Source organism: Bacillus sp. URHA0034 (assembly GCF_056280405.1).
On the sequence record NZ_JBWCDK010000002.1, the window covers coordinates 1437450 to 1898822 of the forward strand.

401 protein-coding genes, 18 tRNA genes, 3 rRNA genes, 5 pseudogenes, 2 riboswitches and 1 other annotated feature (2 of these 430 running past the window's edge) are annotated in these 461373 nt (G+C 38.6%); of the genes and pseudogenes, 112 read left to right on the forward strand and 315 right to left on the reverse strand.

Annotated features, from left to right (window positions below):
- Both ACZ9EE_RS09015 and ACZ9EE_RS09020 read left to right on the forward strand, forming a co-directional pair.
- Positions 1-317: the 3' portion of a response regulator transcription factor gene (locus ACZ9EE_RS09015; protein WP_476026344.1), read on the forward strand. Its footprint begins 1240 nt before the window's first position; the window shows 317 of its 1557 coding nt (coding positions 1241-1557); its start codon lies off the left edge, out of view; the stop codon is at positions 315-317.
- A gap of 105 nt (positions 318-422) precedes the next feature.
- Positions 423-2144 carry a sensor histidine kinase gene (locus tag ACZ9EE_RS09020; protein WP_476026346.1) on the forward strand — a complete coding sequence of 574 codons (1722 nt, stop codon included), beginning with the start codon at positions 423-425 and terminating at the stop codon, positions 2142-2144.
- A 156-nt stretch (positions 2145-2300) separates the two neighbouring features.
- Here ACZ9EE_RS09020 and ACZ9EE_RS09025 read toward each other — a convergent pair whose 3' ends face one another.
- From ACZ9EE_RS09025 to ACZ9EE_RS09060, 8 genes are all read right to left on the reverse strand, one after another.
- Positions 2301-3200: a carbohydrate ABC transporter permease gene (locus tag ACZ9EE_RS09025; RefSeq protein ID WP_476026348.1), complete on the reverse strand. Its 900-nt coding sequence runs from the start codon at positions 3198-3200 to the stop codon at positions 2301-2303.
- Positions 3197-4063: a carbohydrate ABC transporter permease gene (locus ACZ9EE_RS09030; RefSeq protein WP_476026350.1), complete on the reverse strand. Its 867-nt coding sequence runs from the start codon at positions 4061-4063 to the stop codon at positions 3197-3199. The genes ACZ9EE_RS09025 and ACZ9EE_RS09030 overlap by 4 nt, the downstream gene beginning before the upstream one ends.
- A 116-nt stretch (positions 4064-4179) precedes the next feature.
- Positions 4180-5505 carry an ABC transporter substrate-binding protein gene (locus tag ACZ9EE_RS09035; protein ID WP_476026352.1) on the reverse strand — a complete coding sequence of 442 codons (1326 nt, stop codon included), beginning with the start codon at positions 5503-5505 and terminating at the stop codon, positions 4180-4182.
- A gap of 261 nt (positions 5506-5766) precedes the next feature.
- Positions 5767-7239 (reverse strand): glycoside hydrolase family 140 protein, encoded by a 1473-nt coding sequence (locus ACZ9EE_RS09040; RefSeq protein WP_476026354.1) that lies wholly within the window; start codon positions 7237-7239, stop codon positions 5767-5769.
- A 61-nt stretch (positions 7240-7300) separates the two neighbouring features.
- Positions 7301-8791, reverse strand: coding sequence for a glycerol kinase GlpK (glpK, locus tag ACZ9EE_RS09045; RefSeq protein ID WP_476026356.1), 1491 nt, complete (start codon positions 8789-8791; stop codon positions 7301-7303).
- A gap of 10 nt (positions 8792-8801) precedes the next feature.
- A complete protein-coding gene (locus ACZ9EE_RS09050) occupies positions 8802-9770 on the reverse strand; it encodes a transketolase family protein (RefSeq protein WP_476026357.1) in 969 nt (322 codons plus the stop codon).
- Positions 9767-10597, reverse strand: coding sequence for a transketolase (locus tag ACZ9EE_RS09055; RefSeq protein WP_476026358.1), 831 nt, complete (start codon positions 10595-10597; stop codon positions 9767-9769). The genes ACZ9EE_RS09050 and ACZ9EE_RS09055 overlap by 4 nt, the downstream gene beginning before the upstream one ends.
- 18 nt (positions 10598-10615) lie before the next feature.
- Positions 10616-12052: an L-fucose/L-arabinose isomerase family protein gene (locus tag ACZ9EE_RS09060; protein ID WP_476026360.1), complete on the reverse strand. Its 1437-nt coding sequence runs from the start codon at positions 12050-12052 to the stop codon at positions 10616-10618.
- Between the two features lie 398 nt (positions 12053-12450).
- On the opposite strand from ACZ9EE_RS09060, the gene ACZ9EE_RS09065 reads away from it, so the two are divergent.
- A complete protein-coding gene (locus ACZ9EE_RS09065; RefSeq protein WP_476026363.1) occupies positions 12451-13509 on the forward strand; it encodes a LacI family DNA-binding transcriptional regulator in 1059 nt (352 codons plus the stop codon).
- A 94-nt stretch (positions 13510-13603) separates the two neighbouring features.
- On the opposite strand, the gene ACZ9EE_RS09070 is transcribed toward ACZ9EE_RS09065, so the two are convergent.
- The 15 genes from ACZ9EE_RS09070 to ACZ9EE_RS09140 form a co-directional block, all read right to left on the reverse strand.
- The gene (locus ACZ9EE_RS09070; RefSeq protein ID WP_476026365.1) at positions 13604-15913 is read right to left on the reverse strand and encodes a glycoside hydrolase family 3 C-terminal domain-containing protein; all 2310 of its coding nucleotides are present in this window, start codon (positions 15911-15913) and stop codon (positions 13604-13606) included.
- Positions 15914-15945: 32 nt separating this feature from the next.
- On the reverse strand, positions 15946-18843 hold the full coding sequence (locus ACZ9EE_RS09075) for a family 78 glycoside hydrolase catalytic domain (RefSeq protein WP_476026367.1): 2898 nt from the start codon (positions 18841-18843) through the stop codon (positions 15946-15948).
- A 92-nt stretch (positions 18844-18935) separates the two neighbouring features.
- A complete protein-coding gene (locus ACZ9EE_RS09080) occupies positions 18936-20237 on the reverse strand; it encodes a prolyl oligopeptidase family serine peptidase (RefSeq protein WP_476026369.1) in 1302 nt (433 codons plus the stop codon).
- A gap of 25 nt (positions 20238-20262) precedes the next feature.
- Complete coding sequence (locus ACZ9EE_RS09085; protein WP_476026371.1) at positions 20263-22011, reverse strand: DUF5605 domain-containing protein; 1749 nt, start codon at positions 22009-22011, stop codon at positions 20263-20265.
- A 117-nt stretch (positions 22012-22128) separates the two neighbouring features.
- A complete protein-coding gene (locus ACZ9EE_RS09090; protein WP_476026373.1) occupies positions 22129-22776 on the reverse strand; it encodes a YesL family protein in 648 nt (215 codons plus the stop codon).
- Between the two features lie 114 nt (positions 22777-22890).
- The gene (locus ACZ9EE_RS09095; protein ID WP_476026375.1) at positions 22891-23778 is read right to left on the reverse strand and encodes a carbohydrate ABC transporter permease; all 888 of its coding nucleotides are present in this window, start codon (positions 23776-23778) and stop codon (positions 22891-22893) included.
- 18 nt (positions 23779-23796) lie between these two features.
- On the reverse strand, positions 23797-24699 hold the full coding sequence (locus ACZ9EE_RS09100; protein ID WP_476032909.1) for an ABC transporter permease: 903 nt from the start codon (positions 24697-24699) through the stop codon (positions 23797-23799).
- A 323-nt stretch (positions 24700-25022) separates the two neighbouring features.
- Entirely contained in the window at positions 25023-26513 is a 1491-nt protein-coding gene (locus ACZ9EE_RS09105; RefSeq protein ID WP_476026377.1) for an ABC transporter substrate-binding protein, read from the reverse strand.
- 128 nt (positions 26514-26641) lie between these two features.
- On the reverse strand, positions 26642-28261 hold the full coding sequence (locus tag ACZ9EE_RS09110; protein ID WP_476026379.1) for a response regulator transcription factor: 1620 nt from the start codon (positions 28259-28261) through the stop codon (positions 26642-26644).
- A 20-nt stretch (positions 28262-28281) separates the two neighbouring features.
- Entirely contained in the window at positions 28282-30006 is a 1725-nt protein-coding gene (locus tag ACZ9EE_RS09115) for a sensor histidine kinase (RefSeq protein WP_476026381.1), read from the reverse strand.
- A 384-nt stretch (positions 30007-30390) separates the two neighbouring features.
- Positions 30391-31515 carry a chitobiase/beta-hexosaminidase C-terminal domain-containing protein gene (locus tag ACZ9EE_RS09120; RefSeq protein WP_476026383.1) on the reverse strand — a complete coding sequence of 375 codons (1125 nt, stop codon included), beginning with the start codon at positions 31513-31515 and terminating at the stop codon, positions 30391-30393.
- Positions 31516-31633: 118 nt separating this feature from the next.
- Positions 31634-33910 carry a glycoside hydrolase family 3 protein gene (locus ACZ9EE_RS09125; RefSeq protein ID WP_476026385.1) on the reverse strand — a complete coding sequence of 759 codons (2277 nt, stop codon included), beginning with the start codon at positions 33908-33910 and terminating at the stop codon, positions 31634-31636.
- A 27-nt stretch (positions 33911-33937) separates the two neighbouring features.
- Positions 33938-34807, reverse strand: a complete 870-nt coding sequence (locus tag ACZ9EE_RS09130; protein ID WP_476026387.1) for a sugar phosphate isomerase/epimerase family protein — start codon at positions 34805-34807, stop codon at positions 33938-33940.
- A gap of 46 nt (positions 34808-34853) precedes the next feature.
- The gene (locus tag ACZ9EE_RS09135; protein ID WP_476026389.1) at positions 34854-37382 is read right to left on the reverse strand and encodes a glycoside hydrolase family 3 N-terminal domain-containing protein; all 2529 of its coding nucleotides are present in this window, start codon (positions 37380-37382) and stop codon (positions 34854-34856) included.
- A gap of 606 nt (positions 37383-37988) precedes the next feature.
- Positions 37989-38129: a hypothetical protein gene (locus ACZ9EE_RS09140; RefSeq protein ID WP_476026391.1), complete on the reverse strand. Its 141-nt coding sequence runs from the start codon at positions 38127-38129 to the stop codon at positions 37989-37991.
- Positions 38130-38283: 154 nt separating this feature from the next.
- Here ACZ9EE_RS09140 and ACZ9EE_RS09145 point away from each other — a divergent pair, with 154 nt between their 5' ends.
- The gene (locus ACZ9EE_RS09145) at positions 38284-40968 is read left to right on the forward strand and encodes a UxaA family hydrolase (protein WP_476026393.1); all 2685 of its coding nucleotides are present in this window, start codon (positions 38284-38286) and stop codon (positions 40966-40968) included.
- 932 nt (positions 40969-41900) lie between these two features.
- Here the strand turns inward: ACZ9EE_RS09145 and ACZ9EE_RS09150 are convergent.
- The gene (locus ACZ9EE_RS09150; RefSeq protein WP_476026395.1) at positions 41901-42869 is read right to left on the reverse strand and encodes an aldo/keto reductase; all 969 of its coding nucleotides are present in this window, start codon (positions 42867-42869) and stop codon (positions 41901-41903) included.
- A gap of 305 nt (positions 42870-43174) precedes the next feature.
- Between ACZ9EE_RS09150 and ACZ9EE_RS09155 the strand changes: the two genes are divergently transcribed.
- Positions 43175-43390 carry a hypothetical protein gene (locus tag ACZ9EE_RS09155; protein WP_476026396.1) on the forward strand — a complete coding sequence of 72 codons (216 nt, stop codon included), beginning with the start codon at positions 43175-43177 and terminating at the stop codon, positions 43388-43390.
- A gap of 150 nt (positions 43391-43540) precedes the next feature.
- Here the strand turns inward: ACZ9EE_RS09155 and ACZ9EE_RS09160 are convergent.
- From ACZ9EE_RS09160 to ACZ9EE_RS09180, 5 genes and pseudogenes are all read right to left on the reverse strand, one after another.
- A pseudogene (locus ACZ9EE_RS09160) lies at positions 43541-44235 on the reverse strand (carbohydrate kinase family protein); the annotation flags it as partial.
- Between the two features lie 209 nt (positions 44236-44444).
- Positions 44445-47288: an alpha-L-rhamnosidase gene (locus tag ACZ9EE_RS09165; RefSeq protein WP_476026398.1), complete on the reverse strand. Its 2844-nt coding sequence runs from the start codon at positions 47286-47288 to the stop codon at positions 44445-44447.
- A gap of 218 nt (positions 47289-47506) precedes the next feature.
- Entirely contained in the window at positions 47507-49231 is a 1725-nt protein-coding gene (locus ACZ9EE_RS09170; RefSeq protein ID WP_476026400.1) for a glycoside hydrolase family 3 protein, read from the reverse strand.
- 5 nt (positions 49232-49236) lie between these two features.
- Positions 49237-49899 carry a beta-phosphoglucomutase gene (pgmB, locus tag ACZ9EE_RS09175; protein WP_476026401.1) on the reverse strand — a complete coding sequence of 221 codons (663 nt, stop codon included), beginning with the start codon at positions 49897-49899 and terminating at the stop codon, positions 49237-49239.
- Between the two features lie 651 nt (positions 49900-50550).
- Positions 50551-51081, reverse strand: coding sequence for a PadR family transcriptional regulator (locus tag ACZ9EE_RS09180; RefSeq protein WP_476026403.1), 531 nt, complete (start codon positions 51079-51081; stop codon positions 50551-50553).
- 336 nt (positions 51082-51417) lie between these two features.
- Here ACZ9EE_RS09180 and ACZ9EE_RS09185 point away from each other — a divergent pair, with 336 nt between their 5' ends.
- Complete coding sequence (locus ACZ9EE_RS09185; RefSeq protein WP_476026405.1) at positions 51418-52650, forward strand: cytochrome P450; 1233 nt, start codon at positions 51418-51420, stop codon at positions 52648-52650.
- 215 nt (positions 52651-52865) lie between these two features.
- On the opposite strand, the gene ACZ9EE_RS09190 is transcribed toward ACZ9EE_RS09185, so the two are convergent.
- Positions 52866-53978, reverse strand: a complete 1113-nt coding sequence (locus tag ACZ9EE_RS09190; protein WP_476026407.1) for an alpha/beta hydrolase — start codon at positions 53976-53978, stop codon at positions 52866-52868.
- A gap of 31 nt (positions 53979-54009) precedes the next feature.
- Complete coding sequence (locus ACZ9EE_RS09195; protein ID WP_476026409.1) at positions 54010-54243, reverse strand: hypothetical protein; 234 nt, start codon at positions 54241-54243, stop codon at positions 54010-54012.
- Between the two features lie 231 nt (positions 54244-54474).
- On the opposite strand from ACZ9EE_RS09195, the gene ACZ9EE_RS09200 reads away from it, so the two are divergent.
- Complete coding sequence (locus ACZ9EE_RS09200; RefSeq protein WP_476026411.1) at positions 54475-55485, forward strand: phosphotransferase enzyme family protein; 1011 nt, start codon at positions 54475-54477, stop codon at positions 55483-55485.
- 147 nt (positions 55486-55632) lie between these two features.
- On the opposite strand, the gene ACZ9EE_RS09205 is transcribed toward ACZ9EE_RS09200, so the two are convergent.
- Both ACZ9EE_RS09205 and ACZ9EE_RS09210 read right to left on the reverse strand, forming a co-directional pair.
- Positions 55633-57153 carry a glycoside hydrolase family 43 protein gene (locus ACZ9EE_RS09205; RefSeq protein WP_476026413.1) on the reverse strand — a complete coding sequence of 507 codons (1521 nt, stop codon included), beginning with the start codon at positions 57151-57153 and terminating at the stop codon, positions 55633-55635.
- A gap of 346 nt (positions 57154-57499) precedes the next feature.
- Positions 57500-58765 carry a glycoside hydrolase family 1 protein gene (locus tag ACZ9EE_RS09210; RefSeq protein WP_476026415.1) on the reverse strand — a complete coding sequence of 422 codons (1266 nt, stop codon included), beginning with the start codon at positions 58763-58765 and terminating at the stop codon, positions 57500-57502.
- 240 nt (positions 58766-59005) lie between these two features.
- Here ACZ9EE_RS09210 and ACZ9EE_RS09215 point away from each other — a divergent pair, with 240 nt between their 5' ends.
- Positions 59006-59986, forward strand: coding sequence for an AraC family transcriptional regulator (locus tag ACZ9EE_RS09215; protein WP_476026417.1), 981 nt, complete (start codon positions 59006-59008; stop codon positions 59984-59986).
- Between the two features lie 40 nt (positions 59987-60026).
- Here ACZ9EE_RS09215 and ACZ9EE_RS09220 read toward each other — a convergent pair whose 3' ends face one another.
- From ACZ9EE_RS09220 to ACZ9EE_RS09270, 11 genes are all read right to left on the reverse strand, one after another.
- On the reverse strand, positions 60027-60932 hold the full coding sequence (locus ACZ9EE_RS09220) for an alpha/beta hydrolase (protein WP_476026419.1): 906 nt from the start codon (positions 60930-60932) through the stop codon (positions 60027-60029).
- Positions 60933-61022: 90 nt separating this feature from the next.
- Entirely contained in the window at positions 61023-62315 is a 1293-nt protein-coding gene (locus tag ACZ9EE_RS09225) for an MFS transporter (protein WP_476026421.1), read from the reverse strand.
- A gap of 276 nt (positions 62316-62591) precedes the next feature.
- Positions 62592-65096, reverse strand: a complete 2505-nt coding sequence (locus tag ACZ9EE_RS09230; protein ID WP_476026423.1) for a GH39 family glycosyl hydrolase — start codon at positions 65094-65096, stop codon at positions 62592-62594.
- 90 nt (positions 65097-65186) lie between these two features.
- Entirely contained in the window at positions 65187-65948 is a 762-nt protein-coding gene (locus ACZ9EE_RS09235) for a DeoR/GlpR family DNA-binding transcription regulator (protein WP_476026425.1), read from the reverse strand.
- Between the two features lie 446 nt (positions 65949-66394).
- On the reverse strand, positions 66395-69310 hold the full coding sequence (locus tag ACZ9EE_RS09240) for a family 78 glycoside hydrolase catalytic domain (RefSeq protein ID WP_476026426.1): 2916 nt from the start codon (positions 69308-69310) through the stop codon (positions 66395-66397).
- 127 nt (positions 69311-69437) lie between these two features.
- Complete coding sequence (locus tag ACZ9EE_RS09245) at positions 69438-70730, reverse strand: MFS transporter (protein WP_476026428.1); 1293 nt, start codon at positions 70728-70730, stop codon at positions 69438-69440.
- A gap of 201 nt (positions 70731-70931) precedes the next feature.
- On the reverse strand, positions 70932-72200 hold the full coding sequence (locus ACZ9EE_RS09250) for a glycoside hydrolase family 1 protein (protein WP_476026430.1): 1269 nt from the start codon (positions 72198-72200) through the stop codon (positions 70932-70934).
- A gap of 154 nt (positions 72201-72354) precedes the next feature.
- Positions 72355-73371 carry an AraC family transcriptional regulator gene (locus tag ACZ9EE_RS09255; RefSeq protein WP_476026431.1) on the reverse strand — a complete coding sequence of 339 codons (1017 nt, stop codon included), beginning with the start codon at positions 73369-73371 and terminating at the stop codon, positions 72355-72357.
- Positions 73372-73675: 304 nt separating this feature from the next.
- Positions 73676-74929 carry an L-rhamnose isomerase gene (gene rhaA / locus ACZ9EE_RS09260; protein ID WP_476026432.1) on the reverse strand — a complete coding sequence of 418 codons (1254 nt, stop codon included), beginning with the start codon at positions 74927-74929 and terminating at the stop codon, positions 73676-73678.
- Between the two features lie 21 nt (positions 74930-74950).
- Positions 74951-76369 (reverse strand): rhamnulokinase, encoded by a 1419-nt coding sequence (rhaB, locus tag ACZ9EE_RS09265; protein ID WP_476026433.1) that lies wholly within the window; start codon positions 76367-76369, stop codon positions 74951-74953.
- Positions 76370-76538: 169 nt separating this feature from the next.
- Entirely contained in the window at positions 76539-77741 is a 1203-nt protein-coding gene (locus ACZ9EE_RS09270) for an MFS transporter (RefSeq protein WP_476026434.1), read from the reverse strand.
- Positions 77742-77970: 229 nt separating this feature from the next.
- On the opposite strand from ACZ9EE_RS09270, the gene ACZ9EE_RS09275 reads away from it, so the two are divergent.
- The 5 genes from ACZ9EE_RS09275 to ACZ9EE_RS09295 all read left to right on the forward strand — a co-directional run bounded on the left by ACZ9EE_RS09275 (position 77971) and on the right by ACZ9EE_RS09295 (position 84324).
- Positions 77971-78990, forward strand: a complete 1020-nt coding sequence (locus ACZ9EE_RS09275; protein WP_476026435.1) for an AraC family transcriptional regulator — start codon at positions 77971-77973, stop codon at positions 78988-78990.
- Between the two features lie 186 nt (positions 78991-79176).
- Positions 79177-80430 (forward strand): C4-dicarboxylate transporter DctA, encoded by a 1254-nt coding sequence (gene dctA, locus ACZ9EE_RS09280; protein WP_476026436.1) that lies wholly within the window; start codon positions 79177-79179, stop codon positions 80428-80430.
- A gap of 112 nt (positions 80431-80542) precedes the next feature.
- Entirely contained in the window at positions 80543-81220 is a 678-nt protein-coding gene (locus tag ACZ9EE_RS09285) for a response regulator (RefSeq protein WP_476026437.1), read from the forward strand.
- 29 nt (positions 81221-81249) lie between these two features.
- Positions 81250-82839, forward strand: coding sequence for a DcuS/MalK family sensor histidine kinase (gene dcuS / locus ACZ9EE_RS09290; RefSeq protein ID WP_476026438.1), 1590 nt, complete (start codon positions 81250-81252; stop codon positions 82837-82839).
- 87 nt (positions 82840-82926) lie between these two features.
- Positions 82927-84324 (forward strand): NAD-dependent malic enzyme, encoded by a 1398-nt coding sequence (locus ACZ9EE_RS09295; protein WP_476032911.1) that lies wholly within the window; start codon positions 82927-82929, stop codon positions 84322-84324.
- Positions 84325-84508: 184 nt separating this feature from the next.
- Here the strand turns inward: ACZ9EE_RS09295 and ACZ9EE_RS09300 are convergent, their stop codons facing one another.
- From ACZ9EE_RS09300 to ACZ9EE_RS09315, 4 genes are all read right to left on the reverse strand, one after another.
- On the reverse strand, positions 84509-85069 hold the full coding sequence (locus ACZ9EE_RS09300) for an MFS transporter (protein WP_476026439.1): 561 nt from the start codon (positions 85067-85069) through the stop codon (positions 84509-84511).
- A 391-nt stretch (positions 85070-85460) separates the two neighbouring features.
- A complete protein-coding gene (locus ACZ9EE_RS09305; protein WP_476026440.1) occupies positions 85461-85649 on the reverse strand; it encodes a hypothetical protein in 189 nt (62 codons plus the stop codon).
- A gap of 248 nt (positions 85650-85897) precedes the next feature.
- Positions 85898-86860, reverse strand: coding sequence for an alpha/beta hydrolase fold domain-containing protein (locus ACZ9EE_RS09310; protein ID WP_476026441.1), 963 nt, complete (start codon positions 86858-86860; stop codon positions 85898-85900).
- A gap of 57 nt (positions 86861-86917) precedes the next feature.
- Positions 86918-87946 carry a quercetin 2,3-dioxygenase gene (locus ACZ9EE_RS09315; RefSeq protein ID WP_476026442.1) on the reverse strand — a complete coding sequence of 343 codons (1029 nt, stop codon included), beginning with the start codon at positions 87944-87946 and terminating at the stop codon, positions 86918-86920.
- A 196-nt stretch (positions 87947-88142) separates the two neighbouring features.
- Here ACZ9EE_RS09315 and ACZ9EE_RS09320 point away from each other — a divergent pair, with 196 nt between their 5' ends.
- Entirely contained in the window at positions 88143-89051 is a 909-nt protein-coding gene (locus ACZ9EE_RS09320; RefSeq protein WP_476026443.1) for a LysR family transcriptional regulator, read from the forward strand.
- 396 nt (positions 89052-89447) lie between these two features.
- On the opposite strand, the gene ACZ9EE_RS09325 is transcribed toward ACZ9EE_RS09320, so the two are convergent.
- The 6 genes from ACZ9EE_RS09325 to ACZ9EE_RS09350 form a co-directional block, all read right to left on the reverse strand.
- Positions 89448-89891 carry a PNPOx family protein gene (locus tag ACZ9EE_RS09325; RefSeq protein ID WP_476026444.1) on the reverse strand — a complete coding sequence of 148 codons (444 nt, stop codon included), beginning with the start codon at positions 89889-89891 and terminating at the stop codon, positions 89448-89450.
- 22 nt (positions 89892-89913) lie between these two features.
- A complete protein-coding gene (locus ACZ9EE_RS09330) occupies positions 89914-91098 on the reverse strand; it encodes an acyl-CoA dehydrogenase family protein (RefSeq protein ID WP_476026445.1) in 1185 nt (394 codons plus the stop codon).
- A 19-nt stretch (positions 91099-91117) separates the two neighbouring features.
- Positions 91118-92077: a VOC family protein gene (locus tag ACZ9EE_RS09335; RefSeq protein WP_476026446.1), complete on the reverse strand. Its 960-nt coding sequence runs from the start codon at positions 92075-92077 to the stop codon at positions 91118-91120.
- Positions 92074-93012, reverse strand: coding sequence for a fumarylacetoacetate hydrolase family protein (locus ACZ9EE_RS09340; protein ID WP_476026447.1), 939 nt, complete (start codon positions 93010-93012; stop codon positions 92074-92076). Before ACZ9EE_RS09340 ends, ACZ9EE_RS09335 begins: the two co-directional genes overlap by 4 nt.
- 455 nt (positions 93013-93467) lie before the next feature.
- Entirely contained in the window at positions 93468-94415 is a 948-nt protein-coding gene (locus ACZ9EE_RS09345) for an alpha/beta hydrolase fold domain-containing protein (protein ID WP_476026448.1), read from the reverse strand.
- Between the two features lie 2 nt (positions 94416-94417).
- Complete coding sequence (locus tag ACZ9EE_RS09350; protein ID WP_476026449.1) at positions 94418-95485, reverse strand: quercetin 2,3-dioxygenase; 1068 nt, start codon at positions 95483-95485, stop codon at positions 94418-94420.
- A gap of 252 nt (positions 95486-95737) precedes the next feature.
- Between ACZ9EE_RS09350 and ACZ9EE_RS09355 the strand changes: the two genes are divergently transcribed.
- Complete coding sequence (locus tag ACZ9EE_RS09355; protein WP_476026450.1) at positions 95738-96643, forward strand: LysR family transcriptional regulator; 906 nt, start codon at positions 95738-95740, stop codon at positions 96641-96643.
- 381 nt (positions 96644-97024) lie between these two features.
- Here ACZ9EE_RS09355 and ACZ9EE_RS09360 read toward each other — a convergent pair.
- The 18 genes and pseudogenes from ACZ9EE_RS09360 to ACZ9EE_RS09445 all read right to left on the reverse strand — a co-directional run bounded on the left by ACZ9EE_RS09360 (position 97025) and on the right by ACZ9EE_RS09445 (position 122588).
- Positions 97025-99095, reverse strand: a pseudogene (locus ACZ9EE_RS09360) (bifunctional aldolase/short-chain dehydrogenase).
- Between the two features lie 120 nt (positions 99096-99215).
- On the reverse strand, positions 99216-100178 hold the full coding sequence (locus ACZ9EE_RS09365) for a Gfo/Idh/MocA family protein (RefSeq protein ID WP_476026451.1): 963 nt from the start codon (positions 100176-100178) through the stop codon (positions 99216-99218).
- A 136-nt stretch (positions 100179-100314) separates the two neighbouring features.
- The gene (locus ACZ9EE_RS09370; protein ID WP_476026452.1) at positions 100315-101040 is read right to left on the reverse strand and encodes a LutC/YkgG family protein; all 726 of its coding nucleotides are present in this window, start codon (positions 101038-101040) and stop codon (positions 100315-100317) included.
- A gap of 2 nt (positions 101041-101042) precedes the next feature.
- Positions 101043-102467 carry a LutB/LldF family L-lactate oxidation iron-sulfur protein gene (locus ACZ9EE_RS09375; RefSeq protein WP_476026453.1) on the reverse strand — a complete coding sequence of 475 codons (1425 nt, stop codon included), beginning with the start codon at positions 102465-102467 and terminating at the stop codon, positions 101043-101045.
- Between the two features lie 49 nt (positions 102468-102516).
- The gene (locus tag ACZ9EE_RS09380; protein WP_476026454.1) at positions 102517-103233 is read right to left on the reverse strand and encodes a (Fe-S)-binding protein; all 717 of its coding nucleotides are present in this window, start codon (positions 103231-103233) and stop codon (positions 102517-102519) included.
- Positions 103234-103594: 361 nt separating this feature from the next.
- Positions 103595-104386 (reverse strand): alpha/beta hydrolase, encoded by a 792-nt coding sequence (locus ACZ9EE_RS09385; RefSeq protein WP_476026455.1) that lies wholly within the window; start codon positions 104384-104386, stop codon positions 103595-103597.
- Positions 104387-104492: 106 nt separating this feature from the next.
- Positions 104493-107732 carry a rhamnogalacturonan lyase family protein gene (locus ACZ9EE_RS09390; RefSeq protein WP_476026456.1) on the reverse strand — a complete coding sequence of 1080 codons (3240 nt, stop codon included), beginning with the start codon at positions 107730-107732 and terminating at the stop codon, positions 104493-104495.
- A gap of 126 nt (positions 107733-107858) precedes the next feature.
- On the reverse strand, positions 107859-108503 hold the full coding sequence (locus ACZ9EE_RS09395) for a YesL family protein (RefSeq protein ID WP_476026457.1): 645 nt from the start codon (positions 108501-108503) through the stop codon (positions 107859-107861).
- Positions 108504-108576: 73 nt separating this feature from the next.
- A complete protein-coding gene (locus tag ACZ9EE_RS09400) occupies positions 108577-109416 on the reverse strand; it encodes a carbohydrate ABC transporter permease (protein ID WP_098528420.1) in 840 nt (279 codons plus the stop codon).
- 3 nt (positions 109417-109419) lie between these two features.
- Entirely contained in the window at positions 109420-110379 is a 960-nt protein-coding gene (locus ACZ9EE_RS09405) for a carbohydrate ABC transporter permease (protein WP_476026458.1), read from the reverse strand.
- A gap of 86 nt (positions 110380-110465) precedes the next feature.
- Positions 110466-111776 carry an ABC transporter substrate-binding protein gene (locus ACZ9EE_RS09410; protein ID WP_476026459.1) on the reverse strand — a complete coding sequence of 437 codons (1311 nt, stop codon included), beginning with the start codon at positions 111774-111776 and terminating at the stop codon, positions 110466-110468.
- Between the two features lie 193 nt (positions 111777-111969).
- The gene (locus ACZ9EE_RS09415; protein ID WP_476026460.1) at positions 111970-113262 is read right to left on the reverse strand and encodes an ABC transporter substrate-binding protein; all 1293 of its coding nucleotides are present in this window, start codon (positions 113260-113262) and stop codon (positions 111970-111972) included.
- 24 nt (positions 113263-113286) lie between these two features.
- A complete protein-coding gene (locus ACZ9EE_RS09420; protein WP_476026461.1) occupies positions 113287-114846 on the reverse strand; it encodes a response regulator in 1560 nt (519 codons plus the stop codon).
- Positions 114824-116614, reverse strand: a complete 1791-nt coding sequence (locus tag ACZ9EE_RS09425; RefSeq protein ID WP_476026462.1) for a cache domain-containing sensor histidine kinase — start codon at positions 116612-116614, stop codon at positions 114824-114826. Before ACZ9EE_RS09425 ends, ACZ9EE_RS09420 begins: the two co-directional genes overlap by 23 nt.
- A gap of 306 nt (positions 116615-116920) precedes the next feature.
- On the reverse strand, positions 116921-117727 hold the full coding sequence (locus ACZ9EE_RS09430; RefSeq protein ID WP_476026464.1) for a polysaccharide deacetylase family protein: 807 nt from the start codon (positions 117725-117727) through the stop codon (positions 116921-116923).
- A 99-nt stretch (positions 117728-117826) separates the two neighbouring features.
- Positions 117827-119227, reverse strand: coding sequence for a family 4 glycosyl hydrolase (locus ACZ9EE_RS09435; protein ID WP_476026466.1), 1401 nt, complete (start codon positions 119225-119227; stop codon positions 117827-117829).
- Positions 119220-121403, reverse strand: coding sequence for a glycoside hydrolase family 88/105 protein (locus ACZ9EE_RS09440; protein ID WP_476026467.1), 2184 nt, complete (start codon positions 121401-121403; stop codon positions 119220-119222). Before ACZ9EE_RS09440 ends, ACZ9EE_RS09435 begins: the two co-directional genes overlap by 8 nt.
- 42 nt (positions 121404-121445) lie before the next feature.
- Positions 121446-122588 (reverse strand): oligogalacturonate lyase family protein, encoded by a 1143-nt coding sequence (locus ACZ9EE_RS09445; protein WP_476026469.1) that lies wholly within the window; start codon positions 122586-122588, stop codon positions 121446-121448.
- Between the two features lie 564 nt (positions 122589-123152).
- On the opposite strand from ACZ9EE_RS09445, the gene ACZ9EE_RS09450 reads away from it, so the two are divergent.
- Positions 123153-126266, forward strand: coding sequence for a rhamnogalacturonan lyase family protein (locus tag ACZ9EE_RS09450; protein ID WP_476026471.1), 3114 nt, complete (start codon positions 123153-123155; stop codon positions 126264-126266).
- Positions 126267-126387: 121 nt separating this feature from the next.
- Here the strand turns inward: ACZ9EE_RS09450 and ACZ9EE_RS09455 are convergent, their stop codons facing one another.
- The 22 genes and pseudogenes from ACZ9EE_RS09455 to ACZ9EE_RS09560 all read right to left on the reverse strand — a co-directional run bounded on the left by ACZ9EE_RS09455 (position 126388) and on the right by ACZ9EE_RS09560 (position 155137).
- Positions 126388-128718, reverse strand: a complete 2331-nt coding sequence (locus tag ACZ9EE_RS09455; protein ID WP_476026473.1) for an AraC family transcriptional regulator — start codon at positions 128716-128718, stop codon at positions 126388-126390.
- 210 nt (positions 128719-128928) lie between these two features.
- A complete protein-coding gene (locus ACZ9EE_RS09460; protein WP_476026475.1) occupies positions 128929-129591 on the reverse strand; it encodes a YesL family protein in 663 nt (220 codons plus the stop codon).
- 34 nt (positions 129592-129625) lie between these two features.
- Complete coding sequence (locus ACZ9EE_RS09465; protein WP_476026477.1) at positions 129626-130318, reverse strand: DUF1961 family protein; 693 nt, start codon at positions 130316-130318, stop codon at positions 129626-129628.
- 100 nt (positions 130319-130418) lie between these two features.
- Complete coding sequence (locus ACZ9EE_RS09470) at positions 130419-132896, reverse strand: glycosyl hydrolase (protein ID WP_476026479.1); 2478 nt, start codon at positions 132894-132896, stop codon at positions 130419-130421.
- Between the two features lie 159 nt (positions 132897-133055).
- Entirely contained in the window at positions 133056-133946 is an 891-nt protein-coding gene (locus tag ACZ9EE_RS09475; RefSeq protein ID WP_476026481.1) for a carbohydrate ABC transporter permease, read from the reverse strand.
- 27 nt (positions 133947-133973) lie between these two features.
- Positions 133974-134957: an ABC transporter permease gene (locus ACZ9EE_RS09480; RefSeq protein WP_476026483.1), complete on the reverse strand. Its 984-nt coding sequence runs from the start codon at positions 134955-134957 to the stop codon at positions 133974-133976.
- An 84-nt stretch (positions 134958-135041) separates the two neighbouring features.
- The gene (locus ACZ9EE_RS09485; RefSeq protein ID WP_476026485.1) at positions 135042-136565 is read right to left on the reverse strand and encodes an extracellular solute-binding protein; all 1524 of its coding nucleotides are present in this window, start codon (positions 136563-136565) and stop codon (positions 135042-135044) included.
- Between the two features lie 172 nt (positions 136566-136737).
- Positions 136738-139329 carry an exo-rhamnogalacturonan lyase family protein gene (locus tag ACZ9EE_RS09490; RefSeq protein WP_476026487.1) on the reverse strand — a complete coding sequence of 864 codons (2592 nt, stop codon included), beginning with the start codon at positions 139327-139329 and terminating at the stop codon, positions 136738-136740.
- A 181-nt stretch (positions 139330-139510) separates the two neighbouring features.
- A complete protein-coding gene (locus tag ACZ9EE_RS09495; protein ID WP_476026489.1) occupies positions 139511-140707 on the reverse strand; it encodes an oligogalacturonate lyase family protein in 1197 nt (398 codons plus the stop codon).
- A gap of 19 nt (positions 140708-140726) precedes the next feature.
- Positions 140727-141041, reverse strand: coding sequence for an L-rhamnose mutarotase (gene rhaM / locus ACZ9EE_RS09500; RefSeq protein ID WP_476026491.1), 315 nt, complete (start codon positions 141039-141041; stop codon positions 140727-140729).
- Between the two features lies 1 nt (position 141042).
- Positions 141043-143043 carry a beta-galactosidase gene (locus tag ACZ9EE_RS09505; protein ID WP_476026493.1) on the reverse strand — a complete coding sequence of 667 codons (2001 nt, stop codon included), beginning with the start codon at positions 143041-143043 and terminating at the stop codon, positions 141043-141045.
- 42 nt (positions 143044-143085) lie between these two features.
- Complete coding sequence (locus tag ACZ9EE_RS09510; RefSeq protein WP_476026495.1) at positions 143086-143772, reverse strand: rhamnogalacturonan acetylesterase; 687 nt, start codon at positions 143770-143772, stop codon at positions 143086-143088.
- 16 nt (positions 143773-143788) lie between these two features.
- Positions 143789-145651: a rhamnogalacturonan lyase gene (locus ACZ9EE_RS09515; protein ID WP_476026497.1), complete on the reverse strand. Its 1863-nt coding sequence runs from the start codon at positions 145649-145651 to the stop codon at positions 143789-143791.
- A gap of 171 nt (positions 145652-145822) precedes the next feature.
- The gene (locus tag ACZ9EE_RS09520; protein WP_476026499.1) at positions 145823-146686 is read right to left on the reverse strand and encodes a hypothetical protein; all 864 of its coding nucleotides are present in this window, start codon (positions 146684-146686) and stop codon (positions 145823-145825) included.
- Complete coding sequence (locus tag ACZ9EE_RS09525; RefSeq protein WP_476026501.1) at positions 146683-147909, reverse strand: glycosyl hydrolase 115 family protein; 1227 nt, start codon at positions 147907-147909, stop codon at positions 146683-146685. The genes ACZ9EE_RS09520 and ACZ9EE_RS09525 overlap by 4 nt, the downstream gene beginning before the upstream one ends.
- Before the next feature lie 72 nt (positions 147910-147981).
- Positions 147982-149011 (reverse strand): annotated as a pseudogene (locus ACZ9EE_RS09530) (glycoside hydrolase family 88/105 protein).
- A 180-nt stretch (positions 149012-149191) separates the two neighbouring features.
- Positions 149192-150499, reverse strand: coding sequence for a Gfo/Idh/MocA family protein (locus ACZ9EE_RS09535; protein WP_476026503.1), 1308 nt, complete (start codon positions 150497-150499; stop codon positions 149192-149194).
- Between the two features lie 117 nt (positions 150500-150616).
- A complete protein-coding gene (gene kduD, locus ACZ9EE_RS09540) occupies positions 150617-151372 on the reverse strand; it encodes a 2-dehydro-3-deoxy-D-gluconate 5-dehydrogenase KduD (protein ID WP_476026504.1) in 756 nt (251 codons plus the stop codon).
- A gap of 22 nt (positions 151373-151394) precedes the next feature.
- Positions 151395-152237 carry a sugar phosphate isomerase/epimerase family protein gene (locus ACZ9EE_RS09545; protein WP_476026506.1) on the reverse strand — a complete coding sequence of 281 codons (843 nt, stop codon included), beginning with the start codon at positions 152235-152237 and terminating at the stop codon, positions 151395-151397.
- A 60-nt stretch (positions 152238-152297) separates the two neighbouring features.
- Entirely contained in the window at positions 152298-153128 is an 831-nt protein-coding gene (gene kduI, locus ACZ9EE_RS09550; RefSeq protein ID WP_476026508.1) for a 5-dehydro-4-deoxy-D-glucuronate isomerase, read from the reverse strand.
- Positions 153129-153234: 106 nt separating this feature from the next.
- A complete protein-coding gene (gene bglB, locus ACZ9EE_RS09555; RefSeq protein WP_476026510.1) occupies positions 153235-154320 on the reverse strand; it encodes a beta-galactosidase BglB in 1086 nt (361 codons plus the stop codon).
- 142 nt (positions 154321-154462) lie between these two features.
- Positions 154463-155137: a rhamnogalacturonan acetylesterase gene (locus ACZ9EE_RS09560; RefSeq protein WP_476026512.1), complete on the reverse strand. Its 675-nt coding sequence runs from the start codon at positions 155135-155137 to the stop codon at positions 154463-154465.
- Positions 155138-155540: 403 nt separating this feature from the next.
- On the opposite strand from ACZ9EE_RS09560, the gene ACZ9EE_RS09565 reads away from it, so the two are divergent.
- Positions 155541-158111 (forward strand): rhamnogalacturonan lyase, encoded by a 2571-nt coding sequence (locus ACZ9EE_RS09565; RefSeq protein WP_476026513.1) that lies wholly within the window; start codon positions 155541-155543, stop codon positions 158109-158111.
- Between the two features lie 155 nt (positions 158112-158266).
- Here the strand turns inward: ACZ9EE_RS09565 and ACZ9EE_RS09570 are convergent, their stop codons facing one another.
- From ACZ9EE_RS09570 to ACZ9EE_RS09580, 3 genes are all read right to left on the reverse strand, one after another.
- Positions 158267-158794: a methylated-DNA--[protein]-cysteine S-methyltransferase gene (locus tag ACZ9EE_RS09570; RefSeq protein ID WP_476026515.1), complete on the reverse strand. Its 528-nt coding sequence runs from the start codon at positions 158792-158794 to the stop codon at positions 158267-158269.
- Complete coding sequence (locus tag ACZ9EE_RS09575; RefSeq protein ID WP_476026517.1) at positions 158778-159386, reverse strand: bifunctional transcriptional activator/DNA repair enzyme AdaA; 609 nt, start codon at positions 159384-159386, stop codon at positions 158778-158780. The genes ACZ9EE_RS09570 and ACZ9EE_RS09575 overlap by 17 nt, the downstream gene beginning before the upstream one ends.
- Positions 159387-159473: 87 nt before the next feature.
- Complete coding sequence (locus ACZ9EE_RS09580; RefSeq protein ID WP_476026519.1) at positions 159474-160187, reverse strand: 2OG-Fe(II) oxygenase; 714 nt, start codon at positions 160185-160187, stop codon at positions 159474-159476.
- 137 nt (positions 160188-160324) lie between these two features.
- Here ACZ9EE_RS09580 and ACZ9EE_RS09585 point away from each other — a divergent pair, with 137 nt between their 5' ends.
- Positions 160325-161257 carry a DNA-3-methyladenine glycosylase 2 gene (locus ACZ9EE_RS09585; protein WP_476026521.1) on the forward strand — a complete coding sequence of 311 codons (933 nt, stop codon included), beginning with the start codon at positions 160325-160327 and terminating at the stop codon, positions 161255-161257.
- 112 nt (positions 161258-161369) lie between these two features.
- On the opposite strand, the gene garD is transcribed toward ACZ9EE_RS09585, so the two are convergent.
- Entirely contained in the window at positions 161370-162884 is a 1515-nt protein-coding gene (gene garD, locus ACZ9EE_RS09590; RefSeq protein ID WP_476026523.1) for a galactarate dehydratase, read from the reverse strand.
- A gap of 128 nt (positions 162885-163012) precedes the next feature.
- Between garD and ACZ9EE_RS09595 the strand changes: the two genes are divergently transcribed.
- Positions 163013-163936, forward strand: coding sequence for a LysR family transcriptional regulator (locus tag ACZ9EE_RS09595; protein ID WP_476026525.1), 924 nt, complete (start codon positions 163013-163015; stop codon positions 163934-163936).
- 63 nt (positions 163937-163999) lie between these two features.
- On the opposite strand, the gene ACZ9EE_RS09600 is transcribed toward ACZ9EE_RS09595, so the two are convergent.
- Positions 164000-164071: transfer RNA gene (locus ACZ9EE_RS09600), tRNA-Val, on the reverse strand.
- 176 nt (positions 164072-164247) lie between these two features.
- Here ACZ9EE_RS09600 and ACZ9EE_RS09605 point away from each other — a divergent pair.
- From ACZ9EE_RS09605 to ACZ9EE_RS09625, 5 genes are all read left to right on the forward strand, one after another.
- Positions 164248-164472 (forward strand): hypothetical protein, encoded by a 225-nt coding sequence (locus ACZ9EE_RS09605; protein WP_476026527.1) that lies wholly within the window; start codon positions 164248-164250, stop codon positions 164470-164472.
- Between the two features lie 98 nt (positions 164473-164570).
- Positions 164571-165293 carry an alpha/beta hydrolase gene (locus tag ACZ9EE_RS09610; RefSeq protein ID WP_476026529.1) on the forward strand — a complete coding sequence of 241 codons (723 nt, stop codon included), beginning with the start codon at positions 164571-164573 and terminating at the stop codon, positions 165291-165293.
- Between the two features lie 112 nt (positions 165294-165405).
- Positions 165406-165918: a YjcG family protein gene (locus ACZ9EE_RS09615; RefSeq protein ID WP_476026531.1), complete on the forward strand. Its 513-nt coding sequence runs from the start codon at positions 165406-165408 to the stop codon at positions 165916-165918.
- A gap of 6 nt (positions 165919-165924) precedes the next feature.
- Positions 165925-166371 carry a GNAT family N-acetyltransferase gene (locus ACZ9EE_RS09620; RefSeq protein WP_476026533.1) on the forward strand — a complete coding sequence of 149 codons (447 nt, stop codon included), beginning with the start codon at positions 165925-165927 and terminating at the stop codon, positions 166369-166371.
- 109 nt (positions 166372-166480) lie between these two features.
- Complete coding sequence (locus tag ACZ9EE_RS09625) at positions 166481-168781, forward strand: UvrD-helicase domain-containing protein (RefSeq protein WP_476026534.1); 2301 nt, start codon at positions 166481-166483, stop codon at positions 168779-168781.
- 22 nt (positions 168782-168803) lie between these two features.
- On the opposite strand, the gene spoVIF is transcribed toward ACZ9EE_RS09625, so the two are convergent.
- The 9 genes from spoVIF to ACZ9EE_RS09670 form a co-directional block, all read right to left on the reverse strand.
- Positions 168804-169058: a sporulation-specific transcription regulator SpoVIF gene (gene spoVIF / locus ACZ9EE_RS09630; RefSeq protein WP_476026536.1), complete on the reverse strand. Its 255-nt coding sequence runs from the start codon at positions 169056-169058 to the stop codon at positions 168804-168806.
- Positions 169059-169227: 169 nt separating this feature from the next.
- Complete coding sequence (locus tag ACZ9EE_RS09635) at positions 169228-169344, reverse strand: YjcZ family sporulation protein (RefSeq protein WP_074432806.1); 117 nt, start codon at positions 169342-169344, stop codon at positions 169228-169230.
- Between the two features lie 108 nt (positions 169345-169452).
- Positions 169453-169809 carry a stage V sporulation protein AE gene (gene spoVAE, locus ACZ9EE_RS09640; protein ID WP_215040265.1) on the reverse strand — a complete coding sequence of 119 codons (357 nt, stop codon included), beginning with the start codon at positions 169807-169809 and terminating at the stop codon, positions 169453-169455.
- A gap of 4 nt (positions 169810-169813) precedes the next feature.
- Positions 169814-170839, reverse strand: coding sequence for a stage V sporulation protein AD (gene spoVAD / locus ACZ9EE_RS09645; protein ID WP_476026538.1), 1026 nt, complete (start codon positions 170837-170839; stop codon positions 169814-169816).
- Complete coding sequence (gene spoVAC, locus ACZ9EE_RS09650; protein WP_335498768.1) at positions 170840-171316, reverse strand: stage V sporulation protein AC; 477 nt, start codon at positions 171314-171316, stop codon at positions 170840-170842. It abuts the gene before it with no gap.
- A 16-nt stretch (positions 171317-171332) separates the two neighbouring features.
- A complete protein-coding gene (locus ACZ9EE_RS09655) occupies positions 171333-171800 on the reverse strand; it encodes a sporulation protein (RefSeq protein WP_476032913.1) in 468 nt (155 codons plus the stop codon).
- A gap of 310 nt (positions 171801-172110) precedes the next feature.
- The gene (locus ACZ9EE_RS09660) at positions 172111-172464 is read right to left on the reverse strand and encodes a DUF1360 domain-containing protein (protein WP_476026540.1); all 354 of its coding nucleotides are present in this window, start codon (positions 172462-172464) and stop codon (positions 172111-172113) included.
- Between the two features lie 348 nt (positions 172465-172812).
- Positions 172813-173577: an enoyl-ACP reductase FabI gene (fabI, locus tag ACZ9EE_RS09665; protein ID WP_476026542.1), complete on the reverse strand. Its 765-nt coding sequence runs from the start codon at positions 173575-173577 to the stop codon at positions 172813-172815.
- 108 nt (positions 173578-173685) lie between these two features.
- Positions 173686-175545: a monovalent cation:proton antiporter family protein gene (locus tag ACZ9EE_RS09670; RefSeq protein ID WP_476026543.1), complete on the reverse strand. Its 1860-nt coding sequence runs from the start codon at positions 175543-175545 to the stop codon at positions 173686-173688.
- 91 nt (positions 175546-175636) lie between these two features.
- Here ACZ9EE_RS09670 and prpE point away from each other — a divergent pair, with 91 nt between their 5' ends.
- A complete protein-coding gene (gene prpE, locus ACZ9EE_RS09675) occupies positions 175637-176377 on the forward strand; it encodes a bis(5'-nucleosyl)-tetraphosphatase PrpE (protein ID WP_476026545.1) in 741 nt (246 codons plus the stop codon).
- Between the two features lie 68 nt (positions 176378-176445).
- Here the strand turns inward: prpE and ACZ9EE_RS09680 are convergent, their stop codons facing one another.
- The 4 genes from ACZ9EE_RS09680 to ACZ9EE_RS09695 form a co-directional block, all read right to left on the reverse strand.
- The gene (locus ACZ9EE_RS09680) at positions 176446-177351 is read right to left on the reverse strand and encodes an RluA family pseudouridine synthase (RefSeq protein ID WP_476026547.1); all 906 of its coding nucleotides are present in this window, start codon (positions 177349-177351) and stop codon (positions 176446-176448) included.
- A 17-nt stretch (positions 177352-177368) separates the two neighbouring features.
- Positions 177369-178163 carry an NAD kinase gene (locus ACZ9EE_RS09685; RefSeq protein ID WP_476026549.1) on the reverse strand — a complete coding sequence of 265 codons (795 nt, stop codon included), beginning with the start codon at positions 178161-178163 and terminating at the stop codon, positions 177369-177371.
- 49 nt (positions 178164-178212) lie between these two features.
- Positions 178213-178851: a GTP diphosphokinase gene (gene yjbM, locus ACZ9EE_RS09690; RefSeq protein ID WP_235742793.1), complete on the reverse strand. Its 639-nt coding sequence runs from the start codon at positions 178849-178851 to the stop codon at positions 178213-178215.
- A gap of 66 nt (positions 178852-178917) precedes the next feature.
- Entirely contained in the window at positions 178918-179286 is a 369-nt protein-coding gene (locus ACZ9EE_RS09695) for a UPF0738 family protein (protein ID WP_476026551.1), read from the reverse strand.
- 158 nt (positions 179287-179444) lie between these two features.
- On the opposite strand from ACZ9EE_RS09695, the gene ACZ9EE_RS09700 reads away from it, so the two are divergent.
- From ACZ9EE_RS09700 to ACZ9EE_RS09715, 4 genes are all read left to right on the forward strand, one after another.
- Entirely contained in the window at positions 179445-180035 is a 591-nt protein-coding gene (locus ACZ9EE_RS09700) for a CYTH domain-containing protein (RefSeq protein WP_476032914.1), read from the forward strand.
- Positions 180036-180161: 126 nt separating this feature from the next.
- Complete coding sequence (locus tag ACZ9EE_RS09705) at positions 180162-180572, forward strand: globin domain-containing protein (protein WP_476026553.1); 411 nt, start codon at positions 180162-180164, stop codon at positions 180570-180572.
- On the forward strand, positions 180556-181434 hold the full coding sequence (locus tag ACZ9EE_RS09710; RefSeq protein WP_476026555.1) for a ClpXP adapter SpxH family protein: 879 nt from the start codon (positions 180556-180558) through the stop codon (positions 181432-181434). The genes ACZ9EE_RS09705 and ACZ9EE_RS09710 overlap by 17 nt, the downstream gene beginning before the upstream one ends.
- Positions 181435-181805: 371 nt before the next feature.
- Complete coding sequence (locus ACZ9EE_RS09715) at positions 181806-181979, forward strand: hypothetical protein (protein ID WP_476026557.1); 174 nt, start codon at positions 181806-181808, stop codon at positions 181977-181979.
- Positions 181980-182083: 104 nt separating this feature from the next.
- Here ACZ9EE_RS09715 and pepF read toward each other — a convergent pair whose 3' ends face one another.
- From pepF to spxA, 5 genes are all read right to left on the reverse strand, one after another.
- The gene (pepF, locus tag ACZ9EE_RS09720; protein ID WP_476026559.1) at positions 182084-183910 is read right to left on the reverse strand and encodes an oligoendopeptidase F; all 1827 of its coding nucleotides are present in this window, start codon (positions 183908-183910) and stop codon (positions 182084-182086) included.
- Between the two features lie 143 nt (positions 183911-184053).
- Complete coding sequence (locus ACZ9EE_RS09725; protein ID WP_476026561.1) at positions 184054-185250, reverse strand: competence protein CoiA; 1197 nt, start codon at positions 185248-185250, stop codon at positions 184054-184056.
- A 106-nt stretch (positions 185251-185356) separates the two neighbouring features.
- Entirely contained in the window at positions 185357-186817 is a 1461-nt protein-coding gene (gene cls / locus ACZ9EE_RS09730; protein WP_476026563.1) for a cardiolipin synthase, read from the reverse strand.
- Between the two features lie 127 nt (positions 186818-186944).
- Entirely contained in the window at positions 186945-187616 is a 672-nt protein-coding gene (mecA, locus tag ACZ9EE_RS09735; protein ID WP_476032915.1) for an adaptor protein MecA, read from the reverse strand.
- Positions 187617-187891: 275 nt separating this feature from the next.
- Entirely contained in the window at positions 187892-188287 is a 396-nt protein-coding gene (gene spxA, locus ACZ9EE_RS09740; protein WP_476026565.1) for a transcriptional regulator SpxA, read from the reverse strand.
- Positions 188288-188846: 559 nt separating this feature from the next.
- On the opposite strand from spxA, the gene ACZ9EE_RS09745 reads away from it, so the two are divergent.
- Complete coding sequence (locus ACZ9EE_RS09745; RefSeq protein WP_476026567.1) at positions 188847-189035, forward strand: hypothetical protein; 189 nt, start codon at positions 188847-188849, stop codon at positions 189033-189035.
- Positions 189036-189080: 45 nt separating this feature from the next.
- On the opposite strand, the gene ACZ9EE_RS09750 is transcribed toward ACZ9EE_RS09745, so the two are convergent.
- The 5 genes from ACZ9EE_RS09750 to ACZ9EE_RS09770 all read right to left on the reverse strand — a co-directional run bounded on the left by ACZ9EE_RS09750 (position 189081) and on the right by ACZ9EE_RS09770 (position 194867).
- Positions 189081-190022: an ABC transporter ATP-binding protein gene (locus ACZ9EE_RS09750; protein WP_476026569.1), complete on the reverse strand. Its 942-nt coding sequence runs from the start codon at positions 190020-190022 to the stop codon at positions 189081-189083.
- Positions 190023-191093 (reverse strand): ABC transporter ATP-binding protein, encoded by a 1071-nt coding sequence (locus ACZ9EE_RS09755; RefSeq protein WP_476026571.1) that lies wholly within the window; start codon positions 191091-191093, stop codon positions 190023-190025. It abuts the gene before it with no gap.
- A 17-nt stretch (positions 191094-191110) separates the two neighbouring features.
- Positions 191111-192139, reverse strand: a complete 1029-nt coding sequence (gene opp3C / locus ACZ9EE_RS09760) for an oligopeptide ABC transporter permease (RefSeq protein ID WP_476026573.1) — start codon at positions 192137-192139, stop codon at positions 191111-191113.
- Complete coding sequence (gene opp3b, locus ACZ9EE_RS09765) at positions 192136-193068, reverse strand: oligopeptide ABC transporter permease (protein WP_476026575.1); 933 nt, start codon at positions 193066-193068, stop codon at positions 192136-192138. The genes opp3C and opp3b overlap by 4 nt, the downstream gene beginning before the upstream one ends.
- A 113-nt stretch (positions 193069-193181) precedes the next feature.
- A complete protein-coding gene (locus ACZ9EE_RS09770) occupies positions 193182-194867 on the reverse strand; it encodes a peptide ABC transporter substrate-binding protein (RefSeq protein ID WP_476026577.1) in 1686 nt (561 codons plus the stop codon).
- Between the two features lie 636 nt (positions 194868-195503).
- Positions 195504-195758, forward strand: a binding site (T-box leader).
- A 51-nt stretch (positions 195759-195809) separates the two neighbouring features.
- On the opposite strand from ACZ9EE_RS09770, the gene trpS reads away from it, so the two are divergent.
- A complete protein-coding gene (gene trpS, locus ACZ9EE_RS09775; protein WP_476026579.1) occupies positions 195810-196799 on the forward strand; it encodes a tryptophan--tRNA ligase in 990 nt (329 codons plus the stop codon).
- A gap of 214 nt (positions 196800-197013) precedes the next feature.
- Here the strand turns inward: trpS and ACZ9EE_RS09780 are convergent, their stop codons facing one another.
- From ACZ9EE_RS09780 to ACZ9EE_RS09820, 9 genes are all read right to left on the reverse strand, one after another.
- On the reverse strand, positions 197014-197760 hold the full coding sequence (locus ACZ9EE_RS09780; protein WP_476026581.1) for a DUF3603 family protein: 747 nt from the start codon (positions 197758-197760) through the stop codon (positions 197014-197016).
- Between the two features lie 144 nt (positions 197761-197904).
- Positions 197905-198816, reverse strand: a complete 912-nt coding sequence (gene opp4C, locus ACZ9EE_RS09785) for an oligopeptide ABC transporter permease (protein ID WP_476026583.1) — start codon at positions 198814-198816, stop codon at positions 197905-197907.
- Between the two features lie 11 nt (positions 198817-198827).
- Positions 198828-199793 (reverse strand): oligopeptide ABC transporter permease, encoded by a 966-nt coding sequence (gene opp4B / locus ACZ9EE_RS09790; RefSeq protein ID WP_476026585.1) that lies wholly within the window; start codon positions 199791-199793, stop codon positions 198828-198830.
- Between the two features lie 158 nt (positions 199794-199951).
- Positions 199952-201670: an oligopeptide ABC transporter substrate-binding protein gene (gene opp4A / locus ACZ9EE_RS09795; RefSeq protein ID WP_476026587.1), complete on the reverse strand. Its 1719-nt coding sequence runs from the start codon at positions 201668-201670 to the stop codon at positions 199952-199954.
- Positions 201671-201758: 88 nt separating this feature from the next.
- Positions 201759-202766: an ABC transporter ATP-binding protein gene (locus ACZ9EE_RS09800; RefSeq protein ID WP_476032916.1), complete on the reverse strand. Its 1008-nt coding sequence runs from the start codon at positions 202764-202766 to the stop codon at positions 201759-201761.
- Positions 202766-203791 carry an ABC transporter ATP-binding protein gene (locus ACZ9EE_RS09805; protein WP_476026589.1) on the reverse strand — a complete coding sequence of 342 codons (1026 nt, stop codon included), beginning with the start codon at positions 203789-203791 and terminating at the stop codon, positions 202766-202768. Before ACZ9EE_RS09805 ends, ACZ9EE_RS09800 begins: the two co-directional genes overlap by 1 nt.
- Positions 203792-203926: 135 nt before the next feature.
- The gene (locus tag ACZ9EE_RS09810) at positions 203927-204754 is read right to left on the reverse strand and encodes a DUF2268 domain-containing putative Zn-dependent protease (RefSeq protein ID WP_476026591.1); all 828 of its coding nucleotides are present in this window, start codon (positions 204752-204754) and stop codon (positions 203927-203929) included.
- A gap of 92 nt (positions 204755-204846) precedes the next feature.
- On the reverse strand, positions 204847-206085 hold the full coding sequence (gene fabF / locus ACZ9EE_RS09815; protein ID WP_476026593.1) for a beta-ketoacyl-ACP synthase II: 1239 nt from the start codon (positions 206083-206085) through the stop codon (positions 204847-204849).
- A 48-nt stretch (positions 206086-206133) separates the two neighbouring features.
- Positions 206134-207066, reverse strand: a complete 933-nt coding sequence (locus ACZ9EE_RS09820) for a beta-ketoacyl-ACP synthase III (RefSeq protein ID WP_476026595.1) — start codon at positions 207064-207066, stop codon at positions 206134-206136.
- 204 nt (positions 207067-207270) lie between these two features.
- Here ACZ9EE_RS09820 and ACZ9EE_RS09825 point away from each other — a divergent pair, with 204 nt between their 5' ends.
- On the forward strand, positions 207271-207546 hold the full coding sequence (locus ACZ9EE_RS09825) for a hypothetical protein (protein ID WP_476026597.1): 276 nt from the start codon (positions 207271-207273) through the stop codon (positions 207544-207546).
- Positions 207547-207565: 19 nt separating this feature from the next.
- Here ACZ9EE_RS09825 and ACZ9EE_RS09830 read toward each other — a convergent pair whose 3' ends face one another.
- From ACZ9EE_RS09830 to ACZ9EE_RS09840, 3 genes are all read right to left on the reverse strand, one after another.
- Positions 207566-207766: a ComZ family protein gene (locus tag ACZ9EE_RS09830; protein ID WP_476026599.1), complete on the reverse strand. Its 201-nt coding sequence runs from the start codon at positions 207764-207766 to the stop codon at positions 207566-207568.
- Positions 207767-208097: 331 nt separating this feature from the next.
- Complete coding sequence (locus tag ACZ9EE_RS09835; protein WP_476026601.1) at positions 208098-208919, reverse strand: hypothetical protein; 822 nt, start codon at positions 208917-208919, stop codon at positions 208098-208100.
- Between the two features lie 79 nt (positions 208920-208998).
- Positions 208999-209721 carry a hydrolase gene (locus ACZ9EE_RS09840; RefSeq protein WP_476026603.1) on the reverse strand — a complete coding sequence of 241 codons (723 nt, stop codon included), beginning with the start codon at positions 209719-209721 and terminating at the stop codon, positions 208999-209001.
- Positions 209722-209904: 183 nt separating this feature from the next.
- Here ACZ9EE_RS09840 and ACZ9EE_RS09845 point away from each other — a divergent pair, with 183 nt between their 5' ends.
- Positions 209905-210090: a YjzD family protein gene (locus ACZ9EE_RS09845; protein WP_476026605.1), complete on the forward strand. Its 186-nt coding sequence runs from the start codon at positions 209905-209907 to the stop codon at positions 210088-210090.
- 47 nt (positions 210091-210137) lie between these two features.
- Here ACZ9EE_RS09845 and clpB read toward each other — a convergent pair whose 3' ends face one another.
- Positions 210138-212738, reverse strand: coding sequence for an ATP-dependent chaperone ClpB (gene clpB, locus ACZ9EE_RS09850; RefSeq protein ID WP_476026607.1), 2601 nt, complete (start codon positions 212736-212738; stop codon positions 210138-210140).
- Between the two features lie 122 nt (positions 212739-212860).
- Positions 212861-213040, reverse strand: a complete 180-nt coding sequence (locus tag ACZ9EE_RS09855; RefSeq protein ID WP_476026609.1) for a YjzC family protein — start codon at positions 213038-213040, stop codon at positions 212861-212863.
- Between the two features lie 271 nt (positions 213041-213311).
- Between ACZ9EE_RS09855 and ACZ9EE_RS09860 the strand changes: the two genes are divergently transcribed.
- Positions 213312-214004: a Crp/Fnr family transcriptional regulator gene (locus ACZ9EE_RS09860; protein WP_476026611.1), complete on the forward strand. Its 693-nt coding sequence runs from the start codon at positions 213312-213314 to the stop codon at positions 214002-214004.
- Here ACZ9EE_RS09860 and ACZ9EE_RS09865 read toward each other — a convergent pair whose 3' ends face one another.
- The 4 genes from ACZ9EE_RS09865 to ACZ9EE_RS09880 form a co-directional block, all read right to left on the reverse strand.
- The gene (locus ACZ9EE_RS09865; RefSeq protein ID WP_476026613.1) at positions 214005-214436 is read right to left on the reverse strand and encodes a hypothetical protein; all 432 of its coding nucleotides are present in this window, start codon (positions 214434-214436) and stop codon (positions 214005-214007) included.
- On the reverse strand, positions 214433-214771 hold the full coding sequence (locus ACZ9EE_RS09870) for a YwiC-like family protein (protein ID WP_476026615.1): 339 nt from the start codon (positions 214769-214771) through the stop codon (positions 214433-214435). The genes ACZ9EE_RS09865 and ACZ9EE_RS09870 overlap by 4 nt, the downstream gene beginning before the upstream one ends.
- Positions 214772-215089: 318 nt before the next feature.
- A complete protein-coding gene (gene mobB / locus ACZ9EE_RS09875; RefSeq protein WP_476026617.1) occupies positions 215090-215620 on the reverse strand; it encodes a molybdopterin-guanine dinucleotide biosynthesis protein B in 531 nt (176 codons plus the stop codon).
- Entirely contained in the window at positions 215614-216879 is a 1266-nt protein-coding gene (locus ACZ9EE_RS09880) for a molybdopterin molybdotransferase MoeA (protein WP_476026619.1), read from the reverse strand. The genes mobB and ACZ9EE_RS09880 overlap by 7 nt, the downstream gene beginning before the upstream one ends.
- 228 nt (positions 216880-217107) lie before the next feature.
- Here ACZ9EE_RS09880 and ric point away from each other — a divergent pair, with 228 nt between their 5' ends.
- Positions 217108-217806 (forward strand): iron-sulfur cluster repair di-iron protein, encoded by a 699-nt coding sequence (ric, locus tag ACZ9EE_RS09885; RefSeq protein WP_476026621.1) that lies wholly within the window; start codon positions 217108-217110, stop codon positions 217804-217806.
- A gap of 69 nt (positions 217807-217875) precedes the next feature.
- On the opposite strand, the gene moaA is transcribed toward ric, so the two are convergent.
- On the reverse strand, positions 217876-218892 hold the full coding sequence (gene moaA / locus ACZ9EE_RS09890) for a GTP 3',8-cyclase MoaA (RefSeq protein ID WP_476026623.1): 1017 nt from the start codon (positions 218890-218892) through the stop codon (positions 217876-217878).
- Between the two features lie 340 nt (positions 218893-219232).
- Between moaA and ACZ9EE_RS09895 the strand changes: the two genes are divergently transcribed.
- Positions 219233-219931, forward strand: coding sequence for a Crp/Fnr family transcriptional regulator (locus ACZ9EE_RS09895; RefSeq protein ID WP_476026625.1), 699 nt, complete (start codon positions 219233-219235; stop codon positions 219929-219931).
- Between the two features lie 45 nt (positions 219932-219976).
- On the opposite strand, the gene ACZ9EE_RS09900 is transcribed toward ACZ9EE_RS09895, so the two are convergent.
- The 3 genes from ACZ9EE_RS09900 to ACZ9EE_RS09910 all read right to left on the reverse strand — a co-directional run bounded on the left by ACZ9EE_RS09900 (position 219977) and on the right by ACZ9EE_RS09910 (position 222672).
- Positions 219977-221104: a TIGR04053 family radical SAM/SPASM domain-containing protein gene (locus tag ACZ9EE_RS09900; protein ID WP_476026627.1), complete on the reverse strand. Its 1128-nt coding sequence runs from the start codon at positions 221102-221104 to the stop codon at positions 219977-219979.
- A gap of 910 nt (positions 221105-222014) precedes the next feature.
- Entirely contained in the window at positions 222015-222353 is a 339-nt protein-coding gene (locus ACZ9EE_RS09905) for a DsrE family protein (protein ID WP_476026629.1), read from the reverse strand.
- Between the two features lie 10 nt (positions 222354-222363).
- A complete protein-coding gene (locus tag ACZ9EE_RS09910) occupies positions 222364-222672 on the reverse strand; it encodes a metal-sulfur cluster assembly factor (protein WP_476026631.1) in 309 nt (102 codons plus the stop codon).
- 313 nt (positions 222673-222985) lie between these two features.
- On the opposite strand from ACZ9EE_RS09910, the gene ACZ9EE_RS09915 reads away from it, so the two are divergent.
- The 3 genes from ACZ9EE_RS09915 to ACZ9EE_RS09925 all read left to right on the forward strand — a co-directional run bounded on the left by ACZ9EE_RS09915 (position 222986) and on the right by ACZ9EE_RS09925 (position 224256).
- Entirely contained in the window at positions 222986-223795 is an 810-nt protein-coding gene (locus ACZ9EE_RS09915; protein ID WP_476026633.1) for a Cof-type HAD-IIB family hydrolase, read from the forward strand.
- A gap of 121 nt (positions 223796-223916) precedes the next feature.
- Entirely contained in the window at positions 223917-224069 is a 153-nt protein-coding gene (locus ACZ9EE_RS09920; RefSeq protein ID WP_430119191.1) for a hypothetical protein, read from the forward strand.
- Between the two features lies 1 nt (position 224070).
- Positions 224071-224256, forward strand: a complete 186-nt coding sequence (locus ACZ9EE_RS09925; RefSeq protein WP_476026635.1) for a DUF3813 domain-containing protein — start codon at positions 224071-224073, stop codon at positions 224254-224256.
- Positions 224257-224321: 65 nt separating this feature from the next.
- On the opposite strand, the gene ACZ9EE_RS09930 is transcribed toward ACZ9EE_RS09925, so the two are convergent.
- The gene (locus ACZ9EE_RS09930) at positions 224322-225164 is read right to left on the reverse strand and encodes a YitT family protein (RefSeq protein WP_476026637.1); all 843 of its coding nucleotides are present in this window, start codon (positions 225162-225164) and stop codon (positions 224322-224324) included.
- Between the two features lie 127 nt (positions 225165-225291).
- Between ACZ9EE_RS09930 and ACZ9EE_RS09935 the strand changes: the two genes are divergently transcribed.
- A complete protein-coding gene (locus ACZ9EE_RS09935; RefSeq protein WP_476026639.1) occupies positions 225292-226146 on the forward strand; it encodes a DegV family protein in 855 nt (284 codons plus the stop codon).
- 108 nt (positions 226147-226254) lie between these two features.
- Here the strand turns inward: ACZ9EE_RS09935 and ACZ9EE_RS09940 are convergent, their stop codons facing one another.
- Entirely contained in the window at positions 226255-226386 is a 132-nt protein-coding gene (locus tag ACZ9EE_RS09940; protein WP_215040192.1) for a DUF3941 domain-containing protein, read from the reverse strand.
- A 73-nt stretch (positions 226387-226459) separates the two neighbouring features.
- Complete coding sequence (locus tag ACZ9EE_RS09945; protein WP_476026641.1) at positions 226460-227323, reverse strand: CvfB family protein; 864 nt, start codon at positions 227321-227323, stop codon at positions 226460-226462.
- A 170-nt stretch (positions 227324-227493) separates the two neighbouring features.
- Between ACZ9EE_RS09945 and ACZ9EE_RS09950 the strand changes: the two genes are divergently transcribed.
- Together ACZ9EE_RS09950 and ACZ9EE_RS09955 are read left to right on the forward strand one after the other, a co-directional pair.
- Positions 227494-227985 carry a YajQ family cyclic di-GMP-binding protein gene (locus ACZ9EE_RS09950; RefSeq protein WP_476026643.1) on the forward strand — a complete coding sequence of 164 codons (492 nt, stop codon included), beginning with the start codon at positions 227494-227496 and terminating at the stop codon, positions 227983-227985.
- A 152-nt stretch (positions 227986-228137) separates the two neighbouring features.
- Positions 228138-229010: an SDR family oxidoreductase gene (locus tag ACZ9EE_RS09955; protein ID WP_476026645.1), complete on the forward strand. Its 873-nt coding sequence runs from the start codon at positions 228138-228140 to the stop codon at positions 229008-229010.
- Between the two features lie 107 nt (positions 229011-229117).
- On the opposite strand, the gene ACZ9EE_RS09960 is transcribed toward ACZ9EE_RS09955, so the two are convergent.
- Both ACZ9EE_RS09960 and asnB read right to left on the reverse strand, forming a co-directional pair.
- Positions 229118-230623, reverse strand: coding sequence for an alpha-amylase family glycosyl hydrolase (locus ACZ9EE_RS09960; protein WP_476026647.1), 1506 nt, complete (start codon positions 230621-230623; stop codon positions 229118-229120).
- Between the two features lie 93 nt (positions 230624-230716).
- Positions 230717-232564 (reverse strand): asparagine synthase (glutamine-hydrolyzing), encoded by a 1848-nt coding sequence (gene asnB / locus ACZ9EE_RS09965; RefSeq protein ID WP_476026649.1) that lies wholly within the window; start codon positions 232562-232564, stop codon positions 230717-230719.
- 231 nt (positions 232565-232795) lie between these two features.
- Here asnB and ACZ9EE_RS09970 point away from each other — a divergent pair, with 231 nt between their 5' ends.
- The gene (locus ACZ9EE_RS09970) at positions 232796-233359 is read left to right on the forward strand and encodes a DUF2777 domain-containing protein (RefSeq protein WP_476032917.1); all 564 of its coding nucleotides are present in this window, start codon (positions 232796-232798) and stop codon (positions 233357-233359) included.
- A 194-nt stretch (positions 233360-233553) separates the two neighbouring features.
- On the opposite strand, the gene ACZ9EE_RS09975 is transcribed toward ACZ9EE_RS09970, so the two are convergent.
- The gene (locus tag ACZ9EE_RS09975) at positions 233554-234582 is read right to left on the reverse strand and encodes a ThiF family adenylyltransferase (protein WP_476026651.1); all 1029 of its coding nucleotides are present in this window, start codon (positions 234580-234582) and stop codon (positions 233554-233556) included.
- A gap of 207 nt (positions 234583-234789) precedes the next feature.
- On the opposite strand from ACZ9EE_RS09975, the gene ACZ9EE_RS09980 reads away from it, so the two are divergent.
- Positions 234790-236619, forward strand: coding sequence for an aldehyde ferredoxin oxidoreductase family protein (locus ACZ9EE_RS09980; protein ID WP_476026653.1), 1830 nt, complete (start codon positions 234790-234792; stop codon positions 236617-236619).
- 46 nt (positions 236620-236665) lie between these two features.
- Here the strand turns inward: ACZ9EE_RS09980 and ACZ9EE_RS09985 are convergent, their stop codons facing one another.
- The 4 genes from ACZ9EE_RS09985 to ACZ9EE_RS10000 form a co-directional block, all read right to left on the reverse strand.
- Positions 236666-236938 (reverse strand): MoaD-like domain-containing protein, encoded by a 273-nt coding sequence (locus ACZ9EE_RS09985; protein WP_476026655.1) that lies wholly within the window; start codon positions 236936-236938, stop codon positions 236666-236668.
- Position 236939: 1 nt separating this feature from the next.
- Positions 236940-237212 carry a ubiquitin-like small modifier protein 1 gene (locus tag ACZ9EE_RS09990; RefSeq protein WP_476026657.1) on the reverse strand — a complete coding sequence of 91 codons (273 nt, stop codon included), beginning with the start codon at positions 237210-237212 and terminating at the stop codon, positions 236940-236942.
- A gap of 119 nt (positions 237213-237331) precedes the next feature.
- A complete protein-coding gene (locus ACZ9EE_RS09995; protein WP_476026659.1) occupies positions 237332-237691 on the reverse strand; it encodes a YisL family protein in 360 nt (119 codons plus the stop codon).
- A 115-nt stretch (positions 237692-237806) separates the two neighbouring features.
- Complete coding sequence (locus ACZ9EE_RS10000) at positions 237807-238715, reverse strand: fumarylacetoacetate hydrolase family protein (RefSeq protein WP_476026661.1); 909 nt, start codon at positions 238713-238715, stop codon at positions 237807-237809.
- Between the two features lie 194 nt (positions 238716-238909).
- Between ACZ9EE_RS10000 and ACZ9EE_RS10005 the strand changes: the two genes are divergently transcribed.
- From ACZ9EE_RS10005 to ACZ9EE_RS10030, 6 genes are all read left to right on the forward strand, one after another.
- Positions 238910-239131 (forward strand): spore germination protein, encoded by a 222-nt coding sequence (locus tag ACZ9EE_RS10005; RefSeq protein WP_215040174.1) that lies wholly within the window; start codon positions 238910-238912, stop codon positions 239129-239131.
- Between the two features lie 18 nt (positions 239132-239149).
- Positions 239150-239392, forward strand: coding sequence for a spore germination protein GerPB (locus ACZ9EE_RS10010; RefSeq protein WP_476026663.1), 243 nt, complete (start codon positions 239150-239152; stop codon positions 239390-239392).
- Between the two features lie 105 nt (positions 239393-239497).
- The gene (gerPC, locus tag ACZ9EE_RS10015; RefSeq protein WP_476026665.1) at positions 239498-240115 is read left to right on the forward strand and encodes a spore germination protein GerPC; all 618 of its coding nucleotides are present in this window, start codon (positions 239498-239500) and stop codon (positions 240113-240115) included.
- Positions 240112-240318, forward strand: coding sequence for a spore gernimation protein GerPD (locus tag ACZ9EE_RS10020; RefSeq protein ID WP_215040168.1), 207 nt, complete (start codon positions 240112-240114; stop codon positions 240316-240318). The genes gerPC and ACZ9EE_RS10020 overlap by 4 nt, the downstream gene beginning before the upstream one ends.
- Entirely contained in the window at positions 240299-240688 is a 390-nt protein-coding gene (locus tag ACZ9EE_RS10025) for a spore germination protein GerPE (RefSeq protein ID WP_476026667.1), read from the forward strand. Before ACZ9EE_RS10020 ends, ACZ9EE_RS10025 begins: the two co-directional genes overlap by 20 nt.
- 64 nt (positions 240689-240752) lie before the next feature.
- Positions 240753-240971: a spore germination protein gene (locus tag ACZ9EE_RS10030; RefSeq protein WP_476026669.1), complete on the forward strand. Its 219-nt coding sequence runs from the start codon at positions 240753-240755 to the stop codon at positions 240969-240971.
- Positions 240972-241006: 35 nt separating this feature from the next.
- Here ACZ9EE_RS10030 and addA read toward each other — a convergent pair whose 3' ends face one another.
- The 5 genes from addA to ACZ9EE_RS10055 all read right to left on the reverse strand — a co-directional run bounded on the left by addA (position 241007) and on the right by ACZ9EE_RS10055 (position 250729).
- Positions 241007-244786 (reverse strand): helicase-exonuclease AddAB subunit AddA, encoded by a 3780-nt coding sequence (gene addA / locus ACZ9EE_RS10035; RefSeq protein WP_476026671.1) that lies wholly within the window; start codon positions 244784-244786, stop codon positions 241007-241009.
- Entirely contained in the window at positions 244779-248273 is a 3495-nt protein-coding gene (addB, locus tag ACZ9EE_RS10040) for a helicase-exonuclease AddAB subunit AddB (protein ID WP_476026673.1), read from the reverse strand. The genes addA and addB overlap by 8 nt, the downstream gene beginning before the upstream one ends.
- Before the next feature lie 280 nt (positions 248274-248553).
- A complete protein-coding gene (lepB, locus tag ACZ9EE_RS10045) occupies positions 248554-249108 on the reverse strand; it encodes a signal peptidase I (RefSeq protein ID WP_476026675.1) in 555 nt (184 codons plus the stop codon).
- A complete protein-coding gene (locus ACZ9EE_RS10050; RefSeq protein WP_476026677.1) occupies positions 249098-249763 on the reverse strand; it encodes a TVP38/TMEM64 family protein in 666 nt (221 codons plus the stop codon). Before ACZ9EE_RS10050 ends, lepB begins: the two co-directional genes overlap by 11 nt.
- Positions 249764-249790: 27 nt before the next feature.
- Positions 249791-250729 (reverse strand): LCP family protein, encoded by a 939-nt coding sequence (locus tag ACZ9EE_RS10055; protein WP_476026679.1) that lies wholly within the window; start codon positions 250727-250729, stop codon positions 249791-249793.
- 270 nt (positions 250730-250999) lie between these two features.
- Between ACZ9EE_RS10055 and ACZ9EE_RS10060 the strand changes: the two genes are divergently transcribed.
- Positions 251000-251365, forward strand: coding sequence for a YhjD family protein (locus tag ACZ9EE_RS10060; protein ID WP_476026681.1), 366 nt, complete (start codon positions 251000-251002; stop codon positions 251363-251365).
- Positions 251366-251368: 3 nt separating this feature from the next.
- Here ACZ9EE_RS10060 and ACZ9EE_RS10065 read toward each other — a convergent pair whose 3' ends face one another.
- Positions 251369-251929 carry a competence protein ComK gene (locus ACZ9EE_RS10065; RefSeq protein WP_476026683.1) on the reverse strand — a complete coding sequence of 187 codons (561 nt, stop codon included), beginning with the start codon at positions 251927-251929 and terminating at the stop codon, positions 251369-251371.
- A 193-nt stretch (positions 251930-252122) separates the two neighbouring features.
- Between ACZ9EE_RS10065 and ACZ9EE_RS10070 the strand changes: the two genes are divergently transcribed.
- A complete protein-coding gene (locus ACZ9EE_RS10070) occupies positions 252123-252359 on the forward strand; it encodes an IDEAL domain-containing protein (RefSeq protein WP_476026685.1) in 237 nt (78 codons plus the stop codon).
- Positions 252360-252636: 277 nt separating this feature from the next.
- Here ACZ9EE_RS10070 and ACZ9EE_RS10075 read toward each other — a convergent pair whose 3' ends face one another.
- The 9 genes from ACZ9EE_RS10075 to hemE all read right to left on the reverse strand — a co-directional run bounded on the left by ACZ9EE_RS10075 (position 252637) and on the right by hemE (position 261680).
- A complete protein-coding gene (locus ACZ9EE_RS10075; protein ID WP_476026687.1) occupies positions 252637-253908 on the reverse strand; it encodes a M48 family metallopeptidase in 1272 nt (423 codons plus the stop codon).
- Positions 253909-254004: 96 nt separating this feature from the next.
- Positions 254005-254313, reverse strand: coding sequence for an AzlD domain-containing protein (locus ACZ9EE_RS10080; protein ID WP_476026689.1), 309 nt, complete (start codon positions 254311-254313; stop codon positions 254005-254007).
- Positions 254303-254965, reverse strand: coding sequence for an AzlC family ABC transporter permease (locus tag ACZ9EE_RS10085; protein ID WP_476032918.1), 663 nt, complete (start codon positions 254963-254965; stop codon positions 254303-254305). Before ACZ9EE_RS10085 ends, ACZ9EE_RS10080 begins: the two co-directional genes overlap by 11 nt.
- A gap of 162 nt (positions 254966-255127) precedes the next feature.
- Positions 255128-255904, reverse strand: a complete 777-nt coding sequence (locus ACZ9EE_RS10090; RefSeq protein WP_476026691.1) for an enoyl-CoA hydratase-related protein — start codon at positions 255902-255904, stop codon at positions 255128-255130.
- 68 nt (positions 255905-255972) lie between these two features.
- The gene (locus ACZ9EE_RS10095; protein ID WP_476026692.1) at positions 255973-257535 is read right to left on the reverse strand and encodes a fatty acid--CoA ligase family protein; all 1563 of its coding nucleotides are present in this window, start codon (positions 257533-257535) and stop codon (positions 255973-255975) included.
- A 135-nt stretch (positions 257536-257670) separates the two neighbouring features.
- On the reverse strand, positions 257671-258660 hold the full coding sequence (locus ACZ9EE_RS10100; protein WP_476032919.1) for a lipoate--protein ligase: 990 nt from the start codon (positions 258658-258660) through the stop codon (positions 257671-257673).
- 16 nt (positions 258661-258676) lie between these two features.
- Entirely contained in the window at positions 258677-259411 is a 735-nt protein-coding gene (locus ACZ9EE_RS10105) for an MBL fold metallo-hydrolase (RefSeq protein WP_476026694.1), read from the reverse strand.
- A gap of 141 nt (positions 259412-259552) precedes the next feature.
- Complete coding sequence (gene hemH, locus ACZ9EE_RS10110) at positions 259553-260482, reverse strand: ferrochelatase (protein ID WP_476026696.1); 930 nt, start codon at positions 260480-260482, stop codon at positions 259553-259555.
- A 151-nt stretch (positions 260483-260633) separates the two neighbouring features.
- Complete coding sequence (hemE, locus tag ACZ9EE_RS10115; RefSeq protein WP_476026698.1) at positions 260634-261680, reverse strand: uroporphyrinogen decarboxylase; 1047 nt, start codon at positions 261678-261680, stop codon at positions 260634-260636.
- A 245-nt stretch (positions 261681-261925) separates the two neighbouring features.
- Here hemE and ACZ9EE_RS10120 point away from each other — a divergent pair, with 245 nt between their 5' ends.
- The gene (locus ACZ9EE_RS10120; protein ID WP_476026700.1) at positions 261926-262417 is read left to right on the forward strand and encodes an antibiotic biosynthesis monooxygenase family protein; all 492 of its coding nucleotides are present in this window, start codon (positions 261926-261928) and stop codon (positions 262415-262417) included.
- Positions 262418-262550: 133 nt separating this feature from the next.
- On the forward strand, positions 262551-263948 hold the full coding sequence (locus ACZ9EE_RS10125; protein ID WP_476026702.1) for a hypothetical protein: 1398 nt from the start codon (positions 262551-262553) through the stop codon (positions 263946-263948).
- Between the two features lie 449 nt (positions 263949-264397).
- Here the strand turns inward: ACZ9EE_RS10125 and ACZ9EE_RS10130 are convergent, their stop codons facing one another.
- On the reverse strand, positions 264398-265033 hold the full coding sequence (locus tag ACZ9EE_RS10130) for a phosphatase PAP2 family protein (RefSeq protein WP_476026704.1): 636 nt from the start codon (positions 265031-265033) through the stop codon (positions 264398-264400).
- Between the two features lie 146 nt (positions 265034-265179).
- Between ACZ9EE_RS10130 and ACZ9EE_RS10135 the strand changes: the two genes are divergently transcribed.
- Positions 265180-266355 carry a M20 family metallopeptidase gene (locus tag ACZ9EE_RS10135; protein ID WP_476026706.1) on the forward strand — a complete coding sequence of 392 codons (1176 nt, stop codon included), beginning with the start codon at positions 265180-265182 and terminating at the stop codon, positions 266353-266355.
- Between the two features lie 20 nt (positions 266356-266375).
- Here ACZ9EE_RS10135 and ACZ9EE_RS10140 read toward each other — a convergent pair whose 3' ends face one another.
- The 3 genes from ACZ9EE_RS10140 to ACZ9EE_RS10150 all read right to left on the reverse strand — a co-directional run bounded on the left by ACZ9EE_RS10140 (position 266376) and on the right by ACZ9EE_RS10150 (position 269510).
- Positions 266376-267098 (reverse strand): EcsC family protein, encoded by a 723-nt coding sequence (locus ACZ9EE_RS10140; protein ID WP_476026708.1) that lies wholly within the window; start codon positions 267096-267098, stop codon positions 266376-266378.
- Between the two features lie 467 nt (positions 267099-267565).
- The gene (locus ACZ9EE_RS10145; RefSeq protein ID WP_476026710.1) at positions 267566-268777 is read right to left on the reverse strand and encodes an ABC transporter permease; all 1212 of its coding nucleotides are present in this window, start codon (positions 268775-268777) and stop codon (positions 267566-267568) included.
- On the reverse strand, positions 268770-269510 hold the full coding sequence (locus tag ACZ9EE_RS10150; RefSeq protein WP_476026712.1) for an ABC transporter ATP-binding protein: 741 nt from the start codon (positions 269508-269510) through the stop codon (positions 268770-268772). The genes ACZ9EE_RS10145 and ACZ9EE_RS10150 overlap by 8 nt, the downstream gene beginning before the upstream one ends.
- A 639-nt stretch (positions 269511-270149) precedes the next feature.
- Between ACZ9EE_RS10150 and ACZ9EE_RS10155 the strand changes: the two genes are divergently transcribed.
- Both ACZ9EE_RS10155 and ACZ9EE_RS10160 read left to right on the forward strand, forming a co-directional pair.
- Positions 270150-270569, forward strand: coding sequence for an HIT family protein (locus tag ACZ9EE_RS10155; protein WP_476026714.1), 420 nt, complete (start codon positions 270150-270152; stop codon positions 270567-270569).
- A gap of 154 nt (positions 270570-270723) precedes the next feature.
- Entirely contained in the window at positions 270724-271251 is a 528-nt protein-coding gene (locus ACZ9EE_RS10160) for a tryptophan transporter (protein WP_476026716.1), read from the forward strand.
- Between the two features lie 53 nt (positions 271252-271304).
- Here the strand turns inward: ACZ9EE_RS10160 and yhzF are convergent, their stop codons facing one another.
- On the reverse strand, positions 271305-271496 hold the full coding sequence (yhzF, locus tag ACZ9EE_RS10165; RefSeq protein WP_476026718.1) for a membrane protein YhzF: 192 nt from the start codon (positions 271494-271496) through the stop codon (positions 271305-271307).
- Positions 271497-271661: 165 nt separating this feature from the next.
- Here yhzF and ACZ9EE_RS10170 point away from each other — a divergent pair, with 165 nt between their 5' ends.
- The gene (locus ACZ9EE_RS10170) at positions 271662-272024 is read left to right on the forward strand and encodes a YtxH domain-containing protein (RefSeq protein ID WP_476026720.1); all 363 of its coding nucleotides are present in this window, start codon (positions 271662-271664) and stop codon (positions 272022-272024) included.
- Between the two features lie 167 nt (positions 272025-272191).
- Entirely contained in the window at positions 272192-272767 is a 576-nt protein-coding gene (locus ACZ9EE_RS10175) for an HTH-type transcriptional regulator Hpr (RefSeq protein WP_476026722.1), read from the forward strand.
- On the opposite strand, the gene ACZ9EE_RS10180 is transcribed toward ACZ9EE_RS10175, so the two are convergent.
- Positions 272764-273117 (reverse strand): DUF1878 family protein, encoded by a 354-nt coding sequence (locus ACZ9EE_RS10180; RefSeq protein WP_476026724.1) that lies wholly within the window; start codon positions 273115-273117, stop codon positions 272764-272766. The two genes, ACZ9EE_RS10175 and ACZ9EE_RS10180, sit on opposite strands and share 4 nt — an antisense overlap.
- Positions 273118-273396: 279 nt before the next feature.
- On the opposite strand from ACZ9EE_RS10180, the gene ACZ9EE_RS10185 reads away from it, so the two are divergent.
- Complete coding sequence (locus ACZ9EE_RS10185; RefSeq protein ID WP_098529757.1) at positions 273397-273576, forward strand: hypothetical protein; 180 nt, start codon at positions 273397-273399, stop codon at positions 273574-273576.
- 97 nt (positions 273577-273673) lie between these two features.
- On the opposite strand, the gene ACZ9EE_RS10190 is transcribed toward ACZ9EE_RS10185, so the two are convergent.
- Together ACZ9EE_RS10190 and ACZ9EE_RS10195 are read right to left on the reverse strand one after the other, a co-directional pair.
- A complete protein-coding gene (locus ACZ9EE_RS10190) occupies positions 273674-273766 on the reverse strand; it encodes a YjcZ family sporulation protein (RefSeq protein WP_066251949.1) in 93 nt (30 codons plus the stop codon).
- Between the two features lie 35 nt (positions 273767-273801).
- A complete protein-coding gene (locus ACZ9EE_RS10195) occupies positions 273802-273888 on the reverse strand; it encodes a YjcZ family sporulation protein (protein ID WP_160724698.1) in 87 nt (28 codons plus the stop codon).
- A 223-nt stretch (positions 273889-274111) separates the two neighbouring features.
- On the opposite strand from ACZ9EE_RS10195, the gene ACZ9EE_RS10200 reads away from it, so the two are divergent.
- Positions 274112-274987 carry a peptidylprolyl isomerase gene (locus tag ACZ9EE_RS10200; protein ID WP_476026728.1) on the forward strand — a complete coding sequence of 292 codons (876 nt, stop codon included), beginning with the start codon at positions 274112-274114 and terminating at the stop codon, positions 274985-274987.
- Between the two features lie 107 nt (positions 274988-275094).
- Here the strand turns inward: ACZ9EE_RS10200 and ACZ9EE_RS10205 are convergent, their stop codons facing one another.
- The 6 genes from ACZ9EE_RS10205 to ACZ9EE_RS10230 all read right to left on the reverse strand — a co-directional run bounded on the left by ACZ9EE_RS10205 (position 275095) and on the right by ACZ9EE_RS10230 (position 282899).
- On the reverse strand, positions 275095-275283 hold the full coding sequence (locus tag ACZ9EE_RS10205; protein ID WP_476026730.1) for a sporulation YhaL family protein: 189 nt from the start codon (positions 275281-275283) through the stop codon (positions 275095-275097).
- Between the two features lie 123 nt (positions 275284-275406).
- A complete protein-coding gene (gene yhaM / locus ACZ9EE_RS10210) occupies positions 275407-276351 on the reverse strand; it encodes a 3'-5' exoribonuclease YhaM (protein WP_476026732.1) in 945 nt (314 codons plus the stop codon).
- Between the two features lie 55 nt (positions 276352-276406).
- A complete protein-coding gene (locus tag ACZ9EE_RS10215; protein WP_476026733.1) occupies positions 276407-279406 on the reverse strand; it encodes an ATP-binding protein in 3000 nt (999 codons plus the stop codon).
- Between the two features lie 15 nt (positions 279407-279421).
- Entirely contained in the window at positions 279422-280642 is a 1221-nt protein-coding gene (locus ACZ9EE_RS10220) for a metallophosphoesterase family protein (protein ID WP_476026735.1), read from the reverse strand.
- Positions 280643-280753: 111 nt separating this feature from the next.
- Positions 280754-282007, reverse strand: coding sequence for an ABC transporter permease (locus ACZ9EE_RS10225; protein ID WP_476026737.1), 1254 nt, complete (start codon positions 282005-282007; stop codon positions 280754-280756).
- The gene (locus ACZ9EE_RS10230) at positions 282000-282899 is read right to left on the reverse strand and encodes an ABC transporter ATP-binding protein (RefSeq protein ID WP_476026739.1); all 900 of its coding nucleotides are present in this window, start codon (positions 282897-282899) and stop codon (positions 282000-282002) included. Before ACZ9EE_RS10230 ends, ACZ9EE_RS10225 begins: the two co-directional genes overlap by 8 nt.
- A 162-nt stretch (positions 282900-283061) precedes the next feature.
- Between ACZ9EE_RS10230 and ACZ9EE_RS10235 the strand changes: the two genes are divergently transcribed.
- The gene (locus tag ACZ9EE_RS10235) at positions 283062-283247 is read left to right on the forward strand and encodes a YhzD family protein (protein WP_476026741.1); all 186 of its coding nucleotides are present in this window, start codon (positions 283062-283064) and stop codon (positions 283245-283247) included.
- Positions 283248-283279: 32 nt separating this feature from the next.
- On the opposite strand, the gene ACZ9EE_RS10240 is transcribed toward ACZ9EE_RS10235, so the two are convergent.
- The 4 genes from ACZ9EE_RS10240 to ACZ9EE_RS10255 all read right to left on the reverse strand — a co-directional run bounded on the left by ACZ9EE_RS10240 (position 283280) and on the right by ACZ9EE_RS10255 (position 287275).
- Complete coding sequence (locus tag ACZ9EE_RS10240) at positions 283280-284071, reverse strand: enoyl-CoA hydratase (RefSeq protein WP_476026743.1); 792 nt, start codon at positions 284069-284071, stop codon at positions 283280-283282.
- A gap of 127 nt (positions 284072-284198) precedes the next feature.
- Positions 284199-285710 carry a coproporphyrinogen III oxidase gene (locus ACZ9EE_RS10245; RefSeq protein WP_476026745.1) on the reverse strand — a complete coding sequence of 504 codons (1512 nt, stop codon included), beginning with the start codon at positions 285708-285710 and terminating at the stop codon, positions 284199-284201.
- Positions 285711-285942: 232 nt separating this feature from the next.
- Positions 285943-286812 carry a Cof-type HAD-IIB family hydrolase gene (locus ACZ9EE_RS10250; RefSeq protein ID WP_476026746.1) on the reverse strand — a complete coding sequence of 290 codons (870 nt, stop codon included), beginning with the start codon at positions 286810-286812 and terminating at the stop codon, positions 285943-285945.
- 115 nt (positions 286813-286927) lie between these two features.
- A complete protein-coding gene (locus ACZ9EE_RS10255; RefSeq protein WP_476026748.1) occupies positions 286928-287275 on the reverse strand; it encodes a YlbF/YmcA family competence regulator in 348 nt (115 codons plus the stop codon).
- 150 nt (positions 287276-287425) lie between these two features.
- On the opposite strand from ACZ9EE_RS10255, the gene ACZ9EE_RS10260 reads away from it, so the two are divergent.
- The 8 genes from ACZ9EE_RS10260 to ACZ9EE_RS10295 all read left to right on the forward strand — a co-directional run bounded on the left by ACZ9EE_RS10260 (position 287426) and on the right by ACZ9EE_RS10295 (position 295147).
- Positions 287426-288805, forward strand: a complete 1380-nt coding sequence (locus ACZ9EE_RS10260; protein ID WP_476026750.1) for a YheC/YheD family endospore coat-associated protein — start codon at positions 287426-287428, stop codon at positions 288803-288805.
- Position 288806: 1 nt separating this feature from the next.
- Positions 288807-289910 (forward strand): YheC/YheD family endospore coat-associated protein, encoded by a 1104-nt coding sequence (locus tag ACZ9EE_RS10265; protein WP_476026752.1) that lies wholly within the window; start codon positions 288807-288809, stop codon positions 289908-289910.
- Entirely contained in the window at positions 289888-291252 is a 1365-nt protein-coding gene (locus ACZ9EE_RS10270) for a YheC/YheD family endospore coat-associated protein (protein WP_476026754.1), read from the forward strand. The genes ACZ9EE_RS10265 and ACZ9EE_RS10270 overlap by 23 nt, the downstream gene beginning before the upstream one ends.
- Positions 291249-292292 carry a YheC/YheD family endospore coat-associated protein gene (locus tag ACZ9EE_RS10275; protein ID WP_476026756.1) on the forward strand — a complete coding sequence of 348 codons (1044 nt, stop codon included), beginning with the start codon at positions 291249-291251 and terminating at the stop codon, positions 292290-292292. The genes ACZ9EE_RS10270 and ACZ9EE_RS10275 overlap by 4 nt, the downstream gene beginning before the upstream one ends.
- Positions 292293-292373: 81 nt before the next feature.
- The gene (locus tag ACZ9EE_RS10280) at positions 292374-292583 is read left to right on the forward strand and encodes a YheE family protein (protein WP_476026758.1); all 210 of its coding nucleotides are present in this window, start codon (positions 292374-292376) and stop codon (positions 292581-292583) included.
- Between the two features lie 134 nt (positions 292584-292717).
- Positions 292718-292903 carry a hypothetical protein gene (locus ACZ9EE_RS10285; RefSeq protein WP_476032920.1) on the forward strand — a complete coding sequence of 62 codons (186 nt, stop codon included), beginning with the start codon at positions 292718-292720 and terminating at the stop codon, positions 292901-292903.
- Positions 292904-293024: 121 nt separating this feature from the next.
- Entirely contained in the window at positions 293025-293927 is a 903-nt protein-coding gene (locus ACZ9EE_RS10290; protein WP_476026760.1) for a PucR family transcriptional regulator, read from the forward strand.
- Between the two features lie 107 nt (positions 293928-294034).
- Complete coding sequence (locus ACZ9EE_RS10295) at positions 294035-295147, forward strand: ABC transporter ATP-binding protein (RefSeq protein ID WP_476026762.1); 1113 nt, start codon at positions 294035-294037, stop codon at positions 295145-295147.
- 37 nt (positions 295148-295184) lie between these two features.
- On the opposite strand, the gene ACZ9EE_RS10300 is transcribed toward ACZ9EE_RS10295, so the two are convergent.
- On the reverse strand, positions 295185-295427 hold the full coding sequence (locus ACZ9EE_RS10300; protein WP_476026763.1) for a hypothetical protein: 243 nt from the start codon (positions 295425-295427) through the stop codon (positions 295185-295187).
- 325 nt (positions 295428-295752) lie between these two features.
- Between ACZ9EE_RS10300 and ACZ9EE_RS10305 the strand changes: the two genes are divergently transcribed.
- Positions 295753-295959 carry an alpha/beta-type small acid-soluble spore protein gene (locus tag ACZ9EE_RS10305; RefSeq protein WP_098529737.1) on the forward strand — a complete coding sequence of 69 codons (207 nt, stop codon included), beginning with the start codon at positions 295753-295755 and terminating at the stop codon, positions 295957-295959.
- A gap of 79 nt (positions 295960-296038) precedes the next feature.
- Here the strand turns inward: ACZ9EE_RS10305 and fumC are convergent, their stop codons facing one another.
- The 7 genes from fumC to thiT all read right to left on the reverse strand — a co-directional run bounded on the left by fumC (position 296039) and on the right by thiT (position 303828).
- Positions 296039-297418 carry a class II fumarate hydratase gene (fumC, locus tag ACZ9EE_RS10310; protein ID WP_476026766.1) on the reverse strand — a complete coding sequence of 460 codons (1380 nt, stop codon included), beginning with the start codon at positions 297416-297418 and terminating at the stop codon, positions 296039-296041.
- 524 nt (positions 297419-297942) lie between these two features.
- Positions 297943-299967, reverse strand: a complete 2025-nt coding sequence (locus tag ACZ9EE_RS10315; protein ID WP_476026768.1) for a transglycosylase domain-containing protein — start codon at positions 299965-299967, stop codon at positions 297943-297945.
- Between the two features lie 119 nt (positions 299968-300086).
- Positions 300087-300542 (reverse strand): helix-turn-helix transcriptional regulator, encoded by a 456-nt coding sequence (locus ACZ9EE_RS10320; protein WP_476026770.1) that lies wholly within the window; start codon positions 300540-300542, stop codon positions 300087-300089.
- Between the two features lie 131 nt (positions 300543-300673).
- Complete coding sequence (locus tag ACZ9EE_RS10325; protein WP_476026772.1) at positions 300674-300829, reverse strand: FeoB-associated Cys-rich membrane protein; 156 nt, start codon at positions 300827-300829, stop codon at positions 300674-300676.
- Between the two features lie 21 nt (positions 300830-300850).
- Positions 300851-302854 carry a ferrous iron transport protein B gene (gene feoB / locus ACZ9EE_RS10330; RefSeq protein ID WP_476026774.1) on the reverse strand — a complete coding sequence of 668 codons (2004 nt, stop codon included), beginning with the start codon at positions 302852-302854 and terminating at the stop codon, positions 300851-300853.
- The gene (locus ACZ9EE_RS10335; protein ID WP_476026776.1) at positions 302854-303078 is read right to left on the reverse strand and encodes a FeoA family protein; all 225 of its coding nucleotides are present in this window, start codon (positions 303076-303078) and stop codon (positions 302854-302856) included. The genes feoB and ACZ9EE_RS10335 overlap by 1 nt, the downstream gene beginning before the upstream one ends.
- Before the next feature lie 159 nt (positions 303079-303237).
- Positions 303238-303828, reverse strand: coding sequence for an energy-coupled thiamine transporter ThiT (thiT, locus tag ACZ9EE_RS10340; protein ID WP_476026778.1), 591 nt, complete (start codon positions 303826-303828; stop codon positions 303238-303240).
- 114 nt (positions 303829-303942) lie between these two features.
- A riboswitch (TPP riboswitch) is annotated at positions 303943-304051 on the reverse strand.
- Between the two features lie 211 nt (positions 304052-304262).
- Between thiT and ACZ9EE_RS10345 the strand changes: the two genes are divergently transcribed.
- From ACZ9EE_RS10345 to ACZ9EE_RS10365, 5 genes are all read left to right on the forward strand, one after another.
- On the forward strand, positions 304263-305417 hold the full coding sequence (locus ACZ9EE_RS10345; RefSeq protein ID WP_476026780.1) for a histidine kinase N-terminal domain-containing protein: 1155 nt from the start codon (positions 304263-304265) through the stop codon (positions 305415-305417).
- Between the two features lie 117 nt (positions 305418-305534).
- Positions 305535-306086: a GNAT family N-acetyltransferase gene (locus ACZ9EE_RS10350; protein WP_476026782.1), complete on the forward strand. Its 552-nt coding sequence runs from the start codon at positions 305535-305537 to the stop codon at positions 306084-306086.
- A gap of 209 nt (positions 306087-306295) precedes the next feature.
- Positions 306296-307606 (forward strand): hemolysin family protein, encoded by a 1311-nt coding sequence (locus ACZ9EE_RS10355; RefSeq protein ID WP_476026784.1) that lies wholly within the window; start codon positions 306296-306298, stop codon positions 307604-307606.
- A 188-nt stretch (positions 307607-307794) separates the two neighbouring features.
- A complete protein-coding gene (locus ACZ9EE_RS10360) occupies positions 307795-308196 on the forward strand; it encodes a MerR family transcriptional regulator (RefSeq protein WP_476032922.1) in 402 nt (133 codons plus the stop codon).
- A gap of 61 nt (positions 308197-308257) precedes the next feature.
- Entirely contained in the window at positions 308258-309610 is a 1353-nt protein-coding gene (locus ACZ9EE_RS10365; protein WP_476026786.1) for a hemolysin family protein, read from the forward strand.
- Positions 309611-309898: 288 nt separating this feature from the next.
- Here ACZ9EE_RS10365 and ACZ9EE_RS10370 read toward each other — a convergent pair whose 3' ends face one another.
- Positions 309899-310120 carry a hypothetical protein gene (locus ACZ9EE_RS10370; RefSeq protein ID WP_476026788.1) on the reverse strand — a complete coding sequence of 74 codons (222 nt, stop codon included), beginning with the start codon at positions 310118-310120 and terminating at the stop codon, positions 309899-309901.
- A gap of 395 nt (positions 310121-310515) precedes the next feature.
- On the opposite strand from ACZ9EE_RS10370, the gene ACZ9EE_RS10375 reads away from it, so the two are divergent.
- The gene (locus tag ACZ9EE_RS10375; protein WP_476026790.1) at positions 310516-310782 is read left to right on the forward strand and encodes a hypothetical protein; all 267 of its coding nucleotides are present in this window, start codon (positions 310516-310518) and stop codon (positions 310780-310782) included.
- A gap of 48 nt (positions 310783-310830) precedes the next feature.
- On the opposite strand, the gene ACZ9EE_RS10380 is transcribed toward ACZ9EE_RS10375, so the two are convergent.
- Complete coding sequence (locus ACZ9EE_RS10380) at positions 310831-311364, reverse strand: hypothetical protein (protein ID WP_476026792.1); 534 nt, start codon at positions 311362-311364, stop codon at positions 310831-310833.
- A gap of 446 nt (positions 311365-311810) precedes the next feature.
- Here ACZ9EE_RS10380 and ACZ9EE_RS10385 point away from each other — a divergent pair, with 446 nt between their 5' ends.
- Positions 311811-312338, forward strand: a complete 528-nt coding sequence (locus ACZ9EE_RS10385; RefSeq protein ID WP_476026794.1) for a DUF3939 domain-containing protein — start codon at positions 311811-311813, stop codon at positions 312336-312338.
- A gap of 104 nt (positions 312339-312442) precedes the next feature.
- On the forward strand, positions 312443-313699 hold the full coding sequence (locus ACZ9EE_RS10390) for a DUF445 domain-containing protein (protein WP_476026796.1): 1257 nt from the start codon (positions 312443-312445) through the stop codon (positions 313697-313699).
- Between the two features lie 219 nt (positions 313700-313918).
- On the opposite strand, the gene ACZ9EE_RS10395 is transcribed toward ACZ9EE_RS10390, so the two are convergent.
- On the reverse strand, positions 313919-314731 hold the full coding sequence (locus tag ACZ9EE_RS10395) for a 5'-nucleotidase, lipoprotein e(P4) family (RefSeq protein ID WP_476026798.1): 813 nt from the start codon (positions 314729-314731) through the stop codon (positions 313919-313921).
- A 119-nt stretch (positions 314732-314850) separates the two neighbouring features.
- Complete coding sequence (gene alaP, locus ACZ9EE_RS10400) at positions 314851-316251, reverse strand: alanine permease AlaP (RefSeq protein WP_476026800.1); 1401 nt, start codon at positions 316249-316251, stop codon at positions 314851-314853.
- Positions 316252-316566: 315 nt separating this feature from the next.
- On the opposite strand from alaP, the gene ACZ9EE_RS10405 reads away from it, so the two are divergent.
- Positions 316567-317799, forward strand: coding sequence for a PucR family transcriptional regulator (locus ACZ9EE_RS10405; RefSeq protein WP_476026802.1), 1233 nt, complete (start codon positions 316567-316569; stop codon positions 317797-317799).
- Between the two features lie 133 nt (positions 317800-317932).
- The gene (gene ald, locus ACZ9EE_RS10410; RefSeq protein ID WP_476026804.1) at positions 317933-319066 is read left to right on the forward strand and encodes an alanine dehydrogenase; all 1134 of its coding nucleotides are present in this window, start codon (positions 317933-317935) and stop codon (positions 319064-319066) included.
- 66 nt (positions 319067-319132) lie between these two features.
- On the opposite strand, the gene ACZ9EE_RS10415 is transcribed toward ald, so the two are convergent.
- Together ACZ9EE_RS10415 and ACZ9EE_RS10420 are read right to left on the reverse strand one after the other, a co-directional pair.
- On the reverse strand, positions 319133-320548 hold the full coding sequence (locus ACZ9EE_RS10415) for a SpoVR family protein (protein WP_476026806.1): 1416 nt from the start codon (positions 320546-320548) through the stop codon (positions 319133-319135).
- Positions 320549-320676: 128 nt separating this feature from the next.
- On the reverse strand, positions 320677-321660 hold the full coding sequence (locus ACZ9EE_RS10420) for a M14 family zinc carboxypeptidase (protein WP_476026808.1): 984 nt from the start codon (positions 321658-321660) through the stop codon (positions 320677-320679).
- A 149-nt stretch (positions 321661-321809) separates the two neighbouring features.
- Between ACZ9EE_RS10420 and ACZ9EE_RS10425 the strand changes: the two genes are divergently transcribed.
- Positions 321810-322064 (forward strand): YhdB family protein, encoded by a 255-nt coding sequence (locus tag ACZ9EE_RS10425; protein WP_476026810.1) that lies wholly within the window; start codon positions 321810-321812, stop codon positions 322062-322064.
- A 120-nt stretch (positions 322065-322184) separates the two neighbouring features.
- Here the strand turns inward: ACZ9EE_RS10425 and ACZ9EE_RS10430 are convergent, their stop codons facing one another.
- Positions 322185-323927: a phospho-sugar mutase gene (locus ACZ9EE_RS10430; RefSeq protein WP_476026812.1), complete on the reverse strand. Its 1743-nt coding sequence runs from the start codon at positions 323925-323927 to the stop codon at positions 322185-322187.
- Positions 323928-324125: 198 nt separating this feature from the next.
- On the reverse strand, positions 324126-324512 hold the full coding sequence (locus tag ACZ9EE_RS10435) for a YhcU family protein (RefSeq protein ID WP_476026814.1): 387 nt from the start codon (positions 324510-324512) through the stop codon (positions 324126-324128).
- 161 nt (positions 324513-324673) lie between these two features.
- On the opposite strand from ACZ9EE_RS10435, the gene ACZ9EE_RS10440 reads away from it, so the two are divergent.
- The gene (locus ACZ9EE_RS10440) at positions 324674-325594 is read left to right on the forward strand and encodes an RluA family pseudouridine synthase (RefSeq protein ID WP_476026816.1); all 921 of its coding nucleotides are present in this window, start codon (positions 324674-324676) and stop codon (positions 325592-325594) included.
- 47 nt (positions 325595-325641) lie between these two features.
- Here the strand turns inward: ACZ9EE_RS10440 and ACZ9EE_RS10445 are convergent, their stop codons facing one another.
- The gene (locus tag ACZ9EE_RS10445; RefSeq protein WP_476026818.1) at positions 325642-325896 is read right to left on the reverse strand and encodes a GlsB/YeaQ/YmgE family stress response membrane protein; all 255 of its coding nucleotides are present in this window, start codon (positions 325894-325896) and stop codon (positions 325642-325644) included.
- Between the two features lie 365 nt (positions 325897-326261).
- On the opposite strand from ACZ9EE_RS10445, the gene ACZ9EE_RS10450 reads away from it, so the two are divergent.
- The 3 genes from ACZ9EE_RS10450 to ACZ9EE_RS10460 all read left to right on the forward strand — a co-directional run bounded on the left by ACZ9EE_RS10450 (position 326262) and on the right by ACZ9EE_RS10460 (position 328581).
- Positions 326262-326876 carry a DUF47 domain-containing protein gene (locus ACZ9EE_RS10450; RefSeq protein ID WP_476026820.1) on the forward strand — a complete coding sequence of 205 codons (615 nt, stop codon included), beginning with the start codon at positions 326262-326264 and terminating at the stop codon, positions 326874-326876.
- 11 nt (positions 326877-326887) lie between these two features.
- Positions 326888-327889 carry an inorganic phosphate transporter gene (locus ACZ9EE_RS10455; protein ID WP_476026822.1) on the forward strand — a complete coding sequence of 334 codons (1002 nt, stop codon included), beginning with the start codon at positions 326888-326890 and terminating at the stop codon, positions 327887-327889.
- Positions 327890-327999: 110 nt separating this feature from the next.
- Positions 328000-328581, forward strand: coding sequence for a YitT family protein (locus ACZ9EE_RS10460; RefSeq protein ID WP_476026824.1), 582 nt, complete (start codon positions 328000-328002; stop codon positions 328579-328581).
- Between the two features lie 42 nt (positions 328582-328623).
- On the opposite strand, the gene ACZ9EE_RS10465 is transcribed toward ACZ9EE_RS10460, so the two are convergent.
- From ACZ9EE_RS10465 to ACZ9EE_RS10500, 8 genes are all read right to left on the reverse strand, one after another.
- Positions 328624-331851, reverse strand: coding sequence for a hypothetical protein (locus tag ACZ9EE_RS10465; protein WP_476026826.1), 3228 nt, complete (start codon positions 331849-331851; stop codon positions 328624-328626).
- Complete coding sequence (locus ACZ9EE_RS10470; RefSeq protein ID WP_476032923.1) at positions 331848-333200, reverse strand: glycosyltransferase family 2 protein; 1353 nt, start codon at positions 333198-333200, stop codon at positions 331848-331850. The genes ACZ9EE_RS10465 and ACZ9EE_RS10470 overlap by 4 nt, the downstream gene beginning before the upstream one ends.
- Before the next feature lie 61 nt (positions 333201-333261).
- The gene (locus ACZ9EE_RS10475) at positions 333262-334302 is read right to left on the reverse strand and encodes a HEAT repeat domain-containing protein (protein ID WP_476026827.1); all 1041 of its coding nucleotides are present in this window, start codon (positions 334300-334302) and stop codon (positions 333262-333264) included.
- A 1-nt stretch (position 334303) separates the two neighbouring features.
- Positions 334304-335923 carry a GGDEF domain-containing response regulator gene (locus tag ACZ9EE_RS10480; RefSeq protein WP_476026829.1) on the reverse strand — a complete coding sequence of 540 codons (1620 nt, stop codon included), beginning with the start codon at positions 335921-335923 and terminating at the stop codon, positions 334304-334306.
- Positions 335924-336108: 185 nt separating this feature from the next.
- Positions 336109-336921, reverse strand: coding sequence for a pyrroline-5-carboxylate reductase (proC, locus tag ACZ9EE_RS10485; protein WP_476026831.1), 813 nt, complete (start codon positions 336919-336921; stop codon positions 336109-336111).
- A 102-nt stretch (positions 336922-337023) separates the two neighbouring features.
- The gene (locus ACZ9EE_RS10490) at positions 337024-337194 is read right to left on the reverse strand and encodes a XapX domain-containing protein (protein WP_476026833.1); all 171 of its coding nucleotides are present in this window, start codon (positions 337192-337194) and stop codon (positions 337024-337026) included.
- A 23-nt stretch (positions 337195-337217) separates the two neighbouring features.
- Positions 337218-337892 (reverse strand): deoxyribose-phosphate aldolase, encoded by a 675-nt coding sequence (gene deoC, locus ACZ9EE_RS10495; RefSeq protein WP_476026835.1) that lies wholly within the window; start codon positions 337890-337892, stop codon positions 337218-337220.
- A gap of 121 nt (positions 337893-338013) precedes the next feature.
- Entirely contained in the window at positions 338014-338952 is a 939-nt protein-coding gene (locus ACZ9EE_RS10500; RefSeq protein ID WP_476026837.1) for a sugar-binding transcriptional regulator, read from the reverse strand.
- Positions 338953-339173: 221 nt separating this feature from the next.
- On the opposite strand from ACZ9EE_RS10500, the gene ACZ9EE_RS10505 reads away from it, so the two are divergent.
- The 4 genes from ACZ9EE_RS10505 to ACZ9EE_RS10520 all read left to right on the forward strand — a co-directional run bounded on the left by ACZ9EE_RS10505 (position 339174) and on the right by ACZ9EE_RS10520 (position 344283).
- Positions 339174-341348: an MMPL family transporter gene (locus ACZ9EE_RS10505; protein WP_476026839.1), complete on the forward strand. Its 2175-nt coding sequence runs from the start codon at positions 339174-339176 to the stop codon at positions 341346-341348.
- Positions 341349-341483: 135 nt separating this feature from the next.
- Positions 341484-342596: a metallophosphoesterase gene (locus ACZ9EE_RS10510; RefSeq protein ID WP_476026841.1), complete on the forward strand. Its 1113-nt coding sequence runs from the start codon at positions 341484-341486 to the stop codon at positions 342594-342596.
- A gap of 196 nt (positions 342597-342792) precedes the next feature.
- Complete coding sequence (locus ACZ9EE_RS10515; RefSeq protein ID WP_476026843.1) at positions 342793-344073, forward strand: ArsB/NhaD family transporter; 1281 nt, start codon at positions 342793-342795, stop codon at positions 344071-344073.
- A gap of 12 nt (positions 344074-344085) precedes the next feature.
- On the forward strand, positions 344086-344283 hold the full coding sequence (locus ACZ9EE_RS10520; RefSeq protein WP_476026845.1) for a hypothetical protein: 198 nt from the start codon (positions 344086-344088) through the stop codon (positions 344281-344283).
- An 876-nt stretch (positions 344284-345159) separates the two neighbouring features.
- Here ACZ9EE_RS10520 and larC read toward each other — a convergent pair.
- The 6 genes from larC to ACZ9EE_RS10550 all read right to left on the reverse strand — a co-directional run bounded on the left by larC (position 345160) and on the right by ACZ9EE_RS10550 (position 351432).
- Positions 345160-346131 carry a nickel pincer cofactor biosynthesis protein LarC gene (gene larC / locus ACZ9EE_RS10525; protein ID WP_476026847.1) on the reverse strand — a complete coding sequence of 324 codons (972 nt, stop codon included), beginning with the start codon at positions 346129-346131 and terminating at the stop codon, positions 345160-345162.
- Positions 346112-346888 carry a nickel pincer cofactor biosynthesis protein LarB gene (larB, locus tag ACZ9EE_RS10530; protein WP_476026849.1) on the reverse strand — a complete coding sequence of 259 codons (777 nt, stop codon included), beginning with the start codon at positions 346886-346888 and terminating at the stop codon, positions 346112-346114. Before larB ends, larC begins: the two co-directional genes overlap by 20 nt.
- A gap of 20 nt (positions 346889-346908) precedes the next feature.
- Positions 346909-348384, reverse strand: a complete 1476-nt coding sequence (locus ACZ9EE_RS10535; protein ID WP_476026851.1) for a gluconokinase — start codon at positions 348382-348384, stop codon at positions 346909-346911.
- Between the two features lie 102 nt (positions 348385-348486).
- Complete coding sequence (larE, locus tag ACZ9EE_RS10540) at positions 348487-349290, reverse strand: ATP-dependent sacrificial sulfur transferase LarE (RefSeq protein ID WP_476026853.1); 804 nt, start codon at positions 349288-349290, stop codon at positions 348487-348489.
- A gap of 82 nt (positions 349291-349372) precedes the next feature.
- Positions 349373-350143 (reverse strand): SDR family oxidoreductase, encoded by a 771-nt coding sequence (locus ACZ9EE_RS10545; RefSeq protein WP_476026855.1) that lies wholly within the window; start codon positions 350141-350143, stop codon positions 349373-349375.
- Positions 350144-350163: 20 nt separating this feature from the next.
- Positions 350164-351432, reverse strand: coding sequence for a nickel pincer cofactor-dependent isomerase, group 22 (locus tag ACZ9EE_RS10550; RefSeq protein WP_476026857.1), 1269 nt, complete (start codon positions 351430-351432; stop codon positions 350164-350166).
- Between the two features lie 240 nt (positions 351433-351672).
- Here ACZ9EE_RS10550 and ACZ9EE_RS10555 point away from each other — a divergent pair, with 240 nt between their 5' ends.
- Entirely contained in the window at positions 351673-352830 is a 1158-nt protein-coding gene (locus tag ACZ9EE_RS10555; RefSeq protein ID WP_476026859.1) for an ROK family protein, read from the forward strand.
- A 508-nt stretch (positions 352831-353338) separates the two neighbouring features.
- Here the strand turns inward: ACZ9EE_RS10555 and ACZ9EE_RS10560 are convergent.
- The 8 genes from ACZ9EE_RS10560 to uxaC form a co-directional block, all read right to left on the reverse strand.
- A complete protein-coding gene (locus ACZ9EE_RS10560) occupies positions 353339-354196 on the reverse strand; it encodes a sugar phosphate isomerase/epimerase family protein (protein WP_476026861.1) in 858 nt (285 codons plus the stop codon).
- Positions 354183-355202, reverse strand: coding sequence for a Gfo/Idh/MocA family protein (locus tag ACZ9EE_RS10565; protein ID WP_476026863.1), 1020 nt, complete (start codon positions 355200-355202; stop codon positions 354183-354185). Before ACZ9EE_RS10565 ends, ACZ9EE_RS10560 begins: the two co-directional genes overlap by 14 nt.
- An 81-nt stretch (positions 355203-355283) precedes the next feature.
- Positions 355284-356441 carry a Gfo/Idh/MocA family protein gene (locus ACZ9EE_RS10570; RefSeq protein WP_476026865.1) on the reverse strand — a complete coding sequence of 386 codons (1158 nt, stop codon included), beginning with the start codon at positions 356439-356441 and terminating at the stop codon, positions 355284-355286.
- 1 nt (position 356442) lies between these two features.
- Entirely contained in the window at positions 356443-357330 is an 888-nt protein-coding gene (locus ACZ9EE_RS10575; protein WP_476026867.1) for a sugar phosphate isomerase/epimerase family protein, read from the reverse strand.
- Between the two features lie 34 nt (positions 357331-357364).
- Positions 357365-357496 carry a helix-turn-helix domain-containing protein gene (locus ACZ9EE_RS10580; RefSeq protein WP_476026869.1) on the reverse strand — a complete coding sequence of 44 codons (132 nt, stop codon included), beginning with the start codon at positions 357494-357496 and terminating at the stop codon, positions 357365-357367.
- Complete coding sequence (locus tag ACZ9EE_RS10585; RefSeq protein WP_476026871.1) at positions 357447-358265, reverse strand: AraC family ligand binding domain-containing protein; 819 nt, start codon at positions 358263-358265, stop codon at positions 357447-357449. The genes ACZ9EE_RS10580 and ACZ9EE_RS10585 overlap by 50 nt, the downstream gene beginning before the upstream one ends.
- Positions 358266-358501: 236 nt before the next feature.
- Positions 358502-359914, reverse strand: a complete 1413-nt coding sequence (gndA, locus tag ACZ9EE_RS10590; RefSeq protein WP_476026873.1) for an NADP-dependent phosphogluconate dehydrogenase — start codon at positions 359912-359914, stop codon at positions 358502-358504.
- A 120-nt stretch (positions 359915-360034) separates the two neighbouring features.
- Positions 360035-361438: a glucuronate isomerase gene (gene uxaC / locus ACZ9EE_RS10595; RefSeq protein ID WP_476026875.1), complete on the reverse strand. Its 1404-nt coding sequence runs from the start codon at positions 361436-361438 to the stop codon at positions 360035-360037.
- A gap of 274 nt (positions 361439-361712) precedes the next feature.
- Between uxaC and ACZ9EE_RS10600 the strand changes: the two genes are divergently transcribed.
- On the forward strand, positions 361713-362906 hold the full coding sequence (locus ACZ9EE_RS10600) for an ROK family transcriptional regulator (RefSeq protein ID WP_476026877.1): 1194 nt from the start codon (positions 361713-361715) through the stop codon (positions 362904-362906).
- A gap of 1574 nt (positions 362907-364480) precedes the next feature.
- On the opposite strand, the gene ACZ9EE_RS10605 is transcribed toward ACZ9EE_RS10600, so the two are convergent.
- Together ACZ9EE_RS10605 and ACZ9EE_RS10610 are read right to left on the reverse strand one after the other, a co-directional pair.
- Positions 364481-365857, reverse strand: a complete 1377-nt coding sequence (locus ACZ9EE_RS10605) for a glycoside-pentoside-hexuronide (GPH):cation symporter (RefSeq protein WP_476026879.1) — start codon at positions 365855-365857, stop codon at positions 364481-364483.
- 328 nt (positions 365858-366185) lie between these two features.
- Positions 366186-367589: an MFS transporter gene (locus ACZ9EE_RS10610; RefSeq protein ID WP_476026881.1), complete on the reverse strand. Its 1404-nt coding sequence runs from the start codon at positions 367587-367589 to the stop codon at positions 366186-366188.
- A 350-nt stretch (positions 367590-367939) separates the two neighbouring features.
- On the opposite strand from ACZ9EE_RS10610, the gene ACZ9EE_RS10615 reads away from it, so the two are divergent.
- The 3 genes from ACZ9EE_RS10615 to ACZ9EE_RS10625 all read left to right on the forward strand — a co-directional run bounded on the left by ACZ9EE_RS10615 (position 367940) and on the right by ACZ9EE_RS10625 (position 371673).
- Positions 367940-368599, forward strand: a complete 660-nt coding sequence (locus tag ACZ9EE_RS10615) for an FMN-dependent NADH-azoreductase (protein ID WP_476026883.1) — start codon at positions 367940-367942, stop codon at positions 368597-368599.
- A gap of 167 nt (positions 368600-368766) precedes the next feature.
- Positions 368767-370296 (forward strand): diguanylate cyclase domain-containing protein, encoded by a 1530-nt coding sequence (locus ACZ9EE_RS10620; RefSeq protein ID WP_476026885.1) that lies wholly within the window; start codon positions 368767-368769, stop codon positions 370294-370296.
- A 246-nt stretch (positions 370297-370542) separates the two neighbouring features.
- Entirely contained in the window at positions 370543-371673 is a 1131-nt protein-coding gene (locus ACZ9EE_RS10625) for an ATP-binding protein (protein ID WP_476026887.1), read from the forward strand.
- A gap of 45 nt (positions 371674-371718) precedes the next feature.
- Here the strand turns inward: ACZ9EE_RS10625 and ACZ9EE_RS10630 are convergent, their stop codons facing one another.
- The 7 genes from ACZ9EE_RS10630 to queG form a co-directional block, all read right to left on the reverse strand.
- Positions 371719-372741: a CAP domain-containing protein gene (locus ACZ9EE_RS10630; RefSeq protein ID WP_476026889.1), complete on the reverse strand. Its 1023-nt coding sequence runs from the start codon at positions 372739-372741 to the stop codon at positions 371719-371721.
- Positions 372742-372865: 124 nt separating this feature from the next.
- Positions 372866-374035, reverse strand: a complete 1170-nt coding sequence (gene yhbH / locus ACZ9EE_RS10635) for a sporulation protein YhbH (RefSeq protein WP_476032924.1) — start codon at positions 374033-374035, stop codon at positions 372866-372868.
- 292 nt (positions 374036-374327) lie between these two features.
- Positions 374328-376223: a PrkA family serine protein kinase gene (locus ACZ9EE_RS10640; RefSeq protein ID WP_476026891.1), complete on the reverse strand. Its 1896-nt coding sequence runs from the start codon at positions 376221-376223 to the stop codon at positions 374328-374330.
- A 391-nt stretch (positions 376224-376614) separates the two neighbouring features.
- Positions 376615-377364 carry an oxygen-insensitive NADPH nitroreductase gene (gene nfsA / locus ACZ9EE_RS10645; RefSeq protein ID WP_476026893.1) on the reverse strand — a complete coding sequence of 250 codons (750 nt, stop codon included), beginning with the start codon at positions 377362-377364 and terminating at the stop codon, positions 376615-376617.
- 51 nt (positions 377365-377415) lie between these two features.
- Positions 377416-377889, reverse strand: coding sequence for a tRNA (uridine(34)/cytosine(34)/5-carboxymethylaminomethyluridine(34)-2'-O)-methyltransferase TrmL (gene trmL / locus ACZ9EE_RS10650; RefSeq protein ID WP_476026895.1), 474 nt, complete (start codon positions 377887-377889; stop codon positions 377416-377418).
- Positions 377890-377952: 63 nt separating this feature from the next.
- Positions 377953-378834, reverse strand: a complete 882-nt coding sequence (locus ACZ9EE_RS10655; RefSeq protein ID WP_476026898.1) for an amidase domain-containing protein — start codon at positions 378832-378834, stop codon at positions 377953-377955.
- Positions 378835-378918: 84 nt separating this feature from the next.
- Positions 378919-380052 carry a tRNA epoxyqueuosine(34) reductase QueG gene (queG, locus tag ACZ9EE_RS10660; RefSeq protein ID WP_476026900.1) on the reverse strand — a complete coding sequence of 378 codons (1134 nt, stop codon included), beginning with the start codon at positions 380050-380052 and terminating at the stop codon, positions 378919-378921.
- Positions 380053-380162: 110 nt separating this feature from the next.
- Between queG and ACZ9EE_RS10665 the strand changes: the two genes are divergently transcribed.
- Positions 380163-380834, forward strand: a complete 672-nt coding sequence (locus ACZ9EE_RS10665) for a B3/B4 domain-containing protein (protein WP_476026902.1) — start codon at positions 380163-380165, stop codon at positions 380832-380834.
- A gap of 86 nt (positions 380835-380920) precedes the next feature.
- On the opposite strand, the gene ACZ9EE_RS10670 is transcribed toward ACZ9EE_RS10665, so the two are convergent.
- From ACZ9EE_RS10670 to ACZ9EE_RS10705, 8 genes are all read right to left on the reverse strand, one after another.
- Positions 380921-380994 (reverse strand) — tRNA-Gly (locus ACZ9EE_RS10670).
- Positions 380995-381481: 487 nt separating this feature from the next.
- A complete protein-coding gene (locus ACZ9EE_RS10675; RefSeq protein ID WP_476026904.1) occupies positions 381482-381604 on the reverse strand; it encodes a hypothetical protein in 123 nt (40 codons plus the stop codon).
- 89 nt (positions 381605-381693) lie between these two features.
- Positions 381694-381849: a hypothetical protein gene (locus ACZ9EE_RS10680; RefSeq protein ID WP_476026906.1), complete on the reverse strand. Its 156-nt coding sequence runs from the start codon at positions 381847-381849 to the stop codon at positions 381694-381696.
- 69 nt (positions 381850-381918) lie between these two features.
- Complete coding sequence (locus tag ACZ9EE_RS10685; RefSeq protein ID WP_476026908.1) at positions 381919-382236, reverse strand: hypothetical protein; 318 nt, start codon at positions 382234-382236, stop codon at positions 381919-381921.
- The gene (locus tag ACZ9EE_RS10690) at positions 382187-382591 is read right to left on the reverse strand and encodes a hypothetical protein (RefSeq protein ID WP_476026910.1); all 405 of its coding nucleotides are present in this window, start codon (positions 382589-382591) and stop codon (positions 382187-382189) included. The genes ACZ9EE_RS10685 and ACZ9EE_RS10690 overlap by 50 nt, the downstream gene beginning before the upstream one ends.
- Positions 382592-382679: 88 nt before the next feature.
- A complete protein-coding gene (locus tag ACZ9EE_RS10695) occupies positions 382680-382814 on the reverse strand; it encodes a hypothetical protein (protein WP_476026912.1) in 135 nt (44 codons plus the stop codon).
- The gene (locus tag ACZ9EE_RS10700) at positions 382811-382978 is read right to left on the reverse strand and encodes a hypothetical protein (protein ID WP_476026914.1); all 168 of its coding nucleotides are present in this window, start codon (positions 382976-382978) and stop codon (positions 382811-382813) included. Before ACZ9EE_RS10700 ends, ACZ9EE_RS10695 begins: the two co-directional genes overlap by 4 nt.
- 142 nt (positions 382979-383120) lie before the next feature.
- The gene (locus tag ACZ9EE_RS10705; protein WP_476026916.1) at positions 383121-383666 is read right to left on the reverse strand and encodes a hypothetical protein; all 546 of its coding nucleotides are present in this window, start codon (positions 383664-383666) and stop codon (positions 383121-383123) included.
- Here ACZ9EE_RS10705 and ACZ9EE_RS10710 point away from each other — a divergent pair.
- The 4 genes and pseudogenes from ACZ9EE_RS10710 to ACZ9EE_RS10725 all read left to right on the forward strand — a co-directional run.
- A pseudogene (locus tag ACZ9EE_RS10710) lies at positions 383586-383891 on the forward strand (helix-turn-helix domain-containing protein); the annotation flags it as partial. The gene ACZ9EE_RS10705 and the pseudogene ACZ9EE_RS10710 overlap by 81 nt on opposite strands.
- Positions 383892-384280: 389 nt before the next feature.
- Entirely contained in the window at positions 384281-385069 is a 789-nt protein-coding gene (locus ACZ9EE_RS10715; RefSeq protein ID WP_476026918.1) for a hypothetical protein, read from the forward strand.
- A gap of 5 nt (positions 385070-385074) precedes the next feature.
- A complete protein-coding gene (locus ACZ9EE_RS10720; protein WP_476026920.1) occupies positions 385075-385533 on the forward strand; it encodes a hypothetical protein in 459 nt (152 codons plus the stop codon).
- 520 nt (positions 385534-386053) lie between these two features.
- Entirely contained in the window at positions 386054-387064 is a 1011-nt protein-coding gene (locus ACZ9EE_RS10725; protein WP_476026922.1) for a DUF3231 family protein, read from the forward strand.
- A gap of 754 nt (positions 387065-387818) precedes the next feature.
- On the opposite strand, the gene ACZ9EE_RS10730 is transcribed toward ACZ9EE_RS10725, so the two are convergent.
- From ACZ9EE_RS10730 to ACZ9EE_RS10840, 23 genes are all read right to left on the reverse strand, one after another.
- A complete protein-coding gene (locus ACZ9EE_RS10730) occupies positions 387819-388274 on the reverse strand; it encodes a hypothetical protein (RefSeq protein WP_476026924.1) in 456 nt (151 codons plus the stop codon).
- A 26-nt stretch (positions 388275-388300) separates the two neighbouring features.
- The gene (locus tag ACZ9EE_RS10735) at positions 388301-388681 is read right to left on the reverse strand and encodes a helix-turn-helix domain-containing protein (RefSeq protein ID WP_476026926.1); all 381 of its coding nucleotides are present in this window, start codon (positions 388679-388681) and stop codon (positions 388301-388303) included.
- A gap of 24 nt (positions 388682-388705) precedes the next feature.
- A complete protein-coding gene (locus ACZ9EE_RS10740) occupies positions 388706-389659 on the reverse strand; it encodes a tyrosine-type recombinase/integrase (protein WP_476026928.1) in 954 nt (317 codons plus the stop codon).
- A 148-nt stretch (positions 389660-389807) separates the two neighbouring features.
- Positions 389808-389888: transfer RNA gene (locus tag ACZ9EE_RS10745), tRNA-Leu, on the reverse strand.
- A 21-nt stretch (positions 389889-389909) separates the two neighbouring features.
- Positions 389910-389995 (reverse strand) — tRNA-Leu (locus ACZ9EE_RS10750).
- 33 nt (positions 389996-390028) lie between these two features.
- Positions 390029-390102 (reverse strand) — tRNA-Cys (locus tag ACZ9EE_RS10755).
- An 8-nt stretch (positions 390103-390110) separates the two neighbouring features.
- Positions 390111-390185: transfer RNA gene (locus ACZ9EE_RS10760), tRNA-Gly, on the reverse strand.
- 4 nt (positions 390186-390189) lie between these two features.
- Positions 390190-390264: transfer RNA gene (locus tag ACZ9EE_RS10765), tRNA-Gln, on the reverse strand.
- A 25-nt stretch (positions 390265-390289) separates the two neighbouring features.
- A tRNA-His gene (locus ACZ9EE_RS10770) sits at positions 390290-390365 on the reverse strand.
- Between the two features lie 11 nt (positions 390366-390376).
- Positions 390377-390450: transfer RNA gene (locus ACZ9EE_RS10775), tRNA-Trp, on the reverse strand.
- Between the two features lie 6 nt (positions 390451-390456).
- Positions 390457-390541 (reverse strand) — tRNA-Tyr (locus ACZ9EE_RS10780).
- Between the two features lie 28 nt (positions 390542-390569).
- Positions 390570-390645 (reverse strand) — tRNA-Thr (locus tag ACZ9EE_RS10785).
- A gap of 170 nt (positions 390646-390815) precedes the next feature.
- Positions 390816-390888: transfer RNA gene (locus tag ACZ9EE_RS10790), tRNA-Phe, on the reverse strand.
- A gap of 6 nt (positions 390889-390894) precedes the next feature.
- Positions 390895-390971, reverse strand: a tRNA-Asp gene (locus tag ACZ9EE_RS10795).
- A 2-nt stretch (positions 390972-390973) separates the two neighbouring features.
- Positions 390974-391047: transfer RNA gene (locus ACZ9EE_RS10800), tRNA-Met, on the reverse strand.
- A gap of 20 nt (positions 391048-391067) precedes the next feature.
- Positions 391068-391143: transfer RNA gene (locus ACZ9EE_RS10805), tRNA-Val, on the reverse strand.
- Between the two features lie 38 nt (positions 391144-391181).
- Positions 391182-391253 (reverse strand) — tRNA-Glu (locus ACZ9EE_RS10810).
- A gap of 10 nt (positions 391254-391263) precedes the next feature.
- Positions 391264-391355 (reverse strand) — tRNA-Ser (locus ACZ9EE_RS10815).
- A 7-nt stretch (positions 391356-391362) separates the two neighbouring features.
- Positions 391363-391437: transfer RNA gene (locus ACZ9EE_RS10820), tRNA-Asn, on the reverse strand.
- Positions 391438-391451: 14 nt separating this feature from the next.
- Positions 391452-391567 (reverse strand): 5S ribosomal RNA (rrf, locus tag ACZ9EE_RS10825).
- A gap of 131 nt (positions 391568-391698) precedes the next feature.
- Positions 391699-394634 (reverse strand): 23S ribosomal RNA (locus ACZ9EE_RS10830).
- A gap of 193 nt (positions 394635-394827) precedes the next feature.
- Positions 394828-396378: ribosomal RNA gene (locus tag ACZ9EE_RS10835) — 16S ribosomal RNA — on the reverse strand.
- Together the 16S, 23S and 5S rRNA genes with 16 tRNA genes alongside form the textbook arrangement of a ribosomal RNA operon.
- Positions 396379-396657: 279 nt before the next feature.
- Complete coding sequence (locus ACZ9EE_RS10840) at positions 396658-397521, reverse strand: nucleotidyltransferase-like protein (RefSeq protein WP_476026930.1); 864 nt, start codon at positions 397519-397521, stop codon at positions 396658-396660.
- A gap of 145 nt (positions 397522-397666) precedes the next feature.
- Here ACZ9EE_RS10840 and ACZ9EE_RS10845 point away from each other — a divergent pair, with 145 nt between their 5' ends.
- Positions 397667-398017, forward strand: a complete 351-nt coding sequence (locus tag ACZ9EE_RS10845) for a YgzB family protein (protein ID WP_476026932.1) — start codon at positions 397667-397669, stop codon at positions 398015-398017.
- A gap of 89 nt (positions 398018-398106) precedes the next feature.
- On the opposite strand, the gene perR is transcribed toward ACZ9EE_RS10845, so the two are convergent.
- From perR to ACZ9EE_RS10860, 3 genes are all read right to left on the reverse strand, one after another.
- Positions 398107-398544 (reverse strand): peroxide-responsive transcriptional repressor PerR, encoded by a 438-nt coding sequence (gene perR / locus ACZ9EE_RS10850; protein ID WP_335503182.1) that lies wholly within the window; start codon positions 398542-398544, stop codon positions 398107-398109.
- A gap of 110 nt (positions 398545-398654) precedes the next feature.
- Positions 398655-399206: a cob(I)yrinic acid a,c-diamide adenosyltransferase gene (locus tag ACZ9EE_RS10855; protein ID WP_476026934.1), complete on the reverse strand. Its 552-nt coding sequence runs from the start codon at positions 399204-399206 to the stop codon at positions 398655-398657.
- Between the two features lie 262 nt (positions 399207-399468).
- Positions 399469-400101, reverse strand: a complete 633-nt coding sequence (locus ACZ9EE_RS10860) for a LysE family transporter (RefSeq protein WP_476026936.1) — start codon at positions 400099-400101, stop codon at positions 399469-399471.
- Positions 400102-400270: 169 nt separating this feature from the next.
- Between ACZ9EE_RS10860 and ACZ9EE_RS10865 the strand changes: the two genes are divergently transcribed.
- Positions 400271-401944, forward strand: a complete 1674-nt coding sequence (locus tag ACZ9EE_RS10865) for a ribonuclease J (RefSeq protein ID WP_476026938.1) — start codon at positions 400271-400273, stop codon at positions 401942-401944.
- A 55-nt stretch (positions 401945-401999) separates the two neighbouring features.
- On the opposite strand, the gene ACZ9EE_RS10870 is transcribed toward ACZ9EE_RS10865, so the two are convergent.
- The 6 genes from ACZ9EE_RS10870 to ACZ9EE_RS10895 form a co-directional block, all read right to left on the reverse strand.
- On the reverse strand, positions 402000-402854 hold the full coding sequence (locus ACZ9EE_RS10870) for a manganese catalase family protein (RefSeq protein ID WP_476026940.1): 855 nt from the start codon (positions 402852-402854) through the stop codon (positions 402000-402002).
- Between the two features lie 129 nt (positions 402855-402983).
- Positions 402984-403454 (reverse strand): thioredoxin-dependent thiol peroxidase, encoded by a 471-nt coding sequence (bcp, locus tag ACZ9EE_RS10875; protein ID WP_476026942.1) that lies wholly within the window; start codon positions 403452-403454, stop codon positions 402984-402986.
- A gap of 113 nt (positions 403455-403567) precedes the next feature.
- The gene (locus ACZ9EE_RS10880) at positions 403568-403957 is read right to left on the reverse strand and encodes an ion channel (protein WP_476026944.1); all 390 of its coding nucleotides are present in this window, start codon (positions 403955-403957) and stop codon (positions 403568-403570) included.
- Between the two features lie 114 nt (positions 403958-404071).
- Positions 404072-404857, reverse strand: coding sequence for an ABC transporter permease (locus ACZ9EE_RS10885; RefSeq protein ID WP_476026946.1), 786 nt, complete (start codon positions 404855-404857; stop codon positions 404072-404074).
- Positions 404858-404860: 3 nt separating this feature from the next.
- Entirely contained in the window at positions 404861-405652 is a 792-nt protein-coding gene (locus ACZ9EE_RS10890; protein ID WP_476026948.1) for an ABC transporter permease, read from the reverse strand.
- The gene (locus tag ACZ9EE_RS10895; protein ID WP_476026950.1) at positions 405645-406661 is read right to left on the reverse strand and encodes an ABC transporter ATP-binding protein; all 1017 of its coding nucleotides are present in this window, start codon (positions 406659-406661) and stop codon (positions 405645-405647) included. The genes ACZ9EE_RS10890 and ACZ9EE_RS10895 overlap by 8 nt, the downstream gene beginning before the upstream one ends.
- 162 nt (positions 406662-406823) lie before the next feature.
- On the opposite strand from ACZ9EE_RS10895, the gene ACZ9EE_RS10900 reads away from it, so the two are divergent.
- The 3 genes from ACZ9EE_RS10900 (at position 406824) to ACZ9EE_RS10910 (ending at position 414313) form a co-directional block, all read left to right on the forward strand.
- Positions 406824-408119: a glutamate-1-semialdehyde 2,1-aminomutase gene (locus ACZ9EE_RS10900; RefSeq protein WP_476026952.1), complete on the forward strand. Its 1296-nt coding sequence runs from the start codon at positions 406824-406826 to the stop codon at positions 408117-408119.
- 316 nt (positions 408120-408435) lie between these two features.
- On the forward strand, positions 408436-412905 hold the full coding sequence (locus ACZ9EE_RS10905; protein WP_476026954.1) for a glutamate synthase-related protein: 4470 nt from the start codon (positions 408436-408438) through the stop codon (positions 412903-412905).
- Positions 412906-413239: 334 nt separating this feature from the next.
- A complete protein-coding gene (locus tag ACZ9EE_RS10910; protein WP_476026956.1) occupies positions 413240-414313 on the forward strand; it encodes an FUSC family protein in 1074 nt (357 codons plus the stop codon).
- A 46-nt stretch (positions 414314-414359) separates the two neighbouring features.
- Here ACZ9EE_RS10910 and ACZ9EE_RS10915 read toward each other — a convergent pair whose 3' ends face one another.
- The 5 genes from ACZ9EE_RS10915 to fabL all read right to left on the reverse strand — a co-directional run bounded on the left by ACZ9EE_RS10915 (position 414360) and on the right by fabL (position 418728).
- Positions 414360-416165 carry an ABC transporter ATP-binding protein gene (locus tag ACZ9EE_RS10915; RefSeq protein WP_476026958.1) on the reverse strand — a complete coding sequence of 602 codons (1806 nt, stop codon included), beginning with the start codon at positions 416163-416165 and terminating at the stop codon, positions 414360-414362.
- Positions 416166-416251: 86 nt separating this feature from the next.
- Entirely contained in the window at positions 416252-416782 is a 531-nt protein-coding gene (ntdP, locus tag ACZ9EE_RS10920; RefSeq protein WP_101647593.1) for a nucleoside tri-diphosphate phosphatase, read from the reverse strand.
- A 191-nt stretch (positions 416783-416973) separates the two neighbouring features.
- A complete protein-coding gene (locus tag ACZ9EE_RS10925; protein ID WP_476026961.1) occupies positions 416974-417231 on the reverse strand; it encodes a YgaB family protein in 258 nt (85 codons plus the stop codon).
- Between the two features lie 347 nt (positions 417232-417578).
- Positions 417579-417896, reverse strand: a complete 318-nt coding sequence (locus ACZ9EE_RS10930) for a gamma-type small acid-soluble spore protein (protein ID WP_476026963.1) — start codon at positions 417894-417896, stop codon at positions 417579-417581.
- 82 nt (positions 417897-417978) lie between these two features.
- Positions 417979-418728: an enoyl-[acyl-carrier-protein] reductase FabL gene (gene fabL / locus ACZ9EE_RS10935; protein WP_476026965.1), complete on the reverse strand. Its 750-nt coding sequence runs from the start codon at positions 418726-418728 to the stop codon at positions 417979-417981.
- A 136-nt stretch (positions 418729-418864) separates the two neighbouring features.
- On the opposite strand from fabL, the gene ACZ9EE_RS10940 reads away from it, so the two are divergent.
- A complete protein-coding gene (locus tag ACZ9EE_RS10940; RefSeq protein ID WP_476026967.1) occupies positions 418865-419089 on the forward strand; it encodes a hypothetical protein in 225 nt (74 codons plus the stop codon).
- Positions 419090-419126: 37 nt separating this feature from the next.
- Here ACZ9EE_RS10940 and mutY read toward each other — a convergent pair whose 3' ends face one another.
- Complete coding sequence (gene mutY / locus ACZ9EE_RS10945; protein ID WP_476026969.1) at positions 419127-420227, reverse strand: A/G-specific adenine glycosylase; 1101 nt, start codon at positions 420225-420227, stop codon at positions 419127-419129.
- Between the two features lie 155 nt (positions 420228-420382).
- On the opposite strand from mutY, the gene ACZ9EE_RS10950 reads away from it, so the two are divergent.
- Positions 420383-421363 carry a metal-dependent hydrolase gene (locus ACZ9EE_RS10950; protein ID WP_476026971.1) on the forward strand — a complete coding sequence of 327 codons (981 nt, stop codon included), beginning with the start codon at positions 420383-420385 and terminating at the stop codon, positions 421361-421363.
- A gap of 27 nt (positions 421364-421390) precedes the next feature.
- Here the strand turns inward: ACZ9EE_RS10950 and ACZ9EE_RS10955 are convergent, their stop codons facing one another.
- The gene (locus tag ACZ9EE_RS10955; RefSeq protein WP_476026973.1) at positions 421391-421642 is read right to left on the reverse strand and encodes a YfhJ family protein; all 252 of its coding nucleotides are present in this window, start codon (positions 421640-421642) and stop codon (positions 421391-421393) included.
- A 131-nt stretch (positions 421643-421773) separates the two neighbouring features.
- Between ACZ9EE_RS10955 and ACZ9EE_RS10960 the strand changes: the two genes are divergently transcribed.
- Entirely contained in the window at positions 421774-421953 is a 180-nt protein-coding gene (locus ACZ9EE_RS10960; protein WP_098527988.1) for a small, acid-soluble spore protein K, read from the forward strand.
- Positions 421954-422084: 131 nt separating this feature from the next.
- On the opposite strand, the gene ACZ9EE_RS10965 is transcribed toward ACZ9EE_RS10960, so the two are convergent.
- Positions 422085-422408: a YfhH family protein gene (locus ACZ9EE_RS10965; RefSeq protein WP_476026975.1), complete on the reverse strand. Its 324-nt coding sequence runs from the start codon at positions 422406-422408 to the stop codon at positions 422085-422087.
- A gap of 1092 nt (positions 422409-423500) precedes the next feature.
- Positions 423501-424319, reverse strand: coding sequence for a recombination regulator RecX (recX, locus tag ACZ9EE_RS10970; protein ID WP_476026977.1), 819 nt, complete (start codon positions 424317-424319; stop codon positions 423501-423503).
- A gap of 171 nt (positions 424320-424490) precedes the next feature.
- On the opposite strand from recX, the gene ACZ9EE_RS10975 reads away from it, so the two are divergent.
- A complete protein-coding gene (locus tag ACZ9EE_RS10975; RefSeq protein ID WP_098527985.1) occupies positions 424491-424628 on the forward strand; it encodes a YfhE family protein in 138 nt (45 codons plus the stop codon).
- A gap of 122 nt (positions 424629-424750) precedes the next feature.
- A complete protein-coding gene (locus ACZ9EE_RS10980) occupies positions 424751-424924 on the forward strand; it encodes a YfhD family protein (RefSeq protein WP_476026978.1) in 174 nt (57 codons plus the stop codon).
- Positions 424925-424986: 62 nt separating this feature from the next.
- Here the strand turns inward: ACZ9EE_RS10980 and ACZ9EE_RS10985 are convergent, their stop codons facing one another.
- The 19 genes and pseudogenes from ACZ9EE_RS10985 to ACZ9EE_RS11075 all read right to left on the reverse strand — a co-directional run bounded on the left by ACZ9EE_RS10985 (position 424987) and on the right by ACZ9EE_RS11075 (position 448316).
- Positions 424987-426207: a homoserine dehydrogenase gene (locus ACZ9EE_RS10985; RefSeq protein ID WP_476026980.1), complete on the reverse strand. Its 1221-nt coding sequence runs from the start codon at positions 426205-426207 to the stop codon at positions 424987-424989.
- Positions 426208-426304: 97 nt separating this feature from the next.
- Positions 426305-426414, reverse strand: a riboswitch (SAM riboswitch).
- A gap of 203 nt (positions 426415-426617) precedes the next feature.
- Positions 426618-427994 (reverse strand): argininosuccinate lyase, encoded by a 1377-nt coding sequence (gene argH / locus ACZ9EE_RS10990; protein WP_476026982.1) that lies wholly within the window; start codon positions 427992-427994, stop codon positions 426618-426620.
- 62 nt (positions 427995-428056) lie between these two features.
- Entirely contained in the window at positions 428057-429268 is a 1212-nt protein-coding gene (locus ACZ9EE_RS10995; RefSeq protein WP_335503257.1) for an argininosuccinate synthase, read from the reverse strand.
- An 83-nt stretch (positions 429269-429351) separates the two neighbouring features.
- Positions 429352-430329: an ornithine carbamoyltransferase gene (argF, locus tag ACZ9EE_RS11000; protein WP_476026985.1), complete on the reverse strand. Its 978-nt coding sequence runs from the start codon at positions 430327-430329 to the stop codon at positions 429352-429354.
- On the reverse strand, positions 430313-433549 hold the full coding sequence (gene carB / locus ACZ9EE_RS11005) for a carbamoyl-phosphate synthase (glutamine-hydrolyzing) large subunit (RefSeq protein WP_476026987.1): 3237 nt from the start codon (positions 433547-433549) through the stop codon (positions 430313-430315). Before carB ends, argF begins: the two co-directional genes overlap by 17 nt.
- Positions 433536-434612, reverse strand: a complete 1077-nt coding sequence (locus ACZ9EE_RS11010; RefSeq protein ID WP_476032925.1) for a carbamoyl phosphate synthase small subunit — start codon at positions 434610-434612, stop codon at positions 433536-433538. Before ACZ9EE_RS11010 ends, carB begins: the two co-directional genes overlap by 14 nt.
- A gap of 5 nt (positions 434613-434617) precedes the next feature.
- Entirely contained in the window at positions 434618-435817 is a 1200-nt protein-coding gene (locus ACZ9EE_RS11015; protein ID WP_476026989.1) for an acetylornithine transaminase, read from the reverse strand.
- Positions 435817-436614, reverse strand: coding sequence for an acetylglutamate kinase (gene argB / locus ACZ9EE_RS11020; protein ID WP_476026991.1), 798 nt, complete (start codon positions 436612-436614; stop codon positions 435817-435819). The genes ACZ9EE_RS11015 and argB overlap by 1 nt, the downstream gene beginning before the upstream one ends.
- 12 nt (positions 436615-436626) lie before the next feature.
- A complete protein-coding gene (gene argJ, locus ACZ9EE_RS11025; RefSeq protein ID WP_476026993.1) occupies positions 436627-437856 on the reverse strand; it encodes a bifunctional glutamate N-acetyltransferase/amino-acid acetyltransferase ArgJ in 1230 nt (409 codons plus the stop codon).
- Between the two features lie 70 nt (positions 437857-437926).
- Positions 437927-438964, reverse strand: a complete 1038-nt coding sequence (gene argC, locus ACZ9EE_RS11030) for an N-acetyl-gamma-glutamyl-phosphate reductase (protein WP_476026995.1) — start codon at positions 438962-438964, stop codon at positions 437927-437929.
- A gap of 214 nt (positions 438965-439178) precedes the next feature.
- Positions 439179-439955, reverse strand: coding sequence for a type I 3-dehydroquinate dehydratase (gene aroD / locus ACZ9EE_RS11035; RefSeq protein WP_476026997.1), 777 nt, complete (start codon positions 439953-439955; stop codon positions 439179-439181).
- Positions 439952-440446, reverse strand: coding sequence for a shikimate kinase (locus ACZ9EE_RS11040; RefSeq protein WP_476032926.1), 495 nt, complete (start codon positions 440444-440446; stop codon positions 439952-439954). The genes aroD and ACZ9EE_RS11040 overlap by 4 nt, the downstream gene beginning before the upstream one ends.
- A 209-nt stretch (positions 440447-440655) precedes the next feature.
- Positions 440656-441525 carry a nickel transporter permease gene (gene nikC, locus ACZ9EE_RS11045; protein ID WP_476032927.1) on the reverse strand — a complete coding sequence of 290 codons (870 nt, stop codon included), beginning with the start codon at positions 441523-441525 and terminating at the stop codon, positions 440656-440658.
- Between the two features lie 46 nt (positions 441526-441571).
- Positions 441572-442579 (reverse strand): ABC transporter permease, encoded by a 1008-nt coding sequence (locus ACZ9EE_RS11050; RefSeq protein ID WP_476026999.1) that lies wholly within the window; start codon positions 442577-442579, stop codon positions 441572-441574.
- Positions 442580-442649: 70 nt separating this feature from the next.
- Positions 442650-444267: pseudogene (locus tag ACZ9EE_RS11055) on the reverse strand (ABC transporter substrate-binding protein).
- A 52-nt stretch (positions 444268-444319) separates the two neighbouring features.
- Positions 444320-445288, reverse strand: coding sequence for an ABC transporter ATP-binding protein (locus ACZ9EE_RS11060; RefSeq protein WP_476027001.1), 969 nt, complete (start codon positions 445286-445288; stop codon positions 444320-444322).
- Entirely contained in the window at positions 445269-446276 is a 1008-nt protein-coding gene (locus ACZ9EE_RS11065) for an ABC transporter ATP-binding protein (RefSeq protein WP_476027003.1), read from the reverse strand. The genes ACZ9EE_RS11060 and ACZ9EE_RS11065 overlap by 20 nt, the downstream gene beginning before the upstream one ends.
- Before the next feature lie 230 nt (positions 446277-446506).
- A complete protein-coding gene (locus ACZ9EE_RS11070) occupies positions 446507-447271 on the reverse strand; it encodes a MerR family transcriptional regulator (RefSeq protein ID WP_476027005.1) in 765 nt (254 codons plus the stop codon).
- 115 nt (positions 447272-447386) lie between these two features.
- Positions 447387-448316, reverse strand: coding sequence for a PAS domain-containing protein (locus ACZ9EE_RS11075; RefSeq protein ID WP_476027007.1), 930 nt, complete (start codon positions 448314-448316; stop codon positions 447387-447389).
- A 309-nt stretch (positions 448317-448625) separates the two neighbouring features.
- Between ACZ9EE_RS11075 and ACZ9EE_RS11080 the strand changes: the two genes are divergently transcribed.
- Entirely contained in the window at positions 448626-450122 is a 1497-nt protein-coding gene (locus ACZ9EE_RS11080) for a peptide MFS transporter (protein WP_476027008.1), read from the forward strand.
- Positions 450123-450174: 52 nt separating this feature from the next.
- Here ACZ9EE_RS11080 and ACZ9EE_RS11085 read toward each other — a convergent pair whose 3' ends face one another.
- Positions 450175-450414 carry a hypothetical protein gene (locus tag ACZ9EE_RS11085; RefSeq protein WP_476027010.1) on the reverse strand — a complete coding sequence of 80 codons (240 nt, stop codon included), beginning with the start codon at positions 450412-450414 and terminating at the stop codon, positions 450175-450177.
- A gap of 238 nt (positions 450415-450652) precedes the next feature.
- Here ACZ9EE_RS11085 and ACZ9EE_RS11090 point away from each other — a divergent pair, with 238 nt between their 5' ends.
- Positions 450653-451480: a DegV family protein gene (locus tag ACZ9EE_RS11090; protein WP_476027012.1), complete on the forward strand. Its 828-nt coding sequence runs from the start codon at positions 450653-450655 to the stop codon at positions 451478-451480.
- Between the two features lie 56 nt (positions 451481-451536).
- On the opposite strand, the gene ACZ9EE_RS11095 is transcribed toward ACZ9EE_RS11090, so the two are convergent.
- The 11 genes from ACZ9EE_RS11095 to ACZ9EE_RS11145 all read right to left on the reverse strand — a co-directional run.
- Positions 451537-452280 carry an amino acid ABC transporter ATP-binding protein gene (locus ACZ9EE_RS11095; RefSeq protein WP_476027014.1) on the reverse strand — a complete coding sequence of 248 codons (744 nt, stop codon included), beginning with the start codon at positions 452278-452280 and terminating at the stop codon, positions 451537-451539.
- A 15-nt stretch (positions 452281-452295) separates the two neighbouring features.
- The gene (locus tag ACZ9EE_RS11100) at positions 452296-452955 is read right to left on the reverse strand and encodes an amino acid ABC transporter permease (RefSeq protein WP_476027016.1); all 660 of its coding nucleotides are present in this window, start codon (positions 452953-452955) and stop codon (positions 452296-452298) included.
- A gap of 99 nt (positions 452956-453054) precedes the next feature.
- Positions 453055-453831: an amino acid ABC transporter substrate-binding protein gene (locus tag ACZ9EE_RS11105; RefSeq protein WP_476027018.1), complete on the reverse strand. Its 777-nt coding sequence runs from the start codon at positions 453829-453831 to the stop codon at positions 453055-453057.
- A 399-nt stretch (positions 453832-454230) separates the two neighbouring features.
- Positions 454231-455148 carry a ketopantoate reductase family protein gene (locus tag ACZ9EE_RS11110; protein WP_476027020.1) on the reverse strand — a complete coding sequence of 306 codons (918 nt, stop codon included), beginning with the start codon at positions 455146-455148 and terminating at the stop codon, positions 454231-454233.
- A gap of 10 nt (positions 455149-455158) precedes the next feature.
- Entirely contained in the window at positions 455159-456229 is a 1071-nt protein-coding gene (locus ACZ9EE_RS11115; RefSeq protein ID WP_476027022.1) for a branched-chain amino acid aminotransferase, read from the reverse strand.
- A 207-nt stretch (positions 456230-456436) separates the two neighbouring features.
- A complete protein-coding gene (gene dmpG, locus ACZ9EE_RS11120) occupies positions 456437-457468 on the reverse strand; it encodes a 4-hydroxy-2-oxovalerate aldolase (RefSeq protein WP_476027024.1) in 1032 nt (343 codons plus the stop codon).
- 24 nt (positions 457469-457492) lie between these two features.
- Positions 457493-458380, reverse strand: coding sequence for an acetaldehyde dehydrogenase (acetylating) (locus tag ACZ9EE_RS11125; protein ID WP_476027026.1), 888 nt, complete (start codon positions 458378-458380; stop codon positions 457493-457495).
- A 49-nt stretch (positions 458381-458429) separates the two neighbouring features.
- Positions 458430-459206: an IclR family transcriptional regulator gene (locus ACZ9EE_RS11130; protein ID WP_476027028.1), complete on the reverse strand. Its 777-nt coding sequence runs from the start codon at positions 459204-459206 to the stop codon at positions 458430-458432.
- A 228-nt stretch (positions 459207-459434) separates the two neighbouring features.
- Positions 459435-460181, reverse strand: coding sequence for a Na-translocating system protein MpsC family protein (locus ACZ9EE_RS11135; RefSeq protein ID WP_476027030.1), 747 nt, complete (start codon positions 460179-460181; stop codon positions 459435-459437).
- 38 nt (positions 460182-460219) lie between these two features.
- Positions 460220-460912: a Na-translocating system protein MpsC family protein gene (locus ACZ9EE_RS11140; protein ID WP_476027032.1), complete on the reverse strand. Its 693-nt coding sequence runs from the start codon at positions 460910-460912 to the stop codon at positions 460220-460222.
- Between the two features lie 246 nt (positions 460913-461158).
- A protein-coding gene (locus tag ACZ9EE_RS11145) for an ATP-binding protein (RefSeq protein WP_476027034.1) crosses the window boundary here: on the reverse strand, positions 461159-461373 show its 3' portion. It continues 916 nt past the right edge of the window; 215 of the gene's 1131 nt are visible here — the last part of the coding sequence; its start codon lies off the right edge, out of view — the gene reads right to left on this strand; it ends in the stop codon at positions 461159-461161.

A 461373-nucleotide genomic window follows, 5' to 3' on the forward strand; every position in this document is an offset into this window, starting at 1 on the left:
GATCGGAAAACCTGATTGAAAATATAAAAACGTATATTACGAAAAACTATAACAAGGAAATAACGCTTAATAAAATTTCTACCCTGTTCTATATCAATCCAAGCTATTGCAGTTATTTATTTAAAGAAAAAACCGGTGAAAATTTCAATGATTACATTAATAGAATAAGAATTGAAAAAGCAAAGCTCCTGTTAAAAGGTTCATCGGATAAAGTTTATAAAATAGCTAAATCATTAGGTTATGATAACACAAAATATTTTTTCAGAGTGTTTAAGAAGGTGACCGGTTATACCCCGGAAGAATATAGAATGATGTAAAGGAGATAGCCTAAATATTGGCTATTCCTTTTTTAATTCTGCTATTATTTTTATAAAATAATTAATGTATACTTTTATAAAGGTTTATTTTTATGGAGGCAAACGATGAAATCACTTCCCACTCGAACAAAAATGTTCCTAGTGTTTATTGTAATTTCTATTATTCCCATCATCATCGTCACAATTAATTCCTATAGAAGCTATACTAAACTAGTGAATCAACAAGTATCTGTTGTTACATCGAATACAATAAGTAATTCATTAGAAAAAATAGATAGAATCTACCAAAATATCAACCGTATAACATTAACATTTCAGCAATTTTCAACCGTTCCTGGTGCCCCCACAGTGGCTGATCAACTGTACAAATTGATTAACAATAAAAACGCGGGACCATATGATCTATATCTTGCCAGAAGGGACATGCAATTCTTTTTTAATAACTTGATTTTAAGCAACGATTATATCAACGGTATCTATCTATTCCTTCCTGATGGCAAATCGATCAGTTACACGAACAACAATACAGATCTTCAGTATGGCTATGTAGCTACTAATGATGATTGGTATAAAGAAACACTTAGTAAGAAAGGTGACCTTTATGTTGGTCATGTCTCTACAAAGCCTTTCATTATTAATGCCCAGCCCTCCGTCACATTTGCACGTGCAATTTACGATTTTAATTCACATAAATTAATTGGAGTTTTAATGTTGGATTGTGATATTAAAATTTTTCAGGCTCTTGATAACGATATTATTCCAAATATGACATATGTTTACTTGGTTAATAGCAAAGGAAATATCCTTTATGACAATCCAATGAGCAAAATTGGACAAACGCTTCCAAAGTACTACCAAAGTAAACTTTCAAGTGGTGTTAATCAGGAGGTAAAAAATGGTCATTTAACGGTGATTAAACCATTCCCTGACAACAATTGGAGTATCGTAGCATCCATTCCCGTTAATGAGTTATATAAGCCGTACAACCTTTCGGAAAAATTGATCATTTACATTTCCATAACATGTGCCGTTATCTTTATTCTGCTTTCCTTAGTCCTATCAAATCAACTTACAAGACCCACGATCGAGTTAAGTAAAATTATGCGGACTAATAAACAACTGAAACCCATTTCTAATGACAAATACCTAAAACGCCAAGATGAAGTCGGAATTCTTTATACTGAATATAATAATATGATTGAAGAGATTCACAGATATATAAAAGAAAGTTTCGAAAATAAATTGATTACGTTAGACTCACAAATGAAATCATTAGAGGCACAAATTAATTCGCATTTTTTATATAACACGTTGGAATCGATTAATAGTATTGCTGAAATTGAAGAAATAGAAAGTATATCCATCATGACTAAAGCTTTGGGGGATATGTTCAGATATAGTATCAAAACAGAAAGTGAATTAGTTCGTTTAAGCGATGAAATTGAACATGTGAAAAATTATATAACGATTCAAAACATAAGATATGATAATAGCATTGATTTTAAACTTGAAATACCGAACGAAATTTCTTCATGCCGCATTCTAAAATTAATACTTCAGCCTATTATTGAAAATTCCATTCTTCACGGACTCGAAAAGAAAAGAATGAAAGGATACGTTAAGTTAAAGGCCTATGAGACTAGCCAAAATCGAATTGTTTTTGAAATTTCAGATAACGGCATAGGTATCGATAGGGACAGGCTAGATAAAATTAGACACTTCTTACAAGAACAACCTGAATTTAAGGAGCTCGGAAAACGGAGTAAACAAAGTATTGGTCTTAAAAATGTGCATTCTAGAATTGCGCTTTATTATGGGCTAGAGTAGGGGTTAAATGTTGAAAGTGAACCGAATAAAGGAACAACAATTAAAATATGTGTTCCTAAGATCGCATAAATCGAATATAAAAAAACGGACCACTTTGAAATATGGTCCGTTTTCCTTTTTGAGAAAACAATATGGAATCCTTCTCATTTGGCCTAATCAACCCTTTACAGAACCTACAGCTAAACCTTTGATAAAGAACTTTTGCAAAAAAGCAAAAATAACCAAAAGTGGTAAAGCGCAAAGAAAACATGCTGCGAAGAGAACGTTCCATGCGGTTGGGTTTGTTTGGTCACCCATAAAGCCGAGCATGGCAAGAGGTAATGGCGTTAAATCTGCTTTGTTGATAAAAATCATGTTGAAAAAATAATCATTCCAAATCCATACTCCCTGTGTAATTACTACAGAAACCGTAACAGGTATTAACAGTGGAAATACAATTTGCCAGAACCTTCGAAATAAACCCGCTCCATCTAGTAAAGCTGACTCTTCTATTTCAATTGGTACACTGCTTTTAATAAAGCCTGAGTATAAAAATGAAGAAAAAGGGATACTACAAGTAATAAACATGATGATCGATGTTAGCTGTCCACTAGGAATATTTAATGCATTGAATGTTTTAACTATTGGAATGATAACCATCTGACTCGGTACAACGAGCCCAGCAAGAAAAAAGATATATAAAAACTTACTTAACCGAGTATTCATTCTTGCAATTGGATATGCAGCCATAGATGTAAAAATCACAACTACAAGAACGGACACTCCCGTTAACAACACGCTATTCATCAAAGCTTGAAGAAAGTGCATGCGCTCAAAAGCTATCTTGTAACTTTCCAAGCTAAATTGTGTAAATAAATTTAATGGATTCGTCATATTATCTGGCGTTCGCAATGAACTTGAAAGAGCAATTAAAAGTGGCAATAAATTTATTAACATTAAGATGGTTATTCCTAAATGGTAACAAGTTTGTTTGACTAATGACTTCCTTTTCTTAGCATCATTCTGTTTAATGCCTATATCATAAGATGTACGTTGAACAACTAACTTACTCATCATACATTTACCTCCCTCTTATTTAATTTCGTCACGAGGAATACTGTAACGGCTATTATAATGGCAAAGGAAACTACCGCCAATGCTGCAGCTTTACCATACTGACCTTCTGTAAATGCCATTCTAAAAATATCGTAAACCAATGTACTTGTAGATCTGCCTGGGCCACCATTTGTCATAATAAAAGAATAATCGAAAGCTTTAAGACCATTGATGATACTTAATGTAACGTTGATTGTAATAGATGTAGCTAATAACGGCAGACGAACAAACCTTGTTAATTGCCAGCCATTAGCACCGTCAATTTTTCCTGCTTCCATCAATTCTTGGGGAACAGTCTGCAACCCCGCAAGGAAAATTATAGTACTAGTTCCAACTGTTTTCCAAATATCAACGGCGGTAATACCATATAGAGCAGACTTATAATTACCAAGAATGTTCAAATTTTCACTGTGGATGCCAAACCAAGATAGTACTGTAGGAAGCAATCCAGAATCAGGCATGTAAACATATGACCAGATATAACCCACAACAATTGTACTAAACAATGTAGGTATATAAGCTACTGTACGATAAAAACCTAATCCTTTAATCTTTGAGTCCAAAACAAAAGCTAGACATAGTGCAATAATATTGCCGAGGACTGTTGAGAGCAAAGTATAAATCAAAGTATTTGATATAGATGAGCCTGCAACCCCTTCCTGGAATATTTTCATATAGTTATTCAGACCAACAAAATTTAAATTTTGCTGTACCCCATTGTAATCTGTAAAACTATATTGAAAAAGTCTTAAAATGGGAAAGATCCAAAATGTCAAATATACAATCAATGCAGGCAAAACAAACAAATACATTGATTTCTTCATGACTGTAGAATTCATGGTATCTTATTCCTTTCCAAAATTTACTTAAGGTGGGGAAACACCCCCACCTCAATTTGCTTTATTTTTCAAACTGGAATAATTCAGTTGTTTCGTTCTTTTTACTTTTTCCAAAGTTCGTCGAATTTGTCCTGCATAGCTTTTGTTACGTCTTTTGGCGTTGTTGCTTGTCCACCGATAATCTCAGCAAATTTTGCTTCTAATGTTGCATCCACACCGCTTGGCCACATTTGGTTAGCGAAATAGATGGCGTTACCAGTGCTTGTATATTGATCGTAGGCATCTTTATATAATTCGTTAGTTAATGGAACTCCGTTATATGCAACGATAGAAGACGAAGTTCTTACCCATTCTTTAAATAAGTCAGACTTACCATCAAACCAATAATTCAGGATTTGTTTTACAGCTTCGACATTTTCGGATTTTGCATTAACTGCCCAACCAGCTGCAGTAGCTGCTGCTTGATATACAGGTTGTCCTTTTTCATTAGCAGGTAGTGGGAAGAAACCACGTTCAAAATCTGTTGCACCTTTAGCTGTTAGTGGGGAATAGTCCCAAGTACCGTCTAATGTCATAGCAGCTTTACCATCGATAAACATTTGAATTGCCTGTGGTCCGCCTAGCCCAAGAGTATTCTTTGCAATGTACCCTTTTTTGTACAATTCTTGGTACATTGAAACAGCTTTTTGCCATTTTGGACCGTTAAGTGATTCTTTTCCATTTTGAAGTTTAGTATCAAATTCTTTGTCTTCCGCGTAAACAGTATTTGCTGCAATTTGATATAAACCAAACTGGATCACCCAAGGATCTTTATCTCCCATCACAATAGGAGTGATACCTGCATCTTTTAATTTTTGGCAATCAGCAAGGAATGTTTCCCAATCTTTTGGTAGCTCAGTAATACCAACCTTTTGGAACAAGTCCTTATTATAATAAGTCCCCAACATATCGAACCCTTTAGTGATTCCATAAACTTTTCCATTATACGACATATCATCTCTTACTGACTGAGAAAGATTATTCATAAATGACAGATCCGAAAGATCAGCTAGATATCCACCTTTTCCAAGGTCCATAACGCTTGCAGCGTTTGCCATTCTCGGCCATACTCGGAAGATATCAGGTGCTTGATTTACAGCTAGTTTTGTCTTGATTGAAGTTGTATATTGATCATCAGGAAGCTTTTGTACCTCTAATGTAATGTTCGGGAATTTTTTATGGACTAATTTTGGTAAAATGTCCACTTCAAAGTCTTGACCTGAGGCCGCTTTATTACCAGAAACCAGCATGGTTATGGTAACATTTTTTAAGTTTGATGAACTGCTACTTTTTGAATCGCTCGAGCTTGAGCTTGAACATCCAGCTAAAAGAGCGATACTTAGTATCATAACTAAGGTAACAGATAGAAACGCTTTCAATTTTTTCAATTAAATTCACCCCACGAATTAATTTCTTTTATGTTAATGGCCATTTATTACTTGTGCACATCTTGATTGTATCGTAATTCATGGTACATTAAATTTAGCAATTAAGGTGCACAATTTTTAGATTTTTTTAACTTTCAAAACAAAATGTTTTACCGTAATCCAGTTGATAGACTTTTAAAGATATGAAAAATACCACAGTCCCAAAGACTGTGGTATTTTTTGAACAATGATTTAAGTGTTCCATATTTGGTCTAATTTAAATCACCACATAAAAGTTTTCTTGATTTCAGGCGGTATAGGCATTTCTCCATAATTTTTTGCTGTGCCAGGAATTGTTGAGCGATTATTTCTGTTCTCTATCACACATACCCAATCCTGCTCAGATCCACAAGTAGGCGTAATTATTTTTAAAACGCCTCGCTTTTCAACATCTAAACTGATTGCTTTATCTGTTATCACATTCTCCTGTTTATAGCATTGTCCATCTCTGGGATTAAACCACCAAATTTGTAGTTGATCTATATTCAATCTACTTAAATCTATAGTTTCTTGGCCACCTGATGGGAAGTATAGACAAGCAAATTTCCCTTCCTTTTCTACACAGGCTTGTATGTGTTCATCGATAACATCTTCCATCTTATCATTCTGTTCAATTAGTAATTCCTGACACGGAACACACTGACTCAAATCTCTAGATTCCAAAAAATCACGCAGGATCTTCATCTGCCATGCGCCAGGTTGGTCTAAAGCTTCAAACCAAGAATACTTTCTGAAACTGTCTCTTTCCTTTTCTGAAATCATCCAACACACGGATGGATGTCCATATGTATGACCAAAGGACCCTGCAAATAAACTCCAATAAGCACGTTTCCTCACCATCCATCCATCGTGGAAATCAGTTCCGATTGGCCATGATGTCGGCATATGTTCATATGCGGGTTCACCATCAAAAACAGGCATCGGATGTTTTCTATTGTAATCATTTTCCACCAATTCATAGTTTTTAGGTGTTAACCCATGACCAGATTGAATCATAATAAATGAAATCCATGCCTCATCATCAGTCCAATAGGACATGGTTGAGCATTCCCCTGTCTCTGCTTCATGGCATGCATGATAAGTTATCAAAAGCTGCTGCCAATCAGTATCTTTAACGTTATATGAAAGTTCCTTATCTAGAACCCCTTTTGCAAGCCCTTCCGCCATATTGCGCCAAACATCCTTGTAATCTACCCCTAGATGAATGGGCTGCCTGTCTCCGCCTAAACACCAAATGATATTGGTTCTATCTTTATAGCGATTACCAATCCATTTTCCGTATTGAAAGGCATTATCTTTAGTAACAATTTTTTCTGAAAACTCACCCATCCAGTTATGACCTACTACAAGTTCTCCCCATACAGGAAGTAAAAGTACATAAAATCCATATTCTTCTGCTTTGTCTATTATCCAGTCCAAATACTCAAAATATTTTTCATTCGAAGTGTTCAAATTATCATTTAATAGAGCCTTTTCTCCGGCAGGATTTCTCATTTCCTTGTCCTGCTCCGGGTCGAGTGCTACAATCTGTAATACAGTAAATCCTTGTGATTTTCGCTTTTGCATCAAATATTCTGCATCGTCCCATTTTAATCTATGTGCGATTGTCCAATTCGTATCTGCCAACCAGATAAATGGTTTCCCGTCCTGATGCGTAAAAAATCTTCTATTTTCTGAGATTTTTAGTCTATCCATTTTTTCTCCTTTTTTAAATGAAATAAATAGTTAGTTCTGATACTAGAAACAGATCTGCATATTAACATACTAAAATACCATTTACCGACTGTTTCCATCCTTGATAATATTTATCTCTGACATCACTAGTCATTAGAGGTTTATACAATTCGTGTTCCTGATTTAGTTGATTTATTTCGTCTGTCGATTTCCAAATTCCTACACCTAAACCAGCTAAATAAACGGAACCCATCGAAGATAATTCAGCCACTTCTGAAGCGATCACATTGATATCCAACATATCAGCTTGGTATTGCATTAAGAAACGATTGCTTGTTGCTCCACCATCCACTTTTACGTTCTTTATTTGAATATTCGATTCGGATTGCATCAGTTCAATAACATCCTTAACCTGATAAGCGATACTTTCCAAGGCCGCACGTACAATGTGAGGTTTCCCCGTATTTCGGCTTATTCCCATAATGGCAGCACGAGTGAAAGGTTTCCAATATGGAGCTCCCAAACCTACAAAAGCTGGTACAAGATAGACACCTTGATTATCTGAAATCGAACTCGCTAACTGCTCTGCCTCACCAATTTCATCAATTAATTCAAGCTGCTCCTTTAGCCATTTTATCGTATCACCGGTACTATTAATTATCCCTTCCAGCGCATAGCTCACTTTTCCATTCATTCCCCATGCAATCGAAGTGACTAAACCATTGGTACCATCTACCATTTCTCCAGTTTGCATAAGAATAGAAGTACCTGTTCCATATGTTGCTTTCGCCATTCCAGGCTCAAAACATTTCTGTCCAAATAATGCACCTTGCGAATCTCCAATTACACCCGAGATAGGAAGTTGTGAAAATGGAAGAGATGGATCCTCCGTTATACCAAATAGATCATTAGAATCTTTTACTTCAGGAAGCATTTCCCTTGGGATGTCAAATATGTTTAACAACTCATCATCCCACTGAAGGGTATGGATGTTAAAAAGAAGCGTCCTGCTTGCATTGGAATAATCTGTCGCATGAACCTTTCCGCTGGTTAATTTCCAAATGAGCCAGCTATCAATCGTTCCTAATAGTAGCTTTCCTTCTCTTGCTCTATCTTTAACGCCCTCTACATGATCCAAGATCCATTTTACCTTGGATGCAGAAAAATATGGATCTGCCTTTAATCCGGTTTTTGATTGTATAAGAGTTTCATATCCTTGTTCTTTCAGCTCTTCGCACATATCTGATGTTCTTCGGCATTGCCAAACGATGGCATTGTAAACCGGAATTCCAGTTTCTTTATCCCAAACTACTACGGTCTCTCTTTGATTCGTTATCGCCAATACAGCCAACTTATCTTCTGAAACAGAAGTGGTTTGAACCACCTCTGTTAAAAGAGTTGTAACATTATCATAGATTTCAACCGGATCATGCTCTACCCATCCTGTTTGAGGATAGTGCTGCGTATGACTTGCAGAACATTTGTGAATGATTTGCCCCTTTGAATTAACAAGCAAAACTTTTGTTCCTGACGTGCTTTGATCAATTCCAAGGATATATTGCTCGTGAGACATTAGGAACACCTCATCCTATATTCACCATTTGCGTTGCAGCCTTCTTGACATTATCAACACTTAATCCGTAGTACTCGAATACTTCAGCTGTTTTTCCAGCTATAGCAGGTTCGTCTGGAAGGCCAATAATCTTAACAGGAACCGGATGACTTTGTGAAACAACTTCAGCTACAGCTGAACCTAAACCGCCATAAATACTATGCTCTTCAATTGTGATAATTTTTCCTGTTTCCTCAGCAGCTTTCAAAATAGCTTCTTTATCTAACGGTTTGATTGTATGCATATTAATGACTCTACAATCAATGCCTTCCGTTTGAAGTGCCTCCGCGGAATCCAAAGCGATTCTGACTGTCTCCCCTGTTGCAATAATCGTAATATCTGTGCCATCTTTCATCGTAACAGCTTTACCGATTTGGAAATCATAGTCTTCAGAAACATATGAATCTTCTACAGGATTGCGGCCAATACGAAGATAGACCGGTCGATCATACTCAACTAATGCTTCGATCATTTTCTTCGCCTCATGACGATCTGCAGGCATCATTACATCCAGACCAGGAATCACACGGGTTACGGCAAGATCCTGCAAAGAATGGTGAGACATACCAAGTGCTCCATAACTAACGCCGCCGCTTATGCCGATTAATTTAACATTAGTATTGGAATACGCGACATCTACCTTAATTTGTTCAATACTTCTCATGCTTAAAAAACAAGCAGGTGAGGCAACAAATGGTTTTTTACCAGAAGCAGCCAAGCCTGAAGCAACCCCGACGAGGTTTTGTTCTGCAATCCCAACCTCAACAATTTGATCTGGTAAATCCTTGCCAAAATTCACAAGTGATGCCGATCCTCTTGAATCACTAGTTAAGACTAAAATATCTTTATTTTCTTTCGCTAAGTCTAGTAAAACCTCACTGATCACTTGACGATTGGCAATCTTATTTCCTTTTGTACTATTTAGAGCAGCGATACTCATTGTAGCACCTCCAATTGCTTAGTAAGTTCTTCGATTGCTAATGCATAATCTTCCTTACTCGGTACATGATGATGCCATTTTGCAACATTTTCAGCAAATGAAATTCCCTTTCCCTTGACTGTATTGGCAACAATGAGAGTTGGTTTTCCAGTAACTTTTGGAGCTCCCTCCAACACATTCACCAATTGCTCGATGTCATTTCCATCAATCTCAACAACTTCCCAGCCAAACGCTCTCCACTTATCCCCGAATGGTTCAAGGGACATAACATCTTCTGTACTTCCTGTGATTTGTAATCTATTGCGATCAATGATGGCTACTAAATTATCGAGCTTGTAATGTGAAGCGGCCATAGCCCCTTCCCAAACTGATCCCTCTGCCTGTTCGCCGTCTCCCATTAAGGTAAAGACGCGATAGGATTTTCCATCCATTTTGGCAGCCAGGGCCATGCCAACAGAGATCGGCAGCCCATGTCCTAAGGAACCTGTATTCATTTCCACACCAGGGACTTTATTATTCGGGTGGCCAATTAATCTAGTATTAAATTGCGAGAATGTCTTTAATTCTTCTTTCGGAAAAAATCCCTTGTCTGCTAAAATCGCCCAGTACGACTCAACCGCATGCCCTTTACTTTGGACATAACGATCACGATCTTCCCATTTCGGATTTTTTGAATCAACATTCATAATATGATAGTAAAGGACCGTTAAGATATCGGTGTTGGATAGAGAGCCGCCTGTATGACCCGTACCCGCTTCATAAATCATTTTTAGCAATTCCATTCGAATTTCTGTTGCTTTCCGTTTTAAAAATTCAATTTTATTCATTCTTCTTACCTCCCCGCTTTATCTATTAAGATCACTGCCTCGAAGCCATGCTCTGATTTCATCTACAGTTGGATCTACTGGATCAGGATTCAACCCTGGGATATATTCGCATGCCTCGAACAGGGCTGGAATTACATTGGCATGGACACCTACTGAATGGTGAATATAAGGACCTTTTACCAGCTTTTCTTCCCATAATGGCCAGTCATTTACTTCTACCCATACATACGATCCTCTCGTAAATGGCCCTTCGATGCCTTTTGCTTTTCCAAGGAAGATCGAATATTCACCATGATCTCCATCAAAACGAGCAAGCGTCATTTCTCCACCCTTAATTTCCCCTTCATGTGTGCCAGGAGAATGATCATCAAATAAGAAGTGTTTATTTAACTTTGGCTTTTCTTCGACACTTAACGATACTGGGAAATTTCCACAGTGGAATAATAATTCGCCATTCGGATTTTCAGGATGACGTACGGTAATATCAGCAAAGAAAGTTGGCTGAGTATTCATTGTTGCCGCTTGAACCATAATAGAGGTAATCGCTCCATGTATGTCTGTTTCACAAGTGACCGGGATCTGTTCGTCTGTCAGAATTGCATTGGCTAGACATGGCATGATGCCAATAATATCCTGTAAGGTTGACCAGCATTGAATCGCAATCGCTGTACTTCTTGTATCGGCAGCCAGTTGTTTCATTGCCACTTTTAAGGAAGCGATCCGTCGAACATCCTGTTCTGTAACTCCACTCCAGTCGAGCTTTTCCTTGATATAGCCCATTGCCTCATCTAATTCTGGACTATCAGACTTTTCGATTTTCAACGTTACTTTCTTCAACTCTTCAAGCGTAATCGGGTGAATCTGGATTCCAAATGTCTCCAATAATTCGCCTTCATTGCAGATAACTGACCAAAAATCAGATGGTCTAGTTGAAATTTGCAAGATTCGTAGATTATTAAACTGCTTTACCACATTCGCTGCAGCAATGAAGTTCTTAAATCCACGTTCAAACACAGGACTATCAACAGCACTGTTGGTGATATATGTAAATTTGACATTAAATCTTCTCAGAACTTTACCTGTTGCAAAAATTCCGCATTGTGTATCACGAAGACGCATCCCATCTTCCAATGGAGCTTCGTCTCGCGGGCCCCAAAGCAGTACCGGTTTCCCCATGGCCTTGGCAACACGGGCAACGATATCTTCAGTACCAAAGTTACAGTGAGGGAAAAATAATGCATCTACTTCCGCATCTCTAAATCGCTTAATAATCGCTGGTTCTTCTAAACGTTCATGAAGCAGCCCTTCTTCACTGATCCCTTCCAAATCAACAATTTCAAGGCCTAAGCCAAAGCTCTCTATTTTTTCTCTAATTAATTGTTTGAACTTTAAAGCATCTTCCTTACTAAATACAAATCTTCTTGTTGGAGCAAATCCAAGCCTTAATTTTTTCATTTTTCTGTGCCTCCCAAGCAATTTTCAAAATATAAATTGATACATCAAATAATAAAACGCATACATAAATATTGTTTTAAAAACTAAAAATTTTAGTTTACCTCTAAACCCTTGAACCAATAATAGCAACTAATAAATTATCAGTCAATTAATTTTATAAAATATTTTAGTTTTTTACCTGTTTATTTATATAATTTTTAGTGTTTTTATAGGTATTTCTATAAAAAAATACTAATTATCCTTTATCTAATTCACAAAAGATCACCTTTTATCTAAACAATAACTAAAAAACGACTAAACTAAAACTAAAATAACTTGTTATATGCTATAATAAAATAAACAAAAAGTTTAACTAACAAAATGATCTTTTTATCTCTTAGGCAGGTGTTAATCCATTTATGAAAATAGATGATATTGCAAAATTAGCTAATGTTTCGAAATCCGCTGTTTCTCTTGCGTTGAATGGAAAAAATGGTGTAAGCCAAAAAACACGCGAGAAGGTCTTGCGAATCGCTCAGGAACATGGATATATTCCACGCCCCATCATTAAAGCTGATCAATTTTTTCAGCCAAATACTAAATTATTGAGATTTGTGGCAATCACGAATGCAGGTATTGTAACAGAGCAATATGAATCTCTTCCTTTTTTCACCGATTTAATCCATAATCTGGACAAACAAATCGGTACCAGCGGATATTCACTTATGGTTTCCTCAATCAGCATAGAGAACCTCCAGGATGAAATAACCCGGCTAGAACAAGAACAAAGGTCTGCAGGTATATTATTGCTAGGTACAAACTTAACACCAGAGCAAATTAATCTAGTTGCAAGTGTACAGCCTAATATGGTTGTTTTGGATACCTGTTTTGAAACGTTGGACGTAAGCTTTGTCGTCATGAACAACGTATATGGTGCTTACCAGGCAGGACAATATTTAATGGAGTTAGGACATGAGCAAATTGGTTATGTAGGGTCAAATACAAGGATGTATAATTTTGACATGAGAAAAAAAGGCTTTATACAGGCACTTAGTGAAAATGGTTTGACAATTGATGAAACCAATTTCTTTTCAGTATCCCCGACAGTGATTTCATCTCAGGATGTATTTAAAGAGAAAATCAAAAACCGGTTAAACCAATTACCTTCAGCCTTATTTTGTGAAGCTGATTATATGGCCATTAGCGTGATAAAGTCGCTTACTGAATTAGGCATTAAAGTTCCGGATGATGTATCCGTGATTGGCTTTGATAACATTTTCGAATCCCAGGTGATAACGCCTGAATTAACGACAATCCATGTTAAAAAAGACAGGATTGCCTTACTTGCAGTTGAAAAATTAATTAAACAGATTGAAAATAATGACACTGATAAAATTAAATTATTTGTGGATACAGAACTTATTGAGAGGAAATCATGTGTAGTATTCACACCAATGGAAAACGAAATAAAAGCGTAAAATAAAAAAACTTAGTTCGGTATCCACCAAACTAAGTTTTTTATATGGATAAAATAACTTGACTGCAATGAATTAATAATTACTTTACTGATTTCTAGTTTTTAAGAGTTTGAGCCTCTGAAGCATTGTCTAATGTCTCATTAAGCTGTCTGATAAGACTATTAAGCATATCTTCAGTTAATTTTTCTGGATTGAATGCAGCCATGGCACGTAAAGGCATAAATCTCATCATCGCTTGGAACATTTCAAAAGCATCTGAGTCTTCCGCCATATTAGCAAATGGGCTTTCTTCATTTGCCTTGGCAAGTATTTCTTGGACGATTGGAGCAAGGATTGGATCAGCCAACAAGTCACCTATAGTGGTATTTCGGTGGACCTTTTTGTTAACTGTAACAGTTGAGTTTACTTCTATAGTGCCTTTTAAAATAATTTCAGCTGAAGACTTACCTATAAGCACCTCGAACAAACCACTCTCAACATGCCAATCTTTTAGGTCCACATTGTAATAAGCAAACGCTCTTTTATCCAGCGTAAAGGTTACTTCTTTCACTTCTCCTGGCTGCAAATCAACCTTTACAAAGCCTTTTAGTTCTTTCTCAGGCCGAATCACCATACTTTCGACATCACGAACATAGAGCTGAACAATTTCCTTACCGGCCCTTTCTCCTATATTTTTAACTGCAACTGTCACTTCAACTGTTTCATTATCTAAAATGGCTTCTTTATTAATTACTAGATTGGAATATTCAAAGCTTGTGTAACATAGACCATAGCCGAATGGAAATAACGGTTCAATTGCTTTGGCATCGTAATAGCGGTACCCTACAAAAATCCCTTCCTTATATTCTACCTTGTCCCCTTCTCCAGGGAAGTTAAGATAGGAAGGATTATGACGAAGTTCCTTCGGGAATGTTTCAGCCAACTTTCCACTTGGATTCTCATCTCCGAATAATAAATCAGCGATTGCTCCTCCTAACGCCTGACCTCCCAAATATCCTTCAAGGAGACCCTTTACTTTACCAAGCCAAGGCATTTCAATTGGTGCACCATTGCTAAGGACGACCACAATATTAGGCTGTACCTCCGCTACCGCTTCAATAAGAATGCGATGATTGTCAGGAATTCTTAAATGCTCTCTGTCATAACCTTCCGATTCATAACGATCCGGAAGACCAACAAATAAAACAGCTATATCCGCTTGAACGGCTTTTTCCTTTGCTTCTGAAATTAATTGATCATCTGTAAGATCGCTTTTTAAATGATATCCCTTTGCATAGACAACGTTGGCCTTTCCTGCACTCTTTTCTATTTCCTCACAGATATTATCCAGCTTTGTCGGCTTGATATGGGAACTTCCGCCGCCCTGATATCTTGGGTTTACACCAAACTCACCGATAACGGCAATCGTTCCTTCCTTTCTTAATGGAAGAATGCGGTCATCATTTTTCAGTAACACCATACTTTCTCTTGCTACTTCTCTAGCAAGCTGGTGGTGTTTCTCTTTATCATAAACTGCGTTTTCTTTTTTGTTATCTACTGCCTTAAAGATAATTTTTAATAATCTCTCAACAGTTTTGTCCAGGGTTTGTTCCGAAAGTTGACCGTTCTTTACCGATTCAACAATTTTTCTATCACCTAAACCATTACTTGAAGGCATTTCTAAATCTAATCCGGCTTCTAATCCCTTTGCCCGCTCATTGACTGCACCCCAGTCTGAAACCACAAACCCATCAAAGCCCCATTCATCCTTTAAAATATCCGTTAATAATGTTTTATTTTCTGAAGCGTATTCTCCGTTAACTTTGTTGTAAGAACACATGACCGTCCATGGTTCAGCCTTCTTAACCGCATTTTCAAAGCTAGCAAGATAGATTTCTCTTAACGTCCTTTCATCTACAATTGCATCGACAGACATACGTCGATGTTCCTGATTATTAGCCGCAAAATGTTTAAGAGAAGTACCTACACCCTGGCTTTGGACACCACTAATGTGGTGAGCGGCTAATTCCGAAGAAAGATAGGGATCCTCGGAAAAATATTCAAAGTTTCTGCCGCACAATGGTGAACGTTTAATATTCGCTCCCGGTCCAAGCAGGACGGCCACGTCCTCAGCCTGACACTCTTCACCCAAGGCAGCACCAACCTTATTAATAAGGGAACGATTCCATGTACTTGCAAGTCCAACAGCGGAAGGGAAACAGGTTGCCGGGACACTATCATATATGCCCAGGTGATCTGCACTTTGCTGCTGCTTACGCAGACCATGCGGACCATCTGTCACCATGATGGATGGAATTCCCAATCTCTCAATTCCTTTAAGCTGCCAGAAGTTTAGCCCGGAGCAAAGACTGGCTTTTTCTTCAATTGTCATTTTATCAATTAATTGTTTCAAATCTCTCTTCATTCAAAATTCCTCCTGATTATTAATATCTTCAACTATTGGCGGACAAGGACTAATTTTTTATTTAACTGCTCTAGTTTTTCCGAAGATGCTAATGGAGTGAACATCGGGAACTTTATTAATTCCTCCAATGACCTTTCGATGAATTCACCATTCTTAACTATCGGGCTATTAACGATTTCCGGCAAATCATTTTCAACCATTTCTTTTGTTTCTTCATTGTCTAAAAGCTCTCTTAAACTACTGTTTGTGCTGTAAGTCAGTATATAAGATTTAGTCGGCAGATACTGAAACACATAACGGCCTGCAGAAAGTTCACATTGAACATCATGAGTTTCCTGCTTCATTTTTAAACCATTATTAGCCAGTAATTCACCGTTTACCTTTACATTCTCTATTAAAGCATCAGGCAGTACGACTTCAGCAGTTGTATTGAATGGTACGATAAAGGTAAAGGTTAATGAACCATCTTCTTTCAATTCCCAGGCGCTTTCAATACATCCTGAAGGCGATGAAAATTTTGCTTTTGCATAAGTTAGTTTTCCATATGGTTTTGGACAAAGCTTAAACTTTCTAAATCCTGGAGCCTCTTCCACCGGATTGATGCCACACATGTGACGGTACATCCATTCTGCAATCGAACCATATGCATAGTGATTTAAGGAGTTCATTCCTGTTCCGCTGATACTTCCATCAGGAAGTACTGAATTCCAGCGCTCCCAGATCGTTGTCGCCCCAAGCTTGACCGCATATAACCAACTTGGAAAATCATCATTCAACAATAACGTATACGCATCTTCATTGGCTCCATTTTCAGATAGCACATGACAGAAATATGGTGTCCCAACAAATCCTGTATTCAGATGCATTTTATCGTCTCGAAGCTTCGCTTTTAGATCTCCCATTAACCTTGGACGGAAACTCTCTGGGACTAGGTCCATATAAAGAGCGACAATCATGGCTGTTTGGGTGTTAATTGCACTCCTCCCATTTGGCGTAAAATATTCCTTTCTGATCGCTTCTTTCACTTCATTCGCCAGCACGCCATATTGTTCAGCCAGTTCATTGTTTCCTAAGACCTTGGCTGCTTTCGCTACTAGCTGTGCGGAATAACAGTAATATGCCGAAGCAATATAATAAGAATCTGTTCCCCCCATAGGACTTTGCGGATCTTTTCCATCTAATGCAAGCCAATCGCCAAAATGGAACCCAACTTGCCACAATCCTTTTGCGCCAGATTCATCATCCACTTTCTTAATATAATCAACCCAGTCCTTCATCGAATCAAACTGCTGACGAAGAAGCTCTTTGTCTCCGTAATACGTGTATAATATCCACGGAATAACCGTAGCGGCGTCACCCCAAGCACTTGAACCGCTGCCCGAAATAAACCCATTTCCATCCTTTGGTTTTACGACAGGTACAGTGAAAGGAACGGAACCGCTTAATCTTTTCTGTTCTTCATGCAAGTCAAACATATATTTTTGGTAAAAAGTAGGTGAATACATGTTGAAGCAGGCAGTAGGCGCAAATACTTGTGCATCACCAGTCCACCCCATCCGTTCATCACGCTGCGGACAATCTGTAGGTACATCGAGAAAATTCCCTTTTTGTCCCCAGACAGCATTTAGGAATAAGCGATTTACCAGCGGATTTGAAGTTTCAATTTCTCCTGTTTGTTCAATCTCACTGTAAATCACGCAGCCTGTAAACTGATCTAAATCGATATCTCCTTCAAAACCAGTAAGCTTGACATACCGAAAGCCATAGTAGGTGAAATGAGGCTGTACTTCTCTTTCGCTTCCGTCAGAAATATAAACATATTCTGCTTTTGCTTCGCGTAAATTTTCGCGATAAAAGTTCTGGTTTTGAAGGATTTCCCCGTATTGAAGCTGCAATCTTGTTCCTTTTGATGCATTCGTTTTAAATCGAACCCAGCCGGTCATTACTTGACCAAAGTCAAGAACTGCCTCTCCAGCAGGTGTCTGCAGGAGCGCAATTGGTTTTCTAATTTCCATAATTTTAACAGGTAAATTTCTTCTGGCTGAAAAGCTTTCTGTTTTAATTTCTGTCCGCCTAACCCCAGTCCATGTGCTGTCATCAAATTCAGGCAGCGTCCAGTTTTTACTTTCTAGATTTGCATCGTAGATCTCACCATCATAAATGCCGCTGAATGTGATTGGTGCCGGTGCACATTTCCAATTTTCATCGGTAGCAATAACCGTCGTTGAACCATCGTTGAGTGTAATAACAATCTCACCAATACAAGCAAATTCACTGCCATATAACTCATGATAACCACCGTCAAACCCAAAACGGCCTTTATACCAGCCATTGCCTAGCATAAAACCAATGGTATTTTCCCCGCATCTTAATAGGTCCGTCACATCATAGGTTTGATATTGAAGCCAGAAATCATACGCATTATAACCTGGCGCAAAGTATTCATCTCCAACCCTTTTACCATTGATTTCTACATCATATAACCCTACTCCACAGAGATACGCTCTAGCAGATTGAAAGTTTTCCGGCAAGGTGAAGTTTTTACGAATCAATGGATGGATTTCCTTATCCAATTCAGGAGAAATCCACTTACCTTTCCAAAGCTCATTCATTTTCGCCGTTTCAAACCAAGCGGTTTCACTCGTTACCACATCCCCGGCGTCGCCCCAGACAGTTACCTGCCAATAATAACGAGTTCGAGGTTTTAGTGTAATATCAGGATAATAGGCTAAACTATCAATTTCCACATTCTTCCCACTATCAAAAAAAATGGTTTTAAAGTCAGAATCCGCAGCAATTTCCACTCTAGCCGCTGACTGATAAATCGATGGACTTACTCCTGACTCGGTTACCCATGAAAGACTTAATCGATCAAATTCAAATCCCAGCGGATTTACCACATGGTTGGTTCTTAGATTACTAATAATCATCTTACCCCTCCAGAAACTTCATATATGGATCTATCAATTACAATTAGATTTTTTCAAAAATCTTATAGAAAATTTGTCTTATAGCTGCAACTTTACATATTGGGGCTTCCTGTCTGGACTATTATTTGTTTTGACTGCAATGCCAGCCATTGGAGGAGAGTTACATCTTTTCCGTTCACATTTACCGGCGAACCATTGTAGTCCAGTACGCATTCGTCTTTGAGCATGTAGATCCAGGTACCATGAGCAAAGAATTCAAAGGGTTTACCATTAGAATCCTTGAATATGCCTGAGGTGTCTACAACCTTATCAAAATATGAAAAATGAACATTAGGAGCACCAGCTCTAAGTAGACGCTCATAGGTGGGAATCACTGTGATTTCAGGTTTTACTATTTCATCATTTTTTGCATGCGTGAACCAGATCGGGGTATTCTTGATATCTTCAATATTTTGATCCGTTATCACCTTGTCATAGAGGGCTTCACATACTGGATATGCCGCTGCAAAGAAACCTGGGTAATCGATAATCATACGCATCGTCATGAAGCCGCCATTGGAACAGCCACCAATATAGATTCGATTAGTATCTATATTCGAATGATTTTCAATAAACTCATCAATGAGTGCCTTTAACGCAGTAACATACTTAGATTGACCGCTCTCTGTATACAATCCGTAACCATCATCCATCCACATAGTGGGTACTTGTGGAGCGAGCACATAAGCACCGCCGAATATACTCTGTACTTTTTCGCTAGACAGATTTACAACATTATTTCCGGTATAAGCGATCGTCGTGTCATATCCGCCTTCACCGGCACCATGCAGCCAGATGATCAATGGATGTTTTTCTCTGGTAATACTTGGTGAATAATAGCCGAAACTTAACGGCATCTCAGTATTTGATGATTCGCTATTAACCCATCCCTTGATTTGCTCCATGCGGCCGCCGCTGAAATGATCAAAAACAAGGCCTGAAATGGAATCTTTATCGGTTTGTATTTCTTTCACCTGCGTTATGCGAAAATCGCAGAAAACGTAAACATTATGCTCCTGCTCAAATGCAGTTTCCGAGTTTAAACGGTCAATTGCCTCACATTCAAGTTCCAGTGTGGCGTGACTGCCAATTTCGGTTTTGTTCCCTTCACAGTCTGAAGTATAAGCATTTGTAACACGGCAATAGCCTTTTGACGGAAAAAGTTCTACCGACTTCCAATCTTTTCTGAGTTGCAGGACCTCGCCTGTTTTTTTGCTTCGTCTCTCGACATATACGTTAAAAGTATCTTCTGATAGTGCGTCTGATTTAATAGATTGTGAAAGTGGAAGAATGATTTTAGTAATGTAAGGGCCATAGTCAGTAACCTCAGTCACAGTCATGTAAGAACGATTCATTTTAACTCTCCTCCTATTCATAGAACTAAATTTTATTCATCCTAACAGCCATATACTGTTTACCAGGAAGTTCTATTCTAAATTTTCCCTTATAAACACCTTCGAGTTCATTGATTGTCATTTCCCACGTATCGATTACTTCCACTTTATATCTAATTCCAGGTGTCATCCGGTACTCTCTGAAACTAGGCCGATTAAAGCCATAATAATATAAATAAAATTTGTCAGGAATTCCTGCGGATGGTGCATCCCAAGCGGTCTCTAAAGGATTCAATCCCTCTGCTGGCCCCTCTTCCATGATCCTCCTCAAGAAACCAATTCTCTTTGGACTATCTCCGTACAACTGTCCACCTTTGGACCACCATAAAATATCTTCTGGATGGAGATACGTTTCACCATGTCCAACATAACCGCCCCTAACTGCACCTTCCCAAAACCGGCGGACCATTTCTTCTCCGGTGATATTTCCCCATCCTTGGTCAATATCACCCTCATAAGCACATTCGTCGATCACGATTGGTTTATTCCACTGTTTCCTCCATTCATCTGTATTCTCAGATGTTTTATAGACATCAACACGTTGAACACTACAGTGTGTAATCCAAGGCCGTGAATAATCATAGAATCCCCAGCAGTTGTGAATAGATATAAGGTGATTGTGAGGATCATTTTCCGTTATAAGCTGAGCAAAGCGCTCCCAATCCTCTATTTCTTTAGCCCACATTAAGTCATATTCATTTGCTAATGACCACCAAAGATTGCGATAGGCTGAGAGCCGGGCGGTGAGGTATCTCAAATAGCGATCATCCTCCGCCTTTTTCATTTCTGCAAACCCCCACTTGTCATAGGCGTGGTACAGGATTAGATCGGCTTCAATTCCAAGATTGCCAAGATCTGCGATCCTTTGCTCTAAGTGCTGAAAAAACTTTGAATTAAAGCGTGTAAAGTCCCATCCTTCCTCAAGAGATCCTTCAAAAGGATAGTACAATGGCTCATTAGAGTTGAATTGATAGGATTTAGGAAACACACACATTCGCATCTTATTAAATGGCGAGGCTTGTAAAGTTTCCAAGGTTTGTTGGATTAATTTTTCCTCTTGGTGAATCCATGCATAGCATGTAGTTCCTACAGGAATATATGGGGTGCCATCCTCATACGAAAAATGATATGTATTTTTGACACGGACAGGACCATGGTTATCTTTAGAAGGACTGACACATGTAAACTCACCTTCAATATCTGTTAGTGACCGTGCATTGCTCGTCGTTTTAAATGTCCAGTTTCCCTCATTATCTGGCATAAATCTAATTCGATAGATACCCTCACCATCATAGAATCCTAGAGTTGTATGGCGCTTCTCTCCATTAAAGATAAATTCCGCTTCCAACGTGACGTCTGTAAAAGGATTGCCATGATCAGGGCCATGAAGTTCCACCTCAAATACCGACCATTTCTCTGCTTCTTTAGGTATAGAAACTTGTGCAGATCCTAAAATTACTGATTCATTTTCATAATCAGACACCGGTGCAATATAACCCGTTTCTTCCTCCAACTCTTCGATTGCAGCTAACTCTGAATACAGTTTTTCTACCATATCCTTTGTACGTACGTGCTCAGGCAGCCGGGAAATGAGTTGTTCCAGCGTATTTAATTTAACAAACATAATCGGGAATTCTGTAGGTTCCAATAATTGCGGCACATATTTTCGCAAAACTGTTTTGGCATTTTTATTCGCGAGGATCTTACCCATTTTCATTTTTGGTGTATCACTCATATTGATTGTTATCCCCTTTCACTAAGGATTTTTAGGCTCAAATAAGAAAAGATATAAGAGATACATTTAATCTAAAAGAAAACTACCCTTAGCTCTCCTTTATGGTCTCTGATGAAATTAATGAAAGTCTGTTCTGGTCGTTTTTACTGAGAAGTCGACAGCTTTATTCATTTTTACAAAAACATAGTTACTTAGCCACATAAGTAAAAATGCTATAAGACTACCGCTAAAAAACGGGATGACGCCGGGTATTTTCGTAAATATAAAGCAGAGGAAGCCAGTTAAAGTAGCCATACAGAAGGTTGGGAGTGGATTTATGGTCATTAAAACAAATGAATTTTTAATCCCCTCTACCAGGCGAACATCAAAATGAACCAACACCGGAAAAATATATAATAGAGTAAGTAAAAATAAGATAATGATAATAACATTGGGGACATAAAGTAATTTGAATGCTGGTACCGTGGCTGCCTCGACAATTCTTATGTTTGAATACATAAAAAACCCAAACAAGCTAATTATGAGTCCTAATAAATTCCCTTTAACAAATTCTTTTTTATAGGTAAGCCAAAACGTTTTAAATACGGAAATATCTGTATCCTTCAATACCCATTTACGTACCACCGTGAACATAGCTAATGTGGCTGGAAAAAAACCAAAAACAATAAAACCAAGCAAGGTAAATGAAATCCAAAGAACATTCACATATGCTAACCTTAGGACCCACTCCGAAATATTATAAAATCCCCGCATAAAACCTATCATCTGACATTTCCTCCTTGCTGTTTCTCCTGTTTTTGAATCTTAATCTCGAATCCACAATATTAACGGAGGGCCTTTGGCATTCAACCAGCCCTCCATTTTTTTAATTTGATAACATTATCCTTTGACTGATCCTAAAGCAATTCCCTTTACCAAGTACTTTTGGAAAAAAGGATATGCGATCAGTATTGGCAGAATACCGATAACCGCAATTGCCATCCGTACAGCTGTAGTAGGAACTTGTGCCGCCGCCGTACTTGTGTTGGAACCAAAATTGCTGCTTGCTAAAAACTGAATGTCAGACAGCATCCTGTTTAAGATGTTTTGGATACTAAATAGTGAGGGCTCTGTAATATAGATAAGTCCATTGAACCAATCATTCCAATAAATAATGGTTTGAAGCAGACCAATTGTAGCCAAAATTGGCAGAGAAAGCGGCAGGATGATCGAGAAGAATGTTCTAAATTCACCTGCACCATCCATCCGTGCTGATTCGATTACGGGCTCTGGTATCGAAGTCATAAAGAATGTTCTCATTAATAAAACGTTAAATCCGTTCATAAGGAGCCCCGGAACGATTAATGCCCAGATTGTATTTTTGATATCAAACACCTGCGTATAGACAAGATACGTCGGAACAAGTCCGCCGTTAAACAATAAAGTAAAGAAAACAATGAAAGCAAAAATATTCTTATAAGGTAAATCGCGTCGTGAAAGTCCATAAGCCAAAAACGATGTCATCACCAAACTTACAAAAGTTCCAAATATGGTTACGAATACCGTTATTCCGTACGCTCGTAAAATACTCGATGAATTAGAGAGCAGGTAATCATAGGCCGCAAAGCTTATTTCCTTTGGTATAAAGGAATACCCTTCCTTCAATATGGATGCTTCATCACTCAGCGAAGAAGACAAAAGAATGATAAAAGGAATAATGCTGCCTGCGGCAAGAACGATTAAAACAATATGTGATACCCATTGTGTGATTCGATCAGATCTATACATCCTACTCCACCTCCCATTTTAAAATAATGCGTTGTCTTTACTTTTTCTACGAACAAGAAAGTTTGATAATAAGACAAGTACAAATCCGACAATGGATTGATACAAACCTGCTGCGGCAGACATCCCGATATCACCCAACTGCATTAAACCACGGTACACATACGTATCAATGACATTGGTGGTATCATAAATAGCACCTGAATTCATTGGTACTTGATAGAACAGTCCGAAATCGGAGTAGAAAATGCGGCCGATCCCCAATAAAGTCATCATAATAATAACTGGCATAATAGTAGGAATCGTTATATGAATGATTTGATGCCATTTATTCGCTCCATCTAAAGTGGCTGCCTCATAGTATTCTTGGTCGATGCCGATAATAGCGGCTAAATAAATCACACACAAGAAACCAACACCTTTCCACATATTGATGAAGGTTAAAATGTATGGCCAGTATTGGGCCTCGTTATACCATGAGATGCCATCCAGCCCCAGCATTGGCAAGATGGTTTTATTCAGATAACCAACATCTTCACTAAGGAAGGCAAATCCCAAATAGCTGACGATAACCATTGAGATTAGGAATGGCAAAAGAATGACACTTTGGTAAAAGCTTTTTGCCAGCTTATTTTTTATTTCATTCAGCATTATTGCTACAGCGATCGCTACTACTGTATTTAAAATAATAAAGCCGCCATTATAAAGAATGGTATTCCGCGTAATGACAAACGCATCTCTTGTACTAAACAAGTACTCAAAGTTTTTGAAGCCTATCCAATCACTGGCTAAGATCCCTTTAGCATAGTTAATATCTTTAAAAGCAATGATAAGACCAAACATTGGCAAATAATTATTAATCAATAAGTAAACCAATCCAGGCATCATCATAATAAAAAGTGGTAAAGCCCTTTTTAATCTCATCCGTCTGAATTTTACCTCTTTCGCAGGAACCGCTTGAATCCCTGCTTCCAATTTCTTAATTGTCACTTCTGACATCCTTTTTCCCCCTCTTCCCCATCAAAATGTTCCCGCTTACAAAACTATCGTTCCAGCTTATAGCTTTATTTTATAAAACTAATTATATGGAAACTATCCAAAATACGACTTCTTATTTTTGTTTATCCGACTTTTTAGAATAGATTTTCAATACTTGGTTCTGGTGTAAATGGAAGCATAAGAACCGTCCCCATGCTTCTATATAAAAAAGAGAACTAGATTAATCTACTAGCTCTCTTTCTTTATCTTTATTGCTTTTCTTTCCACGCTTCGAATTGTTTTTTCTTTTCGGCGATGATTTTATCCAGGCCTGCTGCTTTTAGTTTTTTGTTAAATTCTGGCAAGCTTTTTTCGGGGTCTAAGGTACCGGATTCAAGTCCTACTTTATACTGATTAATTACGTTTGTTGAAGCGGCCATTTCTGTTTTCACTGGATCTGGGTTAAATGTAAAACCAAAAGCAGGAGAGAAAATAGCAGAATCGTTATGTTTCTTCATGGCCTCCCAGTAATTTGCTGGATTTCCTTCCCATGGATAAGTTAAGAAGTTATTCCCGATTTGCCATTGACCAAATACATATTTGGATTCCTTGACATTATCCGGTAATTTAATAGTTCCGTCAGATTTAACTTGATAATGCTTTCCTTCGATACCGTTATCAAGTAAATTCATAATATCCTTATCTGTATAAAGTAAGTTAATAAATTCCATTGCTTTTTCTGGATTTTGGCTGTTTCTGGCAATGGATAAGTTAAAGCCTGTTGCTGCATCCGTGTATGAATACACACCGGATAATTTCACAGATACCATGTCATATCCTGTGATTCCTTTTTCTTGAACATCAAAACCAGGTTTCATATGGGAGAAATATCCAAACCCTTTATTTGCCTTCACAATATTGGCTGCAGCGTCTTGTGAAGTCGCTGCATCCTTCAAGATATAGCCAGCCTTGAACCACTTTCTAGCCAAATTAACTGCATCCACATATTCAGGCTCTTCAAACATATTGACGACTTTCTTATCTTTAAAGGAAACTACTCCAAGGCTGTCTCCTAAAGTATCAAATTTTCCACCCGCAAGCACGGTGGCCGTGGTTGTTATTCCAGTGTTTACAATTGGGGTTAAAGTAGGTTCTTTTTCTTTGACCACTTTAAAAACATTTTCCAAATCTGCAAATGTTTTTACTTGTGACAGATCGATTTTATACTTATCGACAATATCCTTCCTCATGACAAATCCATAATAGGATCCCCAATCTCGGATACTTGGAATACCATACATTTTACCATTTACTTTATTACCTTCTAAAATACGCTTAGGCACGGTATCTAGGATGCCTTTTCCCTTTGATTGGACCAAATCATCTAATGCAAGAAGCTGTCCTTTTGCAGCCTGTGTGCTGTAGCCAAAGAAGGATGAGGTAACCAACAAATCTAGTTTCTCATTTCCTGTCAGCATTAAATTCGATTGCTGTTGATAGTTTGCACCATTAATAGGTACTAATTTAACGGTTGCATTGATTTTCTTTTTAACTATTTTATTAATTTCATCCTGCACTAATGGAAGATCATCTATCTTTGTAAAGGTAATATACGCCATGTTAATCTGATAAGGCTGACCCTTTGAGTTTGTACCATTATTAGTACTTGTGCTGCTTTCCTTTGAACTGCAGCCGGCTAAAACTAAAATAGCTGATATTGCGATTAGTAAAAACCTTGTAGATGCCTTAAACCAATTCATTGTTTTCTTTCCCCCTTATTTTCTAGTTGATTCTATGAACCTTTCTTTGAAAGCGTTACCATAGAACTAATTTTAGTATAGAGGATGGGATAAAAAATACTTACTAATAATCCGACTTTTTATTTTTGTTATAACGACTTTTCTGAAAATAATGACTTTTTTCGATACTCCATTGGATTTAACTTTGTGGATTTCTTGAAAATAGTAGAAAAATACGAAAAATTTGAATATCCCGTAGACAATGCTACTTCACTTACAGGCAAATTTGTTTCTATTAATAGTTTTTTAGCGTATTCAATCCGCTGCAGCTGTAGGTAGTCAGATATAGATAATCCTGTTTGTTTTTTAAATACTCTTGTCAAATAGTCAGGGTTCAAATAAACGAAATTGGCAATATCTTCACGAGATAAACGTTGTTCACCGAGATGATCATAGATATACTTTTTCACTATATCCACCACTGATCCTTTTTCCTGTGGCAAATGGAGCTGGTCCATGGCTACATCTGCTATATAAATAACCCAATTATGTAGCGAGTTTAAAGATTTCAGCACTCTTTGCGGCTTTTCAGTCAGCAGGTTTTGAGAATAAACTTGATTGGCTTGAATTCCTTTTACCTGAAGAACATAAAAGATTAATTGCAAAAAATCTTGATAAAACAAATGCAATGATTGTGCGGTTATATTTTCATCTGCCTTTTTCCAATTTGTAAAATATAGATTTATAGCCTCTAGAAATTTTCCTTTTGGACCACTTTTCATTAAACTTGTCCAATCAGCTGTAGACAGCAACGGTAAAGGACCTAAGGATTTTTTTTGATGGTTACATACGATGGTCTTATTACTTATAGTTACATTATTTCGATCAAAGTCATGCAAAGTTTCGACCATTCCTACCAATTTTTCAATAGGAACCTGATGACCAATGTAACCGCAAAGATCACATGAAAAGAACTGAGCAAATTCCAAAACGAACTGATTACAATTTTCTTTAAACTCTTTCAAATTGATGGGGTCTTCAAGAGCAATAATCATTAAGACATATCCACCTTCTAAATCAAGAACATACCCATCCATATGATACTCATCGACAATCTCAGCAAGAGCTTTCTTCAAAGCATATTGACTGACCTTTTCTTCATGGATCGACAGATCTTCTTTCCATTCTTGAACATGAAATAAAATTGGCAGAAAAGTATTGATATCTGAATAAGATAAATGGTAATTCTTCATTTGTTTCTCAATTGTTTCTTTGGTTGCTGGAAAAACTTGATTAATTAAATCTAACCAGAACCGCTCTTCCATAACGGAATGGTGAGATTTTTTTAATCGAAGATATGATTCCTCTACCATTCTTGCTTCTCGATCTTTTTTGATTTTCTCCAATGCATCTTGGATGACTTCTTCAAGTTCTTGGTAATCAACTGGTTTAAGTAAATAATTAAAACTTTTCAATTGCAAGGCTTGTTTCGCATAGAAAAAGTCTGAATGGCAGGTTAAAAAAATGGCTTCCGTTTCAGAGTAGTGTTCACGCACCCACTTTAACAAGTCCAGGCCAGAGCCTTTAGGCATTTCAATATCACATAATAACAAATCAACCTTGTGATTTAAAAATACTTCTTGGGCTTGTCTTAAGTTATTAGCGGTATAAACTGATGTGATTCCATGCTTTTCCCAATTTACTCCCGCTTGTACACCCCGAATCGAATGAATTTCATCATCAACGATAAGTACATGAAATTGACTCATAACCATGCCACCTTTTTATCTTAGATTAATTCGTCAGGAATTCGTATCTGGACTGTTGCTCCCCTGTCTAGTTCATTGAAAAATAATATTGTAGCCCTTTCTTGATATAACAAACTTAATCTTTGTTTAATATTCCAAATACCCATTCGCTCCCCTTCCTCATTTGTTAATGATTTGCCTTCTTTCAAACTGCATAAAACATCATCAGGGAAGCCCTCTCCTGTATCCTGAATTTTAATGTTCAAATACTCAGGGTCATTATCTCTCATAACTAATATTAAAATATCAAGAGGATCATCAAGGTTAAAGGCATGTTTAATTGAATTTTCGACAATGGTTTGTATCACAAGTGGAGGAATCTTGCATTTTAAAAATTCTGGTGGTGATTCTATGTAATATTTAAAGGATTCAGGAAATCTCAGTTGTTGAATTTTTAAATAATTTTCTGTATGCTTTAGTTCATCTTCTAAGCTAACAAAATAGGAATTACTGCGACACATAAACCTAAAGTAATTGGCCAGACATTTAGCCATCTCTTGAATGACTGCAAAATCCTTAACTGTTGCCAGGTTATAAATAATATTTAATGAATTAAGAAAAAAGTGTGGGTTGATCTGCAGCTGCAAATGCTTTAATTCTGCTTTTTGTAAATTCAACTTTTCCTCATATACATTAATTTTTAAATCCTTAATTTCAGAAACCATGTGGTTGAAGGTTCCATTCATCATCCGAAACTCAGTCGAATTCCGATTGGCGGGAAGACGAATATCCAAATCTCCTTTTCGCAGCTTCTTCATAGCTGAAACAATTCGATTGATAGGTTGTAGAAAGACTTTTCTCATAATAAAAATAAAAAATAGTAAGAACAGTACAGCTAATAAAGTAATTAATGACGAAATTCTTTGTAAAAATGGAAGTTTCTCTAGGATTTGTTTCTCGGGAATCAGTGCTGCAAGATAGAAATTAGCTTGTGATGATCTTTTTTTCATTAAGACAAACCGGTTATTTTCTCCAGTTATGACATACTTTTTCTGCTTAATCGTTAAATCTATTTTTTCCTTCTTAATAAAGGTCTTATTAGTAATAGGTTCTAAGTTGGAAGTGGCCAGCACTGCTCTTCCGGTATCTCCAAAATCAATATATTTAAACGGTATAATAAGTTTGTCCATATTGACCCAGGCGCCAACATATACTCCATTAACGTTATAATATTGAATCAAGTAATAATTCCCTCCCCCCTTCCAGATATTCCATCTCCCTTCTCTAAGATCCTCCGGATGTTTCTCGAGTAACTGATAAATTTGATCTCTTGCTTCATAACGAGCAAAATAATCATCTGAAGAATTCTGTGTAAATAATAAATCATTATTAGCCTTCGAATAGATAAAAATGGAATCGGTTGAGGTGTATAAATAGGACTGGTTGGTAATCGTATTAAATAATCGTATTTTGGCCTCTTCGTAATCATTGGGATCTAAGGTTGAGTCATATTGAAGAAAATATAAATCTGTATTGTTTTGCGTCATTTGAAAGATATATTTTCCGACACCTTCCAACCCTTTGTCGATTTGGTCCATATAAATATTTAGCATATTTTTGTTTGACTGGGCTACCTGGCTCCTGATCACTTCTACCGCGTAATAGTTATTTACAATATGAACAACGACTAGCGGACCAATAATAAATAAGACACTTAAAAAGAGTTTAAATAGTAACGAGTTAAAAATAGGCTTAATCGTCCACATAGGTAGCCCTCCTGATGTAATCCCTTACAAACTACTAATTCATATTATACATGATTTATTTTTGAAATAATGAAAAAATTATAAATTAATTGTCGGTAAATCCCTTCTAAAGCCTACCCTTGAGGGACTTTCTTCTTGTTCGGCCGTGATTAACGTCTATTGACTATCCTCAGCCCTTTTTTTGCTCGGTACTTAAGAGCGCTGTCTACTTAAAACCTGCTAATAAAGCAAAAAGCCTTGAGCATTCACTCAAGACTCCCGAATGTATTATTTTTCGCAGACTTATATGACCTAAAATAATAGACCGTAATCTTGGCTGCTGATAGTCCTCAAAGTTTGGCAGCATTTGAAGATATAAACGGCTGAAAGTGACATGCGCTCCTCCTATCTTACAGTAGCCGGTTTTACTTGCTTAAATACCCACTCTATCATTTCTTTATTTTCGTAAGCAGGTACCCACGAACCATGGTTATATTGTAATTCTGCTGGATATTCAGTGTAAATTGGAGTTCCTCCTACATTTCGAATGGCCTCAATAATATTTTGGGAGTAGGATACTGGAATGACTGCATCATCAACAGCATGAAATTCCCATATTGGCTTACCTGCAAGTAAATCAGCCTTTTGAGGATCACCACCACCTGCGATTGGAACCATTGCGGCAAATAAATCCGGATACTTCATATTTAAATTATAAGTCCCAAAGCCCCCTTGGGATAATCCGGTTGAGTATAAGCGGTTACTGTCAATATTATAATTATTTCTAACATACTGCAGGATTTCATAGGCAGTCCCAAGGTCTGTAGAAAACTCAAAAACTCGACTTAAATTGATATTATTATCGGAATCCCGAGTTATTCCAAATCCACCATCAGGTACGTTTCGGGCTTGCGGAGCTAATACAAAAGCCTGATGTTTAGCTTGATTTTCAGGTGATGCCCAAATAACTGCACCATCATTAGCAGTAATCTGCTTTACATTGTCCGTTCCACGTTCCCCTCCGCCATGTAAAAATAGCACTAGTGGATAAGATTTATTTGGGTCGTAATTCTCAGGTACATAAAGACGATATGGCATTGAGTTATAAGTTAATTTTAAAAATTTATCAGCAATAGACTCTCTTGTTACAAACGTATAAGTCAAAGCAACCACCTCACTATTTGTCTTCCCATTGGTAACCTCTAATGCGCTGCTATTAACGTTCCCCCTTATAGCAATTGCCTTTATGACCGTATTTTGGCTTATATTAATTGGTTCAGTATATAAGAGGCTTTGTTTTGTTGGAATGCTTCCATCAAGCGTATAGTATATACTAGCACCTAGTGTAACAGAACCTAATTTAATCGTTTGTGGTTTATAGTATTCTCCTGGTGGTAAAGAGGGAGTTGGAGCGGCAACTTTCCCTCTATTATCAGTATCCTTTGCAAAGGCTGTCATAGTATATGATGGAAAGATTAGTAAAGCTAACATTAGTAAACCTATTAATTTTCTTAATCCTCTATTTTTCATTTATCTTCCTTTCCCCCTTATAAAACTTTTTAATAGTTTCTTTTAATGCACTTTTTGGGATCGAAGTTATAGATAATTAGTTTTAAAGTTTTTTGTAACTGTATCTGTAATTTTAATTTTATTTGTTTTTTTGATATTTTTCGGTTCTTTCATCCTGAATCACGCCAGACCAATTTAGACCAAAGGCAAAGTCATATTCATATCTCTCAGTGTCCACGTGACATTCCATGTCGTGAGCCACATCTTCCAATTGTTCTTCGACTGTTTTCATGTTGGCAGGCATTTGCATTGGCAGAAGACCTGAGGGTTCAGTACCGCCTGTTAAAATCTCAAAAATTGCTTGATCTTGTACCCCGAAATTCGCAAGAATAACATCAACATTACCTTCAAATTCTTCGACAACCGTCGGGTTTGATAACAGAATCGAAACTACTACCGGTTTGCCTTTCATTATTTCAACTGTATCTAACACCATATCCAAATCAGTTGTATTACTTGGTACCACCGTTTTCCCTTTGTAAGATCTGTTTAAAACGTCACCCGGACGCGCATCACCTGCAAGACTTTTTTCGCGGGCAAAATCCGCCGTATAAGATTTATACTGAAGGCCGATCGGTACATATCCATTCCCGCCCTCCTTCACATCATCATGACTATAACCTGTTCCGGACTTTGGTGTGCTAATAAAAACCAGACCAAAATCTGCTTCTTCTGGGTTAGCCGTCACCTTGAAATATTTTCTTGCTACATCAACATTAACAGGGTATTCGAATGTTTCAGGTGTTGGATTACCAAACCAGTCTTTGCCGGCAGGTATATATTTTTTAGGGATATATACGACCTTGTCCTTATTTAATGGCAGAATGTTATTTTTGTTTTTCAACATAACCATTGATTTAAGCTGTGCATTATATCCTTCCTGCATATACTCTGGTTTGCCGACTTCTTGAATCGTTTCCGCTACTTTCAAATATGGGTTTTCAAAAAGGCCGAGACGGAAAATATTTTGTAATAATCTTACCGCCGATTCTTCAAAGCGATTACGCATTAATGCCTCACCATGTTCGATAACGCCCCTTTGGTAAGCTTCTAAAATTGGACCAGCTTCATTATTTCCTCCGAATTGATCTACTCCGGCCATGATTAATTTATAATGTCGTTCAGCAACCGTGAGATTTTCAACACCCCATGGCTTACCTCCGATAAATGTATCAATATTTTCTGGTTCATCCGCCGTAATTACCCAATCAGTACAAACCACACCGTCGTATCCATATTTCTTTCTTAGCAAATCATTTATTAAGTAAGAGTTGTAAGAATTACCGACATTTTCTTTATTAACAGGATCTTGATCCACTGAGATTGTATAATATGGCATTACCGCAGAAGCCATCTTTGTCTTTCCAGGTAAGTTAAAAGCCCCTTCAGTAAAAGGTATTAAATGCTCGTCAAAGTTGCCGCCTGGATAAACAGCATACTTACCATATCCATAGTGGGCATCCCTGCCGCTTTCGCCAGAGCCGCCTCCCGGCCAATGTTTTACCATTGCATTGACACTTTCATAACCCCAGCCTTCTGCGATTTCCTTATCGCCTGCTGAATTTTGAAAACCTTCCACATAGGCTCGGGCCATATCTGCAGATAACTGAGAATCTTCCCCAAAGGTTCCATTAAAACGGAACCAGCGTGGATCTGTGGCAATGTCTATTTGCGGTGAAAGGGCAGTTGTAATTCCCAGTGCCCGATATTCTTTTGAAGCCATTTCTCCGAATTTTTCTGCTATTTTCGGACTAAATGTAGCTGCCAGGCCAAGTGATTCAGGCCACATGGAAATTTTCCCGCCCGCTCCCGCATTAAATTCAGTACTTGAATCTGAAGCATGGCGTGGGTCTGAACTGTTATTTGCAGGGATGCCGAGCCCTATACCTTCTGCAAAAGCCTGAATATTGTTGTTCCAGCGCGCAGCGGTTTCAGGATTTTCAATTACCGTTAAGAGAATATGCCTTAAGTTATCGTTTGAAAGAAACTCAATTTGCTGATCCGTTAAATCCCAAGGATTTGCACCACTTTCCTCGTACGTCTTCCCGCCATAGGTACCAGCAAACCAGCCTTTACTTCCGGCTGGAACCGCTTGATGCCTGCTATATAACATAAGTCCGGCAATTTGCTCAATGGTCATTTTCGATGCAAGGTCTTTTGCCCTTTCCTCTGGAGTTAACCTCCAATCTTCATACTTATCAATTTTTCCATCTTTGTTTAAATCCTTAAAAAAGTACCCTTCTTTTTGAATAATTGTAACTCCTGATGTTTCGGAATAGCCTAAGGTCGGTCCACCGTTATTTTTTACGTATTTTATATGATCTTCCGTATTGATTTTTGTTTGATAATCATTCATTGCAGAACCCCCAATCAGGCTGTTTTTTTAATTTTTGATAAGTCCTTGTACATATTTTCCCATTACTTTTAAATCGTCCGCGATACTTGCAAATTTATTTCCTAGCTGTCCTTCGTTTTCCACAATGGCATAACGAATATATCCTAAATCGTTCAATCTTTGATAGGTCTCTTGAAAGTTAACAATACCAGTACCGAGATTAACAAAATCATTTGGCTTTACAAGCTCTGTATATAATTTCATCATATCCGGGTTCTCTCCGATAGAAGCATTAAATAGTTTGACCGGATTTACATGTCTGCCTAAGTCCTTTTGATGGATCATATCGCAGCGGTTGCCCAGTTTTTCAAGCAAGGAAATAGGATCGTATCCACCCCTTGTAACCCATACGAGGTCAAGCTCAAATTTCACTAACTCTGGATCTGTAGTTTCAACAAGAAGTTCAAATAAGGATGTTTCTCCTACTCTCCTAAACTCATGCGCGTGGTTATGATAGTAAAAGCTTAAACCCGCTTCTTTACACTTTTTCCCTATTTGATTTAGTTGTTCAGCGGTTTGAAGGGTATCTTCACGTCCCGAAATAAATGCCATTGGAAAAACGATAGATTCACAGCCAAGAATTGCATTTTCTTCAATAATTTTATCCCAATTTGCATCGAGCAGCCCTTGGCCAGGAGCCACTCCTTCATGAGCAGCGAATGCCTTTAATCCTAACTCGTCAAACTTCTTCTTAATAACAGGAAGAGAAAAGGTATCGTTAAACCGTTTCCCTGTAGAGAAATTAGCAGAAATTAACTCTATATTCTTGTAACCCATTTCTGCTGTCTTTTCTAAGGTACCAAAATAATCCTCGTTTAACTCTCTGAATACTGAAAATAAATTTAATCCGATTTCCATGGCGCTATTTCCCCTTTTTTTTATAATTTTTATATGAAGATTTAAATTAACCTATTAATTCAAACGACGCTTCTTCCACAACTCTCGAGTTAGTACCAATGTAAACTCTGAACTCCCCACCTTCTGCTTGATAACTCATATCAGCTGTATAATATTTCAAATCCTCTTCGGTAATTGTGAAGACCACTTTCTTACTTTCACCGGGGATTAAGGAAATCTTTTTAAATCTTTTGAGTTCTTTAACTGGTCGGACAACGCTTCCATAAAGATCCTGAATATAAAGCTGAACCACTTCCTTCCCTGGGATGGTTCCCGTATTGGTTACCGTGATGCTGGCTTGAATTTCTCCCATCCTAGTCATTTGATTTTTATCTAATGTAACTTCAGAGTAGGCAAAGGTTGTATAACTTAAACCAAATCCAAAAGGGTACAGAGGTTCATTTGGTCCATCGAGATACTTGGATATAAATTTCTCATGTTGGTTTTCGTTCGTTAATGGTCTGCCTGTCTTAAAGTGATTGTAATAAACTGGGGCCTGTCCTGTTTGTTTAGGGAAACTCATCGTCAGTTTTCCAGAAGGATTATGATCACCAACTAGTACATCTGCAACGGCATGACCAGCTTCTGAACCTAAAAACCATGTTTCAACAATCGCATCCACATTGTTCTCAAACCAGTCTAGTACAAGCGGGCGTCCATTGGTTAAAACGAGTACTGTAGGCTTACCCAATTTGACGATCCCTTCAGCCAATCTTTTTTGGACTTTAGGAAGTTCTATATCCATTCTGGAAGCAGCTTCCCCTGACATAGCACTGCTTTCTCCCAAAGCAAGTATGACGACATCTGCCTCTTTTGCTTGGCGGATTGCTTCTTCCATCCCGCCAGCAAGATCATTTTCCACTTTGCAGCCTTCAGCAAATAGGAGATGATCCTGATTTAAGAATTTCTCTTTCAAGCCTTCCATTAGGGTAATTGTTTTATCACTGTATCTCGAGAATTGCCAAGGACCTAATAAATCTTTGCTATTCGCAAATGGTCCGATTAAGGCAATTTTTCGGGCTTCCTTTTTTAGGGGAAGAACTCCGTTATTCTTTAGAAGAACAATTGATTTTTTAGCAAGTTCCCTGCTTTCATGTAAATGTTCTTCACAAAAATGGTATTCGATTTCCTTGTCAGGCCTTATATAACGGAAAGGATCATCCATAATTCCAATCTTAAATTTAAAATTAAGAATCCGCTTAACTGCATCATCCAATTGACTTTCTAGTACTCTATTTTCCTTAATTAATTCAGGCAGGTGGTCTAGGTAAGAAGTTGATACCATTTCTATATCCATAGTGGCATCAAGTGCCTTTTTTGCCGCTTCCTTACTGTCTTTGGCTGCTCCATGAATGGCAATTTCATCAATTGAGCCATAATCAGAGATCAGCATACCTTCAAAGCCAAGCTGGTCTCTTAATAAATCTTTTAACAATGCTTTATTGCCTGCCACTGGGGATCCTTGATAAATATTAAACGCATTCATTACTGAACCGGCCCCCGCTTCCAGACCTGCTTTAAACGGAGGGAGATAGACATTTCTTAATGTTCCCTCAGAAATATCTACTGTATTATAATCACGGCCTCCTTCTGCTGCACCATAGGCTATGAAGTGTTTTAAGCATGCAATTATCGTTTCCTCACTGTAGAGGCTATCCCCTTGAAATCCTTCTACCTGGGCTTTAGCAATTAATGCTCCTAAGTATGGGTCTTCACCGGCACCTTCAACTACTCTTCCCCATCTGGCATCCCTTGTTATATCTACCATTGGACCGTGATTATAAGTAATTCCCGATGCAGATGCTTCCTTAGCTGAAATAGCACAAGCCCTTTTGATTCCTTCTAGATCCCAACTTGATGCCCATGCTAACGGAACAGGAAATATGGTTTGATGGCCGTGAATGATATCAGCATTAAAGAGTAGAGGGATTCCTAACCGTGATTCTTCTACTGAAATTTTTTGTAATTCAAATACTCTATTTATATCGAAAGCTCCTAAAATAGAACCGGCCCTGCCCTCAGCAACAAGTTTCTCAGGAGGATCTGATTCAACATCTCCGCCAAAAGAGAAATTAGAAGCCATGCATTGGCTCATCTGGCCAACTTTTTCTTGAATGGTCATTTTTGCAACAAGGTTTTCAACCTCTTTTTGAATTTGTGCGTCTGTTCTTTCAATGATCAAATTAGATTTCCGGTATTTTTCTACTTCTTTTATTAGTTCATCAGCAAATGAGACTCCTTCTCCTTTTTGCCCCTCAATTTGGAGCTCACCTAAAGGTTGAAGTCTCATACATCCTGTAAACGTATCTTCTGAAAAGTTGAGATTAATCTCTGCCCTTTCTTCCGATAAAAGCTTAAACCTGCCTTTTGCCTGCAGCTCAGTTCCTTCAACTGTTACTGAATCAAATTCAAAGTTTAAAGGCATAGGTTCTGTTTTAACAAATAAACTATAAGCTTTATCCTTCTTTCCAACTGTAAAAACTACTTTCATCTTGGCAATTGGAGTTTCCAATTTTGTATTCCATGTTCCAATCATTTGCCTTCCTCCTATTCACAAGCTTGATCCAAGTGAAACCCATACATGAACTAATTATTCTTATCTACTTCAAAGATAAAACAAATGAATACCCTTTCCCACTGTAAACACGACCAATTATTTTCAAATTTCCGACTTTTTGTAAAACTTAAATTGGCTTAAATAGCTAAAAGCCAAACACGTTGTTGTGTTTGGCTTTTTAGTCACTGCTTTAAGTGTTCACTAGTGATGCATATTCTTACCTTTATCTTTTAAATAAAATTGCTAAACTGATTATTCCACAATGACTTTTATTGTGTTTAGTTTTTCATCTAAGTCGTCATAAGTGACAAATGAAAAACGTGGTATGCCAGTGGGTTAGTTTTCATACTATTTATTTTTCATTCAAATTCCCTCTCATAAGTAATATCAAAAACTATATTTTTTTAGTTTTAAGACCATTTCGTGAAATCTTAAATTGATTTTAGCAAACGCTTTTATATTTTTAATATTGAAAAAAAGGATTAATGTTGCTGAAATCAAAGAATAATTTTCTTGTTAATAGCCACAAACCATCGTATTAAATGATGCAACACTCCATCTTAACAATGGAGTGCTTATCTTAATTTAAAATCTAGTATCCCATTTCCCACAAAAAGAATCTACAGGAATCTTCCCTTTAAACGCAGATTTTCCCAAGATTTTATCGATGATTGCTTCTACCACAAACTCATTAGATGAATTACCATTTATATAGGTCTTTACCATTGGGGCGTCCTAGACTGTTAGACAATACTCAGGCCAAAGATTGACTAAAACTGAAAAAGGAACGGTTTATTATTCAGAAAATAAAAACTATTTAATCAACCTATGATACAATATGAATAACTCAAAAAATAATTAAAAAAGGAGCTAGAAATCTATGAACAGGGCTTTCAACTTTGACGAAGTTGCTAGACTTCCTTTACCTGGAGACAATGTCGCGATTGCTACTCACCAACTTGACGCCGGCACCCTGATTTACTATGAAGGAAAATCTATTACTTTGGATTACACTGTCATGGAAGGACATCGCTTTGCAGTGAAAGTGATCGCAAAGGATGAAACTCTACTCTCCTGGGAAATCCCTTTTGGTTTGGCTTTGCAATCAATTCAGCCGGGCAATTATGTGATCAACAGTAGTACCATGGAAGAGCTTAGTGTTCGTTCACTGAAATTTACGTTACCGCCTGAACCTAATTTTGTTGACCATTCTCACTCAATTGTTCTTGATGAGGAGAATTTCCAATCAGCTCCAGCATTACCCGCTTACTCCGAAATGCGCACTTTTATGGGTTATCGGCGCAGCATTACCCGGGGTGTCGGTACCCGTAATACGATTGTCCTGTTGGGTACAACATCACTCACGGGGAGCTATGTCACTCAGCTTGCCGCTAATCTGAAAGGAGAATTAAAGAACTATCCCCAAATAGATGCGATTGTTCCCGTTGCACATACTGAGGGGGGCATTGAAAAACCTAATAACCTGGAACTGTTGTTGCGCACATTGTCTGGATTCATCGTCAATCCTAACGTGGGTGCTATTTTGATTGTGGATTATGGCAACGAAACAGTTTCGAACAAGATGCTAAAATCTTATTTACGGGATTATAACTATCCATTAGATGATACCTTACATCAGTTCTTATCAATTAAAGGCAGTTTTAAAAGTAAGCTGAGCATAGGGGAAGCAATTATTCGTGATTGGCTGCCAACGGTCAATGCCATGGAAAGAACCCCTGAATCCATTAGCCATATTAAGCTTGCATTGCAATGTGGCGGCTCTGATGCCTTTTCGGGCATTTCAGCTAATCCGCTGTTAGGTTGGATTTCGAGAGAACTAGTTCGATACGGAGGCGCAGCCAATCTAGCTGAAACCGACGAGTTAATTGGTGCAGAGTCCTATGTTCTGGAGAAAGTTCGCGACTTGGACACCGCCCGCAAATTTTTAACCTTTGTAAAAGAATTTCAGAAACGAGCTGCCTGGCATGGTGCCAGCGCTGAAGGAAACCCATCCGGTGGTAATAAATATCGTGGCCTTTACAACATATACCTAAAATCCATTGGCGCTGCCCGCAAAAAAGACCCAGTGTCTCGCCTCGACTATGCTATTGACTATGGAGAACCGATGAAAGAGTCAGGGTTCCATTTTATGGACAGCCCGGGTAATGACCTCGAGGGTATTGCCGGGCAGGTTGCTTCTGGTTGTAACATGATTATGTTTACAACAGGTAATGGCTCGGTCACTAACTTTCCTTTTGTGCCGACATTAAAGGTGGTAACGACAACGCAACGTTTTCAATTGCTGGCTAATGATATGGATATCAATGCCGGTCAATATCAAGATGGCATGTCCATGGATGAGTTGGGTACGCAAGCCTTTGAACTGTTGATACAGACAGCTTCTGGTCAGCTAAGCGCAGGTGAAAAAGCTGGCTATTCACAGGTGCAGATTTGGCGCAACTGGAGGCAAACCGATGCAACTAAATTGGATACTTTGCTCAATGCACCACAACCTACGGGGGAAGCAATTGTAATTCAAAACGATGTGGCCACATCCGCCTACCCTATTTGCTTCACTCGAGCTAGCGATGGCATTGGCTTGATCCTGCCAACCAGTCTTTGTTCCGGGCAGGTTGCGAAAATGATTGTACAGCGTCTGAACACCCTGAATCTTAGTCAATTCGAACAAATCTCACGTTTTGTGGCCTTGGTTCATACTGAAGGATGCGGTAATAGTGGCGGTCAGCCTGAACAGATGTTTGCCCGTACTATGGTTGGTTATATCACCCACCCGCTGGTCAAGCGATGTCTATTACTAGAACATGGCTGTGAGAAAACCCACAATGACTTTATGCTTCACAAGATGGAGGAAATGGGTGTTGACTCTAGCCGTCTTGGTTTTGCCAGTATTCAATTGGACGGAGGAATCAATAAGGTAACGAAGAAGGTGGAAGCGTGGTTTGCTGGTCAATTGTCCACAACTAGAACAACTGTGAAAGAAACTTTTGGACTGGAAGCCTTACGAATTGGAATCTTATCCGATGGTTCCGTTTCAGATGCAACCGGTAAGCAACTTGCGTTGTTGACAAAAATGATTGTTGGTGCCGGTGGTACGGTTGTTATCCCTGAAAACAGTGGAGTTCTTTCAAAACCTGCTTACACCGATAATGTATTGACTGGATCGAATGTCCAACCATCAATAGCCTATGGTGAACATGCCCGCAACAACGGTTTCCACATCATGGAGACACCAACAGAACATTTAGTAGAGAGTATTACAGGCTTAGCAGCTACGGGGGTAGAATTGGTAATAGCGCTGGTTAATCGTATGCCAATGCAGACGCATCCATTGGTCCCAATCCTGCAAGTGGCAACGGACCCCACCATACAACAAACCTTCGCCAATGATTTGGATTTGTTACTCACAGGTGATCCCACCTCTTGGGTCGGCCAGATTTTGGAGCTCTGTAAGCAAGTCATTGAGCTAAGCTATACACCTCGTCTCTTTGAAGAGGGTAACATTGATTTTCAAATCACACGCGGATTACTGGGATTTACATTATAATTGAAAAGTAAACTGAGATATATTTAGAATTGGAGTGGGCAACCTAAGTTAATATGAAAATATAAAAAAACACCCTCGTATATGTTACACCCTAAACAAGTATACAACGGGGTGTTTTTTTGTTGACAAAACGTACTCGCCAACTAAATATTACAACTACAGGTTTCTATAAAGGACCTTTTTTGTATAACCTGTTCCCTATACTAAAGGTACACGTATTGCAACCCTAGATATTCATAAGAACTTTTAGTTAATTATTGAAGGAACGAAGTGCGGAATCTGTCCCAGTGTATTAAAATTAAACAAAAAAACCATACAAATAAAAAATTCATGGTACCGTTATATATGAAATAGTAGCAACTTTTTTTGGGGGGACTGCGTGGGATGACCCACCAGATCAGGCACGCAGGTCTCAAGCAGTTTGAAGACTGTGAAGACACCTGTTGTCACCCCCTCCGAAAAGGCATTAAGTAAACGTCCTTATCGTATGATTGACCCGTTGAGACATGGGAGGGAAATCCTCTAGGGCGGCGTGGAGCATGCACATCATATGGTAAATATGGAGTTGTACTACACTCCTTTATTTCACTATACCTTCCCGAAGCCAAAATACTCTGAGATCATATCTTTTATTCATCTACCTAATCATATGGGTATGAAATCCTGCGGATAAGCAAGTATTTGGGAGAAAATCTTATTAACCTGAGGGAGTTTAAGTGCAATCTTGTTCCGAATGAACTCCCTTCTTTTTGAAAGGGAGTTTTGACGTTTAACAATATTACTGAGCTGTTAAATATAAGTTAGAACATCAATTTATGGAACCTCGTCGCATGGTTAACAATTACACGACGGATGAAAAACGCCAATACCAGACCAATTAACGTTACCGTCAACGTAAACAAGCATTTAAAATTAATGCAAATTCGAAAGGCTTAGAAACCATTTTCTAAATATTCGAGTTCTTCTAAGGAGAACTCAACTTGTTCCGCAAGTAAACACTCATTTAATTGCTCCACCGTATAACATCCAACAATCGGTATAGTTGAAAATGGCTGTGACAAAAGATATCCCAGTCCAACTTGAGAAATCGATAGGGAATGGTCCAAAGCCACCCTTTCTATTCTTTGCAGCCTGTTGCGATTTTCCTCGGAATCATAAATAGGATTGATTTGTTGATTGTTGAACGTTAACTTTCCTAAGTGTAACTTGGAAAACAGCCCTTGTGCTTGGGAAGAGTATGGGAATGCCGTTAATCCGGATGTTAAATGCAGCTTTTTCATTTTCTTACCCATTGTTACAAGCGTTGGATCACCCAACTTTGCAGGATTGACGTATGCAGCACTCCACATCATTTGGTTTCCTGAAAAACCTTGTATGCCATGGACCAATGCATATTCTTGTGCTTCCATAATTCGTTCTGTTGTCCAATTAGAGCAGCCGAAATAGCGTATCTTTCCAGATTTCACCTGACTATTTAATGTGTTCAGAATATCTGCGATACTTTGATTGGAATCATCCCGATGAAGCCAATATAAGTCAATCGTTTCGACTTGGAGCCTTTTCAAACTATCATCCAGGTCCTGAACAATTTCTGCAGGAGTCATTCTGGGAATGTTCATGGTTTCCAAACATGGGTGGGCTCCTTTGGTGGTCACAATCATTTCATGTCGGTTCCCCCTGGTCTTCATCCATTTACCAATCGTTGTTTCACTGATGCTTGGCTCGATTGGAAGCCAATTAGCATAAACCTGGGCAGAATCAATCATATTGCCACCATGTTCATAAAAGGCATCCATCAATATAAAGGAGTCCGCCTCATTCAACTTACTTCCCAAGGCAACCCCTCCAAGTGAAAGGAATGAGCTTGACAATTCTGTTCCGGTTAATATAGTACGTCTCATGGTTAACCTTCCTTTTTTCATCATAATTATTTTAAGCATATACTTCTTTTTGGATATTTTCACTGCTCAATCTCTTGATTTTACTTAAAGAGATTTTAAGAAAAACTTGCGTTTTAAAAAAAAAGAATTGTATCGTTAAAAGGATTGAGAAGTTCAATAACAAGATAAGAAAGAATAACCATATTTTGTCTAAGTGACTTTGAATTGTATGACTGCCAAGATTCTCAGCTATAACCAGATATTCTCCACATAGTCGCTAGGCAACTGGCTAATGTCCACCTGCTGAAAATCCACTGGCAACAATCTTGTTAGGATTGATGTACTATTCTTCTACATTCTCTCTTATGATAGAAATTGCTTTAAAAGTATCCAATATTGGCGTGGCATACGAGCATTTTCCCCGCAAGAATACCTTAATACAAATGCATGATATCCTCTTGAAGCAAAATGCTAATGCAACACCCTCTGATTCCCTGTCAGATGTCCCAATGTATGTTCCTCAGGGTATTGGATTTGATTGAATATATCTTTTTAGGTCAGAAATAACTTACAAAATTCAAATGAGTCCCTTCCAATTTGCTCCTTAGGATTTAAAAATAAAGTAAGGAATTCATTAATAGATAAATTTCAAAATCGAAAATAAATTAATTTTCTCCCTTTCAGTGAAATATTTAGGAAAGTTTTAGAAAACAATCAATTTCTTCTTTTGTTGGAATGGATGGAATCGCTCCTTTCCCGGTTGTCGTAAGAGCACCACTCGCATTAGCAAAAGATAGCACTACTTGATGATGCTCTCGAAGAATTTTTTTAAGGGTTTCTTGTCTTACATTTTTTTCTAATAATTGTTAAAAGATTCTACCTATAAAAGCAGCTCCTGCGCCAGTGGTATCTTGTACTTCTACATGATAACCTGCTGATGTATAGGCTTCACCTTTTAAATATAATTCTGCTCCTGCTGCTCCCTTTGTATAAATAATGGCTTGAACATTACCAATAAATAAAGATTGTATGGCTTCATTTATATTTGAAATGCATGTAATGAATTCAAGCTCTACATCAGAAATTTTTAAAATATGTGCACTTGGAACAAATTCTAAAATAGTTTTTCTACAAGCTTCAGGGCTATTCCAAAGAGGAAGTCGGACATTTGGATAAAAGCTAATAATGCTGCCATTTTCTTTTGCTAAATGAATCGTCTTTATATGTGCCTCTTCATAGGATTTTCCACTAAATCAACAGAACAAAAGTGGAGTATATCTCCTTCTTTAAACCAACTATCCTCGATCTCTTTTTCACTAAGAAGAAGGTCTGCTGATGGATTGCGGTAAAAGGAAAAATCACGTTCACCATTTTGACGTAATGATAATCAGAAGATGTCCTTTTTGTTATAAAAAAACTAAGCCTGTGAAAATTTTACTCCTCGTAAAATTTCACAGGCTTTTTAGTGTTGAGGGGGAGTTATGTCCCGGCCTCTTAATTTCATTTTAATTGTAACGCAGATTCTTTTCAGGCTCTTTTTTATCCTTTTTTATGTCATTTCCTAACTCTTTAATTGGTAAGAAATTGAAGCCACGATTATTGGACACTTACTTTTATCTTTTTTAGCCTTACATCTAAATCGTCCAAAACTTCTACTGAAATTGGCAAGAACGGCATATGGGATAATTCTCTAAGTGATTGATGGCCAACGTTGGAAATCATTTCCTGAGGGAAAGCTGCAACTTGTGGCACGGTTTCCTCCAATATATTTTTCACTTCCATATTACCCACCAATTCACTCAATGGCATCTTTGTACTGTAATATTTTAAATAGCAAACCTCTGGCATATAGGAGAATTCCCAGGTTCCACTGCTTAACTCAACCTGTACCTGTTTACCGGTTTGATTTGCACTAACTTCTACCTCATTTAAAGACTTTCCATTCAGAAGTACGTTATCTAGCGCAGCATCCGGTAATTCAACAGTAGCTGTAGCATTAAAAGGAATAACAAACGTAAACCTCAACTCTCCATCTTCACTTAGTTCCCAGTGACTTTCGTATAAACCGGAGGCCGAATCCAACATTGCTTTAGCGAACTTCAATCGATAATCAGGCTGTGGTGATAGTCTGACATGTCTAAAACCTGGTTGATCTTCAACAGGGTTAATACCTGCCACATTACGATACATCCATTCCACAATCGAACCATATGCATAGTGATTTAAAGAGTTCATATCCGTTCCGCTTATCTTACCGTCCGGCAATACTGAGTTCCAACGTTCCCAAATGGTTGTTGCCCCCATTGTTACGGCATATAACCAGCTTGGATAATCCTTATTTAAAAGTAACGTATAAGCTAAATCATTGTTTCCGTTCTCAGAAAGCACTCTGCATAGATACGGTGTCCCGACAAATCCAGTCTTCAAGTGGTTCTTGTCCTTTTTTAATCTTGTACGTAAATCATCGGCTAATCTGTTTCTATGCTCTTCTGGTACAAGATCTATAAATAAAGCAACAACTAACGCTGTTTGATTATTAAGGGCAAGACGTCCTGTAGATGTAAAGTATTCTGCTTGAATCGCGGCTCGCACTTCATTTGATAACTGTTCGTACTCAGAAGCAACTTCATCCTTGCCAAGTACCCTTGCTGCCTTTGAAACCAGCATAGCTGAATAGCAATAATAGGCTGATGAAATGAACGCAGTTTCAGTTCCACCCATTGGAGAACTCGGATCCTCTCCATCCAATGCCAGCCAGTCACCAAAATGGAAACCGGTTGCCCAAAGTCTTTTAGAACCTGAAGCCTCATCGGCTCTCTTAATATAATCAACCCAGCCCTTCATACTATCGAATTGCTGTTCAAGTATCGCTTTATCTCCATAGTGAAGATAGATATTCCATGGGATAACCGTAGCTGCCTCTCCCCATGCACTTGAACCGCCGCCTTTAACCGTTGCCATCGGTACTACCATTGGAACCATTCCATCTTGTGAGGATTGTTCTTGGGCAAGGTCATAACCATATTTACTGAAGAAAGCATAGGTGTCCATATTGAAGGCAGCTGTTCCAGAAAACACCTGGGCATCCCCGGTCCAGCCCATTCGTTCGTCACGTTGCGGGCAATCTGTTGGTACATCTAAGAAATTACCTTTTTGACCCCATAATGCATTCAAGAATAATCTGTTAACCAATGGGTTGCTGGTTTCAATACTACCCGTTTGATCCATATCAGAATATAAGACGCAGCCTGTAAAATCTTCCTTATCTAGTTCTCCATTCCAGCCAGAGACTTTTACATATCTAAAGCCGTAAAAAGTAAAATGAGGTCTTACAACAAAATCTTCACCATTGGAAATATATCTGAATTCTGCCTTAGCTGTACGAAGATTGTCTTGATAAAAATTCCCCTCCTGTAAGAGTTCACCATATTGTAAGACGATTTCAGAACCCTTTGGAGCATTGGTTTTAAATTGAACCCAGCCTACCATATTCTGGCCCATATCGAGCACTGTTTCACCAGCTGGTGTTTTAATCACTTCAATTGGCTTTAACTGTTCCTTTATCACTACTGGCAAACTTAATCTCGCCTTTAATCGGTCGTATCCCAAATCTATTACCTTTACATCGTAAGTGGTTGCATCTTTTGCATTAGCATCGTAAATTTCCCCATCATAAATACCACTAAATAAAATAGGACTCTTTCTTGCTTTCCATGTGTCATCAGTGTTTATGAGAGTGGAGGTTCCATCTGCATGTTTTATGACAATTTCACATAAAAGGGCAAATTGATCACCATAAATTTCATTTTCTCCGCCTTCAAAGCCAAAGCGGCCCTTGTATAAGCCATTTCCAAGACTAACCTCGACAGAGTTTTGTCCTGCTTTAACTAAATTGGTAATATCATAAGTCTGGTATTGCAGCCATTTGTCATAGGCATTGAAATTAGGACTAAGATATTCATCCCCAGCCTTTTCACCGTTAATCTCGATTTCATATAAACCCAATCCAGAAACATAGGCACGGGCAGAAACAATTTCTTTTGACAGGTCAAATTCCCTTGTTAATACAGGATGAATGTCTTTATTAAAATCTGGAGTGATCCACTTGGCATCCCAAGAATCAGCCAATTTTGCTGTTTCAAACCAAGCAGTTTCACTTACAGCCATATCGCCATTATCTGCCCAAACTGTAACGCGCCAATAGTAACGGGTACATGGCTTAAGGTTAATAGTAGGTTTAAATGCAAGGCTGTCTATTCCCGCATTCACGCCACTGTCAAAAACGATGTTTGTAAATTCTTCATCCAGTGCAACCTGTATTTGGGCGGCAGTTTGTTTTTTTGCGGCCGTATCATATGTGACAAAAGAAAAACGTGGTATGCCTAAATCAAATCCCAGTGGGTTAGTTATACGGTTAGTTTTCATACTTTTTATTTTCATTCAAATTTCCCTCTCAATAAGTAATATCAAAAACTATATTTTTGTTTAGATTTAAGATCATTTTGCGAAATCTTAAATTAATTTTAGCAAACGCTTTTATCTTTTTTAATATTGATAAAAAAGATAAATATTGCCTGAATCAAAGATTAACCTTCAATATTCACCATCGTATTAAAAGAAGCAGCACTCCAGCTTAACAATGGAGTGCTTACCTTTATTTAAAATCTAGTATCCCATTTCCCACAAAAAGGATCTACAGGGCTCTTCCCTTTAAACTCAGATTTTCCCAAGATTTTATCAATGATTGCTTCTACCACAAACTCACTAGATGAATAAGCATTTATATAGGTCTTTACCATTGGGACGTCCTGCAGATGGTAAGGGTTCGCAACCGAAATAAATAATGTAGGAATATCTTTAACAAACCATGGAGCGTTAGCATTTAAAGGCTGCTGCCAATTAATTCTAACAGTCGTTTGGTTACTTGCCGTTTCAAGGTTGGCAACGTATATAATCAGATCATATTTCTCTTTAAAATCATTCACACTCATAAACAGCTCAGGGAAATTAACTTGCTTGTCATTATAAAGTTCCACTTCGAAACCGGCATTTTCAAGGGAGTTCATAAACGGTTGGGTGATGGAACCACCTTCTTTTAGTCCTCCTTCTTGATCACCTAACACATAAAGTCGAACCCGTTTGTACTGATCAGTACTAATCGGCAGCAGTTTTTGTGTATCCTTTACTAATGTAACGGATTGGTCTGCACACTCTATTGCCCAAGCCTTATGTTCTTGACACTGCAATACCGATAATTTCGCTTCTTCAGGTACTAAAGTTCCCATTTCTTTTTGTTTATGCAGACCTAGTGATGCTTTAAGAGCAAGTACTCTAGTAACGGCTTCATCTACTCTTTCTAAGGTTAGGATCCCGGTATCAATCCCTTTCAACATAAATTCATAATCTTCTTTAATATTACGATTGAAGAGGAACATATCACAGCCTGAAGCGATCGCCTTTGGTACAGCAATTTCTCTTCTTTCGGAAGTAGTGAATCCTAACATAGGGGAAGCATCGGTCACAATTAAACCATTAAAACCTAAATTATCTCTTAATAAACCATTAAGTAATTCTGGTGCTAGTGTTGCCGGCATGATTTGTTCATCCTCAATACCCGGCCGTAGTTTTCTCGAATATTCAGGAAGCATAATATGTCCTGCCATAATCGATTTAGTCCCACTGTCAATCATCTCTTGGTAAACCATCCCAAAGGTTTGATCCCATTCCTCTGTAGATAAGCTGTTTACAGATGATAAAAGATGCTGATCTCGGTCATCCACTCCATCCCCTGGGAAATGTTTGACAGCTGCCGCAAGTCCGCTTTCATGGATTCCTTTCATAAAAGCTTTAGACATTTGAGCCACTCTGATGGGGTCAGACCCAAACGTTCTTACGTTTGTGATTGGGTTTCGATAATTCATATCAATGTCAACAATTGGTGCAAAAGCCCAGTTACAACCTACTGCACGTCCTTCACGACCAGCTACTAACCCCAGATTATAGGCCATTTCTTCACTTTCTGTTGCTGCTACCTGCATTTGTTTTCCGAAATAGGTGCCATCCGTAGCAATACCATTTCCACCAGCTTCCAAGTTAGCAGAAATTAGTAACGGTACTGGAGATAGCTCTTGTAACACCCGATGAGTTTCCTGTACTTTTGCCCCTGTGTCCGGCCGGTACATGATTCCGCCAGGATGATATTCCTTAATAAATGCTTCTAATTCTTCTTTATTGTCTGAACTGCCAATCGGACAAAATAATTGCCCTACTTTTTCATGTAAGCTCATCGATTGAAGGGTTTCTTCCACCCACTTGATATCTTTATCGCTAAGTAAAAATGGTTTATTTCTTAAATGCGCTAGACTGGCATTAAGTTTTATCATGGTAATCAACTCCTAATCTCGTTAACTTCTAATAGTTGGTCTATATCTAAATTTGTTAAATCTGGTAATTTCATATCCGCATTTAGGCAATTTGCTGCGGAACCGATACCTACCGCTTTCATCCCAGCAGCTTTTGCAGCATCAATTCCTGCCTGGGCATCTTCAATAACAGCGCATTCTTCAGGCTCTACACCGAGAATTTTAGCTGCTAATAAAAATACCTCCGGATCGGGCTTACTATTTTTGATGCTATTTCCATCAGCAATCGCATCTAAATTCGTTGTTAACCCGATTTGGTTCAAAATAAATGGAGTGTTTTTACTCGAAGAGCCAATGGCGATCTTTATATCCCTAGCTTTTAATCCTATTAATAGATTGATCACTCCTGGTAAAATGTCGTTTGGTGACAAGTTGTTAAGCAGTTCACAATAGATGTCATTTTTTCGCAATGCAAGAAGGTGCTTTTCGTTATCACTGTAGGCTTTGTCCGAGTGACTTAGAATAATTTCCAGACTTTCCATTCTGCTTACACCACGGAGTCTTTCATTTATTTCTCTATCAAAATAAATTTGTTCCTGATCGCTAATTTGTTTCCAAGCTTTGTAATGATATTCATCGGTGGAGACAATCACACCGTCTAAATCAAAAATAACTGCAGAAATTTTCATAGTTCCCATCCTTATATCAAATAGTAAGCGACGTGCCCTGAAGCATCATCTGAAAGCGTTTCCTATTACAATTATTATGATATAAAAAATAGCAATATATTGCTCTCCCCTTTTTGGCTGAAAACAGGCCGATATTTGTTCTATTTTCTTTTTCAATATGTTCGTAGATTAAGGGAAGATGAAAAAAAGAGCCCTGATTAACAAGAGCTCTTCGACTACAATAAACCTATCTCCGAAATATGTTCCTTACTGAACTTTTTCTGCCCAAAGTTTTTTCAAAGTGTTTCAAGAAATTTACTGGCATCACCTATTAAAGGAAGAATAACCCGACAGACTCTCTGTCGGGTCTAATAATATTCTAATTTTTTAGCAGCAGGTAAGCTTAACTTCGGGATATCTAAGAATTTCTTAATAGCTAGAGCACAGGCCCCCATGACACATGCATTGGTTCCGAGCTCTGATAAAATAATCTCTTTATAACTAATAATGGAGGATCAAAAGTGAATGATACTTTACCCTATTTTTATATAGAATTGCAAACAGTAATTTAAAAAACGTTATTCTCCTTTAACCTAAAGAGGAATAACGTTTTTTTACTACCTAAGCCATAACATAGTCTTCTGCGCCAGGATATCCATACTGCTTATTATTTCATTCTTCGAACTGCTTTAAAAAAGTAAGGAGTTTTTCCATCCAATAAATATTATGTTCTGATTGACTAAAAGCATGTTCACTAATAAATTCAACCGCTCTCAGTTGTTTTTCATCAAGTAATTCAATTCGTACTTCAGCCTCTCTATATTTAGCCCAACGATTCTTCTCTTGTTTTATAGTTTCCTCAAGGAACAAAGCCGCCTTGGCTGGATCAATGTATTTTATCAGGTAAATCGAAATGTACAAATCTTCTATCTTTAAGACCTCTTTAAAGCTGTTATAAATCTCCTGCTCAAGAAACCGTCTTCCTTCCTGCGTAATTCCGTACAGGGTTTTGTTTGGGCGATTGATTATCTGAATTGTTTCGACAGGTTGAATGAGCCCTTTTTTCTGTAATGCCTCAAAATTATAGTAAAATTTTCCCTCACTTATTTTTATGGGAATTACATCTAGCAACGCTTTCTTTAGTTGATAGGGGCTGCTATTCTCATTAGCCAAACTCCCAAGTATAAATAACGAAAGAGACATAGCAACATCTCCTTTCTAATAATTAGTGTCTTAAACCTTTAAATTTTATCATAATAGTCATCGTCTTACCTCCATTTGTCTACATTCTCAGTAGTTGAAACATTTGCTAACCATTTACCAAAGAGCTTTTTTAAGTGCGTAAAGCAAGAGTATTAAAGCCTATTTATATAATTTTGCATCATAACAAAAATAAAAATTCTTTAGTAAAATGTACTCTATAAAAACTACTCTGATTGGAGTAATTTAAAATTAGCAAGAGACATGAGGTAATACATAATTAACAATTAACTATTATTTATTACTTTGTGTAAATCCATTTAAAGGAGCACGACTATTATGAATAGAGAAGTAATTCCAATGAATGAAATCACAAATTTTCAATCACGTGCAGAAGAATTTTTTCCTATTAATTGGTACAAAGAAATGCTTCACAATCATCCGGTTTATTATCATGAAAAAACAAATACATGGAATGTGTTTAAATATGAACATGTTAAACAGGTATTAAGTAACTATGAATACTTTTCAAGTGAAGGTCCTAGAACAACAATTTTTGTTGGAGCTAAAGACAAACAAGAAGAGAATTCACCTATTATGAATATTACACTTCAAGATCCGCCTCGGCACCGGAAAGCTCGCTCCTTGTTAGCAGCTGCTTTCACTCCCCGCAGCTTAAAGAACTGGGAGCCACGTATTCAACAGATTGCAACCGAACTTGTGGAAGCCATACCAGAAGGCTCTACTGTTAATATTGTGGATGCCTTGGCGGGGCCATTACCTAGTCTAGTCATAACGGATTTATTTGAGGTACCGGTACAAGATAGGTATCAGTTCAAAAAATGGGTTGATATCCTTTTCCAACCTTATGACAGAGAAAGGCTAGAAGATATTGAACTAGCAAAACAAAATGCTGCAAAAGAATATTTCCAATACCTTTACCCGATTGTCGTTCAAAAGCGTTCGAACCTTGCCGATGATATAATCTCTGATTTGATCCAAGCCGAAGTTGATGGTGAAAGGTTTTCGGATGAGCAGATCGTACAAACCACAATGTTACTTCTAGGTGCCGGGGTTGAAACAACAAGTCATGCGATAGCCAATACTTTCTATTCATTACTCTATGATGACCAGTCAGTATATGGAGAACTAAGAGATAATTTAGAATTAGTACCAAACGCAGTCGAGGAAATGCTCCGTTATCGTTTTCATATGTCAAGAAGGGATCGAACTGTGAAACAAGACAATAATTTATTAGGTACTGAATTAAAAAAAGGTGATGTAGTTATTGCGTGGATGAGTGCATGCAATATGGATGAAAATATGTTTGAAGATCCATTCTCTTTAAACATTCATCGTTCAAATAATAAAAGACATTTGACATTTGGAAATGGTCCACACATATGTTTAGGCGCGCCTCTTGCACGATTAGAAATGAAAATTGCCCTTGAGGCATTCTTACAAAAGTTTTCACGTATCGAACCGGTTGAAGGTTTTAAATTAGGAGAAAATTTAACTTCTTCCGCTACGGGACAGTCCTTAACTTATTTACCGATGAAGGTGTATAAATAAAGTTCATAAAGTCAATTAATGATATGTAAATCGATTTGGGAACACCAGTTGATCTGTGTTGTTCTCTTTTTTTATTTAACTAACCTTAATTAAATGCAAGCTTTTCAAACATATGTGATATAAAAAAGAGCCCTTATTATTAAGAGCTCAAGTTGACCAAATATAATTGTAAGTTATCCATTTTCAATTTTATTTTCTGGTCCACAACAAGATGGCTACAGATTCTTCATTACTGCAGCGATTTCAATACATAAATCCTCAGCTTGGGGTACATGTCCTAATTTATCAATAAATGCATGGGTCATCCCTTTATAACGGAAACAAGTGGTTTCTACGCCTGCATCCTCAAGCTGCTTAGCATAAAACTCTGTATGAATGCGTAAACCGTCAAATTCTGCTCCAGCTAAAATAGCTTTTGGCAGACCAGCATGTGATTCGGCAAGCATTGGACTAACGTAAGGATTATTGATATCTTCCTTATCAGATATATAAGCTCCTAAAAAATGATTATCTTCAAATTTTGAAGGTCTTCCAAGTGATATAAGTCCCTTGATGATGTCCTTGTGCTCCTTTGACTTTTCAAAAAAGTTTTCACTCCACTCATATCCGTCAACCATGGCATCCGCTTGTGTAACTGCCGGATAAATCAATACCTGCATGGCAATTTTTGGTGTACCTTCATCTCTTGCTTTCAAACAAACTGCCGCTGCATAATTGCCTCCGGCACTATCTCCGCCAACACTGATTTTCTCAGGGGCAATTCCATATGCTTCTGCATGATCATAAACATGCTTTACCGCATAATAATTGTCATTAAATCCATTAGGGAATGGCTTTTCTGGAGCTAAAGAATAATCTACGTTAAATACCACTCCATCAGTTAATTCTGCTAACAATTTGCAGAAGTTTTCTACCGTATAAACGCTGCCGCCAATCCAGCCGCCTCCATGAAAAAATACAAATGCAGGCCGTTTTGGATTTTTTTCTGATTTTCTTGGATAGTAGCGCCATAAGCCTACTGTATTTCCGCTATCTGTGATTTCTTCATATTTTGTATGTATTTCTACTGTGTTTAAATTATAGTTAGGGAATCCCATGTTTTCCCTCATGATAGGAATCAATGCTTCCATTGGCGGCATCGCTGCAGGTTCTTCTCCATCTAATTTTCCGGCCCAATGATTATCCATAAGACTTAATTCCATAGGATCAAGATATCCGGGTCTAGCTTCACCTGGGCTTGGTTTTACGATAACTTTAACTCCATTATTTTCGATAATCGTAGTTTCATTTTGTAATAGGTCGATGGCACTTGTACTATATTTACGCATGATAATAACTCCTCTCTTAACCTAAAATTTTTCAATCTAACCACTTTAAGAAAACGCTTTCCTGTATGAATTTTATAATATACCTACTTCTTGTATAATACATCCTCTTTTTTGCCTGAAAATAGGCGAATTTTTGTCCTAGGGAAAATCGATCCGGCATGGTTAAAAAGTTTGTTAATGCAGCAGCTTCTCTGTCTTCCCATAATTTGATTGTTTCAATTTTCATATGATGATACCCTCTTTCTTGTTTTCGCTGATTGGCCACATTAATATACTAATCTGCCGATATTATTTTTCCTTTCTAAGGCTAACATCGATTTTTGCACTTATCTTAGCAAACGTTCTCATTCTTTTTAATATTAAATTCAAAGGGGTTTTTGCTTGAATCAAAGATTATGTTTATTACAATAATTCAATACTTCATTTATCGATTCAATAATACTTTCTTCTTTTTCATGTACATGATAGACTTCTTTTTAAAAAGGATTTTGGATAGATGAAAAAAAATTTATATTATATTGAAGAAATAGTACCTTTGTATTTCCCAGATGAAAACTGGGAGATTGTCCCCGGACCAAGCGGAGAAAACAATACAACCCTATTTATACTCGCAAACAGTGAGCAGTACGTACTGAGAATTTACGAGACCCATCAAGATGAAGACAAGGTAAGCTATGAACATGCTGTATTACTAGCGCTAAAAGAACGACCGCTTTCCTTTTTTATACCTGTACCAATGAGAACCAAAGCTGGGCAAACCATTGTCATAACTAAATCCGGATTTCTTGCAGGATTGTTCAGATTTATCGATGGGAAGAATCCTGCCCTTGAGGACTTAGATCAAATATATTCATTTGGTATGGTGACTGGTCAACTTACTGCAGAACTTGCCAAGGTCAGTGTAAACCACCTGCCAGTATACAGACCATATTATGATATGGATAGTACACACCCAAGATGTTCTTTGGAACAGATTAAAGATTTTTCACTAACTCCACCAGAGAACTTTATGGAGTTAACTCAAGAATTATTAATTATCTACAATCAACTAGTTTCATTTCAAGACAGAGTTCCATTTTTAAAAAGGCTTCCCCACCAACTTGTCCATGGAGATTTAAATGCTTCCAACATTCTTTCGGGAGGGAATGGAAAAATTTCAGCGATTCTTGATTTTGAATTTGTTACACATGATTTACGAGTGATGGAAGTCGCGGTTTCGATTTCCGATTTTATTGATGATGAAGAGGATGAAACGATTATTTTTAAAAAGATTACTGCCTTCCTAATGGGATATGGCAGCAGGATTAAGCTGGCAGAAGGAGAAATTGAGGCCCTTCCTCTTTTAATCCAACTACGAAGTTTAGATGTATTTATCCATTTTCTCGGTCGTTATTGGGACGGAGTTGACTCTATTGATACGGTCAAGAAGTATATTTGTAAGGCTGCGCAAAGAGTTTCATGGATTTTAAAACATCAAGACAAGTTCATCAATTTCTCTGAAAAATAGCATAAATAAAAAAAAGCTGCCAACCTATGGCAGCTTTTTTTCTTAGGTTTTTGACTACTCTGATGATAAACTTTTTTGGATGAAGGTCGTCAATAATTTTGCACTAACGTCACCCTGTTACATGATGGAGCTCCCTAATCCTGAGAATTATACTGAGTACTCAAACCAATGAAAATATGCAGGAACACTCTTTTTTTGTCCACTTCCTACTGTATAAAGTCCGAAATATACACCAGTGAATCCCCCAGCTACTTCAGTTGATAATAGCGAACATTCACCTGAGCCTAAAATAATAGACTCTCCGTCTTGCTTTTGATAGGCAAACGTATAATTTTTAGCATCTGCATGAACAGTTAAAATAATATCCTCTCGAATATACTCATGTTCAGACTCAACCTTCCAAAGGGATCCGATTCTTCGTCTTACAAAAACCTTTTTTACACCATCTCTAATTCCCAATACAATTTCATAATGAAATCGTTCATTCATGAAGACGGTTAGCCCAGCCTCTTCCCCCTCCATTGTTGGAGAGAATTCTAGAAATGTTGATACCTTGCAATCGAAATGCTGTTGCCTGCGGCCTACGAACGCTTGAGAACCTAAGTCATTTAAACTTGTAGAAGTCCCATATAACGTAAGGAAACCCGGCCTATCAGTTAAAGACCAGCTTTCTTCATTAGGATTACGCAGGAAATTCCAAGAGAACTCTAAAGCAGGCTCATTAAAGTCATCTTTATACTTAATATGTTCTTTATCCTCTATTTTGAGTGTTCTTCCGTCCATTTCTAATTCGACTTGAGCACCAATTATTGGCCAAACATCTTGACCCCAATCAACTGGAGCCAAGAAAGTTTCTCTGCCAAGATGATGGTGTTTTCCACTAAAAGGAATCGGGGCAGGGCGAATTCCTAAAAATACTGTCCACCAGCTGCCATCTGTATATTCAACTAAATCAGCATGCCCAGTGGCTTGAATCGGGCTTGCACTGCTGCGATGGGTAAGAATTGGGTTATTGGGATAACTTTCAAATGGACCAAAAGGCTGTTGGCTTCGTGCCATTGTTACCATATGCCCGTATTCTGTTCCACCTTCAGCAATCAGTAAATAATACAAGCCGTTTATCTTATAAAGATGGGGACCCTCGGGATGGGCCCCGCCTGTACCTTGCCATATTAACCGGCGCTCAGTAAGAATCTCCCCGGAATCAATATCGATTTCAGCCTGATAGATCCCTAGAGTTTCTCCACTGAAGATATCTTGTGTTCCCGTAAGATAAACCTTTCCATCCTCATCAAATAATAGAGAAGGATCTATTCCAGGCCAATCCAGCCAAATTGGTTCTGACCAGGGGCCCTCAGGATTTTCAGTCCATACAATAAAGTTTTTTCCGATTGTTAGATTCGTTGTAATCATATAAAAACGGCCATTATTATATCGAATGGTTGGGGCAAAAATCCCCATGGAACTCTTTGATTCGTGTAAAGGTAATTGACTATCACGAGTTAAACAATGACCTATCTGTTTCCAATTAACCAAATCCTTAGAATGAAAAATCGGTACACCTGGGAAATATTCAAAGGAACTAGTAACTAGATAAAAATCTTCTCCTACTCTACAAATACTAGGATCTGGGTGGAAGCCGCTGATAACTGGATTTTGATATTTCATAATTGAAATTCCCTTCTTTCTCATAGATTGTAACTTTAATAGGGATTAATGTTAAGAAGGCACTTAATTTGGGCAAGGTCAGCATTGACTTTTTCAAATCTGTTCAGATATTTAATGTGTTCGGACAGCCACACTAGTTTTTTCCTCTGGCCTGTCCGAAGGTGCCTCGGGTTCGGACAACAACACCCTTTTTTTCTTCCTGCCTGTCCGAAGGTACCTCGGGTTCGGACAGCAACACCAGTTTTTTCCTCTGGCCTGTCCGAAGGTGCCTCGGGTTCGGACAACAACTTCCATTTTTTCTCCCTACCTGTCCGAAGGCGCTTCAAATTCATCAATTTGACTAAGTTTATTCGTTTACAGCATTGTTCTTTGAAATCTCCCCTAACACACGACCACTTTCCTTTACCATTCTCTCTTGTGTATCACGGTTTACTCCAATAATCCCAAAATGCGGATCGTATCCAAACGTCCATTCATAGTTATCAAATGTAGACCAATATAGATAACCTAGAACTTGAATTCCATCCTCAATGCACGAATGCACTCCTTTAAGACCACGTTGGATAAATTCAACCCGACGGCTATCATCATTTGTTGCAATACCGTGTTCCGTTACCAGCACAGGGATGTCTAACTCTTTGGCTACATTTCGAATCGTTCCAGCAAGTGCTTCGGGATAAAACTCATACCCCATTGCGGTCACTTCTGTTCCTTCTGCCAGCGGAACTTGTCCACCTGGACCATACACTTCAAGGGTGTAATTCTGTACGCCGATAAAATCATCGCCTTCAATGATTGATTTAAATTGCCCAAAATAATCATGCCATACTTTCGCGGCTTGTTTTTCTCCACCTTCAATCGCTTGAATTTCAGGCAGGGCCAAGGAAAATCCAACTTTGGTAGACGGGTTTATTTTTTTCATAACCTCTCTTGCTTTGCAATGCGCATCTTTCACAATTTCTAATGACACCTCATCAGAAGCCATATGGAAAGTGAAATATTGATCAATGGTTGTCCCGCATTTCTGGGCAGCTGATTCTCTCCAGCCCGGTGCTGTCCAAGACTTGGCATCCATCCCAACAGGCGGCATAAAGTTCATATTAATAAATAATTCTTTTAACATGACTGGCAAATTGACTTCATTCATGGTCAATACATAAGGAATATACTGGCCAAACTCCTTGAATACGACCTCACAATATTTCGCGAATAGGTCCGCTGTTTTAGGATTTTTCCAGCCGCCTAGTTTCATCAGCCACTGTGGAGAAGTAAAATGCATCATCGTAACCACTGGAGCAATATTGTTGTCGTAACATGCTTTAATAACATCTCGATAATGATCTAATTCAATTTGAGAATATACACCCTGTTCAGGCTCAATTCTTGCCCACTCTATGGAAAATCGGTAGCTGTTAAGTCCAAGACTTGCCATGAGTTCGATATCCTGTTTGTATCGATTGTAGTGATCGACTGCATCACCGGAATAATCTCTATAAGGGGATCCTTCAGAATATTCTTCAGCCCACATATCCGATTTATTATTGTTTCCTTCTACCTGGTAGGCAGATGTCGCCGTTCCCCAAAGGAAGGATTTAGGAAAAACATATTTCATTCTAGGTTGCCTCCTGTTTTCAATTATTTTATTCATTCTTGATAAACCCATTTTATCAATCGCTAACCCTATGGGTAATGTTAAAAAACAAGGTCTTGATTGCTCGAATCATAGTTTTTATTTTTTGTTGTCCAATGAGTAAAATCCCTCTCATTTTAAATACTTTATTTACTTACCATATGTATTTTTATATATTACAATAAAAGATAATTACTCTAATCATCATTAAAAAGGAGCACTATGGATCGAATAGAACTTAATAGCTACTTAGACAAATTTCATCTTGGGCCAATCGATAAAGAAAGAGTCTTGAGGGAGTATAATCCCGAAACTGTGATGATAAATGGAGAACCTGTCTATCAATTTAATAGAGCATTTGATATAACAGATGCACCAATTGATGAGAAAATCTCGATCTCTCAACAACCTTACGGCTCGGTTATTCCTCTCCATATGCATGATTACATCGAAATGATGTTTGTCTATAGAGGAACGTGTACTATTTTAATAAATGGGAAAAAGATACATTTGAATAAAGGGGAACTAATTTTAATTAATAAAGAAGTACCTCATAGTGTAGCAGAAAGTGCTAAGGAGGATATTGTCATTAATATGATTCTTAAACAGGATTACCTTTCTCCAAGTTTTCTTAGAAGATTGACCCAAAAAAGTATTATCTCTCAATTTATGATTGAATCTCTTGTAAGTCACCGTAATCAAAATCATTTCCTTATTTTTAGACCTGAGGAACACACCAAAGTTACAGAGATTATGGAGAATATTATGTGTGAATTTTTTGATCGTGATTTCTGTTCGGCAGAAATTATCGACTCTTATTTGATTGTTTTATTTTCAACCTTAATTCGATACACACACTACCAGACAAGGGATGAAGCCGAGGAGAATACTTCTTTACTTATTTTTTTGAAATATATCGAAGACCATTACCGTAATTGTTCTCTAGTTAAAATGGGGCAGACCTTTGGCTTTAATCCAAGTTATTTGTCTACACTGCTAAAAAAAGGGACCGGGAAATCATTTAAAGAACTTCTCCAGATTCAACGGTTGAACCAGGCTGCTTTGTATTTGTCTAATACTGATTTACCAATCCCTGAAATCGCTCAAGAAGTAGGATATTCCAGTGTTACTTTCTTTTATAAAAAATTCAAAGAACTATTTAAAGATACCCCACATTGTTATAAGGAAAAGAATAAAACATGACAAAAACCATCCCAAAAGCGGATGGTTTTATATTGATATTCTATTTAAAATGCCTTTTCAACCATTTATCAGCTAAATCAAACCAAACTTTACATTCTGGGTTTAGATGGCTGGCTTCACCCGCAGTAGTCTCATCACAAAGAGATAACCCGTGTACCCCGCTTTCAAAAACGTGCAGCTCATACGGAACTTTATGTTTTGCCAACATGGTTGCAAATCTTAAGGAGTTTTCAGCATAAACCAGATCATCGTCAGCAGTGTGCCAAATAAATGTTGGCGGTGTTTGCGATGATACATAGTTTACTGGACTAACTTCTGAAAGTTGTTCATCACTAGGATTAGAAGTACCAAAAACTGCTTTTCCCGAAATCTCCCAGAATCCTTTAATAAACTCATTAGCCTCTGTTTCCACTTTCTTCTTCATTAACTGGTAATCTACTAAAGGATATCCAAGAATAACTGCATTAGGCTTGAACAGTTCATTATCAACATTAAACTCTTCATTTAATAGACTGCTGTTCCAATGGACTCCCATACTTGCTGATAAATGAGCACCGGCAGAAAAACCACAAACTGCAATCTTATCCGTATCCACTAACCACTTCGATGCATGTTCGCGGATGATGAGCATAGCCTTGGCTAGATCAAACAATGGCTGCGGATAAGCTGATTTCTCATTAGGAGCCGGTGGATTATTAAAATCTTGAACCCACTCCTTAAAATAGGTGTTATATCGGAGAACAAACGTATGATAACCAAGAGAAGCGAAACGCATTGCAACCGGTTCAGCCTCTCGATCGGAGGTTCCTAAATATCCGCCGCCAGGGCAAATAACGACTGCAGGGCGTAGTTGGTCCTTTTGAAATTCCATCGAGTTATTAAGAATGTAAGTATGTAAGGTTACCGTTTCACTATCATCCCACAATTGGATTTTTTTAATCAACATCTACATATCTCTCCTTCTATAACTAATATGAAAATATCAATAGGAGTGAATCGATACTTGAGTATCATTCACCCCTATTTCAATTATATATTAAACTGCTTTTTCTTGAATATCATGGTTAGCTTTCAATTTCGCTCCCATTTCCGGAATTGGAAGAACAAACACTGCTGAAAGAATGGAGAAAGCCGCTAATACTAAGAAGAAGAACGTATATCCATCTCCGCCAAATAGACTTACGCCTAAAGCAATTAAAGCAGGTGCTGCGAAATTTACTAGTGTTGATGCTAGATTTGTTGTCGTATTCATAATCGAGATGTCTTTTGCAGCATTCTCTTTGTTTGGAAGAATTCGGTTTACAAGGGCATTGTCTACCGCACCGTATAATCCAAATCCAAAGTTAAAGATAAAGTTGCCAACAATTACCCATGTGATATTACTTGAGAAGGCAAATGTGATTAGACAAACTCCTGTTAAAAGGGCTGCACCGATAACAAAAGGTTTTTGTTTTTTCACTTTATCGGATAAAAAGCCACCAAGTATTCCAGCTGCAACCATTACCCCGATAGCCGGAGCAGTAAGTCCCATTAATTGAAAAATCTTTGTTTCACCCAAGTGAAATCTTGCGATATAGAAAAGCGTTAACATATTCATTCCGGCATTTGTAAAATAAATAAATAGCTTCGTTAATAATGCCCATGTATAGGAAGGGTGCTTTTTAAAACTTGGATAAAATCCACGAATACCAAACGAATTCTTTTCAGCTTTTGTTTCTGTTCCAGCAAAATAATTATCTTTAATAAGAAGAGCAGCTATGAACCCACCAATTAATTGGACAATAATCATAGTAATCATTTTTTCACTTTGGGTAGACTTAGCAAAGACTCCCATTAACATTTGTCCAGTCATTACAAAAGCAGGTGCTGCGGCACCAATAATCCCTGAAATCCGACCAAACTTTTCTTGTTCTACTTGTTCTGGAACAATCGCATAACATGAGAGTGAAACCATTCCATAAAAGAATTGTGCCAAACACCAGGAAATCACAAGCATTGGGATTGATGTAGAATACGCGAGAGCTAACATACAAATGGCGCCGCCGATACTACCTCCAATAATCCAAAATCGTCTTCTCCCCATCTTTACTCGAGTTTTATCTGCAATGATCCCACTGAATAGTCCAAAAATAACAACCGCTATACCTGTAATCCCAGATGCAGTACCATACACAGCTGTTGAATGTTCCGGCCCAACAATTTTTATAATAATAAATTGAATTAGTCCAAACGCTAATAATACTAATGGCGCAATTGCCGTCCCAACTCCAAGAATTGATGCAACGATCAATCTTCCAAATGGCGTCTTATTCATTACCGTATTCTCCATTTTATTGCCTCCTTATTTTATAATGCTTCAATTTACCTAAAAAAACTATTTTTTATCATTCCTATGAATTCTTCTTACTGGAAACGCTTCCTTATGTACTTCATTATAGAGGTATGAAAACCTTTACACTATCCGATATTTGTTCAAAGCAGGTACGTAAATTGTCATTTCAGTTTTTTATAGTTCCTTTTTACTAATTATCTGCAACAAAAAAAGGCAGGTTGATTCCTGCCTCAATTTTGTATTCAAACTGTACTCTAATCGGTTGAATCCTGCCTATAGTGTTTTTTGTGGAATAATTTCATATAATTGAACTTCATGGGGTTCAAGATTGGCTGTTAAAATATAATTTTCTTCAATACGGACATCGCTTATTTGAAGTCTAGGTACACTGGAATTTTTCAAATAACTTATTTCTTCCGTACTCATGGTTTGAGGTGCACCCATCTCAACCCACTTATCAAATGAACTTCCATTATCTCTGTTTAATTGGTATTGCTTTACTTTGTATGTTCCTTTTTTCAATTCATTTAAGATGAATTTCATTTCAATTGGATTCTGATTAAGAAACACATCGTATCTATTTTCTAAATCGATGTTTGCATGCTGGTTCATACAATACAGCCGGTCATAATGACAATAATGATATAGAAGAAGCTGATAACCCTTTGAATTTTTCGTAAGAAAATAGCCATCCCCTTGAGAAATGAGTTGATTTCCCAATTTCCCCAGCAGCTGATACGCAAAAAAAGCCGGTTTGGGAATGTTCCGATTGGTAATTAACCCAAGACCGCCATGAAAATCGACCGTCGACGCTCTTCTCTCCTCAATTAAATCCGTTATCGTCCAATAGCCAAAGCTTTGAATGGAATCCATATTTTCCAAGAGATTTTTTATGATAAACGACGCTTTAAAACTAGTATCATTCGTTAAATCACGATGATAGGCCGTAGAGTTCCATTCAGATAGGTGAATTTCTAGATTATCGAGATTATTTTCTAACAAAATCTGCTTGAGATCAGCTATGCGGTTTTTCAGAAAGCTTTCGTCTCTTGAAATATAACCGAAATCCATGGCATTTTCATTTGTTAGATTCTTTTTCTTATTTACATCCAATTCATCATGTGAGTAATTATGGAACGAGATAAAATCAGGAAGACAACTCTCTTCCCTGCAAAAATCTAAAAATCGCTGCAGCCAGTCACTGTTTTTAATCGAAACAATACTAGGTCCTCCTACTTTATAAAGTGGATTTATACCCTTAATCGTTTCGTAGGTGTTTTTATATAACGTGCAATAATCTTCGAAGGTTCCTCGCCAAAACACATAAAAATCCGGCTCATTCCATACTTCAAAATACCATTGTAAGATTTCCTCTTCCCCATAAAGGTTCTCATAATGTCGAATAAACGCCTCTAAGAGGGCATTCCATTTTTCTATATCCTTTGGTTTACTGACGTTGCTTTCTTTAAAAAACACGGTTTCATTACAAACGGCTAAATCACTTGGCATAAAGCCTAACTCGACAAACGGATTAACTTGGATACTTCGTAAAAAATGTATTAGCTTATCTGTATATAGAAAATTGAACTCAGGTACTCCTTGTTCATCTTCGCCATAAACCATCATTTCATCATCAAAAATGCCATGAAACCGAAGATAGTTGAAATTCGTCGCATCCTTCACCATCTTAAGCTGATTTTGTACATCAGTGTATAGACACTCTTTTGCTTTTCCAACAGTCATAAGATTCTTCCAAGTATGAGCAAGCTTCTGTGCTTTTTCCGCCACATTCACTTTAAATGTCTTTTTTAAAACAGATTTATTTTCGAATACTAATGCTTGTTGGTTACTGGGCAAGAAGGCAAACAGTTGGTCAAATGCCTTTGTTTTATCAATTTCCACATAGTTCGCCAGTGTCACCTTATTACTCTCCGTTTTTTTGGGTTCCATCTCTACGGCACGCCGGTATTCACTTGGTGTCTGATGATAGAATTCCTTAAAAGCCCGGTTAAAAGCTTTTACACTTGCAAATCCATTATCAAGGGCAATCTGCGTCAGTGGAATATCGGTAAAAACAATATCTTTAACAGCATGATCCAGCCTGATACTATCTACATATTTGGAAAAAGGCATCCCTAAATGTTTTTGAATAAACTTTGATAAGTAATGGACAGATAAAAATTCTAGCTGTGATAATTCATTTAACGTAATCTGCTGCTTAAAATTGTCCTTTACATAGGAGGTAATCCTTAGTAACCGTTCGATATGTTTCTGGCTGGAAACCTTGCTTTCTTTTTCTGTCTCTTCTTTAAAGTTTTTGATCAGCAAATAAATTAACTGAAAATAGAGGGATTTTATTTGTAATTCGTAACCCTCACCCTCTTTATTTATAACCCACATCATCTGCGCTAACAAAGAACGCAATTCATTAAACTCTCCTTGATGGTTCTCATCATACAGAAAAGATTTACACGAGAAGGCGTAGCCATCAACATCTTTAATATTTTCTTTTAATTCGGGAATTGGCAGCTGAATGGTAAGTAGTAAATTCTCATCTTGGTGCTGAATTGCATGAATATCGTTTGCATTAATGAGAATTACATCTTTCTCATTTAACTCAAAACGCTTATCATTAACAGACACACCCACTTTTCCTTTTAGAACAAAGATGATCTCAATACTGTCATGCCAATGGTTTGAAACATAATCGACACTGTTTAAAAATATATGCAAGGGGAGTTCTTTATTCATTTCTATAATTTCATAGGTAAAATTCATTTCGGTCACCCAACTTAATTGAATTACTTTATTTTTTCTAGTATACATGTATGTGTCGAAAAATGTAAAAAACAGACCGTAATTGGCCTGTTAGTCTACAATTAATAATTTAATGTTTCTATCCTCTAGCTCTATTTTCGTTTCTTCATTTATTTTTGAATCGGTAATTATGCAGTCGAGATTTGAGAAAGGAGAGATTCTTGAAAATGCACGAGTTCCAAATTTACTTGAGTCTACCATCAAAATTGTCTCATCGGCAATTTCCATCATCTGTTTCTTTAGTAAAGCTTGTGATTCATTAAAATCACTTAACCCTCTTTCTAGATGAACTCCTTTGCAAGATAGAAACGCCTTATTGACGTGATACATGCTAAGTGATCGTTCAGCTAACGGTCCGACATAGGATAAAGATTGCGACAGCAAGGTTCCGCCAGTGGAAATGACTTTGATTTGTTCTTTTTTACTAAGCTCAATCGCTACCTTTATGGAATTTGTTAAAACGGTTAAAGGCATATCAGGCAGTTCTTTCGAAACATACCAAGCGGTGGTACTAGCATCCAACACAATTTGATCCCCAGGCTCAATCAAACGGACAGCTGCCGCAGCAATCGCTTTTTTTTGTTCCGCGTTTGTGATTTCTCGTTCTAAATAAGAAACCTCTCCTTGATCCTTTTCAATACTAACCGCACCGCCATGAGAGCGCATTAATAAGTTCTCTTTTTCAAGCTTTTCTAAATCCCGGCGGATGGTTTCTTCCGTAACAGAGAAAATTTTACTTAATTCAGTTACCCGGATACTTAATCGTTCATTAACTAATTCCACAATCTTTTTTTGTCTTTCTGCTACCAGCATTCTCCTACCCCTCTCAGCGTATTTTTATTTATGTTGTTTTGTATTTGTTTTTTACTTATTATGACTATAACTATACCATATTTTTTTGGAAAACAAAAACAAATAATACAAAAAGAAAGATTTAATTGTTTTTCAGGCGCAAACAGGACAGGCGCTCCACTCACGCCTATCCGCAATCATACCAACCTATTAAAATCGCTCCTTAAAGGAGCTAAATTCTCTAAAGAGGACTTCTGCTTTACTGCTTTATCGCTTTATTAACCAAATTTCGGGTCGATATTAACAAAAAACCAAGGTATATTAACAAAAATCAAGATATATTAACAAGATTAGATACCATATTAACAAATTCCAGCTTATATTAACAAATCCCCTCAACCACCGCCAAAAAAGGCTGACCCAAAAGATCGTTGAATAGCGACTTTTTTTGGATCAGCCTCTTTAATCTATTCATTTACTGATACAGCTTCCATTTCCAGCATTTTCAACTCGGCAATAATGGTTTTAACCTTATCAACTGTTAGATTCGCCTCTTGTAATTCCGCCAATTCTTTCAAGCTCCTAGCTTTTGTTGAAAAAATAGCCGGTGGTTTTGTGATACCAGGGGCAAATTTCTCTATAACAGCAACTGCCTCACTATAATCTAGGAAATCAATAATTGGTGTATCTTCAGTAAAGCATGGTCTCAATTCACTCTCGTTTCGATATCTAAAGTGATAAGATCCAGAACCTACAGTAAGTCGTACACCCTCTATCGTTTCCCTGTATGAATGAATATCTCCTGAAACCAATGGTTTATTTCCTTCCAGAACGTCAGCAAGATGCGCTTTAGGCAGAAGAATCTCTGCGGTTGTATTAGCAGGAATTTCAACCTCTATTTCTACCATATCATTCGTAAGATGCCAAGATGATAAAATCCTTCCATACATGGATTCATAAGCAGCTTTTGCATGAGTGAACGAAATACCTGCAAATTTTGGTTCGATTTTTATTTTCTTATAGGCAGGTATTGCTGGATCCATATCAATCCCTGCTACGGCTTTATACATCCAATTACCGATAGAGCCGTAGGCGTAATGATTGAAAGAGTTCATTTGATCACTCCAGAATGAACCGTCTTGCTTAATGCTATCCCAGTGCTCCCAAACGGTGGTGGCTCCTTTTTTCACTTGGTACAACCAGGATGGGAAATCATCCTTCATTAATAATTTGACGGCTGTTTCATGGTAACCGCCTTTTGAAAGAGCTAAACTGATATACGGTGTTCCGACAAATCCTGTGTTCAGATGATAATCGTTTTGAATTAGTAATTGATTTAGCTCATAGGCTGTCCGTTCTTTGGATTTTACGTCCACAATATCAAACATAAGGGCAATGACATGGGCGGTTTGGGTTGGAGACACCAATCTGCCGGATGGCGAAACAAATTCATGATTAAATTGTTCGATAATTTTTTCCAATAAGAAACTATATTCCTGAACTTCCTCTGATTTCCCAAGGACCTCGGCCGCATCTCTTAGAATCCTAGTTGAATGGGCATAAAAGACGGTCGCTATAAAATCTCTTGCCGTGGCGCCAACAAAGCTATTTTCTTTCGCATCCAGGGCTAACCAATCACCGAAATGGAAGCCAGTGTTCCATAGATATTCATTCTTACCCTGCCTGCGGATATATTCTACCCATACCTTCATACTGTTATATTGTTCAGCAAGTACACGTTTATCTCCATAGGTCTGATAAACGGTCCATGGAATAATCGTCGCTGCATCCCCCCAAGCGGCAGAACCTTTTCCACCTTCTACATTCGGAATGACAAACGGTACATTGCCATCTGGAAGCTGATCAGCCTTTAAATCCCTCAGCCACTTTGTGAAAAATGGGCCTCCATGATAATTAAATAACGCTGTAGGAATGAAAACTTGGGCATCCGCCGTCCATCCCAGCCGTTCACTGCGCTGCGGGCAATCGGTCGGAACATCGAGGAAGTTCCCTCTTTGTCCCCAAACTATATTTTGCTGAAGCCGATTCACTAATGGATCTGAGCATTCAAATTCACCTGTTCGCTCCATGTCAGAATGGATAACCTCACCAACAAAGTTTTCAAGCGGCAAGCCGTTTTCCTGTCCTGGATATCCTTCTACTCTCACATATCGGAACCCTTGGAATGTGAAATGTGGAGCATAGGTTTCTGTATCATTACCTTTGGCAATATACTCTACTTTTTGTTTCGCAAATTTTAGATTGCCAAAGTAAATATTCCCTTCTTTATCAAGAACCTCGGCATGCCTTAAGACAATCCGAGTTCCTGCAGGGGCATTCACTTTGAATCGAATTCGACCGACCATGTTTTGCCCCATGTCTAGAACCGTATCACCAGCAGGTGTCACAAAAGCGTCTATTGGCTTTAGAACTTCTGTTACACGAGTAGGTACATTTTCTTGTGCCACCAATTGGGTAATAGGCATTTCTTGAATAATCGTGCCGGCCCAATCATGATCATTAAAGTTTGGGCTGGTCCAGTCATCTTGTTCAAGCCTTGCATCGTATGTTTCCCCATGATAGATTTCCGAAAATAAAATAGAAGCAGTTGAAGCTTTCCATGTGTTATCCGTTACAATGATCTCTTCTGTACCATCGTTAAATGTTATGTGAATTTGAAAGAAAGCCGCCCTTCTATCACCATATATATTCCGGTTATTTTCCCTGACCAGATTTCCTTTATACCAGCCGTCAGCAAGCATTATTCCAATCGCATTGGAACCAGCAAGAAACTGGTCGGTTACATCATAGGTCTGATACTGCAACCGGTTATGATAGCTCGTCCAACCGGGTGCGAATAGTTCATCGCCAACGCGATCTCCATTTAAATATAGTTCATACAAACCAACACCTGTACCATAGATTCGAGCTGAAGTAATACCGGGTTTTAAGGTGAATTCCTTTCTTAATAGAAAGGCAGTCTCGCTTAGCGGATCTATTCCTTCGGGATCTGGTGTAATCCATTCTGCCTTCCATTCTTTAGAAGATAACAGACTCGTTTCCCACCAAGCGGTTTCACTCCATGGTGTTTCGCGATCAAAATTGTCCCAGATTTTCACACGGTAAAAATACCTTGTTCGAGGCTTTAATTCGGGACCACCATATTCAATGTGAATAGATTCATCTGATTGAATAACACCTGTATCCCATATCGTTGTAGTGAAATCCTGATCATTGGCCGTAACTTGAAGTTGATATGCCTTTTGCATCGTTCCACGGAGGTCTGATTGGATTTTCCAGCTAATTCGAGGTCTTTTGATATCAATTCCTAACGGATTACTTCTATATTCACATGTTAATGTCTCTATTTTTAAAAGCGTCATTTTCTAATTCCTCTCAATCAATACTTCTTTTTTTATCTTGTAGATGACTTAAATACAATTGGGATGAATAATACCTAAGTACCATTCATCCCGATTTTTCTAAGTATTAAAAATTCGGTAGTTTCAATTAAACAACTATTTCATTAGAAGAGTCTTTGTTGCTTTCTATGCTGGAGCCCATTTCCGGTATTGGAAGTACAAATATCGCTGATAGAATGGAGAATACAGCTAGAACTAAGAAGAAAAGAGTATATCCATCTCCGCCAAACAGGCTTACTCCTAAACCGATTAAGGCAGGTGCTGCAAAAGTTACTAGTGTTGATGCTAAATTTGTAGTTGTATTCATAATCGAGATATCTTTTGCTGCATTCTCTTTGGATGGAAGAATACGGTTTACTAGTGCATTGTCAACTGCATTGTACATACCAAAACCAAAGTTGAAGATAAAGTTACCGACAATTACCCAAGTTACGCTAGGAGAGAAGGCAAATACGATTAAACATATTCCTGTTAGAATCGCTGCTCCGATAACAAAAGGCTTTTGTTTCTTTAACTTATCTGATAGGAACCCGCCAAGGATTCCAGCCCCAACCATCATCAAAATCGTCGGAGCCATTAGCCCCATAATTTTAAAGATTGCGGCTTCACCTAAGTGGAACCTTGCAATATAGAAAAGAGTTAACATCGTCGTACCGGCATTTGTAAAATAGATAAATAACTTTGTTAATAACGCCCAGGTATAGGAAGGGTGCTTTTTAAAATTTGGATAGAAACCTCTGATCCCAATTGACCTTTTATCACTTTTAGTTGTTACAGCAACATAGTTATCCTTAATAAGAAGGGCAGTTAACGCTCCACCAATTAGCTGGACAATTATCATAGTAATCATTTTCTCTTGTAGAGTAGAATTAGCAAAGACTCCCATAATCATTTGGCCGGTCATAACGAATGCAGGCGCCGCTGCACCAAGTAGTCCCGAAACTCGGCCAAACTTTTCCTGTTCTACTTGTTCAGGAACAATGGCGTAACATGAAAGCGAAACCATACCATAAAAGAAATTCACTAGGCATAAAGTAATGACAAACACTGGGATGGATGAAGCATATGTTAGACCTAACATACATAAGGCGCCACCAATACTTCCGGCAATAATCCAGAACCTTCTTCTTCCCATCTTTACTCGAGTTTTATCTGCAATTACTCCGCTAAAAAGTCCAAAAATGACAACGGCTATACCAGAGATTCCAGTAGCTGTAGCAAAGGCAGCGGTTGCATGTTCTTGTCCTACAATTTTAATAACAATAAATGTAGAAAGTCCAAATCCTAACAGTACTAATGGAGCGATCGAAGTACCTACACCCAGCATGGCTGCTATTAATAATCTTACAAAAGGCGTCTTTTTCATCATACTATTTTCCATTGGTTTAACCCCCTCTAATTTTAAAACAATAATTTAGTCAAACGCATGGGATCATATAAATACTTGTTTTTAATCCCCTCCTTTTTGATATTTCTATTTTAGCAAGCGTTTTCATTCAATTTAATGTTAAAACCAAAGCAGTATATTGCTCGATTCAAAGATATTGTCAGCCCCCGAGCCGGACCCCGGGAGCCAAAGATATTATTTCGATACTAAGGTGTTCATTTGGGCAATACTTCCTAAATAACGCGCACTTTCCTTTACTTTTCGTTCCTGTGTGGTTCGGTCTACTTCAATTAAGCCAAATTTCATCGAATAGCCTGATTGCCATTCATAGTTATCAAAAGTTGTCCAGTGAAGGTAACCTCTGACGTGAATCCCTTCGTCCAGACAAGCCTGCACGCCTTCTAAAGCTTTGCCGATAAATTCTACCCGTCGGGAGTCATCATCGGTTGCAATACCGTGCTCTGTAATCATAATTGGAATGGATAAATCTATAGAAACCTTGCGAATCACGTTAGCCAGCGCTTCAGGATAAAATTCATATCCCATTTGGGTAAGTTCCGCTCCATCGGCAGGCTTCACTTGTCCTTCTGGCCCATAAACCTCTCTGGTATAATTTTGCAGTCCGAAAAAGTCGTCCCCTTCTAACATCGGTAAATATTGTCTAAAATAACTGTGCCATTTTTGTGCGGCCAATTCCTCGCCACCGGGGATAGACTGAATATCTGATAAAGCCATAGACAGGCCAACTTTTGTATTTGGCTGTATCCTCTTAATTGCCTGACGTGCCTTCTGATGAGTTTCTTTTAATATATTGATAGAAGACTCATCTGAAATCATATGGAACGTGAAGTAATTTTCAATGGTTGTTCCACATAATTTTGCTGCTGACTCCCTCCATTTAGGAGCTACCCAAGCGTCTCTTTCAATTCCGACTGGAGGGATAAAACCAATTTTCGAGAAAATCTCACGCAACATAACTGGCAGGTTGATTTCATTCATTGTCAATGCGTATGGGATTAAATGCCCTATTTCTCGGAACACCACTTCACAATATTTCGCAAAACGCTCGGGAACTTCAGGACTTGCCCATCCTCCCAGTCTCATTAGCCATTTAGGTGAAGAAAAGTGATGCATAGCAACGACAGGTGTAATTCCATGTTGATAACATGTTTCGAGAACATCCCGATAATGCTCAATTGCAGAACGTGAATATTGCCCTGGTTCCGGTTCAATTCTAGACCATTCGATTGAGAACCGGTAGGTATTCAATCCTAGGCTGGCCATCAGGGCAATATCTTCTCGGTAAAGCCGATAATGATCAATCGTATCCCCTGATTTATCTTTATAAGGTGATCCCTCTGCATGTTCTTCCGCCCAGAAATCGCTGTTATAATTATTCCCTTCAACTTGGTAGGCTGCTGTTGTTGACCCCCAAAGAAAATTGGATGGAAAATGTAATTTCATTTTAAACACTCCTTGTTTACTTATATCCTGCTGATTACCTATATTTTAGCAAGCGTTTTCAAAATTTTTAATAGCAAAAACAAAGAGGTTTATTGCTCGAATCAAAGATTTATATTTTTAAAAAAAATAAAACCGCCGATGAGGCGGTTCAGGATTACGAAGTCTGTACTATATTTCTCGACTTGTCTTCTCGATATTCCTTGGGGGTCTGAAAGTAGATTTCATTAAATTTTTTATAGAAAAAAGATACGCTTGAATAGCCCACTTCTTCGGCAATATCAGGAATAGGCAGGTCTGAGTTTGTTAGATATAGCGAAGCCTTATTTAATCTTTGAATCTGGAGGAGATCTTTGAATGACTTTCCGGTAGCTTTTTTGAGTACAGCAGAAATATAGTTTGGATGATATTTATAGTGTTCGGCCATTTCCGTTAAACTGCAATCCTTAAAATGGTCATCAATATATTTTAGAAATTCAAGGACCATTGCATCCTTCTGCTTGATTTCGTCTTTTTGAGTGTTGTTTGAACTGTTACTATGGCGGATTAATTCGGTAAACAATATGAAAAGATAAGCATCAATCATTTCCGCCGTAAAAACGTCCTTTTCAAAATACTCGCACATAATTTGCTCCATAATTCCAACCACTTTTGAATGTACTTCAAAAGGAAAGAATAGGTAGTTATTTTCTCTTCGACTATCAATCAGGGAGTCAATTAAAAATTGTGAGATAATACTCTTATTAGTGAATCGGTTAAGGAACCCAGTTGATAAGTAATCATGCTTGAGTTTCATCTCAATCACGATATCAGTTTTCGATATCTCTTTTATTGTATGAGGGGTGTTCTTATCAATCATGATGGTTCCGCCCTCAGTTAGTTTTATTTCGTGATCCTGCATGATAACTGTGCATTTCCCTTTGTAGACGTATACTAATTCAATATACTGATGAATATGCATAGGGACTTGAGCGGCAACAGGACACTGGGATATAAAGATGTTATCTTCAATTGGATTTATTGTGGGATCAAAGATCATATTGAAATTATATACAGGCGCACCATTTACCACATTTACCGGTTCTGGATTATAAGTGTTTTTTATAACATTCCAATCCGGTGCCTCTCTGGTGTTGTTATTTTGTAGGAAAGATTGCAAATCAACACTATTCATATGACCCCTCCTATTAAATCTGAACTTAACTTTATTATGTAAGGTATTTTTGTATTAGGCAATAACCGCCTTTTTTATAGTCTATGAATCGAATTGGTAATGCATTTTCAATTAATGTAGAATTCCCTCGATATTATGTAGAATTCTTTCGTTTATTTGTAGAATAACTTAAAACTCCGTAGAATTCTTCTTTATTTCGCAGAATTCTTCAATTTTTTGTAGAATCCCTTCTTTTTCCTAAAAAAGAAGACCCAAAAAGGAGTCTATCATTCTCCTTTTTTGAGTCTTCCCCTAATAAATCCACTTATCGCTTTAATAAAACCTCTTGCTCATATGCCTTTACTTCCTCTAACCAAGATTCTCTTACTGGAACGCCCATTTTTTCACAATAGTAATCCCAAACTGCACCAAATGGATAGGTTTTAAATTCTTCCATTAACGCTAATCTTTCAGTGAAGTTTCCTTCTTCTTGAAGCTGTTTCAAATACTCATTTGGTACCAACAGAGCTGATAATAATGCCTTGATCATATTGCGTGTACCGATTGTCCATGCAGCTACACGGTTAATGCTGGCATCAAAGAAATCAAGTCCGATAATAACACGGTTTAACGCATCATTACGTACGATCTCTAAGGCAATCTCTTTTAATTCATCATCAAGAATAACAACATGGTCACTGTCCCAACGTACAGGTCTTGATACATGCAGTGCAAGCTTTTCACTAAATAAAAGCATGGATGAAATTTTATTGGAAACTGTTTCTGTTGGATGATAGTGTCCTGTATCCAATAAGCACAGCTTATCATTTTTCATAGCATAATTTAGATAAAATTCATGAGAACCAACAACATAAGATTCTGAGCCAAGTCCAAATACCTTACTTTCGACTGCATCCAGATTATATTTTTCATCTACTTCAACCGCAAAAATCTTATCTAATGATTCTTTTAATCTTTTTCTAGGAGTCAAACGGTCACTTGGAATATCCTTGTAGCCATCTGGAATCCAAATGTTTGTTAATGCTGGTGTACCTAATTCTTTACCGAAGTACTCACCAATTTTCCGGCTGCCAATGCAGTGATTGATCCAGAATTCGCGAATTTCTTCGTTTGGATGAGAAAGTGTCAAGCCATCATCTGCCTTAGGGTGTGAAAACAACGTTGGGTTGTAATCTAATCCTAACCCATTTTCCTTTGCCCATTTCACCCAGTTTTCGAAGTGCTTTGGTTCTAATTGATCTCTTTCGACTACTTCTCCATTTGTTTCTGCATAAATCGCATGTAAATTGACGCGGTGTTTACCTGGAATCAAGGAAAGTGCTTTTTCTAAGTCAGCCCTTAATTCTTCAGGTGTTGACGCTTTACCAGGATAATTCCCAGTAACGGAAATCCCGCCAGATAATTCTTTTTGGTTTACCTCAAATCCGCCGATATCATCGCCCTGCCAGCAATGAATCGAAATCGGAACATTTTTTAACGTTTCGATTACTTGATCAACATTAACTCCCCATTTTTCATAAGCCTTTTTAGCAAGTTCGTAGTTTTCTTGAACAGACATGTATATACTTCCTCTCCAATGTTAGTTAGTAATAGGTGCAGTTGGTAAATATTTTTTTACCTCGAATGATTTTTTAACAATCGTACGAGCTTCCTTTATATCTTGTATTTCATCAAGGGCCATTAACTGGGCCACGATATTGCCGATGGCAGTCGCTTCAACAGGTCCTGCGTATACTTCTTTCTTCGTTATATCAGCCACAAGTTGATTCAACATTTCATTCTGACAGCCGCCGCCGATGACATTGATTTTATCAAATCTCTTTTCAAATATTTCTTCAATTTCGTTAACGGCATCCTGATAGCTGACTGCTAAACTATCATATACACATTTAGCGACTTCTCCAGGTGTGCTAGGAATCGGCTGTCCTGTTTCCACACAATAATTCATGATTTCCTGGATCATATTTTCTGGTTTTAAGAAACGGTCATCATTGACATTCACAATGGCCGTAAAGTCTTTCGCTTCTTTAGCTAAATCGACTAGCTCGGCAAAAGAATATTCGTTATTGTAGTTGCGTCTTACCTCTTGGATCATCCAAAGACCCATAATATTTTTTAAGAAACGGTATTGATAATCGATTCCGCCCTCATTCGTGAAATTATAGTCCAGTGCCTTTGTTACACAGATAGGAAAGTAGTTTTCTACACCGATCAACGACCATGTACCTGAACTGATATAAATCGTCTCATTTTCTTCAGGTACCGCAATAACGGCTGAACCCGTATCATGTGTTGCCGGCAGAATGACTTGAAGGTCAAAGCCTAACTCTGAAACTAGTTCTTCTGTTAACGCGCCAAGAACGGTCTTAGGTGTCTTAATTTCCTGGAACATTTCTTTATTAATACCTAATAGATCCAATAAGTCATGGTCCCACTTTTTTGTAAAAGCATTAACTAGCTGCGTAGATGTAGCATTGGTGTATTCGTTTGCTTTTTTTCCTGTAAGTAAATAATTGAAGTAATCCGGAATCATTAAGAATGATTTTGCTTGATCTAAGACTTCTGGTGAATTTCGTTTAATCGAATACAATTGATAGATCGTATTAAACTTTTGGAACTGAATGCCTGTTTCTAAATACAGACGCTCCTTTATGATTTTTTCAAAAACCTGTTCCATCATTCCGTCTGTTCTTGGGTCACGATAAGAAACGGCCTCCGTTAACGGTTGGTCCTTTTCATCCAATAACACAAAGTCAACGGCCCAGGTATCGATTCCGATACTATCAGGTTTGATGCCAAGTTCATGGCACTTTTTTAACCCATTTTTGATTTCTATAAAAAGCTGGTCTGCCTCCCAGCAATAGGAGTCACCTTTTTTAACAATTTGGTTTTCAAAGCGATGAATTTCTTCTAGTTTTAATATCCCATTTTCTAGGTAGCCTAAATTTAGCCGGCCGCTTGATGCACCAATATCTACTGCAATACTGTATTTTGTCATTTTTATCACCTCTCGGTTGGAAACGCTTACTGATATCTCTATCTTACTAGAAAATAAGGATTTTCCTATAACTTAATTCGACCAATTTATTGTCCTTATTTGCATCTGCTTTTTTTCATACATACAAAAAATCACCACAGAATTTTTCTGTGGTGTTGTCATTTAAGTATTACTTTTTTAACCTATATACTCCCCATATAATAAAACCTAGAACAATCATTATTCCTCCAGTCAAGCAGACTCCTTGCCACTGCCACATATTCCAAGCATAACTGCCCAGCGATGAACCAAGTGAACCGCCAAGGAAGTAGGTTACCATAAATACGGTGTTCAACCGGCTTCTAGCCTCTGGAACTAAGCTGTATATTCTTGTTTGATTTGAGACCTGTGCCCCCTGTACACCAAGGTCTAAAAGAATAACTCCGATGATCAATCCCCATACAGTAGACCCCAATAACCCGAAGAATAGATAGGATAATAAAGTGACGAGAATGAACATACCAACCATAGATTTTGGACTGAACCGATCGGCTAACCGTCCGACAAAGGGTGCTGCAGCCGCCCCAACAACTCCTACTAAACCAAATAAGCCGGTCACTTGACTTCCAAAATAATACGGAGCACCCTCAAGATAAAACGCGAGCGAAGTCCAAAATACACTAAAGCCTCCAAACAGCAGTGCTCCGACTAAAGACGCTTCCCGTAAAGTTGGCTGACTTACAATTAAATTTCCTATGGACTTTAACACTTGGCGGTACGTCAGCGTTGCTTCCGGATAACTTCTAGGCAAGAAACGGTGCAAAATAATCGCTAATGCTAACATTAAAACGGCAGCAAGCCAATACATTGCGCGCCAGCCAAAGCTTCCGCCTATAAAACCAGATATGGTACGTGCGAGGAGAATTCCAAAAAGCAGTCCACTCATTACACTTCCAATCACTTTTCCTCTTTCAAGCGGCTCAGCCATTTGCGCCGCAAGCGGGATAATTACCTGAGGTACAACCGTGGTAATCCCAACTGCTAGACTAGCTACATAAATCCAGAGAAGATTTTGAGCTGCAGCCACCCCAATAAGGGATACCGTTACAGCTGCTAATAAAATCGTAATAAGCTGACGGCGCTCTTTCATATCTCCTAATGGAACAAATAAAAACATACCAATTGCATAACCAATTTGTGTAAACATTGAAATGTTGCCAACTTGATGAGAGTTAGCATGGAATGTATGCCCCATATCAGCTAAGAGCGGCTGATTGTAATAAAGATTCGCAACCGCCAGCCCACAGGTGACCGACATCAGTAAGACTAGTCCCTTTGTTAATGTTTGCCCCTGGGGTTTATTCATTTCTATACCGGTTGATTGGTTTGACATCTGTAATTCCCCTATTCTGAATCTCTCTTTATTTTATATCTCATTATTTTACTCTACCGCCATAGGGAAATTCCATTTTCATGTAATCCAAGAAACTTCACTACTCTTCTCTTACCGGAAACACATGCATAAATACTTTTAATAGAGCTGCTTTATAATGGAATAGAAAATTGATAAACTATATATTAACTAACGAAATTAATCTTTCAGCAAAAGAGGGTGATTTAATATGGATACTTCTATTATCGAGAAACAATTGATGGGAATGAGTGACTATGAAAAAAAGTATTCGGGTACACCTGAACACCCCAGACATTACTCCCACTTAGAAGACTCAGAACTAACCTTATCTAAGGGCATTCAAGCACCTGACATTGTTCCTGTTGATTATTTTTTTAATCCTGATCAAAATGTAGTATTTTTAAAACACCCTCGTTTTATCAAATTTACCGAACATAGACATTCATTTATTGAGATGAACTATGTTTATTCAGGTACATGTAAACAGCATATTAACGGCAAAGAGGTACTCCTAAACGAAGGAGATCTCTGTTTACTTGATACAAATGTTACACACGGAATTGAAAGTGCCTCCGAAAATGATATTATAATCAACATCATGATTCGAAAAAGCTATTTTGATTCCACTATGCTTCAAAGACTTTCAGGAAATGATTTATTAACCGACTTTTTCGTTAATGCCATTTACCAGCAAAAGAAAGATAGCCGATATATCATATTTCCTAAGGGGTCCAACAATCGACTTAAAGAAATCATCATCCAGGCATTGGGAGAATTCTTTCATCCGCAGCTTTGCTCGAATGAGGCCATCAATTCTTATATGTTGTTAATCTTCACAGAGCCTTTAAGAATTTATAATAGCTATTCTAAAGACAGAGAAGAATCAACCTTTAAGAAAGCGATTATCTCGGAGATTCTAAGTTTTATGGAACAAAATTATCAGGCGATGACACTAGAACAAACGGCTGAGAAGTTTCACTTTCATCCAAATCATCTAACAAGATTACTAAAAATCAATTTAGGAAAGACATTTATTGAATTATCACATCAGTTAAAAATAAAAAATGCCTGTACACTGCTCAATTACACCGATTTAACCATTGATCAAATCGCTAATAAAGTCGGGTATACCAATATTACCTTATTCTATAAATCATTTAAAAAGATTCATGGTGTTACCCCCGCTGAGTATCGCAAAAAGAACCACGAAAGCCCTACTCCTTTGTAGACTTTCGTGTTTTTTGTTTCTACCTAATTTGTGAACAATTTGTGACCAAAATCACCAAAAAGAACGATATAACCAAAATATTGTCAGACTATTCTCGAAAATCTATACTTCAAATAGAGTTTCCACCATCTTTGGGCTACTTTACTTTGTAAGTGTTTACAATTTTATGAGAGTAGGGGATTACAATTGAAAATCAATTTTAAAAGTTTGACAACGCAAGTTTTAATCGCAATCGTTCTTGGTATTATTTTTGGTGCTATATTTCCAAAAGCAGGTGCAGATTTAAAAGTTTTATCAGATATCTTTGTTAAAATGATAAAAATGGTGATTGCACCCATTATCTTCTTAACTATCGTCGTCGGAATTGCTGGCATGGGGGATATGAAAAAAGTCGGTAGAATCGGAGGAAAAGCATTACTTTATTTTGAAATCGTTTCCACTATTTCCTTGGCGATAGGGATCCTCTTTGCTACCATTTTCAAACCCGGTGCAGGGGTAAATGCACATAGTGCAAAAGGAGACATTACCCAATTTACTAAACAAGCGGCCGAAGGAAGCCATAGTTTCATGGATTTTATCATGGGAATCATTCCTGATAACTTCTTGGGAGCAATGGTAAACGGGCAGCTATTACCGATTCTCTTCTTAGCCGTTTTATTCGGAATTGCCTTATCTGGTCTTGGTGAAAATGGAAAAATCGTCCTAAACCTATTTGAGAAATTGTCAGATACTTTCTTCCGGATTGTAAATCTTATTATGTACTATTCTCCAATAGCAGCGTTTGGTGCAATTTCCTATACCATTGGCGAATTCGGTATTGGTTCCCTCGTGTCCCTTGGAAAATTGTTCGGGTTAACTGTTTTAGCTATGGTAGTGTTTATTGTTGTAGTGTTAGGCAGCATTGCTAAGTTCTATCGATTTAATATTTTTAAGTTTATCAGTTATATCAAAGATGAAATCTTTTTAGTATTAGGCACATCATCGTCTGAATCAGCTCTACCTAAATTGGTTGAAAAACTAGAAAATTACGGTTGTTCGAAGTCTGTTGTAGGTCTGGTTGTTCCTACTGGCTACTCTTTTAATCTAGATGGGACATCTATTTATCTTTCTATGGCTGCCCTATTCATTGCGCAAGCTTTTGGAGTTCACCTAAGCTTTGGTCAGGAGGTCACACTACTTGGTGTATTAATGCTTACCTCAAAAGGCGCCGCTGGTGTAACAGGTTCCGGGTTTGTTACTTTGGCAGCAACCCTGGCTGCCTTCCCAAGCGTACCCGTTGAAGGTATTGCCCTTCTTCTTGGAGTTGACCGTTTTATGTCCACCGCACGTGCTCTTACAAACCTAATTGGTAATGGTGTCGCCACAGTTGTGGTATCGAAAATGGAAAATGAATTCGATGAGAATGTTACGGCTAAGCAATCTATTAGTCAAACAGCCTAACCTCCTGCAAAACTAGATAAAAGTCCTCAGCCACGAAAATCGTGGCTGTTTCTTTGAGGATAGGAAAAAAAGTAGGTTATAATGGTAGAAAAGATATCAAAGGAGAAAAGTCATGGAGCCAATCAAAGTCTTGATTGTCGAGGATGATCCGATGGTCATGGAGATTAATGCTCAATTCGTTTCCAAGCTTCCTGGCTTTAAGTTAGCTGGAAAAGCTTTCACTGGTAAAGAGGCTATTTTCTTAATCAAAGAAGAAAAGCCAAATCTCGTTTTGCTAGATTTCTTTTTACCAGACACAAATGGACTTGCTTTGTTACAAACCATTAGAAATAACCATTATCCTTTAGACGTCATACTCTTAACAGCCAATCGTGATCCACAACATATCCAAGAGATTTTTCGAGCAGGTGTGATAGATTATATTGTCAAGCCATTCCGATTTGACCGTTTTCAAACAGCACTTGAGCAATATCGTCAAACATTTAAAAAATACAAGGAAAATAAGCCCTTTGAGCAAGCAGATTTGGATGCATTGATGGGAGTTAAACTTAAAGGAGACGAGTCTGAGGAATATTTGCCAAAAGGGTTGAATGACAGAACCCTACAGCAAATAGTACATTATTTAAATGGACAAGCTGAACCTCTTTCTTCTGAAGATGTTGCCGCAGGAATTGGCTTAGCACGTGTTACTGTTCGCCGTTATTTAGATTATCTAGAGAAAAAAGGTCAGATTGTAATGGAAATTCAATATGGTTCCGTTGGCCGTCCCATGAATAAGTACAGGTTATAGCCTTTAATAAAAAGAAAAGAGGGGTTCCTGTGCGAAATAAAATACCTAGGTTTCGTCTTCAAACAACTATAACCATTTTAGTCTGCGGGGTTGTAGCTCTAGCTTTATTTGTTACCGATTTACTTATAAGTAACGAAATTGGGCAATCAACTGAAAAAAATCAATCAGAAAAAGCAATGAATATCGCAAGGATGATTGCTCATTCTCCCCTTGTATTGGAAGCGCTGCAACAAAAAAAGGATGAGCCTGCTATTCAAAACTATTCAAACGAAATGGTAAAAATCACTAACGTCGAATTTATTGTTGTCATGGATATGAATGGGATTCGGAAATCTCATCCTAGTCCAGACAAAATCGGTCAACGATTTGTTGGTGGTGATGAAGGCCCTGTTCTCCATGGTCATGAGAAAACCTCCATTGCCAAAGGAACATTAGGGTATTCTTTAAGGGCCTTTACTCCAGTATTCACAGACAATGGAAAACAAATCGGCGCTGTTGCGGTGGGAATTTCTCTCAATAAGGTAAAACAGGATGTTAGAAATAGCAAAAAAGTCATTTATCTTGCTGTTATTTTTGGCGTTATAATAGGAGTAATTGGCGCTATTATTCTAGCAAACAAAATAAAGAGAAGTATGTTTGGCCTTGAACCTTTTGAAATAGGAAAATTACTTGAAGAGAGAAGTGCCATGCTTCAATCTACTAAAGAAGGGATCCTAGCTGTTGATCAAGAGGCCCGTATTACATTGATTAATAATGAAGCGCTTCGTTTATTTGAAGAAGCTGGAATTACAGACAATCCTGTTGGCCGCTTAGTTGATCAATACCTGCCTCAACTTCAATTAAAAAATGTTTTGGAAACAGGAAAACCAAGACTGAATCTAGAAATTGATTTATCAGGTATTACCCTTTTTGCAAACCAATTGCCGATTTTTGTCGGAAATCAGATGGTTGGTGCCATTACTACTTTTCGTAATAAAACGGAAATTAATAAGCTAGCAGAAGAGCTTACTGGGATTAAACTTTATGCGGAAGCCTTAAGGGCCCAGTCCCATGAATTTATGAACAAGCTTCACGTTGTTTTAGGATTAGTTCACCTGCAGCAATATGAAAAACTTGCCGATTATATAGACCAGATCTCTGATCATCTTCAAAATGAAGTCGGTTATATTATCAGTAAAATAAAAGACCCAGCACTAGCAGGGTTTATTCTAGGAAAAATTAGCTATGCGAGAGAAATGGGCGCAGATCTTTCTTTTTCAGTAGAAGGGATTTTACCTGAACCAGTCTTGCCTGAAACCACTCATGAATTAATCACGATTATCGGAAATTTAACTGATAACGCTTTAGAGTCTCTTTCAGACCAAGAGAATAAGAAGGTATTCATTCACTTTGACTATTACGATCATGAGCTTTTAATTGAGGTTGCGGACACTGGTCCTGGAATAGACAAGAATTTGGTTGAACAGGTATTTTTGAAAGGGTTTTCTACAAAAGGGAAAGATCGAGGAATTGGCTTATCTCTAGTTAAATCCAGCTTAGAAAAGATTCACGGCCAAATTGAGCTTTCAACAGAGGCAGGTAAAGGAACGAGATTCACTGTTACTCTCCCCTACTACTAAAGGGAGAACTAACAATTATATAAAATATATGGATTTAGGGAGTGGGTTAATTTGTCAATCGGAACAGGTACAAGCACACACATTATTATGCGCTTACAATTGGATGTAGAGGTTTTTTCATTTGCTGAAATTGCCAGCTGTATTAGTAATGCAGGCGGCGATATCATTGGGGTCGATGTGATTTCATCAAATAAAACACATACGGTACGCGATATAACCGTAAATGTCCATGGACTAAAACATAGCCAGCTTCTTGGTGAATTGATTGCCAAGCTTAAAGGGGTCAAGGTGATTCAAATCTCCGATCGTACCTTCCTCATGCATCTAGGCGGAAAAATTGAGACAGCGCTTAAAACTAGGATTAAAAACCGTGAGGACTTGGCAAGGGTCTATACTCCTGGTGTCGCTAATGTCTGTACCGCAATAGCAGAGGAACCAGAAAAAGCCTACTCATTAACGATCAAGCGGAATACCATTGCCGTCATTTCAGATGGTACGGCCGTCCTTGGTCTTGGTAATATTGGACCGGCTGCAGCAATGCCAGTTATGGAAGGAAAGGCGATGCTTTTTAAGCAATTAGCAAATGTTGACTCTTTTCCCATCTGCCTTGATACAGAAGATACAGAGGAAATAATCCGTACCATTAAAACGATTGCACCTGCTTTTGGAGGGATCAATTTAGAAGATATTTCAGCACCAAGGTGTTTTGAAATAGAGGAAAGATTAAAGAAAGAGCTCGATATCCCAGTTTTTCATGATGATCAGCATGGAACGGCAGTTGTGCTTCTAGCCGGGCTGTTAAATGCACTAAGAATCACTAACAAAAATATTGAAGATATCAAAGTGGTCTTCACCGGAATTGGAGCAGCTGGTATTGCCTGCACGAAAATTCTCCTGTCCGCAGGGGTTCGAAATATAATTGGGGTTGACAGACATGGTGCTATTCACCGTGATGTTCAATATGACAATAAGTATTGGAATCACTATGCCGAGATAACTAACCCAGATAATCTTAAAGGTTCATTATCCGAAGTTATTAAAGGGGCTGACGTATTTATCGGCGTATCTGCACCAGGAATCTTGACAGTAGAAGATATTAAAAGCATGGCAAAGGATCCAATTGTGTTCGCCATGGCAAACCCAGAACCTGAAGTCGATCCTGAAATAGCGGAACCCCACGTAAGGGTGTTAGCTACTGGCCGGTCAGATTATCCAAATCAAATCAATAACGTTCTTTGTTTTCCAGGAATTTTCCGCGGCGCCCTCGACTGTCGGGCAAGTGAAATTAATGAAGCCATGAAGGTCGCTGCTGCTAAAGCCATTGCTTCTGTTGTTACGGACGAGGAATTGAGTGAATCTTATATTATTCCGAGTGTTTTCAACGATAGAGTAGTAGAAAAAGTTCGTGCCGCTGTTGTCAAAGCCGCGCATGAAACAGGTGTCGCACGGAAAGAGCTTCGGGCAGCAAATTTAGTCAACGTTTAAGCTGTTATTTACCTTTAACGCCTAAAAATATTTATAGGGACAGCCTCTAGTTCTTTCAAAATTAGAGGCTGCCCTATTGCTTTTATACTTAAGTTTTTAACATTTTATTTTACAGTACTCAATTAATTTGTATTCGATTTTTATTCGTCCCGAACCCGTCATGAATTGAATTCTTCTTTCCTCTTCATAGTAATGTAGATCTGCATACCCTTTTTCGGACACATATTTCTTTAGATCTTGAATACAATCGGGATTTACATTTGTTAATAACCATAATAGCGAGCGGGCTCACAAGTCCATAAATCCCAGAAGCAGTCCCACGTTTGTTTTCCGGCACTTGATCGGGAATTAATGCGGTGATGGCCGTACTCATAAAACTAAACAAGAGTTTGGCTAGTGCCCAAAATAATAAGACCATTGTAAAGGATTTAGCAGCCCCCACTCCGTATAGTGCAGCAGCTCCACCTATTGAACCAATCAATATCCAAGGACGTCTGCGTCCTAATTTCCATGTGGTCCTATCACTGATCACCCCTGCCAAATATTGACTTAAAATACCAATTATACCTGTGGTTAGACAAATGATACTAAAGTTTTTGGTAACGTTAGCAGGGTCAAGCATAGCCAGTTTTACTGTAAGCAAAAATGCTAAAGGTGTAATGAGTGCGAGATTATAACCAAAGCTTCCAATTGAAACACCGGCAATTAAACGAGGGAAAGGTGTTTTGATTACATTGGATTTCATTTTTTTACCTTCTTTCCTTTTTCATTTTTAATTATTGAAAGCGCTCCCATCACTAGTTTAAAGGAGGCTCTAATCGATAACTATAGCCATATGTGACTTAAATACTATCCATTTCAAACATAAGTTATTAAAATAGTCTGTATTTCACATAAAAAGACCTCTAAGTTGCTTGTCCATGGATAGTTACGATTTATCCTAAAAACTAAAAAAAACCACGGATTAAATCACGTGGTTTCCTTTATATTCTATAATTCTCCATTCATATCGGGACGATCATAAAAAAGAGCAAGCAGTTGATTCCACACTGTTTGCCCTTAAATAAATATTTTTCTATTTTTTAATAATTGAAGATTTGGGCAACTAAAAGTAGACAGTGTTGATCTCGAAGGCTCTAAGTAACCCGGATTTTACCAACTCTTCTATTTCGATTACCATCTTTACTATTCTGTGCTCTTTGAGATGTAGGAGTACCTGAGAATGATATGAGTCCAGCTTTAAACAGGGCATATCCGATAAAGGTAGCAAAGATCGTACTTCCGATCAGAAAACAGATGAATCTTCTGCCAACATTGCTTAACATATTTTCACCTCTTTAACCTCTCATTGATGATAAATATGATGAAATCATCCTTTTTATGTCGTCCTCAAGTTCAAATTAGTTTTATTATGAAATGTCATTAATTTTTTTCTAATTTAAACACAAGTTTTACGATTTTTCCAAGGTAAAGGTCGTTTATAACTTTCAGAAAAGCAAAAATCCGCTCTCTTATGTTAATAAAAGAATCGACGCATTTCTGAATTGGATTCGTTAATTCATTAAGATTTATACTATATATTATGAAGAATAGTGTGTTCGAAAAACTCCTCGATTCTATCAAAAATGAAAAGAGTCGTTTCTTCAACAATCTCCTCTACCCCATTCTTTGAGGCATAATACGTCGCTTCCCTTGGACCAGCTTCATCTAAATTGGTTCGATTTAGAAATCCATGGCCCAGCCCTTTAATAAGATAAAGTGATACATTATTCTCCTTATCTGCTAATTCCTGATATAATAACTTACTTTGATGTGCAGGAACTGCTACATCACTTAGCCCATGCATAATTAGAAACGGCGGAAGCCCTGATTGTACATACGTTAATGGATTTGCTTCCTTCACACGTTCAGGACATGTTAAAATTGGTTCTCCTAAAAATAACGATTCAAATGAATCAGGGTCAGAGGTTTTTTTATCCTTTGGAATCTGGACTGACTCAGGATCTTCTTCGATAATTCCATATAACTCTCGTTGTTGATCGATTTGCAGAAAATCAACTGGACCATATCCGATTACCACCGCTTGAACCTCACTTGTCATTTCAGGATAAAGAGGATTTTCTCCGATCAATTGATTAGGTTGAGTTGTTGCAGCAAGTGCGGCAAGATGCCCTCCTGCCGATGAACCCCAAAGACCTATTTTATTACGATCTAAACCATACTCCCCTGCGATGGTTCTAACCCACCTAATGGCTGTTTTTACATCATGAATTTGCGCTGGAAAGATTTCCTCATCACTTAGCCGGTAATCAATACTTACCATCGCATAGCCTTTGCTCGCAAAATATCGGGTGAAATCTGGCCCTAATTTTCGATCCCCAAAGCGCCATCCCCCGCCATGCAGCCAAATAATCACTGGCAGAGGCTCTTTTTTCACCTTGGGTAAATATACATCAGCTAATAACTGTCTTCCATTTCTCTCCGCGTAAACGAGATCTGTGATAATTTCTACAGTATGAGCGACTAACTTTTCCAATGAATACCCCTCCTTTAAAGATGCAATTTTTACCTAATGATAGTCTTCTTGTCACTATTAATCTTTTGCTGGACGACCGCCAAGCACTTTCAGGTCAAGAATATCTAAATTTTGCAGTACTCGATCAAAACGGAGCGGAGCAGGCTCGCTCGGGAAAATATAATCATCATAAACATCTCCAAGAGTACGGAAAAATGGCTCGAATAGACCAGTCGCGAGGATACCAATCATTTTTGTGTAATGAGAATCCATTCTATAAGAATGAACCGTGTTAGCAGGGACATGTAGAAAATCTCCAGGACTTAAAGTAATTTCTTCTCCATTTGCCCACAATGTAACCTGACCTTCAATACAGAAAAAAATTTCTGTATGCTCTTCATGATAATGTTCAGGAATCGCTTCACCTTTAGGGCCTTCTGAAACAACAAAAATAAACTCACCATCAGAATTGGTTTGGGTAGTCATCAAGGTATGAAGTTGATCACCTGTAACTAAGCGAATGCCCTCTCCTGTTTCAAGGACATATGGAGTAACCTCTTCAGGGACTTCCCCATTTTCTACTAATTGTGATGTAATAAGCACTTGTTTTTCAAAGAAGAATTCTACATCTGCAATACTTGAGGCTTTCTCATATTTTTCAATGGATGGTTCATTCATTGCCATTGGAGGATGTACAAATCCTTCATAGGGCTTGCCAATAACGGAATACAGTTGTGATACATTTCCTTTCGAAGTAAAAGATAAAACCTGAGTTCTATGGCTGAGCATTTGATAGCTGTGTTCCGTACCAGCCGGAATAAATGCATAGTTTCCTTCTGTAAGTAAATATTTCTTATTAGCAATCACTAGCTCAAGCCGCCCATGAAGGATATAGATGCCTTCATGACTATGTAAATGTTTATGCGTTGGGAATGAGTCTCCCTTTCCTCCTGAAAGAATGACCATTTCTACTAAATTTTCCGTACTATTTCCATTTGCAATAATAGTAGCTAATTGTCTGCCAAATAGATATCGTTCCCCTTCCCCATTTCTTAACAAATACGGTATCTTGTGATCTGGCAGTATATTCATAAACAAGTTACTCACTGTAATCCTCCTCTGTTTCTAACCTTTTTAATCTAGTTAATTGATAAGTTACCTAGTTGGTACCGCTAACTTCAAGACATAGTATATGGTAGAATAGCAAAGGTGAGAAATATAACTAATCGTTCACAGTTATACCTTTTTTTCATATAGGTAATTTGCCACATATACATATTCAACTAGAAAGGAGATATTACCTATGGATCTTAAACAATTGCGTTACTTTGTTTCTGTTGCGGAACGATTGAATTTTACCGAGGCAGCAGCGGAACATTTTGTTGCTCAATCCGCGATTAGTAAACAAATCTCTAATCTTGAAGAACTTATAGGAGTTCAATTATTTATAAGAAATAGAAGAACGGTTCAATTAACGAATGCTGGGACCCAATTATTAAAAGATGCCAAAACGGTTATAGCCCATTATGAAGAAGCCATAAGTAACGCAAGGCTCGCAGGTAATGGACTATCCGGAAATATTAAAATTGGGTATTTAGGACTTGAAAAAATCTTTTTACCTAAACTTATTAATCAATTTACGAAGAAATATCCAGATGTAAATATAGAGTTAATTCAATATACAAGAGATACACTAAATGCCTCTTTAAAATTAGGAGAAATTGATATTGGTTTTACACTGTCATTATCGATTGAAAAATTTCCCGAAATCATTTTTAGAAAAATATCAAATATACCCTTTAATGTTGTTTTGCATAGTGAACATCCTCTTGCCAATCACAAAAAAATTAGTATTTCTTCGATTGCATCTGAACCCATTATTGTGATGAATCATGAAGTATCTCCAGATGGTTTTCAACATATTTCAGAACTCTTTAAAAAACACGGTTTATCTCCAAACATTGTCAGCGAAGGTTCTCATTTTGAAACGGTATTACTTATGATTGAAGCTGGCATCGGTATATCTATACTTCCTAAAGCCAGTGCGAATCCTCCTTCCACTCTTCGCTTTATTGAATTGGAAGAAAAAATTGAAGAAATCGACTTTATTATTGCTTCGAATCGGAATAATCGTAATCCTTTCATTTCTTTATTTACAAAGGAATTTGAATATTTTATGAACAGCCAAGAAGATGGACTAGTTTTCACCTAAAAAAATCCACGCTATTAAAAAGGCGTGGATTTACTTATTATTTACCCTTTAAAGATAGTACATGAATCTCTCGAAGCCCTTAATGAATTGGTTCAGATGTCTAGTTAATTAAAGCGATTACATTCAGCTGCATTCATTATGTTTCGAACGTAATCGGTGGAGCTGACAAATCGTTCTCATTTTTAGTTATTTTTACAGGCGCAGTCTCCTTAAGAAGTAGAGATAACAAGAACGAATAACGCCAATTGGATGCGGATGCAATAATTCCAACACTTCCTTATTAATAGATTTGAGGATAGAAAAAAGGAGCATTTAAATAGTCATTAACTATTGATGCTCCTTTTTCTAGTTGATTTATTGGTTTTTCAAGTTGTTTGTAACACAGTTTTTTTCCCTTTAGCTTAGAAGCTCGTAAACTTCGGTATCTAATTTCTTGGCTAGTTCCGGGTTATACGTTTTTTCATATTCGGGTTCAACCGTCACCTTACCACCATAAAACATCACATTTTCCACTTCTTCTACATCAATGGTAACCACACAAAACTTCATTGTCTTCTCGATTACTTCGGAAACAGCAGCTCTTCCACGCACTGAATAGCAGCTTCCTTCGGCAATCATTCCCACGATTACAGTAGGATTGTTTAGGATATTTGTAATACTGGATGCTTTATGACCAAGAGCTACCTTTATTTGAGTGCCCTCCGGGTTCGCATTTACCCATGAGACAACACTTAGCTGAGGCAGTTTTGTTTCTGCATCCACGGTAATTAATGAAACCATCTTTTCTCCCTGCAAAGAAGAAGCGAGCTCAGGGCTCAGACGGTCTAAAGTTTTGGTCATAATCCATCTCTCCTTCTCTCTTTTAATATTCCACTTTTACCGGAATACCTAGTTCAAGCTTTCCGAATAGTTCTCCAACCCAATCAAAATTGAAGGCGGTATGCTGTGCTCCGGCGTGAATATCCCGCCAAAACTGTTGCAGTGGGTGGCTTTCTGCAGAGGCTGCCGCACCGCTGCTGGTGTAGATGGATTCCATTGCTTCTGTACACATTTCTGCGCAATAAGCATAATTACAGCGTAAGCGTACTCGTTCCGGATAATCAAGGACCCGGCCGGACTCCACTAGTTCTAAGGATTTATGAAGAAGGGCGTCCGCTGCTTCAATTTTCGCCGCTACCTTTGCCAGACGAATTTGTTGATGGGTTAAGTTTGCGACTGCTCCTCCACCCCTAGCTTTATTTTTCCCAATAACCTGGTCCCGCCAAATGGCATAAGCTCCTTTGGTTGCACCAAGAATGACGGATAAAAGCGTAACCGGCATAACAGCTGATAATTGGATACGGTAAAGTGGTGCTGTATTAGAATCCATTCCAGGTGATATCCCATGAAGATTCCATGGCTCTATCTCCATTGTTCGGTATTTTGGAACAAAAACGTCTGTTAACTGCAATAAATTACTGCCAGTTCCTCTCATACCAATGACTCGCCAAACATCAATCACTTTTAGATCGCTTTTCGGAACGAGGAAATACAAGACTTTGGTTTCGTCTCCCTCTTCAGAAACCGGCGCCGGGGCACTAATCATGACCCAATCACAGTGATTGATCCCCGAGGAGAATCCCCATTTACCGCTTAGTTTATATCCACCATTTACACGGCTAATCGTTGCATCAGGACTCGGATTAATCGATGTAGCAAGACATGCATCAGGATTGTTTTGCCATACATCTGATTGCGCGCGATTTGGAAAAAAAGCCAGCATCCAGCTGTGCAAAACTAGAAGTGAATAGCACCAGCCTGTAGAAGCATCGCCTTTTGATACTTCAATTGCTGTATCCGCTAATGTCTTCCAATTAAGTTCGTGACCGCCCCAGCGGCTCGGAACCAAAGACCGAACTAAGCCTGATGAAATGAATTCTTGGATTGTTTCAGGTGGCTGATGTCTTAGTTGTTCACCAAGGTTTGGCCTCATTCGTAGGGCAGCAGACAATTCTTTCGCACGCTCGACCGCTTCTTCATATGTGAACTTATTTAATACTTCATTCATTTTCTCATCCTCCTCAGGTTTATTTGTCAATGTTCGGTGTCCCATATGTGTGGAAAGTGGATGGAAGCGGTGTTCCCCATGCTAACCCTTTTTTTCGTTCTTCCGGGGTCCAAGTTACCGTTTCCCAATCTGGTGTAAAGATGAGAAAACCGCCCGAGCATACCTCAATTCGATTACCTCCAGGCTCATACACGTATACAAACATGGTTTGACCTGCCACATGTTTATTAGGAGGTGCTTCAATGAAAATTCCATTATCTAAAAATACATCTGCTGCCCGGAGAACCATATCGGTACTCTCTACTTTAAATGCAGCATGATGAAAACGTCCTTGTTCACCTGATTTATCGAGGGAAATAGCCAGATCATATGATTTATTCGTAACATGAAGCCAAGCGGTTGTTTGTTTGCCTTCATCGGTTATCGCCTGCTCACTTAATCGAAAACCAAGGTGATTTCGATAAAATGTGCTGTCGGCATCGACATTGGAGCTGAACAAATTAATATGATCCAGCTGCGTTATGCTTGCGCCTCTTGCCGAAAACCTTTGAGGCTGATTTTTCAAACCAGGCTTTAAGTGATCGGGTGTTACATATTTATCTGCTTCATAAAACACTTCTAAAACATGCCCATCAGCATCGGTAAATTGGTACGATTGGCCGTGTCCGTAATCTCCATCTGTCCAGCCAACCCCGTATCCACTTTGCTCAATATCATGAACCCGTCGCTCAAGTGCTTGTTGTGAATACGTCCTTAACCCAACATGACCTAGACCAGGCTGACTTGCTTCTGTCAGCTTCAAGCTGTATAGTTGCTGATCCCCCCAGCCGCGAAGAAAGAGCGATTGTCCTTCTCGATGGACGATCTCCATTCCGAGTAGGTCACGAAAAAATTCTAAACTCTCAGCTGGTTTTGGTGTTAACAATTCAATATGTGCCAAGTAGGCAATATCTCTTATAGGTTCATGATTGGAGGTCATGCTTCAGTCACCTCCACGATGGTTGTCTCAATAGCACCAATACCGGCGATTTCAACCTTTACCCTGTCACCATGCTGTAAAAACTTATTTTGTGCCTCCCCGACTCCACCAGGTGTACCAGTCAGGACAATATCCCCTGGCTCCAAAGTAACAATGCCTGATAAAAATTCAACAAGGTGATTGACATTGAACAACAGCTGTTCTGTATTGGACTTTTGTCTTACTTCTTCGTTAACTGTTAAAGAAATGTCGAGGCTGTGCGGATCCGGTATTTCATCCTTTGTTACTAAAACCGGACCAAGTGGAAGACTCTTATCTAATGTCTTACCTTGCAGCCATTGGATGGTTCGTTTTTGCATGTCGCGGGCCGTGATATCATTAGCAACCGTATAGCCGAAAACATATTCCAAAGCATCATCATATGAAATGTCTTTTCCTTCTTTCCCAATGACAAACGCTAATTCTGCCTCGTAATCTAGCTTTTTGGTTAAGTTTGAATTTAGCGGGAAGGTATCGTTTGGACCGGAAATGGCCGTAGCAAACTTGGCAAAAATCACTGGGTGGACTGGGAAGTCGCGCTTCATTTCAAGAATATGATTCTTGTAATTTAGTCCAACGCAGATGATTTTATTCGGTTTCAATACGGGTGCCCCGATTTTGACATTTTCTTTTTTATAAATGGCGGAAGACTGTGCGGCATTTTCAAGGGCATATGATACAGCCTCTTTCGCCGTCTTTAAAGCCATGTCGCCATTTGCAATAAATTCTGTTGGTTCGGCCGGTAGTAAAGCGTTTGCAATTTCACTTACTCTTTGCTGACCATTTAGCTTTAAAAGCTCGATATAGGCTTGCTGTGGGTCTACAATGGTATTTTCGTCGACTAGAATGCCGAGTCGTAAAGGCTTATTGTTTGTGGAATAGGTTAGTAATTTCATGGGATCTCCTCCTCGTATGTTTAGAACACTTCAACGTGTTTTTGTCTTAAGTTAATCATAAGATAGAGTTAATTTTTTTTGAAATACACATATTGCATTTCAGAAATCATGATTTTCGATAAATTGTACTTTATTTAAGAATTTGGTTCATTCCATAGGAATTCTACGAATTAGATGCTGGATTCTACGAAATACATAAGGAATTCTACAATTTTCTAATTTATTCTACCAATCTTGGCCGCGATTCTACTTTACCTGGAAATAAATTACTATTCCAAAAGTGAAGAGGCCCTAGTTCTACGAAGTAAGATGATAATTCTACAAATTCACATGCCTTTTCAACAAAGTTAGAAATAACCTCCAAGCTAGGGATTACTTAAAAGTCATGTGGTAAAATCCAATTACTAAACCTATAATTAGAACACAAAAATACCCCGTCTAAACGGGGTATTTGATCAATTTTCAAATAGATGTCTACGAAAAAATGTTTCTACTAACTCAAATATTCTTTTACTACCGGTCTCTATCTCCTCAGGGTTACCAGCTTCAGCGTTGCGGATCGTCAAGTTTGAAGGCTGTTCATCAAGATCATTTTTATTAAAAAAGGCATGTCCTAATCCTTCTATCAAACAAAGCGTTGCGTCATTTCCTTGCTCAATCAGTGATTCATACAACAGCTCACTTTGATGAACAGGAACCGCTGAATCATTCAACCCATGCAGGATTAGAAAGGGCGGTGCACTTTTATCGATATAGGAAATTGGATTTGCTTCATGGACAAGATCTGGAACAGTATGAATGGGTGCTCCCAGCAATTGTGACTCTGGGGAATTGGGATCAGTATGCCGTTGGACTAGATTTAGACGACTGGTCTCGGCATCAGCACCTAACGTTATCCCTGATTGACTATGTTCCTCCATTTGCAAGAAATCAGTTGGACCATACCCATCAACAACCGCTTGTACGTCACTAGAAAAATCTAGATTTCCCAGCTCACCTTCAAGTCTCCCCGAACCAGTAGTACCAGCGAGTGCAGCCAGATGTCCTCCTGCGGATGAACCCCAAAGACCTATATTCTCACTATCGAGATTATACTCATTTGCAACGGAACGAAGCCAGCGGATCGCCGCCTTTACATCATGAATTTGTGCAGGAAAAATCGCTTCACCGCTTAATCGATACTCAATACTTGCCATTGCGTAGCCCCGCTCTGCAAATCTCACACGTAAATCCGGCCCTAGCTTTCGGTCACCAATTCGCCAGCCTCCGCCATGGAGCCAGATAATTACAGGCACAGGCTCTACCGAACCAATAGGCAAATAAAGATCGAGCAGTAATGATTTCCCATTAGGTACAGCAAATTCAAGATCATTTAAAACCTTTACTTCATAACGATCGTACATTATCAATGAACCTCTTCGACCGCAGCCGGCGGAGCACCTGGCGGCTTTCCTAATAATTTTAAATCGATTTCTTGAATACGTTGAATAACTCGGTCAAATCGATACGGCGCTGGATCACTTGGGAAAATTGGGTGTTCATAAGGATCTCCAAGTATACGGAAGAAATCCTCAAATTCTCCTGGGGTTAATAATCCAAAAAACTTGGTATAATGAGCATCACATTGGAAGCGATGAGGCGTATTAGCCGGCACATAGACGAAATCACCAGGTAATAAATGCAACTCTTCACCATCCACCCAAAGAGTCATTTCCCCTTGCAAACACATAAATGTTTCGTTCGTCAATTCGTGGGCATGTTCGCCAATAGCTTGTCCCTTTGGTCCTTCAGAAACAATTGCAAGAAACTTGCTGTCTGTTGCGGCTTTAGTAGTTAGGAGTGAATGAACGGTATCGCCGCTGAGAAGATGGACTCCTTCTCCTGATTCCAATACATATGGTTGAACTTCTTGCGGAATGGTACAGCCTCTAACCATTTGAGGTAATCCATCGGCAGGATGACTCGTTACGAATTTAATATCTATGTCAGCAATTATTTTGTTGAATATATCATGGTTTAAAAGGTTGGTCGTAACTGGAGGGCGTTCAAACTTAGTAAAAGGATCTCCAATAATTGAATATAACTTGGCCACATGACCATTAATAGTAAACGAATAAAAACGTGTTCGATGACTTTGCATACGGTAAGCATGGACAGTACCTGCCGGAATACTTACATAGTCACCTGCCGTTAGTAAATAAATTTGTCCATTCAGTTCGACTTCAAGTCTTCCGTCGAGCACAACAATTCCCTCGTGAGCTTGTTCATGAACATGTGCCGGAAAACTATCGCCTTTACCTCCCCACATTTGAACGATTTCCATCATATCACCGGTGCTTTCAGTTGTAGCCACAATGGAGGCAACCTGGGTCCCGAAAAGATATCGCTCTCCCTCTCCATTTCTAATAAAATATGGTTTCTTCTCGTTAGGTAACTTGCCAACGACTTTTAGAACCATTTCACCACTCCTCATCCATATTCCTTCTAATATTTAAGCGCTTCCAAAATAAACATAATACGAACGTGGGAAAATTGGAAATATACGTATTCGATTTCTGTAATCCCATTTTCGTATTATTTGTTGAATATACCGCTTTAAAAGATGAATTCTTTTAGTAGAACACTAGTCTCTACATCATGCAAAAACAAGAATACTCACATAATTTCGACTACTTATTATCTATTATGATAAAATAATGGTAAATGAATAACAAGTGAGGATCTTATGGATATTCGTCAATTGCGCTATTTTATTACGGTTGCAGAGCATTTAAATTTTACAAAAGCAGCTAATCAACTCTATGTTGCTCAATCAGCAATCAGTCATCAGATTGCCGATTTAGAGGAACAGGTTGGTGTTAAATTATTTATTCGAAATAAACGTTCTGTACAGCTTACACCTGCTGGAGCTGTCTTTTTAAAAGAAGCTATGGAGATTGTAGAAAAAACATCGGGAGCAATCGCAAAAGCTAAACAAACGGATGCAGGTTTGATTGGCAGTCTTTCGATTGGTTTTCTGAGTGTTCATGTTCGTAGTTTTCTGCCCCAGGTTATTAAACGGTTCCGTGAACTCTTTCCAAAGGTAGAACTTCATTTAAACCATTATCCTAGTAAAATGCTAAAGGAATCGTTAGAAGAAGGAGAAATAGACATAGCTCTAACACAGCCGTCTGGATTACATAGAATAGAAGAAATCGAAATTCAAATGGTGGCCAAAGAGAGATATTGTATTGTTATGCATAATAATCATCCTCTCGCTAATAACAAAAAAATTAAGCTTGAAGAACTAGCATCAGAGCCGTTTATTATCCATAACCGCCACGATTCACCTGTAGGTTCCTATGATTTTATCGTCCATTTATGTGAACAAAACGGGCTCACCCCAAGAATTGTGAGTCAGCCACGGTTTGTTGATACAGTACCGATTCTCGTTGAGTCTGAGTTGGGTATTTCTATATTGCCGAAAAGCTTTGAAGCAGTATCCAGCCCTTCACTTCGATTTATCGAAATTGACGGCCTAGAGGGGCATGATTTTGAGCTGGTTATGGCATGGAAAAAAAATAATTTGAATCCATCGATTTCATTGTTTTTAAATGTTTTGGCCGAAAGTTCATCAGTAAACAACGGTTAAAGAAATGCAGATAAATTGTCCAATAGAATTAACTTTATTGGACAATTTTTTTGTACTGACATGGGAAATGTATTATAGAAGGCATCTATTGGACAATAATCTTAACTCTTACTGCTTAACTGTCCAATAGCTCGCTTCTATTAGACAAATACAATGTCTAGAAAGAAGATTTGTCCTATAGACCAAGCCCTATTGGACAAATTTCTCGTAAGATCATCAAATCTATCCATTAGAAAGATTCTATTAGACATTATGCTTGAGTTTCACAGCAATACTGTCCAATAGATGCTCTGTATACAAAATTCTAAGCGCTATCGTCGTATCTTTTTTTTAGAAACACCATAAAGAAAGCCTGTCAATCGACAGACTTTCTTTCATTTATTATCTTGTAAACGCAGCAGGTACCCCGCCGTCTACCGTTAACATACAACCAGTCGTACGATCGGATTTTGAGGAAGCAAAGAATGCAATCGATTCTGCAATATCGCTAGGATAAATGTTTACTAGTAAAGTAGTACGTTTACGATAATGTTCTTCTAATTGATCAGGGTCAATACCGTATGCTGCGGCACGCTCTTCACGCCATCTTGATCCCCAGATAGCAGAACCTTGAAGCACTGCATCCGGAAGGACAGAATTTACGCGAATGCCAAACTCGCCGCCTTCTGCTGCAATACATCTTGCCAAGTGTGTTTCAAGAGCTTTAACAGAGCTATATGCAGCAGCATTTTTACCAGCGTACACAGAGTTTTTAGAACCGATGAATACCATGTTACCGCCAATGTTTTGGTCTTTCATTTGCTTGAATGCTTCACGAGCAACTAAGAAGTAGCCTGTTCCTAACACATTCATGTTTAAATTCCACTCTTTAAGTGTTGTTTCCGCAAATGGACTTGATGTAGCAAGACCTGCATTGTTAACAATAATGTCGACACCGCCAAATGTTAATGCAGTTTGATCAAATGCAGCTTGAACCATTTCTTCACTTGTTACGTCCATCTTAACAGCAAGGGCACGGTCTCCCCCATATTGTTCATTTATTTCAGACGCTACTTTTTCTGCGCCTTCAAAGTTTAGGTCAGCTAAAACAACTGCAGCTCCTTCAGATACAAGACGGCGTGCCGTTGCGCTTCCAATTCCGCCAGCTCCCCCAGTAATAAAGGCTACTTTTCTAGAGAATTCTGCTTCAGCTGGAGCGAGAGATAATTTATATAATTCTAATGGCCAGTATTCTACATTGTAGGATTCGTTTGCACTTAGAGAAACAAATTCACCCAGTGTTGTAGCGCCCTTCATAACAGCAATGGCACGGTGATATAATGCACCACTGATTCTTGAGTTCTTAACATCTTTACCAGTATTCACCATACCAACACCTGGAATTAAGATAACACGTGGTGGCCGGTTCAAACATTTTGTCGCCTTCATTTTTATTTTCTTCAAAATATTCTTTGTAAGCTGTTTTAAAGCTGGCAACGCCTTCTTTCACACTAGCAACTAAAGCTTCAACATCTTTTGTTTGTGGATCCCAATTAACATATAGTGGAACCATTTTTGTATGAACAAGATGGTCTGGACATGCTGCACCGATTTTAGAAAGTTCTGGTGCGTTGTTGCTGTTCACAAATTGCAGTACATCTTCACCACGGTCGTAAGTTAACAGCATTTTCTTCTCATCACTGACCGCACCGCGGATGACTGGCAATACTTTTGCTAGAATGCTAGTAGCTTCTTCTTCAGAAAGGGATTGATATTTTTGACCGCCAAATACAGAGGGTTCATCAATTCTTTCATTAATATATGCTTCTGCTTCGTTAATAATTTGAATGGTTTTTGCGTAGGCTTCTTCAGAAGTTTCTCCCCATGTTACAAGTCCGTGTTTTTCCATTAATACTAGCTCTGCATTTGGATTGTTTAATACTCCCTGTGCAATCATTTTTGAAAGAGTAAATCCTGGGCGAATATATGGTACCCAAACAAAACGATTTCCAAAAATCTCTTCGGCTAATTGCTTACCATTGTCTGCACAGCAAAGGCTAATGATTGCATCTGGATGTGTGTGGTCGACATGTTTGAAAGGTAAGAATGCATGCAATAATGTTTCGATTGATGCTCTTGGGTGCTTGCTGTCGATCATACAATGTGATAGATAAGCAACCATGTCTTCGTCAGTCATTTCGTCGCGTTCAAATAATGGTCGAATGTCTTCTAAGTTAAGACCCGTAAAATTGTTTGCCTTCATTGTGGCTAAATCTGAACCGCTTCCTTTTACCCACATGACTTCAACATCACGGCCGCGGAAATCCTTTTCAGTTGTCTTCATAGAAGTGTTACCGCCGCCATAGTTACATACCGCACGATCTGACCCAATTAAATTGGAACGATAGACTAATTCTTCTACCCCTTTTGTTACCTGTGATGCTATTTCTTGATTCCAAAGATTCTGTACCATCCGAAATCCTCCGTTTGTTTTGTTTTTATGTTTGTTATCTTCTGTTTTTATTATAATATATTTTTGTTTATTTTTGAATAAAAAGTTCAAAAATCTTTCATTTTTTTTGTTTTATTGGATTTAGCCTAAATATATGGGCTGTCCACTCATGGCAGATTGATTTGCCGCCGTTGTTACATGATGCGTTTTTAAAGCATCTTGGTAGGTTGATAATATTTTGGAAGGATCTCCACTTTGGACAGCATTGAGAAAAATTTGATTCTCTGTGATGTAAGGATTTGATTCCTCTTTAAATTCTTCTACTCTATTTCCTTTCACCACTCGTAATAAATCATTACTTAGTTCGATGATCCCTTTATCTGAATATATCTCAAGTCCTACCCTGCCAGAGTTTGGCAGGATACATGTATTGGAGATGGTTGCAATGATCCCACTTTCTAGCTTCATTGTGACACTGCCTACATCGGGCACCGTCGTTCCCTCTACCTTTCCCTGCATGATTTGGTTATTAAAAGCAGCATATACTTCGTGTATATCACCACATAAGTAACGTAATAAGTCCACGATATGTGTGGTCTGTTCTACAAATTGCCCACCTGATTTATGTATATCTCTCCACCAAGGAACCATCGGCATATTTCCCATCCAATAACCGAGTGCCATCCCAATTTGACGGTCTTGAAGCAGTGAAAAGGCTCTGTTGGTTAAATCCTTATAACGCCAGTGATAACCAACTGATGTAATAAGTCCTGTTTCGGTTATTTTTTTAGCGATTTCATCTGGTGCTTCATTCATTGCAAGCGGCTTTTCCACAAAAAATGGGATATTCCTTTCAAGTAAGGCATATTCAATGGCTCCATGAGCATGTGGCGGTACACAAATATAGACTGCATCTAATTTTTGTTTATCTAACATCTCTTCTATATTTGTGTATCCAGTGGCATTTGACCAATTTCTTGCTTCTTTTTCAGCCTTTTCCATACTAGTCCCACAAAAGGCCGTTACATCCACTCCATCCATTTCCCCTAAAATACTTGCATGTGTTTTGCTAAACCACCCCGTACCAACAAAACCAACCTTCATAGAAATCTCACCTCTTCCAAATAATAAAACGCTTTCATTCCTAATGAGACAAAAAGCTACCTTGATCTTATAAATAAAGCTGCTAGAAAAAATCGAATAACATGATCTCTTCGAACAGCCCTATTTTTTTTTCCTATTAAAGGTCATTAATAACAATATAAGTTGCTCTTACCGGTCCATGTACACCCACAACAAGGTTTAACTCAATGTCAGCTGAATTACTTGGTCCAGTAATAAAATTAATGCAGGATGCAACATGGCCTGTATTTTGATGGATTCCTCTCATCTTTTGAGCTGCTTGAGTCATTCTAGGAACAATGGAACTCTTTGGAATTAGGGCAATATAGGTAGCTGGTAAAAAGCTTACGGTCCGTCCTTTATTCTCATCACTAAATAAAACAACTGTCCCCGATTCAGCCAGTGTGATTTCACTGATGGTTATCCCAACATTAGCCTGCTCCGCTTTCGCAATGTTTTCTTCGCCCTTTGTATGATCCCATTCATGCACGTCAATATTTTGATTCGGCCATTCTTGCTTCATTAAAGAATCGAGTCCCCACTGGGAAAACCGCTCATCCTTCCATGTGACAATCGGGCCACCGCCAAAATGATTAGTGACAACTTCATTAAGGGTTGAGGATAGCTCACTCCTATCAACCGTATAAATAGTTGTATGAATTTTCTTGCAATGTTCTTTTAGGACCTCTACTAATTCATCCTGCGAAGCACCTTTCAGTACTTCATCCTGGGGGCGGTATTTCCAGTTTGGCCTTTCCAAAGGTTTAGAGATTCGCGGCCGCCCAAGTCTTGTGGCAATTTGATTTAGAAAGGCTTCTCGATTTTGTATAGTTCCTGCTGCCATGATCATTTGCCCCCTTGTTCTCGGTTTTTAAACCAATCTCTGAATCTTTCTTTATTTGGTGCTGGGAATTCGCGAATATCGGTCCAGGCTTTTAATGGTCCAGGTCCTTTTGAAATCTTATCTGCAACTGTAAAAGGATTCATTGCAGCCGGAGCAATTTTTGAGCCAATTTTATAGAGTGTTGGTGAAGCTGCTCCTAGTCCAAATGCCTTCATGGCTAGTTTTTCTGAAATTGGTGCTTTTCCTTCTTTTTCTACGATTACTTCTCGGTGCTTATGGAGAAGGTTGTGCAACGGGATCTTCACCGGGCAGACCTCGGTACAGGCCCCGCAAAGTGTCGATGCATATGGGAGCTCTTTATAATCATCATAGCCGCCTAGCAATGGTGACAAGACCGCTCCAATTGGTCCTGCATAAATAGAACCATAAGAATGGCCCCCGACATGACGATAAACGGGACAAACATTCACACATGCCGCACAGCGGATACATTGGAGAACGGATTGAAATTCTCCACCAAGAATATTGGACCGGCCATTATCGACGATAACTAAGTGGAATTCTTCTGGACCGTCTACATCCAATTCCTCTCTAGGTCCTGTTAGCACTGTGATATAACTTGTTAACTTTTGCCCCACTGCACTTCTAGTTAATAGGGAGACGAGAACTTCCATCTCTTCAAAGGTCGGAACAATCCGCTCCATTCCCATTACGGTAATTTGTGTCTTTGGCAAGGCTGTAACTAAATCAGCATTCCCTTCATTAGTTACTAGACTAAATGATCCTGTCTCAGCAACTGCAAAGTTACAGCCAGTAATTCCAATATCAGCTGTCAAATATTCTTGACGCAGGGTTTCCCTTGCATGCCAAGCCAATTCCTCTGGTTTGGAAGTCTTTGTGTAACCAAGCTTTTCCGTAAATACATCCCTGATTTGCTCTTTATTTTTATGTAAAGCCGGTACGACAATATGGGACGGCGGATCGTGGTCGTCCACTTGGAGGATGTATTCTCCAAGGTCGGTTTCAATCACCTCGCAGCCTTCCTGCTCCAACATACTATTTAAGCTGATTTCCTCGGTTACCATAGATTTTGATTTAACTATTTTTTTAGCATTTTTTTGATGAACGATGCCACGAATATATTCATTTGCTTCTTCCTTTGTTTGGGCAAAAAATACATGCCCGCCCCGTTTTGCTACATTTTCGCTTAATTGCTCTAAATAATAATCCAGGTGTTCTAAAACATGCTGACGAATCTCTTCCCCATGCGAACGCCAGTCCTCCCAGTTTCCAAGTTCTTCAGCGGCAACACGTCTTTTTACACCCATTCCGTCTTGTGCACTGGCCACTGCCCCGCGCATAAAGGAATCATGAATTCCTGTATCAACGCGTTCCTTAAATTGCTGGTCGCCGATTTTCATTGCCATCTATTATTCCCCCATCCAAGCACTCTCTTATTTGATTACCAAAAATCAATTAGCGGCTATTTAATACTTCCGCAATATGCAGAACCTTAATCGGTTTGCCTTTGCGATCAATCCGCCCGCCAATGTTCATCAAACACCCTGCATCGGCCCCAATTAAATAATCGGCATCTGTTTCTTCAACATGACATACCTTTTCATCAACCATTTGCTCAGAAATTTGTGACATTTTAACAGAGAAAGTTCCTCCGAAGCCGCAGCATTGTTCTTTTCCTGGCAGTTCAGTAAACTCTAATCCTTTGACATTATTTAATAGAATCATTGGCGCCCTTTTAACACCTAGTAATCTTGTCATATGACAAGAGGTATGGTAGGTTGCTTTCCCCTCAAATTTTGCCCCAACATCTTCTACTTTTAATACATCAACAATGAATTGAGTGAGTTCGTATGTTTTCGCTGCCAGTTTTTTGGCCTTTGGTTCCCAAACAGGATCTCCCTTAAAAATGTGAGGATATTCGTGGAACATAAACGCACATGAACCGGATGGGCATACCACATATTCAGTATCCTGAAAGGTGTCAATCATCCGCTTCATTGCCTCCTTCGATTCTTTCGTATAACCACTATTATAAGCTGGCTGACCACAACATACTTGTGACTCTGGAAAATCGATCTCACAACCAATCCTCTCCAGCAACTCAACGGTTGCCTTTCCTACATTACTTTGGAACATATCTACAAGGCATGTCGCAAATAAGCTCACCTTCACTGTTTTCCATCCCCTTTAAATCAAGCTAAAATCTAATGAAATCGGTTTAAATGTTTATTTATTTTTGTTTTTATTATATTACATGTTTGTTTATTTTTGAATAGTTATTTTCTAATAAAAAATAAATCGACAGATGCTTGGCATCTATCGATTATTCTTGACTACTGGTTAAAATAAAGGGCGTTCGTTCGGAGTTAACAATTTATCAGCGTTTTTTAGGAGTATATCGGCGAAATTATTATTTTATCAGCGGTTTCAACCAGTTTATCAGCGATTCTTTTTTATCAGCGATTTCACCCAATTTATCAGCGAATTAAATCTATCAGCAATTTTGAATCACCTATATCTTTTTTCAGCTAGGCTAGAATCCCTGTTTTCTCAACCAAGCTTCACAGAGGCTTGGCCATACTCGAGCTTCGGGATGATTATTTGCCAAACCTAATCCGTGGTGTCCGCTTTCAAAGATATGGAGATCAAAAGGAACTTTATGTCGGCCTAAGCCAGCTGCAAACATTAAACTATTCTCGACCGGTACAGAGACGTCATCAGCAGTATGCCATAAAAATGCCGGTGGTGTTTCCTCTGTAATTTGATTTTCATTAGATAATAGTTCAACTAACTCCGCTTCTGGTTTTTCGCCTAATAAGTTTAATTTGCTTCCTTCATGCGTATATTTCCCCATCGAAATCACTGGATAACAAAGAACCATTACATCAGGGCGGCTGCTATAACTCTCGATAGGGTCATCAGCTTCTTTATTTCCATAGTCATAATGGGTCCCAGCACTGGAAGCGAGATGACCTCCCGCAGAAAATCCGAGTATTCCAACCTTATTGGGATCTAGATTCCAATCCGTAGCGTTATGTCGAACCATCCTTATTGCCCGCTTCACATCACTCAATGGAATAGGATGGTTGTGAGGTGCGACCCGGTAATTGAGCACTACAGCTGAGATACCAATTGAATTTAACCATTCTGCAACAGGGTAAGCCTCATGCTCTGCTCGCCTCGCATAACCTCCACCAGCCGCAACGATCATAACAGGAAAGGGTCCAGTTCCTTCGAGCAAATATCGTTGAATGCTTGGTGCACTTTCATTTGGTCCATTTTCTTCAAGCTTTATATCATCCCAAAGAGGTAATTTCTCTGTCATTCCTTCACCTTCCAACTATAAAATTGTATGTAAACACAGCTCTTTTCAAATCAATTCAAATGAGAGAGAAAGCTTATTAAAACCGCTGTCTCTCCCACTTTCCAAACTATTTTAAAGTTAATTCAGCCTCCGCATTAAAGCTATCTCCGTCTTGTAAAAACCCGTTAATATTAATTTGAATAGTCCCATTATACCCTTTTAAAGCCTCTGAAACTTGTTGTCTATCAAATTTAACCATTAACTTATTTGATTTCTCTCCATTTACAGACGGATGAGATTCCGAAAAGATTGTTTTACCATTGACAACCATTTTCACAGTAGCAGAATTGATTTCTGACACTTCGTGTTTCTTATCCAATTCAATATTAACAGTCAATGGAACGTTGCCGTTTGTCTGTTTCATATTAATTGTATTCGGATTGACATCAACAGTGGCAGGAATCATTTTATTCAAGTACATGCTTGGCACTGGAGGAGCAGCCATATCATTCCCTAAAAAGAAACTAGTATGTGGCGGCTGATTGTAGCCAACATTTTGCCAGGCAATTCCTAAGCGGTACACAGGGTCGTGCATGAGTGTACGAATCCTTTGCTCTGTAACGTCTGTAGTTGTAAAGATCCGTAATGCACTGCTATCTTCCGTTCTCCAGACTACTTCTTCTCGCCAGTCACCCATAAGATCAGCCTGTAGGCTAGGGTTTCCTTTCGTACCGTTGTTAGAGAAAGTTCCATCTGCAGTTAAGATATTTACTAGTTTTTTATTTTCGTAGTCCCACTTACCAATCGTTCCTACCCCGACTTGATCAGCGTCATTAAACTTAGCATGGTCTAGGATTTCGCGCTGTAGGTCACCATCCCACCATATTGCAAAGTTGGCACCAGGGATGTCCGATGAAATTCGTTCCCCTTGAGCAGTGAACATATCTCCTGTTGGATCATTCCATGCGCCACCAACAGCCCATGATTCTTCGCCCGGGTATCTAGGATCGATATCTGCAGATAATCCCCTTCCTGTATCTCTGCCGGTAAATTTCCCCCAAATAGCTTCACCAGTTTCTACATCTCGGAACTCAATTCCATACTTAGCGCTTTTATCCTCATGAACGGCAAACATCTCTAAACCTGGACGAGTTGGATCTAAATCACCAACATGCTGAGCATCACCATGACCTAAGCCAGTTGTATAAAGCCCTGTTCCGTTATCATCAATTACTGCCGCGCCGTAAACAATTTCATCCTTACCATCCTGATCGACATCTGCAACACTTAAGTTGTGATAACCTTGACCAGCATACTCTCCATTGCCTGTTTTATTACTATCAAATGTCCACACTTTAGTTAATTTACCATCACGCCAGTTATAAGCTGCAATAACCGCTCTTGTGTAGTAGCCGCGTGCCATAATTAGGGTTGGTCTTTCCCCATCCAGATAGGCAATACCAGCGAGGAACCTGTCTACACGGTTACCGTAGCTATCTCCCCAATCAGCGACATTGCCTCTTGGTGGATCATAATTAGTGGTTGTTAGCGCTTTCCCTGTTAAGCCGTCAAAAATAGTTAAAAATTCTGGCCCGCTTAAAATATAGCCGCTGGAATTACGGTAATCCGCATTAGCATCACCGATTACTGTTCCTTGACCATCAACGGTTCCATCAGCAGTTTTCATCGCAACTTCGGCTTTACCGTCCCCATCTAAATCATACACCATCATTTGTGTATAATGAGCACCGGACCGGATATTTTTGCCTAAATCAATCCGCCACAACCTTGTGCCGTCAAACTTATAAGCATCAACATACGTATTTCCAGTATAGCCTGATTGGGAATTATCCTTCGCATTGCTTGGATACCATTTTAGGATGATTTCGTATTGTCCATCTCCATCTACATCCCCAACACTTGCATCGTTGGCACTGTATGTATAGGATTTTCCATCAGGAGTGGTTCCACCCTCTGGTTTCTGGATTGGAAGATCGTAATAATTCTGTCCCCAAACCGTTGCAGCTGCTTCTGCGAGTGGTTCTTCGTTCCCATTAAATACGGCCCGGACATCATACCTGGAATCCTTTGTTCCATTTTTGTCTAAAAAGTTTGTGCTTGATGTAATAGGCTCTTTATTAACCTTTTGTCCGTCTCGATAAACGTTAAAGGCTACACCTTCAGGATCTGTCCCTAACATACGCCAGCCAACATAAACACCATTCTCCACCTTAACAGCAACTAAACCTCGATCGAGTTTTTCCATTTGACGTTGGACTACTTTAGTTATTGGTGTCTCCATTGAATTCGAAGGAGTAGAAATACCTCCTAAACTAACAGCCGAAACTCTATAATAGTAGTGTCTTGTTGGTGAAATAGACTGGTCAGTAAATTCACCATTATTTGAGATGCCGACTCTTTCAAACGGCCCTTGTGGTGATTTTGCCCGATACACATAATACATCAAAGCATCCTCGACACCATGCCATGTAAAAGATACAGATTTATCGGTTGAATTAACAAGCGAAACCCTAGTTGGAGATGTCGGTACTGCCTTTGTTTCATCTACTAAAGAGACATTGATTGGTGTACTTTTTCCTGACTCAATGCCACTTTCATTTACTTGAGAAACTGTATACACATATTTAAACCCAAGCTGAACGGTTTCATCTATAAATTCGGGCGTATTGGAGCTTCCCACCTTCATAGGTGCTGCGTCTCCATCTGCTTTACGATAAATATTGTAACTCGCCGCGCCTTCTACTTTATCCCACTTTAAGGAGACAGACGTATCTGGAAATAGATTTTTCTTAGTCAACGTTAAACCCGCAGGGGTAGACATTTTAATAATTTCTATGGCATTGACCCGTCCATTATCACCAATATCGATATTAAGCTGTCCATCTTGAACAGTGACCATTGTTGACTTTTCTGCAAATTTCCCACTGCTTGTAGCTAACGAACCAAGTGATTTCCCCTCAATCGTAAAACTTGTTTTATTGCTTGCGGTATTATCTCCAGTAAGTACATTTACATAATACTCGCCATTTTCAACATCTACTGAGAAGGTATAATTTGCTCCATTAATAAAATCTCTTCTTAGATCATCAGGAGCTCCTCTATCTCTGAAATCAACAGCTTTATCGAGCCCATACCCCCTCTCACTGTTGTAGAGCGTAGAATTGGTCACTTGTGTATATCCATTAGCAACAGGACTACTACTGGAACCAAAGTCAAATTTAAGACTAGTCAACTCAGCCGCATGCGATTCTTTTGGGGTGACCATTCCAATTCCAGTAAACATCGATAGAACCATAGCCGAACTTACGACAACCGGTAATTTTTTCTTTGAGAATTTTTTAATCACAATTTTCCTCCTAGTAAAGAATAATGGCAAGATTCTTTATGAGAAGATTCTTAGATGCTATTTCCCCTTCCTCCTTCATAATAGATTTATATAAAAACAAGGTCAGCCGTTGAGAGAACCCGATTCCTATATACCTTGTTCTTGTAAAAAAACTTCGTGCTTACGTTGAATTCTGTTGAAAGCATTACAAGCAGGTTTCATGAATAACATGGCCAATAAATTTCCGCTAAATAAGATACAGATAGGCGGCACGTAGGACAGAACAAAACAGATTCCAAAACTTCCTATCAGCATATATAGAGTGGATAATGGATTCATAATCATAACAAAAAATGAATTCTTAATTACATCTGCTAATTTCATCTCATAATGAACAAAAATCGGAATGAGGTAAAATAGTGTACATACAAAAATAAAAGTAATGATGAATAATGGTATATAGAGAATTGCGGCCATATTTTTTGCTGCATGTTGGATGAATAACAAATCTGCATATAGCACCAAAACTGCAGCCACAATAAACACACCGAGAAAATTACTTTTTACAAATTCCTTTTTATAAGAAGCCCAGAAGGTTTTAACAATCGAAACCTCCTCTTCGCCCAGCATCCATTTTCGTACAACTGCAAACATCGCCACAGTAGAAGGAAAAAAACCGAATACACCCAGACCAAGAATAGTAGCGCCAATCCATAAAAGATTTAATAACGCTAGTTTCGAAATCCAATCCATCAATTTATATATCCCGCCCAAAATACTTGAAGTTTCCATACCCATCCTCCTTCAGTTATTTTAAAAGTTGATCAAGCCCTGCCACTCCGATATTAAGGAGTGGCACGAATCATCAACCTTTTAATCCACTTGTACTGATTCCTTCTACTACATATCTTTGGAAGATAAAGAAGATGACAAAGACAGGAACCAAGGTCACTACGGACATGGCAAACATGGCACCCCAGTTAGAAACGGTCTCATTACTTAAGAACATATTTAATGCCATGGAAACCGTATATTTTGCCGGGCTGTTTAAGTATAAAACCGGCCCTAGTAAGGAATCCCAAGTCCAATAGAATGAGAAAATCGCCGCTGTTGCCAAAGCTGGTTTAATTAATGGCAAAATGATTTTATAGAAGATATTAAAGGTATTACACCCATCAATCGTTGCCGCTTCATCCAATTCTCTTGGAATCGTGCGGATAAATTGAACTAGTAAGAAAATAAAGAATGGATGGCCAAAATATGCTGGTATTGCAATCGGCTTAATCGAGTTAAGCCATCCCAGTTTTGAAAAGATGATATATTGCGGAACCATGACAACCTCATATGGCAGCATTAATGTTACCATCATAAGTCCAAACCAGAGTGCTTTACCTTTAAATTCTAATCTTGCAAAACCAAAGGCAATTAATGACGAGGAAATTACCTGACCGATTAGGGTTACGATAACCAGAACCGCAGTATTCTTAATAAACACTCCAAAGGAATTGCCGCCAATCCCCTTCCAGCCTTCCGCAAAGTTATCCAAAATAAATGGATCAGGTATGAGTGATTTGGCTGTTACGAAGATGGCATTACTTTCTTTAAACGAACTCATTAGAAGCCAAATAACCGGATAAAGCATTAGGACGGCAAATCCACCTACCAGGATATGATAAGTCCACCATTTTACTGATTTTATCCGCATACGTTATTTCCCTCCTTCTGATTCGTAGTGAACCCAGAATTTTGAAGTTGCAAAAATGATGGCCGTTAAAACCCCTACGATAATAAGCATGATCCAAGCCATCGCAGCCGCATAGCCCATATTGAAAAATTCGAAACCTTGTAAGAATAAATAGAGGGAGTATAAAAGTGTTCCATCCAAAGGTCCCCCGGTACCTTTTGAAATGATAAAGGCTGGAACAAATGTCATAAAGGCCGCAATCGTCTGCATGACTGCATTAAATAAAATGACAGGACTTAACATTGGAAGGGTAATTTTGATGAATTTATGCCATCCGTTAGCACCATCAACACTTGCCGCTTCGTAATAGCTTTTCGGGATCCCTTTTAAACCGGCTAGGAAGATTAACATTGAAGAACCAAATTGCCACACGGATAAGAAGATTAACATCCATAAAGCAGCTGTCGGATCTCCGAACCAGCGGATACTAGGAATACCAAGCAGTTCTAATAAAAGATTAATAATTCCTTTGTCGCCAAAAATGTTACGCCACATAATCGCGACAGCCACGCTCCCGCCGATCAGTGACGGCAGATAAAATAAGGAACGGTACAAGCCAACTGCCCGAGATGCTGTATTTAAAATCATCGCGATGAGAAGTGCAAATGCTAGTCTTAACGGTACACCAGCGAATACATAAATGAGGGTAACTTTTAATGATTGCCAATACCTTGGATCAGCCGTAAACATTTTTTTATAGTTTTCTAAACCAATCCATTGTGGCGCGGAAAATAGATTATATTTGGTAAATGATAAGTATAATGAAACAAGTATAGGTATTAATGTAAAAGCAAGGAATCCAACCACAAAAGGGCTAATAAATAAATAGCCTTTTATATTTTCCTTAATTGCCCGTTTACGTGCAGTGACAGGGGCGATATAAATACTTTCTTGAACGTGTTCCTTCACGACGCGTGTAGCCATTTTGCCATCTCCTTTTCTCCGGACCATCACCCTAAGATTGAAAGGGCGATAGCTGATCCGAGAAAGGACCAGCTATCGGATTAAAATTATTTCTTATTTTGAGCCAAAATGCTTTCAGCTTGTTGTCTAAATTGTTTTGCAGCGTCTTCTACTTTTAGGTTTCCATAGCTCATTTGCTCATTCAAGCTGTCAAAAAGCTCGATAACTTCCCCTGCTCCAACTGGATCTGGACCATTAAATGCTGAACTATGTTTTTCAGCCCATTCCACATAAGTAAATACTTGTTGCTGTGCTGGAGAAAGCAGCGGCTTTAAGGCTTCTTTAACTGCTGCAGATCCTGGTACACCACGATCTCCAAGCGCTAATTTGTTAGCTTCAATATCATTAGTTAGGAAGTTAATAAACTTTGCTGCCTCTTCTTTATGCTCAGAGTTATTCCCAATTGACCAGAACATACTTGGTTTTAAAAATAATCCCTTATCACTATCTGGTCCTGGCATGTTGCTGATATTAAGCGGTCTGTTTGCTACTTGCTGTAAGCCAACAAACTGGTTAGACCATTGCCAAATACCGATTGCTTTTTGTTTTACAACAGGATCATCTTCGATTCCTTTTACTTGTGCCATATAGTCAGGAGTTGGAACAGCTTTGTCTTTTACTAAACCAGAAGTCATTTTGAAGAAGTCTACAAACAATTTGTCGTCCTTATATCCTAAACCTGTACCATTCTTGCTATAAAGAGACTTTCCTTGTGTTCTTAAATAATAATTAAAAAATACGTCGGCCTTAACACCAGTATCTACAAATAGGCCTGCAGCCTTCGCTTTTTTAGCGAGTTCTTCATAATCGTCCCATGTCCAGTTTTCATCAAGAGATTCTACACCGGCTTTTTTAAGCAATGCTGGGTCATAGTGATAACCAAGTACGTTTACCCCTGCATTGAGCCCGTATAATTTGTCACCAAGTTTTCCGCCATCAATAATATTTTGATTGGTATCTTTGGTATCGATTTGTTTGTCTAAGTATGGTGTTAAATCAGCGATTTGATTGTTTTCCGCATATTGTGAGAAATAAGAAAGATCCATTTGAATAATATCTGGTAATTGGTTGGCAGCTGCTTGTGGAGCTAGCTTTTTCCAATAGTCATCCCAGCTGGCATACTCTGCTTCAATCTTCACATTAGGGTTTTGCTTCTCATACATATCAATGATTTTTAATGTATAATCATGTCTTGGTTGTGACCCCCACCAAGCAATACGGAGTGTAACCTTTTCATCTTTACTCGCAGCTTTTTCTTTCCCATCAGATTCGCTCTTGCTTGTGGTACTGCTTCCGCCACATGCTGCTAATGAGAATACTAGAATCAGTGAAAACAGCATAACTATGAACTTTTTCATTAATTGAATCCCCCTTGTTTCATTTTTGTAAGTGTTTACATTTGTAATTATACCTTCACTGTTAGAATTGTCTGAATATAAATAACCGAGCAGTTTGTTTAAAAATCAGACATTTATTTAGAACCATAAAAAAAAAAGACATCATCGTGTTTTTTTCAAAACAAGATGATGTCTCTTTCTCTATATAAATAACTTATTTATTTTTCTGAAGAATTTCATCGGCCTCTTTTCTAAATTTCTGCGCCCCTTGTAAGGGGGTAATTTTTTTAAAAAGAATTTGCTCGGAGATATCCTGTAACAAGTTGACTACTTCAATCCCTCCTAGTGGATCTGCTTTTTCAATATGATTGCTAGTATTTTCAACATTGAATACATAGTCAAAAGCCTTTTTCTCCTCAGTTGATAGGCCTTTTTTTACCTCCATGACTACTTTAGATGAAACGGGTACGCCTCTTTCCCCTTTTATTAGCTGATTAGCCTCGATATTATTAACGAAAAAGTTAATAAATCTTGCCGCTTCCTCCTGATGTTTGGAACTTTTCGTGATTGAAAAGAGCATACTTGGTCTTACAGACATACTGTCTTGTTGATTTGGGCCTGGAGGAGCCATAATCTCAAGCGGCCGCCCAGCTGCTTTAGAAAAGCCATAATATTGATTAGAATAGGCCCAAGTCATTGGAGATTGTTTGTTTACAAGAAGCTCGTCCTCTATCCCTTTAATCTGTTCCGTCACATCTACCCTTGGGAACGCGCCTTCATCTAATAATCTTAATTGCCTATTAAAATAATCAACAAATAATTGGTCATCATCATATCCTAATGCTGTACCCTCTTGATTGTATAAATTTTGTCGATTGGTTCGTAAGAAGTATGGGAAAAACACTTCGGGCGGTTTCATCCCATTGGTTCCATATATATTTTTTTGCCTATGGGCTTTCAATGCTATTTTTTCAAAATCATCCCATGTCCATTCCTGCTTAGGAAGTTGATTTGTGGCGGACAATACTAAGTTGGAGTCCACGATAACAGCCGGGGCATTTAATCCTAATGGAAAACCGTATAATTGATCCCCCACTTTCCCACCTGATAGGACTTTTTCATCAATGTATTTGGTATCTATGGTGTTATTTTCGATGTATTGCGTTAAATCTACTAATAAATTATTCTTGCTATAAGCTTTTAAATAGAGGAGATCCATTTGCATAATGTCTGGCAACTGGTTTGCGGCTGCCATGGGAGCTAACCGCTTCCAATAATCATCCCAATTGGAAAATTCAAATTCAATATGGATGTCTGGGTTCTTCTCTTCAAACAATTTTATAACCTTCAGTGTATAATCGTGTCTAGGCTGTTCTCCCCACCACGCAACCCTCAGCGTGATTTTCTCCTCACTATTCTTGGAAGAAACGGCACTGCTGCTTTCTGAACAACCGGTGAAGGCCAACATTACTACCAGGGGTAAAATGGAGATTAATAGTTTTTTCATCGGTTTATTCCCCTTTGTCTCATTTTACATACCTTGGACAGATTCTCTTTTGTATTCCGATGGCGTAAACCCAGTTTGCTTTTTGAAAACCTGACTAAAATATTGTGCGTTTTCCCCAAACCCAATTTTTTCAGCTAACTCAAAGATTTTTACATCGCTTTCATTTTCAATCATATTAATTGCCTTATCGATTCGAACCCGAGTGAGATAATTAGAGAATTTCTCTCCCGTTTCTTTTTTAAACAGCTTTCCAAGGTAATCTGCATTCATGTACAGCATCTCATTTGCAACCCATTGCAAGCTTAGCTGGGGGTCTGCTATATGGTTTTCAATTACTTCAAGGACTTTTCGAATGATCGAGGAATGCTTAGATTTATTTTGTTGAAAAAAGTTATTTGTTATTTCCTTAGCGGTTTCATTGAAAAAAGATTTCATACTTTGAATGGTATCCAATTCCAATAAGATGGGCAGTTTGGCTAAGTATGAGTTAATTCTATTAGAGTCCAATAAACGAATCATATTATTAAATAGTTGAATTACATATGATTTGGTTGCATTTATATCGAATCTTAAATTAGTTAAATAATTGAAAAAGACCGTAATCTCTTCCTCAACCTCATCCCAGCAGCCCGTTTTAACTAGTCTGCAGAATTTCTGATCATCATAATAAAATTCGCCTCGGTACTTTTCATTTTGATGATCAATGTCTTCTTTGGTTATTATGCTGCCTTCACCTAAATAAAATCGATGATTTAAGCATTCTAGCGCTTCCCTATATAACTTATTGGCATGGCTAGTTTTTCCTGACTCACTAACTGCAATCGTACAATCTAGTTGATAATATTGAAAAAAGGTTTTTCTGATTTGCTCTATTTTGCTGTGTAACCGTTTACCTTCAACCTCATCGTTTACAAGGATTAAAATTAATTCTCCCACCGAACAACTAAGGGTATATTGTTTAAAAATCTGCTCCGTAATATTCTTTAATGCAAACAATTGCTCAAATTGAAACTGGCCTTCGATTTGGAATAAAATCAGACGAACTTCGGGTATCTCCACATCTAATTGAAGGAGTTTTTGATAGTATGTAAATTCCTTATTTTCATAAATATTGGTGACATATTCCTTCAACCATTGTTCCTTTGCATAGGGAAGAACATCTTCAAGCGTTTCTTTCATATTTTCAACAAATTGTTTACGTTCATTCTCTAAATCTAACTCTTTACTTAATTCATTTAATGCTTCTATAATTGTATTCTCATTACACGGTTTAAGCAGGTAGTGCTTTACCCCATACACCATAGCCTGCTTAGCATAATCAAATTCACTGAAACCAGATAACAAGATAAACCGAATGTCAGGATTATGTTCATGAACTTTTGCCACCAATTCAAGTCCATTCATTCCTGGCATTTTTATATCACTAATCACAATATCAGGTTTATTCTGTGTAATTTTTTCAAAGGCCTCTAATCCATTTTTTGCCGTCCCAATTAAACTAGTCCCGATTGACTCCCATTTAATCACTTTTGACATCCCGTCAGTTATGATTCTTTCATCGTCAACTAACAATACTTTGTACATGTTCTTCCCCCCTGTCATATGGCAGAATTATAATGATTTTAGCTCCCTTATTTGGCTCACTGTCGATTTCCACGCCGTATTCGCTGCCAAATGAAAGTTGAATCCGATCAATAATATTGGCTAAGCCAATACCTTGCCCTCTTGTCTTTACTTCACCGTTCCTTAACTTTTCCAAAAAAGCCGGCTCCATTCCAGGACCATTATCTTCCACGATTAGCTGAAAATTTTCCTTATTTACTATCGAATATATTCTTATTTTACATACATCTACCATATTCTCCAGCGCATAATGGATAGCATTTTCCACCAAAGGCTGCAGTATTAGTTTAGGAATATAAACATCATATAAATCTGGGTCAACCTGCATATTGAAGTCCAATCTTTCTTCAAATCTATATTTTTGAATAACAATATAATTCTTAACAATGTTTAACTCATCTTCAATCGGGATGAGCCGTTTCTTTAGACTAATAGAATTTCGCAGCAGAAAACCAAGTGCTTCAACCATTTTGGATATTTGGTCTTGGTCATTCATTTTAGCTAGCCAGTTGATTGACTCCAAAGTGTTGTATAAGAAGTGAGGATTAATCTGGGCTTGTAAGGCTTTAAACTCAGTTTCTTTAATCGTAAGCTGCTTGGAGAGGTTTTCATTTACCAATTCATCGATTTGTTGTGTCATGGTTTGAAAGTTTTTGTGCAGCATGCCTACCTCATCATTGGAGAGATCCGAAGACTCTAAAAATCCCTTTTGTGCTTCTTTAAAATCGCCGTTTTGTACATACTGCATACCTTCGACTAAATTCTCTAGTGGAATGGTTATATTTCTGGCGAACCTGATTCCAAGAATCGTGACAATAAAAAACATTAAAATAAAAAGGAAGATTAGTATTGTTTTTATCATACCTATATTTTTAAAGATTTGATTAAATGGAATAGCATTCACATAGCTCCAATCGAAGTACTGGGAGGTTAGGTGAACCAGGAAATAATTTTTGCCTCCAATTGCTTTTATTTGATAACCTGGTTTCTCATTTATGGACAGGGCTATTTTTTTCAAAGCACTAGCAGATTCTGTCGGATAAATAAGTTCATGGCCATTCGTAATTAAAAATTCGCCATCTATTTTACTAGATCCCTCGAATAGGCTGCTGACAAGTTTGTCCATATTCATATTAATGATTAATGTACCTAGCGGTTCAAAACTCAAATTCTTATATTGTCTTATTTCTCGGGCCGTGACAATTGTAAAATTGTTTCCTTTGGGATTTAGCCAGACATTTTTCCCATCCGCTAATATTGCTTCTCGCATAATTGTCTTTTTTAAATCAGATGGTAATTTAAATGACCTGGGACCAGCAACGTACTCTTCCCCGCTCGTATCTACAAGAATAACGGATTGTATGTGCTTCTCGTTGTTTACATAGCTTAATAATTTATCGACCATATTGGAATGAATGCGGTATTTCTCGTACTCTGTCCTCTCATCATCGGTTGCAGCTAAGTACTGTTGAATTTGCGGGTCGGTCAAGATATCGTATGAAACATCTTCGATTTTTTGCAATTCATTTTCAATGATATTGGAGGAGGTACTCAACACTTGCGAAGATTTACTGTAGATTTGTTCATCGTAAATATGAAAGGCATATTGTAATCCAAAAAAGGTAAATAAAAACGAAATAATCATAATCCATGAAACTAAAATAAACAGTTTATATTTAATTTTGAGATTTGCATAATTTCTTTTCAGTAAATCAAAAACTTTCCCCATTAGAGTTTTCTCCAATTGATTAATATGAATATTCAAAATCTTCAGTTCTCTGTAAACGTAATCATATTTCTTTATTGTATATCAATCTACAATTTTTTTAAACCACCGAGTCACTAGAAATTTAATTGGTTACAAGTAAATTAAAAACTATAAAAAAACCATATCAGTAACTGCACTGATATGGATTAAATCGTTCTTTAGGTAATTTACAACTAACTGAACTCCAACTTTTAGGTTGTAAAACATTCGTTTTTTACGTGGAGACACCTTGCTGTGTTCTCTATATTTTGGAAAATTTAAGCCCCATTAGTCTTGTACTAAATGAACTTGTTTTCCCCCTTTTACTTCAACAATTTCATTGTCTACACTTAGCCAAACTGAAATGGCAGATGGATTAAAAACAAAATGGCTATCTGCAGAAAACTTTAGGTTTTGAAATGCCTTGATATAGTCGACAATTTCAATATTGGTCGCATACCAAATATCACTTCTGTTCCCTATATATCTGCAAAAACCCTCTATTAAATCCCAATTTTGATCATCCTCAAACTCATAGCTATGACCCCAAACATACATCATATATAAATATTGTTTTTTATGGAGATTTACAAATTCCTCTGCAAGCTTAAGCAAATCTCTTTTATGATGACAGGTTGGATTCCATTCTAAAAAATCATCAGGCATAGAGTAGTTGCCTGTACTGTTTACTGTCCTTGCGTATTCAATCCCTAAATAGGAAAGCATTTCTTTTACTAATTGGTTATAGGAGCCATTAGGGTAAGATAAGCCTCTTACGGTGTAACCGGCTATTTTCTCCAAGTTTCTTCGATCTTCTATTATTTCCTCAACAATTTGCTCTTTTGGTGACCTGGCAATAGTCGGATGCGTAAGAGTATGAGTCGATATTTCATGTCCCGCATAAAGCTGTGCAATCTCCTCTCTAGGAATACGATCGCCAGTTTCTAATAAACCAGAATTAATATGAAAAGTGCCTTTAATTCCATGCCGGTTGAAAATGTCCACCAGCTTTCTGTCAGCCGCCCTGCCATCGTCATAGCTCAACGTTAATACTTTATGTTTTCCTTCGGGAAAAGTCATGATTACTTTCGGCATTCTACTCACCTCTTAATTTATTTACAGGGTTTCTATTATATAAAATAAAGAACCCCTGCATGGTCCTTTCTAAATGCAAGGGATCCTTTTCAATTACTCTTAGTTTTTAACGGTTTCGAACTCCCAGCCCGGTAAATAACTTTTCGTATTAAACAGCATTTTTTCAAATAGCTGTTCCGCTTCCTCAGGCGTAATCGAGCTTAAAAGAGGATCCTGTTTAAATGCGCTCAGGGCTAGAGGTCTATCACAGTCCATGGCTGCTTTAAGTGTCATTTCCTGAATATGAATATGGCGCGAAACCATATTATTTATAGATGTTGGCAATGCTCCCGAAAGAATAGGCTGCACACTATTGTAACGAAACACAGCATTCGTTTCCACAATTACATCTTCCGGCACCCCAGCCATTTGTCCCCTATTTGGGAAGTTTACATTTGAAATGATCTCCCCTAATCCGAGAAGAGCTTTCATCATTTGAACGCCTTCTTCACCGGTAGGCTTTAAGACGAAGGACTCCTCCCCTGAGGCCAAGCGCTTGCCTTTTTCATATAGCTCCCTACCTTTTTCTATCCGCCAATCTACCGGAGTCAAGCCGAATTTCCATTCCCTTACCTTTTCAGGACTCTTTAGATACCAAGTATTCGGCATAAACTCTGCTAAATGCCGATCACCCGCAGCTGCAATAATCCCAAATTTTTTAAACAAATCAAATTTTACCCTCTGTGCCGATGCAAAATGATCATTCAACCAATTTCCTGTATTTTTCCCTTCAAATCCAGACTCATAGTATTTATCTACGAACTTTTGGTATAAAGGAAATAAATCAATATTTTGGTAGGATGCCTGGTCAATCCACGTAAAGTGATTAATTCCCAGAACATTGACTTTAATGTCGCTTCGATGTACATTTCTAATTCCTTCTAAGTCTTCTAACATGGAAGTAAGCAATTTTTGTGTGCCAAATACTTCATGACAGCAGCCGATCGCTTTTATTTCCGGAAAAACATGATAGAGGGTCCTTGTACAGAGGCTCATTGGGTTTGTATAATTGATCACCCAAGCATTTGGTGCATGCTCTTTAATTTGGTTAGCAATCTCCACAAATAACGGAATGGTCCGCAGCGCCCTGACCATACCTCCTGGCCCTACTGTATCCCCGACAGATTGATAGATGCCATATTGTTCTGGAGTATGGACATCTGATTTCATCTCCAAAAATGTCCCGGGTAAGATGGAGATAATGACAAAATCGGCACCGTTTAAGGCCTCTTTTAATGTTTTTACTGCCTCATACTCCCAGTGTCCGACTACATCCTCACGGTCAAGCAATCGATTACCAATAATGGCATTTTGCTGTGCCGCCTCATAATTGAGATCATACAATTTCACAGTTCCTGAAATACTCTGCTCCGAGGCAAGGTCACTCATCAATCCCCAAGCCCAGCCTCGAGAGCCTCCTCCAATATAAGCTATTTGCACATTCTTTACTTGATTAGCCATTTAAAACTCTCCTTTCGATTTGATTATTGGATGATTCATGCAGCCATTTTTTCAACTTTAATGTTTCAATACCTGAAAGTAAAACGATGCCGATCCCATGTGTATCATTTAGGATCCATGTCAGATCATGTTTGTAATAATCATTTGTAAATGCATAACCAGAGCCTTGGCATACACCGTAGACATTTCCATGATGATCAATGCCCACTTTGGAAAGTCCATCAAAGCCACGGAAAACTGCTTCGATATATTCCTCAGGTTCATCGAACCAACCGTAACGGATCCCCCTTGCAAAGGCATAAATAAACATAGAGGTACACGATGTTTCTTCATAAGATTCAGGGTCGGTCAACACCTGATGCCATAAGCCATTTTCCCCCTGCAATACTAAATACCCTTTCGATAGCTCTCTAAAAAAGTTTAAAAGTTCATCCCGCTGCGAATGACTTTTTGGCAAAACTGCCAGAAGCTCGGAAAGTGAAAAGAGAACCCAGCCATTTCCGCGTCCCCATGGAACTCCTGTCGCAGTGTTAAATTTGAAATCATAGACATGTGACATAATGTTAACTTCTGGAATCAATAAAAGCTCCTTATATCGTAAGAACTGGTTAACAGCATCATCGAGATAAGTGCTATCTCTAGTTTCCTCGTAATATCGGCAGAGAAATGGTGTGCTCATGTATAGATCATCACACCAAACGGTATCCTTCATAAACTCGACACTGCCGAATCTGCGATATAATGCCTGATTTGCTAGGCGATCCTGCTTATTGGAAATGTAGACCGCAATATCATTTGCAACCTCTTTTGCATTTCGGATAGGCGACATTTGATTGGCTGCCAGCATGGTTGCTCCAAAAGAGCCGCAATCATCTAAACTATCAATCGCCGACAATTGAGTATTCACTCCTGCTGCACCGTACTGCTTTCGATCCCAGAGAGAATATTTGTAAAAGGAAGTGCAAGTCTCAATATGCCTCAATGCATATTCTAAAATGTCCGGACGATTCAACTCTTTTCCTGTCTGCAATAATCCGTATAACGTAACTCCAAGCGGATAATCCCATTTACCGAACAATGGATTTTCCAAATATGGCCGGACCCATGTATCTGGCATATCCAATCGCCAATAGGTCGGACCGTAATCACCATCTAATAAGGTATCCAGTCTTAGTACTTCCCCTAAGGGAAGTGGTGCTGATAATGAAAAAGGACCTGCATACAGCCACACATCCTTGACACCTTCGATAGGCACTGGAAGGGTAAATTCTCCTCCATCGAGCTGGAACCCCCAATCTTCTCCAAGACAAATGCCCTTGATGACTACCTGATGATCACCAAAGGGGAGATCGACGGATACTTGAAACTCCTGATCTTTTGTTGAATGGTAAATACTTTCCCCATTGACTAATAGTTCAATTGGCCCTTTGTTTTCCCCTTTCAGGGTATAGGTCCTCATGCCCGGTTTTCTATTGACAAGCTTCGTCCATGCGAGGGCTTGTGTATTTTCATTGATCCCAAACATTCTCGAGAGTTGGGGTTCTTGACGCTCCCAAGCGAGATTCGGCAACCACTTCACATCAAAATCGGATTCAGACATTCCCTCTCCGGGCAGCTGGGCCAATTCACGATCCAATGGTTCTGTAAAAATCCATCCTTCTTGACCATCGCGTTCTTCCGATGGTGTGATAAAATGCAGCGGAAACCTTTTAAAGGATCCTGTTCCAAAATTCCCTCCAAATCCGGAAGGTGTTTTCATGAATTGCAGGATGAAGTGATTCCATCCTTTTTCCATCGATACACGGAAATTTGTTCTTTTATTCGGATTGGTTTCCTCTACAATGCTAGATTTAAAGACTAGCTCGTTTTGAAGGTAAAACCTGACAGGCCCAAAGCAGTTTAACCCCAATGCAATCTCTTTGGGCTCATCGCTCCATAATTTTGCCCATGCGTAGACCCATTGGCCAACTCTTGCTTCTGGAAACCGGTCGCCCAAATTCATGATATAGCGGTAATCCCTTCCACGAAGGAACCCTTTTTTACAGAAAGCCCTAAACGTTATTGGGTGCGGGGGATTACTTCCTATGTATCTATCTGAAATAGTTGACAAAATCCCTTCTACTTGTTGGCCCTGCTTTGCATAAATGCTATCGTTCTTATGAAAATAGGCTGACATCCCACCCACTCACTCCTTTTCTAAAGTCATCCATTTAATCCTCTAAAACTTGTAATCAGGAAGGTAGTGTAAATGATCCGGTACATCCACCAAATACAAATTTCCATAACCGTTTTTATCGCTTGTAAATAATAATTGATTTCCATCGGGGCTGAATCTTGGGTGTGCATGAACTTTTTGAACATGGAAGCTACAGCGGTGCTCACATAAAATTTTCGGCTTAGAAAATCCATTTTCGCCCTGTTGCCAAATAATGATTTTATCATGAGGTGAACGGCCATCTACTACCACTTTCGAAAAACCATGCGAATGGGCGTGCCAATTTCGAAAAGCAAATTCTTCTTCTTCCATGCTTTCATTGTCATATCGTATTTTTCCAAAAAACGCTGTACCACTTTCCCTAAAACCATGATAACCAATATGGACTCCGTCCGGATACCAGTATTCATGACCAACTTTTTCGCTCTCCTCGATACGGTGACGAATTTTCCATACCTTCCCCGTATGTAATTCCAATCCCCAAATACGGTGGTCAACCAGATCCCATGGCCCTTCATGACAAAAGGTAATGATATTCGGTAGTGTTGGGGACGTGTTAATATGGGTGATAAAATTGTAATCCTCGTGCACCAAGTTAACGTCCCCTGTTTCGATGGAGATTTGCAAAATTTGTGCTTTTGGCTTTGCCTCCATTAATTCCCTATGACCGATGTAACCATTCCCTAGGTCGATTTGGAATTTATCAGAAAAGTCCTCTTGCAAGGTGGTGATTATATATTTGCCATCTGCCGTACAATTCACATTTCCACCAACAGCATTTATGGGTCCCTCGTAGAGTGTTTTCTCAATGAATGTTTGAAGATTTAATTCAATGATTTGGTTACTCTTTCGAAAATATACATAGTTCCCATCTGGATGTATACATGCAGATAAGCTTTCATACGTTTGCTGATGATTCGTCAATTGAGTTATTTCCCCTGAAATGAGATCGACACTGAATAAATTGGTTTTGTTCCCGCGATCTGAGCAGAATACGATTTTGCTGTTATCTGCGTACCAACCATTTTCGGTAAAATAGAGATGATGACTATGTCCCGTATAATTGGTTAACTGTGTGATGTTCACACCAGAAAACCGATCTTTGTATTGCTTCCACTCCGCCGGCCACATTTTTCCTTTTGACACCATATTCCCCCCTTTCCTTTCTACTTTAATCAATGAATGCGTTTCCAACAATGAAACTTTTTTAATTCGCTCTCATAACCAAATAATACTTTTTTGCCGATTAAGGACAAAAATTGTTTTCACTGTAAAAGTCTTAATCCAAAATGCTTATTTTTTGTATGCAAAAATGTATGATATACGGGTTGTCCAAAGGAAGTTAATATAAACTCAAAATGGATTCCTTGTTTTAAAGGACGTTCAAAAATAGAAGAGAGAATTTTTCATTTTTTCACACAGAATTGTAAACGCTCACACTGGTGCAATTCGGAAACAGTACTGTCTTACTTCTATTTGAGAACTTGTCCGAAGAAACAACTGAATCCATGTATATGCTTTTCTACAAGGGGGAATTTTTGAACGGCCAAATGAGGTTTAAAGAAGGGACATACATGCTTGACCAGTTCATCAGAGTGAACGTGTCCCATGTAAAAGTAGAAACAAGAAAATTCAATTTTTTTCAAGGAAATACTTTCAGCATGAAAAACTAAAATCCTTGGTCCAAAAAACAGAGGAGTGAAATGAAAAGTGGGAAGAAATAAAAAGAAACAGCGAATCGCTTCGATTGCTGCGACAGTAGGTCTTGTTTTTTCAAGCCTGCCATATGCGGCAGCAGAAACTGCATCGAGTCCTTATAACGTGTTATCCAGTACTAATTTCGACAATAATGATCTATGGGGATTTTCCACAACGGGTGCTACTGTATCCATAAATAATAATAATGTAGGTGGAAATACTACTCCAAAGCTTGAATACAGCATCATTGATCAAAAAGGCGGCCGTGTTGCGACAAAGAATTTTGCCACAGCGGTTAAAGGAAGCGATATCAATGTGAAATTTGACTGGTATCCAGGCAAGATTAATGATAAAGGTGTCAATCCTGATGAAAATGGCGGCGAATTTAGACTTATTGACAGTTCCGGTAATATTGTCTTTACAATAAACAATACCCATAATTCTAAATTGAGCTATTTTGCAAAGGGTCAACCTACAGTAGTATCAAGTATCTCAAATATGGAAGCATGGTATCAATTTGACATCCATTTTGATATAAAAAACAACTCCGTCACGATCAATATTGCAGATCAACAAGGTAATCCTCTTGAAGACCATACCTTTTCATTAGAGGGCTCATCCTTTGATGGTTCGATCGCAGCTATTAAATTGGTCGGGGTTCGTACAGCCGGAAATAATGAAACATGGGATACGTTCCTTGATAATTTCGAGGTTTCCAATGTGCCTGTTCCCAATAACACACTTTATTTGGTAGATAAATTAACATATCACCGTGTTTATGTGGATCAAACAACATCGGATATCTCTTCCATCGGTCTTCCTAAAACTGTTGGAGTAACGCTTGCAGATAATAGTAAAAAAGAAGTGGCAGTAAGAAAGTGGGAAAACGTTGGTGATAAAGCTTGGGATCCTAGTAAACCAGGAGTCTATGAGTTTAAAGGGACCCTTGCTGAAACAGACGGGATCGACAACACCTTTAATAAATCTGCAAAAATCTATGTCTATAATCGTCTGACTCCTTCGGAATCCGACAGACAGACGGAGTTTCTTGACAGGGGTTTAATTGCTCTTAAATCAGATGCAGGTAATTTCGTTAGCTGGCGTTTGCTTGCCGATGAATATAATAAAGATGTGAAATTCAATATCTACCGTAATGGAGAAAAATTAAATAAGCAACCGTTAGAGGTTACAAACTATAAAGATTCTGAAGGTACCCCAGGTGATACTTACACGGTTGAAACGCTTGTAAATGGTAAATCGACAGAGAAAAATGACGTAAAAGCAACCGATAAGGATTATTTATCTATTCCTATGCAAAAGCCTGAAGGTGGGACAACTCCTACCGGGGAGTCTTATACTTACTCGGTGAATGATTCAGGTGTAGGCGATATAGACGGTGATGGCGAGTATGAGGTTATTGTAAAATGGTACCCATCCAACGCGATCGACAGCTCTTTTACTGGTTACACAGGTCCAACCATTTTTGATGCGTATAAATTGGATGGGACTCTTCTTTGGCGGATGGATATGGGACATAACCTTACTTCCGGTGCCCACTACAATCAATTTGTCATCTCCGATTTCGATGGTGACGGCAAAGATGAATTCATGATTAAAACCGCTGACGGTACAAAAACATACGGAGCGACAAACGGAAAGTTCGACAAGAGCAAGGTAATCAGTGAAATTGGCAACCCGGCTGATGATGGAAAATATGTTGGCTCGAATGGCCATATCACTGGAGGACCTGAATATATGTCCGTTTTTAATGGGGAAACCGGAAAAGTCATTGATACCATTGATTATGCATTCCCAGTGGGAGAAGGCGGCCTTTCATGGGGTGACTCATGGTATAACCGTTCTGACCGATTCCTGTCAGGATTGGCCTATCTGGATGGTAAACACCCAAGTGCCATCTTTGGAAGAGGCTATTATGCACGTACAACTTTTGCAGCCTATACTCTTGAGAATGGCAAGCTTAAACAAGAATGGACTTTTGATTCTGACAAAGCAGGCAAAGGTGGCGCTTTAGGCTTCCACAATCTGTCAGTTGGAGACGTCGATAATGATGGCTGTGATGAAATTGTTGCTGGTTCATTAACACTCGATCAGGATGGCAGCATTCTTTATGCCATGGATGGTGAGATGGGACGTGAACAGGGCTCCCATGGTGATGCCCAACATTTAGGTGCATTTGATCCAGCCCGCGAAGGACTTAGTGCAATGGAAGTACATGAAATTCCAGCCGTTGCTTCTGAGGAGCTGCATGATGCTGCAACAGGAGAAACATTAATGTCTTATTATGCCTACACAGACGCAGGACGTGGATTAGCGGCCAACATTACCTCAAGCCCCGGCTATGAGTTCTGGGGAGCTGCCGGAAGCACTCCTGAAACAGGCGGAGGCGTTTATAATGTCCAAGGCAATGTGGAATTACCGAAAAAACCTACTGGACTTTCGACTAATTTCGCACTGTATTGGGATGGCGACCTATTGCAGGAATTACTGGATGATACCTCCATTACAAAATACAATGAAACGACAGGTAAAGTCGATCTTCTAAAGAAATTTGCAGACGTTCACAGTAATAATGGAACAAAGGCTACGCCAACACTGCAAGCCGATATTCTGGGTGACTGGCGTGAAGAAGTTGTTCTGCCGACAACAGACGATTCCGAGCTTAGAATCTTTAGCACAACGATTTCTACACCATACAGACTCTATACGCTCATGCAGGATCCTTTATATCGAAACGGGATTGGCTTCCAAAACAGCGGCTATAATCAGCCTCCACATCTCGGCTTCTACCTCGGCGAAGATATCAAAGATTCTGTCCTAGCCGGTAATTTAAAAGCACCAGGTGTCAACTATACAGCCAATCTGCAAGCGATGAAACATATGGTTGGGCTTGAGCTAAATGATCCAGTATTTTCTGTATTAAAAAATGATCTAGATCAAGCACAGCATCAATTGGAAATTGGCAGACCTGAACAGGCTGCAAAAATAATGGATAATTTTGTAAAGAACCTTAGTGGAAAAGCTGCGGTGAACGAGGCTCTCAAAACAAAATTAATTGCGGATGCCAACCAGTTAATCAAAGCTTGGAATGGTCAAGCTTCAAATTGATAAAATAAGAATGATTTGAACTGCGCCTCCATTGTTAGATCGAGCTTACAATGGGGGCTTTTTTCTATTCAAAATAAAAAATGATGATTAACGTAAATTAACCATCATTTTTTACAATTAATTAATTCGTGTCTTGGTTAAGCTTTCTAAATTGACTAGGAGGAATTCCGATTTGTTTTTTAAATATCCGATTAAAATAACTATGCCTGTAACCTACTCCCTCAGCAATGTCATTGATTTTCATATCTGAGTGGATCAACAGTTCTTTTGCTTTCTCAATCCTTAGTTGAGTTAAATAGTCAATAAAATTAATCCCCATAATTTGTTTAAAAGCTTTACTAAGGGAATAAGGATTTGTGCCTACTTCATCCGCACAACTTTCTAAAGAAATATCGTACATGTAATTCTTCTGTATTTTTGTAACTACCTGCTCTATTATTCTCTTTAATTCTATATTCATTCGACCTTCCAGTCTCTGAATATATGGACTGATCACATCATTGACAAACCAGAGATTAATTCTACCAACATCACGTATTTGAGAGAGTTCCTCAAACATATTTTTTCCTTCAAATAAGTCATTCGGATGGATCCCTGAATGTAATATCTCATGCTGAATACTGCTATATAGTTGAATGACAGCCTGTTGAATGTAAATTTCACTAATTTCTTTACAATTTAACTCCTGGGTAAATTTTTTAATTAGCACTTCAATTTGATCTAGTTGTCCCATTCGAATAGCCTGAATAATTTCTTTTTCTGTTGCAAATGGATAATGGAACTCAATATCATTTCTACTATTTTTGTACTCCTCCAAGTCAATAACCTGGTTAATGTTTTCATACGTTCTGAACCGCTTGCCCGTCCTTACTTCTTCAAAAATATAAGGTATTTTCTTTACACTCTCGGTTCTTTCACTTATTGTAATCGTTACCTGTAATTTAATAATCCTGTTCACAGCCTCTGTTACATTCTCTGCAAACCGATGTAATTCTTCTCGGGCCGAATTATCAGGACGATAGATAACTAACATTCCTGCAGATAAATCTGAAAAGTTAATAACATTAAATTGTTCAAACATTTCTTTTGCAAATTCTTCCATAATATTTGTCGCCATGAATGTAACTAGCCCATCATCATTTGTGGAGAAATTTTCTTTGGAATCGGTCAATCCAGTAAGTTGAAGATCCAAAGCAATAAAAGACCGATTTTTTAAATTCCACCCATATGTCTCCATTCGCTGACGTAAATCCTCTTCATGATCCTGAAAATAATACCCTTGGACTAATTGATAGATAAAACTATTTTTTAGTTCTGTTAGTTGTTCAGTAAGTCGATTTTGCAACAAATTACTTTTTTGAGACATTTCTTTCCACTGCTGTTCGATGATGGAAAATTCATCTTTACCGGCTTGATTCCATCTTTCTGTTTCATTACCAACCAAATTTCTGACTAATTTTCGGACAGGGGCATATATTTTTATTGAAGTGAGCCATGATAAAATAATCGCTAGAATAAGAGCGGATGCACTGATAATAATGATTAACCTTGATACAAATACAATTGGTGCTGTAATTGATGACATCGGCGATGCAGAAACATATGTCCAATTGGAATTAATCCTTGTAAAATGACCAAATGAAATGGAATACATTATATGATTAAACTCAAATGGAAAAGACCCACTCTTTTGCTTGTGTTTCCCAATTTCTCCTTTTAAGGCATTTATAAAATTAGATTGATTAGTACTGTTCGAGGATAGTATTACCTTATTTTGTTCATTTAATAGGATAGTTGCCCCGTTTTCATAAGGGGTTAATGTCTTTAATAGTTGAAGTGCTTTATTATGATCGATCGTTACAATTAAAGCACCAAATGGGTCTTTACTGGTTATTGGAATTGGACTGACAAAAGCCAGAGTTGGTGATTTTCTCCCCTTACTTTTGGAATACTCTACCCAATGATGTTCTATTCCTTTTGAAAGTAAGCTATTATAAAAAACTTTCTGTTCTTCATCTAATGTATTGTATTGAGGCTTAAATAAGATTGGTTTATCCAAATTTAAAAACAATTCGTCATCACTTATCAAATTATGGCTTCCTTGCAATAATGATAACGTTTTGGTTATATCGTAGGTTTCATTAAATTGCTTAACAAAATCAATATCTTTTAAAGATTCCCCAAATCTAGGTTCAAACACCCAATGGGTTGTATATTCCTCTATATATTGAAATTGTTCATCCATATTATTTGCCCGTTGAACGATTTGGCTGGCATTGGATGCCCTAAGCTCATCTTCTACTTTTCCAACACCAAACCAATAAATACCTAGACCAGTGATCAGTCCTGGAATGCTAGCAATAAGCAAAATAAGAACAAAGCTATTGCGATGAAAGTTTCCTTTCCAATGGGGACGTTTTACTTTATTTATATCAATGTTTTTAAATGACATTAAGAACACTCCAAACATAAAGTATAACCATGATAGTATTAGTTCTATTATTGCATAACTTCTCAAAAATATGAAGGCGCTTTAATTTCATAATTTTATATTTTCAAAAAAAAACTCGGCAGCAACATGCATACCAAGTTTAATCTTGCTCTATTAAAGGCTCTTTGATTTCTGCTTTCCGTGAATTTCGGCATAACCTTAAGTAAACTTCTATTTATTCCCTTTGAATAGCGCTGCCCCCCTAGCCCCTGAAGCAGCCCGTTCGGCTCTCTCGATTCTTGAAAAGGCAAAGAAAGAAGACCACATAAGAACAACTGCTAGCGTGCTGCCGCTAAATAATGGGATTAGTCCAGGTACTGTCGACATTAAAAGATAGACCGCACTCCCCCCAATCCCTATTAAAATTGTAGAAAGCGGATTCAGTAACATGATAATAAAAGAACTTTTTAATACCTGATGTACCTTCAAATCATAATGGACAAAAGTAGGAAAGGCATAACATACAGTTAATACAAACCCTAGACAGATAATTAGTGCAGGATAATAGATTAAAGTAAGCAAACCTCCCGTGGTTCTTATTAAATGAATATCTACATATAAGAAGTACCCTAGTGTGAACAGAATCAGACCGAGCAGATTACTTTTGAAAAAGTCTTTTTTAAAAGACTCCAGGAAAGTTTTAAAAACGGGTATATCAACGTCACCCATTAGCATTTTCCTGATAACGACAAACATTGCGATCGTTGCAGGAAAAAATCCAAAAATAACTAAACCAAAAATGGAAAAAACCATCCATAAGAGATTAATAAAGGCAAGCTTCATGATCCAATCACAAAGTTTATAAAATCCCCCGATTGCCCCTTTCATCTGCATGCGCCATCCCTCCTATGTATCTAATAACTGTAATCTAATTTAATATTGCCTGGTGAATAACTAAATTAGCATAAGCTGCTTTCATTGGCGCCATCTGCCTGAAACCTATTTTTCCGCCTCCATAAATAGGACCGTATGTTTGTCCGTCATCTTCCCATTCAAGTACAACCAATTCATTAATGGAAAACTGAACAATCCCTTCATACTTTACTAATTTCATATGATAAGGTGGTACCGCATCCTCTACGGGTGGAAGTGGGTCAGCACCAATGGCGGCCAGGTGGAAGCCATAACTTTTTCGTAAATTACAAGTGCGAAATGCCCGCTCATCTGCGTACTTATGCCTGAAATATGACAAGTGCAGTGCATTAATAGCACCTGAATGGTACTCCGGATACTGACCCTGCCTAACCGGCAATCTTGGATCAAAGAGGTCTTCTCCATTTCTTCCGGCAGCCCCAAAAAAGAACATACAGAGACCTGGTTCCCTAACAGGGTAAAAGTCCCATTCAATCATAATTTTATCTGGAAAATCCACTGGACACCAATAAACCCAGTGTGCTCGGTCCCCATAAATAACTGGGTCTAGTTCATTTTCTAAGTGCAAGCGGTTATGTTCAAAGCTTATCTTTGCTCTTCCCTCTAATTTCCAATCCGCTATATTTTCTTGAACTGCAAGAGGATTAGCGTAGAGGCATTCTCCCTTTTCAAATTGTTTAAATATCACTAAGCTCGCCCTCCCTAAAGATGAATTATAATTATTTACCTTACAATATAAATCTCTAATACTTTTCCTACAACCATACTTTTTTGCATAACTCCCGATATTATTTATAAAGCTTTAAGGTTACCGGGCCAATCAGTCCGGACTTTACCGGTTCCTTGGCATATTCGTTTGCCTTACTGTTAGTAACTATTACTTCTATATTCAAGGTATCTGTGTCCAAATTTGGTGTTATATCAAATAGATATGGACTCCAGAGCTTGGCACCTGCACTTTTTCCATTGACGATAACTTCGGCGAGCTCGCAAACTTCTCCTAAGTCTAACTCAGCCTTTTTATAACTATCTATGGAATCTAGTGTAACTATCGCTTGATAAATAGATTCACCGGAAAAATATTTCATATCGTCAAACTCAGTCAATGGAACCAATTTTTCAATTGGTTCGTTATCGCGAAATGGATTTGTGATCGTCCAACTGTTTACATTAATATCGATAACTTGTTGTGGTTTTTTGCCGGGATTTCCAAAAGTTGGTGATTCATTCCAGTTTACGCAAATAATTAAGGATTCCCGGTGTTTTAGTGAAAGATTGAATTTTGTATACTCATGATCCACTTCATTAATTTCAATTGTTTCTATATCAGAGTGCCATGCATCCCACTTTTCTAGAGCACCTTTACATTTAAGAGCAAATTCACCCTCAATGGCATGATCACCCTCATTTACCAATAGATAGAAATCAATACCTTCTTTGACGATATGTGTCACCCGCAGCCCCGGATTATGCGGTATTACATAAACATCCCGGTGTTCTACATGATCGATCGCCCCTATTACGCTGTTATAGTTGTAAATGTGGACGATATTGCCTTTTAAGGGGAGATTTTTCTTTTCGGGATTATAAACGATGACTGTACCCCCGTTTTCAAGAAATAGATTGAGTTTATGGACGAGCTCATTTGAAACGAGTTGTTCAAGATTTTCAATAATCATCACACGATAATTCTGTTTTTGAATTTTCACTTTACCCTCTTCGATTATACAATCGTGAAGAAACAGATCTTCTTCCAGGTAATTAAATTCGATTTGGTTCGTATATAACGGCTCAGCAATTTTCCAGGGAATATGATCCTCTTCACATAAAATGGCAATATCCGTAACGTTTGTACAATCACTCAGCAGCCAGGACATCCGTTTTTCATAATCAGCGATCAATTTATAATATTTCCACCACGAGTTATGGGGACCGTTATCCGGTGCACGCTCATTTAATCTTTCTCCTTCAATGGAATAATAAAATGCATGGGGGTAAAGTTTATTAACCCCCCTGACGAAAAGCCAATCGACAAACCATTTCATATCAGCTACTGAAAATTGCCATTGATGTCCATCTGGTCCGCAGCAGCCAAAACATTCATTGGCGTTACGAGGCAATCCGCGATGCCTTGCCGCATCAGAGGAACATTTCCCCAGCGTACTGTCACGCCCTGTAACTCCCTTATCGTCTTCCGGGCCTACCCATCTCCACACCAGATCCTGGCCAGGCAGCTGAAAATATTTTAAAAATCCAATATCATCGCTTGTTTCCGGATGCCCTGTCAGTTGAATACCATGACTTTCACACCACTCGGAGATGGGGCGGTAATACGTTTCTTGAAGGCGTTTATTGACCGTTTTTTTAAATTTTCTTCTTTTGACATTTGTGTCACTGCCGACGTCAAACCATAGTGATAGCAAGTCCGTGGGATCATTTCCATGGTTCTTATAATATTCCATAAAGCCAATCGTCCATGGCTTGATTTTTTCCGTGTCAACACAACGCCCGACAACACTCGGTTCATCTGTAAAAAGCGCTGTTATGGTATTTCCGAAGTATTCCTTAAAATGTTCATAATAGACATCATGGGTTACTCGGATAAACTTTTGCATTGCCTCCGAATTTAACAAATCTCCTGCAGGCGGTGCTCCGGGCTCGCCATCGTCTTCCCCAAAATGGAGACCGCGAATGGTTCCTCTTGAAAAAGTAGAAATAAGCAAGACAATGGACCAATTACCCGTATCTTTCGATTCAAATGAAACCGTATTGTTTTCAACCTCTAATGAAATACAGGAGAGAGGATCAATCATCAATTCCCCTGTAACCTTTGCAGCAACCGCAAGGACAATCTCCTCGTATTCTTCCAATCTTTCTTCAATTTGTGTAAAACCGTTTACCGAATGCATCGACATTCGCAGTCCACGGGCGGCATATTCCGGATTGTTTTCAACCACCTTACCATGGGCGGATCCTGATGGATACATGCCTTCATCATAAATGATCACTTTCATGCCTAATTCTGTAGCTTCTTCCATAATAAATCGCATTAGATCCATAAATTTCGAGCCTAAATATTCAATATCCGCTGGAATACCAATACGCGGATGGGCAACAACACCCAAAACCCCTTTTGCTTTAAAATCTCTCAGTTGTCTAGAAATCTCCTCTTTGTTAAGATTTCCATTTAAAAACCAAAATGGAAAAATGGAATATTCTGCAGAGGGATTATTAAAATCATGTTTTAGTTGAGTTAAATTGTGCATTTGCTCACCTTCAATTTTTGATAATATACTACAGGCAGTTCTACATTTTGGTAATCTTCCAGATTAATGCTTTTATTCTTTCCGTATATAAAGTCGGAAAAAAGACGGTGATTATCAGTCATCTCACCGCCTGCACTCTTAAGATTAAAATGTTTGACTTTATCCTTTGACTGACCCCAATAGCATCCCTTTAGCAAAGTGTTTTTGCAGGAATGGATAAACAATTAATATTGGCAAAGTAGCTACAACCACAACTGCTAATTTTAATGATTGTGCAGGAGGCTCAACATACGCTGCTCCTTGAGAAGCGGCATCAGTAAGATTTCCTTGCGAAAGAATAATAATTTGTTGGAGCAGCACTTGGACTGGCCACTTGGTGTTGTCACTAATATACAATAGGGCATGAAAGAAATCATTCCAAATCCCGACAGCGTAAAACAAGGCAAATGTAGCAAGGACTGGTTTCGACAATGGTAAGATAATTCTCCAAAAAATCCCCATTTCTGTACAACCATCAATCTTAGCTGCTTCTTCCAATTCATTAGGAATACCTTGAAAGAAGGTTTTGACAATGATTAAATTAAATGGATTGATTGCACCTGGTAAGATTAATGACCAATAGGAATCTAACAATCCCAGTGATTTTACTACGATATACGTTGGGATCATTCCCCCGCTGAATAACATCGAAAATACAATCATATTCATAAATAAGTTGCGTCCCAATAATTTCTTTCTCGATAAGGGGTAAGCCATTGTAAATGTAAAGAATAGACAAACGAGTGTACCAACTAAGGTCACACCTATCGACACCAGAATGCTGCGCGAGAATGTTGCGGTTGAGAAAATATATTTATAGGCACTTAGAGTAAATGTTTCCGGCCAGATAAAAAAGTTCCTCCTTGTTAACTCAGCCTCTGTAGCAAACGATCCTGCGATTATATAAAGAAATGGCAGAATCATAATAATCCCGATGATGGCTAAAATAACAACGTTAAAGGCATCAAATATGCGCCCTCCACGTGTATTATGCATTTTAAGATTTGACATATTCTGAACCTCCTTGAACATTGAACATTAAAAGATTCCTTCCTCTCCCATTTTTTTGGCTAATTTGTTTGAGCCTAAAACAAGAATGATTCCTATAACAGACTTAAAGAGCCCGACAGCCGTACTATAGCTATACGCCCCCTGTGTAATCCCAACAAAATAAACATACGTATCAAACACATCAGCAACTCCACGGTTTAATGAATTGGACATTAAGTAAATTTGTTGGAAGCCCGTGTCCAGAAAACGGCCCAGTTGCAGGATGAGCATGACTATGATTGTACTTCTAATTGCAGGCAGGGTGACATGCCATAATCGTCTAAATCTTCCTGCACCGTCAACAATTGCAGCCTCATACTGTTCTTTATCAACAGATGTAAGTGCAGCTAAGAAGATAACCGTTCCCCAGCCAGTCTCTTTCCAAATAATTTGCAGCATCATTAATGGGCGGAACCAACTAGGTGATGATAGAAAATCAATCTGTTTCCCGTAAATATGGGAGACAATTTCATTCACAATGCCACCGCTTGTGGTAAAAAAGATATACGTAATACTCGCAATGATTACCCATGACATAAAGTGAGGTACATAAATAAACGTTTGCATTACTCTCTTATACGAATCAACCCGTAATTCATTCAACAGGATTGATAAAATTATCGGTGCCGGAAAGAAAAATACCAAGTTTAACACTGCAAAGATCGCTGTATTTTTTAATAGTCGAAAGAAATCTGGATTTTTAAAGAAGTCTATAAAGTTATCGAATCCAACCCATTTACTACCAAGCACTCCCGTAAAAGGCGAATAATCTTGGAAGGCTATCACAATGCCCCACATCGGAAGATACTTAAATACAATAAAATATACCAACCCCGGAAGCAGCAGGATATAGAGCCATTTATCTCTAATAATTCGTTGAATCGGAGAAAGCTCTGACTTTATTTTCGTTTTTGATCCTATTGCCGGTTGGGATATATCCGTTTCAGTAACTTGCACACTGATTTTTTCCATTATTGATTTTCTCCTTTCCTTCTATGTTTCTATTTCATTTGCTAGAACAGGCAGTCCGAAAACTGCCTGTTTTTAACTCAATGATTACTTTTTGTTTTCTTTGTATAATTTATTTATTTCTGCAACATAATCGTCTCCGCCAGAACTGCGCCATAATTTAATGGCATCTTTAAATCCTTTATCATCAATTTGGCCAACAATATATTTTATACGAGCGTCATTGATGATGTTGTCTAACTGTTGTCCTTTTTGCGCGTATACATCAGAGATCAAGGAAGCAGCAGGATTTGGAACAACAATTTCTTCATTCTGTTTCATGATTTCATTTTCTTTTACTTGAAGCGGTGAATACTCTGGATGTTTAAAATTACTTACAGGAATCCCTGGAATGAATTGGTTTAAGTCTGTATATTCTGTAGCCTCTGGGTCTTGAGCTGTAAATAGAGGTACTATATTGTTATTTTCCATCTTATAATGACGTCCCTCAACACCTGCATAGGCGATTGTTTGAGCAGGTTCATTATTCAGCTTATCAATAAAAGATAATACTTGTTTTAATTGTGCTTCCGTTTTTACACTTGATTTTGGAATTGCCAGCATACCGCTATAACCCGCAGTAGGCAGATTATGGAGTCCTTCCGGTCCTGAGACTGCTCCCATTACACCAACTGCGTCTTTTAAATTTGGATCGATCTTTTCCATAGCAGTTTGATTACGATGGGCCTGGTCCAATACGTTAACAATGGCTCCGGCTTGTCCTTTCTGGAATGGAATATCCCATTGGCCAGAATCCATTACAGCAAAATCCTGGTTAATTAATTTTTCGTCATACAATTTCTTAAAGAATTTCAAGGCAGTCATATATTCTGGTGTCATAAAATCTGGTTGGAGTTTGCCATCTTTTGTTAAGCCAAATTTATTCGGAGCACCAAACCATGTTTGCATCACATCAAACGGACCGGTAAACTTTGAAATAACCATACCGTACGTATCTTTTTTGCCATCCCCATCAGGGTCATTGTTTGTGAATGCTTTTAAGACATTATAAAAATCGTCAATCGTTTTAGGCTCTTGTAATCCCAACTTTTTCAACCAATCCTGGCGGAAATAGATTCCGTTTCTTCCAAGTGGGCGGGCCCGATAAACCCCATATACCTTTCCATCAATTTCACTATTTTGTAAGGTAACTTCATTGGCCTTACTTAAATTTGGATAATCTTTTAAATAAGGGGTTAGATCCCAAAATGCTCCATTACGGACAGCGCTAACAAAACTTGGGATTTTATCAGGTATCATAATGATCGTCGGAAGCTTGCCAGAGGCTAAAGTTACATTTAACTTATCTGAATAAACCGAATTTAGAACATAATTTATAGTAATATTTGATTTTGTATACTTTTCAAGCGCCTTAAGGGCCGGACTGTTACTAGAAGGCGGCGTAGCCGAAAACGCTGTCGTCATAATGGAAATATTTAATTTTCCATCTTTTGTATTACTAGCTTCACTCGATGTCTTTTCAGAATTGCTGCATGCTACAAGGGAAGAAAGCAGCATGGCTGATAATGCTGGAATAGCGACCTTTTTACCGAACTTTTTTCTGTTTTTCATTTTGGTTACCCCCAATTTTATATTTTCATTACCTGGAATCTACAATTACTAGGAACGCCTTTTTAACAACTATCCAGTAATTGTGTCGTGCTATACCTATAATTTAAACCGCTTTCATTTTTCAGACAATTACATTTTTTTGCTCTGCAAAACCCTTGATTTGACAAGGTTTTCACACCTTTAAACACTTTATTGTAGGATTAACACTTTCTTGAAATCCCATATTTGGCAGGTATTCACCTATTAAATCTAATGAAACAATCGTATTGAGACACCATTGTGAAGTGGTATTGGTGGTGATACTAGGAACTTCCGTTAACTTCCTCCAACTTTGAACCGATTCCTCTTTTATCGGCAGCACCATTTGACTGATCTCTTCATTTAATAGTAGATTCCAAGCTTTTTCGGCCAGGTTTTTATCTTTTTTCCTTGCGGCAGCATAAGCAACCATTCCAGAAGCAAGCATTGGCAGACTAAATAATTTATTATGAAGAATACCATTACTTCTAGCTAATTTTTCTTCATTACTTTGAACGTAAAATTCGCCAAATTCGGCTAACATATCCTCCCACTCTGCATCTCCGAGAACCTGTGCAAGTTCCATCCATGCCTGGGGACCCCCGAAAGCAATCACCATGTGATAGCCGCCTTCATTTCCATCACCCATATGAAGAAGATTGCTTGTTTTTGGGTCATATCCGAAAGTCGGGCCCGATAACAACCGGAACGGCAATTTCTTTAATGTATTTATGCCAGTCATGATCTTTTCTTTGTACGTTTGATTTTCTGTTCGTTCCCACTCCGATAACCAATTGGAACAAAAGGCAGCCCAATCTGGACCAACACGGGCATGTGTCGGGAATTGTTCTGTTGAATAAAACTCTCTCATTGGATCAAGATTGGCTAATGCTTGGTCGGCATCCTTTACTTCTGTGAGTAGATCTCTTATTCTTTCATCGGTTGTTAAGAAATAATAGTATTTATGTAATCCCGCCATACTAATACGCGCTTCTTTACAGCCGCAGCCCCAGTGGACGACGTTATGGCGAGAACCTAATCCAGCATATTCACCAAAGTGGTAGCAATCCACCTCACTGGTATGTCTTGTCATCGCCTCTGCCATGATAAACACGTCTTCTCGTCCTGACCGTAAAAATGAATACCAGAGCCAAATATTCGGCACGAGCTCCGTATTTTGCCAAGCAAAGCCTCCGATATCATACATCCATTGATGACGGACTGGATCGTAGGTATGCATGACGTCACCATAATTCCAATAACCATACCATCTTCGCTGTTCGATTTCCTTCTTATAAAAATCAAAGGCCCTATCAAGCTGTTCTTCTAAATGTGCTTTCATTGGGGTGCTTCGATCTTCTAGGCTCCATACACCTGATGCTTTTGTATGATGATAGTATTCTGGTTCACATACTAATAATATAGGTGCTTGCCATTCTTCTATTTGACTAACTAGCTCTTCATTTGAAGGTGAATAAGCATAAAATTGTAAAAAGATCTCACTGGTATTAGCAATTCCAACCGGAGTGGAACGCATTTCATCAAAACCCTCATAAGCACTGACCACATGTGTTTCATTATTATAATGCCGCAGGTCCATTGCCCCGGCATCCGGTGACCAAAACCAGGCTTTCAGCTTTGCTTCGGACTTATTTAAATCACTAACTTCCAATGCTGAGGGGAACTTTTGCCAAAAATTCTTTATCCCGACAGAGATCCCATGATCCTCTCCACCAATATAAAGCAAACCCTTTGCTCTAGTACCGTGAGTGGATTCCACCCAGGCAGAGGACTCTCGTGTCCGTTTTATGATTCGATAATGGTCTGCTGAATCCTGCTGAAGCCTGAAATCATTCCAAATCGCATTTTGTTTGGCATGGTCTAATAATTGCGAGTGTTTTTCTTCGGTTAAGCTAACAATTTCACCAGCTATCTGTTTTTGAAACAAGCCATCCACATTTCTGTGTCTTCTCGTAAGTAGAAGCTGGGATGCTTCCGAATAAATCCCCTCTTCTCCTAAAAAACGGACATTACGATTCCACGCTTGTCCTGCTAGTGGAACTGATAATTCTAAGCCTACACCTTTGATAAAATCCTTTTCGGGATCGCCATCGTAAAAAAGGGTATGGACGGTACGCACGGATTCAGTGTTTGCATAAAAGTAAAGCCTTAATTCAAACGGAAGTAATGTACCTGTTCCCGATTTTGCCTGATGGGTTCCTTCGATTTTAATAACAGCTCTTAAAGGACCTTTTTGTTCAATTTCCACATGGTTGATAATGCCTTCAAATGGTTCTTCGCGGATGACTGTAATCCCGTTTTCCTTAGTGCGAGTCTCTTTAGTCGAGTTTAATTTACCTTCCAACGCAACTGTTTTTGTGCCTCTTTTTACAAAATTAATAATCTTGTTCCCTTGTTTATTAATGGAGAATAATAGTTTACAAGTATCGATTTCAATAGTATGTTTATTTTCCCTAACCTGCAAGATACTGTCAGAATTTACATGTTCACTAAGCGACACTTCATATATATCTTCATCGCCCTGAAGTACAGCCGCATGCCCTGTCCACTTCACACTCCCATCTGGCCAAAAAGCCATTGGCCAAGTTTGCAACGGACTTTTTTTACCGCTGCTGCTCTGGAGACAGATTGTATCTTCCCTTTTTAATGCCCCTCTTTCCCAAGGAATTCCCCAAGAAATTCCTGTCAGATCCTTCGGCCTTTTGTTTAACCAATGTAATTTCACAGTCCCACTCTCCCACTGGCTGGTTTTATGTTCTACAACCCTATTATTGTCAGTCTTTCACTTTCCTTCAATGTTCAATTTTTGCATACACCCATTTAGCCCTTTTTTCTCTTCTAAGACATTTTTGCATATTAACAAAAATAAAAAACAGGCATTTTTTTGCCTGCTTTTTCAAGTTTTATTAATTTTTTATCAATTGTCCTTCTATTAGCTTAGGGAGGTTTTCAAAATCAGGAACGTCCACTAGATAGATATTCCCGTATCCAGTACGATCACTTGTATACAAAATCTTTGTCCCATCGGGAGTATACCGGGGATGGACATGAACTTGCTGAATTTGAAAACTCCCACGATGTTTACATAGAATCCGCGGCCCTTCCATTCCCTCATTTGTTTTTTTCCATAAGAAAATACAATCCTGAAACCTTTCACCATGGTAAGCGCTTGATTGCTGACCATCTCCTACAATGTAGGTGGAATCATTGGAATGGATGTGCATATTTTGATAGGGAAATTCAAATTCTTCGCATACTGAATTATCATATTTGGCGTACCCAAGGAATTTTCCGTCTTTACGGTCCAATGACTCGGTAAAACCATGATAGCCAATATGCAGACCATCCGCATGCCAGTACTCATGTCCCGCATACTGGTTTGGTTCCCCTTCTCTTATTTTCCAAACTTCACCATTATTTATATTCATGACCCAAATACGATGATCGACTTTTTCCCATGGACCTTCATGGCAAAAAGTGATAAGATGCGGCTGTGTGGGTGAGGCATTCACATGGCCAATCCAACGTTTTTCTTCATGAATTACCTTTGTTTCACCAGTCTCAAATGATAGTAAACATATTTGACAATGCGGTCTTGCTGCTTCGGTTTCTTCAAACCCTACATACCCGCCTGATAAATTACTGTTAATGGTTTTGGACAAGTCTTGAGAGAGACCAAAACATAGGTGCTTGCCATCAGCTGTGCAGCTTAGATTACTAAAGTTATATCCTTGTGGCGAAGTAAAGATCGCGCTTTCTTCATATGAATCTAGATTGAGCGCAATAATAGTTTTACCATAGGTAAAGTATGCTTCATTTTTGATAGGGTTAATATAGGTTCCTTGTATTCCCTTTGAAACGTTTTTATCAAGATCTGTTAATTGTGTTAATTCTCCGTTTTGCAGATCCAGACTAAATAAGTTAGTGGCATTTCCACGGTCCGAACAAATCAAAATTTTGGAACCGTTATCATACCATCCATCATTAGTAAAATAAAGATGATAACTATGAGCCAAATAATCTGTTAATTGAGTTATAGCCGCCCCCGTAATTGGATCTCGAAATTCCTTCATTTCAGATGGCCATTTAGTTCCCTTCACCATGTTCCATTCCTCGTTTCTATTAATCTAAATAAAATACCTGCTTTAATTCAATTGCTACCGGACTATTATCAGGGTTTGTTTCCATAATATCTTTCATATGGGCCCACCATTTCTGGCAAACTTCGGTCTGAGCCATGGCATTCCATTTTTCTTCACTTTCGATTTCAACATAGGCAAACAGATTATTCGTTTTTTCATCAAGAAAAATCGAGTAATGATGAGCTCCGTGGTTTTTTAATTCTTGTGCAAGTTCAGGCCATATTTCATCATGGCGTTTCTTGTATTCTTCGTGAAATCCTTCAAACACCTTCATGACTGTTGCTTTTCGAATCATTTCACACACACCCCTTATCATTAATACGAATCACTCTATTTTCAAATTTGCCGATTTCAAGTTTTCCCGGGCTAACTTTGAGATTCGTCTGTAAATCGATTCCTTCCATTGGCAAGGTAACGCTTCCACCCTTTCCGTCCATGTTGATCACAAACCAAACAGAATATCCTTCACCTTGTCTCGGAGCGACAATGGTTCCTTTTGTTACATCTGTTCTAAGTGATAAATTCACTTCTTGTGAATAATGATCCACGAGTTTCTGAAACATTAGGGCTCCTTCCGCCCCTTGAGGCATGGAACCAAGCATGACAATTTTTCCTGCCCCAAGACGATGCTCAGTAATAAAGGATTTACCTGCAGAAAGTCCCTCTTCAATCATGCCGACAGACTTTTCTTGGTCGAATTCGAATACTGAACTCCACATTCCAAGCGGTGCAGATACATCGAAGGCACGGCCGATGGTTCCGCTGTTATCCATAGGGTAAGTAAATAAAACCTCCACACCAGCGGTATTCTCAAGTTCCCCCAAAGCCCGATCCGTATGGACCGTATGTGACTCAGTCCTTCCTCCCGTTAAAGGACCTGCGATCCAGACTCCGCCACTTTCAACAAATTGTTTCGCACGAGCTAGGAAATCTGATGACACGTAAGGGATAAACGGTGTTAATACTACTTTATATCCCTCAAGGCTTGCCCCTTCAGGAATAAGGTCGCGGTGTATCCCCATTGATAATATTTTTTCATAAAAATCTGTTACTAAAGCGCGGTGATTTAACCCCCGGTGTGATTCCGTTTTCAGAAAAGCCTTAGCCTGGTCAGAATAGGTGATGGCCAATTCTGCTTGACTCGGTCTTGTCGCTAGGATAATCGGTTCGATTTCTTTTCTCATCTTCTCTACTTCCAGCACATTCGCATAGCCGACTGTTGGTTTTCCCCATGCACTAATGACAGAACCATGCGGCTGTTCGCAGCCTGCACGCTGCTGTCTCCACAACCAGTATGAAAATCCCTCCGCCCCTAGAGCATATGCTGCAGCTGCCTCGGCTTTTAAGTATCCATTGGGATGCGGGCTTGCATAGCTTTCGAGCGATGCTGCATAGGAAGTACTGGTTTCCATTACCCAAAAGTCTTTGCCTTTCTTGAAGTTCCGCCACAAATCGCTGTTAATGAGATAAGCAGGGAAATTATCAATCGTTGCATAAGTATCAAAAGAAGCAAAGTCTAGATTTTTAAAGAGTCTCTCATTATCTACACTAAACATAACTGAACTATTATGGGTAATCGGTGCGCCTGAATATTTTCTAATAATCGCTGCTTGCTCATCGCAGAACTCCGCAATTTTTTCCATAGAAAATAATTGATACATGGTACTCAGCGATGAGTTGTGTAAAAATGGTGCATGGCCTGGCTGCGGTACTTGTTCAAAGCTGTGGTAATATTCACTCCAAATTTGCGTACCCCATGCTTCATTTAGTTGCTCGATTGTCCCATAACGTTCTTCTAACCACTGATGCCATAATTCTTTACATGAAGAGCACATACATTCACTAACATGGCATTTAAATTCATTATCAATCTGCCAGCCAATCACGCCTGGGAGACTTCCCACTGCTTGGGCAATATGTTCCGTAATCAGCGCAGCTCTTTCGCGGAAATAGGAATGATTGGTGCAGGCATGCTGTCTTGAGCCATGTCCCATTACTCTTCCATCCCGCTCGACATACATCCTTTCCGGGTGTCCGTCAGTGAACCAGATTGGCGGTGTTGGAGTAGGCGTACACATTACAGTCTCAATCCCATTTTCATAGAGCTTAGTAATTACATTCATAAAAAAAGATAAATCAAACTGGTCTTCGTTCGGCTCCATGCTGGACCAAGCAAATTCACCCATTCTTACTACATTAATCCCCGTTTGTTTCATGATTTCAATGTCTTCATTCATTACATTTTCATCCCATAGCTCAGGATAATAAGCTGCCCCGTGATATAGCTTTTTGCCCAATTGACTTCACCTCAGTATTTATATTTAGGCTTAATGAATCTATCAATCTATTCTTTTAATAAAATCAGTGATGGGTAATTGTAATTCCTGTATTCCTTCGATGACTAATTTTGCGACCTCCCTTGCTCCGTGTTCACAAAAATGAGTGTTATCCTGAATCCCTTCTGGATAATTAGGAGATACATTGGGTTCAAACCATGTAAATAATTGCTTGGAACCTTCTACGCCTAATGATTCATATAGCTTTCTTGTCTTTGCTAGTAAATCGATTAGCTTTACCTCCAGCCTTTCAGCTAACTGAATCATTGATTGAGGATAGTCCCCTAGTGAGTGGATTAAATGATCCTTTTCATCAAACTGTCTGCGATTTACGGATGTAATTAAGATTGGGGTAGCTCCTTTTTCCCTAGCACCTTTAATATATTCTGTCAGGTATGACTGATACGTTGTAAAGGCTTCTGTCCCATATGGTTTTTGATCATTATGTCCGAATTGAATGAACAAATAATCTCCCGGTTGAATTGATTCCAGGATCGTTACTAACCGTCCTTCTTCAATAAAACTGTTTGTACTGGCTCCACCTTTTGCATGATTATGGACTTTTACCTCGTCCGTGAAAAAGGATTGAAGGACCTGCCCCCATCCCGCCATGGGTGCTTCATGAGGCGGGCAGTTGGCTACTGTTGAATCTCCTGCTAAAAAAATTTGGACTGGCCTCTTTGAACCCATTTTGAACCCCTCCTATTTACTTTTTCACCTTTGATTTTTGTATAGGTTTTACTTCATAGATATTTGGTACCGGCGGATTTGCCATATTGTGTCCGAGAAAGAACCCAGGATGGGGCGGCTGATTATAGGCCACATTTTGCCAGGCAATGGCTAATCGATAATTGGGGTCGTGCATAAGTGTGTAAATCCGATGATCTGTTATATCAGTTGTTGTATAGATTCTAAGTGCTGTACTATCATCAGTCCGCCAAATGACTTCCTCGCGCCAGTCCCCGAGAATATCGGCCTGTAAACAAGGATTCCCCTTTGTTCCGTTATTTGATCTAGTTCCATCCGCGGTTAGTAAATTGACTAGCCTGCCATTTTCATAGTCCCATTTATCAATTTTCCCTACTCCAATTCCAGTCTCGATATCATAATCATGGTCGAGAAGTTCCCTTAACAAATCTCCATCCCACCAGATCGCAAAATTAAAAGACTGAGGGTTCACATCCGATATCTTTTCCCCTGAGCTGCTATATAGTCCTGCACCACCGGTCTTCCAATGAGTCGACGACCAAACCTCGACTCCCTCGTACCTTGGATCAATATCGGCAGCCATTCCTCTGCCAACATCCTCAACTGATGGAATTCCCCAAAGAATCTCTCCCGTCCTCGCATCATGAATTTCTGTGCCATTTTCTTGTGGAGTCTCATGCACTTGGAAGATTTCTAAACCTGGCCTGCTAGGGATGAAGTTCCCGACGTGGATGGCATCTCCATGTCCTAAACCAGTGGTATAGAGTCCTGTTCCGTCATGGTCAATGACACAGGAGCCATAGATGATTTCATCTTTCCCATCATCATCCACGTCAGCAACGCTTACACTATGGTTTCCTTGACTGGAATAACCCTCATTGCCAGGTTCAAGACTATCAAACTTCCATATTTTCGTCAGTTCACCGCCGCGCCAATTATAAGCGACTAAAACGGCTCTGGTGTAATAGCCACGGCACATCACTAAACTAGGTCTTTGCCCATCAAGATAGGCAATGCAGGCAAGAAACCGGTCGACACGGTTCCCTTCTTCATCACCCCAATCTGAACCTCTTCCTCTTGGCGGGTCATAATCTGTTGTTACTAGCTCTTTACCTGTGGTTCCCTCAAATATAGTTAAGTACTCTGGGCCTTCAAGAATGAAACCATCTTTATTCCGATAATCGACGTCAGCATCTCCAATTACGTTTCCTGTACCGTCTATCGTTCCATCAGCTGTTTTACAGGCGATTTCCGCTTTCCCATCACCATCGAGGTCATAGACGAGAAATTGCGTATAATGTGCTCCGGCACGAATGTTTTTCCCTAAATCTATCCTCCATAAATGGGAACCATTTAATTTATAAGCATCTAAGTAAACGTTTCCTGTATACCCCTTATGGGCGTTGTCATGAGAGTTCGTTGGGTCCCATTTTAAGATGATTTCATATTCCCCATCTCCGTCTACATCCCCCACACTTGCGTCATTTGCATTGTACGTATAGGAGACACCATCCGGGGAGATACCTCCTCTGGGTTTATTTAGTGGAATGGTCAAATAATTTGTATCCCACACCTCTGCTTGCTCTGAAGGCGGCTGTTCCACACCATTAATTACCGGACAAACAGTATAGATTGCACTGCTTTCACCGGTTGGGTCCAAGTAATTTGCACTTGAAGTAACGGGGGAAGGGTTCACTCTTATCCCATCACGGTATATATGAAAGGAAATATCTTCTGGGTCTGTTCCAAACAAACGCCACCCCACATAAACACCATTCTTTACTTTGACTGCGATTAAACCACGATTTAGGCTCTCCATTTGACGTAAATGTACTGATTGATTATTACTATTTTCTGACATCCATTTAATCCTCCTGAATTGTTTAATCGTTGGACACCATAAGGGTAATGGAATAGGATTAGCCCATCAATTCCATTTTTTTGATTAGCAGCGTTTAGGACCCGTTTTAAAACTTGGACTTTCTTGTTTCTTTGTACTTTTTTGTTAATTTCTAATTATAAATAAAGTCAATCATAAGACTTGTCTCTCAATAAACAATTCTTCTAGTCTATTAGAAAGCTCATCATCGGATAAAGGATTTCGATGAGTATTTTCCAAATAAATATATTTCTCTGTTTCTGGCATCAAATACTCTTTATACCATAAGAAGAAATCAGGACTGTCTCCTTGCATTCTAATAAATTTGCGTAAAGCATCGAGTGAATAAAGGGTACTTTTTACATTGGTTAACCAATCTGCACGATAAAAATTTTCCCATTTTCCGTGTTCCGCCCGTTTTAATGCGTGAATACTATCGTGATAATAGCGTAACGATTGTGACACACGAACAAATGCAAGCGCGTATTCTTGTTTTTTAAAATGGAAATATCCATTACATAGGGCTATAAAACCTTTACATCCGGAAACGTGTAGGTCAACGTGCAATGTAAACTGGTCAAAAAATCGCTGCTGATCAACTTCACTAAGTTCAGCATTCAAGTTTTCGCATTGGTCTACTAATCCCTCCCAGCCCTTCAGCCCCTCTTCGCATTTGTTCTTAAACCAAAGAACCTGCTCATCAAAGGGAATTTCACCTGTTGCCCAAAAAAGGTTGGATAAAGAGGTATCGGCTTTTCCCTGAAGCCAGTGACCGATGATTTTCCTGGCAGGATGATGGTAAAATTCCTCTCCGACTCTATCATTTTCATGTACACCATATCGGATAGATTGGTTGAAGTAGCTTTGATAAAGCTGTTCGATTTGTTTATTGCCCGTTTGATACAAACGTTTTATAAAACCCTTTAGGTGTTTTTCTTGATTGACAGTTCCTTTGCTCCATAATTCACTTACTAAATCTAACGGATAGAGATGGGGCCGAATATTTCCGCTGTTCAATAAAGATACGAATCAGCTCCTGCTTCAAAAGCTTTCTCCACTTCCCCGATGATCATTTCTGGTGGTGAGGGGAACATTGTTAGATGATTGGAGGCCTGCAAGTCATGAAACGTAATATGATAGTAAATTCCATGTTCACCTGGATCATCCGCAGTCGGCAAGGAAGGAATCCTAAGGTTTTCATTGCCTTGTCTGCGTGACACCATTTTCCCGTATCCATTATCAGCCCAAATGTAGATGACACCCTCTGACACTTTGATATGCCCCTCTTTATACAACTCTGCAATTTCACCATATAAGGCCATTGAACAAACCGGCTGTTCGACAGATTGCTTAATCAATTCAAATTGCCTTTCAACAACCTTTGAAATCATGTCACCTCGTTTTTCTGGTGTGTCAAATTCTGGGGCATACTGCCAAAAGGGTGCATCTCCTTGTCCGCGGAAGGAGAGGACCCAAATGATTTTTTGATTTTTTTGTTTTTCTATCGCTTCTTTCCAAAGATTCTCAAAGAGTTCTGGATTTTCTTGATAGTTTGGTTTTTGGCCAGGATAGGCCCGTAAAAACATTTCAGCTCCCAAAGGTTCTGCATGGTGGTGGGTAATCCATAGCCCCATTTCTGCCGCTAAATCGGTATGAATACCATGTTTTTGAAGATCAGTTCCCGGAATTACCATATTACCCCCACAGCGTAATAGAGCTTCAAACACGGGATACCATACTTCTTTTGTAGGTGGGTACTCCTCCTTCCAACCTATTAAACAAACTTCATCATTCACGAACCAGCCACGATATTTAACTTTGGATTTTTGCGAATTAAAATTTTTAACGGGGATCTTGATTTCCTTCTTTTGTTGAATTGGTAAGTCAGCCCAAAACCAAAAAGGATCAATTCCCAAATAATCCTTACTATAATGGAGAAGACCATAGATAATCCCGAGATCATCGTTCCCAATGATGTGCACGACTGGTTTCCCATTTTGAAGTTTGAACCGGAAACAATACCCCTCCGGCCACTCCGGACTATCATCCTCCTTCGAGACATATCGAATGATGAGATCAGGTGCTCCATCAAGTGAGGATGTTAATTTAGGCGGCTTTCCAAAAACCTTTTTATGATCCCTTACAATCATGTCGAGAGCATATTGAGCTGGAGTTGTAATGTTTTCTGGAGGAAAAATAACTGTACTTTCATTTATTAGAACATACGAATGATTGAACATAAGGCTCCCCTAATTTTGGATTATAAAAATACCTGTGGAAGGAAAGCCCCTCCGCAGGTAGATCTGTTTACTCTAATCTTTTTTTGTGCGTTTTAATAATAAGGATAAAAAGGCAAGAACTAGGCCTTGACCCCAGCCCTGCACTCTTTTATATGGAACCCCTTTATACCCTTCTGCGTCATCCATGACTGCGGTTCCGGCTGAAACATTCATGATGGATCCGTCCTCTTTGACTTGCTTCATGATCGCATCAACTGATTTTTGAACATATTTGTTATACAGTTTCCCTCTTGTTAGTAACGCTGCTGCAATTCCTGCTGAACCTGATGTTTCTAAATATGATTCAGGATCTGTCACAATCGTATGCCAAAGTCCGGATTCATCTTGCAAGCGAACCAATGCACTTAGCTGATCACGGAGTGACCCTTCTATAATCATAAAGGATGGATGCTGCACCTTCACAAGCTCCAATGCTCTAGCCATCGTGTAGGCTGCCCAGCTGTTTCCGCGCGCCCAAAAGATTCCTGACATATGGTTTTGAGCGATGTTGTCCCAGCCATGATAGTATAGGTTGGTCAAGTCATCCTGGAGAAACTGCTCATGACCATGATATTGTTTTAAGCCGAAATCAATGTAATTCCTTCCGATCGAGCATATGCCCAATTCGTAAGAGAAAATAGCCCGCCATAAACATCGTATCGACCCATGCCTGCTCAGGGAAGACATTCTTGACACCGTTCACAGTATGCTGCAAAACACCGTCTGCAAATTTTTCCGCATCATTTAATAAGAAGTCTGCCATTTGAATGGCATATTCTAAATATTTTTCCTCGTCTGTTGCTTTATATAATGTAAGGAGAGTATGACCTATAGAGGAGGCATTCACCGTTAGTTTTGGTAGTCCATCCTCTAATTCTTCATCGACCCATTCCTTAATAAATTGGAGATATCTTTTCTCACCAGTTGCTTCATAAGCCTCTGCTACCCCGTAAAAGGCCACCCCGCCCGGCCAGTCCCAGCTAAAATCCATTTTTGAGGTTCTCTCTACGACGAGTTCTATGGCTTCTTTCACTTTTTCTTCATCAAATACAAGTTGAGGCATCTTTATCCCACCCAAAATTAATAAAAATAGATATTTGGCATAGCTTTCAAATTTAATATTGTGAAATGACACTTTATCAGCGGTTTTTCGAGGCAAATCAGCGGTTTTGGAATTATATCAGCGATTTTTATCTTTTATCAGCGAAAATTAAATAATCGCTTTAGAGCCCTCATTAGTTCACTAGACTAATTGCGAAGAATCACTCGTCTGCTTTAATAATTCATTTATACTAAATGGACGATTTTCCTTACTTGACCGCCAAACCCCTTCACCGACTGCAATGGAATAGGCCCCCGCTTCGGCACCTGCTAAAATTTGATAAGGACGGCTTGGGTCAACTCCCATGAAGAGATCTTCCTGAAGCAATGGGTCACCGCCGCCATGTCCCCCTTCATTTAGCAAGACATGAATGATTTCTTTTGAACCAAATAGCGGATAATATTCAATCGTCTGTTCCGGGAATGGAAAAGGAATCCTGCTTGGTTCATGAAATTCCGTTGTTTCAATTCTCCCTTTTGTCCCATTTATAGCTAGGCGATAACCTTCATATGGAAGGGAAAAATTAACGGAGTAGCTTAAAAAAGCGCCTCTATCATACTTAACTGTCACCGCATACGTATCTTCAATTTCAATTTCATAATCGAAAATACAAGAATCCGGACGATAATTCGTATAGTTTTGTGCCGACTTTTCAATACCTTCGGATTTGATATGATCATCTTTTACTGCCACGTTATTGCGGCGGTTCGACCAGCGCATATAATATTGGCAATTTGGTTTTTCCTGACAAGTACTGCAATAGCGATGATCGGTTGGACTTGGATTTAATTCCCCATCCTTGCCATAATAATTTAAGGCACCATAGGCAAAGACCTGCTCCGGTTTTTGATCAATCCACCAATTGACCAAATCGAAATGATGGGTAGATTTATGAATCGATAATCCGCCTGAACGATTTCGATCGCGATTCCATCGCTTGAAGTAACTAGCCCCGTGATAAGTGTCAATATACCAGTTCAAATCAACAGAAGTAACTCTGCCAATCTTGCCTTCTAGAATCATCTCTTTTATTTTTCGATGGAAGGGATTATAGCGATAATTAAAGGCTACAATGACTTTTCCATTACTCCTAGCCTCCGCCTCCATCACCCTTGTTGCATCGTTGGCATTAGTCACCATCGGTTTTTCCGTGATAACCGTTAAATCATTCTCTAAACCTTGTAAAATATAATCGATATGAGTGTCATCCCGGCTCGTCACCACAACTGTATCTGCATTGGTCTCTTTAATCATCTGTTGAAATTGGTTTGGACGATAAGCAGGAATCGAACTTAGGGACGGAAAACTTTCCTTTGCTATTTCAATTCTACGCTCATCTGGATCGAGTAACCCGACAATTTCATTTTGCTGTGAAAATTGTGTTATAACTGGCTGAATAAACATCCCAAGTGCACGATTGCTTAGACCGCAAACTACGATTCTATTCATTTTCGTTACCTCCATTGCCCCATGCTATGTTTTGCTTATTCTTATTTACTTATAAAAAATCCCATTGTAATTCTGTTGAAAGCAAAATTATAATGGGTATGACGATTTAATTTTCAATTAGGAGCTTAACCAGCCGCCGTCTACCGGTAAGATGTGACCGTTAACATAATTAGAGGCATCAGAAGCAAGGAAAATGACCGCTCCTTTTAAATCTTCTGGGGTCCCCCAACGTCCTTGTGGGATCCTTGAGGTAATGGAGGCATTTCGGTTTTCATCTCCACGGATTGGAGCGGTATTATCCGTTACCATATAACCAGGTGCTATCGCATTGACATTTACGCCTTTTCCTGCCCACTCATTTGCAAATGACTTAGTCAAACCTGCCACCGCATGTTTGCTTGCTGTATAGGCAGGTACACGTAATCCACCTTGGAAAGATAACATGGAGGCAATATTAATGATTTTCCCGGAGCCTTTTTCAATCATATGTTTGCCCACTTCACGGCATAATTGGAAAACGGCATGTTGATTGACGTTAATGACTTCATACCAATCCTCATCTGAGAAATTCTCAGCCTGTGCCCGGCGAATGATACCGGCATTGTTTACTAAAATATCAATTTGTCCGGCAACGGATAAAGCTTCAACAACAAGCTCACTTGGCGCCCCTTGCTTGGACAAATCAATTTTTAGGTCATGAAAAGTTCCGCCGATTGCTTCAATCTGCTCACGCGTTGCTGCCATATCGCTCATGCCTGCACCAATGACGGCTGCCCCCGCTTCGGCTAGACCAATGGCCATTCCTTGGCCAAGTCCCCGGCTTGCACCAGTGATAAGGGCGACTTTCCCTTCTAATGAAAATAAAGATTTCATGTTACTTCCTCCTTAAAGTCTTTTAGGCTTGGTCGTACTTATTTTTTAAGAACAAGAGACTATCATTAATAAAAGGTTCTTTCGTTTCTTCCATTAAAATATTGAGATACGGCTTTTTCTGTTTAGTCTGTTTCAAGACAACATCATAATTTAATAGTCCCTGGCCAACTGCCACTGTCTTCAATTGGTTATCCTCTACAACAAAATCTTTGGCATGGAGGATAACAATTCTGTCACCAAGCAATTCAAATGCTTCTTGGATAATTTTGTCCTGATCTTGATAGGTATCAATCGTTAATAGATTGACAGGATCAAGAATTACTTGAAGATTATTGGAATTGACCATGTCCAAAAGCCGTTTCATCACTTTTGGAGAATAAATCGGATGGTTCACACCGGCTTCAATCCCAACAATGACTCCAAATTTCTCCGCTTCCTGCACTAGTTCCCGAACACTTTCAACCACTTCCAGAAACGGCTCTTCCTTAAAATTTTCAACTGTATAAACAATTTCTGGATTGACGTTACCCGTTTCGGTCCCCACGATACTGCAGCCAAAATCCCTTGCAAAGCGGATATGCTCTTTAAAACGCTCGATACCTTTTCTCCGTTCTTTCTTGTCGGGATGAATCATGTTGAAATAACAGCCTAATACTGCTATTTGAACATTTTTTCGCGCGAACGCTGTTCCAATATGATGGGCCAAACCAGGACTTAATGTCCCTGGTTCAAGCTTCATATAATCAAAGGATTTACCTAAGGCTAATTGAACAGATGTGAGCCCTTTCCCTGCTATTTCTTCTACTAACTGTTCTAGGGGACGACTTTCCAGATCATGTGCTCGTATGCCAATGTTCATCTCCATCACCTACATTCAATTTTTAAAAAAACATCTTATCCCAGTGTTAATCTATCCTTGGAAGCACTACCTTAAGTTTTCCATTTTGACATGATCCATGTCATCATACGTGATGTTTTCGCCGCACATCCCCCAAATGAAGGTGTAATTGCTGGTAGCAGTTCCTGTATGAATGGACCAGCTTGGGGAGATGGCCGCTTGTTCGTTTTTCATAACCAAATGTCTTGTTTCTTCCGGTTTACCCATGAAGTGGAAGACACGAGTTTCCGGTTCCATATCAAAATATAAATAAACTTCCATACGGCGTTCATGTGTATGACATGGCATGGTATTCCACACGCTTCCAGGTGATAACATTGTTAAACCCATTTGAAGCTGGCAGGACTCACACACATTCGGATGAATATATTGGTGGATTTTTCGTTCATTTAGGGTTCCAGGGCTGCCTGCTTCAAGCGGTTTAATTTCATTAATATCAATTTTTACTGTAGGATATTTATGGTGTGCAGGAGTGGAATTGATATAAAACTTAGCTGGATTTTTAGGATCATTGGATCTAAATAAAACCTCTTTGGTCCCTTTCCCTACATATAAGCCGTCATAGCGCTGCATATCATATTCTTCACCGTCAAGAATGACTAGGCCGTCTCCGCCAATATTGATAATCCCCATCTCACGGCGCTCTAAGAAATAACTTACCCCTAGCTCTTTATCAAGCTTAATGGTCAATTCCTTTTCTGCCGGTGTAACGCCTCCGAAAATCATTCGGTCCACATGGGTATAAGTTAGATGGACTTGGTCCGCTTCGAAGAGTGTTTCTACTAAAAATTCTCTTCTTAGCTCCTCCGTATTATATTTCTTCATATCCTCCGGATGGTGTGCATAACGAGTTTCCATTCTTCATTCTCCTTTTCTTTGTTTCTATTTTAATCTAGCCTCTAGCGGATGATTTCCCCTGCTTCTTTGGCCTTTTTAGCAACCAAAAACACAAGATCCCTTACACTTAAATTCTGTAATACAAGTATTCTACTAAAGCAAGAATAGCCATAGATTGTCCATAAGGCATGCCTGTAACAGGGATTTCCTTGTAAAATTCTTGCGTCTCTCCCATTGCTGTTCCTGCCGAGACATGCTGTAATTCACCTTTTTCGTCGATATTCTCAACCACAGCCTGAATCGCTTTTAGTCCCATATTTAAATACTTTTTATCGGTATAACGCTTCCGTACGGCCTTTAAGGTCCCGAAAGCAAAGCCAGCTGTACATGATGCCTCTACATATGAGGTTGGATCGTTTAGCACCGTATGCCATAAACCGCTTTCATTTTGGTATGTTTCAAGCGCTTCAATTTGTCTGTTAAGCGTGTCAATTAGGATTTGACGGACAGGATCATTATCCGGTAAATCTACTAAATCTAAAAACTCTGGAATCGCAATCGTTATCCAGGAATTGCCGCGGCCCCATAGCGCTTCAGCAAAGTTGTGATTTCCTTCAAATGTCCAACCGTGGAACCATAATCCCGTTTTCTTATCGAACAGATATTTAATATGTACCAAGAATTGCTTTTTTGCTTCTTCAATATACTCGGGCTTGTTCAGTAATAAACCGATTTTGGTTAACGGTAAAACACTCATCATTAAGGTGTCATCCCATAATTGTTGATAATTCTCAGATCCAAACACGACATGCTGGATTCCGCCATCCTTCGTTCTTGGCATATCATGATAGAGCCAATCGCCCCAAGTTTCTAAGTATGGAAGATAAGTAGGATTGTTGGTTTCTTCATACAAATAGGCGAGTGTTAGCATTTGCACCATTGTGTTAACATTCTTTTCGACCGGCGGTTCTTTAAACTGATCGTCGAACCATTTTACGATGATATTTAATACGTTTTCATTTTTTGTCAGTTTATAATACTTCATCATCCCGTACAGGCCAACACCTGCTGTCCATTCCCAATAGTTAAAGCTCTTATTATCAATTTTTCTGCCATCGGCAAGCGGAATCGCATACTTCCCGTCTGGATCATTTAGGTTAACTAGGTTATCAATCAGTAATTCAATTTTCTTTTCAATTTCATTTCTGTGCAATTTGATTACCTCCACTAATATTATGGCAAGAGCGTGTGAATAAATGAAATCTTAGTGTTAAGCATTCATTTTTATTATATGGAAACCCTTTTTTTAAATAAATTTAAAATTCCGTTTTCTTTTATTAAAAAACAGTGTTTTCTTAAGCTTGATTTTCAAGCAAATTTACAAACTTTGAAATAGGCAGCTTTGCCGCACCCATGCCTTCCGCAACAAGCTTAGCCATTTGTTTGGCCCCTTTTTTTGTAAAATGGGTGAAATCCGTTTCATTGACAGATGCCATAAAAAAAGTAAAAACTTCTTCATAACCTATGGTTTCAAAAGCAGCTAAACTTTTTTCCATTAAATCAATTAAAACGACGTTTTCTTCTTTGGCTATTTCTTTCATCGCTTGGCAGTATTCTGGGAAATCATTAATAAACTGGTTCTTTTCACAATGCAGCCTGGCAACAGGTGTAATGAATATCGGTTCTGCCTGGCATTTCCTAGCACCCTCCACATACATCTTTAAATAGTCTTTATAAGTAGTTGAAGGATCGGTATAGCGTTCAGGTTTGTTTGCCGTGGCGTCATTATGCCCCATTTGGATTAACAAATAGTCGCCTTCCTTCATTTCCTCTACGATTTTATGTAATCGGCCTTCCTCTACAAAGGTTTTAGAGCTTCTTCCACCGATGGCATGATTGATTACCTGAACATCATCTGTTAGATAGTCTTGGAGAAACTCTCCCCAGCCACCTTGATTTTTTTCGTCTAGGCCATAGGATTGGACAGTCGAATCCGCCGCTAGAAAAATATTTATTTTGTTTATCGTCAAGAATGCACCCCCTCTCACTTCCACTAGCTTACTGTCGGTCTTTTAATAAATAACATAACCTAGACCTGCTTACCATTAGACATTTTTGCACCTGCCAAATACTTAATTGTACTTTTTTGCCTCGTTAGCACCTTTTTGAAACAGCAGAAAATCGGTCCTTTTGTACTGTGATAATAGGTACAAATTGTTCTTTAGCGACTTAGAGCACACTGTATTTTCACTAAAATTAACGGAATTTTAAATTAAATAATCAGAAAAATTAAAATATAATGAAGAAGATTTTTCTCATCCTTGAATTTACTTTGTCTTGATCTCTAATGAGGGAGAGGTGGTTTATTTACCAATTTGTAAGCGCAACCATATTTTCCCGCCTTTCAAAATGAAATTTTAGGAGGATAAAAATTTGAAGAAACGTTCAATCACTAAAAAGCTTTTATCAACCACAATCGCATTACCCCTGCTACTAACAAGTGTTTCAATTGCCACGGCCAGCGGAGTCCAAAACAACCAACCTTCAAACAAGTTCCAGGGAAAAGGTGTCCAGTTAGAGTACCTTGACAGAGGCTTAGTAGCCGCCTCTACATCAGAAGGGGTCTTTTTAAGCTGGCGCCTGCTGGCAAATGAAGCAAAAGGATCTTCTGAAACTGGTTTAACTGGTGTAGATTTTAATGTCTATCGCGACGGTAAAAAGATCGCTACCGTTACGGACAGTACCAACTTCTTAGATAAAGATGGCAGTACCGACTCCAAGTACTATGTGAGTTCCGTTTTGGACGGTAAAGAATTGGACCAGAGTGCTTCTGTCACAGCATGGGGAAAATCGTACTTTGATTTAGCCTTAAAAAAACCAGCAGATGGAGTAACTCCAGCAGGTGAAACCTACACTTATTCGGCAAATGATATGAGTGTTGGCGATGTTGACGGAGACGGAAAATACGAATTTTTTGTCAAATGGTATCCTTCCAATGCCAAGGATGTGTCACAAGTAGGCTACACCGGTAATACGTTTATTGATTGCTATAAGTTTGACGGCACACTCCTCTATCGAATGGATTTAGGAGTGAATATTCGTTCCGGTGCCCATTATACCCAGTTTCTTGTATATGATTTTGACGGGGATGGAAAATCTGAAATGATGTTCAAAACTGCGCCAGGAACAAAGGTGATTAAATATGACCAAGCAGGAAACGTTACCTCGGAAAAATATATCACAATGCCGAAAAAAGACATAGACGCTGGATATAGTAATAACGATGATTATCGGATGAGCAAGGAAGATTATTATAATCATGTGGTAAACATGTTCATGAACTGGGACAAGCAGGAAGAGGTAGTAAATGGACATTGGCCAAAAACACTGGAGGAATGTTTTGGAATCGAGAAAAAATACAGCTATCCACTATCGAAGGAAGATGCTGAAAGCTTAACCGATTATTTCATGGATGTATATGCCCCTAGCCGAAGCAGCAATAACAAGCTAAGAAACTTTGAAGGCTTTATTGTTAATGGCCCAGAGTATTTATCAGTCTTTAATGGAGAAACAGGTGCCGAAATGGATACCATCGACTATAAACCTGGCCGTCATGACGATGGTTTAATGTGGGGAGACTATGCCATGGCGAGAATTGAGCCTGGAAACCGCGTGGACAGGTTCTTAGCAAGCGTTGCTTACCTGGATGGCGAAAAGCCTTATGCCGTTTTTGGACGGGGCTATTACACCAGAACCAATCTGGTTACATATAGCTGGGATGGAAAAAAGTTAACGGAGAATTGGGCTGTCGACAGCGGCTGGACACCAATGAGCAATCCATTTAATGATAGTCCACATGGAAAAGACGGCACAGACCCTCAATTTGGTTCGATTACTACCCAAGGAGCACACTCATTAAGTGCGGCAGATGTTGATGGTGATGGGAAGCAAGAAATCGTTTATGGAGGAGCTACCATTGATCATGACGGCTCCCTATTATACAGTTCAAAAGATATCTTGCCTCCACAAAGCTCATCACCGGGAACCCTTGCCAGATTGGGACATGGGGATGCCCTTCATGTAACAGACATTGACCCAAATAGACCTGGAATGGAAATCTTTATGGTTCATGAGGGAGCAACAGGAGCTCCATATGGTTATTCCCTCCGCGATGCTAAAACAGGGCAAACTATTTATGGGGGCTATACCGGTAAAGATACTGGCCGTGGTATGGTTGGAGATGTGGACCCATCGCATCCTGGTTTAGAAACATGGGCCGTTGGATTATGGACAGCGGATGGACAAAAAATAAGCAATACTGCACCGGGAACTAACATGAACATTAAGTGGGCTGCAGATATGACCACACAAATAGTGGACGGGGCACGGGATGTAACTCCAACTATTAAAGATTGGCGGAAGGGTACTGTGCTTACCGCTGAAGGTACAAGAACTAATAATGATACAAAGGGCAATCCTGGATTAGTTGCGGATATTTTGGGTGACTGGCGTGAGGAACTTCTTGTTAGAACTGCTGATAGTTCCGCCATGAGGATTTATCTCAGCACAGAGGTTACCAACCATAAGCTATATACCTTAATGGACGACCCTCAATATAGAGCAGAAGTTGCCCGTCAAAATACAGCCTATAATCAGCCGTCCTACACAAGCTTTTATTTGGCAAGCGATATGAACTGGGCAAATGTTCCAATTCATGTATACTGGACACCTGGTTTGATATCAGTATTAGAGAAAAAACTTGAGGATTATAAAGCAGATGGAGAGGTGTCAGGACCTATCGTTCCACAATTAGAGAACTCTTTGAAACAGGCTCAATTTCACTTGGAAAAAGGATCGTTCGATACTGCCATGACTTTTATGGAAAAGTTTGCTTCAGAATTAACTAAGAAAACGAATCAAACCCACTTATCAACGAATGCAAAAATGAACCTAACTCATGATGCCCAAACAATGATTGATATGATGGAAAAGGCGGGTAAATAAGATACCGGATTGAGACACTCTAACTTTCGAATAGAGTGTCTCTATTTACGGATAAGCCACTGCCACTTGGGGTATATTATTCGATTTACTTTAAGGAGAAAACAATAAAGAAGGAGCCATACAACTTATCATTAAAAGTTGTTCTGGCTCCTTCTTTATTGTGTTTTTACTTCCCGTTCTAAATCCAACAGCAAGGTCTTCATCTCTAAGCCACCGCGATAACCTGTTAACGAACCGTTCTTCCCTACGACCCGATGGCAAGGAATAGTTATTAAAACGGGGTTAGCGCCAATCGCTGTGCCGACGGCACGAACGGCTGCCGGTCTGTTTATGGCATTGGCTATGTCTGAATAGGATTTAGTTTCTCCGTACGGTATCTCACACAATGCATTCCACACGGATAATTGGAAGGCAGTTCCATGGTATTCAAATGGAATCGTGAAGCTCTTCCGTTCGCCATTCAGATATTCAGCCAGTTCAATCTCATATGGTTTGAGTTCTTCCCGCCCTTCAACAAGAGGACTTCCAGGTAAGCGTTTTTGGGCCCACGCAGCTAATTCTTCGAACGGCATATTCTGGGAGCCTACAAAGCAAAGACCCTTGGATGTTGCCGCAATGTACATTTTCCAATTCTTATAATCTAACAATGACCAGTAAATAGTTGGCTTAGTCTGAGATTTCACTTTCCGATTCCTCCGGGTTACATTTTAAAAGACGGTATTGTACAGGTGTTTCCCCATTTAATTTTTTAAATAAAGTAATAAAATAGGGCGTATTAGGGATCCCCACCTTTTTGGCTATTTCTGTAATTGCTAGGTCAGACTCTATTAAAAGCTCTTTAGCCTTGGAGATTCTGACTTGTTGAATATATTCAGCAGGGGTAATCCCTTTAACTTTTTTAAAAGTTCTCTGTAAATGATACGGACTCCCATGGTTCATTACAGCTAGTGTTTCAAGCGTTAGTTTGGCATGATAATTTATATTAATAAAATTAGTAATTTCACTAATCCATTCCTGGTCAGGCAGGTTTTGCCGAGTGGGCTTGCAGCGTTTACATGGACGAAAGTTTGCTGCTAAAGCTTCTTCAGCACTTTGAAATATTCTTACATTGTCTTTTTTGGGTACACGTGATTTGCATGATGGTTTACAAAATATCCCTGTGGTCTTGACTCCATAAAAAAATAAATGATTATATGCTGCATTGTTTTCTATAATTGCCCGCCATTTTTGATCTGAGATGATATCCATATCAGAACCTTTATTTAACCCACACATATCCGCCACCTCTAAAGTATTATAACGTTAAACAAAACAAAACAGTCTGTTTCTTTAGTAAGAAAGCAAGATATTGAAACGATATTTTTATTTCGAGTCATGAAAAATGACCCCTAAACCATATCGCTCCCCTTTTGTTACCGTACTTACCCCATGGCGAAGTTTATTTTGATAATAACCCTTTTTTCCTTTTACAGGTCTAAAATTAGTAGGAAATATGATTGCACCTCCCTGTTCTACCGTAATGACGTGCCCCCTGCTTTGTGCCCTTGGAATTTGCTCCACTAAGAGGAATTCACCTCCAGTGAAATCTCTATCTTTTTGATTCAAAATAAATACTACTTGAAAGGGGAAAAATACGTCCCCGTATAAGTCTTGATGCAAGCAATTAAATCCGCCGTTTTCATATTTTAATATCAATGGCGTGGGTCTGCTTTGCTCCTGTTCTTGACATAATTTTATAAAATCAGTAAACTCAGCCGGGTATTGGTTTGGCTTTTTTACATAACTTAACCAGCGGTTAGCTGTCCTGGCCAGTTGAGGGTAAAACGATTCTCTTAATCCTTGAATCAGATCAGGTAATGGATAGGAGAAATATTTATACTCCCCACTGCCAAAACGATACCTTGTCATATTAATAATTGTCCTATATAACTCTTCATTGTTATACAGTTCCATGAAATACTCACATTCTTCACTTGTTAATACCGGGGGGAGCTTGGCAAAACCTTGTTCATCTAGCTCCTGTTGAATCGATTCCCAGTCTAGGCATTGGACACGAGAATAAATATCTTCGACCATGTTAATCTCCTCCATTATATTTGTTAATATCAATATAACCACAATTCAATAAAACTTAAGTTAATTTAGAATATAGCAGCAAGATAACGAAATCATTTTTTGTGATAATAATAGGAAACACTGTGGAGGATTAAAAATTGAGCATTGAAAAAACAGAAAATGACTGCCTTCAAGATGGTAATACACGGGTCATTATTGATATACCGATAGACTTTAATTTAGATGCAAATCTTGGTTATTTAGAACGAAACAAGAATGAATGTATGTTCAAAGTTGAAAATGGAGTCATTACAAGAGTTGTTATGACAAGGGAATCAAACAGACTTGTCCAACTACAAGCAAATGAAAATAACCAGTTGAGTGTTGATTTCATTGATACCATCTCAGTAACTCAAGCAGAGCTTGCAGACACAACGAGGTACATTCGTGAATGGTTTGACCTTGATCGGGATTTATCACCATTTTACGAAAAGGCCAAAGGTGATCCGCTCCTTGAAAGACCTGTCCAGGAATTCTATGGATTAAGGGTCATTGGTGTACCCGATTTGTTCGAGGCCCTCTGTTGGGGTGTTCTGGGGCAACAAATTAATCTAGCATTTGCTTACACCTTAAAAAGGCAGTTTGTTGAAAAATTTGGGAAGTCACTCGAATGGAATGGCCATAAATATTGGATTTTCCCTACCTATAATCAGATTGCTAAATTAAAGCCGTCTGATTTAGCTGGGATTAAGATGACCGTGAAGAAGAGCGAATATATTATTGGCATCGCCCAATTAATGGACAGCGGGCAGCTATCTAAAGAACAGCTATTGGCAATGAGTTTTAAAGAGGCTGAAAAAAGTCTGATTAAGATTCGCGGGATTGGGCCATGGACGGCGAATTACGTCTTAATGCGATGCTTGCGGTTTCCTACCGCTTTTCCGATTGATGATGTTGGATTGCATAACGCCATTAAGTTCTTGAGGAGATCAGAGAAAAAGCCAACAAAAGAGGAACTTATGAAACTTTCATTAAACTGGTCCGACTGGCAGTCCTATGCCACGTTTTACTTATGGCGGGTGCTCTATTAGAAGTAATTATACATGAAGGACCTGAATGTAAGGTATGTGCTTGGGTGGATGTTTGTATTTGTAAAGGGGACCAGCATATGTGTCCCCTTTACAAAATGTATTCATCCTTTAATCAGGTTATCGGCGCAGGATTAAATAGAGTAAAATCATTATAGATTTCATATTTTTCTGCAAGGCTCTGTTTACTCCCGCTGGCAACATCGATAATCTCGTTGAATAGTTGAATTCCAATTTCTTGAATGGTTGCTTCGCCTGTTGCAATTGGCCCTGCATTCACATCGATTAAATCTTGCCACATATCTTTCATATCATTTCTTGAACATACTTTAATGACAGGTGCAGTTTCTAATCCATAAGGAGTTCCTCGTCCTGTCATAAAAACTTGGAGCGTCATTCCACTGGATAACTGGCAAGAACCGCATACAAAGTCACTGGCAGGTGTTGCTGCAAAAATCATTCCCTTTTTCGTTGGTCTTTCCCCTGGTGAAAGAACCTCTACAATCGGAGATGTACCAGACTTAGCAATCGAACCCATTGCTTTTTCAACAATATTCGAAAGCCCCCCCTTCTTATTTCCGGGAGTCGGATTTGCTGAACGGTCGACTTGACCATTGTTCAGGTACTGATCATACCATTTCATCTCGTCAGCTAATTTTTTCCCGACCTCTTCGTTTACACAACGCTCAGCAATAAAATGGACACCATCACGAACCTCTGTTACTTCAGAAAACATAACGGTCGCACCAGCATTAACAAGTATATCCGCAGCATATCCTGCAGAAGGATTTGCCGTTACTCCTGAGAAAGCATCGCTTCCACCACATTGTAATCCGATGCATAACTGAGATAGGGGCAGCTCAACACGTTCTCTTGCATTCAATTTTATTAATTTGTTTTCTGCCATTTTCATTATTTCCGCCATGATCGCATCATGTCCCTTTTCGTTTTGAAACGTAACGACATTGTCTGGAGTGTTGTATTCCGCATCTAATAACATTTCTAATGTTAGTTTTTCACATCCCAAAGAGATAATCATAGTCTCTCCACCGAAATTCGGATGTTTGACCATGTTTTGCAGCATCCGAATTGGGATAATTGCTTCAGGGGCATTGATCGCGACACCGCATCCATATGCATGGTTTATCGCTACAACATTATCTACATTTGGATACTTTGGAAGAAGTTCTTGTTTAATTCTCTTTACGGCATTATTTAAAACACCTGTTACGCATTGAACAGTTGTAACAATTCCTAATATATTTCTCGTTCCAGCATATCCACCGTTTTTGTTTGGGTAACCCATAAAAGTCCTAATAGGAGGTTCTGGCAGATCCGTGACCAAATTTGTTGCATACTTCATTTCGTCCAATGATGGAGGAACAGGAAGCTCCAACATATATTCATTGATCCAGTCTCCCTTTTTAATCGAATGTAACGCATATCCTAAAGTAACTCCATAACGGATTATTGGCTGGCCTTCAGTAATATTACATAAGGCGATTTTATGCCCTTGGGGGATATCCTCGTTTGTTAGAATATCATCCATGACAATGGTACCTGCTGGAATAGCATTAACCGTTATGGCAACGTTATCATTTTTATTGATTTTTATATAACTGTTTCCCACTGCCGTACCTCCTCAACTCTTGTTCTTTCTTCAAAAACATTGTACTCTTAGCTAATATATATAGTAAAAGTGTTAAATTTTAGATTTCTCTTAATAAAATTAAGAGTTATGAGGAGAATTTAGACAAAATGGATCTAAAACAGCTGGAATATATTATTAAAATCGCGGAAGAAAACAATATTACGAAAGCTGCAGAAAAACTTTTTATCACTCAATCTGCATTAAACCAGCAACTTTTAAGACTAGAGAAGGAGCTGGGAACACAACTCTTCCTCCGCTCAAGAAGGAATTGGCAATTAACACGAGCCGGGGAAATTTATGTTGAAAATGCAAAAAATATAGTACGGATAAAACAAGATACCTACAACCAAATTAACGATTTAATCGAGATAAAAAAAGGACAATTAAGAATTGGATTAACACCAGAACGTGGTCCTGAAATGTTTGCGTCTATCTATCCCATTTTTTACAAAAAATATCCTAATGTTAAAATAGAGCCCTTTGAAATGGGAGTAAAACAACAACAACATGAAATAACTTTAGGAAATCTTGATATTGGTTTTCTAACCTTACAAAGTTACCAAAAAACAAATGATCAATATCTCCTAATCTGTACCGAAGAAATTATTTTAGCAGTTCCTAAAACACATCCACTTGGACGTTTTGGAGGAAGAATTGGTGAAAAACTTCCTGAAATTAGCTTGGATTGTTTTAAACATGATTCTTTTGCGATTATGCAAAAAGGGTCTACTCTTCGGGAAATCTATGATAACCTCATCGCTCAGGAAGACGTTAATCCTAATATTCTTTTAGAAACCAGAAGCTGTCATAACTTATATCATATGGTCGCTGAGGGAATCTGTTGCTCTGTCATTCCAATTGCTTATGCAAAAGACAGCTCTAACGTTTCCTATTTTTCAATCAAACAAAAACCAGTTTGGGAAGTTTGCGCTAGTTACAAAAAAGGCAGTTACCTAAGTAAAGTAGCTAAAGATCTTATTAAGATTGCTACTGATTATTGGTCAAAGAAAATGAGAAAAACTACTGTTTAATTTTGTACTTATAAAAAATAACACGAAAAAGTCCTAACACCAGAATGGTGCTAGGACTAGTTATGATCCGAGAGGGATTCGAACCCCCGACCCCATCCCTGTCAAGGATGTATTCTCCCGCTGAACTATCGGATCTTAATTAAGGTACAAATTTAATTATATTTAAATTTATAATAATGTCAACATCTTTTTCTTTTTATCATTTACAAAGTATCCTCTTATCAGCAAAAACAAACGTTTGTTCTATTTTTATTGAATAAAGAACTAACGTTCGGTTATAATAGACCTATAAACCAAAAGGAGTGATTACCATGGATGGGCTGTTAATCCGTTCAATTGAAGAACACATGCCAATTGAGATGATTTATCTAGCTGAAAACCAAGAGCTGTCCCAAAGAAAGCTAATTGTAAAAGAGGTAACCGATGACTACATTCGTGCCTATTGCTTACTTCGGAAACAAATGCGCACGTTTAAACGAGAAAACATCTTATCGATTATGCCGGAAACTCGTTCCCATAGATCCTACCTTCATTAATCTATCCCTCCTCCCTCAACCACTACCTTTCCTAAAAGCATCTTCTTTCTATTTATGATAAAATGCAGTTGTATGAAATGAACTACGGGGGGCAATACATGCAGTATCCAAAAGGCACAATCAAAGAATATACCTTTCATAGCTCAGAGCTACAGGAAGCAGTGCAGCTTCTAATCTACCTGCCTGCAAATTTCTCACCACTTTATAAATACTCACTGCTAATTGCTCAAGACGGCAGAGATTATTTTCAGCTAGGCCGTATCGGACGATTAGCAGATGAGTTACTTTTTAATCAAGAAATTGAAAATTTAATCATTGTTGGGATACCCTATAAGGATGTAGCCGACCGACGCCGAAAATATCATCCTAATGGGGATCAAAACCAGCAGTATATTCGTTTTCTTGCTCATGAATTAGTTCCCTTTCTTGATAAAGAATTTCCAACCTATCAGATGGGTTCCACCAGGGCGTTAATCGGTGATTCCCTTGGTGCCACCGTTTCTTTAATGACGGCATTACACTATCCGCATACATTCGGAAAGGTATTGCTCCAGTCACCTTTGGTTGACCAGCACATCTTCAAACTGGTAGAAGACTTTAATGAAGGTCAACATGTTGAGATTTACCATGTGATCGGAACGCAGGAAACGGAAGTACAAACTACCGACGGGAAAATACAAGACTTTATAAATCCAAATAGGGTATTGGCTAAAAAAATACAAGCTAAACGAATTACATACTTTTATAAAGAGTTTAATGGTAATCATACATGGACCTATTGGCAGCCTGATTTAAAGCGGGCCCTTAAAATGTTTTTTTAGATTTTCTGTAGGTTGTTAATTTGTTTAATATATTTAGAAAATTTGCTATAATAATTGAAAGCGATTTGATGAATATTTTTCTAAAATAATTTCAATCATTGGAGGTAACCGCATGAAATTTGGTGTTGTCATTTTCCCATCCAAAAAGCTTCAAGATATCGTAAATTCTTATCGCAAACGTTACGATCCGCATTATGCTCTTATTCCTCCACACCTGACATTAAAAAATGCTTTTGAAGCAACAGAAGAAGATGCCATGAATTTTGCAGATAAACTACGGAAAATCGCTGGAAACACAAGCCCTTTTTCTTTAAAAACGGCAAAAATCAGTTCATTTAAGCCAGTTAATAATGTAATCTATTTTAAAGTGGAACCGACGACTGAACTTACCACCTTACACTCGGAAATCAATCACGAATTAAATGTTCAAAATACAGACTATGCCTTTGTCCCACATATAACCATCGGACAAAAGCTGTCAAATGATGAACACTCTGATGTTTACGGCTCACTTCGAATGACAAAAATTAATCATGAAGAAACAATTGACCGTTTCCATCTGCTTTATCAATTAGAAAATGGTTCTTGGACCGTTTATGAAACATTTCGTCTTGGAAAGGAATAGTAAAACGTGAAAATCAAAGTTGTTGAAAATCAAAAAGAACTAGAAGATGCTTTTTCAATCAGAAAAATTGTATTCGTAGAGGAGCAAAATGTCCCGATTGAAGAGGAAATAGACCAATACGAAGATGAAGCCACTCATTTTGTTATGTATAGTGATAGCGCAAGTCCCATTGCTGCTGGGAGATTCCGTGTGGTTGAAGGTTATGGAAAAGTCGAACGGATTTGTGTTTTAAAAGAAGCCCGTAAAACCGGAGCAGGCAGATTAATGATGAACGCAATCGAAAACTTTGCCAAAGACCAGGGCTTACATAAATTAAAACTAAATGCCCAAACCCACGCCATCCCCTTCTATGCCGGACTTGGCTACGATGTAGTGTCGGAAGAATTTTTGGATGCGGGTATTCCTCATAAAACGATGGTAAAACAAATTCCTACAGAAGCACTTGCCGACTAAACGGCAGGTGTTTCTTTTTGGCTGGATTAATAATCAAACACTTCCCGAAGCCCGATGGTTTTGTTAAGATAGTACATGTGTTATTTTCGTGAAATAGAGGTTTAAATATATGAAAACAGCTATCTATCAACAGCAACTTATTTCGCTCTCACAATTAGAACGAGATCAATTTCAAAAAATATACTTAGCAGGTAAAAATGGTGAACTTGACTGCCCCGCCTGCCATGAAAAGGTAAGATTGTTTCTCGGCATTCAGATCGAACCACATTTTTTTCATGTTCATTCACCTGATAAAAATTGCCCTGACCCTGACCCCATTGTAGAATCAGATGAACCTCCACATTATATCGAACGGAATGGTTTCAAAATTCCCCAAGGACGGACCATTACGGCTACAAATACTAATCTAGAACTATTTCAACCTGCTAAACCGATCGAATACTCAGTTCCTTATACACCAACTACAAAAAATACAGAACAGGAACTGCCACATTACTTACAACTGCTTGCTGACAGAGGAGTAGTACTCGATAACAGCCAAGCAGAAGCTGTCTTGGCGACGGATGGTTCGTTATTGGTTCTAGCAGGGGCTGGGAGCGGGAAAACACGTGTTTTAACCGCAAGGACTGCTTACATGCTCGAGGGGAAACAGGCCGATCCTGGCTCGATTATGCTTGTAACCTTTACCTCCAAAGCAGCTGCAGAAATGAAAAATCGTCTCCTTTCCTATCCATACCTGGAGCGTGGAAAGATCAATCAGCTTGTTACTGGTACCTTTCACAGTATTTTCTACCGCATTTTAATGTTCCATGATGCCGCCAATTGGTCTTCAAATAAACTACTGAAAAAGGATTGGCAGCGCGATAAAATTCTTAAAGAAGCTGGGAAGGAACTCCAGTTATCTGAAAAGGAATTTGCTTATGATTTAGCACTGCAACAAATTGGTTTTTGGAAAAATTCTCTTCTCCTTCCTCAGGAAGTAAAGCCTATTTCCGATTGGGAAGAGAACGTCGTATTTTTATATCAAAGATATGAAGCATATAAACAAAAAGAAGGATTATTCGATTTTGATGATATGTTAATTGGCTGTTACCAGTTGTTTAGATCATCTCCTTCCCTTCTGGAGCATTATCAAGACAGATTCCAATACTTTCTAATTGATGAATTTCAGGATATAAACAGAGTACAGTATGAGCTGATTAAGCTGTTATCCAGCAAACATAAAAATGTCTGTGCGGTTGGGGATGATGATCAGGCCATCTATTCATTCAGGGGCAGTGACCCAAGTTATCTTTTAGATTTTGAAAAGGACTTTCCCAATGCAAAACTAGTTACTCTTGAGCAGAATTATCGTTCTTCCCATGAAATTGTAGCCGCCGCTAATCAAATGATCGCCCTAAATAAAAAACGCAGAGTAAAACGTATGGAAGCTCAATACTCTTCTGGTATTCTTCCTCAACTGTTTTTTCCATATGATGAGGAAGAAGAGGCCACAATGATTGTCACCGATATACAGGAGAAAATTTCACAAGGTGCGAAACCTGGGGATTTTGCCATTCTATATCGGACAAATGTCAGCTCGCGTGCGGTCTTTGAAAGATTAGCCGCCTCGAACCTGCCGTTTAAAATTGATCAGGATGCAGAAGCATTTTACGACCGTTTTATTGTTAGAAGTGCCCTTGCCTTTTTAAAGGTCAGTTTAAATGAGGACAACCCGAATGCCTTGAGCGACCTTTTGCCTTTATTATTTTTAAAACAAACGGTCCTAAAAGATTTAAAGGCTGAGAGCATTCTGAAGGATTGCAGCCTTCTTGAGGCAGTTTCTCACTTGAAAACCGCTCACGCCTTTCAAGAGAAAAAATTAAAAAAGGCAGTTACCCTCATCCGCGGCCTTAAACATTTATCACCATCTGTTGCGATTGAGCAGATAGAAAAGGAAATTGGATTCCTTGATTTTCTAAAGAAACGAGGGAATGAATCCAGCAAGCTTGAAAAAGGCTCGGATGACTTAAAGGATCTTAAAGTAGCTGCAAAAAGCTTTACAACGATCGATGCTTTGTTAGAACACGCACAGCATATGTCGGCCATGAATAAGGAAATTAAGAATATGAGCAGACATTTCACTGATGCGATTACGCTTAGTACGATTCACCGGGCTAAAGGGCTGGAATATAAAACCGTTTATTTGATTAGTGCTGTCGACGGCAGTTTACCGCACGATTTTGCCCTTGAATCTTACCGTGCTGGCGATAATGCCCCGCTTGAAGAAGAAAGAAGATTATTTTATGTAGCGATGACTAGGGCAAAAGAGGAGCTGTTAATTTCCACTCCAAGTAACAGACGAGGGAAGAAAGCAAATCGCTCTAGGTTTTTGGTTCCCATCAATAAAAAGAGGAAGACCAATTTGTAAACACAATTGGTCCTTCCTCTTTTTATTTTTTATTCATCATTTGGGCGATTGTATTAAAGTCAAGCTGCTTTCCATCGTTAACGATAGATTTCACAATTTGGTCTTCCATCTCTTTACTTACCTTTTTATTTGCAATCTGAGAAACTCTTTGGATCACACTTCGAACTGTTTTTTCATCTTTAAAATTTGCGTTTTGTAAAGAATTAGCTAAATCAAAAATATCTTTCATATTAACGCCAGTTTTCTTTTCAATGTTCTTAAAGAATCCATTATCCATGATTAAATGTCACGCTCCTTCATAAACTACTTTATTCTATGAAGGAGGAAAAAAAAGGTGATGAATTGGGGTGAAAAGCCTAAGTTCCCCATACATGCAGCTGAAAAACTTATGTAAACAGAAAGGGCTGGCCCTTTTTTGGGTCCACCCCCCTCCATCTCATTGTCTATTAATAGAAGCTTGCGCCAACAATGATTAAAAGGATGAATAAAACTACGATAAGCACGAAAGTGGAACCTCCGCCGTAGCCACCGCCGTAGCCGTAACCGCCATATCCGAAGCACATAGACTGTCACCTCACTTTCGGTAATCTCATTAATAACATATGAAATTACTTAATCATGTGTACTAGGCATGACTCCTAATGGGGCAATGGGCTATAAAAATGAGTATTTCACCCTTTTGGCTTAAAAATTAGTGCGCCAATAAACCCAAAAATAATGGCAGCAGAAATCCCGGAGCTTGTTACTTGGAACATCCCTGTTAATACGCCAATAATCCCATGTGCTTGAGCGTCCTGAAGTGCCCCATGAACAAGGGAATTTCCAAAGCTGGTAATGGGGATGGTCGCTCCTGCACCAGCAAAATCAACCAGTGGCTCATATAACCCCAATCCATCTAAGACCGCACCAATTACCACCAGCAAGCTCATGGTATGACCCGGTGTGAGTTTAGCTACATCGAATAATAATTGCCCGACCACACAGATTAACCCGCCAACTACAAAAGCCCAAAAGAACATTGCGAGCATTGAGTCACCCCTTTTCTCCATTCATCTCTATTGCGACCGCATGAGCAATACATGGAATCGAATCTTTTTGCTGAAAGCTCAGCGGGGACAATAATGCTCCTGTAGCGACGACTAATATTCGTTTATATGTCCCCTTTTTCATTTCATTTAGTAAATGTCCATATAATACAGTTGCCGAACATCCGGCTCCGCTGCCCCCAGCCATTACCGGCTGGTCTTCCTTATACATCAATAAACCACAATCCTGAAATTGTCCTTGTTTCAAATTCAATCCACTTTTACTCAACAATTCACCGGTTGTATTATGACCTATTCTCCCTAGATCCCCAGTCACAATTAAATCATAATAAGATGGATCTAATTTGAGGTCTCGAAAGTGAGCGATAATAGTATCCGCTGCTGCAGGCGCCATCGCTCCGCCCATATTAAAAGGGTCAGATAAACCCATATCAATGACCTTTCCAATCGTTGCCGATGTTGTTACCGGGTTATCCTGACCTGGCTTATTCGTCTCCACTAGAGCTACTCCTGCACCGGTTATTGTCCATTGTGCAGTAGGTGGTTTCTGCCCGCCATATTCGGTAGGGTAACGGAACTGCTTTTCAACAGCGGAATTATGGCTGGATGCCCCAGTTAAAACATAGTTTGCCCCCTGGTAATTAACCACAAAGGATGAGAGTGCTAATCCCTCCATGGATGTGGAGCAGGCACCAAACAAACCAAAGTAGGGAATCTGCATCGTCCTTGCAGCGAAGCTTGTCGGGGTTATTTGATTAATTAAATCACCGGCAAATAAAAACTGAACCTGTTCTTTTTCGATTTCCCCTTTTTTCAGCGCTACTTTAATCGCTTCTTCAAGCAATAACCGGTGAGCTTTTTCGTAAGATTCTTGTCCCATCCATAAATCGTCATACAGCAGGTCAAAGTCGCTTGAAAGGTTACCGTTTGCTTCAAACGGTCCCCCTGTTACACCTGTTGCTGTAATCATTGGCCGATTGTCAAAAACCCATGACTGCTGCCCCTTTAACAATTACAAAACCCCCCACATCACAAGTAGCGTCTTAATTAATGCAACAACAAACGCCGAAAATACTCCGAATAAAATAACAGAACCTGCAAGTTTAAACATATTCCCGCCTACACCTAGTACAAACCCTTCAGTCCGGTGCTCAATGGCTGCTGAGATTACAGAATTCCCGAAACCAGTTACCGGCACCGCACTACCTGCACCGGCAAATTGACCAATGTGATCATACACACCAAAGCCTGTTAACAGCATCGAGAAAAAGACCATCGTTGCAACGGTGGGATTTCCTACGTTCTGCTCGGTGAAGTTAAAATAATATATGTAAAAATAACTGACAGCTTGGCCAATCAGGCAAATTAGCCCACCAACTAAAAATGCCTTAATACAATTTTTTAAAACTGGACGCTTCAGTTCATGCTTTTGTTGAAGTGTTTGATAGTTTTTCTGCTGAGGGGTCATTTTTTTCTGCTTGCTGGCCATTCCGATACATCCTTTCTTACTTCATATCTTCCGTCATCTTTACAATTTCCTCTAAACGTTTTTCAGCCTTAGAATGAGATAACTTTCCAGATTTCATTTTTTCATTCAGTCTGACCGATTCCAGGAAAATCTTATAATCGCTGGATACCGTAAAGTTTTCCTTTGGATGTTTTTTTTCTAACGTCTTATTTAGATTCTTCTCGATTGTCTTCATCTTAAATCTGTGCATATGCTTTACCTTATAGACGACTAATGTATCCTTATCACCTTTGACGACCGCTACGTCATAAAGCTCCGGTAAAGAACTTACATCTCTTTTGATATCCTCTACCCGATCGACATTCTTCTTCCGCTCAGTACTAAGCGGGGTCGGATTTGTCGTTTTCATTAACGCCATTTGGCTTTCTTTAACCGGCCGATCTTGTGTACATGCTGTCAAGAATAACAAACTCATCGATACAATCATTTGATAGGCAGCTTTCATTTTGTTCACTTTCCTTGTCTCGTTAAGTCATTGAATACTACTTTAGTTTTTTCGATAATGAGTAAAATTATGACTGAATACCTTAATAGTAATAAATAAAAAAACTGCCAGAATTACCAGCAGTTTACCATTACTTTGAAGTTTTTTTACTGCATCCGCAGCCTTGATTCTTTTTAGAAGTTGTCGACTTACGATCGGATTGCTGCATTTTTTTACTTTGCTTATTATTGTCCATTCCTGATTCCTCCTTATCATGGTGTATTACTAATTAGAATATGTGCATGTAATCAAACTTGTCTCCACGAAAAGATTATTTTCCAATAATATATTGGACAAATAATTCCAACAGAGAAGCAAATCCGGCCACTGCGAGAATCAAGATAATGGGTCCAGAAAAATCTGGACAGAGATAGTGGAAACCGACGATAAAGGCAGCTGACCACACTCCTGTACACCAATAACAGCTAAGTATTTCACCTATAAACTTCTTAACCCCTTTTTTCTTTGGAAGATAATAAATTTCTACTTCCCCTTCATGTTCCTCCCTTATTTCATCAAAAAAGGGTTCGCGAATAAACTCAAATATACGATCGAAAACCAGCAATCTCGTCAGCCGAAAGCTTGCCAGTGATAATAAAAGCAACGTTAAAAAGGTTATATTCATACAGGAAGCTTTCCTTTCTGAAGTTAGATAGGTAAGGAACAGCCTAATTTCTTGACCGCTTCCCAAAAGTGCTCGGTTCTTGGTACGTATTCCACACTTATATATATGCAGTATGCCTACCTTGGTTCACAAGAAAAGCGTAAGTACCCTGGCCAACGCGAAGGCGTCTCACCGCTAGAGTACTGGAACTGGAAAATTTTCAAAAAAAAAGAAGGTGTCCCAAAAGTATAACTTTTAGGGGCACCTTCTTCTTGTACAATAAATTAGTCTGTTGATCTCCGCTCCAATCAACAGAGTGTGCAAAAATTATTCATCATCTCAACCTTTTGGGTCAGCCTCTTTGACTTATTAAAGAATATGGTACCCAGAGTCAACATGGATGTTTTCGCCGGTTATTCCGCGAGAAAAATCACTGAATAAGAATACTGCCGTGTCACCGACTTCTTCTGGAGTAGTCGTTCTCCGTAATGGTGCTTTTGCTTCAATCTCACTTAAAATCGAATTGAATTCTCCGATTGCCTTTGCTGATAAAGTCCGGATTGGGCCAGCAGAAATAGAATTCACACGAATGCCGTCCTTTCCTAAATCAGATGCCAGATAGCGGACACTAGCATCCAAGGAGGCTTTCGCAACACCCATAACATTATAGTTTGGAATCGCGCGCTCTCCACCTAGGTAGGTTAAAGTTACGATACTGCCCCCTTCTGTCATTAGTGGACGTGCTTCTTTAGCAACAGCTGTCAACGAATAGGAACTAATATTTTGAGCCAGCAGGAAGCCATCTCTGGATGTTTGTACAAATTCACCCTTTAAATCCTCAGTTTTAGCGAATGCAATACAGTGTGCAACCCCATGAATGGTACCTGCAGCTTCTTTGATCTCAGCAAAACAGGCAGCAATTGCTTCATCACTAGTTACATCACAAGGAAGTACCATAGTTCCCTCTGCTTCTAGAGAGTTGGCTAAATCACGAACACTGCTTTCAATTCTTTCTCCGGCATATGTAAATATTAATCGTGCTCCGGCATTGTGAAGCGAACGGGCAATTCCCCAAGCGATACTGCGTTTATTGGCTACACCCATAACAACAAAAGTTTTTCCAGAAAGATTCATATTAAAATAGTCCTCCTACTATAATTACATGATATTAGTACTTGGTACTAATTTTACACTAATTCACTATAAATGAAAAGGTTCGGTTACTATTCTTTCCAAAACTCTTTAGCATGTCTCACAAAATTGCAATTCCCGTTTCAATTCAGCTACATACTCCTTTGACCCAGTGACAATTAAACGATCATCTAGTTCCAATTCTGTATCACCATGTGGAACAATAGAATCCTTTCCTCTAAAAATCCGAACAAAGATTACATCACCTGTAAACGGAAATTGCCGCAAAGGCATGCCACTAAAACGGGCGTTTAACATCCTGATTTCATATAGACCCGTCTCTTGATTCGTCAAGATTTTCATAACTGTTGGAGATTCGATTAAAGCGCGGAGCAGTGTTTTCGTCGACATAAACGAAGAGAACACTTCTATATTTTCAGCACGAAGGGTTTGTTCCAGCTCTATGCTCTCAATACGGGCTATGACCCTGGAAACTCCTTTTTCCTTAGCTTCAATTGACAAACTTGCATTTAAATTCTCATCCCCTGTAGAAACGACCACAATATCTGATTGAAAAACATTTGTTTTGGCAATAGACTCGCTCGAATAATCCATGATTTCTACTATTTCAAAGAGTGAATCAGCAATTTGTTTATCTGACTTTTCCATTATCGTATGATAAAGAATCGGATCATACAGGCCTGACTTTAATTCTTGCGATAACGATAGCGTTACCTGGTTTGCCCCTAAAAATGCCACACTAACCTTTTTACTGGCTGCCGCCTCCATAGGGAAAAGTTTTTTGAAAACAATCGGTGTAAAAATGGATGTTATCACAGCAACCAAGATTAAGGTACCACTCATTTGTGGGGTAATGACTTCCATCCTTTCCCCAATGGTTGCCGCAGCAATCACGAGTGAAAGGGTAGAGGTAAGCAAAAAGCCCGAGGATAGAACCGTTTTGGTATCATACCAAATTTTTAATAAATAAACTGGCACAAGCTTTGATAACAGCAGCCCAATTAATAAAAGCGGTATGAGTAACAGGAGCATCTTTTCACTAAAAAGTGACCAAACATCTAGATTAACTCCGATCATAACGAAAAAAATAGGGATTAAAAAGCCATAGCCAAAGGAATCCAGCTTATGGACCAGTTCTTGGTTCGGGGATAGTAATGAAACTAAAACACCGGCTAAAAAGGCCCCCAGGATATTCTCCGCACCGACTGTCTCCGATAACCCCACCAATACAATAATCAGCGTAAAAACCGCCCTTGTGCCAATTTGCACAGTTCCTGTCGATAATGTTTCAATAAAGGTACGCGTTTTAAATTTCTTACCAATAAGATATAGAACAATACCAGCTCCAAATAAAATCAAGAGCAGCCATGTATTTCCATGTCCAGCCTCATATATGGAAACAAAAACAGCTAATAAAATCATGGTCACTAAATCGGCTAATACCGCAACAAGCAAGATAATTTGCCCGATGACCGTTTTCATCAAATGAGCCTCTTTTAAGGTAGGCACTACCACTCCTAGAGAAATGGTAGAGATAATTAAGGTCATCAAAAAGGCATTATCAATAAATCCTGCTAAAACAAATAAATAGGACAGAATTAAGGAAAATATAAAGATTCCCGCAAAAATCGCGGTTGCTGCAACAAAGGTATTGGGCTCCTTTTTTCCATTCGTAAGTACTTCCCGTTTTTTGCTGCCGCTGAAAGCTGTAAAATCAATTTCCAGTCCGCTTAAAAACATAAGGAAAATGAAGCCAAGTGTCGAAAGAGTGGACAGCCAAACATCCTGGTGGACAATATCAAAGCCGGTTTTCCCAATAATGAGACCCATAATAATTTCAGCAACGACTACGGGGATAAAATTCAATTTAAATCGATGCAGGATAATCGGCGTTAAAAATGCGGTTGTCACCACAACAAGCAGGGAAAGAACAGAAACGTGTTGTTCCATTATGTTTACCACCTTTCAAACCTAGTTTTCTTTCTTAATAAAAGGAAATGATTAAACTAAAAATAAATACGAATTAAAAGGGGGCAATGCTATGAAAATTGATATAATCGGTGACATTCATGGTTGTTTTGACGAATTTAAAGAATTAACTTCACAGCTCGGGTACAGTTGGGACACAGGCTTACCAGTTCATCACGACGGTAGGATTCTTGGCTTTGTTGGCGACTTAACCGACAGAGGTCCAAGGTCTCTTCAGGTTATTGACATCATCTGGCAGCTTGTAGTAAAACAGCAAAACGCCCATTACACACCAGGTAATCATTGCAATAAGCTGTATCGCTATTTTCTCGGCAATAAAGTACAGGTAACGCACGGACTTGAAACAACAGTGGCAGAATATGAATCATTATATAAAAAAGATCAGCAATCCATTCGAAAAAAATTTATTGAGCTGTATGAAAAAGCCCCGCTTTATTTAGTATTAGACAATGGAAAACTTGTTATAGCCCATGCCGGGATTAAAAAGGAATATATCGGTCAAACACATGGAAAAGTAAAAGAATTTGTCCTTTATGGTGATATTACTGGTAAAAAGAATCCGGATGGAACCCCAGTTAGATTGGATTGGGCAAAAAATTATCATGGCGATGCCTGTATTGTTTATGGTCATACTCCGGTCAAAGAGCCGCGTATTATTAATAACACGTATAACATTGATACAGGAGCTGTGTTTGGCGGTAAATTAACGGCATTACGTTATCCAGAAATGGAAATAGTATCTGTTCCTTCTACTATGCCATATATTGAGGAAAAATTTAAACAATTTGATTAGAAAGCTCCAGTACCTTGAACCGGCGCTGGAGCAGGACAATTCTCAAAGCCAGTTTAAGAGGCTGATTGCTATTCAAGCAGATCAGCCTCTAACATACGATTCATATCCTCCGGCGGTAAGGCCGCAAAGGATATTTCCTTTTTAAAAATAGGGTGAAGGAAATGAATTTTTTTACAGTGAAGGGCTTGCCGTTTGATTAAAGAAGTATCTCCCCCATATAAATCATCACCAAGCAGTGGATGTCCTAAGAAGGACATATGAACTCTTATCTGATGTGTCCGTCCGGTTTCAAGTCCTAGCTCGATATGAGTATATGTAGAATACCTCTTTATTACCCGATAATGGGTACAAGCATATTGACCATCAGCCCGTACTTCCCGTTCAATAATGCTATCCTGTTTGCGGCCTATTGGTTGGATGATCGTACCATTGTCAGCTGCAAGCATACCACCTGCAAAAGCTTCATATATCCTTTTCACCAAACCCTTTTGCTGCATTTTGCTAAATAAATGATGAACATGGCGGTGCTTAGCAATTAATACAATCCCCGACGTATCACGGTCTAATCGTGTGACGATATGAGAAGTTGCCTGAATCCCTGCTCGCTGGTAATATCCTACAAGTGCATTTGCAAGACTGCCATTCGGGTGTTCACGGGATGGTATCGTGCTCATCATCGCGGGTTTATTTACTACAAGAATAAACTCATCTTCATACAAAATGGTTAACGGGAGATCCTCCCCCCTTACTCCCTCACTTGGAGTTTCAGCAGGAAAAATCACGGTCAAAGAATCACCCTCGATTAACCTATATCGAACATTTACTTCCTCATTATTAACAAGAATACAGCCGCCCTTAAATTTAATATCTGTCAATGCAATTCGCGAAATTTCCTCTTTTTTTAGATATTCCTTAATTGATAACCCTGAATTGGGCTTTTCAATAATCCAGTTCAATTTAAATCGTGTCTCCATCAACTAGGTCCTCCGGCTTAATCAGAGATAAATGAATCATGGACCCTTTTCCAAAATGGAAACGGTCTGAAACGGGCAAAACGGATCTTTTCCTCGGGTACCCTATATTGAATTGATTTTACATCCTTATGGAGTAATGTCAGATGATCAATGGTTATCTGAAAATCAGATTTTTTAACTGGCTTAAGCATACAGGTATGGTGGGCTGGCAGAATCAGCGGTGAGCCAACGGTCCGAAACACCTTGTTATTAATGGAGGCCATTTCTGCGACTTGTAAGGCCGAAATAGATGGATGAATAATGGCCCCGCCTAGAGCTTTATTATAGGCTGTACTTCCTGAAGGAGTAGAGACACATAGGCCATCACCACGAAACCGTTCAAAATGTTGTCCACGAATTTCAACATCCATGACAAGGGTACCCTCAACACTTTTCACCGTTGATTCATTAAGCGCTAAGTAACGGGATTCTTTTCCGGCATGGGTGTAACGGATAATGACTTCAAGAAGCGGATACTCTACGACTTGGAAAGGAGTTTTCGCAATAGCGATGACCAGCTTTTCAATTTCATCCGGTATCCAATCTGCGTAAAATCCAAGGTGCCCAGTATGTATTCCGACGAATGCTGTTTTACTTAAACGGCTGCTATAGCGGTGAAACGCATAAAGAAGTGTCCCATCACCGCCAATGGAAACAACAATATCAGGTTGGTCTTCATCGTATATAAGGTCAAAATCAAGTAAATAGGTCCTCATTTTATGCATTAAAATATTGGACTTTTGATCTCCTTTTGAAGTAATCGCAAATTTCATCTTATATTCTCCTTAAAATTGGGCTTTCAAAAGGAAAACAGGCTTAACGTTAGTTTTTTTCCTCTTGTGTCAATTCCTTTTTTCGAGTAAAAAATGCTTGTGCTTCTTGGATCTCACCCCGTATTAATGACATTTCCTCATCTAAACGAAATGCTGCCTCTGCTGCTCTTTGTAATCTCATTTTGATATCGGAAGGAAATACCCCTTTATATTTATAGTTAAGCGAATGTTCAATGGTGGCCCAGAAATTCATCGCCAACGTTCGTATTTGGATTTCAGCAAGGATTTTCTTTTCCCCATGAATAGTTTGGACGGGATATTGAATGACAACATGGTAGGAGCGGTATCCACTAGTTTTTTCATGAGAGATATAATCTCTTTCTTCAACAATTTCAAGATCATTGCGGTTTCTTAATAAATTAACCACGGTATGAATATCATCGACAAATTGACACATAATCCTCATGCCGGCAATATCCTGCATCTCCTCTTCTAAGCTTTCAAGCGGAATCCCTTTTTGATTCGCTTTATCGAGAATACTTGCGATTGGTTTGACTCGGCCTGTTACAAATTCAATCGGTGAGTGAGAAGAATCAAACTCGTATTGCCCTCTCATCCCTTTTAATTTTACTTTTAATTCTGATACTGCCTGTTTATATGGAGCTAAAAATTGATCCCAGTGCTTCATGGTTCCACCTCGAAAAAACAATATCGTTAGAAAATCGCAAACTTTTACTTTTTCGCCTTTTTAAAGCTAAACGGGTAAGAAAAATCCCTCAACCTTTGTTACCAATTCATCTCCATAGTTACTGTTACCTTTAATATTGTTTAGGATATATTCTAATTCTTCTTGAAAATTTATCAGTTCAATTTGTTCCTTATTGGAACTAAGTAGGACAGGTAGTTTTTGCTCATTTGCCGTTTTTAAATATGACCATAGATTTTCTGATAAAACAATATATGTATAGTCTTCTGGATCTTCCATAAGGTAAATAAAGGCACTATTATCCGAATCAACAAGTATTTGTTCCCCGGGAATTAACCCATTAATCGATTCATCGGTTTCTAAGATTAGCTTTGAATTGGTTAAAATTGCAATTTGAATAATTATTTTCTTCTTCATGACTAAACCTCCATCTTTCACCTTCCTATTTTAGCATAATCAGACCATTTCTCCCAAGGATTGCTTTTTATTAAAAGCTGCAAGAAGCGGAAACTAGACAGCAGCCAAAGTTCATCGGTATGATGAAATCATCTATCATGGCGAAAGGAAGACATCCGATGTCACAAAATATCGAAATTGAGTTTAAAAACCTGCTAACAAAAGCAGAATATGAAAGAATTTTAAAGGCGTTTAACATCACGGAAAATCAAATTTTTACGCAAGAGAACTTGTACTTCGATACAGTTGATTTTGAATTAAAAAAAAATAAAAGTGCATTAAGGATTCGAAAAAAAGGCACAGACTATGTTATGACCCTCAAACAGCCAAGGGAAATTGGGCTGCTTGAAACCAATCAAAAATTAACCAATGAGGAGGCATCTGCCGCTATTCATAATGGCAGCTTGCCAGGGGGACAAATAAAACAATTAGTTGAAGAAAATAACATCCCGTTTGCCAAGATTAAATATTTTGGTTCTCTGGTCACCAATCGGGCAGAGATTGTCTATGAGAATGGACTGCTCGTACTTGACTACAGTATTTATCTTCAACAGGAAGATTATGAAATGGAATATGAGGTTGAAGATTATCAAGAAGGCCTAAAAAATTTTCATGCCCTTCTGAATCGATTTAAGATTCCCGAACGTCAAACTGAAAATAAAGTCCGCCGCTTCTATAACCAAAAAATTAAACAATCTAAAACGAATTAGCGGCAGCCGATTCTTTATATAAAAGGTATGTCTCTTAAAAATCAGTCTTTTCAAGGCAATTCATTTGAGATATGAATAGGGCATTGTTAAAATATGAATACAATATAGAAGAAAGGAGTTGTCAACATGATTGATAAAAAGCTTACACCATTCGAAGTAATTGGTGAAGAATCACTGCACCGTCTTGTCGACACTTTCTATAGCCTTGTTGCACAACATCCTGACCTTGCGCCCATATTTCCAGATCAATTCTCAGAAATTGCCCGGAAACAAAAGCAATTTTTAACACAATATTTAGGAGGTCCTCCTCTCTATACAGAAGAACATGGTCATCCGATGATGCGAGCACGACATTTGCCATTTCCCGTGACACCAACCCGTGCAACGGCTTGGTTATCTTGTATGAAGAAAGCAATGGATCACATCGGACTAGAAGGGCCGGTAAGAGAAGAATTCTACGCGCGGCTATATCTTACGGCTCAACATATGATTAACACGCCTGATGATGGCGAGATTACGGGTGAAAATCGTGAATAATTCTTCATCCCCTGTCTCCAAGAATCATTTTAACGGTAATGAAAAAAGACCAATCGAAATCTATATGTTTATCGATCCGTTATGCCCCGAATGCTGGGCGTTAGAGCCGATTCTCAAAAAACTTAAAATTGAGTACGGCCGGTACTTTTCAATTAAACATGTACTAAGCGGACGATTAGCTAATTTAAATTTAAGTAAAAAGAAGAACTATGAGAATATCGCTCAAGTTTGGGAAAAAACAGCCAGCCGATCAGGAATGTCTTGTGATGGAACACTTTGGCTGGAGAATCCGATTGATAATCCTTACATTGTCTCCATTGCGATTAAGGCTGCTGAATTACAGGGAAGACGAGCTGGTTTACGGTTCTTTCGCAGTATTCAGGAAATGTTGTTTTTAGAAAAACAAAACCCATCAAACCTTGAGGTATTAAAGGAATGTGCTGATAGATCCGGACTTGATGTAGTGGAATTTATGAAGGATATTCATTCTGACAGCGCGGCCAAAGCCTTTCAATGTGATTTAAAAATCACTTCTGAAATGGATGTAAATGAAATTCCAACCCTCGTATTTTTTAATGAAAATATTGAGGATGAGGGGATCAAAATTACCGGTTCGTACCCCTATGAGGTATATGTACAAATACTAGAAGAGATGCTTTCAGAACGCCCTGAAAAATCTCCACCACCGCCACTAGAATCTTTTCTTAAATTTTTTAAGCTTGTTGCTTCTAAGGAGATTGCTGTTGTTTATAATATGTCAATTTCGCAAATCGAACGGGAAATGAAGAAGCTCTTGTTGAAACAGGTGGTTGAGCAAATACCCGCAAAATATGGTACATTTTGGCGATATATTGATGAATAAACAAATGTCCTAAACGAAATTGGCATTTGTTTTTTTATTGAAAAAGCTCCAACACCTTGATTAGGTGCTGGAGCTGAACAATTCTTAAAGACTTTACGATTATCAATATATTTTTACTGAAATGAAAATGCCCTGCAGCTTTCCAACTGCAAGGCATTTTTCTATTAATATGAACAAAGGGGATGGGAGAAATTTTTCACGGTCAAACAAAGGGGTATATGTTTGTTGTGATCAACTTCACGTATAAAATATACCATGCGAGATAAACATGTGACAATAAGTTTGTGCTATGTTTCACATAATTGTCAAAAAGTAATAAATTCACCTAATAGACATAGACTACTATAAGTATTTGAAAAGGTGGAGTTTACATGAGCAAATTACCTTTTTTCATTATGATTCTTTTTATTGTTATCGCTTTTTTTCTTAACCTCCTTGCATTGATTCACATTTTCCCGATGCTGCTGAGTTTTCCTATCATGTTTATATCCATTCTTATTTTTATTGTTTATTTAAATGATCGCAGACGGTTTAGAGGTTTTTAAAGGGATGGAGCCAAATGGCCCATCCCTTTTTAATTTAAGGCTCTGTTAAATTTGGCTGTTGATTTCCACTCCAGACGCTCGCTTTCCGCGGGCGTGCGCCTCCGCTATTCTTGTGCTAATAGTTTTTCTAATTCATTTAATTTTTCTTCAAATACCTTACATGCATCTTTAATTGGGGCCGCACTAGTCATATCCACTCCTGCTTTTTTAAGGACTTCAATTGGATAGTCAGAGCTTCCTGCACTAAGGAATTCTTCAATATACCGCTTCACAGCCGGTTCGCCTTCTTCTAGAATCTGTTTGCTTAATGCGGTGGCGGCACTAAATCCAGTTGCATATTGATAGACATAATAATTGTAATAAAAATGCGGAATTCTTGCCCATTCCAAACCGATTTCTTCATCGATAAAGATATCCTCTTCTCCGTAATACTTCTTATTTAATGCATAATAAGCTTCAGTTAAAGAATCGGCCGTCAATGCCTCATTATTTTGTGCCTTTTGATGAATTAAATGCTCAAATTCAGCGAACATAGTCTGACGGAACACGGTTCCCCTAAAGCCCTCTAAATAGTGATTCAATAAATAAATCCTTTTTTGTTCGTCATCAATGGTTTTTAATAAATAATCATTAAGCAGTGCCTCATTACAAGTTGAAGCTACCTCAGCCACAAATATTGAGTAATTCCCATATGCATACGGCTGATTTTTACGTGTATAGTAACTATGCACAGAGTGGCCAAATTCATGGGCAAGTGTAAATAAATTATTTACATTATCCTGCCAGTTCATCAAGATATATGGATGGGTGCCGTATGCCCCTGATGAATAGGCACCACTGCGTTTGCCTTTGTTTTCATGGACATCCACCCACCGGTTTTCGAATCCTTCTTTTAGGATGGTTGAATATTCTTCCCCTAATGGTGCAAGACCCTTGATGACTAAATCCTTTGCATCCTCATACTTGATTTCCATTTTTACATCCTTCACTAGCGGTGTATACAAATCATACATATGAAGCTCCTCAAGCCCCAGTACCTTCTTCCGTAGCTTAACATAGCGATGCAACAAGTGAAGATTCTCCGTTACGGTATCCACCAGGTTATCGTAAACACTCTCAGGTATGTTATTCGCTGATAATGCGGCATGTCTTGCGGAATCATATTTCCGGACTCTCGCATTAAAATTATCCTTTTTTACATTCCCGCTAAGAGTACTTGCAAAGGTATTTTTGAAAGCTCCATAAGTCTTATAAACCGCTTGAAAAGCGTCACGTCTAACACGCTGATCTGCACTTTCTAGGAAGCGGCTATATCGCCCATGCGTTACTTCAACCTCTTCTCCGTTTTCATCTTGAATCGTCGGGAATTCTATGTCCGCATTGTTCAACATCCCAAATGTATTACTAGAGGCATCCATTATTTCACTTGCCTCAGCCAATAACGCTTCCTGTTCTGCACTTAGCACATGCGGTCTTTGTAAATTGATTTCTTCCAGTGCATGTTCGTATAATTTTAATTCAGGCTGTTCATTTAAGAAATCATTTACCTTTCCCTCATCAATTGATAGAATCTCCGGGACAATAAATGCCAGCTGACTTGCGGCTTGAGAATAGAGATTTTTCATCCTATCATCTAAGCCTTGGTAAAAGGAGTTTGTTGTATCTTGGTCGTAGCGCATATGTGAATATGTATACAGCTTGCCGATCCGTTCTAACAATTTGTCTTGAAACTGCAATGCTTGATAGAGCGTTTCAGCACTTTCTCCTAATTTTCCTTCGTATTGCTTAATCTGAGAAATTTGATTCTTAATTTCTTGATACTCTTTTTCCCAATCTTGATCACTCGCAAAGATATCTTCTAATTTCCATGTATCCTCAACAGGAATTTCACTTCTTGCTGGCAGCTGTTTTACTTTTGTTTCATTTACCATTAATTTATCCTCCATTCATTTTACTTGGAAAAACTTACTATTAACTTATTCTCCTTTTTTGCTTTTTTTCCTTTAAAACCAATTAAAATGCCCTCCTACTATATTATGCCCAGATGGTGAATATTAGTATTAATTTCCTACGTCTAGGATCTCGCTAGCATTTTTCCATATTGAACTAAGAAAGCCCGTTTAGCTTCATCTCTTTCGCGATTTGAATGCGGAATTAAGATCTTCTTTTGTACTTCAAATATTGTGTCGTCCTTCCTTTTTAGATAGTTTAATTTCGCAAGAAGCTCTAGATATTCAATCATTGCCGAGAATGGATTTACATTTATTAGTTGGGGGTGGTTGCGAATGATAAGCTGTTTTTTATAGACTCTCTTTTGAAAGGAAGCATTAATTTCCTTTAGCGAGATGAGATCATGGGGATATTTGTTGGTTAAAACATCAACAAACAAATAGATTTGCCAAATAAACGGAGGTGTTTGAATAAGGATAGAATGGGCAACTGGCAGACCAATTTCAGGGGGGAGCAGAAAAAGATTTAACCCCTGGTTATAGACCTCCTGCAGAAATGGCCTGCTCTCTGAGTTAGGATGAAGCGCCCAGTTGAAGATATATCTTTCCATTTCTCTATTCCAGCTTTCTTGGGAAGGGGGATGATCATGATGGGGCTCAAGGACAGAATCTAGTTCGACGGTTTGAATTGGTAGTGATGATACATGTGCGAAAGAGTTTTTAATGGAAATGGGAGTAATCGACTTCACTATTTGAAAGTGTTGATGTTCGGGGGAATAGGCGGGTATATACAGACTCCCGGATGATGCAGTTCTTATAAAAGAATATTGGAAGTTTGACATTGAGATAAGATCCTTACGTTTCTGATGAATATGGCAGCTTGATAGGACCCAGAACGGTGTGTAACCATTCTTTAAATATGTGCTAGTTCTTTTCCTAAAAATTTTATCAGGTAATGATGAACATTGATATTCTAGTGCAAACCTTTGTCCTTTATATTTGAACATTATATCAGGACGTTGTTGGATATTTCGGTCATAATCTTCTAATATGGATGGTATATTTTGTTTAACCAGCCATTGGAAAAGCTGCCGCTTCCCTTCTAAATGTTCATATGTTTCATTTTCAAAAAATTCACGGCATTGGCTGCCTTGTTTATGGGCAAAATGAAAGATTCTTTGATCTCCCAGTTTTAACAAAACCGTTTCCCTGCAAATCGGACAAATGAATTCTTCCTTATTTCGTAATGACATTAATGTTTCTTTCCTATAATCAAACCCTAAGCAAATCTTTTTACCTGTTTTGGTTAATGCAGTTAACAAATCGTTCCCCTCCTTTTCTCTCTATCAATTCGACTATCCTCCTGTATATTCCTTTTAACTATAAAAAAACTCGTCGATTTTTCGACGAGTTTCAACATTTCGCCACTTAAAGTAGTGGTGATAATAGTCTAGCTGTTGATTCTAAAATTCTAAATCCAATATGCCTTTGCTGAAAGGTTTCCAATTCGAGCTGTCGTGCAAACTTCAAATCATTGATATATTCTTCAACGAGCTCTTCTGTACTATTTGTACGAAACAAAAACGCATTAACTTCAAAATTCAAGTGAAAGCTTCTCATATCCATATTGGAGGTTCCAATCGAAGCGAGCTCGTTATCGACAATAACAATTTTACTGTGCATAAACCCGCGTTGATATTCGTAAACCTTTACACCTGCTTCAAGCAGTTCTGGGAAATAAGATCTTGATGCATGAAAAACGATTCGTTTATCTGGCCGGTTGGGAACAAGGAGTCTCACATCAACACCGCTCAAAGCTGCCACTTTGATAGCTGAGAATATATCTTCATCTGGAATAAAATAAGGGGATGCAATCCAAACAGACTTTTCAGCAGATGCAATCATGGAGAAAAAGATGTTTTTAATGACACTCCATTCATTATCAGGTCCGCCTGCAATAAGCTGTACTCCGCCATGACGTTGATTATCTGTTTGAGGTGAAAGATATTCCGCCGTTAAAAAACTGTGATTGGTCATATAATACCAGTCTTGTAAAAAGATTAATTGGAGTGTTCGCACTGCTTCACCCTTAAGCATTAAATGGGTATCGCGCCAAAAGCCGATTTCTTTGTTTCTGCCTAAATATTCATCTCCAATGTTCAAGCCGCCGACAAAGCCAATGGTCCCATCAATGACAATGATCTTTCGGTGATTACGAAAGTTAAATTTATTATTTAAAAAAGGCAATTTTACCGGCCCAAAAGAAACAGCTTCAATACCTGCTTTTCTCAAATCATTTATGTAACTCTTAGAAAGCTGCCATGACCCGACTGCATCAAAAAGAAAACGAATCTTTACCCCTTCTCTTGCCTTTTGAATTAATATTTCTTTTATTTCTTGACCAATCAGATCATGACGAACGATATAATATTCTAGGTGAATATGATGCCGTGCCCTTTTTAGTTGTTCAATAATATGTTGAAAAGTTTCTTCTCCATTAGTTAAAACTTTTGTGGCTGTATCAAAGGAGATAGGACTATTCCCTAGTTTCTGGGCCAGCTTAAATAATTTTCCTTGATGCTGCCCCATCAAATTCAGCTTCTCCTGGGCTCTTGGATCATCCTCTCCCTCAACTGTCAGGAACGCTTGTTTATCAAGGAAATATTTCTTTCTGAACATCTTTTCCTTCCGATAGTTCCGCCCAAATAATAAATAAAAAATAAAGCCAATAAGCGGAAAGCTCCCTAAAACCACTAACCAGGTAATGGTTTGTGTTGGGTGACGATTCTCAAAGAAAATGACAAATCCGATAAAAATAACAGACAGTGTAATTAATACACTCAAAAATCCGAAGATGCCGCTTTCCAGCTGATCTTTAAATAAAAACAATAGTCCGGACAAAACTGCTAAAAATAAGACCACCCTCACAGTGTTTTTCAGGGTACTCACCTGCCAAAATTTTCAATTATACATAATGATAAAAAGACCGATTTCAAATGTGAAATCGGTATAATTATTAGCTGAAATATTTACGTACTTCCGCGAAAACATCTTTCGCCATAATCTCTTTTCCGTATTCTTGAATCCGATGAATTGTAAGTTGTGTTTCATAACCATATTCCAGTAAAATACTTAGAATATCATCAATTTCATCCTCTTCATATAAATCCTCCGGAAATTCTGTATATAAATAATATTTTCCTTCAAAGTGATAAAGCTTCGTATCTAAATTATCTAGACCTTCCCGATTCGATAGGCTAATAATATCCTCAAAATCCTTAAAGGCAAGGAGAAATTCCAAAGATTCTTCCTCAAGCATTAAGCCATCTTCATCGGAATGATGGGGACTAAAATGCTGATCCAAGATCTCTTCAATTTTGTCATCAACGGGAATGTCCTTTATTTTATCATTAGGGATAGGAAGCTCAAACTTTTGTCCGTCTTTAGAAAGCTGGGCCTTAGTAACAAGAACCTCTAACCCTTTATCAAGCGCTTGGACTTGGATCCAAAGTGGGCCTTCAACGACAAAATCTTCTTCGCCATGAACTTCATCCATCATTTCCCAAAAGAGTTCCTCACTGCGTTCCCGATTGTACCAGATTTCTTCGCGATCAAAGCCTCTCTCCTCAATATCACCGTAGGAAATGTAGAACTTCACAGTATATTCATCGATTCGTTCAATCTCCATCATAACCTCTCCCTTCCGTTTCCATATTGAAGGGACTAAATACCCCCAAGCAGATGATACTATTATGATTTACATCTAAAAAAGGAAATAATCTTGTGCTTTCATTTTATGATAAAAGTTCTGATATGGGAAATAAAAAACAAAAAAATCTTTAAAACCAGGAGTTTGCCTAACGATTAATATAGGATATTCCTTTTATAATAGCAAAATGAGCGATAATATACAAATTTATTGGTTATAGACAAAAAAGACCTCCTTAAGGAAGGTCTCATTAATTAGTTAACCATTTTTTGTGCTTCACGTAATTGAAAGGTTCTAACCCTTCTAGGTAAGAAACGTCTAATTTCATCTTCATTGTAACCAACTTGCAAACGTTTTTCATCAATTATAATTGGTCGTCGCAATAAGCCTGGATTTTCTTTAATTAATTTAAATAAATCCTGCAATGGCATGGTGTCTAAGTTTACATCTAATTTTTGGAATGTTTTCGATCTGGTTGAGATGATTTCATCAGTACCATCCTCAGTCATTCGTAAAATTTCTTTAATCTCCTCCATGGATAAAGGCTCTGAGAAGATATTTCTTTCAGTGTATGGAATGTCATGCTCTTCTAACCATGATTTTGCTTTTCTACATGATGTACAACTTGGTGAAGTGTATAGTGTTACCATCCGTTCTTCACACTCCTCTTTAATTTACATAATTGTAATCTTATATAGTCATGTACCCATTTTATTGTGGAAGAAACCCTTTTCGTAATTAAAATAATTATAAATAAGTAATTTCTATCATAAATTATACACCACTGCATCAAAAAAAGGTATCCCTTTTAAAAAAATTATATCGACAGAAAAAACTTATTATTTTCTTAAGCTATATGATATTAGACGATTAATAAACTAAAAAGTTTCATAAATTTTAATTATAATACTTGCAAATAAGAATAAATAGTACTTTCAACAATACATTGTTCGTAATTAGCATCATCACTTTTTTGGTAACGTATATATATAATTAAACAGGCCTTTTACTGGCTTAATTTTATAAATCTTTTCTTAATTTATTCTTAACCTTTTTCTCAATTAATTGAATCCAAATGAAAACGCATTCATTCTTAAATGATTTTCTTAAGATTTTACTTTCAATAAATTACAAGTTCTTTTACAATAAATATGTGAAGTAATTTTTCATTACTAGCAATTTTTTATATTAGCAATTATGGAGGGATTCATGTTGGGTGATTACATAAAAGATTTGATGCTTGTTGCAATATTAATTATTGGGATTACGGCTTTAATGGGTGTAATAACCAACGGTATTGGGGAAAAAATATTCGGTGGTAAACGTCGAACTGAATTTACAGATGAAAGTGCCAAATATCGAAATGGCTGGAAAATGGTTGGCGGCAAAAAACAATAACCTAGATAAAAAAACGATCTCAATAAATATCGAGATCGTTTTTTTTTATTTTTTAGAACTTGCTTGATATTGTTTGAATTCTTTTTCTGAACAAAGAACAAAGTGACCAGGAGTTACTTCTCTAAATTCAATTGCTTCATTGTCAGCATAATTGTGGGATGCCGGATCGTAGGATCTGCGTTTTCTTGTTCGCTCACTAATAGGATCTGGAGCAGGAATAGCTGATAATAGTGACTGTGTATAAGGGTGAAGTGGATTTTTATAAAGCTCATCTGCAGGTGCAAGCTCGACCATTTTACCAAAATACATTACACCAATCCGGTCACTAATATATTTAACCATTGATAAATCATGCGCAATGAACAGATAGGTTAACCCTTTTTCTTTCTGAAGCTTTTTCATTAAGTTAACTACCTGTGCCTGAATGGAAACGTCCAATGCAGAAATCGGTTCATCCGCAATAATGAATTCGGGCTCAACTGCAAGAGCACGAGCAATACCAATACGCTGGCGCTGACCGCCGCTAAATTCATGTGGATAGCGGTTGGCGTGCTCTCTATTCAAACCAACTGTCTCGAGTAGATCATAAACACGATTCATTCGTTCTTCCTTGGTTTTTGCCAATCCATGAATATCAATGCCCTCAGCAATAACATCGGCAATCTTCAACCTCGGGTTTAAAGAAGCATAAGGGTCCTGAAAAATCATTTGCATCTTACGATTAAATTCTTTTAATTGCTTCTTGGACTTTTTGCCATGAACATTAACACCATCATATAAAACTTCTCCACCTGTAGCGTCGTACAAACGAATGATGGTTCTACCTGTAGTGGATTTACCACAGCCCGATTCACCTACAAGTCCCATTACCTCGCCTTTAAAGATATCGAAGCTGACATTATCAACAGCTCTTACTTCATTTGGCTTACCTGGATTAAAATATTGCTGTAAGTTTTTTATTTCAAGCAGTTTCTCTCTCTGTGCCATTTATTTCCCCTCCTTTGAACCAGGGAATTTGCCTGTACCTGCTGTGCCTACATACTGATTTTGACGCCTCTTAACTGCTTCAGGGGGCTCCACCTTAGGCGCATCCGGGTGTAATAACCATGTTGCAGCATAATGAGTATCGGATACTTTAAAGAATGGAGGCTCTTGCTCCAAGTCAATTTTCATTACATAAGGGTTCCGTGGTGCGAATGCATCACCTTTAGGAGGATCCAATAAATCCGGTGGTGTTCCAGGGATAGAGAATAATTCTTCATCTTCTGTATCCATATCCGGCATTGAACTAATTAGTCCCCAAGTATAAGGATGCTGCGGATTATAGAAAATTTCATCCGCCGTGCCAATTTCAACGATTTTTCCACCATACATTACCGCAACTCGATCGGCCACATTTGCAACCACGCCTAAGTCATGGGTAATAAAGATAATAGACGTATCAATCTTCTTCTGTAAATCCTTCATTAATTCTAAAATCTGAGCTTGAATGGTCACATCAAGTGCGGTTGTAGGTTCGTCCGCAATAAGAACTTTAGGATTACAAGCCAATGCAATTGCAATTACAACCCTTTGTCTCATACCACCTGAGAATTGATGCGGATATTGATCTACACGAATTTCCGGTTTTGGAATACCAACAAGCTTTAATAGATCGACCGCTCTTTCTCTTGCAGCATGCCTGCTCATATTTTGGTGCTTAATAAGCGGCTCCATAATCTGGTTACCAATCTTCATGGTTGGATTTAAGGAAGTCATTGGATCCTGGAAAATCATAGAAATATCTTTCCCGCGGATCTTTTGCATTTCTTTATCTTTTAATTTTGTTAAATCTTTGCCTTCAAAAAGAATCTGTCCGCCTTTAATTTCTGAATTATGTTCAGGAAGTAAACGCATGATTGATTTTGTTGTGACCGATTTTCCTGAACCGGACTCACCAACAATGGCTAAAGTTTCCCCATTATATAAATCAAAACTCACACCACGAATCGCTTTAACTTCACCCGAAAAGGTATGAAACGATATATTTAAATCCTTTATCTCTAAAATTTTCTCCATTTACATCCACCTGCCTTCTAATCACGCATTTTGGGATCCAATGCATCACGTAATCCGTCTGCAACAAGGTTGAAGCATACCATGATTAACGCAATCATAATGGACGGAATAATCATTTGATATGGAAAAGCGATCATTGATTTAAATCCTGCATTGACTAATGTTCCTAAAGATGCATGAGGTTCTTGTAATCCAAGCCCAATAAAACTTAAAAATGCTTCAAAGAAAATAGCATTCGGGATGGAAAACATCGTATTAATAATAATGACACCAAACATATTTGGAATCATATGTTTAAAAATAATAGACGAATTTGAAGCACCTAACGTTTTAGCTGCCAAAACAAATTCTTGGCCTTTAAATTTTAATACTTGCGCACGTACCACACGAGCCATACTTGTCCATCCCGTAATGGTTAAAGCGATAATAATTGGGACAATTCCGGGTTTTAACACGAGAATCATCAAAACAACCACAATAAGGTTCGGAATACCAACTATAACCTCGATGATCCTCTGCATTACACTATCTGTACGACCGCCCAAATAACCGGATATGGCTCCATAGGCGACCCCAATAGCCATATCAATTAACGCAGCCATGAAGGCGATAAATAATGATACTTGTGTACCTTTCCAAACACGTGCAAATTGGTCACGGCCTAAGCCATCGGTGCCAAACCAATAATAGGCATCTATTTTACGTACTTCATAGGCGTTATATTCAGTGCCATCTCTTCTAGTTAAGGTACCGTCAAATGGAAGCCAATGAACATTTTCTAATCCTTGTATACGCGGTGGCAAATTATTATGTTTAGTGTTTTGCGTGTCATAGGCATAAGGCGTAATCATCGGGCCAACGAAGGCCATGATAATCATAATTACCAGGATCACCATGCTGACTACTGCACCTTTATTTTTCCGGACCCTTAGCCAAGAATCCTGCCAGAAATTTAAACTTGGTTTTGCAATTTTTTCACTTTTTGATGGATCAATATGGGCAGGAGCAAACATATCCTTTGAAATTGTTATGTCTTTGTTGCTCATTTAGTTTTCCCCCCCGATACACGAATACGTGGGTCGATGATTCCATATAGAATATCAACAATTAAGATCACGACGATAAATAGTATAGCAAATAAAATGTTAGTTCCCATAATTACGGGGTAATCATTCATATTAATCGATTTAACGAACTGCTCACCAATTCCTGGAATACCAAAAATTTGCTCAATTACCAGTGACCCGGTCATCAAGCTAACTGCCAATGGTCCCAAGACAGTTACAACAGGAATTAAAGCATTTCTCAAGGCATGCTTAAAGCTTATTTGCCAGCGGCTTGCCCCTTTAGCTCTCGCCAAAGTGATATAATCTGATCCTAAAACCTCCACCATTTCCGTACGCATAAAACGGGCTGCGATTGAGATTGGGAACATGGCAAGTGCGATGGTTGGAAGGATCGTATACTCCGGTCCTTTCCATAACATTACTGGCAGCCAGCCTAATTTAACCGAAACATAGTATTGCAATAAACCAGCAAAAATAAAGGATGGAATAGACTTACCTACTACAGCGATAAAAGTAGAACCATAGTCAATCCATGTGTTTTGTTTTAGAGCAGCCAGCACTCCTAATAGGATACCTAAAATGGAACCTACAAGCATAGCTTGAAAACCTAATTGAGCAGAAGGTCCAAGACGATTTGCAATAAGTTCTGTGACAGGGGTATTATCAAATTGGAAGGACACTCCTAAATCCCCTTTTACCAAGTTCACCATATAGTTGAAATATTGAACAGGCACGGGGTCGTTCAAGCCATATTTATCCAGCAAGATATTACGCTGAACTTCATTAAGCTTTTCGAAGTTATTAAAAGGGCTACCAGGAATTAGCTTCATGAGGAAAAAGGTAAGCGATGTTACGATAAAAAGTGTAATAATCATATAGCCAACGCGTTTTAATATATATTTGACCATGCCTACACCTCCTAATTAATTAAATTTTCGACATATTACGACAATTCTCATACAGGTAAAAAGAGAGTATATTGATTAAATATACTCTCTTAATATTTGATTAGTTATAGTTACTATTTTGTGATTTTAATCCACTGGTAACTATAGTCAGGACCAAATGCATGGTGTGCAAAGCCTTTAACTTTTGGATTGATCAAGATGTTAACAGAACGTTGGTAAAGTGGTGCAATTGCAGCATCGTCCTCTAACAAGATTTTCTCAGCATCTTGAAGTGCTTTCCAGCGGTCTTGTGGCTTAGCAACTAGGTCTTCGTTAGCTGCTTTGATTAATTTATCAAATTCTGGGTTGCTATAGCTCATATGATTTTGGCCTCCGCCAGTAACCCATAGATCCATATATGTCATTGGGTCAGCATAGTCTGGTCCCCAACCACCCATTAATAAATCATAATCTTCAGCATCTTCACGCGCGATACGGATTTTGAATGGTACAGCCTCAATGGTAATCTTTAATCCTGGTAAGTTCTTTTCTAATTGGTCTTTGATGAAAGCATCAGTAACTTTTGAAGTTTCAGTGTCTTGACCAACATAAGTGAAGTTTACTTCTTTTAGACCAGTTTCAGCAAGTCCTTTTTTCCAAAGTTCTGCCGCTTTTTCTTTATCAGACTTTAGGTAAGTTCCAGCAGTATCACGGAAATCTTTACCATCTAAGAAAGCGAAACCTTTTGGAACTAGGAAGTCAGCCGAGATTGAACCGTTTGCTAATACATCATCAACTAAAGCTTTTTTATCAACAGAAAGTGCGATAGCTTTACGGATGTTAACATTTTTCAATGCTGGGTTCTTTTCGTTCATCTTTAACCACCAGATAGATGGTTCTTGGTAACGAAGTAGATCATCTGCTCCTTCAAATTGTGATAGGATAGCAGCTTGAGCTAGTTTAGGTGTAATATCCGCTTCGCCAGCAGTATATGCGTTTGCAGAAGCTTGTGGATCTTTTGAAACGTTGAAGTTGATCTTTTTAAGAGTAACGTCTTTTGCATCCCAATAGTCTGCATTCTTTTCTAATACCCATTCTTGTCCTGTTGGACCGTCCCACTTAGTCATTTTGAAAGGACCATTGTAAAGAATGTGAGCAGCATCTTTAGCATAATTAGTGCCTTGTGCTGTAACATACTTTTCGTTTTGAGGGTAGAATAATGGGAATGTTAAGTATGATTCGATGTATGGAAGAGCTCTTACTAGAGTGATTTCTACTGTATTATCATCTAATGCTTTAATACCTAAATCTTCTAGCTTAGCTTTTCCAGCTACGATTTCAGATGCATTTTTGATTTTACCTTCCATAAAGTATGCACCGTATGGAGCAGCTACTTTAGGGTCGATTGCACGTCTCCATGCAAATACGAAATCATTTGCAGTAACAGGGTCACCATTTGACCATTTTACATCTTTTTTCAATTTGATTGTGATAACTGTTTTGTCATCATTATAAGTTGGCATGCCATCAGCAACACCAGGAATAACTTTTTGATCTGGATTCAAACGATATAGACCTTCGTTTGTAGCATTAAGCGTTGTAAAGCTTAATGTGTCTTGAGACATTACACTGTCCATTGAAGGAATTTCAGCAGATTCCAAAACATTAAGTTCTTGTTTATCTGCTAATTGTTCTGTTTTACCAGTGCTTTTGCCATCAGACGAGCTTGTGTCTTTCTTACCACCGCCTGAACACGCAGCTAAAAACATGCTAAGTACTAGTGATAGTACTAAAAGTAGTGAAAGTTTTGATTTCTTCACTAGTAGACCTCCCTTTTCTATTATTCTGAAAAATTACTACATTCCCTATTATACATATTTTCAACAAATTGTACATTACTTTTTGAAAATTAATTTACATTTTCAATACAATCATTACGTAATGGCTACAATTGTCTATTATATAATGGAGACTTATACAGTAATTTTTTGTATACTATACCTTAGTTATACCTGTTAAATAAAGCTTTTTGGAGGTAATCTCTTGATATTAAACTTTAAGAAAAATCTCATAATTCTCACAATTACGCAATTCGTAATTGTCATAATATCATTTATTCTGTACCATAAAATTACACTAAATAGCTATATCGATATATCTTTTTTTGTTACTTCAGGGTACATTTTGTTATCTTTACTACTCTTTACCATCCATAGCGGATTTTATGATGTCATGTCAAAGTCCCTAAATCTTTTCTTTTCCCGCGGGAAAGATAAAAGAAGATTTGAGGACATTCCAGGTTTATCGGAATTAATCACAATAAATGGAAAGCCGCTCTTTCTTCATGGACTTATTACTGGATTATTAATGGCTGCCGCTCTCATTATCTATTATGTTTAACTAACTTGAAATGAATGTAAGATTTCAGCTATAATGTGACTAAACGCATATAATTTTCAAAAGCATTGATAAAGAGTAGTACGTATTTCCCTTCGATTCAGAGAGTTTGTGGCCGGTGAAAACAAACGCGAAAAAATACGGAATGGACTTTTGAGCCTCTGCCTGAACCTTATTTCACTTTCTAAATAATAGTAGGAGCAGACGTTTACCTTGCGTTAAAAGGACTTCACATCATCTAAAAAAGATGACTTGATACTGAGTGACTCATTTTGAGTAATTTAGGGTGGTACCGCGAACCATTCGTCCCTATAGTTTTTTAGGGATGAATGGTTTTTTTTATATATTTTTAGGAGGAAATCTTAATGAAAACAATTTTTTCAGGTATTCAGCCAAGTGGAACTATTACACTCGGGAACTATATTGGTGCTATGAAACAGTTTGTGGAATTACAACACGAATACAATTGTTTCTTTTGTATTGTCGACCAGCATGCCATTACAGTCCCACAGGATCCACAAACACTTAGGAAAAATATCCGCAGTTTAGCTGCATTATATCTGGCTGTTGGAATTGATCCGGAGAAGGCTACTTTATTTATACAATCGGAGGTTCCTGCACATGCACAGGCAGGATGGATTATGCAGTGTATTTCCTATATTGGTGAACTTGAACGGATGACGCAATTCAAGGATAAATCATCCGGTAAAGAAGCCGTTTCGGCGAGCTTATTAACTTATCCGCCATTAATGGCAGCTGATATCCTCTTATACAACACTGATCTTGTTCCTGTTGGTGAGGATCAAAAACAGCATTTGGAATTAACAAGAGACTTAGCTGAAAGATTTAATAAGAAATATAATGATATTCTGACTATACCTGAAATCAGCTTGCCTAAGGTCGGCGCTCGAATTATGTCACTTCAGGAACCGACTAAAAAGATGAGTAAGTCTGATCCAAATAAAAAGGCATTTATAACCCCTTTAGATGAGCCAAATCAAATTGTGAAGAAGATCAAGAGTGCTGTCACTGATTCCGATGGAATTGTTAAGTTTGATACAGTGAATAAGCCTGGAGTTTCTAACTTGTTATCGATCTATTCCATCCTTGGCGGTAAATCAATTGGAGAACTTGAAGAAATGTATACTGGAAAAGGCTATGGCGATTTTAAAGGAGATTTGGCTGATGTAGTGGTTAATTTCCTTAAACCAATTCAAGAAAGATACTACCATTTGTTAGAATCCAGTGAGCTTGATGATATTTTAGACCGCGGAGCTGAAAAGGCAAACATGGTTGCCAGCAGAACCCTAAAGAAAATGGAAAATGCGATGGGTCTAGGTAGAAAAAAACGTTAATAAGAAAAGCGCAAGCGCCTTGGTCAGCCCCGACAAGCACAAGTCGAGCCGGCCGAAAGGTTGCTATTTAACCTTTTGGACGGATTGGCTTGTGACCTCGAGGGGCTAGGCGCTGGAGCTAGACAATTCTCAAATTTTTATACTTTCTTATCTTATTAAAAATGATAAAAGCCTGTCCAAAAGGTATAGTTGATATACCTTTTGGCACAGGCTTTTAATTTACTTTTGGACCATGCTCCATCTCCCAAAGTTTTTCAAAGAAGGGCTGCCCTTTTATTAGATTTTCACAGAATGTTTCATGACGTCTTGACCAGCCATATTTTGTCTGCTCAAATAACTGTTCCCAAGCTTCTTCAAAATTCATTTCTTGAATGGTCGAATATTGCTCTGGACACCATTCAGTATACCAATAGCGTACTTCCGCTTCGTTATTGGATGTTAACAATTGATCAAGAGCCATAAATAATAATTGTTTTAATTGTCGCTCTTTTCTTGTTAATCCTCTCATCAAGTCGGGTTCTGGTGAAAGGATATGGAAGTCCTTTGTTTTAGGCTGTGCGTAAAAATGATATGGTTTTGCATCATGCTGGTTAATCATTTCATAGACGAGCTGTTCCTGCCTAGGTATTAATCTGCTTTTTCGGATTGGAATATTGTAGCCAATTGTATCAACGGCTAATATTCCTGTTCCGTCTGTCACAACAAAGCAATAGTCAAGTTGAATTCTTTCATGGTTTTTTCTTAAGTACGCTTTTTGATAAATATCATCGAGAAGCTGTTGAGGTAACTCAGATAAATCATTCTCAATATAACCAAATAGGAGCGGTTCAATTTTAATAAGCGGCACTTGATCAAGCAGCTCTACTCCGTCATCCTTCCGCCATTCATGAAAGTGGCAAACATTATATCCGTTTTCCTCACCTTCAAACCAATTAACCCAAACATCATGAAGATACAACATTTTACAACCCCTCACTTCAAGAAACTGTTTGTCAATCAGTATAGGCAGACCTCAGTTAAATTATTCCTTTATATATATTTTGATCCAATTGCTTTTTCAAAAACCTTTCTATTTATAAATAAGCTGCCACTCACTATGACAGCTTTATCTTTTTGATTTTGGATTGAAGGCATCTTTTAATCCTTCGCCAATAAAATTAATCGATAGGATCGTAATCGTAATAATTAGTGCGGGTGGAACCCAAATCCAGAGTTTGAACTGGAGTACATCGGGCTCAGTTGCTGAATTCAACATATTCCCCCAGCTCGGTATTTCCTGCGGAACACCAAATCCTAAAAAGCTTAAGCCTGTTTCCGCCACAATCATGGTTGCAAATGTAATCGTGGCCTGTACAATAATGGTTGACAAAATATTAGGCAATAGATGTTTAATAATGATTTTTGCGGGTGTACAACCAATTGAAATAGCAGCGCTAATATATTCATTCTCCTTTTCAGCCAAGATTTTACTGCGGACAATCCGGGCAATCCCTCCCCAGCTTAAAATACTTATCGTACCGATTAAAACCCATAAACCATTAACTTTCCCAAAAAGGATTGCATTCAAGACAATTACAAAAACAAGGAAAGGAAAGTTTAAAATAAAATCAGTAAATCGCATTAATAAACTATCAATCACACCGCCAAAATAACCTGAGACTGCACCGATCAATGTTCCGATAACAATAACAAACAACGTACAGCTCATACCTACTAACAAGGATATCCTCCCGCCATATAGCAGTCTCGTAAACACATCGCGGCCTGCCTTATCGGTTCCCAGCCAATGTGTACTCGATGGTTCTAATGACATTTGCCCAATATTAATCCTGGTTACATCTGCTGTTGTAATATACGGGGCCAAGAAGGAGACAATGGCTACCACAATTAAGAAAGCAAGACTAATCAGCGCAAGTTTATTCTTTACAAACTTTTTATGAGCAATTGCCCATGGAGACAAACCCTTTTCCGAGGAATTGACCGTTAATTTTGAATCCTTCTCTGTAATAACTTCCATGTTATCCCCTCCTAATCTAACCTTATTCTCGGATCTACAACACCATATAATATATCTGCAACTAAGTTTCCAATTAGTGTCAAGAAGGAGAACATCATGGTCAATGTCATTAAGACTGGATAATCCCTTGTTCCAACAGATTGTAAGAATAGTTGTCCAAGACCTGGATAAGTAAAGATCGTTTCGGTAATAATTGCCCCCGAGATAATAGCCACTAAATCAAATCCTAAAAAGGTAATGAGCGGGATAATGGAGTTTCTTAAAATATGAACATTGTATATCTTTCTATCCGGTGTCCCTTTTGCCCGTGCAGTCCGTACAAAATCTTTACGACTGTTTTCAATAATGTCATTGCGTAAAAACTGAGTATAACTGGCCGTACTCAATAGACCTAAAACGACTGCAGGTAAGAATACATGATGAAGCCGGCTTTGCCAAAATTCAAATGTCCCTTCCGTCACACCGATATCAACTGATCCATTTGACGGAAACCAGCCCAGCGTAAAAGAAAAAAGGAAAATAGCAAATACTCCGGCGATAAAGGAAGGGATGGATAATCCTAAATAATTTAATCCACCAATGATATTGTCACCAAGTGTGTAAGGCTTCCTGCCGGAATACAGCCCCATTAAAAAGGCAAACAGGTAAGTAATTAGAATGGAAGATAAGCCGAGTAATAATGTATTAGGAATTTTTTCTGAAATTACCTCTGCGACAGGAACTTTAAATCGGGTTGATTTACCAAAGTCCCCTTGAACAAAATCCCCAATCCAGCGGGCATATTGATTTGGTAATGGGTCATTATAGCCCAATTTTTCGCGCATTTCTGCAATATATTGTGGATTTGTATTTCTTGGGTCTATTTCTCCTGTGAGAGAATCACCTGGCATTAGTTTCGCCAAGGTAAATACGACAATAGAGATAAGGAATAACATGGGAATCATGCCCAAAATTCTTCGAACTGCATATTTAAGCATGTGCATTCTCCTCGTCTATTAACTAGGTTAAATATAGGATATATGTAGCCTTATAAGTCAAATTAGGAGGAACAGAAACTGACTTTCTATCCCTCCCAATTTTGAGCTTTACTTGTTAAAGCGAAACACAGTAGTTTTATTTAGAGTGACAAAGGGATCTATTGCTTGATCCACCATTCATTTGGCCGATTCATACCTGAAACATCAAATTTAACATTCTGAACTCGCTTTGAGACCGCCATTGTTTCGTCAATCTCTGCGATTGGTAATACAGGAAGCTCTTTCATGAATAGTTTTTGCCATTGTACATAAATGTCTTTACGTTTATTGTTATCTGTACCAACTACACTTATATCAAGCGCTTGATCAAGTAGCTTATCACTTTCTTCATTTACCCAGCGAGGATAATTCCACATGGCTTTTGAGCCCCAAAGTGGAGTTGGATCCGGATCTGATCCAGTCTGCCATCCACCGAAGAATACTTCAATTGATTTATCTGCTTTATCAAGCATTTCATAATAAAGATTGACATCTGTCATCGTTAATTTAGATTTTAGACCGACTGCCTCCCAGTATTGAGTCAATGCTTTGGCACGTGATTCGAATGTTGGGTTTTGTGTGGCATAGTGGCTGAAGTTTACAACGAACTTCTTCCCTTTTGGATCTTCACGGAAGCCATCGCCGTCTATATCCTTGTAGCCTGCTTCATCTAATAGTTTTTTTGCTTTTTCTGGATTATATTTGTATTGCTCTAGATCTTTGTTGTCTGCTGCTATCCAGTGATTTGTTGGTACTGGCCGGTTTACTGGCTTTCCAACCCCATAAAAGAAGGCCTTCACCCATTCTTCACGATTAATCGCATAATACATAGCCTCACGTAGTTTCTTATCTTGATATTTAGGGTCATTCATGATGTTTTTCTCGCCATCCCAGGTACCTAATCGGAATCCAACATAATAATAGCTGACTCCTGGATAAGTGATTGCGTTGACATTATCAAGTGCCTTCACTTGGTCGATAATACTTGGGTGGAATGATGTCATATCAAGGGTGCCATTTTTTAATTCCCCAACAGAAAGAGATGGATCAATAACCTTAATTACCACTTTTTCAATATGCGGCTTACCGCCAAAGTAATCATCAAAACGCTCCATCTCAATTGATTCACCTGGGACCACTTTAGTTACTTTAAATGGTCCTAATCCCACAGGCTTCGTCCGAACTTGCGCAGATCCCATCATATCCTTTACAGCGATTCCTTTAAATTCTGTTCGGTTCATTGGATAGGTCCACAGATTATCGAGGTTATTTACTCGAGCCTTATCGAAGGTAATTTGGATATGGTAATCATCTATGACCTTGATACCGGAAATTTCCTTGGCCTTTCCATCATGGTAGTCCTGCGCCCCAACAATATTCCTTACATTATCATAACGAGGGCCATCATAATCTTTATCAGCAATTACTTTTAATGCAAACTCCCAATCCTTAACGGATAATTCGTCCCCGTTATGCCACTTAACACCTTTTTTGATTTCAAAATCAAACACCTTATTATCTGTGGTCTTCCAAGAAGCAATATGCGGCTGTGCCTTCAGGTTTTCGTCATAATCTATTAAATTTTCATCAAAGAAATCAATTACATATTGGTCGGTTGCATTTCCATAGAATGCATAGTTAAATTTACCTTCAGGAGCTGAGTCCAATGCATAAATTAATGTTCCCCCATCCTGTGGTTTACCAGTTGAGACATCATTTGTTTTAGCACCATTGTTACTCTGCTTTGTACCAGCTTTTTCACTACTGCTGCATGCAGCTAAAAATGCAGATAAAACTAACATTAAAGCTGCAAGTAAAAACATACTTCTATTCTTCATTTGTTTCCCCCTTTATATTTTTGAAGTAGTGCTAAGTACATTTTTATACCAAACTTAGGCGGCTGGCTGCCATATAGAAGGCCCCTTTTCAGTAAAGATGGCAGGCTACTTGATGAGAAGGCCTCACCTCCTTTAGCACTGGCTTACTTATCGAGCATTGCTTCACAGACACCGGACAGCGTGGATGGAATGGACAGCCCGTTGGGGGATTGATAGCACTGGGGACATCCCCCTTTAATATGATTCTTTCTTTCTTAATCCTAGGGTCTGGGGATGGTATCGCTGAAATTAATGCCTGTGTATAGGGATGAAGCGGTTTTACGTATAGGCTGCTTTTATCCGTAATCTCTACCATATTTCCTAAGTACATTACACCGATACGATCGCTCATATGTTTCACCACACTTAAATCATGAGCGATAAAGAGGAAGGTTAGTTCAAATTCTTTCTGCAAGTCTTTTAATAAGTTTAAAACCTGTGATTGCACTGAAACATCAAGTGCTGAGACCGGTTCATCTGCAATAATAAATTTAGGTTTTAATGCAAGTGCGCGGGCAATCCCAATTCTTTGCCGTTGACCACCGGAAAATTCATGTGCGTATTTATAGAAGGCATCTCTTGGAAGTCCAACTTTATCTATTAAATCCATCACTTCAAGTTTTAATTCAGACTTACTTTTTTTCACAAAATTATAGATAGGTTCTGCAATAATATCTCCGACCATCTGCATTGGATTCAATGAAGCATAAGGGTCTTGAAATACCATTTGCATATCTTTACGAATTTCACGAAGTATATTTCCAGATAGACGGGTAATATCTTTACCATCAAACAGGATTTGTCCTTCTGTTGGTTTTAATAATCTTAATATGGTTCTACCAGTAGTGGTTTTTCCACAACCCGATTCACCCACTAGACCAAGTGTTTCTCCTCTCTTAATTTCGAAAGAGATATTGTCAACGGCCTTTACATTCCCTATTGTCCGTTTAAAAAAACCACCTTTTACAGGATAATAGGTTTTAAGATGATGAATTTCCAACAGATTTTCAGGGCTAAGGGAGATCTGATCTTTCTTTATATGCAGGGAGGCAGTCATCAATCCATCACCCCTTCTCTTGGATTACTTGTTTCAAATAGCAAACAGGCAACTTCATGTCCTTGGTCAATCCTTTTAAGAATTGGGGTTGTCGTTAGGCAGTCAGGCATTACTTTGGGACATCGTTGAGCAAAACGGCAGCCGGTTTTCGGCATATTAGTAAGAGAAGGAACAATTCCTTGAATAGAGCTTAATCGTTCCCTTGACTCGTCCATTTTTGGAATTGCCCCCAGTAGCAGCGTTGTATAAGGATGTTTGGGGTTATGAAATAAAGTATCTACATCTGTTCTTTCTACAATCTTTCCTGCATACATCACCATCACTTCATCACACATTTCCGCAACTACACCTAAATCATGTGTGATAAGGATAACCGACATATCATTAACGGACTGTATTTCTTTTAAGAGTTCAAGAATTTGTGCTTGGACGGTCACGTCCAAGGCTGTGGTCGGCTCATCGGCTATTAATAATTTAGGCTGACAGGCGATGGCAATGGCAATCATGACTCTTTGTCTCATTCCACCTGATAGTTGATGTGGATATTCATCAACTATTTTTTCTGGACGGGAGATACCCACACCTTTCAAGAGGGCAATTGCCTTTTGCCTAGCATCACGTTTTGTAATCCTCCAATGATTAAATAAGACCTCCTGTAATTGGTACCCAATCGTGAAAACTGGGTTCAAGGAAGTCATCGGTTCCTGGAATATCATTGAAATATCTCTTCCACGAATTTTATTAATCTGTGATTCGGTCATTTTCTCAAGGTTAATTCCATCAAAGATCATTTCTCCAGCTTTTACCTTCCCGCTTCCTTTTGGAAGCAGCTGCATGATTGATAGACTCATGACCGATTTACCGCAGCCCGACTCTCCGACAACTCCTAGAATTTGCCGTGGTTTTACCTCGAATGAAACACGATCTACGGCATTATAATCCCTGCCATCAATCTCAAAAGCTGTTTCTAAATCCTTCACTACGAGCAGTGGTGCCTCCATTACTAATGGTTTCTTTCGGCTCATAATCCACCTTCTTAGTTTTTTCTATTTTATAACTTATTATTTTTAAAAAAATATATTACAGAACATTACAAATATTATCTTGTGAAATTGGGAGTTTTCATTCTTTTAATATAACGAGTTTCAAGCAGCGCCTTGTTAGGAAAATAGATCTATGCCTTTTAGATAGGTATCTGCAGGTGTAGTAAAAGATAATTTTGTCGAATAATGATTCTTCTTGTAATACTTTTCTACCAAATAAAAACCTGCTGCATAGCCTAGTAGTTTTGGAACCCTTCCCCCTCCATATAGCAGTTCATCATGCCCTCTCTCATTTTTCTTGATTCCCAGCTGATTTTTAAGATATCTATTCCAATATTTTGTTAACTCTTTTTCAGTGTACATACTGCACCAGGCCGCTAAATATTCTCGGCCGCAGTTTTTTAATACAGTATATTCTGCTAGTCCTTCAATTATTAATGAATCTAGTAATGTGTAATTCTCTACACTCTTTCCTAATGAGCGCATTCTGCAGGCATGATGATATTCATGTACAAAGAGAGCTTCTACATCTGTCGGATCATCGTAATTCGATAGAAATAAAAACAATTTATCAGGAAATGTTACCCCTGCTTTTCCTTTCTCCTCCCTTCTAAAAAATCCTCCAGCCTGGGCAATCGGAAAGAGGAAAATCGGAATATCCGGACCATGCCACCTACTTTTATACTTTGCATAAATTTTCCCAACCCTATCCCAGGTTTTCTGTTTGCTCATCTTCAGTTGAATACTTCGAGATGATTGAGACGGCTGGTACATTCCAAAATTCATTAGTTCGCGATATATCTCTCGTTGTGATTGCCCTTTGAAATAAGGACGAAGTCTTTCACAGATTTTCAATGGATTGTCAAAATCCTCCTCAAGCCATTCGTCAGTCCTAATGATTCCCATTGCTGCACCCCATTTACGTAGTATCCATCTTCTGGTCATTTTATGAAAAATGTATAAAGACGTTCGAGCATTATGGGGAACATCATCAAAAAAACAAAAGGGCCAAACATAACGTTTAGCCCTTCCTGTTTTTATTCATATTTTTTAAATACAATCGTAGCGTTGTGACCACCAAAGCCAAGAGAATTGCTCATTGCAGCTTTGATTTCTTTCGAGCGTGCCGAATTTACTACATAATCTAAATCACACTCAGGGTCTGGTGTTTCATGATTAATGGTTGGCGGTAAGATGCTATCTCTAATTGCCAACACGGAAAAGATCGCTTCTACCCCACCAGCAGCACCAAGAAGGTGGCCTGTCATGGATTTAGTCGAGCTCATAGGTAATTTATAGGCGTGATCACCAAATACCTCTTTCACTGCAAGCGTTTCATATTTATCATTATATTCCGTGCTTGTACCATGCGCATTGAGATAATCAATCTCTTCAGGTGCTAAACCACTATCATTAATAGCCATCCTCATTGCACGGGCGCCGCCTTCACCACCTGGTGCAGGAGCAGTAATATGATAAGCATCTCCTGTTGCTCCGTATCCAACAATCTCCGCATAAATTTTTGCTCCACGAGCAAGTGCATGCTCTAATTCTTCCAATACGACAATGCCGGCACCTTCACCAATGACAAATCCATCGCGGTTTTTATCAAAAGGCCGGCTGGCAGTTTTTGGATCTGGATTAGTGGATAATGCAGTGTTAGCACAAAATCCTGCTACTGACATCTTTGTGATTGGTGCTTCTGCTCCCCCTGTCACCATAGCGTCAGCATCACCACGCTGGATGACTTTAAAGGCGTCCCCGATAGAGTTAGTTCCAGTTGCACAAGCAGTTACTGTACATGAATTGAAGCCTCTGGCACCAAGTATAATCGAAACTTGACCTGCGGCCATGTCTGGAATCAGCATTGGAACAAAGAAAGGACTTACACGCTTATAACCTCTTTTTTGGAAAATCTCGAATTGCTGTTCAAACGTTTCCATCCCGCCAATACCTGACCCAATCCAAACGCCAACTCTATGAGAATTATCTTCATTAATGGTTAAATTGGCATCCTGTACCGCCATTAGGGATGCAGCAACCGCAAATTGTGTAAATCGGTCCATCTTACGTGCATCCTTTTTATCAATAAAAGCTTCTGGATTAAAGTCTTTCACCTCGGCGGCAACTTTTGCCGGGTATTCGTCAGCATTCACTCTTGTCATTGGTCCAACTCCGGACTTTCCTTCGAGGATCCCTTTCCATGTGGTCTCAACATCGTTTCCAAGCGGCGTAACTGCTCCGACTCCTGTTACAACGACCCTACGCTTTTCCATTCAAACATCTCCTTTTCCAAACTATTTATCCTAAAAAATTAACGTAAATTATTTTCCCCAGCGCATTGCAATGGCGCCCCAGGTTAAGCCTCCGCCAAAGCCAACCATTACAATTAAGTCATCCTCTTTTATTCTGCCAGCCTCGACGTCCTCAATCATTGAAATGGGAATCGATGCAGCTGAAGTATTACCATATTTGTTAACCGTCTTAGACATCTTTTCGACTGGTAATTCCAATCTCTGTCTTGATGCTTCCATTATCCGAATATTGGCCTGATGCGGGATTAAGAAATCGACATCATCTTTTGTTAACCCAGCTTTTTCGAGTACATTTATACAGCTTTCTCCCATTTGTCTAACTGCAAATTTAAAGACCTCGCGGCCATTCATGATAATGAACTCATCTTGGTATAAGTGTTTTGACCCGGTACCGTCAGCACCTAATTCAAAAGATAAAATCCCACGATTTTCAGAAACTGGTCCAATAATGGCGGCACCGGCACCGTCGCCAAATAATACGGCCGTATTTCGATCATTCCAGTCAGTTATCTTTGAAAGTTTTTCAACACCTACAACTAGTACGTATTTGTAAACTTGTGACTCTATAAATTGCTTTGCCGTCACGATCCCATACATAAAACCAGCACAAGCGGCACTTACATCCATTGCTGCAGCCTTGGTTGCTCCTAATCGTTCCTGGATTCGGCAAGCTACCGATGGAAATGGAGAATCAGGTGTAACAGTTGCAACTAATATTAAATCAATATCTGTTGCAGTAATACCAGCATTCTGGATCGCTTTTTGAGCAGCAGCAAAAGCCATGTCAGAAGTGTTTTCATTTTCCGCCGCTATTCTTCTTTCTTCTATACCTGTCATGGTTTTTATCCATTCATCAGAAGTATCCATCATTTTTTCTAAATCATGATTGGTGAGTATTTTTTCCGGTAAGTATCTGCCCATTCCAACAATACCAGCTCTCATTATTCCATCTCCTTTAATCTAGGTAAGACCCTATCTATTTCTAGGATTAATATCAATTATTATGACTTGGTACTAATTTTATCAAATTCCTCCTATTTTAAGCAACTGTTTCTTCCTATTTATCATCCGCTAATGTACATACCTTTTATTTGTTGAAACATATTCTAGATTAAAAGGTATTTTTATTGGGGAGGCCAGAGCAGTATGGCAGATTTTGATGAGGAGCAAAGCTCCAAGAAACAAGAAGAATGGGAAGAACAAACAACGGAAGACCGGTTTACGAGTTTAATGTTTGGTCCTAGGAGAGACAGTGATGGGCGAAGATCTCAGCAACATCCAGAACCTAAGCAAAACCAGTCTGCCATTGATTATGAGGAACTTATGGTGAACATTGATACACTGCTTGATTCGGCCCGTGGGCTGAAGCCATTATTCAGTAAAGTTTACCCATTTATCGAACAATTATGGAAAAAAAAATAAGCTGCCAACAACTGGCAGCTTATTTACTTAGACTTTCCTTAAGGGCATCCTCTTTACCAAGCTCATAGGCTTCTTGCATAACTTTAGTAAATAAATTCATAAAGGGTTGAATAAGCTCCATAGTTAATTCAACCCCGGCTTGATCTAATTGCTCTTTTGCCTCCGGTAAGTATTTCATAGCAATCTGCATAAATTGTAGTGTATTGTCTTGATTGTTCACGTTATGTACTCCTTTTATGAAAAATTTAGGCAATTGGTCGAATACCGACCTATTTAGTATTGGACATATTTGCTGCAACCATTCTACTGAAAAAACCCATGGCTGGGCTCTAAAGTTTTAAGCAAATGTGCTCTTGTTGATTGCACCCCCATTATAGGTGATAATGTTAGGATTATCCAGTGAAATTCCTTTGAAAGACACCCATTGCCATTTTTAATCCACGTAAAAGACGTCTTTTTTTCTATTTATTTTAACTCTTGAACAAATAATTGAAAAGTCCTACATCTTCACTTTTTCATTAAAGAGGAATTACATTGAATTTACAACCCATTTAGACTAAACGTTTATTAATTTCTACTTGTTTTTCAAATGACTCGCTGAATGGGGTTACCTTTTTTGCTGTCACTCTTTTGATCGTTTTATTTATGTCTAATTGTTCAGAATAAATTTCTTTTGTTTCTAGTTTCAGGTGCGCAGCACACTGAACCCAATAATTTTCTTCGCCGCTTTCAATCAAAAAGTGCGTGTTATCCTCGACCTCTAAATTTTCATTTGAAACCAGAATAGCTTCTACCGCATCATCCACAAATAAGATATCTCCAGTCCATTCACGTTTATTCACCCTGATTTCGCTATAATCCGTGTTTGCAAGGAGGGCCTGTTGGAATGTAAACGTCGAGGGCTGCCAAGGACCATAAATGGACGGTAAATAATAAAACTGATTATTTTTCCCCCAAGAAACTGCTTCATCGATTACAGCCTGCAGGGTCTTCGCTTCATCAGATCTTAATAACTGGATAGGCAGAAGGAATAAGATATCTGTCAGATATTTATTATTTTCAATAAATTGCTGTAATTTAGTAACGGTTTGTTGTTGTAAAATAGTCTCAGTACTCAACATATATAAATCGTAAAGTGAAAGGATAAACGTTGTTTTAGTGGTGTCATCTTCCCTGTAAGTACCTATTTCTGATAGGAAGATTTCTCTAAAGTTCGCATTCCTCCCTACTTCCAGCCTTTTCTCCTCAAGATATAGAGTATCACTGTTTTGATCGATATGAATTCCGATAACCTCTACCCCCTTATTTAAGAGGGTACGACCCATTTGGAAACTGACAAAATCATAAATACCAAAAATAATGGCCTTGTCCATTACATCTTCCTCCCCAAAACACTTATAATGAATCCTATGCGTTTTTAATAGGAAATATTTCATTTTGGGGAGGTTACCATTAAAGTACTTTTTCATGACTGTTAAAAAACTTGATTAACATTGTTCCAAGCTGAGGTTTTTTTTCAGGAAGAATTAAAATTGGGTTTATTTTAGGGGTATTAACAATTTTTTGATAAAGCTTTGATTGAGTGTACGATTTCCCGCCTGCTAATACTTGGATAATCGTGATTGGACAGTCATAATCAAGATTAACAACTTCATCCATGTTGATTATTTCGTTCTCGAGAGTAGATTGGTCGATTTGATGCGCAGCAGTTAGTTCCCTCATTAACTTTTTGTAAAAGAACTTATGCTCTTTTTCTTGTTCGAGATGATGTTTCAAGGAAAGAATGGGGTTAAGCAAGACTAAGGACCGAATCGATCCCTTCATTTTTTCCAAAAGTTTTATGGCCGTTAATGCACCCATTCCTTCTGCCAGAACATGAATTTTATTATTAAGAATTTCACTTCTAATTACATGCTGATATAACCTTTGAGCAAGCTCGACAGCATTTTCGCTACCCCAGTTACGCCCATAAAGATTTGAGGAAAAAATGGTGTACCCGGCATCTTTTAATTCATTGATAATAGCCAGCTTTCCTTCGTTTTGCGTCCAAAAGCACTTGCTCTCATCGACAAAATGCCTTTCATCTCCAATTATTAAGATCCCAAATCCTTTAGGCTTTTCGGGGTAATGAATGATATTCCATTGGGTATCCATCTGAAAATTACGATTCTCCATCGCTAAATCTCCTTTTACATATTTCCTCAAGGTATTGTATGCCGTTTCACAAGAGTTGAAAGGGAATTTGCCTATTTTAAAAGAACTTGGGAACATAAATCAGAAAATTGTTTTTATATATATTTTTTCTGCATTGTATGGTAGTATTTAAATTAATGTAAAATAAGTAAGAGGTGAAAATGAGTGCGTATATTTTGGACTTTTTTCTGGTCTTTCCTTTTAGTGCAAATGCTTACATATGTTGTTAGTTCAATGACAGCCGGTGCAGAATATAATTTTGCTCAAGGTTCAATCGTTGCTGTTGGGGTAACCATATTAATTCTTGTTGCTGCTGCAGTAATTCCAAATGAACCTGTTGAAAAGCATTAATAAAAAAGGTCTTCCACGCCAACTGGAGGACCTTTTTTCTGTTTTGACTACTTTTCTTGTACATTTATTGATAAGATACCATCTTCAATGGTTATTCCTACGGTTGACTGCTCGTGTACCCTGCCGGCAATGATTTCACGAGCGAGCTTCGTTTCTATATTCTTTTGAATATATCGTTTTAAAGGTCTTGCCCCGTAAATTGGATCGAACCCATTTACAGCAATAAATTCCTTTGCATCTTCACTGATGGTAATATTAATTTGCTGCTGTTTTAATCGATTTTGTAAATCGTTCAGCATTTTACCGACAATATTCTTTATCTCTCCTAAAGATAAAGGTTTAAAGAGGATCGTCTCATCAATTCGATTTAAGAATTCCGGACGGAAATGAGACCTTAACTGACTCATAACCTTCGCTCTCGTTTCATCCGAAATTTCAATCTCATTCTCACTTCTATCGAGCAGGTAGTGAGATCCAATATTGGAAGTCATAATAATGACGGTGTTTTTAAAATCTACCACCCGACCTTGCGAATCCGTGATTCTTCCATCATCAAGAGCCTGAAGGAGAATATTAAATACTTCCGGATGGGCCTTTTCAATTTCATCCATTAGAATAACCGAGTATGGCCTTCTTCTAATTGCTTCAGTCAACTGACCTCCTTCTTCATAACCTACATAACCAGGAGGAGCCCCAATTAAACGAGAAACTGCGTGTTTTTCCATGTATTCAGACATATCTACCCTTATCATATGCTCTTCACTGTCAAATAAGGACTCAGCGAGCGCCTTAGCAAGTTCTGTTTTCCCTACGCCAGTCGGACCTAAAAATAAAAATGATCCAATTGGGCGGTTCGGATCTTTAATCCCAGCCCTCGCTCTTAGGACTGCATCCGATACCAAGGTAACTGCCTCATTTTGGCCTATCACCCGTTGATGAAGAATGGATTCTAGTTTAAGTAATTTTTCTCTTTCTCCTTCGACAAGCTTAGACAGTGGTATTCCTGTCCATCTTGAGACAATATTTGAAATTTCCTCCCCTGTTACTTCTTCGCGGAGCAGCCGCTCATCCTTCTCTGCACTCTTTTCCAGTTCTTCAAGTTCTTTTTCCACTGAAGGAATTTGTCCATGCCTTAATTCGGCCGCTCGATTTAAATCATAACGATCTTCTGATTGCTGGAGCTCACGGCGGAGTTTTTCAAGCTGCTCCCTTTTCTCCTGTAATTTTTGAATACTTTGTTTCTCCTGCATCCATTTTGCCTTCATCGTATCTGCTTGTTCTTTCAAATCAGCCAGTTCTTTTAATAAGGATTCAAGTCTTAATTTACTTCCTTCATCACTTTCTTTCCGAAGTGCTGCCTCTTCAATTTCCAGCTGCATGACCCTGCGAGTCACTTCATCTAGTTCGGTAGGCATGGAGTCAATTTCCGTTCGAATCATCGCACAGGCTTCATCAACAAGGTCAATGGCCTTATCAGGTAAGAAGCGGTCTGTAATATAGCGGTCTGACAATGTGGCCGCTGCCACTAAGGCATGATCGTGAATCTTTACCCCATGATGGACCTCAAACCGTTCCTTTAATCCCCTTAAAATCGAGATTGTATCTTCAACATTTGGTTCTTGGACTAATACTTGTTGAAAACGTCTTTCAAGAGCTGGATCTTTCTCAATATATTTCCGATGTTCATCAAGTGTTGTTGCCCCGATGCAATGAAGTTCCCCTCTTGCAAGCATCGGCTTTAACATATTTCCAGCATCCATCGCCCCTTCAGTTTTACCTGCACCAACAATAGTGTGAATTTCGTCTATAAATAACAAAATCCGGCCTTCGCTTTTCTTAATTTCATTTAAGACCGCTTTAAGCCGTTCCTCAAATTCACCGCGGAACTTTGCTCCGGCAATTAATGAGCTCATATCTAATGAAAAAATGGTTTTATCCTTAAGTCCTTCTGGAACATCCTTTCTGACAATTCTCTGGGCAAGTCCCTCAACAATTGCCGTTTTCCCAACTCCTGGTTCACCAATTAGAACAGGATTATTCTTAGTTTTACGTGATAAAATTCGAATTACATTGCGAATTTCAGTGTCCCTGCCAATGACCGGATCAATTTTACCAGCGGCAGCTTCGGCGACAAGATCTCGGCCATACTTTTTAAGAGCGTCATACCCTGCTTCTGGATTTTGTGATGTCACTCTTTGGTTCCCCCTTATTTCCTTTATTGCTTTTAAAATCATTTCCGGTGTTAGAGCGAATGTTTGAATGATTTTTTTCATATGTGAATCATTTGCATAAACGGCAGCTAACAGTATGTGTTCAACAGAAATGTATTCATCCGAAAATTCAGATGCAAACTCCTCGGCACTTACCAGTAACTTTTGCAGTTTTGCGGTAATATAAAGCTTACCCTGTTCGACACCGCTCCCGGTTACCTGTGGTTTTTTTTCCAATTCTCCCAATAAAGATTTCTTTACCTTCTCCGCCGGTAATCCAGCCTTTTCTAATATGGATGCAATCAGACTGTCTTGCTGCTCCAGTAGTGATATGAATAAATGCAGTTCATCAATTTCTTGATGATTTTCTTTAATTGCTAAGCCTTGAGCATCCATAATGCCTGTTTGTAAACGTTCCGTCATTCGGTTTAAGTCCACCGTTTCTCACTCCTTTTTGACCTTTTTTGACCTATTTATTTCTATTATAAGAAATTCATTACGATAAGTAAAATAACATAAGAAGAAAAGCCATCTTAAAAAGATGACTTTTACTAAACGAATTAAGGTTTGCGAACATACGTCCATACACGTTCATCATTTGATGTTTCAGGAAACGGGTCGCCTGCTTTGAGTTTAATTTTCTTTGGATTGGTTACATTGCTCCCTGAATCACCAACTTCAATGTAATAGCCATTATTCGGTGCTTTTTTACCTGATCTAAACTGATGATTTTGTCCCATTCTAATCCCCCCTTTTCAATACAACCTTATTATCTCCGTTAGATTGCATCAGCATTAAAGGGAAATTCTTTCAAATTCAACATATGTCGACAATATTTCCTGGGTAATATGCGGTATTGACCTAAGTTTTTGACGATTGTATGAACTTATTCTACAGATATTGATAATTATTCTTTGTTAACAATATAATTATAGTATTATCTAGGGAATCTTATTAACCATGACTTGCATTTTTTGAAATTCATTTTGTACCTTTAAAGGTGGTTATAGTATGCAGTCAGTAAAAGAAATGCCTGTACCATTATCACATCTATTTGAGACCGTTCATCATATAAAAAAGATTGAAAAAGGAACGTTTCTTTTTCAGGAAGGCTCTCAAGCGGATGAAATGTATATAGTTCGAAGTGGGATCCTTCAAGTTAGCAAAATTATTCCTGACGGACGTGAGCTAACCATCAGAATGTGCTCCAAAGGAGATTTTGTTGGCGAGTTAAATTTATTTTCCTCTTCTTCTCGCTATTTATTAAGTGCTCGCGTTGTAGAGAGCGGTGAAGTGGCTGTCATTATGAAGGATGTTTTAGAAGAGAAGCTATCCCAAAATTTGTCCCTTTCATTTGAATTCATCCAATGGATGAGCTTGCAATTTCGAAAGACGCAAACTAAATTTCGTGATTTAGTCCTCCATGGAAAAAAGGGGGCGTTGTATTCGACTATAATTCGCATCAGTAATAGTTATGGAATGAAAACAGATCAAGGGATACTGGTGGAATTACCATTTACTAATCAAGAGTTAGCCAATTTCTGTGGTACCTCACGTGAAGTAGTCAATCGTCTCTTAAGTGATTTAAGAAAATCCGCTATTATTTCAATTGATAAAGGCACAATTACTATCCATGATATTGAATATTTAAAAAGAGAAATCGATTGTGAGGATTGCCCTGTTGAGATATGTAAAGTTGATTAATTAACCATAGAAAAAAATCGGTCTGCTGACCGATTTTTTTAAATTTAGAGTGACAATTTGAATCGCAAGAATGATAAAAATAATGGCTGCATTAACAATCTCATATACACCAATTTGCAGCGGCGTTAATTTTTTACCATAAAAGAAGTAAGCTCGAAGTAAGCTTGGAATAAAAGCAATCGCCACGACCCAAAAACCACTAAGGAACCATACAGCCACGACAAGAAGATGATAAACCCATGAAATCCATTTGAATAAGCTGCTTTTCTTCTCTCTTATCATGGTTTTTACATAAAAGGTACAGCCCATAAAAAATAATATTGATATTAAAAAAGGAAAAATCAACGTCTCAAAGTTTAACGCCTCTTTCCCTAAATAACTGCTTGCCAGTCCTGCAATGGAAAATGCAAAGATTGCACTCATATCATTCATAAATGCACGATCTTTTTTTGAGATGTAAAGTATGCATTAATTGCAAAAAACGGCAGCATCAACAGACCAAAGAGGACAATAGAAGGACTTTTGAGCAGCGGAAATAGTAACAGCAATAAGGAAGGTATAAGATAAATAATCGTCCAATTGGTATAAAATTTGATTTTTTTCTTTTTAAATAAAAGGAGCATAGGGTATGTCGCTAAATATAAGAAAATCCAGCCGATAAAAAATGGTACGTCCTGCCAAACAAAGCCACCTTCGGTAACACCCAGCCAAAAGGGAATGATCAGCATTGCCCATGCACCATGTTGTTTTGGTAAAAATAGTTTCATCTTTTCTCACTCCTTTTCCTGATAGCCTTACTATAAAAGAACTGAACAGAAAATAAAGTGAAGAGCATCACAAAAAATATGAAAAAAAGAAGGCAATTTACCTTCTTAACACGTTCTGTATTATGAATGGAAATGCATCGGAACCAATCAAGTTATGGTAACATTGATTATCTTTAGAGTAGCTATCCACTGTTTGGAACCTGCATTTCCAGTCCATAATCTAACTACCTATATTAACAAACCATATAACCCCTGCCATTATTATAATCCGAACCAGGCTGTATTGCTGTGATAAAAGTAACATATTTGACAATTTTATTAACGTTTTTCATCATTTTTATGAACATTTCTCTGAATGTATTCAGCAGTCCATTGAATCACAGCGTCATCTTTAATGGAGAAAGACGGATAAAAAGATGCATTGTTTAAATCTTCTAACCAATAACCGACAGCACAAATATTGGTTGTTTCTTCTAATAAAGGCAAGTCCTCTTTATTTCTTAATAAAAGGAGCTTAGGGTAATTTTTATATTTATAGCCTTCAATTAGTATGACGTCAGGTTCAAAAAATTTTATTAACTCTATTTGCTCTTCTAGGATTAAGTTAAGATTGTCCGCTTGTAATATCAGTCTTCCACTGCCTTCGACAAGCGAGGCTAGTGCTCCTGAATCAACATGTCTTGAAGAGTCCTTTTGTTCCAATACAGCAGGCTTACTGCCGTGACCGTGGTGTTTGATGGTGACTGTTTTCGTTCCTCGGTCTGTCAAGTTTTTAATCAATTTGCTTAAAATGGTTGTCTTCCCACTATTCTGATAGCCAACCACCTGAAAAATAAATGGTTTTACCAAGGCCAGGCACTTCCGACTTGATCATCAAGGAGCAATATCTCGACTTCAGTTCCTGCCATAAACCCTCTAGTACCGCCTGGAAGGATCATCAATGAGTTTGCACCTGCCAGGCTCATAATAATATTCGACTTGTCCAAGCCGCTCGGTGTTGATTTCAATCTGCCCTCATCTATAAAGGTGGCACTTCTGACAAATCGCGTGAACGGGTTAGCTTTAGGAAAATCAACTTCTAGCAAAGCCTTTTCTTTTCTTAAATGGGGTAGATTAGAAAAAAGACTTGTGCGAATAATTGGCCGAACAAACAATTCAAACCCAACATAACAAGCAGACGGGTTACCAGATAATCCAAAGAGGATTTTTCCATTAAAAACTGAAACCGTAGTTACACTGCCAGGGCGCATGGCAACCTTATTAAATAATACGTCTGCTCCGAGTTTTTTATAAATTGCAGGAAGGTAATCAAAATCACCCACGGATACTCCCCCGGTGGTAATAAGAAGATCAACTTCGTTTAAAGCATCTTTAACCGCTTCAAAACATGTATCAAATTCATCTGGAAGCTTTCCATAATAATGAACGGTTCCGCCGGCCCTCTCAATCTGAGCTGCAATCATATAGGAATTACTGTTGCGGATTTTCCCAGGTACTAATTCCTCTTCTACCTCTAACAATTCTGTACCCGTAGCAAATAGACCAATAAGCGGTTTTTTTGCCACGGGAACTTCTTTATATCCAAAGGTCGCTAACATTGCTTGTATACCCGGGTTTATCAAGGTTCCTTTTTCTACGAGAACTTGGCCTTGTTTGGCATCTTCTCCTATAAAAGAAACATTAGTACCCTTGTTAATTTTACGTTTAATGGACATATATGGAATACCATTTTTTTCATAGTCCCTTGCTACTTCAAACATAACTACCGCATCAGTTCCATTTGGCATCATCGCACCTGTCATAATTCGAACAGCTTGTTTTTCCCCGACTAATTTAGCGGAGACCATTCCAGCACCAAGGTGGTCGATTACTTTAAATTCAACCGGATTTGATGGGGATGCTTCAAGAGTATCAATAGAACGAACGGCAAAGCCATCATATGGAGCTCTATCAAAGTGAGGAACATTGCTCGTAGCGATTAGATCTTCTGATAAGTAACGTCCGTAGCTTTCACTTATTGAAACGTGTTCCGTCACGCCGCTTATTTGATGTTTCATAATTTGTGTTACTGCTTCTCCAATCGAAATTGGGTTTCTTCTTTCTAGCAAATAAATCATCTCCTTCCTAAACAGATAATTTTGATTAGATATGTAATGGATTATAACAGCTAATTTTCATTATAAGTCTATAGAAGACTTACAAACGTATCAAATGTCACAAATTAGACGAAAAAGAAAAAAAATAGCCAATGTGTGATACAGGTCACCTATAGTATTCAATATTTCTATTATGCTTAAGTCATAAATAAGTTACCTTATCTTTAGGAGGAATTAATCATGACTTTCACCATAACAGCCGATTCATTAGTAAGAGATATTGTTAACGAACTTCCAAAAGCAAGTGATACATTTAAGAAAAACCGAATTGATTTTTGCTGTGGGGGAAATATCCCATTATCACAAGCTGCAGAACAAAACGAGCTAAACCTTGACAATATCATAGAAGAATTAAAAGTTGTCTTTGAAAAGTATGAAAACAAAGAGAAAAATGTTGATGTGTGGACAGATTCCAACTCCCACACCATTATTAATCATGTGATTACAAATTACCATCGTGTTTCTGAGGAAGAATTAGCGATGCTGAGCCCATATGTTACTAAGGTTTCACGTGTACATGGTGAACATCATCCGGAACTTGTTAAAATGAATGAGCTTTTTTATGAGTTCAAAAAGGAATTGCTTGACCATATGGTCAAAGAAGAAGAAATAGTCTTCCCACTTATTAAGCAGCTTGCGGATGGTACGGCCGCTAATCCTGCAGAAGCGATTAAGATGATAGTTGAGCTTGAGAAAGAACATGACCATGCCGGAGAACTATTACGACAAATCCGCGCAGTGACATCTGATTTTCCCCTTCCTCTTGATGCCTGTGGGACCTACCGTTTGGTTTATGCCCGTTTAGAAGCATTAGAAAGCTTAACCTATATGCATGTACATCTTGAAAATAATATCTTATTCCCAAGGTATCTTAACTAACCGAAACAGCCCGCTCAACAAGAGCGGGTTGTTTTTTTGAAAAAAAATAACTCTCTTATAAAAGGAGAGTTATCCGCCTATATACGACATTTCAATTTTTTTGCGATTTTTATCGGTTTCCGCTGTTCTTTCATCTGAATATCGATCATCTCGGCCATTCCAAATCGCTGTAATCCGCTCGGTTATTTGCTCATCTGTTGCTCCATTTCTCATGAAATTGCGAATATCATGACCGTTTCCATTAAACAGGCACGTGAAAATTTGTCCATTAGCAGACAGCCTGGACCGAGTACAGCTGGAGCAGAAGGATTCAGAAACAGACGTGATAAAACCAACATTAACATCCTTATCTTTATATTTATAGAGCTTAGCTACTTCACCAAAGTATGCTGGACCAATGGGTTCTAGTTCGAAATGATCCTTGAGCAAAAGATAAATTTGCTTCTTGGTTACCACATCATCCATTTTCCAACCATTTGTTGAACCCACATCCATAAATTCAATATAACGTAATTCCAGTCCATGTTTTTTACAATATTCCGCCATAGGAATAATTTCAGTATCATTTAACCCCTTTTTGACGACCATATTGATCTTGACCCCAAGACCTGCCTGCTTAGCAGCCTCAATCCCCTCCAATACAGGGGTGGTTCCTACACCTCTTCCATTAATTTGACCAAACAATTCATCGTTTAAGGTATCAAGGCTGACATTTACCCTTTTTAGACCGGCTTCTTTTAAGTTCTTTGCCAATTTCGGAAGCAGTACTCCATTTGTTGTTAAACCAATATCACTAAGTCCATCAATCACTGAAAGCTTCTCTACAAGCAGGGGGAGATCTTTTCGAAGCAGCGGTTCACCGCCAGTAAGCCGTATTTTCTCAACACCCAAACTGACAAAGATCCTCCCTAGCCGTTCAATTTCCTCGTAGGTTAATAAGGCACTTCGCGGGAGAAATTCAAAGTCAGGGCCAAATTTCTCCGCAGGCATGCAGTACTGACAACGAAAGTTGCAACGGTCAATTACCGAAATTCTTAGGTCATGCAAGGGTCTATTTAATTTATCTTTAATAATGGTTTTTTCCATTTATATCAACTCCATTATATTAAAAGGAAGCTTTATATGATGAGTGTAACAGGTTTACGCGAAAAAGGCTGTTACTTTATTCACTATTAAAATAGATTTTATCTATTCTAATCTTAACAGATGTTTCTAATTGAATAAATGATTCTTTTGGCAAGGATTACCCATTATTTCTAGGAAGGTCTCTATTTATTACTACATAAACGTGTTAATAAAAACTTATAGGTTTTCACTATATTGTCATTGTTTACCCCATTTTATGAACCTGTCATCAGTTAGAATAAGATTAACAAACTAAACTACGAATTCTGACTCGTTAATAAATAAATTAGAGGTGAATGCGATGACGTTGACATTGAAACCAACCCATTCAATTGAAATAAAAGAATTACTTACATTTGCAGATCGGAAATTTAGAAGTGAACGAGGGACCTTTCTTTTTCAAGAAGGAATGGTTGCAGAGGAGCTTTATATTATTCTTTCCGGCAAAATTCAAATCAGTAAAATTACTTCAGACGGACGAGAACTTTCCTTAAGAATTTGCGGCGCGAATGATATTTGCGGCGAATTAACCTTATTTACGGATAATCCTAGATATTTATTAAGTGCAAAAGTACTTGAGGAAGGCGAAGTTGTTGCCATTAAAAAAGATATTATTGAAAGTGAGATTTTCCAAAACAGCAAGCTTGCCTTTGAATTCATGAAATGGATGAGTGACCATTTCCGCAAAACCCAAACCAAATTTCGTGATCTTGTTTTAAACGGCAAACGCGGGGCCTTATTCTCCACTCTAATCAGAATGTCCAATAGCTATGGCATTCAAAAGGATCAGGAAATTATCATTGACTTGCCTCTCACCAATCAAGAGCTCGCTAATTTTTGCGGTACATCCCGTGAAAGTACAAATCGAATTCTAAGTGAATTAAAACGAGATAAAATTATTTCTGTTAAGAAAGGCAAGATTTCCATATTAAATCTGCAATATTTAAAGGACGAAATTGGCTGTGAAAACTGCTCAGCAGTATATTGCAATATAGAGTAAAACTTTTTCAAGGCTGTCTCTGATTGTGAGGCAGCCTTTTTCCTGTTAACTTTGTTCCTGTTTTCCCCTTAATGATTTAGGAATATAGACACAGAACGGCTCACTCTCAAGGTAATCCCCTGTCATGGCATACGCTCTTGACCTCGAACCACCGCAAACATATCTGAATTCACACACACCACATTTCCCTTTAAACCCCTCTGGATTTCTTAAATCCTTGAAAATAGGGGATTCCCGATAAATTTCCGCTAATGGTGTTTCTCTGACATTCCCAGCCTTTACGGGTAAAAGCCCACTTGGATAAACATCACCAATATGAGTTATAAACACAAAGCCGTTTCCATCATTAACACCTTTAGGGGCACGTCCAAGTCCATCAATTGAACCTGTTAAGCCTTTTTCAGTCAAGGCATTCAAATAGTCAATTTCATTTGTCTGTTTATGCGCTTCACGCATTTTTTGCTGAATCACAACCCGGCGGTAATGCATAGCCTCAGTTGTTTTAATATCGAAAGAAACACGTTTGCTTAGGTCATACAGCCACATCAATACCTTTTCATGCAGGGCAGGTGAGATCATGTCGGTCACTTGCCCCCGGCCTGTTGGTACCAGGAAAAAGACGCTCCAAAGCACACAATTCAAATCTTCCACCATTTTAGCCATTTCTTCGAGGAAATCAATATTATATCTAGATATAACTGTATTAATCTGGATGGGAATTTCCAGTTCGTGCAGGTATTTAATTCGTTCCATTGTTAAATCAAATGAACCTGATGTTCCGCGAAAATGATCATGAATCTCAGCAGTAGGTCCATCAATGCTAAAGGCCCATCGTGATAGTCCTGCCTCTTTCGCTTTTTCAATTGCCTCTTTTGTAACATTAGGTGTGGCACTTGGAGTCATGGATACCCGGACTCCCTTTTCAACTGCATATTTAACAATATTAAAAATGTCTTCCCTCATTAAAGGGTCGCCGCCTGTAAAAACGAGAATAGGGTTATTCATATCATATATTTGATCAATCAAATTTTTTCCTTCTTCAAAGGTTAGTTCACGTGGGTCACGAGTATATTGGGCATCCGCACGGCAATGCAAACATTTTAGCTGACAGGCACGAGTTAATTCCCATATTACAATAAACGGGTCTTTATTAAAATCACGATTAAAAGACACTTAAAACTCCCCCTCAATCTGCTATTTTAAATTCAAACAGCATTGATTAACTGTATTATAATGTTGTTTATATTATAAAAAAGTGAACTATCTCACATGAGGGAAATGATATGTGTATCTTTTGTGACGAAAATAAAGTATATTAACTTGCTGATATGAGGCCACAACTTGCGGATAGCCTACCCCTTTTTGCGGATATAAGCTACTCCTATTTGCGAATTGCGAATTTACTTGCTGATATGAGGCCACAACTTGCGGATAGCCTACCCCTTTTTGCGGATAAGCTACTCCTATTTGCGAAATGCGAATTTACTTGCTGATATGAGGCTTCAACTTGCGGATAGCCTATCCCTTTTTGCGGATAAGCTACTCCTATTTGCGAAATGCGAATTTACTTGCGGATATGGGGCCACAACTTGCGGATAGCCTACCCCTTTTTGCGGATAAGCTACTCCTATTTGCGAAATGCGAATTTACTTGCTGATATGAGGCCACAACTTGCGGATAACCTACCCCTTTTTGCGGATAAGCTACTCCTATTTGCGGAAAGCGAATTTACTTGCTGATATGAGGCCACAACTTGCGGATAACCTACCCCTTTTTGCGGATAAGCTACTCCTATTTGCGAAATGCGAATTTACTTGCCGATATGAGGCCACAACTTGCGGATAGCCTACCCCTTTTTGCGGATAAGCTACTCCTATTTGCGGAAAGCAACTCCAACTTGCGGATAACAATAGCATCCATTCGGACTCACTTAGCAAAATTCCAGCTGCGACTGTCTATATGAGCCTAACTTTAGGAATTGTGCCAGTTAATCCAATCTATATGAACCCGTAGGATAAAAAAAACACACGATATATTCCTGAACAATACCGTGTGTTTCTACTACCGACTATATTATCTACTGTTAAGATATAGTTAGGACATCATACTTGGATGCTAAATCTACAAAGTCTGCCATACCACTAATTTTTCCGACCACTAAACGATCCGCTGCCTCATAGTGGTCCGCACAAGTTTTACATGCTAAAATATCGACACCTTTTTCCTCTAGTTCCTGCAAATGGACGGAAACAAATGATTCCTCTGTCATCGTTAGCACACCGCTGTTCATACAAAAAACAGCAAAAGGAAGTTCTTCCTTTTGCTTAAGGAGCGTGAAAAAAGTTTCCAGAATATTTTCACCAAGTGATTGGTCGCCCCTGCCAAGTTGATTAGAGCTTACCAAAATAACTTTATTTTTCATATCTATACCCTTAACGGATTCCTAAGGCAATTTTCGCATAGCGAGACATCATATCTTTATTCCAAGGCGGGTTCCAAACAATATTAACATCCACATCTTTAATCTCAGGGATATCTGCCAGAGCACGTTTTACTTGATCAACAATGGTACCTGCCAGCGGGCACCCCATCGCCGTTAGGGTCATGTTAATTGTGACCATTCCCTCTTCATTCATATCAACATCATAGACTAACCCTAAATTAACAATATCTACCCCCAATTCTGGGTCGATAACAAGCTCTAATGCGCCCATTATATTATCTTTAAGTTCTTCATTCATATAAAAACACTCCCTTTTGGACTTATTTTTTTTGTTACACCTTAAACCTACCTTGTACTGCTTTTGGCTGGCCTATTCACTTATGGTAAACTTTAACCAAAAGCAATTACGTAAACAAGTATATCGCTTTTTACGATTAGCTGGTGTGAATTTTTTTACAGCTTAGCTAAAAAATTGTTAACATAGTAGATATAGGAATATTTAGTTCAATCTCCTATGAAATAAATCCATACCATAATGGTAGTGTATCATGTTGACAAGCTTTTTTCTAAAGCAAAGCAACTTCGATTAAATAAAAAAAGTAGGTGTCCATGTGGCGGAGAAACATTTAATTGCATTAGACTTAGATGGGACATTATTAAAAGACGATAAAACCATTTCCACTAGAAATAAGGCTGTTATTGAAAAAGCAAAAGCAGAAGGTCATATCGTGATGATTGCTACAGGAAGACCATTCCGCTCTAGTGAAATGTATTACCGCGAATTGGAATTAGATACCCCGATTGTTAATTTTAATGGAGCATTTACACATCACCCCCTCGACCAAAATTGGGGTTTCTATCATGAGCCGCTTGATGTTAAGGTAGCAAAAGACATTGTAGAGGCTTGTAGAAGCTTTAAATTTCACAATATTATTGCCGAGGTTATGGATGATATTTATTTCCATTATCATGATGAAAAGCTATTGGAGCTCTTTAGTTATGGCAACCCCCGGATCACTACGGGAGATTTGGCGGACTATTTAACCGCTTCACCGACAAGTCTGCTCATTCATACCGAAGAAGACCAATTGAAAAAAATCCGCGCTCACTTATCTGAGATACACGCTGAAGTTATTGAACAGCGCAGTTGGGCTGCCCCTTGGCATGTAATTGAGATTATTAGAAGTGGTTTAAATAAGGCAGTTGGCTTGAAAAAAGCAGCTGACTATTACGGAATTCCTGCTGAACGAATAGTGGCATTTGGGGACGAGGACAATGATTTAGAGATGCTTGAATATGCTGGTCACGGGATTGCGATGGGAAATGCGATCGACCAAGTAAAAAATATTGCCAAAGGAGTTACCTTCAGTAACGAGGAAGACGGAGTTGGTGAATATTTAGCGGATTTGTTAAATTTGTAAGGTGAAAAATTCAATCTTTCGCCATAGTTTACCTAAATGAACCGGAGAATAGATGTGCATACTAGTTTTGAGGCAGCAAAGCTGTTTCAATCTTAGCTTTGAGCATATTGGAGGGATTCGAATGGGTAAACGAAACAAATCAAAACGCTTTGTCCAACAAGGAGTGGATACTGTCAGCAAACATGCTGAACGTATTCCCTATCACATGACCTACGCTGAAGCGGAAGCTCAGAAGATGGCCAATGTGCATGAATCCTCGCTTGGAGGAATATAACATGGGAAACCAATTGTTCCAGGAAGCCAGACGATTTGTGGAGATGGCGAGATCCGCCAGCCCTGCTGACCTTGATTCTGCTGTCGCAAAAGCAAAGAATGCCCTTAGTTCTGCCTATGCCAATTCAACTGTAGCAGAACAAGCCCAGCTCCAACAAATGCAACAAGAGCTAGATCAGATTAAGTAGTAAGTAAAAGCGCCCGTTTTAGTGCTGTACATCAGTGACTAAAATGGGCGCTTTCTCTTTTTGTATTATTCTCTTCGAAAAAAACCATAAACCCCTGTCGTTTGAACAATGTTCGTAAAGGCATTAGGATCGACTTCCTGAATTATTCTTTCTAAGTCAAAAAGTTCATATCGGGTTATGACAATCATCAGCATTTCTCTTGTTTCATTCGAAAAGGCACCTTTCGCCGGGATCATCGTAATTCCCCTTACAAGAGAAGCATGAATGGCCTTTTTCATTTCATCTGCCTTTTTTGTAACGATCATGGCGGTTAGCTTTGCATGTCTGGTATGAATGGCATCAATTACCCTAGTGGAAGTATATAAGGTAACAAGGGTATAGAGTGCTTTTTCCCAGCCATAAAGGAAACCAGCCGTAATAATGATAATCCCGTTTAGGACAAACATATAGGGACCAACGGGTTTGTCCTTCATTCTGGAAAGCACCATTGCAATTATGTCGACTCCACCTGTTGAGGCACCCCATTTTAACGTGATTCCTACCCCGATTGCCAGAATTACCCCGCCAAATACTGCATTAAGTAAAATATCATGTGAAACTTGTTTAATGGGAATCATTGAGAGAAATAAGGAAGTAAGTAAAACACTAAAAAAACTGAAAACTGTAAATGATTTCCCGACTTTTTTCCAGCCGAGAACCGCAACCGGAATATTTAAAAGTAGTAATAAAAAACCCATCGAAACATTGATGGGAGTATAATCACTTAGTACCTTTGAGAGTAATTGAGCAACACCAGTAAAACCGCTGGAGTAAATATTAGCTGGGATAAGAAATAGATTCATGGCGAGCGCATTTATAAATGCACCAGCGATAACTATCACGACTTTTTTAGTTTGGAGCCAAAGCAATAGAACTCCCCCTTAATATTAAATTAAGCTATGACGACTTCTCCATTTAGAAATTGTAATTTTAAGATGAAACCGATAAACTGAAATTAAATTATTAACTATATGTTTGGAAAGCAGGTGTACGTTTATGACAGTAAAAATACTTGCTGACAGTGCATGTGATTTACCGTTAAATTTTTATAATGAAAATAATGTTGTATTATTCCCATTAAAGGTACAAATTAATGATCAAGATTATGAAGATGTAAAAACAATTGATCCCAAAACGGTTTATGATACGATCAAGAGTGGGGTTGTTCCGAAAACCTCTCAGGTTTCTCCTCTTTTATTTGAAGAAGTTTTTACAGAAATGGCTGAAAAAAATGAAGAAGGAATCTATATCGCCTTTTCCTCTGAGTTATCCGGTACCTATTCAACCGCTGTTATGATTCTTGACCAAGTAAAGGAAAAATATCCAAACTTTCAATTATCCATTGTTGATACAAAGTGTGCATCGCTTGGAGCAGGTCTGGTTGTTATGGAAGCAGCTAAGCTGTCCCTTCAAAATGCTTCAAAAGAGGAAATTTTAGCGGATGTACGATTTAGATGTGAACATATGGAGCATATTTTTACAGTTGAAGATTTAGATTACTTAGCAAAGGGCGGCAGGGTTTCCAAGGCTTCTGCTTTTTTAGGCGGTTTGCTCAATATTAAACCGATTTTAAATATGGAAGATGGAAAACTTGTACCGATTGAAAAGATTAGAGGACAAAAGAAAGTATTCCGCAGGATTATTGAAATCATGAAGGAACGGGGTTCCCGATTGAATGAGCAAATCATCGGAATAAGTCATGCAGATACAGAAGCAACTGCCCTTGAAGTAAAAGAGATGATTATCAACGAGTTCCACCCGAAGGAAGTGTATATCTCTTCCATTGGATCAGCAATTGGATCCCACACAGGCCCGGGAACGATTTCTATTTTCTTTTTAAATGATTTATAAATTTGAAAAAGAGCGGGATTCCCCCGCTCTTTTGGTTATTTGAAAAGAAATATAAAAATTGACCTTGAGAATGGTCTAGCTGCAGCGTCAAGGCGCTTCCGCTTTTCGTTATTTATGATCTGTTTTCTTTGAGTACTGATTTTTTCCTGCCTGGCGATTTTTTTCACGAAGCATATTTTTTTCATGTCTTAATGCATTATTGTCCTGTGCTTTTTTATCATTATCAGAAGTGTGCGGCATATCGATACTCCTTTCAAATTTTCTTAGCAAGACTTATTGTCTGTCATTTAGAAAAAGAGTATGTAAGCAAACCTTAATCTTTTTTTGCATAGGTCCAGCTGCCTTCCTGATAGACCTTACCTTCTTTGATTAGCTTTCCTAGCGCCCGCTTAAATGCCCCTTTACTTAAGCCGAAGCGTTCCTGGATATCCTCAGGCATACTTTTATCATTATATGGCATTGCACCATTTCGGCTCATCAAATATTCATAGATTTTCTCTGCATCTACATCTTGGGACTCTTCTTTTCGCGCAAGTAATGAGACATTGATCGTTCCATCTTCCTTAACGTCAATAATCCGCCCTTCAACCTTTTGCCCTAACCGAGGTTCCACACTGCGCTGGGATTCATGAATAAATCCTTTAAAGCCCTCAATCGAGTATACCCAGCTGCCAACCTTAGCTGTACGATATATATGGCCTTGTATATTCTTATTAAAGTCTTTCCTCGTTGCATCAATTGAGATTGATTGGATTACCTGGTCGCTTGCCAGCCGGGCATACAACAAGTTACTGCGATTCACTCTCAACGTAATATAAACCATATCCCCAACCTTCGGCCATACGGACTGATGCGCTGGGAGGTCATCTGCACCTAATAAAATATCCTTCGGGAGACCGATGTTTAAAAACACACCAATTTTCGGATTTGTATCTGTAACTTTGACCCAAGCATAGGTTCCGACCGAAACTTCTGGTATTGTCATGGAAGCGGAGATTCTTCCTTGAGAATCGGTAAATAGAAACACCTCCACCTCATCCCCTTCCACTAATTCTTGCTGTGCCTGGTTTTTATGCAATAAAACATCCTCATTACCATCTGATAAGAAATAACCAAAGTCTGTAATTCGGGCTACATTTAATGTGGTAGTCTGACCAATAAATTCTGTTAAAGACATCTATTCTAACTCCTCTTTTCTATTTAAGGCGTTCCGCTTTTCTTCTTGTCTAGCTGAAGCGCCTAGGCGCTTCAGCTTTTCTTACTTGTTTGACCTGCTATATTTTACTATAATGTACCCGTAAAGGGAAACTTTAGCAGGTAATGTATCAATTAAATGGAGGTATGGCTATGTCTAAAGACAGCTCATTTGATATTGTATCCAAAGTTGACTTTTCTGAAGTCACCAATGCAATCACTCAAACGATGAAAGAAATTGGAACTCGATATGATTTTAAGGGCAGTAAAAGTGAAGTATCACTTGATAAAGAAGAACTTGTTCTTGTTTCAGATGACGAATATAAAATGGACCAATTAAAGGATGTCTTATTTAGTAAATTAATTAAACGGGCTGTGCCTGTTAAAAATTTGGACTATGGTAAAATCGAAAAAGCATCTGGCGGAACTGTACGCCAACGGGCAAAACTTGCTCAAGGAATTGATAAAGAAAACGCAAAAAAGATTAATACGATTATTAAAAATAGTGGTGTAAAAGTAAAGACCCAAGTGCAGGACGATCAGGTCCGGGTAACCGGCAAAAGCCGTGATGACCTGCAAAAAGTTATTTCCTTAGTACGTGATGCTGACCTTAGTATCGATGTCCAATTTATCAATTATCGATAATAAAAACTCTGGGAGTGTGGAGTTTTATGGCACACTGTGGCGGGTAATATTAAAGGCGTAGGGAAAAATTATCCTTCGCCTTTTTATTTTGGTCATGAAATTGACTCTTTTTTCTCACACTAACAGTGAATATACATTGGGAGGTTAAGAAAATGAGTAATAATCAAAATCAACAAAAAAACACCTTTCCGCCACAGCATCAGAATCACCAGCCTGGGGTAGAAAGTGAAATGAATCCTCGTCCGCTTTCAGTTGATCCAAATTACAAACCGGGAGGAAAGCTGGCAGGAAAGACAGCGATTATTACAGGAGGTGACAGCGGTATTGGCAAGTCCGTAGCGATTTATTTTGCAAAGGAAGGTGCTGATGTCGCAATTGTTTATTTAAACGAACATCAAGATGCCGAAGAAACAAAGCAGCTTATTGAAGCTGAAGGCCGCAAATGTCTTCTATTCTCCGGCGATATTGGTTCCGAAGATATCTGTAAAGATATTGTGAGCAAGACGATGAACGAGTTTCAAAAACTTGATATTCTTGTCAACAATGCAGCAGAGCAGCATCCACAAAAAAGCTTATTAGATATTACATCTTCACAGTTGGAAAAAACTTTCCGAACTAATATTTTTTCCTTCTTTTATATGACCAAAATGGCTCTGCCTCATTTGAAAAAGGGAGCATCGATCATTAATACGGCTTCCATCACAGCGTATCATGGAAACGAACAACTATTAGATTATTCTGCAACTAAAGGAGCCATTGTCTCATTTACACGCTCATTGGCGATGTCGCTGGCAAAACAAGGGATACGCGTGAACGGTGTTGCTCCAGGTCCAATTTGGACGCCTTTGATTCCATCAACATTCCCTGAGGATCAAGTAGCGGCATTTGGTTCAAATACACCCCTAGGTAGAGCTGGACAGCCGCATGAACTAGCACCGAGCTATGTATACCTAGCCTCTGATGACTCTTCTTATGTTAGTGGTCAAATGCTCCATGTTAATGGCGGTACAATTGTAAATGGTTAAGCAAACGAGGACACTAGCCGTTAGGGCCTAGAGCTGGACAATTTCCAAAGTCAATTCTATACATTAATCTATAAAAAAATCGGCGGAGATGTCTCCGCCGATAATAATTATTCTACTTTCATTTTTTTCCCTCGTTTAATAATTAATAAAAGGAAAATTACAGATAAGATGAACACACCAGCTAAAGCCGCAATAAAGGTAAAGTTAATCCCGCTTTTTTCGGTAAGGACATAGATTTCAGAATTATCCCGGTCTAATATAAGGATGTAGTCATTCTTATGACTGCGGACTAAATCCCCGGCAAGTAAACCACGAAGTTCCTTATCAGCAGCTAATTGCTTATCCGTTAAAATCACTTTCTGTGATTTTGTGGAATTATTAATGGCTATAATTGCCGTTTCACCTTTATAAACACGCTTATAAACAACCATCCCGCCTTTATCATAAAGCATCTCCATGGTCCCTCTTGTTAGAGATGGCAGCTTGTTCCTTAATTCAGCGATCTTAGTTGTAAAATCAATCAGATCCTTCTCCGTTCGGAAGTTCATTTGCCTGCGGTTGTCAGGGGTTTTTCCTCCATTTAAGGCAATATCCGTCCCATAATAATAAATCGGTATACCTGGGGTTGTATAAAGGTATGTCAACGCAGTTTTCCACCGAGAACCTGGAAATTGTCGTTTCTCCACAATATCAGCCGTAAATCTTGACGTATACTCATTATCAAAAAAATTCGCCATTAATTCTGGCTTTCCATCTTGACTTGAAGGTAAGTCCAAATCAGCAAAGGATTGATTCGTGGTGGCAAATGCCTTTCTTAAATTCTTACTTTGGGCATTATCGAATACGCTGTCAATTCCTGCATTTTGGTACTTAGCCGCGTCTATTGCCGCATTGTCCTGCGGAACACCCATTAAGAAAAAATTCTTCTTCTCTTTTTTAACGGCTTTTGAAAAATCAGTCCAGAAACTTAATGGAACTTGATTGACCTCCGGCAGGCTATACCCGTCGATATCCGTTTTGTTAATCCACCATTTTGCGGCATCTATTAGATATTTTTTCACTTCAGGGTTGTCCTGATTCAGATCTGGCAAACCATCTACCCAGCCATTTATCCCATCATCGATTTTCTGATTGGGATGATACCAATTTTTTTTGGCAGGATCACTTACCCACGGATGATCAGCAGCGGTATTATTAGCAACAAAATCAATAATAACCTTCATTTTTCGCTTATGAGCTTCCTTTACAAGCTCCTGAAAGGTCTTGATTGTGCCAAAATGCTCATCGGTTTTATAAAAATCCTTAACCCAATAACCGTGGTACCCATTTTGGGTATTATCAAAAATCGGAGTTAACCGAAGGGCTGTAAAACCCATGTCATGTATGTAATCTAATTTGTCAATAATCCCTTGAAAATCACCGCCATTATACGCTAAGGGATTTTTCGCATCTACTTTAAAATCATTTTTTATATCCCCATCATTAAAACGGTCGACCATAAGTGAGTAAATGGTTTCATCCTGCCATAAGCGGTTTTCTTTTTTTATTTCTGCATGGGCAGGCAAGCTTGAGCAAAGTAAAAAGGTTAATAATAATAACGATATTTTTTTCACGGCTTTTTCCTCCTTAAAAAAGGAAGAGGAAAGGTTCCCTCTTCCAATAAACATTTTAATCTAATCCCGCTTTTATTCCAAATTTTAATAATCCTAATTTACGATATTAATATCATAGTTCTTAAACCATGTATGGAATTGAACAAGATAGGCTAATAATTGAGGACCGGTCATTAGCTGGCCGAACCACGGCTCCTTAAATGAATCCCCGCCCGTCTCCACTATACTTTGAAGCTGTTCCTTTTGGAAAAACTCATGCAATACCGAGGATTTATCCTGTAATATGGTCCCCATCCATTTTTGTATAGCGGCCGTATATTCCGGATTATGTGTCTTCGGATATGGACTTTTCTTCCGATAAAGGACTTCCTCTGGCAGGATTCCTTCAAAGGCTTTGCGGAGAAGTCCTTTTTCTCTGCCTCGATACATTTTCATGTCCCAAGGGATATTCCACAAATATTCTACAAGACGATGGTCGGCAAATGGAACGCGTACCTCAAGGCTGGCCCCCATACTCATTCTATCTTTTCGATCAAGTAATGTCGTCATAAACCAGGTCATATTAATATAAAATAATTCTCTACGCTTTGCTTCTTCAAAGCTTTCGCCTTCCAATTTTGGCGTTTCAGCAATGGCCTGTTGATACTGATTCATAGAAAATTCACTGAGTTTTAATTGGTCGCGCCAATACGGCTTCAAAAGATTTTGCCGCTCATTAACGGAACGCATCCACGGAAAACCGGGCCGCTCTAAGTCCTGTTTACGATGAAACCATGGATATCCACCGAAAATTTCATCTGCACATTCTCCAGACAAACTGACAACAAAATCCTTTTTAATTTCTTTACAAAACCAAAGCAAGGAGGAATCGACATCCGCCATTCCTGGAAAATCTCGAACTGCAGTCGCCTCTACAAGGTCATGAACTAATTGTTCTTGTGAGATGGTTTTGTTGTGGTGCTGGGTAGCGAACTTTTCCGTCATCATTTGAATGAATGTTCCGTCTGCATCTGGCTGGAATTCATTCGAAGTGAAATATTGGTCATTACCTTCATAATCAATTGAATAAGTATGAAGCTGCCCTTTACCTTGGTCTTCAAATCCTTTTGCAGCAATCGCTGTGATAATACTGGAATCGAGGCCGCCGGATAAAAAGGTACACAATGGTACGTCGGAAACGAGCTGCCTTGTTACTGCGTCTGTAACTAAGTAACGTACTCTTTCAGCTGTCTCCTCCACATTTTCCTTATGTTCCTCACTTTTCACATTCCAATAACGCCAAACCTTTAAGCCGTTTCGTGACAAAGTTAAAGCATGGGCAGGCCGCAGTTCTTGCATTCCTTTGAAAATACCTGACCCTGGTGTTCTTGACGGACCTACACCAAGGACCTCTGCCAGCCCCTCATGAGTAATCTCTGTTTTGATTTCCGGATGAGCTAGAATAGCCTTAATTTCTGATGCAAAGATAATCCCTTTTTGATGTTCAGTGAAAAATAATGGTTTAACGCCAAGACGGTCTCGTCCGATAAAGAGCTGTTCTCTTTTTGGATCCCAAATGGCAAAAGCAAAGATTCCATTTAAATGATTAACGCATTCTTCCGCCCATTCTATATAGGCTGTTAACAGTACTTCAGTATCAGAATGACCTTTAAAAGAATATCCTTTAGTAAGAAGGATTTTGCGAAGATCTTCAGTGTTATATAATTCTCCATTGTAGCAAATGGTGTAATCAAAACCCTCTTTGTGTTTAGTCATTGGCTGTCTGCCGCCTTCAGGGTCAACCACAATCAGTCTTTTATGACCGAAGCCAACGTGTGTATCCTGCCAGATATTTGTTTCATCTGGACCTCTTTTTGCCAATGTATTCGCCATTTTTACAAGGGTTTCTGTTTCGTTTTTTATCACTTTATTAAAATTAACCCATCCTGAGATTCCGCACATTCGCATCTCACTCCCTTACAAATAAATAACTGAACAGGTATTACATGCTCTATATTATTCAGCCCAGATTAAATGGTTAATTGTCCTAAATAGAATGGTACAAACGCTGCATGGAACATGGATTCTTCGGGATAAAATTTTTATACTTAAGATTTAAAAATAACCTGGTTATAAAAAGACACGAAGATGTCAAAAAAGAAAAATGAAAGCAACTGCGTACGGAGGTTAATGATGAATCGACAACAACGATTAAAACTATATGATTTTCAACAAAGAGCTTACAATGTAGGAACCGTGGAACAAATAAATGATCAATGGATTTTTTTCGATGAGGAAACTGAAGAAGCGACAATGTTAGATGAGTTTGTTCATCAAGAAATTGAGGTTTTCCGGCTGAACCGTTGGAAGAAAGGGATATTGGGTGAACCCGGAAAAATTCATTGTGGAAAGGAAGCGATTATGCTTCGTGATCACGATACGATTAGAATGAAAAAACATTTAATTTACTCTCTTGAGCGCCTATTGGATGGGGTGAATGATGACGCCTTTTTCCAGTTTGTTACAACATTAAATTCATTAAATTTTTCCATTTATGACTGCATCTACTGTTATAACCATTTATCCTTCTTATCGGACGAAAATCGAAAAGATGGAGTGAATTTTATGGTTTTTGACAATCAAGAACAAATTTGTAATGTACAGCATCATTTTTGCTACTTTGAAAAAGTCAATGATCGATTTGAATTCACTTTAAACACCGGAAAACGGTTAGTCATTGAAAAAATGATTTCTTAACTTAGAAAAGCGAAAGGCGCCCGTTTATCGGCGACAAGCACAAGACGAGCCGGCCGAAAGGTTGTTCTTTAACCTTTTGGTCGGATTGGCTTGTGACCTCGAGCCGATGGCGCCTGGAGCTGGACAATTCTCGAAGTCGAACTCTCTTTCTTATCTCAAAACAAAAGGCTGGAAAACTCCCAGCCTTTTGTTTATTAACTCCCTATATACTTAGCGTAAAGCTGTTTAGCTTTTACAATATCATTTGTACCATGAATAAGAACGCGGGCATCTTTAAAAACCACAATGGATACATCATCATCCGGAGAAAAACGGAGTAAAAATTCGGTTACCGCTACTCTTCCACTTTTTCGAAGATTCTCTGCTGTCTTTTTTAAATCTAACTCTCTTTTATGTCTCGGATTAATTTGCACCGTATCACGTCCGCAAAGTGTGGTGTAAGCAATCTGATGCCCCGAGGAACGATCTAAAAAATCAAATTGTCCTTGTCCACAAGCAGGGCAAATAGGATTTCTTCCTTGTGAAATATCCATTTGCAGGGATGAAAGATCCCAAATATCAATTTGTTCTAGATTAGGAGTGGTTTCTGCCCCAACTAATAGTTTAATGGTTTCCATCGCCTGAAAAGAACCGATGATATCGGTTAAGGGTGAGAGCACTCCCACTGTATCACACGTCTCTCCATTACCGCTCGGAACATTGGGAAAGAGACAACGGTAACAGGGGGTTACCCCCGGTTTAATAACAGCAAACATTCCCCGCGAACTTACAGCCGCTCCATGTACCCAGGGAATCCCATACTTGACAGCTACATCATTAATTAAAAAACGGGTCATAAAATTATCAGTTCCATCAACTATAACGTCCATACCTGATAATAGCTCTTCGGCATTGTCCAGATTCAAGTCGGCTATAACGGCATCAACCATAACAGTAGAATTAATTTCCTTCAGCCTTTTTTGGGCGGCGATCGCCTTTGGAAGCTGCCTGCGCGCATCCTCCTCTGTATAGAGAATTTGCCGCTGCAGATTGGACCATTCCACTAAATCTCGATCGATTAACCTAATATATCCTACCCCTGAGCGGACAAGATGATTGGCAATGACCGTCCCTAGCGCCCCTGCCCCAACAATTGCCACCCGGCTCCTCAGCATAATTCTTTGTCCTTCTTCCCCAATACCTTGAAAAAGGATTTGTCTAGAATACCGTGCTAACTCATTCATGAACTCCCTCTTTTCTATAACCGCTTCAATCCAACTATTCTACTATTATTTTATCAAACAATTATCTGATATAACTGACTTTTTTAATTTTAATAAGAATTGAAAAAGTGTATAATAGAAATTGGATTAAAAGCTAAATTTTGGAGAAATTTCTTAACCTGTGGTTAGGAGATTCATATAAAAAGCTAACGGAAAAGAGGGGAATATATGAGTATTGGCGGTTTTAAAAACAAGGAAGTTCTAGTCGATTTAACAAGCGGCACAGTGGATTACAGGCCCATCAATGAAGAAGATGCAAAAAAATACATAGGCGGCCGTGGACTCGGTGTCAAATATGTATTAGATAATGGCCCAGAAGTAGAGCCATTATCAGCTGATAACATTTTATGTTTTATGACGGGACCGGTCACCGGTACACGTTCATCCATGAGCGGACGTCTTTGTGTCGTAACTAAATCGCCGCTTACAGGAACAGTTACAGACTCTCACATTGGTGGATGGACAGCAGCGCGGCTAAAATGGGCTGGTATTGATAACCTTATTTTTAAAGGAAAAAGTGATCGACCTGTGTACCTTTACATCGAAGACGGTAAAGCAGAACTCCGTGATGCCTCTACTCTTTGGGGAACAAGCACAAGAGCATTTATTCAGGAGATGAAGGACCAATACGGTGAACAAGACCTAAGTGTCATGACGATTGGTCAAGCTGGCGAGAATACGGTTCGGTTTGCCTCATTCATTAATGAACATGACCGTGCTGCCGGCCGTGGCGGAACAGCCGCAGTGGCAGGCTATAAAAAATTGAAAGCGATTGTCATTAAGGCTGCTCAAAAAGGAAATATGCCTGCACCTAAATTAGAGGCTGAATATAAAGAAGCCAATAAGAAAGCGGTTAAAGCCATTTTAGATGGCGGCTTAACTGCACCGAACAAAGGTGGATTATCCGTCTATGGAACTAACGTGCTTACAAATCTAATCAACGAAGTGGGAGCGCTTCCAACCAAGAACTCGCAATTAACTCACTGGGATGAGGCAGAAAAACACAGTGGTGAATATGTTAACACTCATCTTCGTGTTGCTAATAACACCTGCCATGCCTGTCCGGTAGGCTGTAAAATCGAAGTGGAAGTGAAAGATGGTAAATATAAGACGCGCGTTGAAAGTGTTGAGTTTGAATCTGCCTGGTCACTTGGCTCTAACTGTCTTTTAAGCGACGCCGAAGCAATTTCCTATTTAATTGATCGCTGTAATGAATACGGCCTAGATACCATCGAGCTTGGTCATTGCTTCTCGGTAACAATGGAAGCGTTCGAAAAAGGGATTATAACGGAAGAGTTAATCTGGGGAGACGCTGACTCCATGATTGAATTAACAAGAAAAATTGCTCTCCGTGAAGGTTTTGGCGGAATTCTTGCCGAAGGCCCTGCTCGTGCAACAGCTGCTTGGGGTGCACAACAGCTTTCAATGTCTGTTAAAGGTCAATCCATCCCAGCCTACGATCCACGGGGGATTCAAGGTATCGGACTTGGCTATGCCACTAGTAACCGCGGTGCCTGTCACCTGCGCGGCTACACTGTCGCCAGTGAAATTGCGGGTATCCCAGAGCCAACCGACCGATTAAAACCAGAAGGGAAAGGTGAACTATTAAAAATATTCCAAGATATGCTGGCATTCTCAGATTCGATGAATATTTGTAAGTTCTCTTCCTTCTCGGAAAATGCGGAGCATTATGCTGAGCAGTATAGTACCATGACTGGAATACCAATGACGGCGGATGATGTAATGAAGGCCGGAGAAAGAATATACAATCTTGAGCGTTACTATAATAACCTTGCAGGTTTTAATAAACGTGAAGATGATTTCCTTCCAAAACGTTTTACTGAAGAACCGGCATCTGGAAACAGTGCAGGTCATGTAAGCCGGATGGATATTATGCTTGAAGAATATTATCAAGTCCGCGGCTGGAAAGATGGATTAGTCCCTGAGCAAAATCTTCGAGAATTAGGCATTATTGATTCTGAAAGCCAGCTAGTTTAATATGACAAAGAGCATCTGCGAAGTGTAATATTTCGCAGATGCTTTTTTATCCGCCAATCCTAGTTGTTTTATAACGATAATTCTTAATAACTTTCATTAACGTATCCTCATCTTCAGCAATAAAACGGACCTTCACTGCATTAACCTTAAAGATGGCCGTAAACGCAATTTCCTCTTCTGATAAAATTTGGCCGCTCCACCCTTCAGCCTCATATATAAAAGGAAAAGTATCAGTTACCTGGATTGCCCCAAGTTCTTGAAAATACAAGCGAAGATGGTCTACATTGATTCCCCGAAACTCTAAATCTATTTCTGCCATATCAGCCTCCAGCTACTGGCGGGAAGAGAGCAAATTGATCTTCATCCTTTACCTTTGTTTCAAGGTCATCAAGATGGATGATATTTCTTCCATTTACATACACATGAACAAACGGAAGCAGCTTTTTTTCAGTCGTAAAAATTTCAGCTTGTAATGTTGGAAACATTTCCACCATTTTTTCTAAGACATCGATTACTCGATTACCGTCAGGCCTTACCTCGACGGTTACCCCTCCGCAAATTTGCCGGAGATTCGCAAACACTTTTACTAGCATATGTATTCCCCCTCCCTCTTTAAATATTAAAACCAAACTTTAAAGTTGTCACTAGTGTATCATTAACCTCTCACTTAAAATCAAAAAAAGCTGCCAAAATTACTCCGGCAGCTTCCACTTTACGGGTGTAAAAATGACATTGGCAATTTTACAAACCCTAAATATAGTACTAATAACCAAGCAACAACAAACTGAATCCAAAAAGTAGATGTTCTTCGCTTATTAATAATTCGGCTAAGAATCATTTCAAATAAGCCAATAATCCATAATCCGACAACCGCTTTTAAAATATACCATACATCAATTTTGTACACTGAGAAAAGAAGTCCTACACCTGTCGCGATAATCAACAAGTATAGTACTCTCAAAATCATTTGAATAACTTTTACTCCCTTTGCTTTACCACTTTTATTTAATGAAATCGCCACAAAGAAAAGGATAAGAGCTAAAAGCCATGCTGTAATATGTGCATGAATCACGATAATTCCTCCTTATGTATGTCCTGCTCGAGATTATCATACCATAGGAGAGGTAAAATTACGAAAATAAGAAAGGCATTTATCGTAACAAACATGTAAATATTTCAATAAACATTTACTTCTTAATTGCATTTCTTAACGTACCGATTTTTTCAATTCTAATTTCCATTTCATCTCCAGACTGCAGGAACTTGGGAGGCTTAAAGCCCTTTCCGACTCCGGCAGGCGTACCTGTCGCAATAATATCCCCAGGTTCGAGTGTCATCCCTCTTGATAAAACGGAGATAATCTCTTCAATTGGAAAAATGAAATTCTTCGTATTGGAGCTTTGTCTCACTTCTCCATTAATCCGGGTTTCAATATTTAATCCATTGGGATTGTCAATCATACTTTTATGAACAATCCAAGGACCGAATGGGCAGGTCGTATCAAGACTCTTGCCTATAAAAAATTGTTTATGCTGTGATTGCAAATCTCTAGCGGTAACATCATTGATAATGCTATATCCAAAAACATAATCAAGCGCTTCCTCTTGTTTTATTGCCCTCCCCTTTTTCCCGATGATAACAGCTAATTCCCCTTCATAATCTAACTGAGCCGTTACTTTGCGATGGTTTAACACAGTCTCATCCGGTCCAACAACTGTTGTCGGTGCTTTTGTAAATACCATTACATGCTCAGGGATATCTTCAACACTGCCCATTTCAATTGCATGCTCTGCATAATTTTTTCCCACACAAAAGATGTTCTTCTGTGGTCTTGGGATTGGAGCAAGTAACGTTACCTCTTCTAGTGGAAGATATAAATGCTCTTTGTTGCCTTGAGCTTCCACCCAGGCAAGCAAACCATTTACTTTTTCAATAAAGCCATTCTCCAATGCAATACATTCGGTCATAGATGCAGGAAAATTCCTTTTCCCATTTCTTATTTCTTCAGCACGATTTAATAAAAGCACGCTGGTCCCTTCAGAGTTTACTAAACCAACAAGTACTTCCTTCTGATGTTTCACCGTAACAAATCTCATTTTCAATCCCCCCATATAAATGTACCAATACATATATAATAAACAAAACGGTCTAACAAATAAATTATGGGCATATGATTCACATTACAACTGCCCAGACATAAGATAATAAAGAATTTCTTATACACAAAAATAAGCTACCACCAAATGTTCACTACCTATTAAAAAATTGAAATCAAAAAAGGGTGTTGTTTATGCCAGCGATTGTTGGAGTTGCACAGGTTATAACACTTGGTAGCAGTTCCGTCTTCCATATTGGTGATGTCTATAAAATTATGCCGTTCGCTACTGCTAAAACATTTTCTGGCGCTGGTTCCTTTAACACCGGCGAACAATTACAAGTTCATAACCAATTAAGTTCAACAAATACAAGTGATCCAGATGTGATTGATCAAAATAATTTCCTCAATATGTAATGAATGGGGGATTTAATAATGAATTTTTATATCCAGCAATCCATTCATATTAATTTTATTAGAATTGGAGGAATCACCAATTCCTCTGTACTGCAAATTGGCAGTGCTGGTATTATAAAACCCCAGGCCAATTTATATAATACGGGAGGGTTTACTAAACCGGCACCTACAGGAATTAAACCTGGAGGGCAGATGGTGCCTCAAGGAGGGCAGATTTTGGCACCGGCTGTCCCGTTACAAGCTGCTATCAGAAGGACATAAAAAAGGTCCTTTCCCCTTTGTGATGGACTATAAAATTAGCAAATCATTGGGTCCCCCTGCATATAGTTAGAACAAAAGGGAAAATGGCTGGCGGGGGTGATTCTTATGTATCAGGATCTTAATCAGTACCTTCAATCGATGCAAATGTATATTCAAGCTCAAGAACAAAGGATTGCTGTACTAGAACAAACCGTAAATAGATTACAGAAAGAGTTAAAGCAAATTCAGGAAAAGCCTGTTGTCCATGTTGATAGAATTGAATATAAATTTGATCAATTGAAAGTAGAGACCCTCGAAGGCACTCTAAATATAGGTTTAAATCCTAACGACTTATCTGGTATTGAAGACTTTGCTGTACAAAACCAGTCATTAAGTACGCCTTCTTCTTCTAAGGAACAAATGCAGCGTTCAATGGAAGTCGAAAAAGCCATTTATGAATATTTAGAAACGAACTTACCCCAAATAATTGCTGATGCCCAGAATCAGTTATCGATTCAGCCAAATGATTCCTATTTATCCTTTATCAAGGAAGATATTATTCGACAGCTTCCTAACAGGATAGACTTCCATCTCAAGGCAAACGCTGCAAAAGTTCGTTCGGAAGAAAAAAATCATTCGATTGATGAGATGGTTATTAATTCCATCAAGCAGGAAATCCAAAATGGTGTATGGACCTTTTTGAATAATTTACCTGAAAATATGAAAGGAATGAAGCCAAAATGAACTTCGAAGTTCACAACCACATCCTTCATGTTGAAAATATTAAAATTATCGGTGTTGCAAGTTCTTCATTATTTATGGTTGGCGATGCTGAAACCATCCAATTATCTTCCGCTTTTGATACGCCGGCGGAATCGCTGATTATTGGACCATTTGTTCCTTTAGAACAGGATGTGACTCCAGGCTATGCTAACCCGAACCTCTAGTGTTGACGGTTTGTTTGTTAACCAGGTTGCGTTCTCCTCAACCATTCAACTTGGAGATTCATGTTACCTAAATGGATTCTCACGGGCACTTGCCGTCCAAAGGGAAGCTGAATTTTTTCATGGAAACGAAGGAAATTTTCCTTCTTATGCGATTTTTAGAAGGTCTCTTACACTCCCGCCAATTAATGAAGCCATTTCAATATCACGATACAATGAAACTCCCCTTATTAGAGTTAATAAAATTCATGTTACAGCGGTCTCAAACTCTTCTATTTTACATGTCGGCAATACTAAACATGTTTCGATGGAAGTAAGGATTAAACATATCCGCCAACTTCTCCCACGTGGGGATGAACAAGACCGGAAATAAAAGCATAAGCTATCATCATATAAGGTTTATATTCTGTAATTTCAAATAGTAAAGGATGTTTTTCATGCCAGCAATTCTTGGCCCAGTACAAATTGTTAACGTAGGCGGAGGAATTGTACAATTTGGTGATACCGTTTATATTTCGCCGAAAAGCAGTTCTAAAACATATTCCGGTTCGGGTGGATTTAACACCGGAGGAATCATCGTGACGAATACTGGCTTAAGCGGCACCAATGTACTTGACACAAATGTGATTGACCAGCCTATTGCGGGGAATAATTAAAAATGACATAAACCATAATGGTCTATGTCATTTTTTTATTTTTCCACCTTCAATATATGCGCACCGTCAAAGAAAAATAAATATCTTTCCGTCACATTTCTTTTCCAAATCTGTTCTATCGCTTTCGTATATAAGTTAATTTGCAATTTATAACGTTTTTCAAGGATTTCCTTAGCCTGAGGAAAGCCCCCTTTATACCTGTCTGTTATTCCATCGGATTTATAATCAATCAACACAAGACCATTTTCATCCTCTAAGATGCAGTCGATAATCCCTTGTACGAACACTGATTCATCCCCTTCGTTCCAATCAGGATAAACATCACGTGCAGGTAAGGAAACCGTAAAGGGAACTTCCCTATGGACTGTTTTAGCATTAAAAAACCTCTGTCCAAGCGGTGAAGTAAAAAATTGGACAATTAATTTTGCATCAATTACTTCACTTTGTTCAGGAGTCAATAATTCATTGCCTACCATCGAGTTTAACTGTTCACCAATGGCTTTTTCATTTACTTCTTTCTTCAAATCAACATGCTGCATCACCATGTGCATGGCTGTCCCACGTTCAGCAGGACTTAATTGTTTCTCCTGCATAAACTTAGGCCGTTTCAAGATGGACTTTCGAAAACGCCCAATTAGTTCTGTACTGCTATATTCATCTGTTAGTTCCCGGGTACGTTTTATTTCCGAAACAGATTGCTTTGAACGGTGGCTGGCAGCACCAAGGAAAGGATATTCCCAAGTAAGCCGTGCATGTATTTCATCTGCTAGGTTTGATTCAGATGGCACCTGCACTGAATTTTCAACACTTTTAAGCAGGTGGTCCTCTTCACTTTCAATGGAAATAGCCTGTTTTTTTATGTCATCAGCATGTTGTAACGTGATCTTCCAGGAAGACGGATGGTTTGAAATCTCCGGCGGTACCTGCCAATTTCCCTCTCTTGCTTGACATAGTTGGCTCGAATCATGATGACGTATTAGTGCAGGTCCAATCCAGTCCATATAACTCGTGGCAGAAGCTCTTTCATAATCTTTCAATAGCCATTCATTATGTGAGGAAACATCTTTCCACTTGTCGATTTGTTTGCCGGCATCTTTTAATGTTGCAGTAACATACAACTTTTCTTTTGCCCTTGTCATCGCAACATATAGCACGCGCATCTCTTCAGCGAGCATTTCCATCCTTTTCTTCTGTTTAAAGGCGATTTGCGGCAGTGATGGATAAGATATCCGTTTTTCAGCATTCACATATTTCGCTGCAAATCCATGCTCTTTATCAAGCATAAATGGTTTACGAATATCAGTCATATTAAAATTACGGGCCATTCCCGCCATAAATACAACGGGAAATTCCAATCCCTTGCTGCTATGAATGGTCATTATTCGGACAACATCCTCTTGTTCTCCAAGTGCTCTGGCCGCCCCGAGATCGTCTCCTCTGTCCATCATGCGCTCAATAAATCGCAAGAATCGAAACAATCCGCGGAAGGATGTCTGTTCATATTGACGCGCCCTGTCATATAAAGCGCGTAAATTTGCCTGCCGCTGCTTTCCGCCAGGAAGCCCGCCCACAAAGTCATAAAATTGAGTGTCACGATATACCTGCCAGATCAGTTCTGAGAGCGAACCTTGTCTTGCCATGGAGCGCCATTCTTTTAATAAGTCAAAAAAAGCACGAACCTTTTCATAAAAATGTTCATTCACTTCAGCCGTTTTACTTAAACAAAAGGCGGTAACAGCCTCCCAAAACGAACCACGCTTCCTGCCGATTCGAATTCTCGATAGTTCCTCCTCATTTAACCCGACAATAGGGGAACGCAATACAGAGGCAAGCGGAATATCCTGGTACGGATTATCAATAACCCTAAGAAGTGACATCATAATGGATACTTCTGTTGCTTCAAAATAACCGGTTGATAAATTGGCATAAATGGGAATCCCTTGTTGTTTGAACTCCTCCATAAATTGCGGTGCCCAGGTCATTGAGCGAAGAAGGATCACAACATCCCGATACATTAAAGGTCTTGCTGTTTTGGTTTTGGCGTTATATACAGGCGCCCCAGCGCTGATTAGTTCCTTAATTTTAGCAGCAATCACCCTTGCTTCTAGCTGTGATTGTTCAAGATCGGCTGTGTCGAATTCTACTATATCTGCTTCGCCATCTGTTTCGGTTTCTTCAGATTTATGACTTTCAGCATTTTGGTCAATGAGCATCAACTCTACTGGAAATTCCGTATCTTCAGGATATGGTGCACCATTTCGCAGTTCTGCAGCCTCATCGTACCGGATTTCTCCTACTTGGACCCCCATAATCTGTTTAAAGAGATAATTTGTAGCATCGAGGACCTCTTTCCGGCTTCGAAAGTTTTGAGCTAAATCAATTCGGAGTCCGGATGTGGACCCATCCACTGTGAAACGATTGTATTTGGATAGAAAAAGCTGTGGTTCAGCTAAGCGAAAACGGTAAATGGATTGCTTTACGTCCCCAACCATAAAAAGATTACCGTTTTCTTCATCATCCTTTGCCACCAACTTCAAAATGGTCTCCTGTACCATATTCGTATCCTGATACTCATCGCAGTAGACTTCCTTAAAATGGAGCCGATATGCACGTGCTGCCTCTGATGGAAGGAATTCACCTTTCTCCGAAACTCCTTCTGCTAAAATAGCAAGACAAAAATGTTCAAGGTCGTTATAATCGACCAGACCCTTTTCCTGTTTTGCCTTTGCAAACCGGTTTGAAAATTCTTTTACGAGGTAGACTAGCGTTTCAATTAATGGACGCATTTCTACCATATCCCGTAAAAAGCTTTCAGGGCGGCGTGAAAAGAGTTCATCCTTTATTCCTTGAATTTTTTTCTTGGCTTTGTCCCGCAGTTTTTGTGCCTTTTCTGTTAATTCTTTATCAAAGTGGTCACCTTTTACCTGTTTAGCTCTTGTGAAAGACCATGTTTGCATCGCCTGGTAAAGCGTATTCCACGAATCTTGCTCGGCTGAGATTAAGGTATCAATCACCTGTAAATCATCTAAAAAGGTTTCTGCACGAGGTGCCGGTCCATTTGGCTGTTTTGCTAGCTCAAGTGCTTGCACGATCATTTCTTTAGCCGATTCTAATTGCAGTTTACAATCGAAAAGGAGTGCATCAATAAAGGGAAGATCCTCAATGGAGGCACTTTCCTCCACCTGGTACATAGAAACGATTTTCTCCAAATAACTGTCTGGAAGAGGATTGGCCTGAGCAAAGTCATAAATCGAACGAACAATGTCCATTAATGCCGCATCACTGCGGTCACTTGTAAACGAATCTACCAGATTAAAAAATGCTTCATTATCTTTTTTTCCATATTCCTCTTCAAATAATTCTTCCATTACTTCATCTCTAATTAATTGGGCCTCTGTTTGATCGGCGATGCGAAAACCGGGGTCAATATCAATTAAATAATAATATTTACGGATAACTTCCATACAAAAAGAATGCAGCGTCGAGATGGTTGCCTTATTTAATAAGCTAAGCTGTTTTCGTAAATTTCTTGACTCCGGATTTTGGTCGATTGCCTTTTCTAGTGCTTCCCCAATTCGGTGTCTCATCTCTGCTGCGGAAGCACTCGTAAACGTTACGACTAATAACTGGTCGACATCAATTGGTTCTTCTTTAGAGAGTATCTTTTGGATGATTCTTTCGACCAGAACTGCCGTTTTCCCGGAACCAGCGGCAGCCGCAACGAGGATATCTTTATCTCTAGCTGCAATGGCCTTCCACTGGTCGTTCGTCCAGGTTACCCCTTCAGGCTTCGGAGGAATCACAAGACTATTCATTTTCAGAAACCTCCCCTTTGATCAGTTCTAATACCTCATCCTTTGAATGTGGTACTAGAATCCGAAAATCATTATGATCAATCGATTCATCAAACTGACAAACAGATTTATAGGAACAGAAAGTACAAGCTGTTTTGTCCTTTAATTTAAATGGTGAAATATCAATTTGACCGTTAATAATCGCATTACCTGTGTTTTGATAGATTGTACGGACATGATTTCTGAGCTGATTGAATTCTTCTAAGCTGGCAACCTTTGATTTTTTGGATAAATTTCCATCCTTCTTGATGCCTGCTGCGACAATTTGTGAGTCACCAGACTCCAGAGATTGGTCCATCAGCTGGATTACTTTTTGGTCGCTGAGCATTAATCCATTCATTTTAAACTTTTTCATGATTTCATTTTCAATTTCATCAATGGTCAGCATTTTCTTTGTATTAATAAACGGATTATGAACATGAAAGTAAAGGACACCAGCAGGGCTCGCTTTCATTTCCACCAATTCAGCAGAGTGTGTCATGACGATATCAAGATAGGTCAGCATCTGTAAGGCTAAACCATAGTATACTTCTGTTAAATTAACATCTTTTTCGCTTGATTTATAATCAATTACCCTTAAAAAGACACTATCATCCTCGGCTTTTGCCTGGTCAACCCTATCAATTCGCCCAGCCAGTTCCATTCTCTTTCCATTTTTTAAAGAGAAGCTTAGCGGCGGCAGTTCCCCATGAGGCCCAAAAGCTAATTCTAATCCAATCGGCGAAAAGCCACTTACCTTCGCATGATCGCTTAAAACAATCGATGCACGGGTAATAATTTGTTCTAACTTCCGCTGAATATAATGGTGTCTTTGGGAACTTAGCAGGATTTCATTTTGCAGCTTTGGCGCCAGCGTTTTGACTGCATCTTTGGCCAGATGTTCACATTGCTGGCGGGTTAACTTCGCCCATGATAGATTTTGTTCATTTACAGTTTCAGCAATTTGTTTTAAAGCAGCATGGAATAGTTCCCCAATATCTGGTGCTTCTAAACGGAAGATTTGCCGTTCACGAAGCTTTAACCCATGCTGGGCAAAATGAGAAAAGGCACATCCATTATATAATTCCATTCTTGACACGCTAGCCTGAATAATATCTCCATATAATGCATCTGCTACCTCAGGGGACAATTGGACAGTCCCATTTGTATAAAAAAGACTCGATAATACTTTGGCGGCCTTATTTTTCCAGGAACTTTGGAGATAGTAGTTATACACATCCCACCACAGTTCAGCGATTGGATAGTTTCTTTTTCTCAATTGCAGCTGCGCGTTAAGGTAGGACAAGGTGGTCGTAAAATTAGATACAAAACCTAACTGGCCCTTCTCGTCAAGCTCTGAAGGATCTGCAACATAATAAGTTTCCTGTATGTCCGGGAACAAATCTTTAAGACGCTTAATGTAAGACGAAGGAATTAAGGCTTTCCCTTCATCATTGGCAAGAGGGTAGCTCACATAAAGAAACTCTGACGGTGCGGTGAAAGCTTTATAGGCAAGGAAGTTTTCATCAAGCAGGCGGATTCGGCTGCTTGGTGCCACATTCATTCCTGCAGCTAATAATAGCTCCCGGTCCTCATCAGCAAGAATGCCCTCATCTGAGATTTTTGCTGGTAATACCCCTTCATTTACACCAACCACAAATACGATCTTACTATCATTTAGCCGCGACTTTTCCAGGTCACCGATTAGAATTTGGTCAAGCGCGGGTGGTATAAGTGAAAAATGTAAGGAATCAAAACCTGCTTCTAAAATAGCAGCAAAGGCTTTTATGCTAACTTGCTCTTCCCCTAATATTTCTACATATTGATCAAGCAGATCAACCACAGCATTCCAGACTTGTTCATGTTCCCGCATTCTTACTAGGTTTCCATTTTCCTCAGCAGCCACTTTCCAATGTTCTAGTTTATCGGGTATATCCAATTCTTCCAAATATAAATAAATGGCCTCACAAAGCTTTCGTCCGGTATCAGCTTTTTTCAAGCGTCTGGATAAACGTAAAATGGGCGCTGTAATCAGGAGCTTTAATTCATTTAATTCATTTTCCATCTCTTTTTCGGTATCAGTCTGGCCGCTTCCTGTTAATTCAAGTCCTCTAATTCGCCGGTAACCCCAACGGTCCTTCTTGGTCCATTTGCTGCCATTAATTCCATAGGCCAGGCAATAATTTTCAAGCCTGTCCATCTTTTCCCGCATTTTGGCAGGATTCTCTCGCAATGGATAGAGCAATTCTGTTTTTATCGCTCTAAATACAGGTTCATAGCGCCAGAAAGAGTTAATGATTTCCAGGGTTGAACGAATTAATTCAATTAAGGGATGATTGAGCATGGTCCTTTTCTGATCAATAAAATACGGCAGTTGATAATCGTCAAAAACAGGCTCGATGATTTCATGATAGTCCCCGCCATTTCTAATTAACAATGCAATATCACGATAACGGTAACCGCACGTTTGAACTACGTGACGGATTTCCCTGGCAATTCCTTCAATCTCTGCTCTTCGATTAACTGCCTGACTAATTTGAATTTCAGTTGCTCCATGATAGGGTAAAGCTGGACGGGTATCAAAATGTGTCTCCAAATGACTTATGGAGGGGGCTGTCCATTTTTTTGGGTCTGTGAGTATGATTGGGCGCTCTATTTCAATTCCCCATGTTTTAGCCATTTCAAAAAGACTGTGACAGGCTTCTGCCGAAGATCGGAATAAATCAAGTTCATCTGGTGCTGAATCAATGGATAAATGGTCTGTCGTCATCGAAATAGAAACTTGTTTACATTGCTTCATTAGCTCAGCTATGATTTGAAATTCCTGCGGCGTAAAACTGTAAAACCCATCAATATAAATTTCCGCTTCTCTTAGGTAAGCCGAGACTGAAATTTTCTCTGCTAAAAGACGGAAATAATCTTCTGCATCAATATATTTTCCATAGATTTCATCCTCAAATTTCGAATAAATCTTCTCTAAATCTGTTAATTTATCATGTAATGCTTGCGAAGCCGAACTATCTGTTCCAAGCTGAGCCGATTTTTGGATTAATTCCTCAGGGCTGATACAATACCGCTTAAACTCAGTAATCATTTGTTCAAGCTGCTGAACAAATCCATTTTTATCAGCCGCCCGCTGAAAGATATTTAAATTTTCCTTTTGTTCATCAATTATTTTACGAATTAACATGTTCATGCCAACACTGCTTAAATGATAACGGGTGATCCCGCCTGTTTCTTGCAGAATTCGCCATGCCAAACGGGAAAAGCTGAACACCTGAGCACGGATCATCCCGCCAACGAGCGAGTCTGTCGCCAAACGATATTCTGTTAAAAATGTCATTTGTTCCGGTACAATATAAATAATCGGTTTTCCTTCCGGATTTTCTAAAAGACGGCGGCGGATTTCATCTAGGAACAATGCAGTTTTTCCGCTTCCGGACCGGCCGGTAATCATTCTTAATGACATAAGAAAACCTCCCCTTCCCTACAACTCTGTATCTTCCATTCTATCACAAAAGAGTACAAATGTTTGGATTTTGAGGTGACGGGTTTCAACCAATAATGGTAAATCTACCTAGAAAAGCGGAAGCGCCTTGATCAGGGGCGACAGGCATAAGACGAGCCGGCGAGAGGGCTGCTTTTTAGCCCTCTTGACGGATTGGCTTATGACCCCGAGCCCCTAGGCGCTGGAGCTGGACAATCTAAAAAAAACACGATTTAATCTAATCGTGTCTCCGTCCTTTTTATTAAAAGTGCACATTTATTTCATTCAACGGCCAATAACGTAAATCAACTTTACCGACAACTTGACTGGCATTGATAAAGCCAAATTGACGACTGTCCCAACTCCCTAAGCGATTATCACCAAGAACGAATAATTTTCCTTCAGGAACAATATTTTCTCCGGTAATTTCCTTTAAACTAAAGTCTCCTGTTAACTTCAATCCAGGGGATTTCTTTTTATAAATATCTAAGAAGGGTTCTTCATACTTATGGCCATTTATATATAACGTATCATTCCGATACTCAATCTTATCACCTGGCAGTCCGATAATCCGCTTAACAAAGTCCTCTTTTTCATTTGCATGAAAGACAATCACATCAAATCGGCTTAACTCATCTACCTGATATCCTAGCTTATTGACAACAAGTTTGTTTCCATTCTGGAGAGTCGGCATCATCGATTCGCCTTCTACTATATAATTAGAAAAGAAGAAAGTTCGAATAAACGCAAAAATAATAATTCCAATCGCAAAAGCCTTAATCCATTCTAATCCTTCTTTTTTCCATTCAATCTTCATTGACACTCCTCCGTTTCTCCTTTTCTTTCTTTCTATCTATTTCTCCATTATGGTCAAATTCTAAACGCTTATTCATTCTAGCTTCAATTCTTTTCCCTATTAACCAAAGAATAAAGATAACAAGGAAAACTATGACCGTACGAAGAGGTTTGGTGATCAATGAATGAAGATCATAACCGATAAAGCTAATGGTAAATATCATCACCATTTTCCCAATACACACTGCCAGCATGTACTGAGCCAAGCTGATTCTCGAAAGACCAGCGACAATGTTTACTACTGCTGATGGAGTAAACGGAAAACATAATAGTAGAAAAAGAGGGCCAAAGCCATGACGATCCACCCAATCCATAAGTTTGCGGACTTTTGGATGTTTGGGCAGAAAAGATAATAGCTTTTTTTGCCCAAACTTTCTAATGAGAAGAAAAACAATGATAGCACCTAAACAAGCCCCAAACCAGGAATACAAAAAACCCAGCCAAAGACCAAAGGCATTGGCATTTGCCATTACGAAAACAAATAAAGGGAGAAACGGCAAAAATGCTTCCACAATAATCAACAAGATGCCTGGTATCGGACCAAGAGCCCGATACTCCTGTATAAGGCTCATGATATTTTCAAGTGTAAACCAAGCTTTAAGTGTTTCGAAGTCCATCCTGCTTTCTCCTTTATTAAATAAATCTTACTGTGTTATAAATTGATGGAGAGCCTGTTTATTTTTCTCAACATCAATATCAAGTACCGCTCCTTCTCCACTTATCCGCGGCTCTGTAAAGCTATTATCAATGGGAATTCGAAGGGTTTCAATATTTTGGTCACCTGTAAGGAATTCTTTAGCCATAAATGCTCCATCAGTGGTTGGCATATTTGTATTTACATACGGTGTCACTACACCAATAAGTTTGGGAAGTTTTGCAACTGTTTTAAGTCCACTTAATTGATCCTTTATGGCCTTTATTGCTTTCTGTTGTCGTTCAACACGTCCAAAGTCACCTATCGCGTCATGACGAAAGCGAACGTAACTTAGCATCTGGTCACCATTTAGTTTCTGCGGACCAGGTTCTAATGGAGGGTCAACATTCGCTGACATTTTCTTTTCCACATTCATTTCTACACCGTTTGGAAATAATTCATCAATAAGCTGAGCAAACCCTTGAAAATCAACAATAGCGTAGTATTGCAAATCAATATCAAAATTTTGCTTAATGGTCTGCCTCATTAATTCCGGTCCGCCGCGGGCGAAAGCAGAGTTAATTTTATGTTTGGCATGACCGGGAATAGCAACATAGCTGTCCCGCATAATCGATGTTAGTTTGAATGTCCCTTTATTTTCGTTATAGTGGAGAATCATAATAGTGTCAGAGCGGGACTTTTCATTTCCCCTTGCATCACTGCCAAGCAGCAGGACATTTGTATCTCCATACTGGTCTTTTTGCCCTGAAAAATCATAGACCACGTCTGTATCTTTTTTATCAGTATTGATTTTTTTTAATGATTGATTAACCCCTTGTTTATATTGATAATAAGCATATCCTGTTACTCCACCTATCAACAGCAGACACACAAGTAAAATGGACGGCCATCTTTTCTTTTTCTTTTTTTGATGTCTATCAGCTCTCATTTGTTTATCACCCATTCGTCCATGTAATTCCCTTCAGTTTATATGACGGTGTTATTCTTTTTTTGTATCCTCATTTTAATTCATTTTCCCCTATCCAATCTCCTTCTATTAATAAAAACTTTCTCATATCTTTCTTTATTTTTGCAACAAAGAAAGCTTGTCATATGACAAGCTTTCTTAAACTGATCACCTATTGCATTTTTCAGTCTGTATTTGATAAAATTAATCAAGAACACTCGTTCGATTTTTGATAAAGGGAGAAGATGAAAAATGACCAGAATTCCAGAGGATGAGCGTGACATCATGGAAATGGCAATTTATTTACCAATGGTTCTTATTATCCTTAACCGTGATTTAAATGTTGTAACAAACAGCCCTTTTAAACTAAAGAAGCCCTATTTAAATTTAATTGAAGAAACCATGAAGGAAATTCAACGCGAGTTAGCTGAGGTTAAACAATATATGAAGAAGAACAAACTACAGGTAATTGAGACCAACCGGGATGAAGCTTTTACAATGTATATGTTTATCTACAAAGGCTACGAGGAAAACCATAATTATTTTAACCCAAGAATTCGAAACAAAGTCCAGGAATTATTAGAAAGATACTTATCCAAAAGACACATAGCCCGATAGTCATTATTTTCTCTCATTCAAATAAAGCTCATTGCTCTCTGATGCCTTTGAAAGCCTTGATCCATCAAGTAAAAAAGCTAATTTTTTCTTACTAAACTCCACTCTTTGCATTAATTTCATTTGTAAATAAGAAGTCCGCAGCATTTGGGTATTAAATGTACTATAGGAAACAGGGAAAATGTGAGTCTGATTATGGCGGAAAATAACCAATGTTTCCCGTGCGGAAACACGCCGATAATCTTTGATATGTTCAGCGAAGAACCAGATACATTTTGGACTCTCTGGCGAAGCCGTACAGAACGTATAGATATTGTTAATGGGTTCAATCACAATTGGAAGCTTGCGTGAATAGTCAATTAATAACCGTGTCCCTTTCCTTCTGCCTTCATAATCTACACCATAATAAGCACAACTTTTTTGAATTATACTGAATGGTTTAAGCGGAGAAAGGATTTCATCTTCGACTTCACCAATTAGTGAAAATAAACTATTTCCATACTCTTCTGGCTTTATATACATGGTACAAGAATTCACTATATAATCTCCTATTTGTTTTTGCGGCAAAATCCCAACCCCTTTTGTTACATTTATCCACCATATCTTACCACTTTTTACTTTTTACTCCCTTAATTTCTTTGAATTGTTCCGAAAGTATTCACAATTATTTGTCAAGAATAATACTGACAGAAAATTATAAATATTATTGATATTATGGCAAAAAGCCCATATACTTTAAAAAAGCTCAGAGGTGATTTTCATGAATGATAAGTCATACCAAGAATTAATGAAAATTGGTGCCATGAAACGAGCCCGTATGAAAGAGAACTTCGTCCAGGATTTATACATCGAGATGCTGTTATCGGAAATCCAGTTGAATGTAGAAAAGGAAAAGCTGCTGCGTAAAATTGACAAGGCCATTGATAACCGGGACAAAAAGACCTTTCAGCTTCTTTCTAATGAGCTAATAAAGATTAACAAACGATTCGGAACCTAAAATGCTTAACCGCTGAGAAATTGGCGGTTTTTTTTTATGAAAAGGCTCTGTTAAATTTGGCTGTTGATTTCCACTCCAGGAGCTCGCTTTCCGCGGGCGTGCCGGGAAGCCTCCTCGGCGCTGAAAGTGCCTTTGGGGTCTCCCCTGCTCCGTACTCCCGCAGGTGTCGAGCGCCTTCCGCTCCAATCAACAGAGTATAAAAAACTACAATATTGTTTAATAGAGCTAGGAAAAAAAGGCCCAAGATATAGAATCTTAGGCCTCAAAGGAATTGCTATTATTGGTTTCGATGGTTAATTTCATATTCTTCTAACATGGAAATTCGATCAAGCATGGATGGATGGGTATACCGGAATATTTTCACCAGTAATGGCGGGTTTACCTCGCTTAATCCAGACCTGGTTAATTCTTGGAAAGAGCTAATAGCTGCCTCCGGATTTTTGGTCATTTCGATTGCATACTTATCAGCACGCTTTTCCTCATAACGTGATACAAAATTAGTGAGTGGGCTCGCTGAAAATAAAAGCAGGGATAAAATCATAAAAAATAACGGTAAGGAGCGAATATCCCTTACATCATCTATTTTCAGTTCCTTGCCCCATTTTCTTACAGCCCAGTTCATTATTTTGTACGTTAAATAAAGTCCCAGCAGTGATAACAGCAAATATCCCGCTATTCCAAAATAAATATGTTTTTCAACGTAATGGCAAATTTCATGAGCCATAATAAATAAAATTTGATTATCGTTTAACCTATTTAATGTTGTATCCCAAAGAACAATCCTGGCATTCGAGCCAATCCCGCTAACATAAGCGTTTAAAGCGTTCGTTTTATCCGCCATGTTTACCTCAAAAACATGCTGTGCAGGAATATGTGCTTTCTCAGCCAATGCTAAAATCTTGGTTTCTAATTCCTTATTTTTAAGTGGATAGAAATCATTGTATAACGGGTCAATAACAACCGGCTGCAGGAACATCATAAATAATGTAAAAGGCACGGATAACAGCCAGCCATAGAGCCACCAGCGCTTTTGACTTTTTTTCATTAACCAGTAGAGGACTGGGACAATAATCAGCCATGTACCATAATTAATCCAGAAGTCAATTAATTCATCTTTCATCCATGAAGGAAACGTCTGGGTTGAAATATGATAGGTCCGGGATAATGAATAGCTGATATAGTTCAAAGGGAAAGTGGCTATAAAGGCAAATAAGGATAGCCAGATTAAATAAATTGGCATCCGCAGTGCCTTTACCTTTGCTGATTGATCCGCCCAGCGCTTAAAGGCCTTTGAAAATCCAAATAAAAGGATAAGAAAATAAAAAAGCCATTCAAATGGAGTTGATAAAAAAAACAATAAATTTCTAATCTTTGAATACTCTTCGCTCAAGTCTAGCTCCCTTCCATTAAGGAAGGTTGATGGGTCTGCTTTGGAGCCTTGATATTCAAATGGCAAGGAGGTATTAGCAAAATGAAATAAATACCAATAAATAAACAAACCATATAAACAAAAGGCCAAAACCGCATAGAACCCCATTTTTCGTACCATGATTCTGTCCCCCTTTTTGTACAACCTCTCTATACCTAGTTTAGTTTAAAAAGGCGGAATTAGAACTAAGAAAACGAAAAGACGGTCTGAAACTCGCTATAAAAGATAGGAGTATAGAGCAAGGACTGCAATCGAGCCAAGAACAACAACAATTACATTGGCTCCTAAGTACGCCGTAACAAAAGCAGCGGCTGCACCCAGAACACCATACCAAATGTCGTCTTGTTGAATAAAGATTATTGCTGGAAAGATAAGCGCACCGAGTGTCGCATAGGGAACATTTTTTAGGACCCCTTGAAGAAATGGCGGAAGTTCTTTCCCTTTAAAGAAGAGAAACGGAAGCATCCGCGGGATATAGGTAACTAACCCCATTCCAATAATCATCCATACTATTTCACTCTTCATTTTGGACCCTCCGCTTACTTTTTAGCAATTCAATCAATTCCATGATGACGGCAGACAGCAGTGTTGTACTCACAATTGCCCATCCCTGTGCCATGATATGGCCAAGGGTAAAGATCGAATTAAAAATAGCCCCTAGTACTGCTAAGAAAACTATCTTTGTGCTTTTTTTCATTGATGGAACAAGCAGCCCGATAAACATAGCATATAGTGCAACCCCCATGCTTTCTTGCAATGTTTTCGGAAGACTGGCCCCAATTAAATGTCCGACCCCTGAAAAAACAACCCAACTGAAATAAGAAACAGATATAATACCAAACATATAACCCGTTGTTACGGAATCATCTCTTGTTGCTGCCACTGAAAAGGTCTCATCCGTAATGCCAAAAGAATAGAACAGTTTGTTAACAAGATGGTCCTCTTCAACCTTCTCATTTAATGTGGCAGACATTAAAAAATGACGTATATTTACGATAAAGGTTGTTAAAACAATCTCAAAAACTCCTGTCCCATAGGCAATTAGACTTAACGAAATATATTGTGAGGCACCGGCAAATACAATCAAACTCATGAGGACTGTTTCATAAATGGACAGACCTGATGTTTTGGCAAGGAGGCCAAATGTCAAGGCAATCGAAAAATAACCAATCCCGATGCTAACCCCTGCTTGAAGGCCTTTCTTAAATTCTGATGATTCTTCCCTATTGCTAAATCAGTCATTCTGATTCCCCCCTTTGTTTCTCGCACTCATAAACATAAATTTTAGCAAACTTTTTTTATTTACGAAATAAAAAAAAACATGGTGACAGGCACCATGTTATTTTCCTTTAAAGTTTGGTTTTCTCTTTTCTGAAAAAGCTTGTAGGGCTTCGATGCGGTCCTCCGTTTTGAGGGTGATCTCATATGCCTTCCGTTCGATTTGCAGCCCTGTATGTAAATCGGTATTCATTCCATTCTTAATCGCAAACTTAGCCTGTTGCAGGGCAACTGGTCCATTTGCTAACAGCTCTGAGCAAAAAGAAAAACATTCACTTAACAAATTACTTTGATCGACCACTTTAGTTAGCAGCCCATACTGATCTGCTTCGTTTGCTGTAAGCCGTTTTGCCGTAAGGATGAGTTCCAGTGCTTTTGCCTGTCCAACCAATCTAGGAAGACGCTGCGTGCCGCCTGCCCCCGGAATAATCCCCAAACTCGTTTCGGTTAATCCCATCACAGCAGTCTGGGCTGCAATCCGAAAATCACAGGCTAAAGCCAGTTCCATCCCCCCGCCGAATGCAAAACCATTTATTGCCGCAATCGTAGGCTGAGGCAGAACATCAATATCGTTAAACACCTCATTGATTTTATATAAATTTCTCTTCACTTGCTCCTCGGTTAGATGCTTTCGTTCTTTTAAATCAGCGCCTACGCTAAATGCCTTCTCTCCGGCACCCGTGAAAATAACTGCCCGTACCTCTGGATTAATTCGAATACATTCTATTTTTTGTTTTAATTCTAGTAGAGTGTCATAATTAAAAGCATTTAATGCTTCTGCACGATTAATGATGATGACTGCCATATGATTTTGAATCTCTAGTAATACCTGCTCCATTTTTTCTCCCCTCCCTTATTAGAGAATTCTAAAAAGGCAGGCGAAATGCCTGCCTTTACAAAAAAATTTTAATTGTTTACCTTTTGGGAAATTAAATTTTTAAGGGCTCGTCTAAGTATTTTTCCAGTCGTATTCTTAGGAAGTTCATCTATGAATTCAATCGTTGTCGGGACTTTATACTTGGCAAGGTGCTCTCTGCAATATTCTTGAAGCTGTTCCCAAGTTAGTATAGGATTTTTACTGACGACATACGCGTTAACTGCCTCACCTTGATTAGGATCTGGCACACCAACTACGGCGACCTCCACCACATCCGGATGATTATAAATAACTTCCTCCACTTCACGTGGATAAACATTGTAACCGCCGACAATAATCAAATCCTTTTTCCGATCAACAATGTAAAAGTAGCCTTCTTCATCCATTCTTGCCATATCACCGGTATGAAGCCAGCCATCTCGAATGGCGGCTTGTGTTTCTTCAGGCATTTTATAATACCCTTTCATCACATTTGGCCCGCGAACAATTAATTCTCCAACAGCGCCATTTGGAACATCTTGTCCAAGTTCGTCAACAATTTTATTTTCCACTCGGAGGATTGATGTGCCAATTGATCCGGGTTTGCGCGGACGATCAAGCGGATTAAAGGAGGTTACCGGTGATGCTTCCGATAATCCGTAGCCCTCTGAAATGACTACATTAAATTTTTTCTCAAAATTCTTTAATAATGCTACCGGCAAGGATGCACCACCGGAAATACATAAACGTAAGGATTCAAGGTCATTCGGATCGCCATCTGGGTATTGATAGAGGTAATTATACATGGTAGGTACACCGGCAAAGACAGTCGCCGTATGTTTCTTGATAACTGAGAAAACTTCTTTTGGACTAAATTTTGGTACAATTAACAGAGTGGCTCCGCTTAGTAATGGGGCATTTAAAACGACTGTCAGACAAAATACGTGAAACATAGGGAGAACGGTGACAACCCTGTCCTCCTGATTCATTTTTAAGTAGTCGCCAACATCCTTAGCGTTGCTATAGATATTTTTATGAGTTAACATAGCACCCTTTGGTTTTCCGGTTGTTCCAGAAGTATAAAGGATAATCGCCACATCTTCGTCCTTCAACATTGGACCTTGAAATGATAGTTCACCAGAGGCAATTACTTCTGTAAACGATTTCATTTTAGCGTAAACAGTCAGATTTTCTATTTCAGATTGAACGAGATTATTGGGTTTTGTCTCACAAAAGATATAGTGCTCTATCCTTGGCAGTAGAGTATGCATTTTTTCTGCCACGGGTAAGGCTAAGTCAAGTGCAACCAGCGCTTTAACATCCCCATTATTTAAGATAAAGCCAATTTCATCTGCGGTATAGATAGGATTCACGGGAATAACAGTTACCCCAAGCCGCAATGCCCCATATAAGCTGATGATAAAATGTGGTGAATTTCCCAATAATAACGCAATATGGTCTCCTTGCTTGATACCCAATTTTTCTAGCCCTGAAGCAAATTTTTGTATAGCTTCATCTAATTCGGCATAAGTACTCTGTTGTCCCATAAAAAAATAAGCTGGTTTGTCGGCAAATTTCTTGGCGGTTTCTAGAAGTTGAGCTGAAAGATTCATCATTTCCCTCCTCTGAATGAATAATCATTCATATTAATTTTCTAAATATATTATATTTCCTGAATTTTAAGTATTCAAGTATAAGATGAAAAAAGGATAAAAAAACAGCGATGTCTTAATGACATCGCCGCCTATTTAATAGATTAAATTAATAAATTCCTCTTTTGTTATATTTCCAAAGTAATGCTTTGTATCCACGTCTGAAAGAACTTGTTCTATTTCGCTTCTTTCATAGCGAATGCCTGTTAATTTTTTCTCAATCTCACTAACCTCACCAACACCAAAAAAGTCACCATATATTTTACAGTTCTCGATTAATCCTTTATTCACGTCTAAGCGAACATCAATCGAACCTACTGGAAAACGGTGCGAATGCTGAAGATTAAACTTCGGGGATTTGCCATAATTCCAGTCCCAGTTTTGGTATCGTTCTTTGGAAAGCTGGTGAATATTTTCCCAATCCTCTTCTGTTAAAACATATTCCGGTATATCTTCTTGTTCACCGAAAATATTTTTTAACAATAAGGAGCGAAATTCTTCCATACTTACCTTTTCTGTTAAGAACTCTGAAATGTTAGCGACTCGGCTGCGAACAGATTTAATTCCTTTCGATTCAATCTTATCTTTTTTCACTTTTAAAGCTGAAACCACGTTCTCAATTTCCGAATTAAGCATCAAAGTTCCATGGCTAAACATTCTGCCCTTTGTAGAAAATTGAGCATTCCCAGAAATCTTTCTGCCCTCAACTTCTAAGTCATTTCTACCACTTAACATTGCGTTAACCCCTAATTTTCGCAATGCTTCAACAACCGGCTCGGTGAATTTACGGAAGTTATGGAAACTTTCTCCATCATCCTTTGTAATAAAACTAAAGTTTAAATTTCCAAGATCATGGTAAACCGCACCACCGCCTGATAATCTGCGGACGACGTGAATTCCATTTGTTTCAACGTAATCTGTATTGATTTCTTCAATCGTATTTTGATTTTTTCCAATAATAATCGATGGTTCATTTATGTAAAACAATAAATAGGTTTCGTTTATATCGAGATTTTTCAACGCATATTCTTCAATCGCCAGATTGATATGCGGGTCAGTAATCCCTTTGTTATCGATAAATAACATCGTCATGTTCCCTTCCTTATAGTGAGATAGATAGAAATTCTTCTGCACGCTTTATTATACCGCTAAATTCCCCGGATGCTTCTGTAATCAGCTCTTCCAAATTCCCATAATGCGGCAGATGAGTAAGAATTAACTGCTTAACCCCAGCTCTCTTTGCAAGCTGTCCTGCCTCAATACTATTCATATGACCAGCCGACTTCCCGCTTTGATTTCCATAAAAATTACATTCACATAGAAGGACATCTGCACCATGACTAAATTCAATAAATTCCTCTTTAAAAGAACTATCACCAGTATATACGAGTGCCTTTCCACTTGCCTCTATTCTCATGGCATAACAGGAAACGGGATGATTCGTTTTCAAAAATGATATAGTAAACGGGCCTGCAGACAGGGCAGTATCAGGATTATAGGCTATACCTTTTGTTATATTTTTATAGGTTAGTTTGCTAAACTCGTGCTCATCAAAAGAATGCCCGTAAATAGGCAGATTAGGCAGTTCATTACCCAGGAATCCTTGTATTAACCTAGCATGCTGCAATACCCCAATATCGGCATTATGATCCGGGTGATAATGGGAGAGAATGACTGCATCCAATTCCTCAGGCTGCAGAATATTTTGAAGTTTAGATAGCACACCGCTCCCACAATCCATTAATAAATGAAATCCTTCATGTTCTACTAAATAGCCTGAACTTGCCTCATTCTTTTTTGGGTAACCTCCCCAATATCCGATAACTGTCAATTTCATATGTTCCCCTCCAAATCGTAGTCTAACTTTTAATATACTCAAAAAGCGGCATCTATTCCTGATATAGAAAAAAGAAGCTGAACTCACTGAACAGCTTCTGATTGGAATATTATTAACCCTGCTTTTATAAACCTATTCTATTTAGGCTAGGCTCTTTAAGATTACGGTCGATAAACAATCGATAAATTCATCTTTCGCATTAGGCATTTCCGGGCGGTAATACTTTGCCCCTAATTGATCTGTTACTGCTTTACATTCGATATCATTATCGTAAAGTACCTCAAGATGTTCACACACGAAACCTACTGGTGCATAAACAAAAGAAGTATACTGTTTCCTTTCAAACAGGTCTCTTGTTAAGTCCTGTACATCCGGACCAATCCACGGTTCAGGAGTATTTCCAGCACTTTGCCAGCCAATTTCATAGTTTTTAATCCCTGCTTGATTGACTATTAAATCAGCCGTTTCTTGAAGCTGACTTGGATATGGATCGCCAAGTTGAAGAATTTTCTCCGGCAAGCTGTGAGCAGAAACGATTAATACAGCCTTTTCCTTTTCCGCTTGCATCATTTGGTCAAAAATGGCTTTTATTTTATCAACCCAATAGTTAATAAATTTGGGTTCCTTGTACCAGCTTTCAATCGTTTTGATTGTAAGTCCGCCTAGCTTTTCTGCTTCTTCAACCGCTCTTCCATTGTAAGATTGTACACTAAAGGTTGAAAAATGCGGGGCAAGTACCAGACTAACAGCTTCTTCAATCCCATCTTCATGCATTTTCTTTACCGCATCTTCAATAAATGGTTCGATATGTTTTAACCCTAAATACATTTTAAATTCGATCTCATCTTGAATTTGGTTAAGATGCTGTTCAAGCTTTTCTGCCTGGTCTAGTGTAATTCTAGCTAAGGGAGAAATCCCACCAATCGCTTCGTAACGATTCCTGAGATCCTCGATCATTTCTGGTGTTGGTTTACGGCCATGGCGAATATGGGTATAGTATGGTATTAAATCCTCTAATGAATAGGGGGTACCATATGCCATTACTAACAGGCCCATACGTTTCTTTGTCATTTAATTGCACCTCATTTAAAGTCCTGCTTTGTCTGATTTATGTAAAAAGGCATTATAGGCTTGCTACCTTTTAATGCCTTTCCTGAAACAGCTTATTATATTGTGCCAAAAAATTTGACTGCTTACCAATTTAATGTCTTACTTTTAAGAATTAGCGGCTTAATTTGGCTGCCGAATAATCATGAATAAACGAAGCTAATCTTTTCAATGTGTCTGGATTAACCGATGGGAATACACCATGACCCAAATTAAAGATATAACCGTTCTGAGCCATTCCTTGGTCTAATATTGCTTTAGCTCTCTCTTCAATAACTTCCCAAGGAGCTAAAAGAATCGCCGGATCCAGGTTGCCTTGGACCGTTTTATGAATTCCCATTTCTCTAGCCTGACCAATCGGCAGACGCCAATCTAGGCCAACAACGTCGAGCGGCAGTTCATTCCATTCTAAGGCAAGATGACTTGCACCTACGCCGAACATAATAAGCGGTACATTTTCTTCTTTTAAAGATGTAAAAATTCGCGTCATGATCGGTTTAATAAAGTAACGGTAATCTTCTACATTCAGGGCACCCACCCATGAATCAAAGATTTGAATGGCTTTTGCCCCAGCTTTAATTTGCGATTTCACATAGGTAATAATCATTTCGCCAAGTTTGTCCATTAAAGCAAACCATGCCTTTGGCTCCGCATACATGAAGGCTTTTGTCTTATTATAGTTTTTCGATGGACCGCCTTCAATCATATAACTGGCTAGAGTAAATGGGGCACCTGAAAAACCGATTAATGGTACATTTAACTGTTCTTGTGTTAATAATTTAATCGTATCCAAAACATATGGAACGTCTTCTTCAGGGTGGATTTCACCTAATTTTTCTACATCTGCTAAAGAACGGATTGGATTATCAATTACAGGTCCAATTCCACCCTTTATTTCCACTTCCACGCCTATGGCTGGGAGCGGTGTCATAATATCTTTATATAGAATTGCGGCATCGACGTTATATTGCTCAACAGGCAAGCGAGTGACATAGGCACAAAGCTCAGGCTGATGGGTAATTTCAAATAAAGAATATTTTTCTTTAATCTCTCTATACTCTGGCTGCGAGCGGCCGGCTTGGCGCATATACCACACAGGTACATAATCGGTCTTTTCTCCCCTCGCGGCTTTTAAAAATGTCTCATTAATTATTCTTGTCATGAAGAATGTCCACCTTTCAAAGACTGTCTGTTTTCCATTTTAATATATTGGCGATAAAATTAAAAACCATTGGTATACAAAGCTGTCTCCACTATACCGATTAATCCTATTTGTGTATAGCTTACGATAATATCTGTCAAAAAAAAGTCGTTTTTACGTTACTAAATTTGTTTCACCTATCAGTGAGAATACGGATGATGAATATGTATAGAATAATGAAGATTGTTAATTAGGAGGAAAAAAGGATGAATGTTTATTTAACAGCCGGGACACTCGACTATTTAAAGAAAATTGCAACGAAATATCATGATGAACTTATGGTGGCGATGCTGAATGAAAACGGGGCATTGTTGCTGCATGAAACCAATGGTCCAACTGTTTTTAACGAACCTCGAAGGTATGAGGTTTTAGAATCCAATGGACAGTTACAACAAAAAGGGTTTGTGGTCATGCATAACATCTCCGTTACGGATGAAGGACGTCCCTTATTTGAACATCAATTTAAACAACAAGTAGAAACGATTGTAAACACCCAGGGATTGACAGCACTTCGATTACTCCGCCCCGTATCTTCAAATCCCTATATCATTATGACGGTTTGGGAGCACCAAGCCTTATATCTAAAATGGCAGGGAGCCAATTCCACACTGGATCAACTAAAAGCTAGCTTTGACGGACAGCAAAAGATTTTCACAAGCGCACCGTATGTTAGTAAATATACGATAGCAGGTGATTAGTATAGCTAATTTTCTAATGGAGATTATCCTCCATTTTTTTTATTCCTCCATTTCACCTCTTGATACAGATTACATATTCTGTATTACATCCAAAACAGGGCTATAGCCCTTTTGGAAGAAAGGAGGATTTTCTATGCTAATTCAACTAACAGCCCTTCATTGGATATATGTTGCCTTTATTATTCTAATTATTGGATTTATGGTCATGAGAAGGGACACGACCATTGTGTGTATTGTCGGGATATTCTTAATTGCTCTGACTGCCACAGGCAGTTTAAGTCATTCCGTCAGCAGTATTTTCAACAGTTTTAGCTATGCTATAACCGAATTATTATCAACTATTCTTGTCATTTCGATTATTGTGGCGATGAGCCAAACGCTAACATCTACGGGAATTAATGATGTGATGATTTCACCATTTCGAAAATTAATCCGAAATCCAGGGCTTGCCTATTGGACGATTGGGATTTTAATGATGGTCATTTCTTGGTTCTTTTGGCCATCCCCTGCCGTTGCCCTGCTTGGTGCCGTCCTGCTTCCAGTAGCAATTAGAGCTGGTCTTCCTGCACTTGGGGTCGCCATGGCGATGAATTTGTTTGGGCACGGAATCGCTTTATCAGGTGACTTTGTCATCCAAGCAGCCCCAAAACTTACCGCAGATGCAGCTGGACTCCCAATTCAGGATGTTATTAACGCCAGCATACCACTCGTCTTTATTATGGGGCTAGTCACCACGATTACCGCCTTCTATTTTTTACGGAGAGATATGAAGCGCGGAACCCTTCAAACCACTTCATCCATATTGACTGATTCCTCTGTGGAAGAAAGTAACAAACCTGACCTCTTAACACTCGCCCAAAGACGATTTTTCGCGATTTTAGTTCCATTGTTATTTATAGCGGACGTTGTCGCCATGTTCATTCTTAATTTAGCAGGCGGAGATGCAACAGCCTTAATTGGTGGAACCTCTATTTTAATACTTCTTCTAATTACGGTCACAAGTCACAAGAATAAAGGACTTGAAAAAACAACTCAGTATTTAATTGAAGGCTTTCAATTTGGATTTAAGGTTTTTGGTCCAGTTATTCCTATTGCCGCATTCTTCTATCTTGGCGACAGCGGTTTTACAAAAATAATCGGAGATTACTTACCAAAAACCTCAAATGGGATTGTTAATGATCTCGGGGTAGCCCTTGCCAGCATTGTCCCACTAAGTAAAGAAGTGGGTGCAGTCACGCTGACAGCCGTTGGTGCGATTACCGGCTTAGACGGTTCAGGCTTCTCAGGAATCTCACTTGCCGGGTCGATTGCCAGTTTATTTGCTGCAGCTATCGGTAAAGGGGCAGCTACTCTTACCGCGCTTGGCCAAATTGCAGCGATATGGGTGGGCGGCGGAACCCTTGTACCATGGGCTTTAATTCCTGCAGCCGCTATTTGTAATGTCGACCCGTTTGAATTGGCTAGAAGAAACATGATCCCTGTATTTATTGGGCTTGTCGTCACAACGATAGTCGCAATGTTTTTAATATAGGCTGTGTTTATCTTGAATGTTGATTTCCGCTCCAAGCGGCTTCGTCAACAATAACCTTTAACAACAAAGAAAATGCCGGGATTAACTGAGGGCACTGAAAAAGCCACTTAAATTTTAGTTGTGTATGTAATTTGTCTGTTGATTTCCGCTCCAGGCGGCTTCGCTTTCCGCGGGCGTGCCGGGGAGCCACCTTGGCGCTAGCGCCTGCGGAGTCTCCCCTGTCCCGTACTCCCGCAGGACTTTGAATTTGCATCCTCGAATCCGCCCACGCACGAAGGAAATGCGATAGCATTTTCGAGGAGTCTTCGCCGCCTTCCGCTCCAATCAACAGAGTTCTTTTACTTAGTCAAATTTAAAAAGGTATAATCTCTCATCATTAAGAGAAATTATACCTTTTTTGTTGTTACTTTAAGATTCTTAACAAACTGACGGCTTTTCAGTGCCCTAGATTAACTCGGCCTCTTTTTTGTATATCGTTGTTTAAAAGAATGATAGAAAAATATCCAAATGGCTGCCCATAAAAATCCTAACGCAAACCCGCCCAATACATCAGAAAAATAATGAACTTGTAAGATAATTCGACTAGCACCAATGAGGAGTAGTATGACTACTGCTAACAAGGCAATTAACCATTTGGCTATATTGGACTTCATTCCCTCGATTAATAAATAAGCAGCCGTAAAGTAAAGCGCCATACCCACCAGTGCATGCCCGCTCGGATAACTATATCCTTCAACCTGTACTAGATGTTCTATATCAGGCCTTGGCCGGACAAACCAATCTTTTAACATCTTATAAATTTCATTAGCTAAAGCGATTGATAAAGCGAGCATTGCTGACCCTGCAAAGTTCCGCTTTTTCAACAATAACCATGACAGCATTAACAAGGCAACAATGCCTATTGCCATTTTATCACCCAGCTCCGACACTTGATTTAAAAATGGAATAGCCGTATGAGGCACGTGTGCAAACAAGCCTGCGACATAATCATCCATCCAAAAATTGCTGTGTATAGCTACCTTTATAGAGGTATATAAAGCAATTAAACCAGCGATTATCAGAAAAACAAAAGATTTCTTTTTCAAAATTGTTCCCCCACCCCTTGATTCTCTTTGTTTAAATACTTTTAAAAGTATAAAAAAAATCACTATAAAAATCTATATAATAATGGTAAAAGTGTTAAAATTGTTTGAAAATACATTCTTTAACTTAACGAAAAGGGGGAATACATATGTTAAACAAACTATTTACTAAATTAGAAGGATACTATGATGAAATGGTCTCGATCCGCCGCTATCTTCATCAGCATCCGGAATTATCATTTCAGGAATATAACACCGCTAAGTTTATTCAAGGCTATTATGAAAAACTGAATATAGAAGTAAAGGGACAAGTCGGGGGTAATGGGGTAGTGGCAAAGGTCTTTGGCAAGAAGCCTGGTAAAACGGTCGCATTACGGGCAGATTTTGACGCATTACCGATTCAAGATGAAAAGAATGTTCCCTACAAATCATTAGTTCCAGGCATCATGCATGCCTGTGGACACGACGGACATACCGCCACCCTTCTTGTTCTTGCGAAGACACTGCATGAGCTTAGGGATGAATTAGATGGTAACTATGTTTTTATTCATCAGCATGCCGAAGAATATGCACCAGGTGGAGCTGCTTCGATGATTGAAGCCGGCTGTTTAGAAGGCGTAGATGTTATTTTCGGAACTCATCTATGGGCAAGTGAACCGACAGGCACGATCCAGTATCGAACAGGGCCGATGATGGCAGCAGCTGACCGTTTTGAAATAGAAATACAAGGTAAAGGCGGTCATGGGGCACAGCCTCATAAAACACGAGATGCGATTGTGACTGCTTCACAGCTTGTCGTCAATCTCCAGCAAATAGTCAGCCGTAAGCTTAGCCCTGTTCATTCGGCAGTAGTTACGGTAGCTTCCTTTATTGCAGAAAATGCCTTTAATGTTATTGCTGATAAAGCGAAGCTGACAGGCACAGTTCGGACATTTAACGAAGAAGTAAGACAGTTTATAGAAGAGGAAATGGAAAGAATCATACATGGAACATGTTATACATCAAGCAGTTCCTATCAGTTTGACTACTACCGAGGTTACCCGCCAGTTGTTAACCATGAACAGGAAACTGAACTTCTCATCCGCTGTGCTCAGTCTGTTCCTGAGGTTACAAACATTGAGGAAACAGAACCGGAAATGGGCGGGGAAGATTTTGCCTATTATTTAGAAAAGGTTCCCGGCACCTTCTTTTTCACTGGAGCCAAACCAGTACAAGAAGCAGATGGATACCCACACCATCACCCCAAATTTGATATCGATGAGAAAGCGATGTTAATTGCTGCTAAAACGTTAGGTTCAGCCGTACTGAGCGCCCATAACGAATAAGAATTGGCAGCCCCTGGCTCTTAGAGCTCAGGGGCTTTTTGCAGCAGCCTTAAGCGATAACAATTCATCGCAGTGTCACCTAAATTTTTCAGAAGATTATTATTAGCATAAGCCCCCACGAAAGCCCCAATTCCCGGTACAAGTTGGAAAAGCTTGGCAAGATCGATATAATCTCTGTATTCCTGCTGAAACTTGCGCCAATCCATTTCTGTGATTTCAATTTTTCTCTGTTCCCATTGTTCAATCTCTGATAAGGTGTTTTTCCGGATGTCATCACTTGAAAAGGCTAATTGAAACACATGTAGAATAAATAATCTTTCCTCATATTTTTTTGTATCAAACCCATAGATTGATGCTGCCTCAAACAGAAACTTCATTTTTATAGTCAGGAGTAAAGGAAAGTCGGCAAGCCCTAGTAGAATTCCTCCTGCCCCTGTACCTGCCCCTTCAACAATGGCCGTTTTTTGATAAGCGGAAATCTTTTTTCGAACTAATTCATCTCTTTCAGCTAATGTTAAACCGTTTGCTTGATCACTATTGGTTGTGAGCTGAGAGCCAAATAGCGTTGCTTTTACCATTGCTTTAATGCTCTCCGTCATCATTTCATGTACCTTTTCTGGAATCCATTCATTTATTTTTACTTGGGCTTTCTTGGATATCCGATTCATCATCCCAGAACGTTTAATCATTCTTCGTTTCCATTCTTCCACTTCTTCATAAACCTTAACTTCATAGTCATTCAATTGGACCAACTCCTCTCACTTTATTTTAGTAATCTATACGAGCAAAACAGACCAATAGTTCCAAAAAAAATCCCCCCAAAAAAGGAGGGCACTGAAAAACCTTCAGTTTATTAAGAATCTTAAAGTAACAACAAAAAAGGTATAATTCTCTTAATGATGAGAAAATTATACCTTTCGAAATTTAGACTAAGTAAAAGAACTCTGTTGATTGGAGCGGAAGGCGGCCAAGACTCCTCGAAAATGCTATCGCATTTCCTTCGTGCGTGGGCGGATTCGAGGATGCAAATTCAAAGTCCTGCGGGAGTACGGGACAGGGGAGACTCCGCAGGCGCTTTCATGGCCAAGGAGGCTCCCCGTCACGCCCGCGGAAAGCGAAGCCGTCTGGAGCGGAAATCAACAGACAATTTAAAAATACAACTAAAATTTAAGGGACTTTTTCAGTGCCCTCCAAAAAAGAGAGGCTCAGATTATTTTTTTAACCTGCTCTTACTATAAAAATAAACAAAGACATAGCTGAACACGATTCCTGTTCCTAAAACAAGCAGTGAATAGTACCATTCTCCCTTAAGCAAAATTAATAACGCAAAAATAAAGGATTGGACCACTAATATAATCATTAGTAAAAAATGGAATGATGTTGTCTTATCACTTATTGAGACCGGATATAAATCCACCCAAAGCTTATTTTGATGGTGATTCCATAATGGCAGCAATTGAAATCCTGTTAAGTATATAAATAGAATGGTAAGTAAAAGTTGTCCGATTCCGAAGGAGATAAAATAAACGGCAAGAGCACCAATGACCGTCAGCCTGACAAACAATCCCAGATAGTCAGATGAACGTAAAAACGTCCTTACGAACAAATATAAGTAGGTTTTTTCTTGCGAGAAGGAAATCCTGCTAATCAACAGATCAAGATATTTCCTTCTTTTAACAGTATCTTTTAATTTTGGGACATCTGTAAATAAATTAGCGAGCCGATAAAAAGAGGCCATCCTCTTTTCTTCTGCTTCAATTAATTGATCCCACTTTAACCCCATTTTCGTTGTCCTTACATGAAAGGAGTAATAATAAAAGGCCATAATTACTCCGATTACAATGAGAATAAGAGTATTTGCCTGTTTAAACAACAGATAGGCAAATACTGCATTTATTAAATAACGTATAAGGTAATCCCAGCGGTGGACAGATGTTTCTACATAAAATTGAATTTTCCATGTGGCAGCTAAATTCCAAGCCTTTAGTACAAGTAAAAGGAGCAAAAACGGAATAAACGAACCGAATCCATTTCCGCTGACATGGGCATAAATGGGCATTAAGACAGCAAAAACTAATAATAGGATGTATCCTTGAAACACGAAACTTACAATCCCCGAACGAAGAAAATACCCTTTTAATTTCTCCTCTAATGGGAGTAAAAACACTTTGTCGGCCTCAAGCAAAAAATTATAAACCGGACTATAGGTAATGAATATTCCAATTAGGGCCGCTAAGACCAATTCAGCGGGAAAACTCGGTGAAAGTGTCTTAATCCATTCTTGATAATAATAGGCGGCGGTTCCAATTAAAAATAGTAAGACAATCACAATATGACCATTGAAAATATAACGTAAATACCTTCCTAAGTCCTTCATTCGACCGCCGGCACGGTCCCTCCAAAACTTATTTTCATCAAACATAATTTTCTTCCTTTGTTAATTGAATATACAAATCATCCAAAGATGCTGTGGGCATCGAAAATTGTTCTCTTAATTCAGAAAGTGTCCCTTTGGCCCGAATTTTCCCTTCATGGAGAATGACAAAGCGATCACAGTACTTTTCAGCAGTTGCAAGAATATGGGTTGACATTAATATCCCCGCACCGTTATCTTTCATCTTTTTCATTAGATCAAGAAGTGATTGAATCCCAAGTGGATCAAGCCCAACAAAAGGTTCATCCACAATGTAAAGGGATGGCTGAACCAAGAAGGCACACATAATCATGACCTTTTGTTTCATCCCCTTTGAAAAATGAGCTGGAAACCATTTTAAGCGTTTTTCCATCCGAAACTCGGAAAGCAACGGAGAAACCCTTTCTTTAAAGGCAGGTTCATCTAAACCATAGGCCATGGCGGTTAATCTTAAGTGCTCGTCTAAGGTAAGTTCCTCATATAAAACCGGTGTCTCTGGAACAAACGTAAATAAACGGCGATAGGCCTCCTTATTTTCCATAAAGGATTGGTCATTAATTTTAATCGTCCCTTTATGAGGTTCCATAAGCCCGATAATATGTTTAATGGTTGTACTTTTCCCTGCCCCATTTAGCCCAATTAGACCAACAATCTCCTTTTCGTTTACATCAAAGGAAACATCTTTTAAGACAGGATTTCTTGTATAGCCCCCGACTAAATGATCAATTTTTAATAAAGCCATTTCCAAACGTCCTTCCATTTCAAGTTTATCGCCATCAGAAAGAATTCTTCTATGTATTCGAGTTTCAAAAGACGTGAACCCATTCCTTTTAATTTTAACAAATTACACCCGTAAAAAATAGAAATACAATTTTTCTTATCTTTTTGGAATAAAACCTCAACAAACGGACATCATAATATTCGAAGGGGAAATAACTTATTCCGATGAAGTGATTCATCAAAATTTGAGATGAGGTGTCTGCTAAAGACAATTTCCTTTCAAACAAGTGAGCTTCTATTCGTTTCAGATAAGGGGATGGTTGTTTTGTACAATGTGCATTTTAACCATTTAGAGTTCAAGTAACACCACTGTTTATCTTAAAAAAATAAGCAAATGAGGTGTTTACCGCAGATCACAACCCGTTTTTAAAGGTTAGGTAACCAATAAAAACAAATAGGGGATGGTCAGCTTGAACAATGATGTATCTTTATAAAAAAACACTCTATGAAAAATGAGGTGTTTATCAAAGAACATTCCTAAATGAACGCAGATTTGAAGCATTCCCCTTCGGGAAGGCAGGATTCCACGCGGATCCTGTCTTTTTCTTTTTAGGTTAATCATGGTAAAATAATACAAACATTTTAAAAGGGGCTGTATGTTATGAGTGGTTGTATTTTTTGTAAAATTGTCAACGGTGAAATTCCGGCTGCAAAAGTTTTTGAGAATGAACATGTTCTTGCCTTTTTAGATATCAGTCAAGTAACCAAAGGACATACCCTTGTAATTCCGAAAATACATAAAGAAAACTTATATGAGTTGACACCAGAAATTGCCAGAAACCTATATGAAGTAGTACCTTCTATTGCTAATGCGTTAAAAAAGGAATTTGAACCTATCGGGTTAAACTCGGTTAATAATAATGGTGAACATGCAGGACAATCGGTCTTCCACTTCCATTTGCATTTGATCCCGCGCTATGGAAAAGGGGATGGCTTCGGCGCTGTCTGGAAAAACAATCAAAGTGATTATACCCCACAAATGTTACAGGACATGGCAGCAAAGATTCAAAAACAACTATAGTTCATTTAACAAGGGTTAAAGATAAATTTTCTGAAAATTATTTCTTTAAAAATATTATCGTAATATGGTATAATGGGTGTAAGTTTTTCGCTGCAGGCAATCAGTGCACTGCAGGAGAAACAAATAGCTTAGGATAGCAGAGGAGAGATGAGAAATGAATACAAAGAATCTTGTCGTTTTAGCACTTTTGGCGGGGATAGGGGTTGTATTGCATACAGTAATGCCAGCATTCCTTAGTATTAAGCCGGATATGATGCTTGCCATGATGTTTTTAGGAATTATTCTTATTCCGGAGATCAAAAGTGTCATGCTGCTAGCGATCGTAACGGGTGTATTGTCTGGCATCACAACAAGTTTTCCTGGAGGTACAATTCCAAATATCATCGAAAAGCCGATTACTGCATTAGTCTTTTTCGGTTTATTCTTAGCCTTAAACAAATACCGGAATTCGATTATTGGTGTCGGAGCCTTAACAGCAATCGGTACATTGGTATCAGGAAGCATATTTTTAGGTGCAGCCTTCTTTATTGCAAGCTTACCTGCCCCATTTACAGCGTTATTCGTAGCAGCTGTATTACCGGCAACTGTTCTAAATACGGTCGTTATGGTTATTTTGTATCCAGTAGCTCAATCGATTGTTAAGAGAACTAAATTAACATCAGCATCCGTGATTCAGAAGTAATCACTTTAGCTGTTAAGAAAAGAACCCTCTAGGGTTCTTTTCTTAAATTACTTCTAGTGTAAATACGATAGCAATAACGCAATTAACAGACAAATACAGGCAAATCCAGCTAGCCCGGCTGCTCTTTTCTTTAAGACTTGTTTTGGTGGATAAACACCAGGTCTTTTTAAGCTTACTAAATATTTAAGTGTTCCAAAGAGCAGGAGCGCACTTAAACTAAAAAAAATTACAGCTGCAGTCTTCATCCCTTTGTTCCTCCCTACTTGGATCCTCTACGAACAATAGTTGTAACTATTTATATGATTTATCGTCCATTCCTATGAAGGACTTGTTTAGGAGGAAAAGGTAGAGGGAATTACTCTATAAAGGATGATTTTTTTAAAATAGCCAATTTGGAGGAAGTAAGTAAAATGAAAGTTAAATCATTTCTTTACGGTTTTATGACAGGAGGGCTTGCCGCCGGCGTTAGTGTATTACTGACTGCACCAAATTCAGGCAAAGTAACCAGGGGTCAAATGAAGAAAAATACGCAGATCCTTCTAAATCAATTACAAGTCATACAGAAAAACTTATTGGATGTCAAAAAATCTGCTGTTCATGCATCAAAAGAAGGACGTGCACAAATTTCAACTTTTTTAACGGATGTTAAAATGGCTCTTGCACAATGGGAAGAAGAAGTACGCCCTCAACAGGAGCAGATTCAAAAAGAAATTATTGAAATGAAAGAAACCATTCAAGAATTGGAAGATGAAATTTCAGATAATAATAAATAATCTAACTAGCCTTCTAAAACTTCATTTTAAGTGGTTTTTACCCAAAAAACATAAAATCAAGATAAAAATTGTGCAATTTCTAAAAATTTTGTGAATTTATACTTTATTAATTTTTATTTTATTGGCATAATGATAAAAAGAGAAATTAAAAGTAGGTGAAAATGGGGATGACTGAGAAACAATATTCGTTAAAGGAAGCAATGATTTTTAGTCAGCGTATTACACAATTAAGTAAAGCGCTATGGAAATCAATTGAAAAAGATTGGCAGCAATGGATAAAACCCTACGATTTAAATATTAATGAACATCATATTCTCTGGATCGCTTATCATTTGAATGGAGCTTCCATCTCAGACGTGGCAAAATTTGGAGTCATGCATGTCTCAACAGCTTTTAATTTTTCAAAAAAGTTAGAAGAACGAGGATTGCTGAAATTTTCAAAAAAGGAAAATGACAAGCGAAATACCTATATTCAACTGACTGACAAAGGCGAAGAGATTCTGCTTCAATCAATGGAAACTTATCAGCCAAAAGGTAATGCTGTTTATACAGGGGCGTTACCACTTAGAGATTTATATGGAAAATTTCCGGATATAATTGAAATGATGGCCATTGTCCGCAATATTTATGGTGAAGATTTTATGGAAATCTTTGAGCGTTCTTTCCATAATATTGAAAGTGAGTTTGTTGAAGATAATGGCACATTGAAAAAGATTAAAAAAACGGAACAGAATCTAGTTTAATATGCCCTGTCTTCTAGGTACTTTCGTAACTCCATGAAAAGAGGTTCGAACAATTTTTGCTGCAAGCACGCCTTCACGACCTCTTCAATTTTTAAAGGAGCAGGCAGCGAAGCTGATAATTGATTAAGAAGCGGATGGAAATGAACGTAGCCTTCCGCTTTTTGTTCTGCAAGTTTCACGCTTAATTCATCACACAAACGGTAGAAATTGTTAACTTCCCGCTCCGAAAGTCCGTTTTCAATGATTAACCGAAAAAAGTCATAATGGGGATTGCTTATTAATTTTATTAACAATCTCTGATGAAATTCAAGAAGATTAATCCTTTGCAATAGAAAATCATGTTCATTCATACTTAACGCCTCTTTTCAATACCATACTTTCCCTATGTTTATTATTCACTTTTTAGAGGGATGGGTAAACCTTTTTATCCTGTAATCATAAAAATAATTGCAAATATTTCGACTCCATAAAAATTAGAAAACTTCCATTCTTTTTTACTATCTTTTTTTTATTTTTTTTGATATTGTATAAAAAAGTGGAAGCGAAAGATTAAAAGCTGCACCAGAGGTATTTGGGAAACTTGTATCGCTGGAAAAAAACATAAGTAACCATCTGGGAGGGAATCATCGATGATCTCCATTTTTATTGTCTTCGCAATTTTTATTTTATTCTATGTAAATAAAATGACCAATTCCCTTTGTATCCAAAAGGAGATACCGGAAGAGAACCAGCATAAGGTATTCCGTACCATTAATGTGCTCATTACCATTTTATTGATTTCTTCATATTTGGAAATCCTCTATACATAATCCATAAAAAAATTTGGATATGTAATCATAAACGTTAGAATAAAAAAAGCGAAGCGATGAGGTAATTCTCATCGCTTTTTGTTTATAACTTTTTTTCTTAGTAAACCCAAGAAGCTCCAATGATAATCAATAAGATGAAAAGAACTACAACTAATGCAAATCCTCCACCGTAACCTGCTCCACCAGACATAATTTAACCTCCCCTCGTATTATCATTTTGTTAAATTAATAAACCCAAGAAGCCCCAACAATAATCAATAGGATGAAAAGGACTACAATTAGAGCAAATCCTCCGCCATATCCTCCACTCATCATAAAACCTCCTTTTTCATTTGCTAAGATATACTATTCATGGAGGTTTCATTTCGTTTAGGCACTTAGCTTATTTTTTATGGAAAAGTCCAAGAAGCTTATTTTGTTTGAAATTTCGATAAACACTTACACTTTTATTTTTGCAGCAGTACCCATTTATGTTATAGTAAACATTGTGGACAAACCTTTTCACAGAATTTAACTATTTAGGAGAGATTTCAGCATGAAAAAATGGATATTAGCCCTTACAATGGCTGGAAGTGTACTTGCATTAGGTGCATGTAATCAAACTAGTTCTGAAAAAGTGGCAGAAAGTAAGGCTGGGAATGTTACTCAAGAAGAATTATACAATACAATGAAGGACAAATACGGTCAGCAAGCCCTTCAACAACTTGTATTTGAAAAGGTGCTATCTAAAAAGTACAAAGTAACAGATGCAGAGCTAAATGCAAAAGTAAGCGACCTAAAGGAACAGCTTGGTACAAATTTTGATGCGACTCTTGCACAGTACGGATATAAAAACGAAGCTGACCTTAAAAAAACCATGAAACTCGGCATGTTACAAGAAAAGGCTGCCATGAAAAATGTTAAGGTAACAGACAAAGAATTAAAGGATTATTATGCTTCCTACCAGCCTGATATTAAGGTTCGTCACATTCTTGTTAAAGATGAAAAAACTGCACTTGACGTTAAGAAACAGCTTGATGCCGGTGCAAAATTTGAGGATCTTGCCAAAAAATATTCAACTGATACTGCTTCGGCTCAAAATGGCGGTGATCTAGGTACTATCAATAATACAAATAAAGACCAATACGATGCTGATTTCATTAAAGGTGCCTACGCTCTTAAGGTAAATGAAATTAGTGCACCCGTAAAAACACAATTTGGTTATCATATCATTCAAGTTACTGAGAAAAAAGAGAAGAAGTCTTATGATGCAATGAAGAAAGATATTGAATATCAGGTCAAATCATCTAAACTAACAAGTGATGATATTAACAAAGCCATGCAGACTGAGTTAAAAGCAGCTGATGTTAAAGTAAATGACAAAGACTTAAAAGATGCTCTAAATCCAACAACAACTACTCCTGCGCAATAAAAAAGCGAAGGTACGGTGAGTTATTAACATAAAAAAGCGAAAGCCCATATCAGGGCTTCCGCTTTTTTTATTGTCAATCGTTTATAACTGTGCTTTCTTCCCGTCATTTATTCACCTGGTGCACTCAATTCCTCACGTTTTTCCTTTTCACGCTCGAGTCGTTTAATATAAATTTCTCCTTCACGCTCGATACTTTCCATTTCTACTTGCCTCTCTTCCCGCCCTGTTTTAATCGCCATTAGGGCGCTGATTACTATTCCTGCCACCACTGCATAAATCCAAATAGGTATTGTCAATGTCCCCTGCTCCCTTCACTAATGTTTGTCCACTTTAGTTTTCTTTTACTACAGCATATTTGGTCTCAACCTAGAATATTCGTTTCTTCCAAAAAAAATAACCCAGATCGGGTTATTTTAGTGTTACTTATGGAACACCGGCTTGTAAAATGCACGGTTATCTAAGGCAAATATGCGCTCTGTATACTCCCCTGGCTTGACTCTTTCTAGGGCCCGGTCGAGCATGTTCATTTTTGCATCAAGATTATCAATATAATGAAGGATTTCCGCTTCCTTTATCAAAGGTGGTTTGGGACTTCCCCACTCCGCTTTACCATGATGGCTTAAAACCAGGTGCTGGAGGATTAATACTTCTTCCCCTGTAATACCTAGTTCCTCAGCTGCTTTACCAATTTCGGTGATCATAATGGTAATATGTCCAAGTAAATTCCCCTCAATAGTATAGGTGGTTGAAATGGGACCTGATAATTCCATAACCTTTCCCATATCATGCAAAATTACTCCCGCATAGAGTAAATCCTTATCAAGACTGGGATATAAGGAAGCTATGGCTTTGGCCAAGTCCAGCATACTGACAACATGATAGGCAAGCCCTGAAACAAATTCATGATGATTTTTCGTTGCTGCAGGATATTCCAAGAAAGCTTTTTGATGCTTTTTTATTAAATGACGGGTGACCCTTTGGATATTCGGATTTTTCATTTCAAATATATATTGGGTCAACTTACTCATCATTTCTTCCTGACTAACAGGTGCCGTTTCAAGAAAATCATCAAGCCTTACCCCATCAGAAGGGCCGGTTTTTCGAATTTGGCGGATTTTCAACTGACTTTTCCCACGGTAGTTTTGAAGTTCCCCAAGTATTTTTACAATTGTCTGTGCTGAATAATTCTTTTCATCATCCACCCCAGCATCCCAGAGCTTCGCCTCAATTTCCCCGCTTTGGTCTTGCAGAATTAATGTTAAAAATGGTTTACCATTACTGGCAATTCCCTTTGTGGAACTTTTTATTAGAAGGTATAATTCAACTTGTTCCCCAACATCATACTGTAATATACCCTTACTCAACCTATCCACTCTCCCTTCCGATAATTAGAGTATATCATATCCAGCTAGTACTCTATTAAGTAGTCTGAACAGTACCTTTTTGCAAACAAAGAACATTTTCCTTTTGGAAATACGATAATAAATGAACATGACAAGTAAAAAATAGGATTTGATTTTGTTTCAATCCACTAAGAAGTTCAATTACCTTTTGCGTTCTTTTTGCGTCAAAATTAACAAAGCTATCATCGATGATAATAGGAAACTGATATTTATCATAAAGTGTTGTAGCCAAAGCCAAACGAATCGAAACATATAATTGTTCAGTTGTTGCTTGACTTAACTCATTTGCTTCAAAGACAGTGTGGTCATCCCGTTCAACTAGAAAACCTGTCCCTGACTTTTGCATATGAATTCTATTGTATTTTCCATCTGTTAAAAAAGACATGTACTCTTCTGCCTTTGCAAGCATTCTTGGCAAATGCACGTTTTTATATTTATCAACAGTCTCCGCCAATACCGCTTGCGCCAAACGATAGACAGACCATTCTTTGGCTGCCTCTTCTAATTCATGGTTCTTTTGTTTAAATTTATGAAGGATGTCAGCGTACACCCCACCCTCCTCGAGAACTTGAATTTCAAAATTGATGGCAGCCATTTCGTCTCGATCCTTTTTCAGCTTTTCTTGTAATTGATGTATTTCAAGCTCGTATTGCTTGATTAACCCCTCATAGTCATATATGGACAAAAAGCCCTCCTTATCCACTTCTGAGAGGAGAGAATATTGGAGCTGGTTGTGCAGCTGGCGCCGTCTCTCAAGCAGTTCCTCGTGTTTTTGTGCCTTTTCCCCCAATAAGTAGAATTCCTGTTCTGAATCTACTTTTGCAGCAAGTAAGAGTTTATGATGTTCTATTTGTAGAAGTTCTAGTTCTTGTACTTTTTGAGTTAAATCTGCTTTAAGTTCTTCTAACTTCTTTGCTCTCTCTTTGCTCATGATTAGCTTTTCATGTTCTTCCTTGAGTTTGTTTCGTAATAGATAGGCTGAATTGTGTAAATCATGGCCCTTTTCTTGTAAAAAGCGCATTTCAAACAATCTTAAGCCGTCCTCTACTAAAGACTGTTGATGATTAATTTCGTTTATCCTAAGTGCAAATTGATTTTTCTCTCGACAAATCGATTTAAATTGTTCAATATAGGCAAAAGCCTCGGCTAAAAAACTGACAGCAATATATTCAGGAATACTTAACTCCTTACTAATAAAAAGGAGTTTTTCTTTATTTTGTGCTGTTGCTAATTCCCAGTCCTCAAATTTAGAGATAATCTTTTCAAATAGGGATTGCTGCTGCTTTAGTTTTAGTTTTAACAATTGCAATTCCTGACGCCTTTGATTATCAACAAGAATTTGATTCTCGAGAGATGCAGCATCGAGATATTCGGATGTTTGAAGCTTTTGCTGCAAAGTTTTTTCCTTTTCTTTTAATTCAGTAATCTTATGCAAAATGCTGTCATCTTTAGTCTGTTTTGCTCCTTTCACCCAAAAAAGCACAAGACCAATACACCCTAATAAACCAACAGCCAGCAGGAACCATTGCTTAGTAAAGAGCCCATATAAGAATACTCCAAATAGAATTGACTCAAAGAGAAACAACTGAAGCCTTCGATCACTTTGCAGCTTGTTTTTTGCCGCCTGATTTCGTTCATTTTCATGTTGGTAGTATTCTATTTTTTCTTGTATTGATTTTAATTCCCATTCTAAGCTCTGTTTATCATTCCTCTGACTTACCTGCTCCTCGATTTGAATTCTCTCTTTTTGGGGCAATATCTTACTCTCAGCGAAACGAACCTCTTTTTCTATCTGATCAAGCGCCTTTTTTTCCTCTTGATATTGACTATCTAATTCTTCCTTTACCTCTTCTAACTTTTGTTTTTTACGAGTAACCATTTCAACTTGATTTTTCATGTAAATATTTGTATTAATCATGAGGATTTCATCCTCAGATAAAGGCAAATGAAGCTTTTCTCTTGTGCTCGAAAGCTTTTCTTCATATTCTGAGAGTTTCTGTTCTGATTGCTTTTTCTCTATCCTTAATTGTTCAATAATAGGAACCTGGTCAAGTAATGTTAAAATGGAGGGCTCGTTTTCTAGAAACTCAAGATCAGGGTCGATACCGGCTAATTCTTCCTGTAAACCTTCTACTCTATTGGTGATACTGGTAATTTCGGCTTTAACGGGATGAATCAACTGATTTATTTTTTCCAGTCTTTCAATCCCGCGAGCTGGGAAATCGATTGTCCCTAACTCCTCTAGCTCTTTTTCGGTCCAAATTTCTTCTTTTACAACGGATTCGATTCTCTTCCATTCTTTTAGTTTATTGATCTTTTCACTAGTTTCATGAATTGCCCCATTACTTCGAAAGATCTCTTGACGCAATGTATCCTTTTTTCGTAGGAGTTCCTCATATTCGTTGTTTTTAGCCGCAGCCTTTTTTAATTGACCTTTTAATTCATGAAGTTCCTGTAATTTTTCATTCAAACTTGGTTTCTTACCTGATGGCTTAAATCGTACATCTAGTTCTTTTTGTAAAAAATTTTCAGCTTTCGCCAGCTGCTCAGTGCCCAAGGTTCCCGCTGAGAATAAAAACTTACCAATTTCTTCTCCCTTCATTTGGTGAATGTTCTGAAGCCCCTGTAAATTAAAAGAGAAAACGGCTTGAAACAAGCTTTTATCAAAGTTACCCAGCAATTGTTTTAGGAGCTCATCACTACCGATAGCTCCACTATCCATCATCACCTTTACATCCCCTGCTGATTTTCCCTTTACACGTTCAATCACAGCGAATCCATGCTCTTCATGATAAATTCTAAGCTTTCCACCGTACTTAGTGCTATGTTTTGGTTCATAGCGCAGCTCGGATGACTGTTTGGTTGGGAAACCGAATAAAATCCCATGAATAAAGGCCATCAAGGTGGACTTCCCAGCTTCATTCTCGCCATAAAAAACTTGATAATCTGAAAGAGACTTAATTGTTACATTTTCTAATTGGCCGTATCCATATATGTATATTTCAAGAATTTTCATGCCTCTGCTCCTTCATTAGGCCTTGTAAAGTAATTCAATTAATAATTTTTCTGTTTTTTTAAGTAATTCATCTTTCTCTGCTGTTTCTAAATGTGGTAAGTATTTTCTCGCTAACGGATGCTCAAAAAGTGGCGCTAAAGCTTGATCAGTTTGATCAAAGTGTCCAATGATCTCAAATAGTTCCCCGTAAAAATTGGCTTCCGTTTTTATTTTTTCTTTATCGAAAGGCGATTTTTCAGTGAATTTCAAATCTGCCACCCAAACAAAGGACTCTTCTTCACTTTCGTCTTCTAAGAGTAGTTCAAGCAATTCATTATCGATACTTTTCTGTTCGCGAATATCAGCAAGCTGCGTGTTTTTTAACATAAGGGTTAGTAGTGTTCCGTTACCTTCCCTTCTTATTTCATTAATGGCTATACGGCATAAATGAAAGAGTTCGTCGAAGCTCACTGCTGTCTCGGCATTAACGGTTACTTCCTCCCAAATAATATCTGAAGCCTCAATATAGTCCATTTCCGCATCCTCATCTGTAAAAGTAACATGATAGAATCCTTTACTTCCCGACTCCTTTTTATTTCTTCCTTGTATATTACCGGGGTAAATAATCGGTGGATTCAAAGACAATTCAGAACGTTTATGGATGTGTCCAAGCGCCCAATAATCAAAATTTTTCTGGACGAGATCCTTAACTGTAAATGGTGCGTAATTATCGTGGTCTGTCCCGGAACTCTCGTTTCCATGAAGGATCCCAATATGGTAGTCAGCGCCCTCCATTTTGTGGTATTCATCGATTTTCCGCTCAAAAATATGTCTGGTTCCATAACTAAACCCGTAAAGATGGACGATGGTACCTCTTTTTGTCTGCAACTCCATTGTTTCAACCTTGCTGCCGAAAACATGAACATTTTCTGGCATGTCAAGGTGAACCCAAGAGCCGTTCAAATGGTCATGATTACCATGCACGATATATACGGGGATTTTTTCGTCGTTAAGTTTAAGCATTTCTTTACGAAAACGAGCCTGTGCACGTAAACTGCGATCCTCACCATCAAATAAATCTCCTGCAATAATGACAAAGTCAACATGCCGCTCAATCGCAGTAACGGTTAGTTTTTTCAATGCAGTAAATGTACTCTCTTTTACTCGATTAAAGATATTTTCCGGCAACTGCTTTAAGCCTATCATTGGACTGTCTAAATGCAGGTCGGCTGCATGTATAAACGATATCTTTTTCATAAAATATTCCTTTCACCACTTTTCTCCATTGTAGCACCTTTAACTTTAAAATGCGAATGCATGTTCTAAACAAAAGAGCCTTACCAAATGGGTGGCAAGACTCTTTTATTCTTATTCGTTTTTTGTTATCTGTAATGCCTTTTTAATGTCTTTATAGGAGTTAGATTTTCCATACATTAAGACACCGCCGCGATACACTCTTGCACCAAAAATAGCGAGGACTGTAATGGTTGCTATTAGGATGATTATGCCTAATATTGCCTCCCAGGCTGGGATCGTCAGCATACCTACACGTAAAAACATAATCATCGGTGTGAAGAAAGGAATATAGGATGTTGCAGTAATAAATGGAGCGTCAGGCTTACCAAGACCAAACATGGCAATCATAAAGCCGGCAACCACCATTAAGGTCATTGGTGTAATCATCTGCTGTACATCTTCGATCCGGCTGACAAGCGACCCCAAAAAGGCTGCGAGTGTGGCATAAAGAAAATAACCAAGAATAAAGAAAATAACAGCATACATAATTGTCCCAGTTGGGATTTCTCCTAGACCGTATACCCCAAAAAAACCATCCTTTAATGATTCCATATTTCTCATAAATGAATAATAACCAACCACTAGGAAAATGGCTAATTGGGTCAGGCTTAATAAACCAATTCCCACTATTTTGGCAAACATTTGTTTAATTGGAGAAACACTTGAGATTAAAATCTCCATAACACGTGAAGATTTCTCGGTTGCAACTTCCATCGCAATCATGTTGGCATACATGATAACGGAAAAATAGATTACAAATAACAAGACATAGACTAACCCTCTTGCCTGGTTTAACTCCTCTTCCGTTTTTGCATTTTTTTCGAGAGCAATTTTTTTAAACGAGACCGGTTCATAAAGCTTTTGCAGCTGATCGGGCGCTAAATTAATCTGTGAGGCTGCAAGCATCGTTTTAAGCTGCTGTAATCCTGTTTGAAGATCAGTATATAAAGTCGAATCGGCGATACTCATGGCTTTAAAGGTAGCTTCAGGCAGCTTTTGCTCGTTTACATGCAGTTGAATAACTCCCGCAAACTCACCTTTTTCTATCAATCTTTCAGCCTGCTCTTCACTGCCCTTGTAAAAAGTCAGTTGAATATCTTTATTTACATTTTTTATTTGCTGTTTATATGGCTCATAAAGCTGGCCGGATTGGTCGATTACGGCAACCTTTTCCTTTCCGCCATTTTTATCAAATAAATCGATGATATTATTAATGTTCGTTATCGCTAAGACAATTACAACGGATAATACTGTCGTGATAATAAACGATTTCGTTTTGAGCTTGTTAAGGTATGTATGAAATAGGATAATCCAAAAACTATTCATAAGAATTACCTGCTTTCTCAATAAAAATATCATTTAATGACGGCTCTTCTAGAGCAAATTTGCGAATAAACCCTTTATCGACAATGTCTTTAAGGATTTTCCCCGCAACTTCCTCTCCATTAATTTGCAGGTGAATGCCCTCCATTGTCACTTTAGCTTTAACTACCCCAGGGAAGTTCTTCAATAAGTCTAAAGAAAAGTCTGCATGAATCACTAGATTCTTTTTGCCAAATTCACGTTTGATATCTTTTAAAGAGCCACTTACGACCGGACTGCCCTTTTGCAAGATACATAGGTGTTCACACATCTCCTCTACATGCTCCATCCGATGACTCGAGAACACGATCGTTGCACCATTTTCCTTCAAGGTTAAAACCGCTTCCTTTAGCATCTCCACATTCACAGGGTCAAGTCCGCTGAAGGGCTCATCTAAGATTAATAATTTAGGCTTATGGACAACTGCGGCAATAAATTGGATCTTCTGTTGGTTTCCTTTTGAAAGTTCTTCAACCCTCTTATTCTCATAGTCTGAAATTTTAAAACGCTCTAACCACGATTTTAGTTCCACTATTGCCTCAGTCTTTTGCATTCCTCTTAGTCTTGCTAAATAGACTATTTGATCACGTACTTTTAATTTTGGATATAAGCCTCTTTCCTCAGGTAAATAGCCGACCAAATGACTGGTGGAATAATCTATGGGGTGATCATCCCAAGTAATACGACCTCCCGAACTATCCAGTAGTCCTAATATCATCCTAAATGTTGTCGTTTTGCCCGCGCCGTTTGCCCCTAAGAATCCAAACATCTCTTTTTCAGGTACCGTTATGGATAAATCATTAACCGCCGTAAATTGACCAAACCTTTTGGTAACATGCTCAAGTTTGAGTACCATATTACGCACCCCTTTCATTCTTTAATACGAATATACCATAATTTGGTTTCAAATTATTTACTTTGAAAAATTTAAAGAATTGTGTGAAAATAAAATCGAAATGGAAACGGCTGCATTCATAAAACGCCGGCTCCTATTAAACATTAATAAGGGGGATTGTCGATGAAAACTTATAAATTAACAGCCTTCGAGACAAATGGTGAAAAGTTATTAGAAGAGAATCTTCAAGCTGAAAATGATGAGGCCGCAAAGAAACAAGGAGAACAACTATTACAAGAAAAACAATTACTAGAAAAGACACATCGACTAACTTCACCTAGCGGCAAGCTTTTATTATTTCATTCATAAAACAAAGAAGCCCGCGGGCTTCTTTGTTTGCTTTATTTCCCTATAAACTTCGGTTTCCTTTTTTCAAGAAATGCCCGGATTCCTTCTTGGTGGTCAAGGGTTTCACGCATTTTTTGCTGGCCGTATTTCTCTAATTCCAGTACTTTAAGTAATTGTGGACGATTCTTCTCAGCCATTATTTTTTTGGTTTTAATCATCGCCTGAACTGGACGGCTCAACCAATCTTGTACCCTTTCTTCTAGCGTCTCCTGAAGGCTGCCTTCTGCTACTTCTTGGATTAACCCCTTTTTATATGCTTCGCCGGCACTTAACATTTTCCCATCCCAAATAACCTGCTTAGCCATGGTCTCTCCTAATCTTTTTTCTAAAAAGAAGTGTGCTCCTCCATCAGGAATTAAGCCAATACCAATAAAATTCATCGCTAGCTTACTTGTTTCATCTGCGATAATATAATCAGTCGCTAGCGCCAAACTAAATCCTAAACCGGCTGCTGCACCTGAAACAGCACTTATCGTTAGTTTTGGCAGGCTATATAAAGTAATAATTAATTCGCTGATGTAATCCATCACTGGAAAGAAATCCACCTCATTCATATTGGACAGCATGGTTTTTATATCACCGCCGGCTGAAAAGGCTTTTCCTTTTCCTGTTATGACCAAAATATCAATTTCATCAGACTCACTAATTTCCTTCAGCTTGCAAACCATCCCCTTTATAACGTCCGTATCCATTGCGTTTAATGCCTCAGGCCGGTTTAATTCAATCGTGGCAACACGGCCATTCACTCGCAAATTCACCTTATCCGTTACAAAATTAATAGACATGGCACATCTCCTCCCATATTATTCATTCAATTCCATTATATATGGAATTGACTACAATAAAAATAAGCATTCAAAATATATCGAATTTTCATAAGAAAGATAAGGGAACAAAAAAATCCCCGCTTATTTAAGCAGGGGAACCGTTTTCTGAGAATAATTCTTCTAGAATCGTAAGTTTATCTTGCGTGTATTTTTCAAAGTTGTCATTATACGATTTAGGGTCCTTGGGATTGGCAAAATGAGTGATTTTCCCTGTGACCGGATCAATAAATTTACTTGCAGCACCACAGCCAAGTCCTATAATGGTTTGCTGCTCTTCCATAATCATAATATTATAGATGCTTTCTTGATTAGGGAAAGAATACCCGACATTCTCAAGATTTCCAAGGATATTCTTTTGACGGTATAAGTAATATGGTACATATTTATGAGCTTTGGTCCAATCTTCTGCAAGTTCCATCATTTTTTCTACTTCTTGACGCGAGGCAACCTTATACTTGTCTTTATTTTTTGTCATTTCTGAAGCTCTCTTGAATGATAGCGTATGAACGGTCAGCGATTCAGGCATTAATTTTTCTGTTTCTGCTAAAGAATGGGTAAATTCATCCAATCCCTCACCCGGAAGACCAATAATTAAATCCATATTAATATTATTCATGCCCATTTCCCTGGCCAGATGGTACTTTTCAATTGTTTCCGTAACAGTGTGATGTCTTCCTATCGCCTTTAACGTCTCTTGCGTATAGGATTGTGGATTTATACTAATCCGGTCAATCTTCCACTTCTTTAGGATTTCTAGCTTTTCAGGTGTAATGGTATCAGGGCGCCCCGCCTCAACCGTAATTTCGCGAATGTTTTCAACATCAGGAAACGAAGTATACATTTCTTCGTAAAGCATATCCATTTCTTCCGCTGTAATACTAGTGGGAGTGCCGCCACCATAGTAAACCGTTGTGATTCTGACGTCTTTTTCCTTTAGCCAAGCACCAACTTTCTGCATTTCATAGTGAAGTCCTCCCAAGAAAGAGTTGACAGAACCTTGCCTGCCATTAATAGCATAAGCAGGAAATGTGCAATAAGCGCATTTTGTCGGACAAAACGGGATACCGATATATATGCTGACTTCCTTTTGCAGCGAGTATAGGTCAGGAACAACAGCAAGCTGGCGGTCAACAATTTGCTGCATCAACTCAATCTTCTCATCACTAATTAAATAATCCTCTTTTAATTGCTGATGCGCCTCTCTTTGCGGTATGCCTTCCTGCACTTTCCGATGAAGTAATTTTGTAGGTCTAACCCCTGTTAAAATCCCCCATTTTTGTTTAATGCCTGTCCAGTCTTGGAGTAGGGTCAAATAAACATGAGCTACTGCATTCTTAATTTGTTTAAACTGTTCCTTTTCGGTATCTGATAAAATCATTTTTTTATGATAATTAGTGGTCAGTACTTTTCCATTCTGATCCTTTAATTCCGCTTCTACAGATACAATATCTTGGACCTGTAGTGAAAACGTTATTTGAACATCTGCATCGCTGTGAATCCCCATCAAAATCTCAGATTCCTCAAAAAACAAATTGGCAATTAGCTGCAATTGCCGGTTGAATCTTATATCCTCAATCCCAATAATCGAAATTTCCAAAGTTAATCACCTTTCATTTAAAAAACACAAGAATCCCTCATTGCTGCTTGTGCTAGACATACTAAACTCTCTTAAGTGTACAAAATCAAGAAAACAAGGTCAAATGGAAAAGCGGCAGCGCCTTGAACAAGGAAAGAGCAGTTCATTTTTTCCTAGACGCCGAGCTGGACAATTCTCAACGTTCATTAACAAACAGAGATATCAAGGCCTTAGCCATGATATCTCTGTTTACTTAATTTTTAATGATCTTCATTTTTCTTAAAAATTCAATAGGCTGCTGCTTGCGGAAGTGTTCTTTTACCATGTAGGCGACACCATGTTCATTTTTCGATCTTGTTACCCAATCGGAAGCCCTTTTTACCTCAAAATCAGCATTCCACATCGCAACCCCAAGACCCGCTGCTTCGATTAATGGAATATCATCAAGTCCATCACCAATATAGACCATTTCACTTCGCTTGATCCCCATTTGATTGCCTAAGTACGATAATCCAGTTAGCTTGGAAACACCGGCCGGGACAATATCCAACCTCAATGGATCCAATTGTATCACTTCAATTTCGGTAAACATTTTTCTTAATGCCTGGACTGCATCGCTAAGGTCTCGCTCATCTTCAAAATACACCTCTATTTTAGGAGATGTAACTGGCTGGTCGTGTAAATACTCACTTAAAGACGACACAAATTGCTGGGAATAGAAAACGGGATCTCCTGAAGTAAACACAGTTTTAGCCAATAACTGATTATTAAGCTTTAATTTATTAGCTAATGAAAATTGCTCATGGACTAGCCTGATTTGACACGGCAATGCTTCTAAAAAACGAATCGCATCATATATGATGTCCTCATTAATTCTTTTTACAAAGACAGGTCTATCCACCGTACTTGCAATAAATGCCCCTTGGTGGGTAATAAGGGGTGCTGTTATTTTTAACGCCTTCGCCACCTTCTTAGCTGAAGGGAAGCTTCGCGATGTAACCAGTGTGACATAAATCCCTTTTTGCTGAACATATTCGATTGCTTCCTTAGTTGATTTATGAATTTTGCCATTCGATTGGAGAAGCGTGCCATCAATATTTAGCGCAAGCAAGCGATAAATCATTATGTTGCCCCCTGTTCTTGGTGAATTACCTTTATATCACTTTTATGACTTTTCACAAATTTATAGAACAAAAAGAGAAAGCCTTCGGTTTTGGGACCGAAGGCTTTCAACTAATTTAGAGGTTTCCGTATAAATCTTCCAATGGCTTCATAATAACTTTGTTTAATTCACCAATCACCATGCTCATTCGCTGTTCCGCTTCCATTAGACGGGCTATTTTTTGATTCTGCTGGACAAGGCCAACAGTTGATTGAGCCTGCTGGATTTCCTGTTCAGAAATGTTTTGGCCCATCATTTGTTTTTGCTGCAAATTCATCTGCATTTGTCTAAACTGATCAAACATTTGTTTTGCTTGAGGGTCTGAATTTACTTCGCTATAAGCCTGCTGTAATTGTATATACTCATTACTTTGACGAATTGCTGTTTCTAATGCGTAGGCGGAATCATATAAATTAACTGCCATGTTAAGCCACTCCTTTTTGTATAAACATCTACACAACTATAACAAACTATTCTATTTATTGCGAGAATGTTCAAATCACCATTCCTCAAGCCTTTACATAAATTACTTATATCAACTAATGCCCAATATCCAAGAAAATGAGGAGTGAGTATGTCATTTTCATTAACCTCGATCGTAATTGTACCGAAAAAATTAACAGACAAAGATAAGAATGTTATCCAAATGTCTGACCAATTATGTAAGCAGCTACAATTAAACCAGCACAGTGAGCTAAACATCACCATTGGCAGAAAAACCATTCCTGCAATAGTTCAAACCGTAGACTTGCCAGACTATACAATTCATTTTTCTGAAGACTTTATGGAATCCTTTTACCTCCCTATTCACCCCATTAAATTTAAAGCAATGATTGTCCCAGAGTGTCAGACCTTAAAGCTCGGACCCGTCGCAGCTTTATTGACAGATTCAATTGAACACAAAACCAATGGACAAAAATTCCGCTCTATTCATTTGTTTTGTGAGGAACTTCAACAAGGACTTAGTGAGGATGGCGGATTCTTTTACGTCTTTTCCTATGAACAGTTTTTAAGTCAAGGATATTACTTGGAAGACGGACAATGGACGGCTGCACAGCTGCCTGCCCCAGATGTTATTTATAATCGGATTCATTCTAGAGCACGGGAGTTTAAACAGGACTTTAAAGATTTCCGAGAAAAAGTTAAGCGATTATTAATTCCGTTTTTTAACGACCGCTTTCTCTCGAAGTGGGAAGTTTACGAACACCTAAAAAGTGAAAGGAATCTGGATTCCTATCTACCCGAAACAAAACTATTTTCGAAAGATCACTTTTATGAACTGGCACAAAAATATAATACCCTTTTTCTAAAGCCTATCCATGGAAGTCAAGGCAGAAATATTATTAAAGTTACTTGTGGCAAAGATTCTCTTTACTCTCTTGAAACCTCGTTAAAATCCTTGACAGCTAAACCTGCGGGACAGTTTTCTTTAGATGAACTCTTTCAACAAATCAAGCCACTTATTCACAATCGTATTTATATTATTCAACAAGGTATTCCATTGTTGTCCTATCAATCATCTTCGATGGATTTCAGAGTTTTATGCCATCAAAACCTGGATAACGTTTGGAAGGCAACTTCAACTGTAGCAAGGATTGCCGCGAATCAAGAGTTTGTCTCTAATTTAGCAAGAGGCGGTACCCTTACACGGCCATTAAATGCATTAAGAACGTGCATAAACGATAAAAAATCTTTAGAAGTACTAGCCCAAATGAAGGAATTGGCACTTGAGACGGCCTCGATTATAAGCCGAAATTCACAAGGCATTGTCGGGGAACTTGGGATCGATATTGGCGTTGACCAAGAAGGAAAACCATGGTTAATCGAGGTGAATTCTAAGCCATCCAAAAATTTTGAGGATGGTTTAACAAAAATCAGACCCTCTGCCAAGGCTATTATCCAGTTCTGTACCATTCTTGCATTTGATACTGCCGTAATAAAGGAGGAAATTTAAATTGTTAACATTTGGCATTATGACATTAAATATGGAAAGTGAAGAAGCGTATATAAATGAGATGGCTACCCGTGCAGAGTCATTGAAGATGGAGGTTTTCAGGTTTATCCCTTCCGATATCAATCCCCATAACCTCCATGTTAAAGGGGTGAAGTTTGATTCAAACACAAACTCTTGGCTGGAATGCAGCCTGCCAATCCCAACTATTATTTATGATCGCTGTTTTTACGGTGAGGATGAACATTCTAAACAATGTCTGTCGATCGTCACATGGTTAAAAAGCCGAAGTGATATTACCTTTTTAGGCTATGGATTACCAAATAAATTGGAACTATATCAAACTTTAAAAACGACTACTCTAGCATCCTATTTACCTTCAACACAAGCTGTTTCAGATGTTGAAAGTATCTTAACTGAACTTACGCTAAAGAAAAAAGTAATTTTAAAACCGATTAATGGTTCCCAAGGGTACGGTATTTATTATTTAAAGAAAAATGAAAAAACGATACATGTTAAGACAGAAAAACAAAAAAGAATTATTTCAAGGATCTTTCCAAATGAAGCAAAGCTTTGTCAATGGTTAAAGCTTCTATTAAAACAGCGGAATTATTTATTGCAGCCGTATTTGGAATTATCAAATAAGGAACACAAGCCATTTGATATCCGGATTCTGCTGCAAAAAAATGAACTGGGAATCTGGGGAGAACAAGGGCGAGGAATTCGGATTGGAACTACAGGCGGAATTCTATCAAACTTAGCTGCAGGAGGGAATGTAATCAATTTTAAAGATTGGCTCATTTCGCTGCCGCCTGCTAAAGGAGAGTATTTACAGCAGGAGCTTAATTATATTCTTGCCAGTCTCCCTTCTCCTCTAGAAAATGCGTTTATGCCTCTATTTGAAATTGGTATTGATATCGGCATTGCCAAGGACGGATCGATTTGGATACTTGATATTAACTCTAAACCAGGCAGAAAAGTACTTTTATCGGCGAATCCAGAATTACAAGAGTCCCTATACACCAAACCGCTCCTTTACGGAAAATACCTTTCAGAGAATGATCAAACGGAAAGGAAGGTCTATTATGAGAAAACATTATCTCATTGAAGTGGCACAAAATGATCAGTTAATTGTCTTTTGTCCTTCTAAACTGCTACAGGATAAAGAAATTAAAAGAATCGCTTTTGGCTCAAAATCAATGGAAGTCAATTTTTACCCCCATCCTGACAAAGATGATCGAATTGTCATCAGCAGGAAAATCCAAGAGACGATCCAGTTTCCCTATTTTAAAGTTCCCTTACATGCCTTTCTCGAGGATGAGGCTCTTTATATTGGTCCGTTAGTTGGAATCTTTACTGCAGGATTTACTTCATACCCAGAACAGCCAATTGGTGAACGAACCTTATTTTTTGCGAAACTGCTTTCTGTCAATCGGACTGTTGGTGCGCATGCCTTTGTTTTTGGGGAGCAGCATATTAATTGGGAGCAGGGAACGATAGAAGGATACTTTTTTCAGGAGAATACTTGGCAAACAGTCGAAGTGCCTTTCCCAAATGTGGTCTATGACCGCCTGCCGAATCGAAAAAGTGAGGAAAATCCAAAATTACTTAAAGTGAGAAATCGGCTCCAAAAGGAATATCTGATTCCATGGTACAACCCTGGATTCTTTAATAAACTTGATATCTATGAAAGACTTCAGCAAGATTCATCAGTTACAGCCTATTTACCTGAGACCTTTCCGTTTACATCCTTTTCCTCAATTGAAACAATGCTTTCCAAGTTTGGTCAAGTTTTTATAAAGCCAAAGAATGGCAGTCTAGGTCATGGGGTTCATCAAATAATCTTCGACAAACACACGAACGATTATTATTGCCGGTATCAAGATGATGCAGGGATTAATCGTTTACGAAAATTCTCCAGCTTGGAACGATTATTCCAAACAGTGTTTGCAAAGCATTCACTAGATAGAATGTTAGTCCAACAAGGGATTCATCTGCTTAGAATCGATCAACGCTCAGTTGATTTCCGCGTCCATACCAATAAGGACGAACATGGTGAATGGCAGATAACAGCCATTGCCGGAAAAATTGCCGGGCAAGGCAGTGTAACCACCCATGCACGAAGCGGCGGGGAAATTAAAACAGTTGGTCAAATTTTCCCCGTAGAAGAAGCTAAACATTTCAGTGAAAAACTAAGTGAGGCCGCGCTTTTGCTAAGTAAGGCTTTAGATAAGAATATCGAGGGTATTATTGGTGAGATTGGTTTTGATTTAGGAATTGACAAAGACGGAGATGTTTGGCTGTTTGAAGCGAATTCAAAACCTGGAAGGTCGATTTTTAGTCATCCGGAATTAAAGGAATTTGATTTATTAACCCGGAAATTATCCATTGCATTTGCCGTTTTTCTAACTGAACAGGCCTTACTACACCCAGAGGAAATATTCAAATGAAAACCCACACTACGCCATTGATTGGCATCTTGACATCAAGGAAAGCAGAGGGAACTATTGCCGGGAATGGTCCATTATTTATAGAAATCCAAAAAAAGCTTATTTCACTTAATGGAATAAGCTTTGTGTTTATACCGGAGGATGTGGAAGCTGATTATATAAACGGCTATTATTATTCACCTGAGGAACACCGGTGGAAAAAAAAGTCCTTCCCTTTCCCGGATTTAGTCTATAATCGCATCCCGTTTCGAACTTCAGAACAGGAAGAAAAGAACCAATGGTTATTTTCGCGTCTAAAGGAAAAAGAAATACCTTTTTTTAATCCTTGTTTTATCGACAAATATGAACTGTATCAGCTATTAAAAGGCGATCACATCCTCCGGGATTATTTACCGGAAACCATCCTTGTGCAGGGGCAGACCCAATTGTTAGACTTTCTCATGAAATTCGGGGGCATTTATTTAAAACCCACTCAATCCTCAAAGGGTAAAGGAATTGTGCGTATACGGATGCACGGCCCTTCAGGAATTCAGCTTGAGGGGATCCGTAAACAAGAAACCCACCCATCCTTTACTCATTTTTGGGAGGAATGGAACGAAGAATTACTTAAGAAACAGTACGTAGCTCAGGAGGAAATTCGATCTGCAGAGTATGAAGGAAAACGTTTTGATTTTCGAATTTTAGCGCATGCAAATCATGATGATTACACCCTTTCAGGAGTTGGGATTCGCCTTTCTCACGAACAGGAAATTACAACTCATATCCCCTCAGGCGGAAGACTACTGCCCTATCAGCTATTGAAGTCAAAAGAACATGATGTATTTTTTCAGACGATTATTCCCAGAGTCGGTAAATCGTTATCCAGCCATTTTGGATACTTCGGTGAGTTTACCATTGACGCAGGATTAAGTAAATCAGGTAGATATTATATTTACGAGGTAAATTCAAAGCCTATGAGCTTTGATGAAGAAGAGATTGAGAAAAAGAAAATCGATAATCTATGCCGGTTATTTCTTCAACTCATTGAAGAATCCCCCTAATTCGAAAAGAAAAGATATCCATATACCTTAAGACAAGGTAAGCTATACTTATAATAGTCTTAAGGAGGAGCAGGATGTCTCATGCTTATTCACTTTCAATATAAACCGCTTTTTTCAAATCAAAATATTCCCGGCTGGAGTATTTCCTTTTATTATAAGAGAAAAAAATATACTGGAACCTATCACCAAACTGGAACGATTGAATGGACTGGTGAGGCACCTGGACAGGAGGACCTTGACATATTAACGAGCCAGATTCATGAGTTAATGCTTTATCATGTTTATGAATAGAGAAATAAATGCATGAAACCCTGCAATTTCCCACACAATAAGATAATCATCTCTTCTTATTTGAGGGGATTAAACCCGCGGCCAGAACGGGAAAGTCTGCTGGTTCATTTGAATCAGAGGAAAGGGTGACGCACATGGTTAAGGATAATCTCTCTACTAATGCGTCTGCCTTTGAAGGCAGAGACAAGGCTTATGTAGATGTAGATAGAATGATCAATGAAGGATTGTCCGGCGGTTCAGTTCATACCCGCCAAGATGCTGCGAATATTGAGGAAGCACATGATCTGCCTAAAGAAGAACCACCAGCTGAAGTTGAATAAATTTGCCGTGGCTGTACCTAATAATATAGATAGGTACAGCCATTTATCTTTTATGCTCTGCCATACTATTGGTATAATATTGCCTAAAGCCTGAAAATCTTTAAAAACGGGGAAATCATATATGATAAAAAAAATAATGTCACTCTATCAAAATTCCATCCTTTTTCCCAGCAAGCCCGAAAATCCATCAGATCGATATCTATATTTCTGCAATGAAGCAGAGGATGAATGGATTGGGATTCCTAAAACAGAGCTGAATGAACGGGAAGTAAGTCTCCTTAAAACACTCTATTCTCTAGTAGAGTTTCCAAATTCAAGCCTCCATCCGACTTTAAAAGCATGGCATGATTTCCTATATTCAAATGGTCCGTTGCCTAACCAAACAACTGGAAATACGCTTAGAATTATCCAGTTCAATATAAATGGGGCTGAAGCCAATCAACCTGAAATAGAATCCGCTTTAAAAGGCTTTTTCACTGAAGATGTAATGATTATTTGGGAAGGCGGAAGCAGAGGGATCGTAATTGAAGAAAAGAATACGATGGCCCTCTCAGAGGAAGAGATTCTTTCCATGTCAGAAACACTTGAAAGCGATTTTTATGTAAAAATTTCTTTTTACATCGGTAAACCAAGTGGATTTACCGAGCAGTTACCAAGTAAATTTCATCAAGAGAAGGAGTATTTTTCCTTTGCTGTTTCACGGATGGGTCAGTTAAATATCTTCACTTTTGAACGGGTATTTCCTGCTTATTTAGCTTTTCACCTGCCGCTCGAATTAAAAAGTAAGCTTAGCCAAGAAATCGTTGAGCTATTCCAAGAAGATCATGAAATGTTTTCGACGATCAAAGTTTTTCTTGAAAACAATTTGAATGCCAGTATGACAGCAAAAAAATTATATATTCATCGAAATACACTACAGTATCGAATTGATAAATTTGTCGAAAAGTCAGGAATCGGTCTAAAGGATTTTTATGGGGCTTTTACTGTCTTCCTAGCTTGCCTGCTTTATGAACAGCAGAAATGACAACATGCCCAAAAAAGCGTTTTCAATTTTTGTGCAACCTGTCTATATGTAAATGTTTTCATTCCCTGTAAACTAAAGATACAACTTACACAGGGAGGAAGAAAAAAATGGCTGAATTAAAATTAGATCATATTTATAAAATTTACGATAATAAGGTAACAGCTGTACAGGACTTCAACTTGCATATCGAGGATAAAGAATTTATCGTTTTTGTTGGTCCATCAGGCTGCGGTAAATCAACAACACTTCGAATGATTGCCGGACTTGAAGATATCTCTAAAGGTGATTTCTATATTGATGGAAAAAGAGTAAACGATGTTGCTCCTAAAGATCGTGATATCGCGATGGTTTTCCAAAACTATGCTTTATATCCGCACATGACTGTATATGATAACATGGCATTTGGATTAAAATTACGTAAATTTCCAAAAGACGAAATCGATCGTCGTGTTAAAGAAGCAGCAAAGATCCTTGGCTTAGAAGCTTACTTAGCTCGTAAACCAAAAGCACTTTCAGGTGGTCAGCGTCAGCGTGTTGCCCTCGGACGTGCAATTGTTCGTGATGCAAAAGTTTTCTTAATGGACGAGCCATTATCAAACCTAGATGCTAAACTTCGTGTTGCGATGCGTGCTGAAATTGCAAAGCTTCACCGCCGTCTTGATACTACTACTATTTACGTTACTCACGACCAAACAGAAGCGATGACAATGGCAACACGTTTAGTTGTTATGAAGGACGGTGTCATTCAGCAGGTCGGTTCACCTAAAGAAGTATATGAAAAGCCTGAAAATGTCTTTGTTGGCGGCTTCATCGGCTCACCTGCTATGAACTTCTTTAATGGGAAACTACAAGATGGAAAATTTGTGATTGGCAATACTTCGGTTGCTGTTCCTGAAGGAAAAATGAAATTCCTACGTGAACTAGGCTATGTTGGAAAAGATGTGATCCTTGGTGTACGCCCAGAGGATATCCATGATGAGCCTGTCTTTATCGAAGCATCAGCTGGAACAAAAATTAAAGCGAATGTTGATGTTGCTGAGTTAACTGGTGCAGAAATGATGGTTTATTCTAGCATCGGCGGTCAGGATTTCGTTGCCCGTTTAGATTCACGTGCAGAAGTCCAGCCTGGAGATTCCATTGACCTTGCTTTTGACTTAAATAAGGCGCATTTCTTTGATACCGAAACTGAATCACGTATCAGAACAGTAAATGAAAGATAAATGATAGAGACTTGGCCCCGTTATCTAGGTAACGGGGTCATTCTTTTATAAAAATCACTTCATCACGATGACAGGCTGGGCATCTATATAGGTGTGGACACTTTTGGCCTGAATTCGTATCTGGATACCCATCCTCGAGTTTCATTAGATCAATTTCCATATAGGGACTGTAATCATCAAAAAAATCAATGAGACGCCCGCTTTCTAACATTGGTTCCCCGCAATTCGTACACATTAAATAAACTTCTCTTAAACCATTACAAACTGGGCATATTGCCAATATGTTTCACCCTTTTATTTATAAGATAATGTTAGTTTGTGTTAACTTAAGCTTCGTATGTAATGGAATAAATTTCTAGCCATTTTTTTTGAATAGAACTTCAAAAATTAATCATAATAAACATTACAAAGCAACAATTACACCGATGGATGAAGCCAACAACAAGGGTAACTTCCGGTGCAAATCCGGATCATCCAACCAAAAAATGAGGCATCTCCAATTATTCTTTATCAACACCATTGATAATATGGGTTAGGCCAGGTGGCAATATTATGGTTCAATTCCATACTGACCCCAAAATTAATAAGAGGAGTGTTATTCAACTATGGCAAGTAACAACAACTCTAATCAACTTTTAGTACCAGGCGTCGAGCAAGCACTTAACCAAATGAAGTATGAAATCGCTCAAGAATTTGGCGTGAATCTTGGTGCAGATACTACTTCACGTGCTAACGGTTCTGTCGGAGGAGAAATTACAAAGCGTCTAGTAGCAATGGCAGAATCTCAACTTGGCGGCGGATTCCAACGCTAATTTTTAACAAACTTTATTGGCAAATTAAATAATATGGCTTAGCCCCCTCCTTCATAAGGAGGGGGCTTACAATTGCTGCTTAAACCATCTTATCAGGCTGAATCCAGTCAGCAAATTGTTCTTCCGTTACATAACCGGTTTTAAGGGCTGCTTCTTTTAAGGTACAATTTTCTTTAAATGCAAGCTTTGCGATTTCCGCCGCTTTTTCATACCCGATATGTGGATTAAGGGCTGTAACTAACATTAACGACCGCTCTAGGTTGTTTTTAATTTTATCTATATTCGCTTCTATTCCTATCGCGCAGTTTTCATTAAAGGAACGAATTCCATCTCCAAGAAGTCGTATGGATTGAATGAGATTATAAATAATGACTGGTTTAAAGACATTTAACTCGAAATTTCCTTGGCTGGCTGCAAAGCTAATTGCGGCATCATTTCCAAAAATCTGACAAGCTGCCATCGTTATGGCCTCACTTTGGGTGGGATTAACCTTCCCCGGCATTATGGAACTTCCTGGTTCATTCGCGGGAATATTAATTTCACCAATTCCACTGCGCGGACCACTCGCCAGCCAACGGACATCATTGGCTATCTTCATTAAATCAGCGGCTAATGCTTTTAAAGCTCCATGGACAAAAACAATTTCATCATGACTTGTCAGGGCATGAAATTTATTATCAGACGATTTAAAGGAATAACCCGTTATCTTTCTGAGTTCCTCTGCCGCCATCTGGCCGAATTGTGGGTGAGCGTTAATTCCTGTCCCTACAGCTGTTCCTCCAATCGCTAAACTCAATAAATGCTGACTTGCTTCTTTTATCATTTGTTCGTCTCTATCCAGCATTCCCCTCCAGCCGCTGATTTCCTGGCCAAGTGTAAGCGGGGTTGCATCCTGCAAATGGGTTCTGCCGATTTTTACAATGTCAGCAAAAGCTCTCTCTTTTTCCTGAAATGTTTTTTTCAGTTCTGCAATCGCTGGCAATAGTGCTTCAGTAATTTTTATATAGGCGGAAATATGCATAGCAGTTGGGAACGTATCATTTGAGCTTTGTGACATATTTACATCATCATTTGGGTGAATCTTTTCTGTACTGCCTATTTCGGCTAGCCAATTGTTTGCCCGATTTGCGATCACTTCGTTAACATTCATATTGGATTGCGTTCCACTTCCTGTTTGCCAGACAAGTAATGGGAAATGTTGATCATAATCTCCGTTATTTATATCATTACATACCTTTACGATGGCGTTCATTTTGACTTCGCTCAGCTTACCTAATTGACAATTTACGAGAGCAGCTGCTTTTTTAATTAAGGCCAGCCCATAGACCACTTCAAGCGGCATTTTTTCTTCGCTAATTTTAAAATTTTCCTTGCTTCGCTGTGTTTGCGCTCCCCAATACTTTTCTTCAGGAACACGAATCTCTCCGAGTGTGTCCTTTTCAATTCTAAACTTCTCCATGACGATCCACCTCACAATTTCGATTACTTCAATATATATATCCATTGTTGACTTATTTAAAAACTTCACACCAATTTGTTAAAATAAAAAAGAAGCTGTCCCAAAAGTATAACTATTAGGGGGCACCTTCTTTTTTATCCATTAAATTAGTCTGTTGATTTCCGCTCCAGGCACGAGCGGTTCGCGGGCGGGCCTGGGGAGCCTCCTCGGCGCTTAAGCGCCTGTGGGGTCTCCCCTGCCCCGTACTCCCGCAGGAGTCTTCGCGCCTTCCGCTCCAATCAACAGAGTGTAAAAAATTTTTCATCAGCCACCTTTTGGGTGAGCCTCCTTATGATTTAATGAGTGTATATCCGATAAAGTAAGAAAGAATTAAAAAACTGCCAATTGCTAATACAATTGAGTATTCTGACATATACATCCCACCCTTTGATTTTGAATTAAAAATATCATAAAGACGAGATGCAGCAAGTGATAAAAATTACACTTTTGTGACTTGGAGGTGAATTCTTTTTGAATAATGCTGGTTAGGAGCGGCCTTTTATTTTCTTCCTCCATTTTTCGATTTGTTTATTCCACTTGTCTTCCCATCTTTGAACTTCATTATGAAAATGTTCTTGATAATTATTTTTTTCTTCTTCCTTTTTCCTTTTTTCAATTAGTGGGCCAATATGCGGAACATTAAAACTTTGGCTCTTAGTGCCCCTTAATGACTCTTCCATCACCTTATTAAAGACAACAGCAGCACCAGTTCTACTAGTCGGAGTAATATAATGGTCAGCATCTGTTTTATCATACCCGACCCAGAACGCACCGACTAATTGAGGAGTATAACCAACAAACCATTGATCCTTCAAGCCATTTATCCCTTTGATTGGCACCTGGGTAGAACCTGTTTTTCCAGCTGTTTCTCTTCCAGGGATTTTTGCTGCTTTTCCGGTTCCTTCTTCCACCACACCAAGCAGCATAGTCGTCATCTTATCCGTTACAGCTTTCGTGGTAACCCTCACCTTTTTTTCTTTCCACTCGGCGGCTACTTTCCCCTCTGGATCAACAATTTTTTTTATCACATGGGCCTTAATTCTGCTTCCTTTATTAGGAAAGACTGAAAATGCTTCGGCCATCTCTAAAGGGGAAACCCCATTATGCAAACCTCCTAGCGCCATTGCTAAATTGTCATCCTCTTTAGCCAGCGGAATACCAAAACGCTTAACAGAATCAGCTCCCTTATCAATTCCTAATTCATTTAAGAGCCACACGGCAGAAACATTTTTTGATTCCTTTAACGCTTCATACATAGGGACCTCACCAGCATACTGGTGATCATAATTACCAGGCTGATAAGACCCAAATTTCATTGGTTCGTCCTTAAGCATATCGGTAATTTTCCAGCCTTCCTCTAGCGCTGGTGTATAAACAGCTATCGGCTTAAAGGATGAGCCCGGCTGTGCCTTTAATTGTGAGGCACGGTTATAACCTCTAAAGATATGCTCCCCTCTTCCGCCAATAATGGCCCTGACACCACCTGTTTTTGGGTCAAGTAAAACCCCGCCGCTCTGGACAAGACGGTCGCTACTTTTAGGAAAAAGGGAATTATTATGATAGGTTTCTTCTATAGCCGATTGCATTTTTGGATCAAGTTCCGTGTAAATTTTGAAGCCGCCTGTTAATAATTCATCCTGTGTAAAACCGTATCGTGTAATGGCCTCATCTAATACTTGATCGACATAATATGGATATTTACCGCGGAACGGATCGCCGCCATTATCATTTAAGACAATCTTTTCATTTTTTGCCTTTTGATACTGACTGTTATTGATATAGCCTTGTTCCTTCATTTCAGCCAAGACTAGATTTCGTCTTTCAGTTGCCTTTTCCATATGCTTATAGGGATTTAGTGCTGATGGTGCCTTAATTAAGCCGGCAAGTAAAGCCGATTCACTGACGGATAAATCCTGGACATTTTTGGCGAAATATTTGCTGGCCGCTTGTTTAATTCCATAGGCGCCGTCGCCAAAATATATTTGGTTCACGTACATTTGCAGGATTTCAGATTTTGAATACTTCCGTTCAACTGCAATTGCTAAAAAAACCTCTTGCATCTTTCTTTTAAAGGTCTTTTCAGACGTAAGAATGGTATTTTTCGTTAATTGCTGTGTAATCGTACTTCCTCCTTCAACCATCCCTCCTGCCCTCAAGTCTCGAAAGAGTGCACGTGCAGTTCCGATTAAATCAACCCCATTATGTTTGTAAAATCGACGATCTTCAATCGCTATAATGGCATTTTTTAAGGAAGCAGGGACTACTTTAATGGGAACCCCCTCATTCTTATTAGCAGACACTTTGCTAGCCATTTTTCCATTAACATCATAAAAAATCGTTGGCTGTGGCAACTCATTCTTTAACCCTGAAATATCTGCATCCTTTGTAAAATAGGAAAGAAAGCCGACAAAGGATAGTATTAAAATCAGTATCAATAAAACAATCACTTGAAACAAATGCCTCTTTTTCAGCTGTTTATAGAGCCCGATTACTTTATTAGTAAATACCACTATGATGACATCCTTTAGCTGTAATCTCTTTTAAAGGTATACTTTCCGGTTATTTATTAGGACTTATAACATCTTTATCAAAAAAAGATGGGCCGAGACCACATCTTTTCGTAATTCTATTATTCACTTTTTACCAGTTCTTTAAAGCGTTGTTTGGAAAGCTTTTCATCGAAGCTTGAAAAGATACGATAGTTTTGATCATCTAGTATCCGAAAATGCTTACTTAAAATATTTTGTTGGAGAATAAAGCTGTTTTTTTGTGAAATTACCCTCCACCAAACTCGGCCTCCAAGCGTTTTTGTTTTCCGAAGATCAATTCCGTTTAGGGCAACTGTTTCTAATACCTCAAGGGGTTCATTTCCAAATAAAAATTGGACCGTCTCCGTTTCTCGGAAAAGGGCACAAATTGCAACAACCGTCGACCAGCCAGCTAAAACCCTCCCCTTTTCAATTTGAACAAGAGTTTTCTTCGAGACACCAATAATATCAGCCATCTTATCCTGTGTATAACCGGCTTCTGCCCTAATTAGACGAAGCTTCTCAGAAACCTGCATAATAATTTCATCCCTGGTCACAGTAAGCCCTTCCTTCAATTTCTTCTAGTGTAATTTTACACAAGATTATTAGAGTATTCAAATTTCAAATTTTATAATTTCCATAACAATAAAAAACTGCTATAAATCACTATAGCAGTTTTAAAATACTTTTATTTTATTTGTGGTGGAATACTGCACTGACTTGAACAAGAACTTTTCAAATCACAGGCGGCGCATTTTCCCTTCTTGGATTTATTTATAAACTTTACTAAAGCCCAGGCTGCATACCCAAAAATAGCCACGCCGATTATGATACTAGCAATCATTCGTTCCACCCCTTCCAGATTTTACATCCAACCAAACAATTTTCCGCCTTGATATATGACCAAGGATAATACATAGGCAATCACAAACGCATATATCATGGCAAAAGCCGTCCATTTTTTAGAACCTGTTTCCTTATAAATCGTTGCCGTCGTTGCTAGACAAGGAATATACAATAGGATAAAGACCATGAAACTATAGGCTGCAAGCGGTGTATAGTAATGAGCCAATAACCCTTGCAGGCTTGCATCATTTGGCACAAAGTAAATAATATTCATCGTTGAAATAATCGCTTCTTTTGCCAGGAAGCCCGTTATTAAGGAAGCAGCTGCCTGCCAGGTGCCAAAGCCAATCGGATCAAAAATAGGTGCGATTATATTACCAATGGCAGCTAAGTAGCTATGATCCATATCCACCTTTAAACCATCAGGACCAGCATAGGATAACAGCCAGATAAAGACCGAACCGGCAAAAATAAATGTTCCAGCCTTTCTAACAAATCCTTTCCCTTTATCCCAAGTACTTCTCCATAATGATTGAAACTGTGGAAGTCTGTACGGAGGTAGTTCAATTACAAATAAAGATGTTTCTAATTTTAGTAGAGTTTTAGAAAAGATTTTCGCTAACGTTAATGCTACCACAATTCCCAACACGTATAGGCTAAGGACGACGAATGCCTTATGCCCTGCAAAAAAAGCCCCTACAAATAAGGCGTATACCGGTAATCTTGCTGAACATGACATTAGTGGTGTTAAAAGGATAGTTAATAGTCTCTCCCTAGGTGTTTCTATTGTTCTAGCAGCCATAATCCCAGGTACATTACAGCCAAAGCCGATCATCATCGGGATAAACGCTTTGCCATTTAATCCTACCGATTCCATTATGCGGTCCATTACAAGGGCAACACGTGCCATGTAACCTGAGTCTTCTAATAAGGAAATAAACAAGAAAAGTATAAAAATTTGCGGTACAAACACTAGTACGCCGCCAACACCTGCTACTAATCCTTCAATAATTAAGGCGTGAATAAAATCTGAGGCATGAATCGCACTCAAGACTGCCTCAAAGCCTGTAGTAACTGGTCCAGTTAGAAAGGCATCAAGTATATCAGAAAGTGGTGTTCCCAGCCAATCAAATGTCAGCATAAACATGAAATACATTAGCAAAAGAAAAATAGGCATCCCTAGAAAGCGATTTGTTACTATGCTATCAATTTTTTCAGAAAGTGGTAAACCTGAGTGACTTTTGCTTGCTGCATCCGCAACGATTTTTTCAATCACTTCTCTTCGTTTTAAATAAATATAATTGGCAAGTGACTTTTTATCCAACTGTGCTTGCAGCTTGTTTTCCAAGTTGTTTACAATATCGTTTATCCTTTGAGGATTGGCAATACTGTTAACATAATTTCGAACGTATTGATTCCCCTCAAAATATTGAATGGCTAGAAAACGTGTAGAGTGGCTGGTCTTACCCGTTATTTCTCCGGTAATGGCAGAAATTCCCTCCTCGACTTCTTTACCATAATAGACAAGATGTTTATTCACAGGCTGAATTGATTTTGTAGAGATTACATCAACAAGCTTGTCACAACCTTTTCCGCTTCGGGCCACTACAGGCACAACTGGAACGCCAAGTCCCTCAGCAAGCTTAGAGGCATCAATATGAATACCCCGTTTATTAGCAACATCAATCATATTTAAACCTATAAGTGCAGGCTTCTCAAACTCGAGCAATTGCAACGTTAAATGTAAATTACGTTCTAATTGGGATGCATCTAATATATTTAATAATCGGTCAACGGATTCATTCAAAAAGAAAGAGGTAACAACCCCCTCATCCTTTGATAAAGGGTTAAGAGTATATACTCCAGGTAAATCTATTAATTGTCCAATATTATTCTTGAAAACGCCGACTTTCTTTTCAACTGTTACACCGCTCCAGTTACCAACATACTCATAGGAACCTGTTAAATTATTAAATAATGAGGTTTTTCCAGTATTCGGGTTTCCAATTAGAGCGATTTCCATTATATTCTCTCCACTTCAATCTGAACTGCTTCTTTCCGGCGCAGTCCAACACACTGGCCGCATGATTCTATCATAATCGGTCCGCCAAATGGCATCACACATTTTACACAGACTTCAGATCCTTCAGTTATTCCTAAATCGAGTAAGCGTCTTTGAACGAGGTGACCAACATGAGAAAGATCAATTATTTTCCCTTTATCTCCTGCTTTTAAAGCTCCAAACATGTATATCACCCTATCTAAGTTAATTGAGAATGATTATCTTTCTAAATGTATTTTAACACTTTTTTGAGTTAATAAGCATAATAAATTTGACAAAAGTTCGAAAAAAAATCTTAAAATGCAAAAAAAAAGGAAAAGATAATCCTTTCCTTTTCTTCGTTCTTATAGACTTTTTTGCAGAACCATCTTCTTTGGTAGTGCACTAATTAACAAAACGGTGATGATTGCACTTATGATGAAATTCGGCAGCATATAAGTTCCATTATAAAGTAATGAGTAGATAGCTACCGGCTGGCCTTTAGGAGCATACTCTCCGAAAAAGGCAATTCCGGAAATCACATGGCAAATATATCTTAGCGCACTTCCCAAAAATGCCCCAGTTATTACGTACGTCATCCATTTTCCTTTGTTCTGTTCATTCAGTGCTTTTTTGATCGCTGAAGCAAAAATCCCTGAGGCTCCAACTACTGTGAAAGCAATAAAATAATCAATAATTCCTTGAACAATCGTATAAACTTGTGAAAATCCCATAATAAACTGAAGTAACCCTAATAAAAAGCCTGTTAAAAGTCCGCCTTTAATCCCCCAGCGATAGGCAATCAGAAATATTGGTACCATCGCAATGGATATGGAACCACCCTGCGGCCAAATTTTTAAAGAAACAATCCCCGCTACGAAATCTAATAAATAAGCAAGCGCAGTAAATACAGCAACCTCTGCGATAAATAATGTATTACTTCTCGTTTGATACACCAACTTCTCCCCCTTTATCTAATTGGAACCTCTTGATCTCTTCCCATAGACTATATGGCACCCGTAAATAGAAGAAAAAAAGCAATCCAGACAAGGAATGTCTGAATTGCTTTTGTATTTAGCAAACCACATCCCTACGCTAGTGTTAACTAACAGGTTCATAGGGTCAGAACTTGGTCGTTCACTCTCAGCCGCATAAAAAGCAGCTCCCCCTGTGGAAGTATTCAATTGTTATCCATAAAAAATATACTACTCTTCCTCTAATTAAACAAGATTTTTATTTTAGGGAATGTTATCAATTTCCTTCTAAATGATTAATAATTAACAACATTTTACTAGGTAAAAAATTTTTCTACAATTTTATAAAGGATTTTTACAATCATCAGCGAATTATCATGGTAATCAGTTGGTTAAAACCAATAGGGGGAAACAACATGTCTACGGGAGAACAAACGGATTTAGTCGCCTTTTTTGCGCATAACAAACAGCAATTAGTACAAGAATGGGAAGAAACAATAATGATTTACCAGGGTGATCCCTTTAAAGGTAAAATTCGTGAAAATGCCGAAGCCCTATTAGATGTCATTCTTACCATGCATACCTTATCAAAGGAAGAATTATTAAATGTTATTGAAAAGATTGCCATTGATATTTCAAAGGAACGAGTTTTGGCAGACATTAACATTGGTGATTTTGTTTACAATGTCAATACCGGCCGGACCGTTTTATATAGCTATTTAAGTAAAACAGGACTCACATGGTCCGACCTGCAGAAATCGATTAATGATATTAATTTCTGTTTTGATAAATTTTTATATTTTGCCGTATCCCATTATTCGGAAGCAAAAAATAAAATTATTGAAGAAAAGACGATGTTTATTGATTCAACCCACCAAGATCGCTTAACACTACTCGGCCAAATGACCTCAAGCTTTATTCATGAATTTAGAAACCCGCTTACATCAGTACAAGGATTTATACAATTACTAAAAGCTGATTATCCAAATATGCGATATTTAGATATTATTTCAAGCGAATTAGATCAGCTTAATTTTCGGATCTCACAGTTTTTGCTGCTTTCAAAAAAAGAGCTGATTGGCAAGGAAAAGGTTTACTTCAAATTAAATAACTTAATAGATGAGGTTTTAAATTTCCTCTACCCGAGCATTTTAGATGGTAAAGTTAAGATTCAAAATCATTTGACCGGTGATTTCACCTTGATTGGCTATGCAGATGAAATAAGACAAGTTTTTATCAATATCATTTTCAATGCGATTGATGTTTTGAATCATCATGAGGTAACCAATCCAACCATTGAGATCATAAGTTCATTAGAAGACAATACAACGATTAAAATAAGTATCTCAAATAATGGACCTGTCATTCCTTCCGAATTGCATAAAACCATTTTTGAACCTTTTTTCACTACAAAAAAATTAGGAACAGGCCTGGGGCTCTTTGTCTGTAAAGAAATAATTGAAAAACATAAAGGAAAATTAACCTGTGACTCTTCACAGGATAAAACCACCTTTTCCATTTTCTTACCAGTAGCATTAGACCAATTAGACGACCAAGAAATTACTCTATAGTAACATCATCAAATCCCCTTTTTAATAAGCAGGGATTTTTTTCTTTTAGTTTCATCTCCCGTTCCGGGCCGACTGCGCATATGATGTACCAAAAATCATCATCGGGAGAATGGGCCAATGTTTACATTAAAAGTAGATCATGAAATCGAGCTTCAATTGTTTCAACCGCATCACTCTCTAACGTTATTTCAACTTATTGAGGAGAATCGCGAACATTTGCGGGAATGGATGCCCTGGGTGGATAGTATGACCGCTCCGTATCAAGTTGAAACGGTTATTCCCATATGGCTTAATCAATTTGCCGAGAACAGCGGCCTGAATGTGGGGATTCTATATCGAGGTGAACTTGTCGGCTCCCTGGGTTTACACCAGATTGATTGGTATAACAGTATGGCAAGCATCGGTTATTATTTAGCAAAAAAAGCGGAAGGTCATGGAGTTATTACTCGTTCCGTTAAAGCACTGCTGAATTATTGCTTTTTCCAATTAGGTTTAAACCGGATTGAAATTCGCTGCGGGGTAAAAAATAAAAAAAGCCGGGCCATCCCAGAACGTCTAAGGTTTGTTAGAGAAGGGACAGTCCGAGATGGAGAACATTTAAATGGACATTTTCATGACCTCATTGTTTATAGCATGCTGGCGCGGGAATGGAATCCTGTTCAGATTTAATAATCAACATACCATAATCAAGCAGCCAGAATGGCTGTTTTTTTGTTAAATGAAAGCTTATTTGCTATTAAGAATCATTTTTGAAATAATATAAGGAAACTTGGCAATTTGAAAAAGTTAGAAGTTAGAATTTAGATTTATCGGGAATAATCATGACATAGAGTAAAAAGTAAGTGAGGTGGCATGCCTTACCCTTTGTAAGGTGCTAAATGATTTGGATGAACGTTTTAATTATTGTGATCCTAATTACCTTTACCGCATTTTTTGTCGCGTCTGAATTTGCTATGGTTAAGGTACGAACGACTAGAATAGATCAATTAATTGCAGAGGGCAATAAAAAAGCGGAAGCAGCCAAAAAGGTCATTTCTAATTTAGATGGGTATTTATCAGCCACTCAGGTCGGAATTACGATTATATCTTTAATCCTAGGCTGGTTGGGAGAGCCAACCGTCCGCGGAATTTTAGAACCAGTTTTCAGGTGGATTCAGTTACCGCTATCATTGAAACAAGTGATCTCTTTTATTCTTGCCTTTTCTATCATTACCTTTTTCAATGTTGTGATTGGTGAGCTGGCTCCAAAAACGTTTGCCATTCAAAAGTCAGAACAAATAATTATGCTTTTTGCAACACCATTGATACTTTTTTACCGGTTGATGTACCCTTTTATCTGGATCCTTAATCGGTCTGCTCGGTTTGTAACGGGCCTGTTCGGAATTAAACCAACTTCAGAGCAAGAGATTGTTTTATCTGAGGAAGAACTTCGTCTGATCCTGTCACAAAGCTATGAAAGCGGCGAAATCAATCATTCCGAATATAGTTATATGAATAATATTTTTGAATTTGACGATCGAATCGCGAAGGAAATAATGGTACCAAGAACAGAAATCATCACCCTTTCAAAAGATGCCTCGATGGATGAGATTATCAACATTGTCCGCGAGGAAAAATATACCCGGTATCCCCTTATTGACGGAGATAAAGATAATATCCTAGGCGTAGTAAATATTAAAGAGGTCCTTACCGATTGTATTCAGCAAAAATGTACAGGGGAACAGCCTCTTCTCCCCTATATTAAACCCGTGATCCATGTAATTGAAAATATCCCAATCCAGGAGCTTTTAGTGAAATTACAAAAGAACCGCTCTCATATGGCGGTGTTATCCGATGAATATGGAGGAACGGCTGGAATTGTCACTGTTGAAGATATTCTTGAGGAAATAGTCGGAGAGATTCGTGATGAATTTGATCTCGATGAGCTTCCACTTATTCAAAAAAAGGGAGAGAATCATTACATTTTGGATGGGAAAGTCCTAATCAGTGAGGTAAACGATCTTCTGGGAACGACACTTGAAGAAGAGGAAGTAGACACAATTGGCGGGTGGTTTTTAACTCAAAAGTTTGATGTCAAAAAAGGGGATTCGATTGACATGGAAGGCTTCACTTTTCAAATAAAAGAAAATGAAGGTCATCATATCGTATTTATTGAAGTCAGTAAGAATAATCACAGCGCCTCCGAATAATGGGGCGTTATTCTTTATGCATCATTTTTGTAATATTTAATTTTTTCGTTCATACTTACTGTTTTTTTCCATAAAATATGAGTATAAACTACTAACTAAACTAGAACGTTTGACTGTACGGTTTAATTTCTTTATAATTATTATTAATTTGTAAAATGTAGAGGTGGTATGATGGGGCTGTTTATCGGATTGGTGAAATAGCAGAAATTGCGCATTTGTCAAAACGCACGATTGACTATTATACGTCTATTGGCTTGTTAAAGGCAGAACGCTCTAAATCAAATTACCGCATTTATTCGGATGAAGCATTGGATGATTTGAAATTTATAGAGGAATGCAAATGTCTGCACTTTCCATTAGACGAGATTAAAAGAAAACTAGAGATGCGCAAAGAAAAAAACCTTCGTGAATCTGAGGTTGAAAAGCATGTAAGTGCTGTAACGCAGCAAATGAAACAGTTGCACAGCGACTTGTTTGACCTCATCCCTATTTTAGAAAAATTGGATGAGGAACAGAAAGAAAAGCTGACAAACAATCTTAGTCTGCTTAGAGCAGTTCTAATGAAATCACTTTTAAGTGTTACGACTTAACTTTTTTAAATAACTGGGAGGTGACACCTTACCCGTCTAACAACGGGATAAGGGAACTTATTTGGACATATTTAACTTGGTTATTATAGCCATTTTAATTGCCTTAACTGCCTTTTTTGTAACTTCGGAATTTGCAATTGTCAAAATTAGAAGTTCAAGAATTGATCAGTTAATTGAAGAAGGAAATTCGAAGGCAGTACCGGCAAAAAAAGTAATATCGAATTTAGATGAGTATTTATCTGCCTGTCAATTAGGTATTACGATAACTGCATTAGGATTAGGCTGGATTGGGGAATCGACCATTGAACATATTCTAGGTCCGCTTTTTCTAAAACTTAACGTCCCTGAGAGCGTGACTCAAATATTATCGGTCGGAATTGCTTTTGCTCTAATTACCTTCCTGCATGTAGTTGTTGGAGAATTGGCTCCTAAGACACTTGCTATTCAAAAAGCAGAGCTAATTACCTTGCTTGTATCGCGTCCGCTTATCATGTTTTACAAAATTATGTACCCTTTCATTTGGGTATTAAATAATTCTGCTCGGATTGTTTCCAGTATTTTCGGGCTAAAGCCGGTATCGGAAAATGAAATTGCCCATACTGAGGAAGAACTTCGAATTATCCTGTCTGAAAGCTATAAAAGTGGCGAAATTAACCAATCAGAGTTTAAGTATGTAAATAAAATTTTTGAATTTGACAATCGGATTGCCAAAGAAATCATGGTACCTCGAACCGAGATGGTTTCTTTATCAAAAGACGATTCATTAGAAACCTTTCTCCAGGTCTTACGTGAAGAAAAATTCACACGATATCCTGTTATTGATGGAGATAAAGACCATATTATTGGTTTAATCAATATCAAAGAAATCATGACTGATTTAATAGGCAATGAAAATCTTTCATCACAAACACTAGAAAGTTATACACGTCCAATTATTAGAGTAATAGAAACGATACCAATTCATGACTTATTAGTGAAGATGCAAAAAGACCGTGTTCATATGGCTGTCTTAATGGATGAATATGGTGGTACTTCAGGAGTTGTTACGGTCGAGGATATCCTCGAGGAAATTGTTGGTGAAATTCGAGATGAATTTGATATGGATGAGATTCCAGAGATCCGTAAGGTAAAGGAAAATCACTACATCATCGATTCAAAGGTTTTAGTTAGTGAGATTAATGATTTATTAGGGGTTGAAATTGATGATGAAGATGTCGATACAATCGGCGGTTGGATTCTAACCGAAAATTACGAAGCCAAAGAAGGAGACATCATTCTTCACGATTCATATAGCTTTAAAATTCTCGATATGGAAGAGCATCATATCAAGTACATTGAAGTATCAAAATATGCAAATAACGAGGAATCAACTTCCCCACAAGTACCAGTAACAAATTCAGAAGTCCTTTCATAGAAAATAGGCCGAATCTATCGGTCTATTTTTTTGGGCTTTAATCAAAATAAAAGGAGGCTGACCCAAAAGGTGATTGATGAATAATTTTTGCACACTCTGTTGATTGGAGCGGAAGGCGCGAAGACTCCTGCGGGAGTACGGGGCAGGGGAGACACCGCAGGAGCGAAGCGACGAGGAGGCTTCCCGTTCCGCCCGCGGAAAGCGAAGCGCCTGGAGCGGAAATCAACAGACTAAAAAAAGAAGGTGACCCTAAAAGTTATACTTTTGGGACACCTTCTCCGCTTATCATTATCTGTTTATTGAAATAATCATTTCTTCTTCTAGCTTTGCTATTTTAACTAAATGAGAATCCAGGCGGCGATTAACATGCTGAAGCTCATTGCTATGTGACTCCTCAATTCGCTGAAGTGAATCTTTAATATCTGACAAATCAATTTGATTTACTTCCACTCTATGTTCAATACTATCCATTTTTTCTAAACGTGAGAGCCTTTTTTCAATGGTTTCCAATGTAGTGTTAATGTTTGAATTAAGCTTTTTAAATCCAGTTCGTTCTCAGGTAATTTTACAAATTCTTTTTCCATTGAACAAACCTCCCTTCCTTTAATACTTATATCTTAACATCATTTCCACTATTATTATGTTACAAAAACAGCACAGTCTTTGTGCCTTTTTATTCCTTTGAATGTTCTGAAACAAAAAATGAACATTTATTTAATTATAAATTGAATGTGTCTGTCTATTATCACATTATTTCTTCTATGATTATTGTAATCTTACCTTATAAGGTATTGTGATTCTTACATTTTTATCTTTAACTTCTTCCTTATACCGGGTTAGTAAATTAAAAAGGTTGGTGTAAAAATATGCTCATATCGATTGATGAAAAAGCTGCATTGTGGTTCATGAAGGAATTTGAAATGAATAAGCCAATCAATATTCGTCTATTTCCCCAATATGCCGGTTTCGGAGAAAAGAATAAAGGTTTTAGTCTTGCTTTCTCAGCTGAGCGTCCTGCAAATGTCGGTTACACACAAGAAATGAACGGAATAACCTTTTATGTAGATGGAAATGACACTTGGTTTTTTGAGGATACCGAGACATACTTATCTTTTAATGAAGTAATTGAGGAAATTCAGGTTAACTATAAGGAAACACCAGCGATTCAGTAAAAAATAAAAGACCAGCCGTTTTAAAATGGCTGGTCTTTTATTCTCCGGCTAGTTTACTTGCTTACCTAGGGTCGGAGCAAATAATTTTGCACTTTCAAAAGCTTTTCCAAGTTTTTCTTCACCTTGCGCGAAAAGATCATCGCCTGCAGTAAGTGAAGGTGTATCTTTCTTTAATTCATCTGCTTTTGCTTGATAGGATGCAGAATAGTCCTTTAATGCTGCCTCAAGATCAACTTTTTGATCCTTAAGCCCTGCAGGAACTTGAATATTGTTTAATTCTTCAGCAACGGCAGCAGCAGATTCACTCGCTTTTGTCTTCTCCTCAACAGTTGGCAATTCCTCAGACGTCGCATCTTCCTTAGTCGCTTTTGCCATATATGAATTTAAATCAGCATCTTTTGCATTAACCTTATTGCCAAGTTCCATATAAAATTTAACTAATTCCTTCTTAACATCGACTTTAGTGGCAGCTGTTTCTTTCGTTGTTTCCTTATTGTCTGTTTTTGACTCGTCATTTGCTGAACAAGCAGCTAACCCTATGGCCATTGTTAAGGCAGATAATGATAATAAAAATTTCTTCATCGGTTTTCCCCCATTGATCTCTATTTAACGCCTTGACTATTTTACATCATTTCATGTAAGGAGAAAAGTAAAAAAATGTTCCATAAAATAATAATTTTTTAAACTTCTCCTAAATAAATATTTATAATTTGCAAAGCAATAAGGATTAAGAATATTATATTACCTACATTTCCAAGCATGTAAACTTGTGTTTATAGAAAACACAGTAATAAATTGTGAAATATGTTACAATAATGAATTTTTCATGTATAATAAAGATGACATAAATTTCCACACAATTAATGGTTACCGAAATTCCCCAAAACTTTCATAGAAAGGGGTTGGACATTTTGGAACGCATGGGGCCTCAAATACATTTCTTCCATTTGGCTTTTGATTTATCGATTATCTTAACTTCCTCAATACCTATACTCATTTCATTGATAATAGGTTTAGGTGGATTAACTGTGTACTCAATCGTTCATAAATATTTTAAGAGTACTAATCAAAAAAGCAAACAAAATAAAGAAATTAATGTAGTTGATACAGGCAATAATTATCCCACCATCGAAGTTACACTCGACCAAGTCCGAAAAGCGGTAAGAGAATTCTCTGATAATCTTCCTAAAGGCGTTTTCCGTACCATTTTAGTACTAGATGATAACCGCATTGACTTTGAACAGCTCGCCCCCCATCTTGGCGGAATTCCTTCTAATAATTTCTATATGTCGAAGGAAACCTACGATTTATTCGAAGAAAATGAAAAATTAATACCAGCAGAAATGGATACGGTCCAAAAGGCAGTTGACCAATATGTAAAGGACCATAAAGAGTACCCAATGTTACAATTCGATCCGCAGCACAGGGTAAATTATTATTTGCTTTTACAAGAACACTACTTAAAAGAATCGCCTGTTACACAATTTTACATTACTGACCTAGATGGACTTATCACACATATTAAGCCTCGGAATAAAAACTCCTCTCAGCTCTGAGGGGAATTTTTTTTCTTTCGGGTAGTTTTTTTTGCTTTTCTTTTAACAATATTGAGATAATAGCACTAACTATTAATTATAAACCAAAAATGAGGGGTACAAAGATGATAAAACAGAAAAATAAATCGCAGCATTTAGCGACTATTTCTCTCGCAATCATGGGAATCGGATTTATTGCTACACTTCCATTACAAGATTCATTTTGGGGGCATATCCTCCAGGGTGGTTTTGAAGCAGGTCTTGTTGGAGGATTAGCAGATTGGTTTGCGGTAACTGCTCTTTTTCGGCATCCGCTTGGCATTCCAATTCCGCATACTGCATTGTTGCCTAAGAATCGGCATAGAATTACTGCAGGAATTATTTCTATGCTCGAAAATGATTGGCTTACAAAAGAAAGTATTCGTAAAAAAATCAATTCGATTGGTTTTACAAATAAGTTAGCTGACATCGTAGACACTGAAATTAGCTCCAAATCGGTACAAAAAAATATTGTGATGTTTGCCCAACATCTGATTAAAAAAATAGAGGTAAGAAAGTTAACGCCAATTATCGAAAAAGAATTAAAAGCTAAATTAATCGACTGGGATATAAAAAAATATCTTCCCTTACTAATTGACCAAGTAAAAGAACGAAAATATCACGAAAAGACCCTTGATTACATTCTTAAGGAAATTGACGAATGGGCAGCGAAGGATTCCACTAAATATAAGCTGGGCGGAATGGCCGTGGATGCGGTAGAAAACATCAAGGCAGATGGATTTATGCAGTTTGCCCTAAAGTCTTTTAGTAATCTTGTTAACGAGGAGAAGCTAGGTAATATTATCCAAAGCCTTATTCAAAAAGGTGTTTCCAGTTACCGCGATCCGCATAATCAAAATCGGCGAACATTATTGGTTCATATTCAAAACAAGCTTGAATCAATCAAAACCGACGAAAAAATCTATGAAGAGCTTGCTAATTTGAAATCTCATGCCATTACCAAATGGGAACCACAAGAGCAAATTAATGATATATTAGAACAGTTTCAGCAAAAAGCAATCGATTTCGTTGCAGAACCTGTCTTTTTAAATGATTACCTGCTTCCATTCATAAATGATAATCTAAATGCATTAAAAAACAATCCAGAAAAAATAGAGAAAATAGATACGTGGATTAAATCCAAACTCTCTTCCTTTGTGGATAAGAATCATTCCAAAATAGGCAAACTTGTCAAAGAGAATTTAGACAGATTGGATGATAAAACATTGATTAACATGGTCGAAACGAATGTTGGGAAAGACCTGCAATGGATACGAGTGAATGGAGCGGTATGCGGATTTTTGATTGGTCTTATCTTAGTAGGTATTAGAGCTTTCTTTTAATTGCCTTAGTAAATAAGGCTTTTTTTTGCGACTAACCATTAACAAAAATATAGTTCTTTTTCAGGTCCTCCTTTCATATTTAGTACTATAGTGCTGTTGGTGGAACCTTAATGGTAATAGCGGTTATTTTCTTTGCGATAAATATCTTGAAAAATGTAAAGCGATAAACTCTCATCTAAAATAAGCGAAGACACCGAAATGGTGTCTTCTTAATATCGATTACCTTTTATAAATTTCTAATAGTTTCTTTCTTAGCTTGTCTTTTTCTTCATTTGTCTTTCGATAGTCGTATTGATAAATCGCACCCTCCCAGTCACCATACATGGGGTTAGGGAAAACGATTAGCTTACGGCCAAATTCTGCTTGGCGCCTGTCCACCTCTTCAGATCGATCTGAAACGGTTAAACCCTCAAACCCGCTAAAATCACCTAAATTGTCACCAAAGTACAAAAGAATGTCGTGAGTTTTTGCGACTAGCATGCGGCGGGTTTCCTTCCCTTTTTCACCAGGTTGTTGTAATAACACATGCCCACTATTAACTTGAGGAGCACCTGCATTTAGTAAATTTTTCATGGTTGCTGCTTTTTGTGCTTCGTTACGGTTAGATATGTAGAAAATAGCTACTCCCCTTGCATTAACATATTGCAAGAATTCAATTGCACCTGGTAAAGCTTTTGCTTCCCCTCTGGTAAACCAGTCATTCCATCCGAAGGGAACTCCTTTTCCATGAAGGACATACCAAGCCTGATGAGGGCTGTTATCAAGGATAGTCTCGTCGATATCAAGGATAATCGCAGGTTTTAAATTGTTTGCTTTTGGGCGGTCCCTCAGAATTTCATCTAATCTCATTCTGCCAAAGTTATAACCTTGGTAATATAACGCTTTTGCTTCGGCAGAGTTTTGGAACCAAAGTACCGACATAGTGTTTTGTTCATACAAGTTTACCGGTGAACTACTTATCGTTTCTGCCTTTACATGTAGAGAGAGTGATAAAATCATTAACACAGTCAAAAGCCATTTAGTTTTCTTCAATCCATACCCTCCTTTTTCTTTTTATCTATAGTAGTATGTGAAAGAAAGAAATATCCTAACGATTAGACCATAAAAAAAGAGCAGCATGTCCCAAAAAAGACATGCTGCTCTTTTCAAGCTTAAATTATTCGTTTCTTCAGACTGGTTTCGCTTTTATCTCGTTTATGAAATCCTTTGATATAATAAACAGCTACTAAGAAGATTAAGAATATCGGTCCAATCACTAAGGCAATTCTTGTATCAGGATTATACGCCATTAATGCTATGACAAATGCTAAAAAGGCTAGTGCAAGATAGGAAGTATAAGGAAATAATGGCATCTTATATTTTAATGCCTTAACTTCACTCTGACCTAGAGATTTACGATACCGAATTTGCGATAAAAGTATAATTCCCCAAGTCCAAATGGCTCCAAACGTAGCAATACTCGTCACCCAAGTAAATACCTTTGCTGGAACAATATAATTTAGAATAACCCCGATCAGCAAAGCACCAGCTGATGCAATCACGGCCATTCCGGGGACCCCTCCTTTTGTAACCTTTCCAAAGTTTTTAGGGGCCTCACCATGTCCGGCAAGATTAAATAACATCCTAGCCGTACTGAAAATACCACTATTACAAGATGAAAGGGCTGCTGTTAGAACAACAAAGTTAATAATACCTGCCGCCCCGGGGATGCCAATCTTTTCAAAGGTAAGGACAAATGGACTGCCTTTTGTGCCAATTTCCTCCCAAGGATAAATCGACATAATCACAAACAAGGCACCAACATAAAATAACAGTATTCGCCAAAAGACTGTATCAATTGCTCTTGAAAGAGACTTTTCAGGATTTTTTACCTCTCCAGCTGTAACCCCAATCATTTCAATTCCCAAGTAGGCAAACATAACCATTTGCAAGGATAATAAAACTCCTTTTATTCCATTCGGAAAGAAGCCGCCATGTTCCCACAAATTCTTGAGACCGGTTGCAATCCCGCCATTCCCCAAACCAAAAATAATCATTCCTGCACCGATGAGAATCATCGCAATGATGGTAACGATTTTAATTAAGGCAAACCAAAATTCTAATTCCCCATAAGCTTTAACAGCAAGAAAGTTTACTGCCGCCATGATTACAAGTGCTGCCAACGCCCATAACCATCTTGGAACAGACGGAAACCAATATTCCATATAAATACCAATGGCTGTTATTTCCGCCATACAAGTAACAACCCACAAAAACCAATAATTCCAGCCTGTTATGTACCCAGCTAGCGGTCCTAAATAATCACGGGCATATTTACTAAATGACCCTGCTACTGGCTTTTGAATCGCCATTTCTCCTAAGGCCCTCATAATGAAAAACATAATTAACCCGCTAAATGCGTAACCTGCCAAAATACCCGGTCCTGCCATTTTAATTGCTGACGCAGAACCTAGAAATAATCCTACCCCAATAGCTGCGCCGAGAGACATTAGCGTTATATGTCTTTCCTCTAAACCGCGATGAAGTTCTTTGTCCTGAGTGCTTTTACTCATCTTATGTATCTCCTCCTGATCAAAACTTCAATTTTCCATGCATCATCCACTTGTTCATAACTTTAAATAAAAATAATATTTGAATAATTATAATACTACTTATCTGCAATTAATGCGACTGCATATCCTCCCCTTTTTTATATTGTTAGCGTTTTCAAATCTACTTAAATTTTTTTTGAACATTTCCTGACATTATTTTAACATTTTTGTGAACAATATTTTTTTGTAGAATAACGAGAAATTTACGCTAACTTTTTGTAGAATTAAACTAAAGAATATAATTTTATCCTGACAGATATTCTGGAGGTTATCATATTGAATACTAGCCAACATGATCCGTTTAAAACAGCTTTTGATAGTTTAGAAGAATTTGTTGATCTAATCAGCCAAGTTTTAAATTGCCCAATTACTATTGAGGATGCAAATCATCGACTACTTGCCTATAGTACACATGATGAACGGACTGATCCAGCAAGAATCTATACAATTATCGGACGAAGAGTGCCAGAAAAGGTGATCAATCAATTATGGAAGGAAGGCACCATTCCTGCACTGCTGCAAACTCGAGAACCAATCCGTGTTAAAAATATGGATGATATCGGACTTCATAATCGAGTTGCTATCTCTATTTGGAAACAGGATGAAGTATTAGGCTTTATTTGGGCGATCGAGATTGACAAAACTTTAACGGAACAGGATTTCGACTTACTCAGAAAGGCAGCAGATTCTGCGAAAAATAAACTATTACAGCTCCAAACCAGAAAAAATAAAAAGGAAGAACATTCGCAGGAATTCTTCTGGAAACTACTAACAGGACATTTGAAGGGTGAAAAGGATATATATGACCGATTTCATGCGTTAAAAATTACACCCTCACGCTCTTATGCGATTGCAGTATTTCAATTTCCTGAAAACATAACAAGTAAAGTTGAGCAAAACATCTCTTATTTATTAAAGACAGGCCAGCTGATGAAAATTCTGCTTTATACCATTGACTGTAATCAATTAATCATCTTAATTTCTGCAGATAATATAAAAGAGCCTTACCAGGAATTTAATCGCTTTGTTCAAACCTTTGTTTTGACAATGACCGAGCGGTACGATATTAAGGGAATCACGCCTGTATATAGCAGTATTTATGAAGATTATCAAAAAATTGGCCAAGCCTATCAGGAAACATTAAGAGTCCTAACAATTAAAGAAAAATTCCCATTAGAAACAGAAGAAATATTTAATTATCACAAGCTGGGGATTTACCAACTATTTGAACTCATTTTGGAAAAAAGACAAAGTGAAGCATATCAAAATGATTCATTAAAAAGGCTGCAAGATTATGACCAAAAACATCATAGTAATTTAGTTGAAACATTAGAAGTCTTCTTAAATAAAGATAACAATATAAATGATACCGCAAAGGAACTAAATGTTCATGCCAACACCCTTAATTATCGGTTAAAGCGTATATCGGAAATTGGCGATGTGCATTTAAAAGATCCAAACCAGAAAATGCTTCTGTATCTTGACCTAAAGCTCGAGAAATACAAATAGATATGAACATTTTGTGAAAATCCCCAAAGGGAATAAAAAATTTTCTCCTTTCTAAACAAAGTATTTTTAAGGAAAACATTTTATACTTTAGCCATAGCAACTATACTTTACAGTATTAGGGAGGATTTCAGATATGTTTATTGGTGTACCTAAAGAGATTAAGAATAATGAAAATCGTGTAGCACTTACTCCAGCCGGTGTGGTTACATTAGTTAAAGCAGGTCATATTGTATTAATTGAAAAAGACGCCGGGGTTGGAAGCGGTTTCACTGATGAGCAATATATAGAGGCAGGCGCAGAAATTATAAAAGATCGTAAAGAGGTCTGGTCAAAATCGGATATGATTATGAAGGTAAAAGAGCCTTTAGAAAGCGAATATCAGTATTTCCGACAAGGATTAATCTTATTTACTTATTTACACCTTGCTGCTGAACCTGCACTTGCACAAGCACTAAAAGATAAAGGTGTACTTGCCATTGCCTATGAAACAGTCTCCGTGAACAATACACTGCCGTTGCTAACTCCAATGAGTGAAGTTGCAGGACGTATGGCTGCACAAATTGGTGCACAGTTCTTACAAAAAAATAACGGCGGTCAAGGTATCCTTTTAGCTGGTGTTCCAGGGGTTAATCGTGGTAAGGTAACCATTCTCGGCGGTGGTATTGTCGGAACCAATGCAGCAAAGATGGCGATTGGTCTAGGTGCAGATGTGACGATTATCGATGTAAGTGCAGACCGTTTACGCCAGCTGGATGATATCTTTGGAAATCAAGTTAAAACGCTAATGTCTAATCCATATAATATCGCGGAAGCGGTTGCACAAGCCGACCTTTTCATTGGAGCAGTGTTAATTCCAGGTGCTAAGGCTCCAAAACTAGTGACAGAAGACATGGTGAAATCAATGAAGCCAGGTTCTGTTATTGTCGATGTTGCGATTGACCAAGGTGGAATTGTCGAAACTAGTGACCATGTAACAACACATGATAACCCTACTTTTGTGAAACATGGAGTGGTTCACTATTCAGTGGCCAACATGCCAGGTGCGGTTCCTAGAACATCTACCATTGCCTTGACAAACGTAACAGTTCCCTACGCATTACAAATTGCTAATAAAGGGGTATTAAAAGCCATTTCAGAAAATGCTGCTTTGAAACTTGGCGTAAATACGGCAAATGGAGAAATTACTTATGAAGCAGTGGCAAGGGATTTAGATTATCAATATGTACCGGTAGAAGATGCATTGGTAAAGGAACTTGCTTCAATCTAAACACAACTTTTCAAACCCTATATCGATAAAATAAAGGGCAGCTATCAATCGATAGCTGCCTTTGCTTTATAAGTACTTCCGATGAACACCCTTCCCATCATATGAAAACAGCATTTTTCTTTCTTCGATCATGGTTTCTATATGAACCGGTCTGCCCCAAAGCTGGTGAATATAAGGAAGGACTTTTTCGAGGTATTTCACATCTAATTCCACACCTTCATACCAGTGCTTTAAGTACAGTTCACCATTTTTCAGGAAGTCACCATCATTGACAGTAATATATGGAAATCCCCCATTAACACGCATATTTACAAGCTGATCCCGAATATGTTCCCATTCTTTATCAACGACTTTGTAATCCCTCCCTTGCTTTTGGAAAAGATACATATCTTCTCTCATAACAAGGTCCTTATTTAAGTAATTACGCAGGAAGGAAATATCCGATTCAACTTCACGAACCTCGAACATTTTTTCCCTGCCTGAGCCAGGTTGAATTCCTCTTCGTTTCATTTCCTCTGTTGGATTATTATATCGCTCTTCAATATCCTCAAAAATTTTAATACCGAGATAATAAGGATTTATTCCTGTTTTTGATGGTTGGACAACCCCAGCATTTAACTTGGCAAATTCAATTGCTTCACCACTAGTTAAGTCCAGTTCCCTTAAGATTCGTTGATGCCAAAAGGAAGCCCAGCCTTCGTTCATGATTTTCGTTTCAAGCTGTGGCCAGAAGTAAAGCATCTCCTCTCGCATCATGGTTAAGATATCCCTCTGCCAATCTTCCAGCTCTCTAGAGTAAGTTTCAATAAATAATAAAAGATCTTTTTCAGGCCGTGGTGGGAACTTCCTTTTCTTCGGTTGGTTGTTTACCTTTTGATCTTTTTCGTCCAGTTTCCAGAGATCGTCGTATGGAGTTACGGCAATGGGATCTAATTCTTCGTCTTCCTCATCATCTCCAATGGACCAAGAAAGCTTTGGCCGCATAAGCGAAGGGTCAATATGTTCATCAATAGCCAGGATGGCATCTAAAAAGGTTTCAACTTCCTTTTTTCCATATTGAATCTCATATTTATGAATTCGTTCAGCAGTAGCGGCCATACTTTCAACCATATCTCGCTTGGTGTTTTGGAAACGGACATTATTTTTAAAGAAATCACAATGAGCCAGCACGTGAGCAACGATTAACTTATTTTGTATCAGGGTGTTTGAATCAAGCAAGAATGCATAACAAGGGTTTGAGTTTATTACGAGCTCATAAATTTTACTTAGACCTAAGTCATAGTGCAGTTTCATTTTGTGGAATTGCTTTCCAAAGCTCCAATGTGAAAATCGTGTTGGCATACCATAAGCACCAAATGTATAAATAATTTCAGCTGGACAAATTTCATATCTCATTGGATAAAAATCGAGTCCAAAACCAGTGGCGATTTCAGTAATTTCACTTATGGCATATTCAAGCTGCTTACGATCCTCTATATTCATTCCTCACTCCCCCTTTTCCTCTTAACACAATGTATGAAGAAAAGCCGGGATTGATGAGGGAGATGGCCAAAAAACAATAGCAAGCCTTATTGATTTTTTGATTCTACTCCGAATTTCCTATTATGAGATTAATGGCGCATCTTTTTTGCCTCCCTCGCAAGAACAAGGCCGACATATTTGTTTCGTTTCCATTCATTTTTAAAAACTGACAGGGGGGGACTTGTGTCTCCCACTAAGTAACTTATTTCAATGGTCATGGCTGGTTTGTGATAGGTTGTAATAAACCAATCCGTAAATCCTCCGCCAAATGAATCGGGATCAGGTTTCGCTAGTTTATAGTTGGTTAGTCTAGAAATTCTCTTTGCAACCTTATAATCACGCTTCACATGTTTTCCATTTTTATAATTCCAAAAAATCTCCCTTCCTGCCGTATGATACGCCACCGCAATCGAAGGGTTTATCTCTTTAATAAATCGGGTCAAAGCGATAACTTCTTTAGATTCTAAAGGTCTTTTACCTTTATAAAATGCATAGCTTGGGTTTGAAGGTTCTTGGTTAAGCTGTTTCCAGCCTGCAGGGTATTGTCTGTTTAAATCCACACCCATCCCGTTAGCTTTCCATCGCTTGAAATTACTTGACCCTTCATTCATTAATAACAATTGTTTCTGAAGACTAGCGGGAAATGACTCGAGGTTAGTTTGTTGAATATAAACACCATCTGGATTTAGCATAGGGATAAACCAAATAGAAACTTGATTAAGGATATCAGTTGACCTAAAACCCATTCTCTTACCGTTCTGATAGGCATCGGCATAATGCTCAAGCATGTTCATTAAAAGGGCGCTTGTCATCCATTCTCGTCCATGATGAGCACCTATTAAAACAATATTAGTTTTTCCTCTGCCCAGCTTTACTCCCCAAATTTCTTTTCCATAATGGGTTTTGCCAATTGATTTCATTTCGGTCTGGTCCCGATATTTATTATTGATTTTTTCCAGATCCTGCTGCAGACGGTTATATGTATAAGGTTTATCCGCTTGTATGATTTTTGCTTCTGCTGCGGTAAATATGAGTGTGAAAAGACAGAAAAGGACACAAGTAATTCTAACCAATTAAAGCACCACTCTTCTTTAAAAACTAATTTTATACTGGTAAATGTTGAAAACAGCGTAAACATTAGATGTCCAACATTTTCTGTGAAAGTTATTTGGGGAATGTCATAAAATAAAGTCAACTCCTAATAAGGAGGAGGCAAATAAAAATGAATAAGATGGATTACGACCGAGCGTTATATTATACGCACAGATCAGAATGGGACAATTTGCTTATCTTAATGGTTCGGACAAAGGACCAATTTTTATCGAAAAAGATTGAACAATTCCTGCACGCTTATAATTTTGAACGTGACTATACCGTGATTGAAACTAAATTATATAGTCTTCTTCGTTACATTGACCATGCTAATGAATCGCTGGATCCTGATGAAAATGGCTTACCGATGTATAGTCTTTCCTGAAAAAAAAAGTGGATACCAAATTGTTGAGAAAATTTTTTCTACCGGGAAAAAAGAATTCCACCAAAAAAACGGCTTCCAATAGGAGGCCGTTTTAGTATTATTAAGTTCTCTTTTATTGGCTTAAATAGTCTGAACCATTTTTACTTTCTTATCTACTAATGCCATAAAGTCCTTTTCAATCGTTTGAAGCTTATGTTTGCTTTCTTCAAGGCTGGAACTATTCACACCAAAGTAAAATTTAACTTTCGGTTCTGTCCCCGATGGACGTAAGCATACCCAAGAGCCATCTTCAAAAATATATTTTAACACATTGGATTTAGGTAATGAAATGGTCTCTTCTCCATTTTTCGTTGCTCGGACACCTGTCAAATAATCTTCGCTTGCAAGAGTCTTAACTGTACCTAAGTTTGTCAATGGTTCATTACGGAAGGATGCTAATAGGCGTTGAATCATCTCTGCCCCTTCTTTTCCTTTCAGAGTTAAAGAACGAAGTCCCTCTTGGTAGAAACCGTATTTTTCAAAAACACGCAGCATCCCTTCATATAGGGTTAATCCTTGTTTTTTATAATAGGCACAAACTTCCGTAGCAAGCAGAGCAGCTTGAACTGCATCCTTATCACGTGCAAAGTCACCGATCAAGTAGCCGTAAGACTCTTCATAGCCAAATAGGAAGGAATGCTCGCCCGTTGTTTCATATTCCTTGATTTTTTCTGCAATAAATTTAAAGCCAGTTAAAACATCCACTGTTTCTAACTTGAATGCGGAAGCAATTCTCCGTCCTAATTCAGAGGTAACAATCGTCTTTAAAACAACACCATTCTCAGGCAATGTTCCTTTCGCTTGTTTCTGAGAAAGAAGATAATCCACTAATAATGCACCTGTTTGATTACCCGTTAAGACAACATATTCTCCCTCATGATTTGGAACAGCAATCCCTAGACGATCCGCATCGGGGTCAGTTGCAATCAAAATATCAGCTCCGACCTTTTTTCCATCACGGATCGCTAATTCAAAGGCAGCATGCTCTTCCGGATTAGGGCTTTTGACAGTTGAAAATTCAGGATCGGGAAGTTCTTGTTCTTTTACAACCGAAACATTTTTATATCCTAATGCCGCAAGACCTGCTCGGACTAATTTATTGGCTGTTCCATGTAATGGCGTAAATACGATTTTAATATCTGTCTCTTCAGCAAGAGTTGGATTCTCAGAAATGGTTTTTAATTTTTCAATATAATCTTGATCAATTACAGAACCAATTGTTTTGATCAAACCAGCCTGACGTAATTCTTCCTCACTGCTGACTTCGATTAGTAATTCATTTTCAATTTCATTTACCTTTGCAATCACAATATCAGCCGCTTCAGGTGGCAGCTGACCACCGTCTGATCCGTAAACTTTATAGCCGTTATATTCCGGGGGATTATGGCTCGCTGTAACCACAATGCCAGAAAAAGCATTTAAGTATCTTAATGCAAACGATAGTTCTGGTGTTGGTCGCAGCTCATCAAATACATATGTTTGGATTCCTTTAGAGGCAAGCGTCTTAGCAGCCTCCAATGCAAACTCAGGTGATTTATGGCGTGAATCATAAGCAATTACTACACCGCGCTTTTTCGCTTCGTCACCGTGCTCTTCTATGAAAGCTGCCAATCCTGCGGAAGCTTTACGGACGGTATAAAGGTTCATGCGATTCGTCCCTGCGCCAATTTCCCCACGCATTCCACCTGTACCAAACTCAAGATTCTTATAAAATATTTCTTCTAGTTGTTTTTCATTACCTTTTAATGCTTCTAATTCATTTTTTAATTCATTGTCCAACCCTTCAAATTCCTGCCAGCTTTTTGCGATTGCTTTCCATTCCATAGATGTGATCCCTCCTATTTATGTACATACCTCTAATTCGAAGTTTAATACTGTTTTCCCTCTAAAAATGACAAGATAAAAACCGACATTTTTTGCAGAATATGTGAAAGCTACTCATATTATAATACCTCAAAATATGACAATAAGAGAAGGAATAAAAAAAAAGCCTGTAAAAAATCACAGGCTTAAGTTAACTACTTATATAATTAGTTCATTATCTGCTTTGGTGTAGATACTGAGAATCGAATTCTTTAAACTTTTACCTTGAATAAACTGTTCAAAATCAAATGGGAAAAACAGTCCAAATTCATTTAATGTAGCAGCATTTCTATTAAACACCACTTCGTATTGCTCATCTAAGGGTGATGATTCTAGAATGGAAATGATCGTCTGTATACATGTCATAACTTGAAATGCATCTTTTAAAGTATTAAAATCCAAAGATGTGTCCAGGATCTTTAATTCCATAAATTGACTAATTTCTTCATCATTAAAAAACTGAGGAAAAATATTAGAGTAAACGTACCTCACCAGTTCATTAATTTCTTCTTCTTGACTTGGTGTCGAGGCAAAAACTATTTTCACTTATTTAACCCACCTTTGCCATCGCTTTTTTCTGTCGTAATATATATCATAAGAATAACATAATTCGAAGTGAATTTTGGGTGGTAATTATCACCACAGTAAGAAAAGCGTAAGCGCCTTGGTTATGCGCTGGAGCTGGACAATTTATAAAAGGAGAAAGTATGATTATAACTAAACGTACTGGTGAGTGGCTGCAAATCATCGTTCCAAGTGAATGGGAAGGAATTACGATTACTGACCTTTTCCGAGAGGTATGGCAGGCTCCAAAAAAATTAACCCATCATTTTCGGTCTGAGAATAAGGTCTTACTTGAAGGTAATCGGAGTAATTGGAACAATCCACTTCCTGCAGGGGCAAAAATACAACTTCATCTATTTGAAGAAGAAGCTTCTCAGGTGATCCCGTCTTACCATGAGATAAATATATTATTTGAAGATGAGCATGTTTTAATTGTCAATAAACCGCCATTTATGAATACACATCCAAATGACCCTGAAAAGGAAACAGATACACTTATGAATGCCGCTGCCTTTTACCTCTTGTCAAAAGGAGAATCAGCAAATGTTCGGCAAGTACATCGACTGGACCGTGATACATCAGGGGCCATTCTTTTCGCCAAACATGCTTTAGCAGGTGCCATTTTAGATCAAATGCTTGAGAAGCGTTACATTAAAAGAACCTATATCGCAGCTGTTCATGGCCTGTTAAAGCAGCGGAAGGGCACCCTTAATATGCCGATAGGGCGTGACCGACATCATGCAACTAGACGCAGGGTGTCACCCACTGGACAAGCTGCCGTTACTCACTATCAAGTCTTAGATTATAATAAGCAAAAAGAAATTTCTTTCATTAAATGCTGGCTGGAAACGGGGAGAACTCACCAAATCAGAGTTCATTTCAGTCATTTTGGTCATCCTTTAATTGGAGATATTTTATACGGAGGACAACCGCTCACGAATAGGCAGGCCCTCCATGCGGCTAAGCTCGAATTTACCCATCCATTTACTAAAGAATCGATCATTTGTCACGCACCATTTACAGATTTACCTGAGATTTTTAACATTGATGTCCATAAAATATAGAAAAGGATGTCTCTTATGGGAGACATCCTTTCTTTGCCATGTTATTGTTAATCGGCTTTTCTAAAGGCACGCATGATAAAGCTTAAAAGAAGTACTAAAACTGCAGCACCAATAATGGCCGGGATTATCGCAAAGTCAGCTACATTTGGACCCCAATGACCTAATACTGCTGTTCCTAACCATGCACCAATAAAACCTGCGATGATATTACCAATAATGCCCCCCGGAATATTTCTTCCGACAATTAGTCCTGCTAACCAACCGATAATTCCACCAACAATTAATGACCAAATGAAACTCATTTAGAACACTCCTTTTTAGTATTCTTCATTTCACTTTTTTTGTATTTTACTCAGACAGCTGAAATGCTTTTGGAAAATCCATTGTTTACTGCCTGTACCTATAAAGTACCCTCTTTTTTAATTTATACTCATATAAAAAATAATTAATTGAACTTTACTAAAAAATACATGCACAAGACATAAATTAAAAATACTAGGCAAAAGTAATAAAGGAACTTTAATAGTAATAGGGTGTTTTCAGAAAATTCTAATGTTAAGTTTTTGTAAATTTATCGTAAATTCTTTCTCTTTTCGACAAATTTTAGATAAAATAATTTGGGTGCACTATACAATTATCATTGTTGTAAATATTGGAGGTATAATCAATGGCTAAAAAAGTAGATAAATTCTCGGCATTACTAAGTAGTATTTCATCCAATCTTGATGAAAGTGTGGATTTTTTTACTGATTATAAACTAAAAAATATCAGTGATTTAAAAATCTTTTCTGAGAAAATGAAAGAGTATGAATCCAAAGGTGATACCTTCGTTCATGAAGTTATAAAAGAATTAAATGATGCATTTATAACTCCAATTGAACGTGAAGACATCCTTCAGCTCGCGATGAGCATGGACGATGTATTGGATGGTCTTGAAGCATGTGCTGCCCTATTTGAAATGTATTCAATTACTGATGCAGATGAGTTTATGTTAAAGTTTGTCGACGCTATTCAAAACAGTGTTCACGAGATTCAGAAGGCTGTTGAATTACTATCCAATAAAAAGTTAGCTCAAATTAGAGAACATGCCATTAAAATTAAGGATTATGAATCAAAATGCGATAATATCTTAAGACAATCAATCAAGCATTTATTTGCTGTCGAGAAAGATCCAATCCGTATTATTCAATATAAGGAGATTTACGAAGATCTTGAGGATATTGCTGACTTCTGTCAGACTGTAGCTAATACGCTGGAATCCATTATTATGAAAAATGCTTAAGGAGCAAAAAAATGAGTCTTGTACTAATTTTAACAATTTTAATTGTCATTGGTGCTCTTGCATTTGATTTTATTAATGGTTTTCACGATACAGCGAATGCAATCGCCACGTCCGTTTCAACAAAAGCTTTAAAACCTCGTCAAGCCATTATGTTGGCAGCAGTGATGAATTTAGTTGGTGCCTTAACTTTTACGGGAGTAGCCAAAACCGTTTCAAAGGATATAGTTGATCCGTTTACCTTACATAATGGATCCGTTGTTATTTTGGCTGCATTAGTTTCCGCAATCTTTTGGAACTTACTAACGTGGTATTACGGAATTCCTAGCAGTTCCTCTCACGCTATCATTGGATCAATTGCCGGGGCTGCAATTGCAGCAGAAGGATTTAATGCTTTGAACTACACCGGTTTTATCAAAATCATTGAAGCGCTGATTATATCACCAATTCTTGCCTTTGTTGTGGGATATATTATCTATAGTATTTTTAAAGTAGCGTTTAAGAATTTAAATTTAGCAAAAACGAACAAAAGATTCCGTTATATCCAGATTGCAACAGCTGCTTTACAATCTTATTCACACGGAACTAATGATGCGCAAAAGTCAATGGGGATCATCACCTTGGCACTTGTATCCAGTAATTATCTTTCCCCTGATGCAGGTATCCCTTTTTGGGTACAACTTTCCTGTGCTGTTGCAATGGGTCTAGGTACCTCGATTGGCGGCTGGAAGATTATCAAAACAGTGGGCGGAAAAATTATGAAAATACGCCCAGTTAATGGGGTTGCTGCTGATATAACCGGAGCAGCTATTATCTTTGGTGCAACCTACATACATCTACCGGTAAGTACGACGCACGTAATCTCTTCTGGTATTCTCGGAGTTGGTGCTTCTCATCGTCTTAAAGGCGTAAAATGGGATACGGCTAAACGGATGTTGATTACTTGGGTTATTACCTTGCCAATTACAGCGATTATTGCTGCCATCGTATTTTATATTTTAAATTTATTCTTTTAATGGTTTTAACCAGAGATTTTTCTCTGGTTTTTTTATTTCTCTCATTGTTGCACGTCTAAATATGATTTCTTCTCATATTTTTATGTATAGGGACAAGTTTTGAGGTGAGAATGTTATTGAAAGAAAAAATATTCGCCATGCTGATTGGTTCATTGCTATTAAGCCTAGGGATTAATGGATTTCTAGTTCCTTATCATCTATTAGATGGCGGCGTCATTGGCTTGGGATTAATAATTCATTATTTTTACGGCCTGCCGACAGGTCTTAGTATCATATTTTTAAGTCTTCCTTTATATATCTTAGCCTGGTTTTTCGAGAGACGTTATTTTTTCTATAGTCTTCACGGTTTAATTATTTCTTCCTTTTGCATTGATGTATTTTCCTTTATAAACGGAAAAATACAAATTGGGATTCTGCCAAGCACCATTATCGGTGGAGTTCTGGTTGGTATTGGGATTGGTCTCATGCTTCGCTATGAAACAAGTACGGGTGGAACAGACTTACTTGCACAGCTGCTAACCAAATTTACATCTATTAATATTGGGATCATCATATTCTTAATTGATGGTTTAATTATTACAAGCGGCATCCAAGTCGTCGGGCTGGAAAGGTTTTTTTATTCCTTTCTTACTATTATTTGCGTAGGTTTAATGACGACGGTTACGGTTTCCAAAAAGCCACTTACGCATTAAAGCCACCCCAGCTTTGAGGTGGCTTTAATAATATTTAAATGGTTATTTGGCCCCAACTGAACCGAATGTTTTTTGCATGATTTCATAAGAGGTCTTCAACCGTTCATAGAAGGGAGGTTGATCCCATGATTTCAAGTTGTAAACTAATGAACCCTTTTGTTGAAGCTGTCCATTCACAGCCTTTGGAACCGTTTGGTCTACGCCGTCTTTCTCCGTTGTTACAATGGCGGTCCTGATTACACTGGCCTTTATACTGCCTGACAATCCTTGTTTCCACACATCTCCCATTACTTCTTTCAAGCTAGGGTCTTTCACATTTAATAGCTGCCAAGGAATTCTCCCTTCTATGATCTTTTTATCGCGGCTCATACTTATATCAGTTAAGGAATTGAAATTTTCGCTGGCTGGATTAGCGTTGCCATACTGCAATACCCCTGTTTCATAATCCTGAAAGGGAATGACCGCCTTGGTAGCAGGAATGGTTTGTTGCTTATTTAATGCCAAGCGAATTGGATTAAACACCCCATTATTCTTTTGATCGGCATATGGCTCTTCAGGAATCATTTTCAAAAGTTTTCCATACTGATAATAGAACGTGTCATAGTAACTATCAACCAAAATTCGCGAATCTATTGGACCCTGCAACTTGATTAGAAAGTCAATTCCGTATTCCGTTTTAATCTTTACTTGTTGATTAATAGGAATGGTTGTTTGGCCTTGGTTCCCAATTGTGTCGATTAGAAGATAGGTACCTTCGTTTTTAAAATCAACTGGTTGATTATATTTTAGTAAGAAGTACAAATAGCCACTGTCGGAGGTGAACCGTACTTCCTTTAAATTCTGTTTTGATTGATATCCTATTTTTGCTCCCGCGATGTCCCAATCCTCAGCAGCACCATCAACGATAATCGCAGTTTCCTTCTTACCTGGTTCAAATCCCAGCAAGCCAAAATGCTGTTCATTTGTTTGCTGGTTATTCCAATATGGACGGCGGTCAGGGTTATCAAAGTCCATTGTGTTCCAAGTCCGCTTAAACCATTCATCCTGCCAAGTAAACACTAGCCCGCCCGCATACTTTTCTGAAACAATTGATTGAAATAAACGCTGATCAATTTGTCCCTGTTCCTCCTCAGAATGAAATCCCTGATCCATACCATAAGGATTTTTATGAGTTAGGCCTCTTGAAGATGGTACGCCAAATTCTGCTACTAAGACAGGCATATGATGGGCTGCGCGCAGCTCATTTAGATATCCTGCATAATTATTTTTCTTCCCACTAGCATCGGTATAGTTAAGATATTTCTTCTCATAATTAAGAAAATCTGGATAATAGGGATAGATATGATATGAAGCAAATAAACCAGCTTTAAAGGATTTTGATGCCATAATATGATTGGGATCTACCGACACCATATCCTCATTTTCCAATGGTTCAGATGGATGCTTGAGTAAATCCGTTGTGACCCAATTTGTAAAGCTCATCGAATGCTGCCATTTGTAATGGGCTGCCTCATAACTAGCTGCATAATCCATTAATTCAGCGAGCCAAATTTCAAAGGGACTGGCATGGTCTGTTTCAAAATAGTCTCCTTTAAATTGGCTCAAACCGGAATGCTTTTTATTAGTGTTCTCCACCATCGCCGGATCCCACTCTGTTCCAATAATCGTGCCAATCACAAACTTTGAGATATCATGTTTATACACACCCGATGCATGGCCTGGCCGTTTGGCTAGATTAGCATTACCATGAATAATATCCACCATATTTTTTATTTCTAGTTTCGCATCATCCACATTTACTTTGGCGAATGCATCCTGGGTTTTGATTAAATTTTCTTCATTTACCCACGTTCCATGAAATAAGAATAAAGGCTGTTTAGCGATTTGATTATATTCATAAAAAGCTTCATAAAATTGGGGCGGATGCAGTGTATAAACCCTGATGGCATTGGCATTCATCGCTCCGATTTCTTGAAACCAGCGGAAATATTCTTCTTCTGTAATCGCTGTTTCCCCTGGGAAGTACCCCGGTCTGCCTATCCCCATATTCACTCCCTTAATTAAAAGGTTCTGCCACTTTCCATTTCTTTGGATTTGAATATAGGCTTCATTTGTTTGACTATTCGTCTGAATCCCACTCTTTTTAACTACTTCTACTTTCTCTTGCGGTTCAACCTGTTTTATTCCATTTTTCAGGATATCTTTCATCATCGGGACATAGGCAGACCAATAAAAAGAATGATTTGATCCGAACATCTTTTTCCATTTATCCAAACCTTTTGTCTGATATATACCTGGTACATCTGCCTCATCAGCATAGTCACCAGAAAAATAATAGGAAGAGTATCTAGCATTATGATGATAGATAACCGCAGGGAACTTGTTCGGTATCCCAAATCCTGCCAACTTTTCACTAGCTGTTTTTGAAACAGGCAGCTGATAATTTGCTAAGACCTCGTTCTTATTTTTTGCCTGAATAATATCAAACCAATACTGATACGTACCATCTATCTTTTGTGAAAAGTGTTGTTGTCCTTGATTTGTTAATGTAAAATCCAGTCCGTGCTCTTTAATATCTTCTTTTCCTATGACCACCACATAATTACTTTTACTAACAAATACATAACCTTCTCCACTGAAGGTCCATTTTTGATGCTGGCTTTGATAATTCTGTCTTACCCATTCAGGAACTTCATCACTATTTAAATCTGAAAAATATCTGCCAATCCATCCCGACCAGACCACATTCAACAAATTGGATATTCCCTCTTTTGCAGATTCTGAGGTTGGACTGGCAAATGTATTAAATTCTGCGATTAAGGTTTTAGGTTTGGATTGAATAAGTGCCTTCTTCAATTGATTAACTTCACTCAGTGTTAAACCGCCATAAATTTTTGCTGACCTATTCCCGCTGGTATTCTGCCCATTGAACTCCTTTTTATAGACACCGTATTGGTCTGTCAGATAAAAAACATCATATTTAGTCAAATCCATGGGAAGCGGGACAATCGTATAGTCTTGATTACGTTTTGGCTCAAATCCCATATAATCATTTTCTGCAGAATAAGGCTGACCATTCTTAAAATACTTGGCATTGTTTAATATCCAAACCAATCCCTTATGCTCCCGATAAGATGAATTTGGTACTGTTTTATCCATAATTAGTACATTCAAATTCTTCTCCGGCTGTAGTCGCCATAGCCAAAATGGGCTTGTTACTATTGCTAGAAAAATCATAGCATAGAAAAATAAGTAGATTGATTTCTTCATTTTGATACACCTTTTCTTTTCATTTCTCCCCAGCCTGTCTCTCCTTTTATGATTTGCCAAACCCCTTCACAACGCCAAAAAACCGTCATTGGCCGGTACCAGATTGTTTCTGTTAACGAATAGAAAAAAAGCTTGAAGATATCTGTAACTTTTGGATATTTGGTTAAGCTCCACTCCTCTAAAAGAACAGCAGCCATTGAGAAAATAGAACCATACAAACAAGACAGTAAAAAAAGCAGAATTGAAAATTCGATGTAGGTTCCCCCAAGGAGCAAACATAAAATCATAAAGATATACCCTGAGAGTTCAATGATCGGGCCGAAAAATTCTACAATCCAGAAGTAAGGAAATGCCAGTAATCCGATGGACCCATACTTAGGATTAAAGGTTAATTTACGATGAGTCCATAAACTTTCAAATAGCCCCCGATGCCAGCGGCTCCGCTGCCGCCGTAAATATGTTATGTCCTCCGGAACCTCCGTCCAACAAACAGGATCTGGTACATACACGATTTTCTTTTTAATTCCCTTTTCTTTTAAGAGGCGGTGCATTCGGACGACAAGTTCCATATCTTCACCTACGGTATCAGTTCGATAGCCGCCTGCTTCAATGACCCAATGTTTTGAAAAAACACCGAAAGCACCAGAAATAATCAGGAGGAGATTGTGTCTGCTTAAACCAATTCTCCCCATTAAAAATGCTCGTAAATATTCTATTATTTGCATGACCACCAAGGGTTTATCTGATAGTCCAATATTTTGTATATGACCATTATGAATTTCACAGCCATTGGCAATCCTCACACTGCCACCAGATGCAATTACCTCCTCATCCGAGTCCACAATTGGCTTCATTACCTTTAAAAAAGCATCTTCTTCTAAAACAGAATCACCATCCAAAGAACAGAAATATGGATAATGGGAGAAGTTTAGACCGACATTAAGGGCATCCGCTTTCCCTCCATTTTCCTTGTCAATCAGAAATAGATTAGAAAGAATGGATGATTGATATATCTTTTTAATTGGTTTAGCATTCACTTGGATTCTAACCACTTTTTTTATTTCCTTCATATCATAAAAATCGATGATTTTCTGCAAGGTACTGTCTTTTGAGCCATCGTTTACGACTATGACTTCAAAGCTTGGGTAGTTTATACTTAATAGTGAACGGACGCTTTGAATAATGCCGGCCTCTTCGTTATAGGCAGGAACTATGATCGAAACCGGTTTGGTATAAATTTCATCTAAATAATCTTCATAGGCCTGAACCCGATCAAGCTGATATTCCTTTCGCAGCTGAAAAAATGAGGTAATGAGAATGGCTGTGTAAAAAACAATGACAATGACCATATAAAATGCAATAAACCAAGCAAAAGATGTAACAATATCTCCCCACTGTAAAAATGCTATCTTATTCTCCCCCTTTATGCAGCCATTCCCAGGCCATGTCTTTTGCAAATGGATCTGTGGATGTTTCTAACACAGTCCGTAAAATGGCTTTTCCCTGAGTAAATTGGCTGATGGCTTGCCCAGCCTGTGACCGAACCCACCAAGTACGATCGTGTAGAAGCTCAATCAAACGAGGTATAGCTTTTCCTTCCTTTAATGATCCGATTAATTTTGCTGCCACCAGTCTTTCTTCCCATTTATCTGAATAGAGAAGTTCTAAGTATGGAGCACTATCTTTTACATAACCAATTTCGGCCAAAGCCTTTAAGGCCCTTATCCTTATTTCACCTGAATAGCTTGAGAAAATTTTTTCAAGGAAATGGTTATAGGATACCTCTCTTTTACTTGCAATCACATCAATAATTGCTTTTTGAAGCGGCAAGCCAGCATGGTGAAAATGAAGTACAAACTGGTCAAATTTCTTTTGCTCTAAAGGCATCAGTATATGGCGGTAATCAAATTCCGTTAGGTCTTGATATTTTGTAGTTAACAAATCGAATAGCTGATTATATTGGAATAACGCCAGTATTCTCAAGATATAAATAAGTTCTTGGTGTGAAAGTCGTTTCCTGTTTAATAACCGGAAGACATCTTCAGTGAGGTCTATTAAATTAAAATCCTCTATATGATAAAGGGTATTCATTCTTGTACTCCACTTATGGCTCTGGAGCTGCTTTTGATAATAATTCAATAGATACATCGATGCTAGTTTCGCTAAACGGTCTTTTTCCTCTTCTCCTTCAATCACCTTCGTATATCTGCTCAGCAGTTGTTCGATAGCCTTTTTCTGAAGAATAGTTACAGGTGTAAGTTTCCTTGTAATAACACCTTCAATTAAGTTTGACGTAATAAGGGGATTGTAAATATCTCGGTATTGTTCTACTTTTTTTCTCTTTCGGATCTCAATTGTTTTTCTAATCGTTAAGTATCCTAGTAAAATGACAAGCATCACTACTAAGGATAGCGTTAGAATGGAAAGGAACAGTAACTCGTTTGTAAACAATTTATTTCATCCTTTTGATTAACCTTTGTATTCGCGCCTGCAGTTCCTTAATGCTAAAGGGCTTTGTTACATAATCATCGGCACCGAGTGCTAAAGCCTTTTCGATATCAGCTTCATTTTTCCTTCCTGTCAGCATAAGAACATGAATATTATGGCTATATTTTATTTTTTGTACCTTTTGTAGAACTTCAATACCATCCATTACAGGCATAACACCGTCTACTATTAAAAAATGCTCTCCTTTTTCCTCGAGTCTTTTTGAATTAAAAAACTGAACTCCATCTCCATATTCCGCTAAGTTTAATTCAAAATTCGAAAAATCCATGACATTTAATATTCTCATTAACATCGTTCGAATAATTGGATCATCATCAATAATTGAGACAAATAATTTTCTTTTTTGGACATCCATCATAGACTCATTAGCACTCACCACGCGTGCCCTGCCGTTTGTTTTTGCTGAATATAAGGCTTGATCTGCAGCCATAATAGCCGTTTCCAAAGTTACATCAGAATGATGGATTGTATAAATACCTGCTGAAAAAGTAACATAACGTGTCTCTCCGTCTAAATCAAAGGGGATGGTTGAAAATTTTGTTAGTAATCTTGAAACAATCTCATCAACTGCTATTTGATGGGCATTCTCGAAGATAATGATAAACTCCTCACCGCCATATCTAAAGACGGTATCAGAGCTTCTTGTATGTTCTTTTAAATAAGAGGCAAAAGCGGCAAGGATTTTATCTCCATTGACGTGGCCGAGGGAATCATTAATTTGTTTGAAATGATCAAGATCTAAGATGGCAATGCTGAAGGGTTGTTTAGTTCGTTTAATATCCCTGAGGCAGCGGTTATACACATCGAATAAAAACTTTCGATTGTATAACTGTGTAAGTTCGTCTACCAGTACAAGTTGACTTAATAATTTTTTTCTCTTTATATGACGGGAGATTCGAACAGTCAATTCTTCTAAATCGATCGGCTTTTCAATAAAGTCATCAGCACCTAATTTGTAAGCCTTTATTCTTGTTTCCCGGTCATTCATTAGACTAATCATAATGGTGGGAACAAAATGTTGATGTGTTTGCTGCTCAATATCAGTTAACAATTCAATTCCATTAATTCCAGGCGAGTTAATATCAATGATTACGCAGTCAGGATTTAAATCGTAGTATTGTGGGATTGCCTTTTTAGCATCTGTAGTGGCAGCAACCATCCATCCCTTTGCCTCCAGGGTATCTTTAAGGAGAATAAGCATGGAGATATCATCATCAATAATCTGAATAACCGGTACTTTTTCATCGTATCGGCGCTCTGTAGGTGTTATCGAATGCTTTTCAGAAAAGGATTCATATTTATCTGTCAGCCTAATTAATTCTTCTAAAAACTTTTGTAGTTCTACTTTATTCCATAACCTGTCATCATCTTCTTTGATCTGGTTCAACAAGAATCCGGAAAGCTGATGAAGACCTACTAATTGTAATGTCCCTGCACTTCCATGAAGGGAATGCAGAAATCGATAAACTTCTGAATGTTTGATTGCATCGTTACGATCAAACCACATTGATAGTTGGTTTTTTATCTTCTGAATAAGCAAATTTTTATATTTATTAAAGTCCATTAACTGCCTGCACCCCAATTTTCTATGAGAAAATAATGACTATTTAAATACCTAATGTGATAAGTTTGTGTTTATCTTGAGTGTATTATGAATTGATAAGAAACGCCATGAAAAAAGTCGAAAAAAGGCGAAAATTTTCAGAAGTATAAAAAAGAAGGATCCCTTTACGGAATCCTACACAAATCTTATCCTAAATTTTTCACCTTGCTTGTACAACTCTCCATGGCGGCTATGATTGAACCACGGAATTGTTCTCTCTCAAGGGTTGCCACTGCCTCTATTGTTGCACCACCAGGTGTACAAACTTGATCTTTCAGCTCTCCAGGGTGTCTGCCAGTTTCCAAAACCATTTTAGCGGCTCCTAGTACCGCCTGTGCAGCCAGCCGATAGGCTTGATCTCTTGGGATTCCTTGACGTACTCCGCCATCTGCCATTGCTTCTATTAACATATACACATAGGCCGGAGATGATCCACTAATAGACGGAACTGCATCCATAAGTTTCTCATCCAGACGCTCAGTTTGACCAAAGCATTGAAGTAATTGTTCTACCGCTAGTATTTCTTCCTCACTAATATAACTGTTTGCACAGAGTGCAGTCATTCCTTCACCTACTAACGAAGGAGTATTAGGCATGGTCCGCACGGTCTTAACCGATAAACCAACTAACCGTTCGATATCCGCTAACGTAATACCGGCTGCAATCGTAACGAGAATGGTATTTTGATTTAGTTCATTTTTTATTTCCTCAATAATCCCTGCATGCTGGTCAGGTTTTACTGCTAGAATGAGGATGTCTGCAAACCCTGCCACATCTTTGTTGTTCAATGATACGAGAATACCATACTTTTCAGAAATAGCATTAATCGTCTTTTCAGTAGCAGCACTCGCCATTATATATTCTTTTCTAATCCCATTAGCTTGGACAATTCCACCAATCATTGCTTGAGCCATTTTTCCGGCCCCTATGAAACCAATCTTTTTCCTCATGCGCTTCATTCCTTACCATACAAAATTAACTCATTATTACTTTAAATCAATAAAAAAAGAGAAGATATTCCAAAGAAATAACTTCTCACCTATTAAGACCATTTTTGACTATTAATGCTGGACTACCTTTAAAATCCAATCCAGGACAACGCCGCCAAAATAAACACCGAAAACACCTACGACGGCAGAAAATACAGGTGGAGCTGGTAACGGTAATTTTAAGAACCTAAATAACATTCCTACAATTAAACCGGCTATTAAGGCCATTACAACTTCTTTCATTAAAGTTACCCTCACATTTTTAATTAATAGTTATTATTGGAAAGTTCCCCTTTAGCAATAGAAACACCAGAACTTGCACCAATTCGGGTAGCGCCTTCTTGCACCATCGCTAATGCATCTTCACGACTTCTAACACCGCCAGAAGCTTTTACCCCTATTTCAGGCCCTACTGTTTTGCGCATCAAACGGATATCCTGGACAGTTGCTCCACCTGTAGAGAATCCTGTAGAAGTTTTAACAAAATCAGCACCTGCTTTGACCGCAAGTTCACAAGCTCTAACCTTTTCATCATCAGTCAATAAGGATGTTTCAATAATTACTTTAACTAGTGCTTTACCCTTTGCTGCCTCAACGACCGCACGAATATCTTTTTCAACTATGTCATCTTGCTGATCCTTTAGAGCACCAATGTTGATTACCATATCCACCTCATCGGCACCATTTTCAATCGCATTTTTGGTTTCAAATGCTTTTGTCTCGGAAGTTGATGCTCCTAATGGGAATCCAATTACAGTACATACCTTTACTTCAGGAGTATCAGCAAGCAATTCAGCTGCGGTTTTAACCCATGTGGGATTAATACAAACAGACGCAAATAAATACTCTTTCGCCTCATCAATAATTTTAACGATTTCTTCGCGCGTTGCATCCGCTTTTAATAATGTATGATCAATGATTTTTACAATATTTTCAGTCATGTTAATTTCCCCCTAATATTTTAAGCTATACAGATTACAATCTTTTTTCCGATAACTTTACTATAGCAAACGGAATGAACATTTGTAAATATTAATATGAACAAATGTAAAAGCGTTTATCCTATTTATCAAGCAGGAACCTTGCGGTAAATTGATCGGTAATCAAAACATTTGCATATCTTCCGGTTAAAGCACCATAAATTCCCTCTATTTTGTTAGGTCCTCCAGCTACAACAATGGAGTATTCTTTCTCGCTTAGCGCATCTAGGTTCACACCCAGGGTTCTTTCATTCAAACTTTCATTACAAATTTTTCCGTCCTTATCGAAGAATCGTGAACAAATATCTCCAACTGCTTTTCCATAAAGTGAGTCCAAATCGCTGTCTGTAAAATATCCTAATTGAAACAATAAAGAGTCTGTCTTAATTGAACCTATTGTAAACATGGCGATATTAGCCTGTTTTCCCATCTCTAAAATTCTGCGAATATGACGGTCTGCCTCCATTGCCTGTTTTACAACAACGTGATCAACGATGGCCGGCAAGGGAAGATTCAAAGGAGTCGTATTATAGGCCTTCCCAAAAAGATATAGAATTTCAGAAGCATACGTATTGGTTTCCGCATGACTTACTCCGCCCTTTAATTGGACCACCTGGACGTTTTTTACAAATTTTTGTTTTAGCTCGATCGCAATATGATAAAGCGTTGTCCCCCATGTAACCCCGATAATGTCGTCTTCTTTCACAATGGAATCCAAATAAACCGCGGCCTTTTCACCCAAGTAATTTTTAATAATATGGTCTTCATATTGTGGTATAGAGGCGACAATCGCCTTTTTTAAATGGAACTTTTTTTCAAGCTGCACAGCTAAACTTTCAACATTTTCTGTTGGGTCCATTATGGTGATTTGGACAATGCCCTCACTCTTCGCCTGCTGTAACAATCTCGATACAGTCGGGCGGGAAACCCCCAATATCTTAGCAATCTCATTTTGGTTATAATCCAATAAATAATATAACTTTGCTGCTTCAATCACCTTGTTTAATTTATCTTGCTCCAAAAGTATCACCTATACACTATTGATTTTCTTTATTGTACCAATAACCGAAAGGAAATTCACATGAACCTTTACATTTGTATCATTTATTTTGAACACTTTTTCATTATAATTCACGTGAATGCTCAACTTGAATTAGGGAAAAATTTACGGAAAGCACCATGCGTACTCTAGAAACTTATGTTGTAGCATAAGGAAATAGTTTCGTAAGTGAGGTCAGGATTGTGAAGAAACTAGGGAAAACTATCTATAGTAAAAGAAAATGGATTTTGCTCATTTGGATGGCGGCAATACTGCTTTTCGGCCTTTTTGCTCAGAGATTACCAAGTGTATTAAGCGGGAATGGCTTCCAATACAAAGGAGAATATAACGAAACAAAGAAACTCCTTGAGGAAGATTTCGGACAGCCGAAATCTTCCATAATCCTTGTTTTTGAAAAGCAAAAAAACATTAGTGAGGATGATTTTCGCCAGTTTATTCAAGATACATTTAATAGACTTAATAACTTTGACTCCGCCAGAGATATTACCTCACCATTCGATAGAAAAGGGATGCTTAAAAACGATTATGCTTATGGATTGCTGACTTTTGACAAGGAAGCAGGAAGTCTTGAAACAGAAATCTCGAAATTAAAAATGATTCTTAAGGATCAACATGGCTTAAAGGTTACCATGACTGGAGAACCCATTATTGTCCAAGATTTAAATGCCGCCAGCCAGGAAGATTTAGCAAAAGCAGAGATGATTGGTCTGCCGATTGCGTTAGTAGTGCTTATCTTTGCATTTGGGGGACTTGTTGCTGCAGCCCTTCCCATTGTGATCGGAGTGGTATCCATCTTAATCACGATGGGAACTGTTTATCTCTTTAGTTATCGTGTTGATTTAACGATTTTTATTCTAAATATTATTCCAATGATAGGTCTTGCCTTAAGTATTGATTTTGCCCTATTGTTCATTAACCGTTATAAAGAGGAATTGCAAACAAAATCCATTCAAGAAGCCGTCGAGGTGACTGTTAAAACAGCCGGGCGATCGATTATCTTTTCGGGACTTTGTGTATTTATTGGGCTTTCTGGGCTTTGGTTTATTAAAATTGATATTTTTCAAAATGTTGCCCTTGGAGGGATGCTGGTCGTCCTGATTTCTGTGCTTTCCGCTTTAACCTTTCTTCCGGCATTACTATCACTTTTAGGACAGCATATTAATAAATTAAGTGTCATTAGGGTCAAAGAACAGGAGTATAGCATTTGGCATAGATTTGCCAAGCTGGTGATGAATCATCCGATTATAATGGCTTTCTTCGCACTCGCCCTTCTTTTAACTGGTCTAGGACCGGTAAGGCAGATGGTTATGACCATTCCCGGTACGGACTCCCTGCCAGCCAATTACCCTTCTCGGCTGGCACTGGAAACATTTCAAAAGCAATTTATTGCAAAAGAGAAGCGAGATGAGAAAAAAGTAACCATTATTCTTAAAACAAATGGTCCTGTCACCGAAAGTAATAATTTCAAAAAAATAAGTACAATTATTCATACGCTTGAGAAGGATAAGCTGGTTAATACAGTTAATTCTCCTTTCACTGCATCAGGAATAAGCGATGATGAGCAGCTATATCAGTTTCTCCGGCAGGGCGAACCAGCGCAGCTTGCGCCATTAAAGAATTACTTTATCAGAAACAATAAAATGCTAGTGGAGGTTTATTTAAATACCGCAGGGCATTCTGCACAAGCGAGGGATTGGGTAAAAGATTGGTCGCAGAAAAAACTCGGTGTCAAAGCCTTTTTTGGAGGTCCTATCAAATTTGAACAAGAAATATTTGCTGAAATTTATCAAAAAGCACCATATGGGTTACTGTTAATTGTCTTATCAACTCTTGTCATTTTAATGGCCGCTTTTCGTTCCATATTGATTCCATTTAAGGCTATCTTAATGAATGTGTTGAGCTTGGGCTGTACTTTTGGGATTGTTGTGTGGATCTTCCAGCAGGGACATTTTGGAATCGAACCCGTTGATATTGCATTAATTCTACCAGTATTTGTTTTCACCCTTGTCTTTGGACTTTCTATGGACTATGAGGTGTTCCTTATCTCAAGGATACAGGAATTTTACCTTCAAACAGGTGACAATACCTTAGCCACTATTTCCGGGTTAACCCTCACTAGTAAAATCATTACCTCCGCCGCTGCGATAATGATTGTCGTAACTGGGGCGTTTGCTTTTACAGGAGTTATGCCGGTAAAGCAGCTGGGCGTGGGGATTGCGATCGCCATTTTTATTGATGCAACAATTGTCAGAATGGTTCTAGTTCCTGCTTTAATGAGGCTGTTCGGTGATTGGAATTGGTGGTTCTTTGGCTTTCACTTTAAACGACAGCGGAATCGGAGCAAAAAGCCAGCCTAACTACGTTACGGATTCCGTATCTATCGCAGTCACTTCCCAATTCCCCACTCATGTAAGCAGCTGCTCGAGGATAAATTGAAAAGAAAAAACCATACTAAGATTACTCTACACCATGACATGTAGGAGGTAATCATATTGAAAAAAAGAATGATATCTTTACTGTCTCTTCTCATTTTCTTCTTTAGTTATACATCTAATTGTTTTGCTGCCGAGCCAAAAACAGCTAATCAGACATTGGTTGATTTGCGGATATTAGAAACCACTGATTTACATGCGGATTTGATTAATTATGATTACTATCAAACAAAAATGGACAATCGAATTGGATTAGTTAAAACAGCGACACTCATTCGAGTAGCACGGAAGGAAAGTAAAAACACGTTGTTGTTTGACGATGGGGATCATTTGAAGGGGAATCCACTTGGAGAGTATTTGGCTAGAATCCGGGGAATGCATAAAGGAAAAATACATCCCGTCTATCGGGCATTTAATTATTTAAAATATGATGCCATTGCAATTGGAAATCATGAATTCAACTACGGGTTAGGCTTTTTAAAGACTGCATTAAAAGGAGCAAATATGCCTGTCCTTAATGCAAATGTGTTTTCAGTAAAGACAAATCAGCCATACTTTAAACCATATACGATACTAAATCGAAAAGTAGTCGATCAAAGCGGGAACCCACACGAACTGAAAATTGGTGTTATTGCTTTAATGCCTACGCATATTATGAAGTGGGACAAAGCCAATCTCGAAGGAAAAGTGTTTGCGAAACCCATGGTTGAAACGGCTAAGGAGTTTGTACCAGTTATCAAGGCAGAAGGGGCGGATATCATTATCGCCTTAGCCCATACAGGGATTAGCAGTGAACCCTATCATGCGGATACGGAAAACGCCGTATATTATTTAACTCAAATTCCAGAAATTGATGTCGTTTTGGCTGGGCATTCACACAGCGTTTTCCCTGGTCCTGTCTATCAAGAACTGCCAAATACGAATTTAGAGACAGGAGAAATCAACGGAAAACCTGTCGTGATGGCTGCAGCCTTTGGAAGCCGGCTCGGTGTTATTGATCTTAAATTAAGCCATCAGACCGGGAAATGGCAGATAGTTGCGCAAAAGTCTCACACCCGACCCATTGCAGATGAAAACGGAAAGGCACTCGTCAAAACAGATATAGGATTATATAAACTAGTCAAAGAGGAACATGAGGAGACGGTTGATTTTATTAAGAAATTGGGATTATAATAACTACCAAGGTTGAAAAGAAACGAGGCAGACTAGTCTTCTCATAGGAATATAATCCCTTTACATCCCTTGTATAGTTTATTACAATAAAACATATAATACATTATGTTGATTTTGTGGTGGAGTCTGTCAAAACAGGCTCCTTTTTTGCATTTTTCAATGAATGTAAAACGACAGAGGGAGAAGTGGTTCATACATGTCAACACAAGCAATCATGGCAATAGGTGTATTTTTAATTACCTACGCTTTTATCGTTACAGAAAAGATTCACCGCACGATTATCGCAATGGCTGGTGGGATCATGATGGTCCTTCTAGGGATTATTGGTCAGGAAAAGGCCTTACATCACATTGATTTTAATACGCTCGGATTGTTGACGGGGATGATGATTATTGTTGCCATTACAGCTGAGACGGGGTTGTTCAAATATATCGCCATTTGGGCAGCAAAGAAGGTGAAAGGCGATCCCTTGAAGATATTACTGGTCCTAGGAGTGATTACAGCCTTAGGCTCCGCTTTTTTAGATAATGTCACCACGGTTCTATTAATGGTGCCTGTGACATTTAGTATTACAAGACAATTACGTGTTAATCCGATTCCATTTTTAATTACCGAAATTATCGCCTCAAATATCGGCGGAACTTCCACGTTAATTGGCGATCCGCCAAATATCATGCTGGGTAGTGCTGTAAAGGAACTAACGTTCATGGCCTTTATCAACAATCTTACTGCGATATCTTTTTTCATTTTATTTGTAAATGTCGGTATTTTAGCTTTCATTTATCGGAAGCAGCTCCGAACATCAACTGAATTAAAGGCTAGCTTAATGGACCTTGATGAAAAAGAGGAAATCACGGATAAAAAACTGTTAATCAAGTCATTAACAGCCCTCTTCTTAACCATTTTGGGATTTTTCCTGCATCAATTGCTTCATATTGAATCAGCAACAGTAGCCCTGGCAGGCGCCTTTCTTTTACTTTTATTAACAGGAGAGGAATATTTGGATAAATCTTTTTCAAAGGTGGAGTGGACAACCATCTTCTTCTTTATCGGGTTGTTTGTACTTGTTTCGGGCTTGATTGAAACAGGAGTCATATCTTTATTAGCTGATTACTCCGTTCATTTGACCGGCGGCGATGTTACCTCCACATCGATCTTAATTCTCTGGGTTAGTGCGATTGCCTCTGCATTTATCGATAATATTCCATTTGTCGCCACGATGATTCCGATGATCAAGGATATGGGTGAACTGGGGATTCATAATTTAGAACCGCTTTGGTGGAGCCTTTCCTTGGGTGCATGCCTTGGTGGGAATGGTACACTAATCGGCGCAAGTGCAAACGTGATTGTAGCTGGTCTGGCTGCAAAAGAAGGACATCAGATTACCTTCGGAAAGTTTTTGTTAATCGCTTTTCCATTAATGATTCTTTCAATTGTGATTTGTACCATTTACATTTATTTAAGATACTTAATTTAAGGGGGATTTGGGATGAGGGTCGAGTATTCGTATGACAAAAAGCATATCGAACTGAAAGAAACGTCGAACGGCGACGATATTGAATTCTTCATTACCTTAATGAATAGTGAGTTAAAGAAGAACCTTATGAAAGTACGGCAGTATTTCGATGATAATAGAGTATTAACTGATTTCATTATTACATTCATCCGAATAACAACTATCAAGTAATTGTGAGAAATGACTTTTACAATGAATTTATCATTCAATTATTTAGGCAGCAGCTATTAAAAGAAATCAAATGGGCTTAGAAAAAGCAACAAGCAAGTGTAAGTAGTTTAGTTTTAAGGTAGAAAAACTAAATTATAACTGTATTTTCCAGTCCAATTCGCAATAGAATTAGGCTATTCATTTTTGTTGATATATCAAGGTTTGAATGGAATGATATCTAAACTAGCAATAAAAATGGCATATAAAATTAGTCTATGGACAATAGTTAATTTGATGCGACAAACGTAATGCTAATTTCTAGTTATAATTCAAATAAGTAATTTTAACTTACGCTTGCTGCTCAAAACATCAGACGGGCAAAGGTGTCGGAAAATAGGGCAGCTTTGAACAGTATGAAGAAAAATTATATCAGTTGTGTCCGAAGTCAAGGCTTCTTCGGACAACAGATGGCTAAATTACTTCAGTCCTGTCCAAAGTCGAGGCTTCTTTGGACAGCAGATGGCTAAATTACTTCAATCCTGTCCGAAGTCGAGGCTTCTTCGGACAACAGATGGCTAAATTACTTCAATCCTGTCCGAAGTCGAGGCTTCTTCGGACAACAGATGGCTAAATTACTTCAATCCTGTCCGAAGTCGAGGCTTCTTCGGACAGCAGATGGCTAAATTACTTCAGTCCTGTCCAAAGTCAGGAACTCTTCCTACAAATAAGTTTTCCGACACGCTAAAAAAAAACGCTCGGTTTCCCAAGCGTTTTTTTTGCTAATTCATTTGCTGATTTACGTAAAAAGCAGTGTTAATCAGGTTATAGTTCAGTTGTGCATTTTAATTTTATACTTGATAACTGAACTACTTACAAACAATTGGCAGCTTTTATTGTTTAATTCCCTATTATGACTCGAAGCACATTAGGATGCTGTTTAAAGGTTTTTGTCCCTGCCCCATAGCCAATCGATGAAATCTTCATTGAAGGGATTGGTCCAAATTCCTCGGCAAGTACCGCAATAATGGCCGCTCCAGTTGGTGTCGTTAGCTCTGCCCTTATATCTGACTGTTCAATTGGAACTCCTTTCAGGATCTCAAGTGTTGCCGGAGCTGGAACTGGATAAATTCCGTGGTCAATATGGATTTTCCCGGTCCCCACTGGAATAGGTGATGATTTTATTGTCTCAACGTTTAATTGATGAATTAAAATCGCTGCGCCGATTATGTCAATAATGGAATCAATCGCACCTACTTCGTGAAAATGAACCTTATCTAGAGGAATTCCATGGATAAGCCCTTCCGCTTCACCAATTCGTTTAAATACCCTTAATGCCGTTTCTTTCACTGGACTAGCAAAATCAGCAGCAGCTATTAGCTCTACAATATCTTTATAGGCACGGTGGTCGTGATGATGATGGTGTCCATGATCATGATCGTGACTATGTTCATGATGATGGTCGGGACTATGTTCATGATCGTGACTATGCCCATGATCTTGACTATGTTCATGGTTATGACTATGTTCATGATGATGTTCGTGGTCATGAACTTTGGTACCATTAAGGTCCTTGGGATCATGGTGATTATGATGGTCTTGGGTTTCATGAACATGGTTATGGGTATGCTCTTTACCTTGTTCAGCAGATAGATGAATGTGACTAGAAGTATTTTTTAATATCACATCGAACTTTGTACTCGTAATTCCATTCTTGACTACCTTTTTCCAGTTTAATTCATATTCACCGTCCAATTTAAGCTTCTTCAATTCTGCAGCTAAAAGATCCGGGTCTCCTCCTGCATCGATTAGTGCACCGATGACCATATCCCCGCTAATTCCTGAAAAACAATCAAAGTAAAGTGTCTTCATTTTTTACGGTTTCCCCTTTTTGTGCAAGTTGATGAATTAAGACAGCATTATAGCCGCCCCCAAACCCATTATCAATATTGACAACACTAATTCCTGAAGCACATGAATTCAACATCGTTAAAAGGGCAGATAATCCATGAAAATTAGCTCCATAACCAATGCTTGTCGGAACAGCAATCACAGGATGTGAAACGAGACCTCCAACCACACTTGGAAGGGCTCCTTCCATTCCTGCGACCACAACAGATACAGTTGCCTGTTGAATTTCTTCCGCATGGTTCAAAAGACGATGTATTCCTGCAACCCCAACATCATAAATGCGATGAACTGGACTGCCTAAAACCTCTGCAGTAACGGCAGCTTCCTCGGCCACCCTTAAATCCGAGGTACCGGCAGCGATCACTGCAATGTACCCCTGTTTTTGTTTAATAGGCTCTGTTTCATCTTTCAAAAAAAGAATATGTGCTGTTTGATTATAAATCAGCTCTGGACAAGTAATCTGGATTACCTCTGCCTTTTCCTTAGAGACTCTTGTTACAAGTATTTCACTATTTCGTGCTCTTAGTGCTTGGACAATCGAAATGATTTGATCAGCCGTTTTTCCTTCTCCATAAATGACCTCCGCAAAGCCTTGGCGCTTTTTTCGGTGGTGATCCACTTTAGCAAAACCTAAATTTTCGAAAGTTGCTAATTGTTCTTTAGCCTCTGTAATACTAAGGGTTCCTGTTTGAACTTGTTTTAATATTTCATCAAGCATAAGATTGCCCCCTTAATTTTCTATCTAAAATACTTTTTCATATCAGTTGCCAATTCGATATAATTCTGATAAATCCTTTTATAAATTTTACTAGTATCTTTATTTGGTAAAGTTGCTTTCCCCATTGGTATATTCTTTTTAATCTCTTCAAAGGATTCAACTTTATGAATAGCAGTAAGGGCTGTCCAAGCTGCTCCCCAGGCGGCACTGTGGTGGCTTTCGGAAACATATATTTCTGCCTCAAATATATCAGCCATCATTTGCAGCCACAGGGCAGATCTGGCTAAACCACCATTAACATAAATCTTTTGCGGCTCTCCTGCTAACTCTTCCAAAGTTTTTCCTATTTGATATAGATTAAAAGTAATCCCTTCTAGCACGGATCGAATGAAATGTTCCTTTTTATGAGTAATGGAAACTCCATAAAAATTCCCTTTTGCCCGCTGATTCCAGATAGGGGCCCGCTCACCATTTAAATAGGGGAGAAAGAGGATTCCATCAGCTCCCGGCGGAGCCTTTTCGGCATCGGAAAGAAATTCGGTAAAGCTTCTTTCGTCTTGTAAGAGATCCTTAAGCCATTGTAAGACAACCCCGCCATTGTTGGTTGGTCCTCCAATAATGGAAGTATTTTCTGTAAAGGAATAACAAAAAGTTTCTTGGTTATCACTAATCTTTACTCCTTTAGTAAGTTGCCTAATTGCGCCACTCGTGCCTACAGATACAGCCACCTCACCAGGCAGAATGGCTCCGATGCCTAGATTAGCCAATTGGCCGTCTGCGGCACCCACAACAAAGGGCATTTCTGGATTTATCCCCATTTCCTCAGCTTTTGCTAGGTTAATGCCTGCTAGAGTTTCAGTGGGAGGAACAATTTCTGAAAGCTGCTCTTCCTTAATACCAGCAAACTTCAATAATTCTTGTTCCCATTTATGTGTTGCCGGGTTGAATAATCCTGTTGCCGATGCCATCGAATAGTCGATTACCCTTTTATTAAACCAGCATTGCAGCAAGTATTCTTTAATCGACATAAAATAATAAGCTTTTTTGTAAGGTTCATATCCTGTTTCTTTCATCCAGACAAGTTTTACAAAAGGTGTCATCGGATGAACAGGAGTTCCGGTCTGGGAATATACCTTATCTCCCATCATTTTCATTATGTTTTCAGCTTGTTGATAACTTCTGCCATCGGCCCAAATGAGTGCCGGAGATATCGGGGTTCCTTCCTCATCGGTACAAATTAATGAGTGCATAGCAGCGGAAAAACCAATTGTAACTAACTCATTTTTCTCAATAGCTGCTGTTTCGATTACTTCTCTAATAGCCAAGATGGCAGCATGTTCAATTTCGATAGGATCCTGCTCCACCCAGCCTTGATGGGGATAAAAGGAAGTGTTCATTTTCTCTACTTCTGCTACTAGTTTTCCCTTTAAAGTAAACACACAGGCTTTTACACTTGTTGTTCCAATATCAAGCCCCATTACATATTCACTTGACATATCTTCATCTTCCTTTATTTATAATATCCATTTTTTTAATAGAAAAGGCTTTGGATTCTTCCAAAGCCTTTTCTATTTTACTTTTCACCATCGAAGCAAATACTAATTTGATAGAACTTTGTTCATACTTCCGCTCTGATAACCAACTAAGTCTAGAGTAATGTATTTGTAGCCAAAGTCTTGAAGTTGTTTAACTATTTGCTCATGCTGATTTAAAATAATCGCCATATCGCTTGGCTCTACCTCTATTCTTGCAATCTCCTGGTGTGTCCTTACCCGTACCTGACGAATATGAAGGGATCTTAAATAATCCTCGGCTTTTTCAACCTTGGTTAATTTCTCTTTTGTAATAAATTCACCATAGGCTATTCTGGATGAAAGACAGGCTAAGGAAGGCTTATTCCATGTTGGCAAATTAAGCGCTTTGGAAAGTTCTCTAATTTCTTCTTTATACAATTCCGCCTCTTGAAGCGGACCTCGAATTCCCTTTTCTTTAGCAGCCTTCATCCCCGGGCGAAATTCATTCATATCGTCTGCAATTACGCCATAAATGACATTTTGAAATCCCTTTTGATCCATCACAGGGATTAAGTGATCAAATAGACTGCTTTTACAAAAATAGCATCGATTTTTATTGTTCTCTGCATATCCTGGGATGGCTAGTTCTGATGTTTCGATGACTTGGTGTTTTGCACCAATTTTTGCAGCAAGTTTCGTTGCTTCTTCCAATTCACTGGATGGATAGCTCTCAGAGTCTGCTGTAACTGCCAGTACTTGTTCCGTGCCTAACGTGTCTACCGCAGCTTTTAACAAAAACGTACTATCTACCCCTCCTGAGAATGCAACAACCACCGATTTCATTTCACGGAGAATGGATTGTAACTTTTTATACTTCTCTGTCAGCATTTCCCCCAACTCCCCCAACCTATTCTATTCTATTTATCATCTTTAACATATTTAGAGATTAGCTATTTTATGTGAATGGTAACTAAATGGTCATGCTTCCAAATCCGCCATCTACTCTTATCAAGGCACCCGTCACAAAGCTCGATGCTTTTTCTGATGCAAGCCAAACTGTCGCACCTTGAAGTTCTTCTGCTTCCCCAAAACGGTTCATTGGTGTATGTCTCATAATATTTTCAATTCTTTCTTCATCGAGAATTTTCCGGTTTTGCTCAGCTGGGAAAAATCCAGGAATAATTGCATTTACTCGAATTCCATTTGGTGCAAACTCACGAGCTAAATATTGTGTGACACTATTAAGACCTGCTTTTGATACAGAATACGTAAATACACGGGAAAGCGGTGTTGTTGATGATACAGAGGAAATATTGATAATACTTCCTTTTCTATTCTGTTCAATCATTCTTTTTGCAAAGATTTGGCAGGCTAACACAATTCCTTTTAGGTTAATTTCCATAATTTTATCATATTCATCCATTTCAAGTTCAAGAAATGGTGTTGAACTATTGGTTCCCGGTGCATTTAAGAGAATATCACAGCCGCCTGCCCATTGGTCAATTTCATCTGCTGCTTGAATTAATGATTCACGAGAACTAACATCCGCTTGAAATGCCTTTGCTTCGCCGCCGTTTGCGGTAATTTCCTTAACAACTGCTTCGGCCTTTTCCAAATTACGGCCGACAATGGCAACTCTTGCTCCATGTTCCGCTAAGCCCTTTGCCATGGCAGACCCTAATACTCCATTTCCCCCGATTGCAACTGCCGTTTTTCCGGATAAATCAAATAAATTCGCCATTCTTTAACTCTCCCCTTTAGTTAAAATAAGTTCCCACTATCATCAAATTGGAATTCATATACATCTGAAATTTGTTCCATATTTGGATGCTGTGCAATATATGGAAGTAACGGCTCAGAAACTTCAATTTGACTAAGCTCTAATGTATTTTTGATCCGTACTAATTTAACCTTTGTAAAATCTAAGATATTGCAGGTTTTAACTGCTGCTTGAATCGCCATTTTGTCATTGGGCAAGGTCGTTGCAATTTTGGTAGGGGCACAAACGGTTGAGGTCAAACCATTTGCATATGTGCCTTCTTTATCCATCTTATCCACCAGCCGCTGGGTAGTAAAATCAGCCGTCCCTACTCCATTCGCATTTCCCTCTGATTGAACCGTTACGTCAAGCACGACCATTTTATTTACTTCAGGTCCGCCTGAGGCGTATGGTGTTGGATAACGCCCAGTAATGTTGGGATCCATGCCATCCCCGCTAATATTTTTACCAATCTCATCAATCAAAAGGACATCCAGTTGATCAAAGAAAAGCTTAGGTAATAACTCCTTGGCTTGCTTTTGCAGTGCTGGTTCTTTTTCTACAATTTCCTCAGGAGTAAGTACTTCAAGTACTGCCACTTTATCAAAGGCATTTTCGATTGTTGCTACTCCAAACAGAAACGGTGTTTTTTCCATAATCACCTTTGCCATTGCCGGAACATTCTCAGCCATATATTTAAAACCCATTTGGTGACATGCTTCTGCACCTTTTTGCTTCCCTAAGCCAATACTAATCATCTTCATGATGCCGCTTTCGACCGGCCCCCGGAAAGCTGTATGTGGTTTGATTCGATTAATGACAACAATTCCATCCGCTTTTGAAGCAAATTTATCCACATAGATAGGTAATCCGTTTGGCAATTCCCCGACTTTTACGACTTCCATTGAAGAACGGATTTCACAGCCGACGCTTTCCTCTGTTACACCAAGGTGAGCTAACACCTCACGTTGTCCCTCGGCGGTTGCACCGCCGTGGCTTCCCATACTGGGGACGATAAACGGTTTTGCTCCTAGTTGCTTTAAGAAATGTACTGTTACCGCTGTTAATTCCACGAGCCGGTCAAGTCCCCTGCTTCCAACCGCAATAGCAATTTCCATCCCTGGCTGAATTTTTTCTTGAATATGTACCTGGTTTAACTTCAACTTTAATTCTTGACCAAGGTCATCAATTTTATTGTTTTCAAACTTAACTTTCACTTTAGCCATTTTTGGTACCGGAATATCCTTTAATAGTTCTTGAAGAATTCCCATAGTCTATATCACTCCTTTGTTTATATAAGTTTACCATTTTGAATCTATTCAATGTATGAACAGGGTGACTGATTTCTTAGCTGTAACCCCTTTCAAATGACCTTTTAAAAAATTAATCTTACATGCTCTATTTAATTTGTTTACCAAACAAACTAATTACCTGTATAATATATCATGGGGGTTGGCTTTCGTCAATATATATGTTGATATTTCCTTTTACAGGATAAGGAGGATTTTTTTATGCTCACTGGTGATGCATCACTCATCAAGAAAATGAATAAATCGTTAATACTAAGTACAATTATTGAGCATAAATGGATATCAAGGGCAGAAATTGCTAAGGTTACCGGTTTAAATAAAGCAACTATTTCTGTACAGGTCTCAGAGCTATTAGAAAATGAATTAATAATTGAAACACAATTAGAACACAAAAGTCTAGGCAGAAGACCCATTTTGTTATCAATTAATAAAAATGCCGGGTATGCCTTGGGAATTGATCTCGACAAGAATACAATTACCTTTACCCTGGCTGATTTGAATGGTTTTCCTGTTCTTACAAATGTAATCAACCTTCCATTCTCTAATTACGAGATGATATTTGAGATACTAGGCACCCAGATAAAAGATTACCAATCGAAATGTGCACAAACCCGATACGGTCTCGTTGGTGTTGTCATTGGTATTCATGGAATCGTGAATAAGGATGAAATCATCTATTTTGTTCCTCAACACGGATGGAAAAACAAAAACTTAAAAAAAGACTTAGAAAACGAAGTTGGCCTCAAGGTATACATTGAAAATAATGCAAATTTATGTTCATTTGCGGAAAAGGTCTTCAAACATCATCATAGTAATAACTTGCTCTCCGTAAGCTTATATTCTGGTATTGGACTAGGCTTTATGATAAATGGGGAATTATTGAAGGGCTATCATGGATATGCTGGTGAAATTGGCCATATGATCATCGTGCCAAAGGGCTTGCCTTGCAGCTGCGGAAATTTAGGCTGCTGGGAACAATATGCCTCCGAAAATAGTTTCACTCGACGAATGTCTCAAGAGGACCAGAATTTTGATGCTAATTTTAAAAGTATCAAAAAATGTCTCAAGGATCAGGAACCAATAATTTGTAAGGAAATGGAACAATTTATTTTGTATCTATCCATTGGGCTAAACAATTTGATTAATCTTTATAACCCGGAAATATTAGTCGTAAATAGCGAATTACTTCAGCTGTATCCTTATGCTGCTGAAAAACTAAAAGCTCATCTTACTTCTACCATTAGCCATTATTCTGAGCTGTTACTATCTGAATTCGGAAAAAAAGCGTGTATCATGGGAGCATGTGCGTTGGGAATACAGAAGTTTTTAGATGTTTCTGAGCTTAAGTTATCTGTTTAAGAATCACATAGAGAGTCACAGCTAAACAATTCACCTAACTAAAAGGAGGGTACTGAAAAAGCCCCTTAAATTTTAGTTGTGTATGTAATTTTTCTGTTGATTTCCGCTCCAGGCGGCTTCACTTTCCGCGGGCGTGCCGGGGAGCCACCTTGGCGCTAGCGCCTGCGGAGTCTCCCCTGTCCCGTACTCCCGCAGGACTTTGAATTTGCATCCTCGAATCCGCCCACGCACGAAGGAAATGCGATAGCATTTTCGAGGAGTCTTCGCCGCCTTCCGCTCCAATCAACAGAGTTCTTTTACTTCGTCTAAATTTAAAAAGGTATAATCTCCTATCATTAAGAGAAATTATACCTTTTTTGTTGTTACTTTAAGATTCTTAACAAACTGAGGGTTTTCAGTGCCCTAAACTAAAAGTGAATTGTTTGTTTTCCTGGAATCTATAAAAAAAAGGTGCCTGACACCATTTGTCAGACACTCACGTTATTTATATTTTTAATAGGCCCTTAAATTAAAACCATTCTCCGTAACCTAACGCTCTTAAATAGTCTCCTGAATCTTTTAAGGTATCAAATGGATCACGTCCATAAGTATCATCTTGCTCAATTAGGAAATATTGTACACCGCTTTCAATACCAGCTTCAATTATTCCTTTTATGTCCAAGTTGCCTTTACCAAGTTCTGCAAACTCGATAATGTTTGTAAATTTCTGCATAAATTTAGACATATCTTTAAAGTCTTCTTCACTGATATTCATATTTCCAATCCGATAATCTTTCAGGTGGATCAAGGAGACGCGCCCTGCAAACCTTTTAATAACATTTATCGGATTCTCCCCGCCTCTTTGGGCCCAGTGAACATCTAGCTCAAAGCCGAGTCTAGAAGTATTGTTTTTCATAATGTCTAATAAACATTCCCCATCATACTTTTCAAATTCAATATGGTGGTTATGATAGTATAATTCAATTCCATACTCTGCTAGTTTTTCTGCCATCGCTTCGGCATTATTTATATATTCCATGACTTGATCCTTATGACCCATTAATTGAATCGGCATCATCCCTATGCGGATAAAGTTACAATCTAGTTTTTTGCAGTCATCTACAATTTTATCAAAGTCCTTTGTCAGAGACTCGCCGGGCATACCTGGCATAGAATCTAATGGAGCAGATATCGAAGCAATTTTGATACCGAAATCAATGCTAGCTCTTCTTAACTCAGCTACATTTTCTTCAGTCATTTGAATTTGGGTTACCTCGACATAATGAAAACCAAGTTCACTTATCTTTCTTAAAGTTTCATATGCGCCTAGCTCTACGATTTTTTCTTTAAGGTTAAACATTTGAACGCCAATTTTAGCAGTTTGCATATTGTAATTCCTCCATTTTTATCATCCTTTTTTCTTCTGAGGATTGGCGGATTGCGTCAATCATTTTAATCGATGTAAGGGCATCTTTAACCTTTACATAATTCTGAGAGTTATTGATTACCGCGGTATAAAATAGATTGATTAGTTTAATATGGCTTGCCCCGTAATAGAACTTTGTCCCCGGCATCTTGGCATCCTCAATCAATTCTTCTTTTGTTCCGTCACCATTGATCTTTGTTAGAATACTATCTTTGATGGTGAATTTTCCTTTTTCAAGGAGTACCTCTAGCTCGACACTTGAATTTTCTACATTGGCATTTGTGGCAAAAAATAATCCCTTTGCGCCATTTTTAAATTGAATTTGAGCTGAGGCTGTATCTTCCACATCGATCCCATAATCCAATAATTGATCGATGGAACCTCTAATTGAATCAATCTCACCACCAAGCAGCTGGATTAAATCGAGGGTATGGAGGGCTTGGTTAATCATCACTCCACCGCCGGCATGCTCCATTCCCCCCCGCCAAGGTTTCACTTCGTAGTATTCTTTTGGTCGATACCAAGTAACTAATCCTTTTACCCCGATCACTTTGCCAAATTGCCCGCTAGCGATTATTTCTTGCAGCAATGCAAAGGACTCATTGCAGCGATTCTGAAAGCACACGCAAATTTTAGCCGGCAGCTCTTCCTCTAGCTTCGCTAAAGCCATCCCCTCTTGTGTATTTAAAGACAAGGGCTTTTCCTGAAAGACATGAACACCATTTTCAACACAGTATTTTGTTACTGGATAATGAAGATAATGCGGTAAACAAATATGCACACAATCCAATGATTCTTTATTTAGCATTTCTTGATAGTCAGAATAAAAGTTAACATTCGGTACGGTATTCCTTAATGATTCATCAAGATCACATACAGCCACTAACACGGCATTAGGGTTTGCTTGTATAGCTGGAATATGAATTTTAGAAATATCGCCAAGTCCTATAACTGCTATTTTGAGCATCAGCCATCCCCCTTTAGAAACGAACTCAAAGAGGAAATATGACTCCCGAGTTCGTTTACATTTATAGATTAATAATATTGATTATTTAATTGGATTCTTTTTTTCCTCTTCCACTTTTTTAGTCAGCTCAGCAAAGTACAGCTCTTCATCAATTGGAAGTTCTACTTCTTTACCCAGCCAGCTCGATAGGTGGATTGCATTTGCTAGGGCAACGCCATTGATTCCGTCACTGCCAGGTGCAAGCAGTGGAGTTCCTTCCACAATATTCGCTGCAAAGTTTTCCATTACAGCAATATGCTGCCCACCCCAAACACTTTCAAATTCAATTACTTCTTCTGTATAGATCTCAGATAAGCCCTGACCCATGAAAATTTTTGTTACATCTGCCCAGCTCATGGTTGCGCTCATTTCAGATTCGGATTTTTTTAGACGTTTAACGGTTATTTTTTTGCTATCATCAACTACAATTTTTCCTTTATCTCCTAAAATTTCAAAGCGGTCAGTTCCCATAACATCGTGCGTACACGTAATAAATACTCCTGTTGCTCCATTACCATAGTCTAGGATTGTCGTTACTTCATCTTCAACTGCGATATTTCTTTGGTAGCCGTATTTTACATTCGAATAGACCTTTTTAGGCATTCCGCAAATCCACTGAAGCAAATCAATTTGGTGTGGTGCCTGATTGACAAGGACACCGCCGCCTTCGCCGCCCCATGTTGCTCTCCATGCGCTTTGATCATAATAGCCTTGTGGTCTCCACCAAGTCGTAATAATCCAGTTTGTCCGGCGAATTTGGCCAATTTCTCCATTATCAATTATCTCTTTCACTTTTTGATAGAGTGGATTTGTCCGTTGATTAAACATAATTCCGAAAGTTAATTCCGGTTTTGTTGCAGCAAATTCATTTAATTCTCTTACTTGTTTTGTATAAACACCTGCTGGTTTTTCTACCAATGCATGAATATCTCTTTTAAGTGCCTCAATCCCCATCTCAGGATGCAGATAATGTGGAACACAGGTAACTACTGCATCAACTTTACCGCTTTCAAGCATATCAATATAGTTTTCATAGAATGGAACTTCAGGATATTTTTCTGCAGCCAATTCCTTTTTCGCTGGGTCATTGTCACAGATAGCTCCGAGTACCATGTTTTTCACTTTTCCATCTTCTAAAAATCCTGCGTAAGCCCCGCCTTGTGCACCTAATCCAATAACTCCTAATCTAACATTTGCCATTTTACTTCTCCCCGCTTTCTATTTTGTTTAGTATTTCAACTAGGGCCTCGTATTGAAGCTTATATCCACTTGCACCATCAAGACCTTTATTATCTTTAATAATCTCTGCAGCATCTTCCAGTTCCAAGTCCTTTAATGAATCAAAGCGAACAAGATGAGGTTCAAGTGTTAAGAAGCCTTTGTAACCGTTTTGAATTGATTGCGATAAAATTTCAGCTATTTTACCCTCCCCGGTACCGCAGACCACGTTCTGACTCTCGGTTGTGACAGCATCTTTAATGTGAATATAAACAATTTCATCTTTTAATAAATCGTAGCATTCCTGTGTATCTTCGCCACACTGAACAAAGTTAGCAAAATCAAAAATAGCCTTAAAATGTTCTGAACCAACCTCTTTTAATATCTCTTGACAGCGTCTAGCAATGTCTCCATAAATGTCCTTTTCATTTTCATGCAACAAAATAACAGCATATTTTTCGGCAATCGCAGCAAACTCTTTTATTTTACTAATAACCTCATCTCTGTAGCTGTCAGCATCTTCACCCTTTGGAATATAAAAACTAAAAATACGGATGTATTTACAATCTAATAAGTTAGCAATCTGGCAAAGTGTATCTAACATGATCTTTTGTTTGGCAAATCCCTCTTCATCATGGATGAATACCTTACCAATTGGTGATCCGATTGAGGAAACCTCGATCCCCGCTTTTTCAAGCCGTGGCAGAACACTCTCTTTAATCTCTTCCACAGAAAAATCACCAATATTGTTCCCATCAATACCACGCAATGATATATAACGCATACCTAATCCTGCTACAACTTCAAGCTGGGTATCAAAATCAGAAGAGATTTCATCCGAAAAACCGGAAATCAATAAATCATTATCCATTTTCCCTGTTCCTCCTTCTTTTACATGAATTTCCTTACTTTAGTTTTTCCTTACGGTATTGAGACGGCGTTTTACCTATTTTTTCTTTAAAAAATCGACTAAAATGAGCAACGCTCTCAAATCCAACTGACTGTGAAACCTCTGTTAGAGTGAGATTGGGTTCCATCTCCAATAGATACTTCACCTGGTTGAGACGGCACCCCATTACATATTCCAATTACCGTAAAACCAGTAACTTCCTTAAAAACATGAGAGGCATAATACTTACTGAGACTTAACTCTGCTGCTATACGTTCCAAACTAACCTTTTCGATATAGTGTGCATTAATCCAGGATGCAATTGACTCAGCATGAGCTTCCTTTTCCGTCTTTTTACTCGTTATTTGTGATAATTCCTCTTGACTCATTTTATAAATTCGTACCAATAATTGAATTAACTCAAGTTTCACCTCGGCTTCTAATAACTCATTTTTCTTACCGGTCCTTTGCAGGTCTAAATCAATTAGTTCCAACGAAGCTGCTATCCCCTTCATCTTCCCATCAACAATTTGCCCTGATTCGTCATAACCAGTTCGCAGTAAGCAATTGTTAAGTTTTTTAAAGGGATCTAATAAATTAGGTATTCCAAGAGTACCCAATAATTCACGGAGCCACGTAGGTGAAAAATGAAGCATACTTCTTGTATAGGTGCTGCCTGTACGCGGATTTGGTTTATGCAATGTCATTCCATCCAACAAGATAATATCACCGGGCTGTAATTCATAAATTCGGTTGTTGATTAAGTACTTACAATCACCTGAATGAAAAAAATAGATTTCATATTCCTGGTGTGAGTGAAAATTAAATGAGTTGTCCAAACCTTGCACACGATAAAACGCAGTGATCCATTCATCCATTACTTTTCTTTTATAAGTAGATGAATCTAACTTATCCATTAGTTTCACACCCTTAAAAGTAAGCGTTAACAACTCATTTGTTAACTTACTATATTTTTATTTTATTGCACTTCATAGTAAAAATCATTCTCCAAAAATGCTCAAATATCCCTCTTTTTTGACTTATATTGCTTTTTAATAATAATTTCCAGTCAAAGAAAAACATAAAAAAATAGAGACTAACCAACCCTTATGGGCCAGTTTAGTCTCTATAAATCACTTACCAAACAAAGTACTTATTCCATCCAGTTGGTATGGAAAACCCCTTCTTTGTCAACACGCTGGTACGTATGAGCACCGAAGTAGTCACGTTGTGCCTGCAAAAGGTTCGCTGGGAGTGTTTCAGTACGGTAGCTGTCATAGTAAGCAATGGCACTTGCGAACGATGGTACAGGAATCCCGCGCTCAATCGCCACAGCAATCACTTGACGTAACGCTTGCTGGTACTTCTCCACAATGTCCTTGAAGTATGGATCTAATAAAAGGTTTGCTAGTTCTGAGTCACGATCGTATGCATCCTTGATCTTTTGTAAGAACTGAGCACGGATGATACAGCCGCCGCGGAAAATCATCGCAATATCACCGTAACGAAGATTCCAGTCATATTCTTCAGAGGCAACACGCATTTGGGCGAAACCTTGAGCATACGAGCAAATTTTACTCATATATAATGCCTTACGAACAGCTTCAATTAATTCTTCCTTGCTGCCTGCAAATGGCTTAACCTCTGGTCCTGTTAGGACTTTACTTGCTTTAACACGCTCTTCCTTCATTGCTGAGATAAACCGAGCGAAAACCGATTCTGTAATAATTGGAAGCGGTACACCTAAGTCTAGGGCGTTTTGGCTTGTCCATTTACCAGTACCTTTTTGGCCGGCAGTATCTAAGATAACATCAACCATTGGTTTACCTGTATCTTCATCTACTTTTGTAAAGATATCTGCAGTAATTTCGATTAAGTAGCTATCTAATTCGCCTTTATTCCAGTCAGAAAATACGTTATGAAGTTCTTCTGCATTTAATCCTAAAACATTTTTCAAAATGAAATACGCTTCAGAGATTAATTGCATATCTCCATACTCAATCCCATTATGAACCATTTTCACATAATGACCGGCACCGTTTGGTCCAATATAGGTACAGCATGGGTCTCCGCCAACCTTTGCTGAAATCGCCTCTAAAATAGGCTGGACTAGTTCGTATGCTTCTTTATTCCCACCCGGCATAATAGAAGGACCTTTAAGTGCTCCTTCTTCTCCTCCGGAAACACCTGTACCAATAAAGTGGAAGCCAGCATTAGCTAATTCCTTGTTACGTCTAATCGTATCTTGGAAGAATGTGTTACCACCGTCGATTAGGATGTCTCCTTCCTCTAGGAATGGTTTTAAAGAGTCGATTGTTGCATCAGTTCCCGCACCAGCTTTAACCATTAGCAAAATCTTGCGTGGCTTTTCTAAGGAATTCACAAATTCCTCAACAGTACGAGCACCAACAAAGTTTTTTCCTTCAGCTTCATTCTTCAAAAAGCTTTCCGTTTTATCAAATGAGCGATTAAAAACAGCAACAGAATATCCACGGCTTTCAATATTTAATGCCAAGTTCTTTCCCATTACTGCTAAACCAATTACACCGATTTGTTGTTTTGACATACTATCCCTCTTTCATTGTTATTCTTTATAGATAACCATATTCTTTCCTTTATGACAATAAAAAGTGCTTATTTTTTATAATTTAAATAATAATTAAAATAGAGAAAATCCATTCGGAACTTAGCGTTCTAAAAAGAAGCGTTCAGCGTTATCATAGCAAATATTGCGGACCATTTTCTCCATATGCTTCATATCATTTGGCGCTAATCCTGTTTCCACCCAATCACAAAGGATGTTACATAAAATTCGACGGAAGTAATCATGACGGGCATATGACAGGAAGCTGCGAGAATCTGTAAGCATACCGATAAAGTGGCTCAGCACACCCACATTAGCAAAATCCTTCATTTGTCTTTCCATACCATCGATATGGTCAACAAACCACCAGCCAGAACCTAATTGAACCTTCCCAGGAACACCTTCCTCATAGAAGTTCCCCATCATTCCCGCTAACACAACATTATCTTTTTGGTTCAGGTTAAATAAAACCGTTCTTGGAAGTGCATTTTCTTGATCGAGGGCATCAAGGAAGCGAGATAACCCCTCCGCCATATTAGCTTCTCCAACTGAATCAAACCCTACATCGGTTCCAAGCCGTTTTTTCATTCTTGTATTATTATTCCGCATCGCTCCCATGTGAAGCTGCATAACCCACTGCTTTTCAGCATACATTTTCCCAAGTTCTTGTAAGAGGAAAATTCGATAGGCAATCAATTCTTCATTTGAAAGTTGTTCACCACTTAGACGTTTATTAAATATGGATTCAACCTCTTGCTTAGTTGTTTCAACATACTCCATTTTTTGAATATCATGGTCAGAGGCCCGGCCCCCATTTTCATGAAAAAACTCTACTCGTTGTTTCAATGCTGCTATAAATCCGTCTAAGGAATCCGTTTTTATGCCTGAAACATCTGCCAATTTTTCAATCCAGCTTTTGAAAGTTGGGCGTTCAATAAAAAGTGCACCATCTGGACGGAATGTTGGAGCAATAATGGTTTTAAAAGTCTCATCATTTTTCAATAATTGATGGTATTCTAAAGTGGAAATGGGATCATCGGTAGTTCCGATAAACTTAACGTTAGATCTGTCTATTAAACCCCTTGCACTGAATTCAGGCTTCAGTAATTTTTCATTACATTCTTCCCAAATCTCACGAGCAGTTTCAGGACTTAATACCTTATCAATGCCGAAGAACATTTTTAATTCTAAGTGTGTCCAATGATAAACAGGGTTGCCAATTAAATGTGGAACCGTCTCGGCCCACTTTTCAAACTTTTCCCAGTCACTGGCATCACCTGTAATGTAGCGCTCGCCAATGCCATGCATCCGCATCGTTCTCCACTTATAATGGTCTCCACCCAACCAGATCTGTGTGATATTTTCATATGACTTGTTTTCCCATACTTCTTTGGGATCTAAGTGACAGTGGAAATCAAAAATCGGTGCTTCAGCTGCTGCATTTTCATAAAGTTTAATAGCAGTCTTTGTGTTTAATAAAAAGTGCTTGTCCATAAAATTTTTCATCGAAGTCCCTCTCCTTCAAACTAAAATTCATATTGGTAGCTCGCCCCACTGTAAACCCTTACAGAATTGTTAATACTCTTTTCTTAAAAAATTAAGATCCTCACTTCTTTAATTTGTTTATTAAACAAATTAATTACATACATAATTTAACACGTTTAATATGTTTAGTCAATTAACTATTTAGGAATTAATTGAATTATAACAGTGATTTGTTAAAAAGAACTGATATAATAGGAATATATTCAAAAGGAAGTGCCCGAAATGGAGGATATAAATGGTTACCGGTGATGCGGCATATATAAAGAAAATTAATCGCTCTCTCATTATTAGAGAAATAGTTAAAGAAGGAATGATATCAAGAGCCGATTTATCCAAGGCCACTAACCTGACAAGAGCAACCATCTCTGCCCAGGTTGCAGATTTATTAGAGGAAGGGCTCATTATCGAGACTCATCTTGAACACTATACGGTTGGAAGAAAACCGATTATGCTTTCTTTAAATGGACATGCAGGTTATGCACTTGGAATTGATCTTGATTACGGTCAAATATCATTTACCTTATCAGATCTTCTCGGATGTCCTGTCTCTTCAAATATTGTCAAAATAAATACTACAGACTATAAAGAGATTCTTCAGCTTATAATTGAACAAACAAAAAAATTCAAAGCAGATAGTAATGACAGCCGCTATGGGATTGTCGGAATTGTTATCGCAATTCACGGTTTGGTATCAAAAGAAGAAATCATTCACTATGTTCCGCGGCTTAACTGGCATGATATAAACTTAAAAAGTGATTTAGAAAGAGAAATCGATATCCCGATTCATCTTGAAAACAATGCAAATCTAAGCGCTTTTGCAGAGCGCGTTTTTATACATCATGAAACAGACAATCTATTATGTGCAACCCTCTATTCTGGAATCGGTCTTGGCATGATGATGAATAATGATTTTTTCCGAGGTCAAGAAGGGTATGCCGGCGAAATCGGCCATATGATAGTTGTTCCTGGAGGTAAGAAGTGTAATTGTGGAAATAAAGGGTGCTGGGAAAAATATGCTTCTGAATCAAGTATCTTTGAATATCTATCCGAAAAAAGACAGATAGAGAATTTGACTTATGAACAAATCCAGGAATGGCTAAAAGAAGGCGATATAGAAGTACATGAAGTAATGGAACAATTTATTTTCTACCTATCAATTGGGTTGAATAATATGATTAACATGTATAATCCAGACGTGCTCGTTCTTGATAGTGAATTGCTGCGAATATATCCGGACTCTCTCAAGAAAATAAGTGATAATCTGAACTCATCTATCAGCCATTACCGTGAATTGAGAATCTCATCCATTGGGAGGAAGTCAAGCATTCTTGGAGCCTGCGCCCTTGCAATCAAGCAATTTCTTGAGGTTCCAATGTTAAATTTACCTTTTCTTTTAAAAACAGTTCAAGGTGAAAGCGCCGTCATTTAATGTAGCCCTTTGAATCCCCCCTTCCTGCTGTAGCATAAAGGGTTCCGTTATCTAGTAAAAGACACAAGAAATGACGTATGTATTTTGCATACGTCTTTTTCTTTATCTATCAGGGTTGTTATAAAATTCAATTAACTTTGACATAGCAATTGACATCATTATTATGATGGACATAAATACTGTACAATTAAAATTGAGGGTCATTTGCATTTTTGAAAACCAATTTTATTGATCTTTAACCTGGCACATCTATGATCAAGAGGAACTGCACTAATGGTTGGGGAATCAGGCTAAGCACCCGGGCTGATAAATAGACGGAAAAATTCCGTTTATTAATTAATTATTAGTAAAAAAGGCTAAAATAGACGGAGAGATTCCGCATAATAACTAGAAATATTCGAAAATGGGAGACTTTCCTTTGAATAATCGGAAAACCTCCTCTTAAACAACCTGAAACAAGCTGTATTCTGCATTTAACCGAAAGATCTCCGCTTATTTTGCTTTTGCTGTTTACTCGATTAAAAGTCGAGTGAACTTCGGACAAGGGAAGGCCAAAAAAGCAAGACGATGTCCGAAGCTGAGTAAACTTCGGACAAGGGAAAGCCAATAAAGCAAGATGGTGTCCGAAGTCGAGTAAACTTCGGACAAGAGAAAGCCAATAAAGCAAGGCGATGTCCGAAGTCGGGTAAACTTTGGACATGAGAAGGCTAAAAAAGCAAGATGTGCCCGAAGTCGAGTAAACTTCGGACATGGGAAAGCCAAAAATGCAAGATGGTGTCCGAAGTCGAGTAAACTTCGGACATGGGAAAGCCAAAAATGCAAGATGGTGTCCGAAGTCGAGTGATCTTCGGACAAGGGAAAGCCAATAAAGCAAGGCGATGTCCGAAGTCGAGTAAACTTTGGACATGAGAAGGCTAAAAAAAGCAAGATGGTGTCCGAAGTCGAGTAAACTTCGGACAAGAGAAAGCCAAAAATGCAAGATGGTGTCCGAAGTCGAGTGAACTTCGGACAAGGGAAAGCCAATAAAGCAAGACGATGTCCGAAGTCGAGTAAACTTCGGACAAGGGAAAGCCAAAAATGCAAGATGGTGTCCGAAGTCGAGTAAACTTCGGACATGAGAAAGCCAAAAATGCAAGATGGTGTCCGAAGTCGAGTAAACTTCGGACAAGGGAAAGCCAAAAATGCAAGATGGTGTCCGAAGTCGAGTAAACTTCGGACAAGAGCAATCCCAATAAGTGTGACTTTGTCCAAACAAATACCAATATTCCATCAAAACAAAAATTACCTTTTAGTAATATCCCTAAATGACAGCATGCCATTTTTGATACTCTTTTACTCCCCATAACTCATCCTCAAATAAAAATTTAGCCATATAAAAAACTGCACCAAAATTGTTAGTTTAATGTCAAACAATTTTGGTGCAGTTCAATTAATATGGCGAGTTTTCCTATTTTGTATACCAATAATGATGCCAATAGGACTGTCATTTCGACACGTATTTTAAGAAAAAGCACCTTAAAACGGAACCCTTCCACGCAGTAGCAAGAAGGAGGTTTTATATTAAATCATTTCATTTAAGCACTTAAACTATCGTTAGTTTTTTGTTTGTTTTTAAGTTCATCAATAATCTTTTTATAAAGATCTTCCGTTAAATTATAAACAATAATTAAAATAACTGCTGCTACTAAGTTTAGTGCTGCTGGAACGAGGAACATTAGCCCTTTGATACCAAGGAGTGTACCGGTAGTTTGTACTGCATTCGGCACATAACCAATTAAGCCAAGAGCAACGCCAGGAATAAAACCAGCTAGTGCCTGGGCAAGCTTACGGAAGAAACTGTAACTTGAGTATACGATGCCTTCTGTACGTTGTCCTGTTTTCCATTCATGATAATCAACGGCATCTGCAACCATTACCCATGGTAAACCCATTGCAAAGCTTAGCCCCAGACTTCCAATTGTAAGTAACGTAATGAAAGTCGGTATGCTTGCTGGTAAAAGAAAGTTTGCAGCATCCGCAACAATTCCAATCAAAAGGCCCATGATGAATGTGTTCTTTTTTCCTAGTCTTTTAACAAGTGCGGGAATAAAAAAAGAACCAATGACAGCGATTCCAACGCTTGTAAAAGAAAGCAGAGACATAAGGCCCGAATTTTTCAAGTTATACTGTAAATAATACAACTGAACAGCCGTGCGCAGGTTACTAGCAGCTACCATAAACAAGCAAACTAAACAAAGAGCAATAAGCGGCCTGTTACTAAGTAATAATTTGAAAAGTTTTGACATCGGAACTTTTTCTTTTTCTATTCTAGGCTCCCTAATTACATATTCATTGGTATTACGGTAGCAAATATAATGAAAGATGACCCCGACTAATGCCATTGATGCGATGCCCACTGTATATCCTAATTTTTGGTTAGGAAAATACAGAACTATTGGGATTACGACCATTCCAGATATAAGCATTGCAAACTGGCTGCCAATAGCTCTATAAGATCCAAGAGATGCACGGTCCACAGAATCTTGAGTCATAGAAGCTGCAAGTGATCCATATGGGATATTAACAATAGAATAAGCCAGCCCAAATGCCATATAAGTGATAAACGCAAATACAATTTTTCCTGTGTCTGAGAAATCCGGTGCCATGAAGGAAATGACTGTCATAACGGCAAGCGGAATTGATCCAAATAAGATGAACGGCCGGAACTTACCGCGTTTCCCTACCTTTCGTTTATCTACAAAAGCGCCAACAGTGGAATCTGCAAACGCATCAAAAATTTTCGAAATTAAAAATACTAATCCTCCCCAATAAGCCGAAATCCCTAAAACATCGGTATAAAACTTAAGCAAATAAATTTGCCCCATATCAAACATAAAGCCATTCCCGACATCACCTAAACCGTATGAAATTTTCTCTTTTAAGGTCAATTTCTTTGTGCTATTATTCTCCAACGTGTCCACTCTCCCTCTAAAAGTAAAAAATTATGTAACCTGTAACCCTTTTCAAAAACAGCTAGAATAAATCATTGAATTATTGAGAATATCATTCCTTTAGTTAGTTTAGTAAACTAACTAATTAATCACATAGTTAGGATACACCTCTCGACACATTTAGTCAATAAAAACTTGTAAGCGTTTTTTATCCTTTAATAAGCTCCAAATAGAACTTTTTTCTTCTAAATATGAAGTAGATGCAGGTTATCTGCTTAATCATAATTAAGGTGATAAACACAAAAAAGATAGCTAAAGGATCTTAGCTATCTTCATGATGATATGCGAATTAATTATTACCTTTTCTCTTATCAGCTAAATCAACTGTAAGCTGTGCTGTACGCTTTTTGTTTAACGGATAACAGAACACAATGATTAAGAACACAATAGCTAGTGTGATTGCAGGTACTAAAGTTCCAAGTGTGTGAATTCCTTTCAGAGTACCAGATGTTTGTTGTTGAAGAGTTGAATTATATCCTACTGCCGCAATCACAGCACCACCTAATCCTCCGGCAACTGCTTGACCAATTTTACGAGCCATTGAGTAGATAGAATAAACGGTTCCATCTTCACGTAAACCAGTTAAATACTCATGATAATCGATAACGTCCGTAACGAAAGCCCAAATGACAAGGTTGAAGATTCCATATCCAAACATGGCAATTGTTAGGACTCCGATAAATTGTGTTGCTGTTAAATTTGGAAGAAAATATAAGAGTCCATATACCACAGTTGCAAGTAATAAACCACAGGAAGCCACTTCCTTTTTACCAAATTTTGCAACTAATGGCTTCACCATTGGCATACCAACAAATACAGCCACTGATTGAAGAAGTCCTACCATACTTAATGCTTTTGCGTTTCCAAAATAATCTTTAAACAGGTAAACGTTTACAGTACCAATTAACATGAAACAAATCATGAATAATAAGGAAGCAATAAGGAACCACATTAACGGTCTGTTTTTGCCTAGACCTTTCATTGTTTGTCCAAAGTTCATCTTTGATTTTGTTGATTCATCCATCACAATACGTTCAATTGATAATTTATAGCAAGCGATATAACAAGCGAGCGCAAGTACACCAAAAATAATTGCACCTAGTAAGAAGTGATTAGCATCTGCTTTATTATTAACAAACAAAATCATAGGACCAACTACGTTAATGATTAAACCTGCTAAGTTTGCCCCCATTGTTCTCCAGCTTGATAGCGTTGTACGTTCAACCGGATCGCCTGTGATAACAGACGCCATTGATCCATAAGGGATATTAACCGTACTATACAATGTTCCCCATAAGATGTACGTTACATAGGCATATGCAAGATAAAATCCATTAGACATACCGGGAATGTGTACAAACATTAATACACCAACAATAACAAGTGGAATCGACATTCTTAAAATCCATGGCTTAAATTTTCCATTTTCCCCAGCTTTTCTTGTATCAATGAAACGTCCCCAGGAAACATCTGCTACAGCATCCCACAAACGTGCGATTAGAAATAGCCCGCCGACTGTAGCCGGATTCAAATGATAAATATCGGTATAGAAAACCATTAAGAAAGATGCTACTAGAATAAAGAAGAAATCATTTCCCCAGTCACCAAACATATAACCCAGTTTATCCTTCATACCAAACTTTCTAAATGCAGCCGTTGGATTTGTCTCTACTTTTTGTACCGTTTGACCCATTTCATTTCCCCTCCAAAATAACTATTCTTTAGTATTGAGATTTTTGATAATGTAACCCTTTCCAAAATTACTAAAAAAATAAAATTGCATCTCGAGATTGTTGTATTAATTAGTTTAGTGAACTAACTAATTAATGCATCCTTATCTTATCATTCACTATAAAGCGCGTCAACACATTTTGTAAGCGTTTGATAAATTAATTTTCCCAGTTTTATAAATGGCTAATAGCCCTTTTCTTCACCATTTCACTTAATGTTCATGAACGTCACCAATTGTTCAATCTTATTGAAAGATAATTTTTCTATAATGGAGGTAATAAGTATCATTAACTACAAAGGTCGTGGTCTTCTGTGAAAAAATTACTATATGTAACAGCGAACCCGAAAGGTTTAGAGAAATCAAAAGGGCTTAAAATTGGAGAAGCGTTTCTAGAAGCATTTCAAGAGGAACGTTCAGATGTTGAGATAAGCAAAATCGATTTGTTTGCCTATGACTTTCCACAAATGGATGCGGATATGGTGTCAGCTAGAGGAAAATTGGCTGGTTATGGCTATACCCTTGAGCAGCTTTCAGATCCAGAAAGAGAAAAAATTTTGAAGATGCATGCACTTGCAGAGGAGTTTATTTCGTTTGATTATTATGTGTTTGTTTCACCTATGTGGAATTTAAATTCCCCTGCTGTCTTAAAAGCTTATATTGATAACTTATTTATTTCTGGAAAAACTTTTGCCCATACTGCCAATGGTCCCAAAGGTCTGTTAGTTAATAAAAAGGCCATTCATATTCAAACAAGAGGCGGCCAATATACTGGGACCCCTATGGAGGAATTGGAGTCGGGTGACCGATACTTAAAAATCGCTCTCCGCTTTTTAGGGATCGAGGTAAGTGATACAGTTGTCGCAGAAGGTTTTGATTTAAATCCACAAAAAGTACCTGAAATTCTTGAACAAGGCAAGATCAATGCACGGATTGCGGCAAGAAAATTTGTAAAAGAATTGGTTCAAGCATAAATCCGATCAAGATAGCTTCCTTTCTGAGGAGGCTTTTTTTATTCACATTGTTTTCCTAACTGCTAAGTTATAAAATACAAATTTATAGTATAATTGGAATGCTTTGTCACTACTCAAAAAACTATAGGTCAAAGCATCCCTGTCTATTTCATTTTAGGAGAATCAATATGCTTAAAGAATTCATTTCAAATGCAGCACTCTTAATTGCTTCTTTTTCTCTTATGGGTGTTTTATTTAAAGATAAGCCTTTATATCCAACCTCACCATTATCGACAAAACTCTACTGGGGGATTTGTTTTGGAATTCTTGGTAATGTTTTAATGTCGTTTTCTATCCAGGCTGGTCCGGACATTTATGCAGATTTACGCCATTTGGCAATCGTTATTGCGGGGGCTTTTGGCGGATACATACCGGCAATTATTGCCGCAGCATTAATCTCTATCGGAAGAATAGGTTTATTTGGCTTTAATAGTTCCGCCCTCCTCCCTGCTGTTGGAGCGTTTTTAACTGGAGTTGTTTGCGGTGTTATTTCCAAGTTAAAGATTCATCGTACGGCCAAAGCATTTACCATGAATCTGTGCGGTTTACTAATCATATCTATTATTTTTATCATCCGCATTGACGATGCAGAAATCCTTAAAAATGTGTTATTCTTGCATAATCTCATATCTTTAGCAGGTGGATTATTTGGCTATCATTTTTTTGTGTTTGTCGTCGATTCGAATGAGACCCAATACCAATTAAAACACAGCCTTTTCAAGGTAAAAGAAACGGAAGAACGGTTTCGCTTACTTGCAGAGTATTCTAGTGACATGATTACCATGCATAATGAACAAGCAGAATATATATACATCTCTCCTGCTGTAAAAGAGGTCATTCATTTTGAATATCCTGAGCTTTTAGGAAAAACATTGGAGACATTTATTCATCCTGATGATGTGGAACGAACAAATAGTATGTTTCAAAGGGCTCTACAAGAAGGCTCTGCTGAATCTACTCACCGTTATCGTTCAAAGTTTGGTGATTATATTTGGATAGAATCCACTTTAAAAAGTGTGCCTTATCAAGAAGAAGGCGAAAAGAAGGTCATCATCGTTTCAAGAAATATTACAAACCGAAAACTTACCGAGCAAAAGCTCCAGGAAGCAAATGAGCTTCTGAACCGATTATCCTATATGGATGGGTTAACGGGCATAGCTAATCGCCGGTATTTTGATGATACGCTTCTTAGGGAATGGGCGAATGCGGTTGACTTTCAAACACCTATTACTTTGGTTATGTTTGATATTGATTATTTTAAAAAATACAATGACACCTACGGTCATTTAAAAGGAGATTTCTGTTTACAGAAGATTGCTCAAGCTGTCAACAAGTTGTTTCCAGAAGATACAAACTATACCTTTTGCCGGTACGGCGGCGAAGAATTTGCACTAATTCTGTCATCTAGTAATCGTGAGACCGGATTAGAATTAGCACGGCAAGTTAAAGAAACCGTTCAATCACTTAAAGTCCCGCATATAAGTTCAGAAATAGCGGGTATTGTTACTTTAAGCATTGGAGTTGCATCCATATATCCTACCAAATCAAATCATCCCGATTCATTAATTAAAGCCGCTGATTCCGCCCTTTACCTTTCTAAAACAAAAGGCAGAAATACCATCTCTATCAACGAACTTCCTGGAAGGATTCCTAAGTAATCTTTCCAGTTTTTTAATATAATCAACTTAGCTTTTCATTTTTTCGAAATATTTTGCAAATTTTGTTGTAACTTGCCAAAATTAAATGTAAAATTTTCCTATGAGCTCATTATGGACGGTGAGAAAATGGAAATCACGAAACACCTTTTCTTCAATCTTTCTCTTATGATAATTTTACTATTTATTGGTTTAATATATCTTGAAAAAAGTAGAAAATTCTCCCTTTCGAAACCCGCTTTTATAATTTTGTTTATTGTAACGATTTGGTTATGTATCCAATTTTCCTATACACCTGTTCCATTGGCAAGATTTGATTTACGTATGATTCCACTAGTTCTTGGCGGGTTATATGTCGGTATTGGGCCTATTCTAACTGGAGCCATGATTGCAATTCGAGGATTATATGGGATTAATATTGGTTTTTGGCAAAACTTGGCGCTTTATATTCCACTGGGGTTGATCTTGTGGCGATTACACCCTTGGTTTTTAAAACAAGCTCCTGCCCGGAGAATATTATGTACCGTATGTATGGGAATGATCCTTGGTATCCTGACAGTCTTAGGAATGAGTTTTGATGAACCGCTCAATCTTGTGGATGCATGGTTTGCTTATCTTGTCATTCCTTCTTTGGGTATTGGTGTTATTTCATATGGAGTTGAGTTTATCCGTAAAACGAACGAAATGCAGCAGGAGCTTATTAAGACCGAAAAATTAAAGGCGGTTGAGCAAATGGGAGCTGCCATTTCCCATGAAATTAGAAATCCGTTAACGGCTGCGAGCGGGTTTGTTCAATTGCTGCAAGACGATTATTTATCAAGACAAAAAAGAAAAGAATATCTAGCAATCGTTAAGGAAGAATTATTTTCAGCTGAAAAGGTTATTCAGGATTATTTGACGTTCGCTAAACCTGCACTTGAAACCCTTGAAGAATTAAATGTCAAAAGCGAACTTCGTCAAATTATCAACATACTCCAGCCGTTAGCAAACCAAAATTCTGTTGAAATCATTACTGATTTTTCGATCATTGGATTTATTAAAGGAGACGGTCAAAAGTTTAGGCAGTGCTTTGTAAATGTTCTAAAAAATGCAATTGAATCCATGCCGCATGGCGGATATTTATATGTTTCCACCGAATACAGCCAAAACGATGTAACCATCAAGGTGAAGGATACCGGAATTGGGATGAATTCCCACCAGTTAGACCGGTTAGGAGAACCGTTTTATTCCACCAAAGGAAAAAATGGCACTGGCTTAGGAATGATGGTGGTTTATAGCATTGTCAGAGCCATGGATGGATCAATATGGGTGGAAAGTGAAGTTGGAAAAGGAACCAGTTTTCACTTCGAATTTCCGACCCTTCCGATCAACGGCAAATAAACAAACCGGCAGAATTAGAATCTGTCGGTTTGTTTATTTACTTGATTACTTTCCAATAAACATTTGCGACCAGTTTTTTCCTGTTTGTTCGAATCCTACTCCAATGTGGGTAAAATTGGCACTTAATATATTTTTACGGTGGCCTTCACTGTTCATCCAAGCCGTTACTACCTCTTGTGGTGTTCGTTGTCCTTGAGCGATATTTTCCCCTGCAGATTTATAGGTAACACCAAAATCCCTCATCATGTCAAATGGAGAACCATAGGTCGGACTGGTATGAGAAAAATAATGGTTTTGCTGCATATCCATTGCCTTCTTTTGAGCTACACCACTAAGCTGCGTATCGGTTTTTAACGCTGGCAGTCCATTCTTGGTTCTTTGTTGATTGGTAAGAGCAATGACTTGTTGGACATACTGACTAACAGTACCTGATGTTGCTGTATTAGTTTGATTTTGCGCAGCACCACTTGGTGCTTGGGTCTGCTGCTGTCTAGGTACAGGTGTTGCTTGCTGGGCAGGTGCTTGGTTTGGAGCCTGCCGTGTTGTTTGCTGCTGAGCAGGTCCTTGAGTTATAGGTGTTTGTTGCTGGGTATTAGTTTGTCCTGGTTGAATAAATCCAAATTGGAACCAGTTTCTTTGTCTAGGATCCACGGTAATATACTGGTATTTGGCATCCCTTATTAAAATCGCTTGAGTATGTGGATATTGACTGCTGTTTAAGTTTGTTTGATAAGCGGAAATCATGTCGTCGTTATTTCGTTTAACTTTTCGCTTATCATTGAACAGATTTGTATCTAAATCCGGTTCATTATTGTTACGGTTTGAATAATCCTCTGTTAGTGGTCCGTTATGGTCAATTCCATTATCGCGGCCATTACGAACATTTAAATTTCGATAATCCCGATCATTTGTATTCGTTCCTACTCGATTTGTATTCCCATTATTTGTATCCATTCCTACTCGATTTGTGGTGCGATCATTAATATTATTACGGTCATTATTATTACAAGCTGCCAGACCTAATGTCAGAACAGCCGTTAACAGCAATCCAAACGTTTTTTGTATCACTGGTAATACCCCCTTTTACAAAATGTTCTTGCCTTACTATTGTTGATTTTTTGGGGGAAATTATATTTGGTAATGTATGAAAAGAGTCAAAAAAATTGACAGGAGCTTCCTCCTGTCAATTTTTTCAAGCATATAATTTTGATTGTTCTTTTTGGAAAAAGCTTTTCATCGCATGGAAAACATCTGCTTTTTGTTTGAGTATATAATAGCGGAACTGTTCATCTTTAATGTTTTTATAGGCTGACATTAATGTGGAATGGCGGTTATATTGATTTACTTCTCCGTAACCGAACATGTTAGATACTTTCATTAGCTCTTCAACTAGTTTCACGCACCGGGCATTATCGGATGTTAAATTATCACCGTCAGAAAAGTGGAATGGATAGATGTTGAACTTCCGTGGATTATACTTAGCGTCAATAATTTCTAAGGCCTTTCGATAGGCGGATGAACAAATGGTACCACCGCTTTCACCTTTTGAGAAAAAGTCTTCCTCTGTGACTACTTTTGCCTCCGTATGATGGGCAATAAACTCAATTTCAACCGTTTCGTATTTTGTACGTAAAAAGCGTGTCATCCAGAAGAAAAAGCTTCGTGCCATATATTTTTCCCATATTCCCATAGAACCGCTAGTATCCATCATTGCAATCACAACAGCTTTTGAATCAGGTTTTACGACTTCATTCCAAGTCTTAAACTTTAAATCATCCTTATATATTGGATGGAATGCAGGCTTGCCACTCATCGCATTTCGTTTAAATGCAGACATCATTGTCCGTTTTTTATCGATGTTCCCCATTAATCCGGTTTTCCGGATATCATTGAACTCGATATTTTCAACGAGATGTTCTTGGTCCTCTTTTTTCTTTAAGTTTGGCAATTCTAATTGCTTAAATAGTGCTTCCTCCAGCTCCATTAAAGATACTTCTGCTTCAAAGTAATCTTCACCTGCTTGATCTCCTGCACCTTGACCCTTACCTGGTGCCTTTTGACCACTGGAACCGTCCCGAGCTACTACGTCACCGACTTGACTCTCACCGTCACCTTGGCCCACGTGTTTGTTTTTATCATAATTATAACGAATCTTGTATTCGTCCAATGAACGAATTGGAATTTTTACCACATCGCGACCATTAGACATAATTATACTCTCTTCTGTAATTAATTCTGGAAGATTGTTACGAATTGCCTCCTGGACTTTTTCTTGATGGCGCTGCTGGTCATCGTGGCCTTTACGGTGGAGGGACCAATCTTCTCTAGAAATCACAAATTGATGGTTATCGACAGTCACTATAAACCCCTCCTTATTAAATTAAAAATCCACTCCATACTGCACAATTTTTTTAGCAAATACATAGAATAACGCGAATGAAAAAAAGCAATTAAATGATGGATTACTTTATCCTATGCAGAAGTAGAGAATAATTTACAAATAATTTTGACAATTGGTTGATAGCCTAAAAATTGGACAAGATTATCAGATGGAGACATCTTTATCTGATAGAATGGTGAATAAAAGTCTATTTATTGGAAAAAAAGAGACTGACAGTTTTTTCTCTGCCAGTCCGTGCTATTTTAACCCCAGATTATCTGTTTAATAAGCTTCCAACATAGCGAAGTAATTCATTTGCTGATGTCGAATTATAACCATGTTCATCAATTAAACGAGCGACAACATCATTAATCTTCTTCAATTGCTGCTCATCCGGTGTCTTGGACGAAGTTGTAATCTTAACAACATCCTTAAGATCCGCGAATAATTTCTTTTGTATTGCTTCTCTGAGCCTGTCATGGGAATTGTAATCAAATCGCTTACCTTTCCGGGCAAAGGCGGAAATTCTGATTAATATTTCCTCCCTAAAGGCCTTTTTCGCATTTTCAGAGATGCCAATCTGCTCTTCAATGGAACGCATAAGCTTTTCATCCGGATTAATCTCTTCCCCTGTTAACGGATCACGCAGTTTAGCTTTATTACAATATGCCTCAACGTTATCAAGGTAGTTATCCATTAATGTTTTAGCTGATTCTTCATAGGAGTATACAAATGCCTTCTGTACTTCATTTTTAGCAATGTTATCATACTCTTTGCGCGCTAATGAAATATAATTCATATAACGATCACGAAGTTCCGCAGTAATAGATGGGTGCTGGTCAAGTCCGTCTTTTAACGATCTTAATACATCCAAGGCATTAATGGACGGTACCTCTTTACGTATAATCGTTGATGAAATCCGATTGATGACATATCGAGGGTCTATGCCGCTCATACCTTCATCCTGATACTCACGTTTCAGTTCTTCGACATCGGCTAAATTAAATCCTTCTACATTCTCCCCGTCGTAGAGACGCATTTTTTTCAGAAGATCGATATCCCCTTTTTTCGGTTCCTTCAAGCGGGTTAAAATCGTAAACATTGCTGCAACCTTTAATGTATGCGGTGCAATGTGGACGTCCGAAACATCACTTTCATTAATCATTTTTTCATAAATTCTTTCTTCTTGCGAAACCTTCAAATTGTAAGGAATCGGCATTACAATAATCCTTGAATGAAGAGCCTCGTTTTTCTTATTAGAGATAAAGGAACGGTATTCGGTTTCATTCGTGTGAGCAACTATCAATTCATCTGCACTAATAAGCGCAAACCTTCCTGCTTTAAAATTCCCCTCTTGGGTTAGTGATAATAAATGCCAGAGGAATTTCTCGTCACACTTTAACATCTCCTGAAACTCCATCATCCCACGGTTAGCCTTATTTAATTCCCCGTCAAAACGATAAGCCCTTGGATCTGATTCTGAGCCATATTCTGCAATGGTTGAGAAATCAATACTTCCTGTTAAATCAGCAATATCCTGAGATTTTGGATCAGACGGACTGAAGGTTCCTATCCCGGTCCGCTTATCTTCTGAGAAGAATATTCTTTCTACTAAAACATCTTCAATTCTACCGCCATAATCCTGTTCTAAGCGCATCATATTCAATGGTGATAAGTTACCTTCAATCCGGATGCCGTATTCTTCATAGAAGTCTGCCCGTAAATGATGAGGAATAAGGTGTAATGGATCTTCATGCATAGGGCATCCTTTGATGGCAAAAACAGAGCCTCTGTCCGTATGTGAGTAGTTTTCCAACCCTCTTTTTAGCATGGTAACTAGGGTAGATTTACCGCCGCTTACCGGCCCCATTAGAAGTAAAATTCGTTTTCTTACGTCCAGCCTTTTAGCAGCTGGATGGAAATATTCTTCCACAAGCCTTTCTAACGACTCTTCTAAGCCAAATAATTGATTACTAAAGAAATTGTACTGCTTCGTCCCCTTAACTTCTTCAATTCCTGCATCCCTAATCATATTATAAACTCGAGAATGTGCAGATTGTGCTACCCACGGCTTTTCCTTCAACAACAATAAATAGTCGGCGAATGATCCTTCCCAGCGAAGTTTTTCCTCTTCTTCACGGTAACTCTCGATTTTTTTTAAAATATCCATATGGCCCTCCCCCTGTAGGTTATCAGAGACGATTAATATACTTTATGCACGAAAAGACTTGAACATGCGTAACCATTTCTAGATATTGTCTATCTTTTTTATTTCAATAATAGGAATATTGCTCTTTTCATTTTAAAATCTTAGGCTATAATAAAGTTGTATGTGTCAGAAATGCGTCCGTTAGCGGATTCCACTTATGAATGGTACTCTAAGTAAACACTTTTGATTTAAAAACGGGACAAAGGGGGCAGTACATAACATGCATACTTTCATTGTTATTTTAGTAATGGTTGCGTTTTTGGCAGCCATCTTCACAGCGGGGTATAACGACAAGCCGGGAACGAATAAATAATGTAAACACTAAAAAAGACTGCCTTGCTGGCAGTCTTTTTTAGTGTAAATCAAGTTTATTTTTTTGAATAAACTCTTTCATATATATTCTATTCTGTTTGGAGAGCATATTTGCCATTTGTTCAGTCCAGCGGTCCGTTCTTTGCCCGTTTGTTCTTGTCTGATAATAATTTGAAATTAACTGGTCATATTCATCTAGCTGATGGTTAAATCTCTCCATATCCTGCTCATATTCATCCTCATGGTATACATGCTCAATGGGCAGTCTTGGCTTTTTATCAGTAAGATGGGCCGGGTAACCTACGGCAAGGCCAAACAATGGAATAACGCGGTCCGGTATGTTTAAAAGCTTTTTTACTTCTTCCAATTTATTACGGATTCCACCTATGTAACAGATTCCTAACCCAAGGGATTCAGCAGCAATGGCAGCATTTTGTGCAGCCAGGGATGTATCAATCAATGCCACCATGAATTTTTCTGTGCTTTCTAGTGAGGGTGTCACATTCATTTGTTCCTTCTTACCAATTACCGTATGTCGGAAAAGATCGGCACAAAAAATAAAAAAGTGGCCATTTTTCGCGACATATTCTTGGTTTCCTGTCAGTTCTGCTAGCCTCTGCTTCTTGTCTTTATTCTTTACACCAATAATAGAATATGCCTGAATAAAACTCGATGTAGCTGCTGCTTGTGCACAGGAGACTATCGTGTGAATTTGCTCGTCAGATAATGGCCTATCCTCAAAGTGACGAATAGAACGGTGGTTTAGGATAGTTGTGATAACATCATTCATTTATAAAATCATTCTCCTTTAACAACAGGAGGCTCAAGGATGGCCCCCTGCTTATTTTAAATTAGGATAATCCTGCTGGCGTAAGGCTTCATAAATAAGAATGGCTGCTGTATTGGATAAATTTAAGGAACGAATATTTTCATTCATTGGAATCCTTAAAGCTGTATCGAGATTATTTTGAATAACATCCTTTGGAAGCCCTGTTGTTTCCCGGCCAAAAATAAAATAATAATCTTTAGCCAGATCGCTATAATCAAAACTGGTAAAGTCTTTTTGCCCAAATTTCGTTATATAAAAAAAGGCACCGCCAGCATTTTTCTCGTAAAATTCATCCAGTGATTCATAATAAGTGATATTTACATGTTCCCAATAATCTAAACCTGCCCTTTTTAACATCTTATCATCTGTGGAAAATCCTAAAGGCCGGATTAAATGTAAATCAGTACCTGTTCCCGCACAGGTTCTAGCTATATTTCCTGTATTAGAAGGTATTTGTGGTTGATATAGAACTACGTGGATAGCCAAAAATTTCACCTCATATTAAAACTCTAACAGCAATTATATCACTCTGACATATGCTTTCAAGAATCATTCATCAATGATCGAATAAAACTTATATTTGATATTTGGTGTATATGCAGATGAATCTTCATAGGCCCAGTAGCGCATCCGGCTATTATAGGTATGGGCATTCACTAAAGGCATCCCGTTAGCATCCTTTCCTGTAACAAGCGTGTTATGGTTGAACCTTCCATCCCCTTCAAAATCATAACAAATGACATCTCCCAATATTAACTGATCCGGGCTGCTAACTTCTTTTGCCCGAAGACCGCTTTTGGAATTAGATAAATATAATCTTAAAGAATGAGCCACGGCCCAGCTATAGCTCCAGTTATTATTTTGCAGCCACCAGCCCGTATCCCGCTTTGGATAGCCGCGCATTGGTGCTCCCCCGGCTCGTAGGCATTGAGAGATAAAGTTAGTACAATCATTCTGAAACTTTTTATAAGCCGGATTATAGCTATTCCACCAGCGTTCTGCATATTGAACTGCTTTTAATCGATTATAACCGTAGCTTAGCCGTTCATCAGGTACCTCTAAGTCCAAAGTATTTAGTTCCGTATCCGGGAAGGTATCCGATTCAAGAACTGGCCTAATTTCCTCATCCATTACTAACGCATTTTTGTAAAACTTGGCTATCCTATCTTCGATTTCCTCTTCCATATAAAGTATCCCATTTTGTTTGATTAAATATTGATAATGGGCATGGTATTTAATTGTTTGAAACTCATCCTCCGTGGACTCTTCTATAATCTTTCCTACAGCTTTTACTTTTACAATCTCTGCTGAGCGATTGGCTAACAAAGCTTGTTTTCTCTCTGCCTTTGGAAAAAATAGCTTTTGGCTTCGTTTATTTGAAACAAATTGATTTACCCGTTTTTCAAATAAGTCTTGAAGTAATTGTCGCAAACCCATCCACCCCTTTCCCTTCATACATATGATAGCAGGCGGCATTTAACAATTAAAAAAGAGCAAAACCAATTGGTTTGCCCTCTAGTTGTTATAAAAATTTAAGCCCTTTTCTATTTCTGCTTGGACCTCGATATCCGTTTCAAGTTCTTTAGCTTTTCTTAAAGCCGCAAATGCTGACTCACCGCCAATTTTCCCAAGCGCCCAGGCAGCTGTTCCTCTAGAAACCGGGCTAGCTTCGGTTTCTAAGACATCAATCAATTCAGGAACCGCACTTTCATCCTTAAAATGAGCTAATGCCATAATAGCATTCCGTTGAATTGGTTTTTTACCTCTCCAAGCCCCAGAAACAGAGCCGAACCTTTTTTTAAATTCACGATTGCTTAATTTTAGGATCGGTTTTAATAAGGGTTTCGCTACTTCTGGATCAGGTTCCATTTCTTCATGAAAATGAAAGTTAATTCCTTTGTTAACTGGACATGCTGTTTGACAAGAGTCACACCCATAAACACGATTCCCTATTCTATCTCTGAATTCATCTGGAATAAGCTCTTTTGTTTGCGTTAAGAAGGAAATACAGCGATTGGCATTAATCTGCCCGCCTTGAATGAGCGCTCCTGTTGGGCATGCTTCTATACACTTGGTACAAGAGCCACAATGGTCTTCTATCGGTGTATCTGGTTCAAAAGGGATATTGGTAATCATTTCGCCCAAATAAACGTAGGAGCCAAATTCAGGGGTAATAATAGAACAATTCTTCCCACTCCAGCCGATACCGGCTCGCTCGGCTACAGCCCGGTCCGAAAGTTCCCCTGTATCAACCATTGCTTTTACTTGAGCATCAGGTATTTTACTTAATATAAATTCTTCAAGTTTGTTGAGACGGTCTCGAAGGATATGATGATAGTCCAGCCCCCATGAAGCCCTGCTAAAGATCCCTCTTCTTTCTCCCTTTTTACTCTCGACGCGCGTTGTCATTTTTGCAGGGTAAGCAAGGGCAATGGAAATAATCGATTGTGCACCTTCGAGAAGCAGTGACGGGGTTACCCGCTTATTTATATCAGGTTCTTCGAAACCAGATTGGTAGCCCAATTCCTGTTGTCTCAGCAAACGTATTTTTAACTCTGCAAACGGGTCCGCGGTAGTAAAGCCAATTTTATCAATACCGATTTCTTTACTATAGGCAATCAATTCTTTTTGAAGTACCAATATATCCACAGATTTCTCCTCCTCTCGACTATGCCTTAAATTTATATAAGTTGTTATAGTTATTAGTTACATATCTATTTATGATAAACTATTTTCAACAAATTTTGGAGGTGGAATGGTTGGAAATTCAAGTTTCAGCGGAAATTTGCGAACTAATTCCCGATTTTAAAATTGGGGTAATCGAATATAAAAATATAACGGTGGGGGATTCACCACAAATGGTTAAAGGCAGACTACAGCTTTTCCAAGAGTCAATCTTTTTTGAACTGGAAAACAAGCAGCTATCGGACCTTCCAGGGATAAAGGAATGGAGGAATATTTTTAAGAAGACAGGTAAGGACCCAAACAGATACCGTCCTTCGGTTGAGGCTTTATTTAGAAGAATACAAAGGCAAAATTACCTTTCATCTATTCATAGTGCAATTGATATAAATAATTTCTTTTCCTTACAATACCAAGTGCCCATTGGTGTTTATGATCTTGATCAATTAGAAAGTCCCGTGGAGATTCGGATTGGGATAGAGGGAGAAGAATACCACGGATTGAACGGAAGGAACAATTCCTTACATCATTTAATTCTATCCTCAGATGAGTTTGGACCATTTGGAAGCCCATTTGTTGATTCAAATAAGGCCCCAGTTACGATTCATACAAAAAGTGCTTTGCAAATTATCTATCTCCGGCCGTCTACGGAGGTAGGGGCAGCGGATAAGCTTACGCAATCATTAATGAATATGTTTACCCAGATACATGGAGGCGAAGCTTCATATTTGATACTAGGATGCCAGTGATACGGCATCTTTTTTTGTACAAAAATTAAAAAAACGCAATGCATCGTTCTCTTCATGTAACGATACACTGCGTTAGTTAATATGTATGGAGCGGGTGATGGGAATCGAACCCACTACATCAGCTTGGAAGGCTGAGGTTTTACCAGTAAACTACACCCGCATTTATGCAAATGGATTGAACAATCTGACTTAATAAATACTACACATATTTTATAAAAGAGTCAAGCCAATTCCGCAAATTTTGTCGATTTCCCTCTCACTTGTAATTTTGAAACGATATACGTAAAATAACTTTTTTGATTATTTTCTAATCTATTCTTTATAGCCTATTATTATTACTTGTGAAAGGCAACAAAAAAACGTTTCTCAACATTAAATGAGAAACGTTTTTCCAAACAAAATGATACCGGTGGTCGGGGTCGAACCGACACTCCAGAGGAACACGATTTTGAGTCGTGCAGCGGTAGTTTTCGAAAGAGGAACGAACCCCTTTCCGTTGATATATCGTTAATCTGAAGCTTGAAGGACGTCACACTATTCGTTTTAGTTCATATTATTCGTATTTTGCATTTGTAAATCGTTGAACGTTTGTCGTGCGTCTTGAACTTACTGAAATAATAAACGATTTCCCTAATATATGTAAACAATTAAAAAACTAAACTTCCGAATTTGTACTTTTTACTAAGGAAATTTGCAACCGTATCTTTGCCGCTTCGCATTTTCCCGCATAAAGCGATTTTGACGACTAATTGACCGTTAAGAGTTCCCAACGTGATTCCCCCTTCCGAAAGTGTTTTACTTACACTTGAACTTGTGGTCTGGAATCAACGTTTTGTGACGGCAAAATAAAAGCCGCCGGTCAATTGGCGACTTTCAAAAATGATCGTTTCGAATCGGAAACTTCCTTGCGAAACTTTTTCAGTTCGTTCATATTTTCCATTGTCAGCCGAAGTTTCACGATTGCTTCCGCATAAGCTAATTGCTTTGGTTGTTTATGAAGTTCATTGAAGCTCATAACGATTCCCCCGTTTTCCTGTTTACTTGCGTTTGTTATGTAAAGGGACGACTTTCGCCGTCCCGTTTATTATTGAAGTTCTTCGTTTGTGGAAAGTTCCAAAGTTAAGTCGAACTTCTTACTATCAAGTTCTTCAATTTCCGCTTTAAGGCCTTTTTTGATATTCCGTCGAAGTGCCCCCATAATATCAGGAATGTCACTTTCCAGTTCTTGAACCGCTAGTTCACGAATCGCACGTTTTATATGCGATTTTTGACGATATCGAAACAAGTGCCTTTCGGATATTCCAAAGGCTGTGGCGATCTCTTCGTAAGTTCTGCCGTTTCTATTGGCAAGTTCAACGACAATCTTTGCTTCGAGTTCGGTTAAACTTTCGAAAATATCCACGCCATTCACCCCCTAATACTGTAACAATAGAACTCCATATTTGAAGTTGTTCCCGAAGTTCACTGTTCTTTGTTTCACTCAACGGCTTTTTATTCCGTACCTTTTCGAACTTAGCCCAAAGTAAATTTTCCCGACGTTGTTGCAATTCTTCCTCTTTTAAAAGAACGGGCTTCGGTTTCGGGTTCCTTCGTTCTAATTCCCCTTCAAGCTGCCGACGCTTTTTCCACGTTTCAATAAACGCTTGTTCTTCCCGCCAATTTAATTTTGTTGTATCAATCCCGTAAAGAGCGATACTTAATTTAGATATCACTTTGTCAATTTCTTCCCAACGTTTCAAATCTTCGCTTCCAGGCATTCCATTCACCCCCGTTAAATAGAACGCCAATTTCTACATGCAAACACGGAAAAATAGACGTAACAAACAAAGACGGCGACAATCATTTTTAATTGTCACCGCCGTTTAATCGTTGGAATTCCGCTTGTAGTTCCGCCATTTGCTTTGCTAATAGCTTGAAATCTTCGCTATGAGTAGAAATATATTCTTCTTGTTCCTTTTTCGCTTCATGATAAGGCTTCATAAAGTCGTTGACCGCCTTTTGACGTTCTTCTTGCTTGTGGCTTCTTTATGCTGTAATTCCGCCATTCCTAACATTAAAAGTTGAATTCCATTCAAAGAAGACGGGTCTTTGCGATATTGTTCCCGCAAATATTCGACCGGATCGGTAGGTTTTTCTTCTTTCATAGGATACCGTTTGTTGTAGCCGTCAATAATATCGTCAAGCGGTTGCCTTTTAGCTTTTTCATAACGTAAATTATTTCTAACGTTTGGGCTTGATAATCTAATTGTTTAACGAAGTATTCGAAAGCCGTCATTTTTCCCTTAATCATTTTGAATCGCCTACCCAATGCGGCAAGATTCCGTTCATTACTGCGGCTTCTTGCGTTGCCTTCGACAAACCCAACGCCGTTGATTCTTCGATTGTTGAACTATACAATCCAACGGTGATTTGTTCGGGATAGATTGAAGGAATATTTACGCCGCCTTGTATTTCCCTTTCACCAAGTTCCCGCATTATAGCGTTATAATCGTCATTTGCTGCGTCAATTTTCTTCGCTGCTTGCCCAATCTTCGCTAATGATTTGACGTAAATTTCACGGGCTTTTAACGCTTCTTGAACCGCTTTATTTACTTCGGATTGAATCGCTTCGATCTGTTTTAATCGCCATTCACGAACCAACGGAACGGATTCAATGACAACAGATTTCCGAACGGCTTTTACCCGCTGGATAAGTTCATCAATTTCCTTAATTTCGTTTGTCTTCGCTTCAAGAAGTTCCTTCGCCTTTTCGTCCACGTTTTGAATATAGGAATAATCGAAAACACGGCAATTGGACGCCTTATCTTTAATATCTTCACGGCATTCGCTCAATTCGAAAGGGATATGATTGTTGAAAGGACACAAGAAGGCAAATCAATCGCAAAGCTGCGGGAAGATTTTCGGGAAGGTCGTCCGAAGAAGTTCACGAAGAAACAAATAGAACATGCTTTAGCTTTGTTGGACGAAGGACATTCCTACAAGGAAGTTAGCGAAACAACGGGAATATCGAAATCAACGTTAATAAGGGCGAAGAATAAAGAAAAGGCGGCGAAATGAAGCGTCGTCTTTTTGTGTGTCTTATCGAATACAATCGCCAAGCCGTTCGAATCCTTGTCGTTGCTGGAATTGTTCGTGTTTTGTTGTCGGATTTTTCGGACGCTTCGGGACGAAAAAAGGGCTTCCAGCGAGTTTTTGACGTTTTCCAAGCGTGTTTTCAACACCCAAGAAACCCTTCCGAAGTCAAATCTGAGCCCACAACGCCAAAAACGAAGCCCTTGCGTCCCAAGATGGAATGATAAAAACGAAGCGATTTCCGCTTATTCTTTCCCTTCTATAATCTAATTGAAAATTGATCGATACTAACTGGGCAGATTAGCTTAATAAGGAAGTATAAATATAGCCCACTTTTGGAAATATATTATAAATAATTCCCGAAGGTGGATTAAATGAACAACTATACAAATGATAACACTGCAAGACGTTATAAAGCCCATGTTAGTATTTTAGGAACAACTCAATTGCATTTAAGAAATCCTTATATTATTGCTTGGTGGTCAGCAGCGTTCCCTGGATTCGGGCATTTACTTTTATCTAAATATCTTAGAGGATATGCATTATTTATTTGGGAAGTTCTCGTTAATGTTAAAGCACATGTTAATTCCGCAATGATTTATTCCTTTCAAGGCAATATAGACATGGCAAAAGAAGTATTAGACACCAGATGGCTTCTTATGTACATTCCCGTTTACCTTTTTGGTATATGGGACAGTTATCGGACAACAGTGGATTTGAACAAAGTGTATCTTTTAGCCGAGAGTGAGGAACACCGTTTTAATTCTTTTTCAATAGGGGCTTTAGAGATTAACTACCTAGATAAACGAAATCCTGTTCTTTCTGTTATGTGGTCATTATTTATTCCTGGTTTAGGACAGCTCTATATTCATCGGATTTTAACTGCAATATTTGTCATTGTATGGTTAGTTGTATTTTTTTATTATTCGCATGTTCAAGCAGCCGTTGTGCTTTTGTTTTTAGGAAAAGTAAAAGAAGCAACTTCGGTTATAAAGCCAGAATGGCTCCTTTTTATCCCTTCACACTATGGGTTTGCTATTTATGATTCTTATATAAATACGGTTGAGAATAATAAACTTTTTGAAAAAGAATTAAGGAATCATTTAACCGAGAATTATCAATCGAGGGGTTTCAGAATACTAAAAGGACAAAAAGTGATGTGATACAATTGCAGCTTTTTTCAACATTTGAAAGTAACGGATTTTTAGAAATGGCAGTTTCAACCTTAGAAAAGAGAGGGATTCCAAAAGAAAGTATATTTGCTGTTCCTCTGGATAACAGAAAAGAAGACCGTAAAATTTTTGATACCTTGCATCGCTCTGATGGTACAACACTTATTGATATAGGTATTGGCCTTGCCACTGTTTTATCAGTTATTGGAGCAAGTATAGGATTTAAATTAGCGTGGGGTCCAATTTATTGGGGACTGATAGGTGCATTTGTTGGGTTTGTTCTTGGCTTCGCCATTCGGCTTGTCATGGAATTGGTTGTAAAGAAAAATAAAAGAGTTTTAAAAGGCAAACATTCGGAAGTAATCTTAATTGTAGATTGTGAAGAATCTCAAGCTGAATTAATTGAAGATATACTTTGGAGTCATTTTGCGTTTGGAGTAGCAAAAGTAAAATGATGAATCAATATTTGTTGAACATATATAAACTTAAGATTATGTACATAAATGTAGTGTAGTGATTAATTAAGTGGATAAATCATTTTGAAGTTATTTTCAAAATCCGTAGTCTCTTTCAAAGAAAAGTGGTTAAAATAAAGGTTTTCCTAGATAATTTTTTAATTTACAGTCTGATAATTCGTCTGTGTAGAGACGTGCACTTTATTTGGAGAGGCGCGATAGCCTGTTTGGCTAAGCCAGAATCCTTAATACATCTGGCTGCCTGGCTTATAATCATGCCCGCAGAGGCTCCAAGTAAAGTGACAAATTGCCTGTACTTACTTCCAGTGAGTGTTTAAAACTATCGGGGTGCAAGAGTAGAAGATCCAGCTGCCACTTTACGGAGGATTTTTTGTTATTCAAATAAAGGGGCATTTTTGTTGAATAACAATATATGGAGTTTTTTACCATAAAAGCACTGGATTACTATGCCATTTTATGTTCAACCTAAAATAAGAAAATCTTTAGGGAGGTAATGTTTATGCCAGAAAAACCTGCAATTACGTCATCAGAATTGGGTACGTTATGGCTTACATATCAAGAGAAAACAATGATTTTACGCATGTTAGAATATTTTATTGAGAAAGCCGATGACGAAAAAGCCAAGGGCATAATGTCTAATTTACAGGAAGAACTTGACCCTTATGTTGGTAAAATAACAGAAATTTTTCAAAATGAAGGTGCTATAATTCCAGTTGGGTTTACATCTCAAGATGTTAACAAAGATGTTCCAAAGCTGTATGATAATGGTTTCGACATAATGTTCATTCGCCTACTAAAAGAAATTAGTATGGCATTGCATTCACTAAATATAACAATGGCATATCGAGAAGATATTGAAAAGATTTTTAAAGAACTAACTGCCCTTACTCAAAAATATTACATTCTTTGCACACAATATTTGCTTGAAAAAGGGATGCTTCCTCGACCTCCTTATGTTTCAATGCCAAATTCAGTTGAGTTTGTTAAAGACACAAATTATTTAGCTGGACTTGCGATTAATCCATTTAGTGAAAAACGGACATTAAATACGGTAGAAGTTGCTCATCTTTATCATTCAATTGAATCAAATATAACTGGTATGCAGATGATTACAGGTTTTGCTCAATGTGCAAAAGAAGGAGAAGTAAGAAACTTCTTTAATGAAGGCGCAGAACTTGCTAAAAGCATTGTAAAGGAATTAAGCGAAACCTTACTTCAAAGTAGTGTACAAACCCCTACACCATCGGGAGGTAATACAACACGTTCAACTGTGGCTCCATTTTCTGACAAATTGATGATGTATTGCACAAGTCTTTTTTGTAGTTTTTCTATGGGAAGTAACTCCTTAGGAACCGCTTTTAGTTTACGTAATGATTTACCAGCAAAAATGACTATTTTTATGAAAGATGTCTTTGAATATGCCCATAAAGGTGGGAAAATAATGATTAAAAATGGTTGGATGGAAGAACCGCCTCAGATGGAAGAACGGGAGCAACTAATGGAAAAATAAAAGTCCTCAGACACTTGTGATATAAATTTTTCACAAGTGTTTTTAATCTATTTAAGTAGCCGAAGCTTCCTTCAAAGAGCAAGCAAATCAATTGTGATGGAACATCACACCAATAACATTGGAGAGGTTAAAATAATATCTGAAACTCACAAAAATAATAAGTATATTATTGAATGGGAAAATAAAGAAAACTGTTAGAATGTGATAGACAACGTTGATGACCAAATAAATTTTGGGGACATTACTTCGGTTTGTGACGCTTGAATTCAAATTTGCTATAATATACGCAACAATTTATTCGGGCGGTGAATTACATTTAAGTATTACCTGAGAGACCGTCTTCTTGTCGTATCAATCGAAGCACACAAGAAGATTGTCACGGAAGGGGAATCCGTTGATCTTTCGTCTATTTATTACGAAAAAGGAACGCCCCTTGACCGTGTTCACCAATACAACGCATTTACAATATTATCGAAATTAAAATTTCCAAAAGACGAATCATCAAATCCCGCAAGTGATTCGACAAAGTATCTCGACGAACTTGCAGCAAAAGATCTTCCGACCGAAGAAATTATTCAATTACTGTTAGAATATCGGGACAAAATCGCCAATTCGTGATAGATTGGCGTTTTTGCTTGCAAAAATACGCAATCAAGCTTTCGTATTGCGCGAATTTGCCCCGTTTCTTTTCTGCCGAATATAAAACCATTCAGACGCATAAAACGCCGTATAAACAAAAATACGGGCTTCGATTTCACACTTCAAGCCAATTATAGAAAGGCACGGGATTGCGATCAGGTTGCGTTGCTTCCCGATAAATTCGAAGGGCTTCTTGTTGGACAAAAGAACCCAAATCCGCGAATCTCTCCCCAAAATTATGCATAACAAAATTATCGAACTGACGGCGGGCGGATTCTTCTTTTTGTTTCATGGCTTCTTCAAGTTTCTTCCTTGCTGCAAACTTTCGGATTTCATTCGAAAATACTTTTTCACAATAAGAAGAAAAACTGACAATTTGCAGCCCGTTCTTTGCCTTATCGCCAATTTTTAATGCAAGATACCGAACAATATTTTTGAGATTGCCGTCAAGGTCGATATTTGTTGATATTTTCGAAACTTTTTCTATAATTGATTGATTTTCCCTTTTATTTTCTTTTTCTTGTTTTATTGATTCTGTTTCAAATGGTTCGAATTCGTCAATTAGTGTCAAATCGTTGTCCCCGTTGCCTTCGTCCGCTACATTAGATGTAACCGCTTGTTGTAACCTTCCAAACAAAAAGAAAGAATACGAGTGATCTTGACGCTTGGACGCCCTGACTTCGTTTTTGTCCGCACGGAATCGACAACGCCCAACGCTTCAAGCGTCTTTAATGCTTTATTGATTGTTTTGCGTGAATATCCCGTAATATTGGCAATAGTCGTTAGTTTCATAAAAGATATACCGACACAACGCAAAGAAGCCCTTCCAAGACAAAGAAGAACATCAATAACACTTTGCGGAACTTCCTTTCGAATATGTTCAATATATGAATAAATAGAATTGTCCATTTCGTCGATTGTTGAAAAAGATTGATGCATTTTCAATTCTTGAAATTCGATTGCAGCAAAAGTCGTCATTGATATTCTTCCTCTTTTCCTTCCCTAAAATAGTTTTTCAATTGGTGAAAACTTCGAGTGACTTTCCCGAATTTCATTTGAAAACATATTGACATAATTTCGAACCATATCCATAGAAGTATGACCCAAGACTTGTTGTAGCGAAAACACGTCCGCCCCATTTTGAACGGACATTTTTGCGAAAGTGTGGCGGAAAGTGTGCGGTGAACAACGAACGTTCTTTATTCCAGCCATTCGTCCATATTTTTGAATGGTTGATTGAACTGCACGGATTCGAAGCGGTTCATTGTCGATATTAATGAAAAGTGTTCCCGTGTCTACATTCCCCCGAACTCTTAAATATAGAGAGATTTGTTTCTTCATGGTCTTTTGTATTGGAACAAATCGTTCCTTGTTACCCTTTCCGTCAATCCGAACAACGCGGTCATTATAATTAATGTCATGAACTTGAATGTCGCAAAGTTCACGGATTCGAATTCCAGTTTCGAGAAAAAACATCATAATTGTGTAATCTCTTAAACCTGTAAACGTACTGCGGTCTGGCTGCCGTAAAAGGGCATGAATTTGTTCACGGGAAAAAGTTTGAATGATTGTCCGCTTTTCTTTTATAAGTTTTACTTCTTTGATTGGATTCTCAACAATAAACCCCTCATTCGCTAAAAAGTTGAAGAATGACCGAACCGCACGAAGATTAGTATTGATCGTTGTATCTTTTAATCCTTCATTCATCATGCCAAGAATAACGATTTCTTTTATCGATTCTTCGCTAATTGTTGCGGGTCTAGTATCAACGTGATTCCGCTCCAATCGCTTACTAAATTTTGAAAGTTCATTCTTGTAAAATTGAAGTGTATACTTGGAAAGATTTCGAATCCTACAATCACGAATAAACAGATTGTAAAGATATTCGAAAGATTCCAGGTCGTTGGAAGATTGTTGAAGATTATTCGGGGAAATTTTATTCTTACGTCGCCCCATTCGAAAAACCCCTTTCGGATTGATATTCGAATAATGGACGCCTTGTCTTTCACTTCGTTTTTGTAGTTCGCACGTCAAAAATCGCCGTGAAAAGTGAAAAAAGCGACTTCCCAACGAAGGGAAATCGCTTCAAATCAACGAAAAAAGATACCGGTGGTCGGGGTCGAACCGACACTCCAGAGGAACACGATTTTGAGTCGTGCGCGTCTGCCAATTCCGCCACACCGGCGTATTAAGTTGTTTTAAGCAATGCCGAGGACCGGAATCGAACCGGTACGGTAGTCACCTACCGCAGGATTTTAAGTCCTGTGCGTCTGCCAGTTCCGCCACCCCGGCATAATATAATAGCATTTGCTTATTAAAAATCTATGGAGGCGGCAACCGGATTCGAACCGGTGGTAAAGGTTTTGCAGACCTCTGCCTTACCACTTGGCTATGCCGCCGATATAAATGGAGCGGAAGACGGGATTCGAACCCGCGACCCCCACCTTGGCAAGGTGGTGTTCTACCACTGAACTACTTCCGCAAAATGGCTGGGCTAGCTGGATTTGAACCAACGCATGTCGCAGTCAAAGTGCGATGCCTTACCGCTTGGCTATAGCCCAATGTTTAAAATAATTAGAGATATTATGGGGCGACTGATGGGAATCGAACCCACGAATGCCTGAACCACAATCAGGTGCGTTAACCACTTCGCCACAATCGCCACAATATAATTGGCAGGGGTAGTAGGAATCGAACCCACACCAAAGGTTTTGGAGACCTTCGTTCTACCTTTAAACTATACCCCTATTAAATGGTGGAGGGGGACGGATTCGAACCGCCGAACCCGGAGGGAGCGGATTTACAGTCCGCCGCGTTTAGCCACTTCGCTACCCCTCCACATATAAAATGTTAAATTGCCAGCTTCTGGTGCCGGCGAGAGGACTTGAACCCCCAACCTACTGATTACGATTCAGTTGCTCTACCAGTTGAGCTACACCGGCATAATTCATAAATCAATAATAGTATGGATACTCGACGTTAAGTTAACGTCATCCCGATCTCAGTAAGCTTATTCAAGCAGCTTTCGATCGGTATGCTGATGTTCACTCAAGGAAGCATAGTCTTTCGTGCTCTACCAGTTGAGCTACACCGGCATAATCAAAATAAAAGGTGGCTCAGGACGGAATCGAACCGCCGACACAAGGATTTTCAGTCCTTTGCTCTACCGACTGAGCTACTGAGCCACAAGATGGCGGTCTGGACGGGACTCGAACCCGCGACCTCCTGCGTGACAGGCAGGCATTCTAACCAACTGAACTACCAGACCAATTGCGGGGACAGGATTTGAACCTGCGACCTTCGGGTTATGAGCCCGACGAGCTACCGGACTGCTCCACCCCGCGATAATAGAAATTAAATTAAATGGTGGAGGATGACGGGATCGAACCGCCGACCCTCTGCTTGTAAGGCAGATGCTCTCCCAGCTGAGCTAATCCTCCGTATTAATAAGGTTACTTTCGCTAGAAAAAACCTTTAATGACCCCTACGGGATTCGAACCCGTGTTACCGCCGTGAAAGGGCGGTGTCTTAACCGCTTGACCAAGGGGCCATATGTATTATGGCGGAGAGCAAGGGATTTGAACCCTTGAGACAGGGTTACCCGCCTACACGATTTCCAATCGTGCTCCTTCGGCCACTCGGACAGCTCTCCATAAAAATGGCTCCGCAGGTAGGACTCGAACCTACGACCGATCGGTTAACAGCCGATAGCTCTACCACTGAGCTACTGCGGAATAATAGTATTACAGCCTGGCAACGTCCTACTCTCACAGGGACAAAGTCCCAACTACCATCGGCGCTGAGAAGCTTAACTTCCGTGTTCGGTATGGGAACGGGTGTGACCTTCTCGCCTTAATTACCAGACTATTTACTCGACACTATTTTATTATAATGTCTTTTTCATATTTTGCAAGAGGAAAATTATTTTTTTCATTCCCTCAAAACTAGATAATGTAGAAGAAAATTTGTAAAACCAAGTTTGTTCGCTTTAGACTATGGTTAAGTCCTCGATCGATTAGTATCAGTCAGCTCCACATGTCGCCACGCTTCCACCTCTGACCTATCAACCTGATCATCTTTCAGGGATCTTACTAGCTTGACGCTATGGGAAATCTCATCTTGAGGGGGGCTTCATGCTTAGATGCTTTCAGCACTTATCCCGTCCGCACATAGCTACCCAGCGATGCCTTTGGCAAGACAACTGGTACACCAGCGGTGCGTCCATCCCGGTCCTCTCGTACTAAGGACAGCTCCTCTCAAATTTCCTGCGCCCACGACGGATAGGGACCGAACTGTCTCACGACGTTCTGAACCCAGCTCGCGTACCGCTTTAATGGGCGAACAGCCCAACCCTTGGGACCGACTACAGCCCCAGGATGCGATGAGCCGACATCGAGGTGCCAAACCTCCCCGTCGATGTGGACTCTTGGGGGAGATAAGCCTGTTATCCCCGGGGTAGCTTTTATCCGTTGAGCGATGGCCCTTCCATGCGGAACCACCGGATCACTAAGCCCGACTTTCGTCCCTGCTCGACTTGTAGGTCTCGCAGTCAAGCTCCCTTGTGCCTTTACACTCTACGAATGATTTCCAACCATTCTGAGGGAACCTTTGGGCGCCTCCGTTACTCTTTAGGAGGCGACCGCCCCAGTCAAACTGCCCACCTGACACTGTCTCCCACCCCGATCAGGGGTGCGGGTTAGAATTTCAATACAGCCAGGGTAGTATCCCACCGACGCCTCCACCGAAGCTGGCGCTCCGGCTTCTCAGGCTCCTACCTATCCTGTACAAGCTGTACCAAAATTCAATATCAGACTACAGTAAAGCTCCACGGGGTCTTTCCGTCCTGTCGCGGGTAACCTGCATCTTCACAGGTACTATAATTTCACCGAGTCTCTCGTTGAGACAGTGCCCAGATCGTTACGCCTTTCGTGCGGGTCGGAACTTACCCGACAAGGAATTTCGCTACCTTAGGACCGTTATAGTTACGGCCGCCGTTTACTGGGGCTTCGATTCAGAGCTTCGCGTGAGCTAACCCCTCCTCTTAACCTTCCAGCACCGGGCAGGCGTCAGCCCCTATACTTCGCCTTGCGGCTTCGCAGAGACCTGTGTTTTTGCTAAACAGTCGCCTGGGCCTATTCACTGCGGCTCTTCGAGGCTATGAACCCCAAAGAGCACCCCTTCTCCCGAAGTTACGGGGTCATTTTGCCGAGTTCCTTAACGAGAGTTCTCTCGCTCACCTTAGGATTCTCTCCTCGCCTACCTGTGTCGGTTTGCGGTACGGGCACCTTTTATCTCGCTAGAGGCTTTTCTTGGCAGTGTGGAATCAGGAACTTCGGTACTATATTTCCCTCGCTGTCACAGCTCAGCCTTTACGAGAAGCGGATTTTCCTGCTTCTCAGCCTAACTGCTTAGACGCACATATCCAACAGTGCGCTTACCCTATCCTCCTGCGTCCCCCCATCACTCAAACGATAAAGAGGTGGTACAGGAATATCAACCTGTTGTCCATCGCCTACGCCTTTCGGCCTCGGCTTAGGTCCCGACTAACCCTGAGCGGACGAGCCTTCCTCAGGAAACCTTAGGCATTCGGTGGATGAGATTCTCACTCATCTTTCGCTACTCATACCGGCATTCTCACTTCTAAGCGCTCCACCAGTCCTTACGGTCTAGCTTCAACGCCCTTAGAACGCTCTCCTACCACTGACACCAACGGTGTCAATCCACAGCTTCGGTGATACGTTTAGCCCCGGTACATTTTCGGCGCAGAGTCACTCGACCAGTGAGCTATTACGCACTCTTTAAATGGTGGCTGCTTCTAAGCCAACATCCTGGTTGTCTAAGCAACTCCACATCCTTTTCCACTTAACGTATACTTTGGGACCTTAGCTGGTGGTCTGGGCTGTTTCCCTTTTGACTACGGATCTTATCACTCGCAGTCTGACTCCCACGGATAAGTCTTTGGCATTCGGAGTTTGTCTGAATTCGGTAACCCGATGAGGGCCCCTAGTCCAAACAGTGCTCTACCTCCAAGACTCTTACTACGTGAGGCTAGCCCTAAAGCTATTTCGGAGAGAACCAGCTATCTCCAAGTTCGATTGGAATTTCTCCGCTACCCACACCTCATCCCCGCACTTTTCAACGTGCGTGGGTTCGGGCCTCCATCCAGTGTTACCTGGACTTCACCCTGGACATGGGTAGATCACCTGGTTTCGGGTCTACGACCACATACTAAATTCGCCCTATTCAGACTCGCTTTCGCTGCGGCTCCGTCTCTTCAACTTAACCTTGCATGTAATCGTAACTCGCCGGTTCATTCTACAAAAGGCACGCTATCACCCATTAACGGGCTCTAACTACTTGTAGGCACACGGTTTCAGGAACTATTTCACTCCCCTTCCGGGGTGCTTTTCACCTTTCCCTCACGGTACTGGTTCACTATCGGTCACTAGGGAGTATTTAGCCTTGGGAGATGGTCCTCCCTGCTTCCGACCGGATTTCACGTGTCCGGCCGTACTCAGGATCCACTCAGGAGGGAACGAAGTTTCAACTACAGGGCTTTTACCTTCTATGACGGGCCTTTCCATACCGCTTCATCTACCCCGTTCCTTTGTAACTCCATGTTGAGTGTCCTACAACCCCAAGAGGCAAGCCTCTTGGTTTGGGCTAATCCCGTTTCGCTCGCCGCTACTTAGGGAATCGCGTTTGCTTTCTCTTCCTCCGGGTACTTAGATGTTTCAGTTCCCCGGGTCTGCCATCAATACCCTATGTATTCAGGTAAAGATACTGCTCCATTACGAGCAGTGGGTTCCCCCATTCGGAAATCTCCGGATCAAAGCTTACTTACAGCTCCCCGAAGCATATCGGTGTTAGTCCCGTCCTTCATCGGCTCCTAGTGCCAAGGCATTCACCGTGCGCCCTTTCTAACTTAACCTAAAAGGTTTTACTCTATTTAATAGAGAGAAAAAACTAAAATGGCGATTTTACTCGGTTTTTACTTGGTTTCTTCTATACGATTATCTAGTTTTCAAAGAACGAATATACTCTTGAGAGATTGTACTCTCAAAACTAAACAAACAAAAAGCGGTCAACTTCTTATCAGTCCGTAAGGACTGCATTATCCTTAGAAAGGAGGTGATCCAGCCGCACCTTCCGATACGGCTACCTTGTTACGACTTCACCCCAATCATCTGTCCCACCTTAGGCGGCTGGCTCCGAAAAGGTTACCCCACCGACTTCGGGTGTTACAAACTCTCGTGGTGTGACGGGCGGTGTGTACAAGGCCCGGGAACGTATTCACCGCGGCATGCTGATCCGCGATTACTAGCGATTCCGGCTTCATGTAGGCGAGTTGCAGCCTACAATCCGAACTGAGAATGGTTTTATGGGATTGGCTAGGCCTCGCGGCTTTGCTGCCCTTTGTACCATCCATTGTAGCACGTGTGTAGCCCAGGTCATAAGGGGCATGATGATTTGACGTCATCCCCACCTTCCTCCGGTTTGTCACCGGCAGTCACCTTAGAGTGCCCAACTGAATGCTGGCAACTAAGATCAAGGGTTGCGCTCGTTGCGGGACTTAACCCAACATCTCACGACACGAGCTGACGACAACCATGCACCACCTGTCACTCTGTCCCCCGAAGGGGAACGTCCTATCTCTAGGAGTGTCAGAGGATGTCAAGACCTGGTAAGGTTCTTCGCGTTGCTTCGAATTAAACCACATGCTCCACCGCTTGTGCGGGCCCCCGTCAATTCCTTTGAGTTTCAGCCTTGCGGCCGTACTCCCCAGGCGGAGTGCTTAATGCGTTAGCTGCAGCACTAAAGGGCGGAAACCCTCTAACACTTAGCACTCATCGTTTACGGCGTGGACTACCAGGGTATCTAATCCTGTTTGCTCCCCACGCTTTCGCGCCTCAGCGTCAGTTACAGACCAGAAAGCCGCCTTCGCCACTGGTGTTCCTCCACATCTCTACGCATTTCACCGCTACACGTGGAATTCCGCTTTCCTCTTCTGCACTCAAGTCCCCCAGTTTCCAATGACCCTCCACGGTTGAGCCGTGGGCTTTCACATCAGACTTAAAGGACCGCCTGCGCGCGCTTTACGCCCAATAATTCCGGACAACGCTTGCCACCTACGTATTACCGCGGCTGCTGGCACGTAGTTAGCCGTGGCTTTCTGGTTAGGTACCGTCAAGGTACCGGCAGTTACTCCGGTACTTGTTCTTCCCTAACAACAGAGCTTTACGACCCGAAGGCCTTCATCGCTCACGCGGCGTTGCTCCATCAGACTTTCGTCCATTGTGGAAGATTCCCTACTGCTGCCTCCCGTAGGAGTCTGGGCCGTGTCTCAGTCCCAGTGTGGCCGATCACCCTCTCAGGTCGGCTACGCATCGTCGCCTTGGTGAGCCGTTACCTCACCAACTAGCTAATGCGCCGCGGGCCCATCTGTAAGTGTCAGCCGAAACCGACTTTCAACTTTTCCTCATGAGAGGAAAAGGATTATCCGGTATTAGCACCGGTTTCCCGGTGTTATCCCAGTCTTACAGGCAGGTTGCCCACGTGTTACTCACCCGTCCGCCGCTAACCAACAGGAGCAAGCTCCTATTGATTCGCTCGACTTGCATGTATTAGGCACGCCGCCAGCGTTCGTCCTGAGCCAGGATCAAACTCTCCAAGAAAGTTGATTAGCTCATAATTTAAAACGTTGGCTTCATTTCATAAGAAATGAATATTATTGTTTGTTGACGTTTTTGTTTGTTTAGTTTTCAAAGAACAATCAATGTCACTCACAAGCGACTTTATTAATTTAACACATCAGCACTTATGATGTCAACACTTTTTTAAAACTTTTGAACCGTCACTTACGAAAGATATTTAGGAATGTTTCGCAGCGACGGTTATTAATATACCAAGTATTTTTAATAAGGTCAATACCTTTTATTGTTTTTTTAAAATAATTATGAGACGCGATAGCATCGATGAAAGACGCCAGTACCTTTGGTTTCTAAATTGACCACTTCTACTAAATGTTTTTCAATTAAATATTCAATCAGTACTGCTAAATCTACTGAATAAGGAATTAGTTCTTTCTCGTTCATAATTTCATTAAACAGCCAGTATTCCTTCCCCCGTAATACTTCCAATAAGTGAGCAGTTCCAATATTGGTTCTTGAGTGAATTAAAAACTCACTAGCCAAGAACAAAAGCTCCAATCTTTTTTCTAATGTCTCTTCGCTATTCACTAGTTCTACATACAATTTATAAATTTCCGGCTCTATTTGTTTTACCTGGTGCCATACCGTAAGTTCCGGATGGAGACCATTTTCAATTACAGCTAAACGCGCTAAATGGTGTAAGGAATGTACAACATAGTTATAGGCATCAAGAAATTGACCGCTTTCAAACAATGCTTTGCCATCGACATAACGGCGGATTAATTTAGCAAATTCTAAGCCCATTTTTACCTTTCTTCCATTAAACGGAAAGTCCCGGAGCTCTGTTTTTAAATTCAACACATACTCATTACGGTCAAACAGAATTTTAGCTTCATGTATCCATTCAAATATCTTTCGATTGGTCCCTAAAAGAAGCCATTCCTGGAGCTGTGCTTCTGACACGATATGCATCGCAGCCTTTTTGTCATCATAGGTATAATGTTTTATAAATAATGACTGGTCTGCCTCTTTTACGACGATCAACAAAATAACATCAAACGAATCAGTAATATGACTTGATTTCTGCTTTTTTTCGACTAACAAAACTCCTAGTGTATTGGATTGACTCGCCCTTTCTTGATAAATAGGCCGAAGGATGTCTTCCATTCATCATTCCTCCATTTTATTCAGGTAGCATTATATGTTCGACAGCGGAATCTAAATTCCTTCTTTCCCAAAAGACAATTTTCGACATTCTTTGTATTTTTTCTTAGAAAATAATTATGGTATAGTTTGTCTAGGAGGGAGAATCATGGCAAAATATTCGAGTAAAATAAATAAAATACGCACTTTTGCATTATCACTAATCTTTATTGGTTTCATTGTTATGTATATTGGGATTTATTTTCGGACTTCACCCCTTATTATGACCATCTTTATGCTTTTAGGGCTGCTTTTTATTATCGCTAGTACCGTTGTCTATTTTTGGATCGGAATGCTTTCAACCAAAACGATTCAAGTAAAGTGTCCAAGTTGCGGCAAACCCACCAAAATGCTGGGCCGGGTGGATATGTGCATGCACTGCCGTGAACCATTAACCTTAGACCAACGTCTCGAAGGTAAACAATTTGATGAATCCTATAACCATAAAAAAGAGAATTAATAAAAAGAGGATGACTAAAGCCTATTGGTGTTTAACAATAGGCTTGAGTCACCCTCTTTTTTTAAATAAAATAACCATTACATCAATTATCAATGCACTTCTTTACTAGCACATTCAGGACAAGATCCGTAAATCTCCATACGATGGTTATCCACTTTAAAGCCTGTTACATGTGAAGCTAAATGCTCCACCTCGTCGAGACCTGGATAGTGGAAATCAACGATTTTACCACAGCTTTGACAAATTACGTGGTAATGGTGGGAAGTGACAAAATCAAAACGAGCAGATGCATCCCCATAGGTTAACTCCTTAACAAGTCCAACTTCACGAAATACCCGTAGATTATTGTAAACTGTTGCCACGCTCATATTAGGGAATTTCCCTTCAAGGGCTTTATAAATTTCATCTGCTGTAGGATGTGACATTGAGTTTATTAAATATTCAAGTATCGCATGACGTTGCGGAGTAATTCGCACACCTGTATCCTTCAGGGTATCCAACGCTTCTTTTAACTGATTCATCGCCATGCACCTTCTTTCTAAAAGATATTATTAGATTATAATTGTTATAATTAATTTTACTAGGTCTTTTGTACGTTTGTCAATATTGTAATCTAATAAACACTACTTGTTGTTAACTAATTACCATGTAAAGTTTGTTCATTCTGTCCTAATTGATAATTAACGTATCTAGCTGTTACAAACAACAGATCTGAAAGCCGATTTAAATATGCTAAAACCAGCGGATTCACTTCATCACCTAACGAAACTGCACACCGTTCAGCTCTCCGTGCGATTGTTCGAGCCATATGGAAGGCAGCACCTGCGGGGTGTCCTCCAGGAAGAATAAAATTAGTGAGTCCCGGCAGTGTTACATCCCAATCATCAATTTGTTTTTCTAATTGTTCAATATCGGAAGCTTCAAGTTTCCATTTTACTTCCTTACCTGAAGGTGTAGCCAATTCAGCCCCGGCATGGAAAAGGTTTGTTTGTATTTTATGATATACAGTTTCAATTATTTCTTTTCCTTGAAAATTTTCATTCTTTAAGTAACTTAAGGCAAGACCGATCATAGAGTTTGTTTCATCACATGTTCCATAAGCTTCGACCCGGATATCATTTTTTGCAACCCTTTGGCCATAAATTAACGAGGTCGTTCCTTTATCACCTGTTTTGGTATAGATTTTCATTTGCTTACCTCCATTATCAATATTTTATTTACTTTTTACTTATGTATATTAGAGTGGGGCCATTTTCTTCATCTTAACACCTATACTTATATTTGAAAAATTGTAATCATGGTATTCATTAACATAAAAAAAAAGGGTCACTGTGGACCCAAATAGTTTTATCTGAGGAGGTATGCCCTAATAGAATGATATTCATTTATGCTTATCTTGCATTGGACAAATGCCTTATCTTGAGAAAATAGGCTTTCAAGTATGTAAATCGCTATCTCCAAAGAGCATCGATTCCTTGATATCCGAAATATATACCAAAAACAACTAAGGATGCACCAGAAATAATGGATATGGCAATTAAACTTTTAGCACTCAGAAGTTTTCGGAACCCAGTTGTTAGAGCCGCCACAAATATATCCCAAAAAGTCAAGCCGAGAAAGATCATACTGCTATAGATTAAAAGTGACTCAGTGCCGTTTGTTTGGGCTGTTTTCGCAAGAACAGATCCATAAATTCCGAGCCAAAAAAGGATCGATAACGGACTTGTAATCGATAATATAAACCCGGTCAAGAAACATTTGTATAGAGGCTCTTTATGACGGCTATATGACAGTGTGATTGTATTAGCATTTTTTATACTTTCAAAGCCTGAATAAATAAGCACAAAACCACCAAATAGCCAAAGGAAAATTTGTACGATTGAGATGCCAAGAAATTGAACCATCCCTAGGTATACCAAAAGCATAAAAAGCCCATCTGCCATCATCGAGCCAACCCCAACAAACCAAGCATGCCAAAAACCATTTTTAATCCCCTTATCCAGGCGCGCTGAATTAACCGGGCCAATCGGAGCCGCTAAGGTAAATCCTAAAATAATATAACTGATTAGTATGCTAACGCTCAATAAAACCACTCCACCCGCTGTTTAATCAACTTGTACATTTTATGAAAGAAATTGCTAAGTCATGTCCAAAAAATGAGAAAACGGAAAGATAGATGAACTCCTTCCCCTGCATTAAATTGATGCAGAAAGGAATAATAAAAAATATTTAGTTAGAATTGGAGGAAAAAGGATGAAATCCACTGAAAACGCGTTATCCATATTCGCTCTTGGCGGTATTAATGAAATCGGAAAAAACATGTATGTTGTTCAGTATGAAGACGATATTTTTATTATTGATTGTGGTGGAAAATTTCCTGATGAAAGCTTATTGGGGATTGATTTAATTATTCCTGACATGACTTATCTAGAGGAGAATCAGGACAAAATTAGAGCCTTAATTGTAACCCATGGCCATGAGGACCATATTGGCGGTATTCCCTACTTTTTAAGAAAATTAAAGGTGCCTATTTATGCTACGCGGTTTACACTTGGACTAATTGAATTAAAAATAGACGAGCATAGACTAAAAGGAGATTCCAAACTGATTACGATCGACTCTAACTCAAAATTGGAATTCGGCCAGATTCAAATTTCCTTTTTTAAAGTTAGCCATAGCATTCCTGACTGCCTTGGAATTGTTTTCCATACTCCGGAAGGGAATGTAGTCCACACAGGTGATTTCAAATTTGATCTAACACCTGCTAATAATCAATTTTCCGATATACATAAAATGGCAGAAATTGGTCAAAAAGGTGTTTTAGCTTTAATATCAGAAAGTACCAATGCTGAGCGGAAAGGTTTAACCCCTTCCGAACAAATGGTCGGATCCCATATGGACGAAGCCTTCATCAAGGCAAGAGGGAAAATTTTCATTTCAACTTTTGCATCTAATGTCAATCGGGTTCAACAAGTAGTGGAATCTGCATTAAAAGTAAATCGGAAGTTGGCCTTATTGGGCCGAAGTATGGTGAATGTTGTTAATGTAGCGATTGAACGCGGTTATTTAAACGTTCCTGAAGGAATGTTGATTGACGCTGGAGAGGTGGATAAACTTCCTGCAGAGAAGGTTGCCATTCTCTGTACTGGCAGTCAAGGCGAACCCATGGCTGCACTTTCTAGACTTGCAAGTGGAAATTACCGAGATGTCGCCATATATCCTGGAGATACAGTGATTTTAGCCGCTTCCCCGATTCCTGGAAACGAAAAGGATGTTTCAAAAATTATCGATAATTTATTTCAGCTAGGCGCCAGGGTCATCTACGGTTCTGGCAGCACAACTGGAATGCATGTTTCGGGACATGGATATCAGGAAGACCTAAAGCTGATGCTGACATTAATGAAACCAACCTATTTCATTCCTATTCATGGTGAATACCGTATGCTGCACCATCACCGTATGTTAGCTGAATCGGTTGGAGTGGAAAAAGGCAATACCTTTATTATTAAAAATGGAGACGTTGTCGATATCAAAAATGGGAATGCACGGCAGACCCGTTCCGTTCCATCCGGAGATACCTACGTAGATGGCATTGGTGTTGGCGATGTTGGCGATATTGTATTACGGGATAGAAAACAGTTGTCTGAAGATGGAATGCTCGTTATTGTCATCACTATTAGCAAAGGCGACCGGAAAATCATTTCAGGGCCAGATACTATTACCCGCGGGTTTGTTTATGCAAGGGACTCGGATGAACTGCTAAAAGAGGTAAACCGCCTTGTTAAAAAGACAGTGAATGACATGCAAACAGAAAATATCCGCCAATGGAATGTAATTAAACAAAACATTAAAAAGTCCATTGGACAGTATTTATTCACTCAAACGAAGCGAAAGCCAATGATTCTCCCAATTATTATTGAAATCTAAAGAGAATACAAAAAAGGATGTTCACAATTACTGTGAAACATCCTTTTTCATTACTTTAATTATTTAAATCATATAAACCCGGGCTATGTTCGTTTGGCATGTCCGGCAGGACCGGAACAGGATAGCCATTTGGAGGCGGCACAACTTGAAGTGTACCATCATTCCTACTTGGGGACTCACCTTGGAAGATTTGGCCAATGAGTGTATCATCCAATCTGAAATTGAATTGAGCATTGTGGAAGCCCATTTCCACATATTTACGGCATTCTGGATACTTATTAATATCATAATTAGGCACTGGAAAGATTTTTGCCCAATCCACACCTAAGGTTTCTAACGCCTTAGCAAATGCATTTTGATGTGCGTTATCTCTAACGATCAAGAAAGCCAATGTTTCTCTAAAGGTCTTATTAGAACTCATCTCATAAATACGTGACTTTTGCAAAACGCCTGTTGACTCCAACACCAGATTGTCCAATAAATCGCTAACTAAGTTTCCATGACTATAAACATAATTTCCATTCCACGGATTACCAGCGGCATCTACAGGCAATGAGGCCTGTGCTCCCATAATAAAGTGATGTGGGTTGGCGTGTTTGATTGCTTCTTCAAGCGGAGCGCCAGTACTTCCCCCTGCCCCTACTGCCTCTTCCCCAGAACCATTTAAAAGCTGATTGATGGTCGTCTGGACAAGCTCAACATGGCTGATTTCCTCTAGGAAAACACCTCTAATTAAATCACGGTATTGCTTTTGGTTTCCTCGGAAGTTTGAACTTTGGAAAAAGAATTGCATCATAGTCCGCATCTCCCCAAATCTTCCGCCCAAGGTTTCTTGAAGTACCTTTGCTGCGGATGGATCTGGTTTATCTGGGACAATCATGTTTATTAAATCTTCTTTATAAAAGTACAAAATAATTCCCCCTAATAATTTGATTTGAATACCTGTTTAGCATTTCCAAACTATTACCCCTTAACCATATTATTAAGGAGGTTATTGTGAAAAATACTGAAACGAATCAAACCTTTTAGGGGGGGGAAATCACATTAAATTATCTTTTACATACTGCAAGGCTTCTTCTACATGTCCCTTTACCTTTACTTTACGCCACTCTTTAACTAGCTTTCCTTCCTTATCAATAACAAACGTCGACCGTTCAATTCCCATATATTCTTTTCCAAAATTCTTTTTTAGCTTCCAAACTTCATATTGATCTGCCACTTTATGTTCTTCATCCACTAAGAGCAAGAAAGGCAAATTATACTTTTCAATAAATTTTTCATGCTTCTCTTGAGGGTCCGGGCTAATTCCGAGAATCACGCAATCTAACTCAGTAAAGCTTTGATGGTAATCGCGAAAGTCACATGCCTGTGTGGTGCATCCCGGAGTCATGTCTTTCGGATAGAAATATAAAACTATGTTCTTTCCTCTATAATCTGCTAAGCTCACATTTTCTCCATTTGTATCCTTTAATTCAAAATCTGGTGCCTGCTTGTTTATTTGAATCGTCATTTTTACCTCTTCCTTTACTAAGTTATCTATTCGTTCATTTGCCGTTTGCTAATATTGTTATCCATAGCGTAACCAAACTCAACTAATAACACAACTATATCACCAACAAGAGGTTACTTTTCATTATTTAGCACAACTCTGGCAACAAATGCCGCCGGTAATGTATAGCCAATTAATGCCTCGATAACAGCAATCATTCTTCCTAATCCTTGTGGGAGCACATCACCGTTGCCTACTGAAAAAAGCGTCATCGCACTAAAATAAAAGCTTGTTTCAAAAATATTATGATCAGGGTGATTCACCTCACGAAGCAGAGAAATACCGATTAAATTAAACAGAATGTAAATTAGTCCAAAACCCAGAATGATCGTTAAATAGACAGCTCCTAAATATAAAAAGTTCTCAACAGAAACAATTTTCCCTCGAAGCGTGTTAGGAATAAATAGGGTACGCAGACTCATGAAAATGCAGAATATGACAATCGGGAGCAAGAAATAGAACACAGACACCACCCCTAATAGAAATACGCGTTATTCTATTCCTATGCAGGCTTGGACAATAAAATATCAAAAAAAGGCATAAGCCACGCTATTAAAAAAAGAGGGTTTTCCCCTGTACTAATTCCCTGCCCCTCGATATTTTTTTACCCCTTGATTCCAAAGCATAATGGAAAGCATAAAGAAAATGACTCCAATGACTGGTGTTAGGAATGAATACCAATACCATTCTTGTTTTTCAAGAAAAAACGCCGCAGGGTACACACCCACAAAAGCAAACGGTAATATCCACGTTAAAACAAAGCGAATTAATTGATTATAAATATTCACCGGATATCTGCCGTAACTGCTGATATTATACATCATTGGCATCAGAGACGTCCTTGCATCAGCCCAAAAGCTAATACATGCTAGCAAAATAAAGATACCGCCATATACAAGTGCTCCACCTATAACAAAAATAATAAACAAGATCGGGTCATACCAATCTATATCTAAATGAAGCCTGCTCCCGGTATAAAACATGATGACCAGACCTGTTATTGCCCCTAACAGTGATTCAAGTTCAAGTCGTTCCAGAATAATTTGAAATAGGCTGTGGATAGGCCTTGTTAATATTCGGTCAAATTCTCCCTTTACAATGTAGCGCTCGTTAAAATCCCAAATATTAAAAAAGGCTGAAAAAACCGCATATGGTACTAAGAAAAAGCCGTAGATAAATATAATTTCATCCCTTGTCCATCCATGCAGTAATTGAGTATGTCCAAAGACAACTAAGATGAAGATAAGATTAATGGCTTGCGAGAGTAAATCGGAGAAAAACTCAACCAACACATCTGCACGGTATTGGAACCTTGTTTTTAGATATTGTGATAGGTATTGAAAAAACATGGATAGATAAAACACAGATTAACCTCCTTGAATAATCAACTGTTTTTTCGCTAGATGCCAAAGTAAATAAATTGGCAGCAGTAAGATGATTACCCAAATAAATTGCTGTCCGATAGCTGCTATCGCCTGTTCATGTGAAAAACCTTTGGTAAAAATCATACTGGGCGTATAACTAATTCCCTGAAATGGCAAAAAGCCCATTATGGTTTGTGCCCATCCAGGAAAAAAACTAATTGGCAAAAGAAGTCCTGAAAACAAATCAATCAAAACTCGCTTTGCACGAATTAGACCGGCATTATTATATAAGAAGAAAGTGGTTATTCCCGTTAATAAATTTAGCTCAGTATTTATAAAAAAGCTCAATATAATAGAAATCGCAAATAATCCCCAAACACTTAGATCCCAAGTGAATTGAATCGGGAAAATAAAATAAACGATAATAAGCCCAGGCGCGGAAAAGAAGAACAGTCTAAAGATTCCTTCTCCCAAGCCCTGCATCGATTTCATCCCTAAATAGTTGTAGGGTCTGATTAGTTCAATCGCGACTTTCCCTTCCATGATTTCCTGAGCCATTTCACGGTCAAGATTATTAAAATAAAAGGCCCTTGCCATCCAGGAAACGGCTACATACGTAGTCATTTGGACAACCGAAAGTCCTTGGATTTGTTCTTTCCCTCCATAAATAGCCGTCCATAGAAAATAATAAACACCAATATTAATACTATAAATCAGAATCCCCGTATAATAATCAGAACGGTATGCCAGCATCATTAAAAAACGGATTCTAATCATCTCTAAATATTTATCCAACTTCCACAGCACCCTTTTCATAGATATTTCGAATGATTTCTTCTGTTGAAGTTTCATTAATTTTTACATCTTTAATTTGAAATGAAGCAACGATTCGGGCGATTACCTGTGAAATTAATTCTTCTCGATCCTCTACTGTAGCAGTAAAAATTTGGTCTTTTTGATCTAATTCCCATACTACCGGCAGTCCGCTAGTGATATTTTGTACATCTGTCATGTCGACCGACTCAAGAAATTGGAATTCCAATTCTTTCTGATCGCCCCATTTTTCCTTTAGTTCCCTCAATGCCCCGTCATAAATTACTTTTCCTTCATCAAGCATAACAACGCGCTCACACAATGCCTCAATATCAGATAGGTCATGAGTTGTCAGTAGAATCGTAGTGTTGTACTTTTCATTGATTTCCTTTAAAAATTCCCTGATTTTCAGCTTTACTAACACATCTAATCCGATGGTCGGTTCATCTAGAAACAGTAATGGCGGGTTATGAATTAAAGCGGCCGCAAGCTCGCAGCGCATCCTTTGACCTAATGACAACTTCCGAACCGGCTTGTCTAAAAGTGGTTCAATATCCAATGTATTAATGACATGATTCATATGCTGGTTATAATCTTCATCAGAAACTTTATAAACTTTTTTCAACAAGCGGAAGGACTCCTGCACAGCAATATCCCACCATAATTGCGAGCGCTGCCCAAAAACAACGCCAATCGTTTGCACAAATCGTTCCCGTTCCTTATGTGGATTCATCCCGTTTACGATGATTTCACCCGATGTCGGCGTTAGAATCCCAGTCAGCATTTTAATAGTGGTCGATTTCCCTGCCCCATTTTCGCCAATGTATCCCACCATTTCTCCTTTTTTGACTGTAAAATTAATATCATTTACGGCAGGAACAACTTTATAATTACGAGTAAATAAATCCCGGAACGCACCTTTCAAACCGGAACGGCTGGAATAGGCTTTAAACTCTTTTCGTAAATTTTTAACTTGTATTACATTTTCCATTAATATTCCTCCTGACACATTGCCCTAAATAATTAGTTTAGCCAAATAAGTTCGATTAAACAACTATCCTTAATTACAACAAATTTCCGAAAATATAAAACAGATAGAAGTCAACTTAAAAAGTGTTAAAATAAAGAGATACGTAAATAAGGAGGAAAGATTGTGCGATTTACAAATTCAGAAAGATTACATAATGAAGCGTTAGAACACATTGTAGGAGGAGTTAACAGCCCTTCAAGGTCTTTTAAGGCAGTTGGCGGCGGTTCCCCTGTGGTCATGGAACGTGGTCAAGGCGCTTATTTTTGGGACGTCGACGGCAATCAATATATTGATTATCTCGCAGCTTATGGTCCAATTATTACCGGCCACGCCCATCCACATATTACCGAAGCGATTAAGCGTGCTGCTGAGACCGGGGTCCTCTATGGAACTCCAACCCCTCATGAGGTAAAATTCGCTAAAATGCTAAAGGAAGCAATTCCATCTCTAGATAAAGTTCGTTTTGTTAACTCCGGGACAGAAGCCGTTATGTCCACCATCCGTGTTGCTCGTGCCCATACCGGTCGTGATAAGATTATTAAATTTGCCGGTTGTTATCATGGACATTCGGACCTTGTTCTAGTTGCCGCGGGTTCAGGTCCATCAACACTGGGTACACCGGATTCAGCGGGTGTGCCAAAGAGCATTGCCCAAGAAGTCATTACTGTTCCATTCAATGATATCGAACCATTTAAACAAGCATTAGAAAAATGGGGCGATCAGGTTGCAGCTGTATTAGTAGAACCAATCGTTGGAAACTTTGGGATTGTTGAACCAAAGCCAGGTTTCTTACAGCAGGTGAATGACCTCACCCATGATGCTGGTGCACTGGTTATCTATGATGAAGTCATTACAGCCTTTCGTTTTATGTATGGTGGTGCACAGGATTTATTAGGGGTACAGCCGGATTTAACCGCCTTAGGTAAAATTATCGGCGGAGGACTGCCAATCGGGGCATATGGCGGCCGCAAAGAAATTATGGAAAAGGTCGCACCATTAGGAACAGCCTACCAGGCTGGTACGATGGCTGGGAACCCTGCTTCCATGCTTTCTGGAATCGCCTGCCTTGAAGTATTAAAGCAAGACGGAGTTTATGAGTACTTGGACCAGTTAGGAGCTATGCTCGAAGAGGGAATCTTAGATGCTGCTAAGGAGTATGGTATTGAGATAACCATTAACCGTTTGAAAGGAGCTCTAACTGTTTATTTTACAAATGAAATAATTGAAAACTATGAGCAGGCTGAAAATACTGACGGAGAAATGTTTGGTAAATTTTTTAAACTTATGCTTCATCAAGGTATTAATCTAGCACCATCAAAATATGAAGCTTGGTTTTTAACCATTGCTCATACAAAAGAAGACATTGAAGCTACATTACACGCGGTAAGAAATGCATTTTCTTCACTTAAATCCGAATAATTATGCATTTTTTATGCACGAAGGGGAGTGGGAAACACTCCCTTTTATTTTTGAAATACGAATGAAAACGGTTACATAAACATGTTTCTTCCTGAATTTGCATAATTTTTAGAGCACTTTTTTATCCAAAACAATGTATATTTATTTGATTTCTGAAAATTCTTGTGATAATATATGCTTATTATTTCTTTTTTTTGAATCTTTAACTTTCACCTAAATAAAAAGTTAATAAATTCATTCTGAAAGTAGACTCATAATCCAAAAGTTTCATAGGAGGTGAAACGGCTTTAACGGTGAACCGATGAAGCCATGAATAATGTCACAAAACTGGACCCCTTCCCTATTTAAAGATTTCCATAAACAAGAACATGATGCCTGTGGAATTGTTGCTTGTCTTGAAAAAAGCAAAATCCCAACAAGAAAAAATATTTTTGACTGTATAGAGGCCCTTGTTACCATGAACCATCGTGCTGGTTTTATTAACGGCGAAGGAGATGGTGTTGGGATTCATATGGATATTCCAACTAAGCTTTGGAAACAGAAACTAACTGCAGCAGGTATTGAACCAAATCTTGTAGACCAAGAGGATTTTGCTGTTGGTCATGTTTTCATCAGCCAAAAGGTTAACTGGGAGTCTACCAAACAAGAACTACAAGAAAAGCTAGAAAAATATGAGCTTTCCTTAGTTTTTGAAACAGATGAAGTTACAGACTCTTCAGCACTTGGCCCAATTGCCATCCAAGAGAATCCTGTATTCTGGCAATTTGCCTGTGTTTCTTCCAAAAAAGGCAAGGAACTGACAAAGAATCTTTTTGATGCCCTTATTGACTTTGAGACAAACGAGCAAGTTCATGTCGCATCACTTAGTCAAAATCATGTAGTTTATAAAGTAATGGGTGCAGGAGATATTTTGCCTCGTTACTATCATGACCTAGCGAATCCACTTGTCGCTTCAACTATGACACTAGGACATAATCGTTATTCTACTAATACTCTATCAAGCTTTTTCCGAGTGCAGCCATTTAGTGTTCTAGGTCACAATGGTGAAATCAATACAATTGCCAAGCTTCGTGACGAAGCACGAATGATTGGAGTACCTTTAGTCAAAGACGGAAGTGACTCCCAAGATTTAAGCCGTACGATAGAGACGTTAATTTCTCGTGACGGATACTCATTATTTGAAACAATGGATCTTTTATTCCCGCCAATCATAAATGAAATCAAGGCATACCCTGAACATCTTCAGGATTTATATACCTATCTTCGTGAGGCATGGGGACATTTTGCTCAAGGACCAGCAGGAATTATCTCGCGCTATGGTGATGAGGCAGTATTTAGTGTGGATGCTTTAGGATTACGTCCACTATGGATGCTTGAAACGGAAAGCTCTTATCTTTTCTCCTCTGAACCTGGAATTATTCCTTCAAGTGAATATGTCAATGAACCAAAACCATTGGCACCTGGTGAGAAGGTTGGATTTAAATGGAACGGTGATACATTAGACGTTTACGAGCAAAATCGTTACCAAAACGAAGTATTCAACCGTTTCAATGATCGCTTAAGCTTAAGTGGATCAAGAGTAAGGCTTCAGCCTCCAACATTAACTAAAACCGTTACAATGAGTTATCCAGATAAAATTCACAACGGACAATATAAGGCATTTGGCTGGGAACGTGATCATATCCAACTAATTGAACAAATGGCAGAAAAAGGTGTAGAGCCTATTCGTTCACTTGGCCATGACGCCCCGCTTGCAGCACTTAACCCTGAACGCGTTAATATCGCTGACTATATTAAAGAAAGTGTTGCCGTGGTAACAAACCCTGCTATTGACCGTGACCGTGAAACAGAGCACTTCTCAACTCGTGTTATTATTGGAAAACGGCCAGTCTTGTTTGCTGCCGAGAAAGCAAGTGCAGTTATTGAGCTTACTACTCCCCTATTATTAGAAGGAAAAGCTGGCTTCACTTGTGCAGAAGACTTAGGACAGCCTAGCTTTGATCAGTTAGTTCAGTATTTCCAAGAGCAGAAATTAGCTGCCTTTATTTCTACTACCTTTGCTGGAAACGAAAAATTAGATGAGGCACTAGAAAGACTGGCAACTGAAGCAGTTCAAGCCGTTCAAGCAGGTAAAACACTGCTAATCCTAGATGATGCGAAAGCACATCAAGAGGATTCCTATTGGATTGATCCTCATTTAGTTACTTCTGCTATTGATCAAGCATTAGTAAAAGCTGAGGTAAGAAGAGATTGTTCCTTACTATTACGGTCTGCGGGGATTCGCTCACTTCATGACATTATTACCGTTTTCGGTTTAGGTGCAGATTTGATTAGTCCGTATTACATGTTCTTAACGGTGTTAGATGAAACTTCAAAGCCTTTAACAAACCTATATAGCGCCCTTACAAAAGGGTTAGAAAAGGTCATTTCGACGATTGGAATTCATGAGCTGCGCGGTTATGGCAGACTATACTCAAGCATTGGCTTACATGAAGAAGTGGCCAAGGTATTAAACATTATCAACTTCTTTGGTTCAACTGAAATCGCGATGGACTTCGAAGCAATGAAGCTTGAATCTATCAAAAGAGCAGCAGATTACCAGAATGATAAAGAAAGAGTCGGCAAAACGTTCCACCTCTTCCCACGTATTTGGAAAGCAATTGGTGAAGTTGCAGCTACCGGTGACTATAGCGCATATCGTGATAAAATCACTGAGCAAGAAGAACAAAATCCGACTACTATTCGTCATTTAGTATCACTTAAAAAGAGTAACAAACAAGTATCACCAGAAGAAGTTAGTCTTCGTGTCGGTGAACATGATCTACCATTCTTAATTTCCTCGATGTCATTTGGCTCGCAAAACGAAATTGCCTTTAGAGCATATGCTGAAGGTGCTGATCGTTTGAATATGGTGAGTTTGAATGGTGAAGGCGGCGAAATTAAGGATATGCTAGGTAAATATCCTAAAACAAGAGGACAGCAAATCGCTTCCGGCCGTTTTGGGGTAAATGCGGAACTGTTAAACTCTTCAAACCTATTAGAAATTAAAATTGGTCAGGGTGCTAAGCCTGGTGAAGGCGGACACTTACCTGGATCAAAGGTTACAGCAAAGGTTGCAGCCGCTCGTAATGCAACACTCGGATCCGATTTGATCTCACCATCTAATAACCATGATATCTATTCAATTGAAGATTTGGCCCAAATGATTTTAGAATTAAAAACGGCCAATGACCAAGCTAAAATTGCGGTTAAAGTACCTGTCGTACCTAATATCGGTACTATTGCAGTCGGAATCGCAAAAGCCGGTGCCGATATCATCACACTAAGCGGCTTTGATGGCGGTACAGGTGCGGCTAGAATTCATGCCCTTCAATATGTTGGTTTACCTGTTGAAATTGGCGTTAAAGCAGCTCACAATGCCCTATTAGAAAGCGGTCTTCGTCATAAAGTAGAAATTTGGGCAGATGGCGGTATGAAGAGTGCAAATGATGTGATCAAAATTATGCTTTTAGGTGCTAACCGTGTTGGATTCGGTACACTAGCGATGCTGTCAATTGGCTGTACAACTTGCCGCGGCTGTCATTTGGATACTTGCCATGTTGGTATTGCTACCCAGATTGAATCAGAAGCACAGGCAAAAGACCATGGACTACGTCGTTTTGTTCCTAGACAATTCGATTTAGCCGTTCAGGGAATTATGAACCTCTTTACTGCATTTGGTTCCGAATTAAAAGCTCTTGCCGCTTCATTGGGAATTAAAAATTTACAAGATGCAGTTGGCCATTCTGAATTACTTGAACAGATTAAGGGAGATAATCAACTAGACCTTTCTTACCTGTTAAAATCACTTGAAATCAGTCAATTTTCAAAGGTTGAAGCTTCAAAATCAATGGAAGAAGTTCAAATGCAGGTGGCTGCAGGTGCTGAATATCTTGATGCAAGTGTAGACCAGCTTCATTCTTCACGTGAGTTCTTTAGTGTAACATCTGAACAAAGGGTATTAGGCAGCCGGGTATCCTGCCACCGTGTCCGCGGCAGATTAGATGGTTCCTATAAGCAGCTGGCACCTGTTCAGCTCAAATATAAGGAAGGCTCTATCCCTGGTAATGGATTAGGTGCTTATAATAGCGAAGGAATTGAAATTACTGTCAATGGCGGTGGTCAAGATGGTGTTGGAAAAACTTCCTTCGGCGGTAATATTCACGTTCTTAAATCTAAAGGTAAAAACGGCCGTTATCTCAATGGTTCAGTCGGTAAAGGTTTCGGTTACGGTGCTCAAAAAGGTCTTCTTGTTGCTCAAGGAAATGCCGATGCCCGTGCAGGAATCCGTCTCTCTGGAGCTGATTTGATTATTGGCGGTGCTCTTAGGAAGCCTCTCCCAGAGAAAGAAGCTGGAAATATTGGAGCAAACGCAAATATCAAAGGTTTTGCCTTTGAATATATGACAAATGGCCGCGGCCTTGTTCTTGGTGATCCAGGACCATGGATTTGCGCAGGTATGACCGGTGGTGTTGTTTATGTTCGTCAACAACCTGAAATGGGTCTAACCATAGAGGCAATTCAACGCCGTGTAGCAAAAGGTGCCAAAGTTTCTGTTGTCACTTTAGATGAAAAAGGCAAAAAAGATATTAATGAACTATTAGGTCAATACACAGCTTTACTGGCTCAAAATGGTCAAACTGAAGAGGCAGAACAGCTTAGAAGCCTTTTAGTAAATCCAGAAAATCACTTTGTACAAATTCTTCCTGTAAAAGAGCAGGCAGATCCATCAGTTTCTACAGAATGATGATTAGAAAAGCGTAAGCACCCGTTTAGCGGCGTATGGCCTGGAGTGCTTCGACTGAGATAAAGGAAACACGGAGCTCGAGTCGATTCGATGTTGACTTATCGTAGGGAGAAGCACGAAGGACATTAACCGCTGGGTGCTGGAGCTAGACAATCTGACTATTAAGCAAAAAACGGCCGCTAATGTTAGCGGCCGTTTTTTTTTACATTTTTTTAATATCATCCGAATATATAAATTGATATAATATCTCTTGATAATATGGGGTAAACATTGTATAGTACATATTTGTTATTCATTGAAAAGATAAACGAACATTTGAAAGGAAACTAATTAAATGAAGTTAGGTGCCCGCATTTTAAAAACGGGAATAGCCATTGCATTGTCCCTTTTCACAGCCCAGATGCTGCATTCCCCCTCCCCTGTCATGGCCGGGATTGCTGCCATCTTTGCGATTCAACCGACTATATATCGCTCCTATTTGACCATTATTGAACAGATTCAAGGAAATATTATCGGCGCTTTGTTTGGAGTCATTTTTGTTCTTCTTTTAGGCAATCACATCATTGTGATCGGATTGGCAGCAATTAGTGTCATTCTTTTAAACCTTAAGTTTAAACTCGAGAATACAATTGGTTTGTCACTTGTGACCTTAATTTCCATCATGGAAATGCCAAGTGATAATTTTATTCAGTTGGCCGCTATTCGTTTCTCGACGATCATGATTGGGGTATTTTCTGCTTTTCTAGTTAATCTTATCTTTATGCCTCCTAAGTATGAAAATAAGCTTTATTTTAAGATTGTGAATACAACAGAGGATATTATTAAATGGATTCGCTTAAGCACCAGACATGACTATGATCACCAATTACTAAAAGCAGATATTAAAACATTCAAAGACAGCATTCAGTCAATGGAGCAGCTGTATACATTGTACAAAGAAGAACGCAGTTATTTTAAAAAAGTAAAGCTGGAAAAATCACGTAAGTTAGTTATTTACCGCCAATTAAATTTAACAGCTAAAAAGGCCTTGGATACGTTAAAAAGGCTGCATCGATTTGAAAATGAAATTTTACAGCTTCCTGAAAGCTTTAGAGAGTCTATTCAAGATCAGTTAGACAGCTTAATCTACCATCATGAACAGGTCTTACTCCGTTTTATTGGGAAAGTCCCTACCCCAACCACAGGTGATAAAGAAACAAATTATATTAATAAAAAAGAGCTATTTGATTTTTATTTAATGCATGTAAGAGAAAATGATGATCACGATAATCCGCACTTATATCATTCCATGCAACTAATCGCGACTATAATCGATTATGGCGAACAGGTCGAGCATCTTGATACTTTAATAATCAGCTTTCATTGCTATCATCATAACGAAATCTCGATTGAAGAAGACCACGAGTAATAGACCCCAGCAATTTTTCATCGCTGGGGTCCTTTTTATCCTATATTTATATAGAAGTCTGCTTTTCCTTTTCTTCCTGAGGAGCATTAAGCGGAGTTTCTTCTGTATTTTCAAGCTGCTGCACCTGAAATAACCTATAATAATTACCCTGCTTTGCCATCAGTTCCTCATGAGTGCCAATCTCGACAATTTGACCATGTTCGATCAGAACAATCCGATTGGCATGCGTAATTGTCGATAAACGATGTGCTACAATAAAGGTCGTTCTATCTTTAGCCAGCTCCTCCAGGGACTCCTGTATGAGATGTTCACTTTCTAAGTCTAGGGCTGACGTCGCTTCATCCAAAATTAAGATAGGAGGATTTTTTAAGAATACCCTGGCTATTGCAACACGCTGCTTTTGACCTCCTGAAAGCTTTACTCCCCGTTCCCCTACTTTAGTGTTATACCCTTCTGATAGGTTTAAGATAAACTCATGTGCGTTTGCTGCTTTGGCTGCTTCATATACCTCTTCTTCAGTCGCACCGGGCTTCCCTAATAAAATATTATCTTTAACCGATTCACTAAATAAAATATTGTCTTGAAAAACAACACCTATGTTGTCTCTAAGAGTTTGAACCTTAAATTCGCCAATATCCACTCCATCTAGGGTGATTCTTCCTTTTGTTACATCATAGAAACGAGGAATGAGACTGACGAGGGTTGATTTTCCTCCTCCGCTCATCCCAACAAGTGCAATGGTTTCCCCTTTTTTAACATTTAAATGGATGTCTTTTAATACCATTTCATCGTCTTTATCGTAAGAAAAGAAAACATGTTCGAAAGATATATCGCCTTTTACGTTTGTACATTCCCGAGCTCCTGGCTTATCCACTATGTCATATTTCTCGTCCAGCAATTCAAATACCCGGTCCATTGAAGCAAATGATTGAGTGATAGTAGTCGATGAATTCACAAGTCTTCTTAAGGGATTATATAGTTTATCAATATAGGCAAAAAAAGCGACCATAGTTCCCAATGACAATTGATGATCAATCACTAGATAAGCCGAGTATCCAATCACAATTAATGGTGCGATATCAGTAATCGTGTTAACTGCTGCGAATGACTTGGCGTTCCAGCTTGTGTGCTGTAAGGCTTTTTCTAAAAAGTTTTTATTCCGCTTATCAAACTGTGTTTGTTCAAACTTCTCTATTGCAAAGCTCTTAATAACTGGCATTCCCTGGACTCTTTCGTGCAAATAACTCTGTACCTCGGCTAAAGCTTGTGAGCGATTCCTTGTTAATTTCCTCAGGTTTCCAAAAAAATACCGTACAGAAAAGGCATAAAACGGAAATAACAAAATCGATACCACGGTCAATTTAACGTTCATATAAAACATAAAAATAATGGCAATAACGATAGTGGCAATATCAAGCCAAAGGTTCATTAATCCTGATATAACAAAAGTCTTCGTCTGCTCCACATCATTAATCATCCGAGAAATGATTTCTCCAGCACGGTTATTTGAAAAATACCGAAAACTGAGCTTTTGAATATGGGTATACATCTGATCACGAATATCATATAAAATTTTGCTTGAGGTCCATTGAGCAAAGTACTGACGGTAATATTCGATCGGTGGTCTTAGTATGACAAAGACAACTAGCATTACACCCATAATAAGCATTAGTTTAGTAACCTTTTCGTGATGGGACAGCCCGTGGTTCCCAATAATATCATCCACCACATATTTGATTAGCATCGGGATAATCAGCGGGATGGAAAATTTCACAAGGCCAATGATGATTGTCCAAAAAATTTGTAAACGATACGGCTTAACATATTGCAGATATCTGCGAATACTGCTCAAGAAATCCCCCTCCTCTTCAACAGAAAATTTAAACAGATAAGAACCTGTTGCTCTCGGAACAACAGGTTCTTTTACAGTTGTTTCATTTACCGCCTGTAAGTTAAATAACGTTCATACCAAATGTCAATAAAATCAGGTGCAAAAGGGCCATTACGCTGCCGAATCCATTGAATTAGTTTATCAACATTTCTTTTTAGAATTTTATCTATGACATCGGGATAGTTCATTTCACGACGATGCCGTTCATACTCATCTTCGTCTAGTAAGTTAAAGGTCATATCAGGATACACTTTGATATCGAGGTCATAATCAATATACTTTAGTGCTTCACCATCAAAAATAAAAGGTGAACTAATATTACAGTAATAGTAAATACCGTCTTCACGGATCATTCCTATAACGTTGAACCAGTATTGTGAATGGAAATAACAGATTGCAGGCTCTCTCGTAATCCAGGTTCTCCCGTCCGACTCTGTTACAAGTGTCCGGTCATTTCCGCCAATAACCAAATTCTGCGACCCTTTCAAAACGGTTGTTTCTTCCCAGACGCGATGGATGTGCCCATTGTGTTTATAGCTATGTATTTGCATTGGTTCACCTTCGATGGGTACGACCATTTTCTCCCCTACCTTCATTTCTGAACGCTTTGAAACCTATTCTTACCATGTAAATACGACAAAAGGTTACAAAGTAAAATTCCTATTTTCTATTATTATAACGGTTAAGGCAAGAATTTAAAACAAAAGAGCCAGAATTCACTGGCTCTTTGTAAAAAATTGTGTAATTTATCCCTGTTTTGGCTGAAAAATTACAGCGAAGGAGTTAAATTCATTTCCCGATACGAATTGATAACTTCTTCTGTTTGCTTTTCAAAAATATGTTGTATCTCTTTCAGCTCTCTTTTCATGGCCTGGATATCGTTTTGAACGCTCTCCAAATTGGTTGCATTTTGTAATGACTGGAGCTCTTCCTCGATTTGCTGGCATCGCTCAAGTTCAGCTTGGAGATATAGTAATTTTTCCATGGTCACCATTTGTTCGGAAACTAATCGGTTAAATTGATCCATTTCCCTCACCGCCTTATTTTTTAGCTACTTTATGTATTCTGGAAAAACTCCCTTTTCCCTTTGACTACTTCTGTAAACATACAGGAAGTTTTGTCGAAAACAGAAAAGCAGAAGCTTCTTGAACAGGGGCGCAAGGCTACAGGCAAATCCGGTAGGAAGGCAGGACTGAGCTGACCAAGGTAAAGGAAACACGAAGAGCGAAGCGATTCGACGTTGTCTTATCGAAGGGAGATGAGGGAAGCACTCTAGTCGCTAGGGCAACTGGAGCTAGACATTACTCTAAGTTCTATAAGACAGGAAAGAAGGCACTCTTGCGAATGAAGAGTGCCTTCTTTTAAGTATTTTTCTTAGCTTTGGCCGAATTGACCGCTGCCCTGGTTCTTACGTGATTCTGACTGTTGGTTTTGTTGTCTTACTTCTTGAGCATTAGTTTCGCTTGCAAATTCAGTTCCGAAAGAACCTTGGGATCCTTGTGAACCGCCTTGTGCAGATTGAGCATTTTGCTGTCTTACTTCTTGAGCATTAGTCTCGCTTGCAAATTCAGTTCCAAAAGAACCTTGGGATCCTTGTGAACCGCCTTGTGCAGATTGAGCGTTTTGCTGTCTTACTTCCTGGATGTTAGTTCCAGCAGAAGTTTTGTTTGGCTGTTGATTGAAGTTTGCCATTGATATCACCTCCACGAAATTAATATGTCCCGGCTTCGTGGAGAATATCCAAAAAAATTATCGAAAAATAATTTTATTTATTTTAAACGAGTAAGGAAATTCCTCCATCGACAATAATCGTTTGTCCCCTAATCATACTGGAGTCATCTGATAACAGAAACATCACACTGTTCACGATGTCATCAATCTCCACCATTTTCCCTGCGGGTGTTTTTTCCCTAGCCTCCTGCAGCAGCTCCTCTCTATTAGGGAAATGTTTTAACGCCTCGGTATCCACTGCCCCGCCGGATACGGCATTAACAATAATATTTTTCGGTGCTAATTCAACTGCTAAATAGCGTGTTAAAGCTTCAAGGGCTGCCTTAGACACACCTACTACTGTATAGTTTTCCAAATAACGAATGGAGCCAAGAGAGCTGATGCTAACAATTTTCCCGCCGCCATTCCTTTCCATTAGTTTTGCCGCTTCCTGGGCGCAAAATAAGAGGGCTTTACTATTGATATTTAATGTCCAATCCCAGTGTGACTCTTCCAATTCCATTACTGGACGCTGGACACCTGAAGCAGCATTATTTACAAAAATATCTAAACGGCCAAATTCCTGATCAATTTGAGCAAACATATCTTTTATCTTAGCCACGTCCCCTACATTGGCCTTAACCACCAATACTTTCCTGCCCAATGCTTCAATCTTTTCAGCAACCTCTAGGGCAGACTTTTTACTGCGTGCATAGTTAATAACAATATCGTAGCCTGCTTCTGCTAAGCGAAGGGCCGTTGCCTTTCCAATCCCCCTGCTGCTTCCTGTAATAAGTGCGACTTTTTGTGTCATATAAAAAAATCCCTTCTATGTAATTTTTAGAAAGCTTGAAACGCTTCACTTTTCTATTCATTTTATCTTTTCCATGAATAGAAGACAATTAATATAAAACACTAAAATGAAAGACAAGTTAGGGGGGTTTTAGGATATGTATGTAGGACGTGATATGACAGAGCTTTCAATGATGGCGAAAACCGATTGGAAGGATAGTGAATTAGCCTTTTATCATCATTCATTTCAACAAATTGCACCTTATCTTAATAGTGAGGGACAGATGATTCATCGAGAAATTATTGAGGAAATTGAAAACCGCGGCGGGATGAAACGCCAAGAAGCAGATTATACCCATGGAACCAAAATAGTATATGATTAATATAATTAAAAGAGGAATAAACGCATTGCATCAGCGTCTATTCCTCTAAGGAATTTAGATACATTTGGTATATTTTTTGATAAGAAACAGGAAAGGCATATTCCTCCATCTCCTTAAAGGAGACAAGCCGCCAATCCTCACTTTCTTTAAAATCTGCGGAAAGCGTCCCTGTATAGACGATGATATTCCATACCAAATGGGAAAAAACATGATCGATTTGACCAATAATTTTTTCTAGATGTGTTTCCAACTGCAGCTCTTGGTTAAAAAGCGTAACAATCTGACTACGTTCATTTTGCAGGCTATGATGCAGCTCCACACTTGGAAATTCCCACAAATTCGCAAGTAATCCGCTAGCCGGACGCTTATGGATAAGTATTTTTCCTTCTGCGTTTGATAGAACTGCAGCTGCTAGTTGAACATTCCGTATTTTTGTTTTTTTTGTTTTAATAGGAAGCTCTTCATGTACCCCTTCAAAAAAAGCCTGGCAATGCTCGCGTACCGGGCATAATAGACATGAAGGCGATGTAGGGGTGCAAATTAATGCACCAAGCTCCATCAAGGCTTGATTAAATGCTGATGGATCGTTATGTGAAATTAACGCACGGACTGCCTGTTCAAAAATCTTTCTCGATGAGGGTTTTGCAATATCATCCCATATCGAGAGGATTCGAGACAATACTCTCATCACATTTCCATCTACGGCAGGCTCAGGGATACCATAAGCAATACTTAAGATTGCTCCAGCAGTGTAAGGTCCTACTCCCTTTAGTTCAGAGATTTCCTTTGGTGTATTTGGCACTTCTCCATTATATTTCTCTCTTACTTCCTTCACCGCGGATTGAAGATTTCGCACTCGAGAATAATAGCCAAGACCTTCCCATGCTTTAAGCACTTTGTCTTCATCGGCATCAGCCAATGCATCAATTGTCGGAAACCATTCAATAAATCGATTGAAATAAGGGATTACCGTATCTACTCTTGTTTGCTGAAGCATTATTTCTGAAACCCAAACTTTATAAGGATCCTGATCCTTTCGCCATGGCAGATCACGCTGTTCCCTTTTGAACCAGGAAATTAAATCATTTTGAAATGCATTTATATTGATTTTTTCAGAATTTTCATGTTCAATAATCATAACTTTTGTTCCTCCAGATTGTTAAACACCTCGAAAAAAGGGAAAATAAAAAGAAAAGCGCTATTGCGCTGGCCGGACAATTTCCAAAGTCCATTTATTAACGATAAGCTATATTACCTTTTTTGACAAGATTATTTTAAAGGGGGAATTTCCTATTGGATACTGGAACTCATGTGGTAATGGGTATTGCTTTAGGTGGTCTCGCAACGCTTGACCCAGTAGTTGCCGGCAGTCATGCTACGGCGGTAAGTGTATTAATCGGGACAATTGCAGGCTCGCAAATACCAGATATTGACACTGTATTAAAACTAAGAAATAATGCAATCTATATCCGGAATCATCGTGGAGTTACCCACTCCATTCCCGCAGTCATTTTATGGCCGCTCCTTATTACAGCGGTTATCTATCCATTTTTCTCAGGTGCAAATTTATTGCATTTATGGGCTTGGACTTTTGCTGCAGTGTTTATCCATGTTTTTGTTGATATATTTAATGCCTATGGGACCCAAGCCCTTAGACCCTTCTCTTCTAAATGGGTTGCGCTCGGAGTCATTAATACATTTGATCCAATAATTTTTGCTATTCATGTGATCGGGATATTTATTTGGATACTAGGAGCAAATCCAGGAGTTACCTTTTTAATTATGTATGGGGTCGTCATTGCATACTATGTTCGGAGATATTTAGCGAAGCTGAAAGTCTTGCAGGAAGTAAAGAGTCTGATTCCAGACGCCACAGAAGTGATTATTGCACCAACCATGAGGTTTCATCAATGGAGAATTGCAGCCATGAATAAGAAGGAGTTTTTTGTAGGGAAATCAGTTAATCATCAAGTTGAGATCCTTGACCGGTTTATCCGAATCCCTGTTCCTAATACTCCTGTAATTGAAGCAGCAAAGAAGGATAAAAACCTGTCAGCCTTCTTATCATTCTCCCCAGTCTATCGCTGGGAGGTTGATGAGTACAGCGATTTTTATGAAGTCCGTTTTATTGATTTACGTTATCGAAGCAATGGTCACTACCCGTTTGTGGCAGTTGTTCAATTAGACCTTGATTTACAACCAATTAGCTCTTATACAGGCTGGGTGTTTAGTGAAAAGAAATTACGAAAGAAGTTGAGTATCATCCCCAGTTAAGAAGGGCTAACTTGCTGCCCTTCTTTTTTATTGGGTCAAATATTTTTTATATTTAGGATTTGTTGCGACAAACTCATGCAGTTTGTCACCATAATTTTCAATCCACTGAGTGACAATCCGTTCTGCCATTTCACTGCCCTTGTATTCCCAGCCAGCCTTTGCATACGAGGTTTCAAAATCATCCCACATTAACTCCACCCATGTCCGGGCCTGATCATAGCTTAATTGTCCGTTTTTATCCATTAACAACTTAATAAGTCTTCCATGGTATTCATTCATTAATAAGACACCTCCATTACCATTTTCTTATAACATATCCTTGAAGCAATAAGCCATACTAACGTTACGTGGTTAGCACTTGGAACAAGCTGCTTTTCACGTGTTTCTCATTCCCTAATTGGAGGTAAAGCATGAGAAATAAAGCAACGAATTTTCCAAATCAAAATGATAACAAACTTGAAGGCGAACCGCGCGCTAAAGCAGAATATGCTTCAACAAGAGCAGACGGCAGTATCAATACTCACCCGCAAGAACGCATGCGGGCTTCCGGTGAGCGAGATGACGAATCACCACAAGCTGTCTGGAAATAAGGGTGAGACATAAGACAAGCCTTCTTACGGATTGACTTAGACCTTAAGAGTCCCTAGGTGCTGAAGCTTGCCAATTCTCAAGATATAAACGGACAAACCAGAGGTATACTCTGGTTTGTTTGTTTATTGTTTTATTTTAAAGGTGTTAACACTGAGATAGGCAAAGCCTCTTCTTCACCATTACCTTTTAAACGGTAGCCCCAGGCAAAAACCCCGTTCATATAATCAATTTTAAAATACTGACCAGGATCCCCTTCAATTTGATAAATTTCACCAGGTTTAAATGAATCAGGGTCCATCATATAAGCTCGCGCCATTTGTACTTTTCTTTCAAGGACAGCGAACTCATTCACCATTCCCATTTGCTCAGCCTTTTTTGCCTTTTCTTTAAGTTCTGCAATTTCCTGCCGTAATTCAAATTCAGCCATATCGCTGTACCGTTTCTCCTGTTGCATGTAGGACCAACTCTCCTTTTCTCGTTATTCCACTATATTAAGTCTGTATAATTTGTCTGAGACTAGGCCTCCTTCGGACAACAAGCACTTAATAATGAGTTGAGCTGTCCGAACCTTGACCTCCTTTGGGCAATAAGCACCGGATATTGACTTCGGCTGTCCGAACTTTGAACTCCTTTGGACAACAAACACCGGATATTGACTTCGGCTGTCCGAACTTTAACCTCCTTCGGACAACAAGCACCGAATACTCCCTTGAGCTGTCCGAACCTTGACCTCATTTGGACAACAAGCACCGGATATTGACTTGGGGTGTCCGAACTTTGATCTCCTTCGGACAACCAGCACCGGATATTGACTTCGGCTGTCCGAACCTCGATCTCCTTCGGACAGCAAGCACCGAATACCCCCTTAAGCTGTCCGAACCTTGACCTCCTTCGGAAAATAAGCACCAGAAACCGCCTTGGGCTGTCCGAACCTTAACCTCCTTCGGACAACATGCACTAGAAACCGCCTTGTACTGTCCGAACGTTGATCTCCTTCGGACAACCAGCACCAGATATTGCCTTGAGCTGTCCGAACCTTGACCTCATTTGGACAACCAGCACCGGATATTGACTTGGGGTGTCCGAACTTTGATCTCCTTCGGACAACAAGCACCGGATATTGACTTCAGCTGTCCGAACCTCGATCTCCTTCGGACAGCAAGCACCGAATACTCCCTTGAGCTGTCCGAACCTTGACCTCATTTGGACAACCAGCAGCCGGTATTGACTTGAGCTGTCCGAACCTTGACCTCCTTCGGACAACAAACACCGGATATTGACTTGAGCTGTCCGAACTTTGATCTCCTTCGGACAACAAGCACTGGATATTGACTTCGGCTGTCGGAACTTTAACCTCCTTCAGACAGCAAGCACCGAATACTCCCTTAAGCTGTCCGAACCTTGACCTCCTTCGGACAACAAACACCGGATGCTGGCTTGAGCTGCCCGAACCTTGATCTCCGTCGGACAATAGCCACCAGAAACTGCCTTGTGCTGTCCCGAACCTTAACCCCGCACTGTCTTAACTCCCGCTCTTAGCCTACGTTTATAAGTTTTCGTCTTTCTCTTCTAAAAAACGCTCAATTAGCTCCATCGTAAAACCTTTACGATACAGTGTTTGCTTTATCTTTTGCTTATACTCAAATCCATCAAGATGAGAATACTTTCTGTGAACCTTCTCGCCTTGAAATCGAACAGCTTCCATTTCCTCATCCGCTTCTTTTGGTACCTCTGCTTCAATAACCGCAATATTTATAACTTCATAAGAGTAACCTTTTCTCAGCAATAACTGCTCAAGCTTTTGTTTTTGAACTTTAAGAGAAACCTTTGAATTTTTTTGATAAAACTTCACCGCAATTTTCATTGCTTTTTCAACCTGCTGCTCCAAAGGAAATTCCTCAAGCGCCTTTAAGAGGACAGCCTCTGCTATTCCTTTTTCCTTCAAGTCCATTTTAATTACATTGGGACCTTTATCGGTTGTATTCGCTTGGGTCCTTACAAAGGCTAGAGCATATTCTTGATCATTAATATAATGTTGTGCAGTTAATCGATGAATAACCTCGTTAATAGCCGGCTCGTCCACTTCTTTTTGCCCCAGATAATCAACAATTTCTTTTTCCGATCTCATTCTTCTAGCCAAATAATTTATAGCGAGATTATAAGCCTTGCGGATATCATCTTGGTATTGGATTTCTAAGAAGGAAAAGTCATCAAGCTCCAGTCCCTTTTTAAGTTGAAATTTAATTAAAACATCACTGTCTACACTAAAAGCAAATTCTTCACCTTTACCTTTTCCATAATCCATAAAAACGTTAAAGCGATCTTTGTTCTTCTGCTGTGTGGTGATTTTTGTAATAATGGCCATAGTCTTCACCTCAAAATTACTTTACCATACTGAAAGACCCTTTTTTAAAAATATCTTGAAAAAACGGTATCTTTTTTTTCGAACAGGTAAAAATGGAAATAAGTACATATTTAGTAATATGCATTTGCACTTAGGCTTTAAAAATAACAAATGTTGAAAGGAATGAGCACAATGGGTGAAAAGAAAAAGAAGGACAGCAGAGGCGGCGGAAAATATTCTTTAACAAGCATGCAAGAGGTACGCTATCAGCGTGATTTTAAGATGGCAGACCGTGCGGCCGGTTTCACGGACAAAAAGACTCGTATATAGAAAAACATACTGAAAATGAAAATAAATTTTTACCATTAATGGACTCCTTTCAGACAGTAAAAACTATCCTTGAGAGCAATAATTGCTGCTCACTTTAGTTTAATTTGAAAGGGGTTTTTTTCATGGGTCGTGCTCAAGGACAAAAGCACAATAAAGGATCACTTCCACAAGTACCTAAAAATTTAAAAACAGATGGAAAAGATGTCGAGTATTCTTCTGAATTCGCAGATCATGCTGATCTTGAGGCACAAGCACGCGCTAATGCAGCTAACCAACGTGTAAAAAATAGAAAGTAAAAAACTTCAGATAAAATCTAAGAAGCAGGGCTGCCCTTGCCCTGCTTCTTAAATTAAAGATTTTATGCTAATCTTGCCAAGATATGCTCTTTTTCATATTCTCCTATAATTGGAAAACACACTAGGTCTTGTTTGGAGAGTTCTGCTATTTCTTCCCTTTTTGCCTTAATAATCCATATTCCATCTTTAACATGATCAATCAGTTTAACGGGATGATCAGTCACATTATAAAACCCAGCTATTAGCCAAGTTTCTTCTTGCTGCCCTAGTTCCTGAAGAGCAGTAGTGGTTTCACTTGTTGTTAGTAAACCTTGTCTCTCAGGACGGTTCTGACAGACGTAGACCAGATCCTCAATGACTGCACTTGCAGTTGGAAACATTCCGGCCCCCGGTCCTTGAAGTGTTATTTGACCAACAATATCCGAGGAAATATTTACTGCATTTTGGACCCCTTCTACATGATATAGTGGATGTTCATTTCCAACAAGAACTGGTCCTATAGATACATTTAGTTGATTAACTAATTTCTTTATACTGGCAATATGTTTAAACCTTAGTCCAAGCCTTTCAGCTGTTTCGATTAATTCACTTGTGATTGAAGTGATCCCTGTCCGTTCAACGGTATGCCAATTTGGTTCTTCGCCGAAGGCAAGTCTGCTCAGAATCATGGCTTTGTAAAAGGCATCAAAGCCTTCAACATCATTTGTCGGGTCGGCCTCAGCAAATCCGTTTTCTTGGGCGGCACGTAAAGCATCGGCAAAGGAGAGCTTTTTCTCTCGCATTTCTGTTAAAATGAAATTCGATGTTCCATTTAAGATTCCTTGAACTTGCTGAACACGATTTACATTTAATAACTGTCTTAATGTTTGAATCACTGGAATTCCTCCAGCTACAGTTGCTTCATATCCAACTGAGACATGATGCACTTTGGCAAGTTCAAGCAGCTCTCTTCCGTAGTTGGCGAACATTTCTTTATTCGCTGTAATAATATGACAGCCCCGCTCAATCGCCTTCTTTAGATATATGTAGGTTGGATCCTTATCGACAATGGCCTCGACAACAACATCAAGCTGTGGAAGATTTAGAATATCCGCAAATTCTGTTGTAACTAGGACATCCTTACTAATCGCCCTTTTCTTCTCCTTGTTTTTAATTAGAATGGCAGCCACCTCCACCTTCTTGCCTAAAACAGCTGTCAGTTCTTCTGCATGTGATTGAATCGTCCGATAAAATCCTTCACCAACCGTGCCAAAACCAAGGATTGCCACTTTAATTACAGACATGTTGATATCCACCCTTCTATTATTATTTGCATGATTCTTGTCAGTTTTTTTAATAAATGAAGAAAAGCCCTCTTAATAAGAAGAGGGCGGATTCCTCCTCTTATCTGCCAGGTTAAATAACCTGCAGGAATTAGCACCTTTTCAAGGAATACCTTGAAGGTTGCCGGGCTTCATCGGGCCTAGTCCCTCCGCCTCTCTGGATAAGAGTTATATTTTATTTTTTCATGAAATGTTCAAGTTAAGTTATAAAATGTATTCTAGTTTAATTATTTCTAAATGTCAATATTTTCTTTTAATTCAAATGAAAAGCGCTAGGGCGCTGGAGCTGGACAATTTCCAACGTCGATTTTCATACTTTCTTAATCCAAAATAAAACCCGCCGTTAGGCGAGCCATATTCCTACTATTATATTATCTATGAAGTTTTCCCTCTGCAAGGCCGATTTGATGCTCCACCTGTGCGGGAGCTGTACCGCCAAAGCTGTTTCTGACTGCGACAACTTGCTCAGGAGCTAATACCTCGTAAATATCCGCTTCAAATAAAGGACTGAAGCCCTGATATTCTTCAAAACTTAAATCCAATAAAAACTTATCTGATTGAATGGCATATAGAACTATCTTCCCGATCACTTCATGGGCCTCGCGGAATGGAAGACCTTTCCTGACCAAGTAATCAGCAATATCTGTTGCATTGGAAAAATCATTATTAATCGCCTTCCGCATCACATCTTTGTTGACTGTCATCGTCTCAACCATAGGAGCTAACAGCTTTAATGAACCTTCAAGCGTCTCTACAGTATCAAACATACCTTCTTTATCTTCTTGTAAATCTTTATTATAAGCAAGCGGTAGACCCTTTAGTACAGTCAACAATCCAATTAGGTTGCCGTATGTCCGTCCAGTCTTCCCTCTCAGCAATTCCGGAACATCCGGGTTTTTCTTTTGAGGCATAATACTTGAACCGGTACAGAAAGAATCGTCAAGCTCTACAAACTGAAATTCCTGACTTGACCAAATGACTAATTCCTCAGAAAATCTAGAGATATGTGTCATAATAATCGACCCGATTGATAAAAATTCTAATATAAAATCGCGGTCACTCACGGCATCCATACTATTAGGATAAATAGTTTCAAATCCTAATATTTCTGCGACACGTTCACGATTGATGGGAAAAGTAGTCCCTGCTAGCGCACCGGACCCAAGCGGAAGCCAATTGACCCGTTTAAGTGAATCCATTAGTCTCTCTTTATCACGTTCAAACATCCAAAAATAGGCCATAAGGTGATGGGCAAAAGAAACGGGCTGGGCGCGCTGCAAATGTGTGTATCCTGGAATCAAAGTATGAATATTCGCTTTTGCCTGTTCAATTAATGCCTGCTGGACATCTTCAATTAACTTAATCAGCTCGGTTGTTTTAGTTCGTAAGTATAAATGCATATCGGTGGCCACTTGATCATTGCGGCTTCGTCCAGTATGAAGCTTGCCGCCAACTGGTCCGATTTTTTCAATTAAGAGCTTTTCAATATTCATATGAATATCTTCATCTTCAACTAAAAACTCAACCTCGTCGGCATCCACCAATTTCTTTATAGCTAAAAGACCTTCCTTTATTTTAATGGCATCCTCGATCGGAATAATGCCGCATTCTCCCAGCATTTGGACATGGGCCATACTTCCGGCAATGTCCTCTTTTGCTAACTTTTGATCAAAAGAAATCGATGCTGTAAACTCCTCTACGAGCTTGTTAGTTTCTTTTGTAAAACGACCGCCCCATAACTTCGACATTACTGTTCCTCCTAAATATAAAGAAGAGAGCCCCCGAAAAATGGATTCGAGGGCAATCCGAATTATTTTAAAATCGTTTCTTTGTTATTTACTTCAGAATAAACCTTTGTTGGCAGACCCCAAAGTTTAATAAAACCAACAGCTGCATTATGATCAAAGGCATCGCCTTTTGCATAGGTAGCTAGTTCTTCGTTGTAAAGGCTGTGTGGTGATTTTCGGCCGACAACCGTGTGATTTCCTTTAAAAAGCTTAACACGAATCGTTCCAGAAACTACCTTTTGGGTCTCATTGATAAATGCATCAAGGGCAGGTTTAATTGGAGAATACCAAAGACCTTCATAAATAATCTTCGCCATTTGCTGTTCAACTTGTGTTTTGAATTGGGTAACTTCACGGGTTAGGGTTAAAAACTCTAATTCCCTATGAGCATTAATCAAAATCAACGCAGCAGGGTTTTCATACACCTCTCGGGATTTGATCCCTACTAATCTATTTTCAATATGGTCAATCCGGCCAACCCCATGCTTGCCGCCAAGTGTATTAAGTGTTTCGATCAATTGAACAAGTGGCAGCTTTTCACCGTTTAGGGCAACAGGAACCCCTTGTTCGAATTCGATTTCAAGATATTCAGGTGCATCCGGTGTCAATTCAATCGGATTCGTCCAGTCAAACGCTGCCTCTGGTGCTTCTGCCCATGGATCTTCAAGTACTCCTGCTTCGCAGGCACGTCCCCAGATATTAGCATCAATTGAAAATGGATTATCTAAATCAACAGGTATAGGAATCCCGTTTTCTTCAGCATACTTAATTTCTTCGTCTCGAGTCATTCCCCACTCACGAACCGGTGCAACAACCTTTAAACTAGGATTTAATGCTTGGATTGATACCTCAAAGCGAACTTGGTCGTTTCCTTTTCCTGTACAGCCATGAGCGACAGCTGTTGCTCCCTCTTTTTCAGCAACCTCCACCAATAATTTAGAAATAAGCGGTCTAGATAAGGCAGAGGATAATGGGTATTTACCTTCATATAAACAATTAGCCTTTAAAGCTGGTAAAATATATTCTTTCGCTAGCAATTCTTTTGCATCTATCATATAGGCCTTGATGGCGCCAACCTTTAATGCCTTATTTTTAATAGCCTCTAGGTCTTTCCCTTCTCCAACATCCAACCCCAAGGCAATTACATCATAACCGTACTTTTCTTGGATCCATTTCACTGATACCGATGTATCTAAACCACCTGAGTATGCTAAAACAATCTTTTCCTTTGTCATTTTTACTCTCCTTGAATTCTCTTGTGGATTTTTATTCATTTGATAGAATTATTATACAACATGTCTCATAGAAAAGGAAACTATTATGATAGTAAAAGTTTCAAAATTGCTTTTTGCGCATGCAGTCGATTTTCGGCTTCATCAAATACAACTGAATGAGGACCGTCGATAATCTCACTGGTTACTTCTTCGCCACGGTGGGCAGGTAAACAGTGTAAGAAGATAAAGTCTTTATTCGCGTAATTGCATAATTCCTCATTGACCTGGAAGGCTTGGAATGCCTTTAAGCGGATCGCAGTTTCTTCTTCCTGCCCCATACTGGTCCATACATCCGTAACTACAACATCAGCATCTTTTATTGCTTCATAAGGATCATTTGTTATAGTAATCGTACTCCCCGTTTCCTTCCCTGCTTGGATGGCTCTTTCAGTAATTTCTTCATTAGGCATGTAACCCCTAGGACTGGCAATGCTGATATTCATTCCGACCTTTACGGCCCCTTCCATTAGAGAATGGGCCATATTATTATTACCGTCACCGATATAGCAAAGTTTTAAGCCACCCAACTTTCCTTTATGCTCAAGAATGGTTAGTAAATCCGCAAGTACCTGGGTTGGGTGCTGCAGGTCTGTTAATCCATTAATGACAGGGACTGTTGCATGAGAAGCTAACTCTTCAACCGAGTCATGCGAAAATGTACGAATCATAATTCCATCAATATAGCGGGACAAAACCTTTGCGGTATCTGAAATGCTCTCGCCTCGGCCAAGCTGAATGTCCTTAGAGCTCAAGAAAATCGCATGACCACCTAACTGAAGCATCCCCACTTCAAAGGAAACCCTTGTACGTGTTGATGATTTTTCAAAAATCATTCCTAATACCTTTCCACTTAAGAACGGATGAGGTTTACCCTGTTTTTGCAGTCTTTTTAATTCCACCGCTTCATCAAGCAAATAAAGAATTTGATCCGTACTATAATCAGCTAGCTGTAAAAAATTCTTACCCTTAAATTCTACTTTATTGCCGATGCTTTTTCCGTTCGTATTAATTGCTTCTAACATGAACGGCACCTTCTTTCTCAAAATTGTAATACTCACTAACTGTCTGTACTTCATATTCAGTCCGGAGCTTCTTTTGTACACCTAAGGTTGTTTCAATCGTATCTAAATGTGTAAACACTGGCACTTTATAGCGGACGGCATACTCACGTAACTGGAAACCAAATTTGTTTTTATTTCGGCCTTGGTTCGGTATATTAATAACAGCCTGAATTGGCTTATTTCGGAAGACATCATTTAAATCTTTTTCATCTTGAACCACAATATCTACAGAAATGCCATTGGACTTTAGAAACTCAGCCGTGCCTTCTGTGGCAGCCAGCTTGTAATCTTCGTTTACTAATTCCTTTAAAATAGCAAGACTTTCTGCTTTTTCTCTGTCAGAAATTGAACAAAGGAAATAACTTTCTTCCTTGCTTCCATTGATTAACGGTACCGCTTTTTGTAGGGCTGCCTGATAAGTAGTTCCCATTCCAAGTACTTCCCCTGTTGACTTCATTTCAGGGCCAAGTACATGATCGACACCCTTAAGCTTACTAGAAGAAAATACAGGTGCTTTTACTGCAAAGTAATCAGGCTCTGCTAATAACCCCAATTCTTGGCTTAGCTCTGATATTGAATTCCCTAATTGAACATTTGTTGCCCATTCAATCATTGGAACGCCAGTCACTTTACTAATGATCGGCACTGTACGTGATGAACGAGGATTTACCTCCAACACATAAACGGTCTCATCATAAATAACAAATTGGATATTCATGATGCCAATAACAGGTGCTGATTTTGCAATTCTGCCTGCATAATCTATTAACGTTTCTTTTACCTTACTTGTCAGTGAAATGGGTGGAAACACCGTGATACTGTCACCGGAATGAACCCCCGCTTTTTCGATATGTTCAAAAATCCCAGGAACAACGATGTCTTTTCCATCACTTATGACATCCACTTCGCATTCTAGACCGGGTAAAAACTTATCTACTAATAACGGCCACATCTCTGTATGTGAATTTTCTTGAAGTTGTGTAATGTACTGCGCTAGCTCCTCTTCTGAAAAAATCGTAAACATCGATTGACCGCCAATAACATACGATGGACGGACAAGTACCGGGTAACCCAAGACTTGAGCTGCTTCCATTAGTTCTTCTGGGTGCGAAACTGTTTTTCCTTCGATATGTGGAATCGCTAATTCATCTAGCAGTTGATAGAATTCCTTCCGATCCTCTAAACGGTCCACATTCTTAACTGATGTCCCTAAGATCTTAACTCCTTCTTCTTCTAAATCATGAGCAAGATTAATCGCTGTTTGACCGCCAAACTGTATTAACACGCCATCCACTTTTTCTTTTTCAATTACATGCAAGACATCTTCAGCTGCGAGCGGTTCAAAATACAAGCTGTCGGCAACCGAATAGTCCGTGCTTACTGTTTCTGGGTTGTTATTAATGACAACAGCTTCAAAACCTTTTTTCTTGAGCGCTTTAGCCGCATGAACAGAACAATAATCAAATTCAATTCCTTGCCCAATACGAATTGGACCGGAACCTATAACAAGGATCTTTTTCTTATCTGTGATTTCTACCTCATCGCTGCCATGCCAAGTGGAATAATAGTAAGGTGTAACGGCATCAAATTCGGCGGAACAAGTATCTACCATTTTGTAGCCAGGCTTCCACCCGAGCTCTTTCCACTTGTCCCTTACTTGTTTTTCTGGTATTTGATAGATTTTCGCTAATAATTTATCAGCTACATTGTTTCGTTTGGCTCTTTTAAGCAGGTCGATTGAAACAGTACTCCATTGATAGGAAGCTAGTTCCTTTTCTAACGCAACGATTGAGCTAATTTTGTGTAAAAACCACAGGTCAATTTCGGTCAGTTCTTTTACTTTTTGAAGTGTGAAGCCTCTCCTAAATGCTTCGGCAATGACAAATAGGCGCCTGTCATTTGCTACTTTTAGCAAATCAAACAAGGAAGACTCATCTAATGACTCATAAGCTGTTTGACAGAGACCATAAACATTCATTTCCATGGAACGGATCGCTTTATTTAAAGCTCCTTCAAACGTTCTGTCAATTGACATAACTTCGCCTGTTGCTTTCATTTGTGTCCCCAATGTCCGGTCTGCTTCAGGGAATTTGTCAAATGGGAAACGAGGCAGTTTCACCACAATATAATCAATCGCTGGCTCAAAAGAAGCAAAGGTATTACCTGTTATTGGGTTCACAATCTCATCAAGATGGTAACCAATCGCACACTTTGCTGCCATCCTTGCAATCGGATATCCGGTTGCTTTTGAAGCAAGGGCTGATGAACGGCTTACCCTTGGATTGACCTCAATAATATAGTATTGGTTGGATTCTGGATGAAGTGCTAACTGAATATTACACCCGCCAATAATCTTTAATTCTCTTATTACTTTTATGGAAACGTCGCGAAGCATTTGATATTGGACATCTGTTAATGTTTGTGATGGGGCCACAACAATGGAATCACCAGTATGAACGCCTACAGGGTCCATATTTTCCATATTGCAAACGATGATGCACGTATCATTTGCATCTCTCATTACTTCATATTCAATTTCCTTCCAGCCTTTAATGCTCTTTTCCACTAAGACTTGATGAATAGGACTCGCTGCTAAACCTTTTTTTAGCACAAGTTCAAGTTCCTCATCGCTATGGGCGAAACCTCCACCCTCTCCTCCTAATGTATAGGCAGGACGAATGATGACTGGGAACCCGATTTTTTGAACAAACTGAACTCCTTCTTCATACGTGTGGATGATTTCAGATTCAGGGATTGGTTCACCAATTTTTATCATTAGGTTTCGGAACTTCTCACGATCCTCTCCATTTTTAATGGAAGCTACCGAGGTCCCTAATAATTCCACATTATATTTCTCTAATATTTTCTGTTCAAACAGCTGGACGGTTAAATTTAATCCTGTTTGACCGCCAAGTGTACCAATGACTCCATCTGGTTGTTCCTTTTGGATAATTTTCTCAATCGTTTCTACATTTAATGGCTCAATATATACTTTATCCGCAACAGCTTCATCAGTCATAATGGTAGCTGGATTGCTATTAATAAGAACAACTTCAATTCCCTCTTCTTTTAGGGCGATACACGCCTGTGTACCGGCATAGTCAAATTCTGCTGCCTGCCCTATCACAATTGGTCCTGAACCAATAACAAGTACTTTTTTTAGATTTTTATTTAACGGCATAAATGTTCTCTCCCAATGATGCGATCTGACTCACAAAATCTTTAAAAATATATTCCGTGTCGCTTGGTCCGGGATGTGCTTCCGGATGAAATTGTACAGTTTGTATTGGATACAATTTATGTTGCAGCCCTTCAATCGACTGGTCATTTATATTTCGGTAGGTAACATTAAATACTTTTTGATCAATACTTTCGTCTACCACCACATAGCTATGATTTTGTGCTGTTATTTTTACCTTTCCGGTTGTTAATTCCTTAACTGGATGGTTTCCGCCTCTATGTCCGTAGGCAAGTTTGGTCGTTTTTGCTCCATAGGACAGTGCTATTAACTGATGGCCCAGACATATTCCGAGAGTTGGATAGGCCTGTGTTATTTTTTTTATTTCAGGAAACCATGCTTTTAACTGCATCGGATCTCCAGGCCCGTTACTTAATAAAATACCATCTGGATTTAACGATTTAATTTTCTCGTATGTGGTTGTGTAAGGAACAACGGTTACCGAACAGTTTTCCTCTAGAAGGGCATGAAGGATAGACTTCTTATATCCAAAATCCATAAGCACCACGTGAGGACCATTATTCTTGAAATATTGAATCTTCTTAGTAGAGACTTTATCCACCCACATCGTTGCTTTTTGATCGCTCGGCAAAATGTTGCCCTTTTCCTTACCTAGGTAGCCTTTTACTGTACCACGGCTGCGAATGGTTTTAACAAGGCGTCTTGTATCTACCCCGGCAATCCCGGCAACGCCTGCAGCCTTAAGCTTTTCTGAAAATTTATTTATCGATTGATAATGACTTGGCTCTTCACATAAATCACTAATCACAACACCTGCTAAGGCTGGGCTAATGCTTTCATCATCCAATGCATTGATTCCATAGTTTCCAATAATCGGATAACAGAAAGTAATAATTTGTCCAGCGTAGGATGGGTCTGTGATAATTTCCTGATACCCCGTCATACTTGTATTAAAAACGACTTCCCCGAGAGAATCCTTTTCAGTACCTATAAGTACACCTTCAAATACCTCTCCGGTTTCCAAAGTAAGATAACCTTTTTCCAAAATACTCACGCGCCTTTCCCTATACTTTGGAATGTTTTTTCCAAGCTTGCAGTAAATTCATCGATTTCAGCTTTTGATACTGTTAATGGCGGCAAGATTCGAACTACATTTGGTCCTGCTGTTAAAATTAAAAGCTGGTTAGCAATTGCTTTTTGTACGATGTCGATTGCATTGATTTCAACTACTAAGCCTTTAAGCAGTCCTTTTCCGCGAATTTCCTTTATAAAAGTATACTTCTCCTTTAAAGCCTGAAGCTGCTGGTCTAGATAATCTATCGTTTCCTTTGTCTGTTCGAGTAATTTACTTTCAATAATATGTGTCACGGTTGCAAGCCCTGCTGCTGTTGCCAAGGGGTTTCCGCCAAAGGTACTGCCATGGCTGCCTGGTTCAAAGCCTTTTGTCGCCTCTTCCTTAGCAATAATAGCTCCAATAGGAAATCCTGAGCCTAAGCCTTTTGCGATACTAATAACATCAGGTTCAATAGAATACTGTTCATAGGCAAATAATGTGCCCGTTCTGCCGATACCTGTTTGGATTTCATCCACCATCAGCAGGATATCGTTTTCCTTACAAAGTTGTGCTAATTTAGTTACCCATTGCTGATTTGCCGGAATAACCCCGCCTTCACCTTGGACCAGTTCTAGTAAAACTGCTGCAGGTTTCAGGGTTGTAAGCTGTTCAAGTGCTGCCTCGTCGTTAAACGGAAGATAGCTGAATCCTGGCATTAGTGGTGCAAAGCCCTGTTGGATTTTCTCTTGTCCTGTTGCCGTTAAGGTAGCTAAGGTTCGGCCATGAAAGGATTGCTCAAAAGTAACTACTTCAGCTGAGCTGTTGCCTTTGACTTTATTAGCATATCGTCTTGCTAATTTAATCGCAGCTTCGTTCGCTTCTGCACCGCTGTTACAGAAAAAAACCTGATCACCGCAGCTATTAGCAGTTAACAAGGCAGCTAACTGCTGCTGATTTGGAATGTTATATAAATTGGAGCAATGCCACAAGTTTTGTAATTGTTCCTCCAGCTTTTCCTTAACTGGTTCGGGAACATGCCCTAGGTTACAAGTAGCAATACCTGAAGTGAAATCTAAGAATTGGTTCCCTTGATCGTCCCACACGTAACTTCCTTTCCCCTTAACTAATGTGACAGGGAAGCGGCTGTAAGTGGCCATTACTGGGGTGGTCAGGGAGATGGAAGTATCGTTTACCATTACGCAATCTCCTCTTCTAAGACTATTTTTGTACCAACGCATTTGCCGTTTGAATAATCTAGCAGACTATTTTTTTCAAAACCGTTAATGATTCCAACCTCTGGAATGTTATGAACAAGGCCGTCAATCGCAGCTTGCACCTTTGGAATCATCCCTCCATAAATCGTTTCGTCTTGAATCATCTGTTCAATAATGGCCTTTGAAACCTTATCAAGTTTAGTTTTTACTCCATTATGATCAACCAAGATACCAGGAATATCACTGATGAAACACAGGTTTGCTTCTAATGATTTTGCAATTGCAGAGGCAGCAATATCACCATTTATGTTGTAACGCTGCCCACTTGCATCAATTCCGACTGGAGATATAACCGGAATAAACCCTTGGTCGATGATACCCTTGATGATGCTGTGATTAACGTTGACTACTTCTCCAACAAAACCTAAAGTTTTAGCATTACTTGTCGGAGCTGCCGTTAGGAGGCCGCCATCTACACCGCTAATACCGACTGCATTTCCTCCAACTTCTACAAGGTTTCTAACTACTTGTTTATTAACCGATCCGCTTAAAACCATTTCAACTACGTCTAACACTTGATGGTCGGTTACTCTAAGACCATTTACGAATTTAGTTTCTACATCTAAGCTTTTTAATAATGAAGTAATCAGCGGGCCTCCGCCGTGAACGATAATGGGGGTCCACTCACTGGATGCATGCATTTTTACGATGTCTTCATAAAAGGATCTGGGCAGATTTTCTAACACACTTCCGCCACACTTAATGACTAAATATTTCATTGTGGTCCTCCCTTAAGTGCGGTAAGATGCATTAATTTTTACATAGTCGTAAGTAAGGTCGCATCCCCAGGCCGTTGCACTGTAATCACCTTGATTTAAATCTATATAAATTACTACATTCTCTTGTTCTAAGTAGCTTTTTACTTCCTCTTCAACGATTGGACACGGTAATCCTTTTTCAAACACTTTATATTGACCGATTGAGACCTCTAATAAATTGGGTTCAATTGGCACTCCACTGTATCCCGCAGCTGTGACAATTCGTCCCCAGTTAGGGTCGGTTCCATATATAGCTGTTTTGACAAGATTTGAAGAAATGATTGATTTACCGACCGTTTTAGCTGCATTTGTACTGAAGGCTCCATTTACTTGGACTTCAACTAGCTTGGTTGCTCCTTCACCGTCACGGGCAATTTTTTTGGCAAGTTCTTTACAGACAATCCCTAATGCAGTGACGAAACTTCCCCAGTCAGGATGTTCTTTTGTAAGCTGTTCATTGCCCGCTAATCCATTTGCCATTACCAGCACCATGTCATTGGTACTTGTATCCCCATCAACCGTAATCATGTTAAAGGTTTGGTTGGTAACGTCCTTAAGGGCGAATAACAAATCATCTTGGGCTACGTTAGCATCAGTGGTTACAAAACCGAGCATTGTTGCCATATTCGGATGGATCATACCTGAACCTTTCGCTGCCCCGCCAATTGAAATCGTTTTTCCATCTATTTTTATTTGAACACCAATTTGTTTGATACATGTATCAGTTGTTAAAATGGATTGCTTAAAATTTTCTTCTTGTTCAAATTCAGATTGTAGGATTTGCTTAATGCCTGTATTAATACATTCCATAGGGAGCAATTCGCCGATGACTCCCGTAGATGTAACGGCAACAAGATGCGGTTGAATCCCTAATTCGGCTGCGAACTTTTTTTGCATCTCTGCTGCATCAAGTAACCCCTGCTCTCCTGTACAGGCATTGGCGTTTCCAGAGTTAACAAGTATTGCTTGAATTTTATTTTCTTTTGCAATACTCTCTTGCGTTACGATTAGTGGCGCTGCTTGGAAAATATTAGTCGTATATACACCCGCTACATCCGCCGGCACATCTGAGACGATATAACCCAAATCCAATCGCTTCTTCTTAATCCCGCAATGCATACCGCCTGCTTTATATCCCTTTGGTAAGGTTATACTTGCATTTTCAAGTACAACAATTTCGTTGGTTGATGTGGCCTGTGTCAATTTGTTTTCCCCCTTAGTGGTCCCTTGGCATTTAACAGGGCTATTTAACTAGTAAATTATTAATTTTAAATTATGGATACATAGGTATATCGGTGAGCCCAGTTTGTTCATCCCAGCCATTTATTAGATTGGCGTTCTGAATCGCTTGACCAGCAGCTCCTTTTACTAAATTGTCGATGACCGAGATGATTGTTAACCGATTGGTCCGTTCATCCACATGCAAACCAATATCACAAAAATTTGATCCCATTACTTCTTTTGTTGAAGGTATATTCCCTTCCGGCCGTACTCTTATAAAATGAGATTCCTGATAAAATTGTTTATAGAAATCAATAACTTTTGTGGTTGAAATTTTTTCTTTTAGATTCACATATATCGTGCACATAATTCCCCTTGTCATTGGAACAAGATGTGTTGTGAAAGTAACCGTTGTCCGATTACCACTCTCATCCGAAAGAACTTGTTCTATTTCAGGGATATGTTGATGTTTTCCTAGTTTGTAAGCTTTAAAGTTTTCATTCATTTCCGAGTAATGGGATGTCAGCGAAAGTCCTCTTCCGGCTCCAGATACCCCTGATTTAGCATCGATAATAATGAAATTTTCATCCGCTAATTTGGACTTCAAGATTGGTAAAAGACCAAGATTGGCTGCGGTGGGATAACAGCCCGGATTAGCAATTAAGGATGACTCTCTGATTTCCTCTTTATAGATTTCACTCAACCCATAGACTGCCTGTTTTAAGTACTTCTCCTCTGGTGATGAGTGTTTATACCAGGTTTCATATTCTTCCGCTGACCTCAGCCGGAAGTCTCCAGAAAGGTCGATACATTTTATTCCCTGCTCCAGTAGCTGGGGTACAAGTTTGCTGCTTACACCGGAAGGAGTAGCAAGAAAAACAATGTCATTTTCTTCACTTAATCTATTTGCATTAAATGTTTCTAGAGGTTGAACAACCATGTCGGAAAGATGTGGATACACATCGCTAAAATTAACTCCAGCCTGGGAGTTAGATACCACTGAACCAATCTCCAAATATGGGTGTTTATTTAGTAACCTGACTAATTCAATTGATCCATAACCAGTTCCGCCGATAATCGCAGCTTTCATTTCTTCAACTCCCAAGTCACTTTCATAATGAATTATTATACATATACATATATAAATATTCAACCAATAAATAGCCTATTTTTTTATTTTTACTGAAAATTACCACACTTTATTTTGTAAACGCTTTCATTAATCCGTGTAAGATTATACATTTTATATGCAAAAAGGAAGAACCTGCACTCAACAGGAACTTCCACTATTAATCATTAACTTTTTATAAACTCGTGTGGAGCAGGCTTAATACGCTTCGTAATTCCTGTACCGCTACCTGCCCTGGGGCGGATGCCTTTTGAGCAGCTCCGAAAGTGATAGCTGAACCAAATATTTCTCCTGCTAAGCGGCTAATAACTCCCTTGCCCGACATAGACATGGTGATAATTGGTCTGTCTGCAAACTGTTCATTCATCGTAGCTGAAGCATCGAGCAATGTCAGTACATCAGCGGTACTAGTCGGCATTACAGCAATTTTTGGCAGATCCCCGCCTAATTCTTGTGCTTTTCGCAAACGTGAGATAATCTCTTCTTTTGCAGGAGTCGCATGAAAATCATGGTTAGAGATAATCACATAAACGTCTTTAAAATGAGCAGCTTCTATTAATGCTTTAATATCGTTTTCATCATTAAATAATTCAACATCGATGATATCGACCTGTCCTGTTTCAACAATAGCTTTATTTAACTCAAAGTAGAAATCGGTACTAACCTCTTTTTCCCCGCCTTCCTTAGCGCTTCGGAATGTGAAAACAAGTGGAGTCTGGGGAAGGATAGCTCTAATCTCTCTTAAAACCTCTTTTACCTTTGCGATTTGTTCAACATGTTCAAAAAAATCGACACGCCACTCTACTAAATCCAAATCAACAGTTTTTAAATAGTTTGCTTCCTCTATTAAATGAGCAAAACTAGACCCTACCAATGGTACACAAATTTTTGGAGCACCTTCACCGATAATCATTTCCTTGACGATAATAGTTTTTCTATTTCTCTTACTCATTGCTTTACACCAAATTCCAGTGATAATGTTGAGATGATTTGTTCGGCAATGCTATCAGCGTTCTGGTTGTCCGTACTTATTTTCAAATGATGCTGTGCATAAATTTCTTGCCGATTATCGTAGAGCTCCTCCATTTCACCAATCGACTTACCATGTAAAACAGGACGGCTGTCAAATATTAAACTGAGCCGTTCTTTCCAGCTTTCCAGGGATAAGTCCAGATGAATGACAATGCAGGAAGATAAACAAATCTTTCTGATTTCTTCCTGCAAAAAAGCACCACCGCCGAGCGAGATTACCTTTCTCTCTTGATTGGCTAATTCGGCAATTAGCTGTTTCTCCCGATCTCTAAATGCCTTTTCCCCAATCTCCTTAAAAATTTGCGAGACCGGCATTCCATACTCTTTTTCAATTTCTTCATCGATGTCAACGAATGGACGAAGAAGTTTATCTGCAACTAGTTTTCCAATTGTCGTCTTTCCCACTCCCATAAAACCAATAAAAATTATACTTTTTTGACTATTATTCAAAACCTTTCATCCCCCTAAAGGCTATGAGCTTTTATTTACATAATTATAATGCTTAATTGAAAATTTAGATACTATGGGTTATGTAATGAATAAAAAAAGACCCCTATTGGAGTCTAACTGGCCTTCAGGGATTAGGAGCGATTTTTCTTCCCCCTGCTTTTGTTTCTATTCTAGTTTTTCATTTTCGGGTCAAGGACGTCCCTCAGTCCATCGCCCATCAAATTGAATCCTAACACCGTCAGCATGATAGCGATTCCTGGGAAAAATAGCGTCCATGGTGCCTGAGTGATATAATTCTTTGAATCTGCCAGCATTTTCCCCCACTCTGGTGTCGGCGCCTGAGCACCCATTCCGAGAAAGCCAAGAGCCGCGGCTTCAATAATAGATGTGGCAATGGCTAATGTTGCTTGGACAATGACTGGTGAAACACTGTTAGGTAAGATATGACGGAAGAGAATTCGTGAATCCTTCATCCCCACCGCTCTTGCTGCCATAATGTATTCTTCTTGTTTAACACTCAGTACCTTTGACCGGATAAGCCGGCCAAAGTTCGGAATATTAATGACTGCAATCGCTATTAAAGCGTTTTGTAAAGATGGTCCAAGGATTGCCACAACTGCTATTGCTAATAGAATACTAGGGAAGGCAAGCATGATATCAAAAATACGCGAGATAACTGAATCAATCCAGCGGCCATAATATCCTGCAACAATTCCTAAAATGGTTCCAAAAACCACTGATCCTAAAACGGAGAAAAATCCAACCCACAAGGATATCCTCGCCCCATATAGAATACGAGAGAAAATGTCGCGGCCAAAATCATCTGTACCAAACCAATGATCGCTTGAGGGAGGGAGCATTCGATCTGTCAGCACTTGCTCTTTATAACTATAGGGTGCAATAATCGGTGCTAAAATAGCAATGATGATAAAAAAAACTACAATCCCCAGACCAGCTAGGGCTAATCGGTTTTTATAAAATGATATCCAGACATCCTTCCATGGAGGTGTCTGCTTTTCTTCCACTTCGACATGCAGGATATTAGCCGTTTTTTTTACAAGTTCTGCCACTTATCAATCCCCTCCTTTATTTCGTATATTTAATTCTTGGATCAACAAAAACATACAATAAATCCACAATTAAATTAATAAGGACAAAGATGGCAGCAATTAATAAAATACCTGATTGAATCACTGGGTAATCCCGATAACCGATTGCATCATATAAATACCTGCCAATTCCCGGCCAGCCAAATATCGTTTCTGTTAAAATAGCTCCACCCAATAGAAGGCCTGTTTGCAGACCAATAATGGTCAATACTGGAATAATTGCATTTTTTAAAGAATGCTTATACACTACCCAAAACATACTCAGACCTTTTGCCCTTGCGGTACGGATGTAATCTGATTTCATCACCTCAAGCATAGCAGCACGAGTCATTCTAGCGATTATCGCCATTGGTATGGTAGCAAGTGCCATACTTGGTAATATCAAATGCTTCAAGACAACAATAAATTGGTCAAATCTTCCTTGTAAAAGCGTATCGATTAAATATAGATTGGTAATTGCTGAAACGGGATCTCTAACATTCTCCCTTCCAGTGGTCGGAAGCCAGCCTAAATGGATGGAAAACACCCATTGTTCCATTAAACCAAGCCAAAATATTGGCAGTGATACCCCAATTAAGGCCAGGACCATCGCTGCATAATCAAACCATGATCTCGAGAACCAGGCACTGACTATCCCTGCATTTACACCAATAATAACGGCGATAAACATAGCCACAAGTGTTAATTCCGCTGTTGCCGCCAAGTAAGACCAAATTTCCTCATTGATGGGACCCCTTGTCCTTAATGAAATCCCTAAATCTCCATGCAGCAACGCTTTAACATAATCTGCATATTGTATGTACCATGGGCGGTCCAATCCTAATTCCTTTGTTAAGGTAGCGATGGATTCTGCGGTTGCTCTTTGACCGAGAATGACTTGAGCTGGATTACCAGGAATCGCATGGATAATAGCAAAAACCACTATAGTCATCCCAATTAAAACCGGTATTAGAGAGAAGACGCGGCGGACTGTGTAAGTAAACAAATTTTTCACCTCTTTTGAGAATAAACTAAAGTTACCAAAAGGGAGGAAAGTCCCTCCCCCTGTGCGGCTATTATTTAAACTCTACTTTTGTCAAAGCTTCTGAGCCCGTCGGGTGCGGCAGGTAATTTGCCACGTCTTTCCCTGCTGCTAGTAACGGTGTAGAATGTACAAGTGGAACCCAAGGTGCATCATCATGGATGATGACTTGTGCCTGCTCGTAAAGCGCATTACGCTTAGCTTGATCTGTTTCTGTCTGTGCCTTAATCAAGATATCGTGTAATTGGTCATTGCTATAATAGGAATAGTTATTGCTTCCAATGCTGTCTTTATCAAGCAATGTGTATAAGAAGTTATCAGGATCTCCGTTATCACCCGTCCAGCCAAGCATGAACATATCAAATTCACCTTTTGCCGCTTTATCTAAATAGGTTGCCCAGTCAACGGATTGGATTTTGGCCTTTACACCAATTTTACTTAAACTTTCTTGAATGACTTCTGCCACCTTTTGAGCTTCCGGCATGTATGGACGAGCTACTGGCATAGCCCAAAGGTCAGTTTCGAATCCTTTTTCATAACCCGCTTCTTTTAATAATTGTTTTGCTTTCTCTAAATCATATGGGTATGGCTCAATAGACTTATTAAACCCTTCAATGGAAGGCGGCATTGGATTGACAGCTTCTAGTGCCTTTCCGCCATAAAACGCATTAATAATTGATTTTTTATCAATAGCATAATTGATGGCTTGACGAACGAGCTTGTTATCAAATGGTTTACGAGTGGTCGTTAAACCGATATAACCCACGTTCATTGACGGTCGTTCAATCACTTGAAGATTAGCATTTGCTTTAACAGTGGCCTCGTCTGAGTTGTTTAGGCCATCCATTACATCAATTTCGCTATTGGCAAGAGCATTAAGACGTGCTGTATTTTCAGGAATGACACGGAAAATCACTTTGTTTAACTTTGGGAAAGCCTTTTTGCCAGTAGTCCGGGTTTTTCTCAAGCGTAATTGTATCATTTTCTTTCCACTCCACGAATTTAAATGGACCGGTTCCTACAGGATGTTGTCTAAATTTATCACCGTATTTTTTAACGGCTTCAGGGCTGGCAATGCCAAATGGAGACATCGCTAAGTTCTTAAGGAATGGTGCTTGTGGTCTTGTTAAGACAAATTGCACAGTATGGTCATCTATTGCTTTAACTTCTTTAATGACATGCCCCTTGTCCCCCTTATAACCGCCAAACATTGTATAATAAGGGAAGCTGTCGGCATTGCCATTCATCCAGCGGTCAAAGTTAAACACTACTGCTTCTGCATTAAAATCGGTCCCATCATGGAATTTAACTCCTTGGCGGAGTTTAAAGGTATACGTTAAACCATCAGGTGTAACTTCCCATGATTCAGCAAGTCCAGGATGTATGGTTGTATCTTGGTCGCCATATTCAAGCAATGTTTCAAATATGTTTTCAGTAACTTTAAATGTTTCCCCTTCAGTTGAAGTGATTGGGTCAAGTGAAGTAGAATCTCCGCCACGGCCGTAGACTAGTGTGTCCTTTTTCGATGCACTTCCAGAGGCAGGATCTTTCTTGCCTCCTGTAGTTTCATTTGTTTTACTGTTGCAGCCAGCCAAAAACATGCTGATGGCTAGTAGAGAAATCAACAACAGTATAAAAGGTTTTTTCTTCATAAAAGTTTGTTACCCCCTGTAGATATTATTTTTTTATCATAAATGCAGCACATCACTTGTTATATAAATGACACGCAACAAAATGACCGTTCAAATCTTGCTCTCGAGGTCTTGATGTTTTGCAAATATCCATCACCTGTGAACACCTGGTATGGAAGGCACAGCCGGAAGGAGGATTGGCGGGACTAGGAATTTCCCCGTCTATTAAAACAGTTTCTTTCTTACAATCTGGGTCTGGAATTGGTACCGCTGAGAGGAGTGCCTTGGTGTATGGATGGAAGGGACGTTGATAAAGCTTTTCACTTTCAGCTAACTCTATTAATCTTCCTAAATACATCACGCCAACACGATCACTAATATGACGAACCACACCTAAATCATGTGCGATAAATATGTAGGTAAGCTGAAATTCTTTTTGAATATCCTTCATTAAGTTAAGTACCTGTGCTTGGATCGAAACGTCCAAAGCTGACACTGGTTCATCTGCGATTATCAATTTCGGTTTCGTCATCAATGCTTTAGCAATTCCAATCCGTTGACGCTGACCGCCGCTGAATTGGTGTGGATATCGCTTGGCATGGTAGCTGCTTAAGCCGACCACCTCCAGCATTTCTCTCACTTGCTTTTTGCGCTCCGCCTTGGTTCCAATTCCGTGGACAATCAGCGGTTCTTCAAGAATTTGTTCAATCGAATGTCTGGGGTTTAAGGAGGCATAGGGGTCTTGAAATACCATCTGAATATCACGGCGGGTTTTTCTTAATTCTGATTTTGACATACTCGTAATCTCTTTATCCTCAAATACAATCTTTCCCCCACTTGCTTCAATTAAACGCATTAACAAACGGCCAGTGGTCGATTTCCCGCACCCGCTTTCTCCGACAATGCCCAATGTCTCTCCCTTTCTAACATAAAAAGAAATATCATCTACTGCTTTCACTTCGCCTTGTTTCCTTCCAAAAAGTCCTCCAGTAATCGGAAAGTACTTTTTCAACCCATTTACCTCAAGAAGTAACTCCGACATGCTTGTCATTCCCCCCCTTTACTGTATGTAGAAAACAACGAACTTCATGTTCGTCATTTTCCAGATTCCTTAGTTTTGGTTCCTCTTCTTGGCACCTGCCAAATGCTTCGGAACACCGAGGCGCGAATCGGCACCCATGTTGAATTGTTCCGGGCGCTGGAACGGTTCCTGGTATGCTATAGAGACGATCCTTTTTCCCTCTTAATTCAGGGACCGATTGTAATAGCCCTTTAGTATACGGATGGTGCGGATTTTTAAGTATGGTTCTAACATCACCTTGTTCCACGATTTGTCCAGAATACATAACGATTACCCGCTCACAAATTTCCGCTACCACCCCTAAATCGTGCGTAATCAGGATAATCGATGTATTTGTTTTTTTATTTAAATCCTTCATTAAAGCAAGAATTTGTGCTTGAATTGTTACGTCAAGAGCGGTTGTGGGCTCATCCGCAATCAGTACCTTTGGATTGCACGCCATTGCCATGGCGATCATGATCCGTTGTCTCATCCCACCCGATAATTGGTGAGGATACTCTTTAAGAATTCCCTCCGCTCTTGGGATTCCAACCAGTCTTAATAATTCAAGACCTCGAATGAGTGCTTCTCTCTTTGAGAAATCCGTATGTAATCTTATTGCCTCTATTACCTGATTACCGATAGTAAATAAAGGATTCAAGGATGTCATTGGTTCCTGGAAAATCATCGATATCTGATTTCCCCGAACTTTACGCCACTCTTTTTCGGTGTTGTTTTTTAAATCTTTTCCTTCAAATATAATTTGACCGTTCTCAATTTTTCCTGGTGGTGAGGGAATTAACCCCATTGCGGCTAAGGAAGTTACACTTTTTCCACTCCCTGATTCACCTACGATTCCAAGAATTTCTCCTTCTTTTAAATTAAAACTTATCCCATCAACTGCAGGTAAGAGCTTTCTTCCAGATTGAAACGATACTTTTAAGTCTTTTATCTGTAAAATATGACTCACATTAACACCTACCTCATCATCTATGATTCACAAACTATCTTTTTGAAATATTATAATATAATAAATATTAGGATTATTATGACATATATCATATGCCTGTTTTTATCGAAACTTGTCAATAAAATAAAAAATAATAAAAAAAATGCCTTATACCGCACTGCATTAAAGCGTTACTGCAGAGTGGTATAGGCATTAACAATTCAGATCCTTTTGGTATTTATATATTAATATTATTTTTTCATACCTGTGTAAATATATATTGCATCCCGTAAAAACTTGGCTGTACCTGGCTGTTCTTTATCATAATAGGCTGTGAATCTTTCGTCATCTACATACATTTGAGCAAGGCCGCAATGAGCCTCCTTGCTGTATTTTGCCCAATAATAGCCTAGCCATTGTTTGTGCAGTTCTGCGGCTTTTTGGGCTAACGCCCCTGCAGGATCACCTGTTTTAAACGCTTCAGCTAAGGTAACAGTAATATTTTCAGCCAATTGAGTGACCTCATTATGCTGCTCCTGTGTCATATTCATGACCTTTGCATTTGATTGGTCCACACGATCATTGCCATATTTTTGGCGGATCTCTTCACCATACTTTTGCTCGTTTTCCTCAATCATTCTTTTCTTAAAGCCTTCAAACTTTTCATTATTAGACATTTCCATTCTCCCTTCTGCTGACGCAATGGTTTTATCGACGTTAGCAATTAATACTTCTAATTGTTTCTTTTTCTCTAGGAGTTTTTCACGATGTTCTTTAAGTGCCGCAGCACCATCAAAGACTGGATCGGTGACAATTTCTTTGATTTTCTCTAAACTGACCTCTAATTCCCTGTAAAATAAAATTTGCTGCAGCCGATCGACTTCCGCTTGGCCATAGATCCGATATCCCGACGAATTAATTCTTGCCGGCTTAAGAATGCCGATCTCATCATAATATCTAAGCGTCCTGGTACTAATCCCCGTCAAGCTCGCCAACTTTTGCACTGTATACTCCATTCGCTCACCCCCTCCTAGATTAACGGTACACCTTTACGCAACGTCAAAGTCAACCAAAAAATTGGTGCCTGACACCACAAAAAGACATTTTCCATTTGGGGTGCACAGGCACCAGTTAGTTCTTGTAAATCTGGTAGTTGCTTCTGCCATTTTCTTTTGCCTTATAAAGGGCATGATCTGCATGTTGGAGTAAGGTTTTTTCGTCATGTTTGGAAGGGGAGTAAAATGCAATACCGATACTCGTAGATATTTTAATTCTGGTATCGTTAATTTCCCATTCTTTTCTACTCGAGGCTATAATTCGCTTGGCGATTTTAATAACATTTTCTTCTGACAATCCCGTCAGCAGAATCACAAATTCGTCTCCTCCGAGCCTTGCAAGCATATCCTCATCCCGAATACAGGCTTTTACCCGCTGAGAGAACTCCTTTAAGAGTTTATCGCCCATATCATGACCCATCGAATCATTAATCTTTTTAAAATGATCAACATCAAGATAAAAAACAGCTAAGGTTGTTTGTGTCTGTTTTGATAACTCCATTTCCTCTTTCAGCCTTATAAAAAAGTAAGTCCGATTAGGCAGTCCTGTTAAGTTGTCATGGTGGGCCAAATGTTTTAATTGTTGCTCATACTTCTTGCGCTCTGTTACATCACGAACCACGGCCAGTAAATGCGTACATTGACCTTCCTGATTAACCACTGGTGTAACCGTTGATTCCCAATAAACGACATGATTATTCGTATGATTCATTGGCGTTGAAAGCACGATTTTATCTTCATATTTGACTGGTTTCTTAGTAGCCAAGACTTGTAAGTATTTATCCTCAATGACGTTGTAAACCTCTGGTTGAAGCACATCTTTAATCGGCTTCCCATAGCAGTCTGATGTTAGTCCTGAGAAATTTTTGGCTGGTTCATTTGCTAGAACATAACTAAATTGACCTTCATCTTCAACACTCGTCAAATAAACCAAATCAGACATATTGTTAAATAACTTAAAAAATAAATCTTTATTTAAGAAATCAAGATTATCTGTGCTAACCATATATTGCTTTCACCTTTATTCATTAATTTATCATTGCCCCTCTAGTTACCATTTCTTAGTGGATACATATAAAATGCCCTTTGGGTTCAAATTAAAACCTGATCAGTTACTATCAGTCTATTTGAGCGAAAAATCACTTTAATCAGAAATCATTTACTATTTTAAAAAAACTTTCTTTTCCCGTTTAGTAACAAGAAAATATTGAATTATCAAGGTTTTCATTGAATACTCAATTTATTACCAAAAATAGTTTTTGACAATTCAAACTTAAAAAAAGTATCATAGAATAATGTAAAAGGAGGTAATATAATGTCAAACCTAAATAAACAGAAAATTGTGGATAGTGTACCTCAGAAAGGATTCTTTGGACATCCTAAAGGTTTATTCACACTTTTCTTTACGGAATTCTGGGAGAGATTCTCTTATTATGGAATGAGAGCTATTCTTGTTTACTATATGTATTATAGTGTAACCAAGGGCGGTTTAGGTATGGACCAGACCTTGGCATTATCGATTATGTCAATATACGGTTCCCTCGTGTATATGTCAGGAATTATTGGCGGCTGGTTCGCTGACCGGATCTTCGGTACCTCAAAAGCAGTGTTCATTGGGGGTATCCTCATAATGCTCGGTCATATTGCCCTTGCCATCCCAGGAAGCATCGCCTTTTTCTTTGTTTCCATGGTATTGATTGTCTTGGGGACAGGGTTATTAAAACCAAACGTTTCAACCGTTGTTGGGGAAATGTATGCTGAAAATGATAACCGCCGTGATGCTGGGTTTAGTATCTTTTATATGGGGATTAACGCCGGTGCCTTCCTATCACCATTAATCGTTGGCTCCAAAACCATTATGAATACCAGCTTCCACTTAGGTTTCGGTATTGCAGCTGTGGGTATGTTCTTAGGTTTAGTTGTTTTCCTAATGACAAAAAAGAAAAATCTTGGTCTCGCAGGAACCACTGTAACAAACCCGCTCACAGCTTCAGAGAAGAAAAAAGTATATACTTATTTCGCACTTGCGATCATTGTCATTGCTATTATTTGTTTTATTACGATTCCAAACGGTTTATTAACATTTGAAGGGTTTATTAACATCGTAAGTATACTTGGAATTCTCATTCCTACTATCTACTTTATTCGTATGTACACTAGCCCAAAAACTACATCAGTTGAGAAATCACGTGTTGTCGCATATATTCCATTGTTTATTGCGTCCGTCATGTTCTGGGCAATTCAGGAGCAAGGGTCGACGATCCTGGCCAATTATGCTGACAAGCGGACACAATTAGATTTTGCTGGTATTCAGATTTCTCCAGCATGGTTCCAATCCTTAAATCCATTATTTATTATTGTTTTTGCACCTATTTTCGCGGCGCTATGGGTAAAGTTAGGAAAGCGAGAGCCTTCGATTCCTCAAAAATTCTCTCTTGGCCTATTATTTGCTGGTCTATCATTTATGGTTATCCTTGTTCCAGCCTATTTTGGAGGAACAAATTCATTGGTAAATCCGTTATGGCTAGTTCTTAGTTATTTAATTGTTGTCTTAGGTGAGTTATGTTTATCACCTGTAGGACTTTCAGCAACGACGAAATTAGCTCCAGCAGCTTTCTCTGCACAGACGATGAGTTTATGGTTCCTTTCAAGTGCAGCTGCTCAGGCATTAAATGCTCAAGTCGTTAAATTCTATACACCGGCAACAGAAATGACTTACTTCGGTGTAATCGGCGGTGCTTCTATCGTACTTGGTATTATTCTATTAGCACTCGCACCTAAAATTCAAGGATTAATGAAAGGCATACGCTAATAATTAAAAGGTGAAGGCACTCTTACTTAAAGAGAGCTTTCACCTTTTTCTTTTACTCATTCTTATTTATCTGTAGGTCTTTTAATTCATCCTTTAGCTGTTTTGTTCGTTTTGCGTTTCCTTCGGCAAAATTTTCGAGTCGTTCTTTTAATTCATCATTATCATGAATCCGCTCTGCTGTAATTAAATAAGTCCGCATTAAATCTTCTTCGATTTCTTTTGAACTTTCAAGAATAGCTGCAAGGTTTTCCTCTTCTTCTTTGTCCTTGCGGTTGAACAGATGTAAATCCATTAAGAAACGACCTCCTTTTACTTTTATCCTTCTCAAAACTAACTATATTTATGTTACTCTCGGTTCAGTCCTAACATCATTAAGGGCTTGCTGCAATGTTCCTTTAAAATTTTGTGATTGGATTAAAGCCTATTCTTCTATTCCATTATGAATCATCCAAAAGTCCTAATTTGCTCATAATGAACGCTAAACTGTTATACTTATTAAGATCTATTCAAAATAGAAGGTGAAAAGCGAAATGATTAAAATCATAACCGATAGTTCAGCAGACCTCCCACTGGAATTAATAGAAAAATATGATATTAAAATGGTTCCATTAACCGTATCGATTGGAGGGCAGGATTTTTTAGAAAAAGTCAATCTTACGCCTAAAGAGTTTTTCAGCAAAATGTTTTCAAGCACTATCCTGCCGAAAACTTCTCAGCCTTCGCCAGCAGCTTTTGCTGAGGCCTTTTCCAAATATAGTAATGACACTGATATTCTTTGTCTTACCATTTCTTCTGGATTAAGCGGCACGTATCAATCAGCTTGCATAGCAAAAGAATTGTCAAATGCTAATGTTACCGTCTTTGATACATTGGCAGGTTCGCTTGGACATGGCCTTCAAATTATCCGGGCGGCAGAACTCGCCGAGCAAGGGTATTCAGTTGAAAATATTATAAGAAATATAACTGAATACAGGGATAAAATGAATATACTTGTTCTTTTAGATACATTAGAAAACATCGTAAAAGGTGGACGGTTAAGTAAATTTCAGGGTTCATTAGCCAAAATTTTAAATATCAAGGTCATTTTAGAAAGAGTAGACGGGGGTAAGGTTGAAATTTTAGAAAAGATTCGCGGCAAAAGGAAGTTTCGAAAAAGAGTTCTTGAGATTATTCAAGAACGGGCTGATGATTTTTCTAATTTGACGTTTGGAATCACACATACCGGTAATATTGAAGAAGCGGAATCGATAAAACATGAACTAATCGAGCTATTCCAACCAAAAGAGGTCTATATCAGCTACATGGGTGCAACAATGGGCACATATGCCGGGAAAGACGGAATGATTATCTCCTTTTAATAAGCAAAAAGCTCATCTTAAAAAGTAAGATGAGCTTTTTTCCTTTAATGTATTCATTAGAGACTCCGGTTTAAAAAGGCCTTTGTCCGATCAAATTGAGGTTTGGTAAGGACCACTGACGGATGACCAGATTCAATGATCTCACCATTGTCCATAAAAATCACCCGGTTTGCTACTTCTTTTGCAAATCCCATTTCATGTGTTACCACAATCATAGTCATTTGCTCTTCAGCTAGATCCTTCATTACTTGGAGTACTTCCCCCGTTAGTTCGGGATCGAGGGCAGATGTAGGCTCATCAAACAACAGGATTTCAGGGTTCATCATAAGAGCCCGCGCAATAGCAACCCGTTGTTTTTGACCGCCAGATAAATTAGCTGGATAGGCTTTTGCATGATTAGATAAACCTATCTTATCAAGGAGTTCTGAGCTTCGCTGATGAAGTTCTGCGGCTGATTCCTTTTTCACCAATTTAGGCGCAATAATCAAATTTTCCTGAACTGTCAGATGCGGAAACAGATTAAAATGCTGGAAGACCATTCCCATCTTGGCTGTAATCTGCTTAATCTCGGACAGCTTTGGATAGACACCATCCTTGACCAAATAATCACCCGAAACACGGATACTGCCTGCGTCCACTTGTTCAAGATGGACAAGACTGCGGAGCATTGTACTCTTTCCTGAACCCGATGGACCAATTACTGCTACTACATCATTTTTATCTACATCAAAGGTAATCTTTTTTAATACATCCAATTTCCCATAGGACTTTTTGAGGTTTGAAACTTCAATAATCGCCATATTCACCCATACCTTCTATTCAAATCTAAATCTATTTTCAACCCATTTAAATACTAATGTTAATACAAGTGTCATCAAGAGATAAATAATGCCGGCAACCACAAAGGGCACAATGGTAAAATCACGATTTACTGCTGTTTCTGCAAAATGTAATAATTCGGGCACGGCAACCGCATAAAGCAAAGCAGTATCCTTAATCAATGTGACCGATTCATTCGCTACTGCAGGAAGAGCAATTCGAAACATTTGCGGCATAATAATTCTGGTTGTCATTTGCCACCTATTTAGCCCCAGTACCTGGGAGGCTTCGTATTGTCCCTTATCAACCGCAAGGATTCCTCCACGAAAGATTTCTGCAAAGTATGCAGCGTAATTTAAAATAAACCCTAAACAGGCCGCAACAAAGCGATCCAAGACTAAATATTCACCGATCACAGGAATCATTGGCAGCCCAAAGCAGATGAATAATAATTGCAATAACAGCGGAGTACCACGCATCACATAGATATAGGCTTGCGCAAGCCATGACAATGGTTTAATTTGGCTCCTTACTGCCAATGTTAATAAAAAGCCCAATGGAATAGAGACTACTATGGCAATGATGAATAATAGTACAGTCATCTGGGCCCCTTCAAGCATTGGCTTGAGAATTGAAATAATGTAATTTATAGACATTCTTAATTTTCCTCCAATTGAAAAGCGTAAGCAGTATTACCGATTAACACAACAAAACAGGCTTCCCTATGGAAATCCTGTTTTGCCAATTATCTAATTTTACTTCAATACTTTATCTTCACCAAACCACTTAGTTGAAATTTTTGAGGCTGTCCCATCTGCATTCATGTCATCAAGGGCCTTTTGCAGATTTTTAAGTAATTCCTCATTACCTTTTTTCACGCCTACTCCATATTCCTCAGGAGCAAGTGATTCATCTAATATTTTAAAAGTATCTTTTTCTTTTGTCATATAATAATTAATAACGACCTCATCAATAACTACTGCATCCAAACGGCCGCTCTTTAGGTCGTTTAAAGCTAACACATTGTCCTTAAATTCTGTAACGGTTTTAATTTTTGATTTAATTGGGTTTGCATCTAAGGCATCTGACGCAGAGGAAAGTGATTGAAGACCAACCGTCTTACCTGCTAAATCTGATAGTTTAGTAAGTTTTGAATCAGTTCGTGTTACAACTACTTGTGCATTTTTTAAGTATGGCTTTGTGAAAAGCACTTTTTTCTTCCTGTCATCGGTAATCGTATATCCATTCCAAATTAGGTCAATCCGTCCGCTGCTAAGTTCTGACTCCTTTGTCTTCCAATCGATGGGCTGGAACGTAACCTTTTTACCCATTTTATCAGCCGCCGCTTTGGCTAGGTCAATATCAAAGCCAACAATTTTATTGTTTTCATCCCTGAATCCCATTGGAGCAAATTTATCGTCAATCCCAATAATTAACGTATCATCATTCGTACTAGATGTTTTGCTAGAGCAGGCTGTTAGCAGAGAAAATACAGCCGCAATAGCCAAGATCATGGTTGCTATAAGTTTCATCCTATATTACCACCTTTTACAAGATAATTTTACAAATCCTTTAGTACGTTACCATATTATCATACTAACACATTATAACATTATAACTTTTTAAAACACAATCACTTTTCTAGTAAAATAAAAAAAGTCTTTTTCATTTAATACTGCAAAAAAGAAGGTATCCCTAAAAGTTATACTTTTGGGACACCTTCTTTTTTATACATAAAACTAGTCTGTTGACTTCCGCTCCAGGCGCGAGCGGTTCGCGGAGCCTCCTCGTCGCTTCGCTCCTGCGGGGTCTCCCCTGCCCCGTACTCCCGCAGGAGTCTTCGCGCCTTCCGCTCCATTCAACAGAGTGTGCAAATATTATTCATCAACCACTTTTGGGGTCAGCCTAATACAATTTTGGAATTATGTTTTTTAATACTGATCTTCTATTTTCTTAATTCTAGTAAATAGTTCATGATTAACAGGTGTTGGAACTCCATACTTTTTGCCCAGTTTTACGACAGTACCAGAAAATAGCTCTACTTCACTAAACCTTCTTGCCTCGACATCTTGGGCCATAGAAGGTTTCCCATCTGGACTTAATGTGCCAAGTACGCTTAACCAATAATCTAAATCCTCTTCAGTTAAACGTACCCCTTCTTTTTCGGCAAGTGTGGTTACTTCTCTCATAGCCAATATCATCATGCTTCTTGCCGGCCCTTCATGCTGAACTTCTCCATAATTACTTTCAAAAACCGCAACGGTTTGATTTACCCCGACATTCAGCATGAATTTTCCCCATTGCCTTTTTAGCATATCAGGGTCAAACTCGAAGGGAACTTCCATTCTACTAAAAAATTCGACGAGCCTATTAACCTTTTCGGAGATTAATCCCGTTTCTTTTTCTCCGAAACAGAGCATCCCCATATGTTGGTATGTTAGTTGATTTCCCACTTTAACGGCATCCATGCCTTGGGCGACACAATATAAAACTTTATCCATTCCATAGGCGGCACCAATAATTTCTTCACTAGTGATTCCATTCAAAAGCGATAAAATAATCGTATTTTCCCCGACGTGATGTCTTGCAGCTTGAATCGCATCGTTCAAATCATTGAATTTTACTGCAATCATCAGTAAATCAGCTGGTTCGCACGCTTCTTCAGGTGTTATAAATTGAAAGCAGCAAGGTTCACCGTTACAATAGATCGCGCGCTCTCTATACCGTTGAATGCGGTTGGAATCAGCTATTACTCTTAAATCAGCTGGGTGCATTTTCTTAGCTAGGTGATTTCCAAATAAAACCCCTAATGCACCCAGGCCGATAATGGAAACTTTTTTTATTGCCATGCCTCTCACCTTAAATCTTTATTGACCATCCGAATGGATCCTCTTTCGTTCCATTTTGGATACCAGTTAAAGTATCATATAATTGCTGAGCCAATGGACCAATCTCTCCATTATTAATCACTAATTTTTCATTTTTCCAGAGCAATTCCCCAATCGGTGAAATGACAGCTGCTGTCCCAGTACCAAAAGCTTCCTCTAACACGCCATCCTGATGGGCCTGATAGATTTCATGGATAGAAATTTTCCTTTCAATTACTGGTAGATTCATATAATTTAATAACTCGATAATAGATTTCCGGGTAATCCCTTCAAGAATACTGCCATTTAACTCCGGTGTAACAATCTCACCATTAATTTTAAAGAAGACGTTCATACTGCCAACCTCTTCAATATATTGATTTTCTCTTCCATCAAGCCATAGTACTTGTGAATAACCATTTTGGCTGGCAATTTCAGATGCCTTTAAGCTGGCTGCATAGTTACCTGCTGTTTTTGCATTCCCTGTTCCGCCAGCCACTGCGCGGACGTATTCACTTTCCACTGCGATTTTAACCGGATTTATTCCTTCTTTATAATAAGCACCAACTGGTGAAAGTATAATAATAAATTGATAACTATTTGCCGGATGCACCCCAAGAAATGCTTCAGTCGCAATCATAAATGGACGAATATAAAGGGATGTTCCTTCTGCAGATGGAATCCAGTCGCGGTCAATTTGAATTAATTGCTTCAAGGCACTTAATGCCCCTTCTTCATCCAGCTTCGGCATACATAACCGGTCATTTGATCGGTTTAATCGTTTCATATTTTCTTCAGGCCTAAATAATAATACCTGTTCATCTTTTGTTAAGTAAGCTTTAAGTCCTTCAAAAACCGTTTGTCCATAATGAAATACGGTAGCAGCCGGGTCTAAAGTTATAGGTTGGTAGGGAATAATTCTCGCGTCATGCCATCCTCTTCCTTCTGTGTAATTCCATACAAACATGTGATCTGTAAAGCTCTTTCCAAACTCCAAGTTGTCAAATGATGGCTTTTGCTTTTTTTCAGTGCTTAATGTAACGTCAACTGTTAACTCCTTCATAATTATGGCTCCCATCCTTAATTCTATAAACTTTTTCCAAATATATAGTTACATAATTTTAATACTATTTCGATTATTTTAACATATTTTTCGAAGAATGGGTTTAATTTTGATACTATCTCAAAAAAACAATTGAAGAATTCAGTTTTTTTAATAAAAAAAACAAGTAAACGTGTCTTAAGACAATGTCTACTTGCTTCATAGATTTTAGCTTAACGCAACCTTACTATTGTTTTTTTTAGCAATCTCAGCGGCTACCTCGACAATCATATCCTCTTGACCGCCTACCACTTTACGTTTTCCTAATTCTATTAAAATATCACGTAAATCCACACCAAATTTCGCTGCAGCACGTTTCGCATGAAGGGAAAAGCTTGAATACACACCTGCAAACCCAAGTGTTAAGCTATCTTTTGTAATTTCTTGTGGAACTTGTAAAATAGGTGCCACTATGTCCTCGGCCAGATCCATTATTTTATATAAATCTACCCCTGTTTTAATTCCCATCCTCTCACAAACTGCAATCAATACTTCCGTCTGCGTATTGCCTGCACCCGCGCCAAGACAGCGTACACTTCCATCAATCCGAGTTGCCCCTTCTTCAATTGCAGCGAGCGTATTGGCCATAGCGAGTGATAAATTGTTATGACCATGAAAGCCGACATTGATACCAATTGATTCCTTCAGGGCATGAATTCTTTCGCGCACTTGCTCAGGCAGTAAATAACCGGCCGAGTCAACCACATAAACCGTATCAGCACCATAGCTTTCCATTAATTTAGCTTGTTCCACTAATTTACCAACCGGAGCCATATGATTCATCATGAGGAAACCAACTGTTTCCATCCCTAATTCCTTTGCGTAGGCAATATGCTGAGGAGCTACATCTGCCTCTGTAACATGAGTGGCAATACGAGCCATTTTAGCTCCTAAATTAGCAGCTTCTTTTAATTCATGCAAGGTGCCGATTCCAGGTAAAAGAAGCACAGCAATTTTAGACTTATCAGCAACGGAAACAGCAGCTTCAATTAGTTCCATTTCATTTGTACGGGAAAAACCGTACTGTAGAGATGAGCCTGCCAGTCCGTCTCCATGGGAAACTTCAATAAATGGTACTCCGGCATCATTCAATGCTTTGGTAATTCTAAGTACTTGTTCAACTGTATATTGATGATTAATAGCATGACTTCCGTCCCGTAAGGCTACCTCGGTGATCAAAATATCTCTATTATTTGTCATTTTTCCTTACCCCTTCCAATTAGCTTAAACTGTTTCTTTTGTTAATAGTTTTTTTGCAAATGCTTCAGCAATTCTTACACCAGCAGAAGTCATGATGTCAAGGTTACCGGCATACACCGGCAAGTAATCACCAGCGCCTTCTACAGCAAGGAAGATGGTAACTTTATTACCGTCAAAAATTGGTTCCGTACGAAGACGGTAGCCTGGTACATACGATTGAACTACTTTTTCCATTTCAGCAATTGATTGTCTAATAGCTGCTTCATTCATTTTTCCTTCTTCGACAAGTGTATAAACCGTATCACGCATAATAATTGGTGGTTCAGCAGGATTTAAGATAATAATCGCTTTTCCTTTTTTAGCTCCTCCAACCACTTTAATCGCACGTGAAGTGGTTTCCGTAAACTCGTCGATATTTGCTCGTGTTCCAGGTCCAGCACTCTTACTAGCGATTGTGGCAACGATTTCTGCATATTTAACTGGAGCAACACGGTTTACAGCATGAACCATGGGAATGGTTGCTTGACCGCCGCAGGTTATTAGATTGATATTATCCTCCTCTAAATGGTCTTCGATATTTACGGCAGCACAAACATAGGGACCAACTGCAGCTGGAGTCATATCGATTACTTTTATACCGGCTTCCTTAAGTACTTTTGCATTATATAAGTGTGCTTTTGCTGACGTGGCATCAAAAACAATGTCCGCTTCTAACGTCGGGTCTGCAAGAAATCCATCAATTCCGGTATCAACTCCGGCATATCCTAATTCTCTTGCACGCCGAAGTCCATCTGATTTCGGGTCAATTCCAATCACAGCCGTTAACTCTAATAGTTCAGAACGGCCTAGTTTAATCAACAAATCTGTCCCAATATTCCCTGATCCAAGAACGGCAACTTTTACTTTTGACAAAATAATTCTCCTCCAATATCTAATTTTTTTCTTCTCTATGTAATCTCTATTAAGATGCTTTTTCCCCTTTGTATCCTAACTGTGTTGAAATCTCCGCTGCTGCATTTTTAATTCCTTCAATTACTTTAGGGACACGTTCTTCACCTAACCTAATTTTAGGGGCGGCACAGCTTATTGAAGCAATTGCCTTCCCTTGATGATTAAAGATCGGTGCAGCTATACATTTAAGACCCAGCTCAATCTCTTCATCATCGAAAGCATAACCTTGCTCTTTGATTGATGGTAAAAGACGTTTGAGCTCCTCGATATTTGTGATTGTAAATTCCGTGAATGCTTCCATACTGACGGATGATAGAATGCGATCTACTTCTTCCTCACTTAATTGAGACAGTATCGCTTTACCTACACCTGTACAATGAAATGGCGCTCTTTTGCCAATATGTGAATAAATCGTTAAGGCATTGGGACCTTCTACCTTTTCAATGTAAATTAGTTCATCACGCTGCAGTGTGACTAAGTGAACGGTTTCATTTAGTTCCTCAACAAGATTTTTAATGATTGGTCTGGCGATTCTTCCAATATCGAGATGTTTTCCAACGTAATTACCAAGTTCAAATAGTTTGATTCCCAGCTTATATTTCAGATTTTCTTTGTTTTGCTGCAGGTACCCTCGATGTTCCAAGGTCTTGATAATACCGTGGACAGTACTCTTTGACAGGTTTAGTCTGTCGCTAATTTCTTTAATACTTAGTTCTGGATGTGAAGTCAAAAATAGTTCAAGGACATCTGCTGCTCTTTCTATGGATTGAATCAAACGTTCCGTCATAAGGATCTCCTTTATATTCGACATTATCGAATGTCATTCGTAAATATATTGTATACTTTTATAGTACTCTTCGGTCATATTTCTGTCAACGTTTTCATCGTTACACTTTTCGATATAAAAAGCCGAATTTCCCCTTTAGAAATTCGGCTTACTTTTAATGCTCCGGCATATATTCTTTGTTTAAATCCAGACTAAACTAAATTTAGATTTTATGTTTACAATGATTAATTAATCTTTTAAAACAAAGCACATGATGCTTCTATCTTCGCTTAGGTCCCAATCCACAAAAATGTCCGCAACAGGATTGTTAAAAATTTCTTCAAAGCGGCCATCTCGATGTAAATATGATTTTTCCAGTTCATCCTTAGTGACCAAGAGTGTCTTTTCATATCCCTTAGTAATCAGCGCCTTTTCAATTTGAACCAAAATGCCATCGCGTTTTACCAAATAAACTTTTGGGGAAATAAAATATGCTTCCGTTCTCTCAGGTCTTTTTTGTACCAATATGCTGATTCTCTCTACCTCATTAATCAAAGTATTAAGGTCAACTGAGCTTCCTAGATTTCGATCGAGAGTCTTTACAATCTCACCTTCAAATTCGACCGTAATCATCCCTGTATTCTGCGGGTAGTTCCAATCATGGTAAAAGGATTCAATATCCTGTTCAAATTCCAGTTCAAGAATTGCTTTTAACTGGTTACCTACTGACTTCATAACAATTTGACGTGAGATATAAATATTATCAGAATTCCCATTCTCCAATAAAGTAGATTCTAATGGTGACATGAAACCACGTATGTAAAAAACTAAAAACCGCTCATTTACATAAGCATAGCAGGATTCCGGTCCGCGCCCAAAATTTTTTCTTAGCAATTTACTAGTTAGGCTGCTAATATCCATTAGCTTTTGTTGCAATGGCAATACCATCAGGGATTCGACCTCACTTTCGGTAAAGGCAAAAAAATACCGCCTCATATTATCATGCCCCAGGCGGTAAATTTTTATGGTGTATTTCATGTATAGACTTTATTGAAACTAAAGATTAAGAAACCTTTATTAGCTGGGAAATCCCACATCATAAATAAATCCTCAATCGACCGATTAAATAAGTCTTCAAATAGCAGTTTATGCTGATAATATCCTTTTTTAATTTCTCTTCCATAAGTTAATAATAAATCGGAATCGCCATTTTCCAGTAACAAATATTCTAATGGCAGCATGACCCCTTTTAATTCAATAGCACAGATATTCTGGGTATACTTTACTACCTTTAATTGGCTTGGAACCTTGTGCAGCTGCGATCCGACCATTCGTATTAAATGAAATAATTTCCTCTCAATACGATCATCTATTTTCATATCTGGATTGTTGCTATTATTTACTAAGAGTAAAATCCCCGAGTTCGTATTATAGTTCCAATCTTGGTAAAAGGATTCAAAAGAAATTCCTAATAGCTGCGATGCTTCTTGCACTAATTCTTTTGACAAGGCTGTTATAACAGATGAACGGAATTTTGTTACCAAGTTATATTCTTGTTTTTCTGATAAGATTTCTTCCGCAGGTGTCATATAATTACGGATATAAACGTATAATCGATTTGCTTTTAAGACTGTGTAACAGGTTTCAGGACCTTTACCAAATCCCCGCTTTATTATTTTACTAAATGAACTGCTTAGAGAAAGCAAATCCTCTTGAGTTGCAACCATTCAAATCCCCCTAATAAAATATAAAAAGGCCTAACTTCACAAAAAGGAAGTTAGGCCACGGAAAAGACGACTATATAAAAATAGTTTCCACCATTTACCATCACAAAGAAAGTATTGTTTTATAAGTTTCGTACTTTACAATAAGGCTTCAAAACTAATGACTGCAAGACATTAGACAAATATCATAATAACATTAATTATTCATGATAACAACACCATTAGAAAAAATAATAGCAAAAAAACGTTTTATACTGGTGGAGATAAAGGTAATTTCACATGGACAGAGGTTCCACTTGAATCACTCTGTATGCATAGATCCCCTTTATGTTCTTCTACAATTTGCCGGCTTACCAGCATGCCAAGCCCCGTTCCATTTTCTTTTGTTGTAAAAAAAGGCTGACCAATTTGAGAAAGAATGCCCGGAGGAATCCCACGGCCCTGATCAATAATACTAATTTTGA

Bases quoted from the DNA above. Each gene is read 5' to 3' on its own strand.
- ACZ9EE_RS11105 (WP_476027018.1), bottom strand. From the start codon at position 453,831: ATGAAACTTATAGCAACCATGATCTTGGCTATTGCGGCTGTATTTTCT.
- ACZ9EE_RS09140 (WP_476026391.1), bottom strand. From the start codon at position 38,129: ATGGTAAAGACCTATATAAATGGTAATTCATCTAATGAGTTTGTGGTA.
- ACZ9EE_RS09335 (WP_476026446.1), bottom strand. From the start codon at position 92,077: ATGACCTCCAATCATGAACCTATAAGAGATATTGCCTACTTGGCACAT.
- ACZ9EE_RS10430 (WP_476026812.1), bottom strand. From the start codon at position 323,927: ATGGAATGGAAAGCAATCGCAAAAAGCTGGCAGGAATTTGAAGGGTTG.
- ACZ9EE_RS09410 (WP_476026459.1), bottom strand. From the start codon at position 111,776: ATGAAAAAGTTCATAGTTATGCTGTTTTCACTGATTCTAGTATTCTCA.
- ACZ9EE_RS09575 (WP_476026517.1), bottom strand. From the start codon at position 159,386: ATGTGTGGGTTAAATAAAGGTTCTGATATGGATATCATCTCAGATCAA.
- kduD (WP_476026504.1), bottom strand. From the start codon at position 151,372: ATGAAATCTTTATTTTCATTAGAAGGGAAAGTCGCCCTTATCACTGGT.
- ACZ9EE_RS09755 (WP_476026571.1), bottom strand. From the start codon at position 191,093: ATGGAGAAAATTTTAGAGATAAAGGATTTAAATATATCGTTTCATACC.
- ACZ9EE_RS10020 (WP_215040168.1), top strand. From the start codon at position 240,112: ATGAACTTCGAAGTTCACAACCACATCCTTCATGTTGAAAATATTAAA.
- ACZ9EE_RS09125 (WP_476026385.1), bottom strand. From the start codon at position 33,910: ATGAATGATTATCAAACAAAAATCAATACGGAAGATCATATAAAATAC.
- ACZ9EE_RS09020 (WP_476026346.1), top strand. From the start codon at position 423: ATGAAATCACTTCCCACTCGAACAAAAATGTTCCTAGTGTTTATTGTA.
- ACZ9EE_RS09625 (WP_476026534.1), top strand. From the start codon at position 166,481: ATGAAAACAGCTATCTATCAACAGCAACTTATTTCGCTCTCACAATTA.
- ACZ9EE_RS09700 (WP_476032914.1), top strand. From the start codon at position 179,445: ATGTCACAAAATATCGAAATTGAGTTTAAAAACCTGCTAACAAAAGCA.
- ACZ9EE_RS09495 (WP_476026489.1), bottom strand. From the start codon at position 140,707: ATGGTGAAGGGAACTAAATGGCCATCTGAAATGAAGGAATTTCGAGAT.
- ACZ9EE_RS10290 (WP_476026760.1), top strand. From the start codon at position 293,025: ATGATAAAAAAAATAATGTCACTCTATCAAAATTCCATCCTTTTTCCC.
- ACZ9EE_RS09085 (WP_476026371.1), bottom strand. From the start codon at position 22,011: ATGAGTGATACACCAAAAATGAAAATGGGTAAGATCCTCGCGAATAAA.
- ACZ9EE_RS11095 (WP_476027014.1), bottom strand. From the start codon at position 452,280: ATGGCGATTATTGAAGTTTCAAACCTCAAAAAGTCCTATGGGAAATTG.
- nfsA (WP_476026893.1), bottom strand. From the start codon at position 377,364: ATGAATGATGTTATCACAACTATCCTAAACCACCGTTCTATTCGTCAC.
- pgmB (WP_476026401.1), bottom strand. From the start codon at position 49,899: ATGAAAATTTCTGCAGTTATTTTTGATTTAGACGGTGTGATTGTCTCC.
- fabL (WP_476026965.1), bottom strand. From the start codon at position 418,728: ATGACACAAAAAGTCGCACTTATTACAGGAAGCAGCAGGGGGATTGGA.
- ACZ9EE_RS10305 (WP_098529737.1), top strand. From the start codon at position 295,753: ATGGCAAGTAACAACAACTCTAATCAACTTTTAGTACCAGGCGTCGAG.
- ACZ9EE_RS09800 (WP_476032916.1), bottom strand. From the start codon at position 202,766: ATGACTGCCTCCCTGCATATAAAGAAAGATCAGATCTCCCTTAGCCCT.
- ACZ9EE_RS09480 (WP_476026483.1), bottom strand. From the start codon at position 134,957: ATGGAAAAAATCAGTGTGCAAGTTACTGAAACGGATATATCCCAACCG.
- ACZ9EE_RS11040 (WP_476032926.1), bottom strand. From the start codon at position 440,446: ATGGGAGTGGGAAAGACGACAATTGGAAAACTAGTTGCAGATAAACTT.
- ACZ9EE_RS10560 (WP_476026861.1), bottom strand. From the start codon at position 354,196: ATGCAAACTGCTAAAATTGGCGTTCAAATGTTTAACCTTAAAGAAAAA.
- ACZ9EE_RS10255 (WP_476026748.1), bottom strand. From the start codon at position 287,275: ATGGCAGTTAATTTATATGATTCCGCCTACGCATTAGAAACAGCAATT.
- ACZ9EE_RS09025 (WP_476026348.1), bottom strand. From the start codon at position 3,200: ATGATGAGTAAGTTAGTTGTTCAACGTACATCTTATGATATAGGCATT.
- ACZ9EE_RS10105 (WP_476026694.1), bottom strand. From the start codon at position 259,411: ATGAAATTGACAGTTATCGGATATTGGGGAGGTTACCCAAAAAAGAAT.
- ACZ9EE_RS09065 (WP_476026363.1), top strand. From the start codon at position 12,451: ATGAAAATAGATGATATTGCAAAATTAGCTAATGTTTCGAAATCCGCT.
- ACZ9EE_RS11110 (WP_476027020.1), bottom strand. From the start codon at position 455,148: ATGGCAATAAAAAAAGTTTCCATTATCGGCCTGGGTGCATTAGGGGTT.
- ACZ9EE_RS09055 (WP_476026358.1), bottom strand. From the start codon at position 10,597: ATGAATAAAATTGAATTTTTAAAACGGAAAGCAACAGAAATTCGAATG.
- ACZ9EE_RS11130 (WP_476027028.1), bottom strand. From the start codon at position 459,206: ATGACGGAACGTTTGATTCAATCCATAGAAAGAGCAGCAGATGTCCTT.
- ACZ9EE_RS10680 (WP_476026906.1), bottom strand. From the start codon at position 381,849: ATGAGCTTCAATGAACTTCATAAACAACCAAAGCAATTAGCTTATGCG.
- ACZ9EE_RS10230 (WP_476026739.1), bottom strand. From the start codon at position 282,899: ATGGTACTCAAACTTGAGCATGTTACCAAAAGGTTTGGTCAATTTACG.
- addA (WP_476026671.1), bottom strand. From the start codon at position 244,786: ATGAATAGTCTTGTGATTCCTCCGAAGCCTGAAGGGGTAACCTGGACG.
- ACZ9EE_RS10260 (WP_476026750.1), top strand. From the start codon at position 287,426: ATGTCATTTTCATTAACCTCGATCGTAATTGTACCGAAAAAATTAACA.
- ACZ9EE_RS10275 (WP_476026756.1), top strand. From the start codon at position 291,249: ATGAAAACCCACACTACGCCATTGATTGGCATCTTGACATCAAGGAAA.
- ACZ9EE_RS10930 (WP_476026963.1), bottom strand. From the start codon at position 417,896: ATGGCAAACTTCAATCAACAGCCAAACAAAACTTCTGCTGGAACTAAC.
- ACZ9EE_RS10515 (WP_476026843.1), top strand. From the start codon at position 342,793: ATGTCAACACAAGCAATCATGGCAATAGGTGTATTTTTAATTACCTAC.
- ACZ9EE_RS09940 (WP_215040192.1), bottom strand. From the start codon at position 226,386: ATGCCGCACACTTCTGATAATGATAAAAAAGCACAGGACAATAATGCA.
- ACZ9EE_RS11100 (WP_476027016.1), bottom strand. From the start codon at position 452,955: ATGTCTATAAATTACATTATTTCAATTCTCAAGCCAATGCTTGAAGGG.
- ACZ9EE_RS09440 (WP_476026467.1), bottom strand. From the start codon at position 121,403: ATGTCAGCCTATTTTCATAAGAACGATAGCATTTATGCAAAGCAGGGC.
- ACZ9EE_RS11140 (WP_476027032.1), bottom strand. From the start codon at position 460,912: ATGGTTGCAACTCAAGAGGATTTGCTTTCTCTAAGCAGTTCATTTAGT.
- ACZ9EE_RS09090 (WP_476026373.1), bottom strand. From the start codon at position 22,776: ATGATAGGTTTTATGCGGGGATTTTATAATATTTCGGAGTGGGTCCTA.
- bcp (WP_476026942.1), bottom strand. From the start codon at position 403,454: ATGACGATTCAAATAAACAAGCAGGCACCAGATTTTGAATTAAAGGAT.
- mutY (WP_476026969.1), bottom strand. From the start codon at position 420,227: ATGATTATTGAACATGAAAATTCTGAAAAAATCAATATAAATGCATTT.
- argB (WP_476026991.1), bottom strand. From the start codon at position 436,614: ATGAAATATTTAGTCATTAAGTGTGGCGGAAGTGTGTTAGAAAATCTG.
- ACZ9EE_RS10855 (WP_476026934.1), bottom strand. From the start codon at position 399,206: ATGAAAATCTATACCAAAACAGGTGATAAAGGAACGACCTCGTTAATT.
- spoVAE (WP_215040265.1), bottom strand. From the start codon at position 169,809: ATGCTCGCAATGTTCTTTTGGGCTTTTGTAGTTGGCGGGTTAATCTGT.
- ACZ9EE_RS10155 (WP_476026714.1), top strand. From the start codon at position 270,150: ATGAGTGGTTGTATTTTTTGTAAAATTGTCAACGGTGAAATTCCGGCT.
- kduI (WP_476026508.1), bottom strand. From the start codon at position 153,128: ATGGAAACTCGTTATGCACACCATCCGGAGGATATGAAGAAATATAAT.
- ACZ9EE_RS10180 (WP_476026724.1), bottom strand. From the start codon at position 273,117: ATGAATGAACATGATTTTCTATTGCAAAGGATTAATCTTCTTGAATTT.
- ACZ9EE_RS09895 (WP_476026625.1), top strand. From the start codon at position 219,233: ATGACGTTGACATTGAAACCAACCCATTCAATTGAAATAAAAGAATTA.
- ACZ9EE_RS11075 (WP_476027007.1), bottom strand. From the start codon at position 448,316: ATGGTTAGCACAGATAATCTTGATTTCTTAAATAAAGATTTATTTTTT.
- ACZ9EE_RS10610 (WP_476026881.1), bottom strand. From the start codon at position 367,589: ATGGGTCAAACGGTACAAAAAGTAGAGACAAATCCAACGGCTGCATTT.
- ACZ9EE_RS09135 (WP_476026389.1), bottom strand. From the start codon at position 37,382: ATGATTGGAACATGGAATACAAAATTGGAAACTCCAATTGCCAAGATG.
- ACZ9EE_RS09980 (WP_476026653.1), top strand. From the start codon at position 234,790: ATGAGTATTGGCGGTTTTAAAAACAAGGAAGTTCTAGTCGATTTAACA.
- ntdP (WP_101647593.1), bottom strand. From the start codon at position 416,782: ATGGTCGTACCCATCGAAGGTGAACCAATGCAAATACATAGCTATAAA.
- ACZ9EE_RS10450 (WP_476026820.1), top strand. From the start codon at position 326,262: ATGGCTAAAAAAGTAGATAAATTCTCGGCATTACTAAGTAGTATTTCA.
- ACZ9EE_RS09805 (WP_476026589.1), bottom strand. From the start codon at position 203,791: ATGAGCCGAAAGAAACCATTAGTAATGGAGGCACCACTGCTCGTAGTG.
- ACZ9EE_RS10895 (WP_476026950.1), bottom strand. From the start codon at position 406,661: ATGGAAAATGTAATACAAGTTAAAAATTTACGAAAAGAGTTTAAAGCC.
- ACZ9EE_RS09295 (WP_476032911.1), top strand. From the start codon at position 82,927: ATGCGCTTACAATTGGATGTAGAGGTTTTTTCATTTGCTGAAATTGCC.
- ACZ9EE_RS09970 (WP_476032917.1), top strand. From the start codon at position 232,796: ATGAATCGACAACAACGATTAAAACTATATGATTTTCAACAAAGAGCT.
- ACZ9EE_RS09330 (WP_476026445.1), bottom strand. From the start codon at position 91,098: ATGAATGAAGTATTAAATAAGTTCACATATGAAGAAGCGGTCGAGCGT.
- ACZ9EE_RS09905 (WP_476026629.1), bottom strand. From the start codon at position 222,353: ATGAAAAATAAAGTTATTTTGGTAAGCTCTAATCAACTTGGCAGGGGC.
- ACZ9EE_RS09810 (WP_476026591.1), bottom strand. From the start codon at position 204,754: ATGACCAGAAGATGGATACTACGTAAATGGGGTGCAGCAATGGGAATC.
- ACZ9EE_RS09485 (WP_476026485.1), bottom strand. From the start codon at position 136,565: ATGAAAAACAGAAAAAAGTTCGGTAAAAAGGTCGCTATTCCAGCATTA.
- ACZ9EE_RS09285 (WP_476026437.1), top strand. From the start codon at position 80,543: ATGGAGCCAATCAAAGTCTTGATTGTCGAGGATGATCCGATGGTCATG.
- ACZ9EE_RS10090 (WP_476026691.1), bottom strand. From the start codon at position 255,904: ATGGAGCAGGTATTACTAGAGATTCAAAATCATATGGCAGTCATCATC.
- ACZ9EE_RS10550 (WP_476026857.1), bottom strand. From the start codon at position 351,432: ATGGGAATTCTTCAAGAACTATTAAAGGATATTCCGGTACCAAAAATG.
- fabF (WP_476026593.1), bottom strand. From the start codon at position 206,085: ATGGAAAAGCGTAGGGTCGTTGTAACAGGAGTCGGAGCAGTTACGCCG.
- ACZ9EE_RS10000 (WP_476026661.1), bottom strand. From the start codon at position 238,715: ATGAGATTTGTTACGGTGAAACATCAGAAGGAAGTACTTGTTGGTTTA.
- ACZ9EE_RS10535 (WP_476026851.1), bottom strand. From the start codon at position 348,384: ATGTCAAGTGAATATGTAATGGGGCTTGATATTGGAACAACAAGTGTA.
- ACZ9EE_RS09780 (WP_476026581.1), bottom strand. From the start codon at position 197,760: ATGTTGTATCTTCATGATGTTTGGGTTAATTGGTTTGAAGGTGAGGAA.
- ACZ9EE_RS09515 (WP_476026497.1), bottom strand. From the start codon at position 145,651: ATGTCAGAAAATAGTAATAATCAATCAGTACATTTACGTCAAATGGAG.
- ACZ9EE_RS09150 (WP_476026395.1), bottom strand. From the start codon at position 42,869: ATGAGACGTACTATATTAACCGGAACAGAATTGTCAAGCTCATTCCTT.
- ACZ9EE_RS09170 (WP_476026400.1), bottom strand. From the start codon at position 49,231: ATGATAAAACTTAATGCCAGTCTAGCGCATTTAAGAAATAAACCATTT.
- ACZ9EE_RS09435 (WP_476026466.1), bottom strand. From the start codon at position 119,227: ATGGCTAATCAAGTAAAGAATGTGCAAATAGCTTATATTGGAGGAGGC.
- ACZ9EE_RS09110 (WP_476026379.1), bottom strand. From the start codon at position 28,261: ATGAGTCAATTTCATGTACTTATCGTTGATGATGAAATTCATTCGATT.
- larB (WP_476026849.1), bottom strand. From the start codon at position 346,888: ATGCTTGATGAAATATTAAAACAAGTTCAAACAGGAACCCTTAGTATT.
- ACZ9EE_RS09215 (WP_476026417.1), top strand. From the start codon at position 59,006: ATGGATCGAATAGAACTTAATAGCTACTTAGACAAATTTCATCTTGGG.
- ACZ9EE_RS09955 (WP_476026645.1), top strand. From the start codon at position 228,138: ATGAGTAATAATCAAAATCAACAAAAAAACACCTTTCCGCCACAGCAT.
- ACZ9EE_RS11135 (WP_476027030.1), bottom strand. From the start codon at position 460,181: ATGAGGCGGTATTTTTTTGCCTTTACCGAAAGTGAGGTCGAATCCCTG.
- ACZ9EE_RS10120 (WP_476026700.1), top strand. From the start codon at position 261,926: ATGAATGTTTATTTAACAGCCGGGACACTCGACTATTTAAAGAAAATT.
- ACZ9EE_RS09425 (WP_476026462.1), bottom strand. From the start codon at position 116,614: ATGGGGAAAGTTTTTGATTTACTGAAAAGAAATTATGCAAATCTCAAA.
- ACZ9EE_RS10050 (WP_476026677.1), bottom strand. From the start codon at position 249,763: ATGGACTTCGAAACACTTAAAGCTTGGTTTACACTTGAAAATATCATG.
- ACZ9EE_RS09145 (WP_476026393.1), top strand. From the start codon at position 38,284: ATGAACAGGGCTTTCAACTTTGACGAAGTTGCTAGACTTCCTTTACCT.
- ACZ9EE_RS09870 (WP_476026615.1), bottom strand. From the start codon at position 214,771: ATGAAACTATTTTTACCAAAACAACATGGTGCATGGGCAATGCTGATC.
- ACZ9EE_RS10840 (WP_476026930.1), bottom strand. From the start codon at position 397,521: ATGGAAGACATCCTTCGGCCTATTTATCAAGAAAGGGCGAGTCAATCC.
- ACZ9EE_RS09395 (WP_476026457.1), bottom strand. From the start codon at position 108,503: ATGGAAACTTCAAGTATTTTGGGCGGGATATATAAATTGATGGATTGG.
- ACZ9EE_RS11115 (WP_476027022.1), bottom strand. From the start codon at position 456,229: ATGAAGGAGTTAACAGTTGACGTTACATTAAGCACTGAAAAAAAGCAA.
- ACZ9EE_RS09355 (WP_476026450.1), top strand. From the start codon at position 95,738: ATGGATATTCGTCAATTGCGCTATTTTATTACGGTTGCAGAGCATTTA.
- ACZ9EE_RS09430 (WP_476026464.1), bottom strand. From the start codon at position 117,727: ATGCCGAAAGTAATCATGACTTTTCCCGAAGGAAAACATAAAGTATTA.
- ACZ9EE_RS09230 (WP_476026423.1), bottom strand. From the start codon at position 65,096: ATGAATTTTACCTATGAAATTATAGAAATGAATAAAGAACTCCCCTTG.
- ACZ9EE_RS09990 (WP_476026657.1), bottom strand. From the start codon at position 237,212: ATGCTAGTAAAAGTGTTTGCGAATCTCCGGCAAATTTGCGGAGGGGTA.
- ACZ9EE_RS10030 (WP_476026669.1), top strand. From the start codon at position 240,753: ATGCCAGCAATTCTTGGCCCAGTACAAATTGTTAACGTAGGCGGAGGA.
- ACZ9EE_RS10700 (WP_476026914.1), bottom strand. From the start codon at position 382,978: ATGAAAGAAGAAAAACCTACCGATCCGGTCGAATATTTGCGGGAACAA.
- trpS (WP_476026579.1), top strand. From the start codon at position 195,810: ATGAAAACAATTTTTTCAGGTATTCAGCCAAGTGGAACTATTACACTC.
- ACZ9EE_RS09835 (WP_476026601.1), bottom strand. From the start codon at position 208,919: ATGGACAAGGCCATTATTTTTGGTATTTATGATTTTGTCAGTTTCCAA.
- ACZ9EE_RS10480 (WP_476026829.1), bottom strand. From the start codon at position 335,923: ATGGACTTTAATAAATATAAAAATTTGCTTATTCAGAAGATAAAAAAC.
- opp4B (WP_476026585.1), bottom strand. From the start codon at position 199,793: ATGCTTAAATATGCAGTTCGAAGAATTTTGGGCATGATTCCCATGTTA.
- ACZ9EE_RS09525 (WP_476026501.1), bottom strand. From the start codon at position 147,909: ATGTTCAATCATTCGTATGTTCTAATAAATGAAAGTACAGTTATTTTT.
- ACZ9EE_RS09235 (WP_476026425.1), bottom strand. From the start codon at position 65,948: ATGCTGGTAGCAGAAAGACAAAAAAAGATTGTGGAATTAGTTAATGAA.
- ACZ9EE_RS10585 (WP_476026871.1), bottom strand. From the start codon at position 358,265: ATGGATAAGTTAGATTCATCTACTTATAAAAGAAAAGTAATGGATGAA.
- ACZ9EE_RS10195 (WP_160724698.1), bottom strand. From the start codon at position 273,888: ATGAGTGGAGGATATGGCGGAGGATTTGCTCTAATTGTAGTCCTTTTC.
- ACZ9EE_RS09375 (WP_476026453.1), bottom strand. From the start codon at position 102,467: ATGGCAATGAAAATCGGCGACCAGCAATTTAAGGAACGCGTTGATACA.
- ACZ9EE_RS09100 (WP_476032909.1), bottom strand. From the start codon at position 24,699: ATGAGATTAAAAAGGGCTTTACCACTTTTTATTATGATGATGCCTGGA.
- ACZ9EE_RS10025 (WP_476026667.1), top strand. From the start codon at position 240,299: ATGCTAACCCGAACCTCTAGTGTTGACGGTTTGTTTGTTAACCAGGTT.
- perR (WP_335503182.1), bottom strand. From the start codon at position 398,544: ATGGCGATGAATCAGTTAAAAGAAGCGTTGGATACCCTGAAGGATACA.
- ACZ9EE_RS10465 (WP_476026826.1), bottom strand. From the start codon at position 331,851: ATGAAGAAATCAATCTACTTATTTTTCTATGCTATGATTTTTCTAGCA.
- ACZ9EE_RS09205 (WP_476026413.1), bottom strand. From the start codon at position 57,153: ATGAAATATCAAAATCCAGTTATCAGCGGCTTCCACCCAGATCCTAGT.
- ACZ9EE_RS09510 (WP_476026495.1), bottom strand. From the start codon at position 143,772: ATGGGTTCAAAGAGGCCAGTCCAAATTTTTTTAGCAGGAGATTCAACA.
- ACZ9EE_RS09945 (WP_476026641.1), bottom strand. From the start codon at position 227,323: ATGTCTTTAACAGAATTTATTGGTCAGACTACCACATTAAATGTAGCC.
- ACZ9EE_RS10565 (WP_476026863.1), bottom strand. From the start codon at position 355,202: ATGCTCAAAATAGCAGTTATAGGACTTGGCGATATTTCTAAAATTCAT.
- ACZ9EE_RS09855 (WP_476026609.1), bottom strand. From the start codon at position 213,040: ATGGGACAAAATCATCAGTTTAGATCAGGTAAAAAAGCACCGAATAAT.
- ACZ9EE_RS10600 (WP_476026877.1), top strand. From the start codon at position 361,713: ATGGTTACCGGTGATGCGGCATATATAAAGAAAATTAATCGCTCTCTC.
- ACZ9EE_RS10555 (WP_476026859.1), top strand. From the start codon at position 351,673: ATGCTCACTGGTGATGCATCACTCATCAAGAAAATGAATAAATCGTTA.
- glpK (WP_476026356.1), bottom strand. From the start codon at position 8,791: ATGTCTCACGAGCAATATATCCTTGGAATTGATCAAAGCACGTCAGGA.
- yhzF (WP_476026718.1), bottom strand. From the start codon at position 271,496: ATGAAGACTGCAGCTGTAATTTTTTTTAGTTTAAGTGCGCTCCTGCTC.
- prpE (WP_476026545.1), top strand. From the start codon at position 175,637: ATGAAAATTGATATAATCGGTGACATTCATGGTTGTTTTGACGAATTT.
- ACZ9EE_RS10690 (WP_476026910.1), bottom strand. From the start codon at position 382,591: ATGCCTGGAAGCGAAGATTTGAAACGTTGGGAAGAAATTGACAAAGTG.
- ACZ9EE_RS09415 (WP_476026460.1), bottom strand. From the start codon at position 113,262: ATGAAAAAACTATTAATCTCCATTTTACCCCTGGTAGTAATGTTGGCC.
- ACZ9EE_RS10445 (WP_476026818.1), bottom strand. From the start codon at position 325,896: ATGAGTTTCATTTGGTCATTAATTGTTGGTGGAATTATCGGTTGGTTA.
- ACZ9EE_RS10940 (WP_476026967.1), top strand. From the start codon at position 418,865: ATGTATGTAGGACGTGATATGACAGAGCTTTCAATGATGGCGAAAACC.
- ACZ9EE_RS10010 (WP_476026663.1), top strand. From the start codon at position 239,150: ATGAATTTTTATATCCAGCAATCCATTCATATTAATTTTATTAGAATT.
- carB (WP_476026987.1), bottom strand. From the start codon at position 433,549: ATGCCGTTAAATAAAAATCTAAAAAAAGTACTTGTTATTGGTTCAGGA.
- ACZ9EE_RS09345 (WP_476026448.1), bottom strand. From the start codon at position 94,415: ATGTACGATCGTTATGAAGTAAAGGTTTTAAATGATCTTGAATTTGCT.
- ACZ9EE_RS09350 (WP_476026449.1), bottom strand. From the start codon at position 95,485: ATGAGGAGTGGTGAAATGGTTCTAAAAGTCGTTGGCAAGTTACCTAAC.
- ACZ9EE_RS10325 (WP_476026772.1), bottom strand. From the start codon at position 300,829: ATGATTGCTAGTATCATAATCGGCGTGGCTATTTTTGGGTATGCAGCC.
- ACZ9EE_RS09365 (WP_476026451.1), bottom strand. From the start codon at position 100,178: ATGAAGGTTGGTTTTGTTGGTACGGGGTGGTTTAGCAAAACACATGCA.
- ACZ9EE_RS09910 (WP_476026631.1), bottom strand. From the start codon at position 222,672: ATGAATGAAGAACTTAAAGATAATATAATGGGCGCATTAGAGCTTGTT.
- ACZ9EE_RS10620 (WP_476026885.1), top strand. From the start codon at position 368,767: ATGCTTAAAGAATTCATTTCAAATGCAGCACTCTTAATTGCTTCTTTT.
- rhaB (WP_476026433.1), bottom strand. From the start codon at position 76,369: ATGACAAAATACAGTATTGCAGTAGATATTGGTGCATCAAGCGGCCGG.
- ACZ9EE_RS11085 (WP_476027010.1), bottom strand. From the start codon at position 450,414: ATGGATTTACATCTGTTCAACCGCAAGGACAAAGAAGAAGAGGAAAAC.
- ACZ9EE_RS10715 (WP_476026918.1), top strand. From the start codon at position 384,281: ATGAACAACTATACAAATGATAACACTGCAAGACGTTATAAAGCCCAT.
- deoC (WP_476026835.1), bottom strand. From the start codon at position 337,892: ATGACTGAAAATATTGTAAAAATCATTGATCATACATTATTAAAAGCG.
- ACZ9EE_RS10455 (WP_476026822.1), top strand. From the start codon at position 326,888: ATGAGTCTTGTACTAATTTTAACAATTTTAATTGTCATTGGTGCTCTT.
- uxaC (WP_476026875.1), bottom strand. From the start codon at position 361,438: ATGAAAAATTTTATGGACAAGCACTTTTTATTAAACACAAAGACTGCT.
- alaP (WP_476026800.1), bottom strand. From the start codon at position 316,251: ATGAGTAAAAGCACTCAGGACAAAGAACTTCATCGCGGTTTAGAGGAA.
- ACZ9EE_RS09340 (WP_476026447.1), bottom strand. From the start codon at position 93,012: ATGAAATTACTAACCTATTCCACAAACAATAAGCCTTTACGACTCGGC.
- ACZ9EE_RS10355 (WP_476026784.1), top strand. From the start codon at position 306,296: ATGATTTGGATGAACGTTTTAATTATTGTGATCCTAATTACCTTTACC.
- ACZ9EE_RS09545 (WP_476026506.1), bottom strand. From the start codon at position 152,237: ATGGAGATGAACATTGGCATACGAGCACATGATCTGGAAAGTCGTCCC.
- ACZ9EE_RS09275 (WP_476026435.1), top strand. From the start codon at position 77,971: ATGGATACTTCTATTATCGAGAAACAATTGATGGGAATGAGTGACTAT.
- ACZ9EE_RS10335 (WP_476026776.1), bottom strand. From the start codon at position 303,078: ATGTTTGGAGCTTTAAAAGCAGGAGATAAAGGGAAAATAATTGATCTT.
- ACZ9EE_RS09370 (WP_476026452.1), bottom strand. From the start codon at position 101,040: ATGGCAGCAGGAACTATACAAAATCGAGAAGCCTTTCTAAATCAAATT.
- ACZ9EE_RS09245 (WP_476026428.1), bottom strand. From the start codon at position 70,730: ATGGAAAATAGTATGATGAAAAAGACGCCTTTTGTAAGATTATTAATA.
- argH (WP_476026982.1), bottom strand. From the start codon at position 427,994: ATGTCGAAGTTATGGGGCGGTCGTTTTACAAAAGAAACTAACAAGCTC.
- ACZ9EE_RS09190 (WP_476026407.1), bottom strand. From the start codon at position 53,978: ATGCGTAAATATAGTACAAGTGCCATCGACCTATTACAAAATGAAACT.
- ACZ9EE_RS10350 (WP_476026782.1), top strand. From the start codon at position 305,535: ATGTTTACATTAAAAGTAGATCATGAAATCGAGCTTCAATTGTTTCAA.
- ACZ9EE_RS09745 (WP_476026567.1), top strand. From the start codon at position 188,847: ATGTTGGGTGATTACATAAAAGATTTGATGCTTGTTGCAATATTAATT.
- ACZ9EE_RS10235 (WP_476026741.1), top strand. From the start codon at position 283,062: ATGAAAACTTATAAATTAACAGCCTTCGAGACAAATGGTGAAAAGTTA.
- ACZ9EE_RS09840 (WP_476026603.1), bottom strand. From the start codon at position 209,721: ATGGAGAATCGTAATTTTCAGATGGATACCCAATGGAATATCATTCAT.
- ACZ9EE_RS09270 (WP_476026434.1), bottom strand. From the start codon at position 77,741: ATGTCAAACCAATCAACCGGTATAGAAATGAATAAACCCCAGGGGCAA.
- argC (WP_476026995.1), bottom strand. From the start codon at position 438,964: ATGAAAGCTGCGATTATCGGCGGAACTGGTTATGGATCAATTGAATTA.
- rhaM (WP_476026491.1), bottom strand. From the start codon at position 141,041: ATGATTCGAAAAGCAACAGTCATGAAGGTGTTTGAAGGATTTCACGAA.
- opp4C (WP_476026583.1), bottom strand. From the start codon at position 198,816: ATGGAAGTTATTACAGAGAAGGATTCAAAATTAACGGTCAATTCCTCG.
- ACZ9EE_RS10250 (WP_476026746.1), bottom strand. From the start codon at position 286,812: ATGATTTATCGCTTGCTTGCGCTAAATATTGATGGCACGCTTCTCCAA.
- ACZ9EE_RS10060 (WP_476026681.1), top strand. From the start codon at position 251,000: ATGACCAGAATTCCAGAGGATGAGCGTGACATCATGGAAATGGCAATT.
- ACZ9EE_RS10170 (WP_476026720.1), top strand. From the start codon at position 271,662: ATGAAAGTTAAATCATTTCTTTACGGTTTTATGACAGGAGGGCTTGCC.
- larC (WP_476026847.1), bottom strand. From the start codon at position 346,131: ATGAAGACACTTTACTTTGATTGTTTTTCAGGAATTAGCGGGGATATG.
- gndA (WP_476026873.1), bottom strand. From the start codon at position 359,914: ATGTCAAAACAACAAATCGGTGTAATTGGTTTAGCAGTAATGGGAAAG.
- ACZ9EE_RS09695 (WP_476026551.1), bottom strand. From the start codon at position 179,286: ATGAAGAAGAAAATAATTATTCAAATTGCAATTTTAACCAATTCAAAG.
- ACZ9EE_RS10965 (WP_476026975.1), bottom strand. From the start codon at position 422,408: ATGCAACAGGAGAAACGGTACAGCGATATGGCTGAATTTGAATTACGG.
- proC (WP_476026831.1), bottom strand. From the start codon at position 336,921: ATGAAGCGCATGAGGAAAAAGATTGGTTTCATAGGGGCCGGAAAAATG.
- ACZ9EE_RS10985 (WP_476026980.1), bottom strand. From the start codon at position 426,207: ATGTCTGTAATTAAAGTGGCAATCCTTGGTTTTGGCACGGTTGGTGAA.
- dmpG (WP_476027024.1), bottom strand. From the start codon at position 457,468: ATGACAAATAATAGAGATATTTTGATCACCGAGGTAGCCTTACGGGAC.
- ACZ9EE_RS10440 (WP_476026816.1), top strand. From the start codon at position 324,674: ATGATTATAACTAAACGTACTGGTGAGTGGCTGCAAATCATCGTTCCA.
- ACZ9EE_RS09300 (WP_476026439.1), bottom strand. From the start codon at position 85,069: ATGAAATCCAATGTAATCAAAACACCTTTCCCTCGTTTAATTGCCGGT.
- ACZ9EE_RS09750 (WP_476026569.1), bottom strand. From the start codon at position 190,022: ATGGCACAGAGAGAGAAACTGCTTGAAATAAAAAACTTACAGCAATAT.
- ACZ9EE_RS10200 (WP_476026728.1), top strand. From the start codon at position 274,112: ATGAAAAAATGGATATTAGCCCTTACAATGGCTGGAAGTGTACTTGCA.
- ACZ9EE_RS10415 (WP_476026806.1), bottom strand. From the start codon at position 320,548: ATGAATATAGAGGATCGTAAGCAGCTTGAATATGCCATAAGTGAAATT.
- ACZ9EE_RS09610 (WP_476026529.1), top strand. From the start codon at position 164,571: ATGCAGTATCCAAAAGGCACAATCAAAGAATATACCTTTCATAGCTCA.
- ACZ9EE_RS09320 (WP_476026443.1), top strand. From the start codon at position 88,143: ATGGATCTTAAACAATTGCGTTACTTTGTTTCTGTTGCGGAACGATTG.
- ACZ9EE_RS10125 (WP_476026702.1), top strand. From the start codon at position 262,551: ATGCTAATTCAACTAACAGCCCTTCATTGGATATATGTTGCCTTTATT.
- ACZ9EE_RS09080 (WP_476026369.1), bottom strand. From the start codon at position 20,237: ATGAATCGTTCTTACATGACTGTGACTGAGGTTACTGACTATGGCCCT.
- rhaA (WP_476026432.1), bottom strand. From the start codon at position 74,929: ATGTCTGTTCAAGAAAACTACGAACTTGCTAAAAAGGCTTATGAAAAA.
- ACZ9EE_RS10580 (WP_476026869.1), bottom strand. From the start codon at position 357,496: ATGGAACCCAATCTCACTCTAACAGAGGTTTCACAGTCAGTTGGATTT.
- ACZ9EE_RS10345 (WP_476026780.1), top strand. From the start codon at position 304,263: ATGTCTACGGGAGAACAAACGGATTTAGTCGCCTTTTTTGCGCATAAC.
- ACZ9EE_RS10280 (WP_476026758.1), top strand. From the start codon at position 292,374: ATGCTTATTCACTTTCAATATAAACCGCTTTTTTCAAATCAAAATATT.
- ACZ9EE_RS09715 (WP_476026557.1), top strand. From the start codon at position 181,806: ATGAGCAAATTACCTTTTTTCATTATGATTCTTTTTATTGTTATCGCT.
- ACZ9EE_RS10160 (WP_476026716.1), top strand. From the start codon at position 270,724: ATGAATACAAAGAATCTTGTCGTTTTAGCACTTTTGGCGGGGATAGGG.
- ACZ9EE_RS10185 (WP_098529757.1), top strand. From the start codon at position 273,397: ATGATCTCCATTTTTATTGTCTTCGCAATTTTTATTTTATTCTATGTA.
- ACZ9EE_RS10240 (WP_476026743.1), bottom strand. From the start codon at position 284,071: ATGTCTATTAATTTTGTAACGGATAAGGTGAATTTGCGAGTGAATGGC.
- ACZ9EE_RS09925 (WP_476026635.1), top strand. From the start codon at position 224,071: ATGGGAAACCAATTGTTCCAGGAAGCCAGACGATTTGTGGAGATGGCG.
- spoVAC (WP_335498768.1), bottom strand. From the start codon at position 171,316: ATGGCCAGCAAGCAGAAAAAAATGACCCCTCAGCAGAAAAACTATCAA.
- ACZ9EE_RS11080 (WP_476027008.1), top strand. From the start codon at position 448,626: ATGTCAAACCTAAATAAACAGAAAATTGTGGATAGTGTACCTCAGAAA.
- ACZ9EE_RS10470 (WP_476032923.1), bottom strand. From the start codon at position 333,200: ATGGTCATTGTCATTGTTTTTTACACAGCCATTCTCATTACCTCATTT.
- larE (WP_476026853.1), bottom strand. From the start codon at position 349,290: ATGCTGACAGAGAAGTATAAAAAGTTACAATCCATTCTCCGTGAAATG.
- ACZ9EE_RS09385 (WP_476026455.1), bottom strand. From the start codon at position 104,386: ATGACAGAGAAATTACCTCTTTGGGATGATATAAAGCTTGAAGAAAAT.
- ACZ9EE_RS09220 (WP_476026419.1), bottom strand. From the start codon at position 60,932: ATGTTGATTAAAAAAATCCAATTGTGGGATGATAGTGAAACGGTAACC.
- ACZ9EE_RS09200 (WP_476026411.1), top strand. From the start codon at position 54,475: ATGAAAAAAAATTTATATTATATTGAAGAAATAGTACCTTTGTATTTC.
- ACZ9EE_RS10150 (WP_476026712.1), bottom strand. From the start codon at position 269,510: ATGGCTTTATTAAAAATTGATCATTTAGTCGGGGGCTATACAAGAAAT.
- ACZ9EE_RS10005 (WP_215040174.1), top strand. From the start codon at position 238,910: ATGCCAGCGATTGTTGGAGTTGCACAGGTTATAACACTTGGTAGCAGT.
- ACZ9EE_RS10375 (WP_476026790.1), top strand. From the start codon at position 310,516: ATGAAGGAATTTGAAATGAATAAGCCAATCAATATTCGTCTATTTCCC.
- ACZ9EE_RS10175 (WP_476026722.1), top strand. From the start codon at position 272,192: ATGACTGAGAAACAATATTCGTTAAAGGAAGCAATGATTTTTAGTCAG.
- ACZ9EE_RS09250 (WP_476026430.1), bottom strand. From the start codon at position 72,200: ATGAAATTACATTTTCCATCCAATTTTCTTTGGGGGTCAACAACAGCA.
- addB (WP_476026673.1), bottom strand. From the start codon at position 248,273: ATGTCATTAAGAATGATTACCGGCCGGTCCGGAAGCGGAAAAACTGCA.
- ACZ9EE_RS10285 (WP_476032920.1), top strand. From the start codon at position 292,718: ATGGTTAAGGATAATCTCTCTACTAATGCGTCTGCCTTTGAAGGCAGA.
- ACZ9EE_RS10570 (WP_476026865.1), bottom strand. From the start codon at position 356,441: ATGGCAAATGTTAGATTAGGAGTTATTGGATTAGGTGCACAAGGCGGG.
- ACZ9EE_RS10100 (WP_476032919.1), bottom strand. From the start codon at position 258,660: ATGTTATTTATCGATAACAAAGGGATTACTGACCCGCATATCAATCTG.
- ACZ9EE_RS10845 (WP_476026932.1), top strand. From the start codon at position 397,667: ATGGCAAAATATTCGAGTAAAATAAATAAAATACGCACTTTTGCATTA.
- ACZ9EE_RS10080 (WP_476026689.1), bottom strand. From the start codon at position 254,313: ATGAAGAGTGAAATAGTATGGATGATTATTGGAATGGGGTTAGTTACC.
- ACZ9EE_RS10220 (WP_476026735.1), bottom strand. From the start codon at position 280,642: ATGAAAAAGATATCGTTTATACATGCAGCCGACCTGCATTTAGACAGT.
- mecA (WP_476032915.1), bottom strand. From the start codon at position 187,616: ATGGAGATTGAACGAATCGATGAATATACTGTGAAGTTCTACATTTCC.
- spoVIF (WP_476026536.1), bottom strand. From the start codon at position 169,058: ATGGATAATGGATTCTTTAAGAACATTGAAAAGAAAACTGGCGTTAAT.
- opp3b (WP_476026575.1), bottom strand. From the start codon at position 193,068: ATGGTCAAATATATATTAAAACGCGTTGGCTATATGATTATTACACTT.
- ACZ9EE_RS09605 (WP_476026527.1), top strand. From the start codon at position 164,248: ATGGATGGGCTGTTAATCCGTTCAATTGAAGAACACATGCCAATTGAG.
- ACZ9EE_RS09070 (WP_476026365.1), bottom strand. From the start codon at position 15,913: ATGAAGAGAGATTTGAAACAATTAATTGATAAAATGACAATTGAAGAA.
- ACZ9EE_RS09455 (WP_476026473.1), bottom strand. From the start codon at position 128,718: ATGTCATTTAAAAACATTGATATAAATAAAGTAAAACGTCCCCATTGG.
- ACZ9EE_RS10725 (WP_476026922.1), top strand. From the start codon at position 386,054: ATGCCAGAAAAACCTGCAATTACGTCATCAGAATTGGGTACGTTATGG.
- ACZ9EE_RS10425 (WP_476026810.1), top strand. From the start codon at position 321,810: ATGAATAAGATGGATTACGACCGAGCGTTATATTATACGCACAGATCA.
- ACZ9EE_RS10520 (WP_476026845.1), top strand. From the start codon at position 344,086: ATGAGGGTCGAGTATTCGTATGACAAAAAGCATATCGAACTGAAAGAA.
- recX (WP_476026977.1), bottom strand. From the start codon at position 424,319: ATGGCCATTATTACAAAAATCACCACACAGCAGAAGAACAAAGATCGC.
- ACZ9EE_RS09115 (WP_476026381.1), bottom strand. From the start codon at position 30,006: ATGTGGACGATTAAGCCTATTTTTAACTCGTTACTATTTAAACTCTTT.
- ald (WP_476026804.1), top strand. From the start codon at position 317,933: ATGTTTATTGGTGTACCTAAAGAGATTAAGAATAATGAAAATCGTGTA.
- ACZ9EE_RS09460 (WP_476026475.1), bottom strand. From the start codon at position 129,591: ATGCAGATGAAAGGGGCAATCGGGGGATTTTATAAACTTTGTGATTGG.
- ACZ9EE_RS09120 (WP_476026383.1), bottom strand. From the start codon at position 31,515: ATGAAAAATAGAGGATTAAGAAAATTAATAGGTTTACTAATGTTAGCT.
- ACZ9EE_RS10925 (WP_476026961.1), bottom strand. From the start codon at position 417,231: ATGGATCAATTTAACCGATTAGTTTCCGAACAAATGGTGACCATGGAA.
- ACZ9EE_RS09595 (WP_476026525.1), top strand. From the start codon at position 163,013: ATGGATCTAAAACAGCTGGAATATATTATTAAAATCGCGGAAGAAAAC.
- ACZ9EE_RS09165 (WP_476026398.1), bottom strand. From the start codon at position 47,288: ATGAAAATAAAAAGTATGAAAACTAACCGTATAACTAACCCACTGGGA.
- ACZ9EE_RS10955 (WP_476026973.1), bottom strand. From the start codon at position 421,642: ATGAATGAATACCATGGAAGACTTATTAAGTTGTTAATGGATAAAAAC.
- ACZ9EE_RS11090 (WP_476027012.1), top strand. From the start codon at position 450,653: ATGATTAAAATCATAACCGATAGTTCAGCAGACCTCCCACTGGAATTA.
- ACZ9EE_RS10575 (WP_476026867.1), bottom strand. From the start codon at position 357,330: ATGGATAATGATTTATTGATTTCCGGTTTTTCGGATGAAATCTCTTCT.
- ACZ9EE_RS10865 (WP_476026938.1), top strand. From the start codon at position 400,271: ATGAAATCCACTGAAAACGCGTTATCCATATTCGCTCTTGGCGGTATT.
- ACZ9EE_RS09660 (WP_476026540.1), bottom strand. From the start codon at position 172,464: ATGAATATAACCTTTTTAACGTTGCTTTTATTATCACTGGCAAGCTTT.
- ACZ9EE_RS09075 (WP_476026367.1), bottom strand. From the start codon at position 18,843: ATGATTATTAGTAATCTAAGAACCAACCATGTGGTAAATCCGCTGGGA.
- ACZ9EE_RS10740 (WP_476026928.1), bottom strand. From the start codon at position 389,659: ATGGGGCGACGTAAGAATAAAATTTCCCCGAATAATCTTCAACAATCT.
- ACZ9EE_RS10490 (WP_476026833.1), bottom strand. From the start codon at position 337,194: ATGAAAGAAGTTGTAATGGCCTTAATAGCCGGTTTAATTGTAGGAATG.
- hemH (WP_476026696.1), bottom strand. From the start codon at position 260,482: ATGACAAAGAAACGTATGGGCCTGTTAGTAATGGCATATGGTACCCCC.
- ACZ9EE_RS10095 (WP_476026692.1), bottom strand. From the start codon at position 257,535: ATGAATCTTTCAGCTCAACTTCTAGAAACCGCCAAGAAATTTGCCGAC.
- lepB (WP_476026675.1), bottom strand. From the start codon at position 249,108: ATGAAGATTGAATGGAAAAAAGAAGGATTAGAATGGATTAAGGCTTTT.
- ACZ9EE_RS09680 (WP_476026547.1), bottom strand. From the start codon at position 177,351: ATGGAGACACGATTTAAATTGAACTGGATTATTGAAAAGCCCAATTCA.
- ACZ9EE_RS11015 (WP_476026989.1), bottom strand. From the start codon at position 435,817: ATGGTAAACGATACTTCCATCTCCCTGACCACCCCAGTAATGGCCACT.
- ACZ9EE_RS09475 (WP_476026481.1), bottom strand. From the start codon at position 133,946: ATGTCAAATCTTAAAATGCATAATACACGTGGAGGGCGCATATTTGAT.
- ACZ9EE_RS09820 (WP_476026595.1), bottom strand. From the start codon at position 207,066: ATGAGAGCTGGTATTGTTGGAATGGGCAGATACTTACCGGAAAAAATA.
- ACZ9EE_RS09180 (WP_476026403.1), bottom strand. From the start codon at position 51,081: ATGTCTCTTTCGTTATTTATACTTGGGAGTTTGGCTAATGAGAATAGC.
- ACZ9EE_RS10190 (WP_066251949.1), bottom strand. From the start codon at position 273,766: ATGTCTGGTGGAGCAGGTTACGGTGGAGGATTTGCATTAGTTGTAGTT.
- ACZ9EE_RS09535 (WP_476026503.1), bottom strand. From the start codon at position 150,499: ATGAATAGAATCGTAGTTTGCGGTCTAAGCAATCGTGCACTTGGGATG.
- ACZ9EE_RS09580 (WP_476026519.1), bottom strand. From the start codon at position 160,187: ATGGTCGAAGATATTTATTCTCGTGTCCAATGCCTAGACTGGGAATCG.
- pepF (WP_476026559.1), bottom strand. From the start codon at position 183,910: ATGGTAAATGAAACAAAAGTAAAACAGCTGCCAGCAAGAAGTGAAATT.
- ric (WP_476026621.1), top strand. From the start codon at position 217,108: ATGACTTTCACCATAACAGCCGATTCATTAGTAAGAGATATTGTTAAC.
- ACZ9EE_RS09225 (WP_476026421.1), bottom strand. From the start codon at position 62,315: ATGGAGAATACGGTAATGAATAAGACGCCATTTGGAAGATTGATCGTT.
- ACZ9EE_RS09240 (WP_476026426.1), bottom strand. From the start codon at position 69,310: ATGACGCTTTTAAAAATAGAGACATTAACATGTGAATATAGAAGTAAT.
- ACZ9EE_RS09030 (WP_476026350.1), bottom strand. From the start codon at position 4,063: ATGAAGAAATCAATGTATTTGTTTGTTTTGCCTGCATTGATTGTATAT.
- ACZ9EE_RS09185 (WP_476026405.1), top strand. From the start codon at position 51,418: ATGAATAGAGAAGTAATTCCAATGAATGAAATCACAAATTTTCAATCA.
- ACZ9EE_RS09050 (WP_476026357.1), bottom strand. From the start codon at position 9,770: ATGAGTATCGCTGCTCTAAATAGTACAAAAGGAAATAAGATTGCCAAT.
- ACZ9EE_RS09615 (WP_476026531.1), top strand. From the start codon at position 165,406: ATGAAATTTGGTGTTGTCATTTTCCCATCCAAAAAGCTTCAAGATATC.
- aroD (WP_476026997.1), bottom strand. From the start codon at position 439,955: ATGAGTAAGAGAAATAGAAAAACTATTATCGTCAAGGAAATGATTATC.
- ACZ9EE_RS09105 (WP_476026377.1), bottom strand. From the start codon at position 26,513: ATGAATTGGTTTAAGGCATCTACAAGGTTTTTACTAATCGCAATATCA.
- ACZ9EE_RS09865 (WP_476026613.1), bottom strand. From the start codon at position 214,436: ATGAATGATATGAGTGCAATCTTTGCATTTTCCATTGCAGGACTGGCA.
- ACZ9EE_RS10980 (WP_476026978.1), top strand. From the start codon at position 424,751: ATGGGTCGTGCTCAAGGACAAAAGCACAATAAAGGATCACTTCCACAA.
- ACZ9EE_RS09935 (WP_476026639.1), top strand. From the start codon at position 225,292: ATGACAGTAAAAATACTTGCTGACAGTGCATGTGATTTACCGTTAAAT.
- ACZ9EE_RS10735 (WP_476026926.1), bottom strand. From the start codon at position 388,681: ATGACGACTTTTGCTGCAATCGAATTTCAAGAATTGAAAATGCATCAA.
- ACZ9EE_RS10695 (WP_476026912.1), bottom strand. From the start codon at position 382,814: ATGAAGCCTTATCATGAAGCGAAAAAGGAACAAGAAGAATATATTTCT.
- fabI (WP_476026542.1), bottom strand. From the start codon at position 173,577: ATGAATCTTTCTGGAAAAACTTTTGTTGTTATGGGTGTAGCCAATAAA.
- ACZ9EE_RS09920 (WP_430119191.1), top strand. From the start codon at position 223,917: ATGGGTAAACGAAACAAATCAAAACGCTTTGTCCAACAAGGAGTGGAT.
- ACZ9EE_RS09400 (WP_098528420.1), bottom strand. From the start codon at position 109,416: ATGCGGATAAAATCAGTAAAATGGTGGACTTATCATATCCTGGTAGGT.
- ACZ9EE_RS09635 (WP_074432806.1), bottom strand. From the start codon at position 169,344: ATGTGCTTCGGATATGGCGGTTACGGCTACGGCGGTGGCTACGGCGGA.
- ACZ9EE_RS10075 (WP_476026687.1), bottom strand. From the start codon at position 253,908: ATGGTACGAAAAATGGGGTTCTATGCGGTTTTGGCCTTTTGTTTATAT.
- ACZ9EE_RS09685 (WP_476026549.1), bottom strand. From the start codon at position 178,163: ATGAAATTTGCGATTACTTCAAAAGGAGATCAAAAGTCCAATATTTTA.
- spxA (WP_476026565.1), bottom strand. From the start codon at position 188,287: ATGGTAACACTATACACTTCACCAAGTTGTACATCATGTAGAAAAGCA.
- ACZ9EE_RS09130 (WP_476026387.1), bottom strand. From the start codon at position 34,807: ATGGAAATCGGATTAAATTTATTTTCAGTATTCAGAGAGTTAAACGAG.
- ACZ9EE_RS10270 (WP_476026754.1), top strand. From the start codon at position 289,888: ATGAGAAAACATTATCTCATTGAAGTGGCACAAAATGATCAGTTAATT.
- ACZ9EE_RS10215 (WP_476026733.1), bottom strand. From the start codon at position 279,406: ATGAAAATTCTTGAAATATACATATATGGATACGGCCAATTAGAAAAT.
- ACZ9EE_RS10460 (WP_476026824.1), top strand. From the start codon at position 328,000: ATGTTATTGAAAGAAAAAATATTCGCCATGCTGATTGGTTCATTGCTA.
- ACZ9EE_RS09860 (WP_476026611.1), top strand. From the start codon at position 213,312: ATGCAGTCAGTAAAAGAAATGCCTGTACCATTATCACATCTATTTGAG.
- ACZ9EE_RS09060 (WP_476026360.1), bottom strand. From the start codon at position 12,052: ATGAAAAAATTAAGGCTTGGATTTGCTCCAACAAGAAGATTTGTATTT.
- ACZ9EE_RS09985 (WP_476026655.1), bottom strand. From the start codon at position 236,938: ATGGCAGAAATAGATTTAGAGTTTCGGGGAATCAATGTAGACCATCTT.
- argF (WP_476026985.1), bottom strand. From the start codon at position 430,329: ATGTTAGAAGCAATTAATACGAACGGAAAAAGCATCGGCAATAAAGTA.
- ACZ9EE_RS10070 (WP_476026685.1), top strand. From the start codon at position 252,123: ATGAATGATAAGTCATACCAAGAATTAATGAAAATTGGTGCCATGAAA.
- ACZ9EE_RS10910 (WP_476026956.1), top strand. From the start codon at position 413,240: ATGAAGTTAGGTGCCCGCATTTTAAAAACGGGAATAGCCATTGCATTG.
- ACZ9EE_RS10545 (WP_476026855.1), bottom strand. From the start codon at position 350,143: ATGGCGAATTTATTTGATTTATCCGGAAAAACGGCAGTTGCAATCGGG.
- ACZ9EE_RS10225 (WP_476026737.1), bottom strand. From the start codon at position 282,007: ATGAATAGTTTTTGGATTATCCTATTTCATACATACCTTAACAAGCTC.
- ACZ9EE_RS09705 (WP_476026553.1), top strand. From the start codon at position 180,162: ATGATTGATAAAAAGCTTACACCATTCGAAGTAATTGGTGAAGAATCA.
- ACZ9EE_RS09405 (WP_476026458.1), bottom strand. From the start codon at position 110,379: ATGGCTACACGCGTCGTGAAGGAACACGTTCAAGAAAGTATTTATATC.
- ACZ9EE_RS10145 (WP_476026710.1), bottom strand. From the start codon at position 268,777: ATGTTTGATGAAAATAAGTTTTGGAGGGACCGTGCCGGCGGTCGAATG.
- ACZ9EE_RS09325 (WP_476026444.1), bottom strand. From the start codon at position 89,891: ATGACCAAAACTTTAGACCGTCTGAGCCCTGAGCTCGCTTCTTCTTTG.
- ACZ9EE_RS09305 (WP_476026440.1), bottom strand. From the start codon at position 85,649: ATGTTAAGCAATGTTGGCAGAAGATTCATCTGTTTTCTGATCGGAAGT.
- ACZ9EE_RS09950 (WP_476026643.1), top strand. From the start codon at position 227,494: ATGTCTAAAGACAGCTCATTTGATATTGTATCCAAAGTTGACTTTTCT.
- ACZ9EE_RS09040 (WP_476026354.1), bottom strand. From the start codon at position 7,239: ATGGATAGACTAAAAATCTCAGAAAATAGAAGATTTTTTACGCATCAG.
- ACZ9EE_RS09255 (WP_476026431.1), bottom strand. From the start codon at position 73,371: ATGAATAGTGTTGATTTGCAATCTTTCCTACAAAATAACAACACCAGA.
- ACZ9EE_RS09670 (WP_476026543.1), bottom strand. From the start codon at position 175,545: ATGGAACAACACGTTTCTGTTCTTTCCCTGCTTGTTGTGGTGACAACC.
- gerPC (WP_476026665.1), top strand. From the start codon at position 239,498: ATGTATCAGGATCTTAATCAGTACCTTCAATCGATGCAAATGTATATT.
- ACZ9EE_RS10055 (WP_476026679.1), bottom strand. From the start codon at position 250,729: ATGAGAGCTGATAGACATCAAAAAAAGAAAAAGAAAAGATGGCCGTCC.
- ACZ9EE_RS10640 (WP_476026891.1), bottom strand. From the start codon at position 376,223: ATGGATATTTTAAAAAAAATCGAGAGTTACCGTGAAGAAGAGGAAAAA.
- ACZ9EE_RS10975 (WP_098527985.1), top strand. From the start codon at position 424,491: ATGGGTGAAAAGAAAAAGAAGGACAGCAGAGGCGGCGGAAAATATTCT.
- ACZ9EE_RS11070 (WP_476027005.1), bottom strand. From the start codon at position 447,271: ATGGAGTATACAGTGCAAAAGTTGGCGAGCTTGACGGGGATTAGTACC.
- ACZ9EE_RS10390 (WP_476026796.1), top strand. From the start codon at position 312,443: ATGATAAAACAGAAAAATAAATCGCAGCATTTAGCGACTATTTCTCTC.
- ACZ9EE_RS09095 (WP_476026375.1), bottom strand. From the start codon at position 23,778: ATGTATAGATCTGATCGAATCACACAATGGGTATCACATATTGTTTTA.
- opp3C (WP_476026573.1), bottom strand. From the start codon at position 192,139: ATGAGCAACAAAGACATAACAATTTCAAAGGATATGTTTGCTCCTGCC.
- ACZ9EE_RS09470 (WP_476026479.1), bottom strand. From the start codon at position 132,896: ATGCACAATTTAACTCAACTAAAACATGATTTTAATAATCCCTCTGCA.
- hemE (WP_476026698.1), bottom strand. From the start codon at position 261,680: ATGACAAGAATAATTAATGAGACATTTTTAAAAGCCGCGAGGGGAGAA.
- ACZ9EE_RS09825 (WP_476026597.1), top strand. From the start codon at position 207,271: ATGGCAGATTTTGATGAGGAGCAAAGCTCCAAGAAACAAGAAGAATGG.
- yjbM (WP_235742793.1), bottom strand. From the start codon at position 178,851: ATGAAGCACTGGGATCAATTTTTAGCTCCATATAAACAGGCAGTATCA.
- ACZ9EE_RS09655 (WP_476032913.1), bottom strand. From the start codon at position 171,800: ATGAAAGCTGCCTATCAAATGATTGTATCGATGAGTTTGTTATTCTTG.
- moaA (WP_476026623.1), bottom strand. From the start codon at position 218,892: ATGGAAAAAACCATTATTAAAGATAAATTAAATAGACCCTTGCATGAC.
- ACZ9EE_RS10905 (WP_476026954.1), top strand. From the start codon at position 408,436: ATGTCACAAAACTGGACCCCTTCCCTATTTAAAGATTTCCATAAACAA.
- ACZ9EE_RS11060 (WP_476027001.1), bottom strand. From the start codon at position 445,288: ATGTCGGAGTTACTTCTTGAGGTAAATGGGTTGAAAAAGTACTTTCCG.
- ACZ9EE_RS10380 (WP_476026792.1), bottom strand. From the start codon at position 311,364: ATGAAGAAATTTTTATTATCATTATCTGCCTTAACAATGGCCATAGGG.
- feoB (WP_476026774.1), bottom strand. From the start codon at position 302,854: ATGGAAATCGCTCTAATTGGAAACCCGAATACTGGAAAAACCTCATTA.
- ACZ9EE_RS10960 (WP_098527988.1), top strand. From the start codon at position 421,774: ATGAGAAATAAAGCAACGAATTTTCCAAATCAAAATGATAACAAACTT.
- ACZ9EE_RS09210 (WP_476026415.1), bottom strand. From the start codon at position 58,765: ATGAAATATGTTTTTCCTAAATCCTTCCTTTGGGGAACGGCGACATCT.
- ACZ9EE_RS10295 (WP_476026762.1), top strand. From the start codon at position 294,035: ATGGCTGAATTAAAATTAGATCATATTTATAAAATTTACGATAATAAG.
- opp4A (WP_476026587.1), bottom strand. From the start codon at position 201,670: ATGAAGAATAGAAGTATGTTTTTACTTGCAGCTTTAATGTTAGTTTTA.
- ACZ9EE_RS10995 (WP_335503257.1), bottom strand. From the start codon at position 429,268: ATGACAAAGGAAAAGATTGTTTTAGCATACTCAGGTGGTTTAGATACA.
- ACZ9EE_RS09420 (WP_476026461.1), bottom strand. From the start codon at position 114,846: ATGTACAAAGTATTGTTAGTTGACGATGAAAGAATCATAACTGACGGG.
- asnB (WP_476026649.1), bottom strand. From the start codon at position 232,564: ATGTGCGGAATCTCAGGATGGGTTAATTTTAATAAAGTGATAAAAAAC.
- ACZ9EE_RS09975 (WP_476026651.1), bottom strand. From the start codon at position 234,582: ATGAATGAGTTAGCACGGTATTCTAGACAAATCCTTTTTCAAGGTATT.
- ACZ9EE_RS10135 (WP_476026706.1), top strand. From the start codon at position 265,180: ATGTTAAACAAACTATTTACTAAATTAGAAGGATACTATGATGAAATG.
- fumC (WP_476026766.1), bottom strand. From the start codon at position 297,418: ATGGAGAAGTTTAGAATTGAAAAGGACACACTCGGAGAGATTCGTGTT.